The organism is Pseudomonas sp. GW822-FHT06D10 (genome assembly GCF_058799535.1).
This window is the reverse complement of the sequence record NZ_JBXALN010000004.1, coordinates 223,182-660,696: the sequence shown is the minus strand read 5'-3', so window position 1 is coordinate 660,696 and position 437,515 is coordinate 223,182. Positions and strand designations below refer to the sequence as shown.

Below are 437,515 nucleotides of genomic sequence, written 5' to 3'. Positions count from 1 at the left end.
ACGGCAGGGGCCTGAGCATGAGCGAGCCCCTGCTGCACCTCACCGGCATCAGCCGCAGCTTCACCGCCGGGGATCGGGAGTTCCTGGCCCTCAAGCACATCGACCTGAGCATCCAGGCCGGGGAAATGGTGGCGATCACCGGGGCCTCGGGGTCGGGCAAGTCGACCCTGATGAACATCCTCGGCTGCCTGGACTACGCCACCGCCGGCAGCTACAAGGTCAACGGCCGGGAAACCCGCGACCTCGACGACCAGGCCCTGGCGGAACTGCGCCGCGACTACTTCGGCTTCATCTTCCAGCGCTACCACTTGCTGCCGCACCTGAGCGCCATGCACAACGTCGAGATGCCGGCGATCTACGCCGGCACCCCGCAAGTCAGGCGCCATGGCCGGGCCCGGGAACTGCTGGCGCGCCTGGGTTTGTCCGGGCACCTGGGCCACCGGCCCAACCAGCTCTCCGGCGGCCAGCAGCAGCGAGTGAGCATCGCCCGGGCGCTGATGAACGGCGGCGAAGTGATACTCGCCGACGAACCCACCGGTGCCCTGGACACCGCCAGCGGCAAGGAGGTGATGAACATCCTCCAGGAACTGCACGGCCTGGGGCACACGGTGATCATCGTCACCCACGACCCCAAGGTGGCGGCCAACGCCCAGCGCATCATCGAAGTGCGCGATGGCGAGATCGTCAGCGACCGGGCCAACCCGCGCCCGGCGGACGAGGCGCCGAGCGAGCCACCGGTCAGCGTGCGGCCCGCCGGTGCGCGGCGCCTGGTGGCCAGCCTGGGGCTGTTCAAGGAGGCCTTCGTGATGGCCTGGGTGGCGCTGGTCTCGCACCGCATGCGCACCTTGCTGACCATGCTCGGGATCGTCATCGGCATCACCTCGGTGGTGTCCATCGTGGCCATCGGCGAGGGCGCCAAGCGCTACGTGCTCAAGGACATCCAGGCCATCGGCAGCAACACCATCGACATCTTCCCCGGGGCCAGTTTCGGCGACAGCCGGGCGGCGGCGATCCAGACCCTGATGCCCGCCGACGTGACGGCCCTGAACCAGCTGTACTACGTCGACAGTGCCACGCCCATGGTCGGCCGCAGCCTGTTGCTGCGCTACGGCAACATCGACCTCAACGCCACGGTCAACGGCGTCAGCCACCTGTATTTCCAGGTTCGCGACATCAAGCTGGCCAGCGGCATTTCCTTCAGCGAGAACGACGCGCGGCGCCAGGCCCAGGTGGTGGTGATCGACCACAACACCCGCAACCGCCTGTTCGGCCCGGATGTCGACCCGCTGGGGCAGGTGATCCTGGTGGGCAACCTGCCGTGCACGGTGATCGGCGTGACCCGGGAGAACAAGAACATGTTCGCCGCCAGCAACCTGCTGAACGTCTGGCTGCCCTACGAGACCGCCGCCGGGCGGGTGCTCGGCCAGCGCCACCTGGACAGCATCAGCGTGCGGATCAAGGACGGCCAGCCGAGCAAGGTGGTGGAGGAGCATGTGAAGAAGCTGATGGAGCAGCGCCACGGCACCAAGGATTTTTTCACCAACAACCTCGACAGCATCATGCAGACGGTGCAGCGCACCAGCCGCTCCCTGGCCCTGCTGCTGTCGCTGATCGCGGTGATTTCCCTGGTGGTGGGGGGAATCGGGGTGATGAACATCATGCTGGTGTCGGTCACCGAGCGGACCCGGGAGATCGGCATCCGCATGGCGGTGGGGGCCCGGCAGTCGGATATCCGCCAGCAGTTCCTGGTGGAGGCGGTGATGGTCTGCCTGATCGGCGGGGCCATCGGCATCAGCCTGTCGTTCGCCATCGGCTACCTGTTCACCTTGTTCATCAAGGAGTGGGAGATGGTGTTTTCCATGGGGTCGATCATTACCGCGTTCGCCTGTTCGACCCTGATCGGCATCGTCTTCGGCTTCGTTCCGGCGCGCAACGCCGCGCGCCTGGATCCCATCGAGGCCCTGGCCCGGGATTGACAGGCCGTAGGCCGAACCGCCGGCGCTGGGGCCGGCGGAGGTTACAGGGCCAAGGCCGGATCAGGCCGTCGGGGTTTCGCTGCTGTGCGGCGCTTGTTCCTCGGGCGAGTACATCCAGCGCAGCAGCGAGTGCCGGCCACTGATGCCGAGCTTGATGGCGGCGCGCTTCAAGTAGCTTTCGACGGTATTGACCTTGAGCTTGAGCTGCTCGGCCAGCTGCGGCGCGGTGCGCCCGGCCAGCAGCCCGACACAGACCTCCAGCTCGCGGTTGGACAGGCGCAGCCCGGACTGTTCCAGGCGCGCGGCAAAGCGCAGGCGCAGGCTTGCCAGGCCCTCGATGGCGGCACTGTCCTGCTCGGCGGCATCGCCCCGGGGCTGCAGGGCGCTGATGTGTTTTTCCACCATGGGCAGCAGCAACGGCGAGATGTCCTCCAGCAGCAGGCGTTCCTGGGGGGAAAAGCTCCGGTCCTGGCTGCTGCGGTACACCGAGAGCACGTAGTGGTAGGAGTCCTTGCTCCCGGTCAGGTGCAGTTGTGCCGGGTCCGCGTGGCCGCGCTGGCGTTGCAGCGACGGGCCCGGGGCCGGTTCGCCGGGTTGTTCGGGAAAGCCGGTGAGCAGCAGCGGGTCATTGCTGGCATGGGCATCGCTGTACAGCGGGTGGCGGGTCTGCATCAGGGTGTTGCCGGTTCTGCCGACGGCCTGTTCCGGGTCGGCCCGCAGTTGGGTGATATGGGTGGCGTCCACAGCCAGCTGGGTGAGTATCAGGTCGTGCAGCATGCGCGGAAAGTTGCGGCTGCCGGTGCTGGCGATGACCTTACCAATGTGTGGAAACAGTATTTGTGAGTTCATCATTTCATCCATGAATGTGAAGGTGTGGAGGGGGCTGCCTTATAGCAACGAGTTTGGGTCAGGGTTGATTTACCTCCTGTTTGCTCTGGGCGACAAAGGGTCGCCTCGTATCCTAGTACAGGGTGGCGGTGGCTGTTTGATGAAGTGCGCAAAATCTTTCACAGCGGGCGCAGCGGTGCGGTGCTGCGTTGCACAGCACCGGGGCCGGGCTTGCAGGTGGGCCGGGTTACTGGCGCTTCTCGCAATTGACCATCCATGGCACACCAAAGCGGTCCACCAGCATGCCGAAGCGCTCGGCCCAGAAGGTGGCTTCCAGGGGCATCTGCACGTTGCCCTGTTCGGCCAGGGCGGCGAATACCCGTTCGGCTTCGGCGGCGTTGTCGATGTTCAGCGAGATCGAGCAGCCGTGGATGCCCAGGTAGGGCAGCTCAGGGGTGGTGTCCGAGCCCATCAGCACCTGGTCGCCGACGCTCAGGCGGGTGTGCATGATGCGTTCGTGACAGTCGGCAGAGATGTGATCACGGGCCGGGCTTTCACCGAAGGTCATCATCATTTCCAGGGTGCCGTTCAGGCATTGGGCATAGAAGGTGAAGGCGGTCTTGCAGGTGCCGTTGAACACCAGGTAGGGGTTGATTTTCATGCTGTGCTCCGGTCGCAGGTAACGGGCAGGCACGCGGGCCTGTGGACGAACTTCCATAGCAAAGCCGCTATCGGCCCTGCGCGGAGGTTTTTTTATAGATGGTTTTTCCATGCTCGCCCGTGGCGATATAACCGTCGCCGCGCCATTGGGGGCGCGGCGGCGGTGCGGGCGGGGGTTACAGGCGTGGCTGCTCCTGGGGCGTGCCGAGCAACTGGTGCAGGGTGTTGATCAGCGCCTGCTGGCGCAGCCGGTCTTGCTGGTGCCGGGCTTCGGCGGCGGCGACATCGGCGTTGCAGTGCGGGCAGGTGCTTTCATGGGCGTGGATGTACTCCAGGCAACTGCGACACAGGGCCAGGCGCGGCGGGATGCGGCCTTCCTCGGGCGACGCCTGGCCCTGGTTGACCCAGGCCAGCTTGATCACCTGGCCGCTGTCGTTGACGCTCGATACCGCCTCGCCGGTGTCGATGCGTTCGGTGATCAGGTCGAAACGGCCCACCGAGAACGACGCCGGGCCGGCGTCTTCGAGCTTGACGATGCGTTCGCGCAGGCCCTTTTTCGCCAGGTCCAGGGTCCGGTAGTGGCAGTAGGGATTGTTCCCCGGCTTGCCCAGCAGCGAGTGCGAGGTCCAGGTGCAGCCGCCGCGGCAGACATCGTTGTAGTAACAGGTGCGGCAGTAGCCCCACAGGTCGTCCACCGAGCGCAGGCGGCCGAAGTGGATGCCTTCGCTGTAGTGCCAGATGTCGTGCAGGCTCATGCTGCGCACGTTGCCACCGGAGAAACCCACGGTGGCCAGGGACGGGCAGCCCTTGACCGTGCCGTCGGCCTCCAGGGCCAGGACCGTCTGCCCGGCGGCGCAGCCGCTCCAGTGCACGCGGTCGTCGCCGAAGCCGCGCCACATGTGCTCGTAGGGGCCGTAGTAGCCGATGTTGTTGCCCACATTCATCAGTAGCCCGCGCTCGGCGCCTTCGCGGTACAGGCGCGCCAGCAGCGGCATCACCTCCAGCAACTGGTAGGGCTGCAGCAGCAGCTCGGGGTGATCCACGGCGTTGCCCATGGCCACGGTCAGCTGGATCTGCCAGTGGCTGGCGCCGGCATCGATGATCAGCTCCATCAGGGCCGGCAGGTCGGGCAGGGTGGCGGCGCCGATCTGCGTGTTGACGCTGACCTTGAGCCCGGCCTGCTTGGCCCGGCGCAGGGTATCCAGGGCCTTGTCGAAGGAGCCGGGGACATTGCGCACCGCGTCATGCAGCGGCGCCAGGCCATCCAGGGAGACGCCGACGCCATTGAGCCCGGCGTCCACCGCGGCCTGCATCTTGGCCGGGGTCAGGTTGCGCCCGCCGGTCTGGATCGCCACGTACATGCCGTGGTCGTGGATGGCCTGGATCAGCCGCGTCCAGTCCTTGCGCAGATAGGCTTCGCCACCGATCAGGGTGACTTCCCGGGTGCCCAGGGCGGCGATCGAATCGATCACCGACAGGCATTCCTGGGTATTGAGTTCGCCCGGGCGCCGATGCCCGGCGCGGGAGCCGCAATGCAGGCACTTGAGGTCGCAGGCGAGGGTGATTTCCCAGACCACATGCACCGGGACAAAGCGCTTGAGGTCGGTTTCGCTGAGGTAGCGGGCGGGGAGACGGTCTGACATGAGAGTTCCTTGCGCACCCGGCGGTGCGCGGCACCAACCCATCGAAATAGGCGCGCCTTCCTTGTGTCGCAATGGCGCGGTCGTTTTGTGGCAGCCCCCGGGGCCGCGGCAGGCGGCCCCGGGGGCTGGTGGTCAGCGCTGTTCCAGGCGGCTGATTTCTGCCTGCAACTGCTGCACCGCCTGGGTCAGGCTGTCAGCGTTGGCCAGTTGCTGCTCGCCCTGGGCCACCAGTGCCTTGAGCCGCGCCAGGTCGCCGCTGGCCTGGGCCTGCTGCAGCGCCACGGCATACAGCGGGTGGCGCACTTCGGCGGCCGGGCCGGCCTGGCTGGCGTAGTCCGCCGTCTGTGCCTGCTCCACCGGGGCCGGGCTCACGGCGGCGTGTTGCACCACGTGCCAGTGCCCCTGGAACTGGTACTTGTAGCTGGCGAAACCGCTGGCCCAGTCCAGGCCGAGGATGCCCTGCAGATGGAAGGTCTCGGCGATCTGGCTGGTGGGGCCGCTGGGGTTGCCGGCCAGGCTGAGGATGATGTGCCCCTCGCTGGAGGGGTCGAGCTTGACCTGGGAGTAGTCGCCCCACACGTCGGCATGGAACTGCACCGGTGGCGAGGTGCTCTGGGTCACGCGGGCAACGCCGCTGACGCGTTTCTTCGGGGTATCGACCAGCAGGTCGAGGGTCAGCACCGGCCCACCGATCACGGGGTTGGCGACGATGAGGCGGGTATGGAACAGTCCGATTGTCATGCTGCAACTCCTTATCTTCTTGAAGACATCAGGTTCGATGGACGGCCGGGCTCAGCGCCGCTCCTGCTGGCTGATCTCGGCCTTGGCGGCCACCAGTGCGGTGCGGATCAGCGGCAGCTGTTCCAGTTGCTGGGTGGCGACCTTGTGCAGGCTCTTCATCTGCGCCAGGTCACCGCTGGCGATGGCACCGTGGATCGGCGCCCCGTACAGCGCCGAGATCGGCGGCAGCGGGTGGTTGGGCTGGCCGCGGTGCAGAGGGGCCGACAGGGTGCTGGACTGCACGGTTTCCTGCAGGTGGGCGGGCACCTGGTTGACCGTCACCCAGCTGTGGCCGTTGTAGTACTGATAGTTGGCCACGCCTTCCTTCCAGTCGTCGCTGACCACCAGGTGCAGCTTGAAGTTGATCACCGAGTTCGACCCCGGGCCGCCCTGGTTGCCCTGGGCCGTGATGAGGATCTTGCTGGTGCTGGGCGGCATGACGGTGAGGTAGGTGTACTGGCCCCAGACATCGCTGTGCAGGTCCAGGGGCGGGTTGACCGCCTGGGTGATGCTGGAAGTGCCGCGCACACTGTGTTCCGGGGTATAGACCAGCAGGTTGAGGATCAGGGTGGGTGCGCCGGGTTGCGAGGTGCCGATGCGGTAGCTCAGGGGGAACAGGCCTTCGGCTTGCGAGTAGTTGCCGGACATTTGCTTTGCCTCCATTCAATGACAGGGGAACCGCGATCAGCGGCGTTCCAGGCGGGCGACTTCCTTGGCCAGCTGTTCGTAGGCGTTGTGCAGATCCTTGGGTTCGTTCCTGGCCGGATCGCGCTTGGCCAGCAGGGCTTTCATCTCCGGCAGCTTGCCTTCGTTGATGGCCGACTGGATGGCGACTCCGTAGGGGGGGATCACATGTTGGGATGCATTGCTCATGGCGTTTGCCTTCCGTGGGTGTGGATGGGGTGCTGCGCTACTCGGCAGCTTTTGCAGTTAAGCAGCGCGGGTGGAATTGGCAGGGTAATGGCACATTGATTTTGTGGGTTTCCGACCGGTGGATTCACGGTCGGTAAAGGGTTGATTTTGGAGACATTCCAAAGGGCGATATGCAGGCGGGAGGTGATTGCGGATGGCGATAGGAGGGGGTGAGAAAGGGGGGCGAGCGTAGGCACCGGCTGCCGGCGAAGAGGCCCGCGACAGCCATGCATCGCCCTGGCCGGCGCCTTCGCTGGCAAGCCAGCCCCTACGGGGTGTCAGTGCGCTCGGACCACCCCCAACTCCTCCAGCCGGCGCCGCGTCTCAGCCGCCGTCACATGATGAATCGCATGCCACCCCAGCGCCGTTGCGGCGACGATATTGGGCGCATGGTCGTCAATGAACACCAGTTCCTCGGGGGCCACCCCCGGCAAATGCGCACGAATGCGCCCCAGGGTCGTGTGATAGATCTCGGCATCCGGCTTGATCTGGCGCTCTTGCCCCGACACGACGATGTCGCGAAAGCGCTGCAGAAACGGGTAATTGTCCCAGGCATAGGGAAAGGTTTCCCGGGACCAGTTGGTCAGCCCGAACAGGGGCACCTGCGCCTGGTGCAGTTCTTCTAGCAGGGCCACGCCCTGATCCAGTGGACCCTTGAGCATTTCCGGCCAGCGCCCGTAATAGGCCTCGATCAAGGGGGCATGGTCGGGGTACTCGGCCACCAGGCTGCGGGTCGCCTCGGCCAGGCTGCGGCCGGCGTCCTGCCGGGTATTCCAGGCCTGGGTGCAGATGGTGTCGAGGAACCACTGGCGACGCTCATCGTCGGGGATCAGCTGGCGGTACAGGTGGTGCGGGCTCCAGTCGAACAGCACGCCACCAAAATCGAAAACCACGGCACGAATCGTCATGAACACGTCCTTTTGAGCGGTTATGGGCCAGGCGCCATCCTGCGACGCCCGGCAGCACAATGCAATTTGCCGCTGGCCGCTGGCCGCTGGTCCGCTCGGCGGCACCCTGGCCACGAATCGTGATCCAACCCCTGTATCCGGCCTTTTCCAGGCTGGCACAGGAGCTGCCCATGACTGCCAAGAACCCCACGGGGCCGCGCTCGTCCGAGCATGCCTCGAATCATCATGACCCGGGTTTCGACCCCGATTCGCCAGACCTGGCCGACCCCCAGGTAGACCCGGTAGGCCCGGCCAGGGCACCCCTGGACCGCCCTGAACCCGAGCACCGGCGCAAGCGTTCGCGGGCCTACGATCCCCTGGCCAACCTGAAGAAATGACCCGGCGCGCCGACATGCGGCAGTCGCCGGGCGGTGTGGCGGGTGTAAGGTAAAACGCCCAAGCCCCAGGCTCGCCGAGGAAAAAGGAGGTATCCATGAGCACGCCGCTGCTGAACAAACTGCAGATCAACGGCTATCAGGTCTTGAGCGTCAACCACGGGCCCTGGAAGGTCTGCACGCCGGGTGACCGGCTTGCTACCTTCGGCACCCGGGAAGAGGCCATGGCCTTTGCCGCCGCCCTGCCGGCGCGCAGGCAACGACCGGCCGCCACCGGTGGCTAGCGCCCAGGCAGGAAAAAAGCCCCGACCGGTTCGGGGCTTTTTTATGCCCGGCCGGGGGCATGGCCGGACGGGGCGAGGGCGCAGCGGGGCGCAATTACGGCTGCATGAAACTCAGCAGCGGGAGGATGAAGGCTGCAGCCAGGGCCAGTGCCCACAGGGTCTGCAGAAACAGCTCATCGGCGTTGTCGGCGGCGGGCCGCGGGGCGAGGCGGCGGCGCCAGTAGAAGTACAGGCCGCTGACCACGAACACACAGGTGATGCCCATCATGTACTCCAGCTCCCACTTCTGGGGGCTGATGGCCAGGCTGCCGTCCTGGTCATCCGGGTAGTCGAGCCGCCACCAGGCGCCCAGCAGCAGCGGCACCAGCCCGGCCAGGAGCCAGGCCAGGCGCGCGCCGGGCATCCGGGTCAGCAGGGTCACGGCCAGGCCGATCAGGCACAGCACCCAGACAAAGAGGTACAGCTGAAAGCCCATGGCCCCACCGAACAGCGTGCTGCTGACATCCCGCGGCTGCATCATCTGCACGTCGCACAGCAGCATCAGCGACAAGGGCGCGGCAACGACGATCCAGCACAGAGGGCGGTAGAGCCACAACCACAGGGTAAACAGGCGAGACATGGGCACACTCATCGAGGTTTGGTGAAGCAAGAAAGAGGCGGGGTTGACGGTCAGTCGACAATGACCCGGGTGCCAGGGCCCAGGCACAGGCTCAACTGTTCGCCGGCCCGGTTGAAGGCGCAGTACGGCAGGGGCGCCTTGCTGGCATTGACCAAGGGGGGGATGAAGAAGCCCCCCAGCAATACCGCCCATGCAATCCGCAACGACAGCTCACGGAGGGTGGCGGGGGCTCTCGGCTTGAGCCGCTGCTGGTGCATCAGGTAGATGCCGCTGTAGACCAGGGCGAAACCGAAGACCATCACATAGTCCAGCTCCCGGGCCTGGATGCTGAAGATCAGGTTGCCGTCGAAATCATCCGGGTAGTGGATCCGCCACCACAGGCCCAGCAGCAACTGCACCAGCCCACCGATGATCCAGGCCAGGCGGGCGCCGGGCACCCGGGTCAGCACGGCCAGGCCCAGGCCGATGACGCTGAAGGCCCAGCCGCCCAGGTACAGCATGAAACCCATGGAGCCGCCGAACAGCGTGCCGCCGACTTCCCGGGGGACGATCAGGTGCAGGTTGCAACGGATCATGGTGGCCAATTGTGCGGCCACGGCGATCCAGCACAGGAGGTAGTAGAGCCGGGACCAGAAGGTGTGCAGGGGCGACATGCAGAGACTCGAAAAAAACAGGGCCGATGAGAGTGTGTGGTGGGCTGGGTTCAAACCAACGGCAAACCGCAGGCAACCGCGAACAGCGCCAGGGCGATGCTGATGCCCGCCAGGGGAATGCGAAACCAGTAACGGATGGCCAGCACCCACAGGCTGGCGAGAAACCCCAGGCCGATCAGCAGCAAGCCACGGGCCTCCAGCAGCAGGGCCGGGTGCAGCCAGGCGAGGTAGCCATAGACCAGGCCGAACAGCATGGCGCCCAGGCTGTGGCTGGCGTTGAAGCCGACCCAGGCCCGCCACAGGCTGGTCTGGCGGGTGATCATCGGTGACACCTGGCGCATGCGTTCGGCCAGGGCCGGGTCCCGGGGCTGGAATTTGTCGGTGGCGAAGGTGTAGATCAGGTGCAGGGTGCCGAGCAGCAGCACGATGGCTGAGCTGGCGATGATCAGGGCGGGGGCCAACACGTTTCTTCCTTGGGCGGTGCTCGGGTGCGCGGAGTATGCCGGGCCGCCCGGGGTTTTGCACCTGCGGGCGGTGGTTTTTTGCCAGCACGGGGCAGGGCGCCGGGCGCCCTGCCCAGGGGCTCAGAAGTGCTCGGCGTCGAGGCCGAACAAGGAGGCGCTGCCGGCGCGGATGCTCTGCTCCAGGCTGAGGATGCGCGGCAGCATGCGGCTGAAGTAGAAGCGCGCGGTGGCCAGCTTGGCACCGTAGAAACCGTCGTCCTCGGAACGCTTGTGCTCGGCCACCTGGGCCATGCGCGCCCACAGGTAGGCGTAGGCCACGTAGCCGAACAGCTGCAGGTATTCGACGCAGGCGCTGCCCACTGCGTGGGGGTTCTGCGCCGCCTGTTCACGCAGCCAGTCGCTGAGGTCTTCCAGGCGCTGCACCGCATCCAGCAGCTCGGCGGCGTAGGCGGCGCCGGGCAGGTAGGCGTAGTCGCGGATCTCGCCGGTGAACAGGCGCAGGGCCACGCCGCCGTTGCCCACCACCTTGCGCCCCAACAGGTCCAGGGCCTGGATGCCGTTGGTGCCTTCGTAGATCTGGGCGATGCGCACATCCCGCACCAGTTGCTCCTGGCCCCATTCGCGGATGTAGCCGTGGCCGCCGAAGATCTGCTGGCCCAGCACGCAACTGTCCAGGCCGGTGTCGGTGAAGAACGCCTTGGCCACGGGGGTCAGCAGCGCCACCAGGGCCTCGGCGTTGTGCCGCTCATGGGGCTGGTCGGCGAACTTGGCCAGGTCCAGTTGCTGGCCGACATAGCTGGCGAAGGCCCGGCCGCCCTCGGTCATGGATTTCATCGACAGCAGCATGCGCCGCACATCGGGGTGGACGATGATCGGGTCGGCGATCTTGTCCTTGGCCACCGGGCCGGCCGGGGAGCGGCTCTGGATGCGCTCGCGGGCGTAGGTGCGGGCGTTCTGGTAGGAGTTCTCGGCGCAGCCGATACCCTGGATGCCGATGGACAGGCGCTCGTAGTTCATCATGGTGAACATCGCCGCCAGGCCCTTGTTGGCCTCGCCGATCAGCCAGCCGCTGGCGCCGTCGAAGTTCAGCACGCAGGTGGCCGAGGCCTTGATGCCCATCTTGTGCTCGATGGAACCACAGCTCACCGCGTTGGCCGCACCGAGATTGCCGTTGGCGTCCACATGGATCTTCGGCACCAGGAACAGCGAGATGCCCTTGGGCCCGGCCGGGGCGTCCGGCAGCTTGGCCAGCACCAGGTGGATGATGTTCTCGGTCAGGTCCTGCTCGCCGCCGGTGATGAAGATCTTGCTGCCGCTGATGCGGTAGCTGCCGTCGGCCTGGGGCTCGGCGCGGGTGCGGATGATCCCCAGGTCGGTGCCGGCGTGGGCCTCGGTGAGGCACATGGAACCGGCCCAGCGGCCTTCGTACATCGGCGGCAGGTACAGCTGTTTCAGCGCTTCGCTGGCGTGGGCATCGATGGCCAGGCAGGCCCCGGAGCTCAGGGCCGAGTACAGGGCGAAACTGGAATTGGCGGCGTAGAGCATTTCCTCGAACTGCACCGCGAGCATCTTCGGCATGCCCATGCCGCCGTAGGCCGGGTTGCCGCTCAGGCCGACCCAGCCGCCCTGGATATAGGTGCTGTAGGCCTCCTTGAAACCGGCCGGGGTGCGCACCTGCCCGGCGTGCCAGCTGGCGCCTTCCTCGTCGCCGCTGCGGTTGAGCGGGGCGATCAGGTTGCCGGTGACCTTGGCCGCTTCTTCGAGAATGGCGTCGGCGGTGTCGCCGTCCACGGTATCGGCCAGGGCCGGCAGGCGGGCCCAGAGCTTGGGTGCGTTGAACACTTCATGCAGGACAAAGCGCATGTCGCGCAGCGGAGCGTTGAATTCGGGCATTGCAGGAACCTCGGGCAAAAGTGGAGGTTGAGCGGCCTCGGCCGCATGAATCGACAACGAAAACCCCGCCACCATGTAGGAGCCGGCTTGCCGGCGAAGGGGCCCGCAAGCCATGCATCGCCCTGGCCGACGCCTTCGCTGGCAAGCGAAGCGCCGCCCGGCCAGCTCCTACAAGGGCTGGGTAGGTGTATTCAGGCTAGAGGTTTTTCGCCATGTCGCGCAGGACGAACTTCTGGATCTTGCCGGTGGAGGTCTTGGGCAACGGGCTGAAGACCACGGTACGCGGTACCTTGAAGCCTGCCAGGTGCTCGCGACAGAAGGCGATGATCTCGGCTTCGCGCACGTCCTGATGATCGGCCTTGAGGGTGATGAAGGCACAGGGCGTCTCACCCCATTTTTCATCGGGCCGGGCCACCACCGCCGCTTCCAGCACCGCCGGGTGGCGATAGAGCACGCCTTCCAGTTCGATGGTGGAAATGTTCTCGCCCCCGGAAATGATGATGTCCTTGAGCCGGTCGCGGATCTCCACGTAGCCGTCCGGGTGGGTCACCCCCAGGTCGCCGGTGTGGAACCAGCCGCCCTCGAAGGCTTCGGCGGTGGCCGTGGGGTTCTTCAGGTAGCCCTTCATCACGGTGTTGCCGCGCATGAAGATCTCGCCGATGGTCTGGCCGTCCCGGGGCGTGGGTTCGAGGGTTTTCGGGTCGGCCACCATCACCCCTTCCAGGGTCGGGTAGCGCACGCCCTGGCGCGACTTGATCTGCGCCCGCTGTTCCAGGGCCAGTTCATCCCAGGCGGCGTGCCAGGCGCACAGGGTCACCGGGCCATAGACCTCGGTCAGGCCGTAGACGTGGGTCACCTTGATGCCCATTTCCTCCACCGCGCCGATCACCTTGGCCGGCGGCGCGGCCCCGGCCACCATGGCGTTGACCGGGTGGTCGATGGCCGCCTTGGCGGTGTCGGGCATGTTCACCAGGGCATTGAGCACGATGGGCGCGCCGCACAGGTGCGTGACCTGGTGCTCGCGGATCAGGTCGAGGATCTTCTGCGGGTCGACCCGGCGCAAAAACACATGCACCCCGGCGAGGGCGGTGACGGTCCAGGGGTAGCACCAGCCGTTGCAGTGGAACATCGGCAGGGTCCACAGGTACACCGGGTGGTTGCCCATGGCCCAGGTCATCTGGTTGCCCAGGGCGTTGAGGTAGGCGCCGCGGTGGTGATAGACCACGCCCTTGGGGTTGCCGGTGGTGCCTGAGGTGTAGTTCAGGGCGATGGCCTGCCACTCGTCATCGGGCCACTGCCAGGCAAACTCGGGATCGCCCTCGGCCAGGAACGCTTCGTAGTCCAGCTCGCTGACCGGCTGGCCCTCGCCGTACTCCGGGTCGTCGAGGTCGATCACCAGGGGCGGGTGATCGAGCATGGCCACGGCGGCGTGGATCACCTCATGGAACTCGCGGTCGGCGATCAGCACCTTGGCTTCGCCGTGGGCCAGCATGAAGGCGATGGCCTCGGCGTCCAGGCGCACATTGAGGGCATTGAGCACGGCGCCGATCATCGGCACGCCGAAGTGTGCTTCGAGCATTGCCGGGATGTTGGGCAGCATCACCGCCACCGTGTCGTTCTTGCCGATGCCGCGCCCGGCCAGGGCCGAGGCCAGGCGCCGGCAGCGGCTGTAGGTCTGGGCCCAGGTGCGACGGATCGAACCGTGGATCACCGCCGGGTAATCGGGGTAAACCGCAGCGGTACGCTCGATGAAGCTCAAGGGGGAGAGGGCGATATGGTTGACGGCAGTCGGCGCCAGGCCTTGCTCGTAGATGGACATGGTTCGGGTACCCGGTGGCTGATTATTAGCTCTATTGGCCGAGGCTTGGGTAGCGCGTGCTGTGTACCTGGGGGCACTGACTGTAGGAGCCGGCTTGCCGGCGAAAGCGATCCCACGGGCCTCTTCGCTGGCAAGCCAGCTCCTACGTTCGGCGTTGCTTACAGGTACGCAGCACACCCAGCGAAAGCTCGGTGACTTATCCGGGGTCTTTTATATACTGTTTGTCGATTGATATGGAAGTACTACCTGAGTTGTATAGTGGTTATACTATAAAAAGAACCTATCCTTCCGGCCGCGAGACTGATCGACCATGCCCGACTCTACCCACCTGCGTCACTGGCTGCGCCTGCAGCGTGAAGGCCAGTTGCCGGACTCGCCCTGGCTCGGCCACGACCCGCAACCCAGCCTGCTGCTGGACGCCCAGGCGCAGCCGCTGGACCTCAACCCGGCACTGCGCCAGTGGTTGGACGATGCTGCCACTGGCGATCTCGCGGCCCTGCTGCCGGTCAACCACCCGGCCCTGGTGCGGGCCTGCCTGGAACAGCAGCGGGCCATCGAGCAGGTGGAAGCCCAGTGGGGCGAGCGCATCCTGCTCTGGAGCTTTATCCCCGATCCGCATCGCCAGCGGGTGCTGGCGCGCTGCCAGGAAGCCACGGCCCAGGTCCGGGCCGAGCGCGAGTCGGCCAAGGCCCGGCGCCTGTACCGCCTGATCACCGAAAACACCACTGACCTGATTTCCCGGCACACCCCGGACGGCAGCTTCCTCGACGCCTCGCCGGCCTCCTGGACCCTGCTCGGCTACTGGCCCGAGCAACTGCGCGGGCGCCTGGCCCGCAGCCTGTTCCACAGCCAGGACCTGGCCGGGCTGATGCAGCGCACCCGCGATGCCCTGGAGCAGGACGGCTACCACACCATGACCTATCGCATCCGCCATCGCGACGGCCACTACCTGTGGTTCGAAACCGCCTGCCGCGGCATTCGCGACACCTACACCGGCACCGTGGTGGAAGTGGTGGCGGTGTCCCGGGACATCACCGCCCGGGTCCAGGCCGAAGAGAACAAGCGGCGCCTGGCGGAAGTGGTGGAGGCCAACCCCGACCCGGTGCTGTTCATCCAGCCCGGCGGCGCGGTGACCTACCTCAACCCGGCGGCGCGGCGCACCCTGGGGCTCGGCGACGGGCAGGCAATGCCGCCACTGGCGGCCATTCTCAGCGCTGCGGTACTCGACAGCCTGCAACGCGAAGGCTGGGACCGCGCTGAACACAGCGGCCGCTGGAGCATCGAGGCGCGCCTGCAACCGCCGGCCGGCGGCGCCTCGGTGCCGGTCTCGCTGATGCTCCTGGCCCACCGCGCGGCCAGTGGCGAGCGTTTCTACTCCCTGGTGGCCCACGACCAGAGCGAGCGCGAACTGCGCGAAGCCCAGCAGCGCCATCACCAGGACGAACTGGCCCACACCGCGCGCCTGGTGACCCTGGGCGAACTGGCCTCGGGTATCGCCCACGAGATCAACCAGCCGCTGGCCGCAGTGGTCAACTACGCCAATGCCAGCCAGCGCTACTTGCAGGCCCTGGGCACCCAGCCCGAGGCCGCCCGCAAGGTGGCCCAGGGCCTGGAACGGATTGCCGAGCAGGCGACCCACGCCGCCGAAGTGATCAAGCGCCTGCGGGCCTTTTTGCGCAAGGGCGGGCGCCGGGTGCAGGCCCTGGACATCGCCGAAGTGGCCCGGGAAACCGTGCGCCTGTGTGCCTGGGAAGCCCAGGCCAGCCAGGTGACGATCGACTTGCAGCTGGCGGATAATCTGCCGCCGGTGTACGCCGACCGGGTGCTGCTGGAGCAGGTGCTGCTGAACCTGCTGCGCAACGCCATCGAGGCCAACCGCGAAGTGCATGGGCAGCAGGGCTCGCACATTGTGCTGGCCGCCGAGGCGACGGCCGAAGGCGGGGTGCAGATCAGCGTCAGCGACCAGGGCCCCGGTGTCTGCGCCGAGCAACTGCCGCAGCTGTTCACCCCGTTCTACACCAGCAAGGCCAATGGCCTGGGGCTCGGGCTGTCCATGAGCCGCAGCATCGTCGAGGGCTTTGGCGGCGACTTGCAGGCCCAGCCCCAGGCCGTCGGCCTGCGCATGTGCTGCCGGCTGCCGGCCAGTGCCCCGGCCGACCCCTCGGCAACGTCCCAGGCAACTTCCCCCGCAATGACAGGAGCAAGGCAATGACAAGTGAGGCGCAGCAACTGGTGTACGTGGTCGACGACGACCCGGGCATGCTCGACTCCACCGTCTGGCTCCTGGAGTCGGTGGGGCTCAAGGCGCTGCCCTTCACCAGTGGCCGCGAGTTTCTCGAGCACTGCGACCCGAGCCTGAACGCCTGCGTGCTGCTGGATGTGCGCATGCCCGGCATGGGCGGGCTGAACGTCCAGGAAGAGCTGCGCCAGCGCGATATCCGCCTGCCGCTGATCTTTGTCAGCGGCCACGCCGACGTGCCCATCGTGGTCCGCGCGTTCAAGGCCGGGGCGGTGGACTTCATCGAAAAGCCCTACAACGAACAGCTGTTGCTGGACAGTGTGCAGCAGGCCCTGAGCCGCGCCGACCGCCATCAGAACCAGAGTGCCGGGCAGGCCCGGGTGCAAGGGTTGCTGGAGAGCCTGACGCCACGGGAGAAAGACGTGTTGCTGCCGCTGGTGCAGGGCTACACCAACCGGGAAATTGCCGAGCAACTGGGGGTCAGCATCAAGACCATCGACCTGTATCGCTCACGGGTGATGAAACGCATGCAGGCCGAACACCTGCCGGAACTGGTGGGCATGGCCATTGCCGCCGGGCTGGTAGACCCGCTGCAGCTGCGCTGAGGCTCAGGCCACCGCGCTGCGCACGGGCACGCCGCCCAGCAGCCGCTCGATGGCGCCGCTCAGCAGGTTTTCCAACAGGGCTTCGCGTTCACGCTCGGCCAGGGGTTGTTCGCTGAACCAGCTAGGGGCGCTGTTGAGCAGGTTGGCCAGGGCATGGGCAGCGGCGCGCTGCGCCTGTGGGCCAAGGCCGGTCGGGGTGCCCAGCAACTGCACCAGCTGTTGTTCGTAGCGTTCGCGCAATTGCCCGACCCGCAGTTGCTGGTCGGGATTGAGGCAGCCGCTGTCGCGCTCCACCAGGCGGAAATGCCGCGGCAATTCCCGATGCAGCTTCAGGTGGGCGCGGATCAGCGCCGGTAGGCAGTCGCCCTGCAACTTGCGCCGTTGCAGGCGCTTGAGGGTGCTGTGCAGCTCATCGAAGAACTCCTCGATCAGGTCCAGCAACAGGTGCTGCTTGCTCGGGTAATGGTGGTACAGCGAGCCCGGGGTCAGCCCCAGATGGCTCGCCAGCTCACGCATGCCGACCTGGCCGAAGCCCTTGCTGGCGAACAGCTCCAGGGCCTTGTCGCGGCTTTCGGCAAAGCGTGAGCAACGCTCAGCCATAGTGATGGAAACCCCGACCGGTCTTGCGCCCCAGGTAGCCGGCGGCAACCATTTCCTTGAGCAGCGGCGCGGGGCGGTACTTGCTGTCGTTGAAGCCGTCGTAGAAGGCTTCGAGGATCGCCAGCAGGGTGTCCAGGCCGATCAGGTCGGCCAGGGCCAGCGGGCCGATCGGCTGGTTGCAGCCCAGGCGCATGCCCGCGTCGATGTCCTCGGCGCTGGCCAGGCCTTCCTGGAACACCAGGATCGCCTCGTTGATCATCGGCACCAGGATGCGGTTGACCACAAAACCCGGGCGGTTGCCGGCGGTGATCGCGGTCTTGCCCAGGCGCTGGGCCATGTCCATGGCCAGGGCGTGGGTCGCGTCGCTGGTCTGCAGGCCGCGGATCACTTCGATCAGGCCCATCACCGGCACCGGGTTGAAGAAGTGCAGGCCGATGAACCGCTCGGGCGCGCTGACGCTGGCGGCCAGTTGGGTGATCGACAGCGACGAGGTGTTGGAGGCGATCACGCACTCGGCGCTGACCTGGGCGGCGATCTGCTGCAGCACCTTGAGCTTGAGGTCGAGGTTCTCGGTGGCGGCTTCGATCACCAGTTGCGCATCCTTGAGCACGCCGTAGTCGGTGCTGATGCGGATCCGGCCCAGGGCGGCGAGCTTGTCGTCTTCGCCGAGGGTGCCCTTGCTCACCTGGCGGTCGAGGTTCTTGCCGATGGTGGCCAGGGCCTTTTCCAGGGCGCCCTGGGCGATGTCCAGCAGGGTCACGTCAAAGCCCGCCTGGGCGCAGACCTGGGCGATGCCGTTGCCCATGGTGCCGGCGCCGATCACCCCGATATTCGCAAGATTCATCTTCAGCTCTTCCTTTGTTCATTGCCTTCGCGGAGCATGGCGCGGTTGCCTTGCACAGCGCGTTATCCAGCGCGAGTCTAGAGCCCGGCGCGGTGGCCGGCCTATGCCGAAAGCGGTCAAGCGTGCTGGCGTTTTTTGCCATAGGTCCAGCTACGGGAGCACAGCCTCTACATGCGTGAATCGGATTCGGTCGCGGTCTACTTTGTCCGGGTGATGACCCACGCCCTGCGCCAGCAGCCGGCGCGGCTGGCGGCCGTGCTGCGCGAGGCCGGTATCGATCCGGCGTTGCTCGACCAGCCCCGGGCGCGGGTGCCCGGCAGTGCCTTTGCCGCCCTGTGGCTGATCCAGATCCGCGAGTTGCAGGACGAATTCTTCCAGCTCGACTCCCGGGGGATGCCGCCGGGGGCCTTTGCCCTGATCTGCCGCGGGCTGATCCAGGAGCCCAATCTGGAAAAGGCCCTGCGCCAATGCCTTAACAACTTCGGCCTGTTCCTGCGGGACGTCCGCGCCAGCCTCAGCCTGCGGGGCAAGCGTGCGGTGATCAGCCTCGACAGCCGCTGCGCCGACCCGCTGCGCAGCCACTACGCCGAGGAAACCCTGCTGGTGCTGGTCATCAGCCTGTTGTGCTGGCTCGGTGGGCGACGGATTCCCATCGACCGCGCCGACTTTCGCCATTCGCGCCTGAGTCTCAGCGACGATGCGCTGCTGTGGGGCAGCAACCTGAGCTGGAACGCCGGGCGCACCGAGATCGAATTCGCCAGCCGCTTCTTGCGCCTGCCGGTGGTCCAGGACCTGGCCTCGCTCAAGGTGTTCCTGCGCAGCGCGCCGCAGTGGCTGGTGATCCGCTTTCGCAACCAGCACGGGCTGACCCGCCAGGTGCACCAGCGCCTGCGGGGCAGCCACTACAGCCAGTGGCCGACCCTGGAAGCCTTCGCCCGCGAAGTGCAGATGAGCGCCAGCACCCTGCGCCGGCGCCTGGAGCGCGAGGGCGGCTCGTACCAGGAAATCAAGGATGAAGTGCGCCGCGGTGTCGCCGTTGAACTGTTGCGCCGCACCAGCGTCAGCATCAGCGAGATTGCCGAACTCACCGGCTTCCAGGAGCCCAGCGCCTTCCACCGCGCGTTCAAGAAATGGACCGGCGAAAGTCCCGGGCGCTACCGCGCCCGCCTCAACCTACCCCTGTAGCCGCTGCCGCAGGCTGCGCAGGAGACGCGGGGACTTCCAAGGCGCTGAAGATTCGGCGGGAGACCGCCAAGCAAGGCCCTGCGGGCCTTTGCGCAGCTTCGCCAAGGCTCAGCAGCGGCTACACAGACGGCAGGGTGCGCAGGGCCGGTTCTTGTAGCCGCTGCCGCAGGCTGCGAACGGCTCCGCAGGAGACGCGGGGCCTGCTAAGGCGCTGAAGATTCGGCGGGAGATCGCCAAGCAAGGCCCTGCGGGCCTTTGCGCAGCTTCGCGGGCTCAGCAGCGGCTACAGGGGGTATCCATTCGGGGTTGGGGGGCTGCGGCCGGGCATCTGGATGCCGTGCTGTTGCACGCGGCGGTACAGGGTGGCGCGGGAAATGCCCAGGGCCTTGGCCGCCGCCACGGGTTTCCAGCGGTGGCGCACCAGGGCATCCAGCAGGGCCTGGCGCTCGGGGCTGGTGGCGGTTTCCAGGGCGGGCAGGGCGCCTTCGGCCTCGGCGCCGCGCAGTTGTTCGGGCAAGTCATGCAGTTGGATCAGCGGCCCTTCGCACACCGCGCAGGCGTAGCGCAGCACATGGCGCAATTGCCGCACGTTGCCCGGCCAGCGGTAGCCCAGCAGGCATTCCAGTGCCGCATTGCCCAGTTGCACCGGCGCACCGCAGCGCTTGGATTCCTCTTCGACAATCCGGGTGATCAGCGCCAGCCGGTCGCTGCGCTCGCGCAGCGGTGGCAACTGAAAGCGCGCGCCGCCGAGGCGGAAATACAGGTCCTCGCGAAAGCTGCCCTCGGCCACCAGCGCCTCCAGATCGCGGTGGGTGGCGCAGATCACCTGGATATCCACCGCCTTGCGTTGCGCGGCCCCCAGGGGCGCCACTTCACCCTCGGCTAGCACCCGCAGCAGGCGGGTCTGCAAGGCCAGGGGCATGTCGCCGATCTCATCGAGGAACAGGGTGCCGCCATCGGCCTGTTGCAGCAGGCCCTGCATGCCCTTGTTCGAAGCGCCGGTAAAGGCCCCGGCGACGTAGCCGAACAGTTCGCTTTCGATCAGGTTCTCGGGAATCGCCGCGCAGTTCACCGCGACAAAGGGCCGGTCCCGACGCTGGCTGGCCTGGTGCAGCTGGCGGGCGAAGACTTCCTTGCCGGAACCGGTCTCGCCCTGGATCAGCACCGGCAGGTGGCGGTCCTTGACCCGCACCGCCAGGCGCAGGCTCTGTTCCACCCGCGGGTCCAGCGGTTCTCCGGCCAGGCTCAGGCGCGGGCGCTGTGCCGGGCGCCTTGGCGCTTGCAGGCGGCCGTGGAGGTTGTCGGAAAGGGGGCACAGGGCTTCGTCGCGGGCGCGCTGCAACAGCTGCGGGTCGAACACCTGGGCGATGTGCTGCGGCAAGCGGCCATAGCGGCGCAGCAGGTAATGGCGCGCCGCCGGGTTGAGCGCGCGCAGGCAACCGTCGTCGTCCCAGGCCAGCAGGTAATCCGGCTGGCTGTCGACATAGCCGGGGCTGGCATGGGCCCGCAGCACCCAGTAGCCCTGGGCGCTGTTCATGAAGAACGCCTGTTCGATCTCCCGCGCGCTCTGCACCACCATCTGCCGGATCAGGTGCTGGGAACGGCGGTCGTCCGGGGAACGCACCGCCGACACGTCCAGCACCCCCAGCAGCTCGCCCTGGGGGTCGAACACCGGGGCGGCGGAACAGGTCAGGCCGATGAACGCGGCGCGAAAGTGGTCGCGCTTGTGCACGGTGATCGGCGTGCGCGCGGTGAGCACCGCCGCCACGCCGCAGGTGCCTTCTTCACCCTCCGACCAGCAGGTGCCCAGGTACAGCCCGGCCTTGCGGCAGTCGTTGCGCAGGGTGGACTCCACCCGGTAGTCGATGGTCTGGCCCTGGGCGTCGGTGAGCAGCACGCAGTAGTCGGCGTCGCGCACCCGGCCATGCAGGCGGGCCACTTCTTCGCTGGCGATGCGCAGGAACAGCTCGGAACGCTCGCGGCATTCCTTGAGCACGTTTTCGGACAGGATGCGCGGCCCCTGCAGCGAGCCGGGGTCCAGTTGGTGCTGCTCCATGGAGCGGCGCCAGGAATCGAGGATCAGGCTCGGCACCGGCGCCTGGGGCAGGTGATCGGCGTTTTTCAGGACCCGGCTGACGCAGTCCACATGGGCTTTTGAATGTGCGGAAAGCATGAAGGCCTCCGGTTGCAGCTTCTTATCGTTGTGGGCGCATTAAGCGCCGATCCGCGGCTCCCGACAAGCACCGGGCGGCGCCTTGGGGGCGCTGAGACGCAACGTCTCAGGGTCTCGCCAAGGCCCCGTGCAGCCTGACATGCAACGTCTCAGGCGCAGGGCTTCCCGATACCTGCAGGCGAGGGCAACAGCCGCTCTGCCACGGGCCTTTGCAGCGGTTTTTCCATAACTGGCACCGGCCTTGCTCTGGCTCTTGGCAACCAGTTCTCGGTAACCCGCGCCGACTGGCCCATCGAAGAATAAGAACGAGGTGCCCGATGTTTTCTCCTGCCTGTGCTCCGCCCGCGGTGAGTCCATGAGCCGCCGCCCCCTCACTGTCGGCATCATCGCCAACCCGGCTTCGGGCCGTGATGTGCGCCGCCTCACCGCCAACGCCGGCCTGTTCTCCAGTACCGACAAGGTCTCGGTGATCCAGCGCCTGCTGGCGGCCTTCGGCGCCACCGGCATCACCCAGGTGCTGATGCCCACCGACATGACCGGCATCGCCGCCGCGGTGCAGAAGAACAGCCGCAGCCGCCAGGCCCGGGAGCAGCACTGGCCGGCCCTGGAGTTTCTCGACCTGACCCTGCGCCAGAGCGTCGAGGACACCCGCCGGGCGGCGCGCTGGATGGCCGAGCGCGAGGTGTCGCTGATCGCCGTGCTCGGTGGCGACGGCACCCACAAGGCGGTGGCCGCCGAGGTTGGCGACATTCCGCTGCTGACCCTGTCCACCGGCACCAACAACGCCTTTCCGGAGCTGCGCGAAGCCACCAGCGCCGGGCTGGCCGGTGGTCTCTACGCCAGCGGCCGGGTGCCCGCCGAGATCGCCCTGCGGCGCAACAAGCGCCTGCTGGTGCGCGAACCGACCCGAGGCCTGTGCGAGGTGGCCCTGGTGGATGTGGCGGTGTCGCCCCTGGCCTTTGTCGGTGCCCGGGCCATCAGCCGCGCCAGCGATCTGGCCCAGGTCTTCGTGACCTTCGCCGAGCCGCAGTCCATTGGCATTTCCGCGCTCTGCGGGCTGTGGTTGCCGGTCACTCGCCAGGAACCCCACGGCGCCTGGATGCGCCTGGACCCGCAATCCCCCGAGGCGCTGCTGGTGCCCCTGGCTCCCGGCCTGCTGCAGGGCTGCGGGGTGCTGGAGGCCGGCTACCTGCAACCCGATGTGCCCCAGCCCCTGTGCCTGAACGCCGGCACCCTGGCCCTGGATGGCGAGCGCGAGATCGAGTTCAACCCCCACGACCGGCCCACGGTCACCCTGGATGCCGGCGGCCCGCTGAGCATCGACGTCAACGCGGTCCTGGAATACGCGGCGCGCCAGCGCCTGCTGGCCATCGACCGCGATCACCGGCAACACCCCGTGAACCTTCAGTCCGAAGACACCCTGGAGAATAAAAATGTCGACACCCCTGACCACTGACCAGTTGCTCCACGCCTACCGGGTGATGCGCACCATCCGCGCATTCGAAGAACGCCTGCACGTGGAATTCGCCACCGGCGAGATCCCCGGTTTCGTCCACCTCTATGCCGGGGAAGAAGCCTCGGCCGCCGGAGTCATGGCCCACCTGCGGGACGACGACTGCATCGCCTCCAACCACCGTGGCCACGGCCATTGCATCGCCAAGGGCGTGGACGTCTACGGGATGATGGCGGAGATCTACGGCAAGAAGACCGGGGTCTGCCAGGGCAAGGGCGGCTCTATGCACATCGCTGATTTCGAGAAGGGCATGCTCGGCGCCAACGGCATCGTCGGTGCCGGTGCGCCGCTGGTGGTGGGCGCGGCCCTGGCCGCCCGGCTGCAAGGCACCGACGGTGTGTCGGTGGTGTTCTTCGGCGACGGCGGCTCCAACGAAGGCGCGGTGTTCGAGGCCATGAACATGGCCTCGGTATGGAACCTGCCGTGCCTGTTCATCGCCGAGAACAACGGCTACGCCGAAGCCACGGCGTCCAACTGGTCGGTGGCCTGCGACCACATTGCCGACCGCGCCGCCGGTTTCGGCATGCCCGGGGTAACGGTGGACGGTTTTGATTTCTTCGCCGTGCACGAAGCCGCCGGCGCCGCCGTGGAGCGGGCCCGGGCCGGGGAGGGGCCGTCGCTGATCGAGGTCAAGCTGACCCGCTACTACGGCCACTTCGAGGGCGACGCCCAGACCTACCGCGCCCCCGACGAGGTCAAGCATTACCGCGAGCACAACGACTGCCTGATGCAGTTCCGCGAGCGCACCACCCGTTCGGGCCTGGTGCAGGCCAGCCAGCTGGACCAGATCGATGCCGACGTGGAAGCGCTGATCGAAGACGCGGTGCGCAAGGCCAAGACCGACCCCAAGCCGAGCCCCGCCGACCTGCTCAGCGACGTCTACGTCGCTTATCCATAACGCCCCACAGAACAACAAGAGACCACCATCATGGCGAGAAAAATCAGTTACCAGCAGGCCATCAACGAAGCCCTGGCCCAGGAAATGCGGCGCGACCCCAGCGTGTTCATCATGGGTGAAGACGTGGCGGGCGGCGCCGGCGCCCCCGGCGACAACGACGCCTGGGGCGGCGTGCTCGGGGTGACCAAGGGCCTCTACCATCAATTCCCCGGGCGGGTGCTGGACACCCCGCTATCGGAGATCGGCTACGTCGGCGCCGCGGTCGGCGCCGCCACCCGTGGCGTGCGCCCGGTGTGCGAGCTGATGTTCGTCGACTTCGCCGGCTGCTGCCTGGACCAGATCCTCAATCAGGCGGCGAAGTTTCGCTACATGTTCGGTGGCAAGGCCCAGACCCCGCTGGTGATCCGCACCATGGTCGGCGCCGGCCTGCGCGCCGCAGCCCAGCACTCGCAAATGCTGACCTCGCTGTGGACCCACATCCCCGGGCTGAAAGTGGTCTGCCCCTCGTCGCCCTACGACGCCAAGGGCCTGCTGATCCAGGCGATCCGCGACAACGACCCGGTGATCTTCTGCGAACACAAGCTGCTCTACAGCCTGCAGGGCGAAGTGCCGGAGGAGTCCTACGCGATTCCCTTCGGCGAGGCCAACTTCCTGCGCGACGGCAAGGACGTGACCCTGGTGTCCTACGGGCGCACGGTGAATACCGCCCTGGACGCGGCCCGCAGCTTGGCCGGGCGCGGTATCGACTGCGAGGTGATCGACCTGCGCACCACCAGCCCGCTGGATGAAGACAGCATCCTGGAAAGCGTAGAGAAGACCGGGCGCCTGGTGGTGATCGACGAAGCCAACCCGCGCTGCTCCATGGCCACCGACATCTCGGCCCTGGTGGCGCAGAAAGCCTTCGCCTCCCTCAAGGCGCCGATTAAAATGGTCACCGCGCCCCACACCCCAGTGCCGTTCTCCGACGCCCTGGAAGACCTGTACATCCCCGACGCGGCGAAGATCGAAAAAGCCGTGTTAACCGTGATCGAGTGGAGCCGCTGATGAGCCAGATCCATACCCTGACCATGCCCAAGTGGGGCCTGTCGATGACCGAGGGCCGGGTCGATGCCTGGCTCAAGGAAGAAGGCCAGAGCATCAGCAAGGGCGATGAAGTGCTGGACGTGGAGACCGACAAGATCTCCAGCAGCGTCGAGGCGCCGTTCTCCGGCATCCTGCGTCGGCAGATCGCCCGCCAGGACGAGACCCTGGCGGTGGGCGCGCTGCTGGGCATCGTGGTCGATGGCGAAGCCAGTGACGCCGAGATCGACGCGGTGATCGAGCAGTTCCAGGCCAGCTTCGTGCCCGGCGACAGCGCCGATGAAGACAGCGGCCCGGCGCCGCAGAAGGTCGAACTGGGCGGCCGCCTGATCCGCTATTTCGAGCGCGGTGAAGGCGGTACGCCGCTGCTGCTGGTGCACGGCTTTGGCGGCGACCTCAACAACTGGCTGTTCAACCACGAAGCCCTGGCCGCCGGGCGCCGGGTGATCGCCCTCGACCTGCCGGGCCATGGTGAGTCGGCCAAGGCCCTGCAACGGGGCGACCTGGATGAATTGAGCGAAGTGCTGCTGGCGCTGCTGGATCACCTGGAGATTCCCGTGGCCCATCTGGTGGGCCACTCCATGGGCGGCGCGGTGTCCCTCAACACCGCGCGGCTGGCGCCGGACCGCGTGCGCACCCTGACCCTGATCGGCAGCGCCGGGTTGGGCCGCGAGATCAACGGCGACTACCTGCAAGGTTTTGTCGAGGCCAGCAACCGCAATGCGCTGAAGCCGCAGCTGGTGCAGCTGTTCTCCAACGCCGAGCTGGTGAACCGGCAGATGCTCGACGACATGCTCAAGTACAAGCGCCTGGAAGGGGTGCAGGCGGCCCTCGGGCAGTTGGCCGGCAACCTGTTCGCCGACGGCCGCCAGCAGGCCGACCTGCGCCCGGTGGTGCAGGACGGCCCGCAGCCGGTGCTGGTGATCTGGGGCAGCGACGACCGGATCATTCCGGTGAGCCACAGCGCCGATCTCAAGGCGCAGATCGAGGTGCTGCCGGGGCAGGGGCACATGCTGCAGATGGAAGCGGCGGAGCAGGTCAACCGCCTGATCCTCGACTTTATCCAGCAGCACTGAGGTGTTCTGCGGCGGCCAGGGGGCCGTCGCAGCTCTACAAGAATAAGGAGAAGCCAAGATGAGTGTTTCCCTCAAGCCTGTTCCCAGCATGCGTGCCGCGGTCTGGCACGGCCGCCACGATATCCGCGTCGAAGACGTACCGCTGCCCGACGCGCCGCCTGCCGGCTGGGTGCAGATCCGCGTGGATTGGTGCGGGATCTGCGGTTCCGACCTGCACGAATACGTGGCCGGGCCGGTGTTCATTCCGGTGGACGCACCGCACCCGCTGACCGGGATCAAGGGCCAGTGCATCCTCGGCCACGAGTTCTGCGGCGAAATCGTCGCCCTGGGCGAAGGGGTCCAGGGTTTCAGCGTTGGCCAGCCAGTGGCCGCCGACGCCTGCCAGCACTGCGGCACCTGCTACTACTGCACCCACGGGCTGTACAACATCTGCGAAAACCTGGCCTTTACCGGGCTGATGAACAACGGCGCCTTCGCCGAATTGGTCAACGTGCCGGCCAACCTGCTGTACGCCTTGCCGGCCAACTTTCCCGCCGAGGCCGGAGCGCTGATCGAGCCGCTGGCGGTGGGCATGCACGCGGTGAAAAAAGCCGGCAGTTTGTTGGGGCAGAACGTGGTGGTGGTCGGCGCCGGCACCATCGGCCTGTGCACCATCATGTGCGCCAAGGCCGCCGGCGCGGCCCAGGTGATCGCCCTGGAAATGTCCGGCGCGCGCAAGGCCAAGGCCCTGGAGGTGGGCGCGACCCACGTGCTCGACCCCAAGGAGTGCGATGCCCTGGCCGAGGTCAAGCGCCTGACCGGCGGGCTGGGGGCCGATGTCAGCTTTGAATGCATCGGCAACAAGCACACCGCCAAGCTGGCCATCGACCTGATCCGCAAGGCCGGCAAGTGCGTGATGGTGGGGATATTCGAAGAGCCCAGCGAGTTCAACTTCTTCGAGCTGGTGGCCACCGAGAAAACGGTGCTGGGGGCCCTGGCCTACAACGGTGAGTTCGCCGATGTGATCGCCTTCATCGCCGATGGCCGGCTGGATATTTCGCCTCTGGTGACCGGGCGCATCCAGCTGGAAGAGATTGTCGGCCAGGGCTTCGAGGAACTGGTCAACAACAAGGAACACAACGTCAAGATCATTGTTTCTCCCGGTCAGTTGCGACGCTCGTAAGCGAGCGATTTGGCGATGGTCGGTAGCGGCCATCGCACTTTTTTACAGTTTTGCGTTCTATCACCAGGCCTGGCCGCGCCGATCCCCGCCGCAGCCCGTGAATTCCGACCCGGTGCCGATGGCCTACGCTCCCTCTTCTTGCATGATGCAAACCCGATTTCAGCGCCTGTTCCTGGTGGCGCTGCTGATGCTTGGCGCCACAGCCTGTACCCAGCAGCAAGGGCGCGATATCGCCAAACAGTTTCGTGAAGGCAAGCCTGACGAATTCTTCCAGACCAGCGTTGACCGCATGGCCACCATCGGCATGCGCGACAACCTGCAGAGCCTGTACCTGCTGATGGGCAAGCTCTACCTGCGCAACCCCAGCCAGTGGCGCAAGTCGGGGTTCCCCGATGGCACCACGGCCCAGCGCGAGATCCGCAATGCCATCGAAAAGCGCCAGCCGCTGCCGGCCCTGGGGGATCGTCGCGACCTGGCGGCCCTGAGCTATTCCCTGAGCCCGGAGTTCCAGGGCGATCGGGTGGGGGCCTTCATCTATGCCATTGGCAGCATGCTGGTGACCGCCCATGGCGGGCGCACCGAGTTCTACATGACCGATACCATCGACCCGCAGTTCATCAGCAACGCCGCGCGCAATATCGAGAAGGCCACCTGGCTGCTGAGCCAGCGCCAGGATGCCAATGGGGTGCTGTTGCTGTTCTCCAACGAGATTTCCGAGGAGGGCAGCAACCTGAGTTTTGCCGTGGAGTTCGGCAAGATCGTCGCGCGCCTGGATTTGCTCACGCAGATTCTCGATGAGCGCTACCGGCGGGTGGGGTTCAATTACGCGCAGAGCCTGCTGCTGATGAATTTCTTGCCGGTGCAGTAGGAGCTGGCTTGCCAGCGAAGGCGTCCGTCCAGGCGCTGCATGTCTCGCGGGCCTCTTCGCCGGCAAGCCGGCTCCTACGCGCGCTTTTGCCCCGCGCAAAAAAACGGTCGCATTTCAGGTCATGCCGAGTTTCTTGCGGGCCATCAACAGGGCTACGACGCTCAACGCTGCCGCCAGCATCAGGTAGAAACTCGGTGCCAGTGGCGAGCCGGTCAGGGCAATCAATCCGGTGGCGATCACCGGGGCAAAACCGCCGAAGATCGTGACCCCCAGGTTGTAGCTCAGGGACATGCCGGTGACCCGGGTGCGCACCGGGAAGATGTCCGCCATCAGCGACGGCAGCGGGGCGAAGTACACCGCCTTGATCAGGGCCATCAGCGCCACCACCAGCAGCAGCGAACTGGCACTGGGGCGGCTGTTGAGCCAGAAGAACGCCGGCAGGATCGCCACGGCGTAGAGCACCGCCGCTGTCAGCATGATTTTCAGGCGTCCGATATGGCCGGACAGGTAGCCGACAATGGGCGTGACGAAGGTCAGGATCAGGCCGCCGGTGAGGGTCGCCAAAAAGCCCGAGGACTGGGAAATGTCCAGGCGGGTGGCGGCGTAGGAGGGCATGTACTGGATCATGTAGTTCGAGGCGGTGGACACCACCAGGGTGCCCATGGCGATCAGCAGCAGGGTCTTTTGGCTGATCAGCACTTCGCGCAATGGGCGTTCCCCTGGTTCGCTGGCCTTGAAGTCCGGCGACTCGTCCACCGTACGGCGGATGTACAGGCCCACCGGGCCCAGCAGCAGGCCGAAGAAGAACGGCACGCGCCAGCCCCAGTCGAGCATTTGCTGGGCATCGAGGTGCTTGGTCAGGAAGTAGCCGAAGGTCGAGGCGATGACCACGCCAAAGCCCTGGCTGGCGAATTGCAGGCTGGCGACAAAGTGCCGGGTGCGCGGCGGCGCGTGTTCCAGCATGAAGGCGGTGGAGGTGCCGAACTCGCCACCGGCGGAGAAGCCTTGCAGCAGCCGGGCCAGGAGGATGCCGATCGGCGCGGCGAGGCCCAGGGTGGCGTAGCTGGGCATGATGGCGATCAGCAGGGTGCCCGTCAGCATGATCAGGATCGACAGGGTCAGGGCCTTCTTGCGGCCCCGGCGGTCGGCGTAGGAGCCCAGTACCGCCGCGCCCAGGGGGCGGATCAGGAACGAGATGCCGAAGGTGGCGAAGGCCAGCAGCAGGGAGAAGGTCGGGTCGGTGGTGGGAAAGAACACCTGGCTGATGGTCAGGGCGAAGTAGGCGTAGATCGACAGGTCGAACCACTCCAGGGTGTTGCCGATCAGGGCGGCGCCTATGGGTTTCCACAGGGCCTTGGGTTCGACCCGGGTCGCGGTCGAGGTGGTGGCTAACGCTGTCATACAGGACGCTCCTGCTTATTGTTGGATTTTGAGCGACAGGTGCCCGGCCAGGGCCGGGCGGGGTAAGCGATGGCCTCAGGTCCGGGGCAGGTCCCCCAGGTCCCAGAACAGGGCCGTCATGATCTCCAGGCCTTCACGAATCACCGGCAGCAGCAGGTGTTCGTCCGGGGCGTGCTGCGAACAGCCGGGGTAGGAGTGGGGAATCCACAGGGTCGGCAGCCCCAGCACTTCGGCGAAGATGTCGTTGGGCAGGGTGCCCGCCAGGTTCGGCAACAGCGCCAGGCGCTGCGCACTGCTACCTGCAATCGAGGTCTTGGCGAACCTGACCCAGGGGTTGTCCGGGTCCAGGCGGGTGGCCGGGGAGCAGCGCTCCATGACGATCTCCACCTGGCTGAAACCTTCGCGATCCAGGTGCGCCCGCAGCAGGCTTTCCAGCTGCTGCCAGGGCGTGCCGAGGACAAAGCGCAATTGGCAGAAGGCCACGGCCCGGGGCGGAATCGCGTTCACCGGTTTTTGCGGGTTGCCGGTGCTGAAGGCGAGGATTTCCAGGGTGTTCCAGGCGAACAGGCGCTCGCCCAGGGTCAGCCCCGGTTCGCCCCAGTGTTCGTCCAGAGGGCGGCCCAGGGACTCGCGCTGGATCTCCAGGTCGGCGATGGCGGCGCGCACGTTGTCGGGAATGTTCGCCGGCAGCAGTTCGCGGCAGCGGATGCGGCCGTTCTGGTCCACCAGGCTGGCCAGGGCGTTGGCCAGTACCACGCCGGGGTTGCTCATCACCCCGCCCCAGTTGCCCGAGTGCAGGCCCTTGTCCCGGGTGTTGACCTCCAGGCGGAACTGCGCCGAGCCGCGGGAGCCGAGGAACAGCGTCGGCCGGGCCTGATTCAGCCGTGGGCCGTCGGAGGCGATGAACACATCGGCCCGCAACAGTTCGCGCTGCTCCTGGCACAGCTGGCGCAGCCCCGGGGAACCGGCTTCCTCGCCCATCTCGAACAGCAGCTTGAGGTTGAAACCCAGGCGCCCGTCGCGGGCCTTTAGCACTTGCTCCAGGGCGGTCAGGTTGATGCTGTGCTGGCCCTTGTTGTCGGCGGTGCCACGGCCGTACCAGCGTTCGCCCTCCAGGGTCAGTTGCCAGGGATTCAGGCCCGCGCGCCACTGCTCGGCGTAACCCGGCACCACATCGCCGTGGCCGTAGCTGAGCACCGTGTGCAGGGCCGGGTCTTCCAGGCGCGTGGCAATCAGGAACGGCCCACCGGCCTCGGGGTTGGCCAACATGTGGCAGTCGAAGCCAAGGCGCTGCAGCAGCGGCTGGATTTCCTCCAGCAGGTAGCGCGGCAGTTCATCGGCATGGGCCGGGTCCTGGCTGTCACTGCGAAACGCCACCCGGCGTCGCAGGTCCTGTTCAAAATGGCCGTCGGCCAGGTACTGGCGAACGCCGGCGAGGGCAGCTTGCTTGGTCATTGCAACTCCGGTCGGGCAAGGGAACGGGCCCATGGTGGAGTTGGCAAAGGCATCTGTATATTGCTGTTTTTTGAAGGCATGATTCTAAAAATTGGATGCCTGGCAAGGGGATGCAGATGGACTATCGGTATTTTCTGGCGGTGATCGATGCCGGCTCCCTGGCCGCGGCGGGGGAGCGTTTGCACATCGCCCCCAGCGCGGTGAGCCGGCAGATCGCCCTGCTGGAAGAGAGCGTTGGCGTGGCGCTGTTCGAGCGGCGCCCGCGGGGCATGCAACTCACCGCCGCTGGCGAAGCCCTGGCCGAACACGCCCGGCGCACCTGGCTGGAACAGGAGAACATCCTCGCCGAACTGCGGGGCGAGGGTTACCCGGGGGCCAAGGTGATCCGCCTGGTATCCACCGAGGGCCTGTCGCGGTATTTCCTGCCCCGGGTGCTGCTGGAGCATTACCGCCTGCGGCCCGGAGCCGAGTACCGCCTGGACGTGATCTCGCCCCACGAGTGCGTGCAGCGCATTCGTCGGGGCGAGGCGGACGTGGGGCTGACCTTCAGCACCGAGCCGGTGGAGGGGGTCAATGTGTGCTATTCGATCCGCTCGCCGATTCGCGCCCTGATGCGCGCCGGGCATCCGCTGGCCAGCGCCGGGGTGCTGTCACTGGAGCAGGTGCAGGCGTTTCCCGTGGCCTTGACGCCCAAGGGCACCACCCAGCGGCAACTGCTGGATCTGGTGTGCCAGATGGACGGCCTGAGCTTCGATCAGGTGATGACCTGCAACTTTTCCGGGGCCCTGCATGAGTTTGTGCGCCAGTCCGATACGGTGGCCTTTGCCAGCGCCATCAGTGGCGAGGGACGGGGGATGGATGGGCTGGTATCGGTGCCGCTGTCCAACCCGCGCTTGGGCGATCGGGACATTCAGGTGCTGACCATGCCCAAGCGGGTGTTGCCGCAGAGCCTGGCGTTCTTTATCGAGACCTTGATTGCGCGGTTGCAGCAGGAGGGCTGAGGGCGCTTGCCCCGCTTGAGCGGGCGGGAGCCGCTGCAGGCCGCGTGGGGCGCAACCCTGGATGGGGGGCGGCGCCGTGCACCTTGGCTCGGGCCTGTCGAGTGCAGCACCGGGCTTTCTGGCAAAACCGCACCGCCCTCACTTTTTCAGCGATTTGCCGTGGCTGGGAATGTGCAGGTACGACATCACGCTTTCCGTCAGCTCGGTGGCCAGTTTCACCGCTTTTTCGTTGCGCGCCATGACACCGGCGACCAGGCCTTCGATCAAGGCCAGCACGGCAATATTGGAACTGGTCAGTACCGGGTGGTCGCACGGCGCAAACAGTGTGTGCTCGGCAATCGCGGTGAGTGGCGAGGCGGGGGAGTCGGTAATGGCCAGGACCGTTGCCCCGCGTTCGTTGGCAAAGCGCGCCAGTTGCAGGGTGTCGAGGGAATAGCGGGGCAGGGAGATGGCCAGCAGCACATCCTGATCCGTGATTGCGGCGAGCCGGTACGCGGCGTTTTCGTTGCCACCCTCCATGCTGATGGCCGTGGCGTCGGCGCAGAAGGGCATCAGGGTCGCAGCGGCGAGGCCGGCCAGGTAGACGCTGTTGCCAAACCCCAGAATGTAGATCTTGCGGGCCGTGGTCAGGCGGCTGATGAAGGCATCGAAGCTGTCAGCGTGGTTGCTGGTCGTGGCTGTGGCCAGGTTGCTGCCGGCGCTCTGCAACTGCTCGTGCAGGCCGAACGCACCGCCCGGGCGCAGCGCCAGTTCGTTGCGCAGCTTGTCCACCGGCGACACCATCTGCTGCAAGGTGGCGACCAGCTCGGCCTTCATGCCGCTGTATCCACCCAGGTCCAGTGCCTTGGCCAGGCGGTTGACGGCGGCGGGGGAGGTCAAGGTTTCGTGAGCCATCTCCTCGATGGTCAGCGTCGCGGCCTTGAGCGGGTGGCGCAGGATGAAGTCCGCCACCTTGCGCAGCGACGGCGGCAGCTCGGCAACGATTTCCGTCAGTTTGCGCATGACCGGTGCGGCATAGATCGTGGTGTCTTTCGATGAACTTGGCATGTCCGGCTCGACAGTTCCTGAGGGTGAAAGAAGGGCTGTGCCTGGTGCCCTGGCGAGGTGGGCTGGAGTGTATCCGAGGCCGGGCTCGTCAGGGCAGTGCTGCACCGCGGCGTGGCGATCTTATTTCAAACTTCCCGCGAGAAACTGCTGCAGGCGCTCGGATTGCGGGTTGGCCAGTACCTCGCGTGGGGCGCCGCGTTCTTCCACGCGGCCCTGGTGAAGGAACACCAGCTGGTTGGACACCTCGCGGGCAAAGCCCATTTCGTGAGTGACCACCACCATGGTGCGGCCTTCCTGCGCCAGATCCTGCATGACTTTCAGTACTTCACCGACCAGTTCGGGGTCGAGCGCCGAGGTCGGTTCGTCAAACAGCATGACCTGCGGTTCCATCGCCAGTGCGCGGGCAATGGCCACGCGCTGCTGTTCGCCACCGGACATGTGTCCCGGCCAGGCGCTCATGCGCCGCGCCACCCCGACTTTGTCCAGGTAGTGCTCGGCCCGCTCCCGCGCTTCCTGCTTGCTCAGGCCGAGCACTTGCACCGGGGCTTCCATGACATTTTCCAGAGCGCTCATGTGTGACCAGAGGTTGAAATGTTGAAACACCATCGACAGCTGTGAGCGCATACGTTGCAACTGCCTGGGCTCGGCAGCCTTGAGCCCGCCCAGGGGAGTGGCCACCAGCTTCAGTGCTTCGCCATTGAGCCGGATAGTGCCCGCATTGGGTTGCTCCAGCAGATTGATGCAACGCAGGAAGGTACTTTTGCCCGAGCCGCTGGAGCCGATCAGGCTGATCACGTCACCGGCCTGTGCCTGCAAGGAGACGCCCTTGAGCACCTGGTGCGCGCCGTAGCTTTTGTGCAGGTCCTGAACTTCAAGTTTGTACATGTTGTGAACTCTCTGGAATCAGTCGCTGAGCAAGCGACCCTGGCGAATGGGGGTAGCACCTGCCACTTTGGCCAACCACAATCCCGGCTGGGCGAAGCGCAGCCGTTCGCGGGCATAGAGAATGCCGTCGATGTTGGCGCGGACCAGGCTGTGGCGGTCGGTCAAGGGATCGATGACTTCGAACAGCGGGTCGCCGACCTTGACCTGTGCACCCAGCGGTTGCAGGAAACTCACCACGCCGGGATGGGGCGCGCAGGCATACTGCGCGCCGGAAAAAGGCAGTGCCTGGCAATGGCTCGGCGGCGTCGCCGGCCAGTCGCCGCTGATCAGGCCCTGCTCGGCCAGATAGCCAAGAATGGCTTCGGCGCTGTCGAGGCATTGCTCGCGACCGGTGTCTGCCATGCCGCGCAATTCGATGGTGGTGGCGGCGCACGCCAGGGGAATATTGGCCTCGGGAAAGTGCTCTGCCAGGCGCAGCCAGACAATCGCGCAGGCTTCGTCGAAGGCGCTGCCGCCCGCATCCTCGGCCAGCAGGGTGACCCCGGCGCCGAGGCGCGCGGCCAGTGACTGCAGGCGCGGCCAGTGTTGCGGCATGGCGTACAGCAACATGATCGATTCGAAATCGCAGTGCAGGTCCAGCACCAGGTCGGCGTCATGCGCGTGCTGCAGCAGCAGGCGGCGCAGGCCGTCGAGTTCCGAGGCGGGGGCCGGCATGGCCGCGAGGGTCTCGGCCATGGCGCGGCGAATCAGCGTGACGTTGGCCTCGGCGTCAGAGCCCAATTGCCCTTGCAGCTCTGCTGCAACCGGCTCGAACAGTTCCGGGAAGTCGCGATTGAAGTTCTTGCCGCTGGAGAACTCGAAGCGTCCCTGGTGGGTGGCCTGGAACATCTGGGCGATACCGATCGGGTTGGCCAGGGGCACCAGTTCGATCACCCCGGTCAGCCGGCCCTGTGTCTCCAGCTCTAGGAGACGGCGCTTGAGCTCGACGGCGACGCGCATCCCCGGCAACTCGTCGGCATGCAAGGACGCCTGGATATAGGCCTTGCGTGTTCCACTGCCAAAGCGAAACAGCGTCAGTGTGCGTAGGGTGCCCGACGCACTCCATGGCAACGGGTATTGAATGTGCTCCATAGCAGCTCCTTAGTGCTTGCGTGGTGCCAGATACGCCAGCCAATGGCGCTCGGCCAGCTTGAACAGACGCACCAGAATGAAGGTCAGAACCAGGTAGAAGAGAGCGGCGGTGATAAACGCCTCGAAGGGCAGGTAGAACCGTGAGCTGACGGTGCGCGCGGCCCCGGTGATATCCACCAGGGTGACGATGGAGGCCAGGCTGGTGGTTTGCAGCATCATCAGCACTTCGTTGCTGTACTGCGGCAAGGCTCGGCGCAAGGCCGACGGCAGCAAAATGCGCCGGTACAGGGTCAGGCGCGACATGCCCATGGCCCTGGCGGCTTCGATCTCGCCTGCGGGGGTGGTGCGCAAACTGCCGGCCAGCAGCTCGGCGCTGTAGGCACTGGTGTTGATCGCAAAGGCCAGGCAGGCGCAGAAGGTCGCGCTGGACAGATACGGCCAGAGCAGGCTCTGGCGCACCGCTTCGAACTGCGCCAGGCCGTAGTAGATCAGGAACAGTTGCACCAGCATCGGCGTGCCGCGAATCACATAGGTATAGAGCCACGCCGGCGCGTTGATCAGCGGCGAGCGCGACACCCGCATCAGCGCCAGGGGCACTGCCAGGGCCAGACCCAGGGCCAGGGAAATCAGCAGGACCTTGAGGGTCACCAGGGCGCCGTTGAGGTACAGCGGCAGGTTGTCCCAGATCAGGTGGTAATCGAGCATCATGGGTGGCTCCCCTTACAGTTCGGCGGCTTTGAGGCCGACCGAGTAGTGTTTTTCCAGGCAGCGCAGCACCAGCAAGGACAGGCTGGTGAGCATCAGGTACAGCGCCGCCACCGCGAGAAAAAAGGTAAAGGGCTGGTGGGTGGCATCCGCTGCGTTCTTGGCCTTGAACATCATGTCTTGCAGGCCGATCACCGAGATCAGCGCGGTGGACTTGGTCAGCACCAGCCAATTGTTGGTGAACCCGGGAATGGCGAAACGCACCATCTGCGGCACCATGATTCGCCAGAACACCTGGGCACCGCCCATGCCATAGGCCAGCCCGGCCTCGGCCTGGCCCTTGGGGATCGCCATGAAGGCGCCGCGAAAGGTTTCCGATAGGTAGGCACCAAAAATGAAGCCCATGGTGCAGACCCCGGCGATAAAGGGGTTGATGTCGATGTAGCGGGTGTAGCCGAGCGCCAGCGCCAGGCGGTTCACCAGGTCCTGGCCGCCATAGAAAATCAGCAGGATCAGCACCAGGTCTGGAATACCGCGAATCAGGGTGGTGTAGCTTTCCCCGAGCACTGCCAGCCATTTCAGCGATGACAGGCGCAGGGCCGCGCCGATCAGGCCCAGGGCAATCGCCAGGGCCATGGACGTCAGCGCCAGGTTGATGGTCAGCCAGGCGCCATCGAGAATGCTCGAACCGTAGCCGTGGAGCATGATGAAATTCCTCAAGCTCGCGCCACAAGGCGCGCAAGACAAGCCGTAGACGACGCCAGCCAGCAGCGGCGCCGGGGCTCAGAGAAAGGCTTACTCGCCGTAGATATCGAACGCGAAGTACCGGGCCATCACCTGCTGGTACTTGCCGTTGGCGCGAATCGCGTCGATTGCCGCATTCAGGCGCGCCAGGTTGGCGCTGTCACCCTTGCGCACGGCGATCCCGGCGCCCCGACCAAAGTACTTCGGATCGTTGATATCAGGCCCTGTGAGGGCAAAGCCCTGGCCCGCCGCGGTCTTGATGAAGCTTTCATCGGTGTTGACGATATCGGCCAGGGTGGCGTCCAGGCGCCCCGAGGCGAGGTCGAGGAAGGCTTCGTTCTGTGAGGCGTAGCGCACCACGACGACGCCGGCGGGTTCCAGTTGCTCGGTGGCAAAACGATCATAGGTCGAGGCGCGTTGCACACCGACTTTCCTGCCCTTGAGGTCCTGCAGCGGGTCGTTGATCAGGCTGCCGGCCTTCATCGCGAACTTGCCAGGCGTGTGGTAGTACTTTTTGCTGAAGTCCACGGATTTCATCCGGTCTTCGGTGATAGACATCGACGACAGAACGGCGTCGATCTTGCGCACCTTGAGCGATGGAATCATGCCGTCGAACTCTTGAATGACCCATTGGCACTTGACCTTCATTTCTTCGCACAGGGCGTTGCCGATGTCGTAGTCGAAGCCGCTGACATTGCCCTCGGGTGTCTTGAAGGAGAAGGGCGGGTAGGCGGCCTCGATACCGATGCGCAGGCTGTCTTCGTCGGCATGAGCCAGGAAGCTGGACGCACATAGCAGCAGGGCACCTAGAAGTTCTGTCTTGTTCATATTGTTGACTCCTGGGAAGGCATTGGGGGGGAGCGGGTACCCGCCATCCGGGGTGGCGCGCTGGATCTGTCCTGTGATCAGTGCAGTCATAAATGACACAATAAAAATCAATTTGCAAAGATATTGAAAAAAATCATATCAGAGCATGGCATGAGAAAGTGCTTTGCCTGCGCAGGCGTTTGGGGTTGCTGTAGAGTCGTTCCCGGCTGTATTGGCAGCGTCGTCGGCGGGCGTGCGGCCTGCTGCGGGCTGCTGCGGGCTGTCGGGGCAACAGTGACTATCGGCCAGGCCCTGGGCTTGGCCAAAATTAAAGAACCACCTACGGGCGCAGGCATTCAACCTTTGAAAAAGCTGAAGACATTCACCGTGCATGGCACCGCAGTTGGCAGTGACCAGCGCATTCAACTGGACGAAATTTCGATTCTCGCCGAGCCGGACACACTCAGGGCACTGGGTGAGTTCCTGATCAACGCTTCATGTGAAATGGCCGCGAGCGGCCTGGAACATGTGCACCTGCAAGACGTGATCGAGCACTTCTCGCACCAAGAGCATGTGGATGTGATTGCCCTCAACCGGGCTGTGATCAAGCCTGCCTGAGGCAGCGCCGTGCCCGGCCCGGCTACATGTTGCGAATCCTCTCGTCGACCCTGAGCTCGAACTCGAAGCCAATGCCCACGTCATTCAGGGTTTCGGTCACGCGGGCCATGAAGTACTCGGCCTGCGCGGGCAATTCATACAAGCCAATGATCCGGATGATCGGGTACTTGCCATAGGCGCCGGGGATCTCGGTGTAGATCTCGCCACTTTCGATGAAGGCGATGTAGCTGTTGATTTTCTCTTGCAGCACGAGCAAGTGCTCGCCTTGTTCCGCCTTGTCGCCCCATTCGAGGTGGTCGGTCATCACCAGTAGCAGGTCGTTGGGAGCCTCCTTGGAGATCCCCCAGAAATCGATGACTTTGGGATTGGTGACGGACATGGCTGATCCTTCAGGCGGCGGGGGCGGGGATTGTATTACGTGCCCCGGGGTTAGTGGCGGTGCTGTAGCAAGTGTCCGTTCTGAGACGTTCGTAAGCCTTCGCCCTTCATTGCAGAAAGAAATGCTCCTTGATCGAATCCAGCAGCAGTGACTTGACGATCTGCAACGCGTTGTCGTGTTTGCTGCCCACGCGCATGCCGATCTCAAGTTCGTAGGAAGGCATGGGCACGGGGCAGGGGAAGGTTTGCAGCGAACTGATCCGTTCCATTGCGCGTGCGGCGTGGGTGGGCACGGTGGTGATCAGTTTGGAGCCCACCAGCAGAAAGGGAACGGCGGCGAAGTGCGAGGTCGAGGCCTTGATCGTGCGGGTCAGGCCGACGTTGTTCAGGCCTTCATCGACAATGCCGACATAACCTGCGGACGACACCAGCAGGTGCGGACGCTGAGCGTAATCCTCCGCGGTCACCGGGACGGTGTTGTGGGCATCGGCGATGCCCAGGTAGTTGCCGCGGCCCAGCCTGATGCGGGTGATCAAGTGCGAGGACAAGCCTCCGGCGGAGATGGCGAGATCGATCTTGTGGCCCATCAGCATGTCTTGTACGACGCCGCTGTGGGTTTGCCGGAAGAGGATGCGCAGCCCGGGCAGGCGCTCTTCCACCACCGAGAGAATCTTCTGCCCCAGGGCGATTTCACTGTCATCGGAGAGCCCGATGGTGAGGGTGCGGCCCTGCACTTGCTGGCCGTCGGAGGCCATGGCCAGGGCCAGCCTGCAGCGGTTGATGGCTTCTTCGACCAGGGGGTACAACTCGTTTGCGCGCATGGTCGGGCGTAGGCCGCGCCCTGTGCGCTCAAACAACGGGTCGCTATAGATCTCTCGCAAACGTGCAAGGGAAGCGCTGACCGCCGGCTGGGTGACGCCCAGCCGGATAGCCGCGCGGCTGGCACCGCCTTCTTCGACCAGGGCGGCAAAAACCCGGAGCAGGTTCAGGTCGGTGTTTTCGATATCAATGGGTTTCATATCAGATAGCTTGAATAGAGCATTGATCTATATTGTACCAGCCATAAAATGACCCGCCAAAACAATCAACGGCTTGAATTACAGAGCCGGTGTTGATGTTTCCAATACTGGGTTAGTGCCCGTTAGTTCAGTTTTTTTATAGGCGGGCATAAGCCTTGGCTGTTGGGTAAGAGGTTTTAACCAGAGGTTGAAGTATGGCGCGCCACTGTAAGTATCTTGCGGCCATGGTGCTCTTTGCCTGGGCCTTTGCGGCTTCTGCTTGCCTGTTTGAAACCGCCATCGGCTCACCTTTGGGAGAAGAGGTTGTGGGTAGATTGCAGCAGGCCCTGGCGGCGCGAAATTATTATCAGGGAACAATAGATGGCGTGGTGGGGGAGAAAACCGAAGAAGCCATCTTTCTGTTCCAGATGGACTGTGAACTTCCGTTAACCGGCAGTATCAACTCGCAGATCCTGCAAAGGCTGGATATAAGGCCGCCCTTGTGGTTATCGGAATAAGTGTGTGGCTTGAAGGTCCGGTACAGGGAAACGTAATTGTTTCGCTATCAAAGGTCAGTGGCTGGAAAGTGGTTTTATTCTTATGGCTTTAACCCATAGCCCAGCGTCTGGTTATCCGTGGCGATTCAGGCTGGCTGTTGTTCTGGTGGGGGTGATGGCCGCAATTGTGTGCGGCCGGATCATTCAACTGCAGATCGCCGACAAGGCGTTTCTGATCAAGCAGGGCGATGCCCGAAGCCTGCGCTCTGTGGCTATCCCGGCCTACCGAGGCTTGATCACCGATCGCCATGGGCAGCCTCTATCCGTCAGCACGCCGGTGACCACGGTCTGGCTCAACCCCCGGGAGCTGATGGGCGAGCAGGGCCACTGGGCTGCGCTGGCCCAGGCGCTTGACGTGCCACAGAGCCGGTTGAGCTCGATCATCCTGCGCAACCGGCAGAAAGAGTTTGCCTACCTGCATCGGCGCGTTGCTCCCCAGGTGGCGGAACAGATGATGCAGGCGGTGCAGGCACTCAAGGTCACGGGGGTTCATACGCTGCAAGAGTCCCGCAGGTTTTATCCGGCGGGCGCCTCCATCGCGCACGTCATCGGCTTTACCGATATCGACAACCGCGGTAGCGAAGGGCTCGAACTGGCTTATGAGAGTGTGCTGCGCGGGCGCGATGGCAAGCAGTTGGTGCTCAAGGATCGCCGTGGCCACTTGATCGAGGACCTGGGGGTTTCGCGCCTGGCCAGGCCCGGGCAGGCACTCGCGCTGTCTGTGGATCTGCGCCTGCAATACGTGGCCGATCGAGAGCTGCGCGAGGGCATTGCCAGCAATGGTGCGGATGCCGGCAGCGTGGTGATCATGGATGTGCGCACCGGCGAGATCCTGGCCTTGGCCAATCAGCCCAGCTACAACCCGAACAATCGCTCTCGGGTGACGCCGTCGATGATGCGCAATCGCGCAGTGGTTGATGTATTCGAGCCGGCTTCAACCCTGAAGCCGTTCTCGGTGGCCGCCGCGCTGGAAAGCGGGCGCTGGAAGCCGGGGGACAGGGTGCACGTGGCAACCGGCACCTTGCAGATCGGCCGATACACCATTCGCGATGCTTCCAGGACCGCGGGCGAAACTCTGGATCTGACCGGCATCCTGGTGCGTTCGAGCAACGTTGCCATCAGCCAGGTGGCCTTCGATATCGGCGCACCGCGGATTCATGACCTGCTGCACCGGGTGGGGCTGGGCCAGGAGACGGGCGTAGGGTTCCCCGGTGAACAGACCGGGGTGCTGCCCCTGCGCCGGGAGTGGCGGCCCACCGAAACCGCGACGCTGGCTTACGGCTATGGGGTGTCCGTTACCGCGGTACAGCTGGCCAGGGCTTACGCCACCCTGGTCAACGGCGGTGTCCGGGTGCCCGCTTCACTGCTGCGGGTTTCTGCCGTGCCCAAGGGCGTCCAGGTGATGCCGGCCAGCGTGGCCAACACCGTGAAAGACATGCTGGTGCAGGTGGTTGAAGGCCCCAGGGGCATCTATCGGGCCAAGGTGCCTGGCTATCAGGTGGGCGGAAAAAGCGGCACCGCGAAAAAAACCAGCCAGGGTGCCAAGGGCTATCTGGCCAGCTCCTATCGCGCCATGTTTGCCGGCTTCGCCCCGGCGGCAAACCCCAGGTTCGTGATCGTGGTCGTGGTGGACAACCCCAGGCACCACGGTTTTTTTGGCGGGCTGGTATCCGCCCCGTTGTTCAGCAAGATCATGTCGCAGACTCTGCGCCTCAATAACGTGGCTCCCGATGATATTTGAAGCCTATGCAGCAAGAGTTGCCCATGCCGCAAATCAGTAACTTCAATCACCAGCAAACAGAAGATGCGATCGTCACCAAACGAATAATGGCAAGTGCCGTGCTGGTGGTTCTGCTGACCGCGGCGCTGGTGGTCAGGCTTTATTTTCTGCAAGTGACGCAACATGAGTACCAGGTTGCCGTTGCGGAAAAGAACCGCGTGCACATCAGGCTCATCCCGCCAGAACGGGGGCTTATCTATGACCGCAATAAGGTGGTTCTGGCCGATAACGTAGCCAGTTTCAACTTGACCCTGACCCGTGAACGCGCCGGGGATGTCGGTGTCGTCCTTGGCCATCTGGCGCGGATTCTGCAATTGCCCGAAGCCGAACGCAGCCGGGTCGAGAAGGAACTGCGCCGCGCAAGAAGAGCTTTCGAGCCCGTGACGCTGATGCTGGACCTGACGGAAAAACAGATGGCGCAGGTAGCGGTCAATCAGTTCCTGTTGCCCGGTGTCGAGGTCCAGGCGCAGTTTCTCAGGCAGTACCCCCATGGCGAGCATTTTGCCCACTCGGTGGGGTATGTCGGGCGGATCAACGAGCAGGAGTACAAGAGCCTCGATCCGGCCCGATACCTGCGCAGCCAGTTGATCGGCAAGACCGGGATCGAGCGTTTCTACGAAGACGCCCTGCATGGCCAGATGGGGTTTGAAGAAGTGGAGACCAATGCCCAGGGCCGGGTGATGCGGGTGCTGCGCCGGCACAACCCGATTGCCGGGCAGGACATCGTCCTGACCCTCGACGCCGGGCTGCAGGGTGCCGCCGAGGAAGCGCTGGGGGACCGGCGGGGCGCGGTGGTGGCCCTGGACCCGGCCACGGGGCAGGTGCTGGCAATGGTCAGCCGGCCGAGCTTCGACCCCAACCCCTTCGTCAAGGGCATCTCTGCGCCAGGCTACGCCGCCTTGCGCGATTCCGATGACATGGCGCTGTTCAACCGGGTGTTGCGCGGGCTCTATCCCCCGGGCTCGACCATCAAGCCCATGGTGGTGGTGGCGGGCCTGGACAGCGGCGTGATCACCCCCACCAGCCAGGTGTTTGACCGGGGTTATTTCGAGCTGCCCAACTACAAGCACAAGTACCGCAACTGGAACCGGGGCGGCGAAGGCTGGGTGGACATGTACGACGCGATCATGCGCTCCAATGACACCTACTTCTATGACCTGGCCCACAGGCTGGGGGTCAGAAGGCTGCACAGCTACCTCAGCGAATTCGGTCTGGGGCAAAAGGTTTCGATCGACATGTTCGAAGAGGCAGCGGGATTGATGCCGTCCCCTGAATGGAAGCGCGCCACCCGCCGGCAACCCTGGTTCCCTGGGGAAACCCTGATTCTGGGCATCGGCCAGGGCTATATGCAGGTCACGCCCCTGCAACTGGCCCAGGCCACCAGTCTGATCGCCAATCGGGGGATCTGGCACCGGCCGCACCTGGCGCTGGCGGTCGGCGGCCAGGCGCCGGTCGACCCCAGGCCCATGCCGAACATCGTGCTCAAGGATGCCCATTCCTGGGATCAGGTCATCCAGGGCATGCAGATGGTCATGCACAACCCCCGTGGCGTAGGCCGCGCAGCAGCCCGGGGCGCGCAGTACCGCATTGCCGGCAAGAGCGGCACGGCGCAGGTGGTGGCGATCAAGCAGGGCGAACGCTACAACCGCAACAAGACCCATGAGCGCCACCGGGACAACGCGCTCTTTGTCGGCTTCGCCCCGGCCGAACAGCCGGCCATCGTGGTGGCGGTGATGATCGAGAACGGTGAGGCCGGGGCCCGGGTGGCCGGCCCTGTGGTGAGGAAAGTCATGGACGCCTGGCTGCTCGATGCCAGTGGGCATCTGCAGCCGCAGTTCGCCGTACCGGTATCCAGCGACAAGCGCGCAAACACCCTGACGGTAAACGCCAGCTAGGCGCGCAGGAAATCAGCCAGGGCTCCAGGGCCCGCCAGGTTCACATTCAAAACGGTAAGCGAGGAAACAGCGGGTGCGAGTCATTGAATATCTGGGTTGGAGTGTGCTCGCGCTGGTCAGCGTGGTGCTGCTGGCCGCAAGTGGCACCTACCTGTATCTGCAACCCCGGCTTCCCGATGTCGCGGCTCTCAGGGACGTGCATCTGCAAGAGCCCCTGCAGGTCTTCACCCGGGATGGGAAACTCATCGCCGAGTTCGGTGAAGTGCGGCGCATACCCCTCGCCAGCGCGGACATACCCCCTGACTTTCGAGCGGCCTTCATGGCCGCCGAGGACGGCAACTTCTATCAGCACCCCGGGGTCGACCCGGCCGGGTTGCTGCGGGCGGCGTTCGAGTTGCTCAAGAGCGGCCACGTTCGCTCCGGCGGCAGCACCATCACCATGCAAGTGGCGAAGAACTTCTTCCTGAGCCGCGAGCAGACCTTTTCACGCAAGCTCAGCGAAATTCTCCTGGCCCTGCAGATCGAGCGCAGCCTGAGCAAGGAGGAAATCTTCAACCTGTATGTCAACAAGATCTACCTGGGCAAGCGCGCCTATGGCATCGCGGCAGCCGCCAGAATCTATTACGGCAAGCCGGTGGCGCAGCTGAGCCTGGCTCAGGTGGCGATGATTGCCGGGCTGCCCAAGGCGCCATCGCGCTACAACCCGATCAACAACCCCGCCAGGGCCAAGCAGCGCCGCGACTGGATTCTGGGGCGCATGCACGCGTTGGGCAGCATCGATACGGCCAGGTATCAAGCAGCCCTGGCGCAAGGGGTAGACGCCAGCTACCACGCTCCGGAACCCGAGATCGATGCTCCCTACATCGCAGAAATGGTCAGGGCGGAAATGTTCCGGCGTTTTGGCGATGAGGCCTACACCCTGGGCCTGCGGGTAGTGACCACGGTTCCCGGTTCATTGCAGGCGTCGGCCACTTCCGCGCTGCGCAAGGGCTTGAAGGTCTATGACAAGCGCCATGGTTACCGCGGCCCTGAGGGGCATTTCGCAGGCCGGGCCGGCAGCCAGTGGCCCGAGCGACTGAAGGCTTTTCCAGCGTATGGCGGCTTGCGGGCGGTGGCGGTGACCCAGGTTTTCGAGCAAAGCATCAGCGTGGTGGATGACCGCGGCCAGGAGCACTCCGTGCCCTGGAGCAGCATGAAATGGGCGCGCCCCTATCTGGGCCACAGCGCCTTGGGGCGCCAGCCGGTGCGCCCGGCCGAGGTGGTCAAGGTCGGGGATGTGATCCGTGTCGACCCCGAGCACGATCCGCTGCTGAGCTTCAGCCAGGTGCCCAGGGCCCAGGGCGCGCTGGTGTCGATCGCCCCGGAGGACGGGGCGATCCAGGCGCTGGTGGGCGGTTTTGATTTTCAACAAAGCAGCTTCAACCGTGTGCTGCAGGCCAGGCGCCAGCCGGGTTCGAGCTTCAAGCCCTTCATCTACTGCGCGGCGCTGGACAGCGGCTACACTCCGGCGACCCTGGTCAACGACGCCCCCATCGTCCTGGGGGGCGACTACTCCGGCCCGGTGTGGCGCCCGCAGAATGAGAACCGGACCTTCCTGGGGCCGATTCGCCTGCGCGAAGCCCTCAACCGCTCAAGGAACATGGTCTCCATACGCTTGCTGCAAGCCATGGGGGTGGACAAGACCATCGACTACATCGCCCGTTTCGGGTTCGACCCCCAGGACCTGCCTCACAACCTTTCCCTGGCCCTGGGCACCGCGTCGGTCACGCCCATGGAGGTGGTCGCGGGCTGGAGCGCCTTTGCCAACGGCGGCTACAAGATCAGCCCGTACTTCATAGAGCGCATTGAAGACCCCAAGGGCCAGATCGTGTTCCAGGCCAGCCCGCGTTCGGCCCCCACTGCACAGCGGCCAGCCCCCGAGGCGGTGGCCGAGCAGATAGTCGACAGCCGCACCACCTACCTGCTCACCAGCCTGCTGCAGGACGTGGTCAAGCGCGGCACTGGCCGCGCCGCAGCCGCCATGCAGCGCCCGGACATCGCGGGCAAGACCGGCACCACCAACGAGGCCAAGGACTCCTGGTTCACCGGTTACAACGGCCACTACGTCACCAGCGTCTGGGCCGGTTTCGACCAGCCGCAGAGCCTGGGGCGGCGCGAATGGGGCGTGACCATCGCGCTGCCGATCTGGATGGACTTCATGACGGCGGCGCTCGAGGGAACGGCGCCTTACTCCCAGCCGGAGCCGGATGGCATCGTGACCCGCCGGATCAACCTGGAAGATGGCAGCGCCGCCAGCGCGCAGGCGCCGGGCACGGCGATGGAGGTGTTCAGGAGTGACAACGTGCCGCCGGTGGGCGCGGGAGAGGGGGCAACTGTCGACGGCGCTGCGGACATGCAGCGCACGATGCAGGAACTGTTCTAGTGACCGGGCCGGGCCCTGATGGCGAGAACCGCCCCGGCGATTTTCCAACAACCGTTGCGTAATGGATATTTGGCCATAGGATGTGCGCGTTGCCGATGATGATCGGGCCCCATCGTCGTGATCCTTTACTCAGTTTCAAGGTTGCTGCATGAATCCGGATGACTTCAAGAAATTCAATATCGGCTCAATTGTTCGGGCCACTCAAAGCTCTGCTGCGCTCAAACACCAGCTCGGCTTCCTGATCAGGGTTCTGGAGGAACTGGAGATCCAGTTCTCCGACTGCGAGCAGGATCCTCTGCGCCTGGCGAAAGCCTATGTTGCCGGAGAAATTCCTGCTGAACGCTGCAAGGCGCAGGCTGCACTCTGGTGGGCAAAAATCGATGAGCAAGGGGCAATACGAGGGTTCAAGGATCGGGAGGTATTGAAGGCACGACTGGCCATTTGTCTGCTGTCGAATGATGAGGACGATATTTCCGTGTTGGGAGATAACCTCTCGTGGTTTCTTGAGGTGTTGGGTTTCTTGAATGTGGAACCGATGAAGCCAATTGAAATGATGAGAGAGTATTTCGAGTTCAAATAGAAGTTCATTCGCGCCCGGCTCGCTCTCGGTGCCCTGGCCGGCAGCCTGACGACAGGCAAGACCCCATGCGTTTTGCTGGCTCCCTCCGTCACGCTGGCGGGGTGCTCGACGCGTTTTCCATGAGCAGCATGTGGATTTCATTGCGCTTGATCGGGCGCTGATCCTGCCTGCACAAGGTGTCCCTGCGCGCGGCTCAATCGGCGAGCGCGCAGGGGGCGAGCTACAGGCTGGGAGCCTCTTGGTTCACTTTCAGCTCGAAATCGAAGCCGATGCTCCGCTCATGGAGGATCTCGGTAATGCGTTTGAAAAACCAATCGACTTGCTCGGGCAGTTCGTGCAAACCCAGTACCCGGATAATCAGGTGCTTGCCGCAGGCATCGGGAATTTCGCTGTAGATCTCTTCACTTTCGATGAAGGTGATGTAGGTGTTGATCTTCTCTTGCAGCAGGAGCAGGTGTTCGCTGTGTGCCGCTTCGTCACCCCATTCGAGGGGGTCGACCATGATCAACAGCAGGCTGTCGGGCGCGGATTTGGGGATGGCCCAGATATCGATGACTTTTGGATTGGTGATGGACATTGCTGATCCTTCAGAACGTGGGGGCGGCGGCATTATAGGCCGTAGCGATGGGTTTCTTCAGTGGGCAATCGGTGGTCGCGGTTCCGGCCCGTGGGCGAGGCCAGGGTGGGTTTGCCCCGTTCAGGCGCAACCTGACCGAGCGGCGGCGTGCTCTTTTCAACAGCGGTCTGATCGACGGCAGTGACAAAACGCCATCATCTGCTATGGCTTGTTAGGCCCCCGTGGATAGATGCTGGGCTCCAGGTGCCATTGCCCAGAACAATCGAGACGGCGCGGGCCGCGTTATTCGACTTAACTGATGCTCACCCGCCAAGAGGGACATGGGCGCAGGAGGACCCAGTGGGGCCTGCGATCCCGACAGGCCTGGATTGACCCGAGTGAGTATCGACGTTGCCGTGCCGGGTGGGCCGCTAACCTGGTCGTCGTGTTGTTTGCAGCTCTCTGACACTCAGTCGATAGCGTGGAATGACAGCAGGGAAGTACCGACCATTCTATTAGAGAGATAAAAAATGAACGTCAGGACAATGAATCTTGCTCCAAGGTCTGCCGCCTTTTTCTCGCTCATTGTCCTGGTGGTGTTCGCCCTGGGCATTGTCGCCGTGCTGCAAATGGGCAAGCTGCGAGATGCGGAGCAGGATGTCGAGACCAACTGGATGACCAGCATCCGCGAGATCGGCAAGATGAAGACCAGCGTCTTGCGCCTGCGTCTGGAAAGCATCCGCATCACCGTGACCACCGACGAACAGCAGCGCCAGACCCGCATCGCCTCGTTGAGCGGTTATCGATCCAACCTGCAGAACACCATCAACCAGTACGAACCCCTGATCACCGGGCCGGCGGAGCGTGAGCTGTACCAGGCTGTAGCGACCGATGTGCAGGCCTACTTCAAGCTGGTGGACGAGCTGGAGCCGCTGTTGCGCAGTGGCGACAACGCCGCGGCCATCACCCTGATCAACACCCGCATCAGCCCCATGACCAACGCCATGCAGGAGAAGATGGACAAACTCTCGGACTTCAACGACGAGGGCGCCAGGCAGGCGGGGATCACTGCCGAGTCGGTTTACAGCAGTGGCCTGACGCTGGTGCTGGTGTTGATGGGGGTGACGGTGGTGCTCACCGTGGTGTTGGCGGCGGTGCTGACCCGCAGCATCACCGCGCCCATCAGCGACGCCCTGGCCGTGGCCGCGATGAAGCCGGCCGCCTGCTGGCCGCCCTGGCGCAGATGCAGACCAACCTGCGGGAAACCATCGCTCACATCGCCGATTCCTCCACCCAACTGGCCTCGGCCTCGGAAGAAATGACCGCAGTGACCGAAGACGCCAGCCGCGGGCTGGTGCGCCAGAACGACGAAGTCAGCCAGGCGGCCACCGCCGTGACCGAAATGAGCGCCGCGGTGGACGAGGTGGCCCGCAACGCCGAAGCCGCCGCCCAGTCGTCCCGCGAGTCCATGGAGTTCACCCGCTCCGGCATCGAGAACGTGGCCCAGACCCTCAAGGCCATCGAAGGCCTGGCCGGCAACGTGGCCAGCACTGGCGAGCAGGTCAAGGCGCTGTCCAGCCGCGCCCAGGACATCAGCAAAGTGGTGGAAGTGATTCGCGCCATTGCCGAACAGACCAACCTGCTGGCCCTCAATGCCGCCATCGAAGCCGCCCGCGCCGGCGAGCAGGGCCGCGGCTTTGCGGTGGTGGCCGATGAAGTGCGGGCCCTGGCCCACCGCACCCAGCAGTCGACCCAGGAAATCGAACAGATGATCAGCGCGATCCAGGCCGACTCGACCCACGCGGTGAGCGCCATGAACGTCAGCGCCGAGATGGCCAGCAGCTCGATCTCCGTGGCGCAGAACGCCGACCTGTCCCTCAAGCAGATCGCCCAGGCGATTACCCAGATCAACGAACGCAACCTGCTGATTGCCACCGCCTCGGAAGAACAGGCCCAGGTGGCGCGCGAGGCGGACCAGAACCTGACCAGCATTCGCGAGCTGTCGATCCAGAGCTCGGCGGGGGCCAGCCAGACGGCCAGCGCCTGCGGGGAGATGGCCAATCTGGCGATCGAATTGAACCGGCTGGTGGCACGGTTCAAGGTTTGAGCGAGGTTTTTTGCCCTACGGTGGTCTGGTTCCTCCGTAGGCGCTGGCTTGCCAGCGAAGGCTCCCGTCCAGGCAACGCATGGCCTACCGGCCCTGAGGCATGGCCCTCTGCAACCGACCGCTAAGCCGCAAACCATCGCGTACGTTCAACCCCATCAAGGTGAGGTTGATGGCCCCAGCGATCAGTTCGATGATCTGCACCAAGTAAAACCCCGTGTCGAAGCTGCCTGCCGATGCCCATTGGTTGAGCACAATTGCGCAGGGCACGAGCAGCAACAGGCCGTTGGCGGCAATCAAGGGCATGCGCTTTTTCTTCGAGGCGATCAGGCGTCCCTGCCGTGCCCGGCTCAGCCCCATGCCGCTGGCTCCCGCCAGGGCCATCGCCGGGATCAGCACCCAGAGCCCGGGGCTGACGATCAGGTGCTTGAGCTGGGCGATGGAATGCCGGCTTCCCATGCTTTCCACCAGCAGGGTCGAGACAAAGAACGTGGCGATGCACAGCAGGGCCAGCAGGCTGGCGCTCAGGTGAAGTCGTTTGAGCATGGGGCGCTTCCCGTCAGTCGATTGGGCTATGTTCACACCGTGCAGATATTCGGCACGGCGACCTTGGTGAACAGATGGGGCATGGCCAGGGCACTGGAGGGGTAGCGGCCCAGGGCGTTGGCGAAATCCGGGTGGCTGAAGGCTTCGCGAAAGCGCTCCACCGACTCCCATACCGCGTAGTTCAAGAACATGCTGCTGCCACCTATGGCCTGATGGAGCTGGGTGGAAATGTACCCGGCACGCAGCTTCATCCAGTTGGCATCCAGCTCCCAGGCACGCAGCAGGTCGGGGATATCGTCCTGGTCGACGGTGAACAGGTTCACCAGCACCACCGGCGATTCGCTGCACTGGAGTTGCTGGTGAATGGGAACCACGGGATCGAGCGGGCGGATGGACAACATGACGGCCTCCAGAATGTAAACATGATGACAAAGTGGTGCGATGGGCAAAAACTAGCTCGATTGACATCATCATGTCAATGTGGAAAAGTTCGCGGCATGAAAAAACCAAACCACACCCCCTCTGGACGCGCCATGACCGATCTGGTCCTCGAACTCTTTCGAGCCAGTGCGCGCATGCTCACCGCAGGCGACCGCCTGGTGGCCGAGATCGGCCTGACCAGCGCCCGCTGGCAACTGCTTGGCACGATCGTGGCTGCCGAGCGGGCGCAGCCGGTGTCATGGATTGCCCGCGACATGGGCGCCAATCGGCAGAACGTTCAACGCATCGTCAATGACCTGGTGAAGGATGGCCTGCTGGAGTTCCAGCCCAACCCGCACCACCGCCGGGCGCAGCTGGTGCTGCTGACGGCGGCGGGAAAGGCCGCATTCGATCAGGCATTGAAGCTGCAAGCGCCCTGGATCAACGAGCTGGCGCAAGGACTGGAGGTTGAGGAGATCCAGACCACCCAGCGTGTTCTGAACCAGCTGCGCAGCAGGCTTGAACAGGATCAGGATCTGGCGGACTGAAGGCTCGGCAGCGGTTGCCAGCAGCCGGCGCTGATAATGCATTGAAGCTGTTGTGCAGCGTTCGCCAGCGACACGGGCCTCGACCGGCAGGCAGCAAATCGCTGCAAGGTGGCGATGATTGCAGGGCTGCACCAGCTGCGGGGAGGGAACAGCTACCCGTAGTGGTTAACGGGAACTGGGAGGTCACAGGATATTGTGCGCCGGGTGCTGGTGAAGCCTCCGGCGCAAGGGTGTCTTGCAGGTGTTATTTGTACGAGTACTTCAAGTAAATATCGGTGTCCTGGCTGCCCCTGGCTTTGCCATTGAGGACGTATTTGGCCATGGAGCCGATGTCGTCAAGCTCGAAGCCGTGAAGGGTCCTGCCCAGCAAAAAGGATACGGTGTAGTCCTCCCAGCCTGCTCCAAGCCGGCTGGCGGTCTCGGCAGACTCGTGGATAAAGGCCCAGGTTTCCTGTTCTGTCAGATACCCCGCCCAGTAACACCATCTGGCCAACGACACCGCTCTCATGGTGTCCCAGGCAAAGGTGGATTGGGTATTTTCTACCGTCGCCAGTGAGATACCCAATTCTTTGGCGATGCTCTTCTGAACGGCTTTGACCTCGGGAAGCGGGGCCTCGATATGTTGATCGAGATCTTTGCTCCTGGAGAGGTTGGCCAGTTCGCTCAAGGTTTCCTTCGCGCTGTCGGAGTTGTCGATCTGCCATTCGCTCCTGAGTCCTGAGATGTATTTATCCAGGTTGTCTTCTGGAAGGATGGTCAGGATCTTTTCAAATCGATTGCTAAATAGAATTCCACCAAATGCCAATGCTCTTTTTTGCTTTTCGTCGAGTGGGGCATTGGAGTGCCGCGATTTGAAGTGTGTGAGCTGGCTGGATTTCTTGCGTTTCATGAACAGGTAAAGTACGGCCAGGTATGCACAGAAAATACCGGCAACCAAGCTGACTATATTCATTGTTGTGGTTCTACAGGAATATTGCTGGTGACGTGAAGTGGCACGTACAGCGGGTATACGTGCCTATTGAATTACTTCTTGGTCGGCATATTGCTCATGGCCTGTTTCATCATCTCGGAAGCTTGCTTGCACGCCTGTTCTTGAGCCGTGCTCGGCATCGACATCATTTGTGTTTTTGCTGCTTCATATTGCGCCTTCATTGCTTCGCCTTGAGGGTTGGCTGCCACCAACTCATCAATTTGCTTGAAGTATTCGTTACAGGCGGGGCCGAGATCGGCGGCCATGGTCAGGCTCGACAGGCTGAGTGCAGTTACTGAGACGATTGAAACGAGAGTTTTTTTCATGGAGTACTCCTCGAAAATATAATTATTTAAGAGGGAATCCTGATGGTGAACGTCAGTATTAGATATAAGAAAAGTCTCAGTGCTTTGTAGTACTTTACGCAGGTTTGTTTTCAGCTAGTTGTTGAAGCGCTCATTGGCGGAGCGGGGATGGGAAGGAGCTGGCTTGCCAGCGAAGGCGTCGGGCCAGGCGCTGCATGGCTTACGGGCCCCTTCGCCGGCAAGCCGGCTCCTACCCGACGGCGTTCTGCGTTCGTGCTGTTGCGCTCTTGAATCTGTGCTTAGCGCCCGAGCTTTTCCAGCGCCGCATCCGCCAGAAAGGACGACCGGCTCTTGATGTTGTGCTCGCGGACAAAGCGGTCGATCTGCTGAATCACATAACCGGGCAAGGTCACGTTGACCTTCTCGGTCTTGCCCAGGTAAGGCGTGATGTCGATCTCCAGCATGCCTCAGCCCATCCTCGCGAAATCGGGGGTAGCGCGGTGCGAAGGCTATGAATAGGCCAGCGGTTCCGCTCAGATTGAACGCTGGTTGACCCGGGCCATCAATTGCTCGGCGCTTTCCTTGCGCTCGGAATAACGGTCCACCAGAAACGCCTGCCGGTCGCGCAGCAGCACGGTGAACTTCACCAGCTCTTCCATCACATCCACCACCCGGTCGTAGAACGGTGAAGGCTTCATCCGCCCGGCGTCGTCGAACTCCATGTAGGCCTTGGGCACCGAGGATTGGTTGGGGATGGTGAACATGCGCATCCAGCGCCCGAGCACGCGCAACTGATTGACCACGTTGAACGACTGGGAGCCGCCGCAGACCTGCATCACTGCCAGGGTTTTGCCCTGGGTCGGACGCACCGCGCCGAGCTCCAGCGGAACCCAGTCGATCTGCGCCTTGAACACCGCCGACATCGCCCCGTGGCGTTCTGGCGAACACCAGACCTGGCCTTCTGACCACAGCACCAGTTCGCGCAGTTCCTGGACCTTGGGATGGTCCACCGGGGCATCGTCGGGCAAGGGCAAGCCGGATGGGTTGAAGATCCGCGTCTGGGCACCGAAATGCTCCAGCAGGCGCGCGGCTTCTTCGACCAGCAGCCGGCTGAAGGAGCGCTCGCGGGTGGAACCGTAGAGCAACAGGATGCGCGGCTTGTGCTCGTCTGGCGTCGAAGTGGGTGCGCCATCGAACAGGCGCAAATCCAGGTTGGGCAGGTGCTCGGACATGGGTCCTCCTTAAAGCGTGCCGATGCGATCGAGCTCGGTCTTGAGCTGATCGCGGCTGAGGTGGTTGAAGGGCAGTGCGAAGAAGGCTGCGCAGCGCTGTTCGATCTGCGCCAGGGTGGCGCGGAACGCGGCGTCGATCGCTGCCTCTTCACCGCGCACATCGGACGGGTCCGCCAGCCCCCAATGGGCCTTGAGCGCCGGGCCGAAATACACGGGGCAGCTTTCACCGGCCGCCTTGTCGCAGACGGTGATCACAATATCCGGCGGGTTGTCGGCGAAGGCGTCATTGCCCTTGCTGTACAGGCCGTCGGTGGCGATGCCGGCCTGCTGCAAGGTCGACAGGCTACGTGGCAGCACCTGGCCCTTGGGGAAGCTGCCGGCGCTGACCGCCGCAAACCCCTCGGGCGCCAGATGGTTGAACAGGGCTTCGGAAAGAATGCTGCGGCAACTGTTGGCCGTGCACATGAACAGGACTCGCATGGGGGGGGCTCCTGCCGCTTTGGGCGGCTGTCAGAGGCTCAGGCGCAGGGCCAGGGCCGAAAGGGTGACCAGCAGAACCGGGAGGGTCAGCAGCACGCCGACCTTGAAGTAATACCCCCAGGTGATGCGCAGGCCCTTGCGCTCCAGCACGTGCAGCCAGAGCAACGTGGCGAGGCTGCCGATGGGGGTGATTTTCGGGCCCAGGTCGCAGCCGATGACGTTGGCGTAGATCATCGCCTCGCGCACCAGCCCCTGTGCCTCGCTGGCCTGTATCGACAGCGCGCCGATCAGCACGCTGGGCATGTTGTTCATCACCGAGGACAGCAGCGCCGACAACAGGCCCGTGCCCAGGGTGGCGCTCCACAGCCCCTGTTCGGCCAGGCGGTTCAGCACCTGGGCCAGCAGGTCCGTCAAGCCGGCATTCTTCAGGCCGTACACCACCAGGTACATGCCCAGTGAGAACACCACGATCTGCCACGGCGCCTCGCGCAGCACCCGGCGCGTGGAGATCCGGTGGCCCTTGGCGGCGACGGCAAACAGCAGCGCGGCACAGGCCGCCGCCACGGCGCTGATGGGAATACCCAGGGGCTCCAGGGCGAACAGCCCGACCAGCAGCATCAGCAGGGTCCAGCCCCCGACCCTGAAGGTGGCCCGGTCACGGATCGCCGTGCAAGGTTGCGGCAGCGCATCCAGGGCGTAGCGGTGCGGCAGGTCCTTGCGGAAATAGAGGAACAGCACCAGCAAGGTCATGGCGACACTGGCCAGGCTCACCGGCAGCATCACCGCCGCGTACTCGGCGAACCCCAGTCGGAAGTAGTCGGCGGACACGATATTCACCAGGTTGGACACCACCAGCGGCAGGCTCGCGGTGTCGGCAATGAAGCCCGCGGCCATGACGAAGGCCAGCGTCGCTCCGGGGCTGAAACGCAGCGCCAGCAGCATCGACATGACGATGGGCGTGAGGATCAGCGCTGCGCCGTCATTGGCAAACAGCGCCGACACCGCCGCCCCCAGCAGCACGCAGAAGGCGAACAGCCGATGGCCGCTGCCCCTGGCCCAGCGCGCCACATGCAGGGCGGCCCATTCGAAGAACCCGGCCTCGTCCAGAAGCAGACTGATGATGATCACCGCGATGAAAGTCGCGGTGGCGTTCCAGACAATGGCCCACACCGTGGGAATGTCCTGCAGCGATACCGCGCCCACCGCCAGCGCGATGATTGCGCCGAGCGTGGCGCTCCAACCGACGCCGAGGCCCTTGGGCTGCCAGATGACGAGAATCAGGGTGAAGAGAAAAACAGCCACAGCGACAAACATGCAGGTTCACTCGATAGGGGTCAGCAGCAAGCGGCTTCGCGAACGGGGCGGCCATCCATGTTCTGCAGGCGCGCGGCGTTGTCCTTGAGCCAAGCGGCGTTGGCCTTGGCCGTCACATGCAGAATCTCCCGGACCCAGCCCGGCAACTCGGGGTTGAGGCGGTAATACACCCATTGGCCCTGGCGGCGATCGAGCAGCAAGCCACTGCTGCGCAGTTGCGCCAGGTGGCGGCTGATTTTTGGCTGGCTGTCGTCGAGTGCACACATCAGCTCGCAGACACACAGCTCCCCCTGATCGGCGATCAGCAGGGTGGCGCGCACACGGGTTTCGTCGGCCAGGCTTTTGAAGACTTCGGGAGGCGTGATCATGCTCGCTCCTTATATATGGAAAATCGAATATACGAATATCCATATGTATTGGGCAAGCCAAAATTTTCGAGACGCAGGCCTATGGCGGGGGAGCGGCCAGAGGAGCGTGGCTTTTCATGGACGTTGCACGGCCGCCCATTGCACTATTGCGCCGGCCTTTCAGCCACCCATCACCCTCCCGTCGAAGACAGAACCCTCGACGGCCCTTGCCAAGGAAGTCATCAGACCCATGACCGTCAGCGAACTGCTTGCCGCCATTCGTAAACCCTATGTCGAAACCCTGGCGCGTATCGCCGCAGAAGGGGCCGCGCATGTCGAGCCCGCTTACCGCAACAGCGATGGTTCGCTGGCGGTTGAAGGGGCCATTGCCACGCCTTGCCGGGTGGATGTGATTGCGGCCGAGGGCGCTTCGGCCGGCGAGCCGGTGCAGGTCGACTCCGAAACCGAGCTGGGCTTTGAGCCTGTGCGCTTTGCGATCGAGCAGATGGCGGTAGTGATCTCGCCCTTTGGCTGGGACTGGTTGCCCCTGGAGGTGCGGGGCTTGAGCCTGGAACAGGCCTCTGAGGTTATTCGGGCGTGGTTCTTTGAGTGGTTCGATGGCGAAGACGAGAATTCGCCAACCGAAGAAGGGCTGCAAGGGGTGCTGCACTTTGTGTCGGACCCGGAGGCCACGGAGGAGGGGTACAGGGTCAAGATTGACCTCGGCTCGGCGCCCGAAGAAGCGCTGGAAGCGCTGCTGTTTGCATTGGCCGATGCCGGCGCCAGCGGAGCTTTTCTCGCGTAGAGCAGGGGGAGGCAAAACGGCGACCCCGAACCGACCTGATATCGCTTCCCCTGTAGGAGCTGGCTTGCCAGCGAAGCTCGCCAACGAAGACGCGGAGCCACCTTCTTACCGCGTGCACCTGGGGGCGGGTGGCGGCCAACCCGGCATCCTGCCGGGTTGGCCACGGCTCAATGACTGCCTTCGACCCTCCTGTGCGCAGGGGCAGGAAGATCAACAGCCAACACCGCCAACGATAGCCTCGCTCTCAGAGCTTCATGCCCACCGCCAGTCGGTTGAAGGCATTCATCAAGGACACGGCCAAGGTCAGGTCGGAAATTTCAACGTCGCTAAAGTGCGCTTTCAGCGGTTCGTACAGCTCGTCCGGCGCGCCCTTGTCGTGGACGTAGGTGAGGGTTTCGGTCCAGGCCAGCGCGGCGCGCTCGCGTTCGCTGAACAGTTCGCTGACGCGCCAGCCGGCCAGGCAATCCAGCTTGTCTTGCGCCACCCCACACTCGCGCAGGGTCTGTGAGTGCTTGCCCAGGCAGAACGAGCAGCCGTTGATCTGCGACACGCGCAAAAACACCAGTTCCACCAGGGGCAAGCCCAGGGGGCTGGCGACCAGGGCGGTGTTGGTGGCGAGCAGGCCTTGATAGGCGGCTGGCGACAGGGTGGCAAAGGGCAGTCTGAGTTGGCTCATGGTGAAACTCCGATAGGGAAAAAAGTGATCAGGCACAAACGAGAGGGTTGAACAGGGGCTGCAAGGACAGTGCGCTGCGGGCCTCGTCGAGGGTTGCACGCACGGCCTCGTCACCGAACACCAACCCTTGCAGATAAGTGAACTGCAGGTCGAACAGGCCGAGGGTGTTCAGCACCTGGCGCAGGTAAGGCGTCAGAAAATCCGGTTGGCGTGCCCGTTCGCCCTGGTGATAACCGCCGGAACTGACCAGCACGTGCACCGGGCGGTCCTTGAGCAGGCCGACCTTGCCTTCCGGGCCGGAGCTGAAGGTGCGGTGAATGCGCAGCACGTAGTCGATCCACAGCTTGAGCGCGGCCGGCAGGGTGAAGTTGTGCATGGGCGTGGCAATGAGCAGGGCATCGCTGCGCTCCAACTCGCCGATCAGCCCCTCGGACACCTCGAACAGTGGCGCGTCGAAGGGCGTGGGGGTGGTCAGGGCGTGGGCGTAGTCCATGCCCAGGGGGGGCAACGGATTGGCCCCCAGATCGCGTTCGACCAGTTCCAAGTGCGGATAGCGTTGGCGCAGGGAGCTCACTAGTTCCAGTGCCAACTGGTTGCCATGGGAAACCTGCCCACGGGGGCTGGCGTTGATCAGCAGCAGGTTGTTCATGCCGGCTCCCCACCTTGAAGTCGTTGAGTGAAATGCATGCCCCGGGCCAGCAGCCCCTGGCGGAAATAGAAGCGCTGGGCCAGGGGCATATGCAGGCCGGTATCCAGGACAAAGTGATCGCATTGACGCTGCACGGCCTCCTCCCGCACGGCGCTCAACAGCCGCGCACCCAAGCCGCTGCGCTGAAGGTCCGGGCTCACGACCAGGTCATCGACGTAGATGAAGCGCCCGTAGAGCAGGTTTTCCAGCTCGCGGTAGCCCGCCAGGCCGACGATGCGCTCAGCGTCCCACGCGGCGAGCAAGCGATAGCCTTGCTCGGTTTGCCGGGCCCATTGGGCGACATAGGCCGCCGGGCTGGTGAGGTGGGGGCGCAAGACACGCATCAAGTCGAAACTGGCCGCCAGGGCCGCTTCGCTTTCGAGGTGTTGAAGGGTGTAGGGCATGTCCGTCATCCGCTGAAAAGAGATGACCCACTTTAGAAGGTCAATGGCTTAAGCTACAGGGCCAAAAAATGCATAAATGACTAGGCCATGATCCTTCCTTTCGAATTGGACCGCAGCCAGACGGCGCCGATCTATCGCCAGCTTTACCAGCGGTTTCGCGAGTCTATCGCCGATGGCCGCCTGCGTCCGGGGGACCGAGTGCCGGCGGTTCGCGCCCTGGCGGCGGAACTCAACCTGGCGCGGGGCACCGTGGAAGCGGCCTACCAGTTGCTGATAGGCGAGGGCTACCTGACTGCTCGCGGGGCCGCCGGGACCATTGTCACCCCGCAACTGGCGCCGGTTTGCGCGCCCGTGCAGCGCGCCCCAGTGGCTGCAACGACCTACCAGGCCACCCATGCCGGCACGCTGCCGCTGGCACTGCAAATGGGCCTGCCAGCGCTGGACGCCTTTCCGCGCAAGCTCTGGACCCGCCTGGCGGGCCGGCAACTGCGCCAGGCGGGCGTCGAAGGCCTGGTCTACCCGGACGCGCGCGGCTACGCCCCGTTGCGTGCGGCCATTGCCTCCTACCTGGGGATTTCCCGGGGCATCAGCTGCCACCCGGAGCAGATTTTCGTCTGCGCCGGCTACCGCGCCTGCCTCGACCTGATCAGTCATACGTTGATGCGCCCTGGCGAAACCTGCTGGCTGGAGGAGCCCGGCTACTTCATGGCCAGGAGCGCGCTGCTGGAAGCCGGCGCACAGTTGGTGCCGGTGCCCGTGGACGATCAGGGCCTGGACGTCGCCCAAGGCATCGCCCGCGCCCCGGAGGCCGGCTTTGCCGTGGTCACCCCGACCCACCAGAGCCCGCTGGGGGTGTCGCTGTCCCTGCCGCGGCGCCTGGCCCTGCTGGACTGGGCCAACCGTCAAGGCAGCTGGATCATCGAGGACGACTACGACAGCGAATACCGCTACCAGGGCAAGCCCTTGCCGGCCCTCAAGAGCCTCGACCAGCAAGGTCGCGTGCTCTACACCGGCACCTTCAGCAAAGTCCTGTTTCCAGGCCTGCGCCTGGCCTACCTGGTGGTGCCCACCGAACAGACCCCAGCGTTCGCCCGTCAGGCGGATCGTTTGCACAACCACTGCCCGCACCTGCAGCAGGCGACCGTCGCGGCCTTTCTCAACGAGGGGCACTTTGCCCGGCACCTGAACAAAATGCGCGGCCTGTATGCGCGTCGGCGGCAGTGGCTGGTGGAGGCGTTGCACCAGGCGTTGGGTGGGCGTTTGCAGATGGACCCGCAGGCCGGGGGCATGCATGTGGTGGCTGGGCTGGGGGAGGGGGACGATGTGCAGATTGCCCAGCGGGCGCGGGAGGTGGGGATTGCGGTGGAGCCGTTGTCGCAGTGGTATCTGGGGGATGGGGTTAGGCAGGGGTTGGTGATGGGGTTCACCAATGTGCTCAGTGCCGAGCGGGCGGCGAGTGTGGCGCTGCGGTTGGCTCGGGCCATTGGATGAAAAGCGGGCTACGGCCGCTGAGGCTGGAGTCTTTCCTGTGGCAGCCCCCACCAATTGGCAGGCCACAACCCCTGTGGCGAAGGCTGAGGGGCCAGACCAAAACCTGTAGCCGCTGTCGAGCGCAGCGAGGCTGCGCACGAGGACGCAGTCCTCGCCAAACCTGCCGATGCTTTTCACCTGGCTGCATACGGTTCTGCGTACATATCCGTTGCTGCGGTCACGGCTGCTTAGGGTTTCGCTCTTACAGCGACTCACTTTTGAAGAGCGCCAAAGTAAGCAGTTTCCTGATGGCCCTGACCATCGAAACCTGTAGCCGCTGTCGAGCGCAGCGAGGACGCAGTCCTCGCCAAACCTGCTGATGCTTTTCACCTGGCTGCATACGGTTCTGTGGACATATCCGTTGCTGCGGTCACGGCTGCTTAGGGTTCCGCTCTTACAGCGGGTCACTTTGGAGATCCGGAATGCCGGCCAACCCAAAGTAACCAAAGGCCTCCTGCCCCCGCATCCGGCGCCTCGCCTAGGCTCGGCGTTCCCTCTCTCCGGCATTGCTCCGGGGGCCCGCCGCCACAGGCCATCCATGGCCTGATGGCGGCTAGCTCGGCATCCATGCCGAGCTGCCCCCTGCGCAACGCCTGCGTTCGGCCTTCTGGAGGGGGCAGGCAGATCAAGAGCAAGATCAAAAGCCAAAGCAAGATCAAAGGCCGGGGCAAAGCCAAGCGCGTTTTACGCGCTTATTGAATTCAATGGCGTTCAGGGCTCTTGCGCTGTTCGCCACTGAATCACCTCCAGCACCGCGCAACCCTCCCTGGTGAGCAGATGCACCCCACGGGTGACCCGCGTCAGATCGCAGTCGGCAATGTCTTTCAGGTTAAGCGTGGACAGCGTGTCCATCAGATCCCGCACCACGGTGAAACGATGGGCCGCACTGCTGGCACCTAAGGAATACGAATGCCCAATGCGTTTAATGTTGGTGTGTCCATCTGCCCGTTCACGGTCAGGCCGTTGTCCGTTTGAAACGACATTAGCGCTCCTCGAGTCCCTTTGCCCATCACGCCATCGATTGCTCCTTGGTAGTACCTGCGCACCATTAAGGCCGTTTGCACTCGTATGACCAGGTTGCTTTTCTGTACTTCGCTAGGTCGTGTTCGCGTAGTCGTTGAGGTCGAGCCTGTCGATGTACCAGATGATTGGTAAAAAGAGCTGCTGGTTGATGAGCCGGAAGAGCTGCTTGAGCCGTAATTCGAGCTGCTTGGTGTGTTGTAGCTGCGAGTGCTCGTGGCAGGAGGGGTGTAGTAGCGAGGCGCGCTATAGCCACTTGATCCACTGTAATGAGAGCTATGGGAGCTGTGCGAGCGGTGTGAACTATGCGAGCGGTGAGCTGCGTACATATTGGTCGCATCAGGGGCATTGAGCGTGTCGGCAAAGACTGGGGGCTGACTCTTCTCCCGTGGCTCCCAATTTGTATCGGCAAGTGGCATTGGGTTGGCCTGGGCAAGGTTGATACTCGCGACCGGCAACAGGGTCATGCCCCCAATCAGGATTTTCCAGCGATCAAGCAGTTTCAATGTGCGCTCCTTGCGTAGGCATTGAATGCCTCAGTTGATAGTTGTTTTATCCCACGGCTTTGCCAGCGCGCGGTATGAGATTTGAAAAAGCCCGAGCATTGATGAGCTGCGGCGCATTGTTGGCAGGTGTCGATGAACAGATTCTTCCAATCTGAGATGCTCTGGCGTGCAAAGCGTGAGAGATGCGCGGGTACCAGGCACAGAGGGAGGTTATAGATTGAGACCGGCAACCCTCGGTTGTGCAGAAAGTAGATGGCCTGACTTAGCGACTCTTGGTAATCCAGAGGATCAATCCACAGCTCCTCATAGTGCTTTCGGGCTAAGCCAGTACTCTCTATACCCATCAGTGCAATATGTCGTACGAAGGGCAAATTACGGAAAATGTAGTGAGCGAGCTCTGGAAGTCGTGGCGTGGTCAGTCGGTTGAGGACGACGCGAATCTCGATGATCTGGTTGGCTCGAGCAAGGTTGTACAGCCCTTGGAGTGTTTCGCTAAAGGCCCCTGGTGCCTGCACTACGTGGTCATGATCTCTTGCGTTGTCGGCATACAGCGGGATGCCCCAACTTAGTTGCGGATGTTGGATATGAGCAAGTGACTCTATCCAACTCGGATCCTTGAACAGTCGGCCATTACTCAATACATGAATAGACTTTTGTCGAAGCACAGTTTTGCATTTGGCTAAGATTTCCAACAAACCGTCGCGGTAGAGCGTGGGCTCCCCGCCGCTGATGCCTAGGTTCTCCTCACCAGGATCCATTAGATCGATCAGACGAAGGTTCTCCTCAATGTGCCAACGATCATCAATATCCTTAGGTGGTTGGGAACACATCAAGCAGAGGCTGTTGCAACGATCAGTCATGAACAGCAGGTTACTGTCGGAGCCGCGTCGATAGAGAACTCGGACGATCGGGCTTCCAGGTGTTATAGCAATTACGTCACCAGGGCGAACGACATCTGGATCTTTTGGGGAGTGAAGGTGCAGCTTGCCTACCTCTGCATTCCCGCTAAGTTGTTCCGGAGTAAGGAAGCCTCCAACGGGTAGTGATAGTAAGCGCGGGTTATGTTGAAGCTCGGCATCTGGCAGCCACAGTATTAGATCGTCGAAGCTCACGTCCCCAGCGCAGATAGATACGCCTTGTTCAATGAGTTCGTCCACGGTGACGACCTTCAACAGCTTAGGTTCAATTAGATGCTGGATCTCGAAATGGGTATCTTTTCTTAGCATCGTTCCTACCCTCGATACCCAGGGAAGAGGACTTCGGAGTAGGCGCGACGATTTAGCCAGGAAAGCAAGACGCGTTGGATATCATCGCCGCCATCTCTCAATAGTTCGAATAGATGTTGAAGTAGTCCTAGATTTTTCTTACAGAAGCTACTGAAGGCACGGTGACCAATCGGATCGCCTTGGCGTGCGAAGTGTTCCACAGGGTCGGCGCCGCAATAGGGGACGAGTGCGCAATCCACGCAGCCCGGTAGTGTTTCGGCAACACCACTTGCTAGCAATGCTTCCATGACTGGTGAGCGTAGTAGCTCGGCTAACGGCTGATGCACGCTGCCTAAACGCAAACCATCCTCGCCCATTTCCAGCAGCATTCTTGCTTCGTCAGATGGGTATACGTAGCCATCGTAGTTATAAACCAAGGCTGCGGTGCCGGCACCGGCAGGTGAGCGCAGATCGACATAGCCAGATGAGAAAGGCGTCAGGATGTTCTTTAACAGTAGACTTGCGTAGCTCTCTGATAAGTACACACCTTGTTGATTGATTTCCAGCAGGTAAGCCAGCGCTTCCTTGTAGAACGCCAAATAACGTTCCATCGAGTAGTCCAGCCGTTGTGCACCCTTCGAGGCGAAACCGTAGGGGCTTAAGGGGCGAAGGGAGATACTGGAAAACCCCTGGGCTACATACTCGTCGATGATCGCTCTTGGTTGCTCAAGGCTCCTCGCTGTTAACGTCGTTAGAGCCGAGACAGCTTCATGGCCTAGGTATTCGCGGACGCGACGAATGCCGTCGAGGGTTCGTTCATAAGAGTCTCGGGAGGGAGTGGGGCGGTTAGCGTTGTGTAATGACGCCGGTCCATCGAGCGAAGTAGAAAACTGGATGTGATGCTTCTTGGCGAAGACGAGAACTTCTTCGGTCAAGTGATGGAGTGTGGTTGTGATGACGAATTGGATATCGCGCTGTTCCACGACGTTCCGTTCCACTATCCATTCGATGATCTGGCGGACGCGTTCAAAGGCCAATAGAGGTTCGCCACCTTGGAACTCTACCGTGAGGGCTCGAGCGTTCGACTCGAACATGCGGTCTACGGCAGCACGTGCATCTGCTTCGGAAAGGTCATGTCCAGAGCCACCTAAAGGTGCACGTGATACTTGGCAATACTGACATGTATGGTTGCAACGCAGAGTCACCACAAACAGGTGTAATGCAGGACCTTGCAGGAGGAAGTCTTTCCGACTGCGGTACTGCGCCGCCATCTCCGGAATTGGATCGTGTTGATCTGGCTCGTAAATAAAATGACGAGCGAGTAGATCCTTGTATAGAGAGGTTCCTGGTTGTACGCGCTTAAAACTTAGATCTCGAAGTTGTGGATCGGTGACATGGAGGTACTCGCCTGTTTCAGAAGTAAGCAAAATATCCCGTTCATTCCCTGAACTCATACGCATGAAGCGAAATGGCAGGAGGCGATAACCTTGGGTTTCGGTGGCTATCAAGGTCATTGAGGCAACCCACATCCAGTGAGTGCGGCACGTGCCAAGACTTCTCGCAATCCAGCCGTTTCACTATGGATGTGGTCACGTAAAGCAAAGTCATTCAGATGCTGGAGAACTAGCGCCCGTGCGTGATCAATAGAGAGGGCTGTTTGGGCGCTGGAAGGGTAGATCGTGAGGTTGATAAAACCAGGCTCAGGAGTGATCTGAATAGCCAATTCAGCGGCCAAGCTATAGGCGGTTCTTTGTGCTGCGCTGAGAGGGTATGTGGTATCGCTGAGGTGCAGAGTGACTGGCCATGTCATCAACATCAATCCTTGAAAACCCTGAAGAGTGTGCGGATTTTGCCGAGTTCCTGGGCGATTGGCCATCATTCGTCGCAGCTTTCTTTTAAAATATTTCTGCGCTCGCGTTCTTGACTGCAATCGCCCTGCTAGGCGGTCTTGCGAATGGCAGCTGTAAATCAGCGATTTCCCCGTAGATGCCGGCTGTCAGCGAAGTTCGTCAACGATGACGCGGAGTTACCTTCTTACCGAATGCACTTGGGGCGCTTGGCGTACAAATCCGTTGCTGCGGTCACGGCCACTGGCGCTTTCGCCCTTACGGCGACTCACTTTTGAACAGCGCAAAAGTAAGCAAAACGCTCCTGCCCCCGCATCCGGCACCTCTCTAAGGCTCGGTGTTCCCTCACTCCGGCATTGCTTCGGGGGCACGCCGCCCCAGGCCATTCATGGCCTGGGGCGGCTAGCTCGGCATCCATGCCGAGCTGCCCCCTACGCAACGCCTGCGTTCGGCCTCCTGAAGGGGCAGGCAGATCAAAAGCCAAAGCAAGATCAAAGGCCAAAACCAAGCGCGTTTTACGCGCTTGTTGAGTTCAATGGCGTTCAAGCCTCTTGCGCTGTTCGCCACTGAATCACCTCCAGCACCGCGCAACCTTCCCGGGTGAGCAGATGCACCCCTCGGGTGACCCGCGTCAGATCGCAGTCGGCAATGTCTTTCAGGTTAAGCGTGGACAGCGTGTCCATCAGATCCCGCACCACGGTGAAACGATGGGCCGCACTGCTGGCCAGATCGCTGAGAGAGGCTTGGGTGTCGAGGTAGAAAACGGCTTGGTTGGCGTCGTGGGTGTCGACGGGGGAGAAGCGGGAAATCGATTGATCGTCCATGGTCGTTACTCGTTGTAGAGCTTCCACCGTTTGCGGCCAAGCAAATTGAGGGTGGCAGCTGTGCGAGGGTTGGCCGACCGGCTACAACGACACCGGCACACCCGAAGGTGTCCCGCACACAGCCGCCATAACACAGAATCGCAGGCACAAAAAAAGCGTCTGCGATGGTGTTTTGGACGCTGATGCGTCGTTGTAATTCGACCGGCCAAGGTCGTTCGCGGATTTTGCCGCGAGGGCGAACTATAGGGGCGGAACTTGAGTGACGCAACTGTGGATTGGAGGGAGTTTTTGAGTTGGTGTGTTGGACCTGTGGCCGCGATTGGTACTAAAAGTCTGTCGTTGCTACAGGCGCATTATGAGGAGGGGGTGTGGAACGAAAGCAATCGGCTGCTAAAGTCGGCTTTCGCTCCAGAGTGGAGATATCGCAATGATGCAAGTTAATCAAATGATTGATTTTGAGTTAAAGTACATTCTCATAATATCTCGGTCTTCGAGTTTTTTTGTTAAATTATACGACTCTGGATGAGTGGCGGAGTGTTTGGGTGTTTCACTTAAAGTGATGGCCGGCGAGGGCGCGTTACTTTTCTCTTCTGTGGGATAGTTGTATGAATAAGCTCTTGAGTGTCCGAGAGGTTTATGGAAGGTAACCTGATACACTTATTGGCCCAGTAGTGTTTACACAGGCTCTCAAAGACGATGTTGACGCAGGAGGAAACGTCATTAGTGCTGAAAAGCTCTATGTTCTCCTTCATTGATAGCTCATTGTTCAGGGCTATTGGTGTCAGCTCTTTCGCCAGTTTTTGTGAATAACCTCCGAGGCCCCCGATCAGATATCGAGGAATTTTTTGCCTCTCAGCAAGAGCCATCTCTTCGGCCACGCCAGGGTTGACTCCATCCTTTTCGTGCATCTTTCCACCAACTGCAACCATCATGTTTTGAGCTGCAATGAGTACCTTGCGCATTGCGGTCAAACTGTCATTTCTAGTTTGTGCATGAGTATCAGTGCCGTTACCTATTTTTTTGGTCACAATTAATTCTGCGACGTCAGTCATTGATTGGATCTCGTCAGCCGAGTAATCGGCGTACCACAGGTCTGACATTACCAACGTCACTGGTGGTCTGTCGGTCCTAGTCGAGTGCAACCGAGCTTGCCTCAATATTATGGGCGTGAAGCTTGGGTGGCTACCATGAATGACTCTGCCCCCGTACTTGAAGACTAAACCGCTAAAGAGCGCTACGAACTCGAGAATTCCTCGATCCATTGCTCGTTCAGTCCACTTTTCGCGTTCTGGAATGGCCCCGGAGAGGCTGACTTCCAAGCCCTCCAATGACACGTCGATTTTTGCGTTGTGCGGCTCGATTTCGCTCATGCGTCCCCCAGTTTCGTAAAATTTGAAGTCAAGAGTGCAGACAGCTCCTGGTGGTGTAGAACGATCATGTCGTCATCCAAGTAATCTTTAAGATCATCCTCGGGCCAAAGATCACCGTCATATACGAAGAGAGCGTGATGGGCATGCGGTTGTGTCTGCAGGAAGCTCTTGAATCGTATACGGGCAGGATCATAAATTTGATCAAATATGGAGCAATGACTGTGGACTGTCCGACTCAAACGTAAGGAAAATTTCCGGTGTGACTTGAACATAAGAAGTGCACGATTCAATGCTTGCCAGTCGTATCCTGCATCCCTAAAACATTTCTCGACGAGGAAGGGTATGCGACATTTTCTAATGAAAATATCGCAGAGGTAGGTTTCGATTTCTAATGTGATCTTTTCCAAGTCTGAAGTTGATAGAGTTGTCTTCTTTGGCGCGTCTGCAAATGTCATGTCGATCCAGCGCTGTAGATGCAACAACGTCCTGAATCGGGGCCCTTTCTTTTTATCTCCTTGCAGCCTGAATACCACGGGAAGGATGGGAATCAACATGCCGTCAGCGGTGTTGATTTCTTCTTTGATCCATTTCGAGTTGTAGGACTCTGGCGTATCGACGAGCAGTACCAAGCTCGCATCGGCGAGGGCTTTTTCAATTTCTTGTTGAACGGGTTCTCCTGGCAGAATTTTGGTATTGCCATCCAGTTCCTTAGCCTCATCACGCCATGGCTTATGTCCTAGTGCTAGGAGGTGGTCATAGATCTGTTCAGCGATTTGTGATCCATCGATGGCTCGATATGAGATGAAAACCTTTGTATTACGGCCTTGGAGACGGAGGCCCAGCATGGCGCCGGCGCGGCGTATCAGTCGGCCTTCGGTTCCGAGCGAGTCGTTGTTAAAAGGCAGCGCTTTATAAGCAGAGGCTGCGCCGGGCGGTACAGGAAACTTGTCATCGACGGCGACAGGGAGAATCAATGCTGTATCGGGCCGCTTAGCCAAAAATGTTTTGACATACTCATTCGCCTCTCTCGGGAGTGAAGTTCCATCGTAGAGGACAATCAACATGTCATTCCATTCCACTTCGCCTGGCCAAACGTTGGAATTAGAGTCCAATGCAAGCGCTACAGATACGTGGTCTTGAAAGGTGTCAACGAGATCAGTTTGCATGCTCTGGGCAACATCCTTGCATGCCTCGTTATGCAGAATTACGATCATCTGTCTATTGCCTATGATATGAAGGCTTCTCGAGTCTCCGTAGTTTATGAATAGATATATATCTATCAGTGGCTGGAGAAGCGGAGTTACGAAAAATTATCTTGCGCTAGTTTTCTGGTTTAAGCAGTTTTGTAATGTTGTATTCGTCAATGTTGTCGCCGATTTTTATGGCTAGGTCAATGTAGTATTCGGGGTTGGCGATAAATGCTGACCATTTCACTGAATAAATATAAGAAGATTGACCTAGGTGGACTTTCGATCCGGTAGTGTGGTGGGGGCAGTCCGTATATTTGGGCTGCTTTATGTTGAACATGTTCTCCTTCATGATCTTGAATAGTTTTTGTGTCTTCAGTGTGCGGCATTTGCAGTGTGGACAGGATTCGTCGTCGATATAGTAACTATAGAGGCCGGATTCGTCAGGTAGGGTGATTGCCAAGAGCGCATTGGGTTTGGATGTTCTATCGCCACGATTTTTTTTCCTTAGAGAATACGATATTTCCCAAGGCATCCATTGATCAATCTCTGGAGTCTTCGGATTAATCATTCCTTTGGATACCATAATGATGGTGAGGGAGCTGTCGAAGATTTTCTCCCCTAATTTGGTCTGGATCGTGTCATCTTTGAATTCACTGAGATCGGCGTCATCCTCTTCTCCCTTATTAATGTGTTCCTTGTCTTTGAGTAATTCTTGAAGCTTGTCTACGTAACTACGTGCTGTTGTCTTGTTGGTATCGATAGAATGGACTAGTTCGTCAGCATACTTGTAGGTTACGAATATTTTTCGTCCCATATTTTTCTCCTTGTATATGTCTCCGCAGTTTTCGAAGGGCTGTAGGCGGAGTTGTCCTGGTTGTTGTCAAGGTTTTTTTGGAAAATAGATGTAAAATTTCGCTAGTGTCAATTTTTCTGAAGTAATCTAACCGACTAAAATCAAAAAATACAATCGGAAATACAAGATTGACGAATCTAAGGAGCTGTAGTTAGAGTGCTCGTTTTTGCAGTTCTGTTTGGAATCCTAGTTTGTGTAGCCCGAAAAATAGAAGAGCCATTGCCAACCAGTGTTCGATTTTGGTCGGTTGTTGCTAATTTCGAACATTGCAGCATCTGTTTCAACCTGCGCTTTACTCCCACAGTAGTTTCACGTGTTAGAGCTAGGGAAGTCTGCCTGATTCGGAGAATTCTACAAAAGCCTGTTCCCGACTACAGAGGGCGAGGATGGTTTGGGAGTACAGGAGTGAGTAATACAGGCTAATGCTGCATGTACACCAAAAAGATCGCAAACTCAGGTTTACGACCGCTGCGCGGCCGAGCGGGAGCAAGCTCCCTCGCCACAGTAAGCTCGCTGAGGTCCTGGCTTACTGTGGAACTCCAACCAGACTCGTTGCAGGGCGCCGCCACATCCGTAACAACGAATCTGCCCTCCAATCTCAATGCATAATCTGCGCAAGAAACGCCTTAGCCCTCTCACTCTTCGGCGCCCCAAAAAACTCCTCCGGCGGCGCATCCTCCACAATCCGCCCCCCATCCAAAAACAGCACCCGCCCAGCCACCTGCCGGGCAAAGCACATCTCGTGGGTTACGCAGAGCATGGTCATGCCGCTATCGGCCAGCTTGACCATCACGTCCAGCACTTCGCACACCATCTCCGGGTCCAGCGCCGAAGTCGGTTCATCAAACAGCATGATCTTCGGCTCCATGCACAACGCCCGGGCAATCGCCACGCGCTGTTGCTGCCCGCCGGACAGTTGGCTCGGGTATTTATTCGCCTGGTTCTCGATGCCCACCTTGGCCAGAAACCCTCGCGCCAACTCTTCAGCCTTTTTCCGCGATAACCCGCGCACGGTCATCGGTGCCAGGGTGCAGTTGTCCAGCACGCTCATGTGCGGGAACAGGTTGAAGTGCTGGAACACCATGCCCACTTGGCTGCGTACCTGGGCGGCTTCGCGGGTGTTTTGCGAGAGGTCGGTGCGGTCCACCAGGATCTGGCCTTTTTCGGCAATCTCCAGGCGGTTGATGCAGCGGATCAGGGTGGATTTACCCGAGCCGGAAGGCCCGCAGAGGACGATGCGTTCGCCCTGGCGCACTTTGAGGTCGATGTCGTGCAGGACGTGGAAGGCGCCGTAGAACTTGTTCAGCCCGGCAATATCGATCACCACTTCACGCGGATCGACGGCGGGGTGAACGGGCGCTTGGGAGGCGGCGGGAAGCGGGGCGGTCTGGGTCTGCATGGCGGTTCTCCGTCGGTCAGTTGAAGCGCTCGGCGCGGTAGGGGGTGGGGTCGGTAAAGGGCGTTTCGCCGGTGACCATCTGTGCCAGCAGCTGGCCGCTCACCGGGCCCAGGGTCAGGCCGTGGTGGGCGTGGCCGAAGTTGAACCACAGGCCGGGGTGGCGCGGGGCCGGGCCGATCACTGGGCACATGTCCGGCAGGCATGGGCGGCGGCCCAGCCAGGGTTCGGCGTCGAGGCGTTCGCCCAGGGGGTAGAAGCGGCGGGCCAGGGCTTCGCAGCGGCGCAGTTGGATTTCGTTGATCGGGTCGTCGCGGTCGGCGAATTCGATGCCGGTGGTCAGGCGGATACCGCCCACCATCGGCGCCAGGACGTAGCCGCCCACCGGGTCGAGGATCGGGTGCTGTAAGCGGGTGCCGGGCAGGGCGGCGTAGTGCATGTGGTAGCCGCGCTTGATCGCCAGGGGAATGCGGTAGCCCAGGGGTTCGAAGATGCCGCTGGCTTGCGGGCCCAGCGCCACCACCACTTCTTGGGCGGTGATCGGGCCGAGTTCGCTGTGCACCTGCCAGCCGCCTTCGATCTGGGTCAGGCTCAGGGCATCACCGATGACGAATTGGCCGCCGCGCTGCTTGAACAGTTCGGCGTAGCCGCGGGTCAGGCCGCCGGGGTCGCTGACGGTCTTGGGGTCGAGCCAGTGCAGGCCGCCTACTACTTCGGGGTGCAGGCCGGGTTCCAGGGCCAGCAATTCGGCGCGGTCCAGTACCCGGTAGTTGAGCTCGTAGTCGCGCAGTTCGGCGGCGGCGCGTTGGGCGAAGTCGAAGGCCTGTGGGTCGTTGAAGGCTTCGAGCCAGCCGCCGTCGGCGATCAGTTGCAGCATGTTGGCCGGGCGGGCCAGGGCCAGGTGTTCGCTCACGCAGCGTTCGATCAGCGGCAGCATGGCGTGGGTGGCGGCGGCCAGGCCCTTGGGCGAGGAGTGGCGCCAGTATTGCAGCAGCCAGGGGCCGGCCTTGGGCAGGTGGCGCAGGCTGTAGCGCACGTCCGATTGCTGGTTGAGGCCGTAGCGCACCAGCTTGGTCACTTCCCGGGGGAAGGCGTAGGGAATCACGCTGGCGCGTTCGATCAGCCCGGCGTTGCCGTGGCTGGTGCCGTTGCCCGGGGGCTGGCGGTCCAGCAGGACCACGTGGCGGCCGCGGGCCTGCAGGTGCAGGGCGCTGCTGACGCCGACGATTCCGGCGCCCAGGACGAGGGTTTGGCAATGCATGTTTCAGTCCTTATGACAGGGGCCGCGCGGCGGCCCGCTAAAGGGTTCAGTTCAGGTGCCGGCCCAGGCGGCCTTCCAGGTATTTGAGGCTGCGCCGCACTATTTCGACGATCAGCAGGTAGAGCACCGCGGCCCACAGGTAGATCTGGAAATCGAAGCTGCGGGAGAAGGCCAGCTTGGTTACCCCCATCAGGTCGTAGATGGTCACCAGGGAGGCGATGGCGCTGGCCTTGATCATCAAAATCAGCTCGTTGCCCAGAGGCCCGATGGCGATCAGCAGCGACTGCGGCAGTATCACTTTGCGAAACGCGGTCCAGCGTGACAGGCTCAGGGCCTTGCAGGCTTCGCGCTGGCCCTGGGCCACGGCCAGCAGGCTGCCGCGCAGGATCTCCGCCTGGTAGGCGGCGGTGTTCAGGGTGAAGGCCAGCAGGGTGCAGAACCACGCGTCGCGGAAGAACCACCACAGGCCCACGTCCTGCCAGAAGCCTTTGAACGAGCCCAGGCCGTAATACAGCATGAACAGCTGGGCCAGCAGCGGCGAGCCGCGGAAGAAGTACACATAAGCCCCGGTGAAGCGCCGCAGGAAACGATTGCTGGACAGCCGCCCGAGGGCGATCAGCAGGCCGAGCACGGCGCCCAGGCTGAAGGAAATCGCCACCAGCTTGGCGGTCACCAGCAGGCCGTCGATAAAGCGCGGGCCGTAGCGTTCCAGCAGTTCCTGGTTGAGGAACAGGTTCAGCAGGTCATCCAGGCTCATGGTTGCAGGCTCCGTTGCGCACGGTTGAAGCGCCGTTCAAGAAAGCTGAACAGGTGCCCCGACAGCGCCGAGAAGAACAGGTAGCCAAAGCAGGCCACGCTGTAGAACAGCATGGGTTCCTTGGTCACGCTGACCGCGAGGTTGGTCTGGCGCATCAGGTCCACCAGGGAAATGGTCGACACCAGCGAGGTGTCCTTGAGCAGCGACAGCCAGTTGTTGGACAGCCCCGGCAGGGCAATGCGCGTCAGTTGCGGCAGCAGCACCCGGTTGAAGGTGGTGCGCCGCGACAGGCTCAGGGCGCGGGCGGCTTCGTACTGGCCCTTGGGCAGGGTCTTGAACGCCGCCAGCCAGATCTCGCTGGAGAAGGCGGCGAACACCAGGCTGAAGGCGATCATCGCGGCGACGAAGGTGTTGATCGCCACTTCACCGGGGTAGCCCAGGGCGCCGAGGGTCTTCTGCGCGGCAATCTGGCAGCCGTAGTAGATGATCAGCAGGGTCAAGAGCTCCGGCAGGCCGCGAAACACCGTGGAAAAGGTCGTGGCCCACGCCCGCGCCCAGCGGTTTTTCGAGCGCGCGGCCAGGGCCACGGCCAGGCCCAGGGGCAGGCCGATGGGCACGCAGGCCAGTGCCAGGGCGATGGTCACCAGGGCCCCGGCAAGCAGGGCCGAGCCCCAGCCGCCGCTGGCAAAGGACAGGAGTGACAGCTGTTCGAACATGCGCGAACCCTCTGGAAAATTGAACCGTGCAGGGCGCCGCCGCGCTCGGGGGAACGCGGGGCAAGGGCAGCGGCAAAGGCGGACGGTCAGTAGATGTCGAAGGCGAAGTAGCGGCTGGAAATTTTCTTGTAGGTGCCGTCGGCAACGATCTCGTCCAGGGCCTTGTTCAGGCGCTCGCGCAGGGCGTTGTCTTCCTTGCGTACGGCGATCGAGGCGTCGGCGGTGGTGCCGTTGACGTCGCCGATGATCTTGCAGCAATCCTTGCCGGTGCTTTCAGCCCAGGCCAGCAGCGGGAACTTGTCGGCGATCACCCCGTCCACGCGCCCGGCGGCCAGGTCGCTGTTGGCTTCGTCCAGGGTCGGGTAGAACTTCACGTCGGCACCGGCCGGGCCGTAGTGGTCCTCGGCGTAGATGGCCTGGGTCGAGGAGGCCTGGGCGCCCACGGTGCGGCCCTTGAAGTTGGTCTGGGCGTCGGTGATGTCCGAGTCCTTGGGCACCGCCACCGACAGCGGGGTGCGGTAGTAGTGGTTGCTGAAGGCGATCTTCTTCTTGCGTTCGTCGGTGGCGATCATCGAGGCCACCACGGCGTCGTATTTCTTCGCCAGCAGCGCCGGGATGATGCCTTCCCAGTCCTGGGCGACGATCTGGCACTCGACCTGCATCTGCTTGCACAGGGCGTTGGCGATGTCCACGTCGAAGCCGTGCAGCTGGTTGTTGGAGTCCACGTAGTTGAAGGGCGGGTAGGCGCCTTCGGTGGCGATCTTCAGGGTTTCGGCCTGGGCCGTGGAGGCGGCGATGACCAGGGCGCAAGCGCCGGCGAAGCGGAGGACGTTGTTCATGGAGCACCTCGGTTATTTATTGTTTTGGTCGGGCGGACGATGTGTAGCCAACAAACTCGTTATGCAGGGCAGCGGTGGCTTCCAGGCGTTTTTCCACCTCGGGTCCCAGGTGCTTGCACACCTCGTTGACCAACAGGTGCACCAGCGACAGCATGGCCGCGGTGGATTCCCAGAACAGGTTGAATTCAGTGGGCACGCGGAACACCTCGTCGGCGTTCTGCTCGGCCCAGTCGCAGAAGGTGTCGGTGACCAGGGTCACCGGAATCCCGGCCTCGCGGGCCTTGTGGCACAGGGTCAGGGCGTGGCGCGAGTAGCGCCGGGCCTCGAACACCACCAGGGCGCAGTCCTCGGCGGGGCTCAGCAGTACGTCGGCGAAATGCCCGGCGGCGCCGTCCACCAGGTGCACGCCGTCGCGCAGGTATTGCAGCAGGTGGACCATGGAGGCAGCGATGCCGCGCTCGGTCTGGAACCCCGCCACGTACACCCGGCGCCGGCTGGCCAGGCGCTGGACCACGGTCTGCCAGGCCGGGGTCAGGCTGTATTCGTAGACCTTGACCAGCGCGCCGACTTCCAGCTCGAAGCTGCGCGGCAGGCCCTGGGCCGCCGGGTTGGGCTGCTGGCGAAATTCCTGCAGGCGGTCGCCCACCAGCCACGGGCCTTCGCCGAGGTCGTTCTTCAGGTCGTTTTTCAGATCCTTGAAATGGCTGTAGCCGATGGCGCGGCAGAAGCGGCCGACGCTGGATTCGCTGACGCCGAGTTTTTCGGCGATGTCGGCGGCGGTCTGGAAGGGCAGCTCGTAGAGGTTGGCCAGCATGTAGCTGGCAATCGCCCGGCCCGACGCGGTGGCGCTGGACAGGCTGCTTTCAAGGCGTTGCTTGATGGGTTGGCTCATGGTTGTTTTCATTCTTGTGGGCCGTTGACAATGGAAAATGAATGTTTTCTGTCATGAAGTCAACATTTGACAGTTAACTGGCGTGACGCGATAGTCAGGCACCTTCCAATAACAATTCCAATGGAGCTGCAATGACCGAAGCGAACCAGGCGACCCTGGCGCAGGCACCCGTCGAGCACCTCGACCTGCCGGCCTTGACCGACTTGCTGCAACGCATTTTTCTTCGCCACGGCACCTCTGCCGAAGTGGCCCGGGTGCTGGCCGACAACTGCGCCCGCGCCGAGCGCGACGGTTCCCACAGCCACGGGGTGTTCCGCATTCCCGGTTACCTGTCGTCCCTGGCCAGTGGCTGGGTGAATGGGCAGGCGCTGCCGCAAGTGGAGGATGTGGCCCCCGGCGTGGTGGCGGTGGACGCCGGCGGCGGCTTTGCCCAGCCGGCCCTGGCGGCGGCCCGCGAGCTGCTGTTGAGCAAGGCTCGCAGCGCCGGGATCGCGGTCCTGGCGATTCGCAATTCCCATCACTTCGCCGCCCTGTGGCCGGATGTCGAGCCCTTCGCCGAAGAAGGCCTGGTGGCCCTGAGCCTGGTCAACAGCATGACCTGCGTGGTGCCCCACGGCGCCCAGCGCCCGCTGTTCGGCACCAACCCGATTGCCTTTGCCGCACCCCGCGAGGGCGCCGAGCCCATCGTCTTCGACCTGGCCACCAGCGCCATCGCCCACGGCGATGTGCAGATCGCCAAGCGCCAGGGCCAGCAGCTGCCGCCGGGCATGGGGGTGGATCGCGATGGCCAGCCCACTTGCGACCCGGCAGCGATTCTCGACGGCGGCGCCTTGCTGCCCTTTGGCGGGCACAAGGGCTCGGCGCTGTCGATGATGGTGGAGCTGCTGGCGGCGGCGCTGACCGGTGGCAACTTCTCCTTCGAGTTCGACTGGTCGCAACACCCCGGGGCGCAAACGCCCTGGACCGGGCAACTGCTGATCGTCATCGACCCCAGCCACCTGGGTGGCGGGCGTTTTGCCCAGCGCAGCGGCGAGCTGGTGCGGCAGATGCAGGCCGCGGGCCTGGAGCGCATGCCCGGCGACCGGCGCTACCGCACCCGGGCCAAATCGCTGGAGCACGGCATTCCCCTGGCCGTTGCCGAACTGGCGCGACTGCGCGCTTTGGCGGCCGAGGCTTAAGGCCTTATCCCTTGGCACCGGGGTCGATAAACCCTTGGTGCTACTCCCGGTAGTGGGCCCGGTAGCGGGCCGGTCGTGGATCGGATTTGCCGCTCCCTGCCAGCCCCTCCAAAGCACCGTGAACTTGCCCCCAAGGCAGCCTATGGGCGGCCTTGGCGCGTTTCGATAATCGCCTCCGACATTTCGTCCCCCGTTTGCGGAGCGCGCCATGCATAACAATAAGAACTGCCAGTACCCTCTGATTCCGGCCCTGCTTGTCGGCCTGTCGACCCTTGGCCTGGGCACTGTCGCCGAAGCCGAGATCATGCTGTACGACAAGGACCAGACGACCTTTTCCACCGACGGCTACATCAACGCCTTCTACGTCAACAGCAAGGTCGACCGCGCCGGCGACCAGTACGACCGCCGGCAGGCGCGGGTGAAGATGGGCTTTCTGCCCAACTACCTGGGCTTCAACATGGGCAAGCAGGTGGACGACCTCAAGCTCGGCGCCCGGGCCTCGTTCTGGGTGACCATCAACGACAGCGAGACCAACGGCACCGACACCGCCATCGACGTGCGCCAGTTCTACGGCACCGTGGCCAACCCGGAGTGGGGCGAGGTGCTGATCGGCAAGGACTTCGGCCTGTTCGCCCGTTCCAACATCCTGCTCGATGAAATGCTCGCCGGGTACGGCCAGGTCAGCGACAGCCTGGGGCTGGTGGACGGCGGCGGGGTGTCGTTCGGCAACATCGGCAGCGGTTATCCCTATCCCTTTCCGTCGTCGCAGATCACTTACCGCAGCCCGGTGATGGACGGCCTGCGGGTGGCGGTGGGCATCCTCGACCCGGTGGACACCAACGACAGCAGCGCCCTGGGCAAGGCCTACCAGAAGAACCCGCGCACCGAGAGCGAGATCACCTACCAGTTCGACCTGGGCGGGGCCAAGTTCTACAGCTGGCTCAACGGCAGCTACCAGACCTCCGACAACACCGACCCCAGCGTGCAGTCAGTGACTTCCAAAGGCCTGGGCTATGGCCTGCAGGCCAAGATGGGCGGGTTGTCCCTGACCGGTTCCGGGTTCCAGGCCAAGGGCATCAACCCGTTCTTCACCAACAATGCCGGCGAGGCCACCCTGCGCAATGTCGACAGCAAGGGCTACCTGCTGCAGGGCTCGTACAAGGTGGGCAAGAACCGCCTGGCGCTGTCCTACGGCAAGACCCGTGACGACGGCAACGGCGTGGTCGGCAGCGGCGCCGACTACCAGACCCGGGGCGTGGCGCTGTTCCACGACATCAACGACAACCTCAAGCTGGTGGCCGAGTACAACCAGTTCGAGATCGACGGCCACCACACCACCGCGCAGAACGAAAACACCGACACCTTCGCCGTGGGTGCCGTACTGACCTGGTAACCCCAGCGCCGGCCCTGGCGTGCGCATCGCGCCCGGGCCGGCGCCCCGCATTCCCCGCCTGTTTTGCGCATTGGTGCATTTCCCGTAGGAGCCGGCTTGCCGGCGAAGAGGCCCGCCAGCCCTGCACCAAACCGGCCGACGCCTTCGCTGGCAAGCCAGCGCCTACACCCATGGAACCGGCTACCCGCTACCCAAGTAGCATTCGTGCCCCGGGGCCGGCTTCGTACACTCATTGCTCAGACAACCCGCGCCGGAGGCGACGATGCAGCAAGCCCAGAGCGAGGGCGTGGTCAGCGCCATGTCCCAGGCCGTCGATCCGCAGCAGGTGGCCCAGGACCTGGCCAGCCAGTTGCTGCATCCGCACCTGGGCTTCGTGCTGTTCTTCTGTTCCGCCGAATACCCCCTGCAAACCCTCGGCCCGGCCCTGCAACAGAGCTTTGGCGGCATCCCCCTGGTGGGCTGCACCAGCGCCGGGGAAATCACCCCCCTGGGCTACGGGCGCAATTGCGTGACCGCCATCGGCTTCGATCACCGGCACTTTTCCATCGCCGCCGAACTGATCGACCAGATGGAGCACTTCAGCCTGATCGACGCCCAGCAGATGGTCGAACGCCTGGTGGGCCGCTGCCGCAGCAACACCCTGGCGCCGATCAAGGGCAACAGCTTCGCCCTGACCCTGCTGGACGGCCTGTCGAGCCGCGAGGAAATGGTCCTGGCCGCCCTCAGCGCGGCCCTGGGGGACATTCCGCATTTCGGCGGTTCGGCCGGCGATGACAACTACCTGACCCACACCCACGTGTATTACGGCGGCGAGTTCCACAGCGGCGCGGCGGTGGTGGTGCTGGTCAACACCTGGCTGGATTTCGAGGTGTTCACCACCCACCACATCCAGCCCCGGGAAGAAAAACTGGTGGTCACCGGTGCCGACAGTACCTTGCGCCGGGTCTATGAACTGAACGCCGAGCCCGCCGCCGAGGAGTACGCGCGGCTGATCGGCGTGCCCCTGGCGCAGCTCGACCACCGGGTGTTCGCCGCCCACCCCCTGGCGGTGCGCATCAACCAGCACTATTACGTGCGCGCGGTGCAGCAGGTGCACCCGGACCTGAGCCTGAGTTTCTACTGCGCGGTGGAAAACGGCATCGTCCTCACCGCCATGACCCCCGGCCCCTTGCTGCCCAACCTGCAACAGCTGTTCGACGGCTTGCAGCAGCGCCTCGGCGGGTTGTTGCTGACCATTGGCTGCGACTGCTTTTTGCGCCGCCTGGAGCTGGAGGGGCAGGGCAGCCTGGAGCAGATCGGGGCCTTTTTGCGGGAACAGCGGGTGATGGGTTTCAACACCTACGGAGAACAGTTCAATGGCATGCACATCAACCAGACCTTCACCGGGGTCGCCATTGCCCGCAGTCGAACTCCGGCCCGCCGCTGAGCTGCAAGCGCAGCTCGATGACCTGCAGCGCGAGAACCGCAAGCTGCGGCGGATCAACGAGGCGCTGATCGAACGGGTCGAATCCGGCATCACCCGGGGCAATGACCCCTATGCGGCGTTCCAGCATTCGGTGGTGCTGGCCGAGCAGGTGCGCGAACGCACCGACGCCCTGAACCAGGCCATGGCCGAGCTCAAGGCCGGCAACCATTTGCTCAGCGAAGCGCGGCTGCGGGCCGAGACGGCGCACCAGCACCTGATCGACGCCATCGAGAGCATTTCCGACGCCTTCGTGCTGTTCGACCAGGAGCAGCGCATCGTCCTGTTCAACAGCCGCTTCCGTGCCTTCTGGAGCCACAGCCGGGTGCGGATCATGGCCGGCATGCGCCTCTCGGAAGTGCGCAGGTTGCTGACCAGCACCGGGTTGTTCAGCGAAGAACCGCGCAGTGGCGGTGACGAGCAGTTGCTGTATCGCCTGCATAACGGCCGCTGGCTGCAGGTCAGCGAGCGGCCGACCCGGGAAGGCGGGCGGGTGATCCTGTTCACCGATATCACCGAGGTCAAGCACAGCGAAACCCTGCGCCGGGAACAGGCGGTGGCGCAAAAGTCCCACCTGCTGCAACGGGCGGTGGACAACCTGTCCCAGGGCGTGGCCATGGTCAGCGCCGAGGGCGTGCTGGAGTTGTGGAACCGGCGCTTCCTGGAACTCAGCGGGCTGGCCCCGGTGGCCGCGCATCGCTTGTTTGCCGAGGTCATCGGCGACAGCGAACTGCGCCTGCTGAGCCCCGACAGCCGCGACGCCAACGGCCGGCCGATCCACGAATGCGAGCAGCGCCTGAGCGATGGCCGGGTGCTGGAGATCCGCACCCATCCGCTGCCTACCGGTGGTTTCGTCAACACTTTCACCGACATCACCGAGCGCTACCAGCACGCCGAGGCCCTGAGCGAAAGCGAACGCTGGATCCGCCTGATCACCGACCATGTGCCGGCGCTGATCGCCTACCTCAATGCCGACCTGGTGTACGAGTTCACCAACAAGGTCTACGAGGAATGGTACTGCTGGCCCCGCGGCGTGATGCTCGGCCAGAGCCTGCGCGAGGTGCACAGCGAGCAGCACTACCAGCGCCTGGAAAGCTATGTGGAACGGGCCCTGGCCGGGGAGAGCGTGACCTTCGAATTCGCCGAGACCAACATCAACAATCAGGAGCGCTACATGCTGCGCTCCTACGTGCCCAACCGCCTGGCCAATGGCGAGGTGGTGGGGATCTTCGTGCTGATCCGCGACATCACCGAGCGCCGGCGCACCGCCGAGGCCCTGCATCAGGCCTACCAGAACCTGGAGCTGCGGGTGCGCGAACGCACCGCCGAGCTGACCACCCTCAACCAGCAGCTGCTGCGCGAGATCGAAGAGCGCAGCCGGGTTGAATCGCGGCTGCGCGAGGCCAAGGCCGAGGCCGAACGGGCCAACCTGTCGAAGACCAAGTTCCTCGCCGCGGTCAGCCATGACCTGCTGCAACCCCTGAACGCCGCGCGGCTGTTCACCAGCGCCTTGCTGGAGCGTCGCGATCCCCAGGCCAGCAGCGCCCTGGTGCGCAATGTCAGCAACTCCCTGGAAGACGTGGAAAACCTGCTGGGTACCCTGGTGGACATTTCCAAGCTCGATGCCGGGGTGATCAAGGCCGACATCGCGCCTTTCGCCCTGAGCGAGCTGCTGGAAAACCTCGCCGCCGAGTACGCCCAGGTGGCCCGCAGCGAAGGCCTGGAACTGCACTTCGTGGCCTGCTCGGCGCTGGTGCGCAGCGACATCCAGCTGCTGGCGCGGATTCTGCGCAACCTGTTGAGCAATGCCATCCGCTACACCCGCCAGGGCCGGGTGGTGCTGGGCTGTCGGCGCCAGGGGCGCTGGTTGTCGATCCAAGTCTGGGACAGCGGCATGGGTATCGCCGCCGAACGCCTGGAGGAAATCTTCCAGGAGTTCAAGCGTGGCGAAGAACAGCGCCCGGACCAGGATCGCGGCCTGGGCCTGGGGCTGGCCATCGTCGAGAAGATTGCCGGGATTCTCGGGCACCGCATTGGCGTGCGCTCCTGGCCGGGGCGCGGTTCGGTGTTCAGCGTGCAAGTGCCGATCAGCGCCAGCGCGCCCTTGCCAGCGCCGCGCCCGGAGCTGGGCGACGCCCTGCTGGAGCGTTTGCAGGGGGCGCGGATCTGGGTGCTGGATAACGACGCGGCGATCTGCGCCGGCATGCGCACCTTGCTAGAAGGCTGGGGCTGCCAGGTGATCACCGCCTTGTCCGAAGAAGACCTGGCGCGCCAGGTGGACGACTACCGCGCCGAGGCCGACCTGCTGATTGCCGACTACCACCTGGACCAGCAACAGAACGGCATCGATGCGGTAGCGCGAATCAACGCCCGTCGCGCCCTGGCGATCCCGGCGATGATGATCACCGCCAACTACAGCAACGAGCTCAAACAGCAACTGCGCGAACTGGGCCACACCCTGATGCACAAACCCGTGCGCCCGATGAAACTCAAGACCGCCATCAGCCACCTGCTGACGCCCCCCGTGTAGCCGCTGCCGCAGGCTGCGTCCGGCTCCGTAGGAGACGCCAACCCTGCCAGCGCGGTCTATCAGAACAACCCGCGTGGCTCGATTCAGCGCCCTGGGGTTGGTCGCAATGAATGCGCCGGTCTTCGGGTCACTGGAAGGGCCTTCGGCCCTTGTCGCAGCCTCGCCAAAGGCTCGGCAGCGGCTACAGGAATTGCAGGATTTGCAGGGCGGGCGCAGAAGGCTTCGTGTAGCCGCTGCCGCAGGCTGCGCCCGGCTCCGCAGGAGACGCCAACCTTGCCAGCGCGGTCTAGCAGAACAACCCGCATGGTTCGATTCAGCGCCCTGGGGTTGGTTGCGATGAACGCGTGGGGCTTCGGATCGCTGGAAGGGCCTTCGGCCCTTGTCGCAGCCTCGCCAAAGGCTCGGCAGCGGCTACAGGGTTTGCAGGAATTGCAGGAATTGTAGGAATTGCAGGATTTGCAGGATTTGCAGGGCGCAGAAGGCTTCGTGTAGCCGCTGCCGCAGGCTGCGCCCGGCTCCGCAGGAGACGCCAACCCTGGCAACGCGGTCTATCAGAACAACTCGCGTGGCTCGATTCAGCGCCCTGGGGTTGGTCGCAATGAATGCGCCGGTCTTCGGATCGCTGAAGGGCCTTCGGCCCTTGTCGCAGCCTCGCCGAAGGCTCGGCAGCGGCTACAGAGGGTTAGCGGCGCAGGTAGGCACCGAAATCGATGTCCCCGGCACTGAGGATCGCTTGCACCCGGTTGTGCACGTTGAGCTTGCGCAAAATCGCCGAGACGTGGGCCTTTACCGTGGTTTCGGCAATGTCCAGGGTGTAGGCGATCTGCTTGTTGGATTCGCCCTTGGTCATGCGTTCCAGCACCAACAGCTGTTTGCGGGTCAGGGCCTGGAGCAGTTCCGGGGGGAAGCTCGGGGTCTCGCTGCTGCGCCGCCCCGGCGGGCTTTTCTGGGTGCGGATGATGTCCGGCGGCAGGTACACGTTGCCGTTGAGGATCTGTTCGATGGCCTCGGTCATCTGCGAGCGCGCCGAGGATTTGGTGATGAAGCCGACGGCGCCGTAGGTGATGGCCTGGAGCACGATCTGCTTGTCCTGCTCGGCGGAAACGATCACCACCGGAATGGTTGGCGCTTCGTTGCGCAGGGTGATCAGGCCGTTGAGGCCGTGCATGCCGGGCATGTTCAGGTCCAGCAGGATCAGGTCGAGGTCGTCGTGTTCCTGGGTCAGGGCCAGGGCGCTGTCCAGGTCGGCGGTTTCCATCACCTCGCTGCCGGGAAATCCGTCGCTGATGACGTTGTGGATGGCTTCGCGAAACAGTGGGTGATCGTCGGCTATCAGAATTTTATACATGGCCTTTCACCTCGTTATTGTGGTTATGGGGGCGGCAACGCCGTGCTGCGGCGCTCAGGGAAAGGGTTGCGGCCGGGCTGCCTCCACGGGCAGGCCAGCGGCCTCCCAGGCATCCAGGCCGTCGCGGTACCAGTAGATATTCTTATAGCCCAGGGCTGCCGCGCGTTTTACCGCGTTCCAGCTCAGCCAGCAATCGGCACGGCAATAGAACACCAGGGCGCGCTGCGGGTCGGCGTGGCTCAGCCGTTGCAGGTTGCCGGCGAAATAGGCCTGCCACTCGGGGCCCAGTTCGCCGTCGCCGGTGTTGGCCAGCCAGTGGCTGCCGGGGAGGTTGGCGTGGGGCTCGCTGTCGATGAAGCGGCCCTGCAGCCATTGCCGACGGTAGACGTCGATCAGCAGGGGCGCCGGTTGCTCCTTGAGCAGCTCTTGCAGGCCCGGGGTGTCGATGATCCGGCCCTGGTCGATCTGCAGCGGGGTCGGGCTGCGGTACAGGCTGGTGCGATAGCCCTCGGCGGAAAACAGCGGGGCAGCGGCATGGGCGGCGCCCAGGGCCAGGCTCAGGGTTAGCGCGGCCAGGGTCTCTAAGGCACGGGGCATAAGGTTTTTATCCTTTTTGTTATAGGCCCATTACATGCCAGGGCAGGGCCTTTTGTGAATGCGACCATCGACAGCAAAAGCAGTACCAAAGTCGTAGATCGCCCATGGGCAAGCGCTGTGCAGGAGCCGGCTTGCCGGCGAAAGGGGCCTGGGGTCTGGCGTTGGGATTGCGGGCCTCTTCGCTGGCAAGCCAGCTCCTACGTTGGGTGGAGGTGGGTGGCAGGATTGTGGCTCAGGTGCTTTTGCGCAGGGCGGCGTGCTGGGGGTTGAAGGTCAGCACCGCCAGCAGGGAGAACACCAGGGTCAGGCCCAGGCACACGGCCAGGGCCAGCAGGTTGAGGCGTTCGTACAGGGCGAAGCGCACCAGTTCCACGGCGTGGGTGAAGGGGTTGAGGGCGCACAGCCAGTACAGCCAGGGGCTGGCTTCGAGCATCTTCCACAGCGGGTATAGCGCCGAGGACAAAAAGAACAGCGGGAAGATCACGAAGTTCATCACCCCGGCAAAGTTCTCCAACTGGCGGATGGCGTTGGACAGCAGCAGCCCCAGGGCGCTGAGCATCAGGGCCACCAGCAGCAGCGCCGGCAGCGCGGCCAGCAGGCCCATGGCCGGCGGTTGCACGCCATACAGCCAGGCCACGGCGAGGAAGGCGTAGACCTGCAGCAGCGAGATCAGCGAGGTGGCCAGCAGCTTGCTGGCCAGCAGGAAGGCCCGGGGCAGGGGGCTGGTGAGCAGCACGCGCATGCTGCCCATTTCCCGGTCGTAGACCATCGACAGCGAGCCCTGCATGCCGTTGAACAGCAGGATCATGCAGGCCAGCCCCGGGACGATGTAGACCTCGTAGGGAATGTAGGTGCTGTAGGGCTCGATGATGGCGATGCCCAGGGCGGCGCGAAAGCCGGCGGCGAACACCAGCAGCCACAGTAGCGGGCGCACCAGGGCGCTGAGAAAGCGCGTGCGCTGCAGCACGAAGCGCAGCCATTCGCGCAGCACGATGCCGCGCAGGCATTGCCAGTAGGCGTTCATGCGAGCGGTTCTCCTATCGGGGCCGGGCGTGGCTGGGGATTCTGGGTCAGGCGGGCGAAGGCTGTGCCCAGGTCGCCGCCCTGTTCCTGGCTGATGGTGCCGGCCACGCCACTGGCCACCAGGCGCCCCTGATGCAGGATCAGCAACTGATCGTCGGCCTGCACCTCATCCAGCAGGTGGGTGGTCCAGAGCACGCTCAGGCGCTGTTCCTGGCACAGCTGGCGAATGTGCCGGTTGAGCGCCAGGCGGCTGGCGGGGTCGAGGCCGGCGCTGGCTTCATCGAGCAGCAGCAGGCGCGGTTCATGCAGCAGGGCGCGGGCGATTTCCACCCGTCGGCGGTGGCCGCCATTGAGGGCGCGCACGCTGTCCCGGCGCCGTTCGCTCAAGCCCTGGCGCGCCAGTTCGGCGTCGATCCGCGCCTGCCCCTGGCGCCGCGACAAACCGTGCAGCGCGGCGTGGTAGTGCAGGTTCTGCTCCACGCTCAGGTCCAGGTCCAGGGTGCTTTGCTGGAACACCACGCCGAGCTGGCGCAGGGCGGCGCGGGCGGCGTTGCGCAGCGAGCAGCCGCCGACGCGGATGTCGCCCTGCTGCAGGTCGTAGAGCCTTGTGAGCAGGGCGATCAGGGTCGACTTGCCGGCGCCGTTGGGCCCCAAGAGCGCGGCAAAGCGCCCGGGAGCCAGGCTCAGGCTGACCTGATCGAGGGCCTGGCGCGGGCCGTAGGCGAAGCTCAGCTGGCTGACCTCCAGGGCGTTCATGGGGTCACCACCACGCCCCAGGGATAGCGCCCGACCTTCACCGACTTGAGCACCTTGAGGCTGTTCACGTCGATCACCGAAACATCGCCGCTGACCCCGTTGGTGGCCAGCAACTGGCTCTGGTCCGGGGTGAATGCCAGCTGCCAGACCCGCCGCCCCACCAGCAGGTAGTCGAGGATCTCGTAGGTCTTGGCGTCGATCACCGCCACGTGGTTGGCCGGGCCCAGGGCGACGAAGGCGTACTTGCCGTCGGCGCTGAGCTTGATGCCCACCGGCTGCACCTTGTCCGGGTGCACGCCCTTGATCTTGAAGTTCAGGGTCTTGAGCACCTGGCGCGTGGCCACGTCGAGGATGGTCACGGTGCCGCCGATTTCCGCTGAGGCCCAAAGCCTTGAGCCGTCCTGGTTGAACTCGACGAAACGCGGGCGCTGGTCCACCAGGGTGCTGTCGGCCAGGGTCTGGGTGCTGGTGTCGATCCAGTGCAGCATGTTGGTGGTTTCGCTGGTGTTCACCGCCCACTTGCCGTCGGGGCTCACCGCCATGCCTTCGGGCTCGACCCCGACGTTGATCTGGCCGAGGACCTTGGCGGTCTCGGTGTCGATCACCGTGACCAGCGCATCGTCCTCGTTGGATACGTACAGCCAGCGGTTGTTGGGGTGCAGGGCGAACTGCTCGGGGTCCTTGCCGGACGGCAGTTCCTTGATGATCTTGCGGGTGGCCACGTCCATCACCTGGACCCGGTCCGAATCGCTGGCGCAGATGTACAGCAGCTTGTTGTCATGGGACAGCAGCAACCCGCGCGGGCGCTGACCCACCGGCAGGGTCTCGGTGACTTCCAGGGTCTGCAGGTCGATCAGGCTCAGGCTGTTGTCCTTTTCGTTGGAGACCCAGGCCGTGGCGGCCATGGCGTGCCCGGCGGCGAGCAGCAGGGCCGCGCACAGGGCGGAGCGGCAGAGAAGGGGGCGGCGCATGGCGGATTCCTTGTTGTTGTGGTTATGGGATCAGGGGTAGCGGCAGGTCACTTCGGGGCGGTCGTAGCCCAGGCTGTCCATTTCGTTGAAGGGGTGCAGGAAACCGTCCTGGGGCGAGGTGCTGACCAGGGCTCGGGGCTGCACCAGGGGAATCGGCTGGCGCAGTTCGCCGTTCCACGGCCGGTAGCTGAGCTTGCGGCCCTTGAACCCGTCCAGGGGCAACTGGTCGCTGAGCAGCAGTGCCTGCAGGGCCCGAGGGTCGGCCTGGCGCAGTTTGCTCACCGCGCTGGCGACGCTGCGCACGGCCATCCAGGCGGCGAAGTCGCGGTCGTTCATCCAGCGTCCGGCCTGGGTTTCGAAGCGCTTTTGCAGTTGCGCGGCGCCGAAGGTTTCCACGCTTTTGTGCCAGCCGGTGGGGGTCAGGCCCTGGGTGCCGGCCACCGGGCGCGGGTACCAGGTCTGGTAGGGTAGGTATTCGCCGAAGTCGCCGCGCTCGTCGGCCACCAGCACCACGTCGTATTCGGCGGTCTGGGTGAACAGCGGCATGTCGGCCTGGGCGCTGCGGCGCTGGTCGTTGTCGAAGGTCCAGGGTTTTTCCGCGACGATCTTCACGCCGAAGCGCTGGGTGGCCCGGCGCAGGGCATCGGCGTAGGCCCGGTCATCCTCGGTCTGGCCGACGACGAGCAAGGCCCGCTGCCATTTGCGCAGCACCATGAACTGCACCAGGGCGTCGGCCAGCATCGCCCGGCCGGGCAGGCTGTGCAGTACGTTGCCCAGGCACTGGCTGCTGCGCAGGCGGTCGTCGGGGCTGCCGGCGTTGAACAAGAGGCTGTCGGGCAGGGCGGCGGACAACTCGCGCAGGCTGGCCGCCGGGGCATTCACCACGAACAGCCGCAGGCCCTGGTCGTGCTGGGCCTTGGCGGCTTGCAGCAGTGCCCCGGGGCTGTCGACGCTGGCGCTGTCGAGCTGGAACTGCTGCTTGAGAAAGCGCCCGGTGCTGTTGCTGTCGACAATCGCCAGCTGCGCGCCCTGCAGCCCGGCGTCGGCTGGCTCGGGAATGATGTTGGACAGCAGCGGGCCGGGGTCGGGGCGATAGCCCAGGTAGCCGATGCGCACCTGCAAGGGGTCCTCGCTGGCCTGGCTCGCGGCCAGGGGCAACAGGACCGAGGCCAGGGCCAGCAGGCAGGTCGGGATAAGCGGGGCAGGCTGGTGCATAAGGCACTCCACGGCAGGTGGCGCCAGCATAGGAAGAGTACCGGGGCGGGGAAATATGCAGAAAGTAGCGCCCGGGCAGTACCAAGGTAGTAGCCCGGCGCGGGTGCGGCGGTCTTAGCATGGTTGCAGCGGCCCCGACCCTGGAGAACACCGTCATGCGCATCCTCAAATTGCTGCTGTTGCCGTTGCTGCTGATCCTTAGCCTGATCGGCGTCGACCGTCTGCATGGCCCGCGCCCGGTGCTGCCCCAAGCGCTGCCGTTGGTGCCGGGGCGCTAGGCATGTCGGCGCTGTGGCGGATCAACCTGTGGGTCTCGGCGTTCTTTGCCGTGGTGACGCTGGCCTGCGCCGCCTTGCTGCTGCATCAGGCGGTGGCCGATGTCGAGCGTGAGTTGCAGTCCGCCGAGGCGGTGGTGGAGTACTTGAGCGACAGCGCCGCGCGCAACCCGGCGGGCCTGCAACCGCACCTGACCCAGAGCCTGCGCCATGTGCGGGTGCACTGGCTGGCGCCTGACGAGGCGGCACGCATGCCGGAGGAGGCCGGGCTGGACGCCTGGCTCGGCCGCCAGTTGTTCAGCGAGCGCCGCCACAGCGCCCGCGAACTGGACCTGGGCGACGGCCGCCGGGTGCTGATCGCCGTGGACGCGCGCGATGAGATCGACGAAGTCTGGGATTCCCTGCAACAGCTCTTGAGCCTGTGCGGCCTGGCCCTGCTCCTGAGCCTGCTGACCATCCGCTGGGCGGTGCGCCGTGGCATGGGCTTGCTGGATGATTTGCTGCGGGCTTTACAGCAAGTGTCCGGCGGGCAACTGACGGTGCGCCTGCGCGAAGCCGGCCTGCCGGAAGCGCGGCAATTGGCCGGGCACTTCAACCGCATGACCGCGACCCTGGAACAGACCCGCGCCGACAACACTCAACTGACCCAGGCCCTGCTGGCGGTGCAGGAGCGCGAGCGCACCTACCTGGCGCAGACCCTGCACGACGACCTCGGGCAATACCTGGCGGGCATCCGCGCCCAGGTCTGCCTGCTGCGCATGGTGGCCGACCAGCCGACGGTAGTGGAGCACACGGCCCAGGCCCTGGAGCTCAACTGCGAGCGCTTGCAGCAAGGCTTTCGCGCCCTGGTGCAGGACCTGTACCCGGTGGTGCTGCAGCACCTGCCGCTGGCCGAAGCCTTCGGCCTGCTGGTGAGCCAATGGCAGGACAGCCAGGGCATCGACTGCCAATTGCGGGTCGGCGCCGACCTGCCAGCGTTGCCCAGCGCCAGCAAGACCCACCTCTACCGCCTGCTGCAAGAAGCACTGACCAATGTCGCCCGGCACGCCGACGCCAGCCAGGTACGGGTGCGCCTGCAACGCAGCGCCCGGGGCCTGCGCCTGCTGGTGCGCGACAACGGTCGCGGCGCGCGCCAGCCCCAGCGCCCCGGCGTCGGCCTGCACTCGATGGCTGAGCGGGCCCGCAGCCTGGGCGGCGAACTGCACATCCTCAGCCGTCCCGGCGCCGGTTGGGCCCTGGCCTTGAACATGCCCCTGAACATGCCCATGGAGGCCTGATGAACATCTTGTTGGTGGATGACCACGCCGTGGTCCGCCAGGGTTACGCCAGCTTGCTGCGCGCGGTATTGCCGGCGATGCAGGTGCGTGAAGCGGCCAGCGGCGAAGAGGCCCTGGCCCGGGTCGCCGAAGAAGTGCCGAACCTGGTGATCATGGATTTCGGCCTGCCGGGCATCAGCGGCCTGGAGACCACCCGCCGCCTGCGCCAGCGCCTGCCGCAACTGCGGGTGCTGTTCTTCAGCATGCACGACGAACTGCCCCTGGTGCGCCAGGCCCTGGAGGCCGGCGCCTCGGGCTACCTGACCAAGAACTCCGCGCCCCAGGTGCTGATCGAAGCGGTGCACCGAGTACTGGCCGGGCACGCCTACATCGAACAGCCCCTGGCCACGCAACTGGCCTGCACCCCGGCGCAGAACAGCAGCGACCCGCGTTTGCAGAGCATGACCCAGCGCGAGCTGGAGATCTTCGTGATGCTGGCCAAGGGCACCCCGGCGCGGGTGATTGCCGAGCAGTTGTGCATCAGCGCCAAGACTGTGTCCAACCACCTGACCTTGCTCAAGAGCAAGCTGCAGGTCAGCTCCCATGCGGAGTTGGTGCATTTGGGGATTGATATGGGGGTGGTGCGGGTGGCGGGGTGAGGGGGTATGGTTTGGCAAATTTTGTCAAAAGCGGACAAAGCCATGAGCACCATGAACATCTCCCTGCCGGACGCTCTCAAGTCCTTTGTCGATGATCAAGTCAGCCAGCGCGGCTACAGCACCAGCAGTGAATATGTGCGTGAGCTGATTCGCAAGGATCAGGATCGGCAACATCTGCGTGGCCTGTTGTTGGCCGGTGCTCAATCGGCGCCGGGCACTGCTGTGCAGGGTGACTATTTCGAATCCCTGCGTGCCAGGGTTCACAAGGCGCGAGGATGAAAGCCAAGCCGGTCATGCCACGTGCCCTTGCCAGCCATGACGTGGGAGGCGCTATCAGCGACTAGCTTGACCAACAGGCCGAGCAGGCTGCGCTCGGTTTTATCGATGCTTTGGAAAAGGCCTATCTTCATATCGGCCGCCATCCGGCCTTGGGTATGTCTCGCTACGCCCACGAGCTGGATCTGCCGGGGGTGCTTTGCTTGCCGCTGAAGCGCTGTCCCTATCTGGTGTTCTACGTTGAACGCGATGACTACATCGACGTATGGCGGGTTTTGCATGGTATGCGGGACTTTCCTGAGTGGTTGGCTGAAGGTGTTTTTTGGTAGTGGTGGGGGATGTCTGGGTTTTTTTGTGGTGAGTTTGAGGGGGACATATCCGTTGCTGCGGGTGTGGTGGCTGGTGGTTTCGTCTTTAGGGTGCTGTGCCGCGGGGTACATATCCATTGCTGCGGTCACGGCCACTTAGGGTTTCGCCCTTACGGCGACTCACTTTTGTCAAACGCCGGAGTGCCGGCCCAGCAAAAAGTAAGCAAAAAGTCTTGCCCCTCCATACGGCCCCTCGCTGGGGCTCGGGGTGCCCTCGCTTCGGCATTGCTCCCGGGGCCGCCGCCAACCGGCCATCCATGGCCGGGTGGCGGCTAGCTCGGCATCCCTGCCGAGCTGCCCCCTACGCAACGCCTGCGCTCGGCCTGCTGGGAAGGGGCCTGAAGATCAAGATCAAAAGCCAAGGTGCGCAGGTCGTCTCCTTGTAGCCGCTGCCGAAGGCTGCGAACGAGCGCCAGCGCTCGCGAAACCAGGCAGCGCAGTGGGTCAGGAGCATTGGGGATGCAGGTTTAGCGTCTCCTGCGACGGAGTGCCGCCCAGAGCGTTCGCAGCCTGCGGCAGCGGCTACAGAGTATGTGCGTTCTGTAGCCGCTGCTGAGCCTGCGAAGCTGCGAAAAGGTCCGCAGGACCTTCAGCCCTCCCAAGAGCAACGTCGCCCAGTGAAGGACAAATGAAACAAGGCCGGCCGGTAGGCCGCCGTCAGATTTTGATCTTGATCTGGCTTTTGATCTTCCTGCCCCCTTAGACACGATGGCCGAACGCAGGCATTGAGCCGTGGGTAACCCGGCAGGGATGCCGGGTTAGCCGCCACCCGGCCATGGATGGCCGGTGGCGGCGGCCCACGGAACAATGCCGGAGTGAGGGCATGCCGAGCCTAGGCGAGGCACCGAGTGGAGGGGCAGAAGCGTTTTGCTCACCTTTTGTCTGGGCCGGCATTCCGGATTTTCAAAAGTGAGTCGCTGTAAGAGCGAAACCGCCAGCGGCCGTGACCGCAGCAACGGATATGTACACAGCCCACCGCTGTAAGAGCGAAACCCAAAGTAGCTACACCCGCAGCAACGGATATGCCCCCCGTCCCCTTACTTATCCCACGTCCCCGGACACCCCTGGCACCCCTCCATATTGGCATCCTGAAAATTCCCATAATGCTGCCGCGCCCCGCGCAAATCGGCCCGTTCCAGATTGCTCTCGCCAAACTTCGCCTCCTGCAGATTGGCATCGCTCAGATCGGCCCCTTGCAGATCCGCCTTGCTCAACCAGGCCATCTCCAGGTCCGCCGCCCGCAGGTTGGCCTGGTGCAGCTTGGCCCCGGACAGGCGGGCAAATTGCAGGTAGGCCGCGCTGAGGTCGGCTTTTTCGAATTGCGCGCCCTGGGCAAACAGGCCCCAGCCCTGGATCGCCATCAGCTTGGCGTCGGTGAAGTCCGCCAGCCGCAGGTTGCTCTGTTGCAGGCTGGCGCGGGTCAGGTTGGCGCCTTGCAGGCGGGCCTTTTCCAGGTTGGCCAGGTCCAGTTGGGCGTGGCGCAGGTCGGCGCCGGAGAGGTCGGCGCCGGCCAGGTTCATCTTGCGCAGGTCCTGGTTGGCGAGGTTGGCGTCACGCAGGTTGGCGCCGGGGCATTGGCTGGATTCGGCGATCAGGCAGCCGTTGACGGTCAGCGGTACATCGTTGCCGTCGTCGTCGACATTCATTGCCAAGGCGGGGGAGAGGCTCAGCAGCAGGGCCAGTGGCAGGTAGTTCATGGTGCGGTTCTCCAGGCTGGAGTGAAGGCGGGTGTGGCGAGGAAGCGGGCTCCCTCGCCACAGACAAGGCGGGGATGATCAGCGTTGGGCGGTCTTGTTATCCCAGCTCGGGATCTTGAACACCCAGAACGAGCCGCCTTGGGCCACCGGCTTGGTCAGTTCGGCCATGTCGCCGCCCCACAGCGGCACCGCGCCGCCGTAGCCCACGGTCACGCCGATGTACTGCTCGCCATCCTGTTCCCAGGTGATGGGCGGCGAGACGATGCCGCTGCCGGTCTGGAATTTCCACAGCTCCTTGCCGGTCTTGGCGTCGAAGGCCTTGAAGAAGCCGTCGCCGGTGCCGGTGAACACCAGGTTGCCCTTGGTCGCCAGGACCCCGGCCCACAGCGGCAGGTGTTCCTTGTGCTCCCAGACCAGCTTGCCGGTGGTCGGGTCCATGGCGCGCAGGGTGCCGACGTGGTCGTCGTACATGCGCTTGATACGGAAACCCATGCCCAGGTAGGCCGAGCCTTTCTTGTAGTTCACTTCCTCGGTCCAGTACTCCTCCTTCCACTGGTTGCCGGGGATGTAGAACAGCCCGGTGTCCTGGCTGTAGGCCATGGGGTTCCAGTTCTTGCCACCCAGGAACGGCGGCGAGACTTCCACCGGCTTGCCCTTGGTTTCACCCGGCAGCGGCTTGGCCGGACGCTGGCCTGCGTTTTCCACCGGGCGCCCGGTCTTGAGGTCGATGTGGCTGGCCCAGGTGATGTTGTCGACGAAGGGGAAGGCGTTCTGCAATTTGCCGTTGTTGCGGTCCACCACGTAGAAGAAGCCGTTGCGGTCGGCGTGGCCGGTGGCCTTGACCACCTTGCCGTCCTTGCCCTTGTAGTCGAACAGCACCAGTTCGTTGTTGCCGGAGAAGTCCCAGGCGTCGTTCGGCGTGTGCTGGTAGAACCATTTCACTTCGCCGGTGCTCGGGTCGACGCCGACCTGGCCCGAGGTGTACAGGCTGTCGTAGTCGTGGGGGTTGCCGTCCTTGGCGGTGCGCGCCCAGGTGTTCCACGGCCCGGGGTTGCCGGCGCCGACGATGATGGTGTTGGTTTCGGCATCGAAGCTGGCGCTCTGCCAAGGGGCGCCGCCGCCGTGGCTCCAGGCTTCGACCTTGCCGGTTTCGGTGGTCTTGTCGTCGGGCCAGGACGGCGCCTTGACGTCGCCGGTGGGGGTGCTGTCCTTGCCGTTCAGGCGGCCCATGTGGCCTTCGACAAAGGGCCGCATCCACACCTCTTCGCCGGTCTCCGGGTCGCGGGCGAACAGCTGGCCGACCACGCCGAATTCATCGCCCGAGCTGCCGTGGATCAGCAGCACCTTGCCGCTGGTCTTGTCCTTGATCAGCACCGGGGCGCCGGTCATGGTGTAGCCGGCGCTGTGGTCGCCGAACTTCTTGTTCCACACCACCTTGCCGGTGTTCTTGTCCAGGGCGATGACCCGGGCGTCGAGGGTGCCGAAGTAGATCTTGTCGCCGTAAATCGCCGCGCCGCGGTTGACCACGTCGCAGCATGGGCGAATGTTGTCCGGCAGGCGGTGGTTGTAGGTCCACAGGCGCTTGCCGGTCTTGGCGTCCAGGGCGAACACCCGCGAGTAGGAGCCGGTGACGTAGACCACGCCGTCGCGGACGATGGCCTGGGATTCCTGGCCGCGCTGCTTCTCGTCGCCGAAGGAATAGGACCAGGCCGGGGTCAGCTTGAACACGTTCTTGTCGTTGACCTGGGCCAGCGGGCTCCAGCGCTGGGCGTTGGTGCCCATGCCGTACTGCAGCACGTCCTTGGTGGTCAGGTGGTCGTTGGCGATGTCTTCCCAGGTCACGTTCTTGCCGGCAGGTGCCGCCGGGGCGGTGGCCGCTGTGGCCGCCGCGCCCAGGGACAGGCTGCCGGCCAGCAGCAGGGCCTGGACGGCAAGGCTCAGGGGGGAGAGGGCGGGTAGCGATCTTATTGTCATGGTTGCGGTTCCCAGTGGAGGTTTTGGCCTGACTAGGGTCTGCCGCGCGAGGCGCTTTGAGATACGGAAAAAGTCCCGCCCTTGCCGGGAATAGTTCCCGGGCGGCACCTGATTTAGGCCCGCGCCACAAGCCCTACTACCAAGGGAGTAGGGCGCGGCCACCAAAGCAGCATACGGCCGCCCGCCGGCTGTTTCTAAGATGGCGCCATGGCCTCTGTAGCGAGGTCTTGCGTGCAATCTTGAGGGCATAACAATGACAACAAAACGCAACGCCTTGCTCGTGGTAGGGCTGCTGACCGGTGCCTTGGCCACCGGTGCTGTGTGGGCCCATGGCAACGTGGTGCCCCAGGCGGTGGAAACCAAGGGCCTGACGCCGATCAAGGATGCCGGGGTGAGCGTCGATGGCGACGGCTGGGCCGCAGTCAACCCGTACCGCACCTCGCCCGAGCGCGACAAGGCGGTGGAAATCGGCGCTTCGGCCTACAACCAGAACTGCGCCGCCTGCCATGGCCTGGAAGCCAAGTCCGGCGGTATCGCTCCAGACCTGCGCATGCTCGACGCCGGTGAGGCCGGGGACGAATGGTTCGTCGAGCGGGTGCGCCACGGCGCGGTGCGCGATGGGCGGGTGTACATGCCGAAGATGGCCGACTACCTGAGCCAGGAAGCCCTGTGGGCGGTGCGCACCTACCTGGACAGCGTGCGCGTCGAGGAGTGATCGCCATGGGCCGCTTCGCCCTGTTCCTGGCTGGCCTGCTGCTGTGTTGCGCCACGGCCCAGGCCGGGGTGCGCAACTACGACACGATGATCGCCTCCGGTGAACTGAAGGTGGCGGTGTACCAGGATTTTGCCCCCTACAGTTTCGAGGACCAGGGCCAGCCCCGAGGCGTTGATGTGGAGCTGGCGCAAGCCCTGGCCGAAGCCCTGGGGGTGCGCCTGCAACTGATCTGGGCACCCCCCGGGGAGAAGCTCGACGACGACCTGCGGGACTACATCTGGCGCGGCAGCCCGCTGCGCCACCAGCAGTTGGCCGACCTGATGATGCGCGTGCCCTACGACCACGACTATGCGCAAAAGCGCAACGAACTGGGGGAGCTGGCCAACGATCACGTGGTGATGTTCGGCCCCTATCAGGAGGAGCGCTGGCAGGTGGCATTCGACCGCCGCCGGCTGGATTCGGTGGCCAGTGTCGCGGTGTTCCAGGAGCACCCCATTGGCGTCGAAGTGGACAGTGTGCCGTCGTTCTACCTGACCTCGGTGTTCAACGGCATGCTCAGTGCCAAGACCCATCATTACCCCAGCGTGCAACAGGCGTTCGGCGCCTTGCGGGCCGGGCAGGTGGACGCGGTGATGGCCATGCGCGGCGAGATCGACTGGCAGTTGCATAAGGCCGCTGATCCGCAGTTGGCCCTGGCGGAAAACGCCTACCCGAACATGGGCAAGCAGGTGTGGGAGATCGGCATGGCGGTGCATGAAAGCAACCGCCAGCTGGCCTATGCCGTGGAAGAGGCCCTGGAAGGGTTGATCCGCGACGGTCGCCTGCAGGCGCTGTACGCCCGTTATGGCCTGCGTTACGAGGTCCCACAGATGTATCAATAGGAGCTGCGATGAACTGGCGAGCGACCTGTCTGCTGGCGTGCTGGCTGCCCTTGGCGACCCCGGTGCTGGCCGCCGATCCGCAGGCCCCGGGCCCGGACCCGGTGCCCTCGGTGATGTGGGCCTTCTACCACAAGCAATTGCTGGGGGAGGCGGCGTTCGTCTTCGATGACCGGGTCAAGTTGCTGGCGCCGCCCTTTGCCGAGGATGCGCGGCAGGTGCCCCTGGAAATCGACGCCCGGGCCTTCACCGGCGATGTGGTGCGCATCCTCGCCTGGGCCGAGCTCAACCCCTTGCCGCGCATCGTCGATTTCGAGCCGGGGGAGCGGGTGCTGCCCTGGCTGTCGATCCGCATCCGTATCGAGCAGGCCACGCCGCTGCGCGCCGCGGTGCTGACCCGCGATGGCCTGTGGCACGTGGGTTCGACCCTGATCGATGCCGCGGGCGGCGGCTGTACCGCGCCCAGCGTGGTGCGCACCCAGCCCGGCTGGGAAGAGCACATCGGCGAGGTGCTGGGCGGGCGTTATCCCCGTGGGGATGCCAGCCGCCTGCGCCTGCAAGTGTCCCACCCGATGGACAACGGCCTGGTCAGCGGCATCCCTGAGTTTTTCCTCAACCACGCCGAACTGCGCGACCAGAACGATCAGCGCCTGGCCAGCCTCGAACTGTTCCCGGCGGTCAGCGAAAACCCCAACCTGGGGTTCGATATCCAGGGGCCGGGGCAGACCCGCTTGCTGTTGCGCGACAACAGCGGCAACCAGTTCGAGGCCAGGCTGCCCTGACCGCATCCTTTGACCCACCCGAGCCGAGGCGCGCCATGCGTTGGATCCTGCTGTTGCTGCTGTGCCTGGGCCTGCCGGCCCGGGCCAACCTGGACTATTCACTCAAGCCCCGGCAGATCGCCGCGGGCACCTGGCTGCTGGAAGGTAGCACCGACAACTTCGCCAAGGCCAATGGCGGCAATATCGTCAATAGCGGGTTCATCGTCACCGACAGCGGGGTGGTGGTGATCGACAGCGGGCCGTCGAAACGCTACGGCGAAGCCTTGCGCCGGGCGATTGCCGCCACCACCGACAAGCCGGTGATCCAGTTGCTGCTGACCCACCATCACCCCGACCATGTGTTGGGCAACCAGGCCTTTGGCGACGTGCCCATCGGCGCCCTGGCCGGCACCAGCGATCTGCTGCGCCAGCAGGGCGAGGCCATGGCCGAGAACATGTACCGCATGGTCGGCGACTGGATGCGCGGCACCGAGGTGGTGCTGCCGACCCAGGTGCTTGAGCCCGGGGTGCTTGAGGTGGGCGGGCATCGCTTGCGCTTGCTGGGCCTGAGTGGGCACACCGGCGCTGATCTGGCGATTCTCGACGAGAACACCGGGGTGCTGTTTGCCGGTGACCTGGTGTTCTACGAGCGCGCGCTGACCACCCCCAACAGCCCGGGGCTCGGGGTCTGGCTCGAGGACCTGGACACCTTGCAGGCCTTGCCGTGGAAACTGATCGTGCCTGGCCATGGCCCGGTGGCGACGGATGCCCGGCCCTTTGCCCAGATGCGCGACTACCTGGGCTGGCTGGACGGGTTGATGCGCGACGGCGCGGCCCAGGGCGACGACATGGCGGAGATGATCCGCCGCCCGATCCCCGAGCGTTTTGCCGGCATTAGCCTGACCCGCTATGAGCTGATCCGCAGCGTCAGCCACCTGTACCCGCGTTACGAACGCCAGCGCCTGCAGCGTATCGACGGCCTGTAGGCGCCGGCTGGCCGGCGAAGGCGGACTTGCTGGGCCTCTTCGCTGGCAAGCCAGCTCCTACGGTAGGCAGGTACATCGCGAGGGCTTTGTAGGAGCCGGCTGGCCGGCGAAGGCGGTCTTGCGGGCCTCTTCGCTGGCAAGCCAGCTCCTACGGTGGGCAGGGAGATCGGGTGGGGCTTTGTAGGCGTCGGCGGCCGCTCCTGTACCAAGGAACTAGAAAACTCCGCACTGCGGGCAATTGTTGGCAGGCAGGCCGGGACCAAGAATTCCCGGCAGACCGGGAAAATTTCCCGGGAACAACAATAACCGCCGAGGTAGCCGTCATGACCCAACCCCCACGTCGTCCCTTTTTCGCCGTGAGCCTGGTGCTCAGCGCCATGCTGCTGTCCAGCGCGGCCCTGGCCGCCGTCACCGATGAAGAGATCCTCCAGGACCCGAAGAACCCGCAGCAGATCGTCACCAACGGCCTGGGCGTCCAGGGCCAGCGCTACAGCCCGCTGGATATGCTCAACGTCGATAACGTCAAGGAACTGCGGCCGGTCTGGGCCTTCTCCTTCGGCGGCGAGAAGCAGCGCGGCCAGCAGGCCCAGCCGCTGATCAAGGACGGGGTGATGTACATGACCGGTTCCTACTCGCGGGTGTTCGCGGTGGACGCGCGCACCGGCAAGAAGCTCTGGCAGTACGACGCGCGCCTGCCGGACGACATCCGCCCGTGCTGCGACGTGATCAACCGCGGCGTGGCGCTGTACGGCGACCTGGTGTTCTTCGGCACCCTGGACGCCAAGCTGGTGGCCCTGAACAAGGACACCGGCAAGGTGGTGTGGAGCAAGAAGGTCGCCGACCACAAAGAGGGTTATTCCATCAGCGCGGCGCCGATGATGGTCAACGGCAAGCTGATCACCGGGGTCGCCGGCGGCGAGTTCGGCGTGGTCGGCAAGATCCAGGCCTACGACCCGAAAAACGGCGAGCTGCTGTGGATGCGCCCCACCGTGGAAGGCCACATGGGCTACGTGTACAAGGACGGCAAGGCCATCGAGAACGGCATTTCCGGTGGCGAGGCGGGCAAGACCTGGCCGGGCGACCTGTGGAAGACCGGTGGCGCGGCGCCGTGGCTTGGCGGCTACTACGACCCGGAAACCAACCTGCTGCTGTTCGGCACCGGCAACCCGGCGCCGTGGAACTCCCACCTGCGCCCTGGCGACAACCTGTATTCCTCGTCGCGCCTAGCCCTGAACCCGGACGACGGCACCATCAAGTGGCACTTCCAGAGCACTCCCCACGACGGCTGGGACTTCGACGGCGTCAACGAGCTGATCTCCTTCAACTACAAGGAGGGCGGCAAGGAGATCAAGGCCGCCGCCACCGCCGACCGCAACGGCTTCTTCTACGTGCTCGATCGCACCAACGGCAAATTCATCCGCGGCTTCCCCTTTGTCGACAAGATCACCTGGGCCACCGGCCTGGATAAGAACGGCCGGCCGATTTACAACGAGGCCAGCCGCCCTGGCGCCCCGGGTAGCGAAGCCAAGGGCAGCTCGGTGTTCGTCGCCCCGGCCTTCCTCGGCGCCAAGAACTGGATGCCCATGGCCTACAACCGCGACACCGGGCTGTTCTATGTGCCGTCCAACGAATGGGGCATGGACATCTGGAACGAAGGCATCGCCTACAAGAAGGGCGCGGCGTTCCTCGGCGCGGGCTTCACCATCAAGCCGCTGAACGAGGATTACATCGGCGTGCTGCGGGCCATCGACCCCATCAGCGGCAAGGAAGTCTGGCGCCACAAGAACTTCGCGCCGCTGTGGGGCGGGGTGCTGACCACCAAGGGCAACCTGGTGTTCACCGGCACGCCTGAGGGCTTCCTCCAGGCGTTCAACGCCAAGACCGGCGAGAAGGTCTGGGAATTCCAGACCGGCTCCGGGGTCCTGGGCTCGCCCGTGACCTGGGAAATGGACGGCGAGCAGTACGTCTCGGTGCTCTCCGGCTGGGGCGGCGCGGTGCCGCTGTGGGGCGGCGAAGTGGCCAAGCGGGTCAAGGACTTCAACCAGGGCGGCATGCTCTGGACCTTCAAGCTGCCCAAGGACCTGGTGAGCAAACGCTGATCGTAGGCGCCAGCTTGCCGGCGAAGGCGCCCGCACGACCGCTTTCGCCGGCAAGCCGGCTCCTACAAAGCCCTCGCAATATCCCTGCCTACCGTAGGCGCCAGCTTGCTGGCGAAGAGGCCCGCAAGACCGCCATCGCCTGCAGCCGGCTCCTACAGGCCGATCTGCCGCTTCATTCCCGCCTCGGTGCGGGGTGGGCGGAGGCAATCAACCTACGACCAAATGACGAGAGCCCCCCTGCCAACGATGCATTCGTCCGGCACGCGGGGCTCTCTACCATCGAGCCATCGCCTGTCGTGGACAGGCATCGACCAGCAGAGGCCCAGCATGATCTACGCACAACCCGGAACCCCAGGCGCCGTCGTGTCCTTCAAGCCACGCTACGGCAATTTCATCGGTGGCCAGTTCGTGCCGCCGGTGGACGGCCAGTACTTCAGCAACACCTCGCCGGTCAACGGTGAGGTGATCGCCGAATTCCCGCGCTCCACTGCCGCGGACATCGACAAGGCGCTGGACGCCGCCCATGCCGCCGCCGATGCCTGGGGCAAGACCAGCGCCCAGGACCGTTCGCTGGTGCTGCTGAAGATCGCCGACCGCATCGAGCAGAACCTGGAGATACTCGCGGTCAGCGAAACCTGGGACAACGGCAAGGCCGTGCGCGAAACCCTCAACGCCGACGTGCCCCTGGCCGCCGATCATTTCCGCTATTTCGCCGGTTGCATTCGTGCCCAGGAAGGCGGCGCCGCAGAGATCAACGAACTGACCACCGCCTACCATTTCCACGAACCCCTGGGCGTGGTGGGGCAGATCATCCCGTGGAACTTCCCGCTGCTGATGGCCGCCTGGAAGCTGGCCCCGGCCCTGGCCGCCGGCAACTGCGTGGTGCTCAAGCCCGCCGAGCAGACCCCGCTGTCGATCATGGTCTTCGCCGAGTTGATCGCCGACCTGCTGCCGGCCGGGGTGCTGAACATCGTCCAGGGCTTTGGCCGCGAAGCCGGCGAGGCCCTGGCCACCAGCAAGCGCATCGCCAAGATCGCCTTCACCGGCTCGACCCCGGTGGGCTCGCACATCATGAAATGCGCCGCCGAGAACATCATTCCGTCCACCGTGGAGCTGGGTGGCAAGTCGCCGAACATCTTCTTCGAAGACATCATGCAGGCCGAGCCCAAGTTCATCGAAAAGGCCGCCGAAGGCCTGGTGTTGGCGTTCTTCAACCAGGGGGAAGTCTGCACCTGCCCATCCCGGGCCCTGGTCCAGGAATCGATCTACGAGCCGTTCATGGCCGAGGTGATGAAGAAGATCGTCAAGATCAAGCGCGGCAACCCGCTGGACACCGAGACCATGGTCGGCGCCCAGGCGTCGCAGCAGCAGTACGAGAAGATCCTCTCCTACCTGCAGATCGCCCAGGAGGAGGGCGCCGAGCTGCTCACCGGTGGCGCCGCCGAGCTGTTGGAAGGTGACCTGGCCAGCGGCTATTACATCCAGCCGACCCTGCTCAAGGGCCACAACAAGATGCGCGTGTTCCAGGAAGAGATCTTCGGCCCGGTGGTGGGCGTGACCACCTTCAAGGACGAAGCCGAGGCCCTGGCGATCGCCAACGACAGCGAGTTCGGCCTGGGCGCCGGGCTGTGGACCCGCGACATCAACCGCGCCTACCGCATGGGCCGGGCGATCAAGGCCGGCCGCGTGTGGACCAACTGCTACCACCTGTACCCGGCCCACGCCGCGTTCGGTGGCTACAAGAAATCCGGGGTGGGCCGCGAGACCCACAAGATGATGCTCGACCACTACCAGCAGACCAAGAACCTGCTGGTGAGCTACGACATCAACCCCCTGGGCTTCTTCTAAGGGCAACAACAGGCGCGGTGGTTGGGTGCCGCCGCGCTTGTGCGGGACGGACACGGGGAGGGCTCATGGGTGGGCACCTCCCCGTGTGCGTTGTGGGCGCAGCACCGCCATCCCTGCAGGAGCCAGCTTGCTGGCGAAGAGGCCCGCAAGACCACCCCCAATCTCCCCCTACCAACGCACCCGCCGGTTCGTCCCAAAGTAGCATTCGGCCGCCGCGCTCCCCGTGCATTAATGCCTTTACCGGAATCCCCCGGCACAACAAGAGGCTTGACCCCATGTGGCATAAACCCGCGTACACCGACCTGCGTATCGGCTTTGAAGTGACCATGTACTTCGCCAACCGCTGAGCCGTCCCGCTCCGGCCGGTACTGGTGTCGGCCGGAGCCTTTTGCCCTTCAGGAGCACGTCATGCATATCCGCATTCTCGGTTCCGCGGCGGGGGGCGGTTTTCCCCAGTGGAACTGCAACTGCCGTAACTGTGCCGGCGTGCGCAACGGCACGCTGCGGGCCCGGCGCCGCACCCAGTCGTCCATCGCCCTGAGCGACCATGGCAGCGAGTGGATCCTGTGCAACGCCTCCCCGGACATTCGCCAGCAGCTGGAGTCCTTTCCGGTGCTGCAACCGGCCCGACAGCTTCGGGACACCGCCCTGGCCGGAGTGATCCTGCTGGACAGCCAGATCGACCATTGCACCGGCCTGCTCAGCCTGCGCGAAGGCTGCCCGCATCAGGTCTGGTGCACCGAGATGGTCCACCAGGACCTGTGCAGCGGCTTCCCCCTGTTCAACATGCTCAGCCACTGGAACGGCGGCTTGCAGTGGCAGCCCATCCACCTCGATGGCCGGGAATTCAGCCTGCCGGCCTGCCCGGACATCGCGCTGCGGGCGATCGCCCTGCGCAGCAGCGCGCCGCCGTATTCGCCCCATCGCGGCAACCCGCACCCGGGGGACAATATCGGCCTGTTCATCGAGGACCGGCGCAGCGGTGCCAGCCTGTTCTATGCCCCGGGTCTGGGGCAGGTGGATGAGGCCCTGCTGGGGTGGATGGACCGCGCCGACTGCCTGCTGGTGGATGGCACCTTGTGGCGCGACGACGAGATGCGCCTGTGTGAAGTGGGCGACAAGCTGGGCAGCGAGATGGGCCATCTGGCGCAAAGCGGCCCCGGTGGCATGCTTGAGGTGCTGGAGCGCTTTCCTCGGGCGCGCAAGGTGCTGATCCACATCAACAACACCAACCCGATCCTCGACGAGGACTCCGCCGAGCGCGCCGAGCTGACCCGCCGCGGCATCGAAGTGGCGCATGACGGCATGGACATCCATCTCTGACGCCACCCGGTCCCTGTAGCCGCTGCCGAGCCCGCGAGGCTGCGCAAAGGCCCGCAGGGCCTTGCCTGACCATCTCCCACCGAACCCGCAGCGGCCTCAAGCACGCTGCGGCCCTTCGTGCCGTTCGCAGCCTGCAGCAGCGGCTACATGGCCTGTAGCCGCTGCCGAGGCTGCGAAGTCCGCCGATGGTCGGATTGCTTTCAGCAACGGATGCTTTAGGCTGGCGTTCTTCTCCAGAACAATAAGAAAACAGGCTTCCCCCATGGGCCAGAATCTCAGTCTGCTGCGCAAGTTCGTCTCTCCGGAAATCATCTTTGGCGCCGGTTGCCGGCACAACGTCGGCAACTATGCGAAGACCTTCGGTGCGCGCAAGGTGCTGGTGGTCACCGACCCCGGGGTGATCGCCGCCGGCTGGGTCGCCGATGTCGAGGCCAGCCTGCTGGCCCAGGGCGTCGAGTACTGCCTGTACAGCGCGGTGTCGCCCAACCCGCGGGTGGAGGAGGTGATGCACGGCGCGCAGATCTACCGGGAAAACGCCTGCGATGTGATCGTCGCGGTCGGTGGCGGCAGCCCCATGGATTGCGGCAAGGGCATCGGCATCGTCGCCGCCCACGGGCGCAGCATCCTCGAGTTCGAGGGGGTGGACACCATCCGCATGCCCAGCCCCCCGCTGATCATGATCCCGACCACCGCCGGCACCTCGGCGGATGTCTCGCAGTTCGTGATCATCTCCAACCAGCAGGAGCGGATGAAGTTCTCCATCGTCAGCAAGGCGGTGGTCCCTGATGTGTCGCTGATCGACCCGGAAACCACCCAGGGCATGGACCCCTTCCTTTCCGCCTGCACCGGCATCGACGCCCTGGTGCATGCCATCGAGGCTTTCGTTTCCACCGGCCACGGGCCGCTGACCGATCCCCACGCCCTGGAAGCCATGCGCCTGATCAACGGCAACCTGGTGCAGATGATCGCCAACCCCTCGGACATCGCCCTGCGCGAGAAGATCATGCTCGGCAGCATGCAGGCCGGGCTGGCGTTCTCCAACGCGATCCTCGGCGCGGTGCATGCCATGTCCCACAGCCTGGGGGGCTTTCTCGACCTGCCCCACGGGCTGTGCAACGCGGTGCTGGTGGAGCATGTGGTGGCCTTCAACTACAGCGCGGCGCCGGAGCGCTTCAAGGTGATTGCCGAGACTTTCGGCATCGACTGCCGGGGGCTCAACCAGCGGCAGATCTGCGGGCGCCTGGTGGAGCACCTGATCGCCCTCAAACGCGCCATCGGCTTCCACGAGACCCTGGGCCTGCATGGGGTCAGCAGCAGCGATATTCCGTTCCTCTCGCAGCACGCAATGGGCGACCCATGCATCCTTACCAACCCTCGTGAATCCAGCCAGCGTGATGTCGAGGTGGTCTATGGCGAGGCCCTCTGACGAACAGCAACGGGCCCTGGCCGGGCTCCTAGGGCTGGGCAACCACTCGGCGCGCAAGAGCCATTACCCGGAACTGGCGGCACGCCTGGAAGATCTGGAAACCGAGCGCAACCGCTACAAGTGGCTGTTCGAGAACGCGGTGCACGGTATCTTCCAGGCCAGCCTGCAGGCCGGCATGCGTGCCGCCAACCCGGCCCTGGCGCGCATGCTGGGGTATCAGGACCCCCAGGAAGTGCTGTTTTCCCTGGCCGACCTGGCGGGCAACCTGTTCGTGGGCGGCGCCGGGGAACTGGCGGCCATCGGCGAGCAGTTGCAGAACCAGCGCAGCCTGCTGGGTTACGAAACCCAGCTGCGGCGCAAGGACGGCAGCAGCATCGATGTGCTGATGAACCTGTTGCTCAAGCCCGACCAGGACGGGCTGGTGGAAGGGTTCGTCGCCGACATCACCGAACGCAAGCTGGCCCAGCAGCGCCTGGAACAGCTCAACGACCAGTTGGAGCAGCGGGTGGCGGCGCGCACCGATGAGTTGCTGGACGCCAACCGCAACCTGCAGCAGCAGATCGCCCGGCGCGAGCGCATCGAGCGCGACCTGCGCGAGGCCCGGGACGCCGCCGAGGCGGCCAACCGCAGCAAGGACAAGTACCTGGCCGCCGCCAGCCACGACCTGCTGCAACCTCTGAATGCCGCACGCCTGCTGATTTCCACCCTGCGCGAGCGCAGCCTGCCGGCCCCGGAGCAACTGCTGGTGGAACGCACCCACCAGGCCCTGGAGGGCGCCGAGGACCTGCTCACCGACCTGCTGGATATTTCCAGGCTCGATCAGGCGGCGGTGAAGCCGGACCTGGCCACCTACCGCCTGGATGAAATGCTCGCGCCCCTGGTCTCCGAGTTCCAGTCGGTGGCCGAGGCGGCGGGGCTGGGGCTGCGGGTGCGCTTCGGTGACTTTGCCCTGTTCACCGACTTGCGGCTGATGACGCGGATCCTGCGCAACTTCCTCAGCAATGCCTGCCGCTACACCGAGCGCGGCAGCATCCTGCTGGCGGCGCGGCGCCGGGGCGACCAGTTGCGGCTGGAGGTGTGGGACACCGGGCGCGGCATTGCCGCCGACCGCCTGGAGTCGATTTTCCTGGAATTCAACCAGCTGGATGTGGGCCGCGCCGCCGACCGCAAAGGGGTGGGACTGGGGCTGGCGATTGTCGAGCGCATCGCCAAGATCCTCGGCTATCGGGTGCAGGTAGCGTCGCGGCCGGGGCACGGTTCGCGGTTCAGCATCGAGGTGCCATTGGCGGCCCGGGTGCCCTTGCCCTTGAGCCAGCAGGCGCCGCAGCCGGGCACCGGCAACCCGCTGCCGGGGCGGCGCCTGCTGGTGCTGGACAACGAGTTGAGCATTCTTGAAAGCATGGCTGCGCTGCTCGGCCAGTGGGGCTGCGAGGTGCTGACCGCCACCGATCAGGCCGCGGCCCTGGAGGTGCTGCAGGGCCGGGCGCCGGAGTTGATCCTGGCGGACTTCCACCTGGACCACGGGGTCACCGGCTGCCAGGTGGTCAGGCGCTTGCGCGAGCATTTCCAACAACCGCTGCCGGCGGTGATCATCACCGCCGACCGCAGCGACCAGTGCCGCCGCGCCTTGCAGCAACTGGGCGCGCCGCTGCTCAACAAACCGGTGAAGCCGGGCAAGTTGCGGGCCGTGCTCAGCCAGTTGCTGGGCTAGTGGTGGCAAGGGGGGGCGGCTAAATCGATGCGCCGGCGCGGGGCTCAGATGATGCGCAGCATCCACAGTAGGCCCAGGTAGACCGCCGCACAGCCCAGGGGCCAGACCACCAGCAGGCGGGTCTGGCTGAAGAACGACGGCGCTTTGCCCACCAGGGTCGAGTCCTCCAGCTGTTGCAGCGTCTTGGCGGGGACGCCTTCCTCCACCGGGGCCTGGAGCTGGGCCTCGATCAGCGGCTCGACTTCTTCGACCTTGCGTATCATCCCCCGGCCCGTGGCGAACAGCGCCGCGCCGACGAAGATCAGCAGGTAGATCACCAGGAATTTCCAGTGGGAGGAGTAACTCAGGTCGAGGAAGCTGGGTGTCGGGCTGTTGTCCCAGAACCAGTTCAAAGGCTGGGTGTTGGCATTGACCTGGTACACGAAGTACTTGATCGGGCGATTGATGGTCGAGGCCATGCTGGTGTAGCTGTCCAGGCGCCAGTAGAGCATTTTCAGGGTCGAGAAAAAGGTCGAGATCAAGGCACCGGTAAACAACAGTGCGCCTGCGGCGATGTACAGCCGGTACTGCAATTGGGCCCTGGTGTAGGTCATGGGTGCTTCCTGCAATGAACAAAAGGGCCGCAATACTATATTCCGTCGCCGTTGGGCGATAGGGGCGCGCCCTGGTTCATCGGTTGCAGCGCTGCAGGTTTGCGCTGGTGCCATGGGCGACACGGGTTATCCTTGAGCCCCCTTCAGGTCGGACGAGTCAGCCCATGCTGGAAGTACAAGGAGTGTTCAAGAGCTATGCCACCCCCCAGGGGCCGCTGGCGGTGCTGCAGGGTGTCGATTTGCACCTGGGGCAGGGCAGCAGCCTGGCGCTGATGGGCGAATCCGGCAGCGGCAAGAGCACCTTGCTGCACCTGGTGGCCGGGCTGGACCAGGTGGATGGCGGCAGCATTCGCATCGGCGCCCAGCGCCTGGAGCGCATGAGCGAAAGCCAGTTGGCCAACTGGCGCCGCACCGAAGTCGGCCTGGTGTTCCAGCAGTTCAACCTGATTGGCAGCTTGCGGGTCGAGGACAACCTGGGTTTCCAGGCGCGCCTGGCCGGGCGCTTCGATCCGCGCTGGCAGGCGCAGTTGGTGGAACGCCTGGGCCTGGGGGACTTGCTGCGCCGCTACCCCGAGCAGCTGTCCGGCGGCCAGCAGCAGCGGGTCGCTTTGGGCCGGGCCCTGGCGTCGAGGCCCGGGCTGTTGCTGGCCGATGAACCCACCGGCAGCCTCGATGAAACCACCAGTGACCAGGTGCTGGATTTGCTGCTGGAACTGCTGGCCGACAGCCCCACCAGTTTGCTGATGGTGACCCACAGCCAGCGCGTGGCCAGCCGTTTGCAACACACCGTGGTCCTGCAGCGTGGCCGCCTGGCCGCAGCGGGCGGGGCCTGAGATGCGGGTGCTGCGTGGCACCTTGCAGGCGCTGTTGAGCCACTGGCGCCAGCACCCGGTGCAGTTCTTCAGTGTGCTCACCGGTTTGTGGCTGGCCACCAGCCTGCTGACCGGGGTCCTGGCCCTCAACAGCCAGGCCCGGGACAGCTATGCCCGGGCCAGCCAGTTGATTGGCGGTGAACCCCAGGCCAGCCTGGGCACGGCCACTGGCGCAAGCTTTGCCCAGCAATGGTTCGTCGACCTGCGCCGGGCCGGCTGGCCGGTGTCGCCGGTGCTGCAAGGGCGGGTGCAGTTGCAGGGCTTCGAGGCGCTGCGCCTGCAACTGATGGGCATCGAGCCTTTGTCCTTGCCCGCCGGTTCCGCAGTGGCCGGCAAGCCACTGGCGATGCAGCAGGTGGTGGAGTTCTTCAGCCCTCCGGGGCGTACCTGGGTTGCCCCAGAGACCCTGGCCAGCCTCGGCTACCGCGAGGGCCAGCAGCCCCGTGCCAGCAATGGCCGGCTGCTGCCGCCGTTGCAGGTGCAGGCGGACATGGCCCCGGGGCTGCTGCTGATGGACATCGGCTTTGCCCAGCAGGTACTGGACCAGCCGGGGCAACTGAGCCGCCTGCTGCTGCCCCGGGACTTTGCCGCCCGCGCGCCACCCTTGCCGGCCGAGCTGGCGGGGCAACTGGTGCTGCATTCGGGCGAGTCGGAAAACACCCTGGCGCGCCTGACCGAGAGCTTTCACCTGAACCTGGATGCCTTGGGTTTCTTGTCCTTCGTGGTCGGGCTGTTCATCGTGCATGCCGCCATCGGCCTGGCCCTGGAGCAACGTCGTGGCCTGCTGCGGACCTTGCGCGCCTGCGGGGTCAGTGCGCGGCTGCTGATCTTCAGCCTGATTCTGGAACTGGGGGCCCTGGCGCTGCTGGGTGGAGTGGCGGGGGTCATCAGCGGCTACCTGCTGGCCGGGCTGCTGCTGCCGGACGTGGCTGCCAGCCTGCGCGGCTTGTACGGCGCCGAGGTGGCGGGGCAGTTGAGCCTCAGCCCCGGGTGGTGGTTCAGCGGTATCGGCCTGAGCCTCTTGGGGGCCTTGCTGGCCGGCGCCGCCAGCCTGCTGCGGGCGGCGCGCCTGCCGCTGCTGGCCCTGGCCAACCCCCAGGCCTGGCATCAGGCCCATGCCCGCTGGCTGCGCCGCCAGGGTGCGGTGGCCGTAGTGGCGCTGCTGCTGGCCCTGGCGGCGTGGCAGTGGGGCGACAGCCTGGCCAGCGGCTTTGTGCTGATGGCGGCCTTGCTGCTGGCGGCGGCCCTGGGCCTGCCGGTGCTGCTCGATGCGGTGCTGGGGGCCTTGCTCGGGCGCCGGCGTGGGGTGCTGGGGCAGTGGTTTCTTGCCGATTGCCGCCAGCAACTGCCGGCCCTGAGCCTGGCCCTGATGGCGCTGCTGCTGGCGCTGGCGGCGAATATCGGCGCCGGCAGCATGACGGCAGGGTTTCGCGAAACCTTCAACGACTGGCTGGAGCAACGCCTGAGCGCCGAGTTGTATGTCAATCCGCAGAGCCCGGAGCAGGCCCGGCAGTTGCTGGACTGGTTGCCGCAACAGGCCCAGGTTGTCGCTGTGCTGCCCAGCTGGCAGGTGGCGTTGCAGGTGCAGGGTTGGCCGGCGGACCTGTATGGGGTGATCGACCATCCCAGCTACCGCCAGCACTGGCCGCTCCTGGAAAGCGACGGCGCCGAGCCCTGGGCACAACTGGCGAGCCAGGACACCCTGATGCTCAGTGAACAGCTGGCCCGACGCCTGAAGGTGCGCCCCGGCGACCGCCTGAGCCTGCCGGTGCCCGTCGGGCAGTGGGCGCCCCGGGTGGTGGGGATCTACGCCGACTATGGCAACCCCAAGGGCCACCTGCTGGTGAATGCCGGGCACTTGCTGGCGCATTGGCCAGCGCTGACGCCGAGCCGTTTCAACCTGCGCCTGGCGCCGGGAGCGATGCCCGGGCTGGTCGGCGCCTTGCAACAACAGTTCGCCCTGGACGACAGCCGGATCATCGATCAGGCCCGGCTCAAGGGCTGGTCGCAGCAGGTCTTCGAACGCACCTTTGCCGCCACCGCCGCCCTCAACAGCTTGACCCTGGGGGTGTCCGGGGTGGCGCTGTTCATCAGCCTGCTGACCCAGAGCCAGAGCCGGCTGGGCCAGCTGGCGCCGCTCTGGGCCCTGGGGGTGGGGCGGCGTCAACTGATGCTGCTGAACCTCGGGCAGACCTGGCTGCTGGCTTTGCTCACCCTGGTCCTGGCGCTGCCGCTGGGCATCCTCCTGGCCTGGTGTCTGGACAGCGTGATCAATGTCCAGGCCTTTGGTTGGCGCCTGCCGTTGCGGGTGTTCCCCGGCCAGCTTCTGCAACTTCTGGGCCTGGCCATGCTGGCGACTCTGTTGGCATCGGCCTGGCCGCTGCTGCGTTTGTACCGCGCGCAACCGGCGGACCTGCTGAGGACTTTTGCCCATGAAGACTGATGTGTTGGGCCGGGCCCTGGCGGGGTTGCTGCTGGCGCTGCTGGCCGGTTGTGAACAGCCCGCCGAGCCGCCCCAGGGTTTTGCCGGCCTGGGCAGCGAGGCCGCGGCCTTCACCCCGGTGCTGCCGGGGCGCAGTTTCAGCTTTCCTGCCGACCACGGTGCCCATGACGGGTTTCGCATCGAGTGGTGGTACCTCACGGCAGACCTGAGCGACGCCCAGGGCCGCCGCTTCGGCGTGCAGTGGACGCTGTTTCGCAGTGCCCTGCGGGCCACTCCCGAACAGCCGGGCTGGGGCGCGCCGCTGGTGTGGCTGGGCCATGCAGCGGCCACGTCGGCCCAGAGCCACCACGCCGCCGAGCGGTATGCCCGGGGTGGCGTCGGCCAGGCCGGGGTGATCGCGCAGCCGTTCCAGGCCTGGATCGACGACTGGCAACTGAGCACCCTGAACAGCGCCGGCGACCCCCTGGCGCGGATGCAGGTGCAGGCCGCGGGGCCGGGGTTCGCCTATCGCCTGCAACTTTCCAGCAGCCGGCCGCTGGTGCTGCAGGGCGAGGGCGGCTACAGCCGCAAGTCCGACCAGGGGCAGGCCTCCTACTACTACAGCCAGCCGTTCTTCCAGGCCGCGGGGGAGTTGCAGATCGATGGCCAGCGCTATCAGGTCAGCGGCCCGGCCTGGCTCGACCGGGAATGGAGCAGCCAGCCCCTGGGCGCCGACCAGAGCGGCTGGGACTGGTTCTCGCTGCACCTGGACAGCGGCGAGCGGCTGATGCTGTTCCGGGTCCGCGAGCGGGACAAGGCGCCCTATATCACCGGCACCTGGATCAGCACCGATGGCCACACCCAGAGCCTGGGCAAGGAACAGATCCAGTTGCTGCCGCTGGCCCAGTCCAGGGTCCAGGGCCGCAGCCTGCCCACCACCTGGCAATTGAAGATCCCCGCCAAGGGCCTGGATATCACCACCCGGGCCCTGAACCCCCAGGCCTGGATGAACCTGAGCATTCCCTACTGGGAAGGGCCGCTGCAATTCGCTGGCAGCCACAGTGGCAGCGGCTACCTGGAGATGACCGGTTATTGAGGGCGCCGCGACGCTTGCACCCATCCCCCGGTGAAAGCTGGCAGGGCGTCTATGCTCAAGGGCCTGACCGAAAGTCAGTGTGTTTCTCAACCACAAGGAATGTTCATGATGAAAACCCTCAATACCCTGGCCCGCGCCATCGCCCTGGCCACTGTGCTGGGCACCGCCAGCCTTGCCGCACACGCCGCCGATATCCCGCTGTCCGGGGCCATCGAGGCCGATCAGGTGGTGACCAAGGTCCTGTCGGTGGACGCCGCCAAGCACCAGGTGGTGCTCGAAGGCGCCGGGGGCAAGCCGGTGCATGTGCAATTGAGCGATCAGGCCAAGGACCTGGGCCACCTCAAGGTCGGCGATCAGGTCAAGGTCACGGTCACCCACTCGGTGGTGGCGGTGCTCGACACCGACGTTGAAAAGGGCAAGCCCGATTCCAGCGAAGCCAGCGGCGTGGTCCGCGCTACCGCAGACAACCCCAACCCCGGCGGCGCGGCCTATCGCCAGGTGCAGGTGCAGTTGAAGATCACCGCCATCGACTTGAAGAAAAACCAGCTGACTTTCGAAGGCCCGGCGGGCAACAAGAAAGTGGTGAGCGTGGAGAAACCCGAAGTCCAGCAGCGCCTCAAGGACCTCAAGGTGGGCCAGAGCGTGCTGGTGACCTACACCGATATCCTGCAGGTCAGCACTGCCCACGAAGGCTGAGGGGGCAGGGCTGAGCGGGGGAGGCAATGGGCAATCGGGTTAACTGCACTGTGCAGTTTTATTCAGAATCCGCCCACGGACTTTCCCCGCCAGTTGCACTAGAATGCCAACCGTTCGCCCGGTGCAAGGGCTCTTTACCGGTGCAAGGATTGCCAAGGCCAGAGCACTGGGCGAACACCTTTCCCTGTCGCGTCCTGCGACTTTCCCGCTGTACATCACCCTGAATCGACCCTGGCTGGATGCTCCGGCGCGAGCCTGCCGTGCTCCCTCTACAGTGCCACCGGACTCAAGCTGACCTGGCGTGCAAGCAGGCTGACAAAGCCGCCTGGCTGCGCGTGGCCACTCTGCAGCGACAGCAGGACGATGTTCGGACCTATGGCCAGCGCCGCGACAGCCTCGTCTTCCCGGGGCAGCAACTGCCCGGTGACCCGCAGCCCCGCCTGTTCCCGGCTGATGCGTGGCCTGTCCTGGGTCGCGGCCCACAGGTTGTGATCCCAGACAAAATCGTCCTCCAGGCTCAACTCCACCTCATGCACCTGGCCCGTCTGTGGCGGCGTGCCCAGCCATTGGCCCCGGCCTTCGCCGAACGCACTGCTGAAATTGACCCACAGGCTATGATCGGCTTCTACATGGAGGGTGTTGAGGGTGATACGCATGGCCAATCCTTTCCTTGGTACTGCGGGTTCAAGAGGCGTTCAGCCGGCTTTCCGGGGCGGGGCGGCCGGGCTGGATGGCAAGCGGCCACTGCGCTTGTTATTGCACAGTGCGCGGGCCTTCAACAGAATGCGCGATTGCCCGACCGGGACAGGTCGAGGGCGGTGAATGATAGCGGAGATCCTGGATTGATCTGGTTAAAACGTTTGCTCATGTCGGTGGGCGTACTGGCGCTGGTATTGCTGGCGGTGGTCGTGTTCAAGAACGGCTTCTCCACGACGCCGGCCCATGCATTGGCCGAGCACCCTGATGCGCAGTGGCAGGGGGGCGCCGATGGCGGGCATTACATTGAAATCACCCGCTCCGAGCCGCCTTATTTCTTTGTACAGGTGCGTCATGAAAGTGGCGACCTGTGGGATGAGGGCTGGCTCAAGTACGAGGACGGCGACGCCAGCGCCCTGACCACCGACAAGGTGCTGGCCTTCGACGGTGACGGAGTGATTTACCTGCAGCAACGCAAGGTATTGGCGCCACTGCGCTCCGCGGCCCATTGACCTTCTGAAGCAGGTCGGGAACGCCGGTTTGATGGCTGTTGATAGTTGTTTCGAATGCTTGGAAATACTCGGCAGGGGTATAACTCACAACAACTAGAACGACTGAAGATACAACTGTGCAATAAGTTGCGCACATATAACTTATAGAACTTGTATGAGATGTTTTCGGTTCTATATCAGAATATTCCTATTCTTTTGCGCAGGGTGCTCCAGTAAGGTTTTTCCACCTGAATGGATATCCGGTAGTTCCAGTGCGCAAATTGATTCTCACTTCTTCAGTTCCCCCCCGCCAAGGACTGCACTCCGCGTTTTGCCGTGCTGATGCGCCATTTGTGGGCAGCTGGCGCACATGAGTTACTCGCGCAAGTTGTACTCATATCACCTGGAGCTCGCTCAGAAGTTTGTGCATGAGCAAAGTTTCGCAGGCGAAGATGTGCGTTTCTCCAACGAATATGAGGCGCTGGAAAGCGAACTGGGCAAGGCCCAGTCAATGCATGAAAGCGGTCAGGTCGACTGGCTGAAGATTCAGCAGCAGAGCGAAGCCTTGTTACGTTATCAGTCCAAGGATTTGCGGGTTGCCGCATGGTTGACCTGGGCCCTGCATCAGCGTGAATCCTTCCCCGGCCTGCTAGCGGGCCTGGGAATGGTACGCCACCTGTGCGAGCACCACTGGCAGCAAGTGCACCCAGCCAAGCTGCGCACCCGCGCTGCGGCGATTGCCTGGTTGGTGCCGCGCCTGCAGGACGTGCTGGATGAGGAGGTGCCGGTCAGGGAGCAGTTGCCGCTGTTCCGCCGCCTGGCGGAGCAACTGCAGGGGCTGGACGTGATCCTGACTCGTCACCTGGGGGATGACGCTCCCTTGCTGCTGCCGATCTGCAGGCGTCTGCAGAATATGGTGACGCGAGCGGCCGACAATCAGCCGGAGCCCGGAGCGGTAGGGGCCGTAGTGGCTCAGGTCAAGCAGGCAGCAGCGCAGCTGTTTACTCCCGGCTCGCCGATCGATAACGAAAAGGATGCGCAGAAAGCCCTGCGCTCCCAGCAGGAAAGTGCCCGTCCGTTGTGCGCCTGGTGGCTGCGCCAGAAGGCCACCGACCACCGGGCTCTGCGCCTCAACCGGGCGCTTCTATGGTTGGCCATCGACGCCGTGCCCGAGCGCAACGGCGAACAGGTCACGGCCCTGCGCGGGCTGCCGGCTGACAAACTGCGCCACTATCAGGAGCGCTATGACCAGGGCCAGTACGCCGATCTGTTGGTGGAGCTGGAGGCCAGCCTGGCCCGGGCGCCATTCTGGTTCGACGGCCAGCGCCTGGTCTGGGAGTGTCTGCAGGAACTCAACGCCGAGCCTGCCATGCGCGAGGTGGAGTTTCACTTCGCCTTGCTGCTGCAACGGCTGCCAGGGGTGGTGGAACTGCGTTTTTTCGACGGCGTGCCCTTTGCCGATCCGGCCACCCGCAACTGGATCAGCGCCCATGTCATGCCCCATCTGCACAGCACCAGTGCGCCGCGCAAGGTCGAGCCCGCCAGCGTGCTGCCGGCCTGGGAAGAAGCTTTGGAAGAGGTGCTGCCGATCCTGCGCAAGGACGGCCTCAAGGTCGCCGTACAGATGCTCAAGCAGGGCTTGCAGAACGCCCAGGGCGGGCGAGTGCGGTTCTTCTGGCACTTGAGCCTTGCCCGCCTGTGTTTCATGGCCAAGAAGTACGAGCTGGCCAAGACCCAGCTGGAAACCCTCGACCGGCAGTTGCAGGACACCGGCTTGCAGGCCTGGGAGCCGGACCTGGCGCTGGAAGTCCTGCACCTGCTGCACAACTGCTGTGAGCTACTGCCGCAGAACCATGCAGTGCGTGAGCGAAAGGAAGAGGTTTATCGCAGGTTGTGCCATCTCGATCTCGAGGTGGTACTCGAATAGGCCCCCGGGCCGACAACCGCAAGGAGAAGTGACATGGCCAAAGAAGGCTCCGTAGCCCCCAAGGAACGTATCAACGTCACGTTCAAACCCGCCACCGGCGGGGCTCAGGAAGAGATTGAACTGCCGTTGAAGCTACTGGCGATCGGCGATTACACCCAGCGCCTGGATGAGCGCAAGGTGGAGGATCGCAAACCCATCAGCATCGACAAGATGACTTTCGACGAGGTTCTGGCCAAGCAGGAGCTGCGCCTGACCCTGAGCGTACCCAACCGGTTGCAGGAGGAGGGTGGCAGCGACGAACTGGCGGTGCAGCTGCGCGTTGACTCGATGAAGGACTTCAACCCCGCCAGCCTGGTGGAGCAGGTGCCGGAGCTGAAGAAACTCATGGAACTGCGCGACGCCCTGGTGGCGCTCAAGGGGCCGCTGGGCAACGCCCCGGCCTTTCGCAAGGCCATCGAAGGGGTGCTCGCCAACGACGAGTCCCGCGGTCGGGTCCTGGGTGAATTGGGCCTCAATGCCGCCCCCGCCCAGGAAGCCTGAGACTCCACACAGCTAAGGAAGCTAGATCATGAGCAGTAATGCCGCACAGCAGAAGAATCAGGACAGCAGCGAATACAGCCTCCTCGACAGCATCATCGCCGAGACCCGCCTGACCCCGGACGACGAAGCCTATGGCATCGCCAAGCGCGGAGTCTCGGCCTTTATCGAAGAGCTGCTCAAGCCGCAGAACAGCGGTGAGCCGGTGAAGAAGGCGATGGTCGACCGGATGATCGCCGAGATCGACGCCAAGCTCAGCCAGCAGATGGATGAGATCCTCCACCATGCCGACTTCCAGTCGCTGGAATCGGCCTGGCGTGGCCTGCAGCTGCTGGTGGACCGGACCAACTTCCGGGAAAACATCAAGATCGAGATTCTCAACGTCTCCAAGGAAGACCTGCTGGACGACTTCGAGGACTCCCCGGAAGTGATGCAGGCCGGTCTCTACAAACACATCTACACCGCCGAATACGGCCAGTTCGGTGGCCAGCCGGTGGGCGCTATCATCGCCAACTATTTCATGTCCCCCAGCTCCCCGGACGTGAAGCTGATGCAGTACGTATCCAGCGTGTCCTGCATGTCCCATGCGCCATTCATTGCCGCCGCGGGGCCGAAATTCTTTGGTCTGGAAAGCTTCGCCGGGCTGCCGGACCTCAAGGACCTCAAGGACCACTTCGAGGGTCCGCAATTCGCCAAGTGGCAGAGCTTCCGCCAGTCCGAGGATGCACGCTACATCGGCCTGACCCTGCCGCGCTTCCTGCTGCGCAACCCCTACGATCCGCAAGAGAACCCGGTGAAGTCCTTCGTCTACAAGGAAAACGTCGCCAACAGCCACGAAGACTACCTGTGGGGCAACACCGCCTACGCCTTCGGCACCCGGCTGACCGACAGCTTCGCCAAGTTCCGCTGGTGCCCGAACATCATCGGCCCGCAGAGCGGTGGCGCGGTGGAAGACCTGCCGCTGCACCACTTCGAAAGCATGGGCGAGATCGAGACCAAGATCCCCACCGAGGTGCTGGTTTCCGACCGCCGCGAGTACGAGCTTGCGGAAGAGGGCTTCATCTCCCTGACCATGCGCAAGGGCAGTGACAACGCGGCGTTTTTCTCCGCCAGTTCGGTGCAGAAGCCCAAGTTCTTCGGCATCAGCGCCGAGGGCAAGGCTGCGGAGCTCAACTACAAGCTTGGCACCCAGCTGCCTTACATGATGATCGTCAACCGCCTGGCCCATTACCTGAAGGTGCTCCAGCGCGAGCAACTGGGTTCCTGGAAAGAACGCACCGACCTGGAGCTGGAGCTCAACAAGTGGATACGCCAGTACGTGGCCGACCAGGAGAACCCCAGCAGCGAAGTGCGTGGCCGGCGCCCCCTGCGTGCTGCGCAGATCATCGTCAGCGACGTCGAAGGCGAGCCGGGCTGGTATCGGGTCAGCCTCAACGTGCGGCCGCATTTCAAGTACATGGGGGCGGACTTCACCCTGTCGCTGGTGGGCAAGCTGGACAAGGAATAGGGCAGGAGCTGAGCCATGCGCCGATACGGCAGCCTGTTCGAACGCCTGAGCGGTGAAGCCGGCCAACGCGTCGGCTGGAGCCGCGAAGTGGCCGCCATGGCCTCGGTGGCTGCCCATCTGGCGAAGATGCTCAGCACCCGTGCGGGCAGTGTGCAGACACTGTCCGACTACGGCTTGCCGGACCTCAACGACATGCGCCTAAGCCTGCACGACTCCCTGAGTCAGGCACGCCGGGCCATAGAAGGTTTTATCGAGACCTATGAACCACGGCTGTCCAACGTGCGGGTGGTGTCACTGCCCCGTGACCACGATCAGCTCAAGCTGGCCTTCAGCATCGAAGGCCTGCTGGAGGTGGAGGGGGTCAAGCGCCAGGTCAGCTTCGCCGCTCGCCTGGATGGCAGCGGCCAGGTCAAGGTCAAGTAGGGAGGATGCAGCGATGTCGGGAAAACCAGCGGCCCGGGCCGGCGACCCAACGGCCTGCCCGATCCCCGGGCATGGGGTCAATCCCATTGCCGTCGGTTCGGCGGATGTGTTGTTCGACGGCTTGCCGGCCGCCCGGCAGGGTGATGTTTCGGCCTGCGGCGGTGCCCTGGTCGGCGGCTTGAGCAGCACCGTTTCGATCAACGGCCGCGCCGCGGCGACCCTGGGTTCGGTGGGCAGTCATGGCAACACAGTGATCGGCGGGTCAGGCACGGTGATCATTGGCGACAGCTTTACTCCGGCGCCATTTGTGGCGCCGGCACCGGTGCAGATCAATTGGCCGTTCAATGAACAGTATGTGATTGAGTGTCAGAAAACCGGGAAGCCACTGGCGGGGATTGCCTACAACTTCAAAACGGCTTCTGGAAAGATCTTCAGTGGAGTGACTGGAGCAGATGGCAAGACCGAGAAAATATCATCTTCGGATGCCGAGACGTATGAACTGATGATTGAGCGGCAGACCGAAGTGGTGATTGCTTGATCATGTTTGAGGGTGTTGAAGAAATATCGGTGGCGATTCAACGCTTACACGCAAATAGGAGTTTCTAGGTGACGGAAATAGTCGCTGCATCCAATTTGAGTCCAGCGAGTCAACAGGCCGAAAAGACCTTGGCGATTCGTCTTTTTGGAGTGACCGACATTCCGGCAGCCATGAGAAAGATGAACTGGAATGTTGCCGCCGACCTGATGCAGTACTGGTTCGATGGCAAGCCTTGGTCGACGATAGACGGCGCAATGACGAATGAAGTCAAGGGCCATACCGCCCTTGCTCTGGAACCCTATTTCAATAGCGCAATCGTCAAGATGAGTTGGCTTGTTGGGTTTGAACGTGCCAATGAGGTACTGAATATCCTGCGAGTGGCTTGGCGTAATGGACCAGCTCAAGAGCAGATACGCAAAAAAATACTGCCGCAATTCAACGCTCGAACTCCTGGTGTGTACCCGCTTCGGTTTAATGGAGATGCGAGATCGGTAGAGATTTTCGGTTATTGCAATAGTCGCTCGGTAAATTTTGGATTGACCGATGAAATAAACGAATTAAGGGCGGCGCTGGCTGACTTTAATATCCGTGTTTTTCCCGAGGGGGAGGTTGTTGTAACTGAGGATAACGTGCGGCTTTTAGTGAGTCGCATAGGCTTTTATGTTGAAGATGCTTATGACTTTAATGATGCACCCAACAGCTTTTTTAGTCAGCCTCTGGGATTTTGGAATTTCGATGGTATTGCAGGGCCTATCGCTGCAAATGCTTCCAATGTAGCACTGGGGCAAGCCCAGAGTGCTATAGCAAGGAATTCGTTTATAAGCGCAGCTTCGGATCGTATGTACCAAGAAATTGACGAAGCTCGTTATTTCTATATTAAGAACTCACACTTTGTCGCCTATAGACGAAAGACAAGGAAGGGCGGCGACTTTCAGGTTTTCTCTGATGTTTTGTATGAGGATGTCCCTCTCGTTGTCATGAAGCTGTAGGCGTGAGCTCTTGTGGGGTAAAAAATCAGTATGAGTGTTGTCTTGGTATCCATTTTTTGATGCAGGACGAATACTGGAAATCGGACGGTGCGCAATGGTAAAGATGGCCCGGGGTAAATGGCTTCGACGAACAGTTTTAGTCGCCGTTGTGTTGGTTATGGCGTTGGCATACAACGTAAACGTAATGCTTGGGTATCCAGCGAGTATTACGCAGACAAGTCCGTCAGGCCGATTTGTAATGGAAAATGTACGTGTTGATGGAACCTTTTTCTTGAGGAGGATGGCTTATCTTCGGGTCAAAGATGCGCAGGTTCCTGGAACAGTCTACCGAACACCTTTGTATGATATGCAGTCTTTGGATATGCGGGTGTTTGAAGATGATCGTGAAGTTGGAATTTATTGGATTAAATTTGATTTGCAGAAGAAGGTATTCATTATTTCCATGCCGGAGTGGGAGGAAAGTTTGATGAATATATTTATAAGCAATACCCCTTATGTTCATGTTGAGAACAGATGACAGTTTCCTGGTATGTCAGATGCCGAAAGTGGCGGGCGCCATTGAAGTCACAGTATTCAAGGAACTTCCTCTGCACTCAAACACCACTCTGTAATCAGGCGCTTTCAACGCTCATCCACTCACCCCAGGCAGGTACGCCATGTCCTTCAACCACTACTACCAAAGCGAACTGACCGCGCTGCGCCAGTTGGGCAGGCGTTTCGCCGAGCGTAGTCCGGCGCTGGCTCCGTTTCTCGGGCAGGCCGGGCGGGATCCGGATGTGGAGCGGCTGCTGGAAGGTTTCGCCTTTCTTACCGGACGCTTGCGCCAGAAACTCGATGATGAGCTACCAGAGCTCAGCCATTCGTTGATGCACCTGTTGTGGCCGAACTACATGCGGCCGTTGCCAGCCTTCAGCATTCTGCAGTTCGATCCGTTGCAGCGTTCCGGCCCTGCTGTGGCGGTGGCGCGGGATACGCCGGTGGAAAGCCGGCCGATCAATGAGGTGCGCTGTCGCTTTCGTACCTGCTACCCCACCGAAGTGCTGCCTTTGGACCTGACCGCGCTGAGCTATTCGGTGAAGGGCGACGGAGCCTTGCTCAGCCTGCATCTGAACATGAGTTGCGATGGTCATGTCGGCGAGCTGGAGCTCAGCCGCTTGCGCCTGCATCTGGCTGGCGAACGCTACATCAGCCAGATGCTCTACCTGAGTCTGCTACGCAACCTGCAAGGCATCGAGCTGGTGCCGTTGCAGGCCGGCGGCGCGCCGCTCAAGGGCGCCAATGGCGAACCGCTGTCGTTGAAGATCTCCGCCAGCAAGCTGCAGCCGGTGGGTTTTGCCGAGGAGGAGGCGCTGATTCCGTACCCGCTGAATACCTTCCGCGGCTATCGGTACCTGCAGGAATATTTCTCCTTCCAGGACAAGTTCCTGTTTGTCGACCTCTGCGGCCTGGAGGTGTTGCGCTCCTTGCCCGAAGACAGCCTCAAGCAGGTGCATGGGTTGGAGTTGCGCTTTGATATACGCAGGAGCGGCATACAGCGCCTGCGCCCGACCCTGGACAACATCAAGCTGTACTGCACGCCTATCGTCAACCTGTTCAAGCACGACGCGCTGCCGATCCGCCTAGACGGCAAGCAGGACGAATATCTGCTGCTGCCAGCGGAGTACGACCTGGAGAACTGCGGGGTGTTCTCGGTGGATTCGGTCACCGGCTGGGCCCCGGGCGGGGTGGGCTACCAGGACTATGTGCCGTTCGAGTCCTTTGAGCATGATCCGAGTTTCGACGTGCCTCAAAGCCGGCCGCACTACAGCATCCGCCAGCGCTCATCGCTGCAGCATGACGGTCTGGACACCTACCTGAGCTTTGCCATTCGCCAGACCGAGGCCCAGGAAACCCTGTCCATCGAGCTGACCTGCACCAACCAGAACCTGCCCCGCCAGCTCAAGCTCGGGGACATCGACCAGCCCTGTGAGCAGACCCCGGATTTCCTCAGCTTTCGCAATATCACCGCGGCCACTTCCAGCTTCGCGCCACCGCTCAATCGCGACTTCCTGTGGAAGCTGATCAGCAACATGTCCCTCAACTATCTGTCCCTGGCCAACGTCGATGCGCTCAAGGTGATCCTCGAGACCTACGACTTGCCGCGCTACTACGACCAGCACGCCGAGCGGGTCAGCAAACGCCTCCTGGGGGGGCTCAAGTCGATTCGTCACGAACATGTCGATCGTCTGCACCGCGGCTTGCCCCTACGGGGCCTGCGCACCGAACTGACCATCGACCCCCAGGGCTATATCGGCGAAGGCGATCTGTTCATCTTCGCCTCGGTGCTCAACGAGTTTTTTGCGCTTTACGCCAGCCTCAACTCGTACCACGAGCTGCGGGTCAACAGCACACAAGGAGAAGTGTACCAATGGACACCACGCATGGGCTTGCAGCCCCTGCTTTAAGCGAGCTGTCCCGAGGGATCCGGGAGTATTCGCTGTTCCAGGCGGTGATGCTGGTGGTCGATCGACTGCGTGATGCCCACCCCGACATGAGTGATGACGAACTCTATGACCAGCTGGAGTTCCAGGCCAACCCGAGCCTGGGGTTTCCCGCCAGCGATGTCGATCGGGTGGAGTTTTTCCACGAGCACGGGCTGTTGCACGCGCGACTGCGGTTCAACCTGATCGGTCTGTTCGGCGCCGGTTCGCCGTTGCCGGCCTTCTATGGCGAACAGGCACTGGGGGACGGCGAGGAGGGTAATTCGACGCGCAACTTCCTCGACCTGTTCCACCACCGTTTGCAGCGCCTGATGCTCCCGATCTGGCGCAAGTACCGCTACCGCGCGAGCTTCTCCAGCGGCGCACTGGACCCCTTCTCCAGCCAGCTGTTCGCACTGATCGGCCTGGGGAGCTCGGAGATTCGCCAGGCCCGGGAACTGAACTGGAAACGCCTGTTGCCCTACCTCGGGCTCTTGAGCCTGAGGGCCCACTCGGCGGCGCTGATCGAGGCGGTGCTGCGCTACTACTTCAAGCACGCGCAACTGGTGATCGAGCAGTGCATCGAGCGTCGGGTGGCGATTCTTCACGAGCAGCGCAACAGCCTGGGCCTGGGCAACAGCGTGCTCGGCGAGGACCTGGTGCTGGGGGAGCGGGTACGCGATCGCAGCGGCAAGTTCCGCATTCATATCCGCGAGCTCGATTGGCAGCGCTTTCATGAGTTTCTGCCGATCGGCTTCGGTTACCAGCCGCTTTGCGCCCTGGTGCGCTTTACCTTGCGCGACCCGCTGGACTACGACATCCGTCTGGTACTGCGCCAGGAAGAAATCCGCGAACTGTGCATCGGCGAACAGAACGCCTGTCGCCTGGGCTGGACCAGCTGGCTGGGGCGTGAACGCGCCGACGGCGTGGTGACCCTGGGCAGCCTCTCTCATTAAGGACGAGACCGATGATCAACGTAGACCTGCAACAACTGATCCAGGCACTGGATGCCGATACCCGCCGCGACCTGGAGCGCTGCGCCGAGCGTTGCGTGGCCCGGGGCGGCAGCAAGATCCTGGTGGAAGACCTGCTGCTGGAACTTCTGGAACGGCCCCAGGGACTGTTGGCCCGGGCGCTGCAGGATGCCGGGATCGAAGCCGGCGAACTCAGCGGGGTGCTGCAGGCGGGCGCCGAGCACAGCGCGTCGCGCAACCCGGTGTTTGCCCCGGAACTGGTGCAGTGGCTGCAGGACGGGCTGCTGGTGGCCAACCTGGAGCTGGGGCAGACCCAGGTGGAGCAGGCGGCGCTGATCCTGGCCCTGCTACGCAACCCGCTGCGGTATGCCGGAAGTCGCTACCAGCCCTTGCTGGCGCGGCTGAACATCGAGCGCCTGAAGGATTTCGCCCTGGCCCAGAAGCGTGACTCAGGTGTGGCTGGCCCATCCCCGGCGGGCGGCGAATCCCTGTTGCAGCGCTTCACCCACAACCTCACCCAGCAGGCCCGGGAGGGTGAGCTCGACCCGGTGCTGTGCCGCGACGAGGCGATCCGCCAGATGGTGGATATCCTGGCCCGGCGGCGCAAGAACAACCCGATCATTGTCGGGGAGGCCGGTGTCGGCAAGACCGCGGTGGTGGAAGGCCTGGCCTCGCGGATTGCCGCCGGTGAAGTGCCCCAGGCGCTGCAGGGGGTCGAGCTGCTGTCCCTGGACATGGGCCTGCTGCAGGCCGGTGCCAGCGTCAAGGGCGAATTCGAGCGTCGCCTCAAGGGGGTGATCGACGAGGTCAAGGCTTCGCCGCGTCCCATCATCCTGTTCATCGACGAGGCTCATACCCTGATCGGCGCTGGCGGCAATGCCGGAGGAAGCGATGCGGCCAACCTGCTCAAGCCGGCCTTGGCACGGGGCGAGTTGCGCACCATTGCCGCTACCACATGGAGCGAATACAAGAAGTACTTCGAGAAGGACCCGGCCCTGGCCCGGCGCTTCCAGCCGGTGCAACTGCATGAACCCAGCGTCGCCGAAGCGGTAACCATCCTGCGCGGCCTGGCCGGGGTCTACGAAAAGAGCCACGGCATCTACCTGCGCGATGATGCTGTGGTGGCGGCGGCGGAATTGTCGGCCCGCTACCTGGCTGGCCGGCAGTTGCCGGACAAGGCCGTCGACGTACTCGATACCGCCTGTGCCCGAGTACGCATCAGCCTCGCTGCGGCGCCGCAGAGCCTGGAACGGCTGCGTGCCGAACTGGCCGAAGGCGGGCGCCAGCGTCAGGCCCAGCGCCGGGATGCCGAGGCCGGTCTGGAGATCGACAAGGAGGCTCTGCTGCTTCTGGAGCAGCGTCTGGTTGCGGTCGAAACCCAGCAGCTTGCCCTGGAGCAGCGCTGGATCGAGCAGCGCCAGCAGGCCGAACGCCTGCTGGCGCTGCGCCAGGAACTGGCCTTGGCCCGTGAAGCCCAGGCCACCTGCAGCCAGGTTGACGCCGAGCCGGCCACGGATATCGAGGCGCTGGAGGCCGAACTGGCAGTGCTCCACACCAGCCTGAGCAGCGCCCAGGCCGAGGAACGCCTGGTGAGTTTCGAAGTCTGCCCGCGGCTGGTGGCGCAAGTGATCAGCGCCTGGACCGGGGTGCCCCAGGAGCAACTGGCCCGGGAACATAACGCCCGGGTGACGAGTTTTGCCGATGACCTGCGCAAACGGATCCGCGGGCAGGAGCAGGCGGTGCAGGCCCTCGACCGCTCGATGCGTGCCACCGCCGCCGGGCTCAACCAGCCCGATGCGCCGGTGGGGGTATTCCTGCTGGTGGGCCCCAGCGGCGTCGGCAAGACCGAAACGGCCCTGGCCCTGGCGGACCTGCTGTATGGCGGCGAACGCTTCCTGACCACCATCAACATGTCCGAGTTTCAGGAAAAGCACACAGTGTCGCGCCTGATCGGTGCGCCGCCCGGCTACGTCGGTTACGGCGAAGGCGGCATGCTCACCGAGGCGGTGCGCCAGAAACCCTATTCGGTGGTGTTGCTGGATGAAGTGGAAAAGGCCGACCCGGATGTGCTCAACCTGTTCTACCAGATCTTCGACAAGGGCCGGGCCAACGACGGCGAAGGGCGCGAGATCGACTTTCGCAACACCCTGATCCTGATGACCTCGAACCTCGCCAGTGAGCGCATCGGCGCGCTCTGCGAACAAGCAGCAAGACCCAGCGCCGAAGCCCTGGAAGCGGCGATACGCCCGGTCCTCAGCGCCCACTTCAAGCCGGCGCTGCTGGCGCGCATGCGCGTGGTGCCGTTCTACCCGGTGGATGGGCCGGTGCTGCGCGAACTGATCGAGATCAAGTTGCAGCGCCTGGGCCAGCGCCTGGCGCGCCGGCAGTTGCAGTTCAGCCACTGCCAGGGGCTGGTGGCGCACCTGGCCGAGCGCTGCGGGCAGAGCGATAGCGGCGCGCGGCTGATCGATCACCTGCTGGAGGCGCACCTGATTCCCCGGGTGGCCGACCGCTTGCTGCAGGCCATGGCGGCCGGCGAGAGCCTCAAGCGAGTGCATGCCACGGTGGATGGCCAGGGCAACGTGGCCTGCGAGTTCGCTTGAGGTGGCAATGATGTTTTCCCAGATAGCCCAACCCCTGGCTTATGCCGAGTCCCTGCTGGGAATGTATTGCGACCTGGGCCAGGCCCGGGACGAGGCGAGCTTGCTGGCGGACTTCGTCAGGGCCGTTGCCCGGCTCAGTGCCTGCGAACTGAGCCAGCTGTACCTGCTGGACGCCACGCACACGCATCTCGGGCTCTGTGCCGAACACCTGCAGGGAGTGATTGCGCCGCGGGCCGCCGAGGCCTTGCCGGCGGACTACAACGACGAGCAACTGTTGCAGTTCTGCCTATGCCAGAACCGCGTGCTGCACTTGTTGGACCTGGGCAGCGGCCTGTACCGCACGGACTTCTTGCCCGAAGTCGGCGGCCCCTGGCATTCGCTGTTGTGCGTGCCCCTGAGCAACGCCCAGGGCGCGGTGCAGGGGCTGTTGCTGTGTGCCAGCCGTACGCCTGCCGAGCTGCAAGGGTTTGCCGGCTCCCTGGGGCTGTCCGGCTCCTTCCTGCTGGCCCAGCTCAGCCTGCGCCAGCATTGGCAGCGCAGTGCTGCTGCGGCGCAGGTAGCGCCAGCGGTGCAGCGTCGGGCCAGTGACTACGGCCTGATCGGCAAGAGCCCGGCCATGCGCGAGACCTGTCAGTTGATCAGCAAGGTCCTGCACAGTCCGTACACGGTTCTGCTCCAGGGCGAGACCGGCACCGGCAAGGAAGTGGTGGCGCGGGCCATCCACGACTACGGCCCGCGCCGCTCCCAGCCGTTTATCGTGCAGAACTGCGCAGCATTGCCGGAGCACCTGCTGGAAAGCGAACTGTTCGGCTATCGCAAAGGCGCTTTCACGGGGGCCGACAGCGACCGCATCGGCCTGTTCGAGGCGGCGAACGGTGGCACGCTGTTGCTGGATGAAGTCGGCGACATGCCGCCGGCCCTGCAAGCCAAGCTGCTGCGGGTGTTGCAGGAAAGCGAGATCCGCCCGCTGGGCGCCAACGATACTCGCAAGATCGATGTGCGCATCATCGCCGCCACTCACCGCGACCTGCCAAGCCTGGTGAGCAGCGGCGAGTTCCGCGAAGACCTGTACTACCGTCTGGGCCAGTTCCCCATCGAGCTGCCGGCCCTGCGTCAGCGCGAAGGCGATATTCCCATGCTGGCGCGTTACTTCTGCGACAAGACCTGCGCCTTCCTGCAACGCGAAACGCTGGCGTGGTCCGATACCGCCCTGCAGATGCTCGATGCCTACGCCTTTCCCGGCAATGTGCGTGAGCTCAAGGGCCTGGTGGAACGCGCGGTGCTGCTTTGTGACGGCCGCGAATTGCTGCCCGAACACTTGCTGCTGCGTGGTTCTGCGAGGGTCGACACGCAGTCGCTGAACCTGCGGCTGCGCATGGAGCAGGTGGAGCGCGGCCTGCTGCTGGAGTGCCTGCACAAGCACGCCGGCAACCGCACCCATGCCGCCCGCGAGCTGGGCATGTCGCGTCGGGCCCTGCATTACCGCCTGGCGCGACTGAAGATCCAGCCTCAGGAACAACAGGAGCCGTGCCTATGAACGCTGCGGCTCTGTGTTCATTCCGGCCCGCGGCGTTGCCGGGGCCCTCATTCCCAACTGGAGTACCGCTGATGCCTGTCCGTCACTGGCCCCTTGTCCTGCTTCTGTTGCTCTTCGGCCACCTGTCCGGCTGCAGCGGCAACTACACATTCAACGACCACAGCTATCGCCCGCTTGGAGACCCGCAGACGGTCAACCGCGGCAAGTGAGCGCAAGGAGCAGCACCATGGAACTGGTTTTTGAGATGCTCGATCCGCCGCAGCACCTGCCTGCCGCAAGCGCCAGCAAGACCTTCAGGTTCAGCGGTGGCGTCATTGGCCGCGGTGAGGATTGCGACTGGGTGATCGCCGACCGCAAGCGTCACCTGTCCAACCATCACGCCCGGGTGAGCTACCGCGAGGGGGCGTTCTATCTCACCGATACCAGCAGTAACGGCATCGTCCTGCGCGACAGCGGCGCGCGCCTGCGCAAGGGCGAGGCCCTGCGTATCGAGCACGGCAGCACCTTTGAGCTGGGTGGCTTCGGGATTCGCGCGCGGCTGGTGCCGCGCAACCACGTCCCGGCTGCCGAACCAGGCCAGCCGCTGCCGGCGGGCAGCATCATTCCCGATGACGCCTTTCTTCATCTCGACCCGCTCAAGACCCTGGCGCAGCAGGAGCAGGCCGAGCAGATGCAGGATCCGCTGGCACTGCTGTCGAGCCCGTCCCGGGCCCCGCAGTCGTTTGCCGACTATGCGCAGATCGACACCGAGTGCCTGGTGGTGCCCGAGCTGGTGGCGCCCCCCGAGGCCCCGGCGCCGGCCCCCCAGGGCGAGCTGGCCGCAGGTCCCGGGGAAGTGTTCTGGGAACAGTTCGGCAACGCCCTGGGGGTGTCGCTCAAGGGCCTCGATCCAGCGGCCCGGGAGGCCCTGGCGCTGAAGGCGGCGGCGCTGCTCAAGCAGAGCGTCGGCGGCTTGCAGCAGAGCCTGCGCACCCGCAGCGAACTGAAGAATGAGTTACGCCTGGCCCAGACCGTGGACCGGAGCGCGGGCAAGCACCCTCTGCGTTTCGCCATGGATACCAGCGAAGCCCTGGAGCGCCTGCTGCTGGACGACAAGCCCGGGCAATTGCCCGCGCCCCAGGCCATCGCCCGGGCCTTCGGCGATCTGCAGGCCCATCAGGTGGCGCTGCTGGCCGCCAGCCGCGCCGCGGTGCGCAGCACCCTGGAGCATTTTGCTCCGCAACAACTGGTGCTGCGCTTCGAGCGTGACGGCAAGCAGCCCTGGCTGGCCACTTCCGGGCGCTACTGGCGGGCCTACACCCGCTACCACCAGAGCCTGCGCCAGGACGACGACTGGAGCGAGCGCCTGCTGGCCCGGGATTTCGCCCAGGCCTACGAGGAGCAGCATCGGCTGATCTCCACCCTCAACACCGAGACTCACCAAGGATGAACCCCATGCCCCGTTGCAAGGCTTTAGCACTGCGCACCTCGACCCTGTTCGCAGTGCTGTTGGTGTCCGCGTGCGCCTCTCTGTCGCCGTATTCCAGCCTGACCAAGCTCGACCTGACGCTAAGTGCCAGTGACCAGTTGAACCCCGACCTCAATGGCCGGCCTTCGCCCATCGTGGTGCGCCTGATGGAGCTCAAGCACCCGGTGGCCTTTGAAAATGCCGACTTCTTCAGCCTCTATGAGCGAGCCAAGGAATCCCTGGCGCCGGACCTGGTGGCCAGTGAGGAACTGGAATTGCGGCCGGGGGAGAGCGTCGAGCTCAAGCTCAGCGTCGACAGCCAGAGCCGTTATGTCGGTGTGCTGGCGGCTTACCGCGACCTGCCGGAAACCCGCTGGCGCTACGTGATTCCGGTGACCGCCATGCAAGTCACCCGCAGTGAGCTGATTCTCGACCAGGCGGGTATCCGCAACCGCCTGCAACCTGTGGTCCGGGAGGGGGAGCGGCCATGAACGAACACAAGGTTATCTGGCAGGAAGGCATGCTGCTGCGGCCCCAGCACTTCCAGCACAACGATCGCTATTTCGACCATCAGCTCAAGACCCGCACCCAATTGCTGGGCAGCTACACCTGGGGTTTTCTCGGGCTGGAGATCGACCTGCAGTACCTGAACATGGGCAAGCTGGTGATCAGCCACGCCCAGGGCATTCTGCCGGACGGTTCGCTGTTCGCCCTGGGCGACAGCAGCGAGCCCCTGGCCCTTGACGTGCCGGCCAACACCAGCAAGACCTCGGTGTACCTGGCGCTACCCCTGGTCACCGGCAACCATATCGAGGCGCGCCGCGCCGAGCAGGCCGATGTGCTGGCGCGCTACATCACTTATGAGACCCAGGTTGCCGACTCCAATGCCGACGACGACTCCAGCAGCCAGATCAGCTGTGGCCGGCCGGATTTCCGCCTGTTGCTCGGCGAGCAACAAAGCGATCAGGCCTACGTCAAGCTCAAGGTCTGCGAGATCCAGGGCAGCAACGCCGAAGGGGTGATCAGCCTCGACTCAGAGTTCTTCCCGACCTTCATCCAGACCCATGCCAGCCCCTATCTGCTGTCGTGCCTGAAGGAGGTGATCAGCATGCTGGCGCACCGTGGCGACACCATCGCCGAAAGGATCCGTTCCAACGGCAAGGTCGGTGGCGCCGAGGTCGGCGACTTCATGATGCTGCAACTGATCAACCGCACCGAGGTGCTGTTGCGCCATTACCTGGACCTGCAGCAGGTGCACCCGGAGGAGTTGTATCGCAGCCTGCTGACCATGCTCGGCGACCTGTCGACCTTCTCCAGCGAGAGCAAGCGCCCGCGCCTGGACACGCGCTACCAGCACAGCGACCAGGGCGCGAGCTTTCGCAGCCTGATGGACGCCATTCGCCAGGTGCTGTCGATGGTCCTGGAACAGCACGCCATCGAACTGCTGTTGCAGGAGCGCCAGTACGGCATCCTGGTGGCGGCGCTGAACGACCACACCCTGCTGGAGTCGTCCTCGTTCGTGCTCGCCGTCAGCGCCAACTGCGATGCCGAGGAACTGCGCCATCGCCTGCCGGCGCACCTCAAGGTCGGCCCGGTGGAGAACATTCGCCAGCTGGTCAACCTGCACCTGCCGGGTATCAAGGTTAAACCGCTATCGGTGGCGCCACGGCAGATCCCGTTCCACTCCAGCAAGACCTATTTCATTCTCGAATTCAGCGCCCAGGAACTGACCCAGCTGGAACGTTCCGGAGGCTTTGCCTTCCACGTTTCCGGTGAGTTTTCCGAGCTGGAGCTGAAATTCTGGGCCATCAGGAACTGAGCGCCATGATCAAGGACAGGGACTACCACGGGGACGACAGCAAGACCGTTCTCCTCGATCGCCAGGAGCAGCACGCGGGCCCCGGCCCGTTGACCGATTTCGCCGCGTCGCCGCGTTTCGAGCAACTGGAGGAACGCATGATCTACGCCGCGCGCCTGCAGCCGGCGCAAGCCTTCAACGTCAGCCTCAACGCCCTGGTGGCGGCCGCCTCGGAGCTGCTATCGGAGGTGGTGCGGCTCAAGCACAGCGTCAACAGCGAAGACATGGTCGCTCTCAACCAGCAACTGAACGCCGGGGTCAAGCTGTTCGAGGCCCGAGCGCTGCACAACGGCGCCGACGGCGGCCAGGTCATGAGCGCCCGCTACGTGCTGTGCACGGTGGTGGACGAGGCGGTGGTAACCACCAGTTGGGGCAATGAAAGCGAATGGTCGCAGATGAGCCTGTTGAGCCATTTCCACAGCGAGACCTTCGGCGGCGAGAAGGTCTTTCAACTGCTTGAACAGATGACCCGCAACCCGGTGCGCCACCTACCGATGCTGGAGCTGATGTACCTGTGCCTGTCCCTGGGGTTCGAGGGCAAGTACCGGGTCATGCCCCGCGGCATGCTGGAGCTCGAAGGCATCCGCGACGCCCTGTACCGACAGATCCGCCAGTTGCGCGGCGATGTGCCCCGGGAACTGTCGCCGCAATGGCAAGGCCTGGGCCACCAGCGCCCGGGCCTGGTGCGTATCGTGCCCTGGTGGACGGTGGCGCTGTTCACCCTGGTGAGCCTGGCGGTGATGTATTCGGGGTTCGCCTGGGTGCTTGCGCAGCAGCGCGACACAGTACTGCAACCTTATCGGCAGCTTGATTCGACGGCGCTCACGGCCCAGCCGCAAGACGGGAAACTGCAATGAAGACTCTATGGAAGAAAACCACCGCGTTCCTCGCCAGGACCTGGGTCTGGACCCTGTTGCTGGTACTGCTGGTGGCGCTTGTGGTGTGGTTTGTCGGGCCCTTGCTGGCGGTGGATGACTACCGCTTCTGGGAAAGCGCCATCTCGCGCCTGCTGACCATCAGCCTGCTGTGCCTGGCCTGGGGCCTGAGCATGGTGTTCGTCAACTGGCGTGCCGGGGTGCGCAAGAGTGCCCGGGAAGACAGTGAGGAGGGCCAGGCCAGCCTGCAGCGTGAACAGCGCATCGACGATGAGCAGAAAGAACTGCGCAGCCGTTTCAAGGAAGCGCTGCGCACCCTCAAGACGTCCAGCCTGTATCGCGGGCACAGCGAGCGCTGGCGCCAGGATTTGCCCTGGTACCTGCTGATTGGTCCCCAGGGCAGCGGCAAGACCAGCCTGCTGGACTTTTCCGGCCTGGAGTTTCCCCTCAACCGGATCGACCGCAAGCTGACCCGCGACACCCAGGGCAGTGCTCATTGCGATTGGTACTTCGCCGAGCACGGGGTGCTGATCGATACCGCTGGGCGCTACCTGACCCAGCCCGATGGCGAGGTCGACGGCCATGCCTGGAGCACCCTGCTGCAACTGCTGCGCAGCCGGCGACGCAACCGCCCGCTCAATGGCGTGCTGCTGACCCTGCCGGTGGAAGTGCTGCAGGGCGACGACGAGCAGGCTCTGGAGATTTTCGCGCGCCAGGTGCGCAGCCGCTTGCAGGAAGTGCAGCAGAGGCTGCACGTGGACCTGCCGATCTACCTGGTGCTGAGCAAGGCCGACCAGTTGCTCGGCTTCGATGAGTTCTTCGACCAGTTGAGCCGCGAGGACAGCGACCAGGTGTTCGGCGCAAGCTTTCGCAAGGAGCAGGACGGCACCGATGTGGCGGTGCTGCGGGACGAATTCGAGGACCTGCTGCGGCGCCTCAACAGCCAGATGATCATGCGCATGCACCAGGAGCGCGACACCCAGCGCCGCGGGCGGATCCTCGACTTCCCGCACCAGTTGGGGCTGATCGGCGAGCGCCTGTGCCTGTTCGTCGACATGGCTTTCACCGGTAACCGCTACCAGCGGGCCAGCCAGTTGCGGGGCTTCTACCTCACCAGCGCGCCGCATCTGAGCCAGCAGCTCGACCCCGACACTGCCGGCATCGGCGCCAACCTGGGGCTGCAGAGCAGCGTGCTGCCGACCCTGCACAGCGGCCGTTCGCGATTCATCCATCATCTGCTGAGCCGGGTGATCTTCCCCGAAGCCGAACTGGCGGGCCTGGACAAGGGTGAGCGGTGGCGCATCCATTGGGGGCAGCGGGCCCTTTACCTGGGGGCGCTGGGCTCCCTCGGGCTGTTCGGGCTGGTGTGGGCCACGGGGTTTTCGGCCAACCACGGGCGCTTGGAGCAGTTGCGCGAGCTGGCCCAACAATGGACTCAGCAGCGGGCCTCTCTGAGCGCACGCAGCGATGCCATGGCGACGCTCAAGGCCCTGGACCTGAGCTATCAGGCCACCCAGGTATTTGCGCCCAAGGGCGAAGTGGCGCTGCATGAGCGCGTCGGCCTGTACCAGGGCGAAGCCAGCAATCCGGTGGTGCGGGCTGCCTATGAGCGTGAGCTACAGGAGCAGTTGCTGCCCCAGGTGGCTTCGATGCTCGAAGGGCAGATCCGCGCCAACCTGAAAGACCGCGAACGGCTGCTCAACAGCCTGCGGGCCTACCTGATGCTCAACCTTGAGCAGCGCCGCGACCCCAGCTGGCTACGGGATTGGGTGGCCAGTGACTGGTCACGGCGCTACACGGGTAACAGCGCGGTGCAGAACGGCCTCAACCGGCATTTCGAACGCCTGTTGCAGCAGCCCTTCAGCTACCCGCTCAATGAGCCGCTGGTGGCCCAGGCGCGCCAGGTATTGCGCAGCGAATCCCTGGCGGACGTGATCTACCGGGTGCTGCGCGAGCAGGCCCGGAGCCTGCCGGACTATCGCCTGAGCCAGAACCTGGGGCCCCAGGGCAGCCTGCTGGTGGGGGCCGACTACGTGATTCCGGGGTTCTATACCCAGCAGGGCTACCAGCAGTATTTTTCGATCAAGGGCGCCAGCCTGGTGAGCGAGATCCTGCATGACAACTGGGTGCTGGGCGAGGGCAGCGACATCAGCGGCATGGACCTGCGCCAACTGATGGTCAAGCTGGAACAGCTGTACTTTCGCGACTACGCCAACCACTGGGGCGAAGCCGTGGGCCGGGTAGCCCTGGAGCCCATCACCGACGCCGCCGAAGGCGCGGACCAGGTGGCCGGCCTGACCTCGGCCAACTCGCCCATCGTGCAACTGCTGGTGGAAGTGCGGGAGAACACCCGCTTTCCGGTGCTGGCCGAGCCCAGTGACGAACTGGCCGAGGCTGCCAGCCAGGCCGCGGGCGGCGGGGCCCTGGGCAAGGTGGCCTCGGCGGTGGCGGGCAAGGCCCAGGACGGCCTGCTGAAAAAGCTCCCGGACACGGCGAAGAAAACGTTGCAAAGCCGCTTCGAACCCCTGCACCGCTTGCTGGACGACAACAATGGGCCTACCGCCGACCTGGCCCCGGCGCTGCAGGCGCTCAACGACCTGCAGTTGCAACTGGCGCAGCTGGCCCGTTCCAGCAACCCCGAGCAGGCAGCCTTCGAAATGGCCAAGAGCCGCATGAGCGGTCAGCGCGACGCCCTGAGCGCCCTGCGCACCACCTCGGCACGCCTGCCGCGGCCGGTCAGCGCCTGGTTCACCCTGATGGCCGAGGAAACCTGGAGCCTGGTGCTCAACGATGCCTACCAGTACCTCAACCAGCGTTACCAGGGTGAGCTGTACAGCTTTTACGGCAAGGCCATCAGCAAGCGCTATCCGTTCGATGCCCACAGCAGCAGCGATGTGGCCATCAGCGACTTCCGCGAGTTCTTCAAGGCCCAGGGCATCGCCGAGCGCTTCTTCGACAGTTACCTGCGGCCCTTCGTCAGCGGCGACCCGGGCACTTACCGCCTGCGCAGCATCGACGGTCGCAGCCTGCCGATGTCGCGCACCTACCTGGATCAGATGGCGGCGGCCCTGGTCATCCGTCAGAGTTTCTTCGCCGACAACCCCGGGGAACCCCAGGTGCAGTTCCGCCTGGAGCCCTACACCCTGGACCCGTCCGTCAGCCGCGCCGAGTTCCGTTTCGGCAACCAGCTGATCGAGTACCGCCACGGCCCGATCGTGCCGGTGGCATTCAAATGGCCCACTGACGCGGAAAACGGGCGCGCCAGCCTGGTCCTGGAGCAGCTTGCCGGACGCCCCATCGGCATCGAGAAGAACACCGGCCCCTGGTCGCTGTTCCGCCTGTTGGACCTGATGCAGACCGAGTACCTGACCGGGCGCGATGTGATGGTGCTCAAGGCCGACCTGGGCGGGCTGCGGGCCAACTACTTGCTGCAGAGCCAGCGCACCCCCAACCCGTTCGACCTGGCGGTGCTGCGCAGCTTCCGCCTGCCGGTGCAGCTCTGATGATCGCCAAGGGCGCTTGGCGCAGTGCAGCCCGCACTGACCCGGGCAAGGTCCGGGCACGTAACGAAGATGCCTTCCTCGATTGTCCGGAGCAGGGTCTATGGGTGGTGGCCGATGGCATGGGCGGGCACCAGGGCGGGGACATCGCCAGCCAGCTGATTGTCGCCAGCCTGGCCGAGTTGCCACTGGAAGGCGGCTTCGAGGCACGCCTTGACAGCCTGCGCCAGTGCCTGCACTGGCTCAACCGGCGCCTGGGCCAGGAACTGACAGTGAGTGCAGGCCGGCGCGACAGCATCATGGGCAGCACCGTGGTGGCGCTGCTGCTGCAGGGGGACCGCGGGGCGTGTGTGTGGGCCGGTGACAGCCGTTGCTACCTGTGGCGCGAGCAGCGTCTGTACCAACTGTCCCGGGACCACTCGCTGATGCAGAAGCTGATCGACGAGCAGCAGATGAGCGTGGAGCAGGCGCGCTCGCACCCGGCCGCCAACGCCCTGACCCGGGCGGTGGGGGCCGGCGAGCGGTTGAGCCTGGAGGTGCTGGAACTGCAGGTCTACCCCGATGATGTGTTCTTGCTGTGCAGCGATGGCCTGTACCAGGACATGACTCGCAACGCCCTGGGCCGTGCCCTGAGCCTGGCGGCGCCGCAGGTGGCCCTGCAGCGGCTGTTCGACGATGCCCTGGGGGGCGCCGCGCGAGACAACCTGACCGCCGTGGTGGTGCGCCGATGAACCTGCCGATGGCCCGCGGCCATGGGCCGTCGCCACGGCCGGGCGAGCTGACCCGGTTGGCCGCAGCCCCTGCGCCCGAGGCCCCGGGGGCCAAGGCGCGGAGCAAAGGGCGAGGCAAGCCCAAGGGGCGGGGCAAGCCGCGCAGCCCGGTTGCGCCCGCGCTCAAGGCCCTGACACCTCAGGGTGGATTGCCCCAGGTGCTGGCTGGTCGTTACCGCCTGGAGCGCCTGCTGGGGGCCGGTGGCATGGGCGTGGTGTACCGTGCCCGGGACCTGCTGCACGAGCAGTTCGGTGAGCCCCAGCCCTATGTGGCACTGAAGCTCATCAGTGAAGCCTTCGCCGAATCGCCGGATGCCGGCGCCTTGCTCTACAGCGAGTTCGCCCTGACCCGACGCCTGCGCCATCCCAATATCGTGCGCCTGCACAGCTTCGAGGTGGACACCGAGTACGCCTGCGCCTTCATCACCATGGAACTGATGCAGGGCATGACCCTGGACCAACTGCTGTGCCAATGGCCCCTGGGCCTGCCCTGGAGCGACGCCCGGGAACCGGTGCTGGCGCTGCTGGAAGCCCTGGCCTACTGCCACAGCCGGGGTGTGCTGCATGGCGACCTCAAGCCCGGCAACCTCATGCTGGGCGACGACGGCCTGCGCTTGTTCGACTTCGGCCTGGGCCGCGCCGCCCACGGCCTGCTGCCGGGCCTGCCACAACTCAACCGCCAGCGCTTCAAGGCCTGGACCCCGGGCTATGCCGCCCCGGAACTGCTGGACGACGAGCCACTGTCGGCGACGGCCGAGCTGTTTGCCGTGGCCTGCGTGATCCATGAGCTGGCCGGTGGCAAGCACCCGTACCGGCGCCTGCCGTCGACCGACGCCCGGGAGCAGCGGCTGGACCTGCAACTGCAACGCCCGCGGCACCTGCCCGAGCACTGCTGGCCGGCCTTGCGCACCGCCCTGGCGCTGGATGCCCGGGATCGCGCCATCAGCGTTGAAGAGCTGTACCACGCTGTCGCCCATCAGGGGGGCTGGCTGCGTGGTTGGCTCCAGAGGCGGCCACGATGACCAACGAACAGGGAGTCGAATATGTTCAATCCGGCCAATGAAACCCACTTCAGCTTGACGGTCGAAGACTTCGCCAGTGACCTGCAGGTCCTGGCATTCAAGGGCAGTGAAAGCATCAGTCAGCCGTTCTGCTTTGAGCTGGAGCTGGTCAGCGAAGCCCCGGCCCTTGACCTGCAAGGGCTGTTGCACAAGCTGGCGTTCCTCGCCTTCGACCCCCAGGGCCGCGGCATTCACGGGCAGATCCGGCGCGTGGCCCAGGGCGACGCAGGCAAGCGCCTGAGCCACTACCAGGTGACCCTGGTGCCGCGCCTGGACTACCTGCGCCACCGCAGCAACCAGCGGATCTTCCAGCAATGGGCGGCGCCCCGGATCATCGCCACGATCCTGGAAGAGCACGGGATCCTCGCCGACGCCTATCAGTTCCAGATCGAGCACCCATGCCCCGAGCGCGACTACTGCGTGCAGTACGACGAGAGCGACCTGCACTTCATCCAGCGCCTGTGCGAAGAGGAGGGGTTGCATTACCACTTCCAGCACGGTCGTGGCGGCCACCTGCTGGTGTTCAGCGACAACCAGACCGCCTTTCCCAAGCTCGGCCGGCCCACCGCCTACGTGCGCGGCAGCGGGTTGGTGGCCGACGAGCCGGTGATCAAGGGCTTCAGCGTGCGCCTGGAATCGCGCACCAGCCGCACCAGCCGCCGCGACTACGACTTCGAGAAGCCGCGCCTGCTTCTGGAATCCGCCTACAAGCCCGAGGCCAAGAGCCAGGAACCGGACCTGGAAGACTACGACTACCCCGGCCATTTTACCGACCGTGTCCGTGGCAAGTTCCTCAGCCAGCGGGCCCTGGAACGCCACCGCGCCGACTACCTGCAAGCCGAGGGCTGGGGCGATGAGCCACGGCTGGTCAGCGGGCACTTTCTGCAGTTGTCCGAGCACCCGCGCAGGGACTGGAACGACCTCTGGCTGCTGACCCAGGTGACCCACGAAGGCAAGCAGCCCCAGGTGCTGGAAGAATCCATTACCAGCGACAGCGATTCGAGCGATGGCTTCCAGCAGGGTTACCGCAACCGCTTTCTGGCCACCCCTTGGGACGTGTTCTACCGCGCGCCGCTCAAGCACCCCAAGCCCCAGGTACTGGGCAGCCAAACCGCGGTGGTTACCGGCCCGGAAGGAGAGGAGATCCACTGCGATCAGTACGGACGGGTCAAGGTGCAGTTCCACTGGGACCGCGAAGGCCAGGGCGACGACAAGAGCAGCTGCTGGCTGCGGGTGGCCTCCGGCTGGGCCGGCGACCGCTACGGCGCCCTCGCCATTCCCCGGGTGGGCATGGAAGTACTGGTGACCTTTCTTGAGGGCGACCCCGACCAGCCGCTGGTCAGCGGCTGCCTGTACCACAAGGAACATGAGGTGCCCTACGCACTGCCGGCGAACAAGACCCGCAGCCTGTTCAAGACCCTGAGCTCGCCGGGGGGCGGCGGCTTCAACGAACTGCGCATCGAAGACAAGAAGGGCGCCGAGCAGATCTTCGTCCATGCCCAGCGCGACTGGGACCAGAACATCCAGCACGACCAGAAAATCCGCATCGGCCACGAACGCCACGACACCGTGGAGCAAAACGCCTACAGCGAATTCAAGGCCGAGGAACACCGCACCACCCACGGCGCGCGCAAGACCGAAATTCGCGCCGACGACCACCTCACCGTGGCCGGCACCCAGCACCTCAAACTGGGCGTGGCGCAACTGACCCAGGCCGGCCAGGAAATCCACCTCAAGGCCGGGGACAAGATCGTCATCGAAGCGGCCCTGGAAATGACCCTCAAGGCCGGCGGCAGCTTTATCAAGCTCGACCCCGGCGGCATCACGGTGCTGGGGCCACTGGTGAAGGCGAACGCTGGCGGCGCCCCGGGCAGCGGCAGCGGGATCGGCATCAAGCCGCCGTTGCAGCCGGGGGCGGCGGACCGGGATGTACCGGGGGCCTTGCCCCAGGTCGCTGCGCCCAACCCGCCGGTGCCGGTGTGCAAGGAATGCCTGGCCCGGGCCAAGGCCAACAACCAAGCGCTGGAAGCGCGCTAGAGGAGCCTGCCATGTACACGAGCAACCCGCTGTGGCACGAACTGCTGTGGCAACAGGTGCACCGGCTGGAGCATGAGCACCTCGACCTATTGATCGACGCCACCCGCCTCGACTACCCCCTGCTGCAAGAACTGGCGGCCCAGGCCGACGGCCCGCCACTGGCCAAGCTGTTCGACAGTACCCCGGAAGCCGCCATCGCCGATGCCGGGCCATTGCTGCTACGGCTGAAGCTGTGTCATCAAACCTGGCTGAAGGCCTTTTTGAGCGCCGTCGACTGCACCCAGCACGTACTGGCGCTGCTCAGCCCCTGGCCCTTCGAGACCCTGGCCGCCCACCTCAGTCGCTGCACCCAGGCGCAGTGGAACCAGGGCCGCGAACAAGGGGTGCTGCGCTACTACGACCCGCGCCTGTTCCTGCCGGTGAGCGAAGCCCTGACCCCGGCCCAGGGCCGCGTCCTGCATGGCCCGGTGATCGCCTGGCACTGGCTCGACCGCGACCACCGGGCACAGCAGCTGCTGGGGCACTACTCCCGACACAGCGACGCCCCAACGGCGGAAGGCTTCCTGTTCGACCCCGCGCAGGTCGCCAGCCTGAAGGCCTGGGCCGACGCCGACTGGCACCGCCGCGAGCACAGCGCCACCCCGCAGCACTACGGCCTGAGCCGCGAGGAAGGCCTGATGCGCCACCTGTTCCACAGCCAGATGGCGGCCTGCCAGCAAGGGCTTCAAGCACCCGAGGAACGGCAAGCGTTTATTCGCCAGTGGCTGTTGGATAACTCGCCGTTCGTGGTGGATGAGTAGGGGAGGGGATGCCATGAAGTGGATGTGCAAAACGCGGAACTGGAAGACCGCAGTGTCATTGGCCGCGTGGTTGAGTGCCGTGTTGCTGGTCACCGCCTGTCGGAGCCAGTCGTCGATGCTGAGCGCCCCGGTGACGGGGTACAACCATACTTCGGCGGCGATTAATCGGTTTTCGGTGAATGGGGCGGGTGGGCCGAACTTGGGTGCGCATGAAGGTGGTGGTAGCCAAGTTTGCTGTGGCGTTGTTCCTCGTCATTGGGTACCAGGGTTGAGAGCCGTTGTTGAATGGGAAAAAGATCCTGATCCTGATGGGTACATTAAACGAGATCAGTATGGCCAATTTGATGATGTGGATTATGAACGCCATGCAGCTAATTACTCTAGGCATAAAGCTGTTGTGGATATTCCTCGGTACGATACCGCAGGAGTTTTGAAAGTGCATTTTTTGCCTTGTGATCAAGTGCGTGTTTCTGCTGAAAATATTAGGCGAGATGATCCAGATTATTCTTATAGCTATCCGATGAGGATGAAGGAGCCTGAAGTATGTTATGGCCAATTATGAAAAAGCTTTTAACGGGCGGTTTATTTGGTGTCTTGAATTTTGTTCGTGTGTGCTTGTTAGCCGCCGGAGTGTTGACTGCAAGCGCTTGTCAGTCTGAGTCGAAGATGTTGTCGGCGCCGGTGACGGGCTATAACCACACTTCGGCGGCGATTAATCGGTTTTCGGTGAATGGGGCGGGTGGGCCAAACTTAGGGCCACATCAAGGCGGTGGAAAGCAAAGTTGTTGTGGTGTTGTTCCTCGTCATTGGGTGCCAGGGTTGAGAGCTATTGTTGAGTGGGAAAAAGATCCCGATCCATATTCTTATGGAAAATGGCCAGAGCGCCCATATTCTGAAGCTTGGAATAAGCGAATGGCAAGGGAGAAACAACAGTATTCGCGTCACAAAGCTATTGTGGATATTCCTCGGTACGATACCGCAGGGGTTTTGAAGGTGCATTTTTTGCCTTGTGATCAAGTACGTGTTTCTGCAGATAATATCAAGGTAATTGATCCGCGTTATCCTTACAGCTATCCGATGGTTATGGAGGAGCCAAAAGTATGTCCGAAAAAATAAGAATAAATATAAAAGATCGTGCGGTTTATACGCCAATTGCCCCGAACTTTCCTTTGGACAGGTGTTTGCCTACAACCCCAAAGCTGCTTTCGGAAAATATCCGAAGACAAAAATTTGATGAGTTCGCATTCGGTGAGCAGCAGCGTAAAATCGTACAGGCTAGGGGCGATGTGTACAGCGGAACACCTTGCTGTAAGACTTTGCATATTACATTGACGTTCGATGGGACCAATAATAACAACGAGGCTGACAGCGCTTCGAGCCCATCTTCGTGTAGTAATATGGCTCGGCTTTATCATGCAAGTCTGGGGTTGGACGATACTGCTCGTCAAAATGGCTACTTCAGTTATTACAGTCCGGGTGTGGGTACGGTGTTTCCTGATATTAAGGAAATGGTACCCAATAACTGGGGGCTAATAGCTGCCAGTGGTGGTGAAAATCGAATCAACTGGGGATTGACTCGGATGATTGCAGCGTTAAAGGACTCAATCCCGGAACAAAACTCACTTTCGTTGGATGATACCCAAGCTCTAGTAGAGGGCATGGCTACTTGTTGGTACGGTAACGTGGCAACTTTAGGTCTACTGGAAAACGGCGAAAAGAAACGTGAAGCCGCCATGCGTCCGTATATGAATGACCTGAAAAAGCTATTAGATCAGCGAAGAGAAGTCGGGGAAAAACCCCATATCTTGGCCATGCGCCTATATGTCTATGGCTTCTCCAGAGGCGCTGCACAAGCCCGAACCTTTGCCAATTGGCTGCAAACCCTGACCCGTTGCCAAGGCAGCGATGGCGCAGTGGAGTATCGCTTTGCCGGGCTGCCGATCTCCATTGAGTTCCTCGGTATCTGCGACACGGTGGCGGCGGTGGGCATCGCTGATAGTTTTCCCTTTACCGCCGGGCATATGGATTGGGCTGATGGCACCATGCGTTTGCCTGATGAAGAGTCAGCAATCTGCATGGACACTTCCATTCCTGAGGACTGCCACTTTCTCAAACGCTGCGTGCATCTGGTATCGGCCCATGAACAGCGGGCCAGTTTCCCATTGGACTCAATTCGCCGCCGACCGAAAAATGCTAATGGACAGCGCGATAAAACTCAGCCATCAAGCTACCGCAGGGGTACCGTCGAATACCTTTATCCCGGCGTGCACTCGGATGTCGGCGGTGGTTATGCCCCTGGAGATCAGGGTAAGGCGCTTGCTGGTACCGAGCATTTGTTATCGCAGATTCCGCTGCAGCATCTTTACGCAGAGGCGTTTAAAGCGGGTGCTCCTTTACAAGTTCCAGAGTTTGCATGGCGTGAGGGCATGCATGAAGAGTGGCGGAAGATGAGTAAAGACACCTTTGCTGAATTCAACGTCTCCGACCAACTCATCAAACGCTTCAACGCCTGGCAAGCCGACGCCGCCCAACACATAGGCCCCTTGGAGGACATGATCGAGTGGCAGCAGGCGCTGATCACCGGTTGGCGCATCGACCGTTATGCCGGTGGTGTGGAAAAGCAGCCGTTCTATCAGAATGCTCCGCCGGACATGCCCAAGGCCGAGATCGAGGCCTGGGAGGCGATCCAGGCGCGCAATGATGCCGAAGCCAAGGCCGCCGCCAAAGGCAAACCGGTTCCGACTTACACCGAGGCACAGGAGAAGGAGTACCAGCGCCATGTGCAGATCGTCGGTGGTGAGGAAAAGGCCAACGGCATGCGCAGGGAAAAGGTCTTCGACCCGCCCCTGGATCACCGGCAACTCAAAGGCGCCGCCGACGAGTTTCGTCATGACTACAAGCAAGAGTGGGGTCTACTCCCCGACAGCATGGAGATCGGCGGCGTACTGGATTTGCTGCTGGGCGGTACGGTGTTCCTGGTCAACGAGGAAGACGAGGCCAAGGAGTATGCCTACCTGCACGATAAAGGCACCGAGCTTTACCGGGAGTTGTTCAGTGCACCCAACACGCCTCGATCCGGCAAGGAAGACCTGGTGGCGCTGTTCGACGAACAGATCCACGACTCCCGTGCCTGGTTCATGAACACCTCGGCGCTGGGTCCCCGCGAGCCGTTCACCGATTACTTCCGCATTCGCCTGGTGCATTTTGACAACGAGTCGAACAAGGAACTGTCGCTGCTGGCCACCGCGGGCCGGGTGGTGGGGGTGGGGCTGATGCTGGCCAGCGTGGGCCTGAGCATCAAGAAGAAGGACCCGCGCATGTTGCTCGGCCTGTTCCTGCCGTCCCTGGCGCGGCCGGTGCTGGCGGGCAAGGTCGGGCTGCCGGAGATCAGCGCTTTCGACCCGCTGACCGGTCTGGCCTTGCCGATGCTGAGCAATCTGGATGGGCTGCGGGCCTTCACTCAATCCCCGGGGGATGTGGTTGCCCTGGTCGCGGCAATGCCGCCTCCGCCACCCTTGAACGCCAGCACCGCCACCACCCCGGAGTTGCAGAAAATCCTCGTGGCCCACCAAGCGTTGGAAGCCGCACAGGCGGCGCAGGACAAGGAGGACGCCCGCCTTGCCGGGCTATTGGCAAGCGCCAACGATCAGGGTCAGCCGGCTGGCTGGCAAGACCTGCTGGCCGATCAGGTGGGCAATCTGAAATCGTCCGGGAAGCAGGTATAGCGATGGATAACCTGAAGGGGCGGCGCTCCCGGGCCGTCCTTCGGGGGAGGAATCCTGTTGCCGGCCCATACCCGGATTGGCCAAACATTACGGCGCTCCGTTCCCTCCAGCCCCCACCCCATACGCATCCCACAACTTATTGCGGAACTTGTTCTGCGGATCGACCCGGGCCTTCAACGCAAGAAACTCCCCGGCCCGTGGATAGGCCGCGCGAAACTGCTGTGGCGTGGCGTGGATCTGGTACGGCAGGTAATAGCTGCCGCCACGCTTGATCGCGCTATCCACCAGGGCGCGGGTCCATTCACCGACTTTCTCCCGTTCCTCTGGCGCGGTGCTCTGCTGGTAGTACAGCACTAGGGCGAAGACCTCGGTCTTGGCCCAGGCCAGCAGGGTGCCGGGGTCGGCCTTGGCGTGGCGGATCGACAGGTTGATCACGTTGACCTTGTGCGCCCGCAGGGTCGCGCCCATCTCCTGGACGAAGCTTTCCAGCTGGTCGGGGGGCACGAAGTATTCCTGCAGCACGTAGGTGCGCTTGGCCCGGGAGTCGGGTTCCAGTTCACGCACATCGAGGCTGGCTTCGTGGTTGCGCCAGGACACTTGCGGTTTTTTCAGCACCAGGGGGTCGATCACTTCCTGGCGCAGGGTCTTGCCGCCGGGCCACTGGCTCACTACTTTCAGGGCCTTCTGTTCTTTCCAGTAGTTCTGGTCCAGGGGCGTGAGGCGTTCCTTGACCGTGACCGGCAGGTCGGTCTGACTGTAGGAAACCGCGCGCAGGGTCTGGTACTGGTCGGGGTAGAGCACGGCGTTGTGCAGGATGACCTTGGGGTTGTTGTGGATCCGGGCCTGGAAGTAAGGGCGGTAGTCCCCCAGGGGCATCTCGTCGACGCTGCGCAGCAGGCGCACGTTGTCGCTCAGTTGCAGGGTGGCTTGGACGATCACCCCCAGGCCGCCGTAGCCGCCGATGGCGCCGTAGAACAGGTCGCGGTTGTGCTGCGGGCTGGCGTCCACCACTTGGCCGTCGGCCAGCACCAGCTTGATGGATTTCACCGAGCTCACCAGCGGGCCGTAGCCGATGTAGCGGCCATGGGCGTTGACGCTCAGGGCGCCGCCGACGGTGAAGTTGGCGTAGCTCTGCATGATGCTCACGGACAGGTCGTGGGGGTCGATGTAGTCCTGCACGGCGCGCCAGGTGATGCCCGGCTGCACGGTGATTTCCTTGCGTTCCTTGGAGAAGTCGAGCACCCGGTTGAAGCCGCGCATGTCGATCTGCAAGGCCTGTTCGGTGGCGGTCTGGCCGCCCATGCTGTAGCGCCCGCCGCCAATGGCGATAGGGCCGGGGTGCCCGGCCACCAGCTGGACGATCTGCTCCAGGGTGGTGGGGCGCACCACCTGGTCCACCACTATTGGGTTGAGCTGGGTGATGTCGTTGACGGTTTCTGCGGCGTGGGTGGTGAGTGCGCCGCCGAGTGCCGCGCATAAAAACAGGCCGATCGCGAATCTCATTCGCCGTGTCCATCCCTGGTGGTGGCGCGCCGCTGATGGGGGCGCAAGTGGCGGCAGAATAACGCCGCGACGGGTCCATGACCATGGGGGCAGCGCACCGGCTGCAAGGCCGGCATCGACCCGCGGGCCTGCCTTGCGCCTTAGAGCGCCGGCAGGCCCAGGGTGGCGGCGCACTGCTCCAGTGAGCGCTGCTGGGTCTGGGCATAGAGCTGCAATTCGTCGAGGGTGGCGCGGCCCAGGGCGGCTTCGAAGGCCTGGCGGTTGGACTGCCCGGCGTAGTGGCTCTGGCTGTCGTCCCCCAGGTTGGACTGGAAGATCCCGGCGGCGCTGACCGGCAGGAAATCTTCATACACCAGGGGTTCGGCGCTCAGGTGCCCGGCCGCCAGCAGCGCTGCCAGGGTGGTGGGCCGCTGGGGCTGGTTGCGCGCGGCCAGCCCGGTTTCGCTGACGAAGTAGCGAAAGTAGGCCAGGCCCTGTTCGCGCATGGCTGGGTGGCTGTCGGGAAATTCCCTGAAGTGCTCTTGCATCAGTTGGTTGTAGCGTTGGGTATTGGCTTCGTTGGGGAAGTCGCCCAGGGCGTCGCGGGCGGCGTTCAGCAGGCGGTCGTAGAGCTCGCGGCCCTTGGGGGTCAGCGCCGCGCCGCGCTGTTCGATCTCGCCGAAACGCGCGCTGTGGCTGCCCTGGCTCTGGGCCTGGTCGGTGAAGGCCACGGATTCCTCCAGGGCCTTGAAGCTGGTCTGGCGCAGCAGGATCGGGCATTCCCGGCGCGGCGGGCCTTCGATCACCGCCTTGGGGGTGATGCCGCGGACAGGCATCAGCCGTTGCACTTCATCGATGTCCAGGGTACGCGGGGTCAGGTGGTTGATGTGCGGGCCCTTGAAGGCCACCACGTCGGCGATCAGCCGGTGCTGGGCGCTGAGGCTGGCGTACTGGGCGGCGGTCACCGTGGCGTGGTGGTGCCAGCGGAAGGTTTCCAGGGCCTGGCGGATAAAGCGCTCGGCGTCTTCGGCGTCCAGGCCTCCGGCAGCCTCGGCCTGCTGGATCAGTTCCAGCACCTGGGGGGTGAAGATCTGGCGCCGGGCCAGGACCTGTTCGGCAAAGCTGCGCAGCTCCGGGTTGTCGATCAGCTCCAGGCGCAGCAGCGAGGTGAAGACCCGGAACGGGCTGACTTGCAGGGCCGCTTCGTGCACCGCGCGAAAGGCCGTGGAATGCACCGGCACCCCGGCGGGGGTCAGGTCGTAGTAGCCCACCGGCTGCATGCCCATTACCGCGAACAGCCGGGCCAGGGTCGCCAGCTCGGCGGCGCTGCCGACGCGGATCGCGCCGTGGCGCTCCAGGTCCAGGCGCTGCAGTTCACCGCTGCTCTGCAGGTGCCGGGCAAGCGCCGGCTGCCGCTCCAGGACCTGGGCGTTGACTTCGGCCACCAGCTCCATCAGGGCGCCGTAGAGCGGCACCTCCTCGCGGTACATGTCCGACATCGCCCGGGAAAATCCCTGGCGGATCAGGTCCGGGCTGACGAAGTGCTGGTTGCTCATGAACAGGCTTCCCGTGGCAGAGGGGCGAGGCGTGAAAGGGCGGGTCGGCCTCGATTCTGCTGGGCCTGCCCGAGGCTGACAAACGAAGTTTCCTCTGAACTTCATTCTGCAAATGAATGCATGAGCGGGCCGCTGTCAGTGCCGCTGGCGTTCCAGGAACTGCTGGTACAGTCGGGCACTGCGCACCGGGCGTTCGACCATGGGCATATGCCCGATGCCCTCCCAGAGTTGCACCTGGGCCTGGGGCAGGCCCTTGGCCCAGACCTGGGCGCTGCTGGGGTGCAGCAGGCGGTCCTCGCGGCCCCAGAGCAGCAGGGTCGGGGCCTGGATCTTCGCCAGCTCGGGCTCCATGGGCGGGCTGGCCTGGAGCTCAGCGAAGATCCGCGCCAGTTGCCCGCGGCGCGCCTGATAGCGTTCGGCGATGGCCGCCAGCACTGCTTCGGGCACCCAGGGCGGGGCGGCCATGGTCAGGCTGTAGAAGTGCTGGAAGTCGGCGCGGGAGCGGACCAGGAAGGGGTTCTTGCCCTGTTCCAGCAGGTGCTGCAGGTCGCTGGTCTCGGGGGCTTCGACGCCGGCCGGGTCGAACAGCGCCAGGCCGCTGATCCGTTGCGGGGCATGGGCGGCCAGCCAGGCGGCGATATAGCCGCCCATGGAGTTGCCGATCACCTGCACCCGCTGGATGCCGCAGGCGTCGAGCAAGCGCAAAAGGCGCTGGGCCTGGGCCGGAACACGGTAGTCCTGGTGCGCGGCATAGGCGGTTTCGCCATGGCCGCCCAGGTCCGGGATCAGCAACCGGTAGTCGCGGTTGAAGTGCCGGGCAAAACGCAGCCAGATGCTCTTGTCCGCGCTCAGGCCGTGCAGCAGCAGGATCACCGGCGCCTGGGCCGGGCCGCCCTGGTAGGTCATCAGGGTCTCTTCGCCGATCTGCACCGGGACTTTCTGCAGCCGGTACAGGCGTGCTTCCAGGGCCACGCTGGCGTCGTACAGCAGGTGGCCGATGCGCGGGTAGGTGCGGTAGCACCAGAGTGCGGCAAGGAGCAGCAGGACCAGGATCACCAGCATCGGCGGCCTCCAGGGGCAGGTTGGATCGGCTCAGGGGCGGCGCGCGTCGTGCTCGCCACTGCGAAGTCGGTTATCGGCCGCCCCTCAGTTATAGCCAAATATTCCCCATCTGCTGGCGCTGGCAGGCCGAAACTGGGCGTTGGCAGTGATGGCGCTTTGAAACGCGACTGATAGACTTTCACCGGTTGCTTGCCACCCGCTCGTTCCACCTTTACCCATTGCTGATCGGAGGCGACTTGCTCCCTGCGCAGGACACCAGAGGGAAGGGACTGTCATTGGCCAGGAGGCTTTATCGGTCACGGACCCTGGGCCTGGCCCTGGGGTTTTTCTGCGTGGCCGCGGGGATGGCGCCCCTGCAACCGGCGCCCTGGGTCTGGGGCTTCATGCTGTTCAATGCATTTGCCTGGCCGCACCTGGCCTACCAATGGGCGCGGCTGGCCCGGGTGCCGTTTCGTGCCGAGTACCGCAACCTGCTGGTGGATTCGCTGCTGGGGGGCTTCTGGGTCGGCGCCATGCACTTCAATCCGCTGCCGCTGGCCACCACCCTGGGGATGATGGCCATGAACAACATGGCCCTGGGCGGGTTACGTTTCTTCCTCGCCGGCAGTGCGGCCCAAGTGCTGGGCATGGGCGTTGCCCTGTGGCTGTTCGGGCCGGGGTTCGTGGCCCAGACCAGCCCCGAGCAGCTGTATGCCTGCCTGCCGATGCTGACCCTGTACCCGCTGGCCCTGGGCTACATCTGCTATCAGCAGGCGGTGACCCTGGGCCGGCACAAGCGCGAGCTGCTGGCCCTTAGCCGCACCGACAGCCTGACCGGGCTGCTCAACCATGGCGCCTGGAAGGACCAGTTGGAGATCGAGTTCCAGCGCTGCAAGCGCCAGGCCCATGGTGGCGCCATCGCCCTGATCGACATCGACCACTTCAAGGCTATCAATGACACCTACGGCCATGTGGCCGGGGATGTGGTGCTGCGCCAGTTGAGCAAGCTGCTGCGGCAGAATCTGCGGGTCAGCGACCAGGCCGGGCGTTATGGCGGCGACGAGTTCTGCGTGATCCTGCCGGACGTGCCCCTGGCTCATGCCGCCGAACTGATGGAGGCCCTGCGCGGTCGTTTTGGGGCCCTGGGCTATGAACAGAGCCCGGCGCTGCAGGTCAGCCTGAGCATCGGCCTGGCGGCCTTCAACCCCCTGCACGACGACGCCATGGGCTGGCTCAACGATGCCGACCAGGCCCTGTATGCGGCCAAGACCTGCGGCCGCAACAACGTCACCTGCCACCCGCCGGAGCAGCCGTCCAGGCGTTTGCTCAACTCCCTGTAGCCGCTGTTCCTTGTGTCCCGCGAAGGCGTCTGTGGGTACGCCGCGGGGTCGGGGGTGTTCCCTTCGCCGGCAAGCCGGCTCCTACGGGGGGCTCGCTGGTGGTTGTAGGAGCGGGCTTGCCCGCGAAGGCGTCTGTGGATACGCCGCGGGGTCGGGGTTGCTCCCTTCGCCGGCAAGCCGGCTCCTACGGGAGTGGGGTCAGTCGTGGGTGGGGTGCAGGCGCCGGGCCAGTTCCAGGGCGGTGCGGCCGCTGGCGATGCCCGGCACCAGTCGGGCGAAGGGGATGTCGATCAGCCGGTCTTCGCGCACCGCGCGCAATCGCGACAGCACAGGGTCGCTGTGCAGCAGCTGGCGTTTGCGCCGGGCGGGCGACCACAGGGCGTCGGCCAGGAGCATGGCGTCCGGGTCGTTGGCCAGCAGGGTCTCGCTGTCCACGGTCAGGCGCGGGCGGTCGATGGCGGCAAAGCTGTTGCGCGCACCGGCCGCTTGCAGCAGTACGCCGACAAACCCGCGCTGGCCCTGGCTGGCCAGGCCGTTGACTTCGCTGTCCAGGTAGAACACCGAAGGCGTCGGGCGCCCGCGGTACAGGGCCGCGGCGGCCTCCAGGTCGGCATCCATCTGGCCCACCAGTTGCTGCGCGCGGGCCTCCTGGCGCAGCAGCCGGCCCAGGGTCAGCAGGTCGCGGCGGATATGCCCGAAGTAGTCCTGGTCATGCCCGGCGCAGGCCGATTCCAGCAGGTAGCTGCCCACGCCTATGGCCTCCAGGCGTTGCCGGGAGCTGAAGTTTTCCGGGAAGGCCGAGGCGAAGCCGCCCACCACCAGGTCGGGTTTCAGGCTGTAGAGCACTTCTGCCGACGGGTACTGGCGAGCGATGACCGGCACGCCGTGGTAAAGCCCTTCGGCCTGGGCCTGGCCATCGTCGTCCAGATAGGCGACGCCGATCATCGACGGCCCGGCACCCAGGGCCAGCAGCAGGTCGGCGCTGTGCTGGTTGAGGGCGACGATGCGCTGGGGCGGGCCGTCCACCGTCCAGGTCCGGCCACAGTTCTGGTAGCTGTGCGCCAGGGCCGGCAGGGCCGCCAGCCACAGCAGCAGGCCGAGCAGTCTGCTAGGCATCCGCCGTTCCTCCGTAGGGCGCGGGAATCCGTAGGTCCGCCACCGGTTCGCCCTGGACCAGGTGCTGCTGCACCAGGCGCAGCACCTCGCTGTCATCGCGCACCCGGTACCAGCAGCCGTCCGGGTGCACGGTGAGTACCGGCCCCAGGTTGCACGGGAACTGGCAGGCGGTGCGGGTCAGCAGCACGCCACCGGGCGTCTCCATGTGCTCCAGGCGCAGCAGTTCGCGGCGCAGGGTCTTCCACAGCGCCAGGGCGCCGCGCCGCACGCAGCGCGGGCCGGTGCACAGGAACACCTGGCGGGTATGGGGCGGCACCCGCGACCAGTCCGGGTCGCTCTGCACCGCGTTGACGTTGTCGCAGGCCAGGTGGCGCTCGCGCTGGCCGATGCTGGCGCAGGCCAGGGCCGCGTCCAGCCCGCGCCGGCCCAGGGCCTGGGCGGTGATCCACAGCCGCGGTGCCTGGGGGTGGGCCTGGGCCAGGCGCCCCAGCTCATCGCGCAGCCAGTCCAGGTAGGCACTGTCGGAGCTGGGTTCCAGGTCCACCACCAGCAGCTTCGCGCCGTCCTCGGGCAGGGCTTCGCCCAGCGCCGCCCAGAGGCTGTCGAAGCCGTCCAGGGTGTCGATCACCCGGGTGTCGGCGCCGTCGCCGCGCAGGGCCTGGAGCTCCTTGCGAAAGGCTTCGCCGAGGGCGCCGCCGTGCAGGCCGGGGCCGACGAACAGCACCCGTTGATAGTTCTCATGCATGTCGGTCGGCCTCAGAAGCGGTAGGTGTAGCGCACTTCGGTGGTGAAGGGTCGCCCCAGGTTGTCCACCGAGGGCGAGGTGCTGGTCATGCTGGTGCTGTAGTCGCGGTCGAACAGGTTCTCCACCAGCAGGCTCAGGCGGTGCTGCTGGGCCGTATCCAGGTAGCGATAGGCATCGGCGTCGACCACCGAATAGTGGCCGTAGTCGACGTTCTTCGGGCTGTCGATCTGGCCGATGTAGCGGACCGCGCCACCCACGCCCCACATCCGGTCCGGGGCTTCGAAGCCCAGCCGCGAACGGGCGAAGAAACCGGGGATGTTGCTCAGGGTCACGCCGTTGCGCGACTCCACCAGGTTGCGGGTCATGTCCGCCTGCAGGGTCCATTGCGGGCTGAACTGCCAGCGCCCGTCGAGTTCGATGCCGCGCACCTTGATCCGGCCCTGGCCGTTGCTCCAGACATCGTTGGCGTCGAGGGTGATCAGGTCGTCGATCTTGCGGTGGAAGGCGCTGACGCTGGCGTTGAATTCGCCGGCCAGCAGGCTGCCCTTGTAGTCCAGGCCGAGCTCGGCATTGAGGCTCTTTTCCGGCTTGAGGTCGGGGTTGCCTTTTTCGTAGTCCTCGTTGGCGTACAGCTGCTCGGCGTTGGGCAGCTTGAAGGCGCTGCCGTACTGGCCGCGCAGTTGCCAGTGGGGCGTCAGGTCGTAGAGCGAGGTGAGCATGCCCACGGTGGCGCTCTCGCCGCCGCTGATTTTCTCGTGGCGCACGCCCAGGCTCGGGTGCCAGTCGGGCAGGGCGTCGAACACCGGGCGTAGCTGGGTGTACAGGGCATTGGCCTGGGCCTGCTTGTTGTCGATCTTGAGCACGTCGTCCTGGCCCTTGAACCACTGGTTGTCGGTGCCCAATACCAGCACGTGGCCGCCGTCCAGCTCGGCCTTGCCCTCGGCCTGCAGGCCCCAGTCGGTGAAGCCCCAGTAGTCGTTGTGGTTGCGCACCTTGAGGCTGGCGTCGTCGAGGCTGTCGATCCTGGTGTAGCGGGTGTCCCAGTCGTTGACATGGCCCTTGACGAAGTAGCTGAAGCCTTCGCCCAGGCGCTGCTCGAAGGTCGCGGTGGCGATCTGCTGGATGCGGTCGTTGGTGGTTTTGCGGTTGTTCACCGGGCGGGCGAAATCCAGGTTGGCGTCGCTGTACTGGTAGAACAGTTCCAGCCGCGAAGCGTCGCCAAGGCCCTGGATCGCCTTGGCGCCGAAGGTGGTCACTTCATAGCCGCGTTTCTTGTCCCGGGTGTTGGCGTTGTAGGCGCTGTTGCGAAATGGCTGGTAGCCATCGGAGACGTTGTGGCTGACATAGGCCAACAGCCCCAGCTCGCCCAGGCCGTTGCTGAGGATCTGCTCGGCGCGGGCATCGCCGCTCCTGCCCATGAAACTGTCCAGGCCCAGGTTGACCTCGCCGGAGACGTCGCGGGTCTGCGGGCTGCGGGTGACGATGTTGATCACCCCGGACACCGCCTGTGTACCGAACAGCAGGCTCTGGCCACCCTTGAGCACCTCGATGCGCTCGATGGCGTTGGCCGGCAGGGTATCCAGGTACAGGCCGCCGTACAGGCGGTTGTTCAGGCGCACGCCGTCCAGCAGGATCAGGGTGTCGTCGTTGCGCCCGCCCAGCAGGGAGTAGGTGCCGTAGTCGAAGGGGCCATTCTTGGGCGCCACATACAGCCCCGGCACGTACATCTGCAGGACCCGGGTGATGTCGCTGCTGGGGCCGGCGCGTTCGATCTGCTGGCGGTCGATGATCTCCACCTTGCTGCCGTACCGGGCCATTTCGGCCACCGTGGTGGACTCCACCGAGGGGGCGGAAACAAATTGCCGGTCCAGCGTCAGGGGGCTGTCGTCCGCCAGCAGCAGGGGGCTGAACAGGCAGCCGAGCAGGGCGCCGCTCATGGTGCGGCGAGGTGCACGCCAGTCGCGTGCAAGGAAAGTGTCAGGTGTTGTCATTGTTGGTCTTCTCGAAAGTGTCTTCGGGAAGCACGCAGGAGAGGGTATCGGCCACGGGCACGCGACCATACCGGCCCATGCCCGCCCACCGCAGGATTGCCAAACAGACGTCACAGGCCGGTCTCCGGGCTTGCGAGTCTGGCGGCATTCGCCTTCCCATACCTTGGGTACAGTGGCCTGTTGAATGCAGCACTCGCTTACCGTTGCGGGGGCAGCACCGGACTTGCCCGAAAAGGGGCGCACCGGTTTCCCGTTTCACCTCCTGCACGGCGGCAGGAGGCACCTGAAACTGGGCGGCATATGAACATCCGCCCCGGCGTTCGTCAACGTTGCGCCTGCCGCCAGGTGTTACCGGATTCATCGCCCTGACGCCTCTGTAGCCGCTGCCGAGCCCGCGAGGCTGCACAAAGGCCCGCAGGGCCTTGCTTGGCAGTCTCATGTCGAGCGCCTCAGCGGTCTTGAGATTTCGCGCCCCTGCGGGCCGTGCTTCCGAACGCGGCCCGAGCCTGCGGCAGCGGCTACAGGAGCAGGGCGCTTTGCGGGGCCAGGTGCCGCTGTGCGTGCAGGGCCGTGCGTGACTCGCAGGCCAGCAGCGGCACCGCCCGTACCGAGTCGCCTGGCTGCAGTTGCAGGCGCTTGGCGGTCAGCCGGTCCACCAGCAGGCAACCCGAAACCAGGCGCCCGGGGGTGGCGGTGATGCGGCAGCTTTCCAGGCGCCGGTTGTGGATCAGCCACACCGGCGCCTGTGCGTCCGGAGTGCCCACCAGCAGGGGCAGGGTCTGGCTTTCGCGCACGCTGCGGATCTTCGCCACCTCGGCCTCGATCAGCGGCCCGCCATCGAAGATGTCGATGCAGCCCTGATGGCTGAAGCCTTCGTCGCGCAGGATGCTCACCGCCTGTTCGGTGCTGACGTGGGCCTGGCCGATGGCGGCCTGTGCCTGGGGGCTGAGCAGGCAGGTATACAGCGGCTGGCGCGGCATCAGTTCGGCGATGAAGGATTTACTGCCGTGGCTGGACAGGCGATTGGCCTGCTGGAAACCCATCTTGAAGAAGTGCCGCCCCAGGCTGTCCCAGAACGGCGAGCGGCCCTGGCTGTCGAGCTGGCCGCGCAGTTCGGCCACCAGCTTGTCGCCGAACAGCCGGGGGAATTCGGCGACAAACAGCAGGCGCGCGGTGGACAGCAGGCGGCCGGTGTAGCCCTGGCGGTGATCGCGGCGCAGGAACAGCGAGCACAGCAGCGACTGCCCGGTCATCTCGTTGCACAGGAACAGGGTCGGGATGTGCTTTTCGATGCCCAGCACCGGGGCGCTGCCGTGGGTGGTGCCGACCCGGTAGTTGTAGCAGGGCTCGCGCAGGCCGATGGCGCCGCTCAGGCCGCAGACCCCGATCACCTGCTGCTCGTCATCTTCCATGACGAACAGGTAGTCGGCATCGGCCCGCTCCACCTGGTTGGCGAAGGCTCGCTGCGCCCAGCGCACCCGATGGGCCAGGCGCTCGGGGTCGGTGGACAGGTTGTTCAGTTCGCGACAGCTGCCTTCGAGCAGGCTCAAGACCGCCGGCAGATCGGTGACGCGGATCGGACGGACGATCATTGGCGGGCTCCTGGCAATGACGCCGGGCAGGGGGGCAACAGGGGCCGGTTCATAAGGCAACGCTCCGTACCGGCTCGCCCGGCACCAGTTGCAGGGCCTGGAACATGGCCGGGTCGAGGCCGATTTCAGCGCTCGGGGCGGTGTCCAGCGCCGCGACTATGGCGCGAAAGCCCTGCAGCCGCTCGTTGCTCAGCAGCCACTGCTGGCCCTGGCCGCTCTGGGGGCTGGGGTAGCTGGTGGCGACCCGGCTCTGGGCGATCGAGCGCAGTTGGTGGCTGCGCCCCTGCAGGGTCGGCCCGGCATCGAACAGGTCGACGTACTGGGTCGGCGCGAAGCCTTCGTCGATCAGGATCTGGCAGGCCTCCCGGGCATCCGGGTGAACCTGGCCGATGCAGTCCTGGGCCGCCTGCGCCAGCATCGGGATGTACAGCGGGTACTGGGGCATCAGTTCGGCGAGAAAGCCGCGGCCCTGCAGGGCGCACAGGCGCTCGGCCTCGACATAGGGCAGGTCGAAGAAGTGCTGGCCCACGGCTTGCCAGAACGGCGACTCGCCGTTGGCGTCGCTGTAGCCGACGATCTCGCTGATGCAGCTGTCGGCGAAGCGCCGGGGGTGGGCGGCGATGAACAGCAACCGCCCGCGGGAGGTGAGCTGGGCCAGTGGCGTACCGCCCAGCGGCGGGTCGACATGGAAGCTGCGCAGCAGGGTCTGTTCGCTGAGGTCGTGGCATAGCGACAGGGTGGGCACCCCGTGCTGGATGTTCAGCTCCCGGGAACTGCTGATGAACGGGCGGTTGCGCAGGCTGTAGAACGGGCTGGCAAAACCGGCAGTGGCGAGGATGTCCGAGCAGCCGCGCAACTGGCCACTGTCGAGGTCCTCGAGCACCAGGAAATAGTTCTCCGGGCCCTGGCTGGCCTCGCTCTTGGCGAAGGAGGCCAGGGAATCGAGGATCTTGTCCCGCAGGCAGGTTTCGTCATCCACCAGGGAGGTCACGCCCAGCAGACGTTCGCGGGCCAGGCGCCGCAGTTGGGGCAGATCGGATAACGCCACCGGACGCAAGGCCAGCATGGGTGTACTCCTGTATCAAGGGCCGCTTGCCCCGGGGGGCAGGCACTGGCCAGACATCACTGTCGGTTACCACGCAGTTCCATGGCCGCGGCATCCGGCGGCCAGTCCCCGGGCCGCTCTTGCTGGCAGCGCCGGGGTTGGCGCGACGCCCTGGGGCGCCGCGCGGGTGCAACTAGTGCTTGAGCGGGTCGGGCAGGGCGGCACCGCTGCCCAGCTTGTTCAGCAGGAACAGGTAGACCAGCCCGGCAAGGATCCAGATGGCGCCGAGTTTCTGCGCATCCACGCCCATGTTGTACATGATGGCGCTGACGATCACGAAGCCGATCACCGGGCAGATCAGGTGGCGCACCACCTGGCCGGACTTCTGCCGGCGCCAGTAGAAATTGATCACGGTGATGTGCAGCAGCATGAAGCCGCTCAGGGCGCCGAAGTTGACCAGGGAGGTCAGGGTGTCCACCGAGTTGATGAACAGGTAGCAGATCAGCAGCGACAGCACCGCCACCAGGTAGATGCTGATGTGCGGGGTGTTGTGCTTGGGGTGGACCTTGGCCAGCACCTTGGGCAGCTTGCCGTCGCGGGCCATGCCGAACAGCAGGCGCGATACCGCGGCCTGCGAGGTGATGGCCACCGCCACGCCCCAGGCCAGCGCCGTGGCCACCCCGGTGAGGGTCGCCAGCCAGCTGCCGGCGGCCAGTTCGGCGATTTCATAGAAGGCGGTGTCGGCGGACTTGAAGCCCATGCCGGCGGCCAGGTCGGTGGCGATCCAGGTCTGTACCACGAAGATCGCGCCCATCACCACCAGGGTGATCAGCGCGGCGCGGCCGACGCTGCGGCCCGGGTCGCCCTTGACCTCTTCGGCGAGCGTGGAGATGGCATCGAAGCCGAGGAACGACAGCACCGCGATGGACACGCCCTGCATCAGCATGCCGAAGTGGAAGTTCTCCGGGTTGTACAGCGGCGCCAGGGTCAGCTGGCCGTTGCCGGCGCCACCGTGCAGGGCATTCCAGGCGTAGAACAGGAAGATCCCCAGGACCGCCAGTTGCGCCAGCAGGAACAGGATGTTCATCCGCGCGGTGAAGGTGATGCCGCGCAGGTTGACGAAGGTGGCGCTGACCAGGAACGCCAGGATGAAGCCGACCTTGGGCACTTCCGGGTACAGATGGTTGAGCGCCATGGCCGCGTAGACGTAGAGCAGCGGCGGAATCAGCAGGTAGTCCAGGAGCATCAGCCAGCCGGCAAGAAAGCCCACATGGGGGTTGAGGCCGCGCTGGGCGTAGGAATACACCGAACCGGCGATGGGAAAGGCGCGGGCCATGGCGCCGTAGCTCAGGGCGGTGAAGACCATCGCCACCATGCCGATGATGTAGGCCAGGGGCACCATGCCCGGGGCTTCCTGGTTGACGTAGCCGTAGACCCCGAACGGGGCGATGGGGATCATGAAAATCATCCCGTAGACCACCAGGTCACGCAGGCTCAGCCCGCGCTTGAGTTCCTGTTTGTAGCCGAATTCTTCAATCTCCATGAAGCCGTTCTCCTTGAGCCTGTGTAAGTGGGTAAAGGCGGGGCCCTGCGGGTCGTCATTGACACCTCGGGCCGCGCTTTCGTGTTTGAACCTGGCAGGGTTTAAAGACACACCACAGCGGTTTTTCTAGTTGTTGTACCGGTCCTGCAAACAGCGTTTTGGCGCGCCGGGTGAGTCCTTCGGGGCGCGCCGGTGAAACCTTCCTCTCGCCGCGGCTACAGCAGCGGCGCCAGTGTATCGCTCCAGTGCTGCACCGCTTCAGGGGTACGCAGCAGATCGTTGCGCACCTCGATCAATACCGACGCCAGGCCACGGGCGTCGCCGTGCACCGGCACGGTCATGTCGCTCAACGGATCGATCTCGTAGGGCTGGTTGCCCGCCACCTTGATCGGCAGCCTCCACAGCCCTTCGAGGATCCGCGCCGCGTAGTCGGTGGCGCTGCCATACAGCACGCCGATTTCCAGTGCGCGCGGCTGCCCGTAGTAGACCGGGGTGAAGCTGTGGATCCCCACCACCCGCACTTCACGGCCCTGGGCCAGGCGCCGGTCGATGATCCTTTGCAGGCGCTGGTGAAACGGCGTGAACAGCTGCTGGCGGCGGTACTCGCGAGTGGCCTCGTCCAGCTGCTGGTTGCCCGGCACCTGATAGATCTCGCTTTGCAGCGGGATGCTGTCGGGGGCGTGGCGCGGCCGGTTGAGGTCGATCAGCAGGCGCGAGTAATTGGCCGCGATCAGGGTCGCGCCCAGGGCCTGGGACAGGCTTTGGGCCAGTTCCAGGGCGCCCGGGTCCCAGGCGATGTGTTCGCGGGCCGCCAGCGGGTCCAGGCCCAGGTCGTGCAGGGCCGGTGGAATGTAGTGGCTGGCGTGTTCGCACACCAGAATCAGCGGGTGCTCGGAGTCTTCACGTATCAGGCGGTAGGCCGGCTCGGTGTAGAACCCCAGCTCGGCGGATTTAGTACAGGTGTCCATAGTGCTCACAGAGTTGGGCAGCGGTCAGGTGCTCGGTCAGGGACACTTCCTTTTGTTTGACGGCGAAGTAGGTGGCCAGCAGGTCCTGGGGCAGGAACTGCAGCAGTTCAGTGTTGCCGCGCAGGCATTCCAGGGCCTGGGGCAGGGAGCCCGGCAGCGGCACGATGCCACTGGCCAGGCGTTGCTCGGCGCTCAGGTCCGAGGGGGCCTTGTCGGTCACCGCATTGAGCACCCGTTGCTGTTCGAGGCCCAGGCGCCCGGCCATCAGGATGACCGCCATGGCCAGGTGCGGCGAGGCGGTGGCATCCAGGGCGCGGAACTCCAGGTTGTACTGCGGCGCCACCGGCTTGCCGCCCAGGCTCAGGGTCGGGCAGATGCGCAGCGAGGCTTCGCGGTTGCGCAGGCCCAGGCAGGCGTAGGAGGCGCTCCAGTGATGGGGCTGCAGGCGCTGGTAGGAAATCGGCGTCGGCGCGGTGAAGGCGCACAGCGCCGGCAGGTGCCTGAGCACCCCGGCGGCCCAGTGCTGGCCCAGGCTCGACAGGTCGTCGCCACTCACCGCGTGGGGGTCGTAGAGCAGTGGCTCGCCGTCCAGGTTTTGCAGGCTCAGGTGCAGGTGCACCCCGTTGCACACCGCGTCGTCGGCAGTCTTGGGCGCGAAGCTGACCCGGTGCCCCAGTTGCCGGGCGATTTCCCGGGTGATCTCGCGCACGTTCACCGCCCGGTCGGCAGCGGCCAGGCCCTGGGTCGGCCGGCAGGTGATCTCGTACTGCTGCTTGCCGTATTCGGGGAGGAACATTTCCGGTTCGGCGCCGGCGGCCCGCAACGCCGCCAGCAGCCAGCCACCGAAGGCTGCGCCCTGGCGCTGGGCTTCCAGGGAGAAGGCCAGGTGTTCGCGCTGGCCGGTGCCGGTGTCGAGGTTGAATTCATGCTCGAAGGCCGCGGTGATCTGGATGCCCAGCTCGCGGTAGCGCTCGATTTCCTTGCGCAGCAGGGTGCGCGGGCAGGCCGCCCAGGGCGTGCCGTCGGTCTCGCAGATGTCGGCGTGGATGAAATCCAGCGGCGCCGCGCTGGCATCCGGCCCGGCGCCGACACTGACCCGGCTGTCCAGGTCGGGGATCAGCCGCAGGTCGCCATAGGCGCCCCAGGGGTTGTCCTCGGCGATCAGGTCCTGGGGCGTCAGCGCGCTGTTGGCCGGCACCCAGCCGCAGCCGCCGACCCGGTAGCGCTCCAGCTCATCGCTGGGAAAGGAGCGGCCACGGGTGACGCCGATCAGGTCGGTGGTGACGATGCTGATCATGGCCACCGGGGTCAGGGCCTCGATGCCCTGGCCGCGGCTCATCCGCGGATCTCCCGCAGGCGGCCGAGCACGGTGTCGGTGTCGGTGATCCAGCAGTAGCCCTTGATTGCGTTGAGGCAGGCCTGGTGCCGGGTATCGCCGTAGGTGGCGCAGGCATCTTCCACCAGGGTCACCAGGTAGCCGCGGTCGGCGGCGTCGCGCACGGCCATGTCCACGCACTGGTCGGTGACGATCCCGGCGATGATCAGGTGGCGGGTTTCCAGGTTGCGCAGCACGTAGTCGATGTTGGTGGAGTTGAACACCCCGGAGGAGGTCTTGGGCAGCACGATCTCGTTTTCCACCGGTTCGAGCTCGGCAATGATCGCCGCCTGGGGGCTGCCCTTGGGCAGGTGCATGTCCGACAGCTTGTGGTCCAGGGAGCGGTCACGGCCATCGGCGGTCAGGCTTTCGATAATGGTGTGCAGCACGTTCTGCCGCGCCTCGCGCACCGCCGCCAGCAGCCGTTGCTGGTTGGGGATCACCCGCTCTCGTGCGCGCTTGAGAAAGGCCTCGCCCTCGGGCCCTTGCAGGTGCGGATCGAACTGCGGTTCAAGCCACGCCCGCTGCATGTCCACCAGCAGCAGGGCGGTGTGGTCGACGACGAAGGGCAGGTCCCGGGGCGAACGGTGGGGCAGGCTGAACATCCTTATTTTTCCTCCAGCACATGGGTAGCAAATTCCGCCCGCAGGGCATCGATGCCCTCCAGGCGTTGATCAAGATGAGGGCTGCGCGGGGTCAGGCAGGCGACCAGCGCCTCGACCTGGGCCAGCGCCGGCACCAGGGTGTCGAATGGCGACAAGGATTCCACCGGTGCACTGATGACCAGGTCCGCCAGCTCCCGCAGCGGCGAGGCATAGATATCGGTGAACAGCACCACCCGGGCGTTGCGTGCCTTGACCGCGCTGGCCACGCGCATGGCCTGGGACTGGTAGCGGCGGTAGTCGAACAGCAGCACCAGGTCCTGGCGCTGGACATCGAACAGGCGGTCCGGCAGTTGGGCGTTGTCGTCAAGGAAGAAACAGCCCGGGCGCATCAGCCGCAGGTGGTTGAACAGGTAGAGGGCGAGGAAGCTGCTGAAGCGGCCGCCGAAGCAGTACACCGAATGCCGGCTGTCCAGCAGCCAGTCCATGAGCACGCGGATGTCTTCGGGCTGAGTCAGGGCCTGGGTGTCCTGCAGTACGCGCTGGCTGTCGGCCAGGTAGCGGCCCCAGGTATCGCCCTGGGCCACTTGCGAACGCGGGCGCAGCAGGGTGCTGGGGGAGCGCAGGCGGTCGTCCATGTCACTGAGCAGGGCTTCCTGGAATTCGCCGTAGCCGCTGAAACCGAGCTTCTTCACCAGGCGCACGATGGTCGGATCGCTGACCCCGGCGTGTTCCGCCAGGCGTGACATCGGCCCCAGCCCGTTGCGCGGGTAGTGATCGAGCAGGGCCCGCACGACCTTGCGCTCGGAGGGCGTGAGGTCGAGGGCGGGGTCGGTGATCAGGTCTCTGAGAGAGGGCATCGGGGTGCCTTGGAAAGTGATGTCGTTTTTATTTCATAAAATGGCTAAATGGATATTTATGTAATAGACGCTACATGTCTAGTGAATTTTCCTCTGATATCAAATTGCCCTGAAATGGGGCGGTTTCAGGTGGGAATCTGTTGCTGGCGGGGCGGGAAGCCACGGTGCGGGACGTAGGGGAGCGATCGCAACAGGGTCTGGCTTACGCCGAGCAGGCCGAATACAGTGGCGCGACCGCACCGGACAGGCACCAGCGTGCTGTTTTGCAATGAACCTTGGAGGCGGTTGCAGCAAAGATGTTGCATCTGCCCGGCCCGTGTAGGTTTGCCAATCGATAACGCCAGAGTAAACACCGTGCAGGCCACCCGTCTGACCCTGATCTGCCATGCCCGTACCGCCGCCCAGAAGCTGGCGCGTTTTCCCCGGGACGAACCCCTGGAGCTGGACTGGCAAGCCCAGGCCCTGAGCCGCGCCGGTGATTTCAAGCGCAGCATCCGGGTGTTGTGCGGGCCCGAGCTGCGCACCCGCCAGAGCGCCCAGCTGTTCAGCGCCGAGCATGAGGTGCAGGACGCCTTGCGCGACTGTGATTTCGGCGCCTGGCAGGGGCTGCGCATCGATGAACTGCAAGAGCGTGAACCCGAGGCGCTGCAGGCCTGGCTCAAGGACCCGCAGCTGGCGCCACCGGGAGGCGAATCCCTGGCCCAGTTGTGCCAGCGCGTGGCGCAATGGCTGGAGGTCATGGCGCAGCGCCCGGGCCACTGGCTGGCGGTGACCCATCCCTTCGTCATCCGCGCCGTGCTGGTGCAGGTGCTGCAGGCGCCGCTGGCCAGCTTCAACCAGATCGACATCGAGCCCCTGTCCCGGCTCGACCTGAGCCACGCCGGCCGCTGGCGCCTGCGCCTGCCCGGGGCCCCGACGCCATCCCGGTAGCCGCTGCCGAGCCCGCGAGGCTGCGCAAAGGCCCCGGGGGCCTTGCCTGGCCATCTCCAGCCGGACATGCAACGGCCCCAGGCCACCCTTCGCCGGGCCGATGCCCGCCGCCCCAGAGGGCTACAGAGGCATTTCTCATCAGGCCAAAGCGCCGCATACTGCCCCGCTGGCAAAACAGCGAGAGCAAGCCCATGAAAACCCTCCTGGTGATCGGCATCGGCGCCGGCAACCCCGACTACATCACGATCCAGGCGATCAAGGCGCTGAACCGCAGCGACGTGGTGTTCCTCATGGACAAGGGGCCGAGCAAGGATTCCCTGATCGACCTGCGGCGCGAGCTGTGCGAGCGCTACCTCACCGAGCGGCCCTTTCGTTACGTCGAGGCGCAGAACCCCGAGCGCGAGCGCGGCGACGTGGACTACCAGGCCAGTGTGCAGACCCTGAACCGCGACAAGCAGCAGGTCTTCGAGCGGCTGATCAACCAGGAACTGGCGGACGGTGAAACCGGCGCTTTTCTGGCCTGGGGCGATCCGGCGCTGTACGACAGCACCCTGCGCATCCTGCAGCAGATCCTGGCCAGCGGTACGGCGTCGTTCGAGTACGAAGTGATCCCCGGCGTCACCAGTGTCCAGGCCCTGGCGGCCCGGCACAAAGTGCCGCTGAACCGCATTGGCCGCTCCGTGGAAATCACCACCGGACGCCGCCTGGCAGCGGGGCAGGCCGGTTCCGCCGACAGCCTGGTAGTGATGCTCGACGCCGAGGATTCCTACCGCCACCTGCGCAACCAGGGCCTGGACATCTACTGGGGGGCCTACCTGGGCACCGCGGATGAAATCCTCATCAGCGGCCCCTTGGACCAGGTGGCCGATGAAATCCGCCGTGTGCGCCTGCAGGCCCGGCAGACCCATGGCTGGATCATGGACACCTACCTGCTGCGCAAACCCCAGGACTGACGCCTCGCCGGACCCGCGTCGACCGATTGCATCCCGCTCCTGCACGTCTCTTCTGCAGGAGCGGGCTTGCCCGCGAAAGCGCCGGGATGGACGCCGCCGGACCAGCGTCGCCCCCTTCGCCGGCAAGCCGGCTCCTACATCCCCTTCCTGCATTAATCTTCTGTAGGAGCGGGCTTGCCCGCGAAAGCGTCGGGATGGACGCCGCCGGATCAGCGTCGCCCCCTTCGCCGGCAAGCCGGTTCCTACGACGGGCGCGGTGGTGTGGTGCTTTCCAGGCCGCGGCCGAAGCGTTCGCGGTACACCGATGGCGGTACGCCCACCAGGCCGCGAAAGGCCACGCGAAAGCTCTCCACCGAGCGATAACCGCAGCGCAGGGCAATGCTTTCGGTACTCTCGCTGCCGCTTTCCAGCAGTTCCCTGGCCCGGGCCAGCCGTTCATGCTGCAGCCAGGCCTTGGGCGAGGCGCCAGTGGCGTCGTGGAAACGCCGCAGGAAGGTGCGTTCGCTCATCAGCGCCCGGGCCGCCAGTTCGCTCACGCTCAGCGGTTGATGCAGGCGCTCCCGGGCCCATTGCATGACTCGCGACAGGTCGCTGCGCGGGGTACGGCTGACCGGTGCGGGAATGAACTGCGCCTGGCCGCCGGTGCGTTGCGGCGACATCACCAGGCGCCGGGCCACGCTGTTGGCCACCTGAGTGCCGAAATCCCGGGCCACCAGGTGCAGGCAGGCATCGATACCGGCGGCGCTGCCAGCGGAAGTGATCAGCTGCCCGGCATCGACATAGAGCACATCCGGGTCCACCCGGATATTCGGGAAACCCTCGGCCAGCTCGCGGGCGTAGCGCCAGTGAGTGGTGGCGCTACAACCATCCAGCAGCCCGGTCGCCGCCAGAACGAACACCCCGGAGCAGATCGACAGCAGCCGCGCACCGCGTTGGTGGGCCTGGCGCAGCGCTTCCAGCAACTTCGGCGGCGGCGCCTGCTCGCGGCTGCGCCAGCCGGGAATGATGATGGTCCGCGCCTGCTCCAGCAGCTCCAGGCCCCCGTCGGCCAGCACCTGGATCCCGCCCAGGGCACGCATCGGGCCGGGGTCCACGGCGGCGATGGTTTGCCGGTACCAGGGGAAATCGAACTCCGGCCGGGCCAGGCCGAAAATCTCCACGGCAATGCCGAACTCGAAGGTGCAAAGGCCGTCGTAGGCGAGAATCGCCACCAGTCCGGGGTGATTGTGCATTTGGCGGAAAGTTACCAGTCAGTGTCCGGGACGCCACTTTAGCGTGGTGGGGCAGGGCCTATAAAGTCCTTCCCACCTTAATCGCAAGTTTCTGGAGACGCCCATGACCAGCCTGGTCCGCAGCACTGCCGCCGCCCCTTCGGCCATTGCCCTTATGCATTTTTGCAACCGCCTGACCTTTGAAACCGACTGTTCCGACGTCCACAGCAGCCAGGAGGCCGGTGAAGTGGATTTTGTCCTGGTGGATGTGCGTGGCCCCGAAGCCTTTGCCCGTGGCCATGTCCCCGGGGCGATCAATCTGCCCGGGCGCTTGCTCACCGCCGAACACCTGGCCGGTTATCCTCGCGACACCTTGTTCGTGGTGTATTGCGCCGGCCCTCACTGCAATGGCGCGAACAAGGCGGCGGTCAAGCTGGCGGCCCTGGAATACTCGGTCAAGGAGATGATCGGCGGTGTCACCGGCTGGCTCGATGAGGGCTTCCAGCTCAGCACCGGGCAACCGCGCCGCGAGGGAGCGGATCTGTCCTGCGCCTGCTGAAGGGCTGACTCCGCTGGTAGCGGCCTTGGGCGGCGGCTAGAGGGGCTGTGTCGGTAAAAATGGCCCGTTCTGAGGCGAACGTCGGGATTTTCAGGGACAAACGCATCATGCCGGGGCGAGGGAGGAGGCAGAGGATCGCGGGCGCATATTTTTTATAAGTATTTGTCGCATAAACACAATTTGCATCCCGGGAGCCGCTCTAGACTGCTGGCCACTTCGATTTGCCCCCCAATCGAAACCAGCCAATAAAAGCCTCCGTCTCCTGGAGTTATAAATGAACAAGTTTGCGCTGTTCGGTGCCCTGGCACTGTCGCTGTTTTCCTTTACCGCTTCGGCCGACGAGGCCAAGCCGATCCGTATCGGTATCGAAGCCGGCTACCCGCCGTTCTCGATGAAGACCCCCGACGGCAAGCTCACCGGTTTCGATGTCGACCTGGGCAACGCCCTGTGCGAGCAGATGCAGGCCAAGTGCACCTGGGTCGAGCAGGAGTTCGACGGCCTGATCCCGGCGCTGAAAGTGAAGAAGATCGACGCCATCCTGTCGTCCATGACCATCACCGACGACCGCAAGAAGAACGTCGATTTCACCATCAAGTACTACCACACCCCGGCGCGCTTCGTGATGAAGGCCGGCACCAGCATCAAGGACCCGCTGACCGAGCTCAAGGGCAAGAAAGTCGGTGTGCTGCGGGCCAGTACCCATGACCGCTTCGCCACCGAAGTGCTGGTGCCGGCGGGCATCGACCTGGTGCGCTACGGCTCCCAGCAGGAAGCCAACCTGGACATGGTCTCCGGCCGCGTCGACGCGCTGCTGGCGGATTCGGTGAACCTCGACGATGGCTTCCTGAAAACCGACGCCGGCAAGGGCTTCGCCTTCGTGGGCCCTGAGTACAACGATCCGAAATACTTCGGCGGCGGTGCCGGCATTGCCGTGCGCAAGGGGGATCAGGAACTGGCCGGGAAATTCAACAAGGCCATCACCGAGATCCGTGCCAACGGCAAGTACAAGCAAGTGCAGGACAAGTACTTCGATTTCGACGTCTACGGCGAGTAAGCCCGGGCGTTGAAAAAGGTGGTTGCCGGGGGCCGGCAGCCACCTTTTTTGTGCGCCACTGTTTTATTCTGCGCCACGCCTTTTTCTGATCTCCGGAGTTGCCATGCAACGCATCGACCATTCCTTGCCCTGGGGCCACCTGGGCACCCAGCGCCAGCTCAGTGTGTTCCGCTTTGGCAGCGGCCCGCGCAAGGTGTACATCCAGGCCAGCCTGCACGCCGACGAACTGCCCGGCATGCGCACTGCCTGGGAGCTCAAGCAGCGCCTGGCGCAGCTGGAGAACCAGGGGCGCCTGCAGGCAGTGGTCGAGCTGGTGCCGGTGGCCAATCCCATCGGCCTCGACCAGCAGGTACAGGGCAGCCACCTGGGGCGTTTCGAGCTGGGCAGCGGCAAGAATTTCAATCGCGCCTTCGTTGAGCTCAGCGGCCCGGTGGGCGACTTGATCGGCAAGCAACTGGGGGACGACGCCACGGCCAATATCGCCCTGATCCGCCGGGCCATGGTCCAGGTGCTGGATGAGCTGCCAGCGGCTGATTCGCAGCTGCAGGCCCTGCATCGCTTGCTGTTGCGCCATGCTTGCGACGCCGACATCACCCTCGACCTGCATTGCGATTTCGAAGCGGCGATCCACCTCTATGCCTTGCCCCAGCACTGGCCTCGCTGGCAGTCCCTGGCGGCGCGGCTCAAGGCCGGGGTGGCGCTGTTGTGCGAAGACTCCGGCGGCAGCTCTTTCGATGAATCCTGTTCCGCGCCCTGGCTGCGCCTGGCCCGGGACTTTCCGCGGGCGGCGATTCCCCCGGCAAACCTGGCCGCCACCCTGGAGCTGGGCAGCATGGGCGACACCCGGGTGCAGCAGGCCCGGGCCAACTGCGAAGCCATCCTGGGGTTTCTCGCCGAACAGGGGCTGATCAGCGGCGAGTGGCCGGCCGCTCCGCAGCAGTGCTGTGAAGGCATGCCCTTCGAAGGCACCCAGTACCTGTTCGCCCCCCACCATGGCGTGGTCAGTTTCCTGCGCGATGCCGGGGAGTGGGTGGAGCGTGGCGATGCCCTGTTCGAAGTGGTGGACCCCTTGAGCGATCGCGTCAGCACCGTGTGTGCCGGCACCAGCGGCGTGCTCTTTGCCCTGGACCGTGGGCGCTACACCCAACCGGGCATCTGGCTGGCCAAGGTGGCCGGCCGCGAGGCGATTCGTGAAGGCAAGCTGATCAACGACTGAACCGCCACCGCAGGGGGCGATCGGGCGTTGGCTGGCCAGCGCAAGCTGCAGCGCGCCCACCCCTTGATCCGGCGTCACGCCCTGCGCCGGCCAGCCGGCTCCTACGACAGATGTGCCCATGCCCCGAGTGTCGCTGTGCATCCGCCTGCTGTTCGCCCTGTGTCTGCTGGCGGCGACATTCAATCACCTGCGCGCCGCCTTCGAGCATGGCCTGCTCTGGGATTATGGCTACGGCGCCGCCACGCCCCTGCTCAGCCGGGCCTTCTGGGGCTCCCTGACGCTGTTCGATCCGCTGGCGGCGCTGCTGCTGTTGGTGCGCCCGCGCTGGGGCCTGCTGCTGACCCTGGCAATCATCCTGCTGGATGTGCTGCACAACAGCCTCTACGTGGCGGCCCATGGCCAGTGGCTGGAGACCTTCTACCTGTCCCAGGTGGGGTTTGCGCTGGCGGTGCTGCTGTGCTTGCCGCTGGCCTGGCGCGGGCTGGGCAGATGAACACTCGGGACTGGCAGTGCTAGGCTCTGGCGACCCGTTTTTACCCCTTCAAGGAGCTACACATGATCCGCTACCTGGCGCTGTTGGCGCTGCTGGCCGCGCCTTGGGTGCAGGCCGCCGATGTACTGCACGATGACCTGCCGCTCAAGTACCTGGAGCAGGCCCCGGCCGCGCCGCGCAACCAGCCGCTGGTGATTTTCCTGCATGGCTACGGCAGCAACGAGGCCGACCTGTTCGGCCTTCGCCAGCGCCTGCCGGCGAGCTACACCTATGTGTCGGTGCGGGCACCGCAGACCCTGGAGGAGGGCAGCTACCAGTGGTTCCACCGCAAGGGCCAGGGCCCCTACGACGGTGTGACCAGCGAGCTGGCCAGCGGCGCCGAGCTGATCGGCCAGTTTGTCCGCGCGGCGCTGGCCAAGTACCAGACCCAGCCGGACAAGGTGGTGCTGGTGGGGTTCAGCCAGGGCGCGGTGATGGCCTATGAAGTGGGCCTGCGCCATCCGCAGTCGGTGCGGGGCATCGCCGCCTTGAGCGGGAAGATCCTGCCGGTGCTGGCAGCGCAGGTGAAGAACAACCCGAGCCTGCAGCGCCTGGGCATCTTCATCGGCCATGGCACCCTTGACCAGCGCCTGCCCTACAGCGATGCGGTGGATGCCCAGCGCTTGCTGCAGGGGTTGTCACTGCAACCGCAGTTCCATGCCTACCCGGGTCTGGGGCACAGCATCAGCGAAGCGGAGATCGACGACCTCAAGGGCTGGCTGCAGGGGCTCAACCCCTGAGCCGGCACGGGGTTTACTGACCGAGGATCTGCTTCATCAGCGCGGTGTGGCCGGCCTTGTCGGTGGCCCGGGAAATTATCTGGATCACCGCCATGCGTGTGCCGGAGCCGGCAATCAGGGTGGAGTTCAGGGTCAGGCCGCCGCCCATGGTGGCGGTGCTGTCGATCTGGCGCACGCCAAGGCCCTTGAGGGTCATGTTCTTTTCGCTTTGCTTGCTGAAATCCGGCAGCGCCGCGGCCTGTTGCGCGAGAAAGCCGCTGACCGCGTCATCGAGAAAGGCGGCGTCGTTGTCCTGGACCTTGGCCCCATGGGGAATGGTGTTCTGCGCCGCGATCACCACGGTACGGGTGGTGGCGTTGGAATACAGGGTGCCGCTGGCGCCCTCGGTGCCATTGGCCTCGCTGCCGGCCGGCAGTACCGAAGCGCTGAACCCCTTGGGCAGGGTGAAGGCAAGCTTGCCGTCGAGGACTGCGACCTTCTCCCCCGAGGCCTGCCTGGCCGCGGATTTGCTGGCGGCGACCGCGTTCAGCGCGCCCAGGCCCGCCACGGCGGCGAACACCAGGACCAGGGCTTTTCTAGCGAAAGATGACATGCGCAATCTCCGGGCAGTGATCAAAGGCGCGCATCATCCCACGGCCATCGCGGCCTGCTCCACAAGGATTTTTCAGCGCGGCTCCGATGACGGCCAGCCAAGGCTCGTAGGAGCTGGCTGGCCAGCGAAAACTTCCGCCAGCCCGGTGCAAGACTCAAGGGCCCCTGCGCCGGCCAGCCGGCTCCGGCACAGTGGCTCGCAACAGCCGCTTGCTCAGCCCCAGGACCAGCATCGACGCTGCCAGCGCCACCGCGAAGGCGAGCATGCCCAGCGGGGGCAGGGCCAGTGACAGGGCCAGGCAGAAGGCGGCAAAGGCGTACAGGCCGGTGGTCAGGGAGCGCAGCAGCACGGTGGTGAAGGCCACGCCACGACTCTGATGGGAGAACACTGCAAGGACGCTGCCAAGCACCGGGAACACCGCGAGCATGCCGCTCCAGCGTTCGCCGACGGTGCTGGCCAACAGGGTCACGGCCAGGGTCAGCAGGGCCCCGGCGAGCATCCGGTAGGGCAGTTTGTCGGAGCGCGGCCCAGGGCTGGCGGGCAGTTCGCCCACCGGCGGAAACAGCCGTGGGGCCAGGAGCAGGGCGCTGGCGGCGCAGAGGCTGGAAAAACCCAGGGATGGCGGCACCTGGGCGATGACCGTGGCCAGTAAGGCCCACACCAGGGTCGCAATGGCCAGGGCCCCGGGCCAGGAGAAGCGCTGCGCGGCATGGGTATAGGCGACGCTGAAGGCGATCATCGCGAACACCGCCGACAGGGCCGCCACCGCGGCATGGGTGGCGAACACCTGGCCCTGCTCCAGGGCCAGGAACAGCAGGATCGGCCCCACCACCACGGGAAACCCCGCCAGCCAGCCAGCGACATTCGGGCCCCAGCGCTTGCTCGCCAGGGAGATCAACCACAGAAATCCGGGAACGGTCAGCAATTTCAACAGCAGCATGGGCGCACTCGGCGGATGAACGGTGCGCCACGCTAGCATCCAACGAAGCGATTGGCGCGTATCTGCAGGCAGGGAAGTGGTCGGGAGTGAAGTGCAGGGTCGTTTTTTCTTGTACAGATAAAAAGTATTGAATCGATTAAAGGCTTATTTGTACAAGTATTTGGGCTTTAAAGGCATTTTTTGCCGATAAAAATTGTACAAAAATTAAATTGTCGTATAGGTTTTTAAGGTGTGGGATGTGCTGATAGCTGCTCAGTTTTTCAAGGGGCGGCGGTCGCTGCCCACGCTTTTTGGGCTCCGAGGTCAGGCCCGGGTGGAACCGGGGCTGGGTCAGTTAGGTGGTCGACCACCTCGGAGGCCTTTTTTCCTTGGCACGTGCAAGGAATTGCCCGCCCTGCCAGCCTTTCGGAAGCCATGCGCCATGCACGATCCTCTCTCCCAGCACTTTCACGGCATTTTGCAGGGGGTGGGTGAAGACCCGACCCGCGAGGGCTTGCGGGACACCCCGCAGCGAGCCTCAAAAGCCTTGCGTTATCTGTGCCATGGTTATGAAACCAGCCTCGAAGAACTGGTCAACGGTGCGTTGTTCAGCTCCACCAGCGACGAGATGGTGATGGTCCAGAACATCGAGTTGTATTCCCTGTGCGAGCACCATTTGCTGCCGTTCATTGGTCAGGCTCATGTGGCTTACATCCCCACCGGCAAAGTGCTGGGCCTGTCCAAGGTGGCGCGGATCGTCGACATGTATGCGCGACGCCTGCAGATCCAGGAGAACCTCACGCGGCAGATTGCCGAGGCGATCCAGGAAGTGACCCGGGCGGCCGGGGTGGCGGTGGTCATCGAAGCGCGGCACATGTGCATGATGATGCGCGGGGTCGAGAAGCAGAACTCGCTGATGAACACCTCGGTAATGCTGGGGGCCTTTCGCGAGTCGGCCAGCACCCGCCAGGAGTTTCTTCAGCTGTTGCGCAGGCAGCCTTGAATGAAACGCATGCGGCGAGTGGGCGGGGCCCGGTTGCTGTGGCTGCTGGTGCTGCTCAGCGCTACGGCCAGTGCCGGTTGGCAAGAGTCGTTGCCCAATGCGCGGCTGCTGGGCAGCGGCGAGTTCAGCTGGTTCGGCTTCAAGGTCTACACCGCGCGGCTCTGGGGCACGACGTTGCCATTGACGGCCGATAGCCCCTTCGCCCTGGAACTGACCTACCGGCGCACGATCAGCCGCGGCGATCTGGTGCAGTCCAGCCTCGACGAGATCCAGCGCCTGTCCGGCAGCGCGGTGAGCCCGGCGCAACTCAAGGACTGGCAGGCGCAGATGCAGCGCGCCTTCGTCGATGTCGAACCGGGCCAGCGCATCACCGGGGTGTTCCTGCCCGGGCGCGGGGTGCAGTTCTTTGTCGACCAGCGCTTGCAGTACAGGGTCGAGGACGAAGCCTTCGCCCGAGCGTTTTTCGCCATCTGGCTCGACCCGCGCACGCGCAATCCGCAGTTGCGCGCACAACTGCTGGGCCAATAGCGGGCGCAGCACAGGAGATATTCCATGCTCAAGCAATACTTGCTAGTGCTGTGCCTCGGCCTGGTCGCATGCAGCGACACCGACGTCAAGCAGTACCGTGACCAGAAGCCCGAGCTGGAACTGCGGCAGTTCTTCAGTGGTCGTGTCGAGGCCTGGGGCCTGTTCCAGAAGCGCTCCGGCGAGGTGATCAAGCGCTTTCATGTGCAGATCGACAGCCGCAGCGAAGGCGAGAAATTCATCATGCACGAAGACTTCACCTACAGCGACGGCACCCGCCAGACCCGGGTCTGGACCCTGGTCCCCGCGGGGCCCGGCCTGTGGCGCGGGACCGCCGACGATGTGGTCGGCGAGGCTCGGGGTGAGGTCGCCGGCAATGCCCTGCGCTGGCGCTATGTGCTCAACCTGCCGGTGGATGGCAAGACCTACCAGGTGCACTTCGACGACTGGATGTACCTGTTGGACGAAAACACCCTGGCCAATCGTTCCTACATGACCAAGTTCGGCTTCGAGCTCGGGCAGGTGACGCTGTTCTTCCGGCGTCAGCCCGGCTGATCGGGCCGGGTCGGGGCCTCAGGACGGGTCGTCGAGAAAGCGCCCTTGGTGATCCGGGCTCGGCAGTAAACAGACGTCGAGACGGCCGAACAACCGATAGCGATTGCGGGCAATAAGGTCGTAGACCCAATCCCGCAGCGGCCGGGGAACCCCGCGCAACAGCCGCAGCCAGCGCCAGGGCGCCGGCAGTTGCGCCATCAGGCGGATAAACGCATCGGAGCGCTGGGACAGCCGGCCTTCCTCGATCAGCACCACGCTGTCGAACTGTTCGGTGGGCAGGCCGAACCAGGCCAGCAGCGCCTGGCCCTGGGGCGATTGCACCGAGGCCAGCTTGATCCGCCGCTGGGTGTCGTGGCGGATGACGAAGCGCACCGAGGCATTGCACAGCTTGCACACGCCATCGAACAGCAGCACCCGGTCGCCGGGTTGCAGGAAAGGGGGCAGAGGTTCGGGGGGCGTCGCAGTGCTGTTCACAGGGCTACCTTGGGCCAGAAAATACTCACTGCCGAAGGTTTCGGCGCAGGGCACAACCTGCGCAGCATACTCGCCTTGGCGGGGTAAATTCAGGCTTGGGTGCCCGCATTGAAACGTCTAAGCTGGGCCCCTGCGCCAATCCGCCTGGGAAATATCCGTGAAATTCAGCTTGCCGAAAATCGCCACCGCGCCCTTTTGCCCGCCGGAGGTGGCGGGTTCCGTCGCCGTCGACCCCGGCGCTTCCCTGTGGCGCCGCCTGCTGCGCTTTGCCGGCCCCGGGCTGCTGATTTCCATCGGCTACATGGACCCCGGCAACTGGGCCACGGCCATCGAGGCCGGTTCGCGCTACGGCTACAACCTGCTGTTCGTGGTACTGCTGGCGAGCCTGGCGGGGATGGCGGTGCAGTGCCTGTGTTCACGCCTGGGGATCGCCACCGGGCGCGACCTGGCCCAGCTCTGCCGCGAGCGCTACAGCACCCGTTCGGCGCGCACCCAGTGGCTGCTGGCAGAGGTTTCGATCATCGCCACCGACCTGGCCGAAGTGCTGGGCTGCGCCCTGGCGTTCCACCTGCTGCTGGGGGTGTCCCTGAGCACCGGGATCGTCATCACCGCCTTCGACACCCTGCTGGTGCTGGCCCTGCAGAACCGCGGCTTCCGCCGGCTGGAGGCGATCATGCTGGCGCTGGTGGCGACCATTGGCGTGTGCTTCTTCATCGAGCTGCTGCTGATCAAGCCCTACTGGCCGGACGTGGCCCGGGGCTTTGTACCCTCGCTCTCGGCCATCGGCGACGCCGCGCCGCTGTACCTGGCCATCGGCATCCTCGGCGCCACGGTCATGCCCCACAACCTCTACCTGCACACCTCCGTCGTGCAAACCCGGCTGGTGGGCAACGACCGCGCCAGCCGCGCCGACGCCATCAAGCTGGCGCGGATCGACACCATCGGCTCGCTGGCCCTGGCGCTGCTGGTGAACGCGGCGATCCTGATCCTCGCCGCCGCGGCCTTCCACAACACCGGCCACAGCGATGTGGTGGAGATCCAGGACGCCTACCACCTGCTCGACCCGCTGGTGGGCGGGGCCCTGGCCAGCGTGCTGTTCGGCGTGGCGCTGCTGGCTTCGGGGCAGAGCTCGACCTTCACCGGGACCATTGCCGGGCAAGTGATCATGGAGGGTTACCTGAACCTGCGGATTCCCTGCTGGCAGCGGCGCCTGATCACCCGTGGGCTGGCCCTGATCCCGGCGTTCATCGGCGTCTGGCTGCTGGGTGACGGCGCCGTGGGCCAGTTGCTGGTGCTGAGCCAGGTGGTGCTCAGCCTGCAACTGCCGTTCGCCCTGTACCCGCTGATCCGCATGACCAACGACCGGCGCCTGATGGGCGAGTTCGTCAACCGCTGGCCGACCCGGATCCTCGCCTGGAGCCTGTTCGCCATCATCAGCGCGGCCAATGCCTGGCTGATCCTGCAAATGGCCCTGTAGGAGCCGGCTTGCCGGCGAAGGGGCCCCTGGATCCTGCACAAGCCTTGCTGCCGCCTTCGCTGGCAAGCCAGCTCCTACGGGTGGATGAATGGCGCGCTCTTGTAGGAGCCGGCTTGCCGGCGAAGGGGCCCTTGGATCCTGCACAAGCCTTGCTGCCGCCTTCGCTGGCAAGCCAGCTCCTACGGGGCGGGGCGGCGGTCCCAGTAGGGCTCGGGGCCGAATTTCTCGACGAAGAAGTCGATCACCGTGCGCACTTTCACTGACAGCCGTCGGCTGCCGGGCCAGAGGGCGGCGATCTGTTGCGGTTCGAGGCTGGTGGCCACGTCGAAGTCTTCGAACAGCGCCACCAGCCGGCCCTGGTGCAGGGCTTCGCCAATCAGCCAGGAAGGGAACATCACCAACCCCAGGCCCTGTTCGGCGGCCTGGGTCAGGGTGTCGGCGTGGTTGCCGGTCAGCGGGCCCTTGACGCTGTAGGGCGTCCAGTCTGCCCGGCCCTGGCGGAAGAACCAGCGCTGCTGGCCAGTCTCGCCCTTGTAGGCCAGGCACTGGTGCCGCTGCAGTTGCTCCGGGTGCTGCGGGGTGCCGTGCCGGGCCAGGTACGCCGGGCTGGCCGCTACCCGGTAGCGCTGCGGGGCCAGCAGGCGCGCCTGCATCGAGGAGTCTTCCAGGGTGCCGATGCGAAACAGCAGGTCAGTGCCGTCCTGCAAGGGGTCGATGTAGCGGTCGGTCTGCTGGATATCCAGCTGCAGCTTCGGGTAGCGCCCGTGCAGTTCACCGAGCCAGGGCGACAGGTGGCGCTGGCCAAAGACCACCGGGGCGTTGATCCGCACCAGCCCGGCCGGCTCGTCTTGCTGTTCCTGCAACGCCTGTTCGGCTTCCTCCCACTGCGCCAGCACCCGCCGCGCGTGGTGCCCCAACAGGCGCCCGGCCTCGGTGGGGCTGACGGCGCGGGTGTGGCGGTAGAGCAACTGCTGGCCCAGGGCCTGTTCCATCAGTTGGATCTGCCGTGAAATGGACGAGGGCGCCAGCCCCTCGCGGCGCGCCACGGCAGAAAAACTGCCCTGGTCGAGCACGGCGATAAATAGGCGCAGGGCCTTGAAACCGAGGTCGTTGAAGCCGTGCATGGGTCGATCCTGCTGTGCGTTTTGCGCAAAGGTGTTGTCGGCATGCTCCCATTTATCGCAAAGCTTGCGCAATCGATAATGCCGGCCATTCCTTGATGTCGAGCAGGTGTTGCATGTCCTCTGAAACCATAGAAGTACCGCTGCCCAACCCGGTGGCGAGCGCTGTACCCGCTGCCGGCTGGCAGCGTCTGATGCTGTTGCCGCTGGTGATCCTGGCGGGCATGGGCCTGTCGGTGGAGGCCGGTCTGCTGGGCCCGCTGGGGAGCCAGGTGGGCCATTTGTGGGCGACCCTGAGCATCTTCGGCGTGGGCACGGCGCTGCTGTTGCTGCTGCTGTTGTTCAGCGGCCCGCAGCCCGGCCCGGCCTTCAGCCAGTTGCCGCGCTGGCAGTTGCTGGGCGGGGTGCTGGGGCCGATCTACGTGGTGGTGCTGACGTTGGCCACGCCCCATATCGGCATTGCCATGACCATGATCGCGATCCTTTCCGGGCAGGTGGGCAAAAGCGTGCTGATCGACCATTTCGGCTGGTTCGGCAGCGCCCGCAAGCCGGTCAATGCCGAACGCTGGCTGGCCCTGGCCCTGGCGCTGATTGTGCTGGCCCTGATCCTGATTGCCCGAGGTTGAAGATGAATCTGTTTCTATTGCTGGTTGTGGTGGTGGCCGCCGGTGCGGTGCTGAGTGTGCAGGCGGCGATCAATGGCCGCCTGGGGGAAAGCGTCGGTGTGTTGCGCAGCAGCCTGCTGACCTTTGCCGTGGGTGCCCTGATCACCGGGCTGCTGATCGTGTTTTTCCAGCCGCCCCAGGCCATGAGCCTGCTGCAGGCGCCGAAATGGCAACTGACCGGTGCGCTGTTCGGCGTGGTCTACATGCTGGTGATGGTGGGGGCCGTGCCCCGGGTCGGCACTGCGGTGGCCACGGTGGCGGTGATTCTCGGGCAGTTGGGCATGGGCATGCTGATCGACAACTTCGGCTGGTTCGGCAACCCGGCCATCGAACTGTCGCCCAGCCGCCTGCTGGCGATGCTGTGCCTGACCCTGGCGCTGCTGTTCATGTACCGCAGCAGCGTGCGCCGCGCCTGAACCCGCTTCAATTGCCCTCCAGGCACGCGGCGCCAGCCAGTGCCACCTGGGCGTCTTCATCGGACTTGACCCCGGAAACCCCCACCGCGCCGACCACCTGGCCGCCGACGCGGATCGGCACGCCGCCTTCCAGGGAGGTGAGCAGCGGCGCCGAGAGAAAGGCGCTGCGCCCGCCATTGACCATGTCCTCGTAGGCCTTGGTTTCGCGCCGGCCGAGGGCCGCGGTGCGGGCCTTTTCGGTGGCGATATAGGCACTGATCGGCGCGCAGCCGTCTAGGCGCTCCAGGGCCAGGGGATGGCCGCCGTCGTCGACCACGGCGATGCTCACCGCCCACCGGTGGCGCTGGGCCTCGGCGCGGGCGGCGGCGAGGATGCGGCGGGCTTCGTCTTGACCCAGTACGGCTTTGTGCTGCATGGCGAGCTCCAGGGGCGTGAGGTTCAGGGCAGGGCGGCTTCCAGCACTTCGATCCAGTGCCGTACCGGGGTCCGGCCGGCGCCGTCGAGGTGGCTCTGGCAGCCGATGTTGGCGGTGGCAATGAGGTCCGGCTGGCCGCTTTCCAGGGCCCGCAGCTTGTCGTCCCGCAGTTGTCGCGCCAGCGCCGGCTGGGTCAGCGAATAGGTGCCCGCCGAACCGCAGCACAGGTGGCTGTCGGGCACCGCGGTGAGGTGAAAGCCCAGGCGTTGCAGCAGGCTTTCCACGGCGCCGCCGAGCTTCTGCGCGTGCTGCAGGGTGCAGGGGCAGTGGAAGGCCAGGCGCTGGTCGCTGTGGGCGCCGAGCTGTTCCAGGGGTTCGTCCCGCAGCACTTCCACCAGGTCCCGGGCCAGGGCACTGACGCGCTGGGCCTTGCTGCGGTAGGCCGGGTCATGGGCCAGCAGGTGCTGGTAATCCTTGATGAAGGCGCCGCAGCCGCTGGCGGTCTGGACGATGGCTTCGGCCCCCAGTTGCAGGTGCGGCCACCAGGCGTCGATATTGCGCCGGGCGCGCTGCAGACCGGCTTGCTGGGCATCCAGGTGATAGTCCACCGCGCCGCAGCAGCCGGCCTCGCTGACCGGTTGCACGCTGATGCCCAGGCGATCCAGGACCCGCGCTGCGGCGGCGTTGGTATTGGGTGACAGCCCCGGCTGCACGCAGCCTTCGAGCAGCAGCACGCGCCGTGCATGGCGCAGGGGCGGACGCGGTTTGGCGCTGGGCACCTGGCGCGGCAGCTTGTCCTGCAGGGCCTGGGGCAGCAGCGGGCGCAGGCGGCTGCCGCCATGGATCAGGGCCTTGAACAGCTGCGGGTTGGCGCTCAGCGCCCGCAGGCCGCGGCGCAACAATTGTTGGCCGGCGGGCCGGGGCAGGGCGGCATCCACCGCGGCGCGGCCGATGTCCAGCAGGTTGTGGTAGTCGACCCCGGAAGGGCAGGTGCTTTCGCAGTTGCGGCACGACAGGCAGCGGTCCAGGTGCTGCTGGGTCTGGGCGGTGGCCGGGGCGCCTTCGAGCACCTGCTTGATCTGGTAGATGCGTCCGCGCGGGCCGTCCAGCTCATCACCGAGCAGTTGATAGGTGGGGCAGGTGGCGTTGCAGAAGCCGCAATGCACGCAACTGCGCAGGATGCGCTCGGCTTCGGCGGCCCGGGGCAGTTGTCGGGCCTCGGGGCTGAGGGTGGTCTGCATGGTCTAGAGCTCCGCGTAGAGTCGGCCGGGGTTGAAGATCCCTTGCGGGTCCAGCTGGGCCTTGAGGCGCTGGTGGTAGTGCAGCAGGGTCGGCGCCAGGGGCTGGAACGGGCTGTCCAGCAGGCCGTGGCTGTAGCAGCTGGCGTGGCCGCCAACGGCGCTGACAACGGCGCGGATGTCGGCGGCCGTGGCATCGGTCTTCAGCCAGCGCTGGGCGCCGCCCCAGTCCAGCAGTTGTTCGCCGGGCAGGGGCAGCAGCGGCGTGTTGTGCGGCACCGACAGGCGCCACAGCGGCGGGCCGGGGTTGAAGAAGTCCAGTTGCTGCTCGTTGAGCTGGCTCCAGTAGCCCGGGTCCAGCGGCTCGCCGCCGAGCCGGTCATGGGCCGCCGCCACCGAGCCTTCACCGCCCTCCAGGCGCAGGTGCAGGCGTTCGCCGTCATGGCAGGCGGCGCTGATGGGCAAGGGCTGCTGGCCCCATTCGGCAAGCTGGGCGAGGGCCCGCTGGCGGTCCATTTCCAGGCTCAGGCTCAGGCATTGCCGGGGCTTGGGCAGGACCTTCAGCGAGACCTCGGTGACCAGCCCCAGGCAGCCGTAGCTGCCGGCCATCAGCCGCGACAGGTCATAGCCGGCGACGTTCTTCATCACCTCGCCGCCAAACCGCAGGTGTTGGCCGCTGCCGCTGATGACCCGGGTGCCGAGGACGAAATCGCGCACCGCCCCGGCCCAGGGCCGGCGCGGCCCGGACAGGCCGCTGGCGAGCATGCCGCCCAGGGTCGCGCCCGCGCCGAAGGACGGCGGTTCGCAGGGCAGCATCTGCCCGGCGGCGTCCAGGGTGGCGTGCAGCTCGGCGAGCGGCGTACCGGCCCGGGCGCTGATCACCAGCTCCGTGGGGTCGTAGCTGACGATGCCGCGATGGCTGCGGGTATCGAGTATTTCCCCGGCACTCTCGCGGCCGAGAAAGGCCTTGCTGTTGGAACCCTGGATGCGCAGCGCGGTGTCGCTCGCCAAGGCATCGCGCACCTGTTCCAGCAAGGTCTCGGCGGCGTCGAAATCGCTGGCCACGTTCATCAGAATCGCTCCAGTTCGGGGAAGGGCAGTTGCCCGTGGTGGATGTGCATGGCGCCAAATTCGGCGCAGCGGTGCAGGGTCGGGATGTTCTTCCCCGGGTTGAGCAGGCCGCTGGGGTCGAAGGCCGCCTTGATGGCGTGGAACAGGGTCAGCTCGTGGTGGTTGAACTGGGCGCACATCTGGTTGATTTTCTCCCGGCCCACCCCGTGTTCGCCGGTGATGCTGCCGCCCACTGCCACGCACAGTTCGAGGATCTTGCCCCCCAGGGCCTCGGCCCGCTCAAGCTCGCCGGGCTGGTTGGCGTCGAACAGAATCAAGGGGTGCATGTTGCCGTCGCCGGCATGGAACACGTTGGCCACCCGCAGCTGGTGTTCGTCGGCCAGGCGGGCGATGCCCCGCAGCACCCCCGGCAGCTCGCGGCGGGGAATGGTGCCGTCCATGCAGTAGTAGTCCGGGGACAAGCGCCCCACCGCCGGGAAGGCGTTCTTGCGCCCGGCCCAGAAGCGCACGCGCTCGGCCTCGTCCCGGGCCAGGCGCACCTCGCTGGCGCCGGCCCGTTCCAGCACCTGGCGCACCCGCTCGCAATCGTCGTGGACATCGGCTTCCACGCCGTCCAGCTCGCACAGCAGGATGGCCTCGGCGTCCACCGGGTAGCCGGCATGGATGAAATCCTCGGCGGCGCGGATCGCCAGGTTGTCCATCATCTCCAGGCCGCCGGGGATGATGCCCGCGGCAATGATGTCGGCCACGGCGCGGCCGGCGGCCTCCACCGAGTCGAAGGCCGCCAGCAGCACCTTGGCGATCTGCGGCTTGGGCAGCAGCTTGACCGTGACTTCGGTGATCACCCCCAGCAGGCCTTCGGAGCCGGTGAACAGCGCCAGCAGGTCGAAGCCCGGCGCGTCCAGGGCCTCGCTGCCCAGGGTCAGGGGCTGGCCCTCGACGCTGAGCATCTGGACCTTGAGCAGGTTGTGCACGGTCAGGCCGTATTTCAGGCAATGCACGCCGCCGGCGTTTTCCGCGACATTGCCGCCAATCGAACAGGCGATCTGCGAAGAGGGGTCGGGAGCGTAGTACAGGCCGAAGGGCGCGGCGGCCTGGGAGATCGCCAGGTTGCGCACCCCGGGTTGGAGCCGGGCGCAACGGGCGGCGGGGTCGATCTGGAGGATTTCCTTGAAGCGCGCCATCACCAGCAGCAGGCCCTTTTCCAGGGGCAGGGCGCCGCCGGACAGGCCCGTGCCGGCGCCTCGGGCCACCACCGGCACCCGATGGGCGTGGCAGATCTGCAGGATGCGCTGCACCTGGTCCAGGTGCCGGGGCAGGGCCACCAGCATCGGCGTGCTGCGGTAGGCGCTCAGGCCATCGCATTCGTAGGGTTTGAGCTGTTGCTCCTGGTCCAGCAGCTCCAGCTCCGGTAGCTGCTGGCGCAGGGCCTGGATCAGGGCCTGGCGGTCGACGTCGGGCAGGGCGCCATCGAGGCGTTCGTCGTAGAGAATCGTCATGGCGGCTAAGGACCTTGTGTGGTTTTTATCAGGTCGCGAATGCTGTACGGCTGCCTTGCATGATTGGCCCGGCGGGCTTTAGTGTCCATGTGCGTTGGCAGTGGTCGAACCACTTTGTTTTCCAGGGCAGGCCGGGGTTTTTCCGAAAGGTCAGGTTTTTCAAAAGCTTGGCGGGCGCGCGGAAATAGCCGGACAAATGGCACAGGGCTGGTCATACCAGTGGGAGGAAGCATGCAGGACACGCAAGCGGGGCGTCGGCCCCAGGTGGCGGACCTGGTCTGCGCACGGATCGAGCGGCTGATCGTCGACGGGGTATTCAAGACCGGCCAGTTGCTGCCCTCGGAACGGCGCCTGACGGCCAAGCTCGGGGTTTCGCGCACGGCCCTGCGCGAGGGCCTGAAACTGCTGCGGGCGCGGGGCATCATCGACACTCGACAGGGCCGCGGCTCCCAGGTGGCGCAACTGTCGGCCCCGGCGGCGCAGTCGCCGCTGATGCATCTGTTCAGCTCCCAGCCCCGCACCCTCTACGATCTGCTGGAAGTGCGCAGCCTGCTTGAAGGCGAGTCGGCGCGGCTGGCGGCCCTGCGCGGCACCGAAGCGGATTTCGTGCTGATCGAGCGCGCCTACCAGGCCCTGCTGCAGGCCCATGAACAGGCCCTGGAGCCCGCCGCCCTGGCGCGCCTGGACCACGCCTTTCACCTGGCGATCTGCGAGGCCTCGCACAACCCGGTGCTGGTGCAGACCCTGGGCTCGCTCACCGACCTGCTGCTGAACTCGGTGTTCGCCTCGGTCAACAACCTCTATCACCGCCCGGCGCCCAAGCGCCAGATCGACCGCCAGCATGCGCGGCTGTACAACGCAGTCACCGGGCGTCTGCCGGAACAGGCACGCAAGGCGGCGGTGGCGCATATCCAGGGCATTGCCCGCAACCTCAGGGACATCGAGGACGAAGAACAGCGGCTGGTGCGCGCTACCTTGCGTTTGCAGGGCTGGGAGTGAGGGGCCGACCATCAGTCGCGTGCGCCCTGGCCGGGCGGTGCCTTGGCCTAACCTGTGGGGACTCGGCCCGAGCGGGGCGCTCGGTGAAGCACCCGCCCAAAGGCCCGAGCCTTGAACCCGAGGAGCCATGCCATGTCCACGCAAACCTGTGCCTGCCCGGCCTGCATCTGCAAGCTGGGCGCCCATGCCATCGTCCGTCACGGCAAGCACTACTGCTGCCAGGCGTGCGCCGACCATCACGCCCACGGCGAGCCTTGCGCTTCCACCGAAGGCTGCAAATGCGCCAAGGGCGCCCACGGCTGAGTGGGGATCGGCGGGTGGGGCCGTGCGGCTCCACCCGCGTTGCTGCGTCCTAGACCGAAGGGCGCCAGGTGACGTTTTCGATACCGAACTTTTCGGCCATGGGCTTGCTGGTCTTCTTCACCCGTTCGCGGCCGAAACGTCCTATCCGACCCACTCCAGCGTCGCAACTGGCCCAGTGCCAGGCCTCGGCGTTGTCCATCTTTTCCTGGCGGATGATGAAGGACTTGGGGGCGCCGTGGAGGGTGTATTCGATGACGAAAAGTTTTGCGTTGTTCATAAAGCCTTTGTTCCTCCCTGTGATCTTTTAGTGATCCTGGCGCGGCGGAAAAATTCACTCTGATTGTCCGCCCGGGCTACCGACGGTCATGGGCCGCCAGCCGCTCTATCCGAATGGATTCCCGAGCGGCGCCCAGGCCTTCATCCGGATGGGCGCGGCAGCGGTTGGCGGCGCCCCGGGCGGCTGGTTACCATGGGCGCCCGCCGACCTGCCGCGACCTTGCCATGGCCCTAGCCGCACCCCCCGACCTCAGCGACCCCGTGATCCCGGTGCAACCCCTGGCCCGCACCTATCCGCGGGGCTTGTTCATCGAGCCCCATGAACACGATTGGGGCCAGTTGCTCTACGCCATGAGCGGGGTGATGTGGGTCGAGACGCCCCATGAAGCCCTGGTGGTGCCGCCCCAGCGCGCGGTGTGGTTGCCGCCGGGGGTGAGCCACGGGATTCGCGTGGTCAGCGACCTGCAGATGCGCAACATCTACCTGCGCCCGTCCCTGGCGGCGACCCTGGACCCCAGCGTCCAGGTGCTGCAGGTGGACAACCTGCTGCGCGAATTGATCGTGCGCCTGGTGGAACTCGACCCGCCGCAGCCGGAGTACTACGAGGCGCTGGTGGGGCTGGCCCTGCTGGAACTGCGCCGGGCTCGCCGCTCGCAATTGAAGATAGCCCTGCCGGACGCCTCCGACCGGCGCCTGGGCAGCCTGTGCCAGGCGGTGATGGCGGCGCCGTCCCTGGCCATCTCCTTTGAACAGCACGCCGATGCGGCGGGGGCCAGCGTGCGCACCCTGGCACGGCTGTTCAAGGAGCAGTTGGGCGTGGGCTTTGCCGAATGGCGGCGCCAGGTGCAACTGGCCACCGCTGCCGCGGAGCTGATCCAGGGTGTACCGGTGAGCCGCATTGCCCGGGAGCTGGGTTATTCCCCCAGCAGCTTCAGCGACATGTTCCGCCGGGAACTGGGTGTCGCGCCTTCCCAGTACGCCAGCGCCAGCCAGGTGTAGCCGCTGCCACAGGCTCGGGCCGCGTTCGGACGAACGGCTCCGCAGGAGACGCGGCAATCTCAAAGCCGCCATAGGTTCGTCGGGATATCGCCAAGCAAGGCCCTTCGGTCCTTTTCGCAGCTTCGCAGGCTCAGCAGCGGCTACAGGGACTGCCTGGCGTCGTGTAGCCGCTGCCACAGGCTGCGAACGGCTCCGCAGGAGACGTGAAGATCCGGAGAGCGCCGGATGTGCATCAGGCGGACGCCAGCCAAGCGACCGCCAGGGTTTCGGCCTTGGCCGAAATCCTGAAGCACTTGGCCGATGCCGCGGGACCGTGCCACCTAGACTGTGCCGCACACGCCACTTCACCCCGGCATGAGCCGCACGGCCTCTGGAGCGCAGCATGAACTACCTGATTTCCCTGGCCGCCGGCCTGTTGGTCGGCCTGCTTTACGGCGCCTTGCAGGTGCGTTCTCCGGCACCGCCGGCAATTGCCCTGGTTGGCCTCTTGGGCATGCTCGGCGGTGAGCAGTTGTGGCCCCTGGGGCGCCAGTTGCTCGGCAGCTGGCTGTCCTGAACACGCATTTTTCCTTTCTCCCCCCGACTCATGGAACCGACGATGAAAGCACTGCAATTTTCCGCCACCGGCGACCTCGCGGCCCTGCACGTAGTGGACCTGCCCACCCCGGTACCGGGTGCTGGCCAGGTGCTGGTGCGCATCAAGGCCGCGGGCCTCAACCCCAGTGATGTGAAGAACGTCCTCGGGCGCTTTCCCTACACCACACTGCCGCGGGTGCCCGGGCGGGACTTTGCCGGGGTGGTGGAGCAGGGGCCGGCGCAACTGCTGGGCCAGGAAGTCTGGGGCACCGGCAAGGAGCTGGGCTTCTTCGCCGACGGCAGCCATGCCCAGTACGTGGTGCTGTCCGCCCAGGGCGTGGCCCGCAAGCCACGGCACCTGAGCTTTGCCCAGGCCGCAAGCCTCGGGGTGCCCTACACCACGGCCTGGGATGCCCTGGAGCGCAGTGGCGTAGCCCGTGGCACCCGGCTGCTGGTGATCGGCGGCGGCGCGGTGGCCTCGGCGGCCCTGGCCCTGGCCAAGGTGCGCGGGGCCCGGGTGCTGGCGGCGGCGCGCCGGGTGGAGCAGGTCCAGGCGCTTGAAGCCCAGGGCTACCCGACCTTGCACCTGCAACAGCCGGAAACCCTGGCGGCCCAGGTGGCCGAAGTCTATGCCGGCGGTGCCGAGGTGATCTTCGACACCACCGGCTTCTGGCTGCCGGCCTCGGTGCCGGCCCTGGCCACCTTTGGCCGCATCGCCATCATCGCCGCCCCGGTGGACGGCCATGTGCAACTGCCGGCCCTGGCGCTGTACCGCAAGGGTGGCTCGGTGGTGGGGATCAACTCGCTGTTGTATGGCGTAGAGGCGTGCGCGGCGATGCTGGAGCAGTTCGGCCGCTATTTCGATGAAGGCCTGCTGCCGCTGCCGGAAGGCCTGGTGGAATCGCCGCTGGAGCGGGGGCTGGAGCGTTATGCCGAAGTGAACCAGGGGCGCGGCGAAAAAATCATCCTCATCCCCTGAGCGCAGCGGCCATCCCTGCGTAGGAGCCCGCTTGCTGGCGAAGAGGGCCCAGAGATCGACTTCGCCGGCAAGCGGAACGCCGCCTGGCCGCTCCCGGGAGAGAAATCAGGTCTCGGGCACGCCCTTTTCCCAGGCCGACCAGTTGCCGAGGATGTCCTGCACCAGCGGATTGCCGGCCCGGTAGAGGTTCTCCAGGGCCGGGACAAAGCCGCCCTGGTCGGCGTACTTGAGCAGGTTGTCCACTTCGCTGGCCCCCGGGGCCGGGCGGTCGAAGTCGGAACCGGCGCGCACCACCGCCAGGCGCTGGATGTCCAGCAGGCCCTCGCGGCTGGCCCGCAGCAAGGCTTCGTAGGTGGAGTTGTCTTCCTGCTGGGTGGTGCAATAGGTGCCTTTGTTGTCGGTCAGCAAGCGGGTCCAGACCTCCGCCCGTTCGCTCAGGCGGGTGCCGGAAAACCAGGTGTTGCCCGCCAGGGTGTCGCAACGGGTCACCACCGGTGGCTGGTTGGCCGGGGCCTTGGGGTATTTCAGGCGCCAGGCCGCCGACTCCTTGCTCTCGCTCAGGGCCACGTTGCGGCTCAGGGCGAAGGCCTTGGCCTGGAGCTTGGGGTTCAGCTCGAAGACTTCGGTCTTGTAGTCCAGGGGCGGTTTTTCGTTGGGGCCCTTGGTGTTGATCCCCAGGTAGCCGGTGGGCCAGCCCTCGGGCGCATCCCGGGAGTCGATTTCCCACTGGGTGCCGAACTCCACCAGGTAATGGGCCCAGGCGGCGGTGCCGATGGTGCCGTGCTGGGGGCTGATGCCGGCGATCCCGGCAATCAGGAAATAGCTCTTGCGCAGGTCGAATTTGGGCGACAGCGCCAGGGCCAGGGTCGACGCCGCGGCATTGGTCTGGCCCATGCCTGTGGTCAACAGGCACACCTCGCGGTCGTTGCAGCGAATCACCGGATACTCCGCCGCCAGCCCCGGCACGCGGATCTCGCGCTTGAGCTCCAGGCGCTCGATCCAGTGCTGCGCTTCCGGCGCGAACATGCTGATCAGCACCACCTTGGGCTTGATCGCTGCCTCACTGGCCCAGGCGCCGCTAGCCACCAGTGCACTCAAGCCCATTGCCCACGAAACCTTTTGAATCCCACGCATACAACCTCCATGACTGCCGTTAATTGGCGCTTATCCTGCCTGATCCAGGTTGCAGCTCAGCGCAACCGTTCTTGTCTTGCCGCTGCTTTAAAACTGATAGCCAACCCCGGCGTAATAGCCCCAGCCATTGGAGCGGGCGCGGAACTCGCCGTCGCCGAAATTCAGCACGCTGCCATCCTCCCAGTTGCCGCCGTTGTGGAAGTAGCGGCCCACCAGGGTGAAGCGCAGGTGGGTGAAGGAATAGAGCAGCACGTTGGTGGCCACCGTGGCATTGGCGGTGCGGGCCGGGTTGTCCTTGTGCAGGTCGGAGCCGAAATCGAAGTTGGTGAAGCCGATGTAGGTCAGCGAGGCGCCGTTGCTGAAGCTGTCGATGGGCACGATGTATTTCAGCTGGGCGCGGTAGCCGTCCCAGGAGTATTCGTTGCTGGCGCCGTAGTTTTCCCACTGGTAGCGGCCGTAGAAGTTGGCCGAGAGGTTGACCCGCGAATGGGTGTCGATGTCGGTGCCCAGGCCGCTGTACAGGGTGTTGGCGCGGTTGGCGGTGCGGCTGCCGTGGTCGTAGATCCAGTCGAAGGCCACGTACCACTCCTTGAACGGGCCGATGGCCAGGCTGCGGCCGGCCAGGTAGTCGATGGAGATTCGCGGCTCGTGCTCCATGAACAGCGGCGAGCCGTGGTCCCAGATGCCCTTGTCGTGGCTGTTGCCGATGTCGAGGATCTTCGGCAGGTCGATGTAGCCGTACAGCTCGAAGGGGCCCTTGCGCCCGAAGTATTCGTATTCCAGGTAGATGTCGTCTGCCGGGCGCGGGCCGAAGCTGATGTCCTTGCTGCCGATGAGCATCAGGTCCTGGTTGTACCAGTCGGAGAGGTAGGCGCCCTGTTTGGCCGGTTGCACATCGGCGCTCAGGCTTTCGCCCTGGGCCGAGTCGTCCGCCGGGGCGGCGGGGGGCTGGGCGAAGGCGCTGGGTAGACCCGTAACGCCGGCCAGCCACAACGAAACAGCCAGGGTACGGCAGGACGCATGGCGTCGCAGAGGGTTGAGCATGGAAAGTCCCTGTTCTTACAGTGTGAAGTCCCTTGTGCTCGACACTTCGAAAGAAGGCGGCGAACACCCACAAAATTACAACTCGCAAACGTTTGCATATGGCGTACCAACTTGAAACAGCGGCTTGCGACAAAGGCGTGAATGGCCGCGGGATTGGCGCTTGGGGCGCGGTGCGTGCCGATGGCGGGGAGGGCCGGACGCTGCAGGCCTGGGCAATGCCCGGCCCCCAGGCCCGGCGCTGGTGCAGGCGCGCAATGCTAGAGTGCGCCACTTACCCGCCACCACCTCGGGAGTGATCATGGAGCTGTCCGACCACCTGCTGATGCTTGAACGCCAGTTGCAACAGGCCGAAGTGCGTGCCGATCGCCAGGCGCTGGAGGCCTTGCTGGCCGATGACTTTCTTGAGTTTGGCGCCAGCGGCGGGCGCTGGGACAAGGCCCAGGTGCTGGCCAGCCTGCCGCAGCAGGTGTTCATCGAACGGCGCATCAGCGAGTTCGCCGTGCAGTGCCTGGGGGCCGACCTGGCCCAGGTCACCTACCTGTGCCATAACGCCGCAGCGCCCGGGCGGGCGGCCAGCAGTGCCTGGCGCAGCTCGCTGTGGCGCTGCCAGGAGGGGCGCTGGCAGATGCTGTTCCATCAGGGCACGCCGCGGCCAAGTGCCTGAGGGCTCTGCTAGAATCCCCGTCCCAGACTTGACGAGGTACCCCATGAGCGAGCCGATTCGCCTGACCCAGTACAGCCACGGAGCCGGTTGCGGCTGCAAGATTTCCCCCCAGGTACTGGAGGTGATCCTGGCCGGCAGCGGGGCGCAGAACCTCGACCCCAAGCTCTGGGTCGGCAATGCCTCGCGCGATGACGCGGCGGTGTACGCCATCGATGAAGAGCGCGGCGTGGTCTCCACCACCGACTTCTTCATGCCCATCGTCGACGACCCCTTCGACTTCGGCCGCATCGCCGCCACCAACGCCATCAGCGACATCTACGCCATGGGCGGCGACCCGCTGATGGCGATTGCCATTCTCGGCTGGCCGGTGAACGTGCTGGCCCCGGAAATCGCCCGGGAGGTGATCCGCGGCGGTCGCTCGGTGTGCGACGCCGCGGGCATTCCTCTTGCGGGCGGGCACTCCATCGATGCGCCGGAGCCGATCTTCGGTCTGGCGGTCACCGGGCTGGTGGAAAAACGCTTCATGAAGCGCAACGACACCGCCACCGCCGGTTGCCTGCTGTACCTGACCAAGCCCCTGGGGATCGGCGTGCTCACCACCGCCGAGAAAAAGGGCAAGCTGCGCAGCGCCGACATCGGCCTGGCCCGGGACTGGATGTGCACCCTGAACAAGCCCGGCAGCCGTTTCGGCAAGCTCGAAGGGGTGACCGCGATGACCGACGTCACCGGTTTCGGCCTGCTCGGGCACCTGGTGGAAATGGCCGACGGCAGTGGCCTGACCGCGCGCATTCACTACGACCGCGTACCGCGGCTGCCGGGGGTCGAATACTACCTGGACCAGGGCTGCGTGCCCGGTGGCACCTTGCGCAACTACAGCAGCTACGCCGACAAGGTCGGGCGAGTCCAGGAACTGCACAAGCGCGTGCTCTGCGACCCGCAGACCAGTGGCGGGCTGCTGGTGGCGGTAACCCCGCAAGGCAATGCCGAATTCCTGGCCCTGGCGGCGGAACTGGGCCTGGAACTGGCGCCGATTGGCGAGCTGGTAGAGCGACAGAGCCACGCGGTCGAGGTGTTCTGATGTCTCTGGACTGCACCGACTACCGCGAGATCTTCCTCAACGACCGGCCGATGATGGACACCCGCGCGCCGATCGAATTCACCAAGGGCGCCTTTCCCGGGGTGCTCAACCTGCCCCTGATGACCGACCAGGAGCGCCAACGGGTCGGCACCTGCTACAAGCAGCAGGGCCAGCAGGCGGCCATCGTGCTCGGGCATCAACTGGTGTCCGGCGCGATCAAGGAGCAGCGCGTCCAGGCCTGGGCCGATTTCGCCCGAGCCCATCCCGACGGCCTGCTGTACTGCTTTCGCGGTGGGCTGCGCTCGCAGATCGTCCAGCAGTGGCTCAGGGAAGCGGGCATTGACTACCCGCGGGTTGGTGGCGGTTACAAGGCCATGCGTACCTTCCTTCTGGACACCACCGAACAGGCCTTGCAGCAGTGCGATTTCGTCCTCCTGGGGGGCATGACCGGCACTGGCAAGACCCAAGTGCTGGGCCAGTTGGACAACGCCCTGGACCTGGAAGGCCACGCCAACCACCGCGGCTCCAGCTTCGGCCGGCGCGCCACCGGCCAGCCGAGCAACATCGACTTCGAAAACCGCCTGGCGGTGGACCTGCTGAAAAAGCGTGAGCGCGGCGTGCAGAGCTTTGTCCTGGAAGACGAGAACCGCATGATCGGCAGTTGCGCCTTGCCGCTGCCGCTGTACCAGAGCATGCAGGGCTTGCCCATGGTCTGGCTGGAGGACAGCCTGGCCAACCGGGTGCAAAGGATCCTCGACGACTACGTGGTCAACCTCTGCGCCGAGTTTGTGGCGGTGCATGGCGAACAGGGCTTCGCGCTGTTCGCCGAGCGCCTGCTGGAAAGCCTGAACAAGATCCACAAACGCCTCGGTGGCGAGCGTCACCAGCGCCTGTTCCTGCTGATGGAAGCCGCGCTGGCGGAACAGGCCCGCGGCGGCGACGTGGAACGGCACCGGGCCTGGATCGAAGGCTTGCTGGGCGAATACTACGACCCGATGTACGCCTTCCAGCGCGAGAGCAAGGGCGCGCGGATCGAGTTCAGCGGCGAGCACGGCGCCGTGCTCGATTACCTGCGCCAGCGCCAGCCGCCATCGCGCTAGCGCTCAATAATCCGCGCGCTCGCAGCACCTGAGCGCGCGGTGTGCGCGGGCGTCAGCCGGCAGGGCGTGGACGGTCGAGCAAGGCCTCGACCACGGCCCGGGCCATTTCCACGGAATGCACCATGGACCAGATCAGGCCGCGTTCGATGCCGCTGGCGCGCTCGGTGATTTCATCGGACACCTCCTCGGCGCACTTGAGCAGCAGGGCGACGTGCCTCAAGGCCTCTTCGGCGTTGACCCCGGCTTGCACACTGAACAGGGTATTGCCCAGGGCATCGGCGGAGGCCGAACGGGCGTGCCTGGGTAGGTTTCAGCGCGCTGAGCAGGTTGGCGTTGGCGCGATCCAGTTCGGGGTCGCGCAGTGGGCGGGGTGGATCGGGGACGAGCTTTTTCATTGGGGTACCTACGACTCTAAGGTTAAGTAGAGCCGCCGGTCTCGCTTCCACACGAGAGGGTGGCAGCCGTGCGTGGGTGTGGAAGACCGGGGAGTCTTTTGGTACCCAAAACCCGGCGCACCCGAAGGTGCCCCACGCATGGCCGCCATAACACGTATCCGCAGGCGCAAAGCGTCGGCAGGCGCGTTGAAGCGTTGTACCTATGACCCTTCCGGACTTCCACATCCGAGTCGCTGATTGTGCAGCGACCGGGGGAGACTGCCTGACGAACACCAAGGACACAAGCCGCTCAAAGGCGTTGGCGATTCTCTCGGACCAGCCTTACAAAACAAAGCGAAAACTCTGGTTTCGGAAGCGGCATTCCCTGACCAATGTGTTTCAAGACGATGCGGCGGGGGCGTGTGGAAATTTCCATTGGAGGCCAGCATTCAACGAGCGCCTTGGCCTCCACGAAACACCAATCAGCCGTGATGTTGCAGGTATTCGTTCAGGGCCTGACGGGTCAGATCGTTCAACGATACATTCTGCCGGGTGGCGGCCACGGCAGCCGCTAGATGAAGGTCGTGGCCTACCCGAACGTTGAACGAGCCTTTGCAAGGGATTTCTGGTGCTGTGCCCGATTGCTCACAGGTATCCAGATAGTCGTCTACTGCCTCTTTGAAGGCCGCTTCGAGTTCAGCCACGGTCTGCCCTTCATAGCTAACCAAGGCCCTTATGAACTGAAGTTTGCCAAAGAGGCAATTGTCCTCGGTACTGACCTCGATAGAGCCGTAATAGCCCTTGTGCTGCAGTAGGTTGTTCACGGTATGAGACCTCCCGATTTTAGTTGCTCGATCACTTGGCGGCGTATGTAGGCCTTCAGCTCATTACCGGGGTGCGGTTTGTGCAGGTTGATCATTGCGCCTGGATCGCCATTGTCGAATTTTACCCGGCTGCCCGAGCCCTCCAGCGGTGTGTAGCCCAGGCGCTTTAGGAGAGTGACCAGTTCCTGCCAGGAAAAGGTCCCCCGGTCGTTGAGTAACTTGGCGAGAAGCTTATCGTTCTTGGACACGGCATCCTCTTTTTTTGCGACTAAATTTAGTTGCATGCTTCAAGGGTGTCAATGTGAGTCACCTATAAGCTTCGACCACCAGGGTTCTACAACAACGCCGCACCAATCAACCCGCAGACAATCCCCACCAGCATGGTCAGCACGGCCACGGTCACCAGCACTCGGGCATCGAAATCCTTGCGCAGCATCAGCAGCGACGGCAGGCTGATGCTCGGCAGGGTCATCAGCAGGGCCACCGCCGACCCGGTGCCCAGGCCCAGGGTCATCATGGTCTGGACGATGGGAATCTCTGCCGCCGTGGGGATCACGAACAGGGTCCCGGCGATCGCCAGCGGCACCAGCCACCACAGGCTGTCACCCATGGCACCGTCGATATGCGGAAACAGCCAGACCCGCGCCGCGCCCAGCACCAGTACCGCCAGTACGTAGATCGGAATGGTGCTCCAGAACAGTTGCCACAGGGTCTTGCCCCAGCGGCTGAGGAACGGCTGGTCGTTCACCGTGCTGGCTTCCACCACCGCATCCACTGCGGCTTCGGGCAGTTGCTCGGGGCCGGCGACCCGCTGCGCCACCAAGGACACGCCCAACACCAGGACAATGCCCGCCACCAGGCGCAGGGCAGAAAAGCCCCAGCCCAGGACAAAGCCCATGAACACCAGGGTCGCCGGGTTGAGCACCGGGTTGGCGATCCAGAACGCCAGGGCCGCACCCACCGAAACCTTCTGCCGGCGCAGGCCAGCAGCCACCGGCGCGGCGCAGCAGGAACACATCATGCCCGGCAGGGCGAACAGCCCGCCGCGCAGGGTCGAGCCGAAGCCGGCACGGCCGAACAGGCGCAGCAGCCAATCCCGGGGAATCAGCACCTGCAGCAGGGAACCCAGGATCACCGCCAGCACCGCAGCCTTCCAGATGGCCAGGAAGTACACCTGGGAATAGCCCAGGGCGGCGCTCCAGGGCGAGCTCTGCTGATCGTTGAGGATCGAGGCGCCGATGCTGTGGCTGTCGGCGGCGACAAAGGCCTTGAGGTAGTAGGGCGACCACTTCACGTAATACAGGCCGATGGCGGCGACCAGCAGGAACAGCAGGGGTTTGCACCAGAACGCCCAGCCGCGGTTGGGCTGGGTGGAGGCGAGGTTGGACATGAAAGGTATTCCGCACGAGGACAATAAGCGCGAATTGTAGCCGCTGGCGCCGGCGCGCTGCGAACCGATCTCGTCCGGCCTTGCCTGGCGATCCCCCGTCGGGAGCTCATCGGCCTTGAGAACGCCGCGTCCCTGCGGGCCGTTCGTCCGAACGCGGCCCGAGCCTGTGGCAGCGGCTACAGGAGAGTGATTTTCAGAGGGTGCGAATCGAGGTGCGGATGGCCCGGGCACATTCGATCACCGAGGGCGCGAGCTTGCGTTCGGCTTCTTCCAGGGTCCAGCGGCTGCTGGGCACCACCACGTGCACCGCGGCCACCGGCAAGCCCTTGCCGTCGAGGATGGGCGCGGCTATCGCCATGTCGCCCAGGAACAGTTCTTCCGGGTTCAGGGCATAGCCGCGGCGCTGGGTGGCGTCGATCTCGCGCTGGATCTCGTCCAGATCGGTGCGGGTGTGTCGGGTGTGGGCCTTGCGGTCGCTGGCCTGGAGGATCTGCAAGGCCTCGGCGGCGGGCAGGGCGCTGAGGTAGGCGCGGCCCGAGCCGGTGCAGTACATCGGGATACGACTGCCGATGGGCATGTGGATGGGGATGAACTTGGGCGCCACGAAGCGCGCCACATAGACCATGTCCAGGCCATCGGGCTCGGTGAGGTTGGTGGTTTCCCCGGTGACCTGGGCCAGCTCGGCGAGGAAGGGGTTGGCCACGTCCACCAGGGTGTCGGCGGCCAGGTAGTTGTAGCCGATCTCCATCACCCGCGGGGTCAGCTGAAAGCGCTTGGTCTGCGGGTGCTTACGCACGTAGCCCAGCTGTTCCAGGGTGTGGATCATGCGCTGCGCCGAGCTTTTGTTGATGTCGGCGGCCGTGGCGATTTCCGCCAGGTTCATGGTCCGTTGCGCGGCGTTGAAGGCCCGCAGCACCGCCAGGCCTTTCTCCAGTGACTGGTTGAAAAGGGAGTTGTTGTTATCGCTCATGACCAGTCCTTTCAGGTTGTTTTGTGTTTTGAATATCGATATTCGATATTTATAAATCTCTTTACGATTTTTGTAAATTGTTTATAGTCGGGTTCATGCCTCCTGCCTTCCACAACAGAGGCTATCCATCACGGACTTCAAACAATAAAACCGTCCAATGGGAGATTCGCCATGCACACCCGCACTCGCGTCCTTGCACCCGCTGTTTTCGCATTCTGTTGCGCCCTTGGCCTGGGCCTTTCGGCGTCGGCCCAGGCCGAGCCGCTGTACAAGGTCGGGGCCACCGCCACCGGCATTCCCTTCACCTTCCTTGACGTCAAGAGCCAGAGCATCGAGGGCATGATGATCGATGCCGCCCGGGCCGTGGGCAAGGCCGGCGGTTTCGCCGTGGACATCCAGCAGACCACCTTCGCCGCACTGATCCCCTCACTGACCTCGAACAAGATCGACATCATTTCCGCTGCCATGCTGCGCACCCCGGTGCGCGAGAAAGTGGTGCAGTACTCCGACCCGGTGTTCAGCTACGGCGAGGGCCTGATCGTCAAGGCCGACGACGCCAGCGACTACCGCCGCATGGAGGACCTGGCCGGGGAAACCGTCGGCGCCCAGGTCGGCACGGTGTTTATCGACGAGTTGAACAAGCGCGGGATCTTCAAGGAAGTGCGCGGCTACGACTCGATTCCCGACCTGATGCGCGACCTGGCCCTGGGGCGGATCAAGGCCGGTTTCGCCGACCGGCCGATCCTCGCCTACCAACTGGCCCAGGGCACCCAGAACAAGGTGCGGCTGGTCAAGGGCTACCAGCCGGTGGTCATGGGCGATGTCTGCCTGATCGTGCGCAAGGGCGATGCCCAGACCCTGGCCGAGGTCAATCGCGGGATCGCCGCGATCAAGGCCGACGGCACCCTGGACCGCATCATCGAGCACTGGAAGCTCAACTGATCCAGTCGCGGCCCGGCGCCTGGCCCGGGTCCCTTTCCTGCTGATTAAACGGGTCTCTCCATGTTTCTCCAGAACGCTCTGGACTTCCTGCCCATTCTGTTGAAAGGCGCAGTGGTCACCCTGCAGGTCACCGTTGGCTCCTTCGTGCTCAGCTCGCTGATCGGCCTGGTCTTCGCCTTGATGATGGTGTCCAAGGTGCGCTCGGTGGCGTTGTTCGCCATCGGCGTGGTCAACGTCATTCGCGGGCTGCCGATCATCGTCCAGCTGTTTTACATCTACTTCGTGCTGCCGGATTTCGGCATCCAGCTCACCGCCATGCAGGCCGGGGTGATCGGCCTGGGCATCGCCTACTCGGCGTACCAGGCGGAAAACTTCCGCGCCGGTATCCAGGCCATCCACCAGGGCCAGATCGAGGCCGCCGAATCCATCGGCATGCGCGGGCCGATGATCATGCGCCGGGTGGTGCTGCCCCAGGCCCTGCGCATCGCCTTGCCGCCCTATGGCAACACCCTGGTGATGATGCTCAAGGACTCGTCCCTGGTGTCCACCATCACCGTGGCCGAGATGACCCGGGCCGGGCAGCTGATCGCTTCCTCGACCTTCGAGAACATGACCGTCTACACCCTGGTGGCCTTGCTCTACCTGGCCCTGAGCCTGCCGCTGTCCTTTGCCCTGCGCCGCCTGGAGGCGCGCATCAGCACCCGGAGAAAGCCATGATCCAGATCAAGGGCGTACACAAGAGCTTTGGCAACGTGGCGGTGCTCGAAGGCATCGACCTACAGGTGCACAGCGGTGAAGTGGTGTGCCTGATCGGGCCCTCGGGGTCCGGCAAGTCGACCCTGCTGCGCTGCATCAACGGCCTGGAAAGCTACGAGCAGGGCGACATCCTGGTGAGCGGGGCGCGGGTCGACCGGCAGGCCAAGAGCATCCATGAACTGCGTACCCGGGTGGCCATGGTGTTCCAGCGCTTCAACCTGTTTCCCCATCGCACGGCCTTGCAGAACGTCACCGAGGGGCCGATCTACGTCAAGAAACAGGACCCCCGGCAAGCACGCCTGCGGGCCGAGGCACTGCTGGAAAAGGTCGGCCTGGCCCATCGCATGCACGCCTACCCGGACGAGCTCTCCGGCGGCCAGCAGCAACGGGTGGCCATTGCCCGGGCGCTGGCCATGGACCCGGAGGCGATTCTCTTCGACGAACCGACTTCGGCGCTGGACCCGGAACTGGTGGGCGAGGTGCTGGCGGTGATGCGCAAGCTGGCCGACGAGGGCATGACCATGATCGTGGTCACCCATGAAATGGGCTTTGCCCAGGACGTGGCAGACCAGGTGTGCTTCCTCCACAGCGGGCGCATCGTCGAGGCCGGCCCGGCCCGAACCGTGCTCAGCACCCCGAGCCACCCGCGCACCCAGGACTTCCTGCGGCGCTTGCTCAACCAGGGCGCGGAGGTGCAGGCATGAGCGCATCCGAGCCCCTGCGCATGCCGCCCTCGCTGTGGGCGGCCACGGCCATGCCGGCCGAGCACACCCCGGCACTGGCCGAGGACCGGGAGGTCGATGTGGCGATTGTCGGCGCCGGCTACACCGGGCTGGTGAGCGCCCTGCGCCTGGCCCAGAGCGGTGCCAGGGTCTGTGTGCTGGATGCCGGCGAGCCCGGCTGGGGTGCCTCCGGGCGCAACGGTGGGCAGGTGATCCCCGGGCTCAAGTTCGACCCCGAGCAACTGCTGGCCAAGTTCGGCCCGGTACAGGGCGAGGCGCTGATCGATGCCGTGGGTGGCGCGGCCGATGAAGTGTTCGAGCTGATCAAGGAACACGGCATTCGCTGCGACGCCACCCGCAAGGGCTGGATCCAGCCGGCGTTTTCCGGCGCCGCGATGCACACCCTGGAGCAGCGCGCCGAGCAGTGGCGCCAGCGCGGCGTGGCCGTGGAGTTGCTGGACAAGGCGGCGGTGAGCCAGCGCATCGGCAGTTCGCAATACCTGGGCGGCTGGGTCGACCCGCGGGCCGGCAGCCTGCACCCGCTGAACTACGCCCGGGGCCTGGCCCGGGTGGCGATGGGGCTGGGGGCGAGCATTCACGGCCAGAGCCGGGTCCGGCAACTGCAGCGCGATGGCGGGCGCTGGACCCTGGAGACCGACCGCGGCGCTCGGGTGCGTGCCTCGAAGGTACTGCTGGCGACCAATGGCTACACCGACGACTTGTGGCCGGGGTTGCGCCAGACGGTGATCGCCGCCAACAGTTTCATCATCGCCACCCGGCCGCTGCCGGCCGAGCTGCGCCAGAGCATCCTGCCGGGCGGCGAGGTGTGTTCCGATGCCCGGCGCCTGCTGCTGTATTTCAAGCAGGACGCCCAGGGGCGCCTGCTGCTGGGTGGGCGCGGGCCGTTTTCCGAGCCGCGCCGGGATGCCGACTGGAACCACCTGGAGCGTTCGTTGCTGAACCTGTTTCCGCAATTGGCGGGCGTCCCTATCGAGTATCGCTGGAGCGGGCGCGTGGCCCTGACCCCGAGTTTTCTGCCGCAGTTGCACGAGCCGGCGCCGGGGCTGTCGATCCTGCTGGGCTACAACGGGCGCGGCATTGCCTTGTCGACCCTGCTGGGCAGGCACCTGGCGGCGCGGCTGACGGGAGCGGGGCAGGGTTTTCCTTTCCCGGTCACGCCGTTGCGGCCGATTCCGCTGCACGGCCTGCAACGCCTCTACCTGGGGGCGGGGATTGCCTGGTACCGGTTGCTCGACGCCCTGGGCTGATCAGCTCGGGCAATCCTGCTCGCCATTGTCCAGGCCCTGTCTGTAACTCTGGCTGTGCAGGCTGGCCTTGCCGTTGCGCCAGGTCAGGGTCAGCACGTACAGCGAGTCGAAGTCGCTGGAGGCCCAGTCTTTGGTGATCGGCTGCTGTTCGCCCACGGCTTCTTCGGCGACCTTGTTGATCAGCTCCGGCAGGTAGCCGTGGGACCAGGCGGTGTAGATGATCGCGTTGTGGTAGCGGTCATGCAGCAGCTCGTCCGCCAGGTCGCTGGTGTCATTGGCGGCAAAGTCGATGTTCACCGGCAGGCCGAGCTTGATGGCGCTGGGGCTGATGGTCATCAAGGGGCGGATGTAGCTGTAGGAGTTGTCCAACTCGCCTTCCTCGACGTTGCGCGTGGGGTCGGCGGCGAACACGTACTGCGCCTTGCCGAATTTTTCCGGCAGCAGCGAGGCCAGGTCGATGGCCCGGTTCAGGCCTTGGCAATTGAGCTGGCCGAGGCCGCCGGCGGGCTTTTCCGCGTGGCGCAGGAACACCAGGGTCTGGGTGCCGTCCACCGGTTGCGCGCGGCTGGCGCTTGATTCCAGGGACAGGCACAGGGCGCTGCCCAGCAACAGGGCCGGCAACGGCAGGTAGCGGCGGTGCTTGAAGTGGCGGGCAAGGCGGCGGGGCAGGTTCATGGTGCGGTCATTCTTCAAGTGCGATACGTGAGGCTGACAAACCCATGCTCCCTGTCGTTGCTCGTGGCCTGATCGGGCCGTGGCTTATGAGTCCCTGAACGGCTTTTGGTTCGATTGCAGGCAGCTTAAGCGCTGCATGTTGCCGATTTAAGAAAACCCGGCGGATAATTCCCCGCCGTTGCCCATCCGTGGCGCCGCCCCCCTTTGATTGAGACTGGAAGCCTGTCATGAGCGATCTTTCCGCCTTTGCCGTCACCCAGAAATGGCCTGCGCAATTCCCTGAGTGGATTCAGTTGTATTCCTTGCCGACCCCCAACGGGGTCAAGGTCTCGATCATGCTCGAAGAGATCGGCCTGCCCTACGAGGCGCACCGGGTCAGCTTCGAGACCCAGGACCAGATGACCCCGGAGTTCCTCAGTGTCAGCCCGAACAACAAGATCCCGGCGATTCTCGACCCCCACGGCCCGGGGGACCAGCCGCTGGCGCTGTTCGAGTCGGGGGCGATCCTGATCTACCTGGCGGACAAGAGCGGGCAACTGCTGGCCCAGGAGTCGGCGGCGCGTTATGAAACCATCCAGTGGCTGATGTTCCAGATGGGCGGCATCGGCCCGATGTTCGGGCAGGTGGGGTTCTTCAACAAGTTTGCCGGCAGGGAGTACGAGGACAAGCGGCCGCTGGAGCGCTACGTGAACGAGGCCAAGCGTCTGCTGGGGGTGCTGGACAAGCACCTGGGGGGGCGCGAGTGGATCATGGGCGAGCGCTATACCATTGCCGATATCGCGACCTTTCCGTGGATTCGCAATCTGATCGGGTTCTATGAGGCGGGTGAATTGGTGGGCATCGACAACTTCCCCGAGGTCAAGCGAGTGCTGGCCAAATTCGTGGCGCGCCCGGCGGTGATCCGCGGGTTGGAGATTCCCAAGGTTTCTTGACGCACGCACGCCCTGTAGCCGCTGCCGCAGGCTGTGCACGAGCGCGCAGCGGTGGCGGCGATCCCAAGAATGCCAGGGGTGTGTCTGGGGGCGCCAAGCCAGGGCCTGCGTACCGAACGCAGCCCGCTCTTTCGCAGCCTCGCCCTGGCTCGGCAGCGGCTACAGCCAACGTTGTGCCTCATAACGCTGGGCCTTATTAAGAAACAGGAATTTTTGCATGCCCCCCTTAAGTTTCAAGCAAGTCGATGTCTTCAGCTCGACTCCCCTCAAAGGCAACCCCTTGGCCGTGGTATTCAACGCCGACGAGCTCAGCACCGAGCGCATGGCCACCTTCGCCAACTGGACCAACCTCAGCGAAACCACCTTTCTGCTCCAGCCCCGCGATCCCCGGGCCGACTACCGCCTGCGGATTTTCACCACCACCCAGGAATTGCCCTTCGCCGGCCACCCGACGCTGGGCAGTTGCCACGCCTGGCTCGAAGCCGGCGGCGTGCCCCGGGGCGAGGAGATCATCCAGGAGTGCGAAGTGGGCCTGGTGCGCATCCGCCGCCAGGGCGATCAGTTGGCCTTTCTCGCGCCGCCGCTGCTCAAGGCCGGCCCGGTGGAGCCCGAGGTGCTGGAGCAGGTGCGCCGTGGTCTGCGCCTGGCGCCCGGGGACATCGTGCAGGCGCAGTGGGTCGACAACGGCGCCGGCTGGCTGGCGGTGATGCTCGGTGAACGCCAGCAGGTGCTGGACCTGCAACCGGACTACCCGGCGCTGATCGGTCTGGCGGTCGGGGTGATCGCGCCTTGTGATCCCGAGGGTGATGACAGCGACGCGCAGTTCGAGGTACGGGCCTTTATCGCCGGTGATGGCATGCCCGAAGACCCGGCCACCGGCAGCCTTAATGCCGGCATCGCCCAGTGGTTGCTGGGCGCCGGGCTGGCACCGGCTCGCTACCGCGTCAGCCAGGGCCTGAGCATGGGCCGGGCAGGGCGGATTGACGTGGAACAGATCGGCGATGAAATCTGGATCGGCGGCACGGCGCGAACCTGCATCGAAGGGCACCTGCGGCTTTTCCCAAGCAGTGAGCAAACGTGCGAGAACACACCTTCGCCCACTGGACCGAGGCATCCATGAGCGCGTTGACACCTGGCGATTTTGCAGGCACCGGCACGCACAGACAGGCACGGATCCTGTGCGCCTGGGCCCAGGTTGTGCCCTGTAAGGGCTGGATGCTGCGGGCAGGCCTGCTGGGTTTGCTGGCGCTTGATCCACTGCTTTGCATTGCACAAACCACGGCGGTCAAACAACCGCCCGGCCCGGCAACCTTGCCTGGTAATACACCGCGCAGCGAATCCGCGGCATCCGCCAGCGTGGCGGCCACGCCAGGGGACAACGGCGTGGCGGTGAATGCCACGTGCAACCTGCCGGTCAAGCCATCGGCCGGCAAAGTCGTGGAGATATATTGGACCCAGGGCCCGGAAAATCGTCGCGTGGTGGGGCGCGAGGCTGACCATTACGTCGATCTCAATCTGATCGTTCGAACTGTGGGTTACCGGCCTGGCGAGTGCATCGAAGCGACGATTCAGTCCGCAAACGCTGCCGATGAAATTGCCGACCGGATCAAGAAAATCGTGCTCAGGGGAAAGGTTGACGATACCGGCATGGCCTACTTCAAAACGCCTCTGAAGGACTACACCCTCAATTTGCAGGGCAGTGAGCCGCCGTAGTGTGCACACCCGTGCGGGAGCCAGGAGCTGCTGCAAGCGGCCAACCGCCGGATTTGTCGCACGCAGGTTTTTCAATGGCGGCTGCCGCTGTTGCGTCAGATGGTCGCAGGCTGGCCGCGTCGAGTGGCCGATACCCCCTGGATCGCGGGGCCTCAAGGGCATTGTTACGGCTTGGGCAAGACTCTCTTGAGCCGTGCGGGTTTGTACCGGGGCGGCTGCGGGCATAAGCTTTCAGCCTTTTTTCGCCATAGCTCGTGTTGTTTCGCGCTCAGCCTTAGGAAAAATCATGTCCAGCCAGTTCCCAGAAGCCCGTCCGCGTCGCCTGCGTCGCTCCGAACAACTGCGCAGCCTGTTCCAGGAAACCGAATTCACCCTCAACGACCTGGTGCTGCCGATTTTCGTCGAGGAAGAAATCGACGATTTCGTGCCGATCAAGAGCATGCCCGGGGTGATGCGCATTCCCGAATCCAGGTTGGCCGGCGAGATCGAGCGTTACGCCCGCGCCGGGATCAAGTCGGTGATGACCTTCGGCGTCTCCCACCACCTGGACTGCGACGGCAGCGACACCTGGAAGGAAAACGGCCTGGTGTCGCGCATGTCGCGCATCGCCAAGGATGCGGTGCCGGAGATGATCGTGATGTCCGACACCTGCTTCTGCGAATACACCGATCACGGCCACTGCGGGGTCATGCACGGCCATGAAGTGGACAACGACCAGACCCTGCTCAACCTCGGCAAGCAGGCGGTGGCCGCGGCCCGTGCCGGCGCCGACGTGATCGCGCCGTCGGCGGCCATGGACGGTCAGGTCCAGGCCATCCGCCGCGCCCTGGACGCCGCCGGTTTCACCCAGACGCCGATCATGGCCTATTCCACCAAGTTCGCCTCGGCGCTCTACGGCCCGTTCCGTGAAGCGGGCGGCAGCGCGCTCAAGGGCGATCGCAAGAGCTACCAGATGAACCCGATGAACCGTCGCGAGGCGGTGCGTGAATCCTTGCTGGACGAGCAGGAAGGCGCCGATTCGCTGATGGTCAAGCCCGCCGGGGCCTACCTGGACATCATCCGCGACATCCGCGAGGCCTCGCGCCTGCCGGTGGCGGCGTATCAGGTCAGCGGCGAGTACGCGATGATCAAGTTCGGCGCCCAGGCCGGCGCCATCGACGAGCAGCGAGTGGTGCGCGAAAGCCTGGGTTCGATCAAGCGCGCCGGCGCCGATCTGATCTTCACCTACTTCGCCATGGACCTGGCCCTGGCCGGGATCTGACCAGGCCCCCGCAGTACCGCCACGAACGTCGCCCGGCGTTCGTGGCTCTTGCCAAGACTTCCGCCTCTACATGACAATGCGATTCATTATCAAATATGAATCCTTACTGTCATGCCCGCCGACGACTTATCCCTGCGCTGCGCCGTCACCGACCTCTACACCCATCACCATGGCTGGCTGCAGGGCTGGTTGCGCCAGCGCCTGGGCAACGCCTTCGATGCCGCCGACCTGGCCCAGGACACCTTCGTGCGAGTGCTCAAGGCGCGCAACGCAGTGGAGATCCGTGAGCCGCGGCCCTACCTGTCGCGCATTGCCCGGGGCCTGCTGATCGATCTGTTTCGCCGGCGTTCCCTGGAGCAGGCCTACCTCGAAGCCCTGGCCCTGGTACCCGAGGGTGAGCACCCGTCGCCGGAGGAGCAGAGCGTGCTGTTCCAGGCGCTGATGGAAATCGACCGGCTGCTGGATGGCCTGGGGCCCAAGGTGAAACAGGCTTTCCTGCTGTCCCAGTGCGACGGCCTGACCTACGAGCAGATCGCCGAGCGCCTGCAGATTTCCGTGCGCAGCGTGAGCAACTACATGGCCAAGGCCATGGAGCATTGCTGCCTGATGCAGATGCGGATGCAGCTGTCATGAGTTTCGCCGGCCTGCAACTGAGCGTCGGCGAGCGCCAGGCCATCAGCGGCGCGGCACGCTGGTACGCGCAATTGCGCTCCGGCAGCGCCAGCGAGCAGGAGCAGGCCGCCTGGCGCGAATGGCTGGCCGCCGACCCCTTGCACCGCCAGGCGTGGGAACGCATGCAGCAACTGGGCGAGCAGATGTCGGCGCTGCCCGGCGGCCTGGCCGGTTCCACCTTGCGCGGGGCAGGGCGCTCGCGCCGCGAGCTGATGCGCAACCTGGTGGTGCTGGCCTCGGCCGGTTCCCTGGGCTGGCTGGGCTGGCGCAGCGACAGCGCCCAGCAACTGCTGGCGGACTACCGGACCCAGGTCGGCGAGCGCCGGCAAGTGCGCCTGGCGGACGGCACTTCGCTGCTGCTCAATACCAACACCTCGATCAACGTGCAGTTCGACAGCCAGCAACGCAAGGTGCAGCTGTTGTGGGGCGAGATGCTGGTCAGCACCGCTGCCGATCCCTTGCAGCGGCCGTTCCGGGTCTTCACCCGGGACGCCGAGGTGCTGGCCCTGGGCACTCGCTTCGTGCTGCGCAGCGATGAGCGTGAGGAGCAGGTGGCGGTGCTGGAGCACGCGGTGCAGGTCAGCCTGGGCGCAGGCCTTGCGCCGCGTCGGGTCGAGGCCGGCCAGCAACTGGCGTTCAGCGCCGGGGGCTTTGCCGCGCTGCGGCCCAACGATGCCGCGGTGGGTGCCTGGCGCCAGGGCAGCATCATCGCCATCGACCGGCCCCTGGGGGAGTTGCTGGCCGACCTGTCGCGCTACCGCCGCGGGGTTGTGCAGTGCGATCCGCAGATTGCCGGGCTGAAGATCTCCGGGGCCTTCCCCATCGATGACACCGACCGCGCCCTGGCGGCGCTGGAAAGCGGTTTCTCCCTGCAGATCAAGCGCTACACCCGCTACTGGGTACGGGTTTGCGATAGCCGCGTGGGTTGAATCCGCGGGGCGAAAAAAAATTCAAGGGTCTTTGCATGTTTGCCCCTCCTGGTCCGGCTTATCCCCCAGTGGATTCATTTTCGTTAGCGGGGAAGGCAAAGCATGTCTGATGTTCACAAGTCGAAGTTGGCCCAGGCGATCAAGGTCGGGCTCTGGGGCGCACTGGCGGTCTACGGGGCGGTACTGCTGCCGTTGACCGCAGTGGCGGCCAGCGAACAGACCGCGGTGCGCCGCTTCGATATTGCCGCCGGTGACCTGACCGAGGTGCTGAGCCGTTACGCCAGCGCTGCCGGCGCGGCAATTTCCTTCGATGCCCGGCAGACCGCCGGCCTGCGTTCGGCGGGGCTCAAGGGTGAATACGGGGTACAGGAAGGCTTTGCGCGGATTCTCGCCGGCAGCGGCTGGCAGGCCGAGCCACAGAGCAACGGCAGCTTCGTGCTGCGCCCCGTGCCCCAGGGCAGCGGCGCTCTGGAGCTGGGCACCACCCAGGTGCAGGGCCAGGAGCTGGGGGCCACCACCGAGTATTCCGGTTCCTACACCACCGGCGCGGTCACCATCGGCAAGGGCCAGCACTCGCTCAAGGAAACCCCGCAGTCGGTGACCGTGATCACTCGCAAGATGCTCGATGACCAGAACCTCAACACCATTGACCAGGTGATGGAGAAGACCCCGGGCATCACCCTTTACGACTCGCCCATGGGCGGCAAGTATTTCTACTCCCGGGGCTTTCGCATGACCGGCCAGTACCAGTACGACGGCGTGCCCCTGGACATGGGTAGCAGCTACGTACAGGCCGACAGCTTCAGCAGCGACATGGCCTTCTATGACCGGGTGGAGATCCTGCGCGGCGCTGCCGGCATGCTCAAGGGCGCGGGCGGCACTGCCGGCTCGGTGAACTTCGTGCGCAAGCGCGGCCAGGCCACGCCGCACACCGAACTGACGATGTCCGCCGGCAGCTGGGACAACTACCGGGCCCAGGTGGACACCGGCGGGCCGTTGAACGATGCCGGTACCGTCCGCGGCCGGGCGGTGGTGACCCAGCAGACCCGGCAGTACTTCTACGACCTGGGCGATCGCAAGGACCAGGTCTACTACGGCGCCCTGGATTTCGACCTCAGCGACGCCACCACCCTGGGCCTGGGCATGGCCTATGAAGACGTCGACTCGCGCCCGTGCTGGGGCGGCCTGCCGCGCTACAGCGACGGCAGCGACCTCAAGCTGGGCCGTTCCACCTGCCTGAACACCGCCTGGAACAACTCGCGCAGCAAGCGCGCGACCTATTTCGCCGACCTGCGCCAGCAACTCAACGACGACTGGGCGCTGAAGGTGGCCGGGGTCTACACCCGCAATACCCAGGATATCGAGTACGCCTTCCCCAGCGGTTCGGTGCCGGTGGGGGCCAGCCGTTCCAGCACCCTGATGCTGGGCAGCATCTACGACTACGACCAGGTGGACTACGGCTTCGATGCCTATGTCGACGGGCACTTCCAGGCCTTTGGCCAGGAGCACGAGCTGACCTTCGGCGCCAACGCCAGCCGCTCGATCAAGGACGACTTCTACGCCGTGGCCGGCTTGCCCCAGCGGCAGAACGTGCTGGACCCCGATCACCACCTGCCCAAGCCCGACGACAGCTACTACGAAAGCAACTCCACCCGGGGCGGCCCCACTGATCTGCGGATCCAGCAGCAAGGGTTGTATTCCACTGTGCGCCTGAAGCTCGCCGACCCGCTGACCCTGGTCATGGGCAGCCGGGTCAGTTGGTACAAGTCGCAGAACGATTCGGTGGCCTACTGGCGCGATACGCGCACGCCCAGCAGTGCCCGATCCAAGGAAACCGGCGAGGTCACGCCGTTCGCCGGGGTGCTGTACGACCTCAACGACAACCTCACGGCCTACGCCAGCTACTCCAGCATCTTCACCCCCCAGGGCAGCTATCGGACCCTGGACGGCGCCTCCCTCAAGCCGCTGGTGGGCAAGAGCTACGAGCTGGGGATCAAGGGCGAGTGGTTCGATGGCCGCCTCAACAGCGCCTTCAGCCTGTTCCGCACCATCCAGCAGGACGCGCAGCAGGACGACCCGGCCTGCCCGGACAGCACCTGCTCGCTGAACTCGGGCAAGGTCCGCGCCCAGGGCTTTGAAGCGGAGCTCAGCGGTGAGGTGATCGAACGCCTGCAAGTACTGGCCGGCTACACCTACACCCAGACCAAGACCCTGGAGGATGCCAACAGCGCCAACAACGGCTTGCCGTTCACCACCTACGTGCCGCGCCACCTGCTGCGGGTCTGGGGCGACTACCAGCTGGGCGGTGCCCTGGAGCGCTTCACCGTGGGGGCCGGGGTCAACGCCCAGAGTGACAACTACCGAGTCTCGCCCACCAGCGGCAACCACATCCGCCAGGCCGGCTATGCGATCTGGAACGGCCGCATCGGTTACCGCATCGACGACACCTGGTCCCTGGCGCTGAACGGCAACAACCTGCTGGACAAGCGCTACTACACCACCATCGGCACCGAAGGCTTCGGCAATTTCTACGGTGACCCGCGCAACCTCACCCTGTCGGTCAAGGCCGACTTCTAAGGCCCGGTGGCGGTCGCGCAGGCCTTCTGCACGGCCGCTTCAGGCTTTGGGAGCCCGGCGTCGAGCAAGGCCATGAAACGCTGCAGCTGTGGCGAAGGGTTGTCCCGGTGCCAGTTCATGTACAGCCCGATGCTTGGCCCGGGCTGCGTGCCCATGGCCCGCAGCGGGCGGTAGGCGACGCTGCCCTGCAGCACCGCATCGGCCATCGAGCGGGGCACCAGGGCCACGCCGAAACCGCAGCCCACCAGGCCCAGCTGGGTCTGGACCCGGGCCACTTCCTGGACCACCTTCGGGGTGAACCCGGCCGCGCTGCACAGCGCCATCAACTGGTTGTGGTAGCCGCTGCCCAGGGCCTGGGGTGTGAACACGAAGTCGTCGTTGGCCAGCTCCCGCAGGTCCACCTCTGGCGCCTGGGCCTGGGGGTGGTCGTGGGGCAGGGCGATGACGATCGGCTCATCGAGGATCAGGCGCGAGGCTATCTGCCCTTCGGGCAGCGGCAGCTCACGCATGAACGCCAGGTCGATGTCGCCGCCGAGCAGGCCCTTGAGCTGCTCGGCCGAAGGCAGTTCCCGCAGTTCCAGGCGCACCTCGGGCAAGGCCTGGCGAAAGCCCCGCAGGCTGGCGAGCAAGCTCGGGTAGCCGGCCAGTGACAGGCTACTGACGCGCAGGCTGCCGGCCAGGCCCTGGGCAATATGGCGCGCCTGCTCGATGCCCTGTTCCAGGGTAGCCAGGGTGCGCCGGGCGCTGTGCAGAAAATCCGCCCCGGCCGGGGTCAGGGCCACGCCTCGACGATTGCGCCGCAGGAGGCTGAAACCGAGTTTTTCCTCCAGGCGGGCGATGGCCTGGCTCAGGGGCGGCTGGGCCATGTGCAGGCGCGTGGCGGCTTTGTGAAAGTGCAGTTCTTCGGCGACGGCGATGAACTGGCGCAACAGGCGCGTTTCGATCATGGCGATGCTTCCTGGCTGGGGGCTGTGGGACTGTAAACCCCAAGGCTCATGGTTTCACAGTGAATTCATTGATATCAAAAACCTCTCACAGAACCTGGAATTTAGTATTAAGTCACTGATTTTCATGCTGTTACCCTGGAATTCACACAGGAGGGAAGAGCATGGATTTCAGCGGCAGAACGGCGATTGTCACCGGCGCCGGGCGCGGCCTGGGCTTGAGTTATGCACGGGCCCTGGCCCGTCGTGGTGCCCAGGTGGTGATCAGCGATTGCGGGAGTGACGGCAGCGGCAGCGGGGCGGATGACAGTGTCGCCCATGATGCGGTGCAGGCCTTGCGGGCCAGCGGTGCCAGGGCGCTGGCCGACACCGCCGACCTGGGCACCGAGGCCGGTTGCCAGGGGTTGGTGCAGCGCACCCTGGAGGCCTTTGGCAGCCTGGATATCCTGATTCACAACGCCGGCTGGGTTGGCTACCAGGCGCTGGAGCAGACCGACGCCGGGTTTCTCGAGCGCATGCTGGGGATCAACCTGTATGCGCCCATCTGGCTGGCCAGGCATGCCTGGCCCCATCTGCGGCAGTCCGCCGCACCGCGGCTGCTGCTGACCACCTCCGACCGTGCGCTGTACCCGGAATATGCCCAGCCGGGGCTGCTGGCCTACTGCGCGGGCAAGATGGCCCAGGTCGGGATCATGAATGCCCTGGGCCAGGAAGGGGCGGAGCACGGGATCCGGGTCAACGCGGTGTCGCCGGTGGCCAAGACCCGCATGTGGGGCGTCAGCGAGGAGCCGCCGGAACTCAAGCCGGACTGGGTGACGCCGGGGGTGCTGTTTCTGGTCAGTGAGCAGTGCCAGGACAGCGGCTACATCCTGCGGGCCAGCAATGGCCAGTTCAGTGCCTGGCGTCCCCAGGAGGCCCCCGGTGTGGATTACCCCCGGGACCTGAAGCGGATCGCGGCGGCCACGCCGGAGCAGTTCGCCCGGCGCTGGGGGCAGATCAAGCAGCCTTTCATCGGGGCTTGAGGGAGGGGGCGGCGCTCTGCGGGGAGATCTCCCGTTCGCGGAAGTAGCGCTCCAGCACGCGCGGGTCGGCCGAGCGCTCGGCCAGGGCCACGTAGGTGTCCGGGCGCAGCAGGTAGAAGGCGTTGCGCGCCAGCCCCGCGGCGGCATGGGCCGGGCGCCAGTCGAAGGTGCGCAACGGCACCTGGTGCGCGGTGCACCAGTCGCGCAGGGCGTCACTGGTGACGCCGTAGACATGCACCTGCCAGCCCAGGTACTCCAGGCTGTCGAAGTTGTCGTGTTCACCATCGCGCACCCAGGGCAGGCGGTCGCCGCCGTGCACCGGGCCGACGCCGCCGGCGCTCAGGGGCATGCCGCGGTAGTTCAGGGTGATCTGCGACACGGTACGGAAGAGAAACTCCCGGGCGCTGTCGAAGGCGGCGATCTTCGGCAGCAGCAGGGGCGCCAGGCGGGTGCGCGCCAGGTAGGCCACCGGGCCGTCGGCGGTGGCGAAGCTGAACACCCGGTCGGTGGTGGCCACCAGGCGCCGGGCGAACTCCATGCGTTCGGTGGCGTAGGTTTCCAGCAGGCGTTCGGCACTCTTGCCGCTCAGTACCGCTGCCAGTTTCCAGGCCAGGTTGATGGCGTCGCCGATCCCGGTGTTCATGCCCTGGCCGCCGGCCGGGCTATGCACGTGGGCGGCGTCCCCGAGGAGGAACACCCGGCCGGTGCGAAACTGCTCGGCCACCCGGTGATGCACCTTGTAGGTGGAGAACCAGTTGACCTGGGCCACCTCGACCTTGAGTTGGCGCATGGCGCGCTGGCTGACATCCTCGAAGCGCAGGTTCTCCGGGTGCTCGGCACGCTCGTCGCGCACCGTGCCGATCAGCCGTGCGCGGCCGCTCTGGGCCAGGGGGAACACCGCGAGAAAGTCGGCGTCGTCCAGGTCCACGTGCAACTGGCCGTCGATGCTCGGGCCGCTGGCCTGCACATCCGCGACGTAGAACACCTGCTGGTAGGTGCCGCCGGGAAAGCTGGTGCCCAGGGTCTTGCGCACCGTGGAGCGGGCGCCGTCGCAGCCGGCCAGGTAGAAGGCCTGGCAGTGTTCTTCGCGCCCGTCGGGGCCGCGCAGGCGGGCGTTGATCAGGTGGCCGTGGTCGGTGAAGGCCAGCAGCTCGGTGTTGCGTTCGACCTCCACCCCCTGCAGCGCCAGGCGTTCGATCAGCAGTTGCTCGTGTTCGTCCTGAGGAAAGATCTGCAGGAAGGGGTAGGGCGTCAGGTCTTCGCCGATGGCGTTGAACGGCAGGTGGGCGGCGCGCTCGCCCTTGACCCAGAGGTTCACCGCCGGCACATGGTGGCCGCGCTCGACGATGGCCCGGGTCAGGTCCAGCTGGCGGTACAGCTCAAGGGTTCGCGCCTGCACCGCCAGGGCCCGGGAGGTAGTGCCCGGGCCCGGGGTCTTGTCGATGATCCGCACCTTGACCCCCTGCCGGCGCAGCCAGAGCGCCAGGACCAGGCCGGTGGGGCCGGCGCCGATGATCAGTACGTCGCTGCAATTCATGGGCTTGCCCTCGGTAGACGATCAAGGTCATGCAGGCGGCTGCCGCCGGGCTCAGCGCTGGGCGAAGGCCAGGTTCAGGCCGAGCCCGGCGAAGCTTGCGGCAAAACTGCGGCGCAGCCAGTTCTGCACCTGGGGCGATTCGATCACCGCGGTGCGGAACAGGTTGGCCAGCAGGCCATAGAGCACGAACACGAAGAAGGTCATGGCCATGAACACGCCGCTCAGGAGCAGCATCTGCGGGATCGGGTCGCTGCCGTCATGGGCGATGAACTGGGGCAGGAAGGCCAGGAAGAAGAGGGTCAGCTTGGGGTTGAGGATATTCAGCAGGCAGGCCTTGAGCATCAGCGCGCCGGGGCCATGGCTGACGGCGTTGCTGTCCACGGCGAAGGCCGAGCGGTCGCGCCAGGTGGCGTAGGCCAGGTACAGCAGGTAGGCGACGCCGGCGAACTTCAGGCCCTGGAAGGCCAGGGCGCTGGAGTGCAGGATGGCCGACAGGCCGAGGATCGAGGCCAGCAGGTGCGGGACAATCCCGGCGGTGCAGCCGATGGCGGTGAACAGGCTGGCGCGCTTGCCGGCCACCAGGGCGGTGGAAATGGTCAGGATCACGCCGCTGCCGGGAATCAGCACGACGATCAGGCTGGTGATCAGGAAATCCAGGGTCAACATCCGGGCATCACTCCATTGAGGGCAGGCGCGGGGTCAGGGCTGGGCGCCACACCGAGGTCGGGGGTCATCAAAATACACCCAGCCACACCGCCAATAGAAGGATTCTAGCCTGTAGCCGCTGCTGAGCCCGCGAAGCTGCGCAAAGGTCCGCAGGACCTTGCCTGGCGATCTCCCGCCGATCGCGCAGAGGCCTCAGGGTCGCGGCGTCTGCTACGCAGCCTGCGGCAGCGGCTACGAGGGCCGCGGCGGGAACAGCGCTCGCATTCCTTGGTCGAACGCCCCAGCCGCTGCTTTACTTGCACGGCCCTCGCCCAGCCATCTCGCGGAGCCCCATGATTTCCTCTCGTCTTCTCAGTTGCTTCCTGGGCCTGTCGCTGCTGGCCGGTTGCGCCAGCCAGCGCGGCCCCCAGGCACCAACACTGACCCCCGAACAGACCCAGGCCCGGATCCTGCGCCTGCTGCCGGCCCAGGTGGCGGACCGCCCGGGCTGGGCCCGGGACATCCAGGTGGCCTTCAGCGCCCAGGGCCTGGAACCGAGCCAGAGCAACCTGTGCGCGGTGCTGGCGGTGACCGAGCAGGAATCCACCTTTCAGGTCGACCCGATGGTGCCGGGCCTGGGGCGCATCGCCCGGCAAGAGATCGACCGCCGCGCGGCCAAGGTGCATGTGCCGGCCCTGCTGGTCAGCGCCGCCCTGCAAGTGCGCGGCGCGGACGGCCAGTCCTACAGCCAGCGCCTGGCCAGTGCCCGCAGCGAGAAGGAATTGAGTGCGATCTTCGATGACTTCATCGGCATGGTGCCCCTGGGCAAGACCCTGTTCGGCGGCTTCAACCCGGTGCACACCGGTGGGCCGATGCAGGTCAGCATCGAGTTCGCCCAGCAGCATGCCCAGGGCTATCCCTACCCGGTGCAGGACTCCATCCGTCATGAGGTCTTCAGCCGCCGCGGCGGCCTGTATTTCGGCATCGCCCACCTGTTGGGCTACCCGGTGGACTACCCGCAGCCGTTGTACCGCTTCGCCGATTTCAACGCCGGCTGGTACGCCAGCCGCAACGCGGCGTTCCAGAGCGCGGTGAGCCGTGCCAGCGGGATCAGGCTGGCGCTGGATGGCGATCTGATCCGCTACGGCTCGGTCATGCCCGGCAGCACCGAACTGGCGGTGCGCACCCTGGGCAAGCAGCTGGGGCTGCGTAACCCGCAGATCCGCGCCCAGCTGGAGAAGGGCGACCGCCAGGACTTCGAAGAAACCGAGCTGTACCGTCAGGTGTTCGCCCTGGCCGATCGCACGGCGGGCAAGCCCGTACCGCGCCAGCAACTGCCCGGTATCGAACTCAAGAGCCCGAAGATCACCCGCCAGCTGACCACTGCCTGGTTCGCCAAACGGGTGGACGAACGCTACCAGCGCTGCCTGCAACGCCCGCTGTAGGAGCTGGCTTGCCAGCGAAGGCGTTTGCCAGGGCGGTGCAGGGCCTCTTCGCCGGCAAGCCTGCTTCCACAGGGGGGCACTGTTGTGCGGGGCGCAGGTGCTTGCTTGTCAGGCCCGGGGGCGGAGTGGCAGGATGCGCCATGAATTTTTTCCGGCTCGTCTCCCGCCCTCATCACCATCGACCTCATCTCCGGGGCCGTGGTCGCTTGTGCGCGTCGAGCCGTCAGTCATCGAGCAATCGCGATCACTGACCTTCGATGAAAAAAACCAAGGCGCCCCACAAGGCGCCTTTTTATTGCCTGTCAAAAAACCAGAGGAATGACCCATGACCATGTTACGTGGCACTCGAATGATCACCGGCGAACAAGCCGCCACCCTGCGCACCCTGGAAGGACGCTTCCGGAGCTGGCTTCATCGAAGCGGGCGCTGAAGAAGTCATTGTCCCGGCGCTGTGGGGCCAGGACACCTTTATCGAGAAGGCCGGCGGCAGCGAAGTCATCGGCCAGATGTGGGCCTTCAACGACAAGGCCGGGCGGCCTTGCTGCCTGATCCCGGAAGCCACCGCGCTGTTCCAGGAAACCGCCGGCGAGCTGCTGGCGGGGCGCGAGCAGGCGGCCTTCTTCTACGTTGCCCGCTGCTATCGCTACGAGCGGCCGCAAGCCGGGCGCTACCGCGAGTTCACCCAGTTGGGCCTGGAGATTCTCGGCCCCGATCCGCAGCGCGCCCTGGAGCAGGCGCGGGCACTGTGCGTGGGCTTTCTCGACGCCTTGGGCCTGGAATACCAGCTCAACCTCGGGGTCAAGCGCGGCCTGACCTACTACCTCAATGGCGAGGGTTTCGAAGTGCGCTGCCCGCGCCTGGGGGCGCAGCAGCAAGTGGTGGGGGCAGGCGCCTATCGCCAGGGAGCCGGCTTCGGCATTGGCCTGGAGCGCCTGCAACTGGCGCTGCAAGCCTGACCGCCTGCGTGCGGTAGGGACTGGCTTGCCAGCGAAGGCGTTCGCCAGGGCGGTGCAAGGCTTGCGGGCCTCTTCGCCGGCAAGCCGGCTCCTACGGGTGGGGTCAGGGGCGCCGGCGTACGAATTTGCGCCACAGCCAGACCCACAGCAGCACCAGGGGGAAGGCCAGGATCACGAAGGGCAGCACATAGCTGCCTTTCTCCAGGGCCTCGGCGGTGCCGTCGGCCAGGTTGTCCAGCAGGTTGCTGAAGGCGCGCTTGAGGCTGGATTCGCGCTGGACGCCGTCGCTGGGCAGGAACTTCAGGGTCAAGAGGTTGGTGTCCAGGCGGCGTTGCTGGCCGGCGGCGGTCTGGGCCAGGGCCTGCAGGTCATTCTCGATGCCGGCCTGTTCCCGGCTCAGGGCAATCAGGTCGCTGACGCTGATGTCCTTGCGCGCCGCCAGTTCGTCCAGGCGCTGCTGTTGGGCCTTGAGTCGCTGCTGCTGGCGCTGCACATCGGCCACGGCATCGGCCAGGTCTTCGGCGCTGGTGATGCGCTCGCCCAGTTCCGCGCCCTGGGAGGCCTGCTGGACGATGGGCTCCACACCGTCCGGGACTATTCGCAGCGTCACCTGGGCGCGGTACTTGCCCTGTTCCAGGCGCAGGATATTGCACGGGCCGAACTGGGCCTTCTCGCAGGCTTCGCGGGTTTGCGCCAGGCGCGGACCGATCTGCGCGGCTGGCAGCGACAGGCTCAGCTCATGCTCATAGGCCAATTGCGCGCCGGCCTTGCCCTGGGCCCCGCCCAAGGCCACGGCGCTGCTGTTGTGGTCGCCGGGAGAGCAGGCGCTGAGGGCCAGGGCGCCGAACAGGGCCAGGGCCAGTCGACGGAATTTCGCAGGGTGATCGTCCTGATGCTGCATGGGGGCTCCTTGAGGGATGAATCGGCGACAGGGTCGCAGGTGCGTATCTTACCGTCGTTCGGGGAAAGACCACGATCCCGGCTTGGCTTATCGACGACAATTTTCCTGGCTGATGCTGATAGGCGCGGCGCGGGTTCAGGACTACACCTGTGGCAGCCCGGGACGACGGTGTTTCGGCGCAGATCAAGGAGTGCGTCATGCGCGAGTCGGCTATCCCCCCAGGCTTTGCCCCCTTGCCCCGCAGCAGCCCGCTGCTGGAACTGGTCGGCCCGGTCTACGGCTGCGGCAGTGGCAGCGAACTGCGCGTCGGCCTGCGGGCCGATGCCCGGCACGCCAACGGCCGGGGCACGGTGCATGGCGGCATCATCGCCACCCTGGCGGACATCGGCATGGGCTACGCCATGGCGTTTTCCAGCGATCCGCCCTTGCCGTTGATCACCGCCAGCATGACCCTCGACTACCTGGGGGCGGTGCAGGTCGGGGAATGGATCGAGGTGCACCTGGAGCATGCCAAGCGTGGCCGGCAGATGGCCTTTGCCACCGTGGTGCTGCGGGTCGGCGAACGGGAAGTGGCCCGGGCCAGCGGCGTCTTCGCCGTCCCAACCGCAGCCCTGTAGCCGCTGCTGAGCCCGCGAAGCTGCGCAAAGGTCCGCAGGACCTTGCCTGGCAATCGCCAGCCGAACCTCTATCGATCTTGAAAACCCTGCGTCCCTACGGGCCGTGCGCAGCCTGCGGCAGCGGCTACACAAATCCCGGATCGGCATTGGCCCTGTAGCCGCTGCTGAGCCTGCGAAGCTGCGCAAAGGTCCGCAGGACCTTGCTTGGCAATCGCCAGCCAAACCTCTATCGATCTTGAAAACCCTGCGTCCCTGCGGGCCGTTCGCAGCCTGCGCCAGCGGCTACAGCTGTTTCCAATCCAGGCCGAAACGCGCCAGGTATTTGCGCAGGCGGTCGGCGTCGTTGGGGTTGGCCTTGCCCAGGCGTGACACGCCGAACAGCCGGCGCCCCGCCTCCGACAGGCTGTCGGCGCGGCGGCACTCGGCAATCACTGCCTTGAGTTGCAGGCGGTCGAACAGGTCCAGCTCCACATCGTCGCCCAGCAGTTTCTGCAGTTCGTCCTCTTGGTTCTCCAGCCCCCAGGCGTGGCGCAGGCGCTGGATCTCTTCCTCGGCCTGGGCCTGGTCGATGCGCCCGCTGTCGGCCAGGGTGGCCATGCGGGTGATGGACGCCGACAGCTCGCGGAAGTTGCCCAGCCACGCCGCTTCGCTGGAGCTGGCAAAGGCCAGGTAGTGTCGCCGCGCTTCAAGGTTGAAGCGCACCAGCTGCCCTTGTTCCCGGGCGTGACGCTCCAGCTCGAAATCGATGTTCGGTTCGATGTCTTCGCGGCGCCCCGCCAGCCCCGGCAGGTTGAAGGTCCAGAGGTTGATCCGCGCATACAGGTCCTCGCGGAACAGGCCCTGGGCCACCCGGCCACGCAGGTCGCGGTGGGTGCCGGCGATGATCAGGAAATCGCTCTGCACCTCCTGGTCCGAACCCATGGGAAAGAAGCGCTTCTCCTCGATGGCCTTGAGCAGCATGGCCTGTTCGTCCAGCCCCAGTTCACCGATCTCGTCGAGAAACAGCATGCCGCCATCCGCGGCCCGCAGCAGGCCTTCGCGGGCATTCTGGGCGCCGGTGAAGGCGCCCTTGATATGGCCGAACAGTGCCGACATGGCCCCGTCCCCACGCAGGGTGGCGCAGTTGACCTCGACAAAGCGCCCCTGCACCTGGTGCCGGCCACGCTTGAGCTCATAGATGCGCCGGGCCAGGAACGACTTGCCGGCACCGGTGGGGCCGATCAGCAGCATCGGTGCCCTGGAGCGCACGGCGACCCGCTCGATCTGCTCGATGGAGCGGTTGAATGCCGGGTTGCGGGTGGCGATCCCGGACTTGAGGAAGGCCAGGCCCTCCAGGCGTTTGTGGGCAAAACGCGAGGCGATGCGGTCGTAGCGCGACAGGTCGAGGTCGATCAGGGCGTGGGTGCCGGTGGCGTGCTGGTCCGGGTCGCGGCGCCGCGCCGGTGAGGTCTGGATCAGCCGGGCAGGGAGGTAGCGCGCCTCGGTCAGCAGGAACCAGCAGATCTGCGCCACGTGGGTGCCGGTGGTGATGTGCACCAGGTAGTCCTCGCGCTCGGTGTCGAACGGGTAGGCGCTGGTGAAGTCGTGCAGGGCGCCGTACACCTCCTCGAAATCCCAGGGATTGTTCAGGCCCATGGGGTGCAGGCGCACCTCGGTTTCCGGCGACACCTGGCGCACGTCGTTGGCCACCCGTTCGGCCAGGCTGACATCCCGCGCGTCCAGGCCATGGATCAGCTCCAGGCGGTTGATCAGCACATCCTGCTGCTGGCACAGACCGACCGTGGGCCGCCAATGGCTCCAGCGGTTGGCACCCTTGCCGACGCGATCGAGGGTGGAACCGACAAAACCTATGGCGACCGTGGGCTTGTTCGACATGTTTATACCTGGAGATAAAAAACGATAAGCAAAGATATAAAATTATCGAGGCGTTTGTCTTGCCGGATACTTGATGAAAAAGTGATAAAAAATAAAAACCTTATAAATCAATGAGTTGAAAAATAATTTGTTGGAAAATCAAAACCTGGCACAGCGGCTGCAATATCTCTGGCAACGAACAAGACAACAGAGCGAGACGCCAAGATGGCCAACTTCCAGCTGTTCAACACCCAACAGGCAAAAGCGCCAGCGAGCACCACCCTGAACGCTTCCAAGGCCGGGGCCTATGCCTACAACGCCAAGCATCGCCTGGCCCAGCTGGCGGTTACCGGTTGCTTGAACTCGACCTTCTACACCTCGCCTGAAGGCCAGTTGGAAGCGGTGCTGCAACTGGTGAGCGAGCTGGACAGCCGCTTCGTCGCCCAGGCCGCCCGTTACGCTCGCCAGCAAGGCCATATGAAGGACATGCCGGCGCTGCTGCTGGCGGCACTGACCGCGCAACGCTCGGCCCTGGTGCCGGAGCTGTTCGCCCAGGTGGTGGACAACGGCAAGATGCTGCGCAACTTCGTGCAGATCCTGCGCAGCGGCGTGACCGGGCGCAAATCCCTGGGTTCGCAGCCCAAGCGCCTGGTGCAGAACTGGTTGAACAGCGCCACCGAGCGCCAGCTGTTGCAGGCCTCGATCGGCAACCAGCCGTCCCTGGCGGACGTGGTGAAGATGGTTCACCCCAAGCCAAGCGAGGCCTGGCGTGAAGCCTTCTTTGCCTGGTTGATCGGCAAGCCGGTGGATGTGCAGGCACTGCCTGAGCTGACCCGGGACCTGTTGGCGTTTCGCAGCGGAGCGACCCGGGAAGTGCCCCAGGTGCCGTTCCAGTTGCTCGGCAACGAGACACTGAGCGCCGAACAATGGGCCGGGCAGGCCCGCAACATGGGCTGGCAGGGGCTGCGCATGAACCTCAATGCCCTGGCGCGCCACGGCGCGTTCCAGGTGCCGGGTTGCACCGAGTACGTGGCGGCGCGGCTGGCGGATGCGGGGGAGGTGGCCAAGGCTCGGGTCTATCCGTACCAGTTGCTGGCGGCCTACCGCATGGCCGGTGACGAGGTGCCGCAGGCGGTCCGCGAGGCGCTGCAGGATGCCCTGGAGCTGTCCCTGGCCAACGTCCCGGCGCTGGCGGGCAACGTGGTGGTCTGCCCGGATGTCTCGGGCTCGATGCACAGCCCGGTCACTGGCTATCGCCAGGGCGCCACCACCGCGGTGCGCTGCATCGATGTGGCGGCACTGGTGGCGGCCGCGGTGTTGCGCAAGCAGCCGGCGGCGCGGGTCATGCCGTTCGAGCGTGGGGTGGTGAACATCCACCTCAACCCGCGGGACAGCGTGATGAGCAATGCGCAGAAGCTGGCGAACATCGGCGGAGGGGGGACCAACTGCTCGGCGCCCCTGGCGCAGCTGGCCAACGCCAAGAGCCGCGTGGACACGCTGATCCTGGTCTCGGACAACGAGTCGTGGATCGATGCGCGGCGCCACGGCGCCACGGAAACGATGCGCCAGTGGGAGCGGATCCGGGCCATCAACCCGCAGGCGAAGCTGGTGTGCATCGACATGCAGCCCGGGGCCACGACCCAGGCACCGGACCGCGAGGACATCCTCAACGTCGGCGGCTTCAGTGACGCGGTGTTCGATGTGATCGAGCAGTTCACTGCGGGCAATTACGGTGCGCAGCACTGGGTAAAGGCGATCGAGGCGATGTAACGCTGATCGGTAGAGGATGAAACACACCGTGCGCCGGCCAGCCGGCGCACACTACAGATTTTTTGCTCATTGGCCCTGAATGCCGCTGTGACTACATCCAAAGGCGTCTCAGCAACTCTTGTCAGGGCCGGTGACGGCACGAATGCCAGTGGCTGTACATATTGGTTAAGCCGGTTCGAATCCGGCGATCAGTCACTTCTTTTGTCGTGCCACCTTTTTTGCAGTTTTTGCGACGAATGCTGATGGAACTACATCCAAGGTTCGAGATGCGGGTTCGATTCCCGCCGGTGCCGGAAAACGGCGCCGTGGTTCAATGGTCAGAACGCGAGTGCACCGTTTCATCGACTCCTTGTCGTCGCATCTTTTCCCCCCGCCTCGGCGGGATGGCAGCGAATGCCACGGGTACTACATCGTGTCGCGGGTTCGAACCCCGCCAGCCGCAAGGCTGTAGCTCAGTCGGTAGAGCAAATGTGCCTGTTCCCTTGTCGCTGCCCGCAGGCCCGGCCTGCACCGATTGACCCGGCGAATGCCGGTGGAACTACAGGACAGCGTGGTCGCGGGTTCGAGTCCCGTTCACCGCAAGGTGCTAGCTCAGAGGCAGAGCGCGCTGCATGTTTCACCTCCACTTGTCGCCGTTTGCACCGAACACCGCAATTTCGTAGGAGCTGGCTTGCCAGCGAAGAGACCCATGAGATCGTCTTCTGCGACCCGGCTCCTGCGCACCCTATTGAACAAGGCCGAATCAGCGGCCACAGGAAAAAGAGTCAACGACATGGAACACAAGACCTACCAACTGCTGGAAGTCGCCAACGGCAAGCCGATCAAGATGTGGACCCAGGGCGTGCCGGTGGAAAACGAAGCCCGCCAGCAATTGATGAACACTGCGAAGATGCCGTTCATCTTCAAGCACCTGGCGGTGATGCCCGACGTGCACCTGGGTAAGGGTTCGACCATCGGTAGCGTGATCCCCACGGTGGGCGCGATCATCCCGGCTGCGGTCGGGGTGGATATCGGCTGCGGAATGATCGCCGCCCGTACTTCGCTGACCGCCTCCGACCTGCCGGATAACCTGGCCGGATTGCGTAGCGCCATCGAGGCGGCGGTGCCTCACGGTCGTACCTCGCCCCGTAGCGGTCGCGATAAGGGCGCCTGGGGCGACGTGCCGAATCAGGCCGACCAGGCCTGGGCTGCGCTGCACCCACGTTTCAAGGCGATCACCGATAAGTACCCGGCCCTGGCCAACAGCAACAACCGCAAGCACCTGGGAACCCTCGGCGGGGGTAACCACTTCATCGAGGTCTGCCTGGATGAGGCCAACCGGGTCTGGTTCATGCTCCACAGCGGTTCCCGTGGCGTAGGTAACGCCATCGGCAACCTGTTCATTCACCTGGCCCAGGCCGATATGCGCCAGCACATCGCCAACCTGCCGGACCGCGACCTGGCCTATTTCGAGGAAGGCAGCCAGCACTTCAACGATTACGTGGAAGCGGTGGCCTGGGCCCAGGATTTCGCCCGGCAGAACCGTGAGCTGATGATGCAACTGGTGATCCAGGCCACCCGCAAGGTGATCAGCAAGCCCTTCGAGGTGGCGCTGGAGGCAGTCAACTGCCACCACAACTACGTGCAGAAGGAGCGCCACTTCGGTGAAGAGGTGCTGGTGACCCGCAAGGGGGCGGTGTCGGCGAAGAAGGGCGAGCTGGGGATCATTCCGGGTTCGATGGGGGCCAAGAGCTTCATTGTCCGCGGATTGGGTAACGAGGAGGCGTTCTGCTCCTGCAGCCACGGCGCGGGGCGTACCATGAGCCGCACCAAGGCCAAGAACACCTTCACCCTGGCCGACCAGATCCGCGCGACCGCCCATGTGGAGTGCCGTAAGGACGAAGCGGTGATCGATGAAATCCCGATGGCCTACAAGGACATCGACCAAGTGATGCACGCCCAGCGCGAGCTGGTGGAAGTGCTGCACACCCTGCGTCAGGTGGTGTGCGTTAAGGGGTAGAACAATGGACGACATGGATGCATTGATAGCAACCCCGCCCGGCTGGCAGTACCAGCTGAGCGACTACGAAGCCCGCCGCGTGCGGGAGGTGATGGACGAGTTGGACAGGCACAGCGCCTGGCTGGAGCTGAGCCGCTTCGGCAACGGTTTCGTGCGTCAGGCCGCGGTGCGCGGGCTGGCCGCGCAGCCTTCGGCAGAGGCCCTGGTGGCTTTGCTGGAGCGCCTCAACGACTGGGTGCCCCAGGTTCGCCAGGAGGCCGCCGCGGCGGTCGAGGCCTATTGGGTGCCGGAGCATGCCGGGCTGCTGTTGCAGACCCTGGCACCGCTGCTGGCCCTGGCCGGCAAGCAGCGCGCCGACCACGGCGCGACCCTGGAGCGGGCCAGCGCCGTGTTGCAACTGGCCCAGGTGCGCGACCAGGTGCAAGGGGCCTTTGGCACTTGCCGGGGCAAGGCTGCGCGCTTTGTCTTCGAGCTGTTGCTCAAGGGCGTCGAGGACCGACCGGCGCTGCTGGCCATGGCCCTGCGCCACCCGGAGGTCAGCGTGCGGCAGATGGCGGTGGACGCCTGCGCCGAACTGCCCGATGAGCAGGCGCTGCCCTTGCTGGAAGAGGTGATGCGCAGCTGCGGCGCCAGTGTGCGGGTCAAGGCCCTGCGGCTGCTGCTGTCGCGCCTGGCCGATTGTCGCGAGTATCTGGCGCAGGCCCTGCTCGACCCTTCGGGGGCCTTGCGTTGCCTGGCTCACTGGGCCGCGCCGCGCCATGGGCTGGACCCGCGGGCAGTGCTGCTGGCCCGCTTGCAGCAGCCGGCCCCGGGCAACAAGCGCCAGTGGCTGGGGCTACTGGGGTTGGTCAGGGAGCTGCATGAGCCACAGGCCGATGCCATGGTGCGCCAGGCCCTGGCTTCGCCGGCGCTGAGCGTGCGCCTGCAGGCCCTGCAAACCCTGGGCGAACGTGGCATGGCCGAGCAACTGGCGGCCCTGGACGATGCCTCGGACAAGGTCTTCGACTGCGCCCTGGGCCTGTTGCGCCAGCAGCCGTGGGCGGTATTCGACGAGGCCCTGGAGCAGCGTCTGGACCAGCATTGGCACGATCTGCCCAAGGCGCGACGCTGGGCCATGCTGGCCCTCAAACCGGGCTGGCGTCAGTTGGAGTACCTGCTGTGGCGCCTGGGGCAGGGCGGCAGTGACGCCGCCTATTGGCGCGAGGCCCTGGCACGCTGGTGCGACAGCCGCTACGGGATGTTCGACCCGGTGACCCCCAAGCCCCTGCGCGAGGCCATGGTGCAACGCTTGCAGGCGATGGAAGCCGCCGGGGAATTACCCGTCGGTTCGGTCCAGCGGCTGTTGTGAGGAAAGGAGAACCACCATGTTGACCCCGGTTGAAGATGAGCACAGCCAGGCGCTGCGCCAACAGCTGGAAGCGGCGTTTTGCGTGTTCGATTTTGTGCGGCTGGCGGTGGAGCCGGGTGTCAAGGTGAATCAGGACTTGCATCGCCAGGGCTTGCAGCACCTGTATCAGCACCTGATGGCCAGGCGCCGTGAGGCCTGGAAAAAGCTGCGCCAGGACCCGCGCTACGCCGACGTTGGTGAACCGCAGATGCGCTGGGAGCCGGAGCGGGCACTGCCTGAGCGGCTCAGCCCGCAGCAGGTCCGGCAACTGGTTTGCGAAGACCCGGAGCAGCAGGACTGGGCCTTGTACCGGGCGTTTTGCCAGCCACCGTACGGGCTGCATTTCCCGGGTGGGGCCGAGCAGGCCCGCCAGGTGTACGGCCAATGGCTGGACCTGCTGGGGCTCGATCTCCAGCAGCAGCCCCAGGTGATCAACTGGGTGGGCGGCCTGGAGCTGGATTGTCAGGCCCCGGCCATGGGCCCGCATTGGCTGCCCTGGAGTGAATATTTCGACGAAGGCCTGGAGTGGTGGGGCGTCTGGTGCCTGACGGTGTGGAACCCCGAGCGCCGGACCCTGAGTGTGCTGGCCGCCAGCGCCACGGATTGAACAAGGAAAAGAATCATGGAACATCTGGAGCGCCATCCCCTGAGCAGCGCCATGCGCGAACGGGTATTGGCCGAGCTGGCGCGGATCGAGCGCGAGCGCAATGTGCAGGTGCTGTATGCCTGCGAATCCGGCAGTCGGGCCTGGGGCTTTGCCTCTACCGACAGCGATTACGATGTGCGTTTCGTCTATGTGGAAAAGCCCGAATGGTTCATCCAGGTGGATGCCGGGCGCGACGTGATCGAGCGGCCCCTGGACGACGAGCTGGACATCAGCGGCTGGGAACTGCGCAAGACCCTGGGGCTGTTGCGCAAGTCCAACCCGACCCTGCTGGAATGGCTGGATTCGCCCCTGGTGTACCGCAGCGAACCGACCGCCGCCGAGCGCCTGCGGGAGCTGGCCGAGGCGTTCTACAGCCCGCCGGCGGCGCGCAACCATTATCTGTCGATGGCCAGGAAGAACTTTCGCGGTTACCTGCAAGGCGACAGCGTGCGCTTCAAGAAGTACTTCTACGTGCTGCGGCCCTTGCTCGCGGTGCGCTGGATCGACCAGGGGCGCGGCCGACCGCCGATGACCTTCGCCGACCTGCTGACCACCGTCGACCATCAGCCACTGCTGGACGAAGTGGCCGAGCTGCTGGTTTTGAAACGCTGCGCCGACGAGTCCGCCTACGGACCGCGACGCCCGGCACTGCACGCCTTTATCGCCGCCGAGCTGGAACGCCCGGTGCCGAAACTGGCGCGTACCCATGAAGACAACGCGTTGCTGGACGCTTACCTGCGGGAAACGGTCCGGCACTACGCCTGAGGAATGTGATGAAACAGGATGTAATCGAACTGGACGGCGCCATCGGCGGCGGCCAGGTACTGCGCAGCGCCCTGAGCCTGTCGATGCTCACCGGCAAGACCCTGCGTATCCATAATATTCGCGCCCGGCGCAGCCGCCCGGGGCTGTTGCGCCAGCACCTGACCGCGGTGCTGGCGGCGGCCCAGGTATGTGGCGCCAGAACCACTGGGGCCGAGCTTGGCTCCCAGGTCCTGAGCTTCGAGCCGGGGCCGATCCGCGGCGGCGACTACCGCTTCGCCATCGGCACCGCCGGCAGTTGCACCCTGGTGCTGCAGACCCTGCTGCCGGCCTTGCTGCGAGCGCCGCAGCCGAGCCGCGTGAGCATCAGCGGCGGCACCCACAACCCCCTGGCGCCGCCGGTGGATTTCCTCCAGCAGGCCTGGCTGCCGCAACTGCGGCGCATGGGCGGGCGGGTGGAACTGCAGCTGCTGCGCCATGGTTTTGTCCCGGCCGGCGGTGGCGAGCTGGAGGCCTTTATCCAGCCTTCGGAGCTGCAACCCTTGCATCTTCAAGAGCGCGGAGCATTGCTCGGCAGTCGAGCCTGGGCCTTGAGCGCGGGCCTGCCCGAACATGTGGCGGAACGCGAGTTGCGCCGGGTGCACGATCGCCTGCAACTGCCTCGCGAGCAGCTCACCCCGGTGCTGCTGGATGAAGAGTACGGCCCGGGCAATGTGCTGCTGCTGGAGTTCGCCTTCGAGCACCTGACCGAGCTGTTTTGCGGTTTCGGCCAGAACAGCCTGCGGGCGGAGAAGGTCGCCGACGGCGCCATCGATCAGGCCCGGGACTGGCTGGACTCCGGTGCCGCAGTGGCGGAACACCTGGCCGATCAACTGTTGCTGCCCATGGCCCTGGCCGGTGGCGGCAGCTTCACCACGCCGTGCATGACCGAGCACCTGCAGAGCAATATCCGGGTGATCGAGGCATTTTTGCCGGTGCGGATCGAGGCGCGGCCATTGAGCGAGCAAGTGCTGCAGGTGCAATGCCACGCCCTGCCGTGAAAGGGCTAATGGGCCCGGGTCATCAAGGAGGTTGTCGCCATGTATCACCTGTATGGAAGCCAGGGCACCGGCTCGGCCATCGTCGAGATCGCCTTGGAGTACTGCCAACTGGCCTACCGCCGCATCGAGGCCGCGCCCTGGGAGGACAGCCCCGGGCGCGAGGCCCTGGCACGGCTCAATCCGCTGTTGCAGATTCCCACCCTGCAACTGCCCGATGGCAGCATCCTCACCGAAAGCGCGGCGATCCTGATCCACCTGGGCCTGGAGTTTCCCGACTCCGGGTTGCTGCCTGCGCCAGCGTCGGCCCGGGCCCAGGTGATCCGCGGCCTGGTGTACATCGCCGCCAACTGCTATTCGGCCATCGGCATCCTCGACTACCCGGAACGCTGGATCAGCGACCCCGACGAACCGCTCAAGGCCCGGGTGCGCGCCGCCGCGGCCGAGCGCCTGTATCGCAGCTGGGGGCTGTTCGCCGAGCAGTTTGCGTCGCGACCATATTTCGGCGGTGCGGCGCCGGGTGCCCTGGATATCCAGGCGGCAGTGGTGTCGCGCTGGTCCGGTGCGCGAGAGCACCTGCGCGATAGCCATCCCGATTTTCTTGCCCTGCTGCAACGCATCGACCGCGAACCGCGCATCGCCGCGGTCCTGGCCCGCCACTGGCCCCCCGCATCCTCGTAGGAGCTGGCTTGCCAGCGAAAGCATCCGCCAGCCGTATGCAGGGCTCGCGGGCCCCTTCGCCGGCAAGCCGGCTCCTACGGTGGGTTTTGATATTGATGGGAGAGGGGCACTTTGCCCCGCGTCGTAGGAGCTGGCTTGCCAGCGAAAGCATCCGCCAGGCGTATGCAGGGCTCGCGGGCCCCTTCGCCGGCAAGCCGGCTCCTACGGTGGGTATCGATATTGATGGGAGTGGGGCACTCTGCCCCGCGTCGTAGGAGCTGGCTTGCCAGCGAAAGCGACCGCCAGGCGTATGCAGAGCTCAAGGGCCCCTTCGCCGGCAAGCCGGCTCCTGCGGTTAGGAGGCGGGGTGATAGAGAGGTGAATCAGCGGTTGAGTTTCCTGGGGCGAAGCTGGCAGTCTGCGCGCCCGGTTCAGTGTCGGTTTTCTCTCAGGGACGTACTCGATGGATGGCAACACCTGGCTCAAGGCCTTGAATACTCTGCTGACGATTGTGCAGCGCCTGGTGCTGCTCAGTGGCTGGTTTATCGCCGCGCTGGTGCTGGGGTTCACCATCAAGTCCGGGTTGCAGCCCTTTCTGGCGATGTTCCTGGCTTCGCTGTTGGGGGTTGTCGCGTTGGTGGTGCATGAGGGCGGGCATTACCTGGGGGCACGCGGGTGCGCGATGCCGGTGTTGCATGTACGGGTGGCCGCCGTGGAGATCCAGGTGCTGCGGCGCGGCTGGCGGGTGCGCTGGGCGCCGCAGCTCAAGCGCAATCGCCTGGGCGGCTATGTGATTGCCGCGAGCAATCTGCAACGGCCGCTGCGGCAGCAGTGGATGCTGGTGGTCCTGTGCGGGCCGCTGCTGAATCTGCTGGCGGGCGGCGCTTCCCTGGCGCTTGGGCTGTCCTGGCCCGGGGTGCCGGGGGCCATTGCCCTGGCGTTTGCCGTGATCAATCTGGCCATGGGGGTGGGTAACCTGATGCCTGCCTGGCGGGTATTGCCCAGCGACGGCATGCTCCTGCTGGGCTGGTACCGGCATCGCGACGATCAGCGTCCGGAGCTGGCCCAGGCACGCCTGTTGGCCCTGACCGTGGCCGGGGTGCCCAGCGCACAATTGCCGGTGGACGATCTTCAGCGCCTGGCCGAAGGCCCCATGCCCGGGCCCCTGGTCGCATTCGGCTGCCGCCTCAATGCCCTGCAGGACCAGGGCGACTGGCCGGCCGCGGTGCAGATGGAGCAGGAACTGGATCAATTGCTGGCGGCCCGATCGGCGCAACTGAACGGCATGAGTGGCCTGATCGAGTTGTTGAGGGGCGAGTTGGCGTTCTGCCGCGCTTTGCTGCAGCGTGACGCCGCGCCCCTGAACAACACGCCGATGAGCGCCGAAGTGGATTGGAACGCACCCTGGCTGCGACCGCGTTGCCTGGCCTTGCAAGCCATTCTTGAAGGCGACCGGCAGCGGGGCGAGCACCACCTGCAACAGGCGCTGCAAGCGGCCAATAACAGCGTGGTGCTGTCCCAGGGCAAGAGTGAAGCCCTGCTGGCCGAACAGCTGCGAGCCTTGCCGGCGCCCACCCATCTGTAGGCGCTGGCTTGCCAGCGAAAGCGGCTGCCAGCCTGGCGCAAGGCTCATGGGCCCCTTCGCCGGCAGCCCGGTTTGTGCGGCCTGGGGATGAAAGTAGTCGGTGCAGGAGGACAAAACTCTTATACTCCGGCGCTTTATTTTCCCCACTCCGCCAGAGGAACGCCCCGTGGCCAATGACACCGACCAGGATTTCTACAACCGCGCCGACGCCGTTATCGAGCTGGCCAACTCCCATATCGCCGACAGCAGCCGGGGCAAGGCCAGCGCGTCGCTGATGTACGCCAACTCCCGTTTCAGCGCCTGGGTCAGCGCCTGCGGGTGCCGCAATGCCCAGGAGCTGGCGGCGGCCAAGCAGCAGGCGGTGGATTATTTCGTCGAGGAGTTCCGCCTGATGATGGAAGAGAACCTCACGGACTACATCGAGAACTTCGAGCTGTACATGGGCGCCAAGCAGGACTGAAGGCGCCCAGCGCCGCCAGTTGTGTAGCGGTTCTCGTGCCTGGCCCGGGCTGCCCGTAGCCCGGGGTCTTGTTTCGAGGATGGCAGGGCCCCGGCTACCGAGAGCGCTGCCTGAGTCGCCCCTCTCCAGGTGTACTCCCGCCTGTTGCGCTGACAAAAAAAGTGAACGGCATCACTCTTTGTTCAAGGGAAGCAGGCATCCGGTCGATAAGCTCTGAATGCCTATTGATATGGAGTTCGTCATGGCCTTGCTACCGGTTCGTCTGTCTCATCGTTTGACCCTCGGCAGTGTGTTGCTGTTGCTGTTCACGGCGCTGGCGGTATTTGCCGTGATGACCTTACGGGGTCAGCCCAAAGTGGTGGAGGCAAGCTCGGCACTGATCGAGCAGACCGGCAGCGCCATCGTTCGCCAGCTGGCGTTGCAGTTGGCGGGCATCGAAGGGGTGACCGCGAGCATGGCCCACCTGCTGGAAGGGCTGCCCAAGGAGCAGGCGCTGGTCATGGCCACCCTGCCCAAGGTGATCGACCATGAAGGCGACAAGGCGATCGCCGGGGGCGGCATCTGGCCCGAACCCAATGCCTTCACCCCCGGCGTGGAGCGCCGCAGTTTCTTCTGGGCCCGCAGCGATGCCGGGCCCCTGGCGTTCTCCGATGACTACAACGCCGCCGGCAGCGCCGGTTATCACCATGAAGCCTGGTACACCGGCGCCCGCAACAGCGCGCCGGGCCGTTGCCTGTGGTCCGAGGCCTACCAGGACCCGGTGACCCAGGTGCCGATGACCACCTGCAGCGTGCCCTATCGCCAGGACGGTGCCTTTGCCGGGGTCGCCACCATCGACCTGCGCCTGGACGATCTGGCGCGCTTCCTCAAGGAGCAGGGGGCGGTCACCGGCGGCTATGCCTTCGCCCTGGACCAGGCCGGCAACGTGCTGTATTTCCCTGATGCCCAGGCCGGCGGCGGGGGCCAGATGCTCAGCTTCGACGCCCTGAGCAAGCAGCAACCCTGGTTGCTTCCGGTGGCCGAGGCCCTGGCCAAGCCGGCACCGACCGGGCAGGTGCGCAGCCTGGACCTGGACGAGGACGGACGCTTGCAGGAAGCGGCGCGGGTCAGCCTGTTCAGCATGCCCGGCAGCGGCTGGACCATCGGCCTGGTGACCCCGGAGCAGAAGGTCACCGGCCTGGCCCGGGCCATGACTACCGAGATCCTGCTGTTCCTCCTGCCGTTGCTGGCGCTGCTGCTGTTCTTTGCCTGGCTGGCCGGGCACAAGCTGATTGCCCAACTGGAAGAAACCACCCGGCAGATCGATGCCCTGGGCAGTGGCCAGGCCAGCGACAACGCCGAGCTGCATGTGGCCCGGGCCGACGAGATCGGCGCCTTGCGCGCCGCGGTGAACCGCTATGCCGGGCAGTTGCGGCAAATGCTGCAGAAGATCGCCAGCGAAGCCCGGCAGTTGCAGAACGAAGCCGCGCGCCTGGGTCAACTCAGCAGCACCCTGGCCCAGCGTGCCGAGCAGCAGCGCCAGGAGAACACCCAGTTGGCCACGGCCATCACCGAGATGTCCTCCAGTGCCCTGGAAGTGGCGCAGAACACCAACAACTGCGCCGACACCGCGCGCCAGTCCCTGGTGGTGGTGCAGGAGGGCCAGCACAAGGTCGATGCCAACAGCCAGTCGATCCAGCAGTTGTCCGCGGAAATGGCCGAGGCGGCGGCAGTGATCCAGCGCCTGGAGCAGGACAGCCAGCAGGTCGGCGCGGTGCTGGATGTGATCAAGGCGATCTCCGAGCAGACCAACCTGCTGGCGCTGAACGCCGCCATCGAAGCGGCCCGGGCCGGGGAGCAGGGCCGGGGCTTTGCCGTGGTGGCGGACGAAGTGCGGACCCTGGCCGGCCGCACCCAGACCTCGGCCAACGAGATCAGCGGCATGATCAACGACTTGCAGCAGGCCTCGCGTCAGGCGGTGCAGGCGATCCAGGCCGGTGAAACACGAACCCGCCAGGCGGTGGGCGAGGCGTCCGGTGCATCGGATGCGCTGTCCAGCACGGTGACCAGCTTCGACGATATTTCCCAGCGGGCGCAGCAGATTGCCGTGGCGGCCCAGCAGCAGAGCCACGTGACCCAGGAGATCAACGAACTGGCGGTGCGCATCCACGGCATCAGCGAGGACAACGCCCGGGACGCCCAGGCCCTGGACAAGGTCAGCGAGGCCATGCAGGCCCTGTCCGGGCGCTTGTCGAACCTCAGCCAGGGCCACCGCTGAGGCATTGCCTGCCCGGACCGTCGGTGGCCCGGGCGGGTTTCAGTCCCCCCGGGCCGCATTCGCCGGCCCGTTTCAGATCTGGCTGTACATCATCAGCTTGAAGTTCAGCAACAGCCCCAAGGACACCCAGCCGAGCCCCAGCAGGCCATTGATCAACGGCTTGCCGGGAGCCACGCGCGTGGCCAGGAAGCGGGCGATGGCGGCGCCGATCAGCGCGCCGGGAAAGTCGAACAGATAGAACAGCCAGCCCAAGGCACCCTCCGGGGAACTGATCCACAGGCAGAACAGTTGCAGGTGCGCGGCCAGGGCCAGGGCCACCCCGGTGAACAGCGCCGGCGTGGGCCGGGTGCACAGCAGCAGGCCGAGAATCAGCCCCTGGGGCAGCCAGTAGGCGGCGAAGTTCTCCCAGAAATAATCTATCGGTTGCCAGGCCCGGACGATTGCCAGGGACAGCCCCCAGAGCAACGCGGCGGTAGCGGGCAGGTGATTCAGGGAGAGCAGGCGCAGGGAGCTGGAAGACATGCAGGATCTCGCTAATGAAGTTGTGGATCAGCCGGGCTGATGGTCGGGGAGGGCGCTCTGGCTGCACAGCTCATGCACCACCTGGCGCAACCAGCGATGGGCCGGGTCAGCCTCCATGCGCGGGTGCCAGAGCAGGGAGATGGTCATTTCCGGCAGGGGCACCGGCAGGCTGAAACCGTGCAGGCCGTGCCGCAGGTTGCTGGTGTGGCGCTCGGGCACCATGGCGATCAGGTCCGAACCCCGGGCCAGGGCCAGGGCGGCGGAAAAACCGCTGACCAGGGTGACGATCTGTCGTTCCAGGCCCAGGGCTTTCAGGGCCTCGTCCATGCGCCCATGAGCATGGCCCTGGTGGGCGGCGAGGATATGTTCGCCAGCCACGTAGGCATCCAGGCTTACCGGCCCCCGGCTCAAGGGGTGGCCGGCGCGCACCACGCCGATAAAGCGATCGCGAAACAGCGCCCGGGTACGCAACTCGGGGCTGGTGTCGGCGTCGATCACCGCGGTTTCCAGGTCGACGCTGGCATCGCGCAGGGGCTGGCTGTCGCGGTCCAGCTTGGGTACGAAATGCACCCGCACCCCGGGCGCTTCAGCCCGCAGTCGACTGACCAGCGCCGGGCCGAAATTCTCGACGAAACCATCACGGCTGCGCAGGGTGAAGGTGCGCTGCAGGCGGCCAAGGTCGATCTGCTCGGCCGGGCGCAGGGCGGCCTGGGCGTCTGCCACCAGTTGGCCGATGCGCTGGCGCAGCTCCAGGGCCCGAGGGGTGGGCACCAGGCCGCGCCCGGCGCGCACCAGCAGCGGGTCGCCGGTGGCCTGGCGCAGGCGGGCCAGCGCCCGGCTCATGGCCGAGGGGCTCAGATGCAGGCGCTGGGCAGCCCGCGCCACGCTGCCTTCGGCCAGCAGTACGTCCAGGGTCAGCAGCAGGTTCAGATCGGGAGTCGACATCGGCGCAATTTAGCACGCAGGCAGCTGGCATGGCGTTGAATGCATCAATTAACTGCAAAGGCTGCGCCTTCCGCCTGGTCACGGCTGGCCCTAGGCTGGCGGGCATCACCTTGCCGGAGCCTGTGCGATGCCCATTCCCGAGTCCCAAGCCACCCCCCAGGAAGCCCTGGCGCCCCGTGCGCGCCGGGCCCTGGCCAGCCTGTCGCTGGCGATGCTGATGCCGTCCCTGGACACCAGCATCGCCAATGCCGCGCTGCCGAGCCTGGCCCAGACCCTTGAGGCGTCGTTCCAGCAGGTGCAATGGATTGTCCTGGCCTACCTGCTGGCCATTACCACCCTGATCGCCAGCGCCGGGCGCCTGGGGGACCAGTGGGGCCGGCGCCGGGCGCTGCTGGCGGGGATCGCCCTGTTCACCCTGGCCTCGCTGTGCTGCGGCCTGGCCCCGGGCCTGGGCTGGCTGCTGGCGGCCCGCACGCTGCAAGGGCTGGGGGCGGCGGTAATGCTGGCCCTGAGCATGGCCCTGGTGGGTGACGCGCTGCCCAAGGCCCGCACCGGGGCCGCGATGGGCTGGCTGGGCAGTATGTCGGCCCTGGGCACCACCCTGGGCCCGGCCCTCGGTGGCCTGTTACTGGCCAGCGTCGGCTGGCGCTGGATGTTCCTGGTCAATGTGCCCCTGGGATTGGTGGCGCTGTTACTGGCCTGGCGTTGCCTGCCACCGGACCGGCCTGTGGCGTCGGCCAGTGCCTTCGATGTGCCGGGCAGCTTGCTGCTGGCCTTGAGCCTGGGCGCCTATGCCCTGGCCCTGACCCTGGGGCACAACTTGCTGGCGCCGTTGAACCTGGGCCTGCTGGTGGCCAGCGTGGTCGGGGTCGCGCTCTTGGTGCGTGTCGAGCGCCGGGCCGCCGCGCCGCTGTTCCAGCCGGCCCTGCTGCGCCGGCCACAACTGCGCTGCAGCCTGTGGCTGAGCCTGCTGGTGTCGACGGTGATCATGACCACCCTGGTGGTGGGGCCGTTCTACCTGGCCCGGGGGCTGGGGCTCGGGAGCCTGGCAGTGGGTCTGAGCCTGTCCCTGGGGCCGCTGGTGGCGACCCTGTGCGGCGCCCCCGCCGGGCGTCTGGTGGACCGTTATGGTGCCCGGCCGCTGTCCCGGCTCGGCCTGCTGGGGTTGTGTGGCGGCCTGGGCCTGCTGGCGCTGCTGCCCCGGAGCCTGGGGCTGGCAGGCTACCTGCTGCCGCTGGCCCTGGCCACCGCCAGCTACGCGCTGTTCCAGGCGGCCAACAACAGCCTGGTGATGCGTGATGTGGCGCCGCAGCAGCGCGGGCTGACGGCGGGGTTGCTGAGCCTGTCGCGCAACCTCGGGCTGATCAGTGGCGCGGCGGCCATGGGCGCACTGTTCGCCTGGGGCTCGGGGCCGCAGGCCGGCGTCGAGGCAGTGTCCCGCGGCATGCACTGGACCTTTGGCGTAGCGGCGCTGCTGATGCTGCTGGCCTTGCTCAGCGCCGGGCGCAACCGGCTGTCCGAGGAGGCCGGCTCGCCCTTCATCAGTCGTCTGCTGGCGCACAAACCCACCTACATGATCCTCGACGACCACGAGATCGAGGACAACTGAACGCAGGACCGCATCGACAAGAACGGTAGCAAGCGCACCCTGTTCAACTGGGCGATGGGCGCCTACATGAGCTACCAGTGGAGCCATGGGCCGCGCTTCGAGGACAGCTATGTGCAGAGCCGTGCGATGTCCGGCAACGATCAGTACCTCAAGCACCGTTCGGTCAAGCAGCTGTTCTACGACTTTTCCTGTTCCAACTATCCGTTCTTCGTGCTGGATACCCGTACCCAGCGCTTTGTCGATGATGTGCCCGGCGCCCTGCAGGACAACCACCTGCTGGGCCGACCCTCACTGCACCCGGCCGAACCCGGCCAGTTGGAACGCTTGTGCGCCTGGTGACAGCAAGCAGGACGATAGCGTCAACGACCAGCCGGAGCGGCTGCAACTGATGCCCTGGTAGCGGGGCTGGCCCGGGCGCACCTGCTCTAGTGGCCTGTCACATGGAGTTGGTGCAGATGGCTCACCCGCCCGAGAAACATCATCTGGCGCATGTACATCGCCACGAGCAGGGCCAGGGCGCTAAAGCCGTTGAACCCGGGATGCTGGGCCATGGACAGCGCCCCACAGGCGCTGAAGCCGATTTCGATCAGGGCCAGGGCGATACAGCCGGTCAACAGGTTCTGGCAGAGGCTGACCTCCGCCATCGCCTTGACCAGGGTCTTGCCGGCGCCGTCATCTGCCTGGATGACTTCATCCAGTTGCCTGGTCACCGCCTTCCACCTGGCGAAGCTGGAGGATGCCGGGGCATCTGCCAGGCCTACCAGCGCCGCCAGGAACCTGCAGCGGTTCAGCGTAGCGATGGATAGCCAGTCCCAGAGCGGGGCGAAGCCGGTGAAGACGATACCGGACACGTAGCTGAGGATGATCAGCACGAACAACAGGGCGCCGCCGAGAATATCGGGGGGTTGCAGCTGTTCGTGGGGGTACTTGAAGGCCAGGACGATCCAGAACGCCATGCCCGGGCAGATCCGCGCAATCAGATCGTAATAGACGCTGGGAATGAGGTTGAGGATCGAGGTGAGCCCGCTGCCGCCCTCGCTCTTGCCAGGCTCTTTCTTGCCCCTGTCTGCTTCGCACATGGCGCTCTCCCTTGCCCAGGAACTCCTGGCTCCTAACTCTTAGTTCAAGGGGGGAGCGTTGTCCATGGAACGGGCTGGACAAGCACTTTCGGTGCTGCCAGGGCGGGGGGGGCGCCTCGAACACGCGGTTGGGCGAACACAGGGCCTGGGTGCCCTGTGTCCCTTTGCCGATCAGTACCCAAGGGCGGCTTACAGCCCCAGTTCCAGCGCCAGCAGGTCCGCCAGTGGCTGGCGGCGGCGGATCAGTTTCGGCTGGCCGTTCTCGAACAGCACCTCCGGCAGCAGCGGGCGGCTGTTGTAGTTGGAGGACATGCTGGCGCCATAGGCGCCGGTGTCGTGCAGTACCAGCAGGTCGCCGACCCGGGCCTGGGGCAGGGGGCGCGGGGTCAGGCATTCGTCGTCCTGGGTGAAGATGTCGCCGGACTCGCACAGCGGGCCGCCGACCACGGTCAGCTGTTGCGGGCGCTCCACCGGGTTGCCGGCGGCGTCCAGCAGGCTCATGCCGTGGTAGGCGCCGTACATGGCCGGGCGCATCAGGTCGTTGAACCCGGTGTCCACCAGCACGAAGTGATGCTGGCCGGCGGTCTTCACCACCCGCACTTCGCTGACCAGGCAGCCGGCCTCGGCCACCAGGAAGCGCCCCGGTTCGATCTCCATGCGCACGCCGTGGCCCAGGTAGGCCTCGATCTCCTGGCGCGCCACTTTCCAGGCATTGGCGTAACGCTGCACGTCCACCGGGGTGTCGCCCTCGCGGTAGGGGGTGGACAGGCCGCCGCCGATGGAGAAGGCCTCGAGGTCGTGGTCCAGGGATTTCACCGCCGCCACCATGGCTGCGCCCACCTGTTCCAGGTGGTCGTAGTCGACCCCGGAGCCGATGTGCATGTGCAGGCCCACCAGGTGCAGGCCATGCTGGCGGATCACCGCCAGGGCTTCGCTCATCTGGTCGTGCCAGATGCCGTGCTTGCTGTTTTCGCCACCGGTGTTGGTCTTGCGGCTGTGGCCGTGGCCGAAGCCCGGGTTGATCCGCAGCCAGACCCGGTGCCCCGGGGATTTCTCCCCCAACTGGCGGAGCATGTCGATGGAGCCGGCGTTGACTTCCACTTGCAGTTCCACCACCCGGGCCAGGGTGGCCTCGTCGAACAGGTCGCAGGTGAAGACGATGCCGGCATCCACCGGGCTGAAGCCGGCCAGCAGGGCGCGTTCGATTTCCCCCAGGGACACCGCATCGACCCGTACCCCGGCCTCGCGGATCAGGCGCAGCAGGTGCAGGTTGGACGAGGCCTTCTGGGCGTAGCGCACCACGTCGAACGCCTGCAACTGGGCGATGCGCGCCTGGATGGTGGCAGCGTCATAGCACCACAGTGGAGTGCCGTACTGGCGGGCGGCGGCGACAAGTTGAGCGGGGGAAAATGGAATGGCCATGGCGAATGCAATCTGTGATCAGTGGGAATGGAGGCAGCATGCCCGTTGGCGGCTATTCAAGAAAATATCTATTCTTTGCCAAGATATTCATATCTGATATGGGCTGGTTGATTAAGCGAGTTTCCCGCCATGGACATCTCCCTGCGGCACATCGAAGTGTTCCGCGCCATCATGCAGGCCGGCAGCGTCACCGGCGCCGCGCGCCTGCTGTTTACTTCGCAGCCCACCGTGAGTCGCGAGCTGGCCCGGCTGGAAACGCTTTCCGGCTTGCGCCTGTTCGATCGTGAAGGCGGGCGCCTGCTGCCCACGGCCCAGGCCCTGCTGTTGCTGGAGGAAGTCGAGCGGGCCTATGTGGGGCTGGAGCGGATCAACAGCGTGGCCCAGTCGATCCGCCGTTTCGAGCATGGCCAGTTGAGCCTGAGCTGCCTGCCGCTGTTCTCCCAGACCCTGCTGCCGCCGGTGTGCAAGCAGTTCCAGGCGCAGCACCCGGGCATCGGCCTGAGCATCACCGCCCAGGAATCGCCGCTGTTGGAAGAGGCCCTGAGCGCCCAGCGCCATGACCTGGGCCTGACCGAAAGCGAGCACCTGCCCCGGGGCACCCAGGGCGAACTGCTGTTCTGCGCCGACATGGTCTGCATCCTCGCGGACGACCATCCGCTGCTGGCCAGGCCGCGGCTGGCGCTTGCGAATTTTCGCGGCCAGGACTTCATCAACCTCTCGGGCCTGGATATCTACCGCCAGACCCTGGATGAGCATTTTCGCCAGGCCGGGGTGGATCGCCGGATAGTGGTGGAAACCACCAATGCAGCTTCGGTGTGCGCCATGGTGCGCCAGCGGCTCGGGGTGGCGATCATCAACCCCTTGAGTGCCATGGAAGAGGCCGGGCGCGGCCTGGCGATCCGACCGTTGCAGCTGTCGGTGCCCTATCGGGTGATGCTGATCCGCCCGGATTACCGGCCCTCGTCGAGTTTTGTCGAGGGTTTCAGTGAAGCCCTGCGCACCCAGGCCAAGGCACTGCAAGAGCAGGTCGGGCGGATAGTGCAGGGAGGGCAGGGGGTGAATCGCTCAGGCTGATGGGGGGCGTGGCCCAATGTTCAGCTTGTTGGTGAAGAGGGCGCGTTGGCGCTTCAGGGAAACATGTCCCTCTCGTATGGCGGCGGACAGTTACCGAGGATAGCCCTGCGGTCGGCTGATCTTGTGGCAAGCCTCAGGTGCAGGCCCGGACCGTAGCGACTCAACCCCCTGACCAGTTCTGGAGTCAAATAAAATGCCTATTGCCATTCACGCACGCAACAACACCGCCGCTGCACAGCAAGTTGCCATCAGGAATACCGCCCAGGGCAACAACCTGGCCAACGTCAACATACCTGCCCAGGGCAACGTGGTTCTTTATGTCCTGCAAGCGGATGCCAGTGCCGACCTGTATCTGATCTGCAATGCCAATGCTGCCCAGGCTGCCCAATTGAGCGTCGTCTACCAGGGCCATAGCAGTGTGGTTCAAGACAGCGACTGGGCCCGCCAATGGACGGTCGATGGTGCCGTGGATGGCGTACAGCTGGACCTGGCGTAGCGGGAAAAACTCGCTGGCAAAGAGCATCCTGCGCACGCCTTGCCCGTAGGAGCCAGCTTGCTGGCGAAAGCGCTCTCGCGGGCGCCTTCGCTGGCAAGCCAGCTCCTACAAGGAGGGCGGTTTTGCGCGAAGGTTAGCGCTCGATCGCCAGGGCCACGCCCTGGCCGCCGCCGATGCACAGGGTGGCCAGGCCCTTTTTGGCATCACGCTTGATCATTTCATGCAGCAGGGTCACCAGCACCCGGCAGCCCGATGCACCAATCGGGTGGCCGATGGCGATCGCACCGCCGTTGACGTTGACCTTGCTGGCGTCCCATTCCAGTTCCTTGGCCACCGACAGCGACTGCGCGGCGAAGGCTTCGTTGGCTTCGATCAGGTCCAGCTGGTCCAGGGTCCAGCCGGCCTTGTCCAGGCAGCGGCGGGTGGCCGAGACCGGGCCGATGCCCATGATCGCCGGGTCGACGCCGGCGTTGGCGTAGGCAGCAATTTTTGCCAGCACCGGCAGGCCCAGGGCCCGGGCCTTGCTGGCGCTCATCAGCATCACCGCGGCAGCGCCGTCGTTCAGCGCCGAGGCGTTGCCGGCGGTGACGCTGCCGTCTTTCTTGAACGCCGGCTTGAGCTTGGCCAGGGCTTCTGCGGTGGTGCCGGGGCGTGGCTGCTCGTCGGTGGCGAAGGTCAGCGGCTCGCCCTTGCGCTGGGGAATCTGGATCGGGGTGATCTCGTCGACAAAGCGCCCGGCCTCGATGGCTGCTGCGGCTTTGTGTTGGGAAGCGGCGGCGAAGGCGTCCTGGGCTTCACGGCTGATGCCGTATTTCTCCACCAGGTTCTCGGCGGTGATGCCCATGTGGTAGTCGTTGAAGGCATCCCACAGGCCGTCGCTGATCATGGAGTCGATCATCTGGCTGTGGCCCATGCGCAGGCCGGTGCGGGCGCCGGGCAGCACGTAGTTGGACAGGCTCATGTTTTCCTGGCCGCCGGCGATGATCACCTCGGCATCGCCGCAGCGGATGGCCTGGGCGCCCAGGTGCAGGGCCTTGAGGCCGGAGCCGCAGACCTTGTTCAGGGTCATGGCGGGTACCGCGTGGGGCAGGCCGGCCTTGATCGCGGCCTGGCGGGCGGGGTTCTGCCCGGCGCCGGCGGTGAGCACCTGGCCCATGAGCACTTCGTCGACCTGGGCCGGGTCGATGCCGGTCTGGGCCAGCAATTGGCGGATGACCGCGGCGCCCAGGTCAACGGCGGGAATGTTCGCCAGGGAGCCCTGGAAACTGCCCACGGCGGTGCGGGTGGCGGCAACTATTACGACGTCTTGCATGATGGGGCTCCTCAGGCGAACTGCATTTCAGGCACGTGGTCCGGCACGATCAGCTTGCCGGCGGTCTTGCTGACGATTTCCTCGACGCTGACCCCGGGGGCGCGCTCCTTGAGGATGAAGGCGCCGTTCTCGATCTCCAGGTACGCAAGGTCGGTGAGCACGCGCTTGATGCACTGGGCGCCGGTCAGCGGCAGGCTGCAACGGCTGAGCAATTTGGATTCGCCGTCTTTCGAGGCGTGGGTCATGGTGACGATGATGTTCTCGGCACCGGCCACCAGGTCCATGGCGCCGCCCATGCCCTTGACCAGCTTGCCGGGGATCATCCACGAGGCGATGTTGCCCTGCACGTCCACTTCGAAGGCGCCGAGCACGGTCAGGTCGATATGGCCGCCGCGGATCATCGCGAAGGATTCGGCGGACGAGAAGATCGAGGCGCCGATGCGCGCGGTGACCGTCTGTTTGCCGGCGTTGATCATGTCGGCGTCGACTTCGTCCTCGGTGGGGAAGGCGCCCATGCCCAGGAGGCCGTTTTCCGACTGCAGCATGACTTCCATGCCGTCGGGGATGTAGTTGGCCACCAGGGTCGGGATGCCGATGCCGAGGTTGACGTAGAAGCCGTCCTGCAGTTCGCGGGCGACGCGCTGAGCCATTTGTTCGCGGGTAAGAGCCATGTTTGTTGTCCTTTTAGTCGGGCTGGGGAAGGGCGATCACTTGCGCACGGTGCGCTGTTCGATGCGCTTCTCGAAGGTGCCGCAGATGACCCGGTCGACGTAGATGCCGGGGGTGTGGATCTGCGTCGGGTCCAGCTCGCCCGGTTCGACGATTTCTTCCACTTCGACCACGGTGATCTTGCCGGCGGTGGCCGCCAGGGGGTTGAAGTTCTGTGCGGTGTGGCGGTAGACCACGTTGCCGAAGTGGTCGGCCTTCCAGCCCTTGACGATGGCGAAGTCACCGGTGATGGACTCTTCCATCAGGTAGGTGCGGCCCTTGAATTCGCGGGTCTCCTTGCCGTCGGCCACCGGGGTGCCGACGCCGGTGGCGGTGAAGAAGGCCGGGATCCCGGCGCCGCCGGCGCGCATTTTTTCCGCCAGGGTGCCCTGTGGGGTCAGTACCACTTCGATCTCGCCGCTGAGCAACTGCTTCTCGAACAGGGCGTTTTCACCCACGTAGGAAGCGATCACCTTGCTGATCTGGCGGTCTTCCAGGAGCACGCCCAGGCCGAAACCGTCGACCCCGCAGTTGTTGGACACCACGGTCAGGTCGCGGGTACCGCGGCGCTTGATCTCGGCGATCAGGTTTTCGGGGATACCGCACAGGCCGAAGCCGCCGGCGATCACGGTCATGCCGTCTTGCAGACCTTCCAGGGCTTCCTCGTAGGACGCCACGCGCTTGTCGAAACCTGCCATTTGCACCTTCCTCTTTCTTGTTCGTTGGCGGCTGGCCAGCCGTTTGCGGGCCAGTGTTGCGCTGCGGGATTGATTTGTTAAGTTGATTTTTAAGGTTGATTGATTGGAAAAGCAGCATAATCCAGGGCGGCATACACCCAAGAGAATGGCAGATGACGGTTAAACAGATACGGGCATTTCTGGCCGTGGCCCACAGTTTGAGCTTTGCCCTGGCCTGCGAACGGCTGCACCTGTCGCAGTCGGCCCTGAGCCTGACGATCAAGGCGCTGGAGGAAGGCCTGGGTGGGCGCCTGTTCACGCGCAATACGCGCAATGTGGCCCTGACCCCGGAAGGCGAGGCCCTGCTGCCCCTGGCGCGGCGTCTGATCGCCGACTGGGACAACGCCGAGGACGAACTGCGCCAGCGTTTCACCCTGCAGCGAGGCCGGGTGACCCTGGCGGCGATGCCGTCCTTTGCCGGCAACCTGCTGCCGCCGATCCTCAAGCACTTTCGGGCCCGCTATCCCCAGGTCAACGTCACGGTCAACGACGTGGTCAACGAGCAGGTGCTGGAGATGGTCCGTGATCGCGAGGTGGAGCTGGGGGTGGCGTTCGAGCCCCAGGACAGCACCTCGCTGGTGTTCACCCCGCTGTACATCGACCGCTTTGTCGCCGTGGTGCCCCGGGATTCGCCCCTGGCCCGGCGCAGCGAGATCGACTGGCAGGCGCTGTTGCAGGAGCCCTTCATCACCTTGCAGCGGCCGTCCACGGTGCGGGTGATGCTCGAAGATCACCTGCGGGCACGGGGCGTGCAACTGCCGGTGGAGTTTGAAAGCCACCAGTTGGCGACCGTGGGGCGCATGGTCGCCAGCGGCCTGGGGGTGAGTGCGGTGCCGGCGTTGTGCGCCCAGCAGATGCGCGAGCTGGGCGGGCACTGCCTGACCCTGCACGATCCGGTGGTGGAGCGGGCCATTGGTGTACTGACCAAGCCGGGGGACGAACTGTCCACCGCGGCCCAGGCGCTGTTCGACATCCTGCGCGAGGAAAACCTCGGCCAGCGCCTGGCGCTACTCTGAGGCTCAACGCAGCAGGCGTTCGGCCAACTGGGGCAGCAACAGGTCACAGGGCTCGCCGAGCTTGAGGTCCAGCAGCTCGTCGGCGCGGGTCTTGCCGAAGTTGATGGCCAGCAGCGGCTTGCCTTGCTCGGCCACGGCGCGGCACAGGCGGAACGCCGAATAGGCCATCAGCGACGAACCCACCACCAGCAGGCCTGCGGCTTCGTGCACGGCGCTCAAGGCCCGGGCCGCGGTGGCCGCGGCCACGTTCTCGCCGAAGAACACCACATCGGGTTTCAATCGCGAGCCATTGCAGTAGGGGCAATGGGGCACCTGGAAGCGTTCCTCGAAGGCCGGGTCCAGCAGGGTGTCGCCGTCCGGCGCCTGCACCGCGTCAACGCCGGCCAGGTAAGGGTTGTGCGCCTCCAGTTGCTGCTGGATGGCCTCCCGCTGGCTGCGCTGGCCGCAGTCCAGGCACAAGACCCGCTGCAGGCTGCCGTGGAGCTCGATGACCTCCAGGCTGCCGGCCTCGTCGTGCAGGGCATCGACATTCTGGGTGATCACCCCGGCGATCCGGCCTGCGGCCTGCAATTGCGCCAACGCCTGGTGCGCGGCATTCGGCCGGGCCTGGCGAATGCGCGGCCAGCCGAGCATGGCCCGGGCCCAGTAGCGCCGACGGGCTTCGGGCTGGGCGAGGAATTCCTGGTACATCATCGGCTGGCGGCCACGGCGCACGCCCTCGCTGTCGCGGTAGTCGGGGATCCCCGACGGGGTGCTGATACCGGCGCCGGTGAGGACCATGAACGGCTTGCCGTGCAGGGCGGCGGCGAGTTGTTCGAGCGGCGGGGCAGTGGGGCGATCGATCATGGGCTGCGCTCGTCTGTAGAGGGGACGGTTATCAGGAATAAACGCAAAACCTTGGGGATGCCAGGGTTTTGCGTCGATGCCTGGGCGGTCGCCCCGGTGAGGGCTCCAGACCTACAGCCTGAACACGTTCACCTGCTGCTCCAGGTTCTGCGCCAGTTGTTGCAGGGAGCGGGCGGTCTCGGTGGTTTCTTCCACGGCCTGGCTGTTCTGCTGGGACATCTGGGCAATGCGCTCGACGTTGCGCGCCACATCCTGGCTGGCGGCGGTCTGTTCCCGCAGGGCCAGGGAGATCTGGTCCACCACCCGCACCACATTGCCGGAGGAGGTGCGGATATTGACGATCGCCTCGCCCGCCTGCTGGGCCTGTTCGACGCCGCTTTTCACCTGATTGACTCCGACGTCCATGCTGCTCACCGCTTCCCGGGTGCCCAGCTGGATCTTGTCGACCATCTCGGTGATCTCCTGGGTCGAATTGGCCGTGCGCTGGGCCAGCAGGCGCACTTCATCGGCGACCACGGCAAAGCCACGGCCTTGCTCGCCGGCCCGGGCGGCCTCGATGGCCGCATTGAGGGCCAGCAGGTTGGTCTGCTCGGCGATGCCCTTGATCACACTGACAATGCTGGAGATCTGTTCGGCATGCTGGCCCAGTTCACCGATCTGGGTGGCCGAAGCCTGCACGGTCTCGGCGATCAGGCGCATGCTGCCCAGGGTGTCCTGGATCACGCTGCCGCCTTCCTCGGACTGGCGCCCGGATTCGCTGGACAGGGCATGAGCGTCCCCGGCGTTGTCCGCCACATGGTTGATGCTCACCGTCAGCTCTTCCACCGTGGCGGCCATGGATGAGGCCGAGTGGGACTGTTCCTGGGCCGATGCCGAGAGCTGCAGCGAGGCACTGGAAATGCTCTGGGAGGCGCTCACCAGTTGCTCGGCTCCCAGCTTGATCTGGCTGATCATCGACCGCAGGCGTTCCTGCATGGCGGCGAATGCCTGCTGCAGCTCGCTGACTTCATCGCGCCCCTGGGTGCTGATGCGGTTGTCCAGGTGGCCGGCGGCGATGGCCTCGGCCACTTCCACGGACTGGCGGATGCGTCCCACCAGGTTGCTCGACAGCGACCAGGCAACGAGCATGGCCAGCAGTGCCGCCAGCATGCCGCCGCCGAGCAGGATCGCCAGGGCCGAAGCCTTGGCGTTGTCCATGGCCTGGCTGCGGGCGTCCTGCAGGCTTTTTTCCGCTTCGCGCAACTCACTGGTGAGCTGGCGCATGGCGTCCATCTTGGCCTTGTCGCGGCCGGCGCTGATCTGCTCGGCCATGGCGCTGGCCGGCTGAGTCCCGGCATTGATCGCCCGGCGCAGGGCCAGGTTGCCCTGGATGTCCTCGCGCAGCCACTGGTCGTGCAGGGCCTTGAGTCGCTCCAGGCGCGCCTGCTGCTCGGGGTTGTCGGCGGTGCTGCTCTTGATCCGGGCGTAGTAGTCGGTAAAGGCTTTTTCGCCTTGTTCCAGAGGTTCGAGGAAGCTGTCGCGACCGGTCAGGGCATAACCGCGCATGCCGGTCTCGATATTGATCAGGCTGCGCAAGAGGGCGTCGGACTGGTTCAGCACTTCATGGCTGTGGATGGTGCTTTTGACGCTGCTGCTGACTTGATCGAAGCCGCGCAGGGCCGCCAGCACCAGCAGCAGGAGGATCAGCAGGACGACGCCGAAACCGGCATAGAGCTTTTGCGAAATGCTCAGATTGGAAAACATAGGAAGGACCGCTCCTAAACCGTTGACTGAATGCTTCACAGGGGCGTGCCTCGATGAGGCAGCGTGATAGCTCAATGATGCTTAAATGACATCAACGGTCCGACTTTTCCTGTACAAAAAAAGTTTCATGTACAGGGAAATATTTTTGCGGGGCTTGCAGAAGGGCGCGCCGAGCATCGCCCTAAGGGGGGCGGCTCGGCGTGCGGCAGGGGTCAGCTGGAGTGGGCGTTGCTGTCTTCTTCGGGGTCGTCGCTTTCGGTCTGCCCCGGCAACTCGGTGATGACGCTGAAGTCGCTGACCTCCACCGCTCCCAGGCCATAGCCCAGCAGGTGGAAGGAGAAGGCCTTGCGGGTTTCCGGGTTGTCGAAACTGAAGTCCATCTGCAACGGCTGGTCGGGTGTGACCAGCATTTCTTCCGGCAGGCCCAGGGGCACGTCCTGTTCCAGTTCCTTGCCCTTGAGCAGGATGTAGGCATTTTGCTGCGGGTCGGCGGAGCGCACGGTGAAGCGCACCCGGGTCTGGGAGCCCTTGGGCATTTCCAGGTACTGGGCGCCGATCAGGTTGTCGGCCCAGTCGTCCTTGATCTGCGCCTGCAGCGGGATGATCGCCGGGCTGCCGAACTGGTAGTGCTGGTTCAGCGGCGACTGCAGCAGGCTGCGGTCCAGGTTCGCCGCACGCGCGCTGATCTGCCGGGCCCGCAGGCCGCTGTACTGGCCTTGCAGGCTGGCGCTGTCCGCGATGAAACCGGGGCTGGCGTAGTAGCGGCAGCGCTGTTGGAAGTCGCACTCGGTGAAGGTGCCCTGGCCATCGTGGTAGCGCAGCTTGCCGTTGGTGTAGGACATGATTTCCCGGCCCTGGGCATAGTCGCGCAACAGCGAGCGGCCACTGAGGCTGGCGGGCACCGGCAGGCCGAAGTAGTCCAGCACCGAGGCGCTGAGGTCGACGTGGCCGTAGGTGCCGGACTTGAGATGGGGCAGCAGGTCCTGGTCCGGGGCGAGCATCAGGTTGAAGCCCCAGGACGAAGCCAGGCGCACGCCGTCGATGCCGTGGGACTCATCGGAGGTAATGATCACCAGGGTATCCTTGAGCACGCCCTTGCGCTCCAGGCCCGTGAGGAACTGGTCGATGGCGTCGTCCAGGTAGCCCACGGCGGCCTGCTTCGGCGTCTCATAGCGCTCCAGGTAGTCCTCGGGCGCCGAGTAGGGCTGGTGGGTGCCGACGGTCAGCAGGGTGAGCATCCACGGCTTCTTGTTCTTCTTCAACTGGTCGACGTAGCCCAGGGCGCCTTCGAAGAAGGCCTTGTCGTCCTTGCCCCAGGGGAACTCCAGGTAGTTGTCGTTCTTGAACCACTCCAGGCCGTGGGTCGAATCGAAGCCGATGTGCGGCATGATCTTGTCCTTGGCCATGAAGCGCAGGCCGGCGCCCTGCAGGTAGTGGGTGTTGAAGCCGAACTTGTGCATCTGCGCCGGCAGGCAGGCCTGGTTGCGCTGGCTCTGGGTGAGCATCTCGACGCCCTTGGGGGTGCCGTTGTCGAGCTTGTCGTAGTCGCCGCAGAGCATGGCGTACAGGCCGCGGATGGTCTGGTGGCTGTGCAGCACGTAGTCCGGGGTGTTCATGCCGCGCTCGGCCCAGGCGCTGAGCTTGGGCATCAGGTCTTCCTGGTAGCGGCTGTTCAGGGCTTCGCGGTTGGTGCGGATATAGGCCCCGGGAATGCCTTCGAGGGTGATCAGCAGCACGTTGCGCGCGCGGCCTGCGCTGGGCAGCAGCGGCTGGCCTTCCAGGTCCAGGCGGGTGAGCCCGGCCATGGGCGGTGGGACATCGGCGACGTCGCCTTGCAGCCAGTCCTCCACCTGCATCTGCGCCTGGCCGGTGGCGGTGGCCAGGGCCTGGTGGGGCAGGTTGAACAGTTGCCACTGGTCGGCTTCGCTGGGCTTGAGGTACTGGATGCCGCCGTGGGCCACCAGCAACAGCACCGGCAGGCTCCAGCTATGGCGCGGTAGTGCCGGGGGGCGCACCCCGCGGTGGGCGCACTGGACCACCAGCCACAGCACCAGCCCCAGCAACAACGCCAGGCCCAGGTCCGGGTGGGTCAGGCCGCCGCCGGTGGAGTTGCCGACAAACTGCGGATCCACCAGGTAGTGCAGGTCGGCGAGGTTGGGCATGCGCCCCACGGCGCTTACCAGCTCGGCGCTGACCAGGGTCAGCAGGGCCCAGACCAGCAGCACCGGCAGCGCCAGCCACCAGGGCCGGCGGTACAGGAGTACGGTCAGCAGGCTGGCGCTGGCCAGGTCCGACAGATAGCCCAGCGGGTTGGACCAGCCCAGGGCCAGGCGCGCGCCCATGGGCAGCAGCAACAGCAGGCCGAACAGGGCGCACAGGGGTGCAAGAGGGTGTTGTAGGCAACGACGGATCAACTTCACAAATAACCTGCCTGTCATCAAATCTTCACGCAAATGTGCGCGATCTTAACAAGAGCTGACGGCAAGACGTTTCTTAATCGTCAAGGAAAGACCTGGGGGCAGGCTTTGCGAATCGCCCCCAAGAGGCTGTGGAATCCGTGCAAAGCCCCAGCCTGGAAGGCTGGCGGCGAGCAGGGGCAGGTTTCACACCGCTTGGATTTACTATTTCAGGTTGTTAAAAAATGTGCCTTGGGTGCTGATGCCGATCAATCAAGGGCAAGCGCTGTAGGGGGGGCAGGGGAGCTTGCTCCGGCACCTATCGCGACCACTTGATGATCAGCCGGGCGAAAAACGCGCCGCTGACAATCACCGCGAACAGGCGCAGGGTCTGCATCGCCAGCACCAGGCCGACATCCGAATGGGTGTCCACCGCGATGATCGCCATGGCGTCCAGGCCGCCGGGGCTGGTGGCCAGGTAGACCGAGAGAAAGTCCTTGCCCATCCACAGGGCCAGCCCCCAGGCAGAGAGGGCACAGAGGGCGATCAGCAGCAGGGCGCCGCCGATCATCGCCGGCAGGTGGCCGAACACATAGCTCAGGGTCGGGCGGTCGAAGCGCAGGCCGATATAGCCGCCGATGGCGCCGTAGGCGCAGGCCAGCAGCCAGGACGGCAGGCTGATCTGCAACAGCCCGCTGACCTGCAGCGCGCCGCCCAGCAGCAGCGGCACCAGCAGGGCCCCGGCAGGCACCCGCGAACCCAGGAGCACACCGCAGACGATCGCCACGATGCTCAGGCCAACATTCGGCAGGCTCATGCCGTGCAGGGCCATCTGGCTGGCGTGGGCCTCGCTGCCGCTGGCCGGAGCGCCGATCCAGTGGCTGACGAAGGCCCCGACCATCACCACGCACACCACCCGCACGTACTGCATGGTGGCCACCACCCGTGAGTCGGCGCCGAACTCGTCGGCCATCGACACCATGGCCGAGGCCGCACCGGGCGCCGTGCCCCAGGCCGCGGTGCTGGCGGCAATCGCGCCGAAGCGCACCAGCACCAGGCCCACCAGGGCGCTGAGGCTGACGGTGAGCAGGGTGGCCACCAGCATCACGTGCCAGGACTGGAGCATGGCCGTGAGCACGGCGAGGGTCATGGAGTGGGCGGCGAGCATACCCACCGAGCCCTGGCCCAGGCGAAACGCCAGGCGCGGCACGCGGATGCTGGCACCGCACACGCCAAACAGGATCGCCGTGAGCATCGGCCCGAGAAACTGCCCGGCGGGAATCTCCAGGTACTTGAGCAACTGGCCGCTGATGCCGGCCAGCAACAGCCAGGCCGGCCATTGCAGCGCCTGGGGCCAGGTATTCAGGGATAGACGAAGCGATGGCGACAAGGGACGACTCTCCAAGACGCTGGCCACTCCTGTTGCGGGAGCGGTAAAACCTGCGCCGGAGCAAATTATTGATAGCGCGATTGATCAAGTCCAGTTTCTAATTGTGATCAACTCATAACTATTGTTGATCGATCATGGACCTGCGCGACCTGACCTATTTCGACACCATCGCCGAGCTCGGCCACCTGGGCCGGGCGGCGCAGAAGCTCAACCGCAGCCAGCCGGCGCTGACCAAGAGCATCCAGCGCCTGGAGGAGTCCTTCGGCACCAAGCTGTTCGAGCGTGAAGGCCGCGGCATCAAGCTCACCGCCGTGGGTGAGTTGCTGCAGCGGCGCAGCCGGCAACTGCAGCAGAACATCGCCGAGACCCACCGCGAGGTGCGGGACTTCGCCAGCGGCGTGCTCGGCAACATCCGCCTGGGCTGTGCCGCCAGCATGGCCGAACACCTGCTGCCGCAGATGACCGCCACCTTGCTGGAGCGGGCCCCGGACATCACCTTGAACCTGGTGATCGGCCAGGACGACCTGTTGCGCGAGTCCCTGCGCTCCGGGCGCCTGGACATGGTCATCTGCCCGATGTTCGAAGGCGACCCGCACCTGAGCCACCACACCCTGTTCGAAGACCGGGCGGTGGTGGTGGCCAGCCGCGACCACCCGATATTCGCCACGCCCATGCGCCTGCGCGACTTGTGCGCCTACCGCTGGGTGCTGCCGGGCACCCGGGTGTCGGCGCGACGCTGGATCGACAACGTGTTCCAGAGCCATGAGCTGCCGCTGCCCTCGGTGCAGATAGAGACCAACACCATCTCCCTGTTGCCGCGCCTGATCGCCAAGACCGGGCTGCTGAGTTTTCTGGCCCGGGAAACCCTGGACGACTTCAAGGGCATTGCCCACCTGCGGGAAGTGCCCCTGGCGCAAACCTGCATGCGCCGCAGCATCGTGGTGCTGGTACGCGCCGAAGGCTACCTGTCGCCCGCAGCCCAGGCCCTGCTGGATCTGCTCAAGAGCGATGGGCGGCAATTCTTCACGGCGGGTGACGCCCTGTGAGCCAGGGCGGCGCAGGGCCTGGGGTCATTCGCCGCGGATGTACTGCTCCAGCTGGCGGATCAGGTCGGCCTGTTCGGCGATCGCTTCCTTGACCAGGTCGCCGATGGACAGCAGGCCCAGCAACTGGCCGTTTTCCACCACCGGCAGGTGGCGCAGGTGGCTGTCGGTCATGATGTTCATGCAGGTGTCCACGCTCTGGTGCGAGTCCACGGTGATTACCGGCGAGCTCATGATCGCGCTGACCGGGGTGCCCACCGAGGAGCGCCCGTGGAGTACCAGCTTGCGCGCGTAGTCGCGCTCGCTGATGACCCCGACCACCACGCCATTCTCCAGCACCGGCAAGGCGCCGACGTTTTTCTCGGCCATCACCATCAGCGCCTCCAGGACCATCTGGTGCGGGGCGATGGTGTGCACTTGCTGGTTGTGCTTGGCCTTGAGTTTCAGCAGTTCTGCGACGCTCTTCATGGGGCGCTCCGGTTGTTCTACGTGGGGCGGCGATGCGCCGCCCTGAGGGGTTTCTAAAGAATCGTAGAGACTCGGCCAACCAGCAAGGCTGAAAACGGCAGATAAACGGCGAAAAACGTCACCCCGAGGATTTTTTTTCACCACGGCGCCGATAAAGGGGCCGTTGCCGTCAGTTGAAGCGGTGCAGGGAGAAACTTTCCAGGTCGATTTCGCTGCAACCGTCCACGTGCTGCTGGGCCAGGGCTTCGCCAATCGCCGCCGAATGCTTGAAGCCATGGCCGGAACAGGCGCTGACCACGGTGACATTGGCCAGGCGCGGGTGGCGGTCGATGATGAACCCCGAATCCGGGGTCACGGTGTAGGCACAGACACTGGCCTTCACCAACTCGGGGGCCAGCCCGGCGATATGGGGGGCGATCAGTTTGTGGAACAGGCGCTGGGCGTCGGCGCTGCTGGGCTGGCGGTCGAGGCTGTCCGGCTGGCTGCTGGCGCTGTACTGCTCGGTGGCGATCTTCACGCTGCCTTCGCCGGGAATCGGCGGGAAGCCGTAGCAGGCGTCCACGTCATCGGCGCTGTGGAGAATGAAGCTCGGGGAGCGGGCCGGGTAGCGCTCGGGCTCATCCAGGCGGAACCAGTACAGCTGCTGGCGGCACACCTGCAACAGCGAATCGAAGGGCGCCCCCAGCAACTGCGCCGACCACATGCCGGCGCTGACGATGACCTGTCGGGCAAACAGCCGCGAGCCGTCGCTGATGATGTGCACCCCGTCATCCTGGGCGTCCAGCTCCAGCACTGTCTGACCGGTGATCAGGGTTGCCCCCAGTTGCCGGGCCCGGGTCAGTTGCGCATCGATGCAGCGTTCCGGGCGGACAAAGCCGCCGCCGGGTTCGAAGTAGCCCCGGGCGCTGTCATCCAGCGGGGCGAACTGCGGGAAGCGCCGGCGGATCTCGGCGGCGTCCAGCTCCTGGTGCTCGATGCCATAGCGCCGGGCCAGCTCGATGCTGTTGTCGGTGAAGTCCCGGGCCTCTGCCGGGCGCTGCGGGTCGGTGCTGGCGGTCATCACCAGCACCCCGCATTGCTCGAACAACTGCACATCCAGCTCCGCCTCCAGTTCGCGCCAGATCTGCTGCGAGCGGACCGCCAGGGGCACGTAGGCCGCGCCTTCGCCCACCGCCTGGCGGGTGATGCGGGTGTCGCCGTGGCTGGAGCCCAGGTCGTGGGGCGGGGCGAAGCGGTCGATGCCCGCCACCCTTACCCCGCGCTTGGCCAGTTGATAGAGGGTGGCGGCGCCCATGGCGCCCAGGCCTACGACTACAACATCGAAATCCGGTGTGTGCACGGCAAGATCCTTGGGATGGAAGGCTCAGCAGTTATTGATAGTGGCCAGGGTCATGGGCGCGATGATCCGGTGGAACGGCGCCACCGGCAGCATGTACAGGCGCCCCAGGCGGTTGTGCGGGTGGACCACGGTGGACAGCACCACCGGGCGCCGGCCCTCGGCGTCCAGTGGCTGGCGGTTGAGCGACAGGTGCACGTCCAGGTGCTTGTCGCGGTCCACCACCAGCACCTCGTCAGGGCTCTGGGAAATCAGGGTGAAGATACCCACCCGGTCGCCGGGCTGGTAATCCTCGTCGGGGCGCGACAGGTCGATGCGGGTCAGGCGCCCCAGGTCCTTGAGGCCGAACAGCTGCACCACGCGGTTGCGCAGGCCCATCAGGCGGTCGATCCAGGCCGGGGTCTGGCTCATCAGGCACAGCAGGTAACGCATGGCGCTGCGCTCGGCGTCGGTCGCCAGGGTGCGGCGGCAGTCGATGAAGGTGGCACCCGGGGCCAGGGCCGCGATGCTGGAGTCATGGGGCAACGGGCAAGGGTGTACGGCGGACTTCATCGGTGCAGCTCCCTGAAAGTTGGCGGCCTTGGCTTCGTGCCGATCAGCCACGCCAGAAGTCGCAAAAAATACCACTTCCCGGGGCACGGAACAGCCTGTAGCTGCGGCTACAAGATGCGCAAGAAGGTGTTTGGAGGCTTTGTAGCCGCTGCCGAGCGTTAGCGAGGCTGCGAAAGGGGCCGCAGGACCCTCTGTTGCCGGGATCGCCTATGTCGCTCCAGCCATTCGCGCCTGCGCCAGCGGCTGCAGGGAATGCAAAAAAGGCGCCCGAAGGCGCCAAGGATTCACCCCAACCGAGGGAGCCGGGTGAAGCCGTTCGCAGGAGTGTCGCGGTGGTAAGGCGCGACGTGAACGGAAAAAGGCGAGCGGTGCCCGCCAGCGGCGGGCAGCTTGAGTCATTTGCCCAGCTTGATCCTTGTCCAGCCGCGGTTCATCACGCGCTGGATGGCGATCGGCTGGTCCGGTACTGCGTAGAGGGTGGCCAGTACGGCCTGGGGCGGGTAGGACGCCGGGTCGTTGCGGATCGCTTCGTCCACCAGCGGCGTGGCCGCCGCGTTGGCGTTGCTGTAGCCCAGGCTGTTGGTGACCTCGGCGATGATGTCCGCGCGCATCAGGAAATTCATGAACAGGTAGGCGTTGTCGACGTTGGTGGCGTCCTTGGGGATGGCCATCATGTCGTAGAAGCTGCCGGCGCCTTCCTTGGGAATGCTGAACGCGACCTTCTCCTTGTTACCGGCCTCTTCGGCGCGGGAACGGGCCTGCAGCACGTCGCCGGAATAACCCACGGCCACGCAGATGTTGCCGTTGGCCAGGTCCGAGATGTACTTGGAGGAGTGGAAGTAGGTCACCGAAGGACGGATCTTCATGAACAGGGCTTCGGCTTCGAGGATCTGCGCCTTGTCCTTGCTGGTTACCGGGTAGCCCAGGTAGTGCAGGGCGGCGGGGAGCATCTCGGTGGGCGAGTCGAGGAAGCTGATGCCGCAGGCCTTGAGCTTCTCGGCGTTCTCCGGCTTGAACAGCAGGTCCCAGGAGTTGGTCGGGGCGTCGGCGCCCAGGGCCGCCTTGACCTTGTCCGGGTTGTAGCCGATGCCGATCGAACCCCACATGTAGGGAAAGGCATGGGCGTTGTCCGGGTCGCTGGCGGAGGCGTTTTTCAGCAGCACCGGGTTGAGGTTCTTCCAGTTGGGCAAGCGGGACTTGTCCAGTTCCTGGTAGACCCCGGCCTTGATCTGCTTGGCCAGGAAGCTGTTGGACGGCACCACGATGTCGTAGCCGGACTTGCCGGTGAGCAGGCGCGCTTCCAGGGTTTCGTTGCTGTCGAAGACGTCGTAAGTGACGTGGATGCCAGTCTCGGCCTCGAACTTCTTCAGGGTGTCCGGGGCGATGTAGTCCGACCAGTTGTAGACGCGCAGCACTTTGTCGTTGGCTTGAGCGCCGGTAATCATTGCGCCCATCAAGGACAGTGAGAGCAGAGTCCTGCCAAGCATTTTCATCACTACAACTCCATTTCTTATTGTGCAGATTGCTGCGTGTGCAACTCGAGGGTTCGGGGTGAGCCTTTTTCGCCAGCAAGCTGGCTCCTACAGGTTTGGGTTATCCGTAGGAGCCAGCTTGCTGGCGAAGAGGCGATGGCTAGGCCGTCGCTGGTGCTCGTACAGCAGGTTTTTTCGCTGCCGGTGGCTGCCAGGATTCGTTGGCGGTGAAGTCCATGGCCTCCTGGATCGCCCGCTTGCGGGCGGCCTCGGCGCGGCGGCCAAAGTACCAGACCAGGAATGTCACCAGGGACACCGCCAGCAGGATCAGGCTGGCCACGGCGTTGATCTCCGGCTTGACCCCCAGGCGCACCGCCGAGAACACTTCCATCGGCAAGGTGGTGGAACCCGGGCCGGAGACGAAGCTGGCCAGTACCAGGTCATCCAGGGACAGGGCGAAGGACATCATGCCGCCGGCCGCCAGTGACGGCGCGATCATCGGAATGGTGATCAGGAAGAACACCTTGAACGGTCGCGCTCCCAGGTCCATGGCCGCTTCTTCGATGGACAGGTCCAGCTCCCGCAGGCGCGCGGAGACTACCACGGCTACATAGGCTGCGCAGAATGTGGTGTGGGCGATCCAGATGGTTACGATGCCGCGCTCCATGGGCCAGCCGATCAATTGCGCCATGGCCACGAACAGCAGCAGCAAGGACAGGCCGGTGATCACTTCCGGCATCACCAGCGGCGCGGTGACCAGGCCGCCGAACAGCGTGCGGCCCTTGAAGCGGGTGACCCGGGTCAGCACGAAGGCCGCCAGGGTGCCCAGGGCCACCGCGGCAATGGCGGTGTAGCAGGCGATCTCCAGGGAGCGCATTACCGAGCCCATCAGTTGCTGGTTGTCCAGCAGGCCGACGTACCACTTGATCGACCAGCCGCCCCACACTGTCACCAGCTTGGAGGCGTTGAACGAGTAGATCACCAGGATCAGCATCGGCAGGTAGATGAACAGCAGGCCCAGCACCAGCATCAGTTTGGAAAATTCGAAGCGTTTCATGCCCGTGCCTCCATCTCTTTGGCCTGGCTGCGGTTGAACAGCAGGATCGGGATAATCAGAATCGCCAGCATCACCACCGCCAGGGCGGAGGCCACCGGCCAGTCACGGTTGTTGAAGAATTCCTGCCATAGCACGCGGCCAATCATCAGGGTTTCCGGGCCGCCCAAGAGTTCCGGAATCACGAACTCGCCCACCACCGGGATGAACACCAGCATGCAGCCAGCAATGATGCCGTTCTTGGCCAGGGGCACGGTGATTTTCCAGAAGTTGTTGAAGTTGCTCGAACCCAGGTCGGATGCGGCTTCCAGCAGGCTCTGGTCGTGCTTGACCAGGTTGGCGTACAGCGGCAGCACCATGAACGGCAGGTAGGCGTAGACCACACCGATGTACACCGCGGTGTTGGTATTGAGGATTTCCAGGGGCTGGCTGATCAGCCCGGTCCACATCAGGAAGCTGTTGAGCAGGCCGTTGTTGCTGAGGATGCCCATCCAGGCGTAGACGCGGATCAGGATCGCGGTCCAGGTCGGCATCATGATCAGCAGCAGCAAGACGTTCTGCGCCTCCTTGCTGGCCTTGGAGATGGCATAGGCCATGGGGAAACCCACCACCAGGCACATCAGGGTGCTCAGCAGGGCCACCTTCAGCGAACCCAGGTAGGCCGAGAAATACAGCTCGTCGCCGGCCAGCATGGCGTAGTTGCCGAGGTTCAGCAGCAGCTGGAATTTCTGTTCGGCGTAGCTGTAGATCTCCGAGTAGGGCGGAATCGCCAGGGCCGCTTCCGAGAAGCTGATCTTCATCACCAGGAAGAACGGCAGCATGAAGAACAGGAACAGCCAGAGGAAAGGGATGCCGATCACCAGCTTGCGACCGCTGGGCAGCATACGGAACAGCTTCTGATTGAAAGTGCTCATGGTCGATGTACTCATGCTCGCAGCACCACGCCGCTGTCGTCTTCCCACCAGACGTAGACTTCGTCATCCCAGGTTGGCCGCGAGCCGCGACGCTCGGCGTTGGCCATGAACGACTGGACAATCTTGCCGCCAGGCAGCTCGACGTAGAACACCGAGTGGCCGCCCAGGTAGGCGATGTCATGCACCTTGCCCTTGGACCAGTTGTAGCGGGCATCGGGCTTGAGGGTGGTGACCAGCATCTTTTCCGGGCGGATGGCGTAGGTCACCGACTTGTCCTGCACCGAGGTGCTGACCCCGTGGCCGACGTAGATCTGCTGCTCGAGGTCCGCGCAGTCGATGATGGCGTAGCCTTCCAGGTCTTCGGTAACGGTGCCGTCGAAGGCGTTGACGTTGCCGATGAATTCGCACACCAGGCGGCTCACCGGCGCTTCGTAGATGTCCACCGGGCTGCCGGTCTGGGCGATCCAGCCCAGGTGCATGATGGCGATGCGCTGGGCCATGGTCATGGCCTCTTCCTGATCGTGGGTCACCATCACGCAGGTCACGCCCACGCGCTCGATGATCTCCACCAGTTCCAGTTGCATCTGCGAGCGCAGCTTCTTGTCCAGGGCGCCCATGGGTTCGTCCAGCAAGAGCAGCTTGGGGCGCTTGGCCAGGGAGCGGGCCAGGGCCACGCGCTGGCGCTGGCCACCGGAGAGCTGGTGCGGCTTGCGCTTGGCGTACTGGGTCATGTGCACCAGCTTGAGCATTTCCTCGACCCGGGCGTCGATCTCGCTGGCCGGCAGGCGGTCCTGCTTGAGGCCGAAGGCAATGTTCTGGGCCACGGTCATGTGGGGGAACAGGGCGTAGGACTGGAACATCATGTTGATCGGCCGCTCGTAGGGCGGCATGTCGGTGATGTCCACGCCATCCAGCAGGATGCGGCCTTCGGTGGGGCGTTCGAAGCCGGCGAGCATGCGCAGCAGGGTGGATTTGCCGGAGCCGGAACCGCCCAGCAGGGCAAAGATCTCGCCTTGGTGGATCTCCAGGGACACATCGTCCACGGCCACGGTTTCATCGAACTTCTTGGTCACGCGGTCGATCTTGACCAGGACCTTCTGCGGGCTCGGAGTGCCTTCGAGGGCCTTGCGGTAAGTGCTGGAGGCGTTTGCCATGTGAAACTCCCAACAGGTGTCAGCAGCCCGATCAATTCGGCCGGGCCTAAAGGTTGATTGCCAGCCCGCAGTGAGTGCGGGCTGATTCGGCGCTGCCTCCCTGGCGGCCTGACGCTATTTGTTGTTGTGGTCTTGCCGTGTGTTGCTCACGCTGGACGACGGGCGCGCACAGGCGCGCTCGCCGCGGGGCAGGGCGTGATGAATCGTCTGGGTTGTGGCCGCGGCCGGTGGTTCAGCGCCGTTGTGCGGCCCGTTGCCGGCAGGCGTCGCCAAAGGCCTGGAAGATCCGCAGGTAGGCCGGGTTCGACAGCACCTGCCATTCCGGGTGCCACTGCACGCCGAAGGCGAAGGCCTTGCTGTGTTCCACCGACAGCGCCTCGATCAGGCCGTCCGGGGCCACGGCCTCGACCCGCAGGCCGGGGGCCAGGCGGTCGACGCCCTGGCTGTGGATCGAGTTGACCCGGATCTCGCCGCCCAGGCCCATGGCCTCGAACACACCGCCGGGCTGGATCGCCACCGGGTGCGCCGGGGCGTACTGCACTTCGATGCGCGGATCGTCGGCTTCGCGGTGGTCCATGTAGCCCGGCAGTTCATGCACCTTCTGGTGCAGGCTGCCGCCGAAGGCCACGTTCATTTCCTGGAAACCGCGGCAGATGCCGAGCACCGGCACGCCGGCGGCAATCGCCGCGCGCAGCAGGGGCAGGGTGGTGGCATCGCGCTGCGGGTCGTGGGCGGTGCCCGGCTCGCTGGGAGTGCCTTGGTAATGGAAGGGTTCGACATTGGATGGCGAGCCGGTAAACAGCAGCCCATCCACTTGCCGCAGCAGATCGTCGATGTCGATCAGATCCGCCAGGGAAGGAATGATCAGGGGCAGGCCCTCGGCCGCGACGCTGACAGCACGCAAGTACTTGTCGCCGCTGACGTGGTAGGGGTGCGGGCCGATCTCTTTGACGCACGCAGTAACGCCGATCAATGGCTTGAATGCCATTTTTATCACCTCGAAATTCACGCTGGAACGAGTTTTTCCAGAGCTTATCCTCGTTGATTTTAATTAACAACTTCCATGTAAAAAATTCTAAACATTATCTGCTTGAAACCCGCAGGCGGCGCGGATTGCGCGGCGTATCGACCTTTAGTGAGGCAAAATAATTGACGAATGGTGGCTGCTGTTGGCTATTGACTCCGGTTTTTCTTTCGGGTTGACTGCTGGCGTGTCACAGCAGTGAACATAATAATTAACACAATAGGTGCATCATGTCGGTCCCCCCGCGTGCCATTCAACTCAATGAAGCCAATGCCTTCCTGAAAAAACACCCCGAGGTTCTCTACGTCGATCTGCTGATTGCAGACATGAACGGTGTGGTGCGCGGCAAGCGCATCGAGCGCACCGCGCTGCACAAGGTCTATGAGAAGGGCATCAACCTGCCCGCCTCGCTGTTTGCCCTGGATATCAACGGTTCCACGGTGGAAAGCACCGGCCTGGGCCTGGACATCGGCGATGCCGACCGCATCTGCTACCCGATCCCCGGCACCCTGAGCGTCGAGCCCTGGCAGAAGCGCCCCACCGCGCAACTGCTGATGACCATGCACGAGATCGAAGGCCAGCCGTTCTTCGCCGACCCTCGCGAAGTTCTGCGCCAGGTGGTGAGCAAGTTCGATGAGATGGGCCTGACCATCTGCGCCGCCTTCGAGCTGGAGTTCTACCTGATCGACCAGGACAACGTGAACGGCCGTCCGCAGTCGCCCCGTTCGCCGATCTCCGGCAAGCGTCCGCATTCCACCCAGGTCTACCTGATCGACGACCTCGACGAGTACGTCGACTGCCTGCAAGACATCCTCGAAGGCGCGAAAGAGCAGGGCATTCCGGCCGACGCCATCGTCAAGGAAAGCGCCCCGGCGCAGTTCGAAGTCAACCTGCACCACGTCAGCGACCCGATCAAGGCCTGTGACTACGCAGTACTGCTCAAGCGCCTGGTGAAGAACATCGCCTACGACCATGAAATGGACACCACCTTCATGGCTAAGCCTTATCCGGGCCAGGCGGGCAACGGCCTGCATGTGCACATCTCGATCCTCGACAAACAGGGCAACAACATCTTCGCCAGCGAAGACCCACAGACCAACGAAGCCCTGCGCCATGCCATCGGCGGCGTGCTCGACACCCTGCCGCAGCAGATGGCCTTCCTGTGCCCCAACGTCAACTCCTATCGCCGTTTCGGTGCGCAGTTCTACGTGCCGAACTCGCCGACCTGGGGCATCGACAACCGCACCGTGGCCGTGCGCGTACCCACCGGTTCTGCCGATGCAGTGCGGATCGAGCACCGGGTGGCCGGCGCCGACGCCAACCCTTACCTGCTGATGGCTTCGGTGCTGGCGGGCATTCACCACGGCCTGACCAACAAGATCGACCCGGGCGCGCCGGTTGAAGGCAACTCCTACGAGCAGAACGAACAAAGCCTGCCCACCAACCTGCGGGACGCCCTGCGCGTACTGGACGACAGCGAAGTGATGGCCAAGTACATCGACCCGATGTACATCGACGTGTTCGTGGCCTGTAAGGAAAGCGAGCTGGCGGAGTTCGAAAACTCCATCTCCGACCTGGAATACAACTGGTACCTGCACACGGTCTGATGACCGTGTCACTTCCTGCGTTGAGTATTTGCCATGACTAAATCCCGCAGCGACTGGGAGCAGCACTTCCAGTCCCTCAGCCTCGAAGGCCGTGCCTTTATCGACGGCCAGTACTGCGCCGCCGCCAGCGGTGCCACCTTTGAATGCCTGAGCCCGGTGGACGGGCGCTTCCTGGCCAACGTTGCCAGCACCGATCAGGCCGATGCCGATCGTGCGGTGGCGGTGGCGCGCCAGGCGTTCAACAGTGGCGTCTGGTCGGGCAAGGCCCCGGCCGAGCGCAAGCGCATCCTGATTCGCTTTGCCGAACTGATCCTTGAGCACCAGGAAGAACTGGCGCTCCTGGAAACCCTGGACATGGGCAAGCCGATTGGCGACTCCATGGCCATCGACATTCCGGCCACGGCCAACGCCATCCGCTGGAACGCCGAAGCCATCGACAAGCTCTACGATGAAGTGGCGGCCACCCCTCACGACCAGCTGGGCCTGGTGACCCGGGAACCGGCGGGCGTGGTAGCGGCCATTGTGCCGTGGAATTTCCCGCTGATCATGGCCAGCTGGAAATTCGCCCCGGCCCTGGCGGCGGGCAACTCGTTCATTCTCAAGCCGTCGGAAAAGTCGCCGTTGACCGCGATCCGCATCGCCCAGCTGGCCCTGGACGCCGGAATCCCCAAAGGCGTGTTCAACGTCCTGCCGGGTTACGGCCACACCGTCGGCAAGGCCCTGGCCCTGCACATGGATGTGGACGTGCTGGCCTTCACCGGCTCCACCGCCGTGGGCAAGCAACTGCTGGTGTATGCCGGCGAGAGCAACATGAAGCGGGTGTGGCTGGAAGCCGGTGGCAAGAGCCCCAACGTGGTGTTTGCCGATGCCCCGGACTTGCGTGCAGCGGCTGAAGCGGCGGCTGCGGCCATCGCCTTCAACCAGGGCGAAGTCTGCACCGCCGGCTCGCGCCTGCTGGTGCAGCGCTCGATCCGCGAACAGTTCATCCCGCTGCTGGTGGAGGCCCTCAAGGGCTGGAAACCGGGCCATGCCCTCGATCCGGAAACCCGGGTTGGCGCGGTGGTGGACCAGCGCCAACTGGAGAACGTGCTGCGCTACATCGAGATCGGCAAGGAGCAGGGCGGCCAACTGCTGGCCGGCGGTGTCCGCACCCTGGAAAGCACTGGCGGCCTGTATGTCGAGCCGACGATCTTCGACGGCGTGACCAACGCCATGACCATCGCCCGGGAAGAGATCTTCGGCCCGGTGCTGTCGGTCATCAGTTTCGATACCGAAGAAGAAGCGCTGCAGATCGCCAACGACAGCATCTTCGGCCTGGCGGCCGGGGTCTGGACCGCCAACCTCAGCCGCGCCCACCGTTTTGCCCGTGGCCTGCGGGCCGGCAGCGTATGGGTCAACCAGTACGACGGCGGCGACATGACCGCGCCGTTCGGCGGCTTCAAACAGTCCGGCAACGGCCGCGACAAGTCGTTGCACGCCTTCGACAAATACACCGAGCTCAAAGCGACCTGGATCAAGCTCTAACTCTTATAACAACAGCGGCGGCGGGCCTGGGCCCGTACCCGCTGGGGAATTTCTCATGCAAACCTACGTGAACAGCTACTACGCGGCGACCCGCAACCAGGCCACCGACTACCCGCAACTCGAAGAGTTGGTGGAGTGCGACGTCTGCGTGATCGGCGCCGGCTACACCGGCCTGTCCTCGGCCTTGTTCCTGGCGGAAGCCGGCTACAGCGTCACCGTGCTGGAAGCGGCCAAGGTCGGCTTCGGCGCCAGCGGGCGCAACGGCGGGCAACTGGTCAACTCCTACAGCCGCGACGTGGACGTGATCGAAGAACGCTACGGCGAAAAAAGCGCCGAAGTACTCGGCAGCATGATCTTCGAAGGCGCCGACATCATCCGCCAGCGCATCCAGCACTACGACATCCAGTGCGACTACCGCCCCGGTGGCATCTTCGCCGCCCTGAACAACAAGCAGCTCAAGGGCCTGGCGGAACAGAAGCGCAACTGGGAACGCCTGGGCAATCACAACCTGAAGCTGCTCGACAAGGCGCAGATCGACCGCGAAGTCGGCACCAAGAACTACATCGGCGGCCTGCTGGACATGCAGGGCGGCCACATCCACCCGCTGAACCTGGCCCTGGGCGAAGCCAGCGCCATCATCGGCCTGGGGGGCAAGATCTTCGAACAGTCGGCGGCGGTGGAAATCACCTACGGCGAACCCAACGTGGTGCGCACCGCCAAGGGCGTGGTCCGCGCCAAGTACCTGCTGATCGCTGGCAACGCCTACCTGCAGCAGGACCTCGACCCCCGCGTCACCCGCAAGAGCATGCCCTGCGGTTCGCAGATCGTGGTTACCGAGCAGTTGCCGGAACAACTGGCCCGCAGCCTGATCAGCAACAACTACTGCGTGGAAGACTGCAACTACCTGTTGGACTACTTCCGCCTCACCGGCGACAACCGCCTGCTGTACGGCGGTGGCGTGGTCTACGGCGCCCGTGAACCGGATGACATCGACCAGCTGATCCGGCCGAAGATCCTCAAGACCTTCCCCCAGCTCAAGGATGTGAAGATCGACTACCGCTGGACCGGCAATTTCCTGCTGACCATGTCGCGCATGCCGCAATTTGGCCGGATCGAAAAGAACGCCTACTACATGCAGGGCTACAGCGGCCACGGCGTCACCTGCTCGCACCTGGCGGGCAAGCTGATTGCCGAAATGATCCGCGGCGACGCCGAACGCTTCAACGCCTTCGCCTCCCTGCCGCACATGCCGATGATCGGCGGGCGCACCTTCCAGGCCCCGCTGACCGCCATGGGCGCCGCGTACTACGCCCTGCGCGACCGCTTCGGCATCTGACGCCACCTCGCTCCTACAGCCCCCACTCCTGTAGGAGCGAGCTTGCTCGCGAAGCTCTGGCCCTTGCCCCCCCCAGAAAAAGCCCCGGAAATCCGGCACTCCATCACCCGGCCTTCACGCCCATCGCCAGTCTTTACAGCTTGCCTGTCAAACATGTTTAAATAGCCGCCTTTTCAGGCTCCAGGGCAGCCAAATCGCGACGTTCGCGACCCAACCGCCGCAAAAATACCCTTAAGTACTTCTCACATAAGGCTGTTATGGACACGGGCACCCGACTCAAACTCGTTCGCGAAAGCTACAAACTCTCCCAGCGCGAGCTGGCCCGTCGTAGCGGCGTAACCAATGCCACCATCTCCCTGATCGAACAGAACCGCGTCAGCCCCTCCGTCAGCTCCCTGAAAAAGCTGCTGGAAGGCATCCCCATGTCCCTGGCCGACTTCTTCACCTTCGACCAGCCGCCCCGTGAGCACCAATACGTGTTCCGCGCCAACGAACAGCCCGACCTCGGTCGCGACGGCCTGCGCCTGTTGATGATCGGCGCCCCGGTGGCCAACCGGCAGATGCGCTTTCTGCGCGAGCAATACGCCCCCGGCGCCAGCTCCGGCGAAGAAGCCATCGTGCATGCCGAAGGCGAGGAGTGCGGCCTGGTGACCCGCGGCACCGTGGAGTTGACCGTGGACGGGCAAGTCAGCGTGCTCAACCCGGGGGATGGCTATTACTTCCCCACCACCTTGCCCCACAGCTTCCGCAACATTGGCCAGGATGAGGCGGAAATCATCAGCGCCAACACCCCGGCGAACTTCTAAGGGGCCGGGTAACTGATCCGGCTCGACCTGTTGCAACCCTATCCAGCCTGCGCCTTGTGTCGCGGGCTTTGTTTTTTAGACCGGTGACTGCGCGTTGCCGCGCTTGCCGGCAACGCCTGGAGCGGGCGCCGTTCAGGTAAGTAAGACCCATGATCAAGGACAGACGACAAGCATTCCTCAGCGCAGCGCGCCTTGCGAACTTCTTCAGCAACTACCAGCACAGCGTGGAGTTCTTTACCGAGAACACCTTTGAGTCCGACTCCGAAGCACAGGAAAAGTCCCTCAGGGCCCGGCATTTCCAGAAGTGGATCTTCAAGGAAATCCTCATCCGCTACACCGCCGGCCACAGCATCGACCTGCTGATTCCCCTGCTGGAAACCCTGGTGGACAGTTACGAACACCTGCAAAGACAGCTGGCCCAGTACAACCAGATTCCGAACATCACCCCCTTGGCGATCGACGACTGGCTCGACCAGTACCAAGAGTGCGTCCAAGTGTTCAGCCTGTGCATCCTGCTGCACCGCACTGATCTGCTCCAACGCTTCGTGGCCCTGATCGACCCCGCAGGCTACGCCGGGGACGACACCCTCTACGAAGACCTGCTGAGCAAGCTGCTGCCCGACCGATATGACGTCGATGACTGGTACCACGACGTCTACACACCGCTGATACAAGCCATCTACGCCGACGACCCAACCGAGGCCAGCGACCTTCTGCAGCAGTACTGTGACGACTGGTACCCCGCGTTCGAACAGGCGCCCTGGCACGACAGCCACCTGCAAGGGGACGAGGGCAGCTATTGCGGGTATTGGGCGTTCGAGGCGGCAGCCATCGCCTTTCTGTATGGCATCGATGACAGCGGGGTCGAGCACAGGGTCTATCCCAAGGATCTGGTGGCCTATGCGAGGAACCTTCGGCCGAGCCACCCGAAACATGTAGCGCCGGTGGTGGCGGGGCAGTCCTGCAGCAAAGCCGGTTATTGGTTTACCCCGGCGGAGCCGGAGTCGCGGCGCTGCTTTGCAGAGGGGGAAGTGATGCCGGCGTTTGAGGGGGGAGCGGTTTGGTATTGGGTGGCGCAGGGGTAGGGGTGGGCTGCCATTCGTTGTAGCGTTTTCCAACGCTAGTTTCTGGTCGAGTGCAGAAGGGGCTGCTATCGACTCAACGGCATCGTCCTTGAGCGGCAGTTTTCGGTCAGCAGTGGACTGCCCCTCGTCCGACGTACATGAGGTGCTTAATGGATAAACCCGCGATCACCGGCTTAGTGATTGATCGCAACTCATTGATGCCGGGCAAAGGCTACTTTGAGTTGTCTGGTCGACAGCCTGAGGACTTTGCCTGTTGGAGGGCGGAAACTGAAAAATCGAAAAACTTCGATTGGTTGCCATTTGAAGGTTCAACTGATCGCTCAGAAGTAACAATCTATCGGATAATTCGCGACACATTGCTGGCGCGGCGAGTCAAACAACTACACAACTACCAATGCCAGCTCTGTGGTCACACGATCGTACTCCCCGATGGGAGTCGGTACGCCGAAGCCCATCATGTACAGCCACTGGGAGCCCCCCATAACGGACCGGACATATTGGAGAACATCGTCTGCGTGTGCCCGAATCACCACGCCGAGCTTGATTACGGCGCGCGCACTCTCAACCAAGCCGACCTCCGACCAGCAGAGGGGCACTCCCTTGGCTGCCGCTATCTGGCGTACCACAATACGAGGTCCACAAGGTGACTTAGGTACCTGCAAACAGAGAGGACTCCGTAACATGGCCACGCCTACCAAATTGGATCGCCTTGCCTTTTCGTTTTTTCGCGAATTCGCACGCTGCGAATATTGCCTCAAACTGTTGGGCTTTTAGAGGGTTCCTCACGCAAACCACAGGCCGACTGGGGCACCTTTGCAGTACAGGTGATCGCAGTTTTTGATGTGCCACCGAATGCCGAAACTGAAGACGCGATCCAGTACTACCTTACTCATCCCCCTAAAAAACAAGTGTTTTAGACGGAGCTCCCAGTTGGTCGACGACGCTTCCCTGTCATCGGAGCCAAGCAGAATTCGTTCTGTGCTTCGTGTACCGAGTGAGGAACAGCTTGTTCCATGGGGAAAATTCAACGGCCACTACAAAGGAGCGAGGAATTACTTTATCAAAGGCTGATAATCCTACGAGCGGTAGGATCAGGCCACCCCAAGGTTCGCGAAGCCTATGCGAATCGGGCTGACTGATCGGCCCTTTTTGGGAAAGTTTTAACAATTCGGCAAGATTGAGAGTTTTATCCGACCAACAAGCAGCAGACGCTCCCAACCAAACCCCATAACCAAGAGATATATGAACAGATTCCTTTACAAATACATGCCTTTAAGACCGGACTTCTTTAAAAATCCAATGATCCGGGCAACTCCAGTCTTGGATCTGAACGATCCTTTTGAAGGGCACTTCAACAAAAAACAAGTACGCGACGCAGATCGAAATCAAAGAGAATATTACAAGAGAAATGGTGAAAAGGTTTACGAAACTGACGACGCAGAACTCAATGACAGCATGGGAGTAATCCAAAGCGAACTATTCGATCTAGGAATTCTCTCTTTTACGGAAGACTACAACAACCCCCTCATGTGGGCTCACTATGCCGACGACCATAAAGGAGTAGTAGTCGAGTTCGACTTTAGCGTTCCATTTTTTGCGGACTCACTGAAAGAGGTTAATGGCCGCAAAAGTCGATTCGGAGAAAGCTATCTTGCTGATTTTTTTGAGCTCCCAGAGAAAGTTGATTATCGCAGAGAAATGCCAAGCTTTGAGAGACCGGAGCTTTCAGCACCGGATTCAATAAATGAATTTCACTGGAACAAATTCAATCGCGCAATACTATTCACCAAAGCAAATGATTGGATTTACGAAAAAGAACAGCGATCTATTGTCCAGTTAAAAGACGCTGATTCAATAATATGCAACGACAATCCGCACATTAGAAAGCAATGCACTCTCGACCCTAGTATTGAGCTGGTAGAGTTAAAAAATAACAAAATACAAGTAATCTATCCTAATGAGTACGAGATGCATGAGGAAATGGGGGATCAAAGCATAAAAGCCGAGATTCACCTTTTATCCACCGACTATAAAGAGCCAGCTATTCATTTATTTAGAATCAATCCTCTGGCCATTAGTGGAGTATATTTCGGATGCAATGCCATTGAGTCTTTATCTTTGGAAAATATAGAAAGAAACTCAGCCCTGAAGCATCTGATCAATATTTATAAGATGCGTATCAATGACACGGAGTATCAGTTAACCCCCGTCAAACTAACAAAAAATAGCTAGGCGACCCCTAGGGGTACCTGATTGTGACGATGGCAGATGGCTGCTTAGGGTAGCTTTTGGTCGTTTACTGCAGGTGCTGACCGTCAGCTCCTGGCCGAAAACGGTCTCTTGTAAGAGGTTGCTTCTGGGCGAAGGCAGCCTTTCACAAGCAGATCACTGTGTGTTTTTGAAACGAAAAACCGAACGATCTTTTACCCAGAAACTGTCATCGAGCGAATACCACTTCTATAGTCCAACATGTCACCGCAACTTAAGTGACTGGTCATCGCGGGCCAAAAAACTATGGGCATAAACCTCGTCTCTTAGCCGATTCCATTTGGCTGTTTGACGGCGGTAAAGACTTGTCTCTCATGGAGTTTCACCAATGACCCGCACACCTACCTGCAACCCCATCCCGCTCACCCGCAACGACACCGACCATCCCGTCCTTTACCTGGACGCCAACGCCTCGTTATCCGATCTGTATACCTGCGCTCAGCAACGCATCGGCGCAGCCCGGAATCTGCTGGAAATCCTTGATTGTGCTTCTGGTCCGCAGGACCTCTCACAGATCCGTTTTGCCATCGGCCTGTTGCTCAGTGATGGCTTCGATCTGCTGCGTACCTTGGGTGATAGAACCTTGGGGCAGGTTGATCCTGCGTAACCCCGATTGAGTGCTGAAGAAACGAAAAAAGGCGACGCAATGCGTCGCCTTTTTGCTTGAACGGGGCGCTTTCCAGAGATCGACTCTGCGCCTGCTGTCCTACCTCTGCCGTCGGCCTCAGCTCCGCTCACCGTTTTTTGAGAATTACCTTAGGGCCCCGCCCGAACTCCTGCGTTAGCGTCTCCTGTCTCCCGGACGGGAGGCCCTTTCACCCGAAGCGCAGGAGATGCCAAATGATCTCTTCCTCACGTTTGGGCGACAGCCATGTCTGCCCGCTGCCGGGGCACGGCACCACCGCCATTGTTACTGCCTCCGACGACGTCATCATCAACGGAATGGGCGCGGCCCGGGTCGGTGATGCCTGTGGCTGCGGCGCGGTGATTACCACAGGATTCCCTTCTGTTCTGATCAATGGCCGGCCCTTGGCCCATGTGGGCAGTCTCACCAGTCACGGTGGCAGCATCGTCAGCGGCTCTGGCGATACCTTCGGCGGCTCGCTTTTCGCGCCCGCCGACGGCGCCGCCATCGTCAACTTCGCCACGCTGGGCGCCATCCGCGCCGATGGCTCGGTGGATGAGTCGCGCATGGCCACGCTGCTGGCCGATCCGGCGCTGACGGAAAAAGCCCAGGCGGCCAATGCGCTGGTCAGCCCGTTGGCTGCCTCCACGGCGGCCCTGCAGGAGGGCGTCGAGCCGGGGTTTCATATCGTCGAGCAGCCCATGTCCCGCTCGGCACTGGAGTCCATACTCTTCGCCACGCCCGATAGCGCCGTGCTGGAGAAGTTTCACCGCCTCAACCCGCAACTCAGCGACTACGCCAAGCCGGGGCAATTGATCGTTCTCAGTGATCCGGCCAACGTCCAGTGCACCCGTGAGGAGGCCTGGCTGATGGAGGCGGCGGAGAAGGTCAACGCGGCACTTGAGCCCATGAGCGATGAAGAGGCCAGTTTCCTGGCGCGCCATCGTGATCTGTTGGAGTCCTTTGCCTCCCAGGGATCGACCGCGCTGGGCGTCGGCGCCGCGATCTTCGCCAAGAACCTGGAGGATGTTAAAGCCTCGCTGCGGGATATCGAGAGCTTGCATCAGCGTACTTTTCAGCAGCATGGGCATTTGCGTTCTGTCGAGTTTTTTGCCGAGCGCAAAAGGTTGCTGGCGCAATTGGATACTCGGCTGACTGCCTTTACCCGCAAGGGGATCGGCTTTCCCGAGCATCCCAAGTTGAAAGCGGCGCTGGGGATTTCCAGCCGCAGCCTGGTGCACCACTGGAAACTGGCTGGGGCACCGGGGCAGATACCGGGGTATGCGACGAATATGCAAGGCGTGGCAAAGGCGTCTCAGTATGTGAAGCGCTTGGGCTGGCTGGGTGTGGGGTTGGGTGGGGGCGCTTCGTATCTGAAGGTTCAGGAGGTGTGTACGGCGGGCAATGTTGAGGCTTGTGAACGGGTGAGATTGACAGAGGGAGGCAGTTTTATTGGGGCTGTCGGTGGTGGTATGGCGGCGGGCACGATATTGACGGGTTCTGTTGCAAGCTCCGTTTGTGTGGGGTTAGGAGTTCCTACCCTGGGTGCCGGAGCTCTGGTTTGTGGACTAATAGTTGTAGGGGTTGGTTCTTATGCTGCTGGCACTGCAAGTGGTCTGGTGGGAGAAAAGGTAGGAGAGCGGATCTATGAGATGCAGAAATGAACCTAGTCAGTACCGTGTATGAATTTTCTGTCCTTCTGGGCGCCGTGGCTCTATCGGGGATTTTCGTTTGGATGGGCGTCTGCCTGTATTGGGGATATACCCAGGTCGATGAGTTTCTGGAGCGTCTCAAGCATTGTTCTGCCGTCATGAACCTGGCTCCGCTTAAGCAGGGCGGTCCTTGGGCAAGGTTGTTGTTGGTCGGGGGGGTGACGTCTATCGTAACTTTTCCACGTGTATATCTTAAGAATGGCGGTGTCAGTGTGGAGGATCTCGATAGTTTTCCGCAGAACTTGAAGAACAGGTTTGCCGTATTGCAGTGGGTTGGACGCGGACTCATTGCGGGACTGCTTATATCTGCCGGAGCGATAAAATTAATAGAACTGAGTGTCTGAGTTGTTCGGGGGGAGGGTGTTAAGTGCAGCCTGTGGACAAACTCTCCGGCGAGCTGGTTTATAACCCACATCTTTCCATTCAGCCTATTCAACCGTTCGCGTACACCAAGGGTAAAAATGCAACTGACAGCGCGCTCATCATTGACGCCATGGACTTGCTGTAGCCCTTTGCCTCACAGGGATCGACCGCGATGGGCGTTGGCGCCGCGATCTTCGCCAAGAACCTGGAGGACGTGAAAGCCTCGCTGCGGGATATCGAGAACCTGCATAAACGCACCTTTGAACAGCATGGGCATTTGCGTTCTGCCGAGTTTTTTGCCGAGCGCAAAAGGTTGCTGGCGCAATTGGATACTCGGCTGACTGCCTTTACCCGCAAGGGGATCGGCTTTCCCGAGCATCCCAAGTTGAAAGCGGCGCTGGGGATTTCCAGCCGCAGCCTGGTGCACCACTGGAAACTGGCTGGGGCACCGGGGCAGATACCGGGGTATGCGACACACGTACAGGGCGTGGCAAGGGCATCTGCGTATGTGAAGTACGCGGGCTGGCTAGGTATTGGGTTGGGAGGTGGCGCTTCCTATATGAAGGTTCAGGACGTATGTACGGCGGGAGATAGGGAGGCTTGTGAACGGGTGACACTGGCTGAAAGTGGCAGCTTCCTGGGAACCGTGGGTGGTGGGGCCGCCGCCGCCACTTTTTTATCCGGTGCGGCTGCCGGAACTTTATGTGTGGCTTTGGGAGTGCCCACAGGAGGTATGGCTACCTTTATATGTGGACTTGTAGTTGTAGGAGGTGGTTCTTTTGCGGCTGGCGCTGTCGGTGGAACTTTAGGCGAGTTTTCCGGTGAGCTGATTTATAAGGGAAGCAGATGAATTCGATTGATTTTATTGAAGCCGCTCTAGGTATCGCATCTGGATCGATTATTCTGGGGCTGTTTGTCTGGATTGGAGTGTGTCTGCAGCTGGCATATACCCGAATGGATGAGATGCTGGAGTTGCTGAAGAATTGCCCGGCAATTATGACTCACACTCCACTTATGCAGGGCGGGCCCTTTGGCAGATTATTGTTAGTAGGGCGAATATCCGGAGTTGTTACGTTTCCAAGGATCTATCTTAAATCTGGCGGGGTTAGCATTGATGATTTGAGCAAGATGCCTACGCCGCTTAAGAGAAAGCTAGCAGTATTGCAGTGGAGTGTGATCTGGTTGTTAGTGGGGATGTTGGTATGTGCTGCCGGTATAAAGCTGATAAAGCTTTGTGGCGGCTGAAGCATTGTGTCGACACCAGGGAGCGGTTGAGTAATGGCTAGAAGTGATCCGTCCCTGAGCTTGTAAGCAGATAGCTAAGAACGACTATTCATCACAGATGGCAATGACCCGCAGATGGCTGCCCCTGCGCATCGTGCAGCTCGGGCACCGTCGATGTTGGTTAGAATGGCGTGTTGAAGTCCATTGCTCGCAAGGGAGCCCAATGAGCACTGAAAAGCCAGAGCTTTTGTTCATCCTTCAAAGGTTTCTAGATAAGGTTTATGAGAAGGCTTCGAAAAACCAGAGTGGTTTACTCAGAAGAAACCATGGCTATTACACATACGCGAATGAAATGCTCTTCGTCTACGTGACCATTTTCCCTAAAGAGGTTGAGCTTGTTTTTGAGGGCAGGCAGGTAGGTAACGGGGTTTTTAGTGTTGCTTTGGATATGTGCATGTCCAGTGGAGAAGTACTGGCTGGCGACCTGCTGTCTCTGAACGGGAGATGCGAGGAGATCAGCGCGGCATTGGCCTCGCAAGAAGATTGGGTATTGACCCTGTTGTTAAAGTGCTTGGGCAACTGAGTCTTTTTTCGAGAGCGCGGACACCGCAGGCGTTCCGGTTTGCCGGTACGCGAGCGCCGAGTTTATGCAGTGACCGCTCCTGGGCGAAAACGGACCCGGCCGCTAGGCAGGTGGCCCGGATGCCGCTGCCCGCCTCAACGCTGGACCGGGTCGCCATGCACCATGATCCGGCCGTCATATCCACAGCTGATCCAGCGCCCGGCGCCGGTGGGGAGTACATCGGTTGCAAAGTTGTCGTGTGAGCCGATGCTCACCCCTTGCCGTGAGGGCAGGTTCCAGCGCTTGACGAATCCGTCCTCGCCGCAGGTCAGCAGCATGTGTCGCGCCTCGAAGCGCACGCGCCGCACAGGCCCGTCATGAGCGGCAAGGCAATCCAGGAGCGCGAGCATCGGTTCGGTCGCTAGCAGGTGCACCGCGCCGTCGAGATCACCAGCGGCCAAGGTGACGCTGCCATCGGCGTCGATCCAGCTCGCCAGCGTCCTCAGGGGGCGGCCCAGATCGAGCACTCGTACGCAGTCCCGCTCCTCGGGTTGCCACAGCCTGACGGTTCCGTCCTCCGATGCGGTGGCGAAACCACCGTTGGCCGTAGGCGCGATCGCCCAGACCCAGCAGGCGTGGGCCTGACGCTTGTCCGTGGCACCTGTCGCCAGGTTCCAGACTGTCACGCGACCGTCAGCAGCCCCGGTCACGAGGCGGTCAGCGCCTAACCTTGCCGAGGACAGGACGGCCGAATCCGATGTGCCGACCAACCTTGACTTGCCGGTCGCCAAGGACCAATGCCGGATCGTACGATCCCGCGAGTGAGAAACAAGCTCGCCAGGCGCCACGTCCACCAGACCCAGAATGGATTGTGTATGTCCGTCAAGCTGGCCCAGGCACCGGCCCTCGCGATCCCACAGCCGGATGGTTGCGTCACGCCCGGCGCTTGCCAAGCCCCTGTCGCCAAGGTCGGCAAGCGCCCATACGTAACCGCGGTGGCCCGGCTGGAAGGGGCCGTCGACGTGCAAGGATTGCTGTGGCTCGTACATCAGGTCACTGCGCATGACGTATTTTTGGCCAGCGTCCACTAAGGCGCCGGCGTGCCAGAGTGTGTGGTCGAATACGATCAGGCTGCCCTTTCGCGGGCGCAGCCTGAGCGTGGAATCCCGGTTCGACATGGCTGCGGACCGTCCCTCGAAGAACACGGTCTCTCCGCCGCTGAATGCATCGTCGTTAAGATAAATCATGAAAGTCAGGCGTGACTGTTGGTGCTGGCGATGGTGTACACCATCCTGATGGGCGCGGAACTGGGTGCCGGGCCGGTAGCGGCAGAAGCGCAGCCGCTCATTGATGCCGACCAGATGCCAGCCGTCCTCATCGATCACCGTCCCCAGCCTCGGCAACCGCAAGGCGCAGTGCTTCAAGCGTTCGAATAGTCGCCCGGCCAGAGCAGGGTCGTCTGCCACGATCCGGTCATTATCGCGGTAGGAGGACGGGTAGTCAGACCCTGCGCTGGCGAACCCGCACTGCTCCGTGGCTTCTATCAACGCTTCGCACTCGCTGGCCGAAAGAAACGCGTGGACCAGGACACACCGCACCTTGTCACCCAGCGGTAGCTCGACCGAGGCTGACGTAGCAGTGGCCCCCGCCATCAGTTTTTCAGCGAAGGAATTCATCGTGATCTCCAAAGTTGGTCTGATAACCAATATTTGGAAAGCTAGGGTGTGGCGGGGTCGATGTCAATGCTAAGCTGGTCGCGCAACCAACATTGGAAAGGTGACATGGCACGGCGCTCGAACACTGATGAAAGACGCGGCCAGATCGTGGCGGCACTCCAGGCCGTCATGGCCAAGGCCGGCTACGCTGGCGCAACCGTAGCGGCCATCGCCCGGCATGCGGAGCTAGCGCCTGGCCTCGTGCACTACCACTTCAAGGACAAGCGCGAGATCTTGGTGGCACTGGTCGACTCACTGGCCGGCTACGCCCATCAGCGCTACGAGTCCCGGGCCGCTGCGGCCCAGACGGCCGAGCAAAGGCTTCAGGCCTACATTGCAGCACACCTGGCCTACGGTTCGGACGCGCAGCCCGATGCGGTCGCGGCATGGGTGATGATCGGCGAACAGTCGGCCCACGACCCAGACGTGCGTGAGGTCTATCAGGCTGTGCTAGCGGCGCAGATGAAGCTTCTCAAGGGCCTGCTCCGGCAGCGGTTCGCCGAACGCGGACGCCGCGCCCGAGGGCTCGACGCGCTGGTGGCGGGCATTACCTGCTTTATCCAGGGGGCGTTCACGCTGTCCACCACGGCGCGGCCACTGCTGCCGACGGCCTTCGCCGCACCGACGTTGATCGCCTGGGTCGAGCGGTACATTGATGGGGAGGAGGAGCGATGATGAAACCGCCAGAAGGGCGCAACCTCTTTCCGGCCGGCGCGCACGGCGCCTCCGAGGTGCCTGATGGTGTGGATTTCGCCGCCTGGGCTCGCCTCTGGGCGGAGCTTGGCGCCGGCTGCCCGCCGCGAGCAACCTACGAAGAGCTCCTTCGACGCTACCGCGAGCCCCATCGTGCGTACCACAACGGCCAGCATTTGCAGGAATGCCTCCAGGTGCGCCGGCTCATCAACGCTGCTTGTCACGCCCCCGCTGAAGTCGACCTCGCACTCTGGTTTCATGACGCCATATACGACCCCCTTCGCAGCGACAACGAGCTGCGCAGTGCGCAATGGCTGGACGACGTGGCGCGCGATAGCGGCCTGGGCGATGAAACCCGACGCAGGCTTTACGGCCTGATCATGGTGACGCGGCACGACGGCGCTCCAGCGTCGGCAGACGAGGCCGTGTTGGTGGACACGGATCTGGCGATCCTTGGGGCATCGGCCGCGCGGTTTGAGGAGTACGACCGCCAAGTCCGTCGCGAGTACCGACATGTGCCGCTGTTTGTGTACCGCCGAAAGCGGCGCCAGGTCCTGGAGGGCTTCCTGGCACGCGGGCGCATCTATACGACCGCACCCTACTTCGATGCATTCGAACAGCAAGCCCGCGTCAATCTTGCAAGTGCCATCGACCGCCTCGGCTGAGGAACGGACCCCAGTGGAGGGGCGGGAATTTCGCCTTTGCAGGCGCCTGGTCATTCTGCAGTTCAAGCCGTCACCGTAAATAGATGACGCGGCATCGCCGGCCAAAAAACCATGGTTACAGGTCACACAGGCTGCCGTTGCCGTTGCGCCCGTGATACCGACCTAAGGCTTGGCCCGGTCCCAGCGACATTCCGCCAACCGGTGCACATCGGTTCCGCTCTTTTCTCGCCTGTCGATGTCGCCTCAGCGTTCAGGTAGATAAACGAGGTGGTATCGAGAGGGCATCCTGCAAATGCACGGATTCTGGACACTCATTGGTAGCCACGCCAATAGGCCTCGACGTGCCACAGTGGGCGTCCTGTCAGGACTTCCCGTATGCCATTGATCACGGCTTGATACTGCTCGGCATCGAACTTCGACCAGCGTTGCTTTCGTGCTTGTGCCCAGACTGCCCGTAAACCGCCAACATCTTGATCGTAGAGCTCATCCAGCAAAAGCTTGTCGATAGGGGGATGCAGAGCCTGGACATGGGGATGCAACTCCTGGCCGGCGCAGACAAAGGCACCCTTGAGATAAACATTGATGAGCTTTGCTGCGACGCCGTGGCCGAATCCGACCAGGCCCTTGTTCCTGGCTGCTTCGATTGCGGTCTCGCGCCATATTTTGTGCTGGGCATCGATGTTCTCGGGAGACGGCAGAAGTTGCGGGCCCGCTAGTAGCAGGTGCAGGCCTGTGGCTTCGATGATTGTCTTGCCGGTACTCACATCGAAGCGACAGGTCTTGGTGCTCGCTGCACGACTTGCCGCCCAGGCGGTGTAGCGGTGAAGGTGTTCGGCAATGTCGTAGGGCTTGATCAATGTGGGAGCGTTCATACGGGCATCTCCAGCTGTTCATAGGCGTACAGCCAATACAGTGTTCTTTGGTTGTTGAAAGTCTTGACCTCGACCACGCCACGGTTCTCCGGCAGCCAGCTGTTGTCCCAGGTTCGGGTGGAGTCTTCCATTTGCCACCAACTGACAATGTTTGCGTGCCAGGTTTCGACAAGCATCAAGCGGTAGACACTGCGGGTCTTGGTGGAAGGGGAGATGAACTTCTCCAGGACCGGGGCCAGGTTTTCCGCTTTCATCCTTTGAAAGTCGATACGCAGTTGTTCGGCTTTCTTCGGGGTGAAGAGGCGCTTGGCCTCGACAAAGAACACACGTTCCTTGTCGAACAACATGCAGTCGATCCGATACTCATAGCGCTGGGTGAGCGGGTTGAGGAACGGCACTTCCATGAACGCATGGGCGTTGTTGCGTGTGCCAAACGCATTGGCCAACTGAAAGGTGAGGTTGCGTTCGTTCATGCCATTGCGGCCGTAGGATGGGTAGAACGCACTCAAGCTGTCGGAAAAGTTTTCCGCTGCTTGTTGAATGACACGGTTGATGACTCGACTCACAGTAACCCTTTGCTTTTATCCTTGAAAACTGGCCTGCCCAGGTGCCTGTTGCCCCGAGCATGGCTTGCATCATAAACAACGAGATCCGGGGGTTGCTATCAAAATGCCGCTATCGATGTTACGTCTTTTCGCGGGCTGGGCGTTTTGGGCATCAGTGCGATCTGTGCGGTCGAAAGCAACGAAGCGTTCCTTCTTGATCGCTCCTTGTGGTGTTCACTGCGTGGTTGCCTGATCAATCTTGATGCGAAGCAACCTTTAGCCAGTGCGCGGGCCACTCATCTATGCGTGCAAATGCTTTTTCAAGAACGACCGGGTTCGTTCGTGAGTCGGGTTTTGCAGGATCTCTTGTGGCGCGCCTTCCTCGACCACCACGCCACCGTCCATGAAGATGATCCGGTCCGCCACTTCGCCGGCAAAGCGCATTTCATGGGTGACGATCAACATGGTCATGTGTTCGGCGGCGAGTTGCTTCATGACCTGGTTGACCTCTTCCACCAGCTCGGGGTCCAGCGCCGAGGTGGCTTCATCGAACAGCATGACCTTGGGGCGCATCGCCAGGGCCCTGGCAATGGCCACGCGCTGTTTCTGCCCGCCGGACAGGCGAGAAGGGTACTCGTCGAACTTGTTGGCCAGGCCGACTTTCGACAGGTACTCCATGGCCAGCTCGCGAGCGGCTGGCCGGGTCAGCCCTTTGAGCTTGATCGGGCCGAGGGCGATGTTTTCATGCACGGTCAGGTGCGGGAACAGGTTGAAGTGCTGGAACACCATGCCCATCTGCTGGCGCACGCTGTTGATGTGCTGTTCGAAGGCTCGACCTTTCAAGGGCCGGTTGACGTGTTCGCCTTCCAGCCAGATCTCCCCCTCGTTCAGCACTTCCAGGTGGTTGATCGAGCGCAGCAGGGTGCTTTTGCCCGAGCCACTGGGGCCGATGATGGCGATGATCTGCCCGCGCGAGACAGACAGATCGATGCCTTTGAGCACTTCAAGTGCGCCATACGCCTTGCGCGCGCCCTTGACTTCAACCATGAGCTTTTCGGTGGTCATCGTGACATCTCTACCTTGGTTTCAAGAAGGTGCAGGCCGGCTTCCAGGACAAGATTGACTGCGTAATAAATCACCGCGACGGCCAGATAGAACTCGAACGGGCTGTAGGTTTCGCTCACGGCGCGCTGGGCGCTGTAGACCAGTTCGGCAATGCCGATGATCGACACCAGGGAGGTGTCCTTGAGCAGCACGATCAGGTTGTTGCCCAGGGGCGCCAGGGTACTGCGCAGGGCTTGCGGCACAATCACGTAGCGCTGAGCCTGGCTGCGGCTCAGGCCAATGGAGCGCGCGCCTTCAATCTGCCCCGGATCGACCGACAGGACCCCGGCACGAATGACGTCGGCGTTGTAGACGGCGAAGTGCAGGCTCAGGCCGATGATGCCAGCCATCAATGCCGGGATATCGATCCCCACTTGCACCAGGCCGTAATAGATCAGGTACAGCTGAAGCAGCAGGGGCGTGCCCATCAGCAGCCAGGTCATGAAGCGTATGGGAAGGGATACCAGTTTGGGGGTGTAGAGCACGATAAGGGCGAAGGCTATGCCCGCCATCAGGCTCAATACGCTGGAGCAGAGGAACAAGACGATGGTCCACCAGAGTCCGGTTGCCAGCAGCTCGGAATAGGGGGTGAGGATACTGAGATCGAGGCTTTGCATTGACGCGTCTCACTTTGCCGCGAAGCGTTTGTCGAGGTGGTCAACCAGCAATCTGACCGTGTAGACCATGGCGATATACAAAATGGCCGACACCATGAAGATCTCGAATGGCTTGTAGGTGGAGCTGATAAAGCGCTGCGCTGTATAGGAGAGTTCCACCACCGAGATGGTCGACACCAGGGCCGAGCCCTTGATCAGCGCGACCGCATTGACCCCCAGTGGCCTGATCATCAGCTTGGCGGTTTGCGGCAGGGTGATCAGCCACAGGGTCTGGCCCTTGCCGAAACCGATTGAGCGGGCCGCTTCGACCTGGCCGGGATCGACGTTGCTGATGGCGCCGCGAATGGATTCGGCCATATAGGCCGCGATGTTCAGGCCCAGGCCGATGACGCCAGCGGAAAACGGCTCCAGCTCAAGGCCGATCTGCGGGCCGCCAAAGTAGAGGAGGAAGAGTTGGACCAGGCAGGGCGTGCCGCGAAAAACGCTGATGTAGACCCTGGCCAGGCAGCGAAGCAGGAAAAAGCCGGACAGCCGGGCCGCCACCAGCACGATGGCGACCAGCAGGCCCAGCAGCAGTGCCAGTAGCGAAACGTGCACCGTGACCCAGGCCGCCTCCAGAAAAAACGGCAGGGTGCGCTGTATGAGTGTCAGATCCATGGGCAGGCTCGAAAAGGTCAGGTTGACTGGCCCGACCCCAGGTCGAGCCAGGCTGAAGAGGAGTCAGCGAATGTCCTTGCCGATCCACTTCATCGAGATCTTTTCGTAGCTGCCATCGGCGAGCATGTCGTTCAGTGCCTTCTGCATCGCCGCCTTGAGCTCGGGGTTGTTCTTGCGCAGCGCAATGCCCATGCCTTCAACCCCTCCGTCACTGTCGGGTGGCGTGATGATGCGCACTTTCTGCCCGGTTTCCTTGACGGCCACCAGTACCGGAACGCTGTCCATCACCAGCGCGTCGAGGCGCCCGGCTTCCAGGTCGACCAGCATCTCGGGAAGCCCTTTGTAGGTCTTGACCTTCAGGTTGCCGCGCGCCCTGGCCCATTTGTCGTGGGCATCGCCGAGGGTGACGCCCACCGTCACATCCTTCAGGTCAGCCAGGCTGTTGATCGGCGAGTCTTCCTTCACCACGATGGTGCGGCCGGCGTGGTAGTAGGGGCCGACGAAATCCACGGCCCTCAGGCGTTCAGGGGTGATGGTCATGGAGGCGATGATGGCGTCGTATTTCTTGGCCAGGAGCCCGGCAATGATCCCGTCGAAGGGCGTGGTGACAATGCTGACCTTCACCCCAAGCCGCTGGGCCAGGGCTTCGCTGATGGAGGCGTCGAAGCCGACGATCTGGTTCTGCTCGTTGGCAAAGCTGAAGGGCGAGTATTGCCCGCTCATGGCGATGCGGATTTCTCTGGATTCCCGGATCGATTGCAAGTCATCAGCCTGAGCGGCTGCGGGGCAGAGGAGCGCCGCGGCGGCGACGGTGGATGCGGCAAGCAGACCCTTGAGCGTTCTGGTTAGCATGGGATGGCACCTTTGAAGAATTATTATTTTTTGTTGTGGGCTCTTCACCCTGGCCTCGGGAAAAGCTTTGCACAGGTCATTGCGCAAAGCACCCGGCAAGGTGTCCGCGTGCCGGACACATTGCCGGAGTTGGCCGACACTATGTCGGCCAGCCCGGTTTGGGGCACTGTGGCCTCGATCCTGATGCTCTAGCGCAGTGCCGCCTTGAAGCTTTCGTCCAGGACCTCAAGCAGGAAGTCGGCATTCTTCTGGCTGAAAATCATCGAGGGGCGCATTTTCAGTACGTTGTCGTAGGGGCCTTCGGTGCCGATCAGAATGCCGCGCTCCCGGGCACCATCGGCGACCTTCCTGGCCAGTTGCGTAGCCGGAGCCTTGCTCTGGCGATCGGTGACCAGTTCAATCCCGAGGAACAGCCCCAGGCCGCGTACGTCGCCAATGGCATCGTAGCGCTGCTGCAGCGTGCGAAAGCCATCGAGCAAGTAGTTGCCCACCGTCAGTGCGTTGAGTTTCAGGTTGTCGCGTTCAATCACATCGAGAACGCTGAGCCCCACGGCACAGGAAACCGGGTTGCCGGCGAAGGTGTTGAAGTACTCCATGCCATTGTTGAAGCTGTCGGCGATCTCGCGGGTGGTCACCACTGCCGACATCGGGTGCCCGTTGCCAATGGGTTTGCCCATGGACACCGCATCGGGCACCACGCCCTGGGTTTCAAAGGCCCACCAGTGGCTGCCCACTCGACCAAAGCCGACCTGGACTTCATCGGCCAGGCACAGGCCGCCCTCGGCACGCACCATTGCATAGACTTCCTGCAAGTAGTTTTCCGGGAAAAACAGTTGCCCGGCGACGCTGGGAATGGACTCCGCGAGAAAGAACGCCGGGGCCCGGCCCTGCTTGCGCATGCTATCGATCTGCTCGGCGACACTTTGCGCGAAACGCTTGCCCAGCTCCTCGACCGGCCAGTGATCCGCAGCGCGGTAGGCATCCGGCACCGCCGCCTCGAATACGTGTTCTGCACGGCCTTTGCCGGCCTTGCGCTTGTACTTGTAGGGGCTGAGGTCGATCAGCTCCTGGGTGGTGCCGTGGTAGGCCCAGTCCAGCACGATGGCATCGTTGCGCCCGGTGTGATTGCGCGCCATGCGCAGCATCAGGCTATTGGCTTCGCTGCCTGAACAGCCGAAGGAGGCCACCGCCAGGCCTTCGGGCAAAGTCGCGGTGAGCCGCTCGGCGTACTCCACGATGTTGTCGTGCAGGTAACGGGTGTTGGTGTTCAGGCGTGAAGCCTGGCGCGCCAGGGCCTGCACCACGTCGGGATGGGAGTGGCCCAGGTGGCAGACGTTGTTGAAGCAGTCCAGGTAGGCCCGGCCAAAGTTGTCTATCAACCAGACCCCATCACCGCGTACGAACTTGATCGGGTCCGAGTAGGAAATCGACAAGTTGGGCAGCAGCAGTTGTTTACGCTTGGCCACGATCTCTGCTTTGCTTCTGCCTTCCTGGCTGTAGGTTTCCGCAGGGATTCCGGCCAGGGTCGATGCATCCGGGAACAGGTCGGCCCACACCTCAAGGTAGGCGCGCTCACCGACGCCGATGAACTCGCTCGCTTGCAGCTGGGTATCGGTGGACATTTGGAAGTGCACATGGGGCAGCCAGCCGCCGTTTTCCGTGTCCTCGCCCATGTGGCCCACCAGGGCACCCGCCTCAAGACGGTCCCCGGGCTTGAGGCGGGTCAGCGCTTCGTGGGCCATGTGCCCCCACAGGGTCAGGAACGGCGGGCAGCCCTCAGGCGAATGCTCAAGCATGATCAAGCCGCCATAGCCCAGCGGTTCACGCTCGACCTCGACGCTGCGCACTACGCCGGCAAGCGGTGTGTACAGCGGCGTTCCGGCCGGCATGATCAAGTCGACGCCCAGGTGAATGATCCGACGTTGCCCTGCAATGAAGCGCGATTCAAATGCCGCATCGGTGTAGATGGTCCGTTCTTCGCCCCAGGGGCCGATGCCCAGTGGCACTTGATGTTCAGCCGCAAAATCGTTCCACCATTTCGCCGCCTCTGCCGGACGCTGCTCGGCGGAGGCGACCGTCAGCACATGGGCGGCATCGGCGAACGGCACAATGGCCTTGTTCAGGGTCGCCGCCGCCGGATGCACGATGTCCGCGAAGGCGTGGCGGTTTTCATCCACCCAGCGGCGAACCGCCCCGGCACCTTCTATCGCGTCATAGCCGCAGGCCTTGCGCAGGATCGCCGTCGCCAGGCGCGGGTTCATGCGGTCCATTTTTTCCAGCAGGCGCCAGGCCGGGGCTTCGCTGATGGCCAGGTAAGGATTGTCCTGGGTCTGCTCGTGGCGCGAGGCCGACAAGGTGACGCTGATGACCAGGCGCATGGCGATCAGGTTGAACAGCACGTCCAGTTCTTGCGGCTGCAGCGGGTAGCGCTCGTGGAAGCCGGCGGTGAGGGCGGCGGCCGCGCCGATGGGGTCCTCCATGTCGAGAATGGAGTAGGCGCAGGTGATGGCGACTTCGGCAATCAGCACCGTATGCACGGCATCGCCAAAGTCGATGATGCCCGAGACCTGCTGATGAGTCTGCGGGTCGACGAGGATGTTCCAGTCATTGCCGTCATTGTGAATGACCTGCGTGCGCAACCGCGCAAGCCTGGGTTGCACGGTGTTTTCGAACGCGGTAATGAAGCGCTCCAGAATGGCTCGTCGGCCAGGGTCCTTGACGAAATGCAGGCGCGATCTGGAGCGCGCGGCGTGCCGCAGGTCCCAGTCCAGGTCGCGCACCGCACCGGGATGCATGAAGCCCTGCAACGCACGATCCATGTCGGCGAACGATTGGCCCAGGCTGCGCATGAGGGCGAAGGTGCGCTTGACCTCGGCCAGGGGAGTGCCGTGCAGCCAACTCACCAGGCGCACCGCATGGGTTTCACCGGAGGGCGCCACGGCCGAGGCGAGGAAGCCACCGGCAAGGCTCTTCTTCAGCTGCGGCACGGCAAGCTCGGGGTTGTAGCTGGCGAGGTGGCTGAGGATGGCCGTCTGCAGCTCGCTTTCAGTACGCGGTTCACTCGAATTGACCACCTTCAGAATCCATCCCGCATCGCTTGCGGTGTTCAACCGGTAGTTGCAGTCGCGCTCGCCATCCAGGGGCGAGGCCGTGGCGACGACATTGAAAAGCTGCTCGGCCAGTTGTTCGGCATCGCGGGGCGAGAACTGCGGGGCGGGATGGGAAAGGTTGGTCATGGTAATGGTTTTCCAAGTTATTGTTTTCAGTTAGCTTGGCATGCGAAATCCTTGACGGCAGTAGGTATGCGGTCGGTGTTGGCCTGCATATTGTCGGAATCGACCGGCACAAATTCGGTAGTCAAAGTGAGGAGTCTTGATGCGCGACCTGGACGTGAAAGATCGCGAAATACTGGACATTCTGTCTAAAGAAGCGCGGATTGCCCTGAAGGCCCTGGCCGCGAGAATCGGGCTGTCCAGAAGCGCCACCAGCGAGCGTGTCCTCAACCTTGAGCGCAATGGCGTGATCAGGGGCTACCGGGCGGATATTGGCGAAATCGACGCCAACGTGATTCGCGCCATGTTTCTGGTGTGCCTGAAACGCACGCCGGCCATCAGCCTGCTGGACATGCTGGCCCAGCACTCGCAGGTGCGACGCATCTCTTCGGTCAGTGGCCAGCTCGATCTGGTGATCGAGATCGAATCCCGCACCATTGATGACCTGAACCGAGTCCGGGATGCCGTAGCCAGTCATGAGTCCGTCGAGGACATCACCACGGCGGTGGTTCTTCGCCGCGATATCGATCGACAGGCATCCTGATTCGCCGCTGTACAACTCCCGCACTGAAACAATAAAATGAGAAGCATTATCATTAATGCGAATCTGCCATGCACAACCACAGCCTCTCTTCGCCCGTCGCCCAGTTGTATGCGAACCATCACGGCTGGCTGCGGGGCTGGCTGCACCGGCGCCTGGGGCACAGTGCCGATGCCGAGGACCTGGCCCATGACACCTTTATCCGGGTGCTGCGCTCCCAGGAGGATGTGCGTGAGTTGCGCCAGCCCATGGCGTTCCTGGCCACCATCGCCAACGGCCTGCTGATCAATCGCTGGCGCCGCCAGGCGATCGAGCGGGCTTATCTGGAAGCCCTGGCGGCGCGGCCGGTGGGGGAGGAGCCTTCGCCGGAGGAGCGGCACCTGATGATCGAGACCCTGTTGCAGTTGGATTCGCTGCTGGTGGGGTTGTCGTCGCGGGTGCGGCAGATCTTCTTTCTGTCCCAGCTCGATGGCCTGACCTATCCGCAGATCGCTGCGCAGTTGGGCCTGACCGTGGCCCAGGTGCAGCGGGCCATGGGCAAGGCGTTCAGTGTCTGTTACGCGAGCCGTTTTGAATGAGTGGCGCTGCGGTCGATCCCCGAGTGCGGGACAACGCCATCGATTGGCTGGTGCGGATGCAGTCCGGGCTGATGAGCGCCGCGGACCATCAGGCCCTGCAGCAGTGGCGGCAAGCAAGCGTCGAGCATGAATACGCGTGGCAGCGGGTCAGCAGCCTGCCGCTGATGTTGCAGCCAGGGGCCAATCTGTTGGCCGATGCCACGGCGCGCCGGGCATTGCAAGCGGCGGGCGCCGATCCGCAGCGACGGCGACAGGTGCTCAAGTGCCTGCTGGCCCTGGGGCTGTTGGGGGGCATTTCCTGGCAGGGGGCGGATTCCACCCTGGTGCGCTCAGCCCTGGCCAGTTATCGCACCGGCGTCGGCGAGCGACGCCATTGGGCCCTGGCCGACGGTGGCTCGCTATGGCTGAACACCGCCAGTGCGGTGAACCTGGACCTGAGCGCCCGGCAGCGCAGCCTGCAATTGATCGAGGGCGAACTGGCCCTGGACACCCCGGCGGGCTCTGCATCCCTGCAACTGTCGACCCCGGATGCGGTGCTCTATAGCCGTGGTGCCAACCTGCTGGTGCGTCACGATCGCCTGGGCACCCAGGTGACGGTGTTGCGCGGGCTGGTGCAGGTGAGCGCACGGCAGCACCCAGCACCGCTGGCGTTGCAGGCCGGCTGGCAAACCCGAGTCGATGGCCGGGGAGCAGGGCGGCCAAGCCCCATCGATACGTTTCTGGCCCAGGCCTGGATGCGCGGCATCCTGCCCGCCGAGCGCATGCGCCTGGATCAGTTGCTGGCGGAGCTGTCGCGCTATCGCCCGGGCTTCTTGCGTTGCAGCGAAGCCGTGGCGGGCCTGCGCGTAACCGGCAGTTTCCAGTTGGACGACACCGATGCCGCCCTGGCCCTGGTAGCCAATACCTTGCCGGTGCGCATTGAGCGAAGAACCCGTTACTGGGTGACCGTGGTGCCGGCCTGAAACTTTTTTTTCACCGGCGCGATAGTTTTTTCGATCTGGCTTGGCCTTCAGGTATTACCCACCGGCACAGGTGGGTTTCGATCCCTAGGAGCCCTGCATGATTTTCCCTGCTCGTGTCTTGCGTACCCATACCTTCGGCCTGCTGTTGCTCGGTTTGCAGCCGCTCTGTAGTGAAGTGGTGTTGGCTGCCGGCGAGCGCCACTACAGCATCGGCGCCGGTCCCCTGGACCAGGTGCTGTCGCGCTTTGGCGCCGAGGCGGGCATCAGCATGGCCGGCAGTGCGCTGCTCACGGCGGGCAAGACCAGCCAGGGCCTGCAAGGGGATTTCAATACCGAAGCGGGCTTGAACCAGCTGCTGGCGGGCACCGGCCTGGGCTACGTGCGCCAGGCCGACGGCGGCTATGCCTTGCGCCTGCGCCTTGATGCGGTGTCGCTGCCGACCCAGAAGGTCAAGGGCGAAAATCCTGACGAGGAAGAGGTGTACCGGGCACCGCGTTCATCGGTTTACATCTCTGCCGACGACATGCAGCGCTTTGGCGTGGTGTCGGTGGGCGACATGCTCAAGGGCCAGCCCGGGGTCCAGGTCGGTGACAGCCGCAATGGCGGCGGCCTGGATGTGAACATCCGCGGCATCCAGGGCCAGAGCCGGGTGGCGGTGACGGTGGACGGTTCGCAGCAGGCGCTGGATGTCTATCGTGGTTATGCCGGGACCCAGCAACGCAGCTACATCGACCCGGACATGATCAGCGACATCGCCATCGACAAGGGCCCGAGCCTGACCTCCAGTGCCATAGGCGGCACGGTGAAGATGCGCACCCTCGGGGTCGGCGACATCCTCAAGGACGGTCAGAATATCGGCCTGCGCCTCAAGGGTGATGTCTGGAACAACGGTGTGGCCCCGGCCTCCCGCGATCCGCACTCCAAGACCCAGGACCTGTACTCGGAGCCGCATCAGAGCCGCGGCGGGCTGTTCGGCTCGGAGGCCGAGGCCGGCAGTGCCGCGTTCGCCTATTCCCATGAATTCTTCGATGTGGTGGCGGCCTACGCCCATCGCAACCAGGGCAACTATTTCGCCGGCAAGAAGGGCCAGGATCGCTACCGCACCTATGACCGTTACGGCGATGAAGAGACCAGCGTCGCCACCACCTACAACGCCGGGGAAGAGGTGCTGAACTCCTCGTCGAAGACCGAATCCTGGCTGCTCAAGACCACCCTGCGCCCGGCGGACGGCCACACCTTCGACCTGGGCTACCGGCGCTACGACGGACGCATCGGCGAGATCATGCCCTCGGACATCTTCCGTTTCGGCACTGGCGGCATCTACCAGTACCCCCTGGGCCACACCCAGATCGACACCTACACCGCGCGCTACAACTACCTGCCTGCAGGCAACCCGCTGGTGGACCTGAGCGCCGACCTGTGGATGACCGATGCGCAGACCAGCCAGTTGACCGCCGTCTCGGCGCCGGCATCCCAGGCCTACCGTTCGGACCGCAACTGGAGCCGCCAGGCCGATCGCCGGGTGGGCGGTGGCCTGGCCAATACCTCGCGTTTCGAGACCGGCTACGGCGACTTGAAGCTGGACCTGGGCAGTTCGTTCCAGCTGGAGGAACTGCGCCCGCAGAAAAGCGTGGCCACCACCCAGGACGATATCAACGCCAACCGCATGCTGCGCGAAGGTTCGCGGCAGGAGTTCAGTTTCAACGGCAAGCTGGAGTACAAGCCGGTGGACAGCCTCACCCTGTGGGGCGGCGGGCGCTACACCCACTATCGCAGCAAGGATCACGTGCCCACGGCCACGGCGCGTCGCGAGGAACGTGACCTGCGCTACCTGCGGGTTTCCAACGGCGACAATTCCGGCAACATGATGTGGTTCCCCGACCAGAACGGCCAGTACACCGACGCCACCGACCCGCGCCTGAACAACGGCATCGTCTTCCAGAACACCAACTTCCCCTTCGAGGGCGTGCGCTACAACGACTTTGGCGCCACCGACTCCACGGTCTATCCGTCCCAGGTCGGCGAGGTGGTCACCGGCTACAACTACTCCGGCAAGAACAGCAACAGCGGTGGCGCCTTTGCCCCGGCCTTCGGTATCAATATCGAAGTGCTGCCGGACACCTTCGTGTATGCCTCGTACACCCAGGGCTTTCGCATGCCGTCGCTGTTCGAAACCAGCCAGGGCGTACAGCAGACGATGCCCGGCAAGGGCCTCAAGCCCGAGCGTTCGAGCAACTGGGAGATCGGCGCCAGCACCCTGCAAAAGGGCCTGCTGGTGGATGACGACTCGGCGGCGTTCAAGCTGGCCTACTTCAACAACACCATCAAGAACTACATCACCCGCTACTACGACCCGAGCCCGGGCCTGTGGGGCCTGATGCGCTTCAGCAACACCGACAGCTACAAAACCAGCGGCCTGGAACTGCAGACCCGCTACGATGCCGGGCGGGTGTTTGCCGACCTGTCGTCCACCTACTACCTGAAGACCGAAACCTGCGACGCGGCTTTCGCGGCCACCCTGCGCGCCACCAGCAATCCCTACCAGAAAACCGCCGACACCCCGGACTGCACCCCGGGCAGCTTCATGGGCTCCTACACCAACACCCAGAACCCGCCACGCTTTGCCGGCAACCTGACCACTGGCCTGCGCTTCTTTGACCAGAGCCTGACCCTCGGTACGCGCATCACCTACACCTCCGGCCCCACGGTTACCGCCGACAAGCCCTGGCAGACCGGCGCCACCACGCCGCAACTGAACTACCGCGAAGTGGCGCTGTTCGATCTGTTCCTCAACTACAAACTGAAGGAAGACGCCAGCCTCAACGTGTCGCTGCAGAACCTCACCGACCGTTACTACCTGGACCCCCTGGCGCAGAGCTTCATGCCGGCACCGGGGCGCACGCTGCGGGTGGGGATGCAGGCGAAGTTCTAGGATGCGGGCGGCCTTCTCCGGACCCGGCAGCAAGGTGCGGCCTTGCTGCGCCGGCCTTTTACTGCGGCGGGTCGACGCAGTAAAATAGGCCGCTTTCGCCCCCATTGGCCGGCACTCGCCCCTGACCTGAGCGGTATTGCCAAAGGGATCTGGCCCTCGCTGCGTTACAGATAAGGATATCCAATGAAGACCCTGGTAAAGCGTCTCCGCCCCCTGGCTGTTCTGGTTTCAGTCACGCTCTTGAGCGCCTGTGCCCCGCTGGGCAGTTCCGACCTCAATGGCAGCGCCACGCAGAACCCGACCAACCAGCTCCTGGAGATCATCGATGGCGCGACCCGGGACGGTATGTCCGTGGTGCTGGTGCCGGCGCTCATGCCCAACAAGAGCGTGACCGACCTCTCCAGCTATTCCCATCGTGTGATCTTCAGCAACAAGGACCAGCCGGGCCAGGGCTACATGCAGTCCTTCGCCAATAACGACCTGGAGAAAATCAAGGAAACCGTATTTCTCTGGGACTTCCTTGAAGTGCACATCGTCCCGCCGGGAACCTACCTGATGTCCGGCGGCATTGATTACAGGATCGACAGCAGCCTGGCCCAGGTAGGCGCCGCGAAGGGCCAGCCGGCCAGCAGTGCCCGTGGTTCGGTGGACATGTCTGCGGTGCTGTATCGCCAGTTCGTCAAGGAACAATACTGGCGCGACGCTTCCTACGCGGATACCACCCACACCCAGAATGTCTGCAGTACCGTGCATGTCGCCTCCGGCCAGTGCGTGGCCTGGCAAGAGCAGCAATACAACACGCGCCGGCAGGTGTCGGAAGGCGGTTGGACCGAAGGCACCAAGATCCGTGATGTCCAGTCCGTCAAGTTGAAGGCACAGATCCCCGACGCCTACGCGCCCCTGGCCTTCAGTATCCAGCCCGGCCAGATACTGCTCAGCGACCGCTTCCACCTGAAAACCCCGGCCGTGAGCTACGACAAGAAGACTTGCAAGGCTATCGACCCGCAGAACATCAAATGCGCACTGCGGGATATCCAGGTCTACGTGAGGCCGGCCCCCGTGGAACTGGTCAAGAAGTTCAGCGACAAGGAGCTGGCGAATGTCAACGACACAGGACGCCGGGTGCTGGCGCGTATCGAACCGATGAAAACCCGCCTGCAAGGGGACACCGGCATGGAAGACCTGGTATGGGGCATCCCGGTTTCCCTGAAGAAAACCGCCAGGTAAGGGGGCTTGCCTTGGGGCGCGGAGAACAGCGCGCAGCGCCACGGGCCATTGCTAGTTGAAGGCGCTGCGCAAGCCTTTGATGACCTGTTCGATGGAGGGCCCTTGAATGGCCGGCGGTTGCGGGTTTTCGCCGAATTCGCTCCAGATGAACAGGGTCAGTTCCGCCCCGTCAGTCAGTGACAGGGCGTTTTCCTCATGGGCGAAAGTTTCAAGCAGCCGGTAGCGCTGATCACTCCAGAACAGCTCCTCGACCCAGGGGTACACCGGAATAAAGTGGAAATGGATGGGGTAGCCGGGGGCATGGCCGAACCGGCTGATGTACAGCCACTTGGGTTTGAGCTGCAGCTCCAGGTTTTTCTGCACCCTGGCGAGCAGGCCGCCCAACTCCGCCAGGGCGCTCTCGGGCAGCTCGGCCAGTGAATTGACCCGGGATCGCGAGCCCAGCATCAGGTAGCCGGGCAGGGCGGACGACAGGTGATGATTGAGCACCCAATGATCGGTTTGCAGAATGATGAACTCGGGGGCTATGCCCACCTGCTGTGCGGTGTTCAAGGCATGGGCTCCTGTTCGGGAAGGTCGCTCTTGTATTCGCCCCACTGCATGTACGCGTAGTACCGGGTCATTGCTTCGAAGTGGCTGGGGGCTTCCACTTCCCACACAAGCCGGGCGTCGGGGTGAAGCAGTTTGCGTGCGGTGTTTCCCTGTGGGCCGCTCAGACAGAAGGTCTGGCAGTCATCCGGTTCCATCCAGAGTTGGTAGTTCATCTCTTGCGCTTCTGAGTGTGGGGGAGGCTATCGTCGTTGTGGCTCGAGCAACCTAGATCGAGCCGACCGAACGCAGGTATTTCCGTGCCTGAGGGCTGGTGATCTTTTCGGGTTCAAGCACATACAGCGAGCTCCAGAGCGGCGGTAAACCCAGTTCCTCCATGTAGGACGTGAAGCTGTTGAAAGGCTCGGTACCAATGACCTCGGCGCTGAGCCAGAGCAACTCGCACTCCTGGCAAAGGTGCAGGATTTCCTGCGTTGCCCGCACTTGAACCTGGGTTACTTCGCCTTGTTCACACTCCGGACACAGCATTTTTTCACCTCCCAAATGGGCGCGCAGTCTATCACTGACCAGGTTGCACGCGGCCAGCAACGAAGGTCTGCCTGCGCTCAGAACCCGCCATGGAGGACGCTGCCTTCGACCCTGTCCGGAGCGGGCCTTTGCGGCACCCGCATCCCCGGCCCCGGTCGCATAAATTTGAAATGCCCGGCATTGCTCGCCAGAATCGCCCCCCGATCCGGCACAAGGTGCCGGACCTTGGTGGTGAAAAGGGGCAGCAGTTGAATCAGCAGACATTGTCCATGCGCCTGGCGCGCGTGGCGGCGCATGTACCAACCGGCGCACGCCTGGCCGATATCGGCTCGGATCACGGCTATCTGCCGGTGGCCTTGCTGCTGCGCGGCAGCATCAGCGCGGCGGTGGCCGGAGAGGTGGCGTTGACGCCGTTCCACGCGGCCCGGCGCACGGTGCGCGACAACGGCCTGGAGCAGCAGGTCAGCGTGCGCCTGGCCGATGGCCTGGCGGCGATCGAACCGGGCGACGCCATCAGCGCCATCAGCCTGTGCGGCATGGGTGGCGAGACCATCCGCGACCTGCTGCAAGCCGGCAAGGCGCGCCTCAATGGCCAGGAGCGGTTGATCCTGCAGCCCAACGGTGGCGAGCAGCCCCTGCGCCAATGGCTGATGGACAACGGCTACCGCATCCTGTGCGAAGAGGTGCTGCGGGAAAACCGTTTCGACTACGAAATCATCGTCGCCGAGCGCACAGGGCCGGTGAGCTACAGCCCCCGGGAGCTGTACTTCGGCCCTCTGCAACTGCAGGCCCGCAGCCCGGCGTTCCTGGCCAAATGGCAGCGTCTGCTGCGCCTGAAACAGCGCACCCTGGAAAACTTCAGCCGGGCACAGGCTGTGCCCGAAGAGAAGGTGCAGGACATGGCCCGGCAGGTGCGCTGGATCAGCGAGTTGCTGGGCTGAATCGAAGTTCAAGGCTGTTTTTCGGGTGCAAAACGCGTCATGCCGGCTTGCCTGATGCCGAAGGGGGCGTTGCAGTCAGCCCTGCACTGTCCAGAGCATGGTCTGCACCTGGATGTGGGGGTGGCTTTGCAGAGGCTCCCACTCATCAATGAACGCGAACCCCTGGCGCAGATAGAAACTCGCGGCCCTGGCATTGGCGGGGGAGACGTCGAGGAACACCCGCTCATGGCCTTGTTCCCGTGCGCGCGACTTCACCGCTTCCACCAGCCGGGCCGCCACGCCGGAGCCACGGGCCGCGGGTGCGACCCACATGCCGATCAGGTTGTAGCGGTTTGCCTCACTGACTGCGGCGCCGATCATTCCCAGGGGCTGGCCATCCTCGATGGCCAGCCAGAATGCGCTGGTCGCGCCCGAGGCACGTTCCTGCCACTGCTGGTCACTGTACCGGGCGGCACTCTGGTAGCTGACCCCGAACGCGGTCGGGGCGTCCTGCAGCGCGGCGAGACGAACTTGCTTCAACAGCCTCCAGTCCTTGGTTTGCGTCGGTCGAATATCCATGGCGGTCTTCAGGTCGAGTGAGGCAGCAACCTCTCACAAGGCTGGCGCAGGAACAAGCGCGCCTTGCCCGGTGCTGCGCTTGCCGGCGGCCTGCGCTTGCCATTTGCCAGCATCTTGTCGCTGATGAAACGCTGGCTATATGATCGCGCGTCATGCCATTGGCCACTTGCGTGGCCGGCGTTTTCTCATCGGTTCTACAGGGATGTTCCAGGGATGAAAATCAAGAGCAAGACAGGTCTGCACAAGGAAGGCCGGCTGGCTGCGCGACTGGCCGGCTGGTTGCTGGCGCCGTGCATGCTGGCGGCTTCGATGCTGGCCCAGGCCGGTGCGCCGATCCCTCCCGGCGCAGTGCTGGCGGTGATGCAGAACGTCGAGGTGCCGGACCAGGATGAAGAGGTGGAGCTGGAAGACGGCGTTACCGCTACCTTCTGGTACGGCCAGGAGCTGGACTTCGACGGCAAGCACTACTACGCCACCTTTGTCTGGCACACCCGGGACCGCGCCGCCCGCGAGGGCGAGGATTTTGCCGCGCCGGAGGTTCAGGTACGGCTGGCCGATGCCACCTTCGAACTCACCAACCCGGGCCAGAAGCAGGCCTATTCCATCCGCAGCATCGAACGCAAGATCGGCTTCTTCGGCGGCGGCGAGAAGCCCGAGGAAGTGGACACCAAGCGCAAGGCCGTTGAGCACCGTACCGCTGACGGCCGCCTACTGCTGGCGGTGCCCACGGCCACTTTCGACAATGGGGTGATCACCAGGGGCTACACCATGCTGGTGTTCAATCCGAACAAGAAACCCGAAGACGATGGCTGGGTCTGGTCCTATGTGGGCCAGGTGCGCACCGGCGAGGACAACTCCGCGGCCTGCGACGACGGCGCGGTCATGCCCTGCATCGGCAGCGACGGGGAGCTGAGCTTCGTCGCCGGCCAGGAGCCGCTGCCGCAGGTGCAGGTCAAGGTCAGCGGCACTACCTTCGAGGGCCCGGGAAAGGTCCGTTCGCTGGCGGCCGCGGACAACCTCACCTATGTCTACGACAGCAAGACCGAGCAGTACGTCAGCCGCTAGTTGCGGCAGCGACGGCCAGGTAGCGCAGCCTTGCCAAACCCACGATCCTCCAGGGAGGATCGTGGAGCGCTTTCACCCCGGTCCGGCACAGCCATCATCCAAGGAAACGGCGAATGAGTACGCGTATCGACATGCTGATGAACCCGGGGCCGGAGGTGCGCGCTGCGATCCTCGAGCCCTTGCGGGCCCACAACCGGGCCCAGGCGGGCGATCCCAAGCCCGAGGCCATCGCCCTGGTGGTTCGCGACGAGCACAGCGGTGAGATTCTCGGTGGCCTGCAGGCGGAGATTTTCTATCGCTGGATGTTCATCGAGCTGCTGGCGGTCCCCGAGCAGACACGGGGCCAGGGCACGGGCTCGCAATTGCTGAACATGGCCGAGGAGCTGGCCCGGGAAAAGGGCTGTATCGGCATCTGGCTCGATACCTTCGACTTTCAGGCGCCGCAGTTCTATCAGCGGCACGGCTTCAGCGAATTCGGCCGGCTGGAGGAATTCCCGCCGCAGCACCGGCGTTTCTTCCTGCACAAACGCCTGGTCTGAACCCCCGGGCCCTGGCTGGCGAACCCGCATGTAGCGCGTTTCCGCAGCCTGGGCCGCGGCTACTCAGGCGTGGGCATCGACGCCGATCCGCGCCAGTAGCCAGTCCTGATAGAGCGCGGGGCTGTCGGTGGTCTGGCCGCCGTTTTTGGCAACGACCGTCTTGCCGTCCAGGCGCCCGATTTCCATCAGGTATTGCAGGCCCTTGAGCACATGGGTGGCGTCGTCCTTGCCCAGGGACTGCACATCGGGCAGTTGGACGGAGTTGCTCTTGTCGTCGAATGTCGCCCAGGTGGGGTTGGCTCTGTATTGGGCTATCAGTTTGGCGTCCGAGATTTGCGATTCATGAAAACTGGCGTCGATCTTCGCCTGCATTTGCGGCGTTGCATTCTCTACCTGGATTTTCATGGACTTCAGCGTGCCATTCTCCAGCGCCCTGGTGATTCCCTTGAGGCCCATGGCTACGAGGGATGTCGAGTTTGAGATGCTTCCTGTCATGAGACTGCTCCTGGGTGGGTTCTGGCCAAGCAGAGCAAAACCCGGGCCATGGGCCCTGAACATGATGCAGCGTGGCGTTGGCAGCGGCGCCAGCAGCGATGGCGGGCAGAAGTTGGCCGTAGTGGGCAAGGGATTGCCATTGGATCGCCTGCTTTTGCCAGCCACTACTGCCCCGAGGCGGATATCGACCCGTGTCCGCCGCCCTGGTGGCCGTGAAGAAAAACTCGATCTGCATGGCCAATCGGCGCACAGTGGCCGCCTGTACTGTTGCCACTTCCGATTGCCCGCCCATGACCCAGCCCCGAACCCCCACCGCACTCGCGGCCCTGATTGCCCGGCACACCCCGCACTCCGGCGACTTTCCCAGCGCCGTGCCCAACCTGACCTTGCACCGCCGTTCCACGCCGACCTCGGCCATTCCCTGCATCTACAGCCTGGGCCTGGGGGTGATTGCCCAGGGCGGCAAGCAGGTGCTGCTGCAAGAGGCGGTGATCAATTACCGGGCCGGGCAGGGCATGCTGACCAGCATCGACCAGCCGGTGGTGGCCCGGGTGACCCAGGGCTCGGCGGCCGAACCCTTCCTGGGCATGATGCTGACCCTGGACATGCACCAGATCCTGCAAACCGCCGCGCAGATGCAGCCGCCACCGCCTTCGCGGGCCAGCGATTATCGGACGGTGGTGGTGGATGAACTGGAGCCGGGGCTGGCCAGCGCTCTGGAGCGGCTGGTGGGCTTGCTCGACGAGCCGGCGCTGATTCCCCAGCTGGCGCCATTGATCCAGCAGGAAATCATCGTCCGGCTGTTGGCCAGGCCCTACAGCCTGGCGTTGCAGCAGTTGCTGGCGGTGGGTTCGCCGACCCAGCAGATCTTCAAGACCGTGGCCTGGCTCAAACAGAACTTCACCCAGCCGTTGCGCGTCGATGATCTGGCGCAGCGCGCCCATATGAGCCCGTCCACCTTCCGCCAGCATTTTCGCGCCATCATCGGCGTCAGCCCGCTGCAGTTCCACAAGCAGTTGCGCCTGCAGGAAGCCCGGCAGTTGATGCTCAGCCAGAACATCGATGCCGGGCGCGCCGCGGGGCTGGTGGGCTATGAAAGTGCTTCGCAGTTCAGCCGGGAATACAGCCGGGTGTTCGGCGCGCCGCCGCAGCGGGATATCCGCAGGATGCGCGAGGCCGGGTAAGGGCCAGGTTGCAGTGCAGGGTTCAGCGAAATAGGCAAACAGACTGTGGCGCGGCTCTGGGCGCCTAACCATTCGATCCGCCACGGATAGGTGTGTTTCTAGCTGTTTGTGTTGCAGCGAAACAGCCTTCGGGGTGAGCCGGCAGAATCCGCAAAACAGGCAAACTTGCCGTCAGAATAGGCAAGGTTTCGCCGCGAGCCATTTCTATACTGGTGCCCAACGACGCAGCAGCCCCAAGGCCTGCCGTGTCCCGGGCGCTTTCGGTAACGCCCGACTCCGCACTCCCGCACACGGGAGCGAGCGGTCCGCCTATCGATCCAGACGAGCCTGCCCAAGGCGGCTCAAGGAGTACGGTCATGAGCAACAGCATCGAACACGCCAGCTTCCCCAACTTCGGCTGGGACAACGCCGCGGACATCTATCTGCCGGCGGATTTCCACCCGGGCAAGCGCTACCCGGCCATCGTCAGCACCCATCCCATCGGCAGTTGCAAGGAGCAGACCTCCGGCAACATCTACGCCGCCGGGCTGGCCCGGGCCGGGTTTGTGGTCATCGCCTTCGACGCCAGTTTCCAGGGCGCCAGCGGCGGCCAGCCACGCTTTATCGAAGACCCGGCCACTCGCGTGTCGGACATCCGTTTCGCCATCGACTACCTGGTGACCCTGCCTTATGTCGACCCCGAGCGCATCGGTGCCATCGGTGTCTGTGGTGGCGGTGGCTACACCATCCAGGCGGCAATGACCGACTACCGGATCAAGGCCCTGGCCTCCATTACCGGGGTCAACTTCGGCCGCCTGATCCGCGAAGGTTTCAGCAACTTCGATCCGGTCAGCGCCTTGCACGCCATGGCGAAGCAGCGCACCGCCGAGGCCCGGGGCGAGGCGCGTCATGTGATCGACTACCTGCCAGCATCGGTAGCCGAGGCGCAGCAGAACGGCATCAGCGACATCGACGTACTGGAAGCCACCGAGTACTACAAGACCGCCCGGGGCCAGCAGCCAAACGGCGCCACCAGCGGTCTGTTTTCCTTCAATAGCGCGGCCTTTGGCTGGGATGCCTTCCTGCAGGCCGAGGTGCTGCTGACCCAGCCACTGATGGTGGTGGTCGGCGACAAGCCCGGCGGCTTCGGTGCCTACCGCGACGGCCTGGAAATCCATGGCCGCGCGGCCTCCCGGGACAAGCATCTGGTGGTCGCTGAAGGCGGGTCCCACTACGACCTGTACGACCGCGCCGAAACGGTGGCGCTGGCCATGGCGCAATTGGTGCCGTTCTTCCAGCAGCACCTGTAAGGGGAGAGGCAGCCGCCGCTGTCGCCTGGCCGGCGACGGCGGCTTTGTCGCGCCCGGGCGCCAAACCGCTCCCCCGGCAGGCCGCCGGTGAGCAGCAGGCTGGCGAAGCTCAGGGGGTAGGCATTGATGACTCATTGCAGGGCCGTGATGCCGGCATCCATGTCCCGGGCGATGGATTCCAGGGCGACATTGACGATCGAGGTGTCGAGGATCACCACCCCATAGCTCCGGCAGGGGGCGATCAGTACTTGGCGTTGCAGGCGGTGCTTGAGGTCCATGGGGGCGTATTTCCTTTGCCGCAGTGCGGTGCGACTATACGAACCTTTTTGCACACCATGCTTTGGGCTGGATCGAAGTGTGCGGCGAAACCTTCGCCGAGCCGGTGCGGGGGGCATGCTCATCATCCTGTCCGATGGCAGCTCGCTGTCCGCCAGCGCCCTGGCCGAAGCGGCGGGGATGTCACCGCAGACCGCCAGTTCGCATCTGGCCAAGCTGCTGGAGAGCTATTGCAAGCTGGGCTGGGAGCAGTTGCAGCGCCAGCTGGGTGTCCAGCCGCTGGCCTGAAGCCCTTGTGGCCAGCCAGCGAAAGCCCCTTCAAGCCATTACCCCAAGGAATGACGAATGAGCCGCCTGCCCCTGCAACACATCGACCTGAGCCAGGTGACGAGCACCGCTGAATTGCACCTGGTGCTGCGCGATGCCCTGGGCTTTCCCCATTGGTACGGCTGTAACTGGGATGCCTTCTGGGACGCCATTACCGGGCTGGTGGAAATGCCCGAACAGTTGCATATCAGCGGCTGGCAAGCATTGTCCCGGCGCCTGCCCCGGGACGCGCAACTGCTGCTGCAATGCCTGGAGCGGATGAAGGTCCAATACCCGACGCTGGCTGCGGACCTGCTGTTGGAGCCAGCCAAGCCTTAGTCCTGCCTATCGCCGGACGCGCAATTGAGCCACGACGCCGCCTGGCAACGGTTTATTCTTTCCCGAGGCAGTGAACAGCCACCCATGGAGACGCCTGTGAGCATCAAAGACCATCCCGCGGATTACCAGGACCTCAAGCGCGCCGTCGCCTTGCTGGAGTCGCCTTCACTGACGGCGCGCCTGTCCGGGCTGCTGGGTTCGCCCATCGAAAGTGCGGTCAAGGCGCTGCCGGCGGTGGTGGCGAAAAAGATCAACGGCGCGGTGGTGGCGGCCCTGCACAGCTCCGCCGATGCGGCGCTGTGGAGCCTGGACAACGCGCCCAAAAAACCGGCATCGACCTTGCTGCACAAGATGTACGCGGCCACTTCCGGCGCTGTGGGCGGGGCCTTCGGTTTTGCCGCGCTGTTTGTCGAGTTGCCCATTTCCACCACCATCATGATGCGCTCGGTGGCCGATGTGGCCCGCAGCGAAGGCTTCGATCTGGCGGATTTTGCCACCAAGCAGGCCTGCATCGAAGTGTTCGCCATGGGCGGCAACAGCCAGGCCGACGACGCCACGGAAACCGGCTACTACATCACCCGCAGCTTCACCACCCAGGCCATGCAGCAACTGTCCAAGGAACTGGCGGCCATTGCCGCCAAGCGCGGTGCCGGGGCGGTGGGCAGCTTGTCGCCGGGGCAGGTGGGCAAGTGGCTGGCGCTGCTGATCGAGAAAGTCGCCAGCCGTTACGGCGTGACCATCTCCAGCAAGTTCGCGGCCCAGGCGGTGCCGGTGATCGGCGCCTTTACCGGCGCCACCATCAATGCGCTGTTCACCGACTTCTACCAGGACATGGCCCGTGGGCACTTCACCGTCAAGCGCCTGGAGCACAAGTACGGTTTTGAGCAGATCAAGGACGAGTATGCGCAGATCCTGCGCAAGCAGCTGGCAGGCTAGGGCAGTATCCCCATGAGCGACTTTCCCGTTATCCGCACCCCGCGCCTGATCCTCAGGGAACTGTGCCCGGCCGATGTCCCGGCATTGTTCGCGATCCACAGCGACGCCGATGCCATGCAGTGGTTCGGCACCGACCCCATCACCGACTACCCGCAGGCCGAGCAACTGCTGGCGCTGTTTGCCAGCTGGCGCAGCCTGCCCAACCCGGGGACGCGCTGGGCCATCGAACGCCACAACCAACCGGGCCTGCTGGGCACCTGCGGCCTGTTCAAATGGAACCGGCAGTGGCGCAGCTGCGCCGTCGGTTTCGAGCTGGGGCGTGCGGCGCAAGGGCAGGGGCTGATGACCGAGGCGCTGGAGGCCGTGGTTGGCTGGGGCTTCGAGCATATGGCGCTCAACCGTATCGAGGCCCAGGTGCATCCGCGAAACCTGGCGTCCCTCAGATTGCTGGAGCGGGCGGGCTTTGTCCGCGAAGGGCTTTCACGGCAGGCGGGATACTGGCTGGGGACTCATCATGATCTGGTGCAGTACGGGTTGTTGAGGGCCGACTGGCTCAGTCTGGCGCCGCTCGCCGCAGGTTCTGCGTAGCCCATAGCGCGAATATCAAGCGGGCGCTGGCAGCTCAGCTGTTGCCCGGCGTCGGCGCATCGCTGTCCTCGACGGGCTCCAGGTCGTGGTAGGAGGGGAAGACCTTCCTGTTACTGATCTTCAAGCCTGTCGGTTGCTCGAGCCCGTGGGTCTTACTGGAGTCCCAGGTGCGCCGTTCGCCGCAGTAGGTATGCACCACTTCCGAGTTGTCCCAGAACAGGCGCTCCAGCAGGGCTTCGTACTCGGCCAGCCACGAATCATCGAAGATGTAACTGCCTTTGGGGGAGGTGGCGAAGTGCACCATATGCCCGAAGTAGCAGTGCCCCCGGCTGTTTGGCAGCACGCTGAAAAGCGCCCGGGTGATCTGCGCCCCCGTCACTGGCAGGCTTTGCAGCACCGCACGATTGTGCGCTTCGGCAGCCGGCGAAGGGTCAAAGCAATGGATGTATCCATACAGGTTGCCGCTTGCCGCGCTGATCATCTCCGAGGTCGTGGTCGAGGCTGATGTCTTCGACGCCACCGGCCTTCAGCAGCGCGATCACTTCGTCCGGCCAGTAGGTGCGAACCCAGCCTTGCGGGGTTTGGCGTTCGTCGTCGAGGTAGATTTTCATGGGCCTGTTTACTCTTGCAGATGCAGTTCAAGCATCGGCGTCGTTCGCGATGACATGCAGCACAAGGCTTAGCGAGTCGTCGGTGAGCAGCGGTGGGTGATCCTGATGCCGCTTGTCGATGAAAAAAAGCGCACCCGGCGCTGTTTCAGCGGGCATGGAGAGGCAAGGGTAGAGTCGGTTTTTACTGGCCTCGGCATACTGGATATGAACCTCGCTGTGCTCAATCCAGATCCTGCTCGATTGACCGGAGCAACTCAGGAACAAGGTGCCGAAACTGGATTGCTCCTGCTCCAGCGGCATTGATTGAGACTCGCCGTGCCGGCCTTTGCGAATGGCTCGTGCCATGGCATTGAATGCTTTGGGTGTGCCAAAGAAATGCAGTTCCTGTCCGTTCAGTCTTGCCAGCACGTCAAGTTTCCTTTCATATCGCGTCGGTCAACGCTGGGTCATTGCAACCTGCGCCGGAGCGCTGACAGGACCGAGTCAGCGTGGCAGAGTGGCCTGTCCAGAGGAATGGCGCCGGCTGTTTCAGGTGCCAAGGTGATCGTGCTGGGCACGCCCTGGTCGCAGAGCTGCTGTTGAACTTGCAACAGGACTCGGCGGCTGCCTGTAAGCCAATGCTTGTTCTGCTCTGACATCTGACATCTGACATCTGACATCTGACATCTGACAGCGGTGCAGCGACTTGCGGTGGGTGGTCTTTTACGGTGGATGTCTGGATGGATTTTCGCGCAGTTGTATACCCCGATATTGAGCAATAAGCCATTGCCGGGCTCAAGGTTGCATTGTTTCTCCGGCACTGGATTAGTCCGCCGCACTTGTGTAGAAACGCTCCTTCCTTCAACCCGGCACCCGTTGCCACCCCAGGTAGAACCCCATGCGGCCCAACGCCGAACTGCGATTGTTTGCACTGCCCCTGTGCGCTGGCCTGGTCTACGCCGTGATCAAGGGCCTGATCAAGGGCTGGAATGGCACGGAGCTGTTTTCCGGGTTTCTGTTTGGCAGTGTGATCGCCATGGTCCTGGGCATTCCCCTGTTGCTGTGGACTGAGCGGCGCTGCCCGCAGGCCAGGGCGCGCTACCTGTGGATCAGCCTGATACTGAGCCTGGTGGCCACGGTGCTGGTGCGTACTTCATGGATGCAGCTGTTGCTGCTGCCGCTGGCGGGCGGGCTGGCCCTGGCTGGCCTGTACAGCCTGCTGAGCCGTGGAATTGATCAGCTGTCGGTGCCGCCCCATGGGCGAGGGCCGGGCTTGCGGCGGCTGCTGGCGGTGCCGCTGTCGGGGGCGCTGACCCTGGGGGGCGTTGCGGTAACGCTCTATCCCAAGGGCGCGGAAAGCCTGCCGGTATTCTTGCTGGGGGCCATGATCGGTGCCTGGATCAGCATGCTGGTCAGTTGGCCGGTGCTGTGGCTGGTGGAGCGCTTTCTCGCCACTGGCTGGCGCTATGTGATCGGCGGTGGCCTCAGTGGCGTGCTGATCTGGCTGCTGTCCGGCGCCCCGGGGCTGTTCGCCGGGTCCCTGAAGGGGGCTTCGGGGCTGGACTACTGGATCCCCTTGCTCAACCGTGGGATCTTTCCGTTCCTGCTGCTGGGGCTGCTGGGCGGTGGGCTGTTCACGGTGCTCCACGGCATCGGCCCGCGCCGCCGTCCGGCCGCTTGCGACTGAATTACATTGCCCAAAGGTCCTGCCTGATGAACCTAAGCCCCATCACCCACGTCGCCTTCGAGGATGAAATGCTCTGCCTGAGTTGGGCCGACGGCTTGCGGCTGCGCCAGCCCCTGAGCCGTTACAGCCGGCTGCGGGAGGCCACGCCCGAGGAGCGGGCGGATTTTGTCATCGCACCTCGGGGCTGGTCCGTGTCCTGGCCGCACCTGGGCGAGCCGGTGCTCAGTCTCAACGCCATCGACTGGATCTGGGAATGCCTGTGCGATGAGTCCATGGCTCGCCTGAAGGCCCTGGACTGGCAACTGCAGCAACTGCCGGCGGACGACCAGGCCATCGTCGCGCTGTGGCGGCTGGAGGCGGACGGCTACAACGGCGGCTTCCTGCAGTTCTTCTGCAACTGGGGGCAGCAGACCTGCGAGCTGGCGCTCAGCACCCTGGCCGCGATCGGCGCGCGCAACACTCGGGCCCTGGTCAGCCGCCAGCGCCAACTGATCGCGCACCTGGAAGACCACCCGCAACTGGAGCAACTGTGGGACATTCCCGGGCTGCTGAGCGACGAGGAACATGAGCTGATCAGTGGCGAACTGGACGAGCAACTGTGGTCGGCGATGGAGGAGGTCCCGGCCTTGGCGGTGAAGTATTTTTACGTTGGCTGAGGGGCCTGGCGCCATGGTCTAATGCGGCGCCTCGTCTCGGCAAATGGACTTCACCCCATGTCTGAACCCCTTCCATCACCAGGGCAAGATCCTGGTCAATCAGTTCTTTGATGCCGACAAGCAACAGATGCTGTTTCGCCCCCTGGGTGGCGGCATCGACTTTGGCGAACACAGTGCCCAGGCAATCGTTCGGGAAATACAGGAAGAGCTGGGGCTGTCGATCAACAGCCTGCGCCTGATCGGCACCCTGGAAAGCCTGTTCACCTATGCCGGCAAGCCCGGCCATGAGTTCGTCCAGGTCTACGACGCCCGCTTCGACGACCCGAGTGTCTACCTGCGTGCCCAGCTCGATGCCCGGGAAAGCGATGGCGCGCCCTTCGTGGCCCGCTGGCAGGGCAGCGCCAGCTTCACCGAGCAGACGCCGCTGGTTCCCGCGGGCTTGGCGGACCAGCTCAAGCAAGCGGGCCTGCTTGGCTGACGGGCACTGATGCTGCTTGGTGCCCTGCCGGGCGGGGTGGCCCGGCAAGGCCGCCGGCTCAGAAGTCCCAGCGGGTGCTGAGCATGAAGTTTCGGGGTTCGCCGTAGGCCGCCGAATTATAGAAACCGACGTTGGTGTAGTAGGACTTGTCGAAGATGTTGTTGACGTTGAGGGTCGCCGACAGGTTCTGGGTGATCTGGTAGCGGGTCATCAGGTCCACCAGCCAGTAGGCCTCCTGGGAAATGTCTTCGTTGATCTTGCGCGGTGCGTTGTAGACCGAATACCAGCCCTCGCTCTGCCAGCGCAGGCCGCCACCGACGGTCAGCTTGTCCAGGTCGCCCTTGAGCTTGTAGCTGGTGTAGAGGTTGACCTGGTCCTGCGGCTCGAAGGTGGAGATCTTGTCGCCCTCGTCATCACGCACGATCTTGTGGGTGTAGCCGGCCTGCACTTGCCAGCCCGGGCTCAGTTCGCCGGAAATCTCCAGTTCGTAGCCCTTGGTCACGGCCTTGGCGCCCTTGAACGCGTAGTTGTCGGGTGTGGGCGACTGGTTGTTGTAGGCATCGTCCGGCACCGAGCGGTTGGTCTCGTGCACTTCGAAGTAGGCCAGGCTGCTGTTCAGGCGGCCTTCGAAGAACTCGCCCTTGAGCCCCAGCTCGTAGTTCTGGCCTTCGTCCGGGTTGAGCAGCTTGCTGTCCTTGTCCTTGTTCCAGCTTTCCTGGGGCATGAAGATATCGGTGTAGCTGGCGTAGACCGAGAAGTGGTCATCGAGGTCGTAGACCGCGCCGACGTAGGGCACGAAGCGTCCGCTTTCCTTGTAGGACGGGGTCAGGCCGGTGAGGTGATAGTTGACCACGCGCCCGCCCAGAAACAGGTTCAGGTCGTCCATCAGGTTGAGGCGGGTGGTCATGTAGGTGCCGGTCTGGCGCACGGTGTCGTCGGTGCGCTGGGCCGGCAGCCCCCAGATGGGCCGTTCGATCTTGCCGTGCCAGTTGTAGAAGTCCACCACGTTACCCTTGCCCCCGGGGAAGTCCGGGGACCAGTAGCCCTTGCCGGTCCAGCGCGAGTTGGCGATGGAGCCGCCCAGCACCAGTTCATGCTCGCGGCCGAATAGACTGAAGGGGCCGCTCAGGTACAGGTCGGCGGAATCGCTGGTGGTGTCGCCGGTGTACTTCTGTGCGTTGACCTTGGCCGTGCCATCGGTCTGCGGTTCGTCGAACTGGATCGAGCCGAGTTCGGCGTGGTAGCTGTTGATCTTGTGGTCCAGTTGCAGCTTGGTGACCCAGCCATCCCCCAGGTCGTGTTCGAGCATGGCAAAAGCGGTGCGGGTGTATTGCTCCCAGCCGCTCCAGGTCGCGCCGTTGTTGTAGGAGCGCGACATGCTGTTGTGCCCGCCGGTGGCGTTGATCAACGGGAAGGTGCCGGACCAGCTGGAGCCCTTGGGGATGTTGTCCTGGTAGTCGCCGCCCACGGTCAGCAGGGTGTCGGGGGACAGGTCGAATTCGAGGATGCCGTAGTAGGTCGAGGTCTTGCGCGAGTAGTGGTCGAGGAACGACTGCTTGTCCTGGTAGGCCGCCACTGCGCGGCCGCGAACATTGCCGGTTTCGGTCAGCGGCCCGCTGACGTCCAGTTCGCTGCGGTAGTTGTCCCAGGAGCCCATGCCCAGGGAGGCGTGGCCCTGGAACTGGGCGGTGGGCTTCTTGCGCACCAGGTTGATGGTGGCGCCCAGGGAGCCGGCGCCGGTCAGCAGGCCGGTGGCACCCTTGAGCACTTCCACCCGGTCGTAGATGGCCATGTCGCTGAGGGTGTTGCCAGCCGAATAGGCGACGTTGCGCACGGTGGAGGGGATACCGTCGTACTGGAAGTTGTTGATCGAGAAACCGCGGGCGTAGTAGTTGGTGCGGTCGGTGTCGTAGGCCGAGACGGTGATGCCCGGGGTGTGGCGCATCACGTCGTCGACGTTGTTGAGGCCGAAGTCTTCCATGTGCTGCCGGGTGACCACGGTGATCGACTGCGGGGTCTGCCGCGGGGTCAGCACCATGCGGGTCGCCGTGGCGATGGTGCCTGGGGTGTAGGAGCCGCTGCCTTCGGTGACGGTGCCCAACTGGTTGCTGACGATCTGGGTGGCCTCCAGCTCCACGGCCTGGCTGCTCTGGGGCAGGCGGGTCAGCAGCACCGCGTTGGCGCCGTTGCGTTCAAAACCCAGGCCGGTGCCGGCCAGCAGCTTGCCCAGTGCCTGTTCCGCGCTCATGCGCCCGCTGACCCCCGCCGACTCGATCCCCTGGGCCAGTGCCGCGGAGTAGGCGATCTGCAAACCGCACTGGGTACTCAGTTGGTCCAGGGCATTGGCCAGGGACTGGCGGGCGATGGCAAAACTGTAGGTGGCGGTTGCCTGGTTGCCGGTAGCGGTGGTGGGCTCGACCGCCATCACGGGGTTGCAGGCCAGGCAGATGGCCAGCGCGAGGATGCTGCGGGCCGGGGTGAGTGTTGGAAGGTGCATGGAAGTCCCGTACGAAATAGGAATGATTTGCATAAGCAAACACCCTGACGGGTTGGCCTCGGCAAAGCCGTAAAACTTTTTTCAGCCCCCCCGGGCAGTGTTTCAGCGCAGTACCAGGATGCCGCCCGGCAGGCGGGTGAGCTCGGTGGCGGTGACTTTGCTCAGGGCCCGGACAATGGCCTGCGGGTCATCGAGCTGGTAGTTGCCGCTGACTTTCTGCTGCGCCGCGTCGGCGTTGAACAGCAGGATCGGTGCGCGATGGTAACGCCGCAGCTCTTGCAGAACCTGGGCCAGGGGTGCGTTCTGGAAGGACAGGCGGCCGTTGATCCAGGCCAGTTGCCGTTCGCTGCCCTCGGGGTTCAGGGGCAGCAACCGGTGGCCCTGCAACTGTTGCCAGTTGCCGGCTTGCAGCAGGCTCTGCTGGCCGTTTTCGTCGGCCAGGCGTACCCGGCCTTCGCCTACGGCCACGGTCACCCCGTCGGCCTGGCGGCTGACGCTGAAGCGGGTGCCGACCACGGTCACCGTGGCGCTGCCGGCCTCGATGGTCAGCGGCCGGGACGGGTCGTGGAAGGCCTCGACATAGAGCTCGCCGCGCAGCAGCTGGATGCGCCGCCGGGCGTTGCTGAAGTCGCTGCTGATGGCGCTGCCGCTGCCCAGCACGATGTGCGAACCATCGGCCAGGTCGAAGCGCTGGAGCTCGCCGACCGCGCTCAGGTGATCGGCCTGCAGGCGCAGCGGCAGGTCGCCGAACCAGCCGGCACCGAGCATCACCAGCACCGTGGCCGCGGCGGCCAGCCAGCGAGTGCGGTGGCGTTTTCTGCGCGGCGTGGCGGGGGCCGGGGCGGCCGGCAGGTCCAGGCCCAGTGCCAGTTGTTCCAGGGCCTGTTCGAAGGCGCTGGCCTGCCACAGGTCTTCCAGGGCGCGGTAGGCCTCGGCGTGCTGCGCATGGCTGTTGCGCCACTGTTCAAAGCGCTGGCGCAGCGGCAGGTTGTGGGTCATGGCCTCACGCTGGGTGAACCAGTAGCTCGCCTGCTCGCGAATGGCGTCGCCGGGAAGGGCGCTGAGGTGTTCAGTCATCGGGGTTCTGCCGGTCGGTGGCTTTGATGCAGGCATTGAGTGCATGGCGCAGGTCCTTTTCCACCGTGCTCAGGGAAACCTGCAAGCGCTGGGCAATCTGGCTTTGCGAAAGATCGTGCAGTTTATGCAAAACCAGGATTTGTTGCTGGCGCTTGGGCAGGGTGGCCAGTACCTGTTGCAGCAAGTGCAACTGCTGCTGGCCCTGGACATGGCTTTCCGGCCCGGGGGCAGCGGTGGGCACTTCGCTGAGCTGGCTGGCGTCGGTGGGCTGGTACTCGAAGCGGCGTTTGCTGCGTTGGCTGCGCAGGTGATCGAAGGCCAGGTACTGGGCGGTCTGATAGAGGAACGGCTGCAAGTGCTCGATGGGGCGGGCGTTGAGCGCCTTGGCCACCCGCAGGTAGGTCTCCTGGGCCAGGTCCTCGGCCAGGTTGGCGCACCCCACCACCCGCGCAAGCATGCGGATCAGCCCCCCGCGCTGCGCAATGAACAGCGCGCTGAGTTGTTGCTGGTCGTCTCCGGTTTCCATCGCCCACTGCTCCCACTACCTGATACGGCTCAGCGTGAATGGCTGGGCATTCTAATGAGAATTCTTATCATTACCAGCGAATTTCCACGGAAGCCTTGTCCTGGGCTTTGTGCAGGGCTTGCGGCACCAGGGAATGATTCGCGCGGCCCATGGTCGATTCAACATGGCCCCCGGTGATCCGTTCGCTCCCCCTCGACGCGCCATCGTGCCGGCCATGCTGTAACCGGTTGCGCCGCTCTGCCGCGAGGTACATTCAGGGGCGGCGCTGGCAGGGGGTAAAGATTTTTCGGGAAGGATCGATCATGCGCTGGATTGTCAGGACCCTGTGTTTTGCCTTGTTGTTGCCCGCAGCCCAGCTCTGGGCCGCCGACCCGCAGCCGGCGGTCCAGGCCGCTGCCCAGGACAAGGCCCAGGCGCTGGAGCAGAAAGCCGCGGACAAGGAGAGCCCGAAGGCCGAGCCCCAGGCCGCACCCATCACCAAGACCGAAGTGCAGGCCGTGGACCCGGCAGGCCAGGCCCCGGTGGACGACGCCATCACGTGCCTGTCGCGGACCATCTACTGGGAAGCCAAGGGCGGTGAAAGCGCCGATATGGAGGCCGTGGCCAATGTGGTTCTGAACCGCCTGGGCCATGAGGGTTTTCCCGGGACTGTGTGCGAAGTGGTCAAGCAGGGTTCGGAAAAAAGCCCCTGCCAGTTCTCCTGGTGGTGCGATGGCCGGCCCGACCAGGTGGAAGAAGAGGGCCGCTATACCATCGCCAAGGAAATTGCCCGCAAGGCGCTGAACCAGCAGCTCAAGGACCGTACCGGCGGCGCTCTGTTCTTTCACGACCGCAGTGTTTCGCCGGACTGGTCCCGGGCCTATATCAAGACCACCGAGATCGGCAGCTTCAGCTTCTACAAACCCAAGGACGTCGCGGCGCGCTAGTGGCGTGGGTTTGAGTCGTGGGTACGGACCTGGTCGTCCTGGCGCAGCCAGCGTTTGCCGAGGGTGGTCAGCCGATGGCGGATGGGCTGGCTGAACATTTTTTGCGAGACCTGGTGCAGCAGGCTTTCGCACAGCTCGCGATCCAGCGGGAAGCCGGCTTCCAGCCATGCCACAGCACAGTGCTCCCAGTGTTCGGAGCCGGACCCCAGGGCGCTCAGCAGCAACTGGCGCAGGCACAGCGGTTCACCCGGCGGGGGCTCTATCCTGAGCCCGGCGAGGGCGCCAGGCAGGTCGGCCGCGACCGATTCGTAGGGGCGTTCAAGCAACGGCAGGAGCCAGACGTAGCTGAAGTGCCGGGTCATGATAGGGGCATTCCTCTGGGTGCGGCGTGGCTTATTGCACTTGGTCGAACTGATCGGTGATTGCATACCAGTCGGCCTTCATGGCCACGCAGTAATGCTGTTGCCTGGGGGCTGCGAAGGGCGTGTCCAGGGTGGCAATGGCGATGGAAATCCACTGGTGATATTCGCCCTGGGTGTCCTGCCAGAATAACGAAGAGCCGCAGTGGCAGCAGAACTGGCGCAGCACGCCAGGGGAGGATTCGTACACCTTGAGCGCCGATCTCTGGTCGCGGATTTCCAGATTCGCACGCGGCGTACTGGCGTAGGAAGCAAAGGCCGCGCCGTGGCCCTTCTGGCACTTGTGGCAATGGCAGTGGGTGACGGCTTTCAGCGCGCCGCACACTTGGTAAGTCACCGCGCCGCACAGGCAACTGCCTTGATGCTGGTTTTGCATGGTCAGGGTTTCCGAAGTTTCAGGGCCAGCATTGCCGCGAGTGGGTGAACCCTTTATAAAACGCCGGCTGCTGATCGCAGCAGCTGCCCAGGAACCCGACCCGCAAGGAGCGACATAGTGAGTCAATCGCCTCACCCCCTCAACACCTGCATAGGGCGCGTGCGCCTGCCGGGTCTCGCCGGCCTGCTGCTGGCGCTGGCCGGCTGCGGCGCCCTGACCGATGTGCGGTCCTTTTCCACGCCCTATTCCACGCCGCCGGGTGGCGAAACCGTGCGCCTGCGGGTGATCAGCGACGGCATGGTGCGCGGTGTGCCCAGGTCCGACTGCGTGGATTTCCGCCTGCCCGGTGCCGGGGTCGTGGTGGCTGCCCGGGACGGCTACGCCAACCGTAACGGTGAAAGCCTGAGCATGGCGGCGCCGCAGACTCCCGCAGTGCCCGGTACCCGGACCGAAGTGTTGGTGCCGGCCGGGCAGCCCATGGCGTTCCACTACCTGGGCAACCAGTGCTACAACCTGTTCAGCTTCGTGCCCAAGGCAGGCATGGACTACCAGCTGGAAGCCTCGGGGATGTACAAGTGCGCGGTGATGCTCAAGCAGGCGCCGCATGGCTCGAAGGAATATGCTGCGGCCCCGTTGAAAGACAGCAAGCTGTGCCGGGTGACGGACAACCTGTAACGCCCCGGACCTGAACCCGGGCAGAGGAGAGAGGCACCATGCAGGCCTTGGAAAACCGCATTCCACCCCCCCTTGTCGCGGTCCTGTTCGCCGTGTTGATGGGGCTGTTCGCGCGCGGCTTGCCGGGCCTGGATCCGGGCTTGGGCACACGCCTGTTGCTGGCGCTGCCGCTGGTGATGGCCGGGCTGCTGTTTGTCCTGGCCGGAGGGCTTGCCTTTCGCCGGGCCAAGACCACGGTCAACCCGCTGAAACCCGTCAGCGCCTCGGCTCTGGTCACCTCGGGGATCTACCAGTACACACGCAACCCGATGTATGTCGGCTTTGCCCTGTGGCTGCTGGCCTGGGGGCTGTACCTGGCCTCGCCCCTGGTGCTGCTCGGCGTGCTGGGGTTCGTCCTGTACATGAACCGCTTTCAGATCTACCCCGAAGAACGGGCGCTCGGGCAGTTGTTCGGGGCTGATTTTGCGGCGTATCGCCAGCGTGTGCGGCGCTGGCTTTAGGCGGTACGGCTGTTCAAGCCGCCACTTGCGCCTGCAGTTGCAACTGGCCATCCACTTCGCGGGTCAGGCCGCTGGCGACGAACAGCGGTACCAGCAATTTGTGCAGTTGGGGGTCGACGAATTCCCTGACCGTTGCCAGGTCCAGATCGCCGCTCGCCGGCAGTTCGGCCTTGGTGAAGGACAGCCAGGCTTTCTTCAGGGCCTGCAGCACATCGCTGCCGGCGGTGGAGGCGAAGCGCCGGTTGGCCACCCGGCCGGCGAAGTTGAAGGTGTGCTGGTAGTCGTAGCCGCTCTCGTCACCCTGGCTGGCGACGCAGCGACCACAGGAGCAGGGGCCATCGGCGAAGGCCGCGCGCAGGTAGCTGTTGAAATCGACGATGGGCTTGAGGGCCAGGCGCTTGTCGACTTCGAACAGGTCCCCGGTCATTTTTGCTTCACTGCTCAAGGTCATTTTCCTCACTGTCAGGCGGTGTATTTCTCAAGGGGCGCACCATACCAGCCGGATCGGCCCAGGGGTACTTTTCTGGCATTGTCCGCGGCTTGAGAGAGGGGGGACATCTGCTAGGATCCATCGGCTTTTATGGCGGGGCGACGGGCAGCACCCGGCCCCTGTGTCTTGATCTCATCGAGGAACACCCATGTCGATCTACGCAATCACCGTTCCCTGTTTTGCCCAGATGCTGCGCGCCCTGGAGGGCTTTCTCGCCAAGGGCGAAGAGCAGGCCCGGGAGCGGGGGTTCGAACCCCAGGTGCTGTTGCAGTCGCGGCTGGCACCGGACATGTATGACCTGGCGGCCCAGGTGCGTTTTGCCTGCACCCAGGCCCGGGAAGCGGTACAGCGCCTGAGCGGGCAGCCTGTGACTGCATTGCAGGCGCCGGCCGGTATGGCCGAGGCCAGGGCACTGATCGAAGACACCCTGGCGTTCCTGGCGGCGGCGGACCGCGAGCTGATCGACAGCAGTGGCCAGCGGGCCATCGCCATCGAGCTGCACAACGGTATTGCCTTCGACATGACCGGCGAGGAGTTCGCGCGCAACTGGGCGACGCCGCAGTTCTATTTCCACCTGGTCACGGCCTACAACATCCTGCGGCACAACGGTGTGCCCCTGGGCAAGGCCGATTATGCCCAGCACATGTTCGCCTACCTGCGCCAACCGCAAGAAGCCTAGCCGCGCCGGCCGCAGACTCCCCGGCCAGCGTCAGGTCAACGGCCGATGGCCGCATCACCCGGCGCTCCAGGTCCTACAGCGCCGGCCGCGGCAACTGCACCCATTCCTGCACTGCCGGCCGTTGCCACTGGCGCCGGGCATAGTCCACCAGGTTCGCCGGCACCGGGTCACCGTTGAGGATCAGCCGGTTGAGCATCAGCGCCAGGTCGACATCGGCGATCGACCACTGGCCGCACAGGAAGTCGCGGCCATCCGCCAATAGCTCCTGCGCGGCCTCCACCAGGGTGTTAGCCGCCGCTTGGGCCTGGGGCGACAGCGGTTCGCCCTTGCAGCCGTAGAACACCACCAGGGTCGTGCGCTCCTGGCGGATCGGCAGCAGGTCGCTGCGCAGCCAGGCCTGGACCTGGCGGGCCTTGGCACGCTGGCGCAGGCCCTGGGGATAGACCGGGTTGTGCGGGAACAGCTGTTCCAGGTATTCAGCGATGGCCGAGGATTCGGACAGGGCAAAATCCTCCAGCACCAGGGTCGGCACGCGCTGGGTCAGGGACAGGCGGGTGTAGGCCGGCTCGCGGTTCTGCGCGGCGTCCAGGTCCAGGGGCAGCAGGTCGAAGTCGATACCCTTTTCCCGCAGCACCACGAACACGGACAGGGCATAGGGGCTGGTGAACTGGGCATCGACGTACAGGCGCGGGCGGGAAGCGGTCACGGCGGTCTCTCCAAGGGGGGAGCGCCCACGCTAGGAGATCCGGGTCGATAAATAAAATGCAGGTTTTTTATCCGTGCATTCCTCGTAGGAATACTGGCGTTTCGGCCTCCGTGCGCGATGCAGCCGTGGCGATGCGGTTCTGGAGTCGCGGGCGGGCGTCGGAGGCGGACCGGGGCGCGCAGCAGTGGCTAGCGTCGGTTATCGAGTCGGCCCACGGCGGGCCCACCCGGGGTGCGGAAAAACCCGGCTTCAGCGTGTTGCAGTTGATCGACTGGCGTCAGCGGCGGGTGCGCCTGTGCCGCGCGAGTGGCCAGCATTGGCAGGCACATTGCCTTGATCGAGAAGGCAAAGTACTGGCCCCGGGCAGCCTGAAGTGCCGCCAAAATCACTTTATTTTCAGGTGGTTAGGTGACCGCAAAATGCGCCATGTGTTGATTACGCTGACTTCGTTTGCCCTGTTGGGCGGGGCTTCTGCGGCCCAGGCCCGGGAGCTGGCGGCCAATGACCGGTATGTCTGCAGCTGGGGGGCGGGCACTGCCGCCAGGGCCCAGGAATTGAAGTTGTCCGGGGTGTCGCTGTATGCGGCGCGGCAGAAGATCCAGACCTACAAGTTCAGCAAGGGCTGGATGCGCATGATGGCCCTGGGCATTACCGAGCAGACCTACGACAGCCCTTCGCGGATCAAGCCCGAGGCACTGCGCAAAAGCTTTAACGAGGATTGCCTGAGGTATAAGTTGGCTCGCCGCTGACGGGGGCGCAGGCCTGTAGCTGGCCCGGGCAGGAGCCTGAAGGGCGCGCGGCCTCCTGCGGCAGTGTCTGATCTGCCTGTTTGATCATGAATGGAACTTGTGATCATCGCGATTAAAATGAGTTTGTCTCACCAATGGCCGAGTGCCGACAATGGCTCCCATCAAACACAGGGGAGTTGCATGTCATGGCTTTGGCCCATTCTCTAGGATTTCCGCGCATTGGCCGCGACCGTGAACTGAAGAAAGCGCAAGAGGCGTTCTGGAAGGGCGAACTCGACGAAGCCGGCCTGCGCGCCGTGGGCCGTGATCTGCGCAAGACTCACTGGGAGCTGCAGAAAAACGCCGGGATCGACCTGCTGCCCGTGGGCGATTTCGCCTGGTACGACCAGGTTCTGACCCATTCCCTGATGTTCGGCGTGATTCCCCAGCGTTTCCGTCCGCAGCATGGCCCAGCCACCCTGCAGACCCTGTTCGGCATGGCGCGTGGCGTCAGCGACGGCTGCTGCGGCGGTGCCCACGCCCAGGAAATGACCAAGTGGTTCGACACCAACTACCACTACCTGGTGCCTGAATTCGGCGCCGGCCAGCAATTCCAGCTGGGCTGGGAGCAGCTCTTCGAAGAGGTCGAGGAGGCCCGGGCCCTGGGGCACGCCGTCAAGCCGGTGCTGATCGGCCCGCTGACCTACCTGTGGCTGGGCAAGGCCAAGGGCGCCGAGTTCGACAAGCTGGAGCTGCTGGACCGCCTGCTGCCGCTGTACGGCCAGATCTTCCAGCGCCTGGCGGCCCAGGGCGTGGAGTGGGTGCAGATCGACGAGCCGATCCTGGTGCTGGACCTGCCCCAGGATTGGAAAAACGCGTTCGAACGCGCCTACAACCAGATCCAGCGCGAGCCGCTGAAAAAACTCCTGGCGACCTATTTCGGTGGCCTGGAAGAGAATCTCGGCCTGGCCGCGAACCTGCCGGTCGATGGCCTGCACATCGACCTGGTACGTGCTCCCGAGCAGTACCCGACCATCCTCGATCGCCTGCCGGCCTACAAGGTGCTGTCACTGGGCCTGGTCAATGGGCGTAACGTCTGGCGCTGCGACCTGGAAAAAGCCCTGGCCACCCTGCAGCACGCCCATGAGCGCCTGGGTGAGCGCCTGTGGGTGGCGCCTTCCTGCTCGCTGTTGCACAGCCCGGTGGACCTGGACCGTGAAGACCAGCTGGACGCCGAGCTCAAGAGCTGGCTGGCCTTCGCCGTGCAGAAATGCCAGGAAGTGGCGGTACTGGCCCAGGCGGTGAACCAGCCGCAGGCCCAGACGGTGCTCAAGGCCCTGGAGCAGAGCCGCGCCGTACAGGCCAGTCGCGCGGCCTCGCCACGCATCCACAAACCGGCGGTACAGGCTCGGGTGGCGGCCATCACCACCAAGGACAGCCAGCGGCGCTCGGCCTTCACCCAGCGTATCGCCAAGCAGCGCGCCGGCCTCGACCTGCCGCTGTTCCCCACCACCACCATCGGTTCGTTTCCGCAGACGGCCTCGATCCGTCTGGCGCGCCAGTCGTTCAAGCAAGGCAAGCTGAGCGTGGCCGAATACACCGAAGCCATGCACAGCGAAATCCGCCACGCGGTGCTGGTGCAGGAACGCCTGGGCCTGGACGTGCTGGTGCACGGCGAGGCGGAGCGCAACGACATGGTCGAGTACTTCGCCGAGCAGTTGGACGGCTATGTGTTCACTCGTTTCGGCTGGGTGCAGAGCTACGGTTCCCGGTGCGTCAAGCCGGCGGTGATCTTCGGTGACCTGAGCCGCCCCAAAGCCATGACCGTGGAATGGATCCGCTACGCCCAGGGCCTGACCGACAAGGTGATGAAGGGCATGCTCACCGGCCCGGTGACCATGCTGATGTGGTCTTTCCCGCGCGAAGATGTGAGCCGCGAAGTACAGGCCCGGCAACTGGCCCTGGCGATCCGCGACGAAGTGCTGGACCTGGAAGCCGCCGGCATCAGGATCGTGCAGATCGACGAAGCCGCGTTCCGTGAAGGCTTGCCGCTGCGCCGGGCGCAGTGGCAGCACTACCTGGACTGGGCCACCGAAGTGTTCCGTCTGTGCGCCTCTGGCGTGCGTGATGAAACCCAGGTCCACACCCATATGTGCTACAGCGAATTCAACGATGTGATCGAGTCTATCGCCGCCATGGATGCGGACGTCATCACCATCGAGACCTCGCGTTCGGACATGGAGCTGCTGGACGCCTTCGAAGCCTTCGCCTACCCGAACGAGATCGGCCCGGGCGTCTATGACATCCACTCGCCACGGGTGCCGGATGCCTCGGAAATGGCCAACCTGCTGCGCAAGGCCGCCCAGCGCATTCCTGCCGAGCGCCTGTGGGTCAACCCGGACTGCGGCCTGAAGACCCGCGGCTGGCCGGAAACCGAAGCAGCCCTGGTGCACATGGTCAACGCGGCCCGTCAGTTGCGTAAAGAACTGGCCTGATCGGCCAACCCCGCCACCGGAGCACGTCGGCGTGCTCCGGTTTTCTGCTTCCAGCATGGCATCGGGGGCAAGTGGCGCGAGGGCGAGCAAGCAGGTAGCGGAGGCCGGTGCGGCGCATCTGATCCGTATTTTTCTTGCGCATCTGCGTCTGTTATCAGAACAGCCATGGTTTGAAAATGGCGCGCCCGGCCGGCTTTACGGCTGGAGACCGGGCCCGCTGCACCGCATACCTACTGTTCAGGAGGCCTGATGACTAAGATGGCGTTTTTCTTGTTTGGATTTTTAGCCTTGACCATCGCGCTCGGTGCGCTCGCGACTATCTCTCCGACCTGACCCCCGAGCCCTTTGCGGCTCTTGCTTCATATCCCCGCGCAATCAGTGGCAGCCCGGCAAGCGCCGCCACTGCCTTGTACTTATTTGGAACACTTTCGTGCCCCGACCACGCAGAGGATCACCGCCACGGTGACCCCGAGCATGCCCAGGCTGACGTGCTCGTGGAGCAGGCCGGCGGCCAGGGCCAGGCCGAAAAAGGGTTGCAGCAACTGCAACTGGCCGACGGCGGCGATCCCGCCCTGGGCCAGGCCGCGGTACCAGAAGACAAAACCGATCAGCATGCTGAACAGCGATACGTAGCCCAGGCTGACCCAGGCCGGCAGGCTGATGCCACTAAAGGAGGCGGGCATGCTGAACAGGGTCAGTGCGGCCATCAGTGGCAGCGACAGCACCAGGGCCCAGGAGATCACCTGCCAGCCGCCCAGGGTGCGCGACAGCTTGGCGCCTTCGGCATAACCCAGGCCACATACCAGTACGGCCAGGAGCATGAGCAGGTCACCCTCGGGTGAAGCCGTGAGGCCCTGGGACAGGGCATAGCCCACCACCAACAGGCTGCCGAGCACTGAGAACAGCCAGAACACAGGGCGCGGCCGCTCGCCGCCGCGCAGCACGCCGAACACCGCGGTGGCCAGGGGCAACAGGCCAAGGAACACAATGGAATGGGCCGAGGTCACGTACTGCAGGGCCAGGGCCGTGAGCAGCGGAAAGCCCAGCACCACGCCCAGGGCAACGATGGTCAGGGGCAGGAGCTGGGCGCGGCTCGGACGGCGCTGCTTGAACAGCAGCAGGATGCACAACGCCAGGAGCCCGGCGATGGTGGCCCGGGCCACGGTGAGGAATAGCGGGTCGAACTCCAGCACCGCGACCCGGGTGGCCGGTAGTGAGCCGCTGAAGATCAGCACGCCGATAAAGCCGTTGAGCCAGCCACTGGCGGTTTTTTCCAGGGCTGGGGATTGCAGGGTCGATGTCCGTTCCATTCGGGGAGTGCTCAAGAAGTGGGGGCCGCAGCGGCGGGGCTTGTGTCGAGCCCATCCTAGGATTGAAAATCAGCACAATCAAAAAATTGTCATGGATACAGCGCCTATGGCCCGTGCCCGCTACAAACAACTGGTGGACACCTTTGCCGCCGATATCCGTACCGGCATCCTTGCCCCCGGCACCCGCCTGCCCACCCATCGCGAGCTGGCGGCGCGGGAAGGGCTGGCCCTGGTCACTGCATCGCGGGTCTATGCCGAGCTGGAAGCCATGGGCCTGGTCAGCGGCGAAACCGGGCGTGGGACCTATGTCCGGGAAACCGCCTTGCCGCCAGGGCAGGGCGTGGACCAGCCCGCTACGGCACCGGGCACCCTGGACCTGAACTTCAACTACCCGGCGTTGCCCGGCCAGGCCGAACTGCTGCGTAGCGCCTTGCGCCAGTTGGCGGCGACCGGCGACCTGGAAGCCTTGCTGCGCTACCAGCCCCACGCCGGGCGCAGTCATGAGCGGGCCACGGTAGCGCGCTACCTGGCAGGCCATGGGCTGGTGGTGGAGGGCGAGCAGGTGCTGCTGGTCAGCGGCGCCCAGCACGGCCTGTCGACCACCCTGATGGCGTTGCTCAGGCCCGGTGATGTGGTGGCGGTGGATGCCTTGACCTACCCCGGGTTCAAGGTGGTGGCCGAGGCCCACGGGCTGGAACTGCTGGCCATTCCCCTGGGCGAGCAGGGGCCGGACCTGGAGGCCTTCGAGCGCCTGTGCCAACGGCGGCGGGTGCGCGCGGTATACGCCATGCCGACCCTGCACAACCCCATGGGCTGGGTGCTGGACCTGGCCTGGCGCCAGCGCCTGGTGGCGATTGCCCGGGCCCACGGGCTGCTGATCATCGAAGACGCCGCCTACGCCTTCCTGGCCCAGGATCCTCCCGCGCCGCTGGCTGCCCTGGCACCAGAGACCACGGTCTACATCTCGGGGTTCTCGAAGAATGTGGCCACCGGCCTGCGGGTCGGTTATGTGGTGGCGCCGCCGGCCTGGGTGGCGCTGATCGAGCGTGCGATCCGCACCAGCACCTGGAACACACCGGGGGTGATGACCGCCATGGCCTGTGCCTGGATCGAGGACGGCACGGTGGCGCGCCTGGAGCACCAGAAGCGCGAGGATGCCCAGGCCCGCCAGGCCCTGGCCCGGGAAGCCCTGGCCGGGCTGGCCTATGTCAGCCATCCGAACTCCTACTTCCTCTGGCTGCCCTTGCCCGAGGAAGTCCGGGCCGATCAGGTGGCCATGGCGCTGCTGCGGGAGAAGGTCTCGGTGTCCACCGCCGAGCCCTTTGTTGGCGCCGGCCCGGTGCCCCACGCCATTCGCCTGGCGTTGGGCTCGGTGGCCATGGCCGATCTGGGCGTGGCGCTAGCCAGGGTCCGGCAGGTGATCGGCCGCTACGCCTTCTGAAGCGGCAAGCGTCAAAGCTTGAACTGGGTCACCAGGGCATTGAGGTCCACCGCCAGGCGTGACAGCTCCTGGCTGGCGGCATTGCTCTGGTTGGCCCCGGCCGAGGTCTGGGTCGACAGGTCGCGGATATTGATCAGGTTGCGGTCCACCTCGCGGGCGACCTGGGCCTGTTCCTCGCTGGCGCTGGCGATCACCAGGTTGCGCTCGTTGATGGTGGTGATGGCCTGGGTGATCTGGTCCAGGGCCAGCCCCGAAGCGCGGGCGGCTTCCAGGGTCAGGTGGGCGCGCTCGTTGCTGTTGCGCATTGCACTGACCGCACCTTCGGTGCCTTCCTCGATGGTGTTGATCATGCTCTCGATTTCCTGGGTCGACTGCTGGGTGCGATGGGCCAGGGCCCGCACTTCGTCGGCGACCACGGCGAAGCCGCGTCCGGCGTCCCCGGCCCGCGCGGCCTCGATGGCGGCATTGAGCGCCAGCAGGTTGGTCTGTTCGGCAATCGAGCGGATCACTTCCAGCACCTGGCCGATATTGCGCACGTCCACCGCCAGGTTTTCCACCCGCTGGCAGGTCTGAGTCACGTCTTCGGCCAGTTGGCCGATGGAGTCGACGGTGTGCTGTACCTGCTCGCGGCCGTGATGGGCCGTGCGGTCGGTTTCCTGCGAGGCTTCGGAGGTGCTCACCGCATTGCGCGCCACTTCCTCCACGGCGACGGTCATTTCATTGACCGCGGTAGCCGCCTGTTCCACTTCGTTGCTTTGCTGGTGCAGGGTCTGGCTGGAATGCTCGGTGACCGCGTGCAGTTCCTCGGCGGCGGAGGCCAGCTGGTTGGACGAATCGGCGATCCGCTGCAGGGTGCCGCGCAGGCTGGCCTGCATGGTCTGCAGGGCGTGCAGCAGGCGCGCCGGTTCGTCCTTGCCGCTGACTGCGATGCTCTGGCCGAGATCACCGCGGGCGATGGTTTCCGCTACCTCCACGGCCTGGCCCAGGGGGCGCACGATGCTGCGGGTCAGGAACAGGGCCAGGACCACGGTCAGGGCCACCACGACCAGCATGATCAGCAGGACCATGCCCACCGCACCTTTGAACACCTGGTTGCTTTGCGCCGCCGCGGCGATACCGCCCCGGGTGTTGACGTCGATGATGGTCAGCAATTCCTTGAGCATGGCGTCGGCATTGGCCAGGAACGGGCCGCCGTCGACGATGTCGATCGCCGCTTCCTTGTGGCCCTGGCGCATCAGGTCGGTGATCCGGTGCTGGTCCTTGAGGTACAGCGCCTCGGCTTCGACAAAACGCTCGTAGGCGGCGCGTTCGTCGTCGACGTTGATCAGTTTTTCATAGGCCTGCTGTTGCCGATCCTGCTGCTGCTCCAGCTCGCTGAGGCGCGACAGCAAGGCCTGCACGTCACCGCTGTCGCGCACCACCAGCATGCGCAGGGTCAGGGTTCGGATCTGGGTGCTGGTCAGGGCCAGGGCATTGGCGGCAACGATGGATGGCTGCCAGTTCTGGTCGACCTCAAGGGATTGCTGGTTCATGCGTTGCATTTCCAGCAGGGAGAAACCTCCCAGGGCCAGGGCCAGCAGGGCGATCAGGGCGAAGCTGAACCCTGCGCGGCGGGAAATGTTCATCGTTCTCAAGAGCATGACTGTGTTCCTTGTGGCGGCAAAAAGTACAACCGGCGAGGCGAGTCGCGGTTTGCATCGGTGCGGTGCGCGGTGGGGCGAGGCCCCACGGCACCGTCGGCTTTTTGCACACAAGGCAGGCGGCAGGCGCATCTGATCGGCGCCTTTGTCCAGTGCTTTCCAGGATCGACAGGTTGCACGGCCTGCCTGGAAAACCCGCCAATGATAGCACGGTGACATCTGTCGCGGGCGCCTGGCCCGCGGCTTTCACCGGCCTTCGGTCTGGAGAAAGCCCTGGATGGAGCGGGCGCTGGTGGCCGGGTCGACCTGCATGAAGCAGTGCTGGCCATCGATCACCTGAGTGCTCAGGTGCCGGTTGATGGCCGCCCAGCGCTTGATCGAACGAGCCACGTAGGGGTAGCTGTCGCGGCCATGGATCACCAGGCTTGGGGTCTTCACCTGGCGCAGCGAGCGCCACAGGCGGCGGGGAAAGGAGCTGTAGATATCCACTTCGCGCTCGGGGGCGCATTTGAGGGCCACGCCTTGTTCGTCGTCCTTCAGGCCGTGTTCGACATAGGCGGCCAGGGCCGCGTCGCTCCAGCCCTTGAAGATGCCCCGGTTGGCCAGCGCGGCCTTGGCGGCGGCGCGGTCCGGCCAGCGCCGGCGGCGGGCGGCGGCCTTGCGCGCGAGGCTGTGGCGGCGGTTCAGGCCCAGGGCCGACAGCACGCCCAGGGAGCCGATCATGGAGGGGGTGAAGATCACCGGGTCCAGCATCACCGCCTTGCGAAACAGTTGCGGGCGTTCGGCGACGATCAGGCAGGTGAGCACCCCGCCAAAACTGTGGCCCAGCGCATAGCGCGGTACCTCGCCATAGGCATCGAGCCCGGCTTCGAAGGCTTCGGCTGCCAGTTCGGCGGTGCGGTTCCAGCCCAGGAACGGGCCGCCGTGGTCGGTATCGCCGTGGCCCTGGACGTCACTGAGCCACAGGTCGAAGGACTCGGCCAGCAGCGCCAGCATCGGCTGATAGGCCATGGAGCAGAAACCGTTGCCGTGCAGGAAGTGCAGCAGCGGCTTGCCCGAAGGCGCTGAGCGCAGGCCGCGCAGGGTGAAGCCTTCGGGACAGGGGTAGGACCAGGGAAGCAACTGCATGGGGCCTCGGGCAAACGCTGAATACAGCCGGGCATTGTCGATGGCCCGGCCCTTGAGTCAAGGGCCGATCCTGACCGAGTCCAGCACTACCCGGTCTTGAGCTGGCGAAACGACAGGCTGATGCGCTCGCCGGCGTCCGGCGCCTTGGGGATCGCGTGCAGCCAGTGTTTCTGCAGTTCGTCCGACATGTGCAGCAGCGAGCCGCTGGCCAGGCTGTAGTCGAAGGTGGCGCCGCTTTCCTTGTGGCGAAAGACCATGGCCCGGGCGTGGCCCAGGGAGACGATCACCACCCCGGTGCCTGTCACCAACTGTTCATTGGCGTCGGAATGAAAGCCCATGGAGGATTGGCCGTCGGGGTAGCAGTTGAGCAGGCAGTTGTTGGGGCGAAAGCCCAGCAGTTGCTCGATGGGCCCGCACAACTGCTCCAGCGCTTCGGGCATCGGCACGGCGGGGTAGGTGATTTGCGAGTAGTCGTAGGGCGCGCCGAAACTGGCGGTCTTGCGCGCACGCATGCGCTCGTCCCACAGCACGGAGTCCTTGAGGTGGTTGAACAGCCGATGCGGGTCGGCGATGAAGTCGGGGAAAAAGTCGATTTCGGGTGGAGTCATGGGAGTACTGCCTGTCGTGAAGGACAGCGCCTGCGGGGGGGGCAGGGCGTGATCCTTATCGGTCCTTGATGGGGGCCTGGAGTGTGCCGCCTGCCACCGACTGGATAAACTGTGCGGCCTTTTGCCCCAGGTCCGCCTGGGAAGCGCGGATCAGCAGGACCAGGGGCGCCAGGGACAGTGGCTCGATGTCCAGCCGTTGCTGGCTGGAATTGCGCAGTATCAGGGTCAGCTCGGTCCACTGGTCATCGTCGGTGGTCCGGCTGTCGCCATCGGAATCCACATTGCAGCCAGCGCCCCACAGGCGTTCGGCCACCCGGTAGAACGCCGGGCGTGGTCCGGGCTGTTGCAGAAGCAGGGCATGTGGCGAAGGCATGGCGTGGAGCTCGGGCGAGGTGGCGTTCCAGGTCGGTAACGGTATCTCGCCGCCAGCGTGCGGCGCAACTGCGAAGAGGGCAGGCGCCGAGCATCCGGCCGGCTTGCTCAGCCGCCGTTGGCGCTGAGGATGCTCGCCACCTGGCGTGGCTGGCAGTTGAGGTAGGGCGAGGTTTTCAACCAGCGCTGGTCCGGGTACCAGGAGAACATGAACTGGCCATCCTTGAGCTTGTCTATCACCTGGCGCGCCACTTGCGGGCGCACCGCGGGGCAGCCCTGGCTACGGCCGATGCGGCCCTGGCGCTGGCTCCACAAGGGGTTCACGTAGTCGGCGGCATGGATCACGATGTCGCGGTCCCGGGCCCGGTCGTTGAAGCCCGGTTCCAGGCCGTCCATGCGCAGCGAGTAGCCATGGCTGCCTTCATAGCTTTCCTGGGTGCGGAACAGGCCCAGGCTGGATTGGTAGCTGCCCAGGCGATTGGAGAACTGGGTAGCGAAGTTTTCCCCGGATTTCTGCCCGTGGGCCACCAGGTCGCGCAGCACCAGTTTTTTGGTCCGCAGGTCGAAGATCCACAGGCGCCGTTCGGTGGAGGGCTGCGAGTAGTCGATCACCGCCAGGTGGCGGGCTTGTCGGGCGCCGCTGCCTACCGCGCATTGCATGGCGCTCAGGGCACTTTTCAGGGCCTGGGGATTGAGTTGCGGGGCGGCGTGGGCGAGGCTGGCGTACAGCGTGGGGCTGGCGACGGGCTGGACTTTACTGGCGGCGAAGGACGAAATGGAAAAGGCGCCCAGGGCAATGGCCACCAGGCAGAACCGGCACAAGAAATTCAACATGTATAGAGCGTCCCCATGGTCACTTTGGCTCCTGACGTCCTGTCGTTCCCCCGGCAGTCTGGTCTATATGTTTAACGCCCAGGCCCGATTGTTTTCCGCATCTGCCGTAATGGTTGGCCGCCCGCTGGGCGCCCACGGATTGGAGTAAAGCAGTTGTTCAAAAAAACCGCATGTTACTTGACCCTGTGCCTGCTCGCTGCGCCATTGGTCGCGCTGGCCGATGAGCTGCCACAGCTGTCGGCGAGCCCGATGCAAACGGCGCTGACGCAACTGGCCGTGGCCTGCCCGGCCCTGGCGCCGCGGCTCAATACCCCGGCCCAGCAGCTGTTGCAGGGCTTCTACCAGCAACAGGGCGAACAGCAGGTGTGGTCCGTGGCGGGCCGCCTGGCCAGCTTGCAGGCGCAGTTGGCGCAACTGGTGGACGACGGGCTGGACCCGGGCCACTACCGCCTGCCGCAGGCGAGCCCGGCGGGAGATGGCCTGTGCAGCGATATCGATATCACCCATCAGTACCTGCAAGCCCTGCAGGACCTGCATTACGGTCGCCTGGCGCAAAGCCGCTTCGAGCCTATGTGGCGGGCCCAGCCGCTGCCGGACGATCGCCAGAGCGCGCTGCTGGCAATTGCCGTTCCGGGCATCGCCCACATCGCCACGGCCTTCGAGCAGGCGCGCCCCAGCCTCGCGCAATACCGCAACCTGCGCCAGGCCTATGCCCATGAGCGCCAGCAACCCTTGCCCCAGTGGCAGGCCGTGGCCGGCGGCCCGTTGCTGCGCCCGGACATGCAGGACAAGCGGGTGCCGGACCTGGCCCTGCGCCTGTACCACGGCGGCTACCTGCAAAGCCCGGTGGTCAACCCGGACAACGCCTACAGCGGCGAGCTGGTCAGCGCGGTGAAGAACTTCCAGCTTGGCCATTCGCTGCAGGCCGACGGTGTGGTCGGCGCGGGCACCCTGAAAGAGATGAACATCAGCCCGGCCGAGCGCCGCGAACAGCTGCGCATCAACCTCGAACGCCTGCGCTGGCTGGCCCAGGATTACGAGCCGAACCTGGTGCTGGTGAACGTTGCCGCCGCCCAGCTGACCTTCTATCAGCACGACGCGGTGGTCTGGCAGACTCGCACCCAGGTCGGCCGCGCGGAGCGCCAGACGCCCTTGCTCAAATCCCAGGTCACCCGGCTGACCCTGAACCCCACCTGGACCGTGCCGCCGACCATCCTCAAGGAAGACAAGCTGCCGGAAATCCGCCGCGACCAGGGTTTCCTCAACCGCCAGAACCTGCAGGTGCTGGATGCCAACGGCCAGCCCCTGGCAGCCGAGGACATCGACTGGGACCGCCCCGGCAACATCCTCCTGCGCCAGGGCGCCGGCCCGCGCAACCCCTTGGGGCGCATCGCCATCCGCTTCCCCAACCCGTTCTCGGTGTACCTGCACGACACCCCGAGCCAGGCGCTGTTCAGCAAGGGGCCGCGGGCCTTCAGCTCCGGCTGCGTGCGGGTCGAGCAGGCCCTGCAATTGCGCGACTGGCTGCTCAGCCCGGCGGAGCGGTTGCGCACCAACGAGCTGTTGGCCACCGGCCTGACCCACGAGTTCCGCCTGGCCAAGCCGGTGCCGATCCTGCTCAGCTACTGGACGGTGCAGGCCGACAGCCACGGGCAACTGCTGTATGCCCCGGATATCTACGGGCGGGATATGCCCCTGGCACTGGCCCTTGGCTCGCGCTGATGGCGTGCGACCGCAAGGGCCAGGGGCAGGGCGGTGCGTCAGCTTCCTGGGTATGAGGGCCCGGGTTGACGCGAACAGGCGGCGAGGTCTTCCAGAAAGACCTCGAGGATCGGCGGCGGTGTGCTGCCGCGTCGGGTGATCACATCAAAGGGTGACATCAACCGCAGGCGCTCGGGCGCCAGTTGGCGCATGTCGCCGCAGGTGACCCACTGAGCGGCGAAATGGGTGGGCAGAAAGCCCAGGTAGGCGCCGGAGATGATCAGGATTGCCAGGGCCTCGATGTTGTCCACCGTGGCGGCGGCCTTGCTGACACCCAGGCATTGCAGGTCGTGTTGCTGCATGTAGCCGCGCGCGACAACCCGGCTCGCGGCCACTTCCTCAAGCAGTTCGACGGTCTCGGCCTGGCTGGCGAACAACGGGTGGTAGCGGCCGCAGTACAGCCCCAGGGCCTCCTGGTACAAGGCGCTGTGCAACAGGCCCGGTACGTGGATCGGGAAGTGCCCGATGGCCAGGTGCAGGCGCCCGTCCAGCACCCGCTCTTCCAGCTCCGCCGGGGTGCCCACGTAGACATTCAGGTGCACGTCATGCCCCCTGGAGACAAAGCGCTGGGTGGCCCGCGGCAGCGGTGAGTCGGGGTCGCTGATGGTGGTATCGATGATCCCCAGGTTGAGCTGGCCGCTGATGTGCTGCTTGAGCACATCGGCATCCATGCAGAAGTTCTCCACCGCCGACAGCAGGCGCTGGGTCGCCTCATGAATCGCCACCCCCTGCTCGGTCAAGCGGAACCCGCCGCGTCCGCGCTGGCAGAGTTTGACCCCGAGCCGGGTCTCCAGATGAGTCATCTGTTCGCTGATGGTCGACTGGCCGGTATTGAGCGCCGCCTGCGCCGCGGAAAAACCGCCGCAACGGACGATGGTGGCAAATACCCTGAGCAGCTTGAGATCGACATCGTGCAGTTGAATCACTGGACACCTCCCGCCTGTGGACACATCGGCAATGCCGATATGAGTATCTGATGTTCAGCATTTTCTCCATATAAACCAGCGCTCATAGTCGATTCAACGGCGGCGGCCGCACCCGCCCGCCCCAGCGAATAACAAGAAATGGAGACGCTGAACATGTCGAAGCACGGTTATGAGTCCGGCCGCCTGAATCTGCCTTTCGTGGGCCATTGCACCTTTGCCAAATCTCCGGTGTGCACCGACTGGGACACCCTGGATGCCGATGTGGCGATTCTCGGGGTGCCCAACGACATGGGTACCCAATGGCGTTCCGGTGCGCGCTTCGGGCCGCGGGGGATCCGTGAGGCCTCGACCCTGTTTTCCTTCGGCCACGCCGGAGCCTACGACCACGAAGACGATGTGATGTACCTGACCGCGGACGATGTGCGCATGGTGGACGTGGGCGATGCGGATATCGTTCATACCGACATGGCCACCAGCAATGCCAACACCGAGTTCGCCGTGGGCAAGATCCTGCAGGCTGGGGCCATGCCGGTGGTGCTCGGGGGCGATCACTCGGTGCACGCTCCGGTGATCAAGGCGTTCGAGGGGCGCGGGCCGATCCACATCATTCACTTCGATGCCCACCTGGATTTTGTCGATGAGCGTCACGGCGTGCGCTACGGCCACGGCAACCCACTGCGCCGGGCTTCGGAGATGCAGCACATTGTCGGCATGACCCAGATGGGGATCCGCAACGTGTCCTCATCCAATCGCGACGACTACGAGGCGGCCCATGCCGCAGGGTCGAAGATCCTCTCGGTCCGCGAGGTCCGGCGCCTGGGCACTGAAGGCGTGCTCGCGCTGATCCCCGAGGGCATCGACTACTACATCACCATCGACATTGACGGTTTCGATCCCTCGATCGCCCCCGGCACCGGCACGCCCAGCCATGGCGGGTTCCTCTACTACGAAGTGCTGGAGATCATCCAGGCCCTGGCCAGGCGCAGCCAGGGGCGGATCGTCGGCATGGACCTGGTGGAGGTGGCGCCGGTCTACGACCCCTCGGGCATCACCTCGATTCTGGCGGCGCAGCTGCTGCTCAACAGCCTCGGTTTCATCTTCCATGAGCGCGCCCAGGCTCGCTCCCGGTAATGAGACACACCTGCCTCCGGCACCGACCTGGGGCGATCAGCGAAGCACAGTGACTCGACGCCCAGCGTCGGGCAGAGGGCATGAACATGGACACGATCGTCAAGCAGTACCTGCAACAGTTCGCAATCAGCGAGGCCACCCAGCGCTTTCTCGGCAAGGCGCAGAAGATGTTCATCGGTGGCGCCTGGGTCGATGCCAGCGACGGCCAGATCGCGCAGGTCCGCGAGCCGTCCACCGAGGGCCTGCTCACCCATATTCCCATGGGCACCGTGGAGGACCTGGAGCGTGCCGTGAGCGCGGCCCGCAAGCAGTTCGACGGCGGTGAATGGAGCCTGCTCAAGCCGCTGGAGCGCGAGGCGATGATTCACCGCCTGGCGCAACTGATTGCGGACAACGCTACGCAACTGGCGGAAATCGAATCGATCGACATGGGCAAATCGGTGGCCAGTGCCCGGGATGTCGATATCCAGGGTACGGTCGACACTTTGCGCTATTTCGCCGGCTGGGCCAGCAAGCTCCACGGACGCACCGTCGAGCCCTCGTTGCCGGGCAATTACCTGGCGTACACGCGCAAGGAGCCGGTGGGCGTGGTCGGGGTGATAGTGCCCTGGAACTTCCCGTTGCAGACCCTGGCCTGGAAGCTGGGTGCGGCCCTGGCCACCGGTTGCACGGTGGTGGTCAAGCCCGCCGAGCTGACGTCGCTCTCGGCCTTGCGCTTCGCCGAGCTGGTGGAAGAGGCGGGTATCCCCGCCGGGGTGATCAATATTGTCAGCGGGCGTGGCAGCGTGATCGGCGCGGCCATGGCCGCGCACCCGGGGATCGACAAACTGAGCTTCACCGGGTCGACCCCGGTGGGCCGTACCGTGGGGCGCGCGGCGTTGGACGACATGAAGCGCCTGACCCTGGAACTGGGGGGCAAGTCGGCGGTGCTCGTGCTGGCCGACGCCGACTTGCGTGCGGCCGCCGAGGCCGTGGCCAACGGTGTGTTCTTCAACTCGGGGCAGGTCTGCGACGCCGGTACCCGTGCCTATATCCACCACAGCATCTATGACGCGTTTCTCGATGAGCTGATCGCCTACACCCGGACCTTGAAAGTGGCCCCGGGGCTGGACCCGGCCTGCTTCATCAGCCCCCTGGTATCGGCCCAGCAGAAACAGCGGGTCAGCGAGTACATCGAGATCGGCAAGGGCGAGGGCGCCCAGCTGGTCTACGGCGGCCAGCCGCTCGAGGGGCCGGGGTACTTTGTCGAGCCGACCATTTTTGCCCATTGCCGCAATGACATGCGCATCGTCCAGGAAGAGATCTTCGGGCCGGTTCTGGTGACCGCGCCTTTCGACGATGACGAGCAGGCGCTGGCACTGGCCAATGACTCGCTCTATGGCCTGGCGGCGGCGATCTACTCCAACGACCTGGGCCGGGTTCACAACCTGATTCCGCGTCTGCGGGCCGGCTCGGTGTACGTCAATGCCCACAGCACCATCGACCCCGCGATGCCTTTTGGTGGCTACAAGCTGTCGGGGTTCGGCAAGGACCTGGGGCCGGAGCAGCTCGACCACCTGATGGAAACCAAGGCGGTCTGGATCACCCTGCCTTGACAGGCGAGCCTGCCTTTACCGACTTCGGGCGTCCTTGGGGCGCCCGCACATCCCCCGTCAGAGCCTGCAGGAGGTGCCCAGGCATCGAGTACCGCACCAGTGCCCCGTCATGATATCGACCAACAATAAGAGCCCATCATGAACACTAATGCCCAGCCTGCCCCGAGTGTCTCCAGTGCCGACAACGGCTCCGTTGTCGAAGTCCATTCGATCGATTACATCCCGGAAAACGAGCGCACCGACAAGCTCTCCAGCCAGGGGCCGTTCTGGTTTCTGGGCAACTTCACCTTCTTCACCATGACCATCGGCTTTGTCGGGCCCAGCGTCGGCCTCACGGCGTTCTGGACCACGGTGACCGGCACGCTGGGCATCATGTTCGGCACCTTGTTCATGGCCTTCCATGGTTCCCAGGGGCCGCACCTGGGCTTGCCGCAGATGATTCAGTCCCGGGCGCAGTTCGGCTATCGCGGGGTGGTCCTGGTGCTGCTGGCGACCCTGTTCGTGTTCGCCGGTTTCAACATCGTCAACCTGGTGCTGATGATGCAGGGGCTGGAGACGTTGTTCGGCTTCGATCCGCTGCTGGTGGCCCTGGCGGTGACCGTGCCGGGGGCGACCCTGGCGATTCTTGGCCACGACTGGATGCACCGCAGTTTCAAGTGGGCGCTGTACCTGTCGCTGCCGCTCTATGGCCTGGTGAGCCTGGCGGTACTGATGCACTGGGTGCCCGATGCCCAACCGCTGGCCGTGGCGGCAGGCGGCGTGGCTCCGCAGCCCCTGGGCTTCAACTGGTCCGGCGGCGTCGCCCAGTTCGCCGCCGCGGCCAGCTACAACATCGCCTATGCGCCTTATGTGTCCGACTACTCGCGCTACCTGCCCAAGCACACCCACAGCGGCAAACTGATCGCCGTGGTGTTCCTCGGGGCTTCGTTGTCCGGCGCCTGGATGATCGCCGTGGGCGGCTGGCTGGCCGACCACCTGCATTCCACCGATGTGCTGGTGGCACTGGGGCAGGTGGGCAACACCTTGTCACCGCTGGTGGGCACGGCGGTGGTGCTGGTGACCATCCTGGCGTTCCTGCCGGTGATCGCGATGAACATCTACAGCGCCAAGCTGACCACCCTGACCTGTGTCGATTCGATCATCAGCATCAAGCCGACGCGCAAGGCTCGGATCCTGGCGATTCTCTTCGTGATCCTGTTGCAACTGGGCGTGGCCCTGAGCATCCAGCGCTCGAACCAGGGGCTGTCGGTGCTGAGCATCTACCTGGTGGTGATGCTGTATTTCCTGGTGCCCTGGACTGCAGTCAACCTCACCGACTACTTCTTCGTGCGCAAGGGGCGCTACGCCATCACGCACTTCTTCATGCCCCGGGGCAACCTCTACGGCAGCTGGGGCCTGCGCGGGATCGTCGCCTACGCCATCGGCTTCGCGAGCATGATCCCCTTCTTCTACATCTACGACGGCGTGGAGCAGCGCGAGGTCTATGTCGGCCCGCTGGCCAGGGCCCTGGGCAGTATCGACGTTGCCTGGCTGGTGGGGCTGCTGGTGTCCGGGGTGGCCTACTACGGCCTGAGCCGTTCGCTGGACCTGGCGCACGAAGAGGCGGTGATCCTGCGCCTTGAGGACGCCGCGGGGGCGTGCGCCGAAGGGCTCGCGCAACCCCGCGAGGCGCTGCCGATTCTCAATCAATTGACGGTCGGGAGATGACCATGAGCAGGCAAACATTCGACTACATCATCATTGGTGCCGGATCGGCCGGCTGCGTGCTGGCCAACCGCTTGAGCGAGGACCCGGGCACCTCGGTGCTGGTCCTGGAGTTCGGTGGCAGCGACCGTAGCGTGCTGATCCAGATGCCCAGCGCCTTTTCCATGCCGATGAACACCAGCAAGTACAACTGGCGCTACCAGACCGAGCCTGAGCCCTACCTCGACGGCAGGCGTATCCATTGCCCGCGGGGCAAGGTACTGGGGGGCTCGTCCTCGATCAACGGCCTGGTCTACATCCGCGGCCACGCCCATGACTTCGATGAGTGGCAAGCCCTGGGGGCGCGGGACTGGGGCTATCGGCACTGCCTGCCGTATTTCAAGCGGGCGGAAGACTACGAGGCCGGCGGTGACAGCTACCGCGGGCAGGGCGGGCCGTTGCACACCAACAATGGCAACAACATGCACAACCCCCTGTACCGGGCCTGGATCGATGCCGGTGTCGAGGCGGGCTACATCAGGACCGAAGACTGCAACGGTTTCATGCAGGAGGGCTTCGGCGCCATGCACATGACGGTGAAGAACGGCGTGCGCTGCTCGACCGCCAATGCCTACCTGCGACCGGCCATGGGGCGCCCCAACCTGACGGTGCTGACTCAGGCGATGACGCGCCGAATCCTCTTCGAGGGCAAGCGCGCGGTGGGCGTCGCCTATGACCGTCAGGGGCAGGTCCATGAAGTGCGGTGCAACCGCGAGGTGCTGGTTGCCGCCGGCCCCATCGGTTCGCCGCACCTGCTGCAACGCTCCGGGGTCGGGCCGGCCGAGGTGTTGCGCAAAGCGTCGATCGAGCCTCGGCACGTGCTGCCGGGAGTGGGGGAAAACCTCCAGGATCACGCCGAGGTCTACATCCAGTTCGGCTGCAAGGAGCCGCTGACCCTCAACAGCAAGATGGACCCGCTGAGCAAGCTGCTGATCGGTCTGCGCTGGTTGCTGTTCAAGGACGGCCTGGGGGCCAGCAACCACTTCGAGGCCGGTGGCTTCATTCGTTCCGAGCAGGGCTTGGGTTGGCCGGATATCCAGTTTCACTTCCTGCCCGCGGCCATGCGCTATGACGGCAACAAACCCATCAAGGGGCATGGCTTCATGGTGCTCACGGGCCCCAACAAACCCAAGAGCCGCGGCCATGTGCGGGCCCGTTCCGGCGACCCGTACGAGCACCCGGAAATTCTCTTCAACTACCTGCAGCGCGAGGAGGATCGCGAGGGTTTCCGCCGTTGTGTGCGCCTGACCCGGGAAATCATCGGCCAGCCGGCGATGGACCGTTACCGCGACGGCGAGATTGCGCCGGGGCCGCAGGTCAACACGGATGCACAGATCGACGAGTTCGTGCGGGCGAACCTGGAGAGCACCTATCACCCCTGCGGCACCTGTCGCATGGGCGAGGACGAGATGGCCGTGGTGGATTCCGAACTGTGTGTCCACGGTCTTGAAGGCCTGCGAGTGATCGACTCGTCGGTGTTTCCCAGCGAGCCCAACGGCAACCTCAATGCGCCGACGATCATGCTCGCTGAGCGTGCCGCCGACCTGGTGCGCGGGCGTAAGCTGCTGGTGGCTGACGAGGTTGCGGTGGGGTTGGCCCCGGATTGGGAAAGTCGCCAGCGTCCGGGGTCGCCGGTACGCAAGGTGAGGGTTGAATGACCGCGAGGAGGAAAACCCTGCGCCGGCTGCCGTCTAGAGAACACGACAGCCGGCGTTGGGTTTTACCTTACTGGGCGGGCGCCAGCCGGTCGTAGATCACATCCAGGGCCGGGCCCAGGTCGCCGTCGCCCTGGGCCACGGCCTTGATGCCCTGGGGCACCGGCAATGACGGATCGCCATGCATCCCGAATGGCGGCGGCAAGCCTGCCACCTTTGCCGGACGCTCATAGATCACCCGGCCTTCCTTGACGGTCTTGAGCACTTGGATCTCGCTCAGGGTCTCGGGTTTGACGGTCAGCGGGTTGGCCGAGAGCACCGCGAAATCTGCCAGCTTGCCTGGGGTGATCGAGCCTTTGCGGTCTTCTTCGAAATGCTGGTAGGCCGACCACAGGGTCATGGCCTTCAGCGCCTGCAAGGGCGTCACCCGCTGGTCCGGGCCGAGTACGTAGCCGCTGCGGGTGGTGCGGTTGACCGTGGCTGCCAGCACTCGCATGGAGTCCGGCAGGGCCACCGGTGCATCGTGGTGGGTGGTGAATTTCATCCCGGCCTGGAGCACCCACTGGGTCGGCGAGATGTTTTCCGCGCGTTCGGGCCCCAGCACCGACTGGCGATGCCAGTCGCCCCAGTAGTAGGTGTGCATGGGGAACAGGGAAGGGAAGATCTTCAGTTGCTTGAGTTCGGCCACCTGGTCCTTGCGCAGGGTCTGGCCGTGGATCATTACCGGCCGCACATCGACCCCGGGGTAGGCCTGTTCCGCGGCACGCATGGAACCGAGCAACTGGTCGATGGCGCGGTCGCCGTTGGTGTGGGAAAGGATCTGCCAGCGGTTGGCCAGGGCCTCTTTATAGATGGCCAGGGCGTCGGCGTCCTTGACCACGCCGTAGCCGGCATAGCTGGCGTCCTGGCCCTGGGGCGGCTTGAAGTAGGGCTGGCTCAGCCAGGCCGTCTTGCCCTGGGGCGAACCGTCCAGGGTCAGCTTGACCCCACCGATGCGAAAGTGCTGGTTGTACACCACCGGCTGGTTGCTCGGGTGATACCAGGGGGCGACCATCAGTTGCTTGACGCCGGGGGTGAGGATATCCGGGTAGGAGACGATGTCCGCCAGCAACTTGCCATCGCCCGCGGCCTTGATCGCGGTCATGACCTGGTCCGGGGAAGAGCGGCCGTCCTGGATCGTGGTGTAGCCATAGCTGACATACAGCTTCTGCCCGGCGCTGAGCATGTCCACCGCCTGGTCGGCGGTGAGCTTGGGGAAGATCTTGATCAGGGCGTTGAAGAAGGCGTTTTCCTCCAGCACTCCGTTGGGCTCCTGGCTGCCGTCGACGCGGCGGATCACCCCGCCTTCCGGGTTGGGGGTCGACGCGTCGATCCCCGCCAGTTCCAGCGCCTTGCTGTTGAGCACCCCCAGATGCGAGGACTGGTGGACGATGGCGATGGGCAGGTCGCGGGTCACGGCGTCCAGGTCGGCCTTGGTGGGGTGGCGCTGTTCCTGCAGCTGGGAATCGTCATAGCCAAAGCCGAACAGCACGCCGAACTGCTTGGGGATCGGCGACTGCTGCTCAAAGCTGCGCAGGGTTTCCTGGAGCCCGGGGATGCTGTTGTTGGTTCCATCCGGTGGCGGCAGCAGGTTGGCGCTGGCAGCCTGGAAACCCACCATCGACACATGGCCGTGGGGGTCGACGAAGCCCGGTAGCAGGGTCGCGCCCTTGAGGTCGAGCATCTGCGTGGCCGGGCCCTTGTTCTTGAGTACGTGTTGTCGGTCACCCACGGTGAGGATCTTGCCGTCCTTCACCGCCACTGCCTGGGCCTTGGGGTGCTGGTCATCGATGGTGATGATCGGGCCGTTGAACCAGATGGCGTCGGCCACCGGCGGCGTGGCCGCCAGGGCACTGGCACTGGCGAGCTGGAGCGCTGCCACGAGCAGCGCGAAGGAGGTCTTTTGCATGTGCGTTCTTCCTTGAAGCGGGCAGGAGCGCACTAGCCTAGCCGCAAAGCGCCGCCGCGGGCGAGTGGCTTGAGGTATGGTGTGCGGCCTTTTAGTTGCGACTCAAGGCTTGTCATGCCATTCAACAAACGCCAGCAGGCGGCCACGGAGCGCCTGCTGGCCGCCACCCTGACCGAAGCCTGCGAAGCCGCCAAGGCCGAAATCGTCGGTTTTTCCTGGCTGACCCACGAAGTGGACTACGCCGCCTTTGCGGCGAGCCTGGTGGTGGTCTGGGTCTTCGACACCCAGGCCCACAAGGAGCACGCCCTGGCGGCCGGGCAGGGCGCGCGGATGCTCGAACTGACGGCCCGGGCCCTGGAAGAGGCCGATGTTCACCTCGACGCCCTGGAAACCCGTGTGTTCTTCGACAGCGAAGAGCAATGCCGGCGGATCAATGGTGGCGATTGGGCGCAACGCCTGAAGCGCCTGCGCCCGGGCCGGGGTTGAGCCATGGCCAAGGAAATCGACAACCCCTGCATCGCCCTGTGCCAGCTCAGTGGCGACCTGTGCCTGAGTTGCGGGCGCAGCAAGGACGACATCCGCAAATGGAAGCGCATGAAACGCCCGGAAAAAATGGCCGCCGTGCAGCGGGCCAGCATCCGGCTCAAGGCCTTGCAGAAAAAGAAGGGCTGAAATCCGCCAGGTTGCCTACACCGTTTGCCGGCGCATGGCCAGGATGGTGGTGCCGAAGAAGATAAAGGTGGAACCCACCACCCGGTTGACCCACTTGGACAGGGCCGGCCGGGTCAGCACGCCCTTGGCCCGGGAGGCCAGCACCGCATAGACGCTGAGGGAGGTCAACGACAGCGCCATGAAGATCAGGGTCAGGATGAAGAACTGCGGCAGCAGCGCGGCGTGCTGGTCGATGAACTGGGGGAACAGGGCGGTGAAGAAGATGGTCGCCTTGGGGTTGGTGGCGGCGGTCAGGAAGGCCGACTTGAACAGCTTCAGGCGCGGCGGCTTGTCGACCTTGGTGCTGTCTGCGCTGGCTTCGCTCAGCAGTTGGCTCTTGCTGAACAGCTGCTTGGCACCCAGGTAGAACAGGTAGCCGGCACCGACGATCTTCACCGCGTTGAAGATCCATTCGGAACTGGCAATCAGCGCCCCGAGGCCGAGCATGGCCGCGGCAGACATGCAGAACAGCCCGCTGACATTGCCCAACGATGACCAGATAGTGGACTTGGCGCCGTAGGCCACGCTGTTGTGCAGCGCCACCAGGGTAGCGGGGCCGGGGCTGGCGATGGCGATGGCTGCCACCAGGGTGTAGGTCAGTATCGAGTGAGCATCCATGGTCCGGACTCGTCTTGCAGAAAAAGGGGGCTTGATTCTATCGGGGCGAGGACGGGCTGTATGCCAGAAATTGACGGCTTTATCGAAGGGCGCGAGCGGCGCAGGCCAGCGCCTTCGAGGCGCATCGGTGCCCATTGTCAACCATTGCTGCAATCGATAGTTATCATCAAAAAGTGCAGGTTCCGTTTTTCCGGCAAAGGAGGAAGATAGCGCTTACACCGTGCTTGCTGCAGAAGGAAACACCCGATGAGAATCTCGACTCTAGTGACCCTTGTGGTGCTTTTGATCGCGGGAACCGGGGCTTCTGCGGCCACCCTCGCCACTGAAGACACCTCCTGCCACTTCCTGCCCATGGCCGACAGCAGCACCGACCTGCAGCACGCGCAGTCGGTAGGCGTGCTGTACAGCGAAAACACCATCAGCACTCTGCAATACCTGGAGCACTACCATGCGGTGGCGCTCAACGGGGCGAAGAATGCCGGCCTCGATCCGCGCATCAGCCAAGCCTTCGTCAACAGCTCGGACCCGAAACGGGCAATCGACTGGCTGATGGCTTCGCTGCAGAAGCATTTCGGTTCGGTGACCGTCTATGACAGCCTTGACGCGGTGGTCCAGGCCCACCCCGATGTGGTGGTGATGCTCGACACCTACAACCAGCTGGTGACCAAGGGCAACAGCAAGGTGGAAGCGCGGTTTATCGCCAAGTTCTATGACGCCAACCTGCAATACATCGGCCAGGCCGAAGGCATCCAGGCCAAGGTCCTGCCGTCGGTCTGGGTTCGGGGCAAGGCGGCGCCGGAGATCGCTGCGCAGATCAACCAGCAGACCGAGTTGCAGGTCGATGCCCTGAAGCAGTTCGACGCATCGCTCAAGGCCCTGGTGAGCCAGGGCGAAGCGGGGCAGATGGCGGCCAACAAATGATGAGTTGCAGGCAGGCCTGATGAAAAAAAGCCCCGAATGTTCGGGGCTTTTGCTTTGTGCCTGGCCGGGGGCAGCCTGTGGCGCGGCGCCTAGGCCGAGGTCAGCACCCCCGCGACCAGCAGCGCTATGCCCAGGTACCAGCCCCAGAGAAAGGGCCGGGCTTGCGGGTCTTTCCTGGCGTAGACGTACACATAGAAGGGAATGAACAGGCTGAGGATGGCATTGCCCAAAGAATTCTTCAGGGCCACGCAGAAAATCGCGAACTGCATCGCCACCGTAAGTGCCAGCCCTGACAGGATCAGGAACATAACCATTGAATCGTCTCGCTATCGAATGAAGGTCGGTCGCCCCCTCTGGTGCGTCGCGGCCCGGATGCGGGCAGCGGCGCGCCAGAGGGAGCGGTGTGACGGGTTATCGACACGGCGGTGCAAAGCAATAGGCAAGGGTGCCGTCATCGACCCTTCATTCACTTGCGAGCGTTTACTGCTGGTGCCAGGCCGGGTTTCAGGCGCCGCTGCCCAGGGACGCCATGTCGATCACGAAGCGGTAGCGCACATCGGCCCGTTCCATGCGTTCGAAAGCCTGGTTGATGTCCTGCATGGCGATCATTTCGCAGTCCGGGAGGATGTTCTTGCGCGCGCAGAAGTCGAGCATTTCCTGGGTCTGGGCAATGCCGCCGATGGGTGAGCCGGCCAGCCGGCGCCGTCCCAGGAGCATGGGCAGGGTCAGTTGTTCGTCGATCGGCCCGACCTGGCCGACGATCACCAGGGTGCAGTCGATGTCCAGCAGGGGCATGTAGGGCGAGACGTCGTGGCGCACTGGAATGGTGTCGATGATCAGGTCGAAGCTCGACTGGGCGCGGGCCATGGCCTGCGGGTCGCTGGACACCAGCAGTGCATCGGCGCCCAGGGCCAGGGCGTCGGCGCGCTTGTCGGCGCTGCGGCTCAGGACCGTGACCTTGGCTCCCATGCCCACCGCCAGCTTGACCGCCATGTGCCCCAGGCCACCGAGGCCGATGACCCCGACCCGGCTGCCGGGCCCGACATTCCAGGTGCGCAGCGGCGAATAGGTGGTGATGCCGGCGCACAGCAGCGGCGCGGCCTTGGCTAGGTCCAGGCCCTCGGGCACCCGCAGGACGAATTCTTCGCGCACCACCAGGTGCTTGGAGTAGCCGCCGTAGGTCACCTCGCGGGTGATGCGGTCCAGGCCGTTGTAGGTCTGGGTATTGTGCTCGCGGCACATCTGTTCTTCGCCCTTGCGGCACTGGTCGCACACCTGGCAGGAGTCCACCATGCAGCCGACGGCGACGCTGTCGCCGACCTTGTACTGCTTGACCTCGGGGCCGACGGCGGTGACCCGGCCGACGATCTCGTGGCCCGGGACCATGGGGTAGCGGCTGGCGCCCCAGTCGTTGCGCGCCTGGTGCAGGTCGGAGTGGCAGACCCCGCAATAGAGGATTTCCATCGCCACATCGTTGGCGCGCAGGGCGCGACGCTGGAAGGTGAAAGGCGCCAGGGGAACCCCGGCGGACTGCGCTGCGTAACCGAAGGTTTGCATGATCAGCGTTCCTGTGTGAGGGAGAGCGAATGATCCGAAGGCAGGGCTACAAGCATAGAAGCCCCGGGCGCACCGTGAGGACGGCCGACCGATGGTTGTGCGGGCCAACCGGCCGCGCACCGCGCAGGCCGGGGCGAGTGAGTGTCGCTCCTTCGTTGTCCTGGGGCCCCGGTTGCTGCTTCAGGGCGTGGCAGCCACGCCCAGGCACTGGGCTCAGGGCGCGCCGAACATCGCGGTCCAGTAAATGCCGGCATCGCTTTTCGGGTCCACCGCGTAGGCCGCGCCCAGCTCGCTGTAGGCCGGGTTCATCAGGTTGGCGCAATGCCCGGGGCTGGCCAGCCAGCCGTCCACCACCTTGCGCACCGTGTCCTGGCCGGCGGCGATATTCTCGCCCACCTGCTGGCCGGCATAGCCTGCCAGTTCCGCACGGTCACCCGGGGTTCGGCCGTCATGGTCCTTGTGGTCGAAGTAGTTCTGGTTGGCCATGGCCCGGCTGTGTTCCTCGGCGGTGGTTCCCAGGGTGGCGTTCCAGGCCAGGGGCGCGGTGGCGGCAAAACCCTGGCCACCGCATTGCCGGGGCTGGCCGCGGGCGCTGTTGATCTGCGCGAGCAGTTGCTGGCCCTCGGCCTGCCAGTCCCCCAGGCGCGCGGACAGCAGCGGTCGCGCGAGCACGATGCGCCACTGGTTGGCCTGGCGATTGACACCGATATCGACGAACTGCGGGTCCAGCACCACCTGGCAGAAGCTCTCGCGCACCGCCTGCATCGCCGCCTGGGCATCCCGGGGGCCGGAGAGGCTGATGGCCTGCACGTTGACCATGGGGTAGGCCGCCCGGGCGAGGGCCTGTTGCAGGTCACCGACGTTGTCCACCGGCAGGATCAGGCGCGGATCGCTGGCCAGCGGCGGCAGCTCCGAGGAGGCCTGGTTGGCGCAGCGTTGCGGCTGGCTGCGGTAGGCGTTGATCGATTCGATAAGTTGCGACTGGTCGTCGGCGACGGCGCCGGTGGCCGCCAGCAAGCCCAGGGCCAGGGCTGCGGCGGGCAAGAACAGTGAGCGCATGGGCATGCAAGTCTCCCGGGAAATGGACAGCGCCCATGATGCACCCGGCGCCGGGGCATTTCATCCGCCGGTGGATGAAATCGGTGTTAGCCGCTGCGCCTCAATGGAAGTCGTAGTACAGCGCCCAGTCGCCGCTGGCGGGGTGTTTCCAGAACATCAGGCTGCCGCTGTGCACCACGTTGAGGTTGATCTTGGCGTCGGAGGAAATCTGCATCACGAATTCGAAACCGTCCCCGACATCGACTCCCGACTGGCAGAACGAGGGGTAGCCCCCGAGCTTGTGCTGGTAGCAATGGTTCACCAGGTCGTAGTAGCACTCGATCTGCCCGGAGTTTTCCAGTTCGAGGATTTCCCGCTCCAGGTCCTCCGGCACGCCACCGCCGTCCCACAGCGGAAAGTCCGCGGGCACTGCCTCGGGCTTGAGCGGGAAGGGCTTGAGAAAGGCCCCGGGGGCAGTCAGGTCCTTGCGCACCAGCACATCCTCGGCACGGTATTCGCGGATCAGCCAGCGCTCGCCCATGGGTTCCAGGGGCTCGGGAAAGGGGTTGGCGACGAACACCGTGAGCACCCGCACGCCTTCCAGCAGCGGGCTGTGGAAGGGCAGCGCCGGCAGATAGAGCTGGGCGAAAGGCAGCAGGGTTTCCCCGGCGCTGTTGCGCGGCAGCTCTTCATCCTCGCGAAACAGAAAGACCCGGCCCAGCCAGCTTTCCTCGTCGCTGCCGGAGGGGCGAAAACCGCCGGGAATCAATTGCAGCGCCGGCTTGGCCAGGCGACGCTGGATTTCCTGAATGTCCATGGTCAGGGTGGGTGTCCTGTTCGAAAGGGAGGGAGCGGAGCGGCAATGTATCAAAAGTCCTCTTGCCTGGGGACCGTGGTGGGCTCAACGCAATTGCCTTGGAGTGGCGTTGAGCAACTTGCGCATCAGCCGGCGCAGGGCCGTGGCGTCCTGGTATCCCACCTGTTCGGCCACGCGCTCCACCGAATATTTGCTGCTTTGCAACAGAGCCCTCGCCCGGTTCAGCTGCACATTCTGGATCAGGCGCAAGCTGCTGTGGCCGGTGACCTTGCGTATCTGGCGACCCAGGGTCCGTTCGGACATGCTGAACTGTGCAGCCAGTTCGCCGACGCTGGGCAGGTTTGGCAAGCCGGCTTCGATATGGGCGGTAAGCCGGCTGATCAGGGTGTTGCCCTGGGCCATCATTGCCGGTACCCGAAACGGCGCCTGCAATTGCCGCCGATCAATCAGCAGCGTCTGCCCCACCGCGTCTGCCAAGCTCGTGCCGAAACGGCTGCGCAGCAGATGCAGCATCAAATCCGATTGGCCAAATGCTGCTCCGGCGGTGGTTAGCGGAGGGTCGACCACAACCATCTGGTCCGGATCCACCTTGGTGTCGACGGCCCACTCTTGCAGCAGTGGCGCCAACCACCAGGAGGTCGTAACCCGGCGCCCGGGCAGGAGCCCGGCGGCCTGCAACAGGAAAACGGCGGAACAGGATGCCGCTACTTCGCCTCCGAGTTCCAGATGATCGCGCAATGCATCCAGCAACGGGGCAATGTCTGCTTGCAGCAGGCGCTGGGCGATGGCCTCGGGGGTGTCGATGCCCAGCCCCGGCACTATCCAGCAGGACCGATCATCGCCCCTGGCATCCAGGGCCTCGACCTCGAGCAGCAGGCCCTGGCCCAGGGCTACCTGGCCAGCCTGCAAGGCACAAACCCGCCAGCGCGGAGCCCCGAGCCCCAGGCGTGGGGCCAGCAGCGCGGCGCTGGAAAGCATGTCCAGGGTCAGGGCGACGCTGGAGGCAAAGGAACCGGGTAGGAGCAAGACGGTGAAATCGTTCATTGGCGGATTATGCATGAAAGATGTCGAATCGGTCGCTGTTGGCCAGGGATGAGCACAGGCTCAATAGCCGCTCCTTTTCTGTGTAAGTGGTGATGCCGATGCCTAATATTCTGATCAAGATCCCCCAGGGCGCTTTCGATGCCCGGCAGCGTGCCAAGGTCCTGCAAGAGGTTACCCAAGTGGCCCTGACGGTGGAGCAAATAGGTGATGACCCCCGTCAGCGGGCGTTGTGCTGGGTACTGCTGGAAGAGCTGGCGCCGGGCTTCTGGAGTTGTGGCGGTGCCGACTCCAGTGCCCAGGCGGTTCCTTGCATGGTCCGGGTCAAGGTCCCGGCGGGCGTGCTCGATGCTGCCCAGCGCCAGGCCTATGTCGAGGGCTTGCATCAGGCGCTGGCCGCCTGTCTGGCAGAGGACGATCCGCGAATGCTGATGACCTCGATCCTGCTGGATGACGTGGCTGATGGCACCTGGGGGGCCAACGGTTCGTTGTGGCGGCTGGCGGATTTTGCCCGAGCGGCGGGCTATCGGCACCTGCCCCACCTGCATGGGCGATAGTTCCGACCGCCTTCCCAGGCCCCCGGCTCAGGCGTCTCTACCGTGAGCCGCTGCCGCGAGCTGGCTGGTATCGACCCGCACGAAGACCGAATCGCCAATGGCGGTCAGCACATCGCCGGCATACACCTCGCAGATCACCTGGCTCTTGCGGCCTACTTCACCCTCGACCCTGGCACGCAGGGTCAGGGGCACGCCCATGGGGGTGGGCTTGATGAACTTGATGCCCAGGTTGCCGGTGACGCAGTCGATGCGTGGCAGGCTGCCGGGCTCGCGCTGTTCGTTGCGGTAGTGGTAGGCCATGGCGGTCCAGTTGGAGTGGCAGTCCACCAGCATGGCGATCAGGCCGCCGTAGACCAGGTCCGGCCAGCCGCAGTACTTGGCGTCGGGCAGGTGCTCGGCCACCACGTGCACACCGTCCTCGTGCCAGTGGCTCTTGATGTGCAGGCCGTGATGGTTGCTGCTGCCGCAGCCGAAGCACACGCCTTCGGGGGCGGTGGTGTCTTGCAGTGAGGTCGGGTGCATGGTCGTTCCTTGTTGTTCTTGGGGGCGCGGCGCCGGGTGCTTTCCCGGCGTTGCAGCGCAGCATCCTATCCAATTTGCCTGAACGATCGAAGGCCGGATTGCAGCTAGCTGGGGTAGTGCATGGTCAGCACGGCCCAGCGCAGGTTCTCGACCCCGGGTACTTCGCCAATATCGCGGGAGGCGTGTTCGACCCAGCCGGTGTATTCCTCGACCGCTTTCAGATGCTTTGTCCATTTATCCTCTGTGAAGCCGACGCCGAAGATGATCACGCTGCCGCTGGCGACCTTTTCTTCCTTGGCCTTCAGGCGTGTCATGTACCAGTAGTCGTCCGATGCCGAGACGAACAACTTGCCTTGGTTGGCGTTGGCAAAGGGCGCCTTGAGTTCGATGAAGTGGAAGCGCCGCTTGTCTGCATCGCGGATCCACAGGTCACATTGCTTATGGTGAATGTCCATGTCGGACCAGCGCTGGTCCAGGGCGACCTTGTATTCCACGCCAACGTCGCCGAGCCAGCCGTCGCGTGGCCCGGCCAACCCCCGGTGCTGGATCAGCCAGAAATAGAATTCGAACTTCAGCCAGCCCTCGAAACCATTGCCGAGCACGCTGAGGGCCGAGGGAAGGTGCGGGCGCTCCTGTTCCCAGGACTTCAGGAACGCGCGGAACTCTGTTGCAACACTGTCGATACCTTGCATGGCCGTCCTTTGCAGTAAATGGGTGAAGGTGGTGTTGTGGCGCGGTGCCATCATGCATCAAGGTCGCCTCTTGGCGAAGGCGCATTTGCCGCTGTGAATGAGGGGCGGCCAGCGTCGTTGTGACGCATTGATTGCGGCAGGTGTCGTACAGCGTCGAGGTTTTCCCGGGCGGGCGGCTCGTGGCTCCGGCCAAGACAGGCTGATGCCGTAATGATATTCTTGCGCTGAATCGGTTCATCGTTTGTGCAGAAATACCTTACCCGTGCTTAGCTTCAAGTGGCCTGTTCGGGTCCCTTGCAAGGCTGTGGGAGTGTCTGCACGACCCCGCCGAATGTAATGTCAGGCAGTGTTCGTTTACCTCTTTGGTTGAACCCGACCCCTAATTTCCTGTTGGCCCCCGCAGTTGCGGGCGTCATTCTTGTTCGTCCGGCAGTTTGCGGCGCGCAAGGTCGGGCAGGGGGAAACTGCCTGTTGGTTGCGTCCCGTGACGTGCCCTGAGAAACACTGTCACTCAAGTAGCTGAAGCCAAGAACGACAAGAAGTCAGCGCCGGAGCGATATAAAACTGAGGTCGAGCCTGTCTCGTCGGCCTTGTGTGCCCACCCTCCAGTTCTTTTGAATGTGTTGGTCCAGGACCTGCGAAATGACTGTTTCGCAATCACCGGAGTACGCAGGATCGAGGATGGGGCGGCGGATGGCGTTCTATCGTAGGTACTCAGAATGTTTAAGAAAGTGAACACGGCCCTGATCGGGCTGGCGATGTCGATAGGCCTCACGACCGCGCACGCGGCTGAGCCGAAGAAAGTGGATGTGCTGCTGATCGGTGGCGGCATCATGAGTTCGACCCTCGGGGTCTGGCTCAATGAGCTGCAGCCGGATTGGTCGATGGAGATGGTCGAGCGCCTGGACGGCGTCGCAGAAGAAAGCTCCAACGGCTGGAACAACGCCGGTACCGGCCACTCCGCTTTGGCCGAGCTGAACTACACGCCGGAAGGCAAGGACGGCAAGATCGAGATCGCCAAGGCCATCGAGATCAACGAAGCGTTCCAGATTTCCCGGCAGTTCTGGTCCTGGCAGGTCAAGAACGGCGTCCTGAAGAACCCGCGTTCGTTCATCAACTCCACCCCGCACATGAGCTTTGTCTGGGGCGATGACAACATCAAGTTCCTCAAGGCCCGCTACGAGGCCCTGCAGGCCAGCCCGCTGTTCAGCGGCATGCAGTACTCCGAAGACGCCGAGCAGATCAAGAAGTGGGTTCCACTGATGATGGAAGGTCGTGACCCGGCGCAGAAGATCGCTGCGACCTGGACCCCGATCGGCACCGACGTCAACTTCGGCGAGATCACTCGCCAGTTCGTTGCCCACCTGCAGGCTCAGCCCAACTTCGCGCTGAAACTGTCCAGCGAAGTGCAGGAAATCGAGCGCAATAAAGACGGCTCGTGGCGCGTGACCTACAAGAACCTCAAGGACGGTTCGAAAACCGAGACCGACGCCAAGTTCGTGTTCATCGGCGCCGGCGGCGGTGCCCTGCACCTGCTGCAGAAGTCGGGCATTCCTGAAGCCAACGAATACGCCGGCTTCCCGGTGGGTGGCTCGTTCCTGGTGACCGACAACGCCAGCGTGGCCGAGCAGCACCTGGCCAAGGCCTACGGCAAGGCTTCGGTCGGCGCGCCACCGATGTCGGTTCCGCACCTGGACACTCGTGTGCTGGACGGCAAGCGGGTGATCCTGTTTGGCCCATTCGCTACCTTCTCCACCAAGTTCCTCAAGGAAGGTTCGTACTTCGACCTGCTGACCAGCACCACCACCCACAACTTCTGGCCGATGACCAAGGTGGGCATCGAGCAGTACCCGCTGGTGGAATACCTGGCCGGCCAGCTGATGCTGTCGGATGACGACCGCTTCGCCGCGCTGAAGGAATACTTCCCCAACGCCAAGCAGGAAGACTGGCGCCTGTGGCAGGCCGGCCAGCGCGTGCAGATCATCAAGCGTGACGAAGAGAAGGGCGGCGTGCTGAAACTGGGCACCGAGATCGTGGCCTCCGAAGACGGCAGCATCGCCGGCCTGCTGGGCGCGTCCCCAGGTGCTTCGACCGCCGCGCCGATCATGCTCAGCGTGCTGCAGAAAGTCTTCAAGGACCAGGTCGCGACCCCGGCCTGGCAGGAGAAGCTCAAGCAGATCGTGCCGAGCTACGGTACGGCCCTGAACGACAGCCCTGAGCGTGTGGCCAAAGAATGGGCCTACACCGCTGAAGTGCTGCAACTGACCCCGCCACCGCCGGTCAAGGGCGCGGCGCCTCAGGCTCCGGCCAGCCTGGCCAAGCCAGAGAGCAACCCAGCGGCCGACATGGCGCTGTAAGCCCTCGGCCCCGCCCGCGTTCGTCGGGCGGGGCACCGCGGATGCGCCGGTGCATCCGCATCCTGTGCCGGTTGCGGCCATGGCCCCGCCATAGCCGCAGCCCGCCAGTCTCTTGCTCCCGATCCCATTCGCGCTCTTTCGCCGATGCACGCGCCCGATGCGCTGCCCGGTTGTGCGCCTGTGTCACCCGCGCCGGGTTATCATGGCGCGCCCGCCGTAGCCGGGCATGCCCCAACCCTCGGAGTCACCGCCTCGATGTCCAGCATCACCCTGTTCCAAGCCCCGCCGCCCGAAGCCATCCAGAGCCAGATCCAGCAGATGGTGGTGGACTACATCACCGATGTCAGCGCGGTGGCCATCGCCCCGAGCAACCCGCTGTACAACCTGTACCAGTACGGCGTCGGCTATGAGGTGCACCTGTACCTGCAGGCCATGGACGGTTCCCGGGGGATTGCGGTGGAGCTGGTGGTGGCCACCGATCCGCAGGCCCCGGACCAGGTGCTGGGTTTCACCCTGTACCTGCCGGTCAAGGACGATCCCCAGGCCTGCGCCGTGGCGTACATGGCGGTGCTGCAAGGCCACCGGCGCCAGGGCATTGCCCGGCAGATGCTGCAAGCCATGCTGGCGCGTTACCCCCATGCGGAACTTGCCTGCAACATGGCCAAGGTGGGGTGTTTCGAGGCCCTGGGCTTCCAGCTGCTGGGCGCCCGCGGCCCGCAGGTGCTGATGAACACCCGGGACCATGGCAGCGACGGCCTGCTGGCGGTGCTGGATGTGGCGCCGATCTACCAGTCGGTGGAAGTGCGGCAGATCCACACCTACCTGCTGGCCCAGCACGGGCGCAAGGCCATGCTGGAAGCGGAGAAAAAGCGCGACCGGCAGCTGGACCAGATGACCCGCCAGGCCCAGGCGCTGGTGCGCGAGCGCCTCGGGGAAGCGGCCTTGTACCGCTCACGGGCGCCGCAGCTGATCAACTGATCGGGTTGCTTGTTTTTGCCCGAGTGTCTGTGTAGCTTGGCGAAAACACGCAATAACGGGCATAAACATGCAAAGTCAACACCCGCCAGCCGAGCTGCCATCCTTGCGTCGGCAAAAAATCCTTCTGCTGCTGGAGCGCGACGGCAAGGTCATGGCCGCCGAACTGAGCCGGCATTTCGCGGTGTCCGAAGACACCATCCGTCGCGACCTGGCGGAGCTGGATGCCGTCGGCCTGGTGCAGCGGGTCCATGGTGGCGCGCTGCCGCGGCCCAAGGACAGCGGCAAGGACTACTTCACCCGAGTCGGCGAAACCAGTGAGGCGAAACTGCGCCTGGCGCAATATGCCGTGCAATGGGTGCAGGACGGCCAGACGGTGCTGTTCGATTCCGGCTCCACCACCCTGCACATCGCCCAGTCGCTGCCGGCGGGCATCAGCCTGACCGCGGTCACCGCCTCGCCGATGATTGCCGTGGCCCTGGCCGAGCACCCCAAGGTCAGGGTGATTCTCGCCGGTGGCCAGCTCAACCCGGCAACCCTGTCCGCCAGCGGCCATGAAGCACTGCGCATGATCCAGGGGATCAAGGCCGACCTGATGTTCACCGGGGTCTGCGCGATCCACCCGGAGATCGGCATCAGCTCCCTGCATTTCGACGAGGTGCCGATCAAGCAGGCAATGTTCGACAGTGCCAGCGAGGTCATCGCGGTGACCACCGCCGACAAGCTCGGCGCCATGGAACCCTTCGTCGTGGTGCCATGCAACCGCTTGCACCGGCTGGTGACCGAGCAGGAGGCGCCGGGTGTGGACATCGAAGGTTATCGGCAGTTGGGGATCGAGGTGCTGCAGGTCTGATCCGGCAGCGACCCCCGTTCCGGCGCCGTTTGCAGTAGATGGGGCAGCGCCTCGTGGGGTTGAGCCGTTTAGAAGCCCTGGTGCAGCCGTTGCCGGGGGCGGTGCAATTGCAAGGGTCAATTCCTGGATGGCGGCGGGGCCAGTGCCTGGCTCATCCACTGCGCCATCTGCCGCAAGCGGTCGCTGAAACCGGCGCCGGCGGGGGCCGTTGCCTCGGCGGCCTGGCGAAACACGTCGATGGGGCCTGCCATTTCCGGGTAGTGCTGCACAAACAGCCGCACATGCTCATCCAGGCTCTGGGGCCAGCTCGGCTCCTGCTCCTGGCGCAGCAGGTTGGTGGCGCGAACGAGTTTGCGCGAGGCCTGCCGTTGCAGCCGGAGGACTTCGGCGGGCATCTGTTCGCGGTCGATGCGCTCGGCGTAGTCGTCCAGCACTGCGAGAAAGTCACCGTTCACCGCCAGGGCAATCTCCCGGCTGGGCCTGAAAGGTGCAAAGCGCGAGCGCAGGTCTTCGCCCCAGAGGCAGCGGCAATGGTGCTTGAGCCAATAGCCCCAGCTGTCGAGGTTCCGCGTTTCCAGCACCTGGTTGAGGTCGCCGATATCGAAATCGATCTTCGACACCAGCGGGTGGCGCGCTTGCAGGGCCTGGCGCAGGTTTTCCAGATGCAGGCACGCGGCCGGGGCGGCGGGATCTCGCAGGATCAGGCACAGGTCCAGGTCGGAAGCTCCAGGCCGGGCGGCGCCACGGGCGACGCTGCCGTACAGGTACAGGCTATGCAGCGGCGGGCTGGCGGGAGTGGTGAGGGCGGCGCACAGCTCGTCGAGCAGGGCTCGGTACTCGGGCTGCAGGGGTGGTTCGGCAGGAAGGGCGATCAAGCCGTCGGCATCGACGCCGAATGCGCTATCGGTTGACATGGGGTGGCCTGTGATGCGGGTTCAGCGGCCACCTTAGCAAAGTCTGCCAGGGCCGTTGGAGCGGCCCGGGCAGGGTTGGGTCCAGCCTCAGTTCTTGAAGGCCGAGTGCTTGCGGCCCTGGTCAAGGAGGGCGAACACCACCACCAGCACCGCGGCGACGGCGAGAATGATCACCACGCCGTCGGTGGAGTGGGTGGCCGAGGCCGTCACCAGGGACAGAGCGCCCAGCGGCGCCAGGCCACCGGCGATGGCGGTGCCAATCTCGCGCCCGGTGCCGAAACCCGAAGAGCGGGTCGCGGTGGGGAACTGGCGGCTGAGGAAGGAGCCCTGGGGGGCGAACATCATCGGCGCCAGAATACCGGTACCGACGCCGATGGCGATGTAGATCATCAGGCTCTCACCGGTGTTGAGCAGGGCCAGGAAGGGGTAGGCGAACAGCACCGAGAACAGCCCGCCGAGGATCAGCACGGTCTTGCTGCTCCACTTGTCGCAGAGCCAGCCGAAGAACGGCACGGCGACGATGGCGATCAGGCTGGCGATGGTCACTGACAGCGAAGTGACGTGCACATCGACGTTCTTGTACTGGGTCAGGTAGGCCAGGGAGAAGGTCTTGAAGATGTAGCTCAGGGCGTTGTAGCCCACCGCCACGAAGAACACCACGGCCAGGCCCTTGAGGTCGTTCTTGAACAGCGCCTTGAGCGGCGAGGCCTTGGCTTTCTGGCTTTCCTTGCTCAGTTCCTTGAACTCCGGGGTTTCCGGAATGCTGTTGCGCACCCACAGGCCGACGGCCACCAGGACGATGCTGCAGACGAACGGAATGCGCCAGCCGCCGGCCAGCAGGAACTCGTTGCCGTTGATGGTCAGCAGGTAGATGGTCAGCGACGACAGCAGCAGGCCCAGGTTCAGCCCCAGCGCCGGCCAGGCGCCCTGGCTGCCGCGCTTGCCCTCGCTGGCGTGTTCATAGGAGGTGACCGCCGCGCCGGACAGTTCGGCGCCGGCGCCCAGGCCCTGGATGATGCGGATTGCCACCAGCAGGATCGGCGCCCAGATGCCGATCGACGCGTAGCTGGGGATCAGGCCGATCAGCGCGGTGCACACGCCCATCAGGCAGAAGGTCAGCACCAGTACCTGCTTGCGGCCGAACTTGTCCCCCAGGTAGCCGAACAGGATGCCGCCGAAGGGGCGGGCGATAAAGCCGATGGCAAAGGTCGAGAAGGCCATCAGGGTGGCGCTTTTCGGGTTGCTGTTATCGAAGAAGATCTTCGAGAAGACGATGGCCGCCATGGTGGCGTAGAGGTAGAAGTCGTACCACTCCAGCATCGAACCGAAGATGGTGGCCGCCGCGACCTTGCGCAGGCGTTTCTTGGTTTGCTGTGGGGTTTCCGCTGCAGTAATGCTGGTTTCAACTGCGGTCATATCCGTACATCCTCATGAATCATTGTATTTATTGTCGAGTTGACGCGAGCCTTGCGCGCCGCACCCTAAAGGGCGGCCGAGGGGTATTGCGGCGACACGCGGCCCGCTTGGCAGTGCCGGGGCACTGCGCTGCAAGGCGATGGCGCGGGGTGTTTCAGGCGGCCTGGAAAATCCGGTCGGCAATCATCGAGCCAATGGGAATCGCCGAGGTGGCGGCGGGCGAGGGCGCGTTGCACACGTGCAACATGCGCGGGGTTTCGGCGAACAGGAAATCGTGCACCAGGCTGCCGTCGCGCATCACCGCCTGGGCGCGGATCCCCGCCTCATAAGGCAGCAGGTCTTCCACTTGCAGGGAAGGGCAGTACTTGCGGCACTGCTCCAGGTAGCCGGACTTGAACAGCGAGTTCTTCATCTCGGTGGTGCCGGAGCCGAGGTTCTGCCAGATGGTTTTCCAGAAGCCGGGGAAGCTGGCGTACTGCGCCACGTCGCGCCAGTTGATGGAGAACTTCCTGTAGTTCTCCCGACCCAGGCCCAGGACCGCGTTGGGGCCGACGGTAACGCTGCCGTCGATCATGCGGGTCAGGTGCACCCCGAGGAACGGCAGCTCCGGATCGGGGATCGGGTAGATCAAGTGATTGACGATGTTGTTCTTCGACGCCGGCAGGCGGAAGTACTCTCCGCGGAAGGGGATGATCTGGTGGTCGATCTTCACCCCGGCCATCACCGCCAGGCGATCCGATTGCAGGCCGGCGCAGGCCACCAGCTTCTTCGCCCGCCAGCTGCCGCCATGGCTGCTGACGGTGACACTGTCGGCGTGCTCCTGGATCGCGGTGACGGTCTGGCTCAGGCAGATCTCGCCGCCCTCGCGGCGAATCACCCGGGCCATGGTGTCGCAGACTTCGCGGTAGTCGACGATGCCGGTGGCGTCGAGGAACAGCCCGCCAAGGCCCACGATATTCGGTTCGCGCTGGCGCAGTTGCTCGGCGTCCAGGCGCTCCACCTTCAGGCCGTTCTGTTGCGAGCGCTGATACAGGGCCTCCATGCGCTGCACTTCCAGGGCGTTGGACGCCACCAGCACCTTGCCGCAGACCTCGAACTTGATCCCGTGCTCGCTGCAGAACTGCTTGGTGGCCTCGGCGCCACGCTTGCACAGGTCGGCCTTGAGGCTGCCCGGGGCGTAGTAGATGCCGGCGTGGATCACCCCGCTGTTGTGACCGGTCTGGTGCTTGGCCAGGACGTTTTCCTTTTCCAGGATGACCAGCGAAGCGCCGGGCTGACGCTTGAGGATCTCCATCGCCGTAGCCAGGCCGACGATGCCGCCGCCGATGATGCAAAAGTCGTAAATCATTGTTCTTGGGTACCTTGGATTCAATGCGTTTCGGTCTGGTTATCAGGTTGTCAGACTAACTAATCCGACAAAAAACCGCAGGCCGTGGCATGCGGCTCAAAGCGTGAAGCTGGGGTCAATCGATAGTCGGCAGTTCCAGGCCCAGGCGCTGGGCCGAAGCCCGTAAGTGGGCGTCGGCGCAACCGGCGGCGGCTTGGCGATCGCCAGCGGCAATCGCCTGGTACAGCGCCTGGTGTTCCTGGGTGGCATCGGCGGAACCGCCTGCCATGCGCAGCGCCGAGTTCTCCCAGGCGGCCTTGCGGGCGCTGGTCAGCTGGCTGCGCAGAAAATCATGGAAGGCCACGAAATAGTCGTTCTTGCTGGCCTCGGCGATGGCCCGATGGAACTCCACATCGGCCAGCCCCGCGGCTTCGAAATCACTGCGCTTGTCGTGCATTTCCTGCAACGCGCCCTGCATCCGTTGCAGGTCGGCGGCGTCGCGGCGCTGGGCGGCGATCGACGCGGCCTGGGTTTCGATCCACAAACGCATCTCGAACATCTGCGCCAGGTCCGGCAGGCGGCCATCGCCCTGGGGGAAACGGAACACGGTGCCGGCGGGGGTCTTGGAAATGTACGAACCCAGGCCACGCCGGGCGATCAGTACGCCGTCGGCCTTGAGCTGGGCGATGGCCTCGCGAATCACCGAGCGGCTGACGTTCAACTGCTCGGCCAGTTGCTGCTCGGTCGGCAGGCGCGATTCGGGGGCCAGGCGGCCGGAGTCAATCTCGGTGCGGATCGCATTGACCACGCGCACAACGAGAGAGTCGGGTCGCTGGAGTTCAAGCATGGGAGGGTAAAGCCTTGGTAGTCAGGTTGTCAGACAATAGCCGTTGGGAATTTTCGCTGTCAAGAAAAACCCACGCCAGGCAGGCGTAGGCGGGGTCCCACAAAGCCGCACTCAGGCCGTCAGGGGGCAGCTGAAAATCAGGTCGTCGAAGTCTTCGCCACCCCTGCGGAAGGCCCCTTCGTCACGTTGCTGGAAGACGAAACCGCATCGCTCCAGAACCTGGCAGGACGCAGCATTGCCGTCGGTGACCGTGGCCACCAGGCGCTTGATCCCCAGGCTGTGGCGGGCGTATTGCATCAGCGTGCGCAGGGATTCCGTGGCCAGGCCCTTGCCTTGATGACCGGGGGCCAGCAGGTAGCCGACCTCGGCTTCGGCGCCGGGCCGGTCGCTGACTCGCAGGCCGGTGAAGCCCAGCTCCTCGCCGCTGTGGCGATCGCGGATCACCAGGCACAGCCAGTGGTCGCAATCCATGTCCCAATGGGGCAGGCGCGAGGTGAAACGCTCCTCGATCTGCATCCGGGAGAGCGGATCGCAGACATAGCGCAGGTTTTCCGGGTCGCTGTGCAGGGCCAGGAACAGCTCCCAGTCACGGGCGTTCAGGGGGCGCAGGTTCAGGCGAGGGGTGTGCAATTCCAGCATGGGGGATCCCGATCCGTGGGCAGGAAAGATTTTGGGCACTTTACAGGAGAAAAGTCTGACCGCTGCGCTGCTTATTTCGCCTAAGATCCCGGGCCTGGGTTTTCAGGGATAGGGCAGGTAAGCGTGAACTGGGACGATCTGCGGTTTTTCATTGCCGTCGCCAATGCCAGCAACATCACCGACGCCGGGCAGGCGCTGAAGGTGTCGGCCTCGACGGTCTCGCGCAAGATCCTGGTGCTGGAGCAGGCCTTGAGCAGCGTGCTGTTCCTCAAGACCACCCAGGGCTATTTCCTCACCGAAGCCGGCCAGGCCCTACTGCCCATGGCCCTGGAGATCGAGGAGCGCTTGCGCCTGATGGAACGCCAGTTGTCCCGGCCAGGCGCGCGCATGGCCGGGGTGGTGCGCATCGAATGCCCGGAGTTGATGGGCAGCCACCTGATCATTCCCGCACTGGCGCAGTTTCGCTTGCAGCATCCGCAGATCAGCTTCGATTTCGTCAATGCGGCGCGCTCGGTCAAGCTCACCCAGAGCCACAGCGACCTGCTGCTGCGCCTGCAACGACCGGAAGCCGGCAACTTCACCCTGCGCCGGGTCGGCGAGTTGACCCAGGCGCTGTTCTGTTCCCCAGGTTATGCCGCGGCCCATGGCTGCCCCGAGAAGCCTTCGGAGCTGCGCCAGCATTCGCTGATCGGCTGGAACCAGACCCTGGCCCACATGCCCCTGGCCCGCTGGCTGGACCAGCTCAGCGGCGATCAGCCGTTGTGGATGCGCACCGGCAACCTGGAGGCGCAGCTCAAGGCGGTGCAGGCGGGCCTGGGGATTGCCGCCTTGCCGGCCTATATCGCAGAACCCCTGGGCCTGCACCGGGTGTTGCCCCAGGCTCCGGCCCACCGCGCGGATATCTGGCTGCTGCGCAACCTGGCGACCCAGGGCCAGGAGCGGGTCGAGCGGGTGGCGGAATTTCTCTGCGATCTGCTGGCGCGCCAGGGCTTGCAAGGTGAGGGCCAGGCCGGCTGACGCGCTAGGCGCCACGCAGCAATAGCCACCCGGCCACCGCCATCAGCAGCAAGCCGAACAGCGCATTCTGTGCCAGCAGCAGGCGCGGGCGGTCGCGCATCAGCCGCTGCAGGCTTGAGCCCAGGCTGGCCCACAGCAGGTGGCCGAGCAGGTTCACCGCGACCAGCGCGGCGCTGAGTGCCAGCACCACGGCAGTGCCCGCATCGGCGCCCGAGCTGAAGGTGGAGAACATGACCAGCAGCATCACCAGACCTTGCACATTGCCCAGTTGCAGCATCACACCATCACGAAACTGCAGGGCTTCACTCTGCTCGCCAGGCTTGCGCAATGGCCGCAGCAGCAGGCGCAGGCCCAGCCAGAAAATGTACAGGCTGCCCGCTACCCGCAGCCCCCCGAGCAACCCTGGGTACGCCGCCAGGCTGTGATACAGCCCCAACCCCACCAGTAGCGCCAGGAGCAGGTAGGTCAGGTCCAGCCCGCAGATGAAGCGCAGGGAACGCCGCACGCCGCTGCGGGCGCCGGAGCTGGCCACCATCAGGTTGCCGGGGCCGGCGCTCAGGGCCATGGGCAGCATGGTGGACAGCCACAGCGGCCAGTTGATGTCGTGGATCGGGGGCACGGGCGGCTCCTGGAAGGCAGTGCGGATTGCACCGGCGCCAGCTTAAGGCGCCGCCATGCGTGGGGTTAGGGGCAGAAATGGAAAGCGGTTTTGCATCGCTCCACTCCTTGTCGGGCGGGCGCCTCAAGCTTCGGCCGAACCCTGCAGCGCAGCCTGTAGCCACTGCGAGAAACTGCGGGTCAGCGGGCTGCTTTCACTGTCGCGGTGAATCAGCCAGGCCCAGGTCGGGCCGCGCACGCTCTGTTCGCACAAAGGGCTCAGCAAGCCCTGGCTCCGGGCCTGCTGGCTCAGCAGCTGGCTGACCAGGGCAATGCCGTGGCCGGCGCAGGCGGCGTCCAGCAGCAGGCTCGGGTCGGAAAAGTTCAGGCCGTTGCTGCGTTGACCAATGTCGCTGCCGCCTTCCACCAGCCAGTGGCTCCAGTCCATTTCCCGCTCGCCATGCAAGGTGGTGCGCAGTGCTTCGGGTTGCGCCAGCACGCTGGGGTGGCAGGCGGGGTAGAGGCGGTCGCTGTACAGCTCCAGGTAGCTGCATTCGGCCTGGGCGCTGAGGTCGTCGCGCAAGGTCAGGTCGATGGTCTGGGTGCTCATGTCCGGTGGCTCGAAGCTGGTGAACAGCCATAGGTCCACCTCCGGGTGCAGGCGATGGAATTCCCCCAGCCGCGGCAGCAGCCAGTGGCGGGCAAAGGCCGGGCTGGTATTGACCACCAGCTGGTTGGGCTTGCGGTACTGCTCCAGGCGGCGGATGCCCACCGCCAGTTGCTGCAATAGCGACTGGGTGGTGCTGCGCAGGTCGTGCCCGGCGTCGGTGAGGGTCACACTGCGGCCGCTGCGATGGAACAGCGGCTGTTCGAGGAAGGTTTCCAGGCTGCGGATCTGCTGGCTGATGGCCGATTGGGTGAGGTGCAGTTCCTGCGCCGCCTGGTGAAAACTGCCCAGGCGCGCGGCGGCTTCGAAGCCTCGCAGGGCATTCAGGGGTGGCCAGTGTTTGAGCATGATTGATAAGCCTGGCTAATCAGATGTGCGCTAAATCTATCGTTTGTTGGCGGTTTTTCAAAGCCATAGCATGGGCGCTGTGTTTCAACCTTGTTGGTTGATTGATAACAAAACCTTACTTGAGAGGTGCAGGGCCCATGCAAGGCAATGACAGGCAGGACAGTGGCTGGCGGATGCCCGCCGAGTGGGCGCCCCACGCGGCGACCTGGATGGTCTGGCCCCACAACCGGGGGTTGTGGGAATCGGTATGGGGCGTGACCCTGGCCGAGGTGCAGGCAGACTTCGCCCGGGTGGCCAATACCATCGCCGGTTTCGAACCGGTGAAACTGGTGATCGATCCCGCTGCCCTGGACAGTGCCCGACGCCTGTGTGGCGCCAATGTCGAGCTGGTCCCCCAGGCGGTGGACGACAGCTGGTGCCGGGATTCCGGCCCGAGTTTCATCTGCCATCCGCAGCAGGGGCTGGCCGGGGTCAGCTGGCGCTTCAACGCCTGGGGCGACAAGTCCGAGCACAGCCTGGACCGCAGCCTGGCCCGGCGCCTACTGGACCAGTTGGGGCTGCCTTGCTTCGGCACGCCCCTGGCCAACGAAGGCGGGGCCATCCATGTGGACGGCGAGGGCACCCTGATCACCACCGAATCGGTGCTGCTCAACCCCAACCGCAATCCGGGCCTGGGCAAGGCCGAGATCGAGGCGATCTTCCAGCGCCTGCTGGGTGTGCAGAAGATCATCTGGCTGCCGGGGGACCCGGACCATGTGACCGGGGACATGACCGACGGCCATGTCGACGGGGTCTGTGCCTTTGCCCGCCCCGGGGTGCTGCTGGTGGATGCCACCCATGACCGGGGCTCGGTGTACGCCGAAGTGGTGCGCGAGAACCGTCGTGCCCTGGAGCTGGCGCGGGATGCCCGCGGGCGCGCCTTCGAGCTGATCGAGCTGTTCGAGGCCAGTGCCGCGGTGGACCACCGGGCCGAGGTGTTCTGCGCCTCCTACACCAACTTCTACCTGGCCAATGGCGCGGTGATCATGCCGGCCTACGGCATCGCCGCCGACCAGCAAGCGGCCCAGGTGCTGGCTCGGGCCTTCCCCGACCGGCAGGTGGTGCCGGTGCGGATCAACCATCTGGCCCACGGCGGCGGTGGCGTGCATTGCATCACCCAGCAGCAACCTCAATGGCCAACGAGGGCCCAGGCATGAACCCATTGACCGTCGCAACCACCCAGATGCCCTGCACCTGGGACCTGCCGGGCAACCTCGAGCGCGCCGAACAGCTGGTGCGCGAAGCGGCAGCCCGGGGCGCCCAGGTGATCCTCCTGCAAGAGCTGTTCGCCACCCCGTACTTCTGCATCGAACAGCAGCACCGGCACCTGGCCCTGGCCGAGGAGTACCCCGCGAGCCGGGTGCTCCAGCGTTTCGCCGCCCTGGCCCGGGAGCTGGGTGTGGTGCTGCCCCTGAGCTGGTTCGAAAGGGCCGGTACGGCCTATTTCAATTCCCTGAGCGTCGCCGATGCCGACGGCCGCTTGCTGGGGGTGTACCGCAAGACCCACATTCCCAACGCCGTGGGTTATCAGGAGAAGGAGTACTTCAGCCCCGGCGATACCGGTTTCAAGGTCTGGGACAGCGCTTTCGGCCGCCTGGGCATCGGCATCTGCTGGGACCAGTGGTTCCCCGAGACCGCCCGCTGCCTGGCGCTGCAAGGCGCCGAGGTCTTGCTGTTTCCCACCGCCATCGGCAGCGAACCGGGCAGCGCCGGGCTGGATTCCCGGGATCACTGGCAGATGACCATGCGCGGGCACGCGGCGGCCAACCTGCTGCCGGTAGTGGCGGCCAACCGGGTCGGCCGTGAAGTGGCTACCGGTGACCCGGCGTTGCACATGGATTTCTACGGCTCATCGTTCATCTGCGACCACAAGGGCCGGCTGCTGGCCGAGGCCGATCGTGACAGCACAGGGGTCTTGCTGCAGCGCCTGGACCTGGCCGCCATGGCCGAGGAGCGTCGCACCTGGGGCATCTTCCGCGACCGTCGCCCGGAGATGTACGGGCCGCTGCTGAGCCTGGACGGCCAACACCTTCACCCACGCTGGACCCCCCGGGAGGCATGACATGCAGACCACAGGCAAACGCTGGAAACGCCGCTGCGCGGGCATGCTGGCCCTGACCCTGGTAGCGCTCCAGGCCCAGGCCGAACCCGAGGACAAGACCCTGCGCCTGTACAACTGGGCCGACTACTTCGCCGCCGATACCCTGGCGCGCTTCACCGCCGAAACCGGGATCAGGGTGATCTACGACGTGATGGAGGGCAGCGAAGTACTGGAAGCCAAGCTGATGACCGGCGGCAGCGGCTACGACCTGATCTTTCCCGGTGACACCGTGGCCGAGCGCCTGATGCGCGCCGGCAGCCTGCAGACCCTGGATCCGGCCCGGCTGATCGGCCAGGACGACATCGAGCCCGGCCTGCAGAAGCTGCGCGCCCAGTACCCCGGGGCCCGCCAGGCCACGGTGCCCTACACCTGGGGCACCATCGGCCTGACCTATAACGCCCGGCAGATTGCCGAGCGCCTGCCCGACGCCCCGGTCAACAGCCTGGACCTGTTGTTCAAGCCGGAGCTGGCGGCGCGCTTCGCCGATTGCGGAATTTCCCTGATCGACTCGCCGGACGAGGTGCTGGCGGTGGCGCTCCACTACCTGGGGCGCGACCCGCGCAGTGCCCGGCCCGAGGATCTGCGGGCCGCCGGCGAGCTGCTGGGCAAGCTGCGGCCCTATATCCGCAAGTTCCAGTCGCAGCCGGTGACCGACCTGGTCAATGGCAACCTGTGCCTGTCCCTGGGCTACAGCGGCGACATGACCCAGGCCCAGCGCGCCGCCGACGCCGCAGGCAAAACGGTCGAGTTCCAGTACCGCATTCCCCGGGAAGGCACCACGGTGTGGATGGACACCATGGCGATCCCCAAGGATGCGCGGCACCCGGAATATGCCTATGCCTTCATCAACTTCGTGACCCGACCAGAGAACATGGCGGCCATCAGCAACTTCACTGGCTACCCCACGGCCAATGCCCGGGCGCGGCCAAGTGTCGACCCGCAGATGGGCAACAACCCGGATATCTACCCGGATGCCGCCACCTTCGAACGCTTGATTCCCGGCCGCGACATTCCCCAGGCCGATATGCGGGCTCGAATGCGCACCTGGACCCAGTTCAAGACGGCCACCGCTGCCCGCCACTGACCGGGCGCCATGCGGTTCGCCGGCAAACCGGCTCCTACACTCCCGGGTAGGAGCCGGCGTGTCGGCGAGGGCCCGCGCCGCACCCCCGAACCTTTTCATGCAATACCTTCGACAAGAGAACCGTCCAATGCCCACCCGACGTCAACTGATCAAACAGGCCTCCTTGCTGGCCGCTGTCGCCGCCATGCCGGCCTTCGGCCTGGGGCCGCGCAGTGCCCGGGCCGGGGAGCAGGGCCACTGGTACCTGCCCGATGAAGGCGACCGGCAGCTGCGGGCCTTCATGGCCTTTGGTGCCCAGGAGGCCATCTGGGAAGACTTTACCGGCGACGTGCAACAGGCCCAGGGGCGGATCGCCCGGGCAATTGCCGCCTATCAACCCCTGACCCTGTTCTGCCGGGCAGAGGAGCGCGGCCTGGCCGAGCAGTTGTGCGGCTCGCACAACATCACTTTTGTCAGCACCGAACTGGACGACATCTGGATGCGCGACATCGGTGCCAACTTTGTCGTCGATGGGGAAGGCGGATTGGGCGCGGTGGACTTCAACTTCAATGGCTGGGGCAACAAACAGCGCCACGCCAGGGACGCCCGGCTGGCGCGGCAGATGGCCGACGCTGCAGGCGCCCGTTATCTGCGCAGCGAACTGGTGGGCGAGGGCGGCGGCATCGAGGTGGACGGCCACGGCACCGGGATCATGACCCAAAGCAGCTGGATCAACGGCAACCGCAACCCGGGCTGGAGCCAGGCCGAGGTCGAAGAGGAACTCAAGGCTTGCCTCGGCCTGCGCAAGATCATCTGGCTACCGGGGATCAAGGGCCGGGACATCACCGATGCCCATGTCGACTTCTATGCGCGTTTCGTCAGGCCGGGGGTGGTGGTGGCCAACCTCGACAACGATCCCGACTCCTATGATCACTCGGTAACCCTCGAGCACCTGGAGATCCTGCGAGCCGCCAGTGACGCCGATGGTCGCAAGCTGCAGGTGCATACCCTGTCGCCGCCGATGAATCCCCGGCAGAACCGCTTCAGTCGGGGCAACCCGGAGTTCGCCGCCGGCTACATCAACTATTTCGTGATCAATGGGGCGGTGATCTCACCGCAGTTCGGTGACCGGCAGGCCGACGCCAAGGCCCATAGCCTGCTCGCCAGCCTGTATCCCGGGCGGCAGGTGATCCAGCTGGATATCGACGCTATCGCCGCAGGGGGCGGCGGCATTCACTGCGTGACCCATCAGCAGCCCGGGCTGTGAGGGTTTGGGCAAAGTGGTCTGTTACAGATGGCAGAATTGGCCTGATAAAATCCGCCACTCACGCACTAACCTGCGCACTCTTCAATAACCGGGGCTGATCCCGGTGTGGATGATCAAGAGGAGCGCGCAATGAGCGATCAACAACCCGCGGTGACGGTACGGGCGATTCAGCCTGGGGATTACGAACAATGGCTGCCGCTGTGGCTGGCCTATCAGGATTTCTATCAGGTGACGCTGAGCGAAGAGGTCAGCCGCCGCACGTTCGAGCGTTTCCTCGATTCGCGGGAACCGATGTATTCGGCGGTGGCGGTGCAGGACGATGAAGTCATCGGCTTCGTCAACCTGGTGTTGCACCGTTCGACCTGGGCCGTCGGCGACTTCTGCTATCTGGAAGACCTGTACGTGGCCCCGTCGATTCGCGGCAGCGGGGCGGGGAAACTGTTGATCGAGTGGGTGCAGGCCTTTGCCCGGCAACACCAGTGCGCTCGTTTGTACTGGCATACCCAGGAGAGCAACGAGCGGGCGCAACGGTTGTATGACTGGGTGGCGCACAAGCCGGGGGTGATCGAGTATCGGATGGAGTTGTAAGGGCCTGGCTGGATGCCCGTTGCTGCAGCAACGGCTATCCAGCCAGGATCAAGGCCTATGCCCCATGCCGAAATACCAGTGCCTTGAGCCCGCACTGCGGATCCGCATCCGGAAACTCCGGCGGGTTCTCCAGCCGCTGTTCAAAGCGCAACCCCGGCGCCGCTTCGGCCATCCCCTCCAGAAGAAAATCCACGCTAAACGCCGGATCATTCATGCATGCAAGGACGCAACCATCGGCCGTGAGCAACTCCGGCAGGCGCCGCAGCACCCGCGCATAGTCCTTGCCGAGGACAAAGCTGCCTTTCTGGAACGACGGCGGGTCGATGATCACCAGGTCATAGGGCCCGCCCTGCTTGACCTTGCTCCAGGACTTGAACAGGTCATGGCCGAGGAAGCTCACCCGGCTGGTGTCGTGGCCGTTGAGCCGGTGGTTGTCGCGGCCGCGGCTCAAGGCCGCCCGGGACATGTCGAGGTTGACCACCCGCTCGGCGCCGCCGGCAATCGCCGCCACCGAGAAGCCGCAGGTATAGGCAAACAGGTTCAGGACATTCTTGCCCCGGGCATTGGCCCGCACCCAGTTGCGCCCGTAGCGCATGTCGAGGAACAGCCCGTTGTTCTGCTTGCTGCCCAGGTCCACCTGGTAGCGCAGGCCTTCCTCGGTGATGGTGCAACTGTCGATGGCCTCGCCCAGCAGCCACTCGCCACGGCTGTCGGGCAGGTAGCGGTGTTGCAGCATCAGGCTGCGGGCGCCGCTGGCCACCCATTGCGGGGTCGAGCCCAGGTCCGCCAGCAACTGCTGCAGGGCTTCGAGTTGCCCGGCTTCGGGTTCCTTGAACAAGGACACCAGCACTACCCCCTGCAGCCAGTCCACGGTCAGCTGTTCCAGCCCCGGCCAGCAGCGGCCGCGGCCATGGAACAGGCGCCGGGTTTCGCCGGGCGCGGCGGCCAGGGCGGTCAACAGATGCTGGTTGAGGGTGGCGAGGGCGAGAGGGGTCATCAGCGGGGCCGGTCATTTTTTCGGGGCGGCATTTAACCACGGGCAGCAGCCCGCCCGCCAACCAGCAATTGCTGCTGGCTGGCGGCCGCCTGCTGTCGGGCCAGGGGCTTATCGGCACGTGTTTCAACGCGAATCTCGACAGCGGTGGTGATGGCGGGCGACTGCACGCCAAGGGCGACGGGTTTGAACCGTGCCGCACGTCGAGCAGGCTGCGCCCGTTCGCTCTTGCCCCTTGCCCCCGCTAGAGAATGGCGTTTGCCCATTTCTGGGTGCCGGCCAGGCGGCGCTTGACGCTGTCGATGCGCCATTGGCCGGCAACCCGCTTGACCACGAAGCGATGCTCGTAGCACAGCGCCCGGGACGCCGGGTCGCGCACCAGCACTTCGGCCTGGGCGGGCTTGAGCAACTGGCAGCCCAGTAGCTCGTCGGCCTCGGCGTGGGTCGTGGGGTAACCATAGGAGGCTCGCGGATAGGCCCGCGGTCGCAGGGTACAAAAACGTTCGAGCAACTGTTGCGGTTCGGCCCAGAAGGCGGCGTCGAGCGCCTCGTGGCCCAGGGCATTGCCGCGCTGTTCCCAGGCGTACAAAGCCAGGGTATAGGCCCGCACCTGGGTGACCGGATCTGCGCTGCTGTCAGTGCCAGGCACCAGCGGCGGCCAGGGCAGGGAAGGGGCCGGTGCAGGCGCTGGCGGTGCCCCGGTACCGGCCTGCTCCAGCTGTTGCATGACCTGGGCATGGCCATTTTCTTCGGCCAGGGACCAGGCGTTGCGTTGCTGGAAATCCACGGGCGAGGGGTTGGCGCCGGCCTCGAGCAGCAAGGCAACCATTGCCTCGTGGCCAGCCTGGGCGGCGTTCATCAGGGCGGTGCGTTGCAGTTCGGGGCTGGCCTGTTCGAGCGCTGCGCCATGGGCGATCAGCAACTCGGCCAGGGCGGTGTCGCCGTGGCTGGCGGCCCAGGCCAGGGGGCTGTAGCCCAGGGCCTTGCACGGCTGCAGGACATTCGCGCCGCGCGCCAGCAGCAGCGCCACGGCCGGCCGGTGCCCGGCGATAGTGGCGGCCAGCAAGGCCGTGCGGCCGGTGCCCTTGTGCTGCCATTCAAGGTCCGCACCCGCATCCAGCAGGCGCTCGAGAGCAGCAAGGTCGCCGCGCGCAGCGGCTTTTTCCAGGAGATGGGACAAGGTCGGAAATCCGTTCGGTCAGGGGGCAGTTGCCGCCGCATGGTAGCGCTCTGGGGCCAGGTTCTGCCACGCCCGGGCTACTCCACGCCCCGGTTCCGGCAGGCCGGGCGCGCCGGGCTCTACTGCGATACGCGACGCCGGCGTGGGCAGGGGCTGTTTCGAGCGTCGCGGGTGGGGAGGGGGGAGGCTCATGGACGCCTTGCGGGGGCTTGCGTAGGATGGCGCGTTCGCGCTCTACGTCGTTGCAGCCAGCGCTGCAGCCTCCCTTGCCAACAGGAGTCCATGATGTTCAAGGCCATTGTGATCGACAAAGACACTGCAGGTTATCGCGCCCATCTGCGCGAGCTGGAGGAGGCGCAACTGCCTGAGGGCGATGTCACGGTCCGGGTGGCCTACAGCACTCTGAACTACAAGGACGGCCTGGCAATCACCGGCAAGAGCCCGGTGGTGCGGCAGTTTCCCATGGTCCCCGGTATCGACTTGGCAGGCACCGTCGAAGCCAGCAGCCATCCGCGCTTTCGCCCGGGTGAGCAGGTGCTGCTCAATGGCTGGGGCGTGGGCGAGAGCCACTGGGGCGGGCTGGCGCAGAAGGCCCGGTTGCAGGGCGACTGGCTGATCCACCTGCCTGAAGCCTTCAGCGCGCGCCAGGCCATGGCCATCGGCACCGCCGGCTACACCGCCATGCTCTGCCTGATCGCCCTGGAGCGCAGCGGCCTGACCCCCGAACACGGCGAGGTGCTGGTCACCGGTGCCAGCGGCGGGGTCGGCAGTTTTGCCATCAGCCTGCTGTCGCGCCTGGGCTACTCGGTGATCGCCGCCACCGGGCGTTCGGAGGAGGCCGACTACCTCAAGGCGCTGGGCGCCAGCCGCATCATCGAGCGCGCCGAGCTGTCCCAGCCGGGGCGTCCGCTGGCCAAGGAACGCTGGGCGGCGGCCATCGACTCGGTGGGCAGCCATACGCTGGCCAACGTCTGTGCCGGCACCGCCGCCGATGGCCTGGTGGCCGCCTGCGGGTTGGCCCAGGGCATGGATTTCCCGGCCTCGGTGGCGCCCTTTATCCTGCGTGGGGTGAGCCTCTTGGGGATCAACAGCGTGACCCGTCCCTATCACGAGCGGGTGCATGCCTGGGAACGCCTGGCCGCCGAGGTGGACCAGCAGCACCTGCAGCGGATCACCCGCGAAGTGGGCCTGGAAGAGGCCCTGACCGTCGCCCACGAGTTGCTTGAAGGCAAGGTTCGCGGGCGGGTGGTGGTCGACGTCAACCACTGATATAAACCCCGGGCCGCGCTGTCGGAACGCCGTGCACGGCCTGGGTTGCTACATGTTTCAGGTCCGACGCGAGCCCCGTGCCACGGGGCTTCTTCGCGGCCCTTCGTCCTCTTGATCCGAGGTTGCCTGTTTCATGTCCATTTCCCCTCAGCGCCCCCTCTGGCAGGTGTACCTGGTCTTCCTCCTGCCCATGGTGCTGTCGAATTTCCTGCAGTCGTTTTCCGGCACCCTCAACGGTATCTACATTGGCCAGTTGCTGGGCACCCAGGCGTTGGCGGCGGTGTCGGGGATGTTCCCCATCGTGTTCTTTTTCATTGCCCTGGTGATCGGCCTGGGGGCCGGCGCCTCGGTGCTGATCGGCCAGGCCTGGGGTGCTCGGGAGCTGGATGCGGTGAAGTCGGTGGCCGGCAGTACCCTGATGCTGGGGGCCTTGATCGGCCTGCTGGGGGCGGTGCTGGGCATGCTCTTCGCCCGCCCGGCCCTGCAGGGCCTGGGCACACCGGCCGATGTACTGGACGACGCAGTGGGCTATGCCCGGGTGATGATGCTGATCATGCCGCTGCTGCTGGTGTTCGTGCTCTACACCCAGTTGCTGCGGGGTGTCAGCGATACCCTGTCGCCCCTGCTGGCCTTGATGGTCTCGACCCTGGCGGGGCTGCTGCTGACCCCGGCGTTGATCCGTGGCTGGCTGGGCCTGCCGCCCATGGGTATCCAGAGCGCGGCCTTCGCCGGGCTGGCGGGAAATATCCTGGCCATGGGGTTTCTGGTCTGGCGCCTGAGTGGCCGCGACCACCCCCTGGCCCCGGACCGGGCGCTGTTCGCGGCGCTGCGGCTGAACCGGGCGATACTCGGCAAGGTGCTGCGCATCGGCCTGCCCACCGGCGTGCAGATGGTGGTCATCTCGCTTTCCGAACTGGTGATCCTGGCCCTGGTCAACCGCCACGGTTCCCAGGCCACGGCGGCCTATGGCGCGGTGACCCAGATCGTCAACTACGTGCAGTTCCCGGCGCTGTCGATCGCTATCACCGCCTCGATCCTCGGCGCCCAGGCCATCGGCGCCGGGCGCCTGGAGCGCATCACCCCGATCCTGCGTACCGGGCTTGCGATCAACCTGTGCCTCACCGGCGCCCTGGTGCTGCTCGGCTACCTGATTTCCCACTGGCTGCTGGGCCTGTTCATCATCGACCCGGCAGCCCTGGTGCAGGCCCAGCACCTGCTGCACATCATGCTCTGGAGCATCCTGGTGTTCGGTTTCCAGGCGGTGGTCGGCGGCATCATGCGCGCCAGCGGCACGGTGCTGGTGCCGGTGGCGATCTCGATCTTCTGCATCCTTGGGGTGCAGGTGCCGGCGGCCTATGTGCTGGACGCGCATTTCGGCCTGCAAGGGGTGTGGATGGCGTTCCCGGTGGCCTACCTGACCATGCTGGTGCTGCAGGTCTGCTACTTCAAGCTGGTGTGGCGCCACAAGGAGATCCAGCGCCTGATCTGAAGCCCGCGCTCAAGCGCCGCCGGCCAGTGGCTGCCGGGGCGGGCGCAGGTCGCGAACCACCAGGTACAGCAAGGGCCCGATGGAGACGAAGACCGCCGTCAGCAGCAGATAGGGCAGCACCGAACGCCAGGAGCGCCCACGGGCGCGGGCGTCTCCCAGCATCCACGCAGCCGCCAGCAGCGCCATCAGGTACAGGTCGATCACCACTTGTGCGGTGTCCGGGCGCGACAGCAGTTGCAGGCCGAATTGCAGCAGCGACTGTTCGGCCTGGAACAGGCAGTACAGGGTGTAGGCACTGAAGCCCAGTAGAGCCAGCAGGGCGGGGTAAGGGTGGCGCATGGCGCAGTCCTCGATCAGGGATGGGCTGGGTGTACGGCGCGGCGGTTGCGGGTGGCCAGGCCCAGCAGCAGATACAGCAGGCCGGCTGCGCCACAGCCAAAGATCAGGCTTTGCGACAGCAGGGAGTCGAACAGGTACAGCGGGTCGTCGCGCAGGCGTTGATGCAACCCGGCATGCACCAGGGCGAGCGCCGCCAGCCACTGGCGGGCAAGCTCGCGCACGCGACGGCGCCGATGGCCGCACAGCTGGACCAGCCCGGCACACAGGGGGACGTGCAGGGCAATGAACAGGTGCTGCCCGAGCAGGGGGTCGAGGTCGCGCAGGCCATACAGCAGGCGCCATTCACGCTGCGCCACGGCATCCAGCTCATGGCCGGCGAACAGCCCGATGCAGAGTCGCCAAAGTGTGTTTTTCACGGTGAAAATCCTTGAACAAGCGGGAGCGAACAGGCTAAGTGGCAAGCCTGTTGTCACTCAATGACCCCCCAGGTCATAGACAGCGGGGCGCTTCAGGCTGTCAGCTGGGGCGGCGCGACTTTCACTTTCAAGGATTGAACAGCGATGACTTCCAACCAGCAGGCTCCCGGCGCAGGCCGGGTGATCCGCGTGGCCGGGCCCGATGATGTGCCGGCCATGCTCGAGTGCGACACCTATGCCCAGGCCCACGCCTGCCGGGGCGATGCCGTGCGCGTGGCGGTGGGCCGTGGCCAGGGTTGGGTGGAGGTGGCGGCCGGCCGGGTCGTCGGCTACCTGCTGCTGAACCATGACTTCTTCGACCATGGCTTCGTGTCCCTGGTGGTGGTGGCTCCGGGGCAGCAACGCCAGGGCGTGGCTCGGCGCTTGCTCGGCGCCGCCGAGCAGGCTTGTCGCACGCCCCGGCTGTTCATCTCCACCAACCAGTCGAACCTGGCGGCCCGGGGCCTGATTGCCAAGGCCGGTTTCCAGCCCAGTGGGGTGATCGAGAACCTCGACGAGCAGGACCCCGAGCTGATCTTCTGCAAGCGTGTGGGCTGAGCCGGGATGCCTGTGCCCGACAGCGGTCGCGCCGCCATGCCCTGCACCCTTGAAGCTCCCCGCGCCGGGCCCTTGCCAGTGGGCGCACAGTTGCGCCAGTTACGGCGCCAGGCGCGCTTGAGCCAGTTGGACCTGGCGTTGCAGGCGGGGATTTCCCAGCGCCACCTGAGCTGCGTCGAGACCGGCCGCGCCCAGCCCAGCCCGGCCTTGCTGGATGCGCTGCTGACCACCCTGGACACCCCCTTGCCCCAGCGCAACCGGGTGTTCCTCGCCGCGGGCTATGCGCCGCGCTATGCCGCCTTGCCCCTGGCCGACCCCGGCCTGGCGCCGGTGCGCGCAGCGCTGATGCACCTGCTCAAGGCCAACAACCCGGCGCCAGCGATCGTCATCGACAGTGGCTGGCAGGTGCTGGCGGCCAATCAGGCTACCGCGGCGCTGTTCCAACTGCTGGGGTTGTCGCAACACGCCATGGAACAGGGCTTCAACCTGTTGACGGCCCTGCTGGAGCCCGGTGGTTTCGGTGACTGCCTGATCAATGCCGAGGAGGTGCGCCAGGTGGCCTGGCAGCGGGCCTCCCGGGAAGCCATGGGCGACCCCGGCTTGGCGGCGCTGTTGGCCGGCCTGCCGTTCCCCGGAGAGTCGCCGGCGACCCCGAGCCCGGCCGAGCCGTTGCTGCTGACCCGGGTGCGCGGGCCCGGGGGCGAGCTGCGTTTTCTGTCCACCTTCACCACCTTCGGCATGCCCCAGGACATTACCGTGGCGTCGCTGCGCATCGAACACCTGATTCCCGCTGACGAGCCGACCTGGCAGGCCCTGACCCTGGCCTGCGAATGCCTGGGCGAACTGGAACCGGGTTAGATCGCCAGGGCCCGGGCCGGCAGCCCCTGGGCGCTCGCCAGCGCCGGCAATGCCCCGGCGAGCACCATGCGGGTCAGGGTGGCCGCGACGCTCTGGAAGTCCCTGCTGGAGGGCTGGGCTACGCCGCTCATCAGGGCGATCTGCCAGCCCAGGGTAGGGTAGGTCTGGGTCGCCGCTCCTATGAACAGCAGCAGGTGCTCCGGGGCGATGGTACGGATCTGGCCGCGTTCGGCCCAATTGCGCAGGCAAGCGATTTCGCTGCGGTTCTGCGCCTCCAGGCTTTCACGCCAGGCCTCTGGCAACTGCTGCGCGCCGTGCAGCAACTCGCTGCAGAGAATCTTCGAACGCAGGGGGAAATCCTCGACGATCTGCATCCGCGCCTCGATGTATGCCTGCAACGCCTGCGCCGGATCGGCCTCCGGGTGCAGCAGCCGCGACGCCTGGTGCAAGGGTTCCAGCAGGGGCTGCAGGACTTCGGCGTAGAGGTTTTCCTTGGTGTGGAAGTAGTAGTACAGGTTGGCCTTGGGCACCCCGGCGCGCAGCGCGATATCCAGGGTCTGGCAGGCACTGAAGCCCTTGGCGGCGAACTCGTTGCGGGCGGCATCGAGGATCAGTTGCCGATGCCGCAGGCGCGAGCGGCGTTCCTGGCGGGCTGGCGCTGGCACCCGGGGCGCTGCCGAGTCGGCCTCAAGCGCCTGCGGGGGCGGGCAAAACGGGGTGGATGAGGGGCAGTGCATGGGCAAATCTCGGGGGTGTGAAATCGCAATATACAAAAGTATATAGCGAAACACCTGCCTCAGGCGCCGGCGCTGCTGTCTCGGCTGTTTCGTAGAGGAGCGAACAGAGGAGGCAAGGCCGGAACGGTGCGCCGTTCCGGCTGGCGGCAGGCTCAGGCGCGGCGCTTGCGCAGCCAGCGTCGGGCCAGGTAGCCGTAGACCCAGAGGTTGATCAGCAGCACCAGGCTGCCCAGCCACAGCTGAATGCCCGGGGTCAGCCCGGCGGGGTAGATCAGCGGGATCAGGTAATGCTCGATGAAGCCGGCGCCGTAGCCGTCCTGGCCGGCGGCGTGGCGCAGCAGGTTTTCCCAGCGGGTCAGCGGGCACTCCAGGTGCAGCACTTCCACTGCCACGCCCCAGGCCGCGGCGGGCAGGTGCAGCAGCATCAGCCGCGGGTGGCGCAGCACCAGCAGGCCGCCCAGCAGCACGAAGACGATAAAGGACAGGTGAAACAGCACCAGGCTGTCGGCGGCAATACGGTAGAGCATGGGGGTTCCTTGTAGGGGGCAAATCCGTGGCGCAGGCGCCGGGGCGCAATATACCGAGGGCCGGTGGGCGGTGGCAGTGTTTCTTCGTGGTGCAGGAAAAAAGCCCGGCTCGCAATCGATCGGGCCCGCCTTTGCGCTACCTATACTGCTGGAACGCCAGGGCGACCTGTCGAGCCTGGCGCGGCCTTTGCGGGAGGTACATGCCTTGCGGCCAACGATGCTCTGCTGCCGCCACGGGGTCCTGGTGCTGATGCTGGTGCTCGCCGGCTGCGCCCATCGGGTTCCCGAGCCGGTGGCCGCGATGCCGGTCAGCCCGGCCACCTGGCGCCAGGTCAACCATGAACTGCTGGAAGCCTCCCGCAGCGCCACTGAACAGGCCGAGGTCTATGCCCAGGGCTCCATGGAGCACTGGCGGGCCCGGGTCTACCAGCAGACCGAGGAAAACTTCATTCCCTGGTTCAGTGGCTACTGGACCCAGGAATGGCTGTCGCTCAAGGTCGGCTGGTATTCCCTGAACGATAAAGGCGACGCCGGGCAAGCTTCCCGGCGCCTGGCGGCCTACTTGCAGGAGCAGTACCAGGAACGGGTGCTGGCACCGGTGGCGCTGGAAGTCGATGCCGATGCGATCACCGGTGAGGCCATGGAGTTCTATGTGCAGTTGCTGCGCCAGCAGCTGGCGCAGATCCGCAGCCGTTACCCACTGCCGGCACCGCAACTGGAACTCCATCTGGACCAGGTGCTGGCCATCGACCTGGGGCCGGCCCCCGAGCAGCGCGCCTCCTTGAACCAGTTGATACGGGCCGAGCCCATTGCCCGCTTGCCCGCCTATGGGCCCTTGCTGCAGCAGATCCATGGCGCCCCGACCGGCGAACAGGGAGCGCCGGCCCCGGGGGTGTCCCAGGTGGCGCAGGTGACCAGTGACAAGCTCCAGGCCCAGTTCGCCAGCCGCAGTGTGGCCGGTGCGGTGGCGGCGGCGGTGGGGCGGGTGGCCGGCGCGCTGATTTCGGTGGGAGTGGCCGGGGTCCGGGCGCTGGTCCAGGACCATGACCGGGAAGACCTGCAGGCCCAGACCCGACGGGACCTGGGCGCGGCCTTTGATCAGGCCTGGTCCAGGCAGTTGCATGACCCCGAGCATGGGGTCATGGCCGGGGTGTATTACCTCGGCCAGCAGCTCGAACGCCAGTTGCAGGCGCCGCTGGTCAATGAGGACGCCGGCGATGGCCGGGGCCCCTGAGCCCGTCCCGGCGGTTCAGCCGCGGGTGGCCTCGGCACCAGGATCCAGCGGCACTTCGTAGTCACTGACCCCGGCCGCATGGCGCCCGGCGATGTAGCCGAAGGTCATGGCCGGCCCCAGGTTGATACCGCCGGAGGGATAAAAGCCGCCCATCACGCTGGCCATGTCGGTGCCTGCGGCATACAGCCCGGGGATCGCCGTGCCGTGCGAATCCAGCACCTGGGCCTGGGCGTTGGTCTTGAGCCCGGCAAAGGTGCCGAAGCTGCCGGGCAGCACTTTCACCGCATAGAACGGCCCCTGTTCGATGGGCGCCACGCAGGGGTTGGGCCCGGGATACAGGGCGTCGCCCTGCTTGCGATTGTAGGGCGTCGAGCCGCGGCCGAACTCGGGGTCCTGGCCGTTGCGGGCATGCTGGTTGAATGCCTGCACCGTGGCCGCAAGGCCCTGGGGGTCGATGCCGCACTGGCTGGCCAGGGCCTGGATGGAGTCGGCCCGTACCAGGTAGCCGCTGCGCACCAGCGGCCCCACCGGCAGGGGGAAGGGCCGGGCATAACCCAGGCCGTAACGGCGCTGGAAGCGGTGGTCGCAGATCAGCCAGGACGCCACTTCCTCGCCCGCGGGAACCGCCTCCAGCATGGCCGCGGTGTAGTCGTAGTAGCCGTCCGCCTCGTTGACGAAACGCTTGCCGTTGGCCAGCACGCCGATCAGCCCGGGTTTGGCCCGGTCGATGATGTGGGGAAAGTGGCCGATGCTGCCGTCGGCATGCCGCACCCGAGAGACGGGGGCCCAGGCCACCGGGCTGGCAAGGTCCGTGGCCAGCACGGCACCGGCCTGTTCGCCGAGGCGGATGCCGTCGCCGCAGCAACTGCGCGGCGGCAGGGCCAGGTGCTCGTCCGGCCCCGGGGCACGGGGAAACAACGCCTGGCGCCGGGGCAGGTCATTGGCGAAGCCGCCGGCGGCCAGCAGCACTCCACGCCGGGCGCGGATTTCCCGCGGCCCCTCAGGCGTGTCCACCAGGGCGCCCTGCACGCCCTGGCTATCGCGCAGCAGCGAGCGGGCCGGGGTGGACTCCAGCAGGTTGACCCCCAGGTCCTCGGCGGACTTGCCCAGCCGGCCGATCAGCGCCACGCCGTTGACCAGGTGCATGGCCCGGCCGTGTAGCGCCAGGTCCCGCAGGTGGCGGGCAAAGCGCCCGGCCACATGCAGCAGCGACCTGAAGGAACGGGTCATGCTGAGAAAGGCCCCGAGGTCGGCCCCGGCCATGATCGGCATGCCCAGGAACGAGGTTTCCCGCAGGGTCTTGCGCAGCCGTTTGAGCAGTGGGCCGATGGCCCGGGCGTCATACGGCGCGGCGATCACCTGATGGCCCTCGATCCCGGCCCCGGGCACCTGGCCGTGGATATCCGGGATGCCATTGCCGTCGACGAATTGCAGGGCCGTGTGCTGTTCGAAGAAGGCCACCATCTGCGGCCCGTTATCCAGAAAGGCGTCGATGCGTGCGGCATCGTAGCGCTCCCCCAGCTCATGCTTGAGGTAGGTGCGCGGTTGCTGAGGGTTTTCATGGATGCCGGCGCGGCGTGCCAGGGGATTGCCCGGCACCCACATCCAGCCGCCGGACCAGGCGCTGGCACCGCCAAAAGTGGAATCCTTTTCCACAACTATCACCTTCAGGCCATGCCACGCGGCGGTCACCGCACAGGCCAGGCCGGCGGCGCCGGAGCCGATCACCAACAAGTCACAATCCAGGGGCGGGAGGGTTGCAGCGGGAACGTCGCTCACAATGACAGGGCCTTTTTCGATCAGTGAGATAAAATGGAACTATGTTCCATTTTTATGGAAAACTATTCCACACTGCTCAGGACGCTGTCAAACCGTCCCGGAGTTTCAGGCTACGGTTCTCAGGACGGCATCGAGCGCAGCCACGCCAGAACCCGATGGGCGCCATGGGCCAGGGCGATCTGCCAGCAATCGGCGCCTTCGCGATCCTGGCGCTGTGGCTCGCCGCCGGCTGCGAGCATGGCCTTGAACAGCTCCAACTGGTCGTCTTCGGCCGCCAGCATCAGTGGGGTCCGGCCGGCGCAGGGGTAGTCGTGGACAGCGTTGGGGTCGGCACCGTGGTGCAGCAGCAGGTGCGCGATATGCATCAGTTGCCCGGGGTCGCAGCGTTCACTCTGCAGTTCCAGGAGAATTTCTAGCACCTGTTGATACAGCGGGTGTCCGGGTGGTATGGGCATCCGTTGCCCGAAGGTTCCGGCGCTGCTGCCCAGGGTCCGGCGCAGGACTTCGCGGCTGACCGGGTCCTGTTGCCCGATCCTTTCGAGTACCAACTCCAGTGTCTTGTCCGGGCGTTGCACCTGGCACAGCTTTCCGAGGCAGTGATACAGCGGGGTCAGCAGCGGATACAGCCCTCGCGCGTCGGCCGAGGCGCCCATCTGCAGAAGTCGGGCCGCTAGTTCGGCATCCCCCATGTCGATGGCCTGTATCAGGGGCGTCAGTTGTTTTCTGCGGGTGCGGCGGTCGAGGGTAGCGACGGCATGAGGCCGGGCCAGGAGCAGGTCGAGGGCGCCACGCTGGTTTCTATCGTGGGCGTATTGCAGGGCGCACAACAGCGCCGAGCCAGCGGCCTCGTCGCCCGGGTTGACGTCGGCGCCGGCCTGCAACAGCGCACTCACCGCATCGGTCTGACCTTCGGAGGCGAACCACAGCAATTGCGGATAGCGACGCTTCTGGCCGTCCAGGGCATGCACGGTGATCACCCGGTCGGGGCGCTTCAGGTCCACCTTGATCCGGGCGATCTCGGCAGGGTCGAAAGCCAGGAAGGGCCGCTCCACCTGCAGTTCCTGGCGCTCGGCCTGGGGGAACAAACCCTGCGGCGGGAACAGCCGTGCGAAGACCTGTTTCAACTGAATGATTTCCCAGTCACTGATCACCTGGCCCTGCTCCATGCCCAGGGTGCTGAACAGTCCCAGCACCACGGCCTGATGTTTCATGCGCTTGAGCAGGATCTTGTCCTCCAGCGCCGCCGCCAGGCTCAGGGCTTCCTCCAGCAGGCCGAGCTGCAAGGGCCCGGCGCGATACAGGGCCGCGTCCAGGGCCTTGGCGTAATGCCGCAGGGCGGCAGGGAAGTTGCCCGAGAGCAACTGCCAGCGGCCCTCGTACCAGGCACTGAAATAGCCGGTGCGGTGATCTTCGTCATAACGGGTTTGCAGGGTGATGAAGTCGTCCAGCATCTGCCGGGTTCGGGCCTGGCAGGTACTGTCCTTGTCTCGGCTCGGGTCAAGGTGTTCGCTCAGCCATCGGGCCCCGGGTTTGAGGATGTTCAGGCGCTGGCCGGCCGCCAGATTCAGGCGCCGCAGCGCCTGCCGGCCGCTGTCCGGGGTGGGCATCAGCAACAGGGCCTGCAATACCGGCTGGCGAAAAGCTCCGCGCCCGGCGCCGAGCAGCTGTTGATCGAGGTAGCCAAGGGCCCGGCCAATCACCAGCCAGCGCCCCAGGTTGCGCACCAGCAGGGGCGGGCTGGCGGCCTGTTCCAGGGTCTTGAGCAGGACCTTGAGGCTCGACAGGTCGGCCAGCCGCGTGCCGTTGTGCCAGCGGGCCAGTTGGTCACGGGCATCCTTGCTCTCGGGATACAGGCGCTGGGCCAGTTGCTGGAGCGAGTCGCCACTGTGCTGCTGATACCACTGCAAGACCTGCCCGAAGGCCGTCTGGTCCGGGTCCAGAAGTTGCCCCAGGTTCGGGCCGCCGAAGCGTTGCTGCAGTTGCTGGAGGAAGCCGCCGACCAGGCCGGCATAGTGTTCGACCAGTGCCGGTAATGCCTGCTCGCGGCTCAGGCTATCGAGCTCCACGTTCTTGATCAGATCCAGGTAGTGCGCCTGCAGATAATCGATGAAGGCTTCCACGTACTGGGCGAACTCGCAGTCCAGCTGGGCCAGGGGTTCGATCAGCAGGTCACGCTTGATCGCGGGAAACAGGCTCCAGTCGTGATCGCTGTCTGCCAGCCTGGCCAGTTGCTTGCGCCGCGTTGGGTCGCTGGCCTTGGTATCGAACGCGGCGGTCAGCAGTTGGTAGCACTCACCCAGGCTGGGAAAGGGGGAACGGGCTATCGGCATTCGAGCCTCCGCAGCATCATTTTGAAGTTTTGCAGTGCCCGGCAGTCGCTGGGTGTGCAGGGCACAGGGATCGAGCCCTTGCCTGGGGCAGTGAGCTTCCCATGGCATTTGCCATGATGGAACAGCCAGCCCAGACGTAATTGCTGGCGGACCAGCCGGGCGATGTCCTTGTCATTGCTGTAATGGGTCATGTCGGCCTCCTGGCCTGACCCCACCGGCGAAGGCCGGTGGGGGCGAGAGGATCAAGGATTGGCGTTTTTTGCCGCGGCGCGTGCGGCCCGGGCAGCGAAGCTGTCCGCCGCCACCTGGCCGTTGCCGGCCTTGGCGGTGGTGCTGGCGATGCGCGAAGCTGCCGGCTGGTTCATCGGCGAGGGCTTGGCAGAAGGGGCTTTTTTAGCCATGTGAGTCATCTCCTTTAGGTACCGCCGGAAGTGGCAGTGAGGCGATAGTACTCAGGCAGTGGATGATGGGCGGCGGCGCCGGTGGCGCAAAAAAAACGAAAAATACTTACCCCCAGGCACGGCCCGCCAGAGGGGCGTTGCAGTGGCATGGAGCAGGACCGGACGCGTGGCGAACGGTACCGGCCGGGCAAAAAAAAAGCCGCGTTCCCAGGCAGGGAACGCGGCGTTGTTCAAGGCGGCAGGGCAGGGCTCAGTTGACCACGCGGTAGCACGGTACGTAGGCGGCGCCGCCGGGCAGCTTCATGCGGTGCTGCTCGACGAAGGCTTTGAGCAGCTGGTCCAGGGGCTGCATGATCGCCGGGTCGCCGTGGATGCTGTACGGGCCTTTCTGTTCGATCAGGCGGATACCCTGGTCCTTGACGTTGCCGGCGACGATGCCGGAGAACGCACGACGCAGGTTGGCCGCCAGTTCGTGGGGCGCCAGGGCATGGCTCAGTTGCAGGTTGGCCATGTTCTCGTGGGTCGGATCGAAGGGGCGCTGCAGGCTCTCGTCGATCTTCAGCAGCCAGTTGAAGTGGAAGGCGTCGTTGCGTTCGCGGCGGAACTGCTTGACGGTCTTGAGCCCCTCGGTCATCTGCCGCGCCACTTCCGGCGGGTTGTCGATGATGATCTGGTAGTGCTGGCGCGCCGCTTCGCCCAGGGTTGCCAGGACGAAGGCGTTGAGCTGCTCCAGGTAGGGCGCCGCGCTCTTGGGGCCGGTGAGGATCACCGGGAAGGGCAGGTCGCGGTTGTCCGGGTGCATCAGGATGCCCAGCAGGTAGAGGAACTCTTCCGCGGTGCCGGCGCCGCCGGGGAAGATGATGATGCCGTGGCCGACGCGGACGAAGGCTTCCAGGCGCTTCTCGATGTCCGGCAGGATCACCAGCTCGTTGACGATGGGGTTCGGCGCCTCGGCGGCGATGATCCCCGGCTCGGTCAGGCCCAGGTAGCGGCTGCCGCTCATGCGCTGCTTGGCGTGGGCGATGGTGGCGCCCTTCATCGGGCCCTTCATCACGCCCGGGCCGCAGCCGGTGCAGATGTCCAGCTTGCGCAGGCCCAGCTCGTGGCCGACCTTCTTGGTGTATTTGTATTCCTCGGTATTGATCGAGTGGCCGCCCCAGCACACCACCATCTTGGGCTCCACGCCGGGGCGCAGGGTGCGGGCGTTGCGCAGCAGGTGGAAGACGTAGTCGGTGATGCCCTGGGAGCTGTCCAGGTCAATGCGCTGGCTGTCCAGTTCGTTCTCGGTGTAGACGATGTCGCGCAGGGCGCTGAAGAGCATTTCCCGGGTGCTGGCGATCATCTCGCCATCAACGAAGGCATCGGCCGGCGCGTTCAGCAGTTCCAGGCGCACGCCGCGATCCTGCTGGTGAATGCGCACTTCGAAATCGTGGTAGGCGTCGAGGATGGTCTTGGCGTTGTCGACGTGGGCGCCAGTATTGAGGATGGCCAGGGCGCACTGGCGGAACAGGGTATAGATGCTGCCGGAACCGGCGGCGCTGAGCTGTTGCACTTCACGTTGCGAGAGGGTCTCCAGGCTGCCTTTCGGGCTCACCGAAGCATTGATCACTTGTCTTTGCGGCATTCATCCATTTCCTGAAAGCGACGCCACCGCGCCGTGTACGGCCAGTGGCGAAAAAATAGCGGGGCAGTGAACAGAGCCACCGGTACGGGGCTTGGTTTCCAGCGGCAGGGCAAGAAAGCAAACGTCGTCGCGAGATTGTTCGCTGCTTGAATCTACCTCATGCGGGCCCGCCGTGGCGGGAAAAATGACGATCCGCCCTGGTCGTGACGGATTTTTCACCGGCCTTCAGCACAGGCTGGCCCGGGTCGGGTCCAGCACCGGCGCAGCCCCGGCCAGGGCCAGGCGCTCCATCAGGGCCGGGTAGCCCTCGGCCTGGCCCCAGGCGTGTTCGGCCAGGGTCAGGCCGATGATCTGCAGAAATCCGAAGCGCCCGCTCAGCAATTGCCGGGGGCCGGCAAAACCCGGCGCGGGGATGAACAGCAGTGCCTGCAACAGGCTGTCGCCGCCATTGATCGGTTCGCCGGTACGCATGCGGTCCCATTCGCCCAACGGCGGCTGCTCGCCAAAACGGCCGGCGGCCAGCAGCAATTGGTAGGCGCAGAAATTGCGTAACAGGCGCAGGGCCCAGGGTGACTGTTCGCGGGTTTCCAGCAGCAGTTCGTGGCCCATGCCGGATTCGCCATCGGCATCGGGCCGGGCATCTTTCCAGGCATTGGACAGGCCCGAAGTGACGTATAGCCAACTGCTGCGCCTGGCATTGGGCGGTGATTCGAAGACCCCGTGGCTGAGCCAGCGCGGATCGACGTCGTGCTGGCCAAAGACCTGGTTGAACAGCGCCATGTCCAGGGGATAGATGCCCGGGCCCAGTGCGCCGAACAGCGCCGGGTAGATCTGTTCTTCACGTTGCGCCCAGGCGGCTTCGAGCCATGAAGAGTCGGGGGATTGCGGCATGTGAGAGCGTCCTTGAACAGAAGCAGCGGCCCGGCTTGAGCCGCCAGGGAATCAGGCAAAGGCCTGGCGCAATAGTTCCGGCAGCAACTGCCCGGCCTTGCCCTCCAGGCTGTATTCCTCGGCGCCGGTGCAAGCCTGGGGCTGGGGGTTGATATGCACCACGCAGGCGCCGTGCTGCAGCGCCAGTTGGGGAATTCGCGCCGCCGGCTGGACCAGCCCGGAGGTGCCCACCGACAGCAGCAGGTCGCATGCTTCGGCGGCGTTGAAGGCGGCCTTGAGGGTCGCCTGGGGCAGGGGTTCGCCGAACCACACCACTCCGGGGCGGATCTTGCCGTTGCAACCGGTGCAGCGCGGCGGCTCCAGGCTGGCACCCTGTTCCGGCAAGTCCGGCAAGGGCAGTTGGCCCTTGAACGGGCGGTTGCAGGCAAAGCACTTGGGGGTGTGCAGGCTGCCGTGCAAGTGCAGCACCGAGGGGCTGCCGGCGCGTTCGTGCAGGTCGTCGACGTTCTGGGTGATCAGGGTCAGGCGCGGCACCCGCCGGGCCAGTTCGGCCAGGGCCAGATGGGCTGGATTGGGCTGGGCCTGGAGCACTTTCTGGCGTCGCCATTCATACCAGCCCCAGACCAGCGCCGGGTCTTCGCGAAAGGCTTGCACAGTGGCCAGGCGCGCCGGGTCGAAGTGTTCCCACAGGCCGGTCAGGGCGTCACGAAAGGTCGGGATGCCGCTTTCCGCCGAGACCCCGGCACCGCTGAATACCACCACATGCCGGGCCTGGGCCAGGCGCTTGGGATCGAACTGCATGGTTGAAGATGTTCCTGCCGTGGGTGAAAGAACGGGGCGCCCGCTTCCGCGTGCGGATCGGACCGGTACTAAAAAACGCGCCAGCCTTGCAGCGTAAATGAATTTATCGTCAAGGCGCCGCTCATAACTCTTGTCAGCGGTCCTGTGTGTAGCCGCCTCAATCCGTCAGGGAGTGTCACCCTCATGAACCCAGCCACGCCAGTCAATCCCGGCGCCCAATCCCGTTTGATCCTGGTGGTGGAGGATGAGCCGACGGTGCTGGAGTTTCTCTGCGAGATCCTGCAGGACGAAGGGTTTGCCACCCAGGCGATGGACAGCGCGGATCGGGCCTGGGAATTCCTGCAGGAACAGGCCGCGGACGTGGCCCTGCTGCTAACCGATATCACCATGCCCGGCACCCTCAATGGCGCGAGCCTGAGCAATTTGTGCGGCGAGCGCTGGCCGCAGTTGCCGATCGTGGTCATGTCGGGTTTCGAGACCCCCGAGAGTTCCGGGGTGCGTTATCCGGTGTCCTTCATCCGCAAGCCCTGGACCATCGGGCAGATCCTCGACTGCGTGGAAGGCGCGCTGAAATCGGCCCAGGGTTGAGGCGTGGCGCCTCACCCCGGCCAATCGCCGGTGTTACTCCTTGACGCTCATGAACTCCTTGGCCCAGACGATGTACTCCTCGGGCTGGGTGTAGGTGTGGGCCAGTTCGGTGGCGCTCAGGTCCGACGCCTGGGTGAAGATCTGCCGCTGCTCGCGCAGGCAGTCGTAGGTGGCCTTGATCGCGGCGAAGTAGGCGGCATGACCGTCCACGGCGATCTTCACGCCCAGCTCGGCCAGGCGCGCATCGTCCCGTAGCGCCGGGTTGCCGTAGGTCACCAGCATCAGCGGCACGCTCAGGTGCTCGGAGATCTGTTCCAGCTGTTCGAAATCACGGATGCCCACCATGCAGATGGCGTCGGCGCCGGCACGCTCGTACTGCTGGGTACGGCTGATGATTTCCTGCACCGGAAGGATGCCGGCGTTGGTCCGGGCGATGATCGCCAGTTCCGGATCAACCCGGGCTTCCAGGGCGGCGCGGATCTTGCCGACGCCTTCGGCCACCGAGATGAGGTCGGTGGATTTGCGCCCGAACTGGGCCGGCAGCAGGGTGTCTTCGATGGTCAGCGCGGCAATGCCGGCGCGTTCCAGTTCGACCACGGTGCGCATCACGTTCAGCGCGTTGCCATAGCCGTGGTCGGCGTCGGCGATGACCGGCAACTGCGCCACGCGGCCGATGCGGGTGGCCTGTTCGGCGAATTCACTGAGGGTGATCAGGGCGAAGTCGGGGGCCGCCAGCACTTGCAGCGAGGCCACCGAGCCGCCGAGGATGCCCACTTCGAAACCCAGGTCGGCGGCGATACGGGCAGACATCGGGTCGAATACGGAAGCGGTGTGGTAGCAGGAGTTGGAAGCGATCAGTTCACGGAAACCGCGGCGCAAATCTTGATGGGAAAGCCTGGACATAACAGCTCCGAGATAGGATCGAGAGATCGACCTTGAGGTCGAGTCAAATTTTGCAATCAGTTCCCTTGGCGAGCCGGGGAAAGAGCGGCTCACAGCGAAACGTTAGTTGGGCAGATGAAGATGAAACAAGGTGGGTAGCAAGGCGTCTTTATCCCGTTCGGTTGCGCGAACCGACGGGTTTATTATGCGAGGCCGACATAGCAGGACGAGGCTATCACGCTCCAGGGCCGTAGATGATGAGGATTTTGCATAGCATTATGCCGGACCGGCATTGGCATTTTTTTTCTAACTGAATATTACAAGCACTTGCCAGGGGCGTTTCGGGGGCATGTCGAAGGTTGGCGGGGGCTTGTCGAGCGCTGGCAAATCCACCAAGCTGCCGCGCCTCGAATGGCAGCGTTCACGCTGCGCAACGGCTTAGTTCAAGGATGCAGGCAATGGCGCTCAGGGTGTTGGTGGTGGGTGGTTATGGCAATTTCGGCAGCATCGTCTGCCGCTATCTGATCCATACCCCTGGGGTGCATCTGCTGATTTCGGGGCGCGACCCGCACAAGCTCGCGGCCAAGGTTCAGGCCTTGCAGGCTGAAGGCGGGCAGCCCTGCGAAGGCTGGTGCGGCGATGCCATGGGGCCGCAATGGGCGCCGGCGCTCAAGGCCCTTAAGGTGCACTGGGTGATTCATACCGGCGGGCCGTTCCAGGGCCAGTCCTACGCGGTAGCCCGGGGCTGCATCGAGGCCGGGGTCAACTACTGCGACCTGGCCGACTGTCGCCAGTTCGTGCGCGGCATTGGCACGCTGGATGAGGCCGCCCGGGCCGCCGGGGTGACGCTGCTCAGCGGCTGCAGCTCGGTGCCGACCCTGTCGGCGGCGATGATCGATGAACACCGTGAGCGTTTTTCCCGCATCGAGCGCATCGAGCACGGCATTTCCTCCTCGGCGAAGATGCCCGGCCTGTCCACCATCCAGGGCGTGCTGGCCTATGCCGGCAAACCCATCCTGCAACTCAAGGACGGCCGGCCGCACCCGGTGATCGGCTGGCAGGGCCTGACCCTGCGCAAGCTGCCCAGGCTGGGCACGCGGCTGGTGGCCAATGTCGATGTGCCGGACCTGGATCTGTTCGCCGAGCGCTACGGTGCCCACACCCTGAGCTTCCAGGCCGGCGCCGGGCTGAAGATCGCCGGGTTGGCCAATGCGCTGCTGGCCCAGGCGGTGAAGCTCGGCCTGGTGCGCGACCCGGCGCCCTGGGCGGCGCGCCTGCATCGCTGCGGCACCTGGTTCGAAGGTTTCGGAGATGGGCTCAGTGCCCTGTACATCGACGTGCACGGCCTGGGCCAGGACGGCCAGCCACTGTCGATGAGCGTGCAGCTCACCGCAACCCATGACCACGGGCCGGAGATTCCCAGCTGCGCGGCGGTGGCGGTGGTGCACAAGCTGCTCGCCGGCCATGTGCCGGCCCCGGGGGCCCGGTCCAGTGCCGGCGAGGTCAGCGTGGAGGAGTACCTGCGGGCGATCGACGATCCGGATCACCTGCAACTGCAAGTGAGTTTCTCGCGCCCGCCGGTTTAACCCCCAGTCACCACAGCAGCGGCTTGGCGAAGTCTTTCCAGAACAGCCAGCGCTGCACTTCTAGGTGCTCGCCGGTGCCGATCTGCCAGTCCGGGCGCCCGGCGTCGAGGTCAAGCTTGACGATGATCCCGGCATAGGTGGCGGCCACCAGGGTCTTGCAATCGGGGCTGATGTCCATGGCGGTGAGGGTCGAGCCGATATAGTGCTGCCAGCGTTCCTCGCCGTTTTCGCTGAAGGCCCGCAGGTAGCCGTAGGCGTCGCCGATGATGAATTCGTCGCCCCGTGATGCCGCGGCATACACCCGGGCGCCTTCCTGCAGCACCGGGGTGCGCGCATCGTCACTGTAGAAGTCGGTGCTCAGCCCTGGCAGGTCGGCCACCGCCACTCCCACGCTGGCGCCGCCATAGAAGTGGCAGGCGTTGAGCAGCAGGCGATCGCCGCGCTGGTTGAAATGGGCGAAATGCGGGTACTCGCTGGCGGGGCCGATCTGCGCTACCCGTTGCAACCTTGCATCGAACACCAGGTGCGAGCTGCTTTGCTCGCCCACGGCGATCCACTGGCCATCGGGCGACACCGCGCCATGCTCCATGCTCAGGCCGATGCCCAGGTCCTCGGGGGCGACGCCATCGGCCAGCTCTTGCTGCAGGTCTTCCAGGCTCGGCAGCAGGCGCGTGGCGCCCCCGGCCTGCAGGACGAAGATGCCGTCGGAGCTCACCAGCAGTACCCGGCGCCCGTCGGGGAAGGGAATCAGGCTGCTGGGGCAGCAGCGCCCGGTGTCTTCAAGCGCCACCCCCGCCGGCAGGTTCGCGTGGGGATCGGGCCAGGCAAAACTTGCCACCTCTGGCCCGTTCCAGCCGTCGGTGAGCTGGATGCCGTCAGCCCGGGCCCAAGCGAAATAGCGCCGCTGGGGGCACATGCCGAAGCCTTCCACCTGCTCCAGGGTCTGGATCCTTGCGTCGTCGATATGCACCACCTCGCCAGCCTCGTAAGGTGCGCCGATGCGCGCCAGCAGGCTGCCGTCCGGCAACAGGGCCAGGGTCGGAATCATCCGTCCCTGGCTTTCCAGGCGTGGCGACAATGGGAAGTGCGCCGGCGGCCAGTCCTGGCGGAATGCCTGGCGCCGGGCTGCGTCGTAGGGCTCCTGGTTGCTCGCTTCCAGGGCCGCCTGCCAGTCTGGCAGCAGGTGCTCGGTATCGGGCAAGTGCGGTTCCTTCAAGCCCTTCCAACCGTCGCGGTTGCCGGTCTCGACATAGCGATTGATGTCGCGGGCATAGGTCAGCACGGCTTGCTGCCATTGCTCTTGCGGGGAGTGGTTCGAATTCGACTGGGACATGCGCGCAGGACTCCTTGTGGCGCTGGGAAAGGCGTAGCAGACCGGGGGATGGACCGGAAAAGCGCGCAGTTTATCCCTCGGGAGCGAGTTTTTTTCAGGTTTTTCCAGGGCTGCCGTTCAAGGCGCGTAAGTACTGACCCGGTTGCGCCCGGCGCGCTTGGAGGCGTACAGCGCCTGGTCGGCCCACTCGATCAGGCAGCGATGATCCCGGGCCGGACGGTCGAGGCAGGCGATGCCCAGGCTGATGGTGAAGGCGATGGCCTGGCCGTTGTGGATCACCTCCTGCTCTTCCACCGACTGGCGCAAGCGCTCGGCCAGGGTGCGGGCCCCGGCAAGGTCGGTGTGGGGCAGGAGAATGGCGAACTCCTCGCCGCCATAGCGCCCGGCCACATCGCTGTCGCGCACATGCTGGTGGATCAGCTCGGAGACGCGCTTGATCACTGCATCGCCGGCCTGGTGCCCATGGCGGTCGTTGATCGACTTGAAGTGATCGATGTCCAGCATCAGCAGGGCGATGCTGCTGCCGTGGCGGCTGTATTCGAACTGCAGGCGCTGCTCCCAGTGGCCGCGGTTGTAGAGCTGGGTCAGGTGGTCGGTGCGCGACAGGTGCTGCAACTGCTGGTTGGCCTTCTGCAAGGCCAGGCTGTTGATTGCCACGTCGGTCAGGTCGTAGATCACCAGGCAGACGTGGTGGATCTCGCTGTTGGAGGAACGCAGCGGCAGCAGGGTGGTGTTCTGGTACATGAACTCGCCCTGGCCGGTGATCGGCTGGTAGTTGTTGAAATGCACCAGGTACGGCCGCTGCTTCCAGATGGTGAAGGCCGGCGTGCCGAGGGCCACCACGCGCCCCACCTTGCGGGTGAACCAGGGTCGCTCGACCTCGGGGAACAGCTCGAAGAACGACTGGTCGATGGCCTGCTTGGAGGGCACCCCGGAGCGGTTCTCCATGAAGCTGTTCCACACCTGGACCCGGCACTCCAGGTCGAGCACGACGATACCCACGTCGATGCTCTGGACCACCGCCAGCAACCAGTGCAATTCACTGAAATCCATTCTCTTGGGCATGGCTCAACTCATCAGGTAGGCGAGCTTCTGTTCCAGCAAGGCCATGGAGCCTTCGGTGAACAACAGCAACAGGTCGAAGTGGATGTTCTGTTCTTCCAGGCTGTAGCTGATCTCCACCGCCTGGGTCTTTTTCCAGCGCTGCTGGTTGAGCACGATCAGCTCGTCGATGGTGGTGTGTTCCCCCAGTACCTGGGGATGGCCCACGGAAAAGAACACGTCCAGCTGGTCGGCGATGCTGCTCAGGCAGGCGCCGATCAGCACGCTGGAGAGGTCGATCAGCACTTCCATTTCCTGGTAGGGGTCGGTGCCTTGCTCTATCAACTGGGCGATGTCGGCCACTTCGGAGTCGTAGAACATCAACAAGGCTTCGCCGGCGATGCCGCTGCCGATGTAGCTCTGGCAGATGGCGGTCAATTGCCGGGCGCGGTTGGCATCGGCCAGCAGCATCTGCAACTCGCCGGCTTCCAGCACATTGACGTGGGGAATCGGCAGGTGCACGAAGACATCCAGGACCTTGGCGATCAGTGCCGCGGCGTAGCCCATGGAAACGTTGACGGTTTCCCGGAAGGCGTCGCGAAAGGTCACCACCGGTGCTGGCGAAGGGGCTGCCAGTGGCTTGGCGTCCGTGCTGTCCAGCAGTTGCAGTTCGTTGAGCAGGGCGCGCAGTTGCTGGGGGTCGAAGGGCTTCTTGAGGAAGGCCCGGGCGCCCAGCTCGCGGGTGCGGCGCACGGCTTCTTCTTGAATGTCGCCAGAGATGACAATGATCTGCGCCTCGATGCCTTCTTCCTGCACCGCACTCAAGACCTGGTAGCCGTCCATCACGGGCATGGTCAGGTCCAGCAGCGCCACCTTGCCCAGCCCGCGGCGCAGGGCTTCCAGGCCTTCGCGCCCGTTGCAGGCCTGGGTCACGGACACCCGCCACTCGCTGGGCAAGGTCCGCAGCACCTGCTTGCGGGCCATGCTCGAGTCATCGCAGATGAGGAGGGGGATCATCGGTATCGGACGCTCATTCGAAAAAACCCGTAAGGGATAGTGTTCGGTAATAGGGCGAGTTGCCGCTTTATAGTTGTGCTGTATCGGGCTGTCCGTGCCGCGCCGCACTATAGTTCCCTCGGCAATAAAAGAACAAGTAGTGATGGCTTCGGTTATTTGCTCCAGATCATTGTCTGCTGCAATTCAAGCAGGCCTGGGCATGTAACTTAGAGTTGTTGCAGGGCAGCAGTTAAAAGGCCGCGGCGGCCCGTGATGTGGGCTGTGGCAATAAACTGAGAGGCCTCTGTAAGCCTTGATATAGACCGATTTTTCTATCGGGGTAGGGGATTCGCGCCTGTTTTCTGACGTTTGAAAAATGACACTTGAGGCATAAGTTTCAAACTTTCGGAATCTTCTTGTTGATTGTTGCCGTAGGTTCTGCGAGTGGTTCGTTTCAATGGTTGTTAAGAGCGCTGGAATTGTGTGGGTTGAATGTGTCGTGCAGCGGTTCTTATAAACAACCCAGGGCCGCTGTTGTATTGATTCGAATATTAAAGAGTGGGCGCAAGGCTGTTGGAACGAGTGCGGCAGGAGCGTAGTTGTCGGCTGCGCTCCTGCCGCATGTGCAACAAAACCTTACCGCGAACCTGGTTGTGCCGACCGCTCGAAGGGCGCCAGCCCCGGTCGTGCGCGGCCTGTGGCAAGCCGATGACCAGCGCGGCGCCGTGGGCAAAAAAATGTCAGATTTTGAGTCCCGGCCTGGACCTTTTCCCGCAATGCGCAATCATTAGTGCGTGGAAAACATAAGGAGAGACGCATGTTCATTCGGTCATTGACCTTCGCTACTCTGCTCGCTGTTGCCGGCCCTGTCCTGGCGGCCGACAACGACGGCCCATTGACCCAGGACCTGGGCAAGTCACGGCCACTGATCGTGATTGCCCCCAGCACCGTGGACCCGACCCTGGTGAGCCTGAAGAAGTCCCTGGAAGAGCCGGCCACCCGTCAAGCCTTCAACGAACGCAACATGGTCCTGTACACGGTGATCAACACCATCGGCCAGCGCGATGGCAAGGACATCGACCCGCAATCCACCATGGCCCTGATCCGCAGCCTCAAGCTGGGCGCCGGGGCGCAGACCAAGGTGATCCTGGTGGGCAAGGACGGCGAGAAGAAGCTGGAGCACTCCGGGGCCATCGAGCTCAAGGAAGTCTTCAGTGCCGTCGACCAGTTGCCGGCGGCGGAGAAACAGGCCGCAGCGCCGGCTCCGGCCCCCGAGCCGGAGGCCAAGCCGGCCAATGCCAAGGCCGGCAAGGCGGCCAAGCCCGCCGCAGCGCCCAAGGCGCTGGACGACTGAAGCCCATGGGCGGAGGCCGGGGCAGGCGCTGACCGCCCCGGTGCCTGCCGACTGCATTGCCCCGCCTCGCCCAGGCTAGAGCGCCTCCAGGGTCTGACGCAGCCCATCGACGATCATCTCCACTTCCTGCCCATCGATCACCAAGGGTGGCAGCAGGCGGATGGTGGTGCCCCGGGTGACATTGATCAGCAGCCCGTGGTCACGGGCGGCGACCTGCACCAGCTCTCGGGCCGGCTGCCGCAGTTCGATACCCACCATCAGCCCCAGTCCGCGAATCTCCCGCACCGCCGGATGCGCCGCCAGTTCCTCGCGCAGCCGCCGCAGCAGTTGGGCACCGCGCTGTTCGGCGTTGGCCAGCAACTGCTGATCCTCGATGACGTCCAGTACGGTGCAGGCCGCGCGGCAGGCCAGGGGGTTGCCGCCGAAAGTGCTGCCGTGGCTGCCCGGGGTAAACACCTGGGCAGCCTTGCCCCGGGCCAGGCAGGCGCCGATGGGAATGCCGTTGCCCAGGCCCTTGGCCAGGGTCATCACATCCGGCACCACGTCTTCGTGCTGGCAGGCAAACCAGCGCCCGGTGCGGCCGATGCCGCTCTGGATCTCGTCGAGCATCAGCAGCCAGTTGCGCCGGGTGCACAGCTCGCGCACGGCCTTGAGGTAGCCGGGTGGGGCCAGCTGGATGCCGCTTTCCCCCTGGATCGGCTCCATCAATACGGCACAGATGCGTGGAGCATGCTCGGCGACGGCCGATTCCAGGGCGGCCAGATCGCCGAAGCGCACCTTGAGAAAACCGTCTGGCAACTGGCCGTAGCCCAGGCGCACTGCCGGGCCGTCGCTGGCGGCCAGGGTGGCCAGGGTCCGGCCATGAAAGGCGTTTTCCATGACCACCACCAGGGGCTGCTCGATGCCTTTGTGCCAGGCGTGCAGGCGTGCCAGCTTGAGGGCGGTCTCGTTGGCCTCGGCCCCGGAATTGTTGAAGAACGCCCGGTCCATGCCGCTCAACCGGGTCAGCTTGGCGGCCAGTTGCTGCTGCCAGTGGATGTCGTAGAGGTTGGAGCTGTGCAGCAGCAGGCCGGCCTGTTCGCTGATGGCGCCGACCAGCCGTGGGTGGCTGTGGCCGATGCCGGTCACCGCGACCCCGGCGATGGCGTCCAGGTATTCTCGCCCGGCCTGGTCCCAGAGACGGCTGCCCAGGCCTTTGCAGAAGCTCAGCGCGAGGGGTTGGTAGGTGCTCATCAGGCAGGCGGCGGTCATGGCGGGCGGCTCCATCTTGGGGGTGTGCTATCAGTATCGTTAGCCACCCAGGCTAGATAAACTCGCTATTTCTTTAATCATCTTGAAGTCAGGATTGATAATGGATCTGTTCCAGGCAATGTCGGTGTACGTCAAGGTGGTGGAGGCGGGGAACATGACCGCCGCGGCCCGGGAGTGCGGCATGTCCACCACCATGGTGGGCAATCACCTGCGGGCCCTGGAGCAGCGCCTCGGGGTGCGTCTGCTCAACCGCACGACACGGCGCCAGCGGCTTACCGATTTTGGCCGTGACTACTACCAGCGCTGCCTGGCGGTGCTGGGGCTGGTGGCGGATTCCGAGCGCCTGGCGGAGCAGGCCCAGGGCGAACCCACCGGCACCTTGCGCATCACCGCCCCCCTGACCTTCGGCACCGAACGCCTGGCGCCAGCGCTGGACGAGTTCCGCCAGCGCTGCCCCCAGGTCAAGGTCGAGCTGACCCTGGCCAACCAGCGCTTCGACCTGACCGATGGCACCTTCGATGTGGCGGTGCGCCTGGGCAACCTGGACAACGCCGCGCTGATTGCCCGGCGCCTGCAGGACTACACCCTGACGATCTGCGCTGCGCCGGAGTATCTGGAACGCTGCGGCACGCCCCAGGTCCCCGAGGACCTGCAGCGGCACAACTGTCTGGCATTCGCCTATCCGGCCGGTGATGAGTGGAGCGCCACCGCCACCCTGTGGCCGTTGCGCGGGCCTGAAGGCGATGTGCAGATTCCGGTGTCGGGATCGTTGCTGGCCAACACCTCGTCCGGCCTGCATCGTGCGGCGCGGGGTGGCCTGGGGCTGGTGATGATGCCCGATGCGCTGGTGGAGGAAGACCTGCAGCAGGGCCGGCTGGTACCGGTGCTGCAGGACTATCAGTTGCCCTTTCGGACGATGCACCTGCTCTATGCCCAGGACCGCTATCGCCTGCCCAAGCTGCGCAGCTTTGTCGACTTTGCCCTGGAGAAGTGGGGGCGTCAGGCCGACTCGCTGGCCAGCAGCATCATCGCCGCCGACAGCGTGTGACCATCGGTGATCTGGCCGGCGGCGATCATTGCCAGCAACTCCTGGCGGCTGGCCCACAGCACATCGTCCACTTCACCATCGGTGGCGGCGGCCTGCTGCTCGGCGATCTGCACCTGGCACACCGCCACGGCGCTGGCGATCAGCGAGGTGTTGCTGTGCAGCAGCCCCAGCTGGCGTACCTCTGAGGCTTGCCAGCCGGTTTCCTCCAGCAGTTCCCGGGCCGCCGCGTCGCAGGCGCTTTCACCGGCATCGATGGCGCCCCGGGGAAACTCGATGGACTGGCCACCGATGGCCCGGCGCCGCAGGTTGACCAGCATCAGTCGGCCATCGGCCAGGGTCGGCACGGCCACGACGCCGTTCACCGCCTGGGCTTCCTTGATGATGAAGTAGCCGTTTTCACGGACCACCTTGAAGTACGGGGTTTCCAGCAGGCACTGGGTGTCGGGGGTGGAACTCATGGGGGCTATCACTCCAGGAAACAACGATCGAACAAATACAGCTCGGCGGGCTTGAGCTGCTCCACGGTGGCCTGGGGCCGGCCGCCGTCGCCGCTCTTCTTGCGCCCGGTGTCGCGCAGGTAGCCGGCCTCGCTCATCTTCAGCAGGCGCTGGCGGATGCTGGTCTTGAGTACCGGGCGTTGCAGCACCAGGGAGAAGATGCTCACCGCCTCGGGGGCGCTGAACTCGTTGCCGAGAAACATCAGCGGCAGGCTGCTGTACAGGGATTTGGAAAACAGCCGCTCGTGCACCTGGGCAACCAGGGCGTTGTGGTCGAAGGGCAGCTTGAAGGCACCGCTGGCCACCTCGCCGAGGGCGAAGAAGCCCTGTTGCGCGGCGGGCTCCATCGGCTCGCTGAGGATCCCCAGGTAGAAGGTCGAGGACGACCAGCAGCGCGGGTCGCGAAAGGCGTCGCCCACGGTGCCCACTTGTTCCAGCCAGGCAAGGGGCATGTCCACCTTGCTCGAACGGCGCAGGCGTTCCACCGCGTCATTCAGGCTGCGGTCTTCGACGTCGCCGTTGACCACGATACCCGGTAGCGCCCAGTGCCCGGCAAAGGGCTCGGCGTCGCGTTGATGGAGGAGAATCTCCAATTCGCCGTGTTCGCGGTTGTAGCGCAGCAGGCACAGGTCGATGGTGTGCAGGTAGGCGCTGGGGAGAGTGGTGCGGTCGTGCATATCAACTTCCGTGGACGGCGTAGAGGCCGTAGTTTAGCGGATTCATTCCCGGGGCCAGCCATTGCCTGGGCGGCGTTTCGCCACGGGCCAGGCATTGGCGCAACACGCTGCTGCGCACCCCGGGCTGCTCTTCGATGCAGAGGATGGAAAAGCGCCGCAGCAGTTCCTCGCCGCGATGGAACCTGGGCAACTGGCGCGCCACGTCTTCGCCCACCACCAGGGCGATGCGTTTGCCGTCCAGGGCCAGGTCGTCGGCCAGGCGTTGCAACAGGGTGAAGCTGTAGACCGGACCCGGGTCGGCCAGGGCCAGTTGCCGTTCCAGGCGGCTGACCGCCAGCTCGGCGTCGCACTCTGGCTGCAGGTGCGCGGTGATTGCCTGCAACCAGCTGGCGCGCTGCTCGAAGTCGGCCATGCGCTTGCCGTCCGGGTGGCGGAAGCTGGGCACTACCAGTACCCGGCGGGCATGGCGGGCGGCTTCGAGCATCACCTGGGCGTGCCCGGCGTGGGGCGGGTTGAAGGCGCCGCCATAGAGGGCCAGTTCAAACATCTGCTTTTCCTCGGTTGGTACATGACGTGTACCTTAGCATCGCTTTTGTCAGTGGGAAATAATCTTCTGCACCTTATGTGTGCATGTTTATTGAATTTGGTTCGAGAAAAATAAAACCTGCAGGGTCTTGATATGAAAGTACATGACATGTACTTTGTGCTCCATGCAGAGGAGAGACCCAGCATGAACAGCCAAACGATGAAGACCGCTTCCTTCGATGTCGATGCGCAAAAGAGCTTCACCCCGCTGTGCCCGGACGAGTTGCCCGTGGCTGAAGGCGACCGCATCGGCGGCGAGCTGAATTTCATGGCGACCCTGGCCAGCCTGCGTATCGGCAGCAAGGACGCCCACAGCCCCCAGGCGCCCTGGGTGGTGGCCGGGCACGCCCAGATGCTCCAGCCCACGGGCCTTGAACATGCCGATCTGACCTGGGTCAGCCACTGCGTTCCGGGCACTGAAGGCTTCACCCTTTTGGACGAACTGCCTGCGCCCTATGACTACGACTACTTCGTGTGGAAGGGCGTGGAGCCGGACCTGCACCCCTACGGCGCCTGCTACCACGACCTGCACGGCAAGCTGTCCACCGGGGTCATCGAGTACCTCAAGGGCCAGGGCGTACAGCAAGTCATAGTCGGCGGCCTGGCGTTGGATTTCTGCGTCAAGACCACTGCCCTGCAACTGGCCGCTGCCGGTTTCAAGGTGCTCATTCACCTGCCGGCGTGCCGGGCCATCAGCGCCGAGGGCGCTACCCAAGCCATCGCCGACATGCAACAAGCGGGCATCACGGTTGCCGCGACCCGCGAAGAAACCGCCAGATTGGCCAAGGTTTGAGGAGTCACCATGGAAAGTGCATTTGACCGCAACAACGGCGTGATCCAGAGCCTGCTGGACACCGACTACTACACCTTCACCATGATGCAGGCGGTGTTGCACCAGCACCCCAATGTGGACGTGGAATACCAGTTCATCGTTCGTTCCAGAGAGTCCTTGGTGCACCTGATCCCCGAGATCCGCCAGGAACTGGAAAAGCTTGCCGGCCTGCAGATGCGCGAAGGCGAACAGCGCTTTTTGTTCAGCAAGCGCTTTCGTGAATACCTGACCCCAGACTTCGAACAGTTTCTCGGCCTGTTCCGCTTCAACCTGCGCTACATCCACGTGGCGGCGGTCGACGGCCAACTGAGCATCCGCGTCCGTGGCCCGATGCTGCACTGCATCATGTTCGAACAGCCGGTGCTGGCCATGGTCAGCGAGCTGCGCAACCGCGACAAGTACCCGGAGGTAGAGCTTGAAGACGTCACCCGCCGGCTTTACCAGAAGTTCGAATGGCTGGAGAAAAACGCCAGCCGCGACGAGCTTGCCGAGTTCCGCGTTTCGGATTTCTCTACCCGCCGGCGCCTGTCGTTCAAGGCCCAGCGCGAAGTGGTGAAGATCATGCGCAGCGATTTCCCCGGGGTCTTCGTCGGCACCAGCAATGCGCACCTGGCCTATGAGTTCGACCTGCCGCTGATCGGCACCATGGCCCATCAATGGCTGATGGTGCACCAGCAACTGGGGCGGCTGCGCGAGAGCCAGAACGCGGCCCTGGAGAACTGGGTGCACGAGTACCGCGGGCGCCTGGGCATTGCCCTGACCGACTGCATCAGCACCGATTTCTTCCTCAAGGACTTCGACCTGTACTTCGCCAAGCTCTACGACGGCCTGCGCCAGGATTCCGGAAATCCGATCCTCTGGGCCGACAAGGTCCTGGCCCGCTACCGGGAACTGGGCATCGACCCTCGGACCAAGGACCTGATGTTTTCCGATGGCCTGAACTTCGAGAAATGCCTGCCGATCCTGCGCCACGTGCGTGGCCAGGCCCGCTTCGGTTTCGGCATGGGCACCAGCCTGGCCTGCGATGTGGAGGGCGTGGAGCCGCTGAGCATCGTGATGAAGCTGGTGCGGGTGCATGGCGAACCGGTGGTGAAGTTCTCCGACGACCCGATCAAGAACGTCTGCGAAGACCCGTCGTTCCTCCGGTACGCGGCCCAGGTGTTCAACGTCGATCTTGCCCACTCGCCCCTGGAGGCCTGACATGAGCAATTCAACCCAAGCACGCATCGCCCGGGAACTGGGCATCGACCGGCAACTGGTTCGCGGTGGCGAGGCCGCCGAGATCGCCCGGCGTGTGGCCTTTATCCAGCAGGTACTGCGCGACTCCGGCTGCAGCACCCTGGTACTGGGTATCAGTGGCGGGGTGGATTCCCTGACCGCCGGCCGCCTGTGCCAGTTGGCGGTGGAGCAGATGCGCGCCGCGGGGCAGGAGGCCCGTTTCATCGCCATGCGCCTGCCTTATCGGCAACAGGCGGATGAAAGTGATGCCCAGGCTTGCCTGGACTTCATTGGCCCGGACGCGGTGAGCACTTGCAACATTGCCGACAGCGTCGAGGGCCTGATGGACCGGGTGCGGATCGACGGCCTGCAGCCTTCGCCGGCCCTCACGGACTTCGTCAAGGGCAACGTCAAGGCCCGGGCGCGGATGCTGGCCCAGTACGCGGTGGCCAACTTCAGCAACGGCCTGGTGGTGGGTACCGACCACGGCGCCGAGGCTCTGATGGGTTTCTTCACCAAGTACGGCGACGGCGCCTGCGACCTGGCCCCGCTGTCGGGGCTGACCAAGACCCAGGTGCGGCTGCTGGCCGAGGCCCTCGGCGCGCCAAGGCATCTGGTGTACAAGGCGCCCACCGCGGACCTGGAGGAACTGGCGCCGGGCAAGCTGGACGAAACGGCTTACGGTTGCAGCTACGCAGAAATTGACGCTTACCTGATGGGCGAGCCCGTTACCGACGCGGTGCGCCAGTTGATCGAGCGTGCCTACCTGCGCACTGCCCACAAACGCGCCTTGCCACGGACCCCGGCGATAGCTGGCCTGTAGCAACGGACTTGTGTTGTCCGCCGAATCGCCTTCGCCGGCAAGCCGGCTCCTACAGGCAGCGCTGCACTCAATACCGTAGGAGCCAGCTTGCTGGCGAAGGGGCCCGGAGCAGCACCGCCACCCTTTGAGCGTTCAATCCGGCCATCTGCGCAACGCCTCACGGCATTCTTCGGTCAGCTCCGGCATATGCTCCCGTACCTGCGACCAACCCAATATCTCCAGCGTCTCGCGGGCGCCTTCTCGCAGCGGTCGCCATTGCGGGTGTTCGAAGCCGTTGTCTTCCAGGGTCAGGCCGTAAGCTTCCCGGCACAGTGCTTCACAGCCGCTTAACAGTGCTTGCAAGCGCGGCAGCAAGTGCGGCGCCAGATGCAGCGGAAACTGCTTCACAAAACCAGCGAGATAGTCCAGATAGCCAGACCACAGATTGCACTCGGCACAGCAACCGACCTCCACCCGTTGTCGCTTGGCGTCCAGGGCGAGAAATTCCAGGGCCACGCCCAGTTCTCCCAACAGGATGATCCTTCGGTATTCGTCCTGGCCGTACCAGGTCCAGACGTTCGAGGCGAGGGGGGAGGTGCAGCGCGACGGTGCTTCACTCATGCTGTCCGCCTTTATCCTGCGTTGTCGGTGCGGGCTGCCAGCCCTCGGGCCAGCGGTCGCTGAACGAATGGCTGTGCGGCATCAGCGCCGGGTCGCGGTTGTCATCGAAGCAGCCCAGGAGCAAGGCAATGGTCGGCTGATCATCGATGGCCCCCAGGGAGCTGCCGCAAGCCCGGCAAAAGGCCCGGCTCGAATAGTCCGACGACCTGAAGGTCGCCGGTGCGCCGCCAGGGCCGGTCCAGGTCACCCGTTCTCGGGGGAATTCGACCCACGCCAGCGTCAGCGCGCCACTGTGGCGCTGGCACAGTTTGCACGAGCAGGTATGGGGATTGGCGGCAGGCCCCTGGGCCTCGAAGCGAATCTGCCCGCACAGGCAGCCGCCCTGGTACAGGCTGGCAGTCATCAGCGTGGGTTCTCCTGAGGAATCAAACGGTCCTTTTCCAAATCGCGCAGCAGTTCATCGAGCATCTCTCTGCGGCTTTCGATCTGCACCGGCGGTACATACCAGGCCGCCACACTATAGCCTTCACGACGGTAGTTGTAGGTCTTGAGCAGTTGGCCGTCCTTGAGCAGGCTGCCGCGCAAGTTGCTCTGGTAGGAGTAGGGCATGGGGAAGGTCAGCAGGGTGATGGCATTCAACGCGCCAAGCAGTCCCGCACTTTTGCCTCCAGGCTCGCTGATCAGGAGGCTGTAGCCGCTGCGACTGTAGCCACCATCGAGAAAGGAGAAGGCTCCGGTTTGACGCAGGGCAGCGATGGTTTCCCGTTGCTCCTGTTCGTCGAAGCGACTTTTCACCGGGCCCAGGTCCAGGGTCAGCGGTACATAGGGATGTTGACTGCGGTAGTCCAGCGGCGCCATTCGGGTGCCACAACCGGTGATGATCAGTGCGCTGCACAGCAGGGTGGTCCAACTTATGGTGTTCATTGGGCCTGACTCGCGGTTGGCAACAGTTGATCCTGACGCAGATCGCCAGCAAAGGCACGGGCGATGCGCTGGATATTCTGCTCTTGCATTTCACCGCCCTGATCCAGCAGCCAGGTGTATTTATGCGTCAGGTTGCGATAGCTGTAGCGCTTGAGGAGCTTGCCCTCGTGCAGCAGGCTGATGTCGGTGTGGGTGTCGATGCCATTGGAGAGCGGCATTAGGAACAGAGTGGCGGCACTGAGGAAGATCAACGGCATTGGCGGCATGTCCCGCTCGGACTTGAATTGAATGCGGGCGCTGTAGTCGCCAGCTTGTCCGGCGCCGGTCTGGACATCTTCGAACACCCCGGTGGCACGCAAGGCGTTACGTAACTCAGCGGCGCGCAATGGGTCATCGACCATCACATGCAGGGGCATCAAATAGGCTTGGCCATCCGTCAGCGGACGGTCCGGCAAGGTGTCGGTTGCCGTGCAGCCCGCGAGCAGCAGAAGGGCGCAAAGGGTCAAGCAGGATTTCATGGATGATTCTCCGCAGTGGCGTTGGCTGGGCTGGTTTGCTTGTCGACGGGAAGGATGAAGGGCTTGGCCTTGTCCAGATCCAGCGGCATCCATTGCAGGTCCGGCAGCCCCGGCACCTGGCGCTGGGCAATCACGGCGTCACGGGGCATTTGATTGCTCCAGGCAAAGAAGCACTGGGTCACTTGGCTGCAGACTGAGCGAAACTCGCCGATGTAATACGCCTTGCCCGCCTCCAGGCGCAGCGGCAGTACGAACTCTTCGCGCGCTTCCTGGGATTGCAGGCGTGAGCCGAGCCCCGGGGTGTAGACCATGGACCAGAACTGGAAGTTGTAGAACTCGTAATCGCCCGGTTTGAGCGGCATGACAAATACACTGCCGGCGGCGCGGGGTTCATGGATGTCCTCAGGCGTTGGTCGTGGGTCGCCCTCCCAGAGTGCCGCGGCGCCATTGATTGAGCCGCGCTTGCGAATCAGCAGGCGCAGGTTGGTGGCGGCACCGCCGCCGCCCAGGTACTGCGGGCCAATAGCGCCCACCAGATAGGTCGTGGGTTCGTTGGCTGCGGGTTGCAGAGGGGCGCTGACGATGGCGGCGGGTTGGCTGATGCAGCCAGAAACTATGCTGGTGGCCAGCAGCAAGGACGAAGCCTTGATTACGCGGAACATGGGGAACCCTGAAAGTGACTTTGGACAAGGCGCAGGCAGGGAGGCATGAGTGTCTGTACATGGCCTTCCCTGGCGCCGCTCGTGAGCGGCGCGATGGTACGAGAACCTTAGGGCTTTGTGTAGCGCGTTACCCGGAATGACCTGCCCGGCGGCGCTATTGACCGAACCCCGGCGCTGCCTCTTCGACCTTTCTTTTGTACTGCACCTTGGCCTGGTCGAGGTTGCAGGACAGCAGGGCATCGACCTGGACAAAACCCTTGGACAGCACCTGCCTTTCTCGCCACAGGTTGCCGCACGCGCCGAATACCCCGGCGCTGAGCAGCCAGCCCAGGGCGAACCCGTGGTGGCCGGCGCCTGTATCAGGGATCAGCAGGATCAGGCCCAGGGCAGCCAGGGTGAGGCCGGTCACCCAGTACAGGCTGACGCAGTACGACCAGAGTACGGTGAGAAAGCAGGCGGCAAAATTGAAGCCGATGGCCACGGCTTCCAGTTCGCCCTGGGGGTTGCGATAGAGGCGGTAGAGGCGTTTGTGTTGTTCCTCTAGGTCCTGGTTGATCCGCTTCTCACGCTCGGCGATCTGGATTTTCTCCGTAGCGCTGAGGTCGCTGTCATCGAAGATTTCCTTGAAGGTTTCTTCCAGAAGGTAATAACCGGTGTAGGCGCTGGAATGGCCTGTGAGGTACAGAGCGTCGACGTGATAGCGGCGGTTGAGCTTCAACTGGGTGTCGCCACTGAAGAAGCTGCAGGCCGAGGTCTGGATGTGCAACCAATGCTTGCCAAAGCTGTATTCGATATAGGGCTTGCCGCCGTTCCGAACCCAGCGGCGGTCGAAGTAGCCTTCCAGTTGCTCCACTTTCACGCCCGTGATGTCGGTCCTGGGTTGCGCCTGGGCGTTGAGCCACTTGGCGGTGCACCAGCCACCGACCATCAGGCAGAGGAAGGTGCACAGGATGACCTTGGCGAACAGCGGGCCATCCAGCAGGCAGATGAGGATGAGGCAGGGGAGCAGCAGGATGCCCGAGAGGACGCAGGTGGTTTCAACATCAGCCTTCCAGGCGCGGGTGAGGTCTTGATTGATGCGGTCGATTCTTTCCTGGTCGAGGACTCGGATAACGGCGGTCTCGCTGGGCCCAAGCCTCAGGCTTGGGCGGGTCTTTACAAGACGAAGCACAGGGACCGCCCGCGGGTTCGGGGCGGTCCATGCCTTCGAGGGGCGGGCAGCCTACTGAACAAAGGGCCGGCTCATCAAGCTTTGCTGGAGCCTCGGCTGCCGCCCGACTCGCGTCGTGCCCTCAGCGCAATTTCTCCAGCATCTGGTAGTACCACATGCCCGCCGCCAGCATCGGGTTGCCCAACTGGTCGCCGAAGGGCACGCGGATGTGCTGGCAGGCGGCGAAGGTGTCGTAGTGGCCGAGGTGGCCGGTCAGGGCCTGGGCCATGATCTCGCCCATGATGTGGGTGGTGGCCACGCCATGCCCGGAGTAGCCCTGGCAGTACCAGACGTTGTCCGAGAGCTTGCCCAGCTGCGGGATGCGGTTGATCACGATGCCCATGGCGCAGCTCCACTGGAAATCGATGCCTACGCCCTTGAGCGCCGGGAAGGTGCGTTCGATGCACGGGCGCAGTTCGCCGGCGATGTCCCGCGAGTCCTTGCCGCTGTAGTTGGCGCCACCGCCGAACAGCAGGCGGCCGTCGGCGGTCATGCGGTAGTAGTCGAGCACGAAGCGGCAGTCGTAGACCGCCAGGTCCTCGGGGTTGAGGCGCTTGGCCAGGTCGCCCAGGGGCTCGGTGGTGACGATGCCGCCCATGGCGGGGAAGATCTTGCCCTTGAGTTTCTTCGGTTCCAGCTTGTGGTACACATCGCCCGCCAGCAGCACTTGCCGGGCATCGATGCGGCCCTGGGCAGTGACCACCGCCGGGCGCTCGCCGTGGATGATCTCCAGCACTTCGCTGTGTTCGAAAATCAGCGCCCCCAGGCTTTCGGCAGCCCGGGCTTCGCCGATGCACAGGTTCAACGGATGCAGGTGCAGGTTGCGGGTGTTCTTGATGGCGCCGTGGTAGAGCTCGCTTTCCAGCAGCCCGCGGACCTGGGCCCGGTCCAGCAGGCTGACCTCGTCGCCCATGCCGCGGCGCACCGCTTCTTCGTAGTCGGCGCGCAGGCCCGGCAGGTGGCTGGGCTTGTAGGCCGCGTGCAGGTGGCCGTGCTTGAGGTCGCAGGCAATGGCGTATTTTTCCACTCGCTGCTGGATGATCTGGTGCCCGCGCCAGCGCAGGTGCCAGATGAAATCGTCCACTTCCTCGCCCAGGTGGCGGCGCATCTGCTTGCGCATGGCTTCATCGCCGGAGAGGCTGCCGGTGACCTGGCCGCCATTGCGCCCGGTGGCGCCCCAGCCGATCTTGTGGCTTTCGACGATGGCGACTTTCAGGCCACGCTCGGCCAGTTCCACCGCGCTGGCGACGCCGGTGAAGCCGCCGCCGATGATCACCACATCCACTTGATGAGTGCCTTGCAGGGTCGGGTAGTGGGTTTCCTGGTTCAGGGTGGCGCTGTAGTAGCTGGGGCAGCGCTCGGCTGCCGGGGTCCGCGGATCGAAGGCGGCTGTCATAGATAGAACCTCGCAAAAAAGTGAGCCGGGCCGCTGCGGGCAGGCAGCGGCCAGGGCTTTGAAATCGGTCGATGGGCCGGCGGGTCCGGCATGCAATGGATGCGCCTGAGCCCTGCGCGGCAGATCGGCGACGGACCTCAGGCCTGGGTCAGGTACCAGCGCCAGTCCTGCTCGCCGACTTCGGCCATGAACTGGCGGTACTCGGCACGCTTGACCGCCAGGTACACACCGAGGAATTCGGAGCCCAGGGCATCCCGTGCCCAGGCCGATTGCTCCAGGGCCACCAGCGAGGTCAGCCAGTCGGTGGGCAGCAGTTCGGTGGCCTGGGCGTAGCCATTGCCCTGTACCGGCTCGCCGGGGTCGAGGTTTTCCCGCAGGCCGCGATGGATGCCGGCGAGAATCGCCGCCGCTGCCAGGTAGGGGTTGGCGTCGGCACCGCAGATGCGGTGCTCGATGTGCCGGCTATTGGCCGGGCCGCCGGGCACCCGTAGGCTCACGGTGCGGTTGTCGACGCCCCAGGTGGGGGCCAGGGGCGCGTAGCTGTTGCTCTGGAAACGCCGGTAGGAGTTGGCGTTGGGGCAGAACAGCAGCAGCGACTCCAACAGGGACGCGAGCATGCCGCCCACCGCCTGGCGCAACAGCGGGGTGCCGGCCGGGTCTTGGCTGGCGAACAGGTTGCGGCCCGCGGCGTCGGCGATGCTCACGTGCATGTGCATGCCGGTGCCGGCCAGGTGATCGAAAGGCTTGGCCATGAAGGTGGCCTGCATCCCGTGCTTGTGGGCCACGGCTTTGACCAGGCGCTTGTAGCGCACGGCCTGGTCCATGGCTTCCAGGGCGTCGCCGTGTTCCAGGGTGATCTCCACTTGCCCGGGGGCGTATTCGGAGATCGCCGTGCGCGCCGGAATGCCTTGCAGCTTGCAGGCGGCGTAGAGGTCGGCGAGGAACGGTTCGATCTGCTCCAGCTCGCGCAGGCCGTAGACCTGGGTGCTGCGCGGGCGACCGCCGTCGGCGTCCAGCGCGGGTTGCGGCCGGCCATTGCCGTCGCGCTTGGCGTCCAGCAGGTAGAACTCCAGCTCGCAGGCCATCACCGGGTGGTAACCCTCGGCCTTGAGGCCGTCGATCACCTTGATCAGCAGGTGGCGCGGGTCGGCGATGCTGGCGGGCAGGCCCTCCTGCGGGTGCATGCTGACCTGCACCGCGGCGGTAGGGATCTGCCGCCAGGGCAGGCGTACCAGGCTGCCGGCCAGGGGGTAGGCACGGCAGTCGATATCGCCCACATCCCAGACCAGGCCGGAGTTCTCCACGTCGTCGCCGTTGAGGGTCAGGCCAAGGATGGTGCTGGGCAGGGGCCGGCCGCTTTCGTACACCGCCAGCAGTTCTTCGCGGTGCAACAGCTTGCCCCGGGGCACGCCGTTGGCGTCGAGAATGAACAGCTCGATCATGTCGATATCGGGGTTGGCGGCGAGGAAACTCCGGGCTTCGTCTAGGGCTGCAAAATTCATGTTTGGACTCGCTTGGCGCCCGTGGGGCGCGCAGGTTTTCAGGTCCTGCAACGACGCCGCGCACGGGCCGGTTGCAAGGGCAGAAATCAGGTCTGGAAGGGACCACGCAGAAGCGCGATCAGGCCAGCGGCGAGTGATCCGGAGGGCGTGAGGAATGGCGCAGGCGGGAACGGCACAGGGCCATGGGCAGGTTGACCAGAAGCTTCATGGGCAGGGCCTGTCCAGGAAGAGAAAACCGATGACGCCAGCGCGCACCTCATGCACCTCACAAGGGCGTTGGGCAGGGTGCAGCGGGGAGTGGCAGGGCAGTGCGATACGAGCGTCGACAAGCGTACCACCGCCAAGGCGCGGGGCCGTGGAGCGGGTGCAGGCCAATCCGTGGAACGGGCTCTGGGGATGCATCTGCCGGGTGATCTCGCTGTCGAGTTCGGGGTGATTATTCTTGGTTTACACCGGGCGCTGGAGGATGCGAACTGCTGTGGCGAGCCTCCAGGGCGGATCAATACTGCAAGAAAGCGCAGGCCAATGTAAGGGGGGTAAAGGGCGCAAGCCCCTTGGCGAGAGGCTTGCGTTCATGATGAAAGCCACGTGCTAGAGCGGCGCGTCCTGGCTGCCAGGCGTGTCTGATTTTTTTTACAGAGCCTTAGTACAGGCCCGGCAGCAGGCGCCAGCTGCGGGCGCGATAGGCCTCGTATTCCTCGCCGAAATGCTTGAGCAACAAGGCCTCCTCGGCATGAATCCGCGCGATCAGCGGGACCAGGGTCAGTGCTGCCAGCAACAACCCCAGCCCCGAGCGAAACGCCAGGGCCCAACCCAGGGCATTCACCAGCAGGCCCAGGTAGCTGGGGTTGCGCAGGTGGCGGTAGAGGCCGTCCACCACCAGGTGGTGGTTGGGCTGGATCGCCACCAGCCCGCTGAAGCGCCGGCCGAGGATGAACACCGGCCACAGCCGCAGCCCGCCGCCGAGGATGAACAGCAAAGCCCCGAGCCAGCGCAGGCCTTCGCCGCCGAAGGTGCAGAAATCGATGCGGTCGCTGTAGGCCGGGACGAAGCCGCTCAACAGGCCGATCACCCCGAACACCGGCAGCACCCAGCGGTTGCCCTGGTCTTCCTGCTCGCCGCTGCTCAGGTTGACTTCGCTGTACAGCACGGCGACCACCATCAGCAGGGTGGCGATGGCGATCAGGGTCAACTGTGGATGGCCGAAGAAGGCGGAGAAACCGCCCATGCCCCAGATCGCCAGGCCCAGGTAGGCGAGGGCACCGAGGATGCTGGAAACGGCCAGCCTGAGGGAGATTTTCATGATGTGCTGCGCCAGTAGCGGGAACCTGTGTTGAGTGTAGGAGCCCGCCTGCGGGTGAAGGCGTACGTTCGTCCGCTGCAAGGTTCAGCCCGCGGTTTTCTGGGTCAGGTGCCCCGCCAGAAAGTCGATGAAGGCCCGGGTTTTCTGCGGCACCCGCCGTGCAGAGGGGTAGACCACGTTGATGCTGATGGGCGGCGCCTGCCATTCGCAGAGCACCGGCACCAGGCGCCCGGCCGCCAGGGCGTCCTCGACGATGAAATCCGGCAGCAGGGCGATGCCCATGCCGGCCTCGGCGGCCTGGGCCAGCAGGTCGCCGTTGTTGGCGTGCAGCGGCCCGGTGACATGCACTCGCTGCACGTCGCTGCCGTTGCTCAATTGCAGGCTGACGCCGCTTTGCAGGTAGCCATAGTTCAGGCACTGGTGGCTGCTCAGGTCCTTGGGCTGGCGCGGGATGCCGGCCCGGGCCAGGTAGGTGGGAGAGGCCACCATGATCCGCGGTGCCGGTGCCAGCTGGCGGGCCACCATGGACGAGTCCGGCAGGCTGGCAATGCGCAGGGTGACATCGAAGCCGCCGCGCAGCGGGTCCACCTGCTGGTCGCTGAGCACCAGTTGCAACTCGATCAGCGGATGCTGTTCGTGGAACAGCGGCACCAGCGGCCCGAGCCGACGCAGACCGAAGGACATCGGTGCATTGACTCGCAGCACTCCGCGCAACTCGGCGATGCCATCGCGCGCGCGCTGTTCGGCCTCGTCCACCGCGGCCAGCACTTCCCGAACGCTTTCGTAGTACTCGGCACCGGCTTCGGTCAGGCGCAGGCTGCGGGTGGTGCGTTGCAGCAGTTGCACGCCGATGGCCTCTTCCAGCGCCTGGATCTGTTTGCTGACCTTGGAACGGGGCACGTCCATGGCGCGGGCGGCTGCGGCAAAGCCGTTTTCGTCGACGGTGACGACGAAGGCGCGCATGCATTCGATACGGTCCATGATTGTCCCTGTTTTAGAATCAATGATTCTCGATTTTAGGTAATTGTTCCTTTTTCTGCCAGGCCCTAGATTAGCCACCAAGCCGGACGCCACGGGGCGCAAGCAGCGCCATCAGCCGGTCATGTTCGACCCTCACTCTCTGACTGCAAAAGGAACGCGCCATGTCCATTCGTGAATTGCTCAACCCGACCAACTCCGCCCTGATCCTCATCGACCACCAGCCGCAGATGGCCTTCGGCGTGCAATCGATCGATCGCCAGACCCTGAAGAACAACACCGTGGCCCTGGCCAAGGCGGCCAGGATCTTCAACGTGCCGAGCATCCTCACCTCGGTGGAGACCGAAAGCTTCAGCGGCTACATCTGGCCGGAACTGCTGGCGGTGTTTCCCGGCCAGCAGCCCATCGAGCGCACGTCGATGAACTCCTGGGAAGACCGCAAGCTGGTGGAGGCGGTGAAGGCCACCGGGCGCAAGAAACTGGTGATGGCGGCGCTGTGGACCGAGGTCTGCCTGACCTTCCCGGCCCTGGAGGCCATGGCCGAAGGTTATGAGGTGTACATCGTCACCGACGCTTCTGGCGGCACCAGCCAGGAGGCCCACGACATGGCCGTGCAGCGGATGATCCAGGCCGGCGCGGTACCGGTGACCTGGCAGCAGGTGCTGCTGGAGTACCAGCGCGACTGGGCGCACAAGGATAGCTACGACGCCGTCATGGGCCTGGTACTGGAACACAGTGGTGCCTATGGCATGGGCGTGGACTACGCCTACAGCATGGTGCACAAGGCCCCGCAACGTCAGCTGTAGGCGCCGGCTGGCCGGCGAATGCGATCGCACCCACCGCTTCGCTGGCAAGCCAGCCCCTACGGGCCTTAACTGTGATGCGCGAATGCATCTCCTAGCAGACCCTGGAGCCCTCTGATGAACATCGAACTCACCGACGGTGTCGTGACCCTGCTGGTCCGTCACCGGATCAAGCAGGGCCAGGATCAGGCCTATGAAACCTGGCTGCGGCAGATCATCGCCAAGGCCCGCAGCTATCCGGGGCACCTGGGCATCGACGTGGTGCGTGGCCACAGCGGCGGCCTCGGGTTGTTCACCAGCGTGCTGCGTTTTGCCAGCACCGAGCAGTTGCAGCACTGGCTGGATTCCGCCGACCGCCGCGAGCTGGTGCAACAGGCCCAGCACCTGCTGGCCGATGGCGACCAGACCGAAATCAACGCCGACCGCGAGTTCTGGTTCACCCCTCAGGACGCTGCTGCGCCAACCCCACCACCGCGCTGGAAGCAGGCCTGCGTGACCTTCCTGGTGATCCTGCCGCTGAGCTTCCTGGTGCCGCAGCTGTGGAAACCGCTGTTCGCCCAACTGCCCTGGCTTGGCGGCTATGTGCCGGCCACGGTGCTGATCACCCTGAGCATCGTGCTGCTGGTGGTCTACGTGTTCATGCCCCGGGTCACGCGCCTGTTCAGCCGTTGGCTGCAGCCACGCAGTGCGGCCTGATTCCTTCCCGACCTTCGTTTGGAGCAATGCCATGAAACCCGATGCAATTGCCGACCTGATTCTGTTCAACGGCCGCCTGCACACCGTGGACCGGGCCAAACCCCGGGCCAGCGCGGTGGCGATCAAGGACGGGCGCTTCATCGCCGTGGGCAATGATGCCCAGGCCATGGCCCTGCGCGGCGCCGGCACCCAGGTCATCGACCTAATGGGGCGCACGGTGATCCCCGGGCTCAATGACTCGCACCTGCACCTGATCCGCGGCGGCCTGAACTACAACCTGGAGCTGCGCTGGGAGGGCGTGCCGTCCCTGGCCGACGCCCTGCGCCTGCTCAAGGAACAGGCCCTGCGCACCCCGGCGCCGCAATGGGTACGGGTAGTGGGCGGCTGGAACGAATTCCAGTTTGCCGAGAAACGCATGCCGACCCTGGAAGAACTGAACCAGGCGGCGCCGGATACCCCGGTGTTCGTCCTGCACCTGTATGACCGCGCCTTGCTCAACCGAGCCGCGCTGCGGGTGGTGGGCTACGACCGCAACACGCCGAACCCGCCGGGGGGCGAGATCCTCCGCGATGGCAACGGCAACCCCACGGGCATGCTGATCGCCCGGCCCAACGCGATGATTCTGTATGCGACCCTGGCCAAGGGCCCCAAGCTGCCGTTGGAGTACCAGGTCAACTCCACCCGCCAGTTCATGCGCGAGCTCAACCGCCTGGGGGTCACCAGCGCCATCGACGCCGGCGGCGGCTTCCAGAACTACCCCGACGACTACCAGGTGATCAACCAGCTGGCGGCCCAGCAGCAACTGACCGTGCGCATCGCCTACAACCTGTTTACCCAGAAGCCCAAGGAAGAACTGGCGGACTTCAAGCACTGGACCTCCAGCGTCACCTACGGCCAGGGCGACGACTTCCTGCGGCACAACGGGGCAGGGGAGATGCTGGTGTTTTCCGCTGCGGATTTCGAGGACTTCCTCGAACCGCGTCCCGATTTGCCGCAGAACATGGAGCAGGAGCTGGAACCGGTGGTGCGCCACCTGGTGGAGCAGCGCTGGCCGTTCCGCCTGCACGCCACCTACGATGAATCCATCTCGCGGATGCTCGATGTGTTCGAGAAGGTCGACCGCGACATTCCCTTCAACGGCCTGCCGTGGTTCTTCGATCATGCGGAAACCATCAGCCCGAAGAACATCGAACGGGTGAGGGCCCTGGGCGGCGGCATCGCGATCCAGGACCGCATGGCCTTTCAGGGCGAGTACTTCGTCGAGCGCTACGGCGCCAAGGCCGCCGAAATGACCCCGCCGATCCAGCGCATGCTCGCCGAAGGCATTCCGGTGGGCGCCGGCACCGACGCCACCCGAGTCTCCAGCTACAACCCCTGGACTTCGCTGTACTGGATGGTCAGTGGCCGGACTGTCGGCGGGCTGGAGCTGTACCCCCAGGGCCTGAGCCGCGATACCGCGCTGGAGCTCTACACCCACGGCAGCGCCTGGTTCTCCTCGGAACAGGGCAAGAAGGGCCAGATCAAGGTCGGGCAACTGGCGGACCTGGTGGCCCTGTCGGCGGACTACTTCAGCGTCGAGGAAGAGGCGATCAAGTGGATCGAGTCCCTGCTCACCGTAGTGGATGGCAAGGTGGTGCATGCCGCCGGTGACTTCGACCAACTCGCCCCACCGAGCCTGCCGGTGACCCCGGACTGGTCGCCGGTGGCCAAGGTGCCGGGTCATTGGAAACCCGGCGCACCGTTGCAGAACCAGGTGCACCAGTGCAGCGGCCCGTGCGCGGTGCATGCCCACGGGCACCAGAAAGCGCGCATGTCCAATGTACCGGTGAGTGACTTCCAGGGGTTCTGGGGGGCGTTTGGGTGTTCGTGTTTTGCGTTCTGAGCTGTAGGAGCTGGCAAGCCGGCTCCTATGGGTTTGAAATTGGCTTCAATAAAAATGGGCGCTCATGAAGAGCGCCCATTCAATTGTTTAAACAACTAGTTGTTGATTAACGAATTGATCGTGTTACTTAGCAGAACCGATCAATAACCCGAACTTCCGATTTATCCCGCAGCGATTGCCATTCGGCTTTCAGGGTCTCCAGGACCCGGCCGATGAAGTCCTTGTCGGCGGCGGCTTTCTTGCCGACGTAGCCCTGGCCGCGGCGGTACATCTTCAGGCGGGCCGCGAGGTCCCGGTTGTTCTGGTCGAACTCTGCTTCATGGCTATGGGGCGACAGGCAGTCGATATGCACTTGGCCCGACTTGGCGATCCACAGGATGTGGCTGTCGTGGCTGTCTTTCTGTGCGGCGAACATACGTGCCAATTCATCAATAGTGGGTTGGTTATTAAGATTCATTTGTAGCCCCCTTGACCATTTATCGATCTATCTAAGTTGATTCGCTAATTCATCTTGCTACGTCGGTAAGTTGAACCCTGATACCGGAAACAGGGCGACAGAGGGTGTCTGTCGGATACAGATAAGGCCCAGAGCCTGATGCGTGTAGTTGCCTTGATTAACTGCTACGCAATAGCGTCACAACGAAGAGAAGCAGCGTAAACCTGGATGAAGCTGCCGACATTCCCACCATCGGCCACAAGCATCTTGAAGAGTTTTCGCCGGCTTCCCGTCTTGGTACTGGACGGTCAATGCCAGGTCAGTTTCATCAATCTGCCTTGTGGGCAGTACACATCCGGGTCACAGCTCGGCGGTCAGACGAGCTTGCTCATAACACCTTTGCCTCGTCCCCCGATCGGGGAGACGTCTGCATCATGCAAGGCCGAAATCCTCTCGTCAACGGTTTTGTAGTGAAAATTTTCAGGCACTACATATTGTCTGACAAAAGCCGAAAAGCCATCATCCGGCCCCCCCAACGCAGGGCTGGGCAGGTAGAATCGGCGCCTTGAAATGTTCTGAGGTTGCAGCGGTGGATGTACAACAAGGCTTCGTCCTGACTCGGCACTGGCGCGATACGCCGGCGGGCACGCAAGTCGATTTCTGGCTGGCCACCGACCAGGGGCCGCGCCAGATCCGCCTGCCGTTGCAGACTTCCGTGGCCTTTATCCCGGCGGCGCAGCGGGCCCAGGCCGAGCGCTTGCTGACCGACGACCCGGATGTGCAACTGCGCCCCTTGCAGCTGCGTGACTTCCACCAGCGTCCGGTGTTGGGCCTGTACTGCCCGCAGCACAATCAGCTGATGCGCCTGGAGAAGACCTTGCGGCGCGCCGGGGTGGAGGTATTCGAAGCCGATGTGCGGCCGCCCGAGCGCTACCTGATGGAGCGCTTCATCACCGCGCCGGTGTCCTTCGGCGGCCAGCCCGGCCCCGATGGCTTGTTGCTGGAGGCGCAGATGAAGCCGGCGCCAAACTACCGGCCGAGCCTCAAGCTGGTGTCCCTGGACATCGAGACCAGCGAGCGCGGCGAGTTGTATTCCATTGCCCTGGAAGGTTGCGGCCAGCGCCAGGTGTACATGCTCGGCAAGGCCCGGGACGACGACAGTGCGGTGGATTTCGACCTGGAGTTCTGCGCCAGCCGCGAGCAGTTGCTGGAGAGGCTCAACCAGTGGCTGGCCGAGCATGACCCCGACGCGATCATCGGCTGGAACCTGGTGCAGTTCGACCTGCGCGTACTCCACGAACATGCCCGGCGCCTGGCGGTGCCGCTGCGCCTGGGGCGTGGTGGCGAGGAAATGCAGTGGCGCGAGCACGGCAGCCGTACCCACTATTTCGCCTCGGCCGCCGGCCGCCTGATCATCGATGGCATCGAGGCATTGCGTTCGGCGACCTGGAGCTTCCCTTCCTTCAGCCTGGAAAACGTCGCCCAGACCCTGCTGGGGGAGGGCAAGTCGATCGACAACCCCTACCAGCGCATGGACGAGATCAACCGCATGTTTGCCGAGGACAAGCCGGCCCTGGCCCGCTACAACCTCAAGGACTGCGAGCTGGTGACGCGGATCTTCGCCAAGACCGAGTTGCTGACCTTTCTTCTGGAACGGGCCACGGTCACCGGCCTGCCCGCCGACCGCAGCGGCGGTTCGGTGGCGGCCTTTACCCACCTGTACATGCCGCTGATGCATCGCCAGGGCTTTGTCGCCCCCAACCTGGGCGAGCTGCCGCCCCAGGCCAGCCCCGGCGGTTTCGTCATGGATTCGCGGCCCGGGCTCTACGAGTCGGTGCTGGTGCTGGACTACAAGAGCCTGTATCCGTCGATCATCCGCAGTTTCCTGATCGACCCGGTGGGGCTGGTGGAAGGCCTGCGCCAACCGGACGAGCAGCATTCGGTAGCGGGCTTTCGCGGCGCGCGTTTCTCCCGCACCCGGCATTGCCTGCCATCGATCGTGACCCGGGTCGCCGAGGGCCGGGAAGTGGCCAAGCGCGAGCACAACGCGCCGCTGTCCCAGGCCCTGAAGATCATCATGAACGCCTTCTACGGCGTGCTGGGTTCCAGCGGTTGTCGCTTCTTCGACCCGCGCCTGGCGTCCTCCATCACCCTGCGTGGCCACGAGATCATGGCCCGTACCCGGCAGTTGATCGAAGCCCAGGGGCATCAGGTGATCTACGGCGACACCGATTCCACCTTCGTCTGGCTCGGCGGCCTGCATGACGAGGAACAGGCAGCCCTGATCGGCCGTGCCCTGGTGGCCCACGTCAACCAGTGGTGGCGTGATCACCTGCAGCAGCAATACGGCCTGGAAAGCGCCCTGGAGTTGCAGTTCGAAACCCACTACAAACGCTTTCTGATGCCCACCATCCGTGGCGCCGAGGAGGGCAGCAAGAAGCGCTACGCCGGCCTGGTGCAGCGCGCCGATGGCAGCCAGGAGATGGTCTACAAGGGCCTGGAGACGGTGCGCACCGACTGGTCGCCCCTGGCCCGGGAATTCCAGCAGGAGCTGTACCAGCGCATCTTCCACCGCCAGCCCTACCAGGACTATGTGCGCGACTACGTGCAACGCACCCTGGCCGGGCAACTGGATGACCTGTTGATCTACCGCAAGCGCCTGCGCCGCCCCCTGGACGACTACGAGCGCAACGTGCCGCCCCATGTCCGCGCGGCGCGCCTGGCGGACGAATACAACCGCGAGCAGGGCCGCCCATTGCAGTACCAGAACGGCGGCTGGATCAGCTACGTCATCACCCTGGCCGGCCCCGAGCCCCTGGAAAACCGCCGCGCGGCCATCGACTACGAGCACTACCTGACCCGTCAGTTGCAACCGGTGGCGGACGCCATCCTGCCGTTCGTGCAGGACGATTTCAGCACCCTGGTGGGTGGGCAGATGGGCCTGTTCTGAAGCGCTTCAATCCACCACGAACAGCTTGGCCCCCACGGCGGTGAAGGAGCGGTGCGGCTCGGCGTTGTCCGCCACCTGGTAGCTCATGCCCGGGGTCAGGACGAACCGCCGGCCGTCCTCCAGCTCGGTGTGCAGCTCGCCTTCCAGGCACAACAGGATGTGGCCCTTGGAGCACCAGTGGTCGGCCAGGTAGCCGGGGCTGTACTCCACCATGCGCACGCGAATTTCACCGAACTGCCGGGTGCGCCAGAAGGCGCTGCCGGTTTCGCCGCGATGCTCGGTGGGTTCGATGCTCGACCAGTCGGTGGTGGCGAAGGGAATTGCGCTGATGTGCATGCACGGCTCTTGAGGTTGTGAGGCAAAAGGGGAGAGGGCTCAGTCGTCCACGGCTTCGCAGAGACCACTGGCGCCATGCTTGTCGGTGTACTTGACGGTCACCGATTCGTCGTCCTCGACGCTGATGGACAGGCTGATTTCTGCCGTCTTGACCTGGAAATGCCGGTCATCCACGGCACTGTTCTTGACTGCTTTGCCGTTGATGTAAACCGGGCCGCCCTGGTCGGCGCTGACTGCCAGATTGCCCGGGCAGGAGACGTTGAACAGTGGAATGCCTTCGGCGTGGGCCGAGCCGGCAAGGATCAGCAAGGTGCCCAGAAACAGGATTTTGCGCATCACAGACTCCTATCCAAAGAGGGCCGCGGGGCCCCGGTGCGGTGTTTAGCCTATCCCTTGGCGCCCCCTCGTGCGAGTGGAAAATTTACCCCGTGCCAGAGCGTTCCGGGAGCTTTGTAGGACAAAAAAAACCGTGGACTCACGGCTGACGGATATGTCAGGTTTCCAGCGCCTCAATGGGCGAGTGATAGGACGATCTCGCAGGCGGGGTCGCAGCTGTCCTATCGGATTTTTTGTCTGGAACAAGGACGTAGCAATGTCAAAAGCACTCTCGGAAGCAGTCGGCAACGGCATCGATTCAGCCGCTCAGGCCAGCCATGCCTACCAGCAAGTTCTGGCCTTCAGCCACCTGTATGACCGTGGCGGCAGCGAGCTGGTGAACGGCAAGCCATCCTTCACCGCCGACCAGGCGGCGGATTCGATCCTGCGCAAAGGCCTGTCCTGGCACGACCAGAACGGCGACGGCAAGATCGACCTGAGCTACAGCTTCCTCACCGAAAAACCGGCCAACTACAACCCGGCCCTGGGTAGCTTCAGCGAGTTCAGCGCACTGCAAAAAGCCCAGGCGCTGCTGTCCCTGCAATCCTGGGCGGACGTGGCCAACGTGACCTTCACTGAAGCGGCCAAGGGTGGCGACGGCCACATGAGCTTCGGCAACTACAGTGTCAGCACCGGCGGCGCGGCCTTTGCCTACCTGCCTTCCGGCAGCAGCTACGATGGCCAGTCCTGGTACCTGATCAACGACCAGTACCGGGTCAACGAAACCCCGGGCAACGGCAACTACGGCCGCCAGACCCTGACCCATGAAATCGGCCACAGCCTGGGCCTGTCCCACCCGGGCGTGTACAACGCCGGCAGCGGCAGCCCGACCTACAACGACGTGACCTACGCCCAGGACACCCGCGGCTACAGCCTGATGAGCTACTGGAGTGAGAGCAACACCGGGCAGGACTTCAGCAAGGACGGCGGCGGTGCCTACGCCTCGGCGCCGTTGCTGGACGATATCGTTGCGGTGCAGAAGCTCTATGGCGCCAACCTGGAAACCCGTGCCGACGACACTGTCTACGGCTTCAACTCCAACACCGGTCGGGACTTCTACAGCGCCCACAGCGCTTCGGACAAGCTGGTGTTCGCGGTCTGGGACGGCGGCGGCAACGATACCCTGGATTTCTCGGGTTTCACCCAGAACCAGAAGATCAATCTCAATGAAGGGGGCTTCTCCGATGTCGGCGGCCTGGTGGGCAACGTGTCCATCGCCCATGGCGTGACGGTGGAAAACGCCATCGGCGGCTCGGGCAATGACCTGCTGATCGGCAACGCTGCGGCGAACATCCTCGAAGGCGGTGCCGGCAACGACATCATCTATGGCGGTGGCGGTGGCGACACCCTGTGGGGTGGGGCGGGGGCTGATACCTTCGTCTACGGCGCGGCCGCGGATTCGACCTTCGACGCCCCGGACTGGATCATGGATTTCGTCAGCGGCGAGGACAAGATCGACCTCACCGGGATCCCGCAATTCGCCTCTGGTGGCGCCACCCTGAACTTCGTCAGCGGCTTCACCGGGCATGCCGGCGACGCGATCCTCACCTACTACGCCGAAACCAACCAGACCAGCCTGATGATCGACCTGACCGGTCATGGCGCGGTGGACTTCGCCGTGGGTACCGTGGGCCAGGCGGCGGTCACCGACATCGTCGCCTGATCGACCCTGGGTAACGGGAGCGGCGCCTCAAGGTGCCGCTCTTTGGCGAATTTCAGTCACCACCCCCGCCGCCACAACCTCCGCCCCCGCAGCCACTGCTGTCGCCCCCGCCACCATCGCTGCCACCACTGTCGCCATCACCGCCGAAACGCGAGCTGTCGCTGTCGCTGCTGCTGCCGGAAGAGTCGCTGTCCAGGGAGCTGCTGTGCAGCTCGCTGCCGCAGTGCACCAGGGTGGCGCTGCCGCCGTTGTCGGTCAGGCGGCGCAGGGACTGGCAGTCGGCGACGTAGTGAAAGCCCCCGGCGATCTTCAGCTTGGTGTCCAGGGCGAACAGCAGTGGCAGGCGGCTGGGCTGGGCCGGGTTGATGTTCTCTTCCAGGCAGGCCTGGCGCCAGACCCGGCGCAGGCCGTTGTCGCTTTGTTGCGCGGCGTTCTGGCCGAGCACCGCCGCTGGGGTGTGGTGGAGGAACTGGCCGAAGGCCTGGTTGCAGAACTGCTGGTAGTCCCGGGTATGCAAGATGAATTCGTGCCACAGGTCGTCCACCACCTGGGACGGCATCGACACGTAGCGCTGGCCGCTCTTGAGGTAGGCGAGAAAGAACTGGCGCAAGCCCTGGGCCACCAGCTGGCAGTCCTTGAGGTTCAGGTGTGGGTGCTGGGTGCGCAGGGGCTCGAACAAGCGCGGCGGCAGGGTGAAGTTGCGGATGTGGGCTTCCCGACGCAAGGCCGTGAGGGCTTTCTGACGGCGCCAGAACACCAGGATCAGGGCCAGGGCCACCACTGCGGGCAAGATCAACAGCATGTTCGGTCTCCGCCGGAAAAAGTGCCGAGACAGTGGCGCAATGCGGCGTTTTATTCAAGCCATCGCCGTGCGCCTGCTGCCGGTGGTGGGGATCGGGGACACAGGCCGGGAAAAGTCCATCAGGGCCAACCAGCGCTTCTATCTTCTGCTTATTGCCGGACCACGACTTGGCTGGCCAGGGTTTACACACCACACGGAAGTCACCCCATGAAAGCACGCAGAACCCCCATTGCCGTTGCCATCGGCCTCGCCGGCCTGTGCCTGTTGCCCACGGTGCAGGCCGATCAGGGCAGCGACACGGTGGCCCGCCTCAACCAGTTGTACAACGACACCCGCCAGGATTGCGGCGGCCCGTCGAAACCGGCATTCCTGTGTTCCGGGGTGCTGTTTCGCGCCACCTGGCCGTCCACCGACTACCAGTTCTACAGCATCAGCCCGAAAAGCCAGGCCAGCGGCGGCGTATCGGCGTCCTACCTGCGCAAGGATTCGAAGTTCCGCAAGCTGGCCTACGGACTGCAGAGCGGCTTCATCTTCGACACCATCTTCGGCAACCCCAAGGATCACCAGGACTATGCGGTGCTCTGTTCCTTCCCCATCGACGCCGCCACCGACGACCGCGGGCAGCAGGGCTGCACCGACTCGCGGCGCACCCCGGGCAATGTCGAGAAATACTGCCACGAGATCGGTGTGACCACCGCCGAGCAATGGGGCGCCAACTACCGACAGAACCGTGGCGACCACTCGCGCCAGTGTTCCTTCGATGTACGTGACGAACGCAACAGCGCCGCCGGCCCGGCGTTCTACCAGAGCATCCGCTCCATGGCGCAGATCGCCGCAGAATCCTTCGGCACTCAGAATGAGCTGCGCCTGGCCAAGTGGGAGGAAAAACCGCCGCAATCGCCCTCGATCCTGGCCCTGTTCTACACCGAGGATGGCGGCCTGGAAGGTGCGCGGCTGAACCAGATCCAGTGGTACAAGGCCGTGCAGCAGTACCTGCCGGTGATCAACATGAAGCTGCCGCAGACGCCGGCGCAGGACGCGAGTTTCGTCTACGACAACAAGAAGCAGGTGATCTACCCGATCACCGAGAAGAACAGCTGCGATCGCTATGTGCAGAGTGCGGTGTGGATCGAACGTGATGACCCGGGCTTCGGCAAGAAAGTCATGACCCTGGAAGTCACGCCCACCGATTGCGGGCGCAACGTCAAGGACAACCAGACCAACAACTTCTTCAACGAACTGGCCAGCGACCACTACCTGGACGCCCAGTGGAAGAACAACCCGGACAACCGCGACAGCAGCGTGGGCAGCATGCGCCGGCAACTGGTCTGCCACTTCAACATCGCCCGCAACAAGCCGGAGTGGAATCTGGAGCCTTCACGGCCTTACACCTCCAACGAAGACTCCATCGCCAAGGGCTGCAACAACACCTGAGGCCCGCCAGGCCGCCTTCGCCGGCAAGCCGGCTCCTACGGGCTCCCTGCACTATCACCGACCACCGTAGGAGCTGGCTTGCCAGCGAAGAGGCCCGCAAGACCGCCCCCGTCGGCAAGCCCGAGCACGCTGCTCAGTTGTGGTTGATGTCGACGTCCCGGGTTTCCCGCAGGCACAACAACCCCACCACCAGGCTGACCCCGGTAATCAGCACCGGGTACCACAGGCCATAGAAGATATCGCCGGTGTAGACCACCAGAGCAAAGGACACGGTCGGCAGGAAACCGCCGAACCAGCCGTTGCCGATGTGGTAGGGCAGGGACATGGAGGTGTAGCGGATACGGGTCGGGAACAGTTCCACCATCAGCGCCGCCAGCGGGCCGTAGCACATGGCGGCAATCAGGATCAGCGCGACGATCAGCACCACCACCATGGTCTTGTTGACGTTCTGGCTGTCGGCCTGCTGCGGATAACCGGCCAGGGTCACTGCGCCGCGCAGGGCGGCCTCGTCGAAGCCGTTGATCTTCACATCACCGACGCTGACCTGCACCGGGCTGCCGGCGGGGGCGGCGATGCTGCTGTAGGGCAGGCCCTGCTTCACCAGGAAGGTCTTGACCTTGTCGCAGGGGCTGTCGAAGCGCGCCTTGCCCACCGGGTCGAACTGGAAGGTGCAGGTGGCCGGGTCGGCGGTGACGCTGATGGGCGCCTGGCGGCTGGCCTGGTCGATGGCCGGGTTGGCGTAGTGGGCCAGGGCCTTGAAGATCGGGAAGTACAGCAGCGTGGCCAGCAGCAGGCCGAGCATCAGCACTGGCTTGCGGCCGATCTTGTCCGAGAGCCAGCCAAAGAAGATGAACATCGGCGCGCCGATCACCACGCTGATGATCAGCAGGCTGTTGGCCAGGGCCGGGTCCATCTTGAGGAACTGGGTGAGAAAGAACAAAACGTAGAACTGCGCGGCATAGAAGGTCACCGCCTGCCCGGCATTGATGCTGAACAGGGCGATCAGCACCACCTTGAGGTTTTCCCACTTGCCGAAGGATTCGCGGATCGGCGCCTTGCTGGCGCGGCCTTCCTCTTTCATTTTCAGGAAGGCCGGCGATTCGTGCAGGCTCATGCGGATCCAGGTGGAGATGCCCAGCAGCACGATGGACAGCAGGAACGGCAGGCGCCAGCCCCAGACCTCGAACTGGTCGCCGGTGAAGTAACGGCAGGCCAGCACCACCAGCAGCGACAGCAGCAGGCCCAGGGTCGCGGTGGACTGGATCCAGCTGGTGTGCAGGCCGCGCTTGCCCTGGGGCGCGTGCTCGGCCACGTAGGTGGCGGCGCCGCCGTACTCGCCGCCCAGGGCCAGGCCCTGGAGCATGCGCAGGGCCACCAGGATGATCGGCGCGGCGATGCCGATGCTGGCGTAGTTGGGCAACAGGCCCACGGCGAAGGTCGCGACGCCCATGAGGATGATGGTGGCAAGGAAGGTGTACTTGCGCCCGATCATGTCCCCCAGGCGGCCGAACACCAGGGCGCCGAAGGGGCGCACCACGAAGCCGGCGGCAAAGGCCATCAGGGCGAAGATGAAGGCCGTGGTGTCGTTGACCCCGGCGAAGAACTGCTTGCTGATCACCGCCGCCAGGGCGCCGTAGAGGAAAAAGTCGTACCACTCGAACACCGTGCCGAGGGACGACGCGAAGATGACCTTCTGGCTGCCCTTGGCAGTGGAGTCCTGCAGGGGCGCGTTCAGGGGCTGTGCGTGTTCTGACATAGGGGGCTTCCTTACAGTGATTATTGTTGTTGTTCCACTGCCGACGCCGTTTCCGGCGCCGCTGTTGCAGATTCACCGCGACTGCACGATGAACCCTCGTTTCCCTCATCCGTAGGAGCTGGCTTGCCAGCGAAGAGGCCCGTGAGCCAGGTGCCGGCCTTGGGGGTTCCTTCGCCGGCAAGCCGGCTCCTGCGCTCATGCCGGGGTGGCGGGCTCCTTGTGCTGGACGGTGCTCCTGGGGACGCTGGCAAGGATCAGTTCAGCGGCCTTTTCAGCGATCATCAAGGTCGGTGAGCAGGTATTGCCCGAGGTGATGCGCGGCATGATCGAGGCATCGGCGATGCGCAGCCCCGCAATGCCGTGCACCCGCAGTTGTGCGTCCACCACCGCCTGGGCATCGCTGCCCATGCGGCAGGTGCCCACCGGATGGAAGATGGTGGTGCCGATGCGGGCCGCGGCCTCATGCAGTTGCTCGGTGCTTTGCAGCTCGGGGCCGGGCAGGTATTCGCTGGGCTTGAAGGGTTGCAGGGCCGGGGCGCTGACGATGCGTCGCGTCAGGCGGATGGCGTCGGCGGCGACCCTCAGGTCCTCGGGGTGGCTCAGGTAGTTGGGCTGGATCAGCGGCGCATCGCCGGCCTCCACGGAACGGATCTCGACCCGGCCACGGCTCTGCGGGCGCAGGTCGCAGACCGAGGCGGTAAAGGCCGGGAAGGCGTGCAGCGGTTCGCCGAAACGCTCCAGGGACAGCGGCTGCACGTGGTACTCCAGGTTGGCCCGGGTCTGTTCCGGGCCCGAGCGGGCAAAGGCGCCGAGCTGGCTGGGGGCCATGGACAGCGGACCGCTGCGGTCATACAGGTAGCGCAGGCCCATGCCCATCTTGCCCCACAGGCTGCCCGCGATCTGGTTCAGGGTGCGGGCGTTCTCCAGCTTGTAGATCAGGCGCAGTTGCAGGTGGTCCTGCAGGTTGCCGCCCACCCCGGGCAGGGCATGGCTGACGCCGATCCCCAAGCGTTGCAGGAGCGGCGCCGGGCCGATCCCCGAGCGCTGCAGGATGCTCGGCGAGCCGACGGAGCCGGCGCAGAGGATGATCTCGCGGCGCGCCTTGAAGTTCTCCAGGCGCCCCTGGCAACTGGCCCGCACCGCTGTGGCGCGGCCGTCCTCGAGGATCAGCCGCTGCACCTCGATGCCGGTCAGCACCACCAGATTCGGGCGCTGGGCGATGGGTTTGAGAAAGGCCTTGGCGGCGTTCCAGCGCACCCCGGCCTTCTGGTTGACCTGGAAGTAGCCGCAGCCTTCGTTGTCGCCGCCGTTGAAGTCGTCGATGTTGCGAATGCCGCTCTGCTCGGCAGCGCTGCGAAAGGCATCGAGGATCGGCCACGACAGGCGCTGGCGCTCGACCCGCCATTCACCGGCGGCGCCGTGCAGTTCGCTGCCGCCGGCAAAGTGGTTCTCGCTTTTCTTGAACAGCGGCAGCACCTGGTCCCAGCCCCAGCCCGGGTTGCCTTCAGCGGCCCAGCTGTCGTAGTCGGCAGCCTGGCCGCGCATGTAGATCATGCCGTTGATCGACGAGCAGCCTCCCAGCACCTTGCCCCGCGGGTAGCTCAGGCTGCGGCCCTGCAGGCCGGGCTCGGCCTCGGTCTTGAAGCACCAGTCGGTGCGCGGGTTGCCGATGCAGAACAGGTAGCCCACGGGGATGTGGATCCAGGGATAGTTGTCGCGGCCACCGGCTTCCAGCAGTAGCACACGGTGCTGGGGATTGGCCGACAGGCGATTGGCCAGAAGACAGCCGGCGGGGCCGGCGCCGACCACGATGTAGTCGTAGGCGTCAAAGGCAGGGAGCATCCTTAACCTCGTTTTTCGTTCTTATTGGGAGCCATCCTAGTTGTTAGCTTTCGTTAAAAGAATGTTAGTTTTTACCCACCCGCTGTGTGTTTTCTAACAGCGTTGGCCTTCGACTCCGGCAAGGAAACCTCATGTTCGACTGGAATGACCTGCGCTTCTTTCTTGAGCTGCAACGCAGCGGCCGCCTGCTGACCGCCGCGCGACGGCTGAACACCACCCACGCCACGGTGGCCCGGCACATCGAGGCGGTGGAGAAGGCCCTGGGCGCCGCGCTGTTCGTCCAGCACGCCCAGGGCTACGAGCTGACCCCAGCCGGCGAAGCGCTGCTCAAGCACGCCGAGGCCATGGAAAACGTCGCCTTGCTGGTGCAGGAAGAGATCACCCAGTCCAGCGCGCCCCTGGGCAAGATCCGTGTCGGGGTCACCGAGGGACTGGGGGTGAAGTTTCTCGCCAGCCGCATGGTTGGGCTGTTCGAGCGGTATCCGGGGCTGGAAGTGGAACTGGTGGCGGTGCCGCGCTTTGTCAGCATTCTCAACCGTGAGGCGGAGATCAGCATCCACCTGGAGCGCCCCAGCGCCGACATGCTGGTGACCCGCAAGCTCACCGACTACCGCCTGGCGCTGTACGCCAGCCAGGCCTACCTGGACCGCGCGCCGCTCTTGCGCAGCCGCGAGGACCTGGGCCGGCATGCCTGGATCGGCTACGTCGATGATCTCTTGTTCAGCCAGGAGCTGATGTTCCTCAACAGCTTCTGCCGCAACCCCCAGGTGGTGTTCCACAGCACCAGTGTCATTGCCCAGCAGGAAGCGGCCCGTTCCGGCCTGGGGATCGCCGTGCTGCCGTGCTACATGGCCGCCGCCGACCCGCAACTGGTGCCGCTGCTGCCGGCGGAAAGCATCCAGCGCGCCTACTGGATCAGCACCCGCCGCGAGCTGCACAAGTCGGTGCGGCTGCGGGTGGTCTGGGATTACCTGGTGGAGCAGTGTGCGGCGCAGCAGCAGGTGCTGCTGGGGCCTGGGATCTAGCCTGGTTCAGAGGATCGGCCCGCAATGGACCGAGCTGCGGATCGGTGCCCCGGGCGTGATATCGACGAAGCGCGAGCCGTAGGACACTGGGTTCAGCGGGCCACCGTCCAGGCCCATGCCCAGGCCACCGGCGCTGCGGGTTTCGCCTTCCTGCATCAGTGGATCAAGGCATGCGCGCCAGTCCAGCAGGCGCAGGGTCACAGCCTGGCGGCGTTCCAGGTCGCCGGCCAGCAAGGGGCTGGAGCGGTGCCACAGGTACTTGCTGAACAGCAGGGCGTCGCCGGGTTCGAACGAGTCTTCGATGCGCTGTGCTTCGAAGCTGTCGGTGAGCATCCCGGGCGTGCAGTAGGTCTGGTGCAGGTGCGCGGAAAATTCGGCCACCGACTCGCCCCGTGCCAGTTTGCCTGCCAGCAGGCGCGAGAACTGAAAATTCTCCTGGGCCGAGAATTGCGACAGGGGCACCCAGGCCATGCCGCCACCTTGCACTTCGGGGCGGATCGGCTGCAACGGCATCCACAGGCTGAAGGCCGGGTCCTGGGGGCGGATGTAGCGAAAGTTCAGCGAGTCGTAGTGCCAGGCAAAGCCCGAGCGTCCCACCCCCAGCTCGAAACTCTGGGCCTCGCTCATGATCAGGCGGCAGCCGCTGAGGCGGGTCAGCACCTGGGCGAAGGCCGGTTGCCGGTAGAGGCGTTCGAGGATGCCGACCTGGGTCACCCGGTGGGTCAGGCGACTGAAACCGTCGCCATGGGCCGAGGTGCCCGAGGAGGTCGGGCGCAGTTGGCTGTTGGCCAGCTCGCGCAGTTGCAGGATGGCCGCAGGCGTCAACAACCCCCGCAGCTTGATGAAGCCACGCTCCTTGAAATGCCGTAGATCGTCCTGGTCCAGGCGTAGCGGGTTGACCAGGGCAGGGGTGGTGTCAGGCAGGACCGGTGGCAGGTTCACGGGGGTATTCCATTACCAGGGGACAAGGCCCTTGAGTATGGACAGTGCGCGCTGGGGCGACAGGCTGGATTCGACCTTGAGCAACGCCTTTGCGACATCGGGCAGGGAGGATGGCGCCTTAGTCGTCAGGCCGGATGTAGCGGTCCCGGGCCTGGAGGGTCGGTGCCACCACGGCGCTTGTCAACGAGCCGGCCCGGTGCCGGGGCTGCCGGCAGGCTCGCGGACCGCTTGCTGGCGAGTTCCCAGCAACAGCCCCATGGCCAGCAGGCTGGCGCAACCGGCCAGGGCCATGGCCAGGCCAAATCCGCTGGTCATGGCGGCGCCATAGAGGTCGGCGAACAGCGGGTCGTGCAGCGGCAGGCGGTGTTCGGTCACCGCTTGCCGGGCCAGTTCGGCGGCGCCGTCGAACCCGGCCGCGGCGCCGGATTCGCTGAGCACTTGCACTGCCCGGGTGCTCATCAGGCTGCCGAGCAGGGCGATGCCGACGCTCATGCCGGTCTGGCGCAGGGCGTTCATGCTGGCCGAGGCGATGCCGGCGCGCTCTGCCGGTGCGCAGGCCATCACCACCAGCCCGGTGGCCGGCACCGCCAGGCCCATGCCCAGCCCCAGCAGACCGAACAGCGAACCCACCCGCCAGTAGGGCGTGTGGGCATCGAAGCCGGCCATGGCGCTCATGGCCAGGCCTACCAGGCCATAGCCGCCAACCATCAGCCAGGGCAGGGGAATGCGCTGGTGCAAGCGGCCAAAGAACATCGATACAACACCTGTGACCACGAACTGCGGAAGCATGCGCAGGCCGGTGTCGGCGGCGGACCAGCCCTGGATCTGCTGCAGGAAGATCGAGAAGAAGAACAGGCTGCTGTAGCAGGAAAACCCGAGGATGAACGAGGCCAGGTTGGCCACCGCAAAGGGTCGCTGGCGAAACAGGGTGATGGGCACCAGAGGCCGCTGCACTCGACGCTCGACCTGGATCAGGGCCAGCAGCGCCAGCGTCGCCAGCAGCAATGAGGTGAGCGCCTCGCGGCTGCCGAAACCGTCCTCGCCAGCGACGATCAGGCCGTAGGTCAGGGCCCCGAGGCAGAGCACGCTGAGGATCTGGCCCAAGGGGTCGAGCGCGGCGTGCTGGGGGTGCTTGCGCTCGCTGATGCCCCAGCCGCCCAGGGCCAGGGCCAGCAGGCCGATGGGCAGGTTGATCAGGAAAATGCTCTGCCAGCCCAGGTGCTCCAGCAACAGACCACCCAGCAGCGGGCCGAGGATCAGGGCCAGGGCACTGAAGGCCGACCAGCCGCCGATCACGTGGGCCCGTTGCCGAGGCTCGGGAAAGGCGTGGCTGAGGATCGGCATCGCCCCGGGAATCAGCAGGGCCCCGGCCAGCCCCTGCACTGCGCGCCCGGACAGCAGCAGCGAAAGCTCCTGGGCCAGCGCGCACAGCGCCGAGCCGAGGCAGAACAGCAGCACACCGATCAGCCAGCAGCGCTTGTGGCCGTAGCGATCCCCCAGGGGGCCTGCCGAGAGCATGAACGCCGAGAGGCAGATGGCGTAGGCATTGACCACCCATTGCAGGCCGCCCAGGTCGGTGGCCAGGGCCTGCTGCAAGGTTGGCAGGGCGACGTTGACGATGCTGATGTCGAGGGACGCCAGGAAGGTCCCGAGGTAGGCGGCGGCGACCAGGGCCGGGCGACGATAGCGCTGCATGGTGTATCTCCCGCAAGGTCTGGAATGGGCTTGCAGGGCGAGCATAGTATTTTGACTGACCGTCGGTCAATGGAGAATGAAAAAGATTCTCAACTCTCTTTTCCTCCACAAATCCCCTAGAATGGCGGCCTTTGTCGAACAGCCCGGATTCGTTCATGAGTGTCAAAACCTCCCCGGTTGCCAAGCGCGCTGCCCAGCCGCGGCCGCGCACCAAACCGGCCGAAGTGCGCCTGGAAGAGCTGATGGCCGCCGCCCAAGACCTGTTCCTCAGTCAGGGCGTGGAAGCCACCACCATCAGCGAGATCGTCGAGCGCGCCGAGGTGGCCAAGGGCACCTTCTATCACTACTTCCAATCCAAGAACGACATGCTGGTGGCCCTGGGGCAACGCTATACCCAGCACTACCTGCAGCGCCTGGAGCAGGCGGTGGCGGCCTGCCCCGAGGACGACTGGGTGGCGCAGCTCAGCAGCTGGATCCGCACCAGCGTGCAGGCCTACCTCGACACCTACCGCCTGCACGACATCGTCTACCCCAACCACCATCATCACGACCGCGGCAACCCGGAAAAGAACGCGATCCTCGAGCAGTTGCTGGGCCTTCTCGAAGGCGGCCAGCGCGCCGGCTGCTGGTCCCTGGCCCAGCCAGGGGTGATCGCTTCGCTGATCTACGCCGGGGTGCATGGCGCCACCGACGATGTGATCGCCGCCGGCGAGGACGATGGCCGGGCCCTGGCCGAGGCCATTGTCCAGGCGTGCCTGCGCATGCTGGGCCTGCCTCCTTCTTGATGTTTCCACGGGTAAAAGGAACGACCCTGCAATGAAAAAGATCAACCTCATTCTCGGCGCCGCGCTGGCGCTGTACCTGGCGTACCAGGCCTATGGCTCGTTCTACTACGGCACGCCGTATCAGGGCCGCGACTACAGCGCCGACCAGGCCTTCTACTACCAGAAGTACCGCTTGTTCAGCTGGCGCACCTGGATTCCCACCATGACCATGCCCGGCGATGGCGACAGCTCGCGCTACAGCGTTGGCGGCTACCTGCGGGTGTTCAAGGCCGACGGCACGCTGGTAGGGCAGTCCTATGACGGCTGCATCGCGGTGGTGGAAGTGTTCTGGTACGACGACGCAGTGGGCGGCTTCGGCTGCAGCGAGCACTTGATCGCGCTGCCCACGAAGGCCACGACGGGCTGAGCGCCCAGTCGCGGTTTGCGGGCCCTGTCGATCGCTTCAGGCCCCGGCCTTCCACAAGCCGAACTTGCCCGCCAGATCCAACTTGGGATCACGCACCCGGGTCAGGTTGATCGCGGCGCCGGACCAGCCGCCCTCCATCTCTTCAGTCAGGTGGTATTTCAACAGGTTGTACTGGATCGCCGTCCCCCCCAGTTGCTGGTAGCCGATGCGTGAGGTCACCGCCTCCAGCAAGCTGGAAATCAGGTATTGCAGCGGCGTTTCGTAGGCCTTGATGGCGATGCCGTAGTCGAAGCTCTCAGCGTTGCTTTCGCGAAAGCAACCGAAGAATTCCTGCTTGCTCATGCTGCTGGACATGGCCGTGTTGTAGCTCTGGCGACAGGCCTCCAGGTCGGCGGCGCCGGGCCGGGGCAGGGCCAGGTGGTTGTTGAGGTTCTTCAGGGTCACACAGCCCTGGGTGGCAATGACCTCGGGCATCAGGGTCACGTCCAGTTCACCGGCACGGTCGGGGATGTTGTGCCAGGCGTTCAGGCTGTTGCGCAAAAGCTCCAGGCTGCTGCCGGGGTAGCCTCGATACCCGTACACATAGGCTGGCGGCAGCACCAGGCCCATGACCGAATTCATCTGCGACACCGTCAGGTTCTGATAGTCGCGTCCATAGATGCGGGCGCTGTACTCGTCCAGGGAGTGGCGCAGCACCGAGGGCTTGAGGTTGCGCACCGACTTGCCGTTCTCCAGCGCCTCGAACAGGCTCTTCTCGTTGAGTTGGGACTTGACCTCCACGGTGGCGATCACCCCTTCGATCAGGTACACGTCCGCCGAGCCGAAGGTACGCAGCGTGGGGAAATCGTTGCGGTAGATGATCAGGTCGATCTGCTTGGAGATGCTCCCTTCGGAGTCGATGATCTGCCCGGCACCGATGCTGATGTTGCTCGGCAGAAAGCGCTTGAGGACGTCACGGATGAAACTCTCCCGGGCGTCACCGAGGACGCCGGAGTGGCTGGCGATGGTGCTGCTGACGCTGAAGCTGCTTTCCAGGACCCGGGCGATGGATTTCGCCCATTTGCTGATGATTGCCATGGGGCTTCCTTGGGGGTCAGGGGACGAGCAAGTCGAAATGGTCTGTGGCCAGGGGTTCGCCGTTGACCAGCAATCGCACGCCGTGGCGCCCCGGATAGTGGCGGCGGGTGGTCAGTTCGCGGATCTGCTGGCTGCGGCCAAGCTCCACCTGGGCCAGGCCTTGCAGGGTGAAGGTCTTGAGCTTGAACACCTTGCTCGCGGTGGCGCCGGAGGCCTTGACGTAGTCGATGGCGTAATCCACCACCAGGCGCTGTTCGTGCGAGCAGGTGGAGACCAGGGTCAGGGACAGGTTGAGGCTGTCCCCCAGGCGCAATTGCCCGGGGGCCACCTGGAAGCGGCAAACCTGGACCTCGGCCCGGGCCCCGGCGCCGATCAGCGCCAGGGCCCGGCGGTCGCCCTGCTTGATCAGGCTGCGCAAGGCATGACGGGCGATCCAGGCACTGTGCGGCTGCTCCAGGGGCCAGCCTTCAAGACGTTCCAGGACCCACTGCGGGTGCTCTTTGGTGATGTCGTTGAGGTGGTTGGCCACCGACTTGCGCACGTACAGGCTGGGGTCATTGCGCAGGCGTTCGAGGATCGGCGCCGCCAGTTGCGGGTCGGCCTGCAACTGTTCCAGGCGGAACGACCAGGGCAGGCGCGGGCGGCTGCCTTCGCTGGCCAGGCGGCGTACGTGTTCATCGCTGTCCGTGGCCCACTCGTGCATCACGGCCAGCGTGCGCTGGCAGTCCTGGCGCAAGAAGTGGCGCACGGCGAACTCCGATGAGCCGAAGCCGGTGAAATACTTCAGCGCCGCCATGGACAGCTCGAAGTCATGCAGGCCGTAGCTGGCCACGTAGTGGGGCAGGAAGATGCACACGAAGCGGCTGTTCAGGCGCGGCGCCAGGGCTTTCAGCAGCTCCAGGCTGCTGGGGTAGTCCAGGTCCAGCACCTGGTGCAGGCTCTCGCTGACCCGGGCCAGGCGCTGCATCAGCGACAGCTCGGCGAGGCCGTGGCCGGCCCGTTGCAGGAACCCCTGGCGGTCGAAGGCCGGATGCACCGTGTGCATGGCGTCGGCGATATGCATCAGGCGCTGCTGGTTGAAGATTTCCTTGAGGGCGGGGGCTTGCTCTTGGGTAGAACTCATGGGGCGTATCCATTCAAAGCCGGGGCGGCGTCCACTCTACACGCCCTCTGCTGACAGAATCTGTCGGTAGCCGCCGGAGGGCGTGTTGCGTCATGCAGATCGTTTTCCGGTGTTGCTGAGGCCGCCTTCGCCGGCAAGCCGGCTCCTACGGTGTGTCGTGCCGGGCCTGTAGGAGCTGGCTTGCCAGCGAAGGGGACACCACGGCCCTCAGATCATTCCCCGGCGTCCTTGAGACCGCCTTCGCCGGCAAGCCGACTCCTGCGAGGTGGCGCAGGGCCTGGCGCCTCAGCGCATCGGCGGCAGCGGGCTTTCGATCTGTTCGTCCTGTTCGTCGGCTTCGAACAGCCGGGCCAGTTCGGCGCGGGCTTCCTGGGCGCTTTGCAGGACCTTGGCGGCGTCGTCGTAGACGGCATGCTGGGCCGCCAGCAGTTGTTCGTCGTGCTGGGTGAAACGCTGGATCCGCGAATCGGCCTGGGCCTGGCTCAAGCCCAGCCCCACCAGGGTGCGGCGGCTCATTTCCAGGCTGGAATAGTAGGTCTCCCGCACCGCCTGGGCCCCCAGGTCCACCAGCCGGTGCACGTGCTGGCGGTTGCGCGCCCGGGCGATGATCTTCAGGTGCGGGTAGAGCCGGCTGACCTGCTCGGCGGTCTTGATATTGGTTTCCGGGTCGTCGGTGGCAATGACGAAGTACTCCGCTTCGCCGACCTTGGCCGCGCTGAGGATCTCCGGGCGCAACGGGTCGCCGTAGAACACCGGCATGCCGCCGAAACTGCGGATCAGTTCGATGGTTTCCACCGAGGTGTCCAGGGCCACGAAGGGCACTTTCTGTGCCCGCAGGATACGCGCCACGATCTGCCCCATGCGGCCCATGCCGGCAATTACCACCCGCGGCCCGTCGGAATCGATCCGGCGGTACTCGGCGGGCATTTCCACCGGCTTGGCCTTGGGTTTCAGCCAGCGGGTGCAGGCCAGCAACAGCAGTGGGGTGAGGGCCATGGACAGGGTGATGGTCAGCACCAGCAGGTCATACAGGCGGGGCTCGAACAGGCCCTGGTCGCGACCGATCTTGAACACCACGAAAGCGAACTCGCCGCCCGCCGCCAGCACCACCCCGAGGCGCACCGCACTCTCGCGTCCCAGGCCACCGGCCAGGCGCCCGACCACGAACAGCAGCGGCAGCTTGAGGGCGATCAGCAGCAGGGTCAGGCCCAGCACCGCGATGGGCGCGCTGAGCAGCAGGCTGATATTGGCGCCCATGCCGACGCTGATGAAGAACAGCCCCAGCAGCAGGCCCTTGAAGGGTTCGATCTGCGCTTCCAGCTCGTGGCGGTATTCCGAGTCCGCCAGCAGCAGGCCGGCGAGGAAGGCGCCCAGGGCCATGGACACGCCCACCAGGTCCATCAGCCAGGCGGTGCCGATCACCACCAGCAAGGCAGTGGCGGTGGAGACTTCCGGCAAGCGGGTCTTGGCCACGATGCGAAACACCGGGCGCAGCAGGTAGCGCCCGCCCACCACCACCACGGCGATGCTGCCCAGCACTTGCAGGCCGTGGCGCAGGTCCTCGGCGCTGCTGGTGTGGTGATCGCCACCGGCCAGCACCGGGACCATGGCGATCAGTGGAATGGCGGCGATGTCCTGGAACAGCAGGATGGCGAAGGCCATGCGCCCATGAGGGCTGTTCAGCTCCTTGCGTTCGGCCAGGCTTTGCAGGCCCAGGGCGGTGGACGACAGGGCCAGGCCCAGGCCCAGGACAATGGCACTGTTGAGCGACTGGCCGAACAGAAACAGCGCCACCACGCCGATCAGCATCCCGGTCAGCAGCACCTGGGCCAGGCCGACGCCGAACACCGCCTTGCGCATCACCCACAGGCGCTTGGGCGACAGCTCCAGGCCGATGATGAACAACAGCAGCACCACCCCCAGTTCGGAGATATGGCTGACGCTCTGGGGGTTGCCCACCAGGCCCAGCACCGAGGGGCCGATCAGCACCCCGGCCAGCAGGTAGCCGAGCACGGCCCCCAGTTGCAGGCGCTTGGCCAGGGGCACGATGAGCACGGCGGCGCAGAGGAACACGACGGCGGCTTGTAGCAGGTTGCCTTCATGGGGCATGGGCAGGACTCCAGGTAAAACGCTGCGCGGAAGGTTCCATGGCTGATGATAGACAGCCATCGGTGACGCTTTCAGCGGCGGTTGATCGCCGCGATGATCGGCGCAAAAAAATGAATGCAGGACAAAGGCCGTGGCCGGGTTTGCGGTCCTTCAGAGCAGGTCGCGCCAATGGCTGTGGGCCCCCTGGGTGTCAGATGGCAATTGGTTGAGCAGGGCAGTGGCGTCATCGCCCTGGTTGTAGAAAACCACAAAGTCGCCGCTGTCGAAGTCGATCCGGAAACCGCAGAGAAAGGTGCGTCCCAGTTCTGGCCAGTTGTCGAACAGCCCCTGCACCCGGACGATCAATGCGCCCTGCAGGTGGCTGGCCGCCAGCCTGGGCAAGAGGTCGCGGGCCTCCCACGCACAGCGCACGCCGGCCTCGAGTTCAAAGCCCTCAGGCAGGCGCATGGGCCTTTGTGCGGCGCCGACGCTTTCCCCGTCAGCGAGCAGGAACAGGCTGACCTGGCTGCCGTCCTGGCCATCCAGTTGCAGGGCGCCACAGTCATCGGTCAGCACCTGCCCGTTGTACAGATACTGGGCGTGGGTCAGTGCCTGCAGGCGCCGGCCCAGCAGACTGGCGGCGGCCTGGAGGTGCTCGGGTTGTGCGGCGGGATTCAGGCGTGGATCGTCAGGCACGTGGGATTCCTACAGGGGGGCAAAGCGCCCATCCCACTGCGGGTCCAGGCGCTGGATGCGCGCGGCCAGCGGTGGGTGGGTGGCCATAAGGCGGCCCAGGCGCAGTTTCACCCCCTGGTGAAAATACAGGTGGCTGTACTGCGCGGCGGCGAAGGCGCGCAGGCGCGAGCCGGCGCTGCTGCCGCCGATCTTTTTCAGGGCGCCGGCAATGCCCTGGGGGGTGCGGGTGAACTGCACCGCCGAGGCATCGGCGAGAAACTCGCGCTGGCGGCAGATGGCGGCCTTGATCAGGTTGCCCAGCAGGCTGCCCAGGGAGCCGAAGACCAGCAGGGCCAGGCCCAGCACGGCGAAGATGATCTGCCAGAAGAAGCGGTGGCGGTCGCTGCCCAGGTGCTGCTTTTCAGCCTGGCGCAGCACCGCGATGCCCGCCAGGCTGAACACCAGTAGGCCGTGGATCACGGCCAGCAAGCGGGTGTTGAGGCGCATGTCGCCGTTGTGAATGTGGCTGAACTCATGGGCCACCATGCCCTGCAACTCGTCGCGGTCCAGGTGGATGAGGGCTCCGCGGGTGATGCCGAGCACGGCCTGCTGTGGGGTCAGTCCGGCGGCGAAGGCGTTGATTGCGTCTTCCGGCAGCACATACACCGCAGGCATGGTGGCGCCCGAGGCCAGGGCCATTTCCTCGACGATATTGAGCAGGCGCTGTTCCTCGCTGCCCCGGGGCGAATCGTTGATCAGGCGCCCCCCCAGGTGCTCGGCGATCACCTTGCCGCCGGCCCGCAGGCGCCAGGTCTTGTACCAACTGCCCAGCAGCACCACCAGCAGCATCAGCAGCGCCACGACGGCCACTGCGGTCCAGCTCAAGACCTTGGGCTGCTTGTATTCCTGGCTCAGCTCGCGCCATGCAAGGCCCAGCCCCAGGCTGCTGAGGCTGACCAGGGTGGCTACCGCCAGGATCATCAACAGCACCAGCTTGAGGGTGTGGCGCCGGGCTCGGGCCTGGTGTTGAAAGAACTTCATGCAGGTTTCCGGGGGCAGGTGCAGTTACTGGAAGGAGACTTTGCTGGCGTCTTGAATGCGCGCGCTGTCGGCAAATTGCAGCAGGGCGGCATCGGCCCGGTGGCCGAACAGCCCGGCGAAAAACAGTGCCGGCACCCGCTGCTTGCACAGGTTGTAGTCGGTCACTGCATCGTTGAAGGCCTGGCGCGCGTAGGCGACCTTGTTCTCGGTGCTGGTGAGCTCTTCGCTGAGTTGCGCCATGTTCTGCGAGGCCTTGAGTTCCGGGTAGGCCTCCAGGCTCAGGTGCAGGCGGTCGAGGACCTGGTCCAGGGCACCCTGGTCCTGGCCCAGGCGGGCGATGCGTGCGCTGTCGCCGGGTTGCGCGGCGGCGGCTTGCAGGCTATCCCGCGCGCTATTGCGCGCCTCGGCCAGGGCAGTCAGGGTCTGGCGCTCGTGCTGCAGGTAGCCCTTGACGGTTTCCAGCAGGTTGGGGATCAGGTCGTAGCGGCGCTTGAGTTGCACCTCGATCTGGGCGAAGGCATTGCGCAGACGGGTACGCCGGGTGGTCAGGCGGTTGTAGAGGCTGACCAGGTACAGCGCCAGAGCGGCGAGCAGCACCAGGGCGACGATATCGGCGGTGGCCATGGGATGTCCTTATCGAGTGAGGCGTGGGGGCGGCAATGGTAACGGAATCTTCCTGTTCGGTGACACACCTTCGCTGGCGACTCGTCAATGATTGCCAAGGGCCGGCAATTCTGCGAAAAAGCGCTCGGCTTGCGCGGGGGCCGAAGGGCACCGCTGCCTTTTATTCAATGAACCAGGGACAGGTGATGGACAAGATCATGCTCAGGTTGACGGTGGTGGACGACTATCCGCCGGTGGCCAGCGAAGGGGTCTGGGCCGAACGCCAGCCCGATGGCCTGTACCGTATCGCCAACCTTCCGTTCTACTCCCAGGATGCCTGTTACGAGGACGACGTCGAAGTCCAGGAGGAGGCCGATGGCCTGAAGTGGTTCAGGCGGGTCGGGCGCAGCAGTGGCAACAGCACGTTGCGCCTGGTGTTCTTTGACGTTGGCAGGGCCCGGACCCCCGAGGTGCTGGCGCGGATCAACGCCCTGGGCTGCAGCTGGGAGGGCATGAGCAAGGCGTTCTTTGCTGTCAATGTGCCTGCCTCGGTGTCGCTGGACAGCGTGCTGGAGTACCTGCAGGAGTGCTTTGAGCAGGGTTGGCTGGATTATGAAAGCGGGCTGTTGCGCCAGTGACCGCGAATAAGGAGCAAGGAGCGATGAGTTTGAAATTTCATGCCACTGGCTACAGTGCCTGCACTGAAGACGAGGTGCAGATCCTGGGCTTTGCCGACGACGGGCAGCAGCCCGAGCACTACCTGCTGTTGCAGCGCGCCGAATGCTTTGACGAGCAGGACCGGCAGTTGGGCATGGATACTTACCATGTGGAACTGGGCGGCCAGGCAGTGTCCGGCTATGGCGGCATCCGCCAGGTGCTGCTGGCCCCGGGCCGCCTGACCCTGCATTTTGGCGATTCCCAGGCCTGGTGCCGGGGCTTGCCCAGCCTTGAGATCAGCTGGAAGCCGGGGCTCGCCAGCGTCGAGGAGGTCGCGATGGCGCTGGGGGCGATCTTTCTCGATACCGATACCCTGATCGAGGTGGCGCCACAGTGATTGCCAAGCCGGGGCAATTCTGCGAAAAAGCGCGCCGCAGTCCCGTGACGGGGCAATGCTTGAACGGGAGTGAACCATGAGCGACGAATTGCAGGTCATCGATATCCAGCCGGGCGACGGCAAGGCTGTGGTCAAGGGCGCCTTGATCACCACCCAGTACCGGGGCTTTCTGGAGGACGGCAGCAGCTTCGACTCCTCCTATGATCGTGGCAAGCCGTTCCAGTGCGTGATCGGCACCGGCCGGGTGATCAAGGGCTGGGACCAGGGCCTGATGGGCATGCAGGTGGGCGGCAAGCGCAAGCTGCTGGTGCCGGCGCACCTGGGTTATGGCGAGCGTTCCATGGGCGCCATCCCGCCCAATTCCAACCTGATCTTCGAGATCGAGTTGCTGGAAGTGCTGACCCGGGACGATTGAAGGCTTGAGGAGCGAGGGGCCGATGCGTGCCAATAAAGCCTGCCCGGTGGTGCTGCGCCATTCCACCGAGCTGGAGATCCTGGCTTTCCGCCATCCGCTGGCCGGCCTGCAACTTGTCAAGGGCACGGTGGAGGCGGGGGAGTCCACGGCTACTGCAGCCGTTCGCGAGCTGGCGGAAGAGGCCGGTGTCCAGGCCGGGGAAAGCGGTTTCCTGGGGCTCTGGCATTCGGGTTTCTGCGGCCAGGTGTGGGCTTTCCATGAATGCCGGGTGCCAGCGCCGTTGCCGGAAAGCTGGAGCCATTTCACCGCGGATGACGGCGGCCATCGGTTCGAGTTTTTCTGGCAGCCCCTGGCCAGCCTGCCGTCGGAGCAATGGCACCCGCTGTTCCAGGGCGCCCTGGGATTCCTGCGCCAATGCCTGCTGGGCGAAGGCGCCGAGGCCTAGGCAGCGGCTTATTGCCCGAGACGGTAGTGGTTGTTGCCGCTGCGCTTGGCCTCGTACATCGCCTGGTCGGCGACGTGCAGCAACTGGTCTATGCGCCCGCCATGGTCGGGAAACATCGCCACTCCCAGGCTGCTGCCGATGCTGTGGCGATGGCTGTCCACTTCCACCGGCGGCGACAGCTGGCTGAAGATCTGCTCGCCGATGCGCCGGGCCTCTTCGGCCAGGTCGAGCCCCGGGGCCAGGCCTTCGAGAATCACCACGAATTCGTCGCCGCCGATACGCGCCACGGTGTCGCTGGCCCGCAGGATGCCTTGCAGGCGCTGGGCGGTAGCGCTCAGCACCTGGTCCCCGGCGGCATGGCCGTACTGGTCGTTGATCGCCTTGAAGCCATTGAGGTCGACGAACACCAGGGCCACCCGGGTCTGGTCGTGACGGGCCTGTTCCAGGGCCCGGGACAGGCGCTGTTCGAGCATCAACCGGTTGGGCAGCCCGGTCAGCCGGTCGAAATGAGCCAGTTGCTGCAACTGGCTGGTGGAGACCTTTTCGTCGGTGATGTCGCGCACCACACCCATCATCTTGATGGTGGCGTCGTGCACGTTCTTCACCACATTGCCGGTTTCCCGCAGCCAGTGGACGCTGCCATCGGGCCACACCACGCGGTACTCCTCATCATGGTTCTCGCCCGTCTCCAGGCAGCGCAGCTCGCCGGCGCGGACCCGTTCCCGGTCCTCGGGGTGCACGCAGGAACAGAACAGCTCGTAGGAGGGCACTACCTGGCCAACCTGGAAGCCGAACATGCCGTAGATCGCCTCCGACCAGTACAGGCGCTGGGTATCGACCTCCCAGTCCCAGGTGCCGATCCGCGCAAAATACTGGCTGCGCTTGAACCGTTCGGCGTCGTCGGGTCGACCTTCGGCGAGCCGTCGATAGACCTGCAACTGGGCCTGGGCCCGGCGTTCACGGCGCCATAGCCACAGCGCCAGCAGCACCAGCAGGAAGATCACGCACAGCAGGGACCAGACGGCAATCATCGGAGACTGGACAACATGGAAAGGCAGGGTCCTGAGGGGGAGAGTGGCACTTGGCTATGTTAATCCACCGCATCGGTTGCGCCGCAGCTTTTTTCGCTTGCCGGGCAGGGCGTTTGTGCGAATGACCGGACTGCCTTGATCAAGTCCAGCGCCGCGGTGCTGCTCGATGCCAGCGATGAGCAGGTGGCCGGGCAGATCCGCGCATCGGTGGAAGGGCCGGGGGATGCCAGTATCGTCGACCTGCACGTGTGGCAGGTGGGGCCCGGGGCCCGGGCGGCGATTGTCAGTGTGGTGGCCCGGGCCTCGCTCAGTGCCGAGACCGTGCGTGCGCGCCTGGCCGCGCTGCCCGGGCTGTCGCACCTGACCCTGGAATTGCGCAGCGTCTGAAGCCGGGCGCCTCAGGTGGCGCCCGGGCGCTACAGTTCCAGCAGCGAATAGGCCAGCCCCACCACGGCCACTGCCAGCAGCACCAGGCTCGACACCCCCGTCACCAGGCGCTTGTACTTCAGCGAGAAGCCCTGGCGCGCCACCAGGATATAGGCCCCCAGCACCGCCAGGTCGATCAGTACCCAGACCAGGGTCAGCAGCAGTGCGCTGTGTTCGAAGGTGCGGCCGACCTGGATGAACTGGGGGAAGAACGAGACAAAGAAGATGATGTCCTTGGGGTTGCCGATGCCCACCACAAAGCCGGTGGCCAGGCCCCTGCCGCGTCCGGCCAGGTTTTTTTCCGGTGCTTGTGCAGCGGGTTGGGCGGCGGCCTCGCGCAACCCCTGCACGGCCAGCCAGGCAATGAAGCAGCAGCCCAGCACGCTGATCCAGTGGATCAGCCGTGGGTCCAGGGCCAGCCCGCCGGAGAGCATCAGCACCGCCAGCAGGGCCAGCAGCAACGACGCCGCGTTGGTGCCCAGGGCGGTCAGCAGCGCCTGGCGCGGGCCGGCGTTCATGCTGGTGCTGACGATCAGCGCCACCACCGGCCCCGGGGTCGCCACCAGCATCAGCACGCTCAGGGTATAGGCCAGCAATAACGACATGTTCACATCCACCCGGCAACTCCTCGATCATTGGCAAAGGCCCTAGCCTGAAGGCTTGAGCCTGCGTTGAAAAACGCAAAAAGCTGTGACCTACTATGATTTTTAATCATGCTGAGTGCTTGCCGATGGTCGAGTCCCTGCCGCCGCTCTATGCCTTGCGCGCCTTTGAAGTGGCGGCCCGTTCCAGCTCCTTCACCCGGGCCGCAGAGGAGCTGTCCCTGACCCAAAGCGCCATCAGCCGGCATATCCGCACCCTGGAAAGCCAGTTCGGCTGCCGCCTGTTCGAGCGCCACGGCCCCAGGTTGGTACTCACTGACGTCGGGCAGCGCCTGGCCCGGGAGCTCAAGGCGGGGTTCCGGATCATCGAGGACGCCTGTCTGCCGCTGCGCAGCGGCAGTGGCCAATTACGCCTCAAGGCCCCTTCGACACTGACCATGCGTTGGCTGCTGCGGGCCCTGGACCAGCTCAAGCACCAGCAGCCGTCGCTGGCGGTGCAACTGGCCAGCGTGTGGATGGATTTCGATCATGTGGATTTTCATGCCGAGCCCTATGACTGCGCGATTCTGCTGGGCAACGGGCAGTTCGGCGCCGGGGTCGAGGCCTGCAAGCTGTTCGATGAGTGGCTGATTCCCATCGGCCCTCCGGAGGCTGTGGATGCGCCGCCCTGGACCCTGGAACGGCTCAGGGAGGCGCCACTGATCCACCCTTCGGCGGACCGCCGCGACTGGCGGCGCTGGCTACAGGCCCAGGGCCTGCTGGGGCAGGTACGGCTGGACCGGGGCAACGTCTTCGACACCCTGGACCAGGCGATCTGCGCGGCCATGCGTGGCCACGGGCTGTCCATCGCCGACCTGTACCTGGTGGCCGAGGATATCCGCCAGGGCCTGGTCAGCCTGCCGTTTCCCCGTGCGCTGGCCTCGGGGGACGGCTATTACCTGGTGTGGCTGCGGGACAGCCCGCGCCGGGAACAGATCGACGGCCTGCGCGCCTTTCTGCTGGAGCAAGTGGTATCCATCGATGACCTTGAACTGGCTGACCTGACGCCTGGCGCGGGCTGATGGCGGGGCCGCTTCAACGGCGCAGCATGACCCAGTCGCGGTGCAGGTCGGCGCCGCAGGGGAACAGGGTTTCGCCGACCCTCACAAAGCCGTTGCGCTGGTAGAAACGGATCGCCCGGGCATTGTGTTCGTTGACGGTCAGGCGCAGGGGGCCGGGTTGTTGTGCCAGGGTCTGTGCCAGCAGGAACTGGGCGGCGCCACTGCCATGGTGGGCGGCATCCAGGTAGCAACGGGTCAGCTCGGCGATGCCGTCGGCACCGGCCACCCCGAGGTCCTGCGGGTGCAGGTTGACCAGGCTGTAGCCGATGACCCGGTTGTCATCGAGCAGCACCCGCAACTGTTTGCCGGGGGCTTCCAGCAGTGCGCTGAAATGTTCGGGCAGCAGGTTTTCCTGGATAAAGGCCTCGATCTCCGTTGCCGGGGTGTCCGGCGGGCAGGCGAGGGCAAAGGTCTGGCGGGCGATCTGGCTCAGGCGCTGGGTGTCGTCTTGCTGTGCGTTGCGCAAACATAGCGGCATGGCTCTGCTCCCTGAAGAAAAACGCCAGCATAGCCGGCCTGCGCGCGCTTCACTGGCCAGTCAGCCGGTTGCCACAGGATCACACCGCCCCTGTAGGAGCTGGCTTGCCAGCGAAAGGGCCCGCAAGACCGCCTTCGCCGGCCAGCCGGCGGCTACAGGATGATGTAGTCGTTGTGCTGCACGATGCCCTGGTGAGGGCCCTTCACCAGGTGCACGTAGCGGCCGTCCGCCAGGTCGATGGGCAGGCAGTCGTCGACGTCCAGCAGGGCATCGGTGTGGGATTTGTGCCAGTGGGCAAGCATCTGCTGCTTGCCTTTGGCCTTGGCCTGCGCCTTGTCCCGGGCCACCACCAGCAGGTAACGGTGGGCTTCGCCGAAGGTCGCTGCTTCATAGCCGCCCAGGTTGATGAAGTACAGGCGCGGCGCATCCGCCGCCGGGGCCAGGGCGCTGAGTTCGAGCCTGTAGTCGTCGATACCGTCCACCCGCATCCATGAGTCGATGTGCAACCCCGCCGGGCTGCCGAACCAGCCTTCGCGCAGTTGCGGGTAGGCCGCTTCGAGGCTGTCGGCGACCACGAACTGCACATCATGGACTTCGATTTTCGCTCTGGGGTGCTTGCCCCCCAGCATCACCACAAACAGCATGCAGGCTCCTTGTTTCGGGCTAGGTGGTGGCGCGTGCCGCCACCGCGGGCGCACGTTTTACCTCAAGCCGGGCGCCGGGCCAAGGCCAACGGTGTCAGCGGCCATGCAACCGGCGGCTGTCCGCAGGGGCCTGGCAACGCTCTTGCAGTCCATAGTCGCGCAGCACCGTCGCCACCCGAAGCCGGTAGTCGGCAAATACCTCACCGCGGCCCCGGGCCTGCGCCTGGCGGTGGCATTCCAGGTTGCGCCACTGGGCCACGGCCTGCTCGTCACGCCAGAACGACAGGGACAGCAGTTTTTCCGGCTGGGCCAGGCTCTGGAAACGTTCGATGGAGATGAAACCGTCGATCTCCTCCAGCTGGTTTTTCAGCCCGGCCGCCAGCTCCAGGTAGGCATCGCGCTGGCCCGAAGCTGGCAGTACTTCGAAGATCACCGCGATCATTGTTCGGCCTCCCCGCGGTCGCTGAACAGCGGAATGCGCCCGTTGACCGAGGCCTGGTACTGCCAGTCCAGGGCCAGTGCATCCAGGCCGGGGCCTTGCAGCAGGGCGTGCAACAGGCACCGGACTATGCCCAGGGCCAGCTCCCGGCCAGGGCAGCGGTGGGCTCCGGCGCCGAAGCTGAAGCCCTGATGCGCCGGGTTGCTGCCGGTAATGGCGGCTAGCGCCGGGTCCTGGTTGGCCGCGGCCAGCAGCACCAGAATGGTTTCGCCGGCTTGCAGTTCCACGCCGTGCACGGTGCAGGGTGCGGTGACGAAGCGCCGGGTGTTCTGCACCGGCGGGTCCAGGCGCTGGCGCTCCAGCAGCCAGTCGCCCAGCAGGCCCGGTTCCTGGCGCAGGTGCTGCTGCATGGCCGGTGCAGCCAGCAGGGCGACCAGGCTGTTGCCGACCAGGCCGGCGCAGGCGTCATGGGTCTGCGCCAGCAGGCCCGCCAGATTGGCCCGCAGGTCCGCTGGAGCAAGCTCACCACTGCGGTCGAGAATCTGCCGCAGCAGCGGGCTGTGTTGCGGGGCCTGCACCAGGGCCTGCATCTGCGCGTCCAGCTCCAGTGCTGCCCGGTCGGCGGCCTGCAATCGGGGCTGATCGCTCAGGGGCGAGAAGCAGGCGACGAATTCCCCGGTGCGCCGGGCGAGTGTTTCGCACTGTCCGGCGGGTACGCCAAGCAGGCTGGCCAGCAACGCCACCGGCAGTACGAACTGCCAGCGTTGCAGGTCGGCGGCGCAGGCCGGAGCCACGAGGGCCGGTTGCCACCTGGCCAGATGGGCCTCCAACCCGGCGGTACAGAGACCCTGCAAGGCCGGCTCGATGGCCGCACGCGGGCAACGCTGGCGCGGGCCATCGTTCATCCGCATCAGGCGGCCGAACAGCTGCCCGGCCGGCCTTCCGGCAATTGCCTGGGGTACCGGCTCGGTACTGGGGCGCACCTGGCAGGCCGGGTGGTCGAGCACCGCTGCCACCGCCGCGGCGCTGCTGGCGACCCATAGCCTGAGGGCGCAATCGTAGGTCAGGCCGCCCCGGGCGCGGAGGCGGGTGTAGTAGAAGTACGGGTCTGAGTGGGTAGCAGCGCTGATCGCGTCCATGATTTATCTCTTTGTTCTGCAGATATCCAGGCTGCTACTATCCTGACCCTTTCGAAGACACGATTCGTCAGGGAGCGAAATATGAATGTAGTGCAGAACGACGTAGGGGTATCCCAAGTGGCGGCGGCCATCGCCGAGCCGGCGCGCACCCGCATGCTCTGTGCGCTGATGGACGGCCACGCACGCACCAGCACCGAGCTGGCGGCGATTGCCGAGGTCAGCACCTCTACCGCCAGCGCCCATCTGGCCAAGCTCAAGGAGGCGGGGCTATTGCGGGTGCAGGTCCAGGGCCGGCACCGTTACTACTGCCTCGGCGACCCGCTGGTGGCCCAGGCCCTGGAGGCGCTGATGGTGATCGGCCAGGGCCGCGCACCCAGCTTCACCCCGCGCACCCCGGACCGCCTGCAGTTCGCTCGTACCTGCTACGACCACCTGGCGGGCACCCTGGGGGTGCAGTTGCACGACCGGATGTTCGAGGCCGGCTGGCTGCTGGCGGCCGAGGAGGGCGAGGCCTACCGGGTCAGCGACAGCGGCGAAGAGTTTTTCCGCAGCCTGGGGATCGAGGTGGCCGGGCTCAAGGCCTTGCGTCGACGCTTTGCCTGCCCGTGCCTGGACTGGAGCATGCGCCGTCCGCACCTGGGGGGCGCCCTGGGGGCGGCGCTGTTGCAGGCCTTGTTGGAGCGCAAATGGCTGATCCGGGACCTGGACAGCCGCGCCCTGAGCCTGACCGGCACCGGCGGTCGCTACATCAGCAAGCGCTTTGGCATGGCCCTGATCCAGCCGGCCCGGCCGCTGTCGTCCTCGGCCGTCATTGAATTGCAACGCCTCGGCGGCTGAAGCCTGCAAGCTCCAGTTCGAGAGCCCGGGCCGTGCATCATTCGGGCTGCAGGGCATCGAGCAGGTCGCGATCGAGCCCCAGCATGGCCTGCTCCAGGCGAGCCAGTGCGGCCTTGATCTCGGTGCTGGCGGCCCCCTGCAGGCAGGCTCGCTCCAGGTATTCGCATTCCTGGATCAGTACCTGCGCCTTGATGATTTGCGCCGCGCCGCGAATCCGGTGGGCCAGGTCGGCAACCCCCTGGTGGGTCTCGCTGGCCAGCTGCTCGCGGATGTCCATGAGGTCTTTCTGGTTGCTCTGGTGCAAGCCGCGCAGTACTCGCTGGATGACCTTGGGGTCGCCATTGGTGAGGTAGTCGAGCTGCTGGATGTCGTAGCGCTCGCGGGGGGGCTGCGATTGCACGCGGGGCAGGGCGGCCAGGGAGCGCAGGCGCAGATCGAGGTCGGGCAGGGCGATGGGCTTGAACAGACAGCCGTTCATTCCGGCATCGCGGCAGCGCTGTTCCTCTTCGGGCTGGACATTGGCGGTAAAGCCGAGGATGTGCACGGGCGCGCTCTGCTGTTCGCGTTCGCTCGCGCGAATATGCCGGGCCAGTTGATAGCCGCTCATGACCGGCATGTTGCAGTCGGTGATGACCAGGTCGAAGCGCTCCTCTCGCCAGATCTTGAACGCCTCGGCGCCATTGCTCGCCTGGCTCAACGAGTAGCCGAGGTACTTCAACTGCTCGCAGAGCAACTGCCGGTTGGCCTGGCTGTCATCCACCACCAGGATGTGCAGCGCCTGCCGCGCGGCGACCGCTGGCGCGGCAGGCGGGAGCACGGTGGGGGCCTGCGGCAGAGCGGGCAGGCGGCTCAGGCGCAGTTGCACCCGCACCTCGGTGCCCAGCCCGGGCTGGCTGTGCAGGGTCAGGGTGCCGCCCATCATTTCGCACAGGGTGCGACAGATCATCAGCCCCAGGCCAGTGCCGGAACGGGCATCCTGATGCTGCCCGAGCACCTGGCTGAAAGGCTTGAACAGCTGTTGCAGATCGTCGGCGGCGATGCCGATGCCGCTGTCCTTGACCGTCAGCAGCAACGCCAGGTACTCCGGTTCGCTGGGCCCGGTTGCCAGGCGCACCTGTACACCGCCTTGCTGGGTGAACTTGATGGCATTGCTGATCAGGTTGGAGAGGATCTGCTTGAAACGCAGTGGATCCACCAGCACGTCGTCACCGGCGTGGCTGTCCAGCTCCAATTCCAGGCGCAGGCCCTTTTGCCGGGCCAGGCCGTCGAAGACCCGGAACACCGGCTCCGCCAGCCCCCGCAGGTTGGCCCGCTCCGGGCTCAGGCTCAGGTGGCCGCTCTCGATCCGGGCGATGTCGAGGATATCGCCGATCAGTTCCAGCAGGGTTTGCGCCGAACTGTAGGCCACCTCGATCGAGGGCCGGTCGAACTGGCCCTGATCGGCGCGCTTGAGCGCCAGTTCGAGCATGCCCAGCACCGCGCTCATGGGCGTGCGGATCTCATGGCTCATGGTGGCCAGGAAGGTGGTCTTGGCCCGGTTGGCCTTGTCTGCCTCATCCTTGGCCTGGGTCAGCTCTTGCAGCAGTTGCTGGCGTTCGCTGATGTCCAGCCAGCCGCCGATGATGCCCTGGATTTCGCCCTCGGCATTTCGATAGGGCAGCATCCAGTGGTAGATCCGCATCTCCTGGCCGCGGATATGCACCGTACGGTCGATCAGCAAGGGCGGGCCGCCGTCGAAGATGCTTTGGAAGTCCTTGGAGAACTGCTCGGCTTCGGGCACCGCCAATTGTTCGAGATCGGTCCCCAGCATGCTCTGGCGATCGGTGCCCATGCTCTTCAGGTAGCTGTCGTTGCAGATCACCAGGCGCCGCTTCAGGTCGCGCACGTAGATCGGGTTGGGCGTGCCGTTGATCAGTGCGTCCATGAAGCGCAACTGATCGTTGAGGGCGTGTTCGGCCTTTTCGCGCTGGCGAACCTGGCGTCGCATGGCGTAGCCCCAGGCCAGGGAGATCAGTAACAGGAGTATCGAACCGGCCCCGGCCAGGTAGAGGGTGGTGCGGTAGTCGCGCCAGGAGGGCGGGGCGACGGCGGCCTTGGAGCGCCAGCGATTGTTGAGCTCGGTAATGGCGTCGGGCGAGATGCTGCGCAGGGACTTGTCGATGATGCTGAACAACTCCAGCTGGTCACGGCGCACGGCAAAGGATTCATTGAGCAACGGCAGGTCGAGGGCTGGCCTGACCTTGAGCTGGTCCTCCTTGATGCGCGGCAGGTTGAAGCTGACGGCGATTTCCGCCTGCACCGTGCCGTCTGCCTTTTGGTCGCGCAGCAGCGACAGGGCTTCGAAGTTGGTCTGCACCTCTTTGATGCGGATCTGTGGATAGCGCTGGTGCAGCTGCGATACCAGGGCATGGCCGCTGCCGATCAGCAGGGTCTTGCCGGCCATGTCTTCGAGGCTTTTCGGCGCATCCGCGGCGTCGCTGGTGACCAGCATGTAGGGCCCGACCAGATAGGGCCGGGTGAATTGCAGGTAGGTTTCGCGCTCTGGGGTGCGCGCCCGGTCGGCAACCATCTGCACCTGGCCGTTGCGCACGGCCTCGTTGAGGTCCTTGAAGCTGGGCAGCGCCGTGATGTCGAAGCTCAGCCCGGTCTTGGCCTCCAGCATGGTCAGCAGGTCGGCGGTAATGCCCAGGTAATTGCCGTTGGCGTCGAAGTAGGACATTGGCGGCAGGTAGCGGTGAATGCCAATGCGCACCACCGGGTTTTTTTCGATCCAGCGCTGTTCCTCGACCGTCAGGCTGGTCTTCTCCATGCTCAGCAGCAGGCGGTCGCCCCAGCGATTGCGGATGCTGGTGCCCTGTTCCTTGTGGACCGCTTGCAACGCGTTGTCGAGCAGATGCTGCAAGCGTTGGTTGTCGGGGGCCACTGCAAAGCTGAAGCCGCTGGTGCTGGCCGGGCCGCTGTAGATGATCCGCAGGTAGTCGCTGTAGTTGCGCGAGATCAGAAACTGCGCCAGCACTGCGTCGCCAAGCAGCATGTCGGCATCGCCGAAGGCTACCGCGGCCATGGCCGCATCGGCACTGGCGTAGCTTTCGATCCGAGCCTTGGGGTACATGGCCTGGGCCACGGGCAGGCTGATACTGTCCAGGGAAATGGCCAGCCTGTACCCCTGCAAACCGTTTTTCAGCGACGGTGAATCCCCCAGGCGAGCGACCAGTGTCGGGCGATTGGCCAGATAGATCTGGCTGCGCAACAGTTGACGTCGCTCGGCCTCGCCCTGGGTGACGCTGCCCATGAAGTCGATCTCGCCCTTGGCCAGGGCGCTGAACACCTGCTCGCGGGTGGCATAGGCGCGAACGCTGATCTTCACGCCCAGGGCATCGCCCAGCAGGCCGGCATAGTCGGCGGTGATGCCTTCGTATTCCTTGGCTTCGTTGACCATTTCCAGCGGTGGCAGGTTTTGCTGCGAGGTGCCCAGAACCAGTTCACGCTTGTGGCGCAGCCATTGCCAATCGTCGCCGCTCAATGGCAGTGGCTGGTGGTGGGGAGATTCATAGTTGAGCAGTTGCAAGGAGGGCGCGGGGTCGGCCATCGCCGGGAGGCATGTCAGCCACATCAGCATGGGCAGGATGAAGCGAGGCATCGGGGCTCCTGAACGAATTACGGCACACGGGTGAGTCGAGAAGGAGTGGCAGGCTGTGTGGCCCGCCATACAAGGGCCTACCGTCAATGCTGGACGTTAGTGTAGATCACGGGAGGGCGCAGAAAAGCGGCCCATTTTCCTGGGTTGCCGGGGCTTGGGCAAGTGCGCTGCCGGGCGGTGGTCGGGCGTCCCTGGATCAGGGCTAGTGGCGGCCCGTCCTCAAGCCCGGGGCTGGACGCGTGTGGCAATAGTGGTAAAGCTGTGCGTCCTTCAACGTTGGCAGGGCCTTGCATGCTCATCGTTTTCAGCGGCTTGCCGGGCACCGGCAAGACCACCATCGCCCGTACCCTGGCGCCACACCTGGCGGCCACCTACCTGCGCATCGACAGCATCGAACAGGGCCTGCGTGACGCTGGCCTGGCGCAGGTGGGCAAGGCCGGCTACCAGATTGCCCTGCAACTGGCCGAGGCCAACCTGGCCCTGGGCAACCGGGTACTGGCCGACTGCGTCAATCCGGTGCAGGAAAGCCGCCAGGCCTGGCAGGCCCTGGCCAGCAGACAGGGGGTGAGGCTGCTGGAGATCGAGGTGGTGTGCTCCGACCTTGCGGAGCATCGGCGCCGGGTCGAGACCCGCCAGTTGGACGTGCCGGGCCTGCGCCCGCCCAGCTGGCAATCGGTGCTCGAGCATGACTATCAGCCCTGGGCGAGCTCGCCGCTGCGCCTGGACACCGCGCAGCTCTCACCGCAGCAGGCGCTGGCCCTGATTCTGGCGTGCCTGCCGGGCGCCTGAGGTTGCCGGGGGCAGCGGCGCCAAGTCTTTGAACCTTGATGGTGCGCTGATGGTCAGTGCTCAGGGCCCCGCGATGGCGCCTCAAGGCCGCGCTGTGGGGCGGCATTGGCCGGAAAACTCCCGATAACGGGGCAAAACATTCAGCGCGGGGGCTTTGTGCACCGATTCTGTTCGCGCAGAGCCGCGAACGGCGCCGGCTACGCTGCTGGGGCTTTGCTGCTGGGTGTTCTTCAGGTTTCTTTGTGTCTCTTTTTTGAATCTATTTGTCGCTAAACGGTCATTTTTGCCACGGGCCACCTCCGGGGCGGCGCACCGTGCATTTGCGGCATAGCGATTGCTATCACTCTTTCAGGGGGGCTGGGCCCCTCACGCTCGAAGCCGGGTCACGCACACACAGGGTTCAAATAAAAAGCCGTTCACGTCACGGCAAGGAGTTGGCTATGTCCCGCGCTTTCTTTGATGAAATGTATGCTGCCGATGGCGTCTGCCGGCCTCACTACCAGGGGTTTGCCCGCTGGCTGGCGGACACTCCTCTGGAACTTTTGGACCAGCGTCGGCGCGAAGCCGACCTGCTGTTCCACCGCGCCGGTATCACCTTCACCCTGTACGGCGACGAGCAGGGCACCGAGCGCCTGATTCCCTTCGACATCATTCCCCGCAGCATCAAGGCCAGCGAATGGCGCACCGTGGAGCGCGGCTGCATCCAGCGGGTGCAGGCGCTGAACCTGTTCCTCGCCGACCTCTATCACGGCCAGCGGATTCTCAAGGAAGGCATCATCCCCGCCGAACAGGTGCTGGCCAACGAGGGCTACCAGGTGGCGATGCAGGGCCTGGACCTGCACCGCGGCATCTATGCCCATATCGCCGGGGTCGACCTGGTGCGCGACGGCGACGGCAGCTACTACGTGCTCGAAGACAACCTGCGCACCCCCAGCGGTGTCAGCTACATGCTCGAAGACCGCAAGATGATGATGCGCCTGTTCCCCGAACTGTTCGCCGCCCAGCGCATCGCGCCCATCGACCATTACCCGAACCTGCTGCTGGACACCCTGAAAAGCTCCAGCCCCCTGGATAACCCGACCGTGGTGGTGCTGACCCCGGGGCGCTTCAACAGTGCCTATTTCGAACATGCGTTCCTGGCCCGGGAGATGGGCGTGGAACTGGTGGAAGGCGCCGATCTGTTCGTGCGTGACGACCGGGTGTACATGCGCACCACCGCCGGTGCCCAGGCGGTGGACGTGATCTACCGACGCCTGGATGACGCCTACCTGGACCCGCTGTCGTTCAACCCCGATTCCATGCTCGGGGTGCCCGGGCTGATCGCCGCCTACCGCTGCGGCAACGTGGTGCTGGCCAATGCCGTGGGCACCGGGGTGGCCGACGACAAGTCGATCTACCCCTATGTGGACGAGATGATCCGCTTTTACCTCAGCGAGGAACCGATCCTCAAGAACGTGCCCACCTGGCAGTGCCGCAAGCCCGCCGAACTGTCCCACGTGCTGGCCAACCTGGCGCAGTTGGTGGTCAAGGAAACCCAGGGTTCCGGCGGCTACGGCATGCTGGTGGGGCCGGCGGCGACGGCGGCGCAGATCGAGGAATTCCGCGTGCGGATCAAGGCCCGGCCCGAGGCCTATATCGCCCAGCCGACCCTGTCGCTGTCCACCTGCCCGACCTTTGTCGAAAGCGGCATCGCGCCGCGGCATATCGACCTGCGGCCGTTCGTGCTTTCGGGCCGGGAAACCCGCCTGGTGCCCGGCGGCCTGACCCGGGTCGCGTTGCGCGAGGGCTCGCTGGTGGTCAACTCGTCCCAGGGCGGCGGCACCAAAGACACCTGGGTGGTGGAGGACTGAACCATGCTTTCAAGAACCGCAGCCGATCTGTACTGGATGTCCCGCTACCTGGAGCGTGCCGAGAACCTGGCACGCATGCTCGAAGTCAGTTACTCGCTGTCGTTGATGCCCCAGGCCGGGCGCGGCGACGGCCAGGCCGAACTGGCCATGTCGCTGCTGGCCGCCGGCACCCTGGACGATTACCACCAGCGCCACGGCGAACTCAACAGCGAGCGCATGCTGCATTTCTTCGCCCTCGACGAGAGCAACCCGGGCAGCATCTACTGCTGCCTGCGCGCGGCACGCAGCAATGCCCACGCGGTGCGCGGGCGGATCACCGCCGATATGTGGGAAAACATCAACGCCACCTGGCTGGAGATGCGCAACATCGCCCGCAACGGCCTGGGGCGCTATGGCATCAGCCAGTTCTGCGAGTGGGTCAAGGAGCGTTCGCACCTGTTCCGCGGCGCTACCGCCGGCACCATCATGCGCAACGATGCCTATCGCTTTATCCGCCTGGGAACCTTTATCGAACGCGCCGACAACACCCTGCGCCTGCTGGATGCGCGCTATGAAATGTTCGGCGAGGAGTCCGAGGAGGTCAGCGACGATTCGGCCCGCGGCTACTACCAGTGGAGCGCCTTGCTTCGCGCCTTGTCCTCCTTCGAGGCGTTCAACGAGATCTACCGCAATGCCCCGGGGGCCGAGCAGGTGTCCGAAATGCTGCTGCTGCGCGCCGATGTGCCGCGCTCGCTGCACGCCTGCGTCGAGGCGCTGGACCAGATCCTCGCCGCGCTGCCGGGGGACAACGGCCGCCCGGCCCAGCGCCTGGCCGCCGAGCTGAATGCGCGGCTGCGCTACACCGGGATCAACGAGATTCTCGACTCCGGGCTGCACCAGTGGCTGACCGACTGCATCGCTCAGATCCGCCACCTGGGGCAAACCGTGCACGAGTCCTATCTGGAGGTGGTATGAAACTGTCCATTCGTCACGACACGACCTACAGCTACACCGATGAAGTCTGCACCAGCATCCAGTTCCTGCGCCTGACGCCCCAGAACAGCCTGCGCCAGCAGATCCTCCAATGGCACCTGGAGCTGCCGCGGCGGGTGCGTGCCCAGCGCGATCCCTACGGCAACATCCTCCACGTCATGACCCTGGACGAGCCCCACGGCGCGATCGTCCTCAGCGCTTTCGGCGAAGTGCAGATCGACCCGCTGCGCGAAGTGGAGGGCGACAGCCAGTCGCCGCTGCCGTTCCTGCGCAGCAGCCACCTGAGCAAGGCCGACCCGGCCCTGAGCGACTTTGCCCGACAGCATTGTGGCGAGCGCCGCGATCGCGCCGCGCTGATCGAGCTGATGCAGGCCCTGGCCGAGCACATGCCCTACAGCCCTGGCGCCACCGGGGTCGGCAGCACCGGCGCGCAAGCCTTTGCCGGCGGCGCCGGCGTCTGCCAGGACCACACCCATGCGTTCCTGGCCTGCGCCCGCAGCCTGGGCATACCGGCGCGCTACGTGTCCGGCTACCTGTGCACCGAGGACCAGAGCCACCTGGCCAGCCATGCCTGGGCCGAAGCCTGGCTGGATGACGGCTGGTACAGCTTCGACGTGACCAACCGCCTGGACCGCCCCGAGCGCCACCTGAAACTGGCGGTGGGCCTGGATTATCTGGACGCCTGCCCGGTACGCGGCATGCGTCGCGGTGGCGGGGCGGAGCAGATGCACGCGCAGGTGCAGGTCAGTTCCATGATGCAGGTACAGCATCAATAGGCGCGCCGGGCTCAGTCGCGGCCCATGGCTTGGCGGCGGTATTCATCCGGGGTGGTGCCCATCATCCGCCGGAACATGCTGATAAAGGCCGAGGCGCTGCTGTAGCCCAGGTCCAGGCCGATGCTTTCCACGGTCCGTCCCTGTTCCAGCAGGGCCAGGGCCTGCACCACTTTCAGGCGCTGGCGCCATTCCACCAGTGACATGCCCAGCTCGCGCTGGCTGCGCCGCATCAGCGTGCGTTCGCTGGTGTTGGCGGCATGGGCCAGTTGCGGCAGCGAGCGCGGGTCGCCGGGGTTGGCCTTGAGGGTGCGCAGCACCGGGCCCAGCAGCGGGTCGTCGGACGAGGGCAGGTAGCTGCCGGCGCAGGAGGCATGCCCCAGCTTGTCCACCAGCACCTGCAGCATGCGCTGTTGCTCGTCGCTCTGGGGCAGGCCCGGTGGCGCCTGGCGCAAGTCGTCCAGGAGCGCCAGGACCAGCGGGCTGAGGCTCAGGGCGCAGTGCCGGGCGGGCAGGGCGGTGCACAGCTCGGGCGCCAGGTACAGCGAGCAGTGGCAGGCTTCGTGGCGGTTGAAGCCCATGTGCTCGACATTCGGCGGCAGCCAGATGCCGTACTGCGGCGGCGCCAGGTAATGGTGGTCGCCCAGCTCGATTTCCATCACCCCGCTGTAGGCATAGACGAACTCGCCCCACGGATGGCGGTGGCGCGGGTAGGTGGCGTGGGCCGGCAGATTGGCCGCGCGAAAGAAGATCGGCGCCGGCAGGGCTTCGCTGAAAGGCGGCAGGTGCAACTGTTGCGCGGCTTTGTTCATGTCGGGCACCGGTTGGCGGATAAGTGCTATGGGCTGGCGGATTAAAACTATATCTAGGAAAACTGTCAGGCGGACAATCCTTCATCACGTTTTCTCGATGAAGGATCTGCCATGGCCACTCGCCAACCCCTGGATGCCACCGCCTGCAGCCTGATGGTTGGCCTGTGCGCGATCTGGGGCCTGCAGCAGGTGGCGCTCAAGGCCACTGCGTCGGACATCGCCCCGGTGCTGCAGATTGCCCTGCGCTCCGGCGGCGCGGCGCTGCTGGTGGGCCTGCTGATGTGCTGGCGCGGCGAGCGCCTGGGGCTGGGTGACGGCCATTGGCGCCCGGGCCTGCTGGTGGGCGGGCTGTTCGCCCTGGAGTTTCTGCTGGTGGGTGAAGGGCTGCGCTACACCACGGCCTCGCACATGGCGATCTTTCTCTATACCGCGCCGATCTTCGCCGCCCTGGGGCTGCACTGGCTGATGCCGGCCGAGCGGTTGAAACCCGCGCAGTGGCTGGGTATCGGCGTGGCCTTTGGTGGCATAGTCGTGGCCTTTAGCGGCCCCGCCGCGGCCGGGCACGGCGGTGGCAGCCATGTGCTGCTGGGGGATTTTCTCGGGGTGCTGGGCGGGGTCGCCTGGGGCGCGACCACCGTGGTGGTGCGCTGTTCGCGGCTAGCCTCCAGCCCCACCACCCGGACCCTGCAGTATCAACTGCTGGGGGCCTTTGTCTGGCTCGGGCTGGCGGCGCTGCTGACCGATCAGACCAGCATCCGTTTCACTCCGTTGGTGGTCGCCAGCCTGGGCTTTCAGGTGTTGGTGGTGTCGTTCGCCAGCTTCCTGATCTGGTTCACCCTGCTGCGCCGCTACCCGGCCTCGCGGTTGGGCGTGCTGTCGTTCATGACCCCGCTGTTCGGCATCGGTTTCGGGGTCTGGCTGCTGCATGAGCCGCTGGAGCCGAACTTCATTTTCGGCGCGTTGCTGGTGCTGGCGGGGATTGTCATGGTCAGCGGCTACGAATGGCTGCGCCAGCGTTTCAAGCGCAATCGCGAAAGCCCGGTGGCGCCGCGCAGTTCTTGAACGCCCGGGCGCTGGCAAGTCGGCTCCTGCCAGCGAGACCGTTCCCGGGACGATTCAGCGTTTCGCCGCTTCAAGGGCGTTGCGAATGTCTTCCTGCAACTGGCGGGCACCGCTGCAGGCAGGGTCGGCGGGGCCGTGCTTGCAGGATTTATCCAGCACCTTCAGCGCCAGATCGGCGTCGGGCGCTACGCCTATGCCCCGGCTCAGGTGGAAGCCGTACATGGTGCAGGCCCAGGGGTCATCCAGCTCACAGGCCTTGTTGAAGGTCTGCACTGCACAGTGCCGGGTGCCCTGGCTGTCGGCGTCGGCCGTGAGCATGCCGGCGGCGCGGTTGGTGCAGCCGGAGACCAGGCCCAGGCTGCAAGCGCGCTGGTACAGCGGTTCATAGCCTTCGGCAGGCCCTTTGGCCTGTTGCAGGGTGGTTGCCAGCCAGTAGCAATCGTTGCCGTCGCCGGCTTCGCAGCGCTGCAGGCAGGCCCCCAGCTGCTCCGGGGTTTCGCAGCGGTTGGCCTGCGTGGCCCGTATCGCGGCCCTGGCCGGCATGTTGTCGCCGGGGCATTGCCTGGCCTGGGCCTGCCAGTCCTGACGGGCCTGGACTTTGGCGTACAGGGCAGCGATCAGTTCCTGGTCGGTGGGCGCGGCGCTGGCGGCAATGCTCGACAGCAAGGCCATGCCGAACAGGCAGA

At 64.6% G+C, this 437,515-nt stretch carries 430 protein-coding genes, 8 pseudogenes and 1 riboswitch (2 of these 439 only partly in view); of the genes and pseudogenes, 218 read left to right on the top strand and 220 right to left on the bottom strand.

Annotated features, from left to right (window positions below; translation table 11 throughout):
• Positions 1 to 15 carry the end of a macrolide transporter subunit MacA gene (gene macA, locus AC1RL5_RS16920; protein ID WP_011060449.1) on the top strand. The gene continues 1,137 nt to the left of window position 1, outside the view, so only the last 15 of its 1,152 coding nucleotides appear in the window; its start codon lies beyond the left edge, outside the window; it ends in the stop codon at positions 13 to 15.
• Between the two features lie 2 nt (positions 16 to 17).
• A complete protein-coding gene (locus tag AC1RL5_RS16915; protein ID WP_041117091.1) occupies positions 18 to 1,976 on the top strand; it encodes a MacB family efflux pump subunit in 1,959 nt (652 codons plus the stop codon).
• Positions 1,977 to 2,036: 60 nt separating this feature from the next.
• Here AC1RL5_RS16915 and AC1RL5_RS16910 read toward each other — a convergent pair whose 3' ends face one another.
• The 7 genes from AC1RL5_RS16910 to AC1RL5_RS16880 form a co-directional block, all read right to left on the bottom strand.
• Positions 2,037 to 2,825 carry a helix-turn-helix transcriptional regulator gene (locus tag AC1RL5_RS16910; RefSeq protein WP_103408308.1) on the bottom strand — a complete coding sequence of 263 codons (789 nt, stop codon included), beginning with the start codon at positions 2,823 to 2,825 and terminating at the stop codon, positions 2,037 to 2,039.
• Between the two features lie 226 nt (positions 2,826 to 3,051).
• Positions 3,052 to 3,465, bottom strand: coding sequence for a VOC family protein (locus AC1RL5_RS16905; protein WP_093406057.1), 414 nt, complete (start codon positions 3,463 to 3,465; stop codon positions 3,052 to 3,054).
• Positions 3,466 to 3,640: 175 nt separating this feature from the next.
• Positions 3,641 to 5,107, bottom strand: coding sequence for a GDL motif peptide-associated radical SAM/SPASM maturase (locus AC1RL5_RS16900; protein ID WP_103408102.1), 1,467 nt, complete (start codon positions 5,105 to 5,107; stop codon positions 3,641 to 3,643).
• A gap of 132 nt (positions 5,108 to 5,239) precedes the next feature.
• Positions 5,240 to 5,848 (bottom strand): DUF1842 domain-containing protein, encoded by a 609-nt coding sequence (locus AC1RL5_RS16895; RefSeq protein WP_019095114.1) that lies wholly within the window; start codon positions 5,846 to 5,848, stop codon positions 5,240 to 5,242.
• A 51-nt stretch (positions 5,849 to 5,899) separates the two neighbouring features.
• Positions 5,900 to 6,535 (bottom strand): DUF1842 domain-containing protein, encoded by a 636-nt coding sequence (locus tag AC1RL5_RS16890; protein WP_065363504.1) that lies wholly within the window; start codon positions 6,533 to 6,535, stop codon positions 5,900 to 5,902.
• Between the two features lie 36 nt (positions 6,536 to 6,571).
• Positions 6,572 to 6,760, bottom strand: coding sequence for a DUF1843 domain-containing protein (locus AC1RL5_RS16885; protein WP_492589790.1), 189 nt, complete (start codon positions 6,758 to 6,760; stop codon positions 6,572 to 6,574).
• 317 nt (positions 6,761 to 7,077) lie between these two features.
• A complete protein-coding gene (locus AC1RL5_RS16880; protein ID WP_072451720.1) occupies positions 7,078 to 7,707 on the bottom strand; it encodes an HAD family hydrolase in 630 nt (209 codons plus the stop codon).
• Between the two features lie 170 nt (positions 7,708 to 7,877).
• On the opposite strand from AC1RL5_RS16880, the gene AC1RL5_RS16875 reads away from it, so the two are divergent.
• A complete protein-coding gene (locus AC1RL5_RS16875; protein ID WP_015634945.1) occupies positions 7,878 to 8,084 on the top strand; it encodes a DUF6021 family protein in 207 nt (68 codons plus the stop codon).
• Between the two features lie 95 nt (positions 8,085 to 8,179).
• Complete coding sequence (locus AC1RL5_RS16870; RefSeq protein ID WP_011060459.1) at positions 8,180 to 8,365, top strand: DUF2188 domain-containing protein; 186 nt, start codon at positions 8,180 to 8,182, stop codon at positions 8,363 to 8,365.
• 94 nt (positions 8,366 to 8,459) lie between these two features.
• On the opposite strand, the gene AC1RL5_RS16865 is transcribed toward AC1RL5_RS16870, so the two are convergent.
• From AC1RL5_RS16865 to AC1RL5_RS16845, 5 genes are all read right to left on the bottom strand, one after another.
• Positions 8,460 to 8,984 (bottom strand): hypothetical protein, encoded by a 525-nt coding sequence (locus AC1RL5_RS16865; protein WP_019095111.1) that lies wholly within the window; start codon positions 8,982 to 8,984, stop codon positions 8,460 to 8,462.
• Positions 8,985 to 9,034: 50 nt separating this feature from the next.
• Complete coding sequence (locus AC1RL5_RS16860) at positions 9,035 to 9,637, bottom strand: hypothetical protein (protein WP_072451500.1); 603 nt, start codon at positions 9,635 to 9,637, stop codon at positions 9,035 to 9,037.
• A gap of 50 nt (positions 9,638 to 9,687) precedes the next feature.
• Positions 9,688 to 10,101, bottom strand: coding sequence for an LIC_13387 family protein (locus tag AC1RL5_RS16855; protein ID WP_011060460.1), 414 nt, complete (start codon positions 10,099 to 10,101; stop codon positions 9,688 to 9,690).
• A 120-nt stretch (positions 10,102 to 10,221) separates the two neighbouring features.
• Entirely contained in the window at positions 10,222 to 11,994 is a 1,773-nt protein-coding gene (locus AC1RL5_RS16850; RefSeq protein ID WP_019095108.1) for an acyl-CoA dehydrogenase C-terminal domain-containing protein, read from the bottom strand.
• Between the two features lie 196 nt (positions 11,995 to 12,190).
• Positions 12,191 to 13,813 (bottom strand): acyl-CoA synthetase, encoded by a 1,623-nt coding sequence (locus tag AC1RL5_RS16845; protein ID WP_492589788.1) that lies wholly within the window; start codon positions 13,811 to 13,813, stop codon positions 12,191 to 12,193.
• Positions 13,814 to 14,123: 310 nt separating this feature from the next.
• On the opposite strand from AC1RL5_RS16845, the gene AC1RL5_RS16840 reads away from it, so the two are divergent.
• Both AC1RL5_RS16840 and AC1RL5_RS16835 read left to right on the top strand, forming a co-directional pair.
• Positions 14,124 to 16,025: a PAS domain-containing sensor histidine kinase gene (locus AC1RL5_RS16840; protein WP_103408101.1), complete on the top strand. Its 1,902-nt coding sequence runs from the start codon at positions 14,124 to 14,126 to the stop codon at positions 16,023 to 16,025.
• Positions 16,022 to 16,657: a response regulator transcription factor gene (locus AC1RL5_RS16835; RefSeq protein ID WP_072451495.1), complete on the top strand. Its 636-nt coding sequence runs from the start codon at positions 16,022 to 16,024 to the stop codon at positions 16,655 to 16,657. Before AC1RL5_RS16840 ends, AC1RL5_RS16835 begins: the two co-directional genes overlap by 4 nt.
• A 3-nt stretch (positions 16,658 to 16,660) precedes the next feature.
• Here AC1RL5_RS16835 and AC1RL5_RS16830 read toward each other — a convergent pair whose 3' ends face one another.
• Positions 16,661 to 17,257 carry a TetR/AcrR family transcriptional regulator gene (locus AC1RL5_RS16830; RefSeq protein WP_011060465.1) on the bottom strand — a complete coding sequence of 199 codons (597 nt, stop codon included), beginning with the start codon at positions 17,255 to 17,257 and terminating at the stop codon, positions 16,661 to 16,663.
• Complete coding sequence (locus AC1RL5_RS16825) at positions 17,250 to 18,101, bottom strand: 3-hydroxybutyryl-CoA dehydrogenase (RefSeq protein ID WP_011060466.1); 852 nt, start codon at positions 18,099 to 18,101, stop codon at positions 17,250 to 17,252. Before AC1RL5_RS16825 ends, AC1RL5_RS16830 begins: the two co-directional genes overlap by 8 nt.
• Before the next feature lie 171 nt (positions 18,102 to 18,272).
• On the opposite strand from AC1RL5_RS16825, the gene AC1RL5_RS16820 reads away from it, so the two are divergent.
• The gene (locus AC1RL5_RS16820; RefSeq protein ID WP_492589786.1) at positions 18,273 to 19,286 is read left to right on the top strand and encodes an AraC family transcriptional regulator; all 1,014 of its coding nucleotides are present in this window, start codon (positions 18,273 to 18,275) and stop codon (positions 19,284 to 19,286) included.
• A gap of 283 nt (positions 19,287 to 19,569) precedes the next feature.
• Here the strand turns inward: AC1RL5_RS16820 and AC1RL5_RS16815 are convergent, their stop codons facing one another.
• Entirely contained in the window at positions 19,570 to 21,459 is a 1,890-nt protein-coding gene (locus AC1RL5_RS16815) for a sigma-54-dependent Fis family transcriptional regulator (RefSeq protein ID WP_072451493.1), read from the bottom strand.
• A gap of 355 nt (positions 21,460 to 21,814) precedes the next feature.
• On the opposite strand from AC1RL5_RS16815, the pseudogene AC1RL5_RS16810 reads away from it, so the two are divergent.
• The 6 genes and pseudogenes from AC1RL5_RS16810 to AC1RL5_RS16785 all read left to right on the top strand — a co-directional run bounded on the left by AC1RL5_RS16810 (position 21,815) and on the right by AC1RL5_RS16785 (position 28,056).
• A pseudogene (locus tag AC1RL5_RS16810) lies at positions 21,815 to 22,890 on the top strand (ATP-NAD kinase family protein).
• Positions 22,891 to 22,892: 2 nt separating this feature from the next.
• Positions 22,893 to 23,870, top strand: a complete 978-nt coding sequence (locus tag AC1RL5_RS16805; RefSeq protein WP_019094732.1) for a thiamine pyrophosphate-dependent dehydrogenase E1 component subunit alpha — start codon at positions 22,893 to 22,895, stop codon at positions 23,868 to 23,870.
• 30 nt (positions 23,871 to 23,900) lie between these two features.
• Positions 23,901 to 24,914, top strand: a complete 1,014-nt coding sequence (locus AC1RL5_RS16800; protein WP_492589784.1) for an alpha-ketoacid dehydrogenase subunit beta — start codon at positions 23,901 to 23,903, stop codon at positions 24,912 to 24,914.
• The gene (locus AC1RL5_RS16795) at positions 24,914 to 26,026 is read left to right on the top strand and encodes an acetoin dehydrogenase dihydrolipoyllysine-residue acetyltransferase subunit (RefSeq protein ID WP_492589782.1); all 1,113 of its coding nucleotides are present in this window, start codon (positions 24,914 to 24,916) and stop codon (positions 26,024 to 26,026) included. The genes AC1RL5_RS16800 and AC1RL5_RS16795 overlap by 1 nt, the downstream gene beginning before the upstream one ends.
• 88 nt (positions 26,027 to 26,114) lie before the next feature.
• Positions 26,115 to 27,188 (top strand): 2,3-butanediol dehydrogenase, encoded by a 1,074-nt coding sequence (locus AC1RL5_RS16790; protein ID WP_228102375.1) that lies wholly within the window; start codon positions 26,115 to 26,117, stop codon positions 27,186 to 27,188.
• A 142-nt stretch (positions 27,189 to 27,330) separates the two neighbouring features.
• Complete coding sequence (locus AC1RL5_RS16785; RefSeq protein ID WP_015634963.1) at positions 27,331 to 28,056, top strand: hypothetical protein; 726 nt, start codon at positions 27,331 to 27,333, stop codon at positions 28,054 to 28,056.
• Positions 28,057 to 28,170: 114 nt separating this feature from the next.
• On the opposite strand, the gene AC1RL5_RS16780 is transcribed toward AC1RL5_RS16785, so the two are convergent.
• Positions 28,171 to 29,457 (bottom strand): MFS transporter, encoded by a 1,287-nt coding sequence (locus tag AC1RL5_RS16780; RefSeq protein ID WP_072451489.1) that lies wholly within the window; start codon positions 29,455 to 29,457, stop codon positions 28,171 to 28,173.
• Between the two features lie 75 nt (positions 29,458 to 29,532).
• Positions 29,533 to 30,912, bottom strand: a complete 1,380-nt coding sequence (locus AC1RL5_RS16775; protein WP_492589780.1) for a M20 family metallopeptidase — start codon at positions 30,910 to 30,912, stop codon at positions 29,533 to 29,535.
• A 116-nt stretch (positions 30,913 to 31,028) separates the two neighbouring features.
• Here AC1RL5_RS16775 and AC1RL5_RS16770 point away from each other — a divergent pair, with 116 nt between their 5' ends.
• Positions 31,029 to 31,913: a LysR family transcriptional regulator gene (locus AC1RL5_RS16770; RefSeq protein ID WP_072451718.1), complete on the top strand. Its 885-nt coding sequence runs from the start codon at positions 31,029 to 31,031 to the stop codon at positions 31,911 to 31,913.
• 138 nt (positions 31,914 to 32,051) lie between these two features.
• Here AC1RL5_RS16770 and AC1RL5_RS16765 read toward each other — a convergent pair whose 3' ends face one another.
• From AC1RL5_RS16765 to AC1RL5_RS16740, 6 genes are all read right to left on the bottom strand, one after another.
• On the bottom strand, positions 32,052 to 32,960 hold the full coding sequence (locus AC1RL5_RS16765; protein WP_125062913.1) for a MurR/RpiR family transcriptional regulator: 909 nt from the start codon (positions 32,958 to 32,960) through the stop codon (positions 32,052 to 32,054).
• A 120-nt stretch (positions 32,961 to 33,080) separates the two neighbouring features.
• Positions 33,081 to 33,845: an ABC transporter ATP-binding protein gene (locus tag AC1RL5_RS16760; protein ID WP_093406006.1), complete on the bottom strand. Its 765-nt coding sequence runs from the start codon at positions 33,843 to 33,845 to the stop codon at positions 33,081 to 33,083.
• An 18-nt stretch (positions 33,846 to 33,863) separates the two neighbouring features.
• A complete protein-coding gene (locus AC1RL5_RS16755) occupies positions 33,864 to 34,976 on the bottom strand; it encodes a succinylglutamate desuccinylase/aspartoacylase family protein (protein WP_093406002.1) in 1,113 nt (370 codons plus the stop codon).
• A 9-nt stretch (positions 34,977 to 34,985) separates the two neighbouring features.
• Entirely contained in the window at positions 34,986 to 35,684 is a 699-nt protein-coding gene (locus AC1RL5_RS16750; RefSeq protein ID WP_072451484.1) for an ABC transporter permease, read from the bottom strand.
• 12 nt (positions 35,685 to 35,696) lie between these two features.
• A complete protein-coding gene (locus tag AC1RL5_RS16745; RefSeq protein ID WP_103408093.1) occupies positions 35,697 to 36,386 on the bottom strand; it encodes an ABC transporter permease in 690 nt (229 codons plus the stop codon).
• Between the two features lie 90 nt (positions 36,387 to 36,476).
• On the bottom strand, positions 36,477 to 37,253 hold the full coding sequence (locus tag AC1RL5_RS16740; protein ID WP_072451482.1) for an ABC transporter substrate-binding protein: 777 nt from the start codon (positions 37,251 to 37,253) through the stop codon (positions 36,477 to 36,479).
• Positions 37,254 to 37,526: 273 nt separating this feature from the next.
• Between AC1RL5_RS16740 and AC1RL5_RS16735 the strand changes: the two genes are divergently transcribed.
• Positions 37,527 to 37,850 (top strand): Imm32 family immunity protein, encoded by a 324-nt coding sequence (locus AC1RL5_RS16735; RefSeq protein ID WP_492628930.1) that lies wholly within the window; start codon positions 37,527 to 37,529, stop codon positions 37,848 to 37,850.
• A 22-nt stretch (positions 37,851 to 37,872) separates the two neighbouring features.
• On the opposite strand, the gene AC1RL5_RS16730 is transcribed toward AC1RL5_RS16735, so the two are convergent.
• Entirely contained in the window at positions 37,873 to 38,229 is a 357-nt protein-coding gene (locus AC1RL5_RS16730) for a DUF6572 domain-containing protein (RefSeq protein ID WP_181003092.1), read from the bottom strand.
• Between the two features lie 106 nt (positions 38,230 to 38,335).
• Positions 38,336 to 39,247: a LysR family transcriptional regulator gene (locus tag AC1RL5_RS16725; protein ID WP_072451480.1), complete on the bottom strand. Its 912-nt coding sequence runs from the start codon at positions 39,245 to 39,247 to the stop codon at positions 38,336 to 38,338.
• A 194-nt stretch (positions 39,248 to 39,441) separates the two neighbouring features.
• On the opposite strand from AC1RL5_RS16725, the gene AC1RL5_RS16720 reads away from it, so the two are divergent.
• The 5 genes from AC1RL5_RS16720 to AC1RL5_RS16700 all read left to right on the top strand — a co-directional run bounded on the left by AC1RL5_RS16720 (position 39,442) and on the right by AC1RL5_RS16700 (position 46,460).
• Positions 39,442 to 39,744, top strand: a complete 303-nt coding sequence (locus tag AC1RL5_RS16720; protein ID WP_041117152.1) for a peptidoglycan-binding domain-containing protein — start codon at positions 39,442 to 39,444, stop codon at positions 39,742 to 39,744.
• Between the two features lie 154 nt (positions 39,745 to 39,898).
• Positions 39,899 to 41,524 carry a peptidoglycan D,D-transpeptidase FtsI family protein gene (locus tag AC1RL5_RS16715; RefSeq protein ID WP_275656355.1) on the top strand — a complete coding sequence of 542 codons (1,626 nt, stop codon included), beginning with the start codon at positions 39,899 to 39,901 and terminating at the stop codon, positions 41,522 to 41,524.
• Between the two features lie 23 nt (positions 41,525 to 41,547).
• On the top strand, positions 41,548 to 43,458 hold the full coding sequence (gene mrdA / locus AC1RL5_RS16710; protein ID WP_492589776.1) for a penicillin-binding protein 2: 1,911 nt from the start codon (positions 41,548 to 41,550) through the stop codon (positions 43,456 to 43,458).
• Between the two features lie 73 nt (positions 43,459 to 43,531).
• Complete coding sequence (locus AC1RL5_RS16705; RefSeq protein WP_093405993.1) at positions 43,532 to 45,880, top strand: penicillin-binding protein 1A; 2,349 nt, start codon at positions 43,532 to 43,534, stop codon at positions 45,878 to 45,880.
• 148 nt (positions 45,881 to 46,028) lie between these two features.
• Positions 46,029 to 46,460, top strand: a complete 432-nt coding sequence (locus AC1RL5_RS16700; protein ID WP_492589774.1) for a hypothetical protein — start codon at positions 46,029 to 46,031, stop codon at positions 46,458 to 46,460.
• A 220-nt stretch (positions 46,461 to 46,680) separates the two neighbouring features.
• Here the strand turns inward: AC1RL5_RS16700 and AC1RL5_RS16695 are convergent, their stop codons facing one another.
• On the bottom strand, positions 46,681 to 47,037 hold the full coding sequence (locus tag AC1RL5_RS16695) for a DUF6572 domain-containing protein (RefSeq protein WP_065363518.1): 357 nt from the start codon (positions 47,035 to 47,037) through the stop codon (positions 46,681 to 46,683).
• A gap of 524 nt (positions 47,038 to 47,561) precedes the next feature.
• Here AC1RL5_RS16695 and AC1RL5_RS16690 point away from each other — a divergent pair.
• Both AC1RL5_RS16690 and AC1RL5_RS16685 read left to right on the top strand, forming a co-directional pair.
• Positions 47,562 to 48,338, top strand: a complete 777-nt coding sequence (locus AC1RL5_RS16690; RefSeq protein WP_492589772.1) for an MCP four helix bundle domain-containing protein — start codon at positions 47,562 to 47,564, stop codon at positions 48,336 to 48,338.
• The gene (locus tag AC1RL5_RS16685) at positions 48,260 to 49,123 is read left to right on the top strand and encodes a methyl-accepting chemotaxis protein (RefSeq protein ID WP_370508343.1); all 864 of its coding nucleotides are present in this window, start codon (positions 48,260 to 48,262) and stop codon (positions 49,121 to 49,123) included. The genes AC1RL5_RS16690 and AC1RL5_RS16685 overlap by 79 nt, the downstream gene beginning before the upstream one ends.
• An 84-nt stretch (positions 49,124 to 49,207) precedes the next feature.
• Here the strand turns inward: AC1RL5_RS16685 and AC1RL5_RS16680 are convergent, their stop codons facing one another.
• Complete coding sequence (locus AC1RL5_RS16680) at positions 49,208 to 49,666, bottom strand: hypothetical protein (protein WP_019094726.1); 459 nt, start codon at positions 49,664 to 49,666, stop codon at positions 49,208 to 49,210.
• A 32-nt stretch (positions 49,667 to 49,698) separates the two neighbouring features.
• Positions 49,699 to 50,067: an antibiotic biosynthesis monooxygenase family protein gene (locus AC1RL5_RS16675; RefSeq protein ID WP_072451473.1), complete on the bottom strand. Its 369-nt coding sequence runs from the start codon at positions 50,065 to 50,067 to the stop codon at positions 49,699 to 49,701.
• A 132-nt stretch (positions 50,068 to 50,199) separates the two neighbouring features.
• On the opposite strand from AC1RL5_RS16675, the gene AC1RL5_RS16670 reads away from it, so the two are divergent.
• Entirely contained in the window at positions 50,200 to 50,634 is a 435-nt protein-coding gene (locus tag AC1RL5_RS16670) for a MarR family winged helix-turn-helix transcriptional regulator (protein WP_492589770.1), read from the top strand.
• A gap of 244 nt (positions 50,635 to 50,878) precedes the next feature.
• On the opposite strand, the gene AC1RL5_RS16665 is transcribed toward AC1RL5_RS16670, so the two are convergent.
• The 7 genes and pseudogenes from AC1RL5_RS16665 to AC1RL5_RS16635 all read right to left on the bottom strand — a co-directional run bounded on the left by AC1RL5_RS16665 (position 50,879) and on the right by AC1RL5_RS16635 (position 55,303).
• Positions 50,879 to 51,586, bottom strand: coding sequence for a DUF1266 domain-containing protein (locus tag AC1RL5_RS16665; RefSeq protein ID WP_492589768.1), 708 nt, complete (start codon positions 51,584 to 51,586; stop codon positions 50,879 to 50,881).
• Positions 51,587 to 51,657: 71 nt separating this feature from the next.
• Complete coding sequence (locus AC1RL5_RS16660; RefSeq protein ID WP_072451472.1) at positions 51,658 to 51,930, bottom strand: DUF5339 family protein; 273 nt, start codon at positions 51,928 to 51,930, stop codon at positions 51,658 to 51,660.
• Positions 51,931 to 52,208: 278 nt separating this feature from the next.
• Positions 52,209 to 52,412: pseudogene (locus tag AC1RL5_RS16655) on the bottom strand (type II toxin-antitoxin system HicB family antitoxin); the annotation flags it as partial.
• A gap of 30 nt (positions 52,413 to 52,442) precedes the next feature.
• Entirely contained in the window at positions 52,443 to 53,141 is a 699-nt protein-coding gene (arsH, locus tag AC1RL5_RS16650) for an arsenical resistance protein ArsH (RefSeq protein WP_019094719.1), read from the bottom strand.
• Positions 53,142 to 53,150: 9 nt separating this feature from the next.
• A complete protein-coding gene (locus AC1RL5_RS16645) occupies positions 53,151 to 53,621 on the bottom strand; it encodes an arsenate reductase ArsC (protein WP_011060484.1) in 471 nt (156 codons plus the stop codon).
• Between the two features lie 30 nt (positions 53,622 to 53,651).
• Entirely contained in the window at positions 53,652 to 54,935 is a 1,284-nt protein-coding gene (locus tag AC1RL5_RS16640) for an arsenic transporter (protein ID WP_019094718.1), read from the bottom strand.
• 20 nt (positions 54,936 to 54,955) lie between these two features.
• Entirely contained in the window at positions 54,956 to 55,303 is a 348-nt protein-coding gene (locus AC1RL5_RS16635) for a metalloregulator ArsR/SmtB family transcription factor (RefSeq protein WP_011060486.1), read from the bottom strand.
• A gap of 229 nt (positions 55,304 to 55,532) precedes the next feature.
• Between AC1RL5_RS16635 and AC1RL5_RS16630 the strand changes: the two genes are divergently transcribed.
• Complete coding sequence (locus AC1RL5_RS16630) at positions 55,533 to 56,087, top strand: hypothetical protein (RefSeq protein ID WP_169894005.1); 555 nt, start codon at positions 55,533 to 55,535, stop codon at positions 56,085 to 56,087.
• Positions 56,088 to 56,331: 244 nt separating this feature from the next.
• Here AC1RL5_RS16630 and AC1RL5_RS16625 read toward each other — a convergent pair whose 3' ends face one another.
• Genes AC1RL5_RS16625 through AC1RL5_RS16615 form a run of 3 tightly spaced genes read right to left on the bottom strand, consistent with a single transcriptional unit; the run spans position 56,332 to position 57,855 of the window.
• Positions 56,332 to 56,763, bottom strand: a complete 432-nt coding sequence (locus AC1RL5_RS16625; RefSeq protein ID WP_011060488.1) for a carboxymuconolactone decarboxylase family protein — start codon at positions 56,761 to 56,763, stop codon at positions 56,332 to 56,334.
• Between the two features lie 28 nt (positions 56,764 to 56,791).
• Positions 56,792 to 57,412, bottom strand: coding sequence for an NAD(P)H-dependent oxidoreductase (locus AC1RL5_RS16620; protein WP_145712999.1), 621 nt, complete (start codon positions 57,410 to 57,412; stop codon positions 56,792 to 56,794).
• Positions 57,409 to 57,855, bottom strand: coding sequence for a GNAT family N-acetyltransferase (locus AC1RL5_RS16615; protein WP_072444762.1), 447 nt, complete (start codon positions 57,853 to 57,855; stop codon positions 57,409 to 57,411). Before AC1RL5_RS16615 ends, AC1RL5_RS16620 begins: the two co-directional genes overlap by 4 nt.
• A gap of 87 nt (positions 57,856 to 57,942) precedes the next feature.
• Between AC1RL5_RS16615 and pdxR the strand changes: the two genes are divergently transcribed.
• Positions 57,943 to 59,346 (top strand): MocR-like pyridoxine biosynthesis transcription factor PdxR, encoded by a 1,404-nt coding sequence (pdxR, locus tag AC1RL5_RS16610; RefSeq protein WP_492589766.1) that lies wholly within the window; start codon positions 57,943 to 57,945, stop codon positions 59,344 to 59,346.
• A 750-nt stretch (positions 59,347 to 60,096) separates the two neighbouring features.
• Here the strand turns inward: pdxR and AC1RL5_RS16605 are convergent.
• From AC1RL5_RS16605 to AC1RL5_RS16535, 15 genes and pseudogenes are all read right to left on the bottom strand, one after another.
• A pseudogene (locus AC1RL5_RS16605) lies at positions 60,097 to 60,279 on the bottom strand (hypothetical protein); the annotation flags it as partial.
• Positions 60,280 to 60,281: 2 nt separating this feature from the next.
• Positions 60,282 to 60,911: a His-Xaa-Ser repeat protein HxsA gene (gene hxsA / locus AC1RL5_RS16600; protein WP_103408163.1), complete on the bottom strand. Its 630-nt coding sequence runs from the start codon at positions 60,909 to 60,911 to the stop codon at positions 60,282 to 60,284.
• Positions 60,908 to 62,137, bottom strand: a complete 1,230-nt coding sequence (hxsC, locus tag AC1RL5_RS16595) for a His-Xaa-Ser system radical SAM maturase HxsC (protein WP_103408164.1) — start codon at positions 62,135 to 62,137, stop codon at positions 60,908 to 60,910. The genes hxsA and hxsC overlap by 4 nt, the downstream gene beginning before the upstream one ends.
• A 5-nt stretch (positions 62,138 to 62,142) precedes the next feature.
• Complete coding sequence (gene hxsB / locus AC1RL5_RS16590) at positions 62,143 to 63,630, bottom strand: His-Xaa-Ser system radical SAM maturase HxsB (protein WP_492589764.1); 1,488 nt, start codon at positions 63,628 to 63,630, stop codon at positions 62,143 to 62,145.
• Positions 63,627 to 63,995 carry a His-Xaa-Ser system protein HxsD gene (gene hxsD / locus AC1RL5_RS16585; protein ID WP_258028957.1) on the bottom strand — a complete coding sequence of 123 codons (369 nt, stop codon included), beginning with the start codon at positions 63,993 to 63,995 and terminating at the stop codon, positions 63,627 to 63,629. The genes hxsB and hxsD overlap by 4 nt, the downstream gene beginning before the upstream one ends.
• Before the next feature lie 510 nt (positions 63,996 to 64,505).
• Positions 64,506 to 64,787 (bottom strand): hypothetical protein, encoded by a 282-nt coding sequence (locus AC1RL5_RS16580; RefSeq protein WP_060843057.1) that lies wholly within the window; start codon positions 64,785 to 64,787, stop codon positions 64,506 to 64,508.
• Between the two features lie 551 nt (positions 64,788 to 65,338).
• Complete coding sequence (locus AC1RL5_RS16575) at positions 65,339 to 66,157, bottom strand: hypothetical protein (RefSeq protein WP_103408167.1); 819 nt, start codon at positions 66,155 to 66,157, stop codon at positions 65,339 to 65,341.
• Positions 66,154 to 67,323: a toll/interleukin-1 receptor domain-containing protein gene (locus AC1RL5_RS16570; RefSeq protein WP_181003089.1), complete on the bottom strand. Its 1,170-nt coding sequence runs from the start codon at positions 67,321 to 67,323 to the stop codon at positions 66,154 to 66,156. Before AC1RL5_RS16570 ends, AC1RL5_RS16575 begins: the two co-directional genes overlap by 4 nt.
• A 154-nt stretch (positions 67,324 to 67,477) precedes the next feature.
• The gene (locus AC1RL5_RS16565; RefSeq protein ID WP_492589762.1) at positions 67,478 to 68,161 is read right to left on the bottom strand and encodes a TIR domain-containing protein; all 684 of its coding nucleotides are present in this window, start codon (positions 68,159 to 68,161) and stop codon (positions 67,478 to 67,480) included.
• A 637-nt stretch (positions 68,162 to 68,798) separates the two neighbouring features.
• The gene (locus AC1RL5_RS16560; RefSeq protein WP_492589760.1) at positions 68,799 to 69,599 is read right to left on the bottom strand and encodes an amino acid ABC transporter ATP-binding protein; all 801 of its coding nucleotides are present in this window, start codon (positions 69,597 to 69,599) and stop codon (positions 68,799 to 68,801) included.
• 16 nt (positions 69,600 to 69,615) lie between these two features.
• On the bottom strand, positions 69,616 to 70,857 hold the full coding sequence (locus AC1RL5_RS16555; protein ID WP_492589758.1) for an NAD(P)/FAD-dependent oxidoreductase: 1,242 nt from the start codon (positions 70,855 to 70,857) through the stop codon (positions 69,616 to 69,618).
• A 46-nt stretch (positions 70,858 to 70,903) separates the two neighbouring features.
• Positions 70,904 to 71,614 carry an ABC transporter permease gene (locus tag AC1RL5_RS16550; protein ID WP_072451459.1) on the bottom strand — a complete coding sequence of 237 codons (711 nt, stop codon included), beginning with the start codon at positions 71,612 to 71,614 and terminating at the stop codon, positions 70,904 to 70,906.
• On the bottom strand, positions 71,611 to 72,330 hold the full coding sequence (locus AC1RL5_RS16545; RefSeq protein WP_492589756.1) for an ABC transporter permease: 720 nt from the start codon (positions 72,328 to 72,330) through the stop codon (positions 71,611 to 71,613). Before AC1RL5_RS16545 ends, AC1RL5_RS16550 begins: the two co-directional genes overlap by 4 nt.
• Positions 72,331 to 72,416: 86 nt before the next feature.
• The gene (locus AC1RL5_RS16540; protein WP_053150435.1) at positions 72,417 to 73,169 is read right to left on the bottom strand and encodes a transporter substrate-binding domain-containing protein; all 753 of its coding nucleotides are present in this window, start codon (positions 73,167 to 73,169) and stop codon (positions 72,417 to 72,419) included.
• A 16-nt stretch (positions 73,170 to 73,185) separates the two neighbouring features.
• Positions 73,186 to 74,061: a MurR/RpiR family transcriptional regulator gene (locus tag AC1RL5_RS16535; RefSeq protein ID WP_011060499.1), complete on the bottom strand. Its 876-nt coding sequence runs from the start codon at positions 74,059 to 74,061 to the stop codon at positions 73,186 to 73,188.
• Between the two features lie 131 nt (positions 74,062 to 74,192).
• Here AC1RL5_RS16535 and AC1RL5_RS16530 point away from each other — a divergent pair, with 131 nt between their 5' ends.
• From AC1RL5_RS16530 to nahK, 4 genes are all read left to right on the top strand, one after another.
• Positions 74,193 to 75,239, top strand: coding sequence for an Ldh family oxidoreductase (locus AC1RL5_RS16530; protein ID WP_492589754.1), 1,047 nt, complete (start codon positions 74,193 to 74,195; stop codon positions 75,237 to 75,239).
• A gap of 208 nt (positions 75,240 to 75,447) precedes the next feature.
• On the top strand, positions 75,448 to 76,632 hold the full coding sequence (locus AC1RL5_RS16525; protein WP_492589752.1) for a porin: 1,185 nt from the start codon (positions 75,448 to 75,450) through the stop codon (positions 76,630 to 76,632).
• A gap of 262 nt (positions 76,633 to 76,894) precedes the next feature.
• Positions 76,895 to 78,058: a nitric oxide-sensing protein NosP gene (nosP, locus tag AC1RL5_RS16520; protein ID WP_011060502.1), complete on the top strand. Its 1,164-nt coding sequence runs from the start codon at positions 76,895 to 76,897 to the stop codon at positions 78,056 to 78,058.
• Complete coding sequence (nahK, locus tag AC1RL5_RS16515; RefSeq protein WP_492589750.1) at positions 77,988 to 80,624, top strand: hybrid sensor histidine kinase/response regulator; 2,637 nt, start codon at positions 77,988 to 77,990, stop codon at positions 80,622 to 80,624. The genes nosP and nahK overlap by 71 nt, the downstream gene beginning before the upstream one ends.
• A gap of 682 nt (positions 80,625 to 81,306) precedes the next feature.
• Here nahK and AC1RL5_RS16510 read toward each other — a convergent pair.
• From AC1RL5_RS16510 to AC1RL5_RS16485, 6 genes are all read right to left on the bottom strand, one after another.
• Complete coding sequence (locus AC1RL5_RS16510; RefSeq protein WP_072451454.1) at positions 81,307 to 81,972, bottom strand: response regulator transcription factor; 666 nt, start codon at positions 81,970 to 81,972, stop codon at positions 81,307 to 81,309.
• A 54-nt stretch (positions 81,973 to 82,026) separates the two neighbouring features.
• Entirely contained in the window at positions 82,027 to 82,569 is a 543-nt protein-coding gene (locus AC1RL5_RS16505) for a PQQ-dependent catabolism-associated CXXCW motif protein (protein WP_492589748.1), read from the bottom strand.
• A gap of 232 nt (positions 82,570 to 82,801) precedes the next feature.
• Positions 82,802 to 83,593, bottom strand: coding sequence for an ABC transporter permease (locus AC1RL5_RS16500; RefSeq protein WP_047336281.1), 792 nt, complete (start codon positions 83,591 to 83,593; stop codon positions 82,802 to 82,804).
• Positions 83,590 to 84,348, bottom strand: coding sequence for an ABC transporter ATP-binding protein (locus AC1RL5_RS16495; RefSeq protein ID WP_103408176.1), 759 nt, complete (start codon positions 84,346 to 84,348; stop codon positions 83,590 to 83,592). Before AC1RL5_RS16495 ends, AC1RL5_RS16500 begins: the two co-directional genes overlap by 4 nt.
• Entirely contained in the window at positions 84,345 to 85,319 is a 975-nt protein-coding gene (locus tag AC1RL5_RS16490) for a YVTN family beta-propeller repeat protein (protein WP_072451450.1), read from the bottom strand. Before AC1RL5_RS16490 ends, AC1RL5_RS16495 begins: the two co-directional genes overlap by 4 nt.
• Before the next feature lie 30 nt (positions 85,320 to 85,349).
• Positions 85,350 to 86,534 carry an ABC transporter substrate-binding protein gene (locus AC1RL5_RS16485; RefSeq protein ID WP_492589746.1) on the bottom strand — a complete coding sequence of 395 codons (1,185 nt, stop codon included), beginning with the start codon at positions 86,532 to 86,534 and terminating at the stop codon, positions 85,350 to 85,352.
• Positions 86,535 to 86,653: 119 nt separating this feature from the next.
• On the opposite strand from AC1RL5_RS16485, the gene AC1RL5_RS16480 reads away from it, so the two are divergent.
• The 5 genes from AC1RL5_RS16480 to AC1RL5_RS16460 all read left to right on the top strand — a co-directional run bounded on the left by AC1RL5_RS16480 (position 86,654) and on the right by AC1RL5_RS16460 (position 89,329).
• Positions 86,654 to 86,812, top strand: a complete 159-nt coding sequence (locus AC1RL5_RS16480) for a hypothetical protein (RefSeq protein WP_015635009.1) — start codon at positions 86,654 to 86,656, stop codon at positions 86,810 to 86,812.
• Positions 86,813 to 86,814: 2 nt separating this feature from the next.
• Positions 86,815 to 88,086: a sensor histidine kinase gene (locus tag AC1RL5_RS16475; protein ID WP_492589744.1), complete on the top strand. Its 1,272-nt coding sequence runs from the start codon at positions 86,815 to 86,817 to the stop codon at positions 88,084 to 88,086.
• The gene (locus AC1RL5_RS16470) at positions 88,086 to 88,724 is read left to right on the top strand and encodes a response regulator (protein WP_072451447.1); all 639 of its coding nucleotides are present in this window, start codon (positions 88,086 to 88,088) and stop codon (positions 88,722 to 88,724) included. Before AC1RL5_RS16475 ends, AC1RL5_RS16470 begins: the two co-directional genes overlap by 1 nt.
• A 42-nt stretch (positions 88,725 to 88,766) precedes the next feature.
• Positions 88,767 to 89,003, top strand: a complete 237-nt coding sequence (locus AC1RL5_RS16465) for a type II toxin-antitoxin system ParD family antitoxin (protein WP_011060512.1) — start codon at positions 88,767 to 88,769, stop codon at positions 89,001 to 89,003.
• Between the two features lie 101 nt (positions 89,004 to 89,104).
• Complete coding sequence (locus AC1RL5_RS16460; RefSeq protein WP_492589827.1) at positions 89,105 to 89,329, top strand: type II toxin-antitoxin system RelE/ParE family toxin; 225 nt, start codon at positions 89,105 to 89,107, stop codon at positions 89,327 to 89,329.
• Between the two features lie 1,076 nt (positions 89,330 to 90,405).
• On the opposite strand, the gene AC1RL5_RS16455 is transcribed toward AC1RL5_RS16460, so the two are convergent.
• Both AC1RL5_RS16455 and exaA read right to left on the bottom strand, forming a co-directional pair.
• On the bottom strand, positions 90,406 to 91,065 hold the full coding sequence (locus tag AC1RL5_RS16455; RefSeq protein ID WP_492589742.1) for a pentapeptide repeat-containing protein: 660 nt from the start codon (positions 91,063 to 91,065) through the stop codon (positions 90,406 to 90,408).
• A gap of 78 nt (positions 91,066 to 91,143) precedes the next feature.
• On the bottom strand, positions 91,144 to 93,039 hold the full coding sequence (gene exaA / locus AC1RL5_RS16450) for a quinoprotein ethanol dehydrogenase (protein ID WP_093405911.1): 1,896 nt from the start codon (positions 93,037 to 93,039) through the stop codon (positions 91,144 to 91,146).
• Between the two features lie 253 nt (positions 93,040 to 93,292).
• On the opposite strand from exaA, the gene pedF reads away from it, so the two are divergent.
• The 10 genes from pedF (at position 93,293) to AC1RL5_RS16400 (ending at position 104,786) form a co-directional block, all read left to right on the top strand.
• Complete coding sequence (gene pedF, locus AC1RL5_RS16445; protein WP_072451444.1) at positions 93,293 to 93,754, top strand: cytochrome c-550 PedF; 462 nt, start codon at positions 93,293 to 93,295, stop codon at positions 93,752 to 93,754.
• Between the two features lie 5 nt (positions 93,755 to 93,759).
• Positions 93,760 to 94,635, top strand: coding sequence for a substrate-binding periplasmic protein (locus tag AC1RL5_RS16440; protein WP_232644324.1), 876 nt, complete (start codon positions 93,760 to 93,762; stop codon positions 94,633 to 94,635).
• Between the two features lie 8 nt (positions 94,636 to 94,643).
• Entirely contained in the window at positions 94,644 to 95,414 is a 771-nt protein-coding gene (locus AC1RL5_RS16435; RefSeq protein ID WP_492589740.1) for a quinoprotein dehydrogenase-associated SoxYZ-like carrier, read from the top strand.
• Positions 95,415 to 95,449: 35 nt separating this feature from the next.
• Positions 95,450 to 96,379 carry a quinoprotein relay system zinc metallohydrolase 1 gene (locus AC1RL5_RS16430; RefSeq protein ID WP_072451441.1) on the top strand — a complete coding sequence of 310 codons (930 nt, stop codon included), beginning with the start codon at positions 95,450 to 95,452 and terminating at the stop codon, positions 96,377 to 96,379.
• 323 nt (positions 96,380 to 96,702) lie between these two features.
• Positions 96,703 to 98,478 carry a PQQ-dependent alcohol dehydrogenase PedH gene (gene pedH / locus AC1RL5_RS16425; RefSeq protein ID WP_123430379.1) on the top strand — a complete coding sequence of 592 codons (1,776 nt, stop codon included), beginning with the start codon at positions 96,703 to 96,705 and terminating at the stop codon, positions 98,476 to 98,478.
• Positions 98,479 to 98,805: 327 nt separating this feature from the next.
• Complete coding sequence (gene exaC / locus AC1RL5_RS16420) at positions 98,806 to 100,326, top strand: acetaldehyde dehydrogenase ExaC (RefSeq protein WP_015635021.1); 1,521 nt, start codon at positions 98,806 to 98,808, stop codon at positions 100,324 to 100,326.
• Between the two features lie 275 nt (positions 100,327 to 100,601).
• Positions 100,602 to 100,673 carry a pyrroloquinoline quinone precursor peptide PqqA gene (gene pqqA, locus AC1RL5_RS16415; protein WP_011060521.1) on the top strand — a complete coding sequence of 24 codons (72 nt, stop codon included), beginning with the start codon at positions 100,602 to 100,604 and terminating at the stop codon, positions 100,671 to 100,673.
• Positions 100,674 to 100,734: 61 nt separating this feature from the next.
• The gene (gene pqqB / locus AC1RL5_RS16410) at positions 100,735 to 101,649 is read left to right on the top strand and encodes a pyrroloquinoline quinone biosynthesis protein PqqB (RefSeq protein WP_103408052.1); all 915 of its coding nucleotides are present in this window, start codon (positions 100,735 to 100,737) and stop codon (positions 101,647 to 101,649) included.
• Between the two features lie 262 nt (positions 101,650 to 101,911).
• A complete protein-coding gene (gene ercA, locus AC1RL5_RS16405) occupies positions 101,912 to 103,075 on the top strand; it encodes an alcohol dehydrogenase-like regulatory protein ErcA (RefSeq protein ID WP_011060523.1) in 1,164 nt (387 codons plus the stop codon).
• The gene (locus tag AC1RL5_RS16400; RefSeq protein WP_093405904.1) at positions 103,059 to 104,786 is read left to right on the top strand and encodes a PAS domain-containing hybrid sensor histidine kinase/response regulator; all 1,728 of its coding nucleotides are present in this window, start codon (positions 103,059 to 103,061) and stop codon (positions 104,784 to 104,786) included. Before ercA ends, AC1RL5_RS16400 begins: the two co-directional genes overlap by 17 nt.
• A 44-nt stretch (positions 104,787 to 104,830) precedes the next feature.
• Here AC1RL5_RS16400 and AC1RL5_RS16395 read toward each other — a convergent pair whose 3' ends face one another.
• Positions 104,831 to 105,379: a YniB family protein gene (locus AC1RL5_RS16395; RefSeq protein ID WP_072451438.1), complete on the bottom strand. Its 549-nt coding sequence runs from the start codon at positions 105,377 to 105,379 to the stop codon at positions 104,831 to 104,833.
• A 164-nt stretch (positions 105,380 to 105,543) separates the two neighbouring features.
• Between AC1RL5_RS16395 and AC1RL5_RS16390 the strand changes: the two genes are divergently transcribed.
• From AC1RL5_RS16390 to AC1RL5_RS16375, 4 genes are all read left to right on the top strand, one after another.
• Entirely contained in the window at positions 105,544 to 106,212 is a 669-nt protein-coding gene (locus AC1RL5_RS16390; RefSeq protein ID WP_011060526.1) for an ABC transporter ATP-binding protein, read from the top strand.
• 1 nt (position 106,213) lies between these two features.
• Complete coding sequence (locus AC1RL5_RS16385; protein WP_123576539.1) at positions 106,214 to 108,694, top strand: ABC transporter permease; 2,481 nt, start codon at positions 106,214 to 106,216, stop codon at positions 108,692 to 108,694.
• Positions 108,684 to 109,769, top strand: a complete 1,086-nt coding sequence (locus AC1RL5_RS16380) for a lipocalin-like domain-containing protein (RefSeq protein ID WP_492589738.1) — start codon at positions 108,684 to 108,686, stop codon at positions 109,767 to 109,769. Before AC1RL5_RS16385 ends, AC1RL5_RS16380 begins: the two co-directional genes overlap by 11 nt.
• 108 nt (positions 109,770 to 109,877) lie before the next feature.
• On the top strand, positions 109,878 to 110,465 hold the full coding sequence (locus AC1RL5_RS16375; protein ID WP_026020035.1) for a hypothetical protein: 588 nt from the start codon (positions 109,878 to 109,880) through the stop codon (positions 110,463 to 110,465).
• A 269-nt stretch (positions 110,466 to 110,734) separates the two neighbouring features.
• Here the strand turns inward: AC1RL5_RS16375 and AC1RL5_RS16370 are convergent, their stop codons facing one another.
• Positions 110,735 to 111,121 carry a hypothetical protein gene (locus AC1RL5_RS16370; RefSeq protein ID WP_072451435.1) on the bottom strand — a complete coding sequence of 129 codons (387 nt, stop codon included), beginning with the start codon at positions 111,119 to 111,121 and terminating at the stop codon, positions 110,735 to 110,737.
• A gap of 186 nt (positions 111,122 to 111,307) precedes the next feature.
• Here AC1RL5_RS16370 and AC1RL5_RS16365 point away from each other — a divergent pair, with 186 nt between their 5' ends.
• From AC1RL5_RS16365 to AC1RL5_RS16245, 25 genes are all read left to right on the top strand, one after another.
• On the top strand, positions 111,308 to 111,673 hold the full coding sequence (locus AC1RL5_RS16365) for a hypothetical protein (protein WP_072451434.1): 366 nt from the start codon (positions 111,308 to 111,310) through the stop codon (positions 111,671 to 111,673).
• Between the two features lie 349 nt (positions 111,674 to 112,022).
• The gene (gene tssA, locus AC1RL5_RS16360) at positions 112,023 to 113,579 is read left to right on the top strand and encodes a type VI secretion system protein TssA (RefSeq protein ID WP_492589736.1); all 1,557 of its coding nucleotides are present in this window, start codon (positions 112,023 to 112,025) and stop codon (positions 113,577 to 113,579) included.
• Between the two features lie 33 nt (positions 113,580 to 113,612).
• Complete coding sequence (tssB, locus tag AC1RL5_RS16355; RefSeq protein WP_072451432.1) at positions 113,613 to 114,119, top strand: type VI secretion system contractile sheath small subunit; 507 nt, start codon at positions 113,613 to 113,615, stop codon at positions 114,117 to 114,119.
• Between the two features lie 28 nt (positions 114,120 to 114,147).
• A complete protein-coding gene (gene tssC / locus AC1RL5_RS16350; protein WP_072451431.1) occupies positions 114,148 to 115,623 on the top strand; it encodes a type VI secretion system contractile sheath large subunit in 1,476 nt (491 codons plus the stop codon).
• 15 nt (positions 115,624 to 115,638) lie between these two features.
• Positions 115,639 to 116,046, top strand: a complete 408-nt coding sequence (gene tssE / locus AC1RL5_RS16345) for a type VI secretion system baseplate subunit TssE (RefSeq protein ID WP_072451430.1) — start codon at positions 115,639 to 115,641, stop codon at positions 116,044 to 116,046.
• Between the two features lie 13 nt (positions 116,047 to 116,059).
• A complete protein-coding gene (locus tag AC1RL5_RS16340) occupies positions 116,060 to 116,584 on the top strand; it encodes a PAAR domain-containing protein (RefSeq protein WP_072451429.1) in 525 nt (174 codons plus the stop codon).
• Positions 116,585 to 116,652: 68 nt separating this feature from the next.
• On the top strand, positions 116,653 to 117,573 hold the full coding sequence (locus AC1RL5_RS16335; RefSeq protein WP_103408058.1) for a DUF6402 family protein: 921 nt from the start codon (positions 116,653 to 116,655) through the stop codon (positions 117,571 to 117,573).
• A gap of 238 nt (positions 117,574 to 117,811) precedes the next feature.
• Positions 117,812 to 118,090 (top strand): hypothetical protein, encoded by a 279-nt coding sequence (locus AC1RL5_RS16330; protein ID WP_145712944.1) that lies wholly within the window; start codon positions 117,812 to 117,814, stop codon positions 118,088 to 118,090.
• Between the two features lie 139 nt (positions 118,091 to 118,229).
• Positions 118,230 to 120,017: a type VI secretion system baseplate subunit TssF gene (tssF, locus tag AC1RL5_RS16325; protein ID WP_072451427.1), complete on the top strand. Its 1,788-nt coding sequence runs from the start codon at positions 118,230 to 118,232 to the stop codon at positions 120,015 to 120,017.
• Positions 119,981 to 120,988: a type VI secretion system baseplate subunit TssG gene (tssG, locus tag AC1RL5_RS16320; RefSeq protein WP_072451426.1), complete on the top strand. Its 1,008-nt coding sequence runs from the start codon at positions 119,981 to 119,983 to the stop codon at positions 120,986 to 120,988. The genes tssF and tssG overlap by 37 nt, the downstream gene beginning before the upstream one ends.
• A gap of 11 nt (positions 120,989 to 120,999) precedes the next feature.
• Positions 121,000 to 123,609 carry a type VI secretion system ATPase TssH gene (tssH, locus tag AC1RL5_RS16315; protein ID WP_492589734.1) on the top strand — a complete coding sequence of 870 codons (2,610 nt, stop codon included), beginning with the start codon at positions 121,000 to 121,002 and terminating at the stop codon, positions 123,607 to 123,609.
• Positions 123,610 to 123,619: 10 nt separating this feature from the next.
• Complete coding sequence (locus tag AC1RL5_RS16310) at positions 123,620 to 125,146, top strand: sigma-54 interaction domain-containing protein (RefSeq protein ID WP_072451713.1); 1,527 nt, start codon at positions 123,620 to 123,622, stop codon at positions 125,144 to 125,146.
• Positions 125,147 to 125,217: 71 nt separating this feature from the next.
• Positions 125,218 to 125,355, top strand: coding sequence for a type VI secretion protein (locus AC1RL5_RS16305; protein ID WP_072451424.1), 138 nt, complete (start codon positions 125,218 to 125,220; stop codon positions 125,353 to 125,355).
• A 17-nt stretch (positions 125,356 to 125,372) separates the two neighbouring features.
• Complete coding sequence (tagH, locus tag AC1RL5_RS16300) at positions 125,373 to 126,575, top strand: type VI secretion system-associated FHA domain protein TagH (RefSeq protein WP_123576535.1); 1,203 nt, start codon at positions 125,373 to 125,375, stop codon at positions 126,573 to 126,575.
• Positions 126,576 to 126,580: 5 nt separating this feature from the next.
• Complete coding sequence (gene tssJ / locus AC1RL5_RS16295; protein WP_072451422.1) at positions 126,581 to 127,084, top strand: type VI secretion system lipoprotein TssJ; 504 nt, start codon at positions 126,581 to 126,583, stop codon at positions 127,082 to 127,084.
• Positions 127,081 to 128,412: a type VI secretion system baseplate subunit TssK gene (gene tssK / locus AC1RL5_RS16290; RefSeq protein WP_072451421.1), complete on the top strand. Its 1,332-nt coding sequence runs from the start codon at positions 127,081 to 127,083 to the stop codon at positions 128,410 to 128,412. The genes tssJ and tssK overlap by 4 nt, the downstream gene beginning before the upstream one ends.
• Before the next feature lie 5 nt (positions 128,413 to 128,417).
• A complete protein-coding gene (icmH, locus tag AC1RL5_RS16285) occupies positions 128,418 to 129,308 on the top strand; it encodes a type IVB secretion system protein IcmH/DotU (protein WP_072451420.1) in 891 nt (296 codons plus the stop codon).
• Entirely contained in the window at positions 129,305 to 132,829 is a 3,525-nt protein-coding gene (gene tssM / locus AC1RL5_RS16280) for a type VI secretion system membrane subunit TssM (RefSeq protein WP_072451419.1), read from the top strand. The genes icmH and tssM overlap by 4 nt, the downstream gene beginning before the upstream one ends.
• Positions 132,829 to 133,557 (top strand): PP2C family protein-serine/threonine phosphatase, encoded by a 729-nt coding sequence (locus AC1RL5_RS16275; protein ID WP_072451418.1) that lies wholly within the window; start codon positions 132,829 to 132,831, stop codon positions 133,555 to 133,557. The genes tssM and AC1RL5_RS16275 overlap by 1 nt, the downstream gene beginning before the upstream one ends.
• A complete protein-coding gene (locus AC1RL5_RS16270) occupies positions 133,554 to 134,618 on the top strand; it encodes a serine/threonine-protein kinase (RefSeq protein WP_239690677.1) in 1,065 nt (354 codons plus the stop codon). The genes AC1RL5_RS16275 and AC1RL5_RS16270 overlap by 4 nt, the downstream gene beginning before the upstream one ends.
• A 21-nt stretch (positions 134,619 to 134,639) precedes the next feature.
• Positions 134,640 to 136,694: a type VI secretion system Vgr family protein gene (locus tag AC1RL5_RS16265; protein ID WP_492589731.1), complete on the top strand. Its 2,055-nt coding sequence runs from the start codon at positions 134,640 to 134,642 to the stop codon at positions 136,692 to 136,694.
• A gap of 11 nt (positions 136,695 to 136,705) precedes the next feature.
• Positions 136,706 to 137,494, top strand: a complete 789-nt coding sequence (gene tla1, locus AC1RL5_RS16260; protein WP_492589729.1) for a toxin Tle1 chaperone Tla1 — start codon at positions 136,706 to 136,708, stop codon at positions 137,492 to 137,494.
• A gap of 13 nt (positions 137,495 to 137,507) precedes the next feature.
• The gene (tli1a, locus tag AC1RL5_RS16255; protein ID WP_492589727.1) at positions 137,508 to 138,056 is read left to right on the top strand and encodes a Tli1a family immunity protein; all 549 of its coding nucleotides are present in this window, start codon (positions 137,508 to 137,510) and stop codon (positions 138,054 to 138,056) included.
• Positions 138,038 to 138,610: a Tli1a family immunity protein gene (tli1a, locus tag AC1RL5_RS16250; RefSeq protein ID WP_492589725.1), complete on the top strand. Its 573-nt coding sequence runs from the start codon at positions 138,038 to 138,040 to the stop codon at positions 138,608 to 138,610. The genes tli1a (AC1RL5_RS16255) and tli1a (AC1RL5_RS16250) overlap by 19 nt, the downstream gene beginning before the upstream one ends.
• Complete coding sequence (locus AC1RL5_RS16245) at positions 138,595 to 141,219, top strand: T6SS phospholipase effector Tle1-like catalytic domain-containing protein (RefSeq protein ID WP_492589723.1); 2,625 nt, start codon at positions 138,595 to 138,597, stop codon at positions 141,217 to 141,219. The genes tli1a (AC1RL5_RS16250) and AC1RL5_RS16245 overlap by 16 nt, the downstream gene beginning before the upstream one ends.
• A gap of 87 nt (positions 141,220 to 141,306) precedes the next feature.
• Here the strand turns inward: AC1RL5_RS16245 and AC1RL5_RS16240 are convergent, their stop codons facing one another.
• The 3 genes from AC1RL5_RS16240 to AC1RL5_RS16230 all read right to left on the bottom strand — a co-directional run bounded on the left by AC1RL5_RS16240 (position 141,307) and on the right by AC1RL5_RS16230 (position 145,319).
• Positions 141,307 to 142,722: an FAD-binding oxidoreductase gene (locus AC1RL5_RS16240; protein ID WP_492589721.1), complete on the bottom strand. Its 1,416-nt coding sequence runs from the start codon at positions 142,720 to 142,722 to the stop codon at positions 141,307 to 141,309.
• Positions 142,723 to 142,862: 140 nt separating this feature from the next.
• Entirely contained in the window at positions 142,863 to 144,257 is a 1,395-nt protein-coding gene (hglS, locus tag AC1RL5_RS16235) for a 2-oxoadipate dioxygenase/decarboxylase HglS (RefSeq protein WP_492589719.1), read from the bottom strand.
• Between the two features lie 135 nt (positions 144,258 to 144,392).
• Positions 144,393 to 145,319, bottom strand: coding sequence for an alpha/beta fold hydrolase (locus tag AC1RL5_RS16230; RefSeq protein ID WP_011060534.1), 927 nt, complete (start codon positions 145,317 to 145,319; stop codon positions 144,393 to 144,395).
• A 236-nt stretch (positions 145,320 to 145,555) separates the two neighbouring features.
• On the opposite strand from AC1RL5_RS16230, the gene AC1RL5_RS16225 reads away from it, so the two are divergent.
• Positions 145,556 to 146,638 (top strand): diguanylate cyclase, encoded by a 1,083-nt coding sequence (locus AC1RL5_RS16225; protein WP_177191018.1) that lies wholly within the window; start codon positions 145,556 to 145,558, stop codon positions 146,636 to 146,638.
• Positions 146,639 to 146,836: 198 nt separating this feature from the next.
• Here AC1RL5_RS16225 and AC1RL5_RS16220 read toward each other — a convergent pair whose 3' ends face one another.
• From AC1RL5_RS16220 to AC1RL5_RS16175, 10 genes are all read right to left on the bottom strand, one after another.
• Positions 146,837 to 147,754 (bottom strand): ABC transporter substrate-binding protein, encoded by a 918-nt coding sequence (locus tag AC1RL5_RS16220; protein WP_053157547.1) that lies wholly within the window; start codon positions 147,752 to 147,754, stop codon positions 146,837 to 146,839.
• Positions 147,747 to 148,499 (bottom strand): (2Fe-2S) ferredoxin domain-containing protein, encoded by a 753-nt coding sequence (locus AC1RL5_RS16215; protein WP_093410151.1) that lies wholly within the window; start codon positions 148,497 to 148,499, stop codon positions 147,747 to 147,749. The genes AC1RL5_RS16220 and AC1RL5_RS16215 overlap by 8 nt, the downstream gene beginning before the upstream one ends.
• 11 nt (positions 148,500 to 148,510) lie before the next feature.
• The gene (locus AC1RL5_RS16210) at positions 148,511 to 150,436 is read right to left on the bottom strand and encodes a TonB-dependent receptor plug domain-containing protein (RefSeq protein ID WP_072451408.1); all 1,926 of its coding nucleotides are present in this window, start codon (positions 150,434 to 150,436) and stop codon (positions 148,511 to 148,513) included.
• Between the two features lie 152 nt (positions 150,437 to 150,588).
• A riboswitch (cobalamin riboswitch) is annotated at positions 150,589 to 150,792 on the bottom strand.
• 216 nt (positions 150,793 to 151,008) lie between these two features.
• Positions 151,009 to 152,082, bottom strand: coding sequence for an arginine N-succinyltransferase (locus tag AC1RL5_RS16205; RefSeq protein WP_492589716.1), 1,074 nt, complete (start codon positions 152,080 to 152,082; stop codon positions 151,009 to 151,011).
• A gap of 49 nt (positions 152,083 to 152,131) precedes the next feature.
• The gene (locus AC1RL5_RS16200; protein WP_103408158.1) at positions 152,132 to 153,148 is read right to left on the bottom strand and encodes an arginine N-succinyltransferase; all 1,017 of its coding nucleotides are present in this window, start codon (positions 153,146 to 153,148) and stop codon (positions 152,132 to 152,134) included.
• A 172-nt stretch (positions 153,149 to 153,320) separates the two neighbouring features.
• Entirely contained in the window at positions 153,321 to 154,670 is a 1,350-nt protein-coding gene (locus tag AC1RL5_RS16195; protein ID WP_011060541.1) for an APC family permease, read from the bottom strand.
• 215 nt (positions 154,671 to 154,885) lie between these two features.
• Positions 154,886 to 155,638, bottom strand: a complete 753-nt coding sequence (locus AC1RL5_RS16190) for an N-formylglutamate amidohydrolase (RefSeq protein WP_011060542.1) — start codon at positions 155,636 to 155,638, stop codon at positions 154,886 to 154,888.
• Positions 155,622 to 156,977 (bottom strand): type I glutamate--ammonia ligase, encoded by a 1,356-nt coding sequence (locus tag AC1RL5_RS16185; RefSeq protein WP_492589714.1) that lies wholly within the window; start codon positions 156,975 to 156,977, stop codon positions 155,622 to 155,624. Before AC1RL5_RS16185 ends, AC1RL5_RS16190 begins: the two co-directional genes overlap by 17 nt.
• Positions 156,974 to 157,618 carry a cysteine hydrolase family protein gene (locus tag AC1RL5_RS16180; RefSeq protein ID WP_011060544.1) on the bottom strand — a complete coding sequence of 215 codons (645 nt, stop codon included), beginning with the start codon at positions 157,616 to 157,618 and terminating at the stop codon, positions 156,974 to 156,976. The genes AC1RL5_RS16185 and AC1RL5_RS16180 overlap by 4 nt, the downstream gene beginning before the upstream one ends.
• A gap of 2 nt (positions 157,619 to 157,620) precedes the next feature.
• Entirely contained in the window at positions 157,621 to 158,475 is an 855-nt protein-coding gene (locus AC1RL5_RS16175) for a MurR/RpiR family transcriptional regulator (protein ID WP_011060545.1), read from the bottom strand.
• A gap of 354 nt (positions 158,476 to 158,829) precedes the next feature.
• On the opposite strand from AC1RL5_RS16175, the gene AC1RL5_RS16170 reads away from it, so the two are divergent.
• Both AC1RL5_RS16170 and cobF read left to right on the top strand, forming a co-directional pair.
• A complete protein-coding gene (locus AC1RL5_RS16170) occupies positions 158,830 to 159,405 on the top strand; it encodes a histidine phosphatase family protein (RefSeq protein WP_072451403.1) in 576 nt (191 codons plus the stop codon).
• A gap of 191 nt (positions 159,406 to 159,596) precedes the next feature.
• Positions 159,597 to 160,358 (top strand): precorrin-6A synthase (deacetylating), encoded by a 762-nt coding sequence (gene cobF, locus AC1RL5_RS16165; RefSeq protein WP_103408159.1) that lies wholly within the window; start codon positions 159,597 to 159,599, stop codon positions 160,356 to 160,358.
• 242 nt (positions 160,359 to 160,600) lie between these two features.
• Here cobF and ftrA read toward each other — a convergent pair whose 3' ends face one another.
• Positions 160,601 to 161,590, bottom strand: a complete 990-nt coding sequence (gene ftrA / locus AC1RL5_RS16160) for a transcriptional regulator FtrA (protein ID WP_053150520.1) — start codon at positions 161,588 to 161,590, stop codon at positions 160,601 to 160,603.
• A 103-nt stretch (positions 161,591 to 161,693) separates the two neighbouring features.
• Between ftrA and AC1RL5_RS16155 the strand changes: the two genes are divergently transcribed.
• The 5 genes from AC1RL5_RS16155 to AC1RL5_RS16135 all read left to right on the top strand — a co-directional run bounded on the left by AC1RL5_RS16155 (position 161,694) and on the right by AC1RL5_RS16135 (position 165,670).
• Complete coding sequence (locus tag AC1RL5_RS16155) at positions 161,694 to 162,128, top strand: rhodanese-like domain-containing protein (protein ID WP_011060549.1); 435 nt, start codon at positions 161,694 to 161,696, stop codon at positions 162,126 to 162,128.
• A gap of 274 nt (positions 162,129 to 162,402) precedes the next feature.
• Complete coding sequence (locus AC1RL5_RS16150; protein ID WP_011060550.1) at positions 162,403 to 163,182, top strand: ABC transporter substrate-binding protein; 780 nt, start codon at positions 162,403 to 162,405, stop codon at positions 163,180 to 163,182.
• A 103-nt stretch (positions 163,183 to 163,285) separates the two neighbouring features.
• Positions 163,286 to 164,398, top strand: a complete 1,113-nt coding sequence (locus AC1RL5_RS16145; RefSeq protein WP_072451401.1) for a succinylglutamate desuccinylase/aspartoacylase family protein — start codon at positions 163,286 to 163,288, stop codon at positions 164,396 to 164,398.
• A gap of 118 nt (positions 164,399 to 164,516) precedes the next feature.
• A complete protein-coding gene (locus tag AC1RL5_RS16140) occupies positions 164,517 to 164,891 on the top strand; it encodes a hypothetical protein (protein WP_173476943.1) in 375 nt (124 codons plus the stop codon).
• A gap of 62 nt (positions 164,892 to 164,953) precedes the next feature.
• The gene (locus AC1RL5_RS16135) at positions 164,954 to 165,670 is read left to right on the top strand and encodes an alpha/beta hydrolase (RefSeq protein ID WP_103408161.1); all 717 of its coding nucleotides are present in this window, start codon (positions 164,954 to 164,956) and stop codon (positions 165,668 to 165,670) included.
• Between the two features lie 13 nt (positions 165,671 to 165,683).
• On the opposite strand, the gene AC1RL5_RS16130 is transcribed toward AC1RL5_RS16135, so the two are convergent.
• On the bottom strand, positions 165,684 to 166,262 hold the full coding sequence (locus tag AC1RL5_RS16130) for a DcrB/PsbP domain-containing protein (protein ID WP_011060554.1): 579 nt from the start codon (positions 166,260 to 166,262) through the stop codon (positions 165,684 to 165,686).
• Between the two features lie 154 nt (positions 166,263 to 166,416).
• Entirely contained in the window at positions 166,417 to 167,202 is a 786-nt protein-coding gene (locus AC1RL5_RS16125) for a hypothetical protein (protein WP_093410123.1), read from the bottom strand.
• 421 nt (positions 167,203 to 167,623) lie between these two features.
• Here AC1RL5_RS16125 and folE point away from each other — a divergent pair, with 421 nt between their 5' ends.
• From folE to AC1RL5_RS16110, 3 genes are read left to right on the top strand one after another with little or no spacing between them, the layout of a single operon-like run.
• On the top strand, positions 167,624 to 168,184 hold the full coding sequence (gene folE / locus AC1RL5_RS16120) for a GTP cyclohydrolase I FolE (RefSeq protein WP_072451399.1): 561 nt from the start codon (positions 167,624 to 167,626) through the stop codon (positions 168,182 to 168,184).
• The gene (locus AC1RL5_RS16115; RefSeq protein ID WP_093410118.1) at positions 168,185 to 168,712 is read left to right on the top strand and encodes a chalcone isomerase family protein; all 528 of its coding nucleotides are present in this window, start codon (positions 168,185 to 168,187) and stop codon (positions 168,710 to 168,712) included.
• Between the two features lie 24 nt (positions 168,713 to 168,736).
• Positions 168,737 to 169,264: a DUF3833 domain-containing protein gene (locus tag AC1RL5_RS16110; RefSeq protein ID WP_041117266.1), complete on the top strand. Its 528-nt coding sequence runs from the start codon at positions 168,737 to 168,739 to the stop codon at positions 169,262 to 169,264.
• An 18-nt stretch (positions 169,265 to 169,282) separates the two neighbouring features.
• Here AC1RL5_RS16110 and AC1RL5_RS16105 read toward each other — a convergent pair whose 3' ends face one another.
• Positions 169,283 to 169,738 carry a thiol-disulfide oxidoreductase DCC family protein gene (locus tag AC1RL5_RS16105; protein ID WP_072451709.1) on the bottom strand — a complete coding sequence of 152 codons (456 nt, stop codon included), beginning with the start codon at positions 169,736 to 169,738 and terminating at the stop codon, positions 169,283 to 169,285.
• Between the two features lie 178 nt (positions 169,739 to 169,916).
• Between AC1RL5_RS16105 and AC1RL5_RS16100 the strand changes: the two genes are divergently transcribed.
• The gene (locus AC1RL5_RS16100) at positions 169,917 to 171,215 is read left to right on the top strand and encodes an Nramp family divalent metal transporter (protein ID WP_161467262.1); all 1,299 of its coding nucleotides are present in this window, start codon (positions 169,917 to 169,919) and stop codon (positions 171,213 to 171,215) included.
• A 179-nt stretch (positions 171,216 to 171,394) separates the two neighbouring features.
• Here the strand turns inward: AC1RL5_RS16100 and AC1RL5_RS16095 are convergent, their stop codons facing one another.
• Positions 171,395 to 172,339, bottom strand: coding sequence for a LysR family transcriptional regulator (locus AC1RL5_RS16095; RefSeq protein WP_011060561.1), 945 nt, complete (start codon positions 172,337 to 172,339; stop codon positions 171,395 to 171,397).
• Between the two features lie 113 nt (positions 172,340 to 172,452).
• Between AC1RL5_RS16095 and AC1RL5_RS16090 the strand changes: the two genes are divergently transcribed.
• Both AC1RL5_RS16090 and AC1RL5_RS16085 read left to right on the top strand, forming a co-directional pair.
• A complete protein-coding gene (locus AC1RL5_RS16090) occupies positions 172,453 to 172,962 on the top strand; it encodes a DMT family transporter (RefSeq protein WP_492589712.1) in 510 nt (169 codons plus the stop codon).
• Between the two features lie 2 nt (positions 172,963 to 172,964).
• Entirely contained in the window at positions 172,965 to 173,417 is a 453-nt protein-coding gene (locus AC1RL5_RS16085) for a DMT family transporter (RefSeq protein WP_041117272.1), read from the top strand.
• Between the two features lie 7 nt (positions 173,418 to 173,424).
• Here the strand turns inward: AC1RL5_RS16085 and AC1RL5_RS16080 are convergent, their stop codons facing one another.
• The 4 genes from AC1RL5_RS16080 to glcD are packed head-to-tail and all read right to left on the bottom strand — an operon-like array spanning position 173,425 to position 177,640.
• Positions 173,425 to 173,832: a heme-binding protein gene (locus AC1RL5_RS16080; RefSeq protein ID WP_093410114.1), complete on the bottom strand. Its 408-nt coding sequence runs from the start codon at positions 173,830 to 173,832 to the stop codon at positions 173,425 to 173,427.
• 23 nt (positions 173,833 to 173,855) lie between these two features.
• Positions 173,856 to 175,073 (bottom strand): glycolate oxidase subunit GlcF, encoded by a 1,218-nt coding sequence (glcF, locus tag AC1RL5_RS16075; RefSeq protein WP_103407862.1) that lies wholly within the window; start codon positions 175,071 to 175,073, stop codon positions 173,856 to 173,858.
• Positions 175,074 to 175,076: 3 nt separating this feature from the next.
• On the bottom strand, positions 175,077 to 176,141 hold the full coding sequence (gene glcE / locus AC1RL5_RS16070) for a glycolate oxidase subunit GlcE (RefSeq protein WP_072451394.1): 1,065 nt from the start codon (positions 176,139 to 176,141) through the stop codon (positions 175,077 to 175,079).
• Complete coding sequence (gene glcD / locus AC1RL5_RS16065; protein WP_011060567.1) at positions 176,141 to 177,640, bottom strand: glycolate oxidase subunit GlcD; 1,500 nt, start codon at positions 177,638 to 177,640, stop codon at positions 176,141 to 176,143. The genes glcE and glcD overlap by 1 nt, the downstream gene beginning before the upstream one ends.
• Before the next feature lie 231 nt (positions 177,641 to 177,871).
• On the opposite strand from glcD, the gene glcC reads away from it, so the two are divergent.
• Together glcC and AC1RL5_RS16055 are read left to right on the top strand one after the other, a co-directional pair.
• Positions 177,872 to 178,639: a transcriptional regulator GlcC gene (glcC, locus tag AC1RL5_RS16060; protein ID WP_011060568.1), complete on the top strand. Its 768-nt coding sequence runs from the start codon at positions 177,872 to 177,874 to the stop codon at positions 178,637 to 178,639.
• A gap of 132 nt (positions 178,640 to 178,771) precedes the next feature.
• Positions 178,772 to 178,942, top strand: a complete 171-nt coding sequence (locus AC1RL5_RS16055; RefSeq protein WP_072451392.1) for a metallothionein — start codon at positions 178,772 to 178,774, stop codon at positions 178,940 to 178,942.
• 49 nt (positions 178,943 to 178,991) lie between these two features.
• Here the strand turns inward: AC1RL5_RS16055 and AC1RL5_RS16050 are convergent, their stop codons facing one another.
• A complete protein-coding gene (locus AC1RL5_RS16050; RefSeq protein WP_011060569.1) occupies positions 178,992 to 179,219 on the bottom strand; it encodes a DUF6555 family protein in 228 nt (75 codons plus the stop codon).
• Positions 179,220 to 179,443: 224 nt separating this feature from the next.
• Here AC1RL5_RS16050 and AC1RL5_RS16045 point away from each other — a divergent pair, with 224 nt between their 5' ends.
• The 3 genes from AC1RL5_RS16045 to AC1RL5_RS16035 all read left to right on the top strand — a co-directional run bounded on the left by AC1RL5_RS16045 (position 179,444) and on the right by AC1RL5_RS16035 (position 181,772).
• On the top strand, positions 179,444 to 180,217 hold the full coding sequence (locus AC1RL5_RS16045) for an AraC family transcriptional regulator (RefSeq protein WP_492589710.1): 774 nt from the start codon (positions 179,444 to 179,446) through the stop codon (positions 180,215 to 180,217).
• 382 nt (positions 180,218 to 180,599) lie between these two features.
• Positions 180,600 to 180,773, top strand: coding sequence for a DUF1427 family protein (locus AC1RL5_RS16040; RefSeq protein ID WP_015635062.1), 174 nt, complete (start codon positions 180,600 to 180,602; stop codon positions 180,771 to 180,773).
• A 42-nt stretch (positions 180,774 to 180,815) separates the two neighbouring features.
• Complete coding sequence (locus tag AC1RL5_RS16035) at positions 180,816 to 181,772, top strand: quinone oxidoreductase family protein (RefSeq protein ID WP_053157584.1); 957 nt, start codon at positions 180,816 to 180,818, stop codon at positions 181,770 to 181,772.
• 105 nt (positions 181,773 to 181,877) lie between these two features.
• On the opposite strand, the gene AC1RL5_RS16030 is transcribed toward AC1RL5_RS16035, so the two are convergent.
• Both AC1RL5_RS16030 and AC1RL5_RS16025 read right to left on the bottom strand, forming a co-directional pair.
• The gene (locus tag AC1RL5_RS16030; protein WP_093410092.1) at positions 181,878 to 182,906 is read right to left on the bottom strand and encodes a purine-nucleoside phosphorylase; all 1,029 of its coding nucleotides are present in this window, start codon (positions 182,904 to 182,906) and stop codon (positions 181,878 to 181,880) included.
• Between the two features lie 87 nt (positions 182,907 to 182,993).
• A complete protein-coding gene (locus AC1RL5_RS16025) occupies positions 182,994 to 183,950 on the bottom strand; it encodes a nucleoside-specific channel-forming protein Tsx (RefSeq protein WP_015635066.1) in 957 nt (318 codons plus the stop codon).
• A gap of 262 nt (positions 183,951 to 184,212) precedes the next feature.
• On the opposite strand from AC1RL5_RS16025, the gene AC1RL5_RS16020 reads away from it, so the two are divergent.
• The 3 genes from AC1RL5_RS16020 to mnmH are packed head-to-tail and all read left to right on the top strand — an operon-like array spanning position 184,213 to position 186,792.
• Positions 184,213 to 184,614, top strand: a complete 402-nt coding sequence (locus tag AC1RL5_RS16020) for a nuclear transport factor 2 family protein (protein WP_309475480.1) — start codon at positions 184,213 to 184,215, stop codon at positions 184,612 to 184,614.
• Positions 184,615 to 184,657: 43 nt separating this feature from the next.
• The gene (selD, locus tag AC1RL5_RS16015) at positions 184,658 to 185,692 is read left to right on the top strand and encodes a selenide, water dikinase SelD (protein ID WP_093410081.1); all 1,035 of its coding nucleotides are present in this window, start codon (positions 184,658 to 184,660) and stop codon (positions 185,690 to 185,692) included.
• Positions 185,692 to 186,792, top strand: coding sequence for a tRNA 2-selenouridine(34) synthase MnmH (mnmH, locus tag AC1RL5_RS16010; protein ID WP_492589708.1), 1,101 nt, complete (start codon positions 185,692 to 185,694; stop codon positions 186,790 to 186,792). Before selD ends, mnmH begins: the two co-directional genes overlap by 1 nt.
• Positions 186,793 to 186,844: 52 nt before the next feature.
• Here the strand turns inward: mnmH and AC1RL5_RS16005 are convergent.
• From AC1RL5_RS16005 to AC1RL5_RS15985, 5 genes and pseudogenes are all read right to left on the bottom strand, one after another.
• Positions 186,845 to 187,187, bottom strand: a pseudogene (locus AC1RL5_RS16005) (DUF6124 family protein).
• Positions 187,188 to 187,648: 461 nt separating this feature from the next.
• Positions 187,649 to 187,990, bottom strand: coding sequence for a type II toxin-antitoxin system HicB family antitoxin (locus AC1RL5_RS16000; RefSeq protein ID WP_072451388.1), 342 nt, complete (start codon positions 187,988 to 187,990; stop codon positions 187,649 to 187,651).
• Entirely contained in the window at positions 187,987 to 188,238 is a 252-nt protein-coding gene (locus AC1RL5_RS15995; protein WP_019094202.1) for a type II toxin-antitoxin system HicA family toxin, read from the bottom strand. The genes AC1RL5_RS16000 and AC1RL5_RS15995 overlap by 4 nt, the downstream gene beginning before the upstream one ends.
• 86 nt (positions 188,239 to 188,324) lie before the next feature.
• Positions 188,325 to 189,380: a permease gene (locus tag AC1RL5_RS15990; protein WP_207239034.1), complete on the bottom strand. Its 1,056-nt coding sequence runs from the start codon at positions 189,378 to 189,380 to the stop codon at positions 188,325 to 188,327.
• Between the two features lie 193 nt (positions 189,381 to 189,573).
• Positions 189,574 to 190,350 carry an IclR family transcriptional regulator gene (locus AC1RL5_RS15985; protein ID WP_011060579.1) on the bottom strand — a complete coding sequence of 259 codons (777 nt, stop codon included), beginning with the start codon at positions 190,348 to 190,350 and terminating at the stop codon, positions 189,574 to 189,576.
• Between the two features lie 171 nt (positions 190,351 to 190,521).
• Between AC1RL5_RS15985 and AC1RL5_RS15980 the strand changes: the two genes are divergently transcribed.
• From AC1RL5_RS15980 to AC1RL5_RS15965, 4 genes are read left to right on the top strand one after another with little or no spacing between them, the layout of a single operon-like run.
• Positions 190,522 to 191,292, top strand: coding sequence for an ABC transporter substrate-binding protein (locus AC1RL5_RS15980; protein WP_015635071.1), 771 nt, complete (start codon positions 190,522 to 190,524; stop codon positions 191,290 to 191,292).
• 60 nt (positions 191,293 to 191,352) lie between these two features.
• On the top strand, positions 191,353 to 192,009 hold the full coding sequence (locus AC1RL5_RS15975; RefSeq protein ID WP_011060581.1) for an amino acid ABC transporter permease: 657 nt from the start codon (positions 191,353 to 191,355) through the stop codon (positions 192,007 to 192,009).
• Entirely contained in the window at positions 192,006 to 192,752 is a 747-nt protein-coding gene (locus AC1RL5_RS15970) for an amino acid ABC transporter ATP-binding protein (protein ID WP_011060582.1), read from the top strand. Before AC1RL5_RS15975 ends, AC1RL5_RS15970 begins: the two co-directional genes overlap by 4 nt.
• On the top strand, positions 192,749 to 194,038 hold the full coding sequence (locus AC1RL5_RS15965) for an NAD(P)/FAD-dependent oxidoreductase (protein WP_072451387.1): 1,290 nt from the start codon (positions 192,749 to 192,751) through the stop codon (positions 194,036 to 194,038). Before AC1RL5_RS15970 ends, AC1RL5_RS15965 begins: the two co-directional genes overlap by 4 nt.
• Here AC1RL5_RS15965 and AC1RL5_RS15960 read toward each other — a convergent pair whose 3' ends face one another.
• Positions 194,039 to 194,713, bottom strand: a complete 675-nt coding sequence (locus AC1RL5_RS15960) for a histidine phosphatase family protein (protein WP_207239035.1) — start codon at positions 194,711 to 194,713, stop codon at positions 194,039 to 194,041.
• Positions 194,714 to 194,940: 227 nt separating this feature from the next.
• Here AC1RL5_RS15960 and AC1RL5_RS15955 point away from each other — a divergent pair, with 227 nt between their 5' ends.
• The 7 genes from AC1RL5_RS15955 to AC1RL5_RS15925 all read left to right on the top strand — a co-directional run bounded on the left by AC1RL5_RS15955 (position 194,941) and on the right by AC1RL5_RS15925 (position 202,797).
• Positions 194,941 to 195,645, top strand: coding sequence for a glutathione binding-like protein (locus AC1RL5_RS15955; RefSeq protein ID WP_011060585.1), 705 nt, complete (start codon positions 194,941 to 194,943; stop codon positions 195,643 to 195,645).
• A gap of 217 nt (positions 195,646 to 195,862) precedes the next feature.
• Entirely contained in the window at positions 195,863 to 196,765 is a 903-nt protein-coding gene (locus tag AC1RL5_RS15950) for a PhzF family phenazine biosynthesis protein (protein ID WP_492589706.1), read from the top strand.
• Positions 196,762 to 197,358, top strand: a complete 597-nt coding sequence (locus AC1RL5_RS15945) for a hypothetical protein (RefSeq protein ID WP_145712890.1) — start codon at positions 196,762 to 196,764, stop codon at positions 197,356 to 197,358. Before AC1RL5_RS15950 ends, AC1RL5_RS15945 begins: the two co-directional genes overlap by 4 nt.
• 286 nt (positions 197,359 to 197,644) lie before the next feature.
• On the top strand, positions 197,645 to 198,619 hold the full coding sequence (gene hemB / locus AC1RL5_RS15940; protein ID WP_093410053.1) for a porphobilinogen synthase: 975 nt from the start codon (positions 197,645 to 197,647) through the stop codon (positions 198,617 to 198,619).
• Between the two features lie 111 nt (positions 198,620 to 198,730).
• Positions 198,731 to 199,252, top strand: a complete 522-nt coding sequence (locus AC1RL5_RS15935) for a sigma-70 family RNA polymerase sigma factor (RefSeq protein ID WP_015635079.1) — start codon at positions 198,731 to 198,733, stop codon at positions 199,250 to 199,252.
• On the top strand, positions 199,249 to 200,220 hold the full coding sequence (locus AC1RL5_RS15930) for a FecR family protein (protein WP_093410048.1): 972 nt from the start codon (positions 199,249 to 199,251) through the stop codon (positions 200,218 to 200,220). Before AC1RL5_RS15935 ends, AC1RL5_RS15930 begins: the two co-directional genes overlap by 4 nt.
• 102 nt (positions 200,221 to 200,322) lie before the next feature.
• On the top strand, positions 200,323 to 202,797 hold the full coding sequence (locus tag AC1RL5_RS15925) for a TonB-dependent siderophore receptor (RefSeq protein ID WP_145712887.1): 2,475 nt from the start codon (positions 200,323 to 200,325) through the stop codon (positions 202,795 to 202,797).
• Here the strand turns inward: AC1RL5_RS15925 and AC1RL5_RS15920 are convergent.
• Positions 202,794 to 203,744 (bottom strand): LysR family transcriptional regulator, encoded by a 951-nt coding sequence (locus tag AC1RL5_RS15920; RefSeq protein ID WP_492589704.1) that lies wholly within the window; start codon positions 203,742 to 203,744, stop codon positions 202,794 to 202,796. The genes AC1RL5_RS15925 and AC1RL5_RS15920 overlap by 4 nt on opposite strands.
• A gap of 161 nt (positions 203,745 to 203,905) precedes the next feature.
• Here AC1RL5_RS15920 and AC1RL5_RS15915 point away from each other — a divergent pair, with 161 nt between their 5' ends.
• Positions 203,906 to 204,763 (top strand): SDR family NAD(P)-dependent oxidoreductase, encoded by an 858-nt coding sequence (locus AC1RL5_RS15915; RefSeq protein ID WP_103407871.1) that lies wholly within the window; start codon positions 203,906 to 203,908, stop codon positions 204,761 to 204,763.
• On the opposite strand, the gene AC1RL5_RS15910 is transcribed toward AC1RL5_RS15915, so the two are convergent.
• Both AC1RL5_RS15910 and AC1RL5_RS15905 read right to left on the bottom strand, forming a co-directional pair.
• A complete protein-coding gene (locus AC1RL5_RS15910) occupies positions 204,750 to 206,300 on the bottom strand; it encodes an FAD-dependent oxidoreductase (RefSeq protein ID WP_015635083.1) in 1,551 nt (516 codons plus the stop codon). The genes AC1RL5_RS15915 and AC1RL5_RS15910 overlap by 14 nt on opposite strands.
• Before the next feature lie 51 nt (positions 206,301 to 206,351).
• Positions 206,352 to 206,966 (bottom strand): LysE family translocator, encoded by a 615-nt coding sequence (locus AC1RL5_RS15905; protein ID WP_011060595.1) that lies wholly within the window; start codon positions 206,964 to 206,966, stop codon positions 206,352 to 206,354.
• Between the two features lie 332 nt (positions 206,967 to 207,298).
• Between AC1RL5_RS15905 and AC1RL5_RS15900 the strand changes: the two genes are divergently transcribed.
• Positions 207,299 to 208,390 carry a DUF1615 domain-containing protein gene (locus AC1RL5_RS15900; protein ID WP_492589702.1) on the top strand — a complete coding sequence of 364 codons (1,092 nt, stop codon included), beginning with the start codon at positions 207,299 to 207,301 and terminating at the stop codon, positions 208,388 to 208,390.
• A gap of 413 nt (positions 208,391 to 208,803) precedes the next feature.
• A complete protein-coding gene (locus tag AC1RL5_RS15895) occupies positions 208,804 to 209,346 on the top strand; it encodes an ATP phosphoribosyltransferase regulatory subunit (RefSeq protein ID WP_041117318.1) in 543 nt (180 codons plus the stop codon).
• Positions 209,347 to 209,449: 103 nt separating this feature from the next.
• Here AC1RL5_RS15895 and AC1RL5_RS15890 read toward each other — a convergent pair whose 3' ends face one another.
• A complete protein-coding gene (locus tag AC1RL5_RS15890; protein WP_011060598.1) occupies positions 209,450 to 210,247 on the bottom strand; it encodes a DUF4349 domain-containing protein in 798 nt (265 codons plus the stop codon).
• Positions 210,248 to 210,444: 197 nt separating this feature from the next.
• Here AC1RL5_RS15890 and AC1RL5_RS15885 point away from each other — a divergent pair, with 197 nt between their 5' ends.
• Positions 210,445 to 210,864, top strand: a complete 420-nt coding sequence (locus tag AC1RL5_RS15885; protein ID WP_072451377.1) for a PaaI family thioesterase — start codon at positions 210,445 to 210,447, stop codon at positions 210,862 to 210,864.
• Positions 210,865 to 211,146: 282 nt separating this feature from the next.
• Here the strand turns inward: AC1RL5_RS15885 and rtcR are convergent, their stop codons facing one another.
• Complete coding sequence (rtcR, locus tag AC1RL5_RS15880) at positions 211,147 to 212,739, bottom strand: RNA repair transcriptional activator RtcR (RefSeq protein ID WP_103407873.1); 1,593 nt, start codon at positions 212,737 to 212,739, stop codon at positions 211,147 to 211,149.
• A 204-nt stretch (positions 212,740 to 212,943) separates the two neighbouring features.
• Here rtcR and AC1RL5_RS15875 point away from each other — a divergent pair, with 204 nt between their 5' ends.
• The 11 genes and pseudogenes from AC1RL5_RS15875 (at position 212,944) to AC1RL5_RS15825 (ending at position 225,281) form a co-directional block, all read left to right on the top strand.
• On the top strand, positions 212,944 to 214,488 hold the full coding sequence (locus tag AC1RL5_RS15875; RefSeq protein WP_103407874.1) for an RNA-binding protein: 1,545 nt from the start codon (positions 212,944 to 212,946) through the stop codon (positions 214,486 to 214,488).
• Positions 214,489 to 215,260: 772 nt separating this feature from the next.
• Positions 215,261 to 216,487: an RtcB family protein gene (locus tag AC1RL5_RS15870; protein WP_011060602.1), complete on the top strand. Its 1,227-nt coding sequence runs from the start codon at positions 215,261 to 215,263 to the stop codon at positions 216,485 to 216,487.
• A gap of 4 nt (positions 216,488 to 216,491) precedes the next feature.
• Entirely contained in the window at positions 216,492 to 217,835 is a 1,344-nt protein-coding gene (locus AC1RL5_RS15865; RefSeq protein ID WP_492589700.1) for a PBS lyase, read from the top strand.
• A 16-nt stretch (positions 217,836 to 217,851) separates the two neighbouring features.
• Entirely contained in the window at positions 217,852 to 218,481 is a 630-nt protein-coding gene (locus tag AC1RL5_RS15860) for a hypothetical protein (protein ID WP_072451374.1), read from the top strand.
• A 15-nt stretch (positions 218,482 to 218,496) separates the two neighbouring features.
• On the top strand, positions 218,497 to 219,285 hold the full coding sequence (locus AC1RL5_RS15855; protein WP_072451373.1) for a nucleotidyltransferase domain-containing protein: 789 nt from the start codon (positions 218,497 to 218,499) through the stop codon (positions 219,283 to 219,285).
• Positions 219,286 to 219,293: 8 nt separating this feature from the next.
• Positions 219,294 to 220,322 (top strand): RNA 3'-terminal phosphate cyclase, encoded by a 1,029-nt coding sequence (rtcA, locus tag AC1RL5_RS15850; protein ID WP_053157633.1) that lies wholly within the window; start codon positions 219,294 to 219,296, stop codon positions 220,320 to 220,322.
• A gap of 39 nt (positions 220,323 to 220,361) precedes the next feature.
• Positions 220,362 to 221,000 (top strand): glutathione S-transferase family protein, encoded by a 639-nt coding sequence (locus AC1RL5_RS15845; RefSeq protein ID WP_065363584.1) that lies wholly within the window; start codon positions 220,362 to 220,364, stop codon positions 220,998 to 221,000.
• A 442-nt stretch (positions 221,001 to 221,442) separates the two neighbouring features.
• The gene (locus AC1RL5_RS15840) at positions 221,443 to 222,564 is read left to right on the top strand and encodes a site-2 protease family protein (protein ID WP_072451372.1); all 1,122 of its coding nucleotides are present in this window, start codon (positions 221,443 to 221,445) and stop codon (positions 222,562 to 222,564) included.
• A gap of 166 nt (positions 222,565 to 222,730) precedes the next feature.
• Positions 222,731 to 223,024 carry a DUF3144 domain-containing protein gene (locus AC1RL5_RS15835; protein ID WP_011060609.1) on the top strand — a complete coding sequence of 98 codons (294 nt, stop codon included), beginning with the start codon at positions 222,731 to 222,733 and terminating at the stop codon, positions 223,022 to 223,024.
• Between the two features lie 217 nt (positions 223,025 to 223,241).
• Positions 223,242 to 223,871, top strand: a pseudogene (locus AC1RL5_RS15830) (cache domain-containing protein); the annotation flags it as partial.
• A 120-nt stretch (positions 223,872 to 223,991) separates the two neighbouring features.
• Positions 223,992 to 225,281 carry a methyl-accepting chemotaxis protein gene (locus tag AC1RL5_RS15825; RefSeq protein WP_428985084.1) on the top strand — a complete coding sequence of 430 codons (1,290 nt, stop codon included), beginning with the start codon at positions 223,992 to 223,994 and terminating at the stop codon, positions 225,279 to 225,281.
• Positions 225,282 to 225,353: 72 nt separating this feature from the next.
• Here the strand turns inward: AC1RL5_RS15825 and AC1RL5_RS15820 are convergent, their stop codons facing one another.
• Both AC1RL5_RS15820 and AC1RL5_RS15815 read right to left on the bottom strand, forming a co-directional pair.
• A complete protein-coding gene (locus AC1RL5_RS15820) occupies positions 225,354 to 225,803 on the bottom strand; it encodes a hypothetical protein (RefSeq protein WP_145712872.1) in 450 nt (149 codons plus the stop codon).
• Between the two features lie 27 nt (positions 225,804 to 225,830).
• Positions 225,831 to 226,748, bottom strand: coding sequence for a LysR family transcriptional regulator (locus AC1RL5_RS15815; protein WP_053157642.1), 918 nt, complete (start codon positions 226,746 to 226,748; stop codon positions 225,831 to 225,833).
• A 127-nt stretch (positions 226,749 to 226,875) separates the two neighbouring features.
• On the opposite strand from AC1RL5_RS15815, the gene AC1RL5_RS15810 reads away from it, so the two are divergent.
• Both AC1RL5_RS15810 and AC1RL5_RS15805 read left to right on the top strand, forming a co-directional pair.
• The gene (locus AC1RL5_RS15810) at positions 226,876 to 228,357 is read left to right on the top strand and encodes an MFS transporter (protein WP_492589698.1); all 1,482 of its coding nucleotides are present in this window, start codon (positions 226,876 to 226,878) and stop codon (positions 228,355 to 228,357) included.
• Positions 228,358 to 228,423: 66 nt separating this feature from the next.
• Positions 228,424 to 228,696, top strand: coding sequence for a hypothetical protein (locus AC1RL5_RS15805; RefSeq protein ID WP_239692765.1), 273 nt, complete (start codon positions 228,424 to 228,426; stop codon positions 228,694 to 228,696).
• A gap of 86 nt (positions 228,697 to 228,782) precedes the next feature.
• On the opposite strand, the gene AC1RL5_RS15800 is transcribed toward AC1RL5_RS15805, so the two are convergent.
• Both AC1RL5_RS15800 and lysA read right to left on the bottom strand, forming a co-directional pair.
• The gene (locus tag AC1RL5_RS15800; RefSeq protein ID WP_093409999.1) at positions 228,783 to 229,436 is read right to left on the bottom strand and encodes a hypothetical protein; all 654 of its coding nucleotides are present in this window, start codon (positions 229,434 to 229,436) and stop codon (positions 228,783 to 228,785) included.
• A 189-nt stretch (positions 229,437 to 229,625) separates the two neighbouring features.
• Positions 229,626 to 230,858: a diaminopimelate decarboxylase gene (lysA, locus tag AC1RL5_RS15795; protein WP_103408329.1), complete on the bottom strand. Its 1,233-nt coding sequence runs from the start codon at positions 230,856 to 230,858 to the stop codon at positions 229,626 to 229,628.
• Between the two features lie 129 nt (positions 230,859 to 230,987).
• Between lysA and AC1RL5_RS15790 the strand changes: the two genes are divergently transcribed.
• On the top strand, positions 230,988 to 231,932 hold the full coding sequence (locus AC1RL5_RS15790) for a LysR family transcriptional regulator (protein WP_103408328.1): 945 nt from the start codon (positions 230,988 to 230,990) through the stop codon (positions 231,930 to 231,932).
• 193 nt (positions 231,933 to 232,125) lie between these two features.
• Positions 232,126 to 232,428: a hypothetical protein gene (locus tag AC1RL5_RS15785; RefSeq protein ID WP_015635102.1), complete on the top strand. Its 303-nt coding sequence runs from the start codon at positions 232,126 to 232,128 to the stop codon at positions 232,426 to 232,428.
• A 133-nt stretch (positions 232,429 to 232,561) separates the two neighbouring features.
• Here the strand turns inward: AC1RL5_RS15785 and AC1RL5_RS15780 are convergent, their stop codons facing one another.
• From AC1RL5_RS15780 to AC1RL5_RS15770, 3 genes are read right to left on the bottom strand one after another with little or no spacing between them, the layout of a single operon-like run.
• Positions 232,562 to 233,740: an acetyl-CoA C-acetyltransferase gene (locus tag AC1RL5_RS15780; protein ID WP_053150637.1), complete on the bottom strand. Its 1,179-nt coding sequence runs from the start codon at positions 233,738 to 233,740 to the stop codon at positions 232,562 to 232,564.
• A gap of 11 nt (positions 233,741 to 233,751) precedes the next feature.
• Positions 233,752 to 234,411 (bottom strand): CoA transferase subunit B, encoded by a 660-nt coding sequence (locus tag AC1RL5_RS15775; protein ID WP_011060620.1) that lies wholly within the window; start codon positions 234,409 to 234,411, stop codon positions 233,752 to 233,754.
• A gap of 36 nt (positions 234,412 to 234,447) precedes the next feature.
• On the bottom strand, positions 234,448 to 235,146 hold the full coding sequence (locus AC1RL5_RS15770) for a CoA transferase subunit A (RefSeq protein WP_011060621.1): 699 nt from the start codon (positions 235,144 to 235,146) through the stop codon (positions 234,448 to 234,450).
• Positions 235,147 to 235,298: 152 nt separating this feature from the next.
• Here AC1RL5_RS15770 and AC1RL5_RS15765 point away from each other — a divergent pair, with 152 nt between their 5' ends.
• Positions 235,299 to 236,201 carry a LysR family transcriptional regulator gene (locus AC1RL5_RS15765; protein ID WP_015635104.1) on the top strand — a complete coding sequence of 301 codons (903 nt, stop codon included), beginning with the start codon at positions 235,299 to 235,301 and terminating at the stop codon, positions 236,199 to 236,201.
• A gap of 3 nt (positions 236,202 to 236,204) precedes the next feature.
• On the opposite strand, the gene AC1RL5_RS15760 is transcribed toward AC1RL5_RS15765, so the two are convergent.
• The 4 genes from AC1RL5_RS15760 to AC1RL5_RS15745 form a co-directional block, all read right to left on the bottom strand.
• On the bottom strand, positions 236,205 to 237,047 hold the full coding sequence (locus AC1RL5_RS15760) for an NAD-dependent protein deacetylase (protein ID WP_072452448.1): 843 nt from the start codon (positions 237,045 to 237,047) through the stop codon (positions 236,205 to 236,207).
• Positions 237,048 to 237,158: 111 nt separating this feature from the next.
• On the bottom strand, positions 237,159 to 238,790 hold the full coding sequence (locus AC1RL5_RS15755) for a methyl-accepting chemotaxis protein (RefSeq protein WP_093409125.1): 1,632 nt from the start codon (positions 238,788 to 238,790) through the stop codon (positions 237,159 to 237,161).
• A gap of 212 nt (positions 238,791 to 239,002) precedes the next feature.
• Positions 239,003 to 241,228, bottom strand: a complete 2,226-nt coding sequence (locus tag AC1RL5_RS15750; RefSeq protein WP_492589684.1) for an LTA synthase family protein — start codon at positions 241,226 to 241,228, stop codon at positions 239,003 to 239,005.
• 277 nt (positions 241,229 to 241,505) lie between these two features.
• A complete protein-coding gene (locus tag AC1RL5_RS15745) occupies positions 241,506 to 242,576 on the bottom strand; it encodes an AbrB family transcriptional regulator (protein ID WP_220224149.1) in 1,071 nt (356 codons plus the stop codon).
• A gap of 134 nt (positions 242,577 to 242,710) precedes the next feature.
• Between AC1RL5_RS15745 and AC1RL5_RS15740 the strand changes: the two genes are divergently transcribed.
• Complete coding sequence (locus tag AC1RL5_RS15740) at positions 242,711 to 243,622, top strand: LysR family transcriptional regulator (RefSeq protein ID WP_011060629.1); 912 nt, start codon at positions 242,711 to 242,713, stop codon at positions 243,620 to 243,622.
• A gap of 24 nt (positions 243,623 to 243,646) precedes the next feature.
• Here AC1RL5_RS15740 and AC1RL5_RS15735 read toward each other — a convergent pair whose 3' ends face one another.
• From AC1RL5_RS15735 to AC1RL5_RS15700, 8 genes are all read right to left on the bottom strand, one after another.
• Positions 243,647 to 244,087 (bottom strand): CBS domain-containing protein, encoded by a 441-nt coding sequence (locus AC1RL5_RS15735; protein WP_011060630.1) that lies wholly within the window; start codon positions 244,085 to 244,087, stop codon positions 243,647 to 243,649.
• Positions 244,088 to 244,256: 169 nt separating this feature from the next.
• Entirely contained in the window at positions 244,257 to 245,426 is a 1,170-nt protein-coding gene (gene solA / locus AC1RL5_RS15730) for an N-methyl-L-tryptophan oxidase (protein WP_492589682.1), read from the bottom strand.
• Positions 245,427 to 245,450: 24 nt separating this feature from the next.
• Positions 245,451 to 245,975: a DUF2867 domain-containing protein gene (locus AC1RL5_RS15725; RefSeq protein WP_492589680.1), complete on the bottom strand. Its 525-nt coding sequence runs from the start codon at positions 245,973 to 245,975 to the stop codon at positions 245,451 to 245,453.
• Positions 245,976 to 246,370: 395 nt separating this feature from the next.
• On the bottom strand, positions 246,371 to 247,468 hold the full coding sequence (locus AC1RL5_RS15720) for a polyamine ABC transporter substrate-binding protein (RefSeq protein ID WP_072452434.1): 1,098 nt from the start codon (positions 247,466 to 247,468) through the stop codon (positions 246,371 to 246,373).
• 139 nt (positions 247,469 to 247,607) lie between these two features.
• Complete coding sequence (locus AC1RL5_RS15715) at positions 247,608 to 248,504, bottom strand: ABC transporter permease subunit (protein ID WP_072452432.1); 897 nt, start codon at positions 248,502 to 248,504, stop codon at positions 247,608 to 247,610.
• Positions 248,501 to 249,382, bottom strand: coding sequence for an ABC transporter permease subunit (locus tag AC1RL5_RS15710; protein WP_162865010.1), 882 nt, complete (start codon positions 249,380 to 249,382; stop codon positions 248,501 to 248,503). The genes AC1RL5_RS15715 and AC1RL5_RS15710 overlap by 4 nt, the downstream gene beginning before the upstream one ends.
• A 44-nt stretch (positions 249,383 to 249,426) precedes the next feature.
• On the bottom strand, positions 249,427 to 250,569 hold the full coding sequence (locus AC1RL5_RS15705; RefSeq protein ID WP_011060637.1) for an ABC transporter ATP-binding protein: 1,143 nt from the start codon (positions 250,567 to 250,569) through the stop codon (positions 249,427 to 249,429).
• Positions 250,570 to 250,801: 232 nt separating this feature from the next.
• On the bottom strand, positions 250,802 to 251,557 hold the full coding sequence (locus tag AC1RL5_RS15700; RefSeq protein WP_492589678.1) for a gamma-glutamyl-gamma-aminobutyrate hydrolase family protein: 756 nt from the start codon (positions 251,555 to 251,557) through the stop codon (positions 250,802 to 250,804).
• A gap of 266 nt (positions 251,558 to 251,823) precedes the next feature.
• On the opposite strand from AC1RL5_RS15700, the gene AC1RL5_RS15695 reads away from it, so the two are divergent.
• From AC1RL5_RS15695 to AC1RL5_RS15630, 14 genes and pseudogenes are all read left to right on the top strand, one after another.
• On the top strand, positions 251,824 to 253,200 hold the full coding sequence (locus AC1RL5_RS15695) for a glutamine synthetase family protein (protein ID WP_072452431.1): 1,377 nt from the start codon (positions 251,824 to 251,826) through the stop codon (positions 253,198 to 253,200).
• 33 nt (positions 253,201 to 253,233) lie between these two features.
• Positions 253,234 to 254,724 carry an aldehyde dehydrogenase gene (locus AC1RL5_RS15690; protein ID WP_236186935.1) on the top strand — a complete coding sequence of 497 codons (1,491 nt, stop codon included), beginning with the start codon at positions 253,234 to 253,236 and terminating at the stop codon, positions 254,722 to 254,724.
• A gap of 55 nt (positions 254,725 to 254,779) precedes the next feature.
• Positions 254,780 to 256,060 (top strand): NAD(P)/FAD-dependent oxidoreductase, encoded by a 1,281-nt coding sequence (locus tag AC1RL5_RS15685; RefSeq protein ID WP_492589676.1) that lies wholly within the window; start codon positions 254,780 to 254,782, stop codon positions 256,058 to 256,060.
• A gap of 257 nt (positions 256,061 to 256,317) precedes the next feature.
• Complete coding sequence (locus AC1RL5_RS15680; RefSeq protein WP_011060642.1) at positions 256,318 to 256,866, top strand: cupin domain-containing protein; 549 nt, start codon at positions 256,318 to 256,320, stop codon at positions 256,864 to 256,866.
• Positions 256,867 to 257,015: 149 nt separating this feature from the next.
• The gene (locus tag AC1RL5_RS15675) at positions 257,016 to 257,951 is read left to right on the top strand and encodes a PoNe immunity protein domain-containing protein (protein WP_492589674.1); all 936 of its coding nucleotides are present in this window, start codon (positions 257,016 to 257,018) and stop codon (positions 257,949 to 257,951) included.
• 149 nt (positions 257,952 to 258,100) lie between these two features.
• Complete coding sequence (locus AC1RL5_RS15670; protein WP_143031422.1) at positions 258,101 to 258,598, top strand: HNH endonuclease; 498 nt, start codon at positions 258,101 to 258,103, stop codon at positions 258,596 to 258,598.
• Positions 258,599 to 259,193: 595 nt separating this feature from the next.
• Positions 259,194 to 260,183, top strand: a complete 990-nt coding sequence (locus AC1RL5_RS15665; RefSeq protein ID WP_492589672.1) for a DUF2971 domain-containing protein — start codon at positions 259,194 to 259,196, stop codon at positions 260,181 to 260,183.
• A 364-nt stretch (positions 260,184 to 260,547) separates the two neighbouring features.
• Positions 260,548 to 260,826 (top strand): hypothetical protein, encoded by a 279-nt coding sequence (locus tag AC1RL5_RS15660; protein WP_072452420.1) that lies wholly within the window; start codon positions 260,548 to 260,550, stop codon positions 260,824 to 260,826.
• A gap of 233 nt (positions 260,827 to 261,059) precedes the next feature.
• Positions 261,060 to 262,508 carry a PAAR domain-containing protein gene (locus AC1RL5_RS15655; protein ID WP_492589670.1) on the top strand — a complete coding sequence of 483 codons (1,449 nt, stop codon included), beginning with the start codon at positions 261,060 to 261,062 and terminating at the stop codon, positions 262,506 to 262,508.
• Complete coding sequence (locus AC1RL5_RS15650; protein ID WP_072452416.1) at positions 262,505 to 262,900, top strand: hypothetical protein; 396 nt, start codon at positions 262,505 to 262,507, stop codon at positions 262,898 to 262,900. The genes AC1RL5_RS15655 and AC1RL5_RS15650 overlap by 4 nt, the downstream gene beginning before the upstream one ends.
• 74 nt (positions 262,901 to 262,974) lie before the next feature.
• Positions 262,975 to 263,061 (top strand): annotated as a pseudogene (locus AC1RL5_RS15645) (NYN domain-containing protein); the annotation flags it as partial.
• A 30-nt stretch (positions 263,062 to 263,091) separates the two neighbouring features.
• Positions 263,092 to 263,769 (top strand): hypothetical protein, encoded by a 678-nt coding sequence (locus AC1RL5_RS15640; protein WP_492589668.1) that lies wholly within the window; start codon positions 263,092 to 263,094, stop codon positions 263,767 to 263,769.
• On the top strand, positions 263,766 to 264,164 hold the full coding sequence (locus AC1RL5_RS15635) for a hypothetical protein (protein ID WP_072452415.1): 399 nt from the start codon (positions 263,766 to 263,768) through the stop codon (positions 264,162 to 264,164). The genes AC1RL5_RS15640 and AC1RL5_RS15635 overlap by 4 nt, the downstream gene beginning before the upstream one ends.
• A 202-nt stretch (positions 264,165 to 264,366) precedes the next feature.
• The gene (locus AC1RL5_RS15630) at positions 264,367 to 264,726 is read left to right on the top strand and encodes a hypothetical protein (RefSeq protein WP_103407912.1); all 360 of its coding nucleotides are present in this window, start codon (positions 264,367 to 264,369) and stop codon (positions 264,724 to 264,726) included.
• Between the two features lie 134 nt (positions 264,727 to 264,860).
• Here AC1RL5_RS15630 and AC1RL5_RS15625 read toward each other — a convergent pair whose 3' ends face one another.
• Positions 264,861 to 266,381, bottom strand: coding sequence for a 2OG-Fe(II) oxygenase (locus AC1RL5_RS15625; RefSeq protein ID WP_492589666.1), 1,521 nt, complete (start codon positions 266,379 to 266,381; stop codon positions 264,861 to 264,863).
• Positions 266,382 to 266,486: 105 nt separating this feature from the next.
• On the opposite strand from AC1RL5_RS15625, the gene AC1RL5_RS15620 reads away from it, so the two are divergent.
• A complete protein-coding gene (locus tag AC1RL5_RS15620) occupies positions 266,487 to 267,095 on the top strand; it encodes a TetR family transcriptional regulator (protein ID WP_093409095.1) in 609 nt (202 codons plus the stop codon).
• Positions 267,092 to 267,778, top strand: coding sequence for an HD domain-containing protein (locus AC1RL5_RS15615; protein WP_492589664.1), 687 nt, complete (start codon positions 267,092 to 267,094; stop codon positions 267,776 to 267,778). Before AC1RL5_RS15620 ends, AC1RL5_RS15615 begins: the two co-directional genes overlap by 4 nt.
• A 311-nt stretch (positions 267,779 to 268,089) precedes the next feature.
• On the opposite strand, the gene AC1RL5_RS15610 is transcribed toward AC1RL5_RS15615, so the two are convergent.
• The 7 genes from AC1RL5_RS15610 to AC1RL5_RS15580 form a co-directional block, all read right to left on the bottom strand.
• Positions 268,090 to 268,650, bottom strand: a complete 561-nt coding sequence (locus AC1RL5_RS15610) for a hypothetical protein (RefSeq protein WP_019095021.1) — start codon at positions 268,648 to 268,650, stop codon at positions 268,090 to 268,092.
• Complete coding sequence (locus tag AC1RL5_RS15605) at positions 268,647 to 269,123, bottom strand: hypothetical protein (protein WP_492589662.1); 477 nt, start codon at positions 269,121 to 269,123, stop codon at positions 268,647 to 268,649. Before AC1RL5_RS15605 ends, AC1RL5_RS15610 begins: the two co-directional genes overlap by 4 nt.
• Positions 269,124 to 269,495: 372 nt before the next feature.
• On the bottom strand, positions 269,496 to 270,260 hold the full coding sequence (locus AC1RL5_RS15600; protein ID WP_047285775.1) for an amino acid ABC transporter ATP-binding protein: 765 nt from the start codon (positions 270,258 to 270,260) through the stop codon (positions 269,496 to 269,498).
• Entirely contained in the window at positions 270,257 to 270,916 is a 660-nt protein-coding gene (locus AC1RL5_RS15595) for an amino acid ABC transporter permease (protein ID WP_011060658.1), read from the bottom strand. Before AC1RL5_RS15595 ends, AC1RL5_RS15600 begins: the two co-directional genes overlap by 4 nt.
• A gap of 9 nt (positions 270,917 to 270,925) precedes the next feature.
• Positions 270,926 to 271,573, bottom strand: coding sequence for an amino acid ABC transporter permease (locus tag AC1RL5_RS15590; protein WP_011060659.1), 648 nt, complete (start codon positions 271,571 to 271,573; stop codon positions 270,926 to 270,928).
• Between the two features lie 63 nt (positions 271,574 to 271,636).
• Positions 271,637 to 272,425, bottom strand: a complete 789-nt coding sequence (locus AC1RL5_RS15585) for an ABC transporter substrate-binding protein (protein ID WP_492589660.1) — start codon at positions 272,423 to 272,425, stop codon at positions 271,637 to 271,639.
• A 188-nt stretch (positions 272,426 to 272,613) separates the two neighbouring features.
• On the bottom strand, positions 272,614 to 275,661 hold the full coding sequence (locus AC1RL5_RS15580; protein ID WP_492589658.1) for an aminotransferase class III-fold pyridoxal phosphate-dependent enzyme: 3,048 nt from the start codon (positions 275,659 to 275,661) through the stop codon (positions 272,614 to 272,616).
• A gap of 139 nt (positions 275,662 to 275,800) precedes the next feature.
• On the opposite strand from AC1RL5_RS15580, the gene AC1RL5_RS15575 reads away from it, so the two are divergent.
• The 5 genes from AC1RL5_RS15575 (at position 275,801) to AC1RL5_RS15555 (ending at position 281,937) form a co-directional block, all read left to right on the top strand.
• Complete coding sequence (locus AC1RL5_RS15575) at positions 275,801 to 276,241, top strand: Lrp/AsnC family transcriptional regulator (RefSeq protein WP_072452400.1); 441 nt, start codon at positions 275,801 to 275,803, stop codon at positions 276,239 to 276,241.
• Positions 276,242 to 276,309: 68 nt separating this feature from the next.
• A complete protein-coding gene (locus AC1RL5_RS15570) occupies positions 276,310 to 276,816 on the top strand; it encodes a sigma-70 family RNA polymerase sigma factor (protein WP_011060663.1) in 507 nt (168 codons plus the stop codon).
• Complete coding sequence (locus AC1RL5_RS15565; RefSeq protein WP_053157719.1) at positions 276,813 to 277,778, top strand: FecR domain-containing protein; 966 nt, start codon at positions 276,813 to 276,815, stop codon at positions 277,776 to 277,778. The genes AC1RL5_RS15570 and AC1RL5_RS15565 overlap by 4 nt, the downstream gene beginning before the upstream one ends.
• A gap of 97 nt (positions 277,779 to 277,875) precedes the next feature.
• Positions 277,876 to 280,710, top strand: coding sequence for a TonB-dependent receptor (locus tag AC1RL5_RS15560; RefSeq protein ID WP_011060665.1), 2,835 nt, complete (start codon positions 277,876 to 277,878; stop codon positions 280,708 to 280,710).
• Between the two features lie 183 nt (positions 280,711 to 280,893).
• Complete coding sequence (locus AC1RL5_RS15555) at positions 280,894 to 281,937, top strand: hypothetical protein (RefSeq protein WP_072452398.1); 1,044 nt, start codon at positions 280,894 to 280,896, stop codon at positions 281,935 to 281,937.
• Positions 281,938 to 281,988: 51 nt separating this feature from the next.
• Here AC1RL5_RS15555 and AC1RL5_RS15550 read toward each other — a convergent pair whose 3' ends face one another.
• From AC1RL5_RS15550 to AC1RL5_RS15540, 3 genes are read right to left on the bottom strand one after another with little or no spacing between them, the layout of a single operon-like run.
• Positions 281,989 to 282,471 (bottom strand): HIT family protein, encoded by a 483-nt coding sequence (locus AC1RL5_RS15550; protein WP_492589694.1) that lies wholly within the window; start codon positions 282,469 to 282,471, stop codon positions 281,989 to 281,991.
• A 14-nt stretch (positions 282,472 to 282,485) separates the two neighbouring features.
• Positions 282,486 to 282,701, bottom strand: a complete 216-nt coding sequence (locus tag AC1RL5_RS15545) for a hypothetical protein (protein WP_019095014.1) — start codon at positions 282,699 to 282,701, stop codon at positions 282,486 to 282,488.
• A gap of 52 nt (positions 282,702 to 282,753) precedes the next feature.
• On the bottom strand, positions 282,754 to 283,074 hold the full coding sequence (locus tag AC1RL5_RS15540) for a hypothetical protein (protein ID WP_143031420.1): 321 nt from the start codon (positions 283,072 to 283,074) through the stop codon (positions 282,754 to 282,756).
• 188 nt (positions 283,075 to 283,262) lie between these two features.
• On the opposite strand from AC1RL5_RS15540, the gene AC1RL5_RS15535 reads away from it, so the two are divergent.
• Complete coding sequence (locus tag AC1RL5_RS15535; protein ID WP_026022876.1) at positions 283,263 to 283,955, top strand: tRNA (adenine(22)-N(1))-methyltransferase; 693 nt, start codon at positions 283,263 to 283,265, stop codon at positions 283,953 to 283,955.
• 75 nt (positions 283,956 to 284,030) lie between these two features.
• Here AC1RL5_RS15535 and AC1RL5_RS15530 read toward each other — a convergent pair whose 3' ends face one another.
• On the bottom strand, positions 284,031 to 284,513 hold the full coding sequence (locus AC1RL5_RS15530) for a GNAT family N-acetyltransferase (RefSeq protein ID WP_015635142.1): 483 nt from the start codon (positions 284,511 to 284,513) through the stop codon (positions 284,031 to 284,033).
• A 213-nt stretch (positions 284,514 to 284,726) separates the two neighbouring features.
• Between AC1RL5_RS15530 and AC1RL5_RS15525 the strand changes: the two genes are divergently transcribed.
• Positions 284,727 to 285,578 (top strand): hypothetical protein, encoded by an 852-nt coding sequence (locus AC1RL5_RS15525; protein ID WP_492589656.1) that lies wholly within the window; start codon positions 284,727 to 284,729, stop codon positions 285,576 to 285,578.
• A gap of 113 nt (positions 285,579 to 285,691) precedes the next feature.
• On the top strand, positions 285,692 to 286,117 hold the full coding sequence (locus AC1RL5_RS15520) for a GNAT family N-acetyltransferase (RefSeq protein WP_019095009.1): 426 nt from the start codon (positions 285,692 to 285,694) through the stop codon (positions 286,115 to 286,117).
• Between the two features lie 63 nt (positions 286,118 to 286,180).
• On the opposite strand, the gene AC1RL5_RS15515 is transcribed toward AC1RL5_RS15520, so the two are convergent.
• Positions 286,181 to 286,612, bottom strand: a complete 432-nt coding sequence (locus tag AC1RL5_RS15515; RefSeq protein ID WP_015635144.1) for a hypothetical protein — start codon at positions 286,610 to 286,612, stop codon at positions 286,181 to 286,183.
• A 233-nt stretch (positions 286,613 to 286,845) separates the two neighbouring features.
• Here AC1RL5_RS15515 and AC1RL5_RS15510 point away from each other — a divergent pair, with 233 nt between their 5' ends.
• A complete protein-coding gene (locus AC1RL5_RS15510; protein ID WP_492589692.1) occupies positions 286,846 to 287,796 on the top strand; it encodes an AraC family transcriptional regulator in 951 nt (316 codons plus the stop codon).
• A gap of 356 nt (positions 287,797 to 288,152) precedes the next feature.
• Positions 288,153 to 289,085, top strand: a complete 933-nt coding sequence (locus tag AC1RL5_RS15505; protein WP_492589654.1) for an alpha/beta hydrolase — start codon at positions 288,153 to 288,155, stop codon at positions 289,083 to 289,085.
• Between the two features lie 131 nt (positions 289,086 to 289,216).
• Here AC1RL5_RS15505 and AC1RL5_RS15500 read toward each other — a convergent pair whose 3' ends face one another.
• Positions 289,217 to 289,363, bottom strand: coding sequence for an MFS transporter (locus AC1RL5_RS15500; protein WP_139187205.1), 147 nt, complete (start codon positions 289,361 to 289,363; stop codon positions 289,217 to 289,219).
• 115 nt (positions 289,364 to 289,478) lie between these two features.
• On the opposite strand from AC1RL5_RS15500, the gene AC1RL5_RS15495 reads away from it, so the two are divergent.
• The 4 genes from AC1RL5_RS15495 to AC1RL5_RS15480 all read left to right on the top strand — a co-directional run bounded on the left by AC1RL5_RS15495 (position 289,479) and on the right by AC1RL5_RS15480 (position 291,530).
• Positions 289,479 to 289,649 carry a winged helix-turn-helix transcriptional regulator gene (locus AC1RL5_RS15495; protein WP_170866309.1) on the top strand — a complete coding sequence of 57 codons (171 nt, stop codon included), beginning with the start codon at positions 289,479 to 289,481 and terminating at the stop codon, positions 289,647 to 289,649.
• 57 nt (positions 289,650 to 289,706) lie between these two features.
• On the top strand, positions 289,707 to 290,006 hold the full coding sequence (locus tag AC1RL5_RS15490; protein WP_011060681.1) for a barstar family protein: 300 nt from the start codon (positions 289,707 to 289,709) through the stop codon (positions 290,004 to 290,006).
• 84 nt (positions 290,007 to 290,090) lie between these two features.
• Positions 290,091 to 290,942 (top strand): EcsC family protein, encoded by an 852-nt coding sequence (locus tag AC1RL5_RS15485; protein WP_093409056.1) that lies wholly within the window; start codon positions 290,091 to 290,093, stop codon positions 290,940 to 290,942.
• A gap of 12 nt (positions 290,943 to 290,954) precedes the next feature.
• Complete coding sequence (locus AC1RL5_RS15480; protein WP_161466966.1) at positions 290,955 to 291,530, top strand: GNAT family N-acetyltransferase; 576 nt, start codon at positions 290,955 to 290,957, stop codon at positions 291,528 to 291,530.
• A 34-nt stretch (positions 291,531 to 291,564) separates the two neighbouring features.
• Here the strand turns inward: AC1RL5_RS15480 and AC1RL5_RS15475 are convergent, their stop codons facing one another.
• The 3 genes from AC1RL5_RS15475 to AC1RL5_RS15465 are packed head-to-tail and all read right to left on the bottom strand — an operon-like array spanning position 291,565 to position 292,549.
• Positions 291,565 to 292,011: a hypothetical protein gene (locus AC1RL5_RS15475; protein WP_145714032.1), complete on the bottom strand. Its 447-nt coding sequence runs from the start codon at positions 292,009 to 292,011 to the stop codon at positions 291,565 to 291,567.
• Positions 291,962 to 292,141 carry a cyclic-phosphate processing receiver domain-containing protein gene (locus AC1RL5_RS15470; RefSeq protein WP_145714029.1) on the bottom strand — a complete coding sequence of 60 codons (180 nt, stop codon included), beginning with the start codon at positions 292,139 to 292,141 and terminating at the stop codon, positions 291,962 to 291,964. The genes AC1RL5_RS15475 and AC1RL5_RS15470 overlap by 50 nt, the downstream gene beginning before the upstream one ends.
• Before the next feature lie 27 nt (positions 292,142 to 292,168).
• Entirely contained in the window at positions 292,169 to 292,549 is a 381-nt protein-coding gene (locus AC1RL5_RS15465) for a hypothetical protein (protein WP_145714026.1), read from the bottom strand.
• 469 nt (positions 292,550 to 293,018) lie between these two features.
• On the opposite strand from AC1RL5_RS15465, the gene AC1RL5_RS15460 reads away from it, so the two are divergent.
• Genes AC1RL5_RS15460 through AC1RL5_RS15450 form a run of 3 tightly spaced genes read left to right on the top strand, consistent with a single transcriptional unit; the run spans position 293,019 to position 294,941 of the window.
• A complete protein-coding gene (locus tag AC1RL5_RS15460; RefSeq protein WP_072452391.1) occupies positions 293,019 to 293,807 on the top strand; it encodes a hypothetical protein in 789 nt (262 codons plus the stop codon).
• Between the two features lie 26 nt (positions 293,808 to 293,833).
• Positions 293,834 to 294,463 (top strand): DMP19 family protein, encoded by a 630-nt coding sequence (locus AC1RL5_RS15455; RefSeq protein ID WP_492589652.1) that lies wholly within the window; start codon positions 293,834 to 293,836, stop codon positions 294,461 to 294,463.
• 43 nt (positions 294,464 to 294,506) lie between these two features.
• A complete protein-coding gene (locus AC1RL5_RS15450) occupies positions 294,507 to 294,941 on the top strand; it encodes an NUDIX hydrolase (protein ID WP_492589650.1) in 435 nt (144 codons plus the stop codon).
• 58 nt (positions 294,942 to 294,999) lie between these two features.
• Here AC1RL5_RS15450 and AC1RL5_RS15445 read toward each other — a convergent pair whose 3' ends face one another.
• The 3 genes from AC1RL5_RS15445 to AC1RL5_RS15435 all read right to left on the bottom strand — a co-directional run bounded on the left by AC1RL5_RS15445 (position 295,000) and on the right by AC1RL5_RS15435 (position 299,041).
• On the bottom strand, positions 295,000 to 297,471 hold the full coding sequence (locus tag AC1RL5_RS15445) for a TonB-dependent siderophore receptor (protein WP_207239067.1): 2,472 nt from the start codon (positions 297,469 to 297,471) through the stop codon (positions 295,000 to 295,002).
• 69 nt (positions 297,472 to 297,540) lie between these two features.
• Complete coding sequence (locus tag AC1RL5_RS15440) at positions 297,541 to 298,515, bottom strand: FecR family protein (protein WP_093409041.1); 975 nt, start codon at positions 298,513 to 298,515, stop codon at positions 297,541 to 297,543.
• Positions 298,508 to 299,041 (bottom strand): RNA polymerase sigma factor, encoded by a 534-nt coding sequence (locus AC1RL5_RS15435; protein ID WP_011060692.1) that lies wholly within the window; start codon positions 299,039 to 299,041, stop codon positions 298,508 to 298,510. Before AC1RL5_RS15435 ends, AC1RL5_RS15440 begins: the two co-directional genes overlap by 8 nt.
• A gap of 302 nt (positions 299,042 to 299,343) precedes the next feature.
• Between AC1RL5_RS15435 and AC1RL5_RS15430 the strand changes: the two genes are divergently transcribed.
• The gene (locus AC1RL5_RS15430) at positions 299,344 to 299,967 is read left to right on the top strand and encodes a cell wall hydrolase (protein ID WP_015635157.1); all 624 of its coding nucleotides are present in this window, start codon (positions 299,344 to 299,346) and stop codon (positions 299,965 to 299,967) included.
• Here the strand turns inward: AC1RL5_RS15430 and AC1RL5_RS15425 are convergent.
• Both AC1RL5_RS15425 and AC1RL5_RS15420 read right to left on the bottom strand, forming a co-directional pair.
• Positions 299,964 to 300,329 (bottom strand): hypothetical protein, encoded by a 366-nt coding sequence (locus tag AC1RL5_RS15425; protein ID WP_072452385.1) that lies wholly within the window; start codon positions 300,327 to 300,329, stop codon positions 299,964 to 299,966. The two genes, AC1RL5_RS15430 and AC1RL5_RS15425, sit on opposite strands and share 4 nt — an antisense overlap.
• Before the next feature lie 31 nt (positions 300,330 to 300,360).
• On the bottom strand, positions 300,361 to 300,762 hold the full coding sequence (locus AC1RL5_RS15420; RefSeq protein WP_053150733.1) for a GFA family protein: 402 nt from the start codon (positions 300,760 to 300,762) through the stop codon (positions 300,361 to 300,363).
• Positions 300,763 to 300,879: 117 nt separating this feature from the next.
• On the opposite strand from AC1RL5_RS15420, the gene AC1RL5_RS15415 reads away from it, so the two are divergent.
• Positions 300,880 to 301,437 (top strand): hypothetical protein, encoded by a 558-nt coding sequence (locus AC1RL5_RS15415; protein ID WP_103407801.1) that lies wholly within the window; start codon positions 300,880 to 300,882, stop codon positions 301,435 to 301,437.
• A 38-nt stretch (positions 301,438 to 301,475) separates the two neighbouring features.
• Positions 301,476 to 301,937, top strand: a complete 462-nt coding sequence (locus AC1RL5_RS15410; RefSeq protein WP_093409035.1) for a methyltransferase family protein — start codon at positions 301,476 to 301,478, stop codon at positions 301,935 to 301,937.
• Positions 301,938 to 301,950: 13 nt separating this feature from the next.
• Here AC1RL5_RS15410 and AC1RL5_RS15405 read toward each other — a convergent pair whose 3' ends face one another.
• Positions 301,951 to 302,388 (bottom strand): hypothetical protein, encoded by a 438-nt coding sequence (locus AC1RL5_RS15405; RefSeq protein WP_093409030.1) that lies wholly within the window; start codon positions 302,386 to 302,388, stop codon positions 301,951 to 301,953.
• Positions 302,389 to 302,575: 187 nt separating this feature from the next.
• Between AC1RL5_RS15405 and AC1RL5_RS15400 the strand changes: the two genes are divergently transcribed.
• Positions 302,576 to 303,106, top strand: a complete 531-nt coding sequence (locus AC1RL5_RS15400; RefSeq protein WP_072452381.1) for a DUF1993 domain-containing protein — start codon at positions 302,576 to 302,578, stop codon at positions 303,104 to 303,106.
• Between the two features lie 73 nt (positions 303,107 to 303,179).
• Here AC1RL5_RS15400 and yfcF read toward each other — a convergent pair whose 3' ends face one another.
• On the bottom strand, positions 303,180 to 303,812 hold the full coding sequence (gene yfcF / locus AC1RL5_RS15395; RefSeq protein WP_492589648.1) for a glutathione transferase: 633 nt from the start codon (positions 303,810 to 303,812) through the stop codon (positions 303,180 to 303,182).
• 419 nt (positions 303,813 to 304,231) lie between these two features.
• Between yfcF and AC1RL5_RS15390 the strand changes: the two genes are divergently transcribed.
• Complete coding sequence (locus AC1RL5_RS15390; protein WP_015635164.1) at positions 304,232 to 304,561, top strand: hypothetical protein; 330 nt, start codon at positions 304,232 to 304,234, stop codon at positions 304,559 to 304,561.
• Between the two features lie 185 nt (positions 304,562 to 304,746).
• Entirely contained in the window at positions 304,747 to 307,035 is a 2,289-nt protein-coding gene (gene metE / locus AC1RL5_RS15385; protein WP_492589646.1) for a 5-methyltetrahydropteroyltriglutamate--homocysteine S-methyltransferase, read from the top strand.
• Positions 307,036 to 307,448: 413 nt separating this feature from the next.
• Here the strand turns inward: metE and AC1RL5_RS15380 are convergent, their stop codons facing one another.
• Positions 307,449 to 308,345, bottom strand: a complete 897-nt coding sequence (locus AC1RL5_RS15380; protein ID WP_015635166.1) for a DMT family transporter — start codon at positions 308,343 to 308,345, stop codon at positions 307,449 to 307,451.
• Positions 308,346 to 308,451: 106 nt separating this feature from the next.
• Between AC1RL5_RS15380 and AC1RL5_RS15375 the strand changes: the two genes are divergently transcribed.
• Entirely contained in the window at positions 308,452 to 309,786 is a 1,335-nt protein-coding gene (locus AC1RL5_RS15375) for an aminotransferase-like domain-containing protein (RefSeq protein ID WP_072452378.1), read from the top strand.
• A gap of 11 nt (positions 309,787 to 309,797) precedes the next feature.
• Here the strand turns inward: AC1RL5_RS15375 and AC1RL5_RS15370 are convergent, their stop codons facing one another.
• The 6 genes and pseudogenes from AC1RL5_RS15370 to AC1RL5_RS15345 form a co-directional block, all read right to left on the bottom strand.
• Entirely contained in the window at positions 309,798 to 310,661 is an 864-nt protein-coding gene (locus AC1RL5_RS15370) for a methyl-accepting chemotaxis protein (RefSeq protein WP_370059491.1), read from the bottom strand.
• Positions 310,656 to 311,411, bottom strand: a pseudogene (locus tag AC1RL5_RS15365) (MCP four helix bundle domain-containing protein); the annotation flags it as partial. The pseudogene AC1RL5_RS15365 and the gene AC1RL5_RS15370, both read right to left, overlap by 6 nt.
• 261 nt (positions 311,412 to 311,672) lie before the next feature.
• Positions 311,673 to 312,554 carry an alpha/beta fold hydrolase gene (locus tag AC1RL5_RS15360; protein WP_041774176.1) on the bottom strand — a complete coding sequence of 294 codons (882 nt, stop codon included), beginning with the start codon at positions 312,552 to 312,554 and terminating at the stop codon, positions 311,673 to 311,675.
• Positions 312,555 to 312,640: 86 nt separating this feature from the next.
• The gene (locus AC1RL5_RS15355) at positions 312,641 to 313,162 is read right to left on the bottom strand and encodes an alpha-ketoglutarate-dependent dioxygenase AlkB family protein (RefSeq protein ID WP_015635171.1); all 522 of its coding nucleotides are present in this window, start codon (positions 313,160 to 313,162) and stop codon (positions 312,641 to 312,643) included.
• A gap of 55 nt (positions 313,163 to 313,217) precedes the next feature.
• On the bottom strand, positions 313,218 to 313,535 hold the full coding sequence (locus tag AC1RL5_RS15350; protein ID WP_072452376.1) for a hypothetical protein: 318 nt from the start codon (positions 313,533 to 313,535) through the stop codon (positions 313,218 to 313,220).
• A gap of 107 nt (positions 313,536 to 313,642) precedes the next feature.
• The gene (locus AC1RL5_RS15345) at positions 313,643 to 314,368 is read right to left on the bottom strand and encodes a murein L,D-transpeptidase catalytic domain family protein (protein ID WP_072452375.1); all 726 of its coding nucleotides are present in this window, start codon (positions 314,366 to 314,368) and stop codon (positions 313,643 to 313,645) included.
• A gap of 153 nt (positions 314,369 to 314,521) precedes the next feature.
• On the opposite strand from AC1RL5_RS15345, the gene AC1RL5_RS15340 reads away from it, so the two are divergent.
• Positions 314,522 to 316,090 carry a L,D-transpeptidase family protein gene (locus AC1RL5_RS15340; RefSeq protein ID WP_103407805.1) on the top strand — a complete coding sequence of 523 codons (1,569 nt, stop codon included), beginning with the start codon at positions 314,522 to 314,524 and terminating at the stop codon, positions 316,088 to 316,090.
• Between the two features lie 38 nt (positions 316,091 to 316,128).
• Here the strand turns inward: AC1RL5_RS15340 and AC1RL5_RS15335 are convergent, their stop codons facing one another.
• On the bottom strand, positions 316,129 to 317,055 hold the full coding sequence (locus AC1RL5_RS15335; protein WP_072452373.1) for a LysR family transcriptional regulator: 927 nt from the start codon (positions 317,053 to 317,055) through the stop codon (positions 316,129 to 316,131).
• A gap of 153 nt (positions 317,056 to 317,208) precedes the next feature.
• Here AC1RL5_RS15335 and speB point away from each other — a divergent pair, with 153 nt between their 5' ends.
• The 4 genes from speB (at position 317,209) to betA (ending at position 323,182) form a co-directional block, all read left to right on the top strand.
• Positions 317,209 to 318,186, top strand: coding sequence for an agmatinase (gene speB / locus AC1RL5_RS15330; RefSeq protein WP_072452372.1), 978 nt, complete (start codon positions 317,209 to 317,211; stop codon positions 318,184 to 318,186).
• 86 nt (positions 318,187 to 318,272) lie between these two features.
• Entirely contained in the window at positions 318,273 to 319,781 is a 1,509-nt protein-coding gene (locus tag AC1RL5_RS15325) for an aldehyde dehydrogenase family protein (protein ID WP_072452371.1), read from the top strand.
• 138 nt (positions 319,782 to 319,919) lie between these two features.
• Entirely contained in the window at positions 319,920 to 321,488 is a 1,569-nt protein-coding gene (locus tag AC1RL5_RS15320) for a purine-cytosine permease family protein (protein WP_492589644.1), read from the top strand.
• A 2-nt stretch (positions 321,489 to 321,490) separates the two neighbouring features.
• Positions 321,491 to 323,182 (top strand): choline dehydrogenase, encoded by a 1,692-nt coding sequence (gene betA, locus AC1RL5_RS15315; RefSeq protein ID WP_065364709.1) that lies wholly within the window; start codon positions 321,491 to 321,493, stop codon positions 323,180 to 323,182.
• Between the two features lie 67 nt (positions 323,183 to 323,249).
• Here the strand turns inward: betA and AC1RL5_RS15310 are convergent, their stop codons facing one another.
• The gene (locus tag AC1RL5_RS15310; RefSeq protein WP_492589642.1) at positions 323,250 to 325,127 is read right to left on the bottom strand and encodes an amidohydrolase; all 1,878 of its coding nucleotides are present in this window, start codon (positions 325,125 to 325,127) and stop codon (positions 323,250 to 323,252) included.
• 114 nt (positions 325,128 to 325,241) lie between these two features.
• On the opposite strand from AC1RL5_RS15310, the gene AC1RL5_RS15305 reads away from it, so the two are divergent.
• Both AC1RL5_RS15305 and AC1RL5_RS15300 read left to right on the top strand, forming a co-directional pair.
• Positions 325,242 to 325,613: a hypothetical protein gene (locus AC1RL5_RS15305; protein WP_492589640.1), complete on the top strand. Its 372-nt coding sequence runs from the start codon at positions 325,242 to 325,244 to the stop codon at positions 325,611 to 325,613.
• Between the two features lie 3 nt (positions 325,614 to 325,616).
• Positions 325,617 to 325,799 carry a DUF1289 domain-containing protein gene (locus tag AC1RL5_RS15300; protein WP_047285867.1) on the top strand — a complete coding sequence of 61 codons (183 nt, stop codon included), beginning with the start codon at positions 325,617 to 325,619 and terminating at the stop codon, positions 325,797 to 325,799.
• A gap of 15 nt (positions 325,800 to 325,814) precedes the next feature.
• On the opposite strand, the gene AC1RL5_RS15295 is transcribed toward AC1RL5_RS15300, so the two are convergent.
• Entirely contained in the window at positions 325,815 to 326,456 is a 642-nt protein-coding gene (locus tag AC1RL5_RS15295; RefSeq protein ID WP_103407806.1) for a LysE family translocator, read from the bottom strand.
• A 246-nt stretch (positions 326,457 to 326,702) separates the two neighbouring features.
• Here AC1RL5_RS15295 and AC1RL5_RS15290 point away from each other — a divergent pair, with 246 nt between their 5' ends.
• Positions 326,703 to 327,377 (top strand): ATPase, encoded by a 675-nt coding sequence (locus AC1RL5_RS15290; RefSeq protein WP_492589638.1) that lies wholly within the window; start codon positions 326,703 to 326,705, stop codon positions 327,375 to 327,377.
• A gap of 89 nt (positions 327,378 to 327,466) precedes the next feature.
• On the opposite strand, the gene AC1RL5_RS15285 is transcribed toward AC1RL5_RS15290, so the two are convergent.
• The 5 genes from AC1RL5_RS15285 to AC1RL5_RS15265 form a co-directional block, all read right to left on the bottom strand.
• The gene (locus tag AC1RL5_RS15285; RefSeq protein WP_493060563.1) at positions 327,467 to 327,685 is read right to left on the bottom strand and encodes a hypothetical protein; all 219 of its coding nucleotides are present in this window, start codon (positions 327,683 to 327,685) and stop codon (positions 327,467 to 327,469) included.
• 196 nt (positions 327,686 to 327,881) lie between these two features.
• A complete protein-coding gene (locus tag AC1RL5_RS15280; RefSeq protein ID WP_042941187.1) occupies positions 327,882 to 328,934 on the bottom strand; it encodes an NAD(P)-dependent alcohol dehydrogenase in 1,053 nt (350 codons plus the stop codon).
• Positions 328,935 to 329,147: 213 nt separating this feature from the next.
• Entirely contained in the window at positions 329,148 to 329,993 is an 846-nt protein-coding gene (locus tag AC1RL5_RS15275; protein ID WP_492589690.1) for a CAP domain-containing protein, read from the bottom strand.
• Positions 329,994 to 330,093: 100 nt separating this feature from the next.
• Positions 330,094 to 330,789 carry a YwqG family protein gene (locus AC1RL5_RS15270; protein WP_492589634.1) on the bottom strand — a complete coding sequence of 232 codons (696 nt, stop codon included), beginning with the start codon at positions 330,787 to 330,789 and terminating at the stop codon, positions 330,094 to 330,096.
• 84 nt (positions 330,790 to 330,873) lie between these two features.
• A complete protein-coding gene (locus tag AC1RL5_RS15265) occupies positions 330,874 to 331,833 on the bottom strand; it encodes a GlxA family transcriptional regulator (protein ID WP_072452361.1) in 960 nt (319 codons plus the stop codon).
• A 98-nt stretch (positions 331,834 to 331,931) separates the two neighbouring features.
• On the opposite strand from AC1RL5_RS15265, the gene AC1RL5_RS15260 reads away from it, so the two are divergent.
• Complete coding sequence (locus tag AC1RL5_RS15260) at positions 331,932 to 332,387, top strand: tautomerase family protein (RefSeq protein ID WP_176876718.1); 456 nt, start codon at positions 331,932 to 331,934, stop codon at positions 332,385 to 332,387.
• 27 nt (positions 332,388 to 332,414) lie between these two features.
• Here the strand turns inward: AC1RL5_RS15260 and AC1RL5_RS15255 are convergent, their stop codons facing one another.
• Positions 332,415 to 332,909 (bottom strand): PaaI family thioesterase, encoded by a 495-nt coding sequence (locus AC1RL5_RS15255; RefSeq protein ID WP_011060723.1) that lies wholly within the window; start codon positions 332,907 to 332,909, stop codon positions 332,415 to 332,417.
• A gap of 104 nt (positions 332,910 to 333,013) precedes the next feature.
• Entirely contained in the window at positions 333,014 to 333,655 is a 642-nt protein-coding gene (locus AC1RL5_RS15250) for a hypothetical protein (RefSeq protein ID WP_072452359.1), read from the bottom strand.
• A 665-nt stretch (positions 333,656 to 334,320) separates the two neighbouring features.
• Between AC1RL5_RS15250 and mqo the strand changes: the two genes are divergently transcribed.
• From mqo to AC1RL5_RS15235, 3 genes are all read left to right on the top strand, one after another.
• Positions 334,321 to 335,958, top strand: a complete 1,638-nt coding sequence (mqo, locus tag AC1RL5_RS15245; protein WP_011060725.1) for a malate dehydrogenase (quinone) — start codon at positions 334,321 to 334,323, stop codon at positions 335,956 to 335,958.
• A gap of 255 nt (positions 335,959 to 336,213) precedes the next feature.
• Positions 336,214 to 336,936, top strand: a complete 723-nt coding sequence (locus AC1RL5_RS15240; RefSeq protein WP_072452358.1) for a GNAT family N-acetyltransferase — start codon at positions 336,214 to 336,216, stop codon at positions 336,934 to 336,936.
• 67 nt (positions 336,937 to 337,003) lie between these two features.
• On the top strand, positions 337,004 to 337,786 hold the full coding sequence (locus tag AC1RL5_RS15235) for a DeoR/GlpR family DNA-binding transcription regulator (protein WP_072452357.1): 783 nt from the start codon (positions 337,004 to 337,006) through the stop codon (positions 337,784 to 337,786).
• Positions 337,787 to 337,902: 116 nt separating this feature from the next.
• On the opposite strand, the gene AC1RL5_RS15230 is transcribed toward AC1RL5_RS15235, so the two are convergent.
• The 5 genes from AC1RL5_RS15230 to AC1RL5_RS15210 form a co-directional block, all read right to left on the bottom strand.
• Positions 337,903 to 338,700, bottom strand: coding sequence for a nucleotidyltransferase domain-containing protein (locus tag AC1RL5_RS15230; RefSeq protein WP_072452356.1), 798 nt, complete (start codon positions 338,698 to 338,700; stop codon positions 337,903 to 337,905).
• Positions 338,701 to 338,787: 87 nt separating this feature from the next.
• Complete coding sequence (locus tag AC1RL5_RS15225; protein ID WP_072452355.1) at positions 338,788 to 340,116, bottom strand: MFS transporter; 1,329 nt, start codon at positions 340,114 to 340,116, stop codon at positions 338,788 to 338,790.
• A 154-nt stretch (positions 340,117 to 340,270) separates the two neighbouring features.
• The gene (gene lhgO / locus AC1RL5_RS15220; protein ID WP_072452354.1) at positions 340,271 to 341,464 is read right to left on the bottom strand and encodes an L-2-hydroxyglutarate oxidase; all 1,194 of its coding nucleotides are present in this window, start codon (positions 341,462 to 341,464) and stop codon (positions 340,271 to 340,273) included.
• Between the two features lie 115 nt (positions 341,465 to 341,579).
• Positions 341,580 to 342,290: a FadR/GntR family transcriptional regulator gene (locus tag AC1RL5_RS15215; RefSeq protein ID WP_072452353.1), complete on the bottom strand. Its 711-nt coding sequence runs from the start codon at positions 342,288 to 342,290 to the stop codon at positions 341,580 to 341,582.
• 111 nt (positions 342,291 to 342,401) lie between these two features.
• The gene (locus AC1RL5_RS15210) at positions 342,402 to 342,929 is read right to left on the bottom strand and encodes a GNAT family N-acetyltransferase (protein WP_072452352.1); all 528 of its coding nucleotides are present in this window, start codon (positions 342,927 to 342,929) and stop codon (positions 342,402 to 342,404) included.
• 123 nt (positions 342,930 to 343,052) lie between these two features.
• On the opposite strand from AC1RL5_RS15210, the gene AC1RL5_RS15205 reads away from it, so the two are divergent.
• Entirely contained in the window at positions 343,053 to 343,946 is an 894-nt protein-coding gene (locus AC1RL5_RS15205) for a LysR family transcriptional regulator (RefSeq protein ID WP_072452351.1), read from the top strand.
• A gap of 4 nt (positions 343,947 to 343,950) precedes the next feature.
• Here the strand turns inward: AC1RL5_RS15205 and AC1RL5_RS15200 are convergent, their stop codons facing one another.
• Positions 343,951 to 344,565 (bottom strand): LysE family translocator, encoded by a 615-nt coding sequence (locus AC1RL5_RS15200; protein ID WP_123577567.1) that lies wholly within the window; start codon positions 344,563 to 344,565, stop codon positions 343,951 to 343,953.
• A 123-nt stretch (positions 344,566 to 344,688) separates the two neighbouring features.
• Complete coding sequence (locus AC1RL5_RS15195) at positions 344,689 to 345,558, bottom strand: LysR family transcriptional regulator (protein ID WP_093408958.1); 870 nt, start codon at positions 345,556 to 345,558, stop codon at positions 344,689 to 344,691.
• 137 nt (positions 345,559 to 345,695) lie between these two features.
• Between AC1RL5_RS15195 and AC1RL5_RS15190 the strand changes: the two genes are divergently transcribed.
• The 5 genes from AC1RL5_RS15190 (at position 345,696) to AC1RL5_RS15170 (ending at position 350,616) form a co-directional block, all read left to right on the top strand.
• Positions 345,696 to 346,754, top strand: a complete 1,059-nt coding sequence (locus AC1RL5_RS15190; protein ID WP_093408953.1) for an agmatine deiminase family protein — start codon at positions 345,696 to 345,698, stop codon at positions 346,752 to 346,754.
• On the top strand, positions 346,751 to 347,659 hold the full coding sequence (gene aguB / locus AC1RL5_RS15185; RefSeq protein WP_093409155.1) for an N-carbamoylputrescine amidase: 909 nt from the start codon (positions 346,751 to 346,753) through the stop codon (positions 347,657 to 347,659). The genes AC1RL5_RS15190 and aguB overlap by 4 nt, the downstream gene beginning before the upstream one ends.
• A 43-nt stretch (positions 347,660 to 347,702) precedes the next feature.
• Entirely contained in the window at positions 347,703 to 348,782 is a 1,080-nt protein-coding gene (locus tag AC1RL5_RS15180; protein ID WP_492589688.1) for an extracellular solute-binding protein, read from the top strand.
• A 127-nt stretch (positions 348,783 to 348,909) separates the two neighbouring features.
• Complete coding sequence (locus AC1RL5_RS15175) at positions 348,910 to 350,028, top strand: agmatine deiminase family protein (protein ID WP_093408948.1); 1,119 nt, start codon at positions 348,910 to 348,912, stop codon at positions 350,026 to 350,028.
• Between the two features lie 129 nt (positions 350,029 to 350,157).
• Positions 350,158 to 350,616 (top strand): GNAT family N-acetyltransferase, encoded by a 459-nt coding sequence (locus AC1RL5_RS15170; RefSeq protein ID WP_093408943.1) that lies wholly within the window; start codon positions 350,158 to 350,160, stop codon positions 350,614 to 350,616.
• A 55-nt stretch (positions 350,617 to 350,671) separates the two neighbouring features.
• Here the strand turns inward: AC1RL5_RS15170 and AC1RL5_RS15165 are convergent, their stop codons facing one another.
• Both AC1RL5_RS15165 and AC1RL5_RS15160 read right to left on the bottom strand, forming a co-directional pair.
• The gene (locus tag AC1RL5_RS15165) at positions 350,672 to 351,613 is read right to left on the bottom strand and encodes a class I SAM-dependent methyltransferase (RefSeq protein WP_011060737.1); all 942 of its coding nucleotides are present in this window, start codon (positions 351,611 to 351,613) and stop codon (positions 350,672 to 350,674) included.
• Between the two features lie 241 nt (positions 351,614 to 351,854).
• A complete protein-coding gene (locus AC1RL5_RS15160) occupies positions 351,855 to 352,790 on the bottom strand; it encodes an ankyrin repeat domain-containing protein (protein WP_145713992.1) in 936 nt (311 codons plus the stop codon).
• A gap of 285 nt (positions 352,791 to 353,075) precedes the next feature.
• Here AC1RL5_RS15160 and acuI point away from each other — a divergent pair, with 285 nt between their 5' ends.
• Together acuI and AC1RL5_RS15150 are read left to right on the top strand one after the other, a co-directional pair.
• Positions 353,076 to 354,059 (top strand): acrylyl-CoA reductase (NADPH), encoded by a 984-nt coding sequence (gene acuI, locus AC1RL5_RS15155; protein ID WP_093408938.1) that lies wholly within the window; start codon positions 353,076 to 353,078, stop codon positions 354,057 to 354,059.
• A 133-nt stretch (positions 354,060 to 354,192) separates the two neighbouring features.
• A complete protein-coding gene (locus AC1RL5_RS15150) occupies positions 354,193 to 355,548 on the top strand; it encodes an MATE family efflux transporter (protein ID WP_011060739.1) in 1,356 nt (451 codons plus the stop codon).
• 9 nt (positions 355,549 to 355,557) lie between these two features.
• On the opposite strand, the gene AC1RL5_RS15145 is transcribed toward AC1RL5_RS15150, so the two are convergent.
• Positions 355,558 to 355,887 carry a DUF2834 domain-containing protein gene (locus AC1RL5_RS15145; protein ID WP_011060740.1) on the bottom strand — a complete coding sequence of 110 codons (330 nt, stop codon included), beginning with the start codon at positions 355,885 to 355,887 and terminating at the stop codon, positions 355,558 to 355,560.
• Between the two features lie 14 nt (positions 355,888 to 355,901).
• A complete protein-coding gene (locus AC1RL5_RS15140; protein ID WP_177191006.1) occupies positions 355,902 to 356,303 on the bottom strand; it encodes a DUF6713 family protein in 402 nt (133 codons plus the stop codon).
• Positions 356,304 to 356,447: 144 nt separating this feature from the next.
• On the opposite strand from AC1RL5_RS15140, the gene AC1RL5_RS15135 reads away from it, so the two are divergent.
• The gene (locus AC1RL5_RS15135) at positions 356,448 to 356,900 is read left to right on the top strand and encodes a GNAT family N-acetyltransferase (protein WP_093408928.1); all 453 of its coding nucleotides are present in this window, start codon (positions 356,448 to 356,450) and stop codon (positions 356,898 to 356,900) included.
• A gap of 36 nt (positions 356,901 to 356,936) precedes the next feature.
• Complete coding sequence (locus AC1RL5_RS15130) at positions 356,937 to 357,758, top strand: helix-turn-helix domain-containing protein (protein WP_176876735.1); 822 nt, start codon at positions 356,937 to 356,939, stop codon at positions 357,756 to 357,758.
• Here the strand turns inward: AC1RL5_RS15130 and AC1RL5_RS15125 are convergent.
• Positions 357,755 to 358,423 (bottom strand): TetR/AcrR family transcriptional regulator, encoded by a 669-nt coding sequence (locus tag AC1RL5_RS15125; protein WP_072452340.1) that lies wholly within the window; start codon positions 358,421 to 358,423, stop codon positions 357,755 to 357,757. The two genes, AC1RL5_RS15130 and AC1RL5_RS15125, sit on opposite strands and share 4 nt — an antisense overlap.
• A 224-nt stretch (positions 358,424 to 358,647) precedes the next feature.
• A complete protein-coding gene (locus AC1RL5_RS15120) occupies positions 358,648 to 359,022 on the bottom strand; it encodes a DUF2784 domain-containing protein (protein WP_011060745.1) in 375 nt (124 codons plus the stop codon).
• Between the two features lie 205 nt (positions 359,023 to 359,227).
• Here AC1RL5_RS15120 and AC1RL5_RS15115 point away from each other — a divergent pair, with 205 nt between their 5' ends.
• The gene (locus AC1RL5_RS15115; RefSeq protein WP_239690645.1) at positions 359,228 to 360,256 is read left to right on the top strand and encodes a hypothetical protein; all 1,029 of its coding nucleotides are present in this window, start codon (positions 359,228 to 359,230) and stop codon (positions 360,254 to 360,256) included.
• Positions 360,257 to 360,271: 15 nt separating this feature from the next.
• On the opposite strand, the gene AC1RL5_RS15110 is transcribed toward AC1RL5_RS15115, so the two are convergent.
• From AC1RL5_RS15110 to AC1RL5_RS15080, 7 genes are all read right to left on the bottom strand, one after another.
• The gene (locus tag AC1RL5_RS15110; RefSeq protein WP_065363751.1) at positions 360,272 to 362,035 is read right to left on the bottom strand and encodes an FAD-dependent oxidoreductase; all 1,764 of its coding nucleotides are present in this window, start codon (positions 362,033 to 362,035) and stop codon (positions 360,272 to 360,274) included.
• A gap of 119 nt (positions 362,036 to 362,154) precedes the next feature.
• Positions 362,155 to 364,365, bottom strand: coding sequence for an ankyrin repeat domain-containing protein (locus AC1RL5_RS15105; RefSeq protein WP_145713981.1), 2,211 nt, complete (start codon positions 364,363 to 364,365; stop codon positions 362,155 to 362,157).
• On the bottom strand, positions 364,356 to 364,556 hold the full coding sequence (locus AC1RL5_RS15100; protein WP_072452337.1) for a hypothetical protein: 201 nt from the start codon (positions 364,554 to 364,556) through the stop codon (positions 364,356 to 364,358). Before AC1RL5_RS15100 ends, AC1RL5_RS15105 begins: the two co-directional genes overlap by 10 nt.
• Before the next feature lie 51 nt (positions 364,557 to 364,607).
• Positions 364,608 to 364,766 carry a hypothetical protein gene (locus AC1RL5_RS15095; protein ID WP_177191005.1) on the bottom strand — a complete coding sequence of 53 codons (159 nt, stop codon included), beginning with the start codon at positions 364,764 to 364,766 and terminating at the stop codon, positions 364,608 to 364,610.
• Between the two features lie 250 nt (positions 364,767 to 365,016).
• Positions 365,017 to 366,390 carry a nucleotide 5'-monophosphate nucleosidase PpnN gene (gene ppnN, locus AC1RL5_RS15090; protein ID WP_041117516.1) on the bottom strand — a complete coding sequence of 458 codons (1,374 nt, stop codon included), beginning with the start codon at positions 366,388 to 366,390 and terminating at the stop codon, positions 365,017 to 365,019.
• Positions 366,391 to 366,615: 225 nt separating this feature from the next.
• A complete protein-coding gene (locus AC1RL5_RS15085; protein WP_492589630.1) occupies positions 366,616 to 367,281 on the bottom strand; it encodes a suppressor of fused domain protein in 666 nt (221 codons plus the stop codon).
• Between the two features lie 51 nt (positions 367,282 to 367,332).
• Positions 367,333 to 368,082 (bottom strand): SIR2 family NAD-dependent protein deacylase, encoded by a 750-nt coding sequence (locus AC1RL5_RS15080; RefSeq protein WP_236204170.1) that lies wholly within the window; start codon positions 368,080 to 368,082, stop codon positions 367,333 to 367,335.
• 183 nt (positions 368,083 to 368,265) lie between these two features.
• Between AC1RL5_RS15080 and AC1RL5_RS15075 the strand changes: the two genes are divergently transcribed.
• Positions 368,266 to 368,670: a response regulator gene (locus AC1RL5_RS15075; RefSeq protein WP_011060751.1), complete on the top strand. Its 405-nt coding sequence runs from the start codon at positions 368,266 to 368,268 to the stop codon at positions 368,668 to 368,670.
• A 33-nt stretch (positions 368,671 to 368,703) separates the two neighbouring features.
• On the opposite strand, the gene AC1RL5_RS15070 is transcribed toward AC1RL5_RS15075, so the two are convergent.
• The gene (locus tag AC1RL5_RS15070; RefSeq protein ID WP_011060752.1) at positions 368,704 to 369,573 is read right to left on the bottom strand and encodes an isocitrate lyase/PEP mutase family protein; all 870 of its coding nucleotides are present in this window, start codon (positions 369,571 to 369,573) and stop codon (positions 368,704 to 368,706) included.
• Between the two features lie 437 nt (positions 369,574 to 370,010).
• Between AC1RL5_RS15070 and AC1RL5_RS15065 the strand changes: the two genes are divergently transcribed.
• Positions 370,011 to 371,138: a saccharopine dehydrogenase family protein gene (locus AC1RL5_RS15065; protein ID WP_207239075.1), complete on the top strand. Its 1,128-nt coding sequence runs from the start codon at positions 370,011 to 370,013 to the stop codon at positions 371,136 to 371,138.
• Between the two features lie 7 nt (positions 371,139 to 371,145).
• Here the strand turns inward: AC1RL5_RS15065 and AC1RL5_RS15060 are convergent, their stop codons facing one another.
• The 3 genes from AC1RL5_RS15060 to AC1RL5_RS15050 form a co-directional block, all read right to left on the bottom strand.
• Positions 371,146 to 372,471: a YncE family protein gene (locus AC1RL5_RS15060; protein ID WP_492589628.1), complete on the bottom strand. Its 1,326-nt coding sequence runs from the start codon at positions 372,469 to 372,471 to the stop codon at positions 371,146 to 371,148.
• 117 nt (positions 372,472 to 372,588) lie between these two features.
• Complete coding sequence (locus tag AC1RL5_RS15055) at positions 372,589 to 373,536, bottom strand: sensor domain-containing diguanylate cyclase (protein ID WP_011060755.1); 948 nt, start codon at positions 373,534 to 373,536, stop codon at positions 372,589 to 372,591.
• Between the two features lie 3 nt (positions 373,537 to 373,539).
• Positions 373,540 to 374,529: a response regulator gene (locus tag AC1RL5_RS15050; RefSeq protein WP_011060756.1), complete on the bottom strand. Its 990-nt coding sequence runs from the start codon at positions 374,527 to 374,529 to the stop codon at positions 373,540 to 373,542.
• Between the two features lie 796 nt (positions 374,530 to 375,325).
• On the opposite strand from AC1RL5_RS15050, the gene AC1RL5_RS15045 reads away from it, so the two are divergent.
• Positions 375,326 to 375,862, top strand: coding sequence for a DUF4174 domain-containing protein (locus tag AC1RL5_RS15045; RefSeq protein ID WP_011060757.1), 537 nt, complete (start codon positions 375,326 to 375,328; stop codon positions 375,860 to 375,862).
• Positions 375,863 to 375,937: 75 nt separating this feature from the next.
• Here the strand turns inward: AC1RL5_RS15045 and AC1RL5_RS15040 are convergent, their stop codons facing one another.
• On the bottom strand, positions 375,938 to 377,113 hold the full coding sequence (locus tag AC1RL5_RS15040) for an aspartate aminotransferase family protein (RefSeq protein WP_072452331.1): 1,176 nt from the start codon (positions 377,111 to 377,113) through the stop codon (positions 375,938 to 375,940).
• Positions 377,114 to 377,213: 100 nt separating this feature from the next.
• Between AC1RL5_RS15040 and AC1RL5_RS15035 the strand changes: the two genes are divergently transcribed.
• Positions 377,214 to 378,161: a LysR family transcriptional regulator gene (locus AC1RL5_RS15035; RefSeq protein WP_093408897.1), complete on the top strand. Its 948-nt coding sequence runs from the start codon at positions 377,214 to 377,216 to the stop codon at positions 378,159 to 378,161.
• On the opposite strand, the gene AC1RL5_RS15030 is transcribed toward AC1RL5_RS15035, so the two are convergent.
• From AC1RL5_RS15030 to AC1RL5_RS15020, 3 genes are read right to left on the bottom strand one after another with little or no spacing between them, the layout of a single operon-like run.
• Positions 378,113 to 378,619 carry an NUDIX hydrolase gene (locus AC1RL5_RS15030; RefSeq protein WP_072452330.1) on the bottom strand — a complete coding sequence of 169 codons (507 nt, stop codon included), beginning with the start codon at positions 378,617 to 378,619 and terminating at the stop codon, positions 378,113 to 378,115. The genes AC1RL5_RS15035 and AC1RL5_RS15030 overlap by 49 nt on opposite strands.
• 8 nt (positions 378,620 to 378,627) lie before the next feature.
• Positions 378,628 to 379,335, bottom strand: a complete 708-nt coding sequence (locus AC1RL5_RS15025) for an NUDIX hydrolase (RefSeq protein ID WP_072452329.1) — start codon at positions 379,333 to 379,335, stop codon at positions 378,628 to 378,630.
• Position 379,336: 1 nt separating this feature from the next.
• Positions 379,337 to 379,882, bottom strand: a complete 546-nt coding sequence (locus tag AC1RL5_RS15020) for an adenylyltransferase/cytidyltransferase family protein (RefSeq protein WP_072452328.1) — start codon at positions 379,880 to 379,882, stop codon at positions 379,337 to 379,339.
• A gap of 183 nt (positions 379,883 to 380,065) precedes the next feature.
• Here AC1RL5_RS15020 and AC1RL5_RS15015 point away from each other — a divergent pair, with 183 nt between their 5' ends.
• Genes AC1RL5_RS15015 through nadE form a run of 3 tightly spaced genes read left to right on the top strand, consistent with a single transcriptional unit; the run spans position 380,066 to position 382,793 of the window.
• Positions 380,066 to 380,713: a nicotinamidase gene (locus tag AC1RL5_RS15015; protein ID WP_011060763.1), complete on the top strand. Its 648-nt coding sequence runs from the start codon at positions 380,066 to 380,068 to the stop codon at positions 380,711 to 380,713.
• 9 nt (positions 380,714 to 380,722) lie between these two features.
• Positions 380,723 to 381,952 carry a nicotinate phosphoribosyltransferase gene (gene pncB, locus AC1RL5_RS15010; protein ID WP_093408885.1) on the top strand — a complete coding sequence of 410 codons (1,230 nt, stop codon included), beginning with the start codon at positions 380,723 to 380,725 and terminating at the stop codon, positions 381,950 to 381,952.
• A 1-nt stretch (position 381,953) separates the two neighbouring features.
• The gene (gene nadE / locus AC1RL5_RS15005; protein WP_072452326.1) at positions 381,954 to 382,793 is read left to right on the top strand and encodes an NAD(+) synthase; all 840 of its coding nucleotides are present in this window, start codon (positions 381,954 to 381,956) and stop codon (positions 382,791 to 382,793) included.
• A 132-nt stretch (positions 382,794 to 382,925) separates the two neighbouring features.
• On the opposite strand, the gene AC1RL5_RS15000 is transcribed toward nadE, so the two are convergent.
• From AC1RL5_RS15000 to AC1RL5_RS14955, 10 genes are all read right to left on the bottom strand, one after another.
• Positions 382,926 to 383,393, bottom strand: a complete 468-nt coding sequence (locus tag AC1RL5_RS15000) for a hypothetical protein (protein WP_093408876.1) — start codon at positions 383,391 to 383,393, stop codon at positions 382,926 to 382,928.
• The gene (locus tag AC1RL5_RS14995; protein WP_077933902.1) at positions 383,386 to 383,796 is read right to left on the bottom strand and encodes a GFA family protein; all 411 of its coding nucleotides are present in this window, start codon (positions 383,794 to 383,796) and stop codon (positions 383,386 to 383,388) included. Before AC1RL5_RS14995 ends, AC1RL5_RS15000 begins: the two co-directional genes overlap by 8 nt.
• Positions 383,796 to 384,317, bottom strand: a complete 522-nt coding sequence (locus AC1RL5_RS14990; RefSeq protein WP_019094413.1) for a hypothetical protein — start codon at positions 384,315 to 384,317, stop codon at positions 383,796 to 383,798. The genes AC1RL5_RS14995 and AC1RL5_RS14990 overlap by 1 nt, the downstream gene beginning before the upstream one ends.
• A complete protein-coding gene (locus AC1RL5_RS14985) occupies positions 384,314 to 384,835 on the bottom strand; it encodes a hypothetical protein (RefSeq protein WP_072452323.1) in 522 nt (173 codons plus the stop codon). Before AC1RL5_RS14985 ends, AC1RL5_RS14990 begins: the two co-directional genes overlap by 4 nt.
• Positions 384,832 to 385,497, bottom strand: coding sequence for a hypothetical protein (locus AC1RL5_RS14980; RefSeq protein WP_019094411.1), 666 nt, complete (start codon positions 385,495 to 385,497; stop codon positions 384,832 to 384,834). Before AC1RL5_RS14980 ends, AC1RL5_RS14985 begins: the two co-directional genes overlap by 4 nt.
• Before the next feature lie 154 nt (positions 385,498 to 385,651).
• Positions 385,652 to 386,668 (bottom strand): hypothetical protein, encoded by a 1,017-nt coding sequence (locus tag AC1RL5_RS14975; protein ID WP_103408014.1) that lies wholly within the window; start codon positions 386,666 to 386,668, stop codon positions 385,652 to 385,654.
• Positions 386,669 to 386,789: 121 nt separating this feature from the next.
• Entirely contained in the window at positions 386,790 to 388,103 is a 1,314-nt protein-coding gene (locus tag AC1RL5_RS14970; RefSeq protein ID WP_011060769.1) for an NAD(P)/FAD-dependent oxidoreductase, read from the bottom strand.
• Positions 388,104 to 388,240: 137 nt separating this feature from the next.
• Positions 388,241 to 389,605, bottom strand: a complete 1,365-nt coding sequence (locus AC1RL5_RS14965) for a glutamine synthetase family protein (protein ID WP_053150859.1) — start codon at positions 389,603 to 389,605, stop codon at positions 388,241 to 388,243.
• 643 nt (positions 389,606 to 390,248) lie between these two features.
• Positions 390,249 to 390,908, bottom strand: a complete 660-nt coding sequence (locus AC1RL5_RS14960; RefSeq protein WP_093408861.1) for a methyltransferase family protein — start codon at positions 390,906 to 390,908, stop codon at positions 390,249 to 390,251.
• Positions 390,909 to 390,992: 84 nt separating this feature from the next.
• Positions 390,993 to 391,889, bottom strand: coding sequence for a LysR family transcriptional regulator (locus tag AC1RL5_RS14955; protein WP_015635222.1), 897 nt, complete (start codon positions 391,887 to 391,889; stop codon positions 390,993 to 390,995).
• Between the two features lie 161 nt (positions 391,890 to 392,050).
• Between AC1RL5_RS14955 and AC1RL5_RS14950 the strand changes: the two genes are divergently transcribed.
• From AC1RL5_RS14950 to AC1RL5_RS14940, 3 genes are all read left to right on the top strand, one after another.
• A complete protein-coding gene (locus tag AC1RL5_RS14950) occupies positions 392,051 to 392,692 on the top strand; it encodes a hydrolase (RefSeq protein ID WP_011060773.1) in 642 nt (213 codons plus the stop codon).
• 114 nt (positions 392,693 to 392,806) lie between these two features.
• Complete coding sequence (locus tag AC1RL5_RS14945) at positions 392,807 to 393,385, top strand: antibiotic biosynthesis monooxygenase (protein WP_093408856.1); 579 nt, start codon at positions 392,807 to 392,809, stop codon at positions 393,383 to 393,385.
• A 31-nt stretch (positions 393,386 to 393,416) separates the two neighbouring features.
• Complete coding sequence (locus AC1RL5_RS14940) at positions 393,417 to 395,267, top strand: amidohydrolase (RefSeq protein WP_103408016.1); 1,851 nt, start codon at positions 393,417 to 393,419, stop codon at positions 395,265 to 395,267.
• 127 nt (positions 395,268 to 395,394) lie between these two features.
• Here the strand turns inward: AC1RL5_RS14940 and AC1RL5_RS14935 are convergent, their stop codons facing one another.
• Positions 395,395 to 395,724, bottom strand: a complete 330-nt coding sequence (locus AC1RL5_RS14935; RefSeq protein ID WP_011060776.1) for a hypothetical protein — start codon at positions 395,722 to 395,724, stop codon at positions 395,395 to 395,397.
• A gap of 568 nt (positions 395,725 to 396,292) precedes the next feature.
• Between AC1RL5_RS14935 and AC1RL5_RS14930 the strand changes: the two genes are divergently transcribed.
• Positions 396,293 to 398,653, top strand: coding sequence for a DNA polymerase II (locus AC1RL5_RS14930; protein ID WP_072452316.1), 2,361 nt, complete (start codon positions 396,293 to 396,295; stop codon positions 398,651 to 398,653).
• 6 nt (positions 398,654 to 398,659) lie between these two features.
• Here AC1RL5_RS14930 and AC1RL5_RS14925 read toward each other — a convergent pair whose 3' ends face one another.
• Together AC1RL5_RS14925 and AC1RL5_RS14920 are read right to left on the bottom strand one after the other, a co-directional pair.
• Complete coding sequence (locus tag AC1RL5_RS14925; RefSeq protein ID WP_053150870.1) at positions 398,660 to 398,989, bottom strand: DHCW motif cupin fold protein; 330 nt, start codon at positions 398,987 to 398,989, stop codon at positions 398,660 to 398,662.
• Between the two features lie 39 nt (positions 398,990 to 399,028).
• Positions 399,029 to 399,325 carry a hypothetical protein gene (locus tag AC1RL5_RS14920; RefSeq protein ID WP_053150873.1) on the bottom strand — a complete coding sequence of 99 codons (297 nt, stop codon included), beginning with the start codon at positions 399,323 to 399,325 and terminating at the stop codon, positions 399,029 to 399,031.
• A 256-nt stretch (positions 399,326 to 399,581) separates the two neighbouring features.
• Here AC1RL5_RS14920 and AC1RL5_RS14915 point away from each other — a divergent pair, with 256 nt between their 5' ends.
• On the top strand, positions 399,582 to 401,027 hold the full coding sequence (locus AC1RL5_RS14915) for a serralysin family metalloprotease (protein WP_103408017.1): 1,446 nt from the start codon (positions 399,582 to 399,584) through the stop codon (positions 401,025 to 401,027).
• Positions 401,028 to 401,079: 52 nt separating this feature from the next.
• Here the strand turns inward: AC1RL5_RS14915 and AC1RL5_RS14910 are convergent, their stop codons facing one another.
• Positions 401,080 to 401,829, bottom strand: a complete 750-nt coding sequence (locus AC1RL5_RS14910) for a glycine-rich domain-containing protein (RefSeq protein ID WP_123430968.1) — start codon at positions 401,827 to 401,829, stop codon at positions 401,080 to 401,082.
• A 207-nt stretch (positions 401,830 to 402,036) separates the two neighbouring features.
• Here AC1RL5_RS14910 and AC1RL5_RS14905 point away from each other — a divergent pair, with 207 nt between their 5' ends.
• The gene (locus AC1RL5_RS14905) at positions 402,037 to 403,263 is read left to right on the top strand and encodes a DUF2599 domain-containing protein (protein WP_011060782.1); all 1,227 of its coding nucleotides are present in this window, start codon (positions 402,037 to 402,039) and stop codon (positions 403,261 to 403,263) included.
• 133 nt (positions 403,264 to 403,396) lie between these two features.
• Here AC1RL5_RS14905 and AC1RL5_RS14900 read toward each other — a convergent pair whose 3' ends face one another.
• Positions 403,397 to 405,019, bottom strand: coding sequence for an MFS transporter (locus tag AC1RL5_RS14900; RefSeq protein ID WP_011060783.1), 1,623 nt, complete (start codon positions 405,017 to 405,019; stop codon positions 403,397 to 403,399).
• A gap of 195 nt (positions 405,020 to 405,214) precedes the next feature.
• Positions 405,215 to 406,861 carry a GMC family oxidoreductase gene (locus AC1RL5_RS14895; RefSeq protein ID WP_072452313.1) on the bottom strand — a complete coding sequence of 549 codons (1,647 nt, stop codon included), beginning with the start codon at positions 406,859 to 406,861 and terminating at the stop codon, positions 405,215 to 405,217.
• 131 nt (positions 406,862 to 406,992) lie between these two features.
• Here AC1RL5_RS14895 and AC1RL5_RS14890 point away from each other — a divergent pair, with 131 nt between their 5' ends.
• The gene (locus AC1RL5_RS14890) at positions 406,993 to 407,886 is read left to right on the top strand and encodes a LysR family transcriptional regulator (RefSeq protein ID WP_492589624.1); all 894 of its coding nucleotides are present in this window, start codon (positions 406,993 to 406,995) and stop codon (positions 407,884 to 407,886) included.
• 6 nt (positions 407,887 to 407,892) lie between these two features.
• Here the strand turns inward: AC1RL5_RS14890 and AC1RL5_RS14885 are convergent, their stop codons facing one another.
• Both AC1RL5_RS14885 and AC1RL5_RS14880 read right to left on the bottom strand, forming a co-directional pair.
• A complete protein-coding gene (locus tag AC1RL5_RS14885) occupies positions 407,893 to 408,828 on the bottom strand; it encodes a phytanoyl-CoA dioxygenase family protein (protein WP_103408080.1) in 936 nt (311 codons plus the stop codon).
• Between the two features lie 180 nt (positions 408,829 to 409,008).
• The gene (locus AC1RL5_RS14880; protein WP_492589622.1) at positions 409,009 to 410,523 is read right to left on the bottom strand and encodes an MFS transporter; all 1,515 of its coding nucleotides are present in this window, start codon (positions 410,521 to 410,523) and stop codon (positions 409,009 to 409,011) included.
• 155 nt (positions 410,524 to 410,678) lie between these two features.
• On the opposite strand from AC1RL5_RS14880, the gene AC1RL5_RS14875 reads away from it, so the two are divergent.
• Positions 410,679 to 411,308, top strand: coding sequence for a TetR/AcrR family transcriptional regulator (locus AC1RL5_RS14875; protein WP_015635232.1), 630 nt, complete (start codon positions 410,679 to 410,681; stop codon positions 411,306 to 411,308).
• 31 nt (positions 411,309 to 411,339) lie between these two features.
• Positions 411,340 to 411,714, top strand: coding sequence for a hypothetical protein (locus AC1RL5_RS14870; protein ID WP_019094398.1), 375 nt, complete (start codon positions 411,340 to 411,342; stop codon positions 411,712 to 411,714).
• 36 nt (positions 411,715 to 411,750) lie between these two features.
• On the opposite strand, the gene AC1RL5_RS14865 is transcribed toward AC1RL5_RS14870, so the two are convergent.
• From AC1RL5_RS14865 to AC1RL5_RS14840, 6 genes are all read right to left on the bottom strand, one after another.
• Entirely contained in the window at positions 411,751 to 412,791 is a 1,041-nt protein-coding gene (locus AC1RL5_RS14865) for a DUF6602 domain-containing protein (protein WP_011060790.1), read from the bottom strand.
• Between the two features lie 16 nt (positions 412,792 to 412,807).
• Entirely contained in the window at positions 412,808 to 413,914 is a 1,107-nt protein-coding gene (locus AC1RL5_RS14860) for a DNA alkylation repair protein (RefSeq protein ID WP_072452309.1), read from the bottom strand.
• Between the two features lie 285 nt (positions 413,915 to 414,199).
• The gene (locus AC1RL5_RS14855) at positions 414,200 to 416,023 is read right to left on the bottom strand and encodes a monovalent cation:proton antiporter-2 (CPA2) family protein (protein WP_011060792.1); all 1,824 of its coding nucleotides are present in this window, start codon (positions 416,021 to 416,023) and stop codon (positions 414,200 to 414,202) included.
• A 150-nt stretch (positions 416,024 to 416,173) separates the two neighbouring features.
• Positions 416,174 to 416,698 (bottom strand): hypothetical protein, encoded by a 525-nt coding sequence (locus AC1RL5_RS14850; protein WP_123577580.1) that lies wholly within the window; start codon positions 416,696 to 416,698, stop codon positions 416,174 to 416,176.
• A gap of 9 nt (positions 416,699 to 416,707) precedes the next feature.
• Complete coding sequence (locus tag AC1RL5_RS14845) at positions 416,708 to 417,718, bottom strand: M48 family metallopeptidase (RefSeq protein ID WP_123577581.1); 1,011 nt, start codon at positions 417,716 to 417,718, stop codon at positions 416,708 to 416,710.
• A 24-nt stretch (positions 417,719 to 417,742) separates the two neighbouring features.
• Positions 417,743 to 418,342, bottom strand: coding sequence for a LemA family protein (locus AC1RL5_RS14840; RefSeq protein ID WP_072452305.1), 600 nt, complete (start codon positions 418,340 to 418,342; stop codon positions 417,743 to 417,745).
• Positions 418,343 to 418,527: 185 nt separating this feature from the next.
• On the opposite strand from AC1RL5_RS14840, the gene AC1RL5_RS14835 reads away from it, so the two are divergent.
• The 4 genes from AC1RL5_RS14835 (at position 418,528) to AC1RL5_RS14820 (ending at position 420,235) form a co-directional block, all read left to right on the top strand.
• Complete coding sequence (locus AC1RL5_RS14835; protein ID WP_072452304.1) at positions 418,528 to 418,959, top strand: DUF4265 domain-containing protein; 432 nt, start codon at positions 418,528 to 418,530, stop codon at positions 418,957 to 418,959.
• Between the two features lie 23 nt (positions 418,960 to 418,982).
• Positions 418,983 to 419,375, top strand: a complete 393-nt coding sequence (locus AC1RL5_RS14830) for an Imm10 family immunity protein (protein ID WP_072452303.1) — start codon at positions 418,983 to 418,985, stop codon at positions 419,373 to 419,375.
• Positions 419,376 to 419,451: 76 nt separating this feature from the next.
• Entirely contained in the window at positions 419,452 to 419,790 is a 339-nt protein-coding gene (locus tag AC1RL5_RS14825) for an FKBP-type peptidyl-prolyl cis-trans isomerase (RefSeq protein WP_011060802.1), read from the top strand.
• Between the two features lie 22 nt (positions 419,791 to 419,812).
• Positions 419,813 to 420,235 carry an NUDIX hydrolase gene (locus AC1RL5_RS14820; RefSeq protein WP_072452302.1) on the top strand — a complete coding sequence of 141 codons (423 nt, stop codon included), beginning with the start codon at positions 419,813 to 419,815 and terminating at the stop codon, positions 420,233 to 420,235.
• An 8-nt stretch (positions 420,236 to 420,243) separates the two neighbouring features.
• Here the strand turns inward: AC1RL5_RS14820 and AC1RL5_RS14815 are convergent, their stop codons facing one another.
• A complete protein-coding gene (locus tag AC1RL5_RS14815; protein WP_072452301.1) occupies positions 420,244 to 421,266 on the bottom strand; it encodes a sensor domain-containing diguanylate cyclase in 1,023 nt (340 codons plus the stop codon).
• Between the two features lie 126 nt (positions 421,267 to 421,392).
• On the opposite strand from AC1RL5_RS14815, the pseudogene AC1RL5_RS14810 reads away from it, so the two are divergent.
• Positions 421,393 to 421,653: pseudogene (locus AC1RL5_RS14810) on the top strand (cation transporter); the annotation flags it as partial.
• A gap of 29 nt (positions 421,654 to 421,682) precedes the next feature.
• Here the strand turns inward: AC1RL5_RS14810 and AC1RL5_RS14805 are convergent.
• On the bottom strand, positions 421,683 to 422,303 hold the full coding sequence (locus AC1RL5_RS14805) for a LysE family translocator (RefSeq protein WP_185021769.1): 621 nt from the start codon (positions 422,301 to 422,303) through the stop codon (positions 421,683 to 421,685).
• Between the two features lie 119 nt (positions 422,304 to 422,422).
• Here AC1RL5_RS14805 and AC1RL5_RS14800 point away from each other — a divergent pair, with 119 nt between their 5' ends.
• Entirely contained in the window at positions 422,423 to 423,355 is a 933-nt protein-coding gene (locus AC1RL5_RS14800; protein ID WP_053150902.1) for a LysR substrate-binding domain-containing protein, read from the top strand.
• Between the two features lie 13 nt (positions 423,356 to 423,368).
• On the opposite strand, the gene AC1RL5_RS14795 is transcribed toward AC1RL5_RS14800, so the two are convergent.
• The 4 genes from AC1RL5_RS14795 to AC1RL5_RS14780 all read right to left on the bottom strand — a co-directional run bounded on the left by AC1RL5_RS14795 (position 423,369) and on the right by AC1RL5_RS14780 (position 426,094).
• Positions 423,369 to 423,872, bottom strand: coding sequence for a GNAT family N-acetyltransferase (locus AC1RL5_RS14795; protein ID WP_011060808.1), 504 nt, complete (start codon positions 423,870 to 423,872; stop codon positions 423,369 to 423,371).
• A 152-nt stretch (positions 423,873 to 424,024) separates the two neighbouring features.
• Entirely contained in the window at positions 424,025 to 424,516 is a 492-nt protein-coding gene (locus AC1RL5_RS14790; protein ID WP_019094385.1) for a DUF1543 domain-containing protein, read from the bottom strand.
• A 94-nt stretch (positions 424,517 to 424,610) separates the two neighbouring features.
• On the bottom strand, positions 424,611 to 424,958 hold the full coding sequence (locus tag AC1RL5_RS14785; RefSeq protein ID WP_015635252.1) for an antibiotic biosynthesis monooxygenase family protein: 348 nt from the start codon (positions 424,956 to 424,958) through the stop codon (positions 424,611 to 424,613).
• Positions 424,955 to 426,094: a cytochrome P450 family protein gene (locus AC1RL5_RS14780; RefSeq protein ID WP_207239088.1), complete on the bottom strand. Its 1,140-nt coding sequence runs from the start codon at positions 426,092 to 426,094 to the stop codon at positions 424,955 to 424,957. The genes AC1RL5_RS14785 and AC1RL5_RS14780 overlap by 4 nt, the downstream gene beginning before the upstream one ends.
• Before the next feature lie 81 nt (positions 426,095 to 426,175).
• Between AC1RL5_RS14780 and AC1RL5_RS14775 the strand changes: the two genes are divergently transcribed.
• Positions 426,176 to 426,931, top strand: a complete 756-nt coding sequence (locus AC1RL5_RS14775; RefSeq protein WP_011060812.1) for an ArsR/SmtB family transcription factor — start codon at positions 426,176 to 426,178, stop codon at positions 426,929 to 426,931.
• Positions 426,932 to 426,968: 37 nt separating this feature from the next.
• On the opposite strand, the gene AC1RL5_RS14770 is transcribed toward AC1RL5_RS14775, so the two are convergent.
• Positions 426,969 to 430,571 (bottom strand): transporter substrate-binding domain-containing protein, encoded by a 3,603-nt coding sequence (locus AC1RL5_RS14770; RefSeq protein ID WP_072452298.1) that lies wholly within the window; start codon positions 430,569 to 430,571, stop codon positions 426,969 to 426,971.
• Between the two features lie 291 nt (positions 430,572 to 430,862).
• Between AC1RL5_RS14770 and AC1RL5_RS14765 the strand changes: the two genes are divergently transcribed.
• The 4 genes from AC1RL5_RS14765 to AC1RL5_RS14750 all read left to right on the top strand — a co-directional run bounded on the left by AC1RL5_RS14765 (position 430,863) and on the right by AC1RL5_RS14750 (position 434,958).
• On the top strand, positions 430,863 to 431,360 hold the full coding sequence (locus tag AC1RL5_RS14765) for a P-loop nucleotide/nucleoside kinase family protein (protein ID WP_047336485.1): 498 nt from the start codon (positions 430,863 to 430,865) through the stop codon (positions 431,358 to 431,360).
• A 440-nt stretch (positions 431,361 to 431,800) separates the two neighbouring features.
• On the top strand, positions 431,801 to 433,210 hold the full coding sequence (locus AC1RL5_RS14760; RefSeq protein WP_011060815.1) for a circularly permuted type 2 ATP-grasp protein: 1,410 nt from the start codon (positions 431,801 to 431,803) through the stop codon (positions 433,208 to 433,210).
• A gap of 3 nt (positions 433,211 to 433,213) precedes the next feature.
• On the top strand, positions 433,214 to 434,164 hold the full coding sequence (locus AC1RL5_RS14755; RefSeq protein ID WP_072452297.1) for an alpha-E domain-containing protein: 951 nt from the start codon (positions 433,214 to 433,216) through the stop codon (positions 434,162 to 434,164).
• Complete coding sequence (locus AC1RL5_RS14750) at positions 434,161 to 434,958, top strand: transglutaminase family protein (protein WP_011060817.1); 798 nt, start codon at positions 434,161 to 434,163, stop codon at positions 434,956 to 434,958. Before AC1RL5_RS14755 ends, AC1RL5_RS14750 begins: the two co-directional genes overlap by 4 nt.
• 11 nt (positions 434,959 to 434,969) lie before the next feature.
• Here the strand turns inward: AC1RL5_RS14750 and AC1RL5_RS14745 are convergent, their stop codons facing one another.
• A complete protein-coding gene (locus AC1RL5_RS14745) occupies positions 434,970 to 435,767 on the bottom strand; it encodes an AraC family transcriptional regulator (RefSeq protein ID WP_011060818.1) in 798 nt (265 codons plus the stop codon).
• A gap of 111 nt (positions 435,768 to 435,878) precedes the next feature.
• Here AC1RL5_RS14745 and AC1RL5_RS14740 point away from each other — a divergent pair, with 111 nt between their 5' ends.
• Positions 435,879 to 436,829 carry a DMT family transporter gene (locus AC1RL5_RS14740; protein WP_072452296.1) on the top strand — a complete coding sequence of 317 codons (951 nt, stop codon included), beginning with the start codon at positions 435,879 to 435,881 and terminating at the stop codon, positions 436,827 to 436,829.
• A gap of 54 nt (positions 436,830 to 436,883) precedes the next feature.
• Here AC1RL5_RS14740 and AC1RL5_RS14735 read toward each other — a convergent pair whose 3' ends face one another.
• Positions 436,884 to 437,515, bottom strand: partial view of an SEL1-like repeat protein gene (locus AC1RL5_RS14735; protein WP_019094320.1) — the 3' portion only. The gene runs 19 nt beyond the window's last position; the window shows 632 of its 651 coding nt (coding positions 20–651); its start codon lies beyond the right edge, outside the window; it ends in the stop codon at positions 436,884 to 436,886.

What these genes read in the sequence shown, in the direction of transcription:
- AC1RL5_RS16550 (WP_072451459.1), bottom strand. Translation starts at nt 71,614, where the DNA reads ATGAGCCTGGATGACCTGCTGAACCTGTTCCTCAACCAGGAACTGCTG.
- AC1RL5_RS16800 (WP_492589784.1), top strand. Translation starts at nt 23,901, where the DNA reads ATGGCGAGAAAAATCAGTTACCAGCAGGCCATCAACGAAGCCCTGGCC.
- AC1RL5_RS16680 (WP_019094726.1), bottom strand. Translation starts at nt 49,666, where the DNA reads ATGCTCAAACGACTTCACCTGAGCGCCAGCCTGCTGGCCCTGCTGTGC.
- AC1RL5_RS14745 (WP_011060818.1), bottom strand. Translation starts at nt 435,767, where the DNA reads ATGAACAAAGCCGCGCAACAGTTGCACCTGCCGCCTTTCAGCGAAGCC.
- AC1RL5_RS15290 (WP_492589638.1), top strand. Translation starts at nt 326,703, where the DNA reads ATGAGAATCTCGACTCTAGTGACCCTTGTGGTGCTTTTGATCGCGGGA.
- AC1RL5_RS15870 (WP_011060602.1), top strand. Translation starts at nt 215,261, where the DNA reads ATGGAACACAAGACCTACCAACTGCTGGAAGTCGCCAACGGCAAGCCG.
- AC1RL5_RS15565 (WP_053157719.1), top strand. Translation starts at nt 276,813, where the DNA reads ATGAGTGGCGCTGCGGTCGATCCCCGAGTGCGGGACAACGCCATCGAT.
- AC1RL5_RS15770 (WP_011060621.1), bottom strand. Translation starts at nt 235,146, where the DNA reads ATGGCAGGTTTCGACAAGCGCGTGGCGTCCTACGAGGAAGCCCTGGAA.
- AC1RL5_RS15050 (WP_011060756.1), bottom strand. Translation starts at nt 374,529, where the DNA reads ATGATCCCCCTCCTCATCTGCGATGACTCGAGCATGGCCCGCAAGCAG.
- AC1RL5_RS16890 (WP_065363504.1), bottom strand. Translation starts at nt 6,535, where the DNA reads ATGTCCGGCAACTACTCGCAAGCCGAAGGCCTGTTCCCCCTGAGCTAC.
- AC1RL5_RS14750 (WP_011060817.1), top strand. Translation starts at nt 434,161, where the DNA reads ATGAAACTGTCCATTCGTCACGACACGACCTACAGCTACACCGATGAA.
- AC1RL5_RS15000 (WP_093408876.1), bottom strand. Translation starts at nt 383,393, where the DNA reads ATGAGTGAAGCACCGTCGCGCTGCACCTCCCCCCTCGCCTCGAACGTC.
- AC1RL5_RS15760 (WP_072452448.1), bottom strand. Translation starts at nt 237,047, where the DNA reads ATGATCGATCGCCCCACTGCCCCGCCGCTCGAACAACTCGCCGCCGCC.
- AC1RL5_RS15625 (WP_492589666.1), bottom strand. Translation starts at nt 266,381, where the DNA reads ATGAATTCCTTCGCTGAAAAACTGATGGCGGGGGCCACTGCTACGTCA.
- AC1RL5_RS16860 (WP_072451500.1), bottom strand. Translation starts at nt 9,637, where the DNA reads ATGTCGCCCCTGCACACCTTCTGGTCCCGGCTCTACTACCTCCTGTGC.
- AC1RL5_RS15780 (WP_053150637.1), bottom strand. Translation starts at nt 233,740, where the DNA reads ATGCAAGACGTCGTAATAGTTGCCGCCACCCGCACCGCCGTGGGCAGT.
- AC1RL5_RS15150 (WP_011060739.1), top strand. Translation starts at nt 354,193, where the DNA reads ATGTCCATTTCCCCTCAGCGCCCCCTCTGGCAGGTGTACCTGGTCTTC.
- AC1RL5_RS16700 (WP_492589774.1), top strand. Translation starts at nt 46,029, where the DNA reads ATGAATCCGGATGACTTCAAGAAATTCAATATCGGCTCAATTGTTCGG.
- AC1RL5_RS14765 (WP_047336485.1), top strand. Translation starts at nt 430,863, where the DNA reads ATGCTCATCGTTTTCAGCGGCTTGCCGGGCACCGGCAAGACCACCATC.
- AC1RL5_RS15270 (WP_492589634.1), bottom strand. Translation starts at nt 330,789, where the DNA reads ATGGACATTCAGGAAATCCAGCGTCGCCTGGCCAAGCCGGCGCTGCAA.
- AC1RL5_RS16785 (WP_015634963.1), top strand. Translation starts at nt 27,331, where the DNA reads ATGATGCAAACCCGATTTCAGCGCCTGTTCCTGGTGGCGCTGCTGATG.
- AC1RL5_RS15525 (WP_492589656.1), top strand. Translation starts at nt 284,727, where the DNA reads ATGAAAATCAAGAGCAAGACAGGTCTGCACAAGGAAGGCCGGCTGGCT.
- AC1RL5_RS16915 (WP_041117091.1), top strand. Translation starts at nt 18, where the DNA reads ATGAGCGAGCCCCTGCTGCACCTCACCGGCATCAGCCGCAGCTTCACC.
- AC1RL5_RS16885 (WP_492589790.1), bottom strand. Translation starts at nt 6,760, where the DNA reads ATGAGCAATGCATCCCAACATGTGATCCCCCCCTACGGAGTCGCCATC.
- AC1RL5_RS16215 (WP_093410151.1), bottom strand. Translation starts at nt 148,499, where the DNA reads ATGCATGAGAACTATCAACGGGTGCTGTTCGTCGGCCCCGGCCTGCAC.
- AC1RL5_RS15585 (WP_492589660.1), bottom strand. Translation starts at nt 272,425, where the DNA reads ATGCTAACCAGAACGCTCAAGGGTCTGCTTGCCGCATCCACCGTCGCC.
- AC1RL5_RS15690 (WP_236186935.1), top strand. Translation starts at nt 253,234, where the DNA reads ATGACTAAATCCCGCAGCGACTGGGAGCAGCACTTCCAGTCCCTCAGC.
- AC1RL5_RS15885 (WP_072451377.1), top strand. Translation starts at nt 210,445, where the DNA reads ATGCGCGAGTCGGCTATCCCCCCAGGCTTTGCCCCCTTGCCCCGCAGC.
- AC1RL5_RS15855 (WP_072451373.1), top strand. Translation starts at nt 218,497, where the DNA reads ATGGAACATCTGGAGCGCCATCCCCTGAGCAGCGCCATGCGCGAACGG.
- AC1RL5_RS15035 (WP_093408897.1), top strand. Translation starts at nt 377,214, where the DNA reads ATGGATCTGTTCCAGGCAATGTCGGTGTACGTCAAGGTGGTGGAGGCG.
- AC1RL5_RS15470 (WP_145714029.1), bottom strand. Translation starts at nt 292,141, where the DNA reads ATGAAAATCTACCTCGACGACGAACGCCAAACCCCGCAAGGCTGGGTT.
- AC1RL5_RS14970 (WP_011060769.1), bottom strand. Translation starts at nt 388,103, where the DNA reads ATGACAGCCGCCTTCGATCCGCGGACCCCGGCAGCCGAGCGCTGCCCC.
- AC1RL5_RS16205 (WP_492589716.1), bottom strand. Translation starts at nt 152,082, where the DNA reads ATGATCGTCCGTCCGATCCGCGTCACCGATCTGCCGGCGGTCTTGAGC.
- AC1RL5_RS15070 (WP_011060752.1), bottom strand. Translation starts at nt 369,573, where the DNA reads ATGTCCAGGCTTTCCCATCAAGATTTGCGCCGCGGTTTCCGTGAACTG.
- AC1RL5_RS15225 (WP_072452355.1), bottom strand. Translation starts at nt 340,116, where the DNA reads ATGACCGCAGTTGAAACCAGCATTACTGCAGCGGAAACCCCACAGCAA.
- AC1RL5_RS16180 (WP_011060544.1), bottom strand. Translation starts at nt 157,618, where the DNA reads ATGTTCAGCCTGCCCCACCGTTCGCCCCGGGACCTGCCCTTCGTCGTC.
- AC1RL5_RS15510 (WP_492589692.1), top strand. Translation starts at nt 286,846, where the DNA reads ATGGCCAATCGGCGCACAGTGGCCGCCTGTACTGTTGCCACTTCCGAT.
- AC1RL5_RS15435 (WP_011060692.1), bottom strand. Translation starts at nt 299,041, where the DNA reads ATGGAAACCGGAGACGACCAGCAACAACTCAGCGCGCTGTTCATTGCG.
- AC1RL5_RS14965 (WP_053150859.1), bottom strand. Translation starts at nt 389,605, where the DNA reads ATGAATTTTGCAGCCCTAGACGAAGCCCGGAGTTTCCTCGCCGCCAAC.
- AC1RL5_RS15950 (WP_492589706.1), top strand. Translation starts at nt 195,863, where the DNA reads ATGCCCCCCTTAAGTTTCAAGCAAGTCGATGTCTTCAGCTCGACTCCC.
- AC1RL5_RS15485 (WP_093409056.1), top strand. Translation starts at nt 290,091, where the DNA reads ATGGAGACGCCTGTGAGCATCAAAGACCATCCCGCGGATTACCAGGAC.
- tssE (WP_072451430.1), top strand. Translation starts at nt 115,639, where the DNA reads ATGCGCCGATACGGCAGCCTGTTCGAACGCCTGAGCGGTGAAGCCGGC.
- tssB (WP_072451432.1), top strand. Translation starts at nt 113,613, where the DNA reads ATGGCCAAAGAAGGCTCCGTAGCCCCCAAGGAACGTATCAACGTCACG.
- AC1RL5_RS15815 (WP_053157642.1), bottom strand. Translation starts at nt 226,748, where the DNA reads ATGTCGACTCCCGATCTGAACCTGCTGCTGACCCTGGACGTACTGCTG.
- AC1RL5_RS16635 (WP_011060486.1), bottom strand. Translation starts at nt 55,303, where the DNA reads ATGATCACGCCTCCCGAAGTCTTCAAAAGCCTGGCCGACGAAACCCGT.
- AC1RL5_RS15515 (WP_015635144.1), bottom strand. Translation starts at nt 286,612, where the DNA reads ATGACAGGAAGCATCTCAAACTCGACATCCCTCGTAGCCATGGGCCTC.
- AC1RL5_RS14865 (WP_011060790.1), bottom strand. Translation starts at nt 412,791, where the DNA reads ATGGCAATCATCAGCAAATGGGCGAAATCCATCGCCCGGGTCCTGGAA.
- AC1RL5_RS15775 (WP_011060620.1), bottom strand. Translation starts at nt 234,411, where the DNA reads ATGGCTCTTACCCGCGAACAAATGGCTCAGCGCGTCGCCCGCGAACTG.
- AC1RL5_RS16560 (WP_492589760.1), bottom strand. Translation starts at nt 69,599, where the DNA reads ATGCAGACCCAGACCGCCCCGCTTCCCGCCGCCTCCCAAGCGCCCGTT.
- AC1RL5_RS15845 (WP_065363584.1), top strand. Translation starts at nt 220,362, where the DNA reads ATGTATCACCTGTATGGAAGCCAGGGCACCGGCTCGGCCATCGTCGAG.
- AC1RL5_RS15715 (WP_072452432.1), bottom strand. Translation starts at nt 248,504, where the DNA reads ATGAAACGCTTCGAATTTTCCAAACTGATGCTGGTGCTGGGCCTGCTG.
- AC1RL5_RS16265 (WP_492589731.1), top strand. Translation starts at nt 134,640, where the DNA reads ATGTTCAATCCGGCCAATGAAACCCACTTCAGCTTGACGGTCGAAGAC.
- AC1RL5_RS15500 (WP_139187205.1), bottom strand. Translation starts at nt 289,363, where the DNA reads ATGGACCTCAAGCACCGCCTGCAACGCCAAGTACTGATCGCCCCCTGC.
- AC1RL5_RS15195 (WP_093408958.1), bottom strand. Translation starts at nt 345,558, where the DNA reads ATGCTCAAACACTGGCCACCCCTGAATGCCCTGCGAGGCTTCGAAGCC.
- AC1RL5_RS15935 (WP_015635079.1), top strand. Translation starts at nt 198,731, where the DNA reads ATGCCCGCCGACGACTTATCCCTGCGCTGCGCCGTCACCGACCTCTAC.
- tssJ (WP_072451422.1), top strand. Translation starts at nt 126,581, where the DNA reads ATGCCCCGTTGCAAGGCTTTAGCACTGCGCACCTCGACCCTGTTCGCA.
- AC1RL5_RS15060 (WP_492589628.1), bottom strand. Translation starts at nt 372,471, where the DNA reads ATGTCCCAGTCGAATTCGAACCACTCCCCGCAAGAGCAATGGCAGCAA.
- AC1RL5_RS16615 (WP_072444762.1), bottom strand. Translation starts at nt 57,855, where the DNA reads ATGCCCTACACCCTTCAACACCTCGAAAGCGAAGCGGCCCTGGCGGCC.
- AC1RL5_RS15695 (WP_072452431.1), top strand. Translation starts at nt 251,824, where the DNA reads ATGTCGGTCCCCCCGCGTGCCATTCAACTCAATGAAGCCAATGCCTTC.
- AC1RL5_RS16435 (WP_492589740.1), top strand. Translation starts at nt 94,644, where the DNA reads ATGAACTGGCGAGCGACCTGTCTGCTGGCGTGCTGGCTGCCCTTGGCG.
- AC1RL5_RS14815 (WP_072452301.1), bottom strand. Translation starts at nt 421,266, where the DNA reads ATGATTGCCGTCTGGTCCCTGCTGTGCGTGATCTTCCTGCTGGTGCTG.
- AC1RL5_RS16125 (WP_093410123.1), bottom strand. Translation starts at nt 167,202, where the DNA reads ATGCTGCTGTTGAAATTGCTGACCGTTCCCGGATTTCTGTGGTTGATC.
- AC1RL5_RS16745 (WP_103408093.1), bottom strand. Translation starts at nt 36,386, where the DNA reads ATGCTCCACGGCTACGGTTCGAGCATTCTCGATGGCGCCTGGCTGACC.
- AC1RL5_RS15085 (WP_492589630.1), bottom strand. Translation starts at nt 367,281, where the DNA reads ATGCCGCAATCCCCCGACTCTTCATGGCTCGAAGCCGCCTGGGCGCAA.
- AC1RL5_RS14790 (WP_019094385.1), bottom strand. Translation starts at nt 424,516, where the DNA reads ATGCTGTTTGTGGTGATGCTGGGGGGCAAGCACCCCAGAGCGAAAATC.
- AC1RL5_RS16815 (WP_072451493.1), bottom strand. Translation starts at nt 21,459, where the DNA reads ATGCTTTCCGCACATTCAAAAGCCCATGTGGACTGCGTCAGCCGGGTC.
- AC1RL5_RS14895 (WP_072452313.1), bottom strand. Translation starts at nt 406,861, where the DNA reads ATGCTCCCTGCCTTTGACGCCTACGACTACATCGTGGTCGGCGCCGGC.
- AC1RL5_RS15420 (WP_053150733.1), bottom strand. Translation starts at nt 300,762, where the DNA reads ATGCAAAACCAGCATCAAGGCAGTTGCCTGTGCGGCGCGGTGACTTAC.
- AC1RL5_RS15120 (WP_011060745.1), bottom strand. Translation starts at nt 359,022, where the DNA reads ATGCTCTACCGTATTGCCGCCGACAGCCTGGTGCTGTTTCACCTGTCC.
- AC1RL5_RS16505 (WP_492589748.1), bottom strand. Translation starts at nt 82,569, where the DNA reads ATGCCCCGTGCCTTAGAGACCCTGGCCGCGCTAACCCTGAGCCTGGCC.
- AC1RL5_RS16765 (WP_125062913.1), bottom strand. Translation starts at nt 32,960, where the DNA reads ATGCCAAGTTCATCGAAAGACACCACGATCTATGCCGCACCGGTCATG.
- AC1RL5_RS16440 (WP_232644324.1), top strand. Translation starts at nt 93,760, where the DNA reads ATGGGCCGCTTCGCCCTGTTCCTGGCTGGCCTGCTGCTGTGTTGCGCC.
- AC1RL5_RS15825 (WP_428985084.1), top strand. Translation starts at nt 223,992, where the DNA reads ATGCTCAGCTTCGACGCCCTGAGCAAGCAGCAACCCTGGTTGCTTCCG.
- AC1RL5_RS15235 (WP_072452357.1), top strand. Translation starts at nt 337,004, where the DNA reads ATGCAAAGTCAACACCCGCCAGCCGAGCTGCCATCCTTGCGTCGGCAA.
- AC1RL5_RS16140 (WP_173476943.1), top strand. Translation starts at nt 164,517, where the DNA reads ATGCCCCGAGTGTCGCTGTGCATCCGCCTGCTGTTCGCCCTGTGTCTG.
- nahK (WP_492589750.1), top strand. Translation starts at nt 77,988, where the DNA reads ATGGCATGCACATCAACCAGACCTTCACCGGGGTCGCCATTGCCCGCA.
- AC1RL5_RS16685 (WP_370508343.1), top strand. Translation starts at nt 48,260, where the DNA reads ATGCAGACCAACCTGCGGGAAACCATCGCTCACATCGCCGATTCCTCC.
- AC1RL5_RS15355 (WP_015635171.1), bottom strand. Translation starts at nt 313,162, where the DNA reads ATGACTCCACCCGAAATCGACTTTTTCCCCGACTTCATCGCCGACCCG.
- AC1RL5_RS15975 (WP_011060581.1), top strand. Translation starts at nt 191,353, where the DNA reads ATGTTTCTCCAGAACGCTCTGGACTTCCTGCCCATTCTGTTGAAAGGC.
- AC1RL5_RS16240 (WP_492589721.1), bottom strand. Translation starts at nt 142,722, where the DNA reads ATGAGATTCGCGATCGGCCTGTTTTTATGCGCGGCACTCGGCGGCGCA.
- AC1RL5_RS15295 (WP_103407806.1), bottom strand. Translation starts at nt 326,456, where the DNA reads ATGGATGCTCACTCGATACTGACCTACACCCTGGTGGCAGCCATCGCC.
- AC1RL5_RS15145 (WP_011060740.1), bottom strand. Translation starts at nt 355,887, where the DNA reads ATGCGCCACCCTTACCCCGCCCTGCTGGCTCTACTGGGCTTCAGTGCC.
- AC1RL5_RS15580 (WP_492589658.1), bottom strand. Translation starts at nt 275,661, where the DNA reads ATGACCAACCTTTCCCATCCCGCCCCGCAGTTCTCGCCCCGCGATGCC.
- AC1RL5_RS15610 (WP_019095021.1), bottom strand. Translation starts at nt 268,650, where the DNA reads ATGAACGCTCCCACATTGATCAAGCCCTACGACATTGCCGAACACCTT.
- AC1RL5_RS15055 (WP_011060755.1), bottom strand. Translation starts at nt 373,536, where the DNA reads ATGCCCAAGAGAATGGATTTCAGTGAATTGCACTGGTTGCTGGCGGTG.
- AC1RL5_RS16050 (WP_011060569.1), bottom strand. Translation starts at nt 179,219, where the DNA reads ATGAACAACGCAAAACTTTTCGTCATCGAATACACCCTCCACGGCGCC.
- AC1RL5_RS15230 (WP_072452356.1), bottom strand. Translation starts at nt 338,700, where the DNA reads ATGTCAACCGATAGCGCATTCGGCGTCGATGCCGACGGCTTGATCGCC.
- tssA (WP_492589736.1), top strand. Translation starts at nt 112,023, where the DNA reads ATGAGTTACTCGCGCAAGTTGTACTCATATCACCTGGAGCTCGCTCAG.
- AC1RL5_RS16475 (WP_492589744.1), top strand. Translation starts at nt 86,815, where the DNA reads ATGTCGGCGCTGTGGCGGATCAACCTGTGGGTCTCGGCGTTCTTTGCC.
- AC1RL5_RS15960 (WP_207239035.1), bottom strand. Translation starts at nt 194,713, where the DNA reads ATGAACCTGCCCCGCCGCCTTGCCCGCCACTTCAAGCACCGCCGCTAC.
- AC1RL5_RS14935 (WP_011060776.1), bottom strand. Translation starts at nt 395,724, where the DNA reads ATGAATCTTAATAACCAACCCACTATTGATGAATTGGCACGTATGTTC.
- AC1RL5_RS16905 (WP_093406057.1), bottom strand. Translation starts at nt 3,465, where the DNA reads ATGAAAATCAACCCCTACCTGGTGTTCAACGGCACCTGCAAGACCGCC.
- AC1RL5_RS15980 (WP_015635071.1), top strand. Translation starts at nt 190,522, where the DNA reads ATGCACACCCGCACTCGCGTCCTTGCACCCGCTGTTTTCGCATTCTGT.
- AC1RL5_RS15860 (WP_072451374.1), top strand. Translation starts at nt 217,852, where the DNA reads ATGTTGACCCCGGTTGAAGATGAGCACAGCCAGGCGCTGCGCCAACAG.
- AC1RL5_RS16580 (WP_060843057.1), bottom strand. Translation starts at nt 64,787, where the DNA reads ATGGACGATCAATCGATTTCCCGCTTCTCCCCCGTCGACACCCACGAC.
- AC1RL5_RS16380 (WP_492589738.1), top strand. Translation starts at nt 108,684, where the DNA reads ATGAAGACTGATGTGTTGGGCCGGGCCCTGGCGGGGTTGCTGCTGGCG.
- AC1RL5_RS14825 (WP_011060802.1), top strand. Translation starts at nt 419,452, where the DNA reads ATGAGCGACGAATTGCAGGTCATCGATATCCAGCCGGGCGACGGCAAG.
- AC1RL5_RS16200 (WP_103408158.1), bottom strand. Translation starts at nt 153,148, where the DNA reads ATGCTGGCCTTGCGTCCGGTGGCGTTATCCGATCTGCCCCAACTGCGG.
- AC1RL5_RS15650 (WP_072452416.1), top strand. Translation starts at nt 262,505, where the DNA reads ATGAACCTAGTCAGTACCGTGTATGAATTTTCTGTCCTTCTGGGCGCC.
- AC1RL5_RS16625 (WP_011060488.1), bottom strand. Translation starts at nt 56,763, where the DNA reads ATGAGCCAACTCAGACTGCCCTTTGCCACCCTGTCGCCAGCCGCCTAT.
- AC1RL5_RS15965 (WP_072451387.1), top strand. Translation starts at nt 192,749, where the DNA reads ATGAGCGCATCCGAGCCCCTGCGCATGCCGCCCTCGCTGTGGGCGGCC.
- mrdA (WP_492589776.1), top strand. Translation starts at nt 41,548, where the DNA reads ATGCCGCAAATCAGTAACTTCAATCACCAGCAAACAGAAGATGCGATC.
- AC1RL5_RS16485 (WP_492589746.1), bottom strand. Translation starts at nt 86,534, where the DNA reads ATGCACCAGCCTGCCCCGCTTATCCCGACCTGCCTGCTGGCCCTGGCC.
- metE (WP_492589646.1), top strand. Translation starts at nt 304,747, where the DNA reads ATGGCTTTGGCCCATTCTCTAGGATTTCCGCGCATTGGCCGCGACCGT.
- AC1RL5_RS16045 (WP_492589710.1), top strand. Translation starts at nt 179,444, where the DNA reads ATGGCCCTAGCCGCACCCCCCGACCTCAGCGACCCCGTGATCCCGGTG.
- AC1RL5_RS16430 (WP_072451441.1), top strand. Translation starts at nt 95,450, where the DNA reads ATGCGTTGGATCCTGCTGTTGCTGCTGTGCCTGGGCCTGCCGGCCCGG.
- AC1RL5_RS16875 (WP_015634945.1), top strand. Translation starts at nt 7,878, where the DNA reads ATGACTGCCAAGAACCCCACGGGGCCGCGCTCGTCCGAGCATGCCTCG.
- AC1RL5_RS15600 (WP_047285775.1), bottom strand. Translation starts at nt 270,260, where the DNA reads ATGACCACCGAAAAGCTCATGGTTGAAGTCAAGGGCGCGCGCAAGGCG.
- AC1RL5_RS16845 (WP_492589788.1), bottom strand. Translation starts at nt 13,813, where the DNA reads ATGTCCATCTACGAGCAAGGCCTGGCGCCGACTGCCGTCAACCATATC.
- AC1RL5_RS15640 (WP_492589668.1), top strand. Translation starts at nt 263,092, where the DNA reads ATGGGCGTTGGCGCCGCGATCTTCGCCAAGAACCTGGAGGACGTGAAA.
- AC1RL5_RS15665 (WP_492589672.1), top strand. Translation starts at nt 259,194, where the DNA reads ATGAACAGATTCCTTTACAAATACATGCCTTTAAGACCGGACTTCTTT.
- AC1RL5_RS15620 (WP_093409095.1), top strand. Translation starts at nt 266,487, where the DNA reads ATGGCACGGCGCTCGAACACTGATGAAAGACGCGGCCAGATCGTGGCG.
- AC1RL5_RS15615 (WP_492589664.1), top strand. Translation starts at nt 267,092, where the DNA reads ATGATGAAACCGCCAGAAGGGCGCAACCTCTTTCCGGCCGGCGCGCAC.
- AC1RL5_RS16305 (WP_072451424.1), top strand. Translation starts at nt 125,218, where the DNA reads ATGCCTGTCCGTCACTGGCCCCTTGTCCTGCTTCTGTTGCTCTTCGGC.
- AC1RL5_RS15920 (WP_492589704.1), bottom strand. Translation starts at nt 203,744, where the DNA reads ATGATCGAAACGCGCCTGTTGCGCCAGTTCATCGCCGTCGCCGAAGAA.
- AC1RL5_RS14840 (WP_072452305.1), bottom strand. Translation starts at nt 418,342, where the DNA reads ATGGCCACCGCCGATATCGTCGCCCTGGTGCTGCTCGCCGCTCTGGCG.
- AC1RL5_RS14945 (WP_093408856.1), top strand. Translation starts at nt 392,807, where the DNA reads ATGAACATCGAACTCACCGACGGTGTCGTGACCCTGCTGGTCCGTCAC.
- speB (WP_072452372.1), top strand. Translation starts at nt 317,209, where the DNA reads ATGTCGAAGCACGGTTATGAGTCCGGCCGCCTGAATCTGCCTTTCGTG.
- ppnN (WP_041117516.1), bottom strand. Translation starts at nt 366,390, where the DNA reads ATGCCGCAAAGACAAGTGATCAATGCTTCGGTGAGCCCGAAAGGCAGC.
- hemB (WP_093410053.1), top strand. Translation starts at nt 197,645, where the DNA reads ATGTCCAGCCAGTTCCCAGAAGCCCGTCCGCGTCGCCTGCGTCGCTCC.
- AC1RL5_RS16525 (WP_492589752.1), top strand. Translation starts at nt 75,448, where the DNA reads ATGCATAACAATAAGAACTGCCAGTACCCTCTGATTCCGGCCCTGCTT.
- AC1RL5_RS16495 (WP_103408176.1), bottom strand. Translation starts at nt 84,348, where the DNA reads ATGAACGCCCTGGAGGTCAGCCAGCTGAGCTTCGCCTACGGCCCGCGC.
- pncB (WP_093408885.1), top strand. Translation starts at nt 380,723, where the DNA reads ATGGAAAGTGCATTTGACCGCAACAACGGCGTGATCCAGAGCCTGCTG.
- aguB (WP_093409155.1), top strand. Translation starts at nt 346,751, where the DNA reads ATGAACCCATTGACCGTCGCAACCACCCAGATGCCCTGCACCTGGGAC.
- tli1a (WP_492589727.1), top strand. Translation starts at nt 137,508, where the DNA reads ATGAAGTGGATGTGCAAAACGCGGAACTGGAAGACCGCAGTGTCATTG.
- AC1RL5_RS15360 (WP_041774176.1), bottom strand. Translation starts at nt 312,554, where the DNA reads ATGCAGTTGCTTCCCTGGTCCTACCCCTGTCCCGAAGGCTTCACCCTG.
- AC1RL5_RS16220 (WP_053157547.1), bottom strand. Translation starts at nt 147,754, where the DNA reads ATGCCTAGCAGACTGCTCGGCCTGCTGCTGTGGCTGGCGGCCCTGCCG.
- exaA (WP_093405911.1), bottom strand. Translation starts at nt 93,039, where the DNA reads ATGACAATAAGATCGCTACCCGCCCTCTCCCCCCTGAGCCTTGCCGTC.
- pqqB (WP_103408052.1), top strand. Translation starts at nt 100,735, where the DNA reads ATGCATATCCGCATTCTCGGTTCCGCGGCGGGGGGCGGTTTTCCCCAG.
- AC1RL5_RS15255 (WP_011060723.1), bottom strand. Translation starts at nt 332,909, where the DNA reads ATGCACCCGACCTCACTGCAAGACACCACCGCCCCCGAAGGCGTGTGC.
- AC1RL5_RS14910 (WP_123430968.1), bottom strand. Translation starts at nt 401,829, where the DNA reads ATGCTGTTGATCTTGCCCGCAGTGGTGGCCCTGGCCCTGATCCTGGTG.
- AC1RL5_RS15260 (WP_176876718.1), top strand. Translation starts at nt 331,932, where the DNA reads ATGCCTAATATTCTGATCAAGATCCCCCAGGGCGCTTTCGATGCCCGG.
- nosP (WP_011060502.1), top strand. Translation starts at nt 76,895, where the DNA reads ATGCAGCAAGCCCAGAGCGAGGGCGTGGTCAGCGCCATGTCCCAGGCC.
- AC1RL5_RS15915 (WP_103407871.1), top strand. Translation starts at nt 203,906, where the DNA reads ATGGATTTCAGCGGCAGAACGGCGATTGTCACCGGCGCCGGGCGCGGC.
- AC1RL5_RS16630 (WP_169894005.1), top strand. Translation starts at nt 55,533, where the DNA reads ATGACCGTCAGCGAACTGCTTGCCGCCATTCGTAAACCCTATGTCGAA.
- AC1RL5_RS15215 (WP_072452353.1), bottom strand. Translation starts at nt 342,290, where the DNA reads ATGCTTGAACTCCAGCGACCCGACTCTCTCGTTGTGCGCGTGGTCAAT.
- AC1RL5_RS14785 (WP_015635252.1), bottom strand. Translation starts at nt 424,958, where the DNA reads ATGATCGCGGTGATCTTCGAAGTACTGCCAGCTTCGGGCCAGCGCGAT.
- ercA (WP_011060523.1), top strand. Translation starts at nt 101,912, where the DNA reads ATGGGCCAGAATCTCAGTCTGCTGCGCAAGTTCGTCTCTCCGGAAATC.
- AC1RL5_RS16830 (WP_011060465.1), bottom strand. Translation starts at nt 17,257, where the DNA reads ATGGCTGAGCGTTGCTCACGCTTTGCCGAAAGCCGCGACAAGGCCCTG.
- AC1RL5_RS16470 (WP_072451447.1), top strand. Translation starts at nt 88,086, where the DNA reads ATGAACATCTTGTTGGTGGATGACCACGCCGTGGTCCGCCAGGGTTAC.
- AC1RL5_RS16640 (WP_019094718.1), bottom strand. Translation starts at nt 54,935, where the DNA reads ATGTTTGTCGCTGTGGCTGTTTTTCTCTTCACCCTGATTCTCGTCATC.
- AC1RL5_RS16775 (WP_492589780.1), bottom strand. Translation starts at nt 30,912, where the DNA reads ATGACCAAGCAAGCTGCCCTCGCCGGCGTTCGCCAGTACCTGGCCGAC.
- AC1RL5_RS16370 (WP_072451435.1), bottom strand. Translation starts at nt 111,121, where the DNA reads ATGCGTATCACCCTCAACACCCTCCATGTAGAAGCCGATCATAGCCTG.
- AC1RL5_RS16750 (WP_072451484.1), bottom strand. Translation starts at nt 35,684, where the DNA reads ATGATGCTCGATTACCACCTGATCTGGGACAACCTGCCGCTGTACCTC.
- AC1RL5_RS16690 (WP_492589772.1), top strand. Translation starts at nt 47,562, where the DNA reads ATGAATCTTGCTCCAAGGTCTGCCGCCTTTTTCTCGCTCATTGTCCTG.
- AC1RL5_RS15635 (WP_072452415.1), top strand. Translation starts at nt 263,766, where the DNA reads ATGAATTCGATTGATTTTATTGAAGCCGCTCTAGGTATCGCATCTGGA.
- AC1RL5_RS16310 (WP_072451713.1), top strand. Translation starts at nt 123,620, where the DNA reads ATGTTTTCCCAGATAGCCCAACCCCTGGCTTATGCCGAGTCCCTGCTG.
- AC1RL5_RS15700 (WP_492589678.1), bottom strand. Translation starts at nt 251,557, where the DNA reads ATGGCATTCAAGCCATTGATCGGCGTTACTGCGTGCGTCAAAGAGATC.
- AC1RL5_RS14940 (WP_103408016.1), top strand. Translation starts at nt 393,417, where the DNA reads ATGAAACCCGATGCAATTGCCGACCTGATTCTGTTCAACGGCCGCCTG.
- AC1RL5_RS15705 (WP_011060637.1), bottom strand. Translation starts at nt 250,569, where the DNA reads ATGGCAAACGCCTCCAGCACTTACCGCAAGGCCCTCGAAGGCACTCCG.
- AC1RL5_RS15400 (WP_072452381.1), top strand. Translation starts at nt 302,576, where the DNA reads ATGTCGATCTACGCAATCACCGTTCCCTGTTTTGCCCAGATGCTGCGC.
- AC1RL5_RS15570 (WP_011060663.1), top strand. Translation starts at nt 276,310, where the DNA reads ATGCACAACCACAGCCTCTCTTCGCCCGTCGCCCAGTTGTATGCGAAC.
- icmH (WP_072451420.1), top strand. Translation starts at nt 128,418, where the DNA reads ATGATCAAGGACAGGGACTACCACGGGGACGACAGCAAGACCGTTCTC.
- AC1RL5_RS15630 (WP_103407912.1), top strand. Translation starts at nt 264,367, where the DNA reads ATGAGCACTGAAAAGCCAGAGCTTTTGTTCATCCTTCAAAGGTTTCTA.
- AC1RL5_RS14985 (WP_072452323.1), bottom strand. Translation starts at nt 384,835, where the DNA reads ATGAAATCCTGCTTGACCCTTTGCGCCCTTCTGCTGCTCGCGGGCTGC.
- AC1RL5_RS16540 (WP_053150435.1), bottom strand. Translation starts at nt 73,169, where the DNA reads ATGAACAACGTCCTCCGCTTCGCCGGCGCTTGCGCCCTGGTCATCGCC.
- AC1RL5_RS16835 (WP_072451495.1), top strand. Translation starts at nt 16,022, where the DNA reads ATGACAAGTGAGGCGCAGCAACTGGTGTACGTGGTCGACGACGACCCG.
- AC1RL5_RS15165 (WP_011060737.1), bottom strand. Translation starts at nt 351,613, where the DNA reads ATGACCCCTCTCGCCCTCGCCACCCTCAACCAGCATCTGTTGACCGCC.
- AC1RL5_RS16755 (WP_093406002.1), bottom strand. Translation starts at nt 34,976, where the DNA reads ATGGAGCACATTCAATACCCGTTGCCATGGAGTGCGTCGGGCACCCTA.
- AC1RL5_RS16820 (WP_492589786.1), top strand. Translation starts at nt 18,273, where the DNA reads ATGCGTGAATCGGATTCGGTCGCGGTCTACTTTGTCCGGGTGATGACC.
- AC1RL5_RS16055 (WP_072451392.1), top strand. Translation starts at nt 178,772, where the DNA reads ATGTCCACGCAAACCTGTGCCTGCCCGGCCTGCATCTGCAAGCTGGGC.
- AC1RL5_RS15865 (WP_492589700.1), top strand. Translation starts at nt 216,492, where the DNA reads ATGGACGACATGGATGCATTGATAGCAACCCCGCCCGGCTGGCAGTAC.
- betA (WP_065364709.1), top strand. Translation starts at nt 321,491, where the DNA reads ATGAGCAGGCAAACATTCGACTACATCATCATTGGTGCCGGATCGGCC.
- AC1RL5_RS14860 (WP_072452309.1), bottom strand. Translation starts at nt 413,914, where the DNA reads ATGAGTTCTACCCAAGAGCAAGCCCCCGCCCTCAAGGAAATCTTCAAC.
- AC1RL5_RS14950 (WP_011060773.1), top strand. Translation starts at nt 392,051, where the DNA reads ATGTCCATTCGTGAATTGCTCAACCCGACCAACTCCGCCCTGATCCTC.
- mnmH (WP_492589708.1), top strand. Translation starts at nt 185,692, where the DNA reads ATGTCTCTGGACTGCACCGACTACCGCGAGATCTTCCTCAACGACCGG.
- AC1RL5_RS15925 (WP_145712887.1), top strand. Translation starts at nt 200,323, where the DNA reads ATGTCTGATGTTCACAAGTCGAAGTTGGCCCAGGCGATCAAGGTCGGG.
- AC1RL5_RS16035 (WP_053157584.1), top strand. Translation starts at nt 180,816, where the DNA reads ATGAAAGCACTGCAATTTTCCGCCACCGGCGACCTCGCGGCCCTGCAC.
- AC1RL5_RS14915 (WP_103408017.1), top strand. Translation starts at nt 399,582, where the DNA reads ATGTCAAAAGCACTCTCGGAAGCAGTCGGCAACGGCATCGATTCAGCC.
- AC1RL5_RS16825 (WP_011060466.1), bottom strand. Translation starts at nt 18,101, where the DNA reads ATGAATCTTGCGAATATCGGGGTGATCGGCGCCGGCACCATGGGCAAC.
- AC1RL5_RS15945 (WP_145712890.1), top strand. Translation starts at nt 196,762, where the DNA reads ATGAGCGCGTTGACACCTGGCGATTTTGCAGGCACCGGCACGCACAGA.
- AC1RL5_RS16150 (WP_011060550.1), top strand. Translation starts at nt 162,403, where the DNA reads ATGAACAAGTTTGCGCTGTTCGGTGCCCTGGCACTGTCGCTGTTTTCC.
- AC1RL5_RS16115 (WP_093410118.1), top strand. Translation starts at nt 168,185, where the DNA reads ATGAAACGCATGCGGCGAGTGGGCGGGGCCCGGTTGCTGTGGCTGCTG.
- pedH (WP_123430379.1), top strand. Translation starts at nt 96,703, where the DNA reads ATGACCCAACCCCCACGTCGTCCCTTTTTCGCCGTGAGCCTGGTGCTC.
- AC1RL5_RS15875 (WP_103407874.1), top strand. Translation starts at nt 212,944, where the DNA reads ATGGCCAACTTCCAGCTGTTCAACACCCAACAGGCAAAAGCGCCAGCG.
- AC1RL5_RS15990 (WP_207239034.1), bottom strand. Translation starts at nt 189,380, where the DNA reads ATGTCCAACCTCGCCTCCACCCAGCCCAACCGCGGCTGGGCGTTCTGG.
- AC1RL5_RS16850 (WP_019095108.1), bottom strand. Translation starts at nt 11,994, where the DNA reads ATGCCCGAATTCAACGCTCCGCTGCGCGACATGCGCTTTGTCCTGCAT.
- AC1RL5_RS15480 (WP_161466966.1), top strand. Translation starts at nt 290,955, where the DNA reads ATGAGCGACTTTCCCGTTATCCGCACCCCGCGCCTGATCCTCAGGGAA.
- AC1RL5_RS15735 (WP_011060630.1), bottom strand. Translation starts at nt 244,087, where the DNA reads ATGAAGAGCGTCGCAGAACTGCTGAAACTCAAGGCCAAGCACAACCAG.
- AC1RL5_RS15210 (WP_072452352.1), bottom strand. Translation starts at nt 342,929, where the DNA reads ATGCTGGAATTGCACACCCCTCGCCTGAACCTGCGCCCCCTGAACGCC.
- AC1RL5_RS14780 (WP_207239088.1), bottom strand. Translation starts at nt 426,094, where the DNA reads ATGGACGCGATCAGCGCTGCTACCCACTCAGACCCGTACTTCTACTAC.
- AC1RL5_RS16480 (WP_015635009.1), top strand. Translation starts at nt 86,654, where the DNA reads ATGGTTGCAGCGGCCCCGACCCTGGAGAACACCGTCATGCGCATCCTC.
- tli1a (WP_492589725.1), top strand. Translation starts at nt 138,038, where the DNA reads ATGTTATGGCCAATTATGAAAAAGCTTTTAACGGGCGGTTTATTTGGT.
- AC1RL5_RS15040 (WP_072452331.1), bottom strand. Translation starts at nt 377,113, where the DNA reads ATGACCGCCGCCTGCCTGATGAGCACCTACCAACCCCTCGCGCTGAGC.
- AC1RL5_RS16870 (WP_011060459.1), top strand. Translation starts at nt 8,180, where the DNA reads ATGAGCACGCCGCTGCTGAACAAACTGCAGATCAACGGCTATCAGGTC.
- AC1RL5_RS16085 (WP_041117272.1), top strand. Translation starts at nt 172,965, where the DNA reads ATGAATCTGTTTCTATTGCTGGTTGTGGTGGTGGCCGCCGGTGCGGTG.
- AC1RL5_RS14775 (WP_011060812.1), top strand. Translation starts at nt 426,176, where the DNA reads ATGAATGTAGTGCAGAACGACGTAGGGGTATCCCAAGTGGCGGCGGCC.
- AC1RL5_RS16135 (WP_103408161.1), top strand. Translation starts at nt 164,954, where the DNA reads ATGATCCGCTACCTGGCGCTGTTGGCGCTGCTGGCCGCGCCTTGGGTG.
- tssC (WP_072451431.1), top strand. Translation starts at nt 114,148, where the DNA reads ATGAGCAGTAATGCCGCACAGCAGAAGAATCAGGACAGCAGCGAATAC.
- AC1RL5_RS14920 (WP_053150873.1), bottom strand. Translation starts at nt 399,325, where the DNA reads ATGCGCAAAATCCTGTTTCTGGGCACCTTGCTGATCCTTGCCGGCTCG.
- AC1RL5_RS15790 (WP_103408328.1), top strand. Translation starts at nt 230,988, where the DNA reads ATGGACATCTCCCTGCGGCACATCGAAGTGTTCCGCGCCATCATGCAG.
- AC1RL5_RS15910 (WP_015635083.1), bottom strand. Translation starts at nt 206,300, where the DNA reads ATGAATTGCAGCGACGTACTGATCATCGGCGCCGGCCCCACCGGCCTG.
- AC1RL5_RS15020 (WP_072452328.1), bottom strand. Translation starts at nt 379,882, where the DNA reads ATGTTTGAACTGGCCCTCTATGGCGGCGCCTTCAACCCGCCCCACGCC.
- AC1RL5_RS15675 (WP_492589674.1), top strand. Translation starts at nt 257,016, where the DNA reads ATGATCAAGGACAGACGACAAGCATTCCTCAGCGCAGCGCGCCTTGCG.
- AC1RL5_RS16465 (WP_011060512.1), top strand. Translation starts at nt 88,767, where the DNA reads ATGAGCACCATGAACATCTCCCTGCCGGACGCTCTCAAGTCCTTTGTC.
- AC1RL5_RS15680 (WP_011060642.1), top strand. Translation starts at nt 256,318, where the DNA reads ATGGACACGGGCACCCGACTCAAACTCGTTCGCGAAAGCTACAAACTC.
- AC1RL5_RS15190 (WP_093408953.1), top strand. Translation starts at nt 345,696, where the DNA reads ATGCAAGGCAATGACAGGCAGGACAGTGGCTGGCGGATGCCCGCCGAG.
- AC1RL5_RS14995 (WP_077933902.1), bottom strand. Translation starts at nt 383,796, where the DNA reads ATGACTGCCAGCCTGTACCAGGGCGGCTGCCTGTGCGGGCAGATTCGC.
- AC1RL5_RS14820 (WP_072452302.1), top strand. Translation starts at nt 419,813, where the DNA reads ATGCGTGCCAATAAAGCCTGCCCGGTGGTGCTGCGCCATTCCACCGAG.
- lhgO (WP_072452354.1), bottom strand. Translation starts at nt 341,464, where the DNA reads ATGATTTACGACTTTTGCATCATCGGCGGCGGCATCGTCGGCCTGGCT.
- AC1RL5_RS15505 (WP_492589654.1), top strand. Translation starts at nt 288,153, where the DNA reads ATGAGCAACAGCATCGAACACGCCAGCTTCCCCAACTTCGGCTGGGAC.
- AC1RL5_RS16545 (WP_492589756.1), bottom strand. Translation starts at nt 72,330, where the DNA reads ATGTTCGAACAGCTGTCACTCCTGTCCTTTGCCAGCGGCGGCTGGGGC.
- glcD (WP_011060567.1), bottom strand. Translation starts at nt 177,640, where the DNA reads ATGACGATTCTCTACGACGAACGCCTCGATGGCGCCCTGCCCGACGTC.
- AC1RL5_RS14855 (WP_011060792.1), bottom strand. Translation starts at nt 416,023, where the DNA reads ATGCCCCATGAAGGCAACCTGCTACAAGCCGCCGTCGTGTTCCTCTGC.
- AC1RL5_RS16145 (WP_072451401.1), top strand. Translation starts at nt 163,286, where the DNA reads ATGCAACGCATCGACCATTCCTTGCCCTGGGGCCACCTGGGCACCCAG.
- AC1RL5_RS16130 (WP_011060554.1), bottom strand. Translation starts at nt 166,262, where the DNA reads ATGTCATCTTTCGCTAGAAAAGCCCTGGTCCTGGTGTTCGCCGCCGTG.
- AC1RL5_RS14905 (WP_011060782.1), top strand. Translation starts at nt 402,037, where the DNA reads ATGAAAGCACGCAGAACCCCCATTGCCGTTGCCATCGGCCTCGCCGGC.
- AC1RL5_RS16645 (WP_011060484.1), bottom strand. Translation starts at nt 53,621, where the DNA reads ATGCGAGTCCTGTTCATGTGCACGGCCAACAGTTGCCGCAGCATTCTT.
- AC1RL5_RS16575 (WP_103408167.1), bottom strand. Translation starts at nt 66,157, where the DNA reads ATGAGCGAAATCGAGCCGCACAACGCAAAAATCGACGTGTCATTGGAG.
- AC1RL5_RS15605 (WP_492589662.1), bottom strand. Translation starts at nt 269,123, where the DNA reads ATGAACGAACGCAACCTCACCTTTCAGTTGGCCAATGCGTTTGGCACA.
- AC1RL5_RS15490 (WP_011060681.1), top strand. Translation starts at nt 289,707, where the DNA reads ATGAGCCGCCTGCCCCTGCAACACATCGACCTGAGCCAGGTGACGAGC.
- pdxR (WP_492589766.1), top strand. Translation starts at nt 57,943, where the DNA reads ATGATCCTTCCTTTCGAATTGGACCGCAGCCAGACGGCGCCGATCTAT.
- AC1RL5_RS15345 (WP_072452375.1), bottom strand. Translation starts at nt 314,368, where the DNA reads ATGTTGAATTTCTTGTGCCGGTTCTGCCTGGTGGCCATTGCCCTGGGC.
- AC1RL5_RS16795 (WP_492589782.1), top strand. Translation starts at nt 24,914, where the DNA reads ATGAGCCAGATCCATACCCTGACCATGCCCAAGTGGGGCCTGTCGATG.
- AC1RL5_RS15595 (WP_011060658.1), bottom strand. Translation starts at nt 270,916, where the DNA reads ATGCAAAGCCTCGATCTCAGTATCCTCACCCCCTATTCCGAGCTGCTG.
- AC1RL5_RS16720 (WP_041117152.1), top strand. Translation starts at nt 39,442, where the DNA reads ATGGCGCGCCACTGTAAGTATCTTGCGGCCATGGTGCTCTTTGCCTGG.
- tssK (WP_072451421.1), top strand. Translation starts at nt 127,081, where the DNA reads ATGAACGAACACAAGGTTATCTGGCAGGAAGGCATGCTGCTGCGGCCC.
- AC1RL5_RS15380 (WP_015635166.1), bottom strand. Translation starts at nt 308,345, where the DNA reads ATGGAACGGACATCGACCCTGCAATCCCCAGCCCTGGAAAAAACCGCC.
- nadE (WP_072452326.1), top strand. Translation starts at nt 381,954, where the DNA reads ATGAGCAATTCAACCCAAGCACGCATCGCCCGGGAACTGGGCATCGAC.
- hxsD (WP_258028957.1), bottom strand. Translation starts at nt 63,995, where the DNA reads ATGATGGCCAATCGCCCAGGAACTCGGCAAAATCCGCACACTCTTCAG.
- AC1RL5_RS14770 (WP_072452298.1), bottom strand. Translation starts at nt 430,571, where the DNA reads ATGCCTCGCTTCATCCTGCCCATGCTGATGTGGCTGACATGCCTCCCG.
- AC1RL5_RS15820 (WP_145712872.1), bottom strand. Translation starts at nt 225,803, where the DNA reads ATGTCTTCCAGCTCCCTGCGCCTGCTCTCCCTGAATCACCTGCCCGCT.
- AC1RL5_RS16195 (WP_011060541.1), bottom strand. Translation starts at nt 154,670, where the DNA reads ATGGAGATTGAAGAATTCGGCTACAAACAGGAACTCAAGCGCGGGCTG.
- AC1RL5_RS15045 (WP_011060757.1), top strand. Translation starts at nt 375,326, where the DNA reads ATGTTCATTCGGTCATTGACCTTCGCTACTCTGCTCGCTGTTGCCGGC.
- tssH (WP_492589734.1), top strand. Translation starts at nt 121,000, where the DNA reads ATGATCAACGTAGACCTGCAACAACTGATCCAGGCACTGGATGCCGAT.
- AC1RL5_RS16175 (WP_011060545.1), bottom strand. Translation starts at nt 158,475, where the DNA reads ATGCCCTCTCTCAGAGACCTGATCACCGACCCCGCCCTCGACCTCACG.
- AC1RL5_RS16555 (WP_492589758.1), bottom strand. Translation starts at nt 70,857, where the DNA reads ATGCATTGCCAAACCCTCGTCCTGGGCGCCGGAATCGTCGGCGTCAGC.
- AC1RL5_RS16500 (WP_047336281.1), bottom strand. Translation starts at nt 83,593, where the DNA reads ATGAACGCCTACTGGCAATGCCTGCGCGGCATCGTGCTGCGCGAATGG.
- glcC (WP_011060568.1), top strand. Translation starts at nt 177,872, where the DNA reads ATGCAGGACACGCAAGCGGGGCGTCGGCCCCAGGTGGCGGACCTGGTC.
- tagH (WP_123576535.1), top strand. Translation starts at nt 125,373, where the DNA reads ATGGAACTGGTTTTTGAGATGCTCGATCCGCCGCAGCACCTGCCTGCC.
- tssF (WP_072451427.1), top strand. Translation starts at nt 118,230, where the DNA reads ATGTCCTTCAACCACTACTACCAAAGCGAACTGACCGCGCTGCGCCAG.
- acuI (WP_093408938.1), top strand. Translation starts at nt 353,076, where the DNA reads ATGTTCAAGGCCATTGTGATCGACAAAGACACTGCAGGTTATCGCGCC.
- AC1RL5_RS15425 (WP_072452385.1), bottom strand. Translation starts at nt 300,329, where the DNA reads ATGACCCGGCACTTCAGCTACGTCTGGCTCCTGCCGTTGCTTGAACGC.
- AC1RL5_RS15755 (WP_093409125.1), bottom strand. Translation starts at nt 238,790, where the DNA reads ATGTTTTCCAATCTGAGCATTTCGCAAAAGCTCTATGCCGGTTTCGGC.
- AC1RL5_RS15575 (WP_072452400.1), top strand. Translation starts at nt 275,801, where the DNA reads ATGCGCGACCTGGACGTGAAAGATCGCGAAATACTGGACATTCTGTCT.
- hglS (WP_492589719.1), bottom strand. Translation starts at nt 144,257, where the DNA reads ATGAGCAACCAGCACTTCGTCAGCCCGGACCTGATCCGCCAGGGATTT.
- AC1RL5_RS16185 (WP_492589714.1), bottom strand. Translation starts at nt 156,977, where the DNA reads ATGAGCCGCGGCCAGGGCATCGAGGCCCTGACCCCGGTGGCCATGATC.
- AC1RL5_RS15555 (WP_072452398.1), top strand. Translation starts at nt 280,894, where the DNA reads ATGAAGACCCTGGTAAAGCGTCTCCGCCCCCTGGCTGTTCTGGTTTCA.
- AC1RL5_RS15590 (WP_011060659.1), bottom strand. Translation starts at nt 271,573, where the DNA reads ATGGATCTGACACTCATACAGCGCACCCTGCCGTTTTTTCTGGAGGCG.
- AC1RL5_RS15840 (WP_072451372.1), top strand. Translation starts at nt 221,443, where the DNA reads ATGGATGGCAACACCTGGCTCAAGGCCTTGAATACTCTGCTGACGATT.
- AC1RL5_RS15265 (WP_072452361.1), bottom strand. Translation starts at nt 331,833, where the DNA reads ATGAACGATTTCACCGTCTTGCTCCTACCCGGTTCCTTTGCCTCCAGC.
- AC1RL5_RS16530 (WP_492589754.1), top strand. Translation starts at nt 74,193, where the DNA reads ATGACCGAAGCGAACCAGGCGACCCTGGCGCAGGCACCCGTCGAGCAC.
- AC1RL5_RS16715 (WP_275656355.1), top strand. Translation starts at nt 39,899, where the DNA reads ATGGCCGCAATTGTGTGCGGCCGGATCATTCAACTGCAGATCGCCGAC.
- AC1RL5_RS15495 (WP_170866309.1), top strand. Translation starts at nt 289,479, where the DNA reads ATGCTCATCATCCTGTCCGATGGCAGCTCGCTGTCCGCCAGCGCCCTG.
- hxsC (WP_103408164.1), bottom strand. Translation starts at nt 62,137, where the DNA reads ATGCTAAGAAAAGATACCCATTTCGAGATCCAGCATCTAATTGAACCT.
- AC1RL5_RS14890 (WP_492589624.1), top strand. Translation starts at nt 406,993, where the DNA reads ATGTTCGACTGGAATGACCTGCGCTTCTTTCTTGAGCTGCAACGCAGC.
- AC1RL5_RS15955 (WP_011060585.1), top strand. Translation starts at nt 194,941, where the DNA reads ATGAGCGATCTTTCCGCCTTTGCCGTCACCCAGAAATGGCCTGCGCAA.
- AC1RL5_RS15800 (WP_093409999.1), bottom strand. Translation starts at nt 229,436, where the DNA reads ATGTGCGAAGCAGACAGGGGCAAGAAAGAGCCTGGCAAGAGCGAGGGC.
- AC1RL5_RS15655 (WP_492589670.1), top strand. Translation starts at nt 261,060, where the DNA reads ATGATCTCTTCCTCACGTTTGGGCGACAGCCATGTCTGCCCGCTGCCG.
- AC1RL5_RS16790 (WP_228102375.1), top strand. Translation starts at nt 26,115, where the DNA reads ATGCGTGCCGCGGTCTGGCACGGCCGCCACGATATCCGCGTCGAAGAC.
- AC1RL5_RS15275 (WP_492589690.1), bottom strand. Translation starts at nt 329,993, where the DNA reads ATGCGCTCACTGTTCTTGCCCGCCGCAGCCCTGGCCCTGGGCTTGCTG.
- AC1RL5_RS16080 (WP_093410114.1), bottom strand. Translation starts at nt 173,832, where the DNA reads ATGCAGCACAAAGCCGTACTGGGTCAAGACGAAGCCCGCCGCATCCTC.
- AC1RL5_RS16340 (WP_072451429.1), top strand. Translation starts at nt 116,060, where the DNA reads ATGTCGGGAAAACCAGCGGCCCGGGCCGGCGACCCAACGGCCTGCCCG.
- AC1RL5_RS16155 (WP_011060549.1), top strand. Translation starts at nt 161,694, where the DNA reads ATGACCAGCCTGGTCCGCAGCACTGCCGCCGCCCCTTCGGCCATTGCC.
- AC1RL5_RS15410 (WP_093409035.1), top strand. Translation starts at nt 301,476, where the DNA reads ATGCAGGCCTTGGAAAACCGCATTCCACCCCCCCTTGTCGCGGTCCTG.
- AC1RL5_RS15305 (WP_492589640.1), top strand. Translation starts at nt 325,242, where the DNA reads ATGCCATTCAACAAACGCCAGCAGGCGGCCACGGAGCGCCTGCTGGCC.
- AC1RL5_RS15285 (WP_493060563.1), bottom strand. Translation starts at nt 327,685, where the DNA reads ATGTTCCTGATCCTGTCAGGGCTGGCACTTACGGTGGCGATGCAGTTC.
- AC1RL5_RS16620 (WP_145712999.1), bottom strand. Translation starts at nt 57,412, where the DNA reads ATGAACAACCTGCTGCTGATCAACGCCAGCCCCCGTGGGCAGGTTTCC.
- AC1RL5_RS16490 (WP_072451450.1), bottom strand. Translation starts at nt 85,319, where the DNA reads ATGCGCCGCCCCCTTCTCTGCCGCTCCGCCCTGTGCGCGGCCCTGCTG.
- AC1RL5_RS15075 (WP_011060751.1), top strand. Translation starts at nt 368,266, where the DNA reads ATGAACCCAGCCACGCCAGTCAATCCCGGCGCCCAATCCCGTTTGATC.
- AC1RL5_RS14795 (WP_011060808.1), bottom strand. Translation starts at nt 423,872, where the DNA reads ATGCCGCTATGTTTGCGCAACGCACAGCAAGACGACACCCAGCGCCTG.
- AC1RL5_RS14740 (WP_072452296.1), top strand. Translation starts at nt 435,879, where the DNA reads ATGGCCACTCGCCAACCCCTGGATGCCACCGCCTGCAGCCTGATGGTT.
- AC1RL5_RS16725 (WP_072451480.1), bottom strand. Translation starts at nt 39,247, where the DNA reads ATGAAACCCATTGATATCGAAAACACCGACCTGAACCTGCTCCGGGTT.
- AC1RL5_RS16330 (WP_145712944.1), top strand. Translation starts at nt 117,812, where the DNA reads ATGGAAAATGTACGTGTTGATGGAACCTTTTTCTTGAGGAGGATGGCT.
- pedF (WP_072451444.1), top strand. Translation starts at nt 93,293, where the DNA reads ATGACAACAAAACGCAACGCCTTGCTCGTGGTAGGGCTGCTGACCGGT.
- AC1RL5_RS16395 (WP_072451438.1), bottom strand. Translation starts at nt 105,379, where the DNA reads ATGACCTACACCAGGGCCCAATTGCAGTACCGGCTGTACATCGCCGCA.
- AC1RL5_RS15985 (WP_011060579.1), bottom strand. Translation starts at nt 190,350, where the DNA reads ATGAGCGATAACAACAACTCCCTTTTCAACCAGTCACTGGAGAAAGGC.
- AC1RL5_RS15475 (WP_145714032.1), bottom strand. Translation starts at nt 292,011, where the DNA reads ATGATCAGCGCGGCAAGCGGCAACCTGTATGGATACATCCATTGCTTT.
- rtcR (WP_103407873.1), bottom strand. Translation starts at nt 212,739, where the DNA reads ATGTCGAACAAGCCCACGGTCGCCATAGGTTTTGTCGGTTCCACCCTC.
- AC1RL5_RS16275 (WP_072451418.1), top strand. Translation starts at nt 132,829, where the DNA reads ATGATCGCCAAGGGCGCTTGGCGCAGTGCAGCCCGCACTGACCCGGGC.
- AC1RL5_RS15440 (WP_093409041.1), bottom strand. Translation starts at nt 298,515, where the DNA reads ATGACTGAACACCTCAGCGCCCTTCCCGGCGACGCCATTCGCGAGCAG.
- AC1RL5_RS16025 (WP_015635066.1), bottom strand. Translation starts at nt 183,950, where the DNA reads ATGCTCAACCCTCTGCGACGCCATGCGTCCTGCCGTACCCTGGCTGTT.
- AC1RL5_RS16385 (WP_123576539.1), top strand. Translation starts at nt 106,214, where the DNA reads ATGCGGGTGCTGCGTGGCACCTTGCAGGCGCTGTTGAGCCACTGGCGC.
- AC1RL5_RS16375 (WP_026020035.1), top strand. Translation starts at nt 109,878, where the DNA reads ATGAAAACCCTCAATACCCTGGCCCGCGCCATCGCCCTGGCCACTGTG.
- AC1RL5_RS15900 (WP_492589702.1), top strand. Translation starts at nt 207,299, where the DNA reads ATGATTTCCTCTCGTCTTCTCAGTTGCTTCCTGGGCCTGTCGCTGCTG.
- folE (WP_072451399.1), top strand. Translation starts at nt 167,624, where the DNA reads ATGCACGATCCTCTCTCCCAGCACTTTCACGGCATTTTGCAGGGGGTG.
- AC1RL5_RS16190 (WP_011060542.1), bottom strand. Translation starts at nt 155,638, where the DNA reads ATGGACACCTGTACTAAATCCGCCGAGCTGGGGTTCTACACCGAGCCG.
- AC1RL5_RS15560 (WP_011060665.1), top strand. Translation starts at nt 277,876, where the DNA reads ATGATTTTCCCTGCTCGTGTCTTGCGTACCCATACCTTCGGCCTGCTG.
- AC1RL5_RS14835 (WP_072452304.1), top strand. Translation starts at nt 418,528, where the DNA reads ATGGACAAGATCATGCTCAGGTTGACGGTGGTGGACGACTATCCGCCG.
- AC1RL5_RS15100 (WP_072452337.1), bottom strand. Translation starts at nt 364,556, where the DNA reads ATGACCCATTACAGCAATGACAAGGACATCGCCCGGCTGGTCCGCCAG.
- AC1RL5_RS14875 (WP_015635232.1), top strand. Translation starts at nt 410,679, where the DNA reads ATGAGTGTCAAAACCTCCCCGGTTGCCAAGCGCGCTGCCCAGCCGCGG.
- AC1RL5_RS15430 (WP_015635157.1), top strand. Translation starts at nt 299,344, where the DNA reads ATGCGCTGGATTGTCAGGACCCTGTGTTTTGCCTTGTTGTTGCCCGCA.
- AC1RL5_RS15320 (WP_492589644.1), top strand. Translation starts at nt 319,920, where the DNA reads ATGAACACTAATGCCCAGCCTGCCCCGAGTGTCTCCAGTGCCGACAAC.
- AC1RL5_RS15390 (WP_015635164.1), top strand. Translation starts at nt 304,232, where the DNA reads ATGCGCCATGTGTTGATTACGCTGACTTCGTTTGCCCTGTTGGGCGGG.
- AC1RL5_RS15460 (WP_072452391.1), top strand. Translation starts at nt 293,019, where the DNA reads ATGCGGCCCAACGCCGAACTGCGATTGTTTGCACTGCCCCTGTGCGCT.
- AC1RL5_RS16880 (WP_072451720.1), bottom strand. Translation starts at nt 7,707, where the DNA reads ATGACGATTCGTGCCGTGGTTTTCGATTTTGGTGGCGTGCTGTTCGAC.
- AC1RL5_RS15520 (WP_019095009.1), top strand. Translation starts at nt 285,692, where the DNA reads ATGAGTACGCGTATCGACATGCTGATGAACCCGGGGCCGGAGGTGCGC.
- AC1RL5_RS15905 (WP_011060595.1), bottom strand. Translation starts at nt 206,966, where the DNA reads ATGTTGACCCTGGATTTCCTGATCACCAGCCTGATCGTCGTGCTGATT.
- AC1RL5_RS14755 (WP_072452297.1), top strand. Translation starts at nt 433,214, where the DNA reads ATGCTTTCAAGAACCGCAGCCGATCTGTACTGGATGTCCCGCTACCTG.
- AC1RL5_RS14845 (WP_123577581.1), bottom strand. Translation starts at nt 417,718, where the DNA reads ATGAAGTTCTTTCAACACCAGGCCCGAGCCCGGCGCCACACCCTCAAG.
- AC1RL5_RS16895 (WP_019095114.1), bottom strand. Translation starts at nt 5,848, where the DNA reads ATGACAATCGGACTGTTCCATACCCGCCTCATCGTCGCCAACCCCGTG.
- AC1RL5_RS16510 (WP_072451454.1), bottom strand. Translation starts at nt 81,972, where the DNA reads ATGTATAAAATTCTGATAGCCGACGATCACCCACTGTTTCGCGAAGCC.
- AC1RL5_RS15105 (WP_145713981.1), bottom strand. Translation starts at nt 364,365, where the DNA reads ATGCCGATAGCCCGTTCCCCCTTTCCCAGCCTGGGTGAGTGCTACCAA.
- AC1RL5_RS15970 (WP_011060582.1), top strand. Translation starts at nt 192,006, where the DNA reads ATGATCCAGATCAAGGGCGTACACAAGAGCTTTGGCAACGTGGCGGTG.
- AC1RL5_RS15180 (WP_492589688.1), top strand. Translation starts at nt 347,703, where the DNA reads ATGCTGGCCCTGACCCTGGTAGCGCTCCAGGCCCAGGCCGAACCCGAG.
- AC1RL5_RS15310 (WP_492589642.1), bottom strand. Translation starts at nt 325,127, where the DNA reads ATGCAAAAGACCTCCTTCGCGCTGCTCGTGGCAGCGCTCCAGCTCGCC.
- AC1RL5_RS15300 (WP_047285867.1), top strand. Translation starts at nt 325,617, where the DNA reads ATGGCCAAGGAAATCGACAACCCCTGCATCGCCCTGTGCCAGCTCAGT.
- AC1RL5_RS15240 (WP_072452358.1), top strand. Translation starts at nt 336,214, where the DNA reads ATGTCCAGCATCACCCTGTTCCAAGCCCCGCCGCCCGAAGCCATCCAG.
- AC1RL5_RS16090 (WP_492589712.1), top strand. Translation starts at nt 172,453, where the DNA reads ATGTCCTCTGAAACCATAGAAGTACCGCTGCCCAACCCGGTGGCGAGC.
- AC1RL5_RS16210 (WP_072451408.1), bottom strand. Translation starts at nt 150,436, where the DNA reads ATGAGCGGCGCCCTGCTCGGCTGCCTGTTCAGCCCCCTGCTGCTGGCG.
- AC1RL5_RS14830 (WP_072452303.1), top strand. Translation starts at nt 418,983, where the DNA reads ATGAGTTTGAAATTTCATGCCACTGGCTACAGTGCCTGCACTGAAGAC.
- AC1RL5_RS15130 (WP_176876735.1), top strand. Translation starts at nt 356,937, where the DNA reads ATGCCCTGCACCCTTGAAGCTCCCCGCGCCGGGCCCTTGCCAGTGGGC.
- AC1RL5_RS15080 (WP_236204170.1), bottom strand. Translation starts at nt 368,082, where the DNA reads ATGCAGTTCGATCCCAAGCGCCTGGCCCAGGCCCGGCATGTGGTGGTA.
- AC1RL5_RS16030 (WP_093410092.1), bottom strand. Translation starts at nt 182,906, where the DNA reads ATGCGTGGGATTCAAAAGGTTTCGTGGGCAATGGGCTTGAGTGCACTG.
- AC1RL5_RS16910 (WP_103408308.1), bottom strand. Translation starts at nt 2,825, where the DNA reads ATGAACTCACAAATACTGTTTCCACACATTGGTAAGGTCATCGCCAGC.
- AC1RL5_RS15445 (WP_207239067.1), bottom strand. Translation starts at nt 297,471, where the DNA reads ATGCAAATCATTCCTATTTCGTACGGGACTTCCATGCACCTTCCAACA.
- AC1RL5_RS15765 (WP_015635104.1), top strand. Translation starts at nt 235,299, where the DNA reads ATGACGGTTAAACAGATACGGGCATTTCTGGCCGTGGCCCACAGTTTG.
- AC1RL5_RS16665 (WP_492589768.1), bottom strand. Translation starts at nt 51,586, where the DNA reads ATGAATATAGTCAGCTTGGTTGCCGGTATTTTCTGTGCATACCTGGCC.
- AC1RL5_RS14870 (WP_019094398.1), top strand. Translation starts at nt 411,340, where the DNA reads ATGAAAAAGATCAACCTCATTCTCGGCGCCGCGCTGGCGCTGTACCTG.
- AC1RL5_RS16695 (WP_065363518.1), bottom strand. Translation starts at nt 47,037, where the DNA reads ATGTCCATCACCAATCCAAAAGTCATCGATATCTGGGCCATCCCCAAA.
- AC1RL5_RS15725 (WP_492589680.1), bottom strand. Translation starts at nt 245,975, where the DNA reads ATGAAGTCCGCCGTACACCCTTGCCCGTTGCCCCATGACTCCAGCATC.
- AC1RL5_RS15065 (WP_207239075.1), top strand. Translation starts at nt 370,011, where the DNA reads ATGGCGCTCAGGGTGTTGGTGGTGGGTGGTTATGGCAATTTCGGCAGC.
- AC1RL5_RS15370 (WP_370059491.1), bottom strand. Translation starts at nt 310,661, where the DNA reads ATGCAGGCCAGCCTGCGCGGCACCCTGCAGCGGATCGCCGATTCGTCC.
- AC1RL5_RS14760 (WP_011060815.1), top strand. Translation starts at nt 431,801, where the DNA reads ATGTCCCGCGCTTTCTTTGATGAAATGTATGCTGCCGATGGCGTCTGC.
- AC1RL5_RS14880 (WP_492589622.1), bottom strand. Translation starts at nt 410,523, where the DNA reads ATGCAGCGCTATCGTCGCCCGGCCCTGGTCGCCGCCGCCTACCTCGGG.
- AC1RL5_RS16565 (WP_492589762.1), bottom strand. Translation starts at nt 68,161, where the DNA reads ATGGGACGAAAAATATTCGTAACCTACAAGTATGCTGACGAACTAGTC.
- AC1RL5_RS15740 (WP_011060629.1), top strand. Translation starts at nt 242,711, where the DNA reads ATGGACCTGCGCGACCTGACCTATTTCGACACCATCGCCGAGCTCGGC.
- AC1RL5_RS15890 (WP_011060598.1), bottom strand. Translation starts at nt 210,247, where the DNA reads ATGCAGCATCAGGACGATCACCCTGCGAAATTCCGTCGACTGGCCCTG.
- AC1RL5_RS16230 (WP_011060534.1), bottom strand. Translation starts at nt 145,319, where the DNA reads ATGCTGGTGATCCTGGTCCTGCTGCTCCTTGCCGCACTCTGGTGCTAC.
- AC1RL5_RS16865 (WP_019095111.1), bottom strand. Translation starts at nt 8,984, where the DNA reads ATGTCTCGCCTGTTTACCCTGTGGTTGTGGCTCTACCGCCCTCTGTGC.
- AC1RL5_RS15785 (WP_015635102.1), top strand. Translation starts at nt 232,126, where the DNA reads ATGCCTATTGCCATTCACGCACGCAACAACACCGCCGCTGCACAGCAA.
- AC1RL5_RS16400 (WP_093405904.1), top strand. Translation starts at nt 103,059, where the DNA reads ATGGCGAGGCCCTCTGACGAACAGCAACGGGCCCTGGCCGGGCTCCTA.
- AC1RL5_RS15545 (WP_019095014.1), bottom strand. Translation starts at nt 282,701, where the DNA reads ATGAACTACCAACTCTGGATGGAACCGGATGACTGCCAGACCTTCTGT.
- selD (WP_093410081.1), top strand. Translation starts at nt 184,658, where the DNA reads ATGAGCGAGCCGATTCGCCTGACCCAGTACAGCCACGGAGCCGGTTGC.
- AC1RL5_RS16040 (WP_015635062.1), top strand. Translation starts at nt 180,600, where the DNA reads ATGAACTACCTGATTTCCCTGGCCGCCGGCCTGTTGGTCGGCCTGCTT.
- AC1RL5_RS15030 (WP_072452330.1), bottom strand. Translation starts at nt 378,619, where the DNA reads ATGAGTTCCACCCCCGACACCCAGTGCCTGCTGGAAACCCCGTACTTC.
- AC1RL5_RS15350 (WP_072452376.1), bottom strand. Translation starts at nt 313,535, where the DNA reads ATGCCTTCGCCACATGCCCTGCTTCTGCAACAGCCCGGACCACGCCCG.
- exaC (WP_015635021.1), top strand. Translation starts at nt 98,806, where the DNA reads ATGATCTACGCACAACCCGGAACCCCAGGCGCCGTCGTGTCCTTCAAG.
- cobF (WP_103408159.1), top strand. Translation starts at nt 159,597, where the DNA reads ATGAAAACCCTCCTGGTGATCGGCATCGGCGCCGGCAACCCCGACTAC.
- AC1RL5_RS15805 (WP_239692765.1), top strand. Translation starts at nt 228,424, where the DNA reads ATGAGCTACCAGTGGAGCCATGGGCCGCGCTTCGAGGACAGCTATGTG.
- AC1RL5_RS16390 (WP_011060526.1), top strand. Translation starts at nt 105,544, where the DNA reads ATGCTGGAAGTACAAGGAGTGTTCAAGAGCTATGCCACCCCCCAGGGG.
- AC1RL5_RS15930 (WP_093410048.1), top strand. Translation starts at nt 199,249, where the DNA reads ATGAGTTTCGCCGGCCTGCAACTGAGCGTCGGCGAGCGCCAGGCCATC.
- AC1RL5_RS14800 (WP_053150902.1), top strand. Translation starts at nt 422,423, where the DNA reads ATGGTCGAGTCCCTGCCGCCGCTCTATGCCTTGCGCGCCTTTGAAGTG.
- AC1RL5_RS16740 (WP_072451482.1), bottom strand. Translation starts at nt 37,253, where the DNA reads ATGAACAAGACAGAACTTCTAGGTGCCCTGCTGCTATGTGCGTCCAGC.
- tla1 (WP_492589729.1), top strand. Translation starts at nt 136,706, where the DNA reads ATGTACACGAGCAACCCGCTGTGGCACGAACTGCTGTGGCAACAGGTG.
- AC1RL5_RS16455 (WP_492589742.1), bottom strand. Translation starts at nt 91,065, where the DNA reads ATGAACTACCTGCCACTGGCCCTGCTGCTGAGCCTCTCCCCCGCCTTG.
- AC1RL5_RS15170 (WP_093408943.1), top strand. Translation starts at nt 350,158, where the DNA reads ATGAGCGATCAACAACCCGCGGTGACGGTACGGGCGATTCAGCCTGGG.
- AC1RL5_RS15685 (WP_492589676.1), top strand. Translation starts at nt 254,780, where the DNA reads ATGCAAACCTACGTGAACAGCTACTACGCGGCGACCCGCAACCAGGCC.
- AC1RL5_RS15025 (WP_072452329.1), bottom strand. Translation starts at nt 379,335, where the DNA reads ATGCACGACCGCACCACTCTCCCCAGCGCCTACCTGCACACCATCGAC.
- AC1RL5_RS15455 (WP_492589652.1), top strand. Translation starts at nt 293,834, where the DNA reads ATGAACCTAAGCCCCATCACCCACGTCGCCTTCGAGGATGAAATGCTC.
- AC1RL5_RS16840 (WP_103408101.1), top strand. Translation starts at nt 14,124, where the DNA reads ATGCCCGACTCTACCCACCTGCGTCACTGGCTGCGCCTGCAGCGTGAA.
- AC1RL5_RS15135 (WP_093408928.1), top strand. Translation starts at nt 356,448, where the DNA reads ATGACTTCCAACCAGCAGGCTCCCGGCGCAGGCCGGGTGATCCGCGTG.
- AC1RL5_RS16770 (WP_072451718.1), top strand. Translation starts at nt 31,029, where the DNA reads ATGGACTATCGGTATTTTCTGGCGGTGATCGATGCCGGCTCCCTGGCC.
- AC1RL5_RS15280 (WP_042941187.1), bottom strand. Translation starts at nt 328,934, where the DNA reads ATGCAAACCTTCGGTTACGCAGCGCAGTCCGCCGGGGTTCCCCTGGCG.
- AC1RL5_RS16535 (WP_011060499.1), bottom strand. Translation starts at nt 74,061, where the DNA reads ATGAGCCAACCCATCAAGCAACGCCTTGAAAGCAGCCTGTCCAGCGCC.
- AC1RL5_RS14980 (WP_019094411.1), bottom strand. Translation starts at nt 385,497, where the DNA reads ATGTTCCGCGTAATCAAGGCTTCGTCCTTGCTGCTGGCCACCAGCATA.
- AC1RL5_RS15720 (WP_072452434.1), bottom strand. Translation starts at nt 247,468, where the DNA reads ATGAAAATGCTTGGCAGGACTCTGCTCTCACTGTCCTTGATGGGCGCA.
- AC1RL5_RS16095 (WP_011060561.1), bottom strand. Translation starts at nt 172,339, where the DNA reads ATGCACGGCTTCAACGACCTCGGTTTCAAGGCCCTGCGCCTATTTATC.
- AC1RL5_RS15530 (WP_015635142.1), bottom strand. Translation starts at nt 284,513, where the DNA reads ATGGATATTCGACCGACGCAAACCAAGGACTGGAGGCTGTTGAAGCAA.
- mqo (WP_011060725.1), top strand. Translation starts at nt 334,321, where the DNA reads ATGTTTAAGAAAGTGAACACGGCCCTGATCGGGCTGGCGATGTCGATA.
- AC1RL5_RS14990 (WP_019094413.1), bottom strand. Translation starts at nt 384,317, where the DNA reads ATGAACACCATAAGTTGGACCACCCTGCTGTGCAGCGCACTGATCATC.
- AC1RL5_RS14960 (WP_093408861.1), bottom strand. Translation starts at nt 390,908, where the DNA reads ATGAAAATCTCCCTCAGGCTGGCCGTTTCCAGCATCCTCGGTGCCCTC.
- AC1RL5_RS16660 (WP_072451472.1), bottom strand. Translation starts at nt 51,930, where the DNA reads ATGAAAAAAACTCTCGTTTCAATCGTCTCAGTAACTGCACTCAGCCTG.
- tssM (WP_072451419.1), top strand. Translation starts at nt 129,305, where the DNA reads ATGAAGACTCTATGGAAGAAAACCACCGCGTTCCTCGCCAGGACCTGG.
- AC1RL5_RS16760 (WP_093406006.1), bottom strand. Translation starts at nt 33,845, where the DNA reads ATGTACAAACTTGAAGTTCAGGACCTGCACAAAAGCTACGGCGCGCAC.
- hxsB (WP_492589764.1), bottom strand. Translation starts at nt 63,630, where the DNA reads ATGACCTTGATAGCCACCGAAACCCAAGGTTATCGCCTCCTGCCATTT.
- AC1RL5_RS16245 (WP_492589723.1), top strand. Translation starts at nt 138,595, where the DNA reads ATGTCCGAAAAAATAAGAATAAATATAAAAGATCGTGCGGTTTATACG.
- AC1RL5_RS15450 (WP_492589650.1), top strand. Translation starts at nt 294,507, where the DNA reads ATGGACTTCACCCCATGTCTGAACCCCTTCCATCACCAGGGCAAGATC.
- AC1RL5_RS16110 (WP_041117266.1), top strand. Translation starts at nt 168,737, where the DNA reads ATGCTCAAGCAATACTTGCTAGTGCTGTGCCTCGGCCTGGTCGCATGC.
- AC1RL5_RS14900 (WP_011060783.1), bottom strand. Translation starts at nt 405,019, where the DNA reads ATGTCAGAACACGCACAGCCCCTGAACGCGCCCCTGCAGGACTCCACT.
- AC1RL5_RS15325 (WP_072452371.1), top strand. Translation starts at nt 318,273, where the DNA reads ATGGACACGATCGTCAAGCAGTACCTGCAACAGTTCGCAATCAGCGAG.
- AC1RL5_RS16730 (WP_181003092.1), bottom strand. Translation starts at nt 38,229, where the DNA reads ATGTCCGTCACCAATCCCAAAGTCATCGATTTCTGGGGGATCTCCAAG.
- AC1RL5_RS15660 (WP_072452420.1), top strand. Translation starts at nt 260,548, where the DNA reads ATGACCCGCACACCTACCTGCAACCCCATCCCGCTCACCCGCAACGAC.
- AC1RL5_RS14955 (WP_015635222.1), bottom strand. Translation starts at nt 391,889, where the DNA reads ATGGACCGTATCGAATGCATGCGCGCCTTCGTCGTCACCGTCGACGAA.
- AC1RL5_RS15810 (WP_492589698.1), top strand. Translation starts at nt 226,876, where the DNA reads ATGCCCATTCCCGAGTCCCAAGCCACCCCCCAGGAAGCCCTGGCGCCC.
- AC1RL5_RS16675 (WP_072451473.1), bottom strand. Translation starts at nt 50,067, where the DNA reads ATGTTGTCCATCCGCCCGCTCGATCCCGTGGTTCCCATTCACCAGCAA.
- glcE (WP_072451394.1), bottom strand. Translation starts at nt 176,141, where the DNA reads ATGAACGTGGCCAGCGATTTCGACGCCGCCGAGACCTTGCTGGAACAG.
- glcF (WP_103407862.1), bottom strand. Translation starts at nt 175,073, where the DNA reads ATGCAGACCACCCTCAGCCCCGAGGCCCGACAACTGCCCCGGGCCGCC.
- AC1RL5_RS15405 (WP_093409030.1), bottom strand. Translation starts at nt 302,388, where the DNA reads ATGACCTTGAGCAGTGAAGCAAAAATGACCGGGGACCTGTTCGAAGTC.
- AC1RL5_RS15250 (WP_072452359.1), bottom strand. Translation starts at nt 333,655, where the DNA reads ATGATGGCACCGCGCCACAACACCACCTTCACCCATTTACTGCAAAGG.
- AC1RL5_RS15175 (WP_093408948.1), top strand. Translation starts at nt 348,910, where the DNA reads ATGCCCACCCGACGTCAACTGATCAAACAGGCCTCCTTGCTGGCCGCT.
- AC1RL5_RS15750 (WP_492589684.1), bottom strand. Translation starts at nt 241,228, where the DNA reads ATGACAGGCAGGTTATTTGTGAAGTTGATCCGTCGTTGCCTACAACAC.
- AC1RL5_RS15015 (WP_011060763.1), top strand. Translation starts at nt 380,066, where the DNA reads ATGAACAGCCAAACGATGAAGACCGCTTCCTTCGATGTCGATGCGCAA.
- AC1RL5_RS16570 (WP_181003089.1), bottom strand. Translation starts at nt 67,323, where the DNA reads ATGCAAACTGATCTCGTTGACACCTTTCAAGACCACGTATCTGTAGCG.
- AC1RL5_RS15670 (WP_143031422.1), top strand. Translation starts at nt 258,101, where the DNA reads ATGGATAAACCCGCGATCACCGGCTTAGTGATTGATCGCAACTCATTG.
- AC1RL5_RS15375 (WP_072452378.1), top strand. Translation starts at nt 308,452, where the DNA reads ATGGCCCGTGCCCGCTACAAACAACTGGTGGACACCTTTGCCGCCGAT.
- AC1RL5_RS16270 (WP_239690677.1), top strand. Translation starts at nt 133,554, where the DNA reads ATGAACCTGCCGATGGCCCGCGGCCATGGGCCGTCGCCACGGCCGGGC.
- lysA (WP_103408329.1), bottom strand. Translation starts at nt 230,858, where the DNA reads ATGGCCATTCCATTTTCCCCCGCTCAACTTGTCGCCGCCGCCCGCCAG.
- ftrA (WP_053150520.1), bottom strand. Translation starts at nt 161,590, where the DNA reads ATGCACAATCACCCCGGACTGGTGGCGATTCTCGCCTACGACGGCCTT.
- AC1RL5_RS15095 (WP_177191005.1), bottom strand. Translation starts at nt 364,766, where the DNA reads ATGGCTAAAAAAGCCCCTTCTGCCAAGCCCTCGCCGATGAACCAGCCG.
- arsH (WP_019094719.1), bottom strand. Translation starts at nt 53,141, where the DNA reads ATGTCCGAGCACCTGCCCAACCTGGATTTGCGCCTGTTCGATGGCGCA.
- AC1RL5_RS14925 (WP_053150870.1), bottom strand. Translation starts at nt 398,989, where the DNA reads ATGCACATCAGCGCAATTCCCTTCGCCACCACCGACTGGTCGAGCATC.
- rtcA (WP_053157633.1), top strand. Translation starts at nt 219,294, where the DNA reads ATGAAACAGGATGTAATCGAACTGGACGGCGCCATCGGCGGCGGCCAG.
- AC1RL5_RS16805 (WP_019094732.1), top strand. Translation starts at nt 22,893, where the DNA reads ATGTCGACACCCCTGACCACTGACCAGTTGCTCCACGCCTACCGGGTG.
- tssG (WP_072451426.1), top strand. Translation starts at nt 119,981, where the DNA reads ATGGACACCACGCATGGGCTTGCAGCCCCTGCTTTAAGCGAGCTGTCC.
- AC1RL5_RS16670 (WP_492589770.1), top strand. Translation starts at nt 50,200, where the DNA reads ATGACCGATCTGGTCCTCGAACTCTTTCGAGCCAGTGCGCGCATGCTC.
- AC1RL5_RS16780 (WP_072451489.1), bottom strand. Translation starts at nt 29,457, where the DNA reads ATGACAGCGTTAGCCACCACCTCGACCGCGACCCGGGTCGAACCCAAG.
- AC1RL5_RS16900 (WP_103408102.1), bottom strand. Translation starts at nt 5,107, where the DNA reads ATGTCAGACCGTCTCCCCGCCCGCTACCTCAGCGAAACCGACCTCAAG.